The following is a 323,125-nucleotide window of genomic DNA, read 5'->3' on the forward strand; positions in this document are numbered from 1 at the left end:
GATGAACTTGTCCTGCTTCAGGTTGTACGGTTTGTACCGCGCCATCCGCCCCGCCCCATCCCCTCAGCCGCCTCCGCATCGAGACGCTGCTCGGTAACACTGATTCTACAGGACGTGCGGAGTTTTTCTACAGCCTCAACGTTTCCCGGTAAAAGACCTCGGACTTCGCGAGATCCTTCACACGGATGGCTACTTCGTAAAGACCGCGAATCGGCAACATGTGATCCTACCCTTCCTCCGGATTATGAATTCCGATCAAGTTGCGTTGATGTCGAGGCCGTCGAACACCAAAGCTCACCTGCCGGGGCCGGTTTCGAAGCCCGTGCCACGTGGAGCGCCTTGTTCGGTCCGCCCCAGTTTCCTCGTCATGCTCACGCACTTCGTGTTTGCGGCAACCCGACGCGGCAATCTTCGTCGGACAATCGCGGAGCAGATCGGTGCTCCCCTAGTTTGGAGAACCGACCCATTTGCGCATCTCGAAACGCTAAGATGAACTTGCTTCACCCCCGGGCACGGGACCACCCATTGCTTGGCGGAGTCGCGTCCGATCGCCTTGCTTCCACGCCTCAATCAACTGGCCACCCTTGTCGCTGACATTCACCGTATACGTGACGATCTGCCAATTGTTGTTCGATTTCTGATCGACCGACGCCAGCCCGGCTGCGATCAATCTTCCGAAGTGAAGCAGCCCATCGCCGGAAACTACCAGGAAGTCCTTCTTGCAGGATTCGAGAAAGAGCAGCCGGTCAATCGCTTCGACATCGAATGCTCGCGTAATCGCAACCAACATCGCCTTATACACGTAAATCGACTCCTGCGTTATCGTGCCGCGGTGGTACAGGGCATGGTCAGTGGGACACAGTGCGATGAGATTAGACGGATCGTCGTTTCCCCCCGCTGACACCTCCCAGATGTGGTGCATGTCCAGCGCGAGGATGTTGCGGCAGGTGGGAACGGCGCACCGGTACCCTGACTCGGTTAGCACAATCAACCGAGTCTTGAGCGGCAGATTGTCCCGCTCGCGGGGCCTGGACTTGGACTTGGTGGTCTTCTTGACCATGGCTGCTGGCTCAGCGTTTCGGAGGGATCACTTGCCGTCGAGGAGAATCGTCTTGATTATTGATTTCGGCAGTCGTCGAAAGAGATTGCTCCATTCAAACAAGATTGTTCCATCCTCCTCAATCTTCTGACGCAATAGGTCAGCCTCACGCAACGGCTTGAGGTGGTAGTCAAGAGCCGGCCCACTATTGAAGTTGAAGTGCGCCTGGAGATGCGACCGAGTTCGGGGCGTCTCGCACTCCCTCATGATCTTTTTCGCGTCTTTCGTCTTCAGATGCGCCTCAACATACTTCTTCACTTCGGGCGCATTTGAGATGGCTTCGATCGTCTCAATCGCGTTCAGGCGGTCTTTGATCGCCACCAACTCGTCCTGTAGCGATTGGGAAGAGACCTCTACGCTGTCCTTCTTGGATCGTCTATCACTCACCCCTTGCCTCCCGCCTTCGGATCGCCTTCGGGAATCAGGCCGAAGTCGTTCAGATCGAAGAGTCGAACGCGTCTTTTTTCGGCGTTCGCCTCCATCAGTCCCATAGCTACGCAGCGAGCCGTGAGCGCCACGACGGCGTTTGGACTCATCTTGCACGCGGTACGGACTTGCTCAACCGACACGGTGCCGTCAAACATCTGGTAGGCAGCTCGTGACTTCACATCAGGCAACGCTTCTTCGAGCATCGCCTGAACTGGTCGGTACGCTGCCACGCGTATCCAGTTGCGAATGTCCGTCAGAACGGCGAGGAGCTCATCGTCACCTTGGTTTTGCATTGGCGTTGAAGAAGTTCGAGGGAATGGAAATTGCCAGCTTCGGCTCCTTCTTTCCGTCCGCAAGCAGCCCAGCGCTTTCCAGTTTCCCGACCAGGGTGCTCAAATCGCCCTGGTTCACAGACGTCTGCCCGACAATCTGCTTTTGCGTGCGGCTCCCGTCCATCAGGAACACGGACTGCTGCTTCTTGGAACTGGAGCCCACGATCTTCCGCAACTCGTCACGGAGCTTGGCATCGCGCTGAGCGATGGCGGGTTCGGCCAGAAGCTCAAGCAGCTTCCGCATGTGACGTACTTCTTCGAGTAGGAGTCGAGCGTGTTCGTCATTCATCTGCGTCGTCCCGATCAAAAAAGTTGGAGGGAACCTTCACCACGAGCTTGGGGTGCTTCTCGTCGGCGGAAATGAGTTGCGCGGTCGCGAGGGCCTTCACGAGTCTGCTGAGACCTCCCTGGTCTATCCCTGACTCCTTCACGATCGCAGATTGAGCGCGCGAGCCATCCATCAGCCGCACCGCCCTGGCCTTCTTAGCACTTCGGCCAACAACAGTACGCAAGGACGACCTCAGTTTCACGTCGCGTTGCGCGAGCGCGGGCTCGGCCATCACCTGCAGCAGGTCGCGAATCTCGCTTAGCAACTCAATATCTCTGGACATCCCTAGGCCACCCTCTCAACATTAGTATGAGACAAACAGAATTTGCCAGTTTAGGCAGACGGATTCAAAGGAATGCTCGCCGCCGCCGAACGTCGTGCGCTTGGGCCGCGCGCGTCTCAACGCGCGTCGGTCTCCAAGCGCTGGTTAGCCCATGCTACCGTGCACTTCATCGCCCAACCAAAGTCAATGTGAACGAACTGTCTCCCCACCTCATTGGGTGCTGAGTATCCTCAGTCAGCTCTCTAACTCTGACTTGGATGAAGTGGACTAGCTCATCGACTGACACCGTCCCGTCTCCGTCGATGTCCGCCGCGCCCAATAGGCCATCAATCAGAGCGCGTGCAAAGGCACTCCCGCCCCAGCGAGCGGATTCGAAGGCCAACTGGTCTCGTCCCGTAGCGGTCAGTAGTACGAAACCTTGTCTTTCGGCAATGACCTGTGCATCTACTCCTCCCGGGCTTATCCCTCTGTGGGAAATATCCCCCAGCGCCCCTGCGTAGCAGGCATCGGCTACAAGTAGAATTTGTCGAGCATTTAGTCGGCGGATTCGATCCGCAAAGACATGCATATCGATGGAGGTCGTCGGTATCGACTCGGGATCAGAGTCCGACGCGAGAAAGTAGGCGGTGTTCGATAGCGAAACACCGCTGGCGCTGAGAAACACCCACACCTGGTCGTCGACAGACACCTCTCGTTCAAGCTCTGCCAGTTCGTCGAGGATCGCGCTGCGGGTGGCATCCGCTAGAAACCGAACAGACGCGTTTTGGTCGCGTCCAATCGCAGCTATCTCGCGCGCTGATGATACTGAGGAATTCAAGTGGGGAAAGGAGACGTAGCGATCGATTCCAATTGACAGGACGATCTTGTGCAGGGCCTGCCCGTTGGATGGTCGCGGAAGTGGACGTGCAACGGCGGTCGTTGAAATTGGACTGTTCGGCTTAGGCGGCGCCTGAACCAACTCTACGAGCGCAGGCTGCACGCTAGAAAGGTCCGGGAAGTTGGCAATGCTGAGATAGGCAATTCCAGTTCGCTTGTTGGAAATTCGCAGATGAACGAAACTTGGCGGGATGAAGATCCCCCACAGCACCGTTTCGGTTTTCGTGTCACCTAGGATTGTGTCGGCATCGGATGGCGTTGCTACCGTTTGTTGCATCGCGGCAGCAACAGCTCCGGGCCGGGATACCTTCGAAACATCGTAAAGAGTCTCAAGCAAATGGTCCTGAACATGATTGCCATCATCTCCCTTGAATTTGGCAACGAGGATCTGACAGTCTTGGCCGCCCCGTAGACGGAGCAACCAAAATTGTCCCCCGTAGTAGACAGTGTCGGCGGCTACGACCGCTACTACAACAAACCAGAACTGACGAGCACGCAGGGCCGGGCCATAGGACTTCGAATCGCCCAGCTCGCGGATCAGCCAAGCACTCCCAGCTATGACGGTGGCACCAATGAGAATAGGGAGGGGCAGGCGTGTGAGGATGTCGTCGATGGCCTTCATTCCCGGTTTCTTTTGCTGCATGTAGCCCGGAGCGACAAGAAGGCTCGCCCTGATCCGGCTAACTACAATTGGGCTGCCGAACGTTGTCGGCAAGGGCCGAAAGACTGCACGGCCTAACATGCCGGCTCATGAGCGTCGTGATAGCCTAGAACTCCGCGTGGGTACAACGGCTTGAATGACGAGTGCTGAGATGAGGTCACGCTGTGTTAGTCCGCGCGACTTGGCAGCCTAACGTACCAATCAGGGCGATCGGCGACACCGGCTCACGTCGCGCCGCGCTCTGAGGTTGTTCGAGCTAATCGCGCAGTGTCGGCGTGGCACTACGGCGCTGGCGCGAATGCGGCGAGTTGCAGCACCCAGGTGCCGCTGGTGAGCGGCGCGGTGGCGGTGTAGTTACCGGCCGATGCCGCGATGGTGTCTTCCACGAGGTCGCCGTCGGGGGTGGTGATGACGCGGCTGGTATACCCCGCTCCCGGCGCACTGAACGTGGCGCCGGTCATGCCGGCCACGAACAGCAGCGCGTTGGACGCCGCGGCGAGCGGGCCGGTGCTGGCGCTGCTCCCGACTCCGGTGGCCGATATGCCGGCCACGAACGGTGCGCTCTGGCGCAAGCCCGCGTATTCGGTGATGCGCAGATCGACGAAGACCGCGGCTTGGTCGAAGTGCACTGTCACCTGATTGCTGCCTGGCGATGCCGCTTGGATGTTGGCCGCGTAGTAGATCGCCTGGCTCATGCCGTTGCCACGGAACGTCGCCAGCGCTGGCTGGTACACGTTGCCGGCGCTGTCGCTCACCGACGTGATGCTCGCGGTCGTGTCGTTCCAACCGATGGCCAGAATGTTGGTGTCGCCCACCGTCTGCGCGCTCGCGTAGGTCGTGCTCACCACACTCTGCGGCGATTGCGGTGCGGCGTAGTTCTGCTGCACGAAGGTCGGACCGGGGCCCACCGTCGTCACGTTGAGCGCCGCCGATGGCGCCGACACGTTGTTGGCGTAATCGAAGGCGACCACCGTATAGGCGTACGCCGTCAGCGCCGTGAGCCCCGTGTCGGTCGCCGTGGTCGCCGCCATGGTGCGGATCAACACGCCGTCACGATAGAGCTGATAGCCCGCCACCGCCACGTTGTCGGTGGACGCCGTCCACGTGATCGTGATCTGCGTGTCAGTCACCCCCGAGGCCGACACGCCGCTGGGCACCGACGGCGCTTGGTTGTCTGGTGGCACCGCTGTGGCTTCGAGCACCAGCACCCAATCGCCATCGCCATCGCTGTTGGCGCCCGGCGGTGTGAAGGGCCGCGCGCCACTGTTGGCCAATGGCGAGCCGGCAATCGAACTGAACGTCCCGTTGCTCGGGTCGTACCACGACGCGTAGGCCGGGGCGCCGAGCGTCGCCATGTTCACCGTGATGGTGCGACTCGTCGGCAGATACGCCATCACCAACGCACCGTCGGGCGTGCGCGCCGCCGTCAGGTAGTCATTGGTGCCGAGCGCGCCACTGTCGGCAAACGTCCCGTAGCCCGCGGTCACCACGGTGTGGGACTGATCGGGAATCAGGTTGAACCACTGCCGCGACTCGAACAGGAATTTGACGTAGCGCATCTGCAACGAGCCCGGCGTATCGAGGTTGCTCTGCCAGCCGCTGCTGAACGGCCAGGTGTAGCGGTTGCCGTAGAGCTGGCCGGCGGCGCCGCTGAGCAGACTCCAGTACGCCTGCCGGCGCAGGATCTCGGGCGTGCCCTCGTCGGCGGCGTTGTGTTCGAACTCGTAGTTCGCTTCCACCAAGAACGTCGGCAGCGCGTTGGCGCGGTTGTAGTCGGCCAGCACCTGCGCGTAGGTCGGATAGTAGGTGTACGACGCGTTGAGCTGAATCAGCGGCGCCCAACTCGCGTCATCGAGCGAGCCGCTGACGAGATAGTCCAACTCCACGGTGTGAATGTGGCGGTCGTCGGTGTCGTGGATGCCGCGCGCCACCGCCTGCACCACCGCGTCGTCGCCGGGCGACTGCCAGCTTTGGAAATCGTTGCCGCTCATCCAGATGATGTTGTCGACGCTGCGGTAACGCGTGCCGAGGTAGCGCCCGTAGGTGCGCGCCTTGGTAACGCCGTTGGCATTCAGGACACTGAGGTAGCTGCCGGTCTCGGCGGGATCGAGCAGCACGGTAAGGCCATGCTGCGCCGCCAGCGTGAGCATGTGATCGACGCGGGTGAAGAAGGCGTCGTTGGGCGTGGCGAGATCGTTGGGCGTGGTAAACGGCACGATACCGTCGTAGGTGCTGCCGTCGGCGCGCCCTCCCGTGTAGGTGGCGCACAGCAGGTTGACCCAGACCACATTGAACCCCGCGGCTTGGCGGTCGGCGAAAAACGCGTCGGCCTCGGCCTCGGAGAGATTGACCGTCAACGCCTGCGGCGAATCCCCGGTGAGCAACACCGGCACGTTGTTCTGATCCACCAAGTACCGCCCGTTCGGGCTCACCTTCAACGGATAGGCGGTGTTCGTGTTCGGCGGTGGGTTGCCCGGCGTGCGTGTCGCTGTTGGCGTACGTGTTGGCGTTGACGTGCGCGTCCCCGTCCGCGTCGCGGTCGGCCGCAGCGTGGCGGTCGGCGTCCGCGTGCGAGTGCGCGTACGAGTAGGAGTCGCCGTGCGGGTCGCGGTACTCGTCGCCGTTGGCGTCGGCGTACGAGTGGGACGCCGCGTATGCGTCGCCGTGGGCGTCGGAGTGGACGTGCGGGTCACCGTTGGCGTCCGCGTGCGAGTCACCGTTCGCGTCGGCGTCCTCGTCGTGGTCCGTGTTCGCGTCCGCGTTGCTGTCGAGCGCCGAGTAGGTGTGCGCGTTGGCGTGGGAGCTGCGAGGGCACCCACCGCGTGCAGGCAAATGAGAAGAAGCGCAGCCCACAACGCGCGGGTAACGATGACCTGCCAGACGCGAGCACTGCGGGAACCGCGGGCATTGCGAGCATGAATTGATGAGCGCGCATTCATTGTGCAAACCTAGGCTACCCCGACATCGCAGAGTGTCAACGGGATATTTTCACTGAGCGACGACCACGCACGCCTTGATGTTTTGACATGCGCCTCCTACAGCGAGTATCGGCTGCGTGAGCTGGCACAAGGCGCGCGCCGCAACGCGCCAGCAATCACGCGGTCGGCTCGTCAGACGCAGAGCCGTGGAGGAGCGCATGACGGATTGTCCGGTGAAAGTCGGCAGCATGCTGTTTACGATGGTGGATCCGCACCGGGGCTACGAGGTCGCCTACAATCGCTGGTACGAGCGCGACCATTTTTACGCCGGATGCCTTGTGGGTCCTTGGCTGTTCGCGGGACGGCGATGGGTGGCGCCGCGCATCCTCAAAGATCTGCGCTTCCCCGAGCCGAGTTCGTTTGCGGCGCCGTCAGTGGCGGCGGGCTCGTACGTTGCGACCTATTGGATACATGCCGACCACCACGATGAGCACCACGAGTGGGCGATCAATCAGGTGCGCTGGCTCTACCGCAACGGCCGTGGCTTTCCGCAACGCACGCACGTTCACACGCTGCTCTACACCTACGATTGGACCCACTATCGCGACAGCGACCCGGTCCCGGTCGAGCTGTCGCTCGATCATCACTTCCCGGGGATGGTTTCAATCGCAATCGAACGCGAGCCCGGCGTCAAGCAGGACGATCTCGACCGCTGGCTGCGAGAGTCGTACCTGCCGCACATGCTGGCCGATTCTCGGATCGCGTCGTGTTCCACCTGGTCGCCGATTCCACAGGCCAACACCCCACCGATGGACATTCCGCGCGTGGAGCGCACCGACCGGCTCGACCTGCAGCTGTACTTCCTCGACAGCGAGCCACAGCAGACATGGAGCCGATTCCAGAAATTCGGGAAGGCCCTGGCGGCAACCGGGCTTGGTCAGGTCGTGTTTGCTTCCCCCTGGCTGCCCACCGTTGTCGGTACGGATACCTACACTGATCAGCTCTGGTAGATTGGCGAGACGGTCGTGTCGGCGCAAGCAACGAGACCGCGTCCGCATTGCCGACCCGGCGCGGTAGCGATCGCTTGCTTCCCGGCACCTTCGAAACGTTGTCGCCGAAGCAAGGCGCGTGCTACGCTGCGAAGCATCGTGACATCCCGCCGTGGAAGCTGAAGGCCATAGCGCGTCGCACCCGGTAGCGCGCGGCTGACCACGAATTGCTCTTCGGGGAGGTCCTCATTGGAATGATTCACCACATCGGCGTCTTCGCTTCAGACCTTGGCGCGAGTCGGCGATTCTTCACGCAGGCTCTGGCACCGCTGGGTGTGGTTGCCCAGTACGAAACGGATCAGGTTGCGGAATTCTGGCGGCTCGACACCGATGCACCGTCGTTGTCCCTCGGGCGGACAACGGGAGAAGTGACTCGTGGCCTGCACCTGGCCTTCGAGGCCGCTGATCGCAATACCGTTGACGCGTTCTTCGCTGCAGCGATTGCCGCCGGAGGCCGAGAACGGCATGCCCCGAGGCATTGGCCTCACTACCGAGCGTACTGCGCCTTCGTCAGCGACCCAGACGGCAACAACATCGAGGCCGTCCACAAGGAGACCTCACGGCGAAGGCCTGGCGCACGAGCAGCGGAGTGAACGAGCTTTCGAAAAAATCCCTAACGGGGTTGATCAAACTACAGGTTGGCCTTGCTCTGTTGCTCTTCCTGCCGGCTTGGTCGCTGCACTTTTGGCAGGCGTGGATCTACTGGATGCTCTTCGGTATCTCCGTCCTGATGATCACGCTGTATTTTCTGAAGCATGACCCCGGTCTGGTTAATCGTCGACTCGATGCCGGTCCGGGGGCCGAGCATGAGAAGATCCAGAAGATCATTCAAGCCATCGCCAGTGTCCTGGTGTGCGCCCTCATCATTGTTCCAGGGTTCGATCATCGGTTTCATTGGTCAGCGGTGCCGACAGCCATCGTTCTGTCTGCCGACGTGATGGTCGCGCTCGGGCTTCTGATGGTCTTCTTCGTGTTCAGAGCGAACAGTTACGCGGCGAGTGTCGTGAAAGTCGAGGCGAGCCAGCCGGTGATAGAGACGGGGCCATATCGGCTCGTTCGCCACCCGATGTATGCGGGCGGCCTGCTGGCGCTCTTGGCCACGCCGTTGGCGTTGGGATCGCCGTGGGGACTGCTCGTTGGCATCGCGCTCTGCGGCGTCATCGTCGCTCGGCTTCTGGATGAAGAGCGGTTTCTGTCCGCACACCTCCCGGGCTACGACGCGTATTGCCGGAAGGTTCGGTATCGTCTGGTGCCGATGGTCTGGTAAACTTCCGAGCGAGCGGAGGAGATCATGCTGACAGGAAGATGCCTCTGCGGCGATGTGCGGTTCGAACTGCACGGGAAGCTCGGCCCGCTGGCGTATTGCCACTGTTCGATGTGTCAGCGCGCCAGTGGCTCCGCCTTCGCCGCCAACGCGGCGATCCGATCGCAATACCTGAAGTGGGTATCCGGACGAGAATCAATCCGCGAGTACGAATCCTCGCCGGGCAAGTTCCGCGCGTTCTGTTCGAGGTGCGGCTCGCCGATCTTCAGCCGGCGTGTCGACGAACCAGACTCGTTCCGGATTCGCTTGGGCATGCTCGACGGTGACCCCGAGCGCAGACCACTGGCTCACTTCTGGGTGTCATCCAAAGCGCCGTGGTTCGAGATTCGCGACGAGCTTCCACAATACCAAGAAGACTCCGTCACCAACCCAGGGCCGCAATAGGGCTCCAGCATTGCGAGGCAACGCTCATGTGTAGAAACATCAAAACGCTCTTCAACTTCGAACCGCCGGTTACGGACGAAGAGATCCGCGCGGCTTCCTTGCAGTTCGTGCGAAAGGTGAGCGGCTTCAACAAGCCATCGAAGGCAAACGAAGCGGCCTTCCTCACCGCGGTCGATGCGGTCGCCAAAGTCTCGGGTCGCCTACTCACGGCTCTCGAAACCAACGCCGCCCCAAGGAACCGCGCAGAAGAAGCGGCCAAAGCACACCTGCGCGCCGCACAGAGATTCTCGACGTGAGTACCGAAGACGCGGCTCGCGCGACTAGCGGATTTGCGGCGCGCCGAGAGTGCCGCTGATCGTGATGGGTGCGTCGGGACGCGCGCCGGGGGCCCGCGGGATCAGCAGGAGCGCGCCTTTGATCGCGTCGGGCGTCGCCGCGCTGGGTTCGAGCGTCACGCGCAGATTCAATTGACTGCTGGCCGCCGGATCGCGCAACACGATGCTGCCGCTGAGCGACCCGTTCAGTTGATCGCCGACGAGGCGGAACTCTTGGATTTCGAGTCGATCGCCCTTCACGCTCAGCTTGCCCTTGGCCTGTGCGAACTGGAGATCAGGAATCTTGAAGCCTTTGATCTTGCCGCCGAGCAAACCGGGACGATTGACGAGAATCTCACCGCTCACTTGCGTCGCGCGTCGATCCGCGCTCGGAACCTGCACGGTGAAATTTCCCGATACTTGGCCGGTGATCTGGCCTTCGTCGATCTGCGACATCAATGGGCGATAGCGACCGAGTTCCAACTTGGACAGTTCGACCTGCCCCGAGCCGCCGGCGCCCGCCATCGTCCATTGACCCGTTACGGTACCGCCATAGAGTTCGCCCTGCCACGACACGCCGGTAAATTGGCCGCGCATCAGGCCCTTCAGCTCCGGCAGCACGTCGAGCGTCGAGCACTCCAACCACGACACGTCCTCGCCAGCGACGGTCTGCGACACGCGAACGCCGCGCAGCTCGTAGCCGTGATGCCAGGCGAAGCGCGCCGACTTGAAGTCGACCTGCAGTGGGCTCAGATCGACGTTGCTCATCACCCGCCGCACCACGATGTCGTGTGGAAAATTGACGATCAGCCCGACGAGAAACACGACGAGGGTGAAGCCGGCATAGAGCAGCACGGTGCGGCTCACCAGCCCGCCCAGCCACTCGAACGAAATCCGCGGCCGCGCCGACAGGCGCGGCAGGCGTAACCGAATCCGCGGTAGACGCATCGGCTACGCTCCCGGTGCCGGCGCCGCAGCGGGCGCGGCTCCGGGCGCCGCTGCTGGCGCCGCAGTGCGGGGCTTGAGCAGCGACACGGTCGCGACGATGTCGAAGCTGCGCGGATCGTTGTAACGCTTCTTCACTTGCAATCGCGAGACATGCAGCGGGGGGTCACCCTTCTCGATCTTGTAGAGCATGGCCACCAACTGATCGAGGGCCACGCCGGTCAGCTTAATCTCCACCGACTGCTCCTGGTACTCGTCGGTGAGGTTCTTGTCGGTCGGGTTCATCGACTGGATTTTCTCACGCGCCACCGTCGCCGCCACCGCGCTCTGCAGGTTGGCGAAGAGCGAGAAATTCGGATCGGTGCGCACGACAACCGATTGATTGGCCTCGATCTGGCGCAGCAAATCGAGATAGTGCGCGCGCTGCGCTTGCATCTCGTTGAGATCCTTCTCGCGCGCGACGATGCGCTTCTCCAAGCGCTCGCGGCCGGCGACCAGTGGATCCCAGACGAAACTGTAGAGCGAGATCAGCAGCACCGAGCCGACCGCGGCACCGAGCAGCAGCCGCTCGCGCGGCGACAGCCGCTGATAGAAATTGAACACCTCGCGCGGATCGAACGCCATCTACTCTCCCAGGTGCGTGTCTTTGGTCATGATCAGAATCAAGCGAAAGCTCACGTCCTTGCCGTCAGCGGACGCTTTCACATCTTTCACCTGGACATCCTTGAAGTACGGCACCGCCACCAATTGCTGCTTGATGGTGTCGACCGTTTCGAAAGAGTCGGTGCGGCCGCGGATGCGCACGGCCTCCGGGTCGTACGCGTACTCGTCGATATCGAGCTTCGCCTTGTCGGTGAGAGCGGCACTGATGGCGCGCGCGATGTCGATGGCGGCGGCGCCCGACAACGAGACGATGCCGCCCAACAGTTGCAGCTTCTGCTCCGCCTTGTCGACCTCGCTCTTGAACTGCGCGATCTCGTTGACTGGCCGCTCGTCGGGCAGCGTGTTGACGAACACTTTGCGGATCTGCCCGTCAATCGCGGTCAAGCGGCTGAGTTGGAACTGATACGCGGCAAACAAATCGGCGATCGTCATCACCAGCAGTACGCCCACCAAGATCGCGACGCGGCCGAACGCGCGCCGCACTTCCTGTTGCCCACGATGATAGGCGAACTCGTCGCGGCGGAAGTTGAGCCCGAGCGTGTTGGCGGGCGCCACTTCTCGCAAGGCGACACCCAGCGGCGCGGCGCAGGTCGGCAGCAGCGCTTGATCCGTCGGCGTCATCATGCGCAGCGGAATGCGATCGAGGCGACGCAGCTCGAAGCCGAGCTGGCGTTCCAACACCGGCGCGGAATGATCGAGCCACGCCGGTGAACCGGCGACGTAGCACGGGAGCCGATCGTCCAGCGGCGCGCCGTTGATCACCATCAGGCTCCAGCGCAACTCGACCGCGAGCGCGCGGGCGGCGCTGTCGTCGGGCGGAGCATCCGTCAACACCGCGCCCTCGGCGAGCGCATGGCCATTGGCGGCGCCGTTGGTCGCCGGCGCGCCGTGTCCAACCGCCAATGTGCGCAAGCCCACCAGCTGCTGATTGCGGTAGAGCGCGACATGAACGCTGTTCGCGTTGCACTCGACGAATGCGAAGGTCGCCGGCAGGTCGGCGCTCAACACGCGCAGCACGTTGAGCCCGGACATCGAAGCAAGGTCGACGACCTTGGGATCGATGCCGGCGCTGCGCAGCATCGCCAGGTGCGCTTCCAGATCGGTCTTCTGCACCATCGCCGCCAACACTGTCGTGCCCGAGCGATCGCGGTGCAGCACGGAGTAATCGACGATCACTTCGTCGAGACCGAATGGCACCTGGGTTTCGAGTTCAAACGGGATCGTCTGATTGAGCCGCTTGCGATCACGGAACGGCAGGAAGAACACGCGATGCGAGACCAGCCCGCCCGGCAGGGTCGACACCACGGTCTCGCCCGCGAGTTGGTGGCGATCGAGGAAGCGCCGCACTTGCTCGCCAGTGGCGCCGCCGTCGGGGGTGAGCGCTTCGTGGTACAGGCCGGCGATGCGATAGTCGCGAAAGCTGGTTTCCAGCACCGCGGCCTTGACCTCGGTCTCCTCGACATCCAGAGCTAGAATTCGTTGCGGCATGGCCGCTCAGTCCTTGTCCTTCCTCATCGGTCAAGCGGCGCTGCGCCCCGCTCCTCCTCCGTTGCGTGCGCAAACAACTCCGCGCCCCCCCTCTTCTGCCAATCAAGCGGGGTCAAAGTCCAGCGCGGCGTACCCGGCGGAGCATTCGGCGGCACGTTGGGACGTGGCCGGCGCTGCACCAACGCGACCACGGTTTGCCCGACGCCACCGTGGCGCTGCCCGGTGGGGTCCGCGCTCACCATCGCGCTGGCGAAGACGCGGAAGTACGAACTGCGTGTGCCGAACAGCTTGATCATGATTGGTTCGTTGGGGACGTTCTTGAGCAAGGTCTTCAGCTCCGCCTCCTCGATCGGTTTCTCCGCCCCTTGGCGGTCCACGATATCTTGGATCGCTTGCTGGTCGTTGAGCACCGCAGTCAGCACTTCGACGGGCGCCGTGTTGATGTTGATCTTGCCGCCATCGTTGCCGGCACCAACGACCGGAAGCGCGGTCAGCCACTTAGAGAGCTTGGTCAGCTTGGCGGACGGAATGCCGAAGGTCGCACCAAAGTCTTCCAGTGAACGGAAGTCTTCGACGGGCGGGGGTGGTTGCTTGCTGCCCGGCACCGGGGCCGGAGACTTCCCCCAATAGTCGACCAGATCATCGACGATGCCGACCCGAACTTCTTGCGCTTCAAAAAGTCGGCGCAACGCGTCGCGCAAGAATGCTTCAGCCGTTAGGGGGGATGCGCCGGCGGCTGGAGTCTTTGACGCCGGTGGTGTGGCTGGGGGAGCGGCTCCCGGGATGACGCGCGGCCCCCGGGTGCGATTGATGTTGATCTTGCCCGACTCGTCGATCACCTGCACCTTCAAGCGCTCGTCGGGATCGAGCGTGATGACGCCGGCGATGTCGGGATTGGCCCAGTCTTCGAAGTACCAATCGGCCTGCGGTTTGTCGGTGTCGCGCGCCAGCACCGCTTCGCCGAGATTGATGCCTGAGCGCGCCAGCATCGACGCCTGCATCGCGCTCAGCGAGTTGCGCACGAGCCGCTGGTCCACTCCGACCGAGAAGGTGAACTCCACCACTGTGATGGTCAGCAACGCCACCACCAGCATGGTGACGATCAGCGCGATGCCGCGTTCGCTTCTCATTAGCGCGGCGTCGGCGTCGGCAAGCTGCCGAGCGATAGCACGAGATCGACGATCGTGGAGAAGTCGTGCGCGTTGCCGTTGCCGTCGATGAGTGTGAGACCGATATCGACGGCGAGCGGGAGCACGTTCAAGTGCGCGGGCTCGGTGGAATCCCACACCTCGACCCACTCGGCGGTCTTGGGATCGAGATAGTGGAAACTCAGGCCGATGACGCAGAAACGCTGCTCGTTGCAGTCGGTCTCGTCGAAGAGATAGGCCGACGTCCGTTTCGGGGTCGGCGGGGCATCTTCGGGGGCTTGGGACTCGTCGAAATCGGCATTCGAAACCAGCGGCACCTCGTCACGACGCACCGTGAACAGCTTGTCGCTGTTGGTGAGCGGCGCCAACGAGTACGTGATGGTCGAGCGGCCGCTACGCGGCGCCGTTTGTTGAAAGCCGCTGTGCGTGCGCACGCTGAACTGGATCGCGTCCTCCGGTTGTCGCCCGCCGCGATCGAGGCCGCGGAACGACACGTCGGAGTGCGGGTTCGGGGGCAACGCCGCTTCGAGGTCGTCGGCCATCTTGAGCACCGCGGAGCGTCCGGCCGCGTACAACTCGCCGCGGGCCTCGGCGTACTCCTTGGAAGCCAAGGTGCGCGACAACGCGCCGTAGACGGTGAGCATGATGATCCCGAGGATCGTCATCGCCACCAGCACTTCGAGCAGCGTGAAGCCCGGCTCAGCTCTCGGGTTCACGATGGACATAGTAGAGCAGATCGGCGTGATGGCGTTCGTCCCACAACACGCGCAGGCGCACCTGGCGCAGTTCATCGAAGGACGTGTGGCTGATTTCGAGTTCGTAACGAAAGCCGGGATAGCCGTCGAAGTTGCCGCTGACGTTGCCGTAATCCGAGAACTCGGTTTGCAACTCCACCTGCGCGACCAACTGGCGCATCAGCAAGGTCGCGGTGGAGAGATTCTGATCGTTGCCCACGAGCACCAAGTTGCGGTTGTGGAGGCCGAGCAGCGCGGGGAACGCCACCGCGATGACCACGATGGCTACCAGCACCTCGATCAGCGTGAAACCGGCGCTGCTTCTACGAACCCGTTGAAAAACCCCGCATGCTTCGAGACGCGCCTGTCGGCGCTCCTCAGCATGAGCGGTCCTCCGCTTCTGCCACAAGGTTTTCCCGCTCGCCCTGAGGAGGCGCGAAGCGCCGTCTCGAAGGGCGCTGCGTCTATTGCTCGAAGACGACATCGGAGTAGCCGGGGTCCAAGTTGAGGCGGCCGGTGAGCGGATTGACCCACAGCGTATACGTCTCGCTGCCGTCGTCGAGATGAATCACCGTGGTATCCACGGTCCCGTCCGGATAGAAATTGGTGACGAACTGGCCCTCCTGCTGCTTGCCGACGCTCTCGGGCAATACGATATCGCTGATGCCGATGGGTGAGGTGAGCGTCACACTGCGCGCCAGCGGCCCGAGATCTTCGAGATCATCGGCGGTGCCGAGGCCCGCCTCACCGGTGGGATCGCCGACCGTTACCCAGTAGCGCTCGCGGCCCAGGTCGTAGCGCAACTGATAGATCTGGCCATTGAGGATGGCTTCGCTGCGCAGAAAGCGGAACGTGTTGGTCAGCTGGCGCGCCTCGCGCTTCAGCTCGGCGCCGCTGGCGCTGCGCAGGCGCGGCACCGCCAGGGCCACCATGATCGCGATGATGAGCAGGACCAGGGAGATTTCGATGAGGGTGAAGCCGGCGGGGTGCGCGTGCCGCGCCCGCGCGCGTGCATCAGTTGATGGTCCGGCTGTCGATGTCGGCATTCTTGCCTTCGCCGCCCTCCTGGCCGTCGGCGCCGTATGACTTGATGATGATATTCTGGCCATCGCTGAAGTACACGTATTTGTTGTCCCATGGATCGACGGGAATCTTATCGAGGTAGCCTTCGGAGTTGTACTTGCGGCAGGCGGCGCCGCCGCCTTTGGAGACCAGCGACTCCAAGCCTTGCCCGGTGCTGGGGTAGAAGCCGCAATCCAGTTTGAACAAGTGGAGCGCTTCCTCGATGCCTTTGACGTCGGCCTTCGCCTTGACGATGCGCGCGTCGTCGGTGCGGCCGATGATCTTGGGGCCGACCAAGGCGACCAGCAGCCCGAGAATGAAGACCACCACCATGATCTCGATCAGCGTGAACCCGGTCTGGCCTTGCAGGCGCTTCATTGCCAACTTGATCCTTCCTTGGCGATCCCTCGTGAGAATCTTCGTGCGTGCGGAGGGTAACACCCGCATCCGCGTAGTTCAACGAACCAACTGTTGCAGTTCAAAAATGGGCACGAGAATCGCCATCACGATGAATAAGACGATGCCACCCATGAAAATAATCATCACCGGTTCGAGAATACTGGTGAGCGCGTTCACCGACGCGTCGACTTCGTTGTCGTAGGCATCAGCAGCGCGCGACAGCATCTCCTCCAGTTCGCCGCTCTTCTCGCCGACCGCGATCATGTGCAGCACGAGCGGCGGGAACAGGCCGCTCTTGCGCAGCGGCGGCTCGATGCTCTGCCCTTCGCGGATACTGTTGCGACCGTTCTCGATGGCTTCGGCCAACACCGTGTTCCCCACCACGTTCTTCACGATGTCGAGCGACGGTAGGAGCGCGATGCCGCTGTTCAACAGCGTCGAAAGCGTGCGCGAAAAGCGCGCCAGCGCCACCTTCTTCAGCATTTTGCCGAAGTAGGGGACACGCAACACGTAGCCGTCGAAGCGCAAGCGGCCCGCCGGCGTGCGAATCGACACCCGGATGGCCATCACAATCGCGATCGCTGCGCCGACGATCAGCCACCAGTACTGCTGGAGGAAGCCGCTGATCCTGAGCAGGATGGTTGTCATCAGCGGCAGCGCTTGCTTGTTCTCGTCGAAGATCTTGGTGATGCGCGGCACCACGTAGGAGAGCAGGAACAGCAGTACCGAGCTGCTCACCAAACCCATCGCCACCGGATAGGTCAGCGCGCTGCGTACCTTGTTGCGCAGTTGCGCGGCCTTCTCGGTGTATTCGGCCAGGCGCAGCAGCACGATGTCGAGCGCGCCGCTGGCTTCGCCGGCGCGCACCATGTTGACGTAGAGGTCGGAGAACAGTTTCGGATGCTCCTTCATCGCGTCGGCGAGCGCGCGCCCTTCCACCACCTGTCCGCGCACCTGCGAGAGCGTGCGCTTGATGGGCGCGTTGTCGATCTGTTCGATCAAGGCGCTGAGACAGTCCACCAGCGGCAACCCGGCGCCGACCAGGGTCGAGAGCTGCCGGGTCATCAGCGCCACGTCTTGCGGGGTGATGCGCTCGAAGAGCTGGCCGATGTTGACTTGGAAACGCGCGCCGGGCGTGGCCGCCTTCTCCTCCGCGGCCTGGCGGCCGGTACGGTCTTCGCTCAGGTCGGTGGGAAAGACGCCGCTCTTGCGCAACTTCAGCCGCGCCCCCTTCGGGCTGTCGGCGTCGACGATGCCGTTGACCGCCTTGCCCTCGGTGGTGAGGCCTTTGTACGCGTAGACTGGCATGCTTGGACACTACCGACGCTGCGCGCCGGCCGACATTCGATCGCCGTGTGGCGGAACCTTACACCAAGTCTTCTTGCGTAACACGCAGGATCTCTTCGATGCTGGTGAAGCCGGCCAACACCTTGTCGGCGCCGTCATGGCGCAAGGTATCCATGCCTTTGCCGGTGGCTTCGCGGCGGATAGTGGCCGCGTCGGCGTTCTTCATGATCAGGTTGCGGATCTCGTCATCGACCACCAGCAACTCGTGAATGCCGGTGCGGCCGCGATATGCGGTCTGCTTGCAACTGGCGCATCCCGGGCCGACGCGATACACGGTGCGTCCGCTCACACGATCCGCACGCACGCCCAACTCGCGCAGCTCCTCCACCGACGGCGTGTACGGCACACGACAATCGGGGCACAAGCGGCGGACCAATCGTTGGGCCATGACGGCGACCACCGACGAGGACACCAGAAACGGTTCGATGCCCATGTCGAGCAAGCGCGTCACCGCGCCAAACGAGTCGTTGGTGTGCAGCGTCGAGAACACCAAGTGCCCGGTGAGTGCGGCTTGGATGGCGATCTCCGCGGTTTCAACGTCGCGAATTTCGCCGACCATGATCACGTCGGGATCCTGGCGCAGGATCGAACGCAAGCCGTTGGCGAAGGTCAGCTCGATCTTCGGATTCACCTGAATCTGACCAACGCCGTGCAACTGGTACTCGATCGGATCTTCGATCGTAATGATGTTCTTGTCGGTCGTGTTGATCTTCGAGAGCGCGGCATAGAGCGTGGTGGTCTTCCCGCTCCCAGTGGGTCCGGTGACCAGCACGATGCCGTGGCTCTGCTTGATCAGTTTCTCGACCAGTTCGTGTTTGTGCCCGGTGAGTCCGAGCTCCTCGAGGTGCAGCACGGTCGTGGTGCGGTCGAGCAAGCGCATCACCACGCGCTCGCCGAAGGCGGTGGGCACGATCGACACGCGGATGTCGACGTCCTTCCCGGCGAGACGGATGCGGATGCGCCCGTCTTGCGGCAAACGTTTCTCGGCGATGTTGAGGCCGGCCATGATCTTCACGCGCGAGATGATGATCGGCTGAAAGCGCTTCGGCGGCGAGAGGATGTCGTAGAGCACGCCGTCGATGCGGAAGCGCACCGCGAGATCGCGCTCGAACGGCTCGATGTGAATGTCGCTGGCGCGATCCTTCACCGCCTGAAACAAGAGCGAGTTGACCAATCGAATGATGGGCGCTTCGTCGTCGGCTTCGAGGAGATCTTTGGTTTCGAACTCGCTGGCGGCGAGATCGAGCCGCTCCTCGTCGAGGCCTTCGAGCAGATCGGACGCCGTCCCTGATGCCTGATCGTAGGCCCGGTTGATCGCGGCTTCGACGATCGGCGCCGGCGCCACCAACACTCGGATCGGGCGGCGCAGCAACAACCGCAGATCATCGATGGGGCCGAAGTTGGACGGGTCCGCGGTGGCGACGGTCACCACGTCGCCGTCGGCGCCGATGGGCAGCAGCTGGTAGCGCTTGGCAAAGTTGATCGGCAACGCGCCGATCAGCCCGAGCGGATGCGCGTCCTCGGGCAGCCGCTCAACGAAGGGCAGGCCGTAGTGTTCGGCGAGGGCGTGCGCCCACGTCCGGCTATCGATCGCGCCCATCTCCTGCAGCACGTCGCCGAGATCGCGGCCGTCGCGCAGACGCTCGCGCGCCTTGTCGAGTGTGGCCTCCGAGACCCCGCCGTGCTCGACGAGAAACGCTTCGAGCGATCGTGCTGCCACTGCCATGCGCTCTAGTTCACCTTCGTCCACGCGTGGACGTTGCGCGCCGACGCATCGGTCGCGATGTCACGCCAGTGTAGCAGTTCGCGCGGCTCACCGCCCACCGGCAATCCCTCAGGATACACCGCCATCGCCTGCTCTCGGGTGCTGAAGGTATCGAGGCAATGGTACAGGGCGCTGTAGGTGTCGCTCTCGAACCGGACATCTCTACCGTGCACGAACAGTGAACGCAGTTCCGATTCGGCCGGCACGGCGACGGCGAGCAGGCCGTTGGGAGCCGCCAGAATCGGAGGTGGTTGACCCTGCTCCGAGAAGCTCGCCAACAAAACGTAGCGCACCGGCGCGGGCGGCGGCAGGCTGCTCGCCTCGCTGGCACCGGCATCGGGTGGAGGAGGCGGAGCCGACTGCTTCTTCTCGCCCCCTTCGGCTGGCGCCGGCAGCGTGTCCCACCCAGGCGTGTCGAGCATATCGGAGCGCTTGTTCGGAATGTGCTGCTCCTCCATGAACGCCTTGATCCGATCGCGCTGCTGCAACGATTCTTTGCGCTGATCGGCTTCATTGCGCACGATGTGCGGAGTCAGGAAGATGATCAAGTTGACCTTCTCACGCATTGACGACGTGTTGCGCAGCAGGTTGCCGAGCACCGGGATGTTGCTGACGAACGGAATGCCGCTGCGTCGCTGCGTGATGTCGTCCGAGATCAGACCGCCGATAACGATGGTCTGATTGTCACGCGAGACCACCGTGGTACTGGCGGACCGGATAGTGGTGGTGGGGCCGACGGTGAGCGTCTCCGCCTGCGAGGTTGGAATGATTGCCGAGACTTCTTCGAAGATGTCGAGGCGAACTGTGCCGCCTTCGGAGATCTGCGGCGTGAAGCGCAGCGTAATACCGACGTCACGCCGCTCTACCGTCGCGAACTGGTTGCTGAGGTTAGTCTCGCTGGTTGAACGGCTCGCGACGAACGGCACGTTCTGGCCGACGACGATTTCGGCCTCTTGGTTGTCGGTGGTCAAGAGATTGGGTGCGGAGAGCACGTTGACGTCGTCGTCGCTCTGCAGTGCCGTAAACAGTGCTTGCTGCGCTGGCACGACCGTGCCGTTGGGAAGCCGCACGGTCTGATTGCTCACTGCGGCCAGCAGCAGCCCCTGGATACTGCCCGGATTGGCCGCGAACTGATTGAGATTGTCGCTGAGATTGGTCCGACCGATGCCGATGCCTGAACTTCCTAACGCGGTGCCACCCTGGAAATCAAAACCAAGGCTGCGCGCTTTTTCGAGTCGCACTTCGAGAATGATTGCCTCGATGTAAACCTGGCGGCGGCGCACGTCGAGTTTTTCGATGACCTCTTTGATCGTCTCGTAATCTTGCGGCGAGGCGTTGATGATGACCGAGTTGGTTTGCGGATCAGCGGTCATGCGGATGGCTTCAACTTGCTGTCCGCCAATCGCTGCCCCAAACGGTTGCCCTGACACGAGGGGTGTTCCGCCTAAAGCACCGGCTTGTCCCGCGGGAAAGAGACTGTTGCCGCCACCTAGACCGCCCAAGCGGGCGCCGCCCAAGCCACCGCCGCCCAGCCCGCCACCACCGAATCCCCCACCCAAGCCACCGCCGCCCAAGCCGCCGCCACCGAATCCACCTCCACCGCCGCCAAGACCACCGCCACGGCCGCCGCGGCTGCCGACGCCGCCCAGGCCGCCGCGCCCACCCCTTCCACTACTGAGGCCAGCCGCCGCCAAGCCGCCGCCGCCGTTCACCATCGTGGACAGCACTTGCAGCAACTCAACGGCGTTGGCGTACTTGAGGTAGTAGACATGAATCCGGCTGTTGCCGAGTGGCAGCGGCACGTCGAGGCGCGCCACGATATCTTTGATGCGGCGCATTTCGAGCACGCCGGCCAGAACGATCAGCGAATTGGTGCGTTCGTCGGGAATGATCTTGAACGCGCGCCCGGGCGCGCCGCCGGACACCGATGCTTGTCCCCCGCCACCAGCCCGCGCGGCGCGGCCCGCGGCCGGTGCCGGCACGGGTGCCGGGGCTGCGGGATTTTGGCCGGCCTGCTGCCCCTCGTCCAACACTTGGGCGAGCGTCTGGGCGATGTCGGTGGCGAACGCATAGTTGAGCCGCAGCACTTCGATGCCGCGTTCCTGCCCTTCCACATCGAGTTCGGCGAGAATTTTGATCAGGCGAGCTGTCTGCGCCGCGGTGTCGATCAGAATCAGCGTGTTCGTCGGCGAGTACGCGGTCAGCAATCCGTCGGGCGAGACCAGCGGTTGCAGGATCGCCACCATGTTGTTGGCATCTACGTGCGTGAGCGGAACCAGCCGCGTGATGAACTCATCACTCGGCGACACGCCGCCTTTTGGGACGATGGTCCGCAGCGTCGAGCTCTTCGCGTCCTTGGTCGGCACGATTTTGATCACCGACCCGCTCGGCACGGTGGTGAAGCCCTTCACTTGCAGCACAGATTGAAAAACGAGATAGGCTTCGTCGACGGAGATTTTGGCGGGCGAGATGATAGTGATCTTGCCCTTCACCTTTTCGTCGACGATGAAATTCTTGTGAGTGATCTCGCTGATGAACTTCACCAGGACGCCGAGGTCGACGTCCTGGAAATCCATCTGGATGTTGCGGCCGTCATCGGCGGCCTGGTCGTCGTCCGCTTCGGCTGGTTCGGCTTCGGCGGGTGCGGCCGGCGCAGGTGGCGGGACGGCAGGTTTGGCTGGCTGGGCCGCGGCCAGCGGGGCCAGGCTGCACCACAAGCCCATCACGATGGCCAGCAGGGTGACGGGGCGACGCAATCGCGGCATAGCTCCTCGCATCTTCGGTCTAGGGAATCCGGTAGCCCAGAGTGATCGATTGCTTGTTGCGCAGCGCCTGCACCGTGAGTTCGTGCACATCGCGCAATTCGGTCAGCATCGCCATCGCGCGGCTGGGATCCGACAGCTCCTGGCCGTTGATGCTCTGGATGATGTCGCCGTTTTTCAGACCGATCTTGTCGAACAGACTATCCTGACGGATCGCGAACAGGCGGAACCCGGTGGCCTTGCCACCTTCGAAGTGCGGCACCGCCCTGACTTGCGTGAACAGCTGGCTCATGTTCTCCAGCGCGCCGTCGACTTCACTGCGATCGATGACGTACTGATTCTCGCCCACCAGTTGGATATGTTCGTCACCCGGCTTGGTAACGGCGGCGGGCGCCGCGCCCGTCGCTGCGGTCATTCCCGGCGGTCGCTTGGCATCCGCCTGCAACTCGAGGATCTCATCCTTGCCGTCGCGGTTGAGCACGACCTTGTCCCACTCGACGCTGACCACTTTGGCAAGACCCTGCACCGTGTCGCCGATCTTGTAGAGTTGCTGCTGGTGCGTTCCGAGGTCCTCGATCACGCACGACGAGCTACCGTGTTTGTGAATGGCGACACCCCACAGCCGGACTTTCAACTCCGTCTTGGGCGGCGGACCCGCGGGCTTCTCGGGCTCGGGCTTGGTTGAGTTGAAAATGTCGCGCGTGGTGATGAGTGCGTAGTGCGCGCTGGCTTTGCGCCCCTCCTTCGCCATGGGCGGGGGCGGCTCGGTGAGGTGCACGGTCGGCGGCGGCACCAGTTTGGCGGCGATGGCGGTCCCGACCACGGACGAACTCACATAGGCGATGGCGGCCAGCAGCACTAGATTGGCCACAACAAGGTATCGAGGTGAGATCGTCATCGCTTAGAATGCCGCGTCTGTATAGGCCGAACCGTGCGTCTAATTCAAGCAAGTGCCGCTGCGGCGCAACGCGGCCTTGACACTGGAAAATCGCCCGGCTACGGTCTCTGAGACGAACGAAGTTCTCGGATTGTTCACCGGAGTGCAAGCGAGGCAGTCACAAATGGAACACGAAGCCCACCACAGCCACACTTCTGATGAGTTCGCGACCGCGCCGGGAGCGGAGGCGGTGGTCACGCTCACCGAGAAAGCTGTCGAGATGGCGAAAGAGGCGCGCGCGCGCGAAGGGCTGGGCGACGACTCCGGCCTGCGGGTCGGCGTCATTGGAGGCGGCTGTTCTGGATTTCAGTACTCGCTCGGCTTCGAGCCGGCGCCGAAGGCCGACGATCAAGTGATCGAGCAAGGCGGAATTCGACTGTTCGTCGACTCGATGAGCGTGCAATACCTCAAGGGCATCACCATCGACTACGTCAGCGGACTGCACGGCGCGGGTTTCAAGTTTCTCAACCCCAACGCCACTCGCACCTGTGGGTGCGGCTCGTCGTTCTCAGCGTAAGCTCACCCTTACGATTCAACGGTTGCCGGTACCTTCGCCGGGTAGTGGAAGGTCAACGCGTCGTCGCGCTCGTCGATCTCAACCGTCCCACCGTTTTGTAGCCGGCCGAAGAGGATCTCATCGGCGAGCGGTCGCTTGATCTCGGTCTGAATCAGTCGCGCCATCGGGCGCGCGCCGAACACCGCATCGTAGCCGCGCTTGGCGAGCCACGCCCGCGCCCGGTCGCTGACTTGCACCATGACGTTCTTCTCGTTGAGCTGCAGATCGAGTTCGATGAGGAACTTGTCGACCACCCGTTTGATCGCGTCGTCGTTGAGCGACTCGAAGGCGATCGTGGCATCGAGACGGTTGCGGAACTCGGGGCTGAACATTCGCTCGATTACTTGCTTGCCCTTGCCCGCGTTGCTCCGCGCACCAAACCCAACCGGTGTCGCGCTCATCTCCTGCGCGCCGGCGTTGGTGGTCATGATCAGGATGACGTTGCGGAAATCCGCCTTACGTCCGTTGTTGTCGGTGAGCGTGGCGTGGTCCATCACCTGCAGCAGAATGTTGAACAGATCGGGATGCGCCTTCTCGATCTCGTCGAGCAGGAGCACCGCGTACGGCGTGCGATTGATCGCATCGGTGAGCAGCCCACCCTGATCGAAGCCGACGTAGCCCGGCGGCGCGCCGATAAGGCGTGAGACGGTGTGCTTCTCCATGTACTCGCTCATGTCGAAGCGGATGAACTCGACAGCCAAGATGCGTGCGAGCTGGCGCGCCACTTCGGTCTTGCCCACACCGGTCGGACCCGAGAACAGGAAGCTGCCCACCGGCTTCTCGGGGTGGCCTAGGCCGGATCGTGAAAGTTTGATCGCGCTGGCGAGCGCGGTGATCGCCGCGTCTTGCCCGAAGATCACCATGCCGAGATCGCTATCGAGATTCTTGAGCTGCTCGCGCACGTCGATGGAGACGTTCTTGGGCGGGATCTTCGCCATCCGCGCCACGGCATCTTCGATGTCGGTGCGTTCGATCATCTCACGACGTTCTTCGGCTGGCAGAATCTTCATCGCCGCGCCGACCTCGTCGATCACGTCGATGGCCTTGTCCGGTAGAAATCGATCGTTGATGTAGCGCTTGGCCAGCTCGGCGGCGGTGCGAATCGCCTCCGGGGTGTAGCGCACGCCGTGATGTTGCTCGTAGTGCGGCTGCAGGCCTTCGAGGATTTTAGTGGTCTCGTCGACGCTCGGCTCGAAGACGTCGATGCGCTGAAAGCGGCGGGCCAGCGCGCGATCGCGCTCGAAGTAACTCTTGTACTCGTGAAACGTGGTCGCCCCGATACAACGCAGATCGCCCGAGCTGAGCGCGGGCTTGAGCATGTTCGAGGCGTCCATCGAACCGCCGCTGGTGGCGCCGGCGCCGACAATGGTGTGGATCTCATCGATGAACAGGATCGCGTGCGGCTCGCGCTTGAGCGCCGCCAGCACCCCCTTGAGGCGCTCCTCGAATTGACCGCGGAACTTGGTGCCGGCCAGCAGGGCGCCCATGTCGAGCGAGTAGATCACCGCCTGCTTGAGCGCGCTCGGGACCTCGCCCTTGGAGATGCGCAACGCCAGCCCTTCGACCATCGCCGTCTTGCCGACGCCGGCGTCGCCAACGTAGATGGGGTTGTTCTTGCGCCGCCGACAGAGCACGTGAATGGTCCGCTGCAACTCCGCCGCGCGACCGATCAAGGGATCGATCTTCCCCTCACGCGCCCGCTGCACGAGATTGAGCGTGAACAGTTCGAGCGGATTGCGCGCCCGGCGTGATCCCGACTCGTCGTCATCGTCGTCGCGGTCCGGAGTCGGATCAGGTTCCTGCGCCAGTTTCGAAATGCCGTGCGAGACGTAGTTGAGCACGTCGAGGCGAGTGATGCCCTGCTTCTCGAGGCAGAAGACCGCGTGCGACTCCGGCTCGCGCAGCATCGCCACCAAGATGTTGCGGCCGTCGATCTCGCGCTTGCCGGCGGCTTGCACATGCATCGCGGCGCGCTGCACCACGCGCTGAAAGCTGAGGGTCTGCTTCGGATCGGTTTCCGCGCCCTCGGGCAACGCCCGCACATGGGTGGCCCAGAAAGCCTCGATGTCGCGTTTGATCGCATCGAGATCGCCGCCGCAGTGGCGAATCACCTCGGCGGTATCGTGGTCGTGCAGCAGCGCGAACAACACGTGCTCAAGGCTGAGGTACTCGTGCCGGCGTCGTTTGGCTTCCATCAACGCCAGGGTCAAGCTGGCTTGCAGTTCGCGACTGATCATCGGCCTGCCCTTCCTCTCCGCATTCGTCTAAGCCTCTTCTCAACGGCCGCCTACGGCTAAGCCTCTTCCATCGTACACTGCAGCGGATACTCGTGCGCTTTGGCGAGCCCGAGCACCTCGGCGACTTTGGTCTCGGCCACTTCGAATGTGTAGATGCCACAGACACCGATGCCACGGCGGTGGACGTGCAGCATAATCTGCGTCGCCTCCGTCAGCGCCTTGTGAAACACGGCCTCCAGCACCTGCACCACGAATTCCATTGTGGTGTAGTCGTCGTTGTGCAGCAGCACCTTGTAGAGCTTGGGCTCCTCGACCTTCTTCTCGGTCTCGGTGATGACTGCGTAATCGGACTCGGGTGCGCCCTGCTTGCTCATGCCGCTCCAAATGTAGTGCGGCGGTCCGTCCGGAGCAAGTCAGGGCCGGCGATCAGGTTCCGGTTCGACCGCCACAAGGACGTGGCAAGCAGCTATCGTCCGCTACTCTGGGCTGGCTACGCGCCAGCAACCCAGTTGCCGTGAAAGCCGTACGGCACGCGGCGCGGGATCTGCACACGCGCGATCGGCTCGGCACCGACATTCTGCGCGTCGAGGATGACAAACTCGCTGCGCTTGTGCGCCGCGTCGTAGACAAAGGTCAGCAAGTACCCTCCGTCCTCCGCCCCGGACGCGCGCTTGGGCACAAACACCGCTTCGCCGCAGCCGTTGCCGGGACCGAAGTCGTGCGTGTCTTGGCGCCCGCTCTGCCGATCGTACTTATACACAGCGGTGAACTCCGGCGTCGCACTCATGTGCGCCCCGGCACCGGCCATGTATCCGAAACGATGCGGCAAGCCGACGCGCGCATCGGCCACCCGCGGGAAGTCGGCGACGCGATCGTCGAGCGGTTCGGACTTCACACCGCCGCCTTTCAGATCAATCGTCCAGCGATGCAGACGCGGATTCACTTCGGGACCTTGCGCCTGCTGCTGCGCGGCCGGATCCATGAACACCAGCTTGCCGAACCGAGCGACTTCGAGCACGAGTGTGTCGCCGTCGCCGAACGCGTTCATCGGATGGAACACATAGCTGGCGTCGGTGCTGTACCACTTCACGTCGGCGTTGCCGCCGTTGCGCGGCATGACGCCGATGCGTGTCCCGCGGTCGGGCTCCCAACTGAACGGCGACCCGGTCGCGGCGATGTTCTCGATGCTGAACACCAGGGGGCAGAGAATGAAGATGACGTGATCCCGCGTAGTGACGAAGTCGTGAATCATCGACGGCCAAGCGATGTCGATCTCCTCGCTGCGCACCAACCGTCCGTCTTTGTCGGCGACGTGGTACGTCAGGTACGGCGGAAACGGCGCGTAGCCGAAGAAGAGCATCTCGCCGGTCTCCGGGTCCATCTTCGGGTGCGCGGTCATCGCGGTCTTGAGCTTGCCGTCGAAATCAAATTCACCGAGCGTGGCGAGCGAGCCGAGCTGCAATTGCGTCGGCAGTGCCCCCTCCATCAACGCCAGCAGCCTGCGAGCGTGCACGACGATGTTGGTGTTGCCGGTGTTCTTGAACTTCGGCGCCTCGGTCATCTCTTTGCCGATGTCGAGAATGCCGCCGTACAGTGCGCGGCCGGCCGCCTGCTCTTCGCCGAGACCTTGGCTCTGCACGTAGCGGTTGCGATAGCTCGCCTGACCGTCACGTAGCGCGACGGCGTGGATCATGCCGTCGCCGTCGAACCAATGGTAGCGCCCCTTGGGCTCAAAGGCTGGATTCGATCCGTTTCGGTAGTAGGTGCCGTTCAACTCGCGCGGAATTTCGCCGATCACGCGCAGCTGATCAAAATCGTCCTCGCTACGTATCGGGCCGAAGTTGCCCTGGAGAAATGGATTCGTTTCACTCTCACGCCCCATGATGGACCTCCTTTTGGTCTCGCTTTCCTCGTCCGCCCCCTCTCCCTCTGGGAGAGGGCTGGGGTGAGGGCACCGTCGTCCCGCGACCCCTCTTGCCATTCACAGTAGTCAGCCGCTCGATGAGCGCGTCGCGCACGAGGGCGACGGCCGCATCACCCGGGTGCCCAAAGCCGGCGGCGAGCAGCGACGTGACGCCGTGCACCGCGCTCCAATACGCAAACGCCGCCTCGTCCACCGGCGCCCGCAAGCGATCCGCCGCATCGACCGCCGCTATCGCCGAGCGCAGCTTGTTGTACGACGCCATGCCGGCCGCCGTCGGCCGCGCATGCGCCGGCTGGAACATCAATCGGTAGTGACTCGGATGGGCGACGCCGTACTCGACGTAGCGATCGAACCCGACTCGCAACACTTCGACCGGGTCCGCCGGCACCCGTCGCCGCGCCATCGTCCGATCGAACTCGACGAAGCAGTCGCTGATGACCCGATCGATCAGCGCCTGCTTGTCTCCGAAGTGATGATAGACGGTCGGCGGCGTCACCGCCGCGCGCAGGCAAATTTCACGGATCGACACCGCGTCCTCGCCGCCCTGCGCGAGCAGCTGTTCGACGACTTTGAGAATCCGTCGGCGAGTGATCTCCGCCGCTCGATCCCGTCGCACGCTACGCACTGCAACTGCTGCAATCATTTCGAGCGGACTACTATAGCGTCGCTATAGTAGAGTCAAGATGGGGGTGCGCCGCCATTCGATGCGAAAGTCTCGATCTTCGGTAGCCGCAGGCTTCAGCCTGCGCCGTATCACCGCACCAGCCTTCGTAGTGACAACGAAGGGACGCACCCTGGAGGGTGCGGCTACGGGGTGAGCAGAGGACTAGCCTCAAAGCGAAAATGAACGCACCACAGAGGCACCGAGAACACAGAGACGTGACACAGAGAATCGGGCCTGGACGTCTTTCACGGACGTCATCCGATGATGCTAGTCGCCGGCGACCTGACAGCTCGGACATCCTTGTCCCCCTGGGCTCTCTGTGCTCTCGGTGGTGAGATCTCTTTCTGGATCGAGGTTAGCTGTCTCTTGGTCAGGCGAGGATGTGCTCCATTCGTTCCTGATCCGTCAAACATGGTATGCGTTGGTCATGGCGCTTGCCCGCGATGCCTCGGTCAACGACGTGCTCCGCGGCCTCGAAGCCGACGGTTACGCGATCATCGAGAGTCTGATCGATCCACAAGATGCGCGACGCATCCGTGCTGAACTCGCGCAGGTGTTGGCAGCGACTCCGCAAGGGCGCAATTCCTTCGAAGGTTTTGGAACGCGCCGCGTGTACGCGTTGTTCGCGAAGACACGAACGTTCGATGCGCCGGCCATCCATCCGCTGGTGCTCGGCGTCCTCGACCGCGTGCTCGGGCACTATCAATTCAGCGCGCCGGTCGCGATCGAGGTTGGGCCGGGCGAGGCCGCGCAAGCGCTGCATCGCGACGACGGCGTCTACCCGCTGCCGCAGCCGCATGCCGATGTGGTGGTCAACACGATGTGGGCACTCGACGACTTCACCGCGGCCAACGGGGCGACGCGTTTGGTCCCGGGCAGTCATCACGGGCACGAGCGACGGCCCGACGAAAGTACGCCAACGATCGCAGCGGAGATGTCGGCTGGGTCGATGATGTTCTACGTCGGCAGCGTGTGGCACGGCGGCGGCGCCAACACCACCGAGCGTCCGCGATTGGGCGTCATCCTCGAATACGTTGCGTCGTGGCTGCGGCCGCAAGAGAATCACATTCTTGCCGTTCCGCGCGAGATCGCACGCACCCTGCCCGAGCGCTTGCAGGAGCTGCTCGGCTACAACATCCATCCGCCGTTCCTCGGCTACGTCGACGGCCGCCACCCGCGGCGGACGCTCGATGCCTGAACCTGTCGTGTTGCCTGCGGCCGGCAGGCTTCTGAGGCAGTGCCCCCTGAGGACACCAAGGCCTATTCATCAAACCTTGCCTGGACTACCGAATTGGTCGGTACACTCAATTCATAAGCGCAGTGTTGCTGCCATCGTAGCCGCGGCGTGTTCGCTGCTCGCGCAAGGATGTGCAGTTCTCTTCTCAACCGACTATTACACGCCCTTGCCACCAGCGATGTCGAAGCAACCCGACTCCACGGCACGCACGTGCTACCAGGCGACGGTTTCAGATGATGGCCCAATCGCGGTGCTCTCCCGCGACGACATTTCGATCCGAGTTTACCCTCGCCGAGGAGAGTTCATCTGGACGGCCGGGCCTCGCTTCCCGTTTCCGCTCCCGGTGATCCCCGCGATATTCTGGAACGGCGAGAGCGATCTCTGGCACGAACCATTTCCGGTGATGCTCGAACTCCAGGCTCACGAAAACGGAACGGTGATCGATCCCCACAAGGTGACGCTCCGGCTACCTCGCGATGCAGTCGGACGGCCTCCTTCCGTCGAGATCGAAAATCACCTCGGCTTGCTTTTTTGTCAGCCGTTCGGCCAGGAGGAATTGGAGATCTCAACAGGCGAATACACGAAGATCCTGCTCTGGTATCATATCTCCGGTGAGTTTGCTCCAAAGACCTTGCAGCTCGAAATCGACGGCCTCCGCCGCGGTGCGGCAGCACTACCCCCATCGATACTAGAGCTTCGGCTCGTCAGCGATTGGATAGTCTGTCGCTCGCCCTACCTGTGAGCTGACGCCTCCGCCTCCAGGCAGACAGGTGCGCGGTGCAGCTAACGAGCTTGTAGAAAAACCCGGTGGCGGTTGGCAAATGCTTTCCCTGGCGATCGTGGCAGCACGGATCTCATCCGACGGTCAGCTCGGCTCGCCCGGCGAGGGCTGAACCAGCGCGCCGCTTTGTCGGCTGCGCGGCCTTCATGCCGCGGCGTAGTGCGCGATCTTCTCGATGTTGTGCACCAGCGTGAAGAGCTTCCACTGCGCGTCCACCTTCTTATGCCCACGCAACGTGAAGCGCCGCATGCCCTTGTTCTGGAGGTTGCCGAACACCGGTTCCACCGTGGCGATCCGGCGGCCGTAGATCAATCGGCCCAGCGGGCTGTCGATCTTGCGCTTCATCGCCTCGATCGCGGGCGGCGGCGCCGGTGGCGCTCGGCGTGCTCCCGGCACGCGCTCTTTGAAGAACACCACCTGACGTTGCGCGGTGCGCTCCGGGTGGCGCAAACACTGGCGGCGCAGCTCACAGGGGCCGCACGCGCGCTTCGGCGCCTTGAAGTGGGCGCCACGATAGCCCCCCGTGACGATGTCGACGCCGCTGCGGTAGAGCTTCTGCCCCGCTGGGCAGATGCAGGTTTGCTTGCTCTCATCGTAGACAAAGTCGGCGGGCGTGAACCACTTGTGCTCCACCGCTCCACTGCGGCGGCGCTGCTCTTTGCGGTGCCGCTCCTTGTACCGGCCCGCATTCGCAAAGGCCGGGTCCCGCCGCCGCATCTCCCGATCGGCCACATACGCATCCACGTCGCTGTGCACGATGTACTCCATACTCTTGGCGCTGTGGTAGCCGCTGTCGGCCGTCAGCGTGGCCTGCACAAACACATCCTGGGTACGCCCGATCGCCGCGAAGGTCTCCCGTGTCGCCTGGACCATCGGTTCGAGCAGGTGGTTCTCTTGCCCCTCGCCGAGCGCCTCGGCATGCACCACGATCTGGTGGCGGTCGTCGACCATCGCGACCCCATTGTACCCCTGGATCACGCCGTGCGTGGTCGCCATCTTCGCACTGTCCGGATCGGTGATGTTGCTCTTCCGTTCGTTGCCGCTTGGACCGATGTTCTTCTTCGCGCTCAAGAGAAACGTCTTGATCTTCTGGATCTTTGTCCGGTAGGTCGCCAGCTTCTTCTCGTCCTGTTCCGCCACCGGTCCGTGCTGCTCGCGTTCATCGCGGTCGCGATGGCGGCGCACGATCTCTTGCGCCGCTTTCTCCATCTTCTGCTGCCGCTCGCGCAGCTCCTCGTGCGTCCCACTCCATTGCTTGGAGGCATTCGAGGGCAGCTTGCACCCGTCGACCGCGAAGTGCTCCTTGCCGAGCAGCCCGAGCTCCTCGCAGTACAGCAGCACGTCGCGGAACAGCTGCACGATCTCCTGCTCCAGCTCACTCACAAACCCCGCGATCGTCGTGAAGTGGGGCCGCGTGTCCGCCGATAGCGCCATGAACACGACGTTGCGGCGGCAGGCTTCCTCCAGCTTGCGGTTCGATACCATGCCCTTCGAGTACCCGTACAGCACGATCTTGAGCAGCACCTTCGGATCGTAGGCCAGGCGCCCGGTGTCGTCGTTGCGGTAGCGCGCCGCGAACACCGTCAGATCCAGGTGCGCCTCGACGATCTCGTTAAGCGCGTACTCGAACGAGCCCGCCACGATCTGATCCGCGTAGCTCAGCGGGATCATCTTGTCCTGCTTCAGGTTGTACGGCTTGTACCGCGCCATCCGCCCCTCCCCATCCCCTCAGCCGTCTCCGCATCGAGACGCTGCTCGGTAACACTGATTCTACAGGACGTGCGGAGTTTTTCTACAAGCTCAACACCTCGCGCTCGTTGTCACCGTGGCAGCCCCCGCTCCACACCAATAGCGAGCGCAGCATGACGCCACCACGCCGCCGTCCTCGAAGAGACGCAACGGGTTCATCTCATCGCCGCATTTGGGCCTATTGACTGACCTAGTCGGTCATGTATAAAGCCCGCCATGGCTCGCACGATTCCCGCCGACCGTTTTCAGCAACTCATCGACTGCGCCACGCAGGTGTTCATCGAACAGGGATACGCTCGCACGCAGATGGCCGATGTCGCCAACGCGATGGGCATCGCTAAAGGGACATTGTATCTCTACGTCGAAAGCAAGGATGCGCTCTTCGATCTGGTCGTGCGCTCGGCCGACGCAGAGCATCCCATTGCGACACCACCAACGCTCCCGGTCCGCACACCGAAACCCGGCAGGACCGTCCAGCACGTGCGCACACGTTTGGCGGAACAGGCACCAGTGCCGGCGCTCGTTGCGGCGCTCGTGCGCCAACGCGTCGCCAATCCACGCGCGGAACTCACCCAGATCATTCGCGAGATCTACGGCACGATCAGCCGTAACCGGCGCGGCATCAAACTGATGGACCGGTCGGCGCAGTTCCACCCCGAACTCGCCAGCTTGTGGTTCGCGGGAGCACGCGGCGCGCTCATCGAGGGGCTCTCGAACTACCTGGGGAATCGGATTCGCAAGAAGCTGTTCCGCCCGGTTCCCGATGTTGCCGTCGCGGCACGCGTCATCATGGAAACGATCGTGACGTGGGCCGTTCACCGTCACTGGGACCCGTCCCCCCAAGTGATCGACGATCAAGTCGCTGAGGACACGGTGGTCCAATTCATTGTCGGCGGCTTGATGAAGGAGGCACGATCATGATTCCGGGCTCATCGACGACCGATGCGACGCGTCGCTACGACATCGACTGGCTGCGCGTCTTCGCCACGTACCTACTCTTCGTCTTCCATGTCGCGATGGTCTTCAACCCCGCGCCCTTCTACCACATCCGCAACGCCGACCTTTCGTTCGGCATGCTGGTGCTGAGCGGCTTCATCAGCCTGTGGCACATGCCGCTCTTCTTCCTCTTGGCAGGCTGGTCCGCGTGTTCCTCCCTGCAGGCGCGGGGCCGCCGAGACTTTCTCAAAGAACGGATCTTCAAATTGTGGATTCCCTTGGTCATGGGCTGCGCGCTCGTCTGCCCACCGATCAAGTACCTAGAACTCCGCAGCGGCCTCGATTTGAACTACGCCGGATTGCGCGTCAGTCCCGCTCTCGAAGCCGGATTCAAGCTCGTCATTCCAGGCAGCCTCCCTGTCGCGGCCCCATTCGACGAGACCTTTCGCACCTTCCTGCCCAGCTTCTTCACACACCTCAGTCGATTCAGTTGGTCGCATCTCTGGTTCATCGCCTACTTATTCACGTTCACCGTGCTCTACCAGCCGCTGCTCGGCTGGCTCATGCGACTGCGACCACTGTCGCCGAACACACGTGTGTCCTCGGCATGGGTTTACCTACCCACGCTCCCGTTGGCATTGATCCAGTTGACCCTTCGCGAGCGCTGGCCCGGAATCCAAAACCTCTTCGACGACTGGGCGAATATCGCCTACTACAGCACCTACCTGTTCGCGGGATTTTTGCTGGCACGCTTCCCAGAATTTGAAGCGGCCGCATACCAGGAACGTACGCGTGCACTGACTCTCGGTATCGCCACCGTGCTGGTGTTGCTGGTTGCGGTCCTCGGCGTCTTCAGCTCGCCCACCATTCTCCTGGCAGGCTCCGCGATTGCCGGGTGGTGCTTCATCGTGGCGTTGCTCGGTTTCGCGAATCGCTATCTCGCGCGCACCAGCACGATACTCCCCTACCTCACCGAGTCCGCCTTCCCAGTGTACATCCTCCATCAACCCGCGATTGTCCTCATCGGATACGGGCTCATCCAGCTTTCGCTTGGCATCGCCGCCAAGTTCACGCTGCTTCTGATCGCCGCGGTCGTCGCCACACTCGGCGTCTATCACCTCGTGGTGCGCCGCTTCGCCATGACTCGGTTTCTGCTCGGCATGAAGCCGAAGGCGAGGTACGCGCACCTTCGCGCACTCGCCCCGACGACTGCTGTTCTCATCGTCGGCGTCATCTTCGGCTTGCTATTCAGCCATCCGGCGCGAGCCGAAACCCCAATGGGCCTCTGGTATGCGGAAGGAGGCGCGGCGCAGGTCGAGGTCACCGCCTGCGGCGAGGGCCTTTGCGGTCGCGTGGTGTGGCTGCGCTCACCGTTCGACGAAGACGGCTGCGAGCAGCGCGACAATCGTAATCCGGACCCGGCGCTGCGCGACCGGCCGCTCGTCGGCATCCAGATTCTCGCGGGACTCGAAGCGATTGATGCTCGGGCCTGGAGTGGCGGCACGATCTACGACCCGGCGAGCGGCAATACCTACCGCTGCAGCTTGCAACTCGATGGAGAGAACCGTCTCCGCCTCCGCGGCTACATCGGCGTGCCCCTGCTCGGCCGCACCACTACGTGGATTCGAGCCGGAATGGAAAACCAGATGTGCAAGCGCTGAGGCTCATCGCCAGAACACGACAGGAGCACTGACATGAAAGTTCGCTACTTCTATCCCCTCATCGGCTTCGTGGTCCCGACGCTCGTCATCGGCTACGGGATCGTGATCCCGCGCAGTTGTATCGCCGGGCTCAACGATCTCACGATCGGCTTCGCCAGCAGCGTGATCGGCGCGTGCGCGACCTACTACTTCGGCGTGCGCGCCGTTTCCCACGATCTCAATCCCGGCGGTTCGTGACCAACTCGTCGGCCGCCGGTTCGGCGGAGCGATGATAGACTTGATGGAGGTACCGCCAATGCGACGCCCTGAATTCATCGCGCGTCAAAGTCGGTGCCCGACGGGGCTCTTGGGTCGATTCATCGCCCGCATCATGGCGGCCGAGACGGCGGAAGCCAACGTAGAGCTGCTGTCGCTGCTGAATCCGCAGCCGACCGATCACCTCCTCGAAATCGGTTTCGGGCACGGCCGCACAATCGAGCGCGCGGCGGCGCAGGTGCCGCACGGGATCGTTGCCGGCGTGGATCTCTCCGAAGAGATGGTCCGCATGGCCACTCACCACCTTCGTCACTTGATTCGCGAGCAGCGCGTCGACCTGCAGCTCGGCGACAGCGCCCACCTGCAGTACCCCGACGGTCGCTTCGACCGAGCCTACTCGTTGCACACGCTGTACTTCTGGCCCGATCCACAGCAGCACCTGCGCGAGATCTACCGGGTTCTCAAACCGGGGGGACGCTTCGTGATCGGCTTCGGGCCACGCGATGACGAGAAGGCGAGCGCGAGCTTCCCCGCGACGGTCTATCGGTTCTACACCAGCGATGAGGTACGTGATCTGCTCGATCAAGTCGGTTTCCGAGACATCGACATGATCCCGCGTTCGATCTCATCGCGTACCATCGTCTTTGCTATCGCCCACCGGCGCTAGCGGTGGATTCGCCGCCGACCTGATGGCCGCACCTTCGCCACCATGGTACAGCGGGACGCATGCTCACTATCTTCGACGATGTCTTCAGCCCGTACGCACGCAAGGTACGCATTGCGCTGTACGAAAAGGATATCCCGTTCGAGCGGGTGCGCGCACTCCACGGCGACTGCAACCGGACCGACTTCGTGGACGTGAACCCGCGCGCCGAAGTGCCTGCGTTGCTCGATGGTGACTTCGCACTCTACGACTCGACGGTGATCTGCGAGTACATCGAGGATCGCTACCCTGCCCCACCGCTGTACCCGCACGACGCACAAACGCGTGCGAAGTGTCGACTCATCGAGGACCTCGCTGACACTCAACTCGACGCCGCCACCTATGCGGTCGCGATCATCGAGCTCGGCCGCAGCGAGGTTCACGAAGCGATGCACGTTGCCGCCGGCCGCGACATGCAGCGGCTCTACGATGAACTCGAACGGCACCTCGGGACGGCGCCGTTTTTCTGTGAGGCCTATTCGCTCGCCGATATCGCCGTCGTGCCCCATGTCATGGCGGCAACGTTCCTCGGCTTCGGCCTCGATCCCGCTCGGCACCCTGGCCTCGCGCGCTGGCTTGACCGCGTGCAAGAGCGTCCGGCACTGCTGCGGGATAATGCGGACGTGCTGGCGACGCTCCAGCGCTTGCAAGAGGAGAAGCGCCCGGCGTTTGATCCCTACCGAGTCCAGTGGCGAAGCGATCGCCTCGAATGGGTCATCAAGAACGGCTTTGCCGCCTGGTTCATCGAGGAGATGAAAGCCGGCCGCGTATTCTTCCCGCTGTCGGTCAGCCCTGAGTCCGCCGCGCCGCGATAGGAAGCCGGCGCACGGCGTCCCCTCAATCGCGAACGCCGACGAATGGCATCGCGAGGGCGGTTCGCAGCGGCAGCGCTTGCTGCTGTCCGGGCAAGCCGACCTCGATTTGAAGCGCGGACGAACTCTCGCCGTAGGTGCCGAGAAGCCGGTCCCACACCGTGAAAATCGTACCGAAGTTACTGTCCAGTTCCGGCCGGCGCCGCATGTGATGACGTCGATGGAGCGCCGGCGTCACAAGCAAGCGCGCCAACCATCGCTCCAGCCCTGGGTGGAAATTGATGTTTCCGTGCTCGATGAGATTGGCAACTGTGAAGAGGACCTCGAACATCACCACCGCCACGATCGGCGCTCCCAGCAGTACGATTGCGGTCAGCCGCAGCGGAAGAGACAGCAGCAACTCGCCTGGGTGAAATCGTACCCCGGTCGACACCGTGAAGCTGAGATCGGAGTGGTGGACACGGTGGAATCGCCAGAGAACCGCGACGCGATGGTTGGCCCGGTGCCAAAGGTACGAAACCGAGTCGAGCCCGACAATCGTCATGGGTAGCGCGAACCAAGGAGGCACATCCCATACGTGCAGGATTCCTAGGTGATGCACAGCCGCCCACCGGCTGATCGTGCAGGCGCACGCACCGCACACCCCTCCCAACACCGCGAGGTTAATGCCCCACAAAACAAGGTTGACGCGGTAGCTCCCGCGCATTGGCGCATGCGGCAGCCGCCGCTGCAGCGCGAACGCAAACGCCACCGCGAGAGCGAACGCCACCGCGCGAATGATTTGGAATTGCCCCTCCGTCATCTCAGCGCACTCAAGGACAATAGGGGCACCAGTCGCGAAGCCATCAACAAAGCCACCGGTCACCCGCGAGTCGCTATATCACGCCGCCGCCTCAATCCGCGCCATCGTCTCTTCTTGCAGCGGCGGAGGCGGTAGGGCGTAGCGGCTTCGAAAACGCTTACCGCGGAGCCACACCAACAGCGAACGCAGCACGACGTCGCGACGCCCGAACGCCTGCTCTGGCGTCTCGAACATGTTCATCATCCGAATGAAGGCGCGGAACACCACCGGGTCGCAACGCGTCGCCACGGCGATGCCGTCTTCGAAGAAGCGCGTCTGCAGCCGCCCCTTCAACGTGCGCGGCTGACGTCCCTCGGCTTTGCGCACGGCTTCGCGGTCGGCGAGGATCGACGCGCGATAGAACGGCTCGATTTCGGCGCGTGAAATCTCGTCCAGCATCACTGCGCCGGCCGCGAGATCGTGCGGATGCGCGTCGAGCGCCTGCCCGAGAAACTCCGCGTGCATGAACCCCTGCGCACACCCGCGCCCGTACAGCGGGTTCGTGCAGTACGCGGCATCACCGAGGACGAAGAAGCCGACGGCAACGGGTCCCTGCGCATCGACGAAGCGACGCAGCCGATTGATCAACCCGCCCATCGCCTGCACCGGATGATTCAACTCGTTGATCGGCTCCGCGACGTTCGGTGCCACCCAGGGCACAAGTCCGGGAATGTGACGAACCATTTCGTCGAAGGCACCCGGCTGCGCCAACACCTTCATGCGGGGGAACGCCAGCGGCGCCGCCAAGGTGATCGAGAACGTACGATCGTCCGCGGGGAACACGGCGTATTTCACCCAATTGAAATCGGCGGCGGTCGGATGCGGCCCACCCGGTCGCGGCTCCACCGCTCCGGGCACGAAACGGTAGAAGCGCGTGTAGTAGACCACGCCGGATGATTCGCTTTCTTCGAACGGCGCGCGCGCGCCGATCGCCGCCAGCCATTCGAGCGCATGCGACGTGCGTCCGCTGGCATCAACGACGATGTCGCCGCGCAGCTCGCCCGCAACACCGTCGCTAACGTAGCGTACCCCCGACACCACCGGCGCTGTCGCGCCGGGCGCGGCGATCAGCTCGCGCACGGTCGTGTTCGGCATCACCGTTACCCCACCGCGCTCGAGCACGTAGCGGCGCGTGACCCACTCGAAGGTTGTGCGGCGACAGCCGAGTGCGACCAGGTCCTCATCGCCAGGCTCGGGCTGCAATCCGCGCAGCGTTGGCGGTGGGTTGTCCATCATGCGCAGCTCGCGCGCGCCGGCCGCGAGCAACGCAGCGAGCAAATCCGGATAGTGTTGGCGCAACAACGTGCGCAGTCGTCCGAGGAACGCGTGCGAGTGACGCACCTGCGTAGCGCCCTTGCGTTCCCATGCGGCAAAGGCGTCGCTGGCCGTCGCCACCTCCGGCTGCGGGTCACGTTCGAGCAAGCTGACGCGGGCACCGCGCGCACTCAGCATCAGCGCCGTCGCCAGTCCGGTAATGCCGCTGCCAACCACGATCGCGTGGCGACCGGTGAGCGTGTGACTTCCTAGTTCTCGTGTTTCACTCATGCGTTCAGGCCAACCCCTCGCATGTAATTCACAGCCACGCGGCGGAGTAAAGCAGGTTCCGCGGCAATTGGTGTCTCAGTTTGAGATTGGCACTGCGGCCTACTTGCTAGTGTCGTGTCTCGCAATAGGCGATCTTTTCTGAGGCGTAGGGGCGATGCATGCATCGCCCTCCGTGTTTCTTCGTCGTGGTGGACACGTCGATTCGCGGGCGACGCATGCGTCGCCCCTACAGGGAACCGGGAGTGCTTCGTCACTCGTTCCTCGCGATGACAACTTCCGTTGCGCTCAAACTAAGATACTACCCCCCAGCAATCTCGCTTTCCCGGCGGCCATTGCCGCGCTATGGATGGCCGGCATGAACGCGACTGTCTTGGCGATCGACGCGGGGACCACCGGGGTGCGCGCCCTGCTCTTCAACGATCAGAGTGAGCTGCTTGGCTCGGCCTATCGCGAAGTGCTGCCAAGCTATCCGCAACCCGGACTCGTCGAGCACGATCCTGAGCAAATTTGGCGAGCGGTGGAAACCGTGGTCGCCGACGCGCTCAACCGGGCCGGCAGCGCCGCGGTCGCCGCGTTGGCCGCCGTCGGCGTGGCCAACCAGCGTGCAACCACGGTGGTGTGGGAACGCGGCAGCGGCCGGCCGGTGAGCCCGGCGATCGTGTGGCAGGACGGACGCACGGCAGCGCGCGTCAACGAACTCCTCGACCACGGCATCTACACCAACACCATGGCCTCGGCGACCAAGCTCGAATGGATTCTCCAGCACACCCCAGACGGTTTCACCTGGGCCGATGACGGCGAGTTATGTTTCGGCACCATTGATACATGGCTGGTGTGGAAGCTGAGCGGCGGGCGCGCGCACGTCACCGATCACTCCAACGCGTCGTGCACCGGCCTCTACGACTTTGCGCTGGGCGGCTGGGATGCGAGCGTGCTCTCCGCGTTGCAGATCCCTGCGCGCATGTTGCCGCGCATCGGCTATTCCAGTGAAGAGTTCGCACGCACGAAAGGGACGCTGCTTCCGGCCGCGGTCGCGATCGCCGGCATCGCCGGCGACCAGCAGGCGGCGATGTTCGGCGAGCTGAACACCGAGCCGGGCAGCGTGAAGATCACCTACGGCACGTCGGCCATGGCCGACATTCACGTCGGCGATTTCCCCGTGCTGTCGCAACGCGGCGCCTATCCGCTCGTGCTCGCCAGCCGCGCGGCGGGCCAACGTCCGTACTGCCTCGAAGGCACGGCCATCACCGCGGGGGCCGCTGTGCAATGGTTGCGCGACGGGCTCGGCATCATCGCCGACTTGGCCGACAGCGGCCCATTGGCGGCGAGCGTGCCCGACTGCGCCGGCGTGTGGGCCGTGCCGGCGTTCCAAGGACTCGGGACACCGTACATGGATCCGAACGCCCGCGCGGTTATCGGCGGACTCTCGCGCGGCAGCACGCGCGCCCACATCGTCCGCGCGGTGCTCGAAGGCATTGCCTTTCGCAGCCGCGAGGTATTGGAGACCCTGCTCGAAGACGCCGCTACGCCGATGCCCGACGTACTACGCGTCGACGGCGGCGCGGCCGCGAATGATTTCTTGCTGCAGGCGCTGGCCAACACCCTCGGTATTGCGGTCGAGCGTCCGCACGTCGTGCAAGCGACAGGGCTGGGCGCCGCCTACCTCGCAGGCCTCGCCGTCGGCGTGTGGAAGAACGTCGATGAGTTGCGCAACCGTTGGCGCTCGGGTGGCCGTTTCGAACCAAGCCTGAGCACCGACGAACGCGAAGGTAGATTCCAGGCGTGGAAGAAGGCGATCGCCGCCGCGCGCCTCACAATGTGAGCGGCTCACCCCAGCGATCGAGATACGTCACTTCGGCGGCTGCGCGTCGCACGACCGGACCGAACTTGTCGCGCGCGTACCCGAGCGGAATCATCACCGTCGTTACCACGTGATCGGGAATCGCGAGGAGCTCCCGCACCTCGGCATCGGCGAAACGCAAGATCGTGGTCAGACAGCCACCGATGCCGTGGGCGCGCGCTGCCAGGAGCAGGTTCTGCACCGCGGGCAAGATCGACGCGTAGAGCGTGGTCGGGTCGCGCGTCTCGCCGCGCTCGTCGAAGATCATCGGATAGCGGTGTTTGTCCACGCACGGAAAGAGCAGCACCGGCGCCTCATCGAGATGCTCAGCGAGATGGCGTGCCCCGCGCATCATGCGCTGCTGTTGCGGATTCAGGGCGCGGTACACCTTCTCCGCCAGCGCGAAGCGCGCGAGATAGAGATCGCGCAGCGAGCGCTTGAGCCCAGCATCGCACACGACGAGGAAACCCCACGGCTGGCTATTGCTACCGCTCGAGGCCCACGTGGCAGCGGTGATGATCTCCGTCAGCACGTCAGCGGGAATCGGGCGCGACTCGAACCGTCGGATCGTCCGCATCGTTCGCATCGCTTCAAACAGGTCGATGGCCATGATGATTCTTTCTCCTCAGGACCTTGTCCCCTCTTATCGAGGCACGTCCTTCGAGACGCCGCCACAAAGACGGCGGCTCCTCAGGACGAACGGTTCTGTTGTTGTCTTCAAAGAACATTTCCGCTCGCCCTGAGGAGGCCCCATCTTTTTCGGGGCCGTCTCGAAGGGCCGTCCCCCCTGTTTGTCGACACTCTCTCTCGGCTACCGATGGTGATAGGCGCTCACGCAACATCACCAACGCGGCTGCGCTACGGCGCCGTGGTGAGCGCCGTCACCAGCCGCGAGAGAAATTCCTGGCCCTCGTAGAATTGTTTCACTCCGACGCGTTCGTCTTTGCCGTGCGCGCGCACGTCGTCCATATCGACGAAGATGCCCGACACACCGTAGGCGTTGATGCCGGCGCTGCGAAAGTAGCGCGAGTCACTCGCGCCGGTGCTCATCGTCGGGATCACCGGCACTCCCGGCCACATCGACTCGGTGATGCGCTCGACGACCGCGATCAACGCCGGGTCGACCGGGGAAGCCGGGCCAGCGCTGGCAGGCTCCGTTTCCGTGATGCCGATCTGATCGTCGGCCAGCACGCCAATCAACGTCTGCCGAACCTCATCCATGCTGTGACCGGGAAGCACCCGGCAGTTGATGTTGGCGCGCGCCGTCTGCGGCAGCGCGTTGTCGGCATGGCCACCTTCGAGCCGCGTCGCGACGCAGGTCGTGCGCATGAGGGCATTGTAGGAGGGCGTCTCCGAGAGGCGCGCGATTGCTTGGGTGTCGGGAGGATCTTGAAGGAGCGCGAGCATGTCGGTAGTCGTCTGCCCCGACTCGGTCTTTGCGCTGCGCTCGAAGTAAGCGCGCGTGACGTCGTTGAGTTCGACCGGAAACTCGAACTTCTCCAATCGCCCCAACCCGGCGGCCAGCCGGTAAATCGCGTTGTCCTTCGTCGGCAGGGAACTATGGCCACCTTTGTTCTTCACCTCGAGCAGGAAGTTGGTGTAGGTTTTCTCACTCGCTTGTACGCCGTTGAGCAGATACGTGCCGCTGCGCATACGGCCACCGCCGCCTTCGTTGAGCACCATCTCGGCATCGACGAGGTCGCGATGGTTCTTGAGCAACCAATCGACGCCGTTGTCGGGGCCGCCCTCTTCATCCGCGGTGAGCACCAAGATGACATCGCGATCCGGCTTTCCGCCCGCCTGCTTCATCCGCAGCATGATTTCGACGAAGATCGCCGCCATGGCCTTATCGTCGAGCGAGCCGCGAGCGTAGAAGAACCCATCCTGTTCGAGCAGCTTGAACGGATCGACACTCCAATCGCTGCGCTTGGCTTCCACGACATCAAGGTGCGCGAGCAGCAACAACGGCCGCTTGGCGTCGCTGCCGTGCAGTCGCGCGACGAGGTTGCCGCGATTCGGTTTCGGCCCGAGGATCTGCACATCCTTCGCCGCGAATCCCGCCGCCCGCAGCCGTTTCGCCACCGTCTTCGCAGCAGTGGTCGTGCTGCCGGTCGAATGCGTCGTGTCGATCTCGATCAACTCCTGGTAGATGTCGCGTACGCGCTTCTGCTGTGGCGACAGCGGGAGTTCACTCGCGTAGGCTGAGAGCGAGAAAACGGTGAATAGGGCGACGGCAATCGGTGTTGTGCGCATGGCCGCGGACTGTATCAAAGGTGGTGCGCAGCTTACCAGGTGGTGCGCAGCTTACCAGCCTTGATGCGTCAGAAGATGACCTGGCCGCAGACGCGGAAACGCCGAGAGGAGGAATGAGCGAGAAATCGCGAGGAGATCTCCAAGCTTCATTGTCGATGAACACCGTGATGCGCCGACGTCCATCACTTGAAGTCCTGAAGCCAGACGAGCTGGTTGTGAATCTCAGCTTCCGACTTCCGGCCCAGGCAGCGCAACGTCCGCCGAAGCAACTCACGTAAGGGCACGTGATCGCAGACCAGGATGCCGTAGTGAGTCCCTCCCTTCGCACGGTACGCGCGGTCGATGACCACGAAGTCGCGGATGTTGTGCGTGAGAAACGCGCGCCGCTGCTTGACGGCGAAGGCGAGTTGCTCTGGATCGCTCAGTCCGCCTCGCTTCAGTTCGACGACATGCTGCGCATCGAAGTCCCGCCGCCGCAGCGTTTCCGAGAGCAACAGATGAACATCTTCGTCGATGAGCAGGCGGATCGCCGCCATCAGCGGCCCAACTGGGCACGCACGGCATCCTCCGTATTCGCCGCCAGATCCCGATCGATGTCGCTCTGGTTGTCGTAGTAGTAAGACAGCGCGTCATACACTTGCGCAAGGCTGAGATGGTGGAACTCCGCGATCAGCTCCTCGGGTGTCATGCCCTGGCGCAAGACGTAGTGCACGACGGAACGAACCGGAAATTTTGTTCCGGCGATCACCGGACTTCCTCCGCAACAATCCTTCCGGCTCGTAATGTGGGGGTGCTGTACTTTGAGCGCAGATCTGGGCATCGGCATCATTTCCTCGAATCCGTCTTCCTGTTCCGCCGCTTCCGATTCCGGCCAGAGGGAGCCTACGGCCGCCGCATCGCCGCAGTCAAGCACCGGTTTAGTTAGGACCGGTTGATCCAGTTCTTCATCGCAACTAGGAATGGTACCCGAGGAGGACAACAGCGATGCCCGAGTTGCTTAAGATCACCAGCGGACTGCAATTTCCTGAAGGGCCGATTGCAATGCCCGATGGCAGCGTGCTGCTGGTCGAGATCAGACGCGGCACTTTGTCGCGGGTGACGCCGGACGGGAAGATCACCGTCATCGCCAACTGCGGCGGCGGACCAAACGGTGCGGCGATCGGACCCGACGGTAAGGTCTACATCTGCAACAACGGCGGCTTCGAATGGCACGACATCGGTGGCCTGACGTTTCCCGGCAATCAGCCATCCGACTACGGCGGCGGCCGCATCCAGCGGGTCGATCTCGCGACCGGCACGGTCGAGGATGTCTACACCGAGTGCGACGGTCATCCGTTGTGCGGGCCGAATGACATCGTCTTCGATGCCGCGGGTGGATTCTGGTTCACCGATCACGGCAAATTGCGCGAACGTGATCGCGATCGCACGGGGATCTTTTACGCGACGCCCGATGGCTCGCTGATTCGCGAAATGATCTTCCCGCTCGATGCGCCCAACGGCATCGGCTTGTCTCCCGACGGCTCGCGCTTATACGCCGCCGAGACCCACACCGGCCGCGTCTGGGTATGGGACCTCGCGGCGCCGGGACAAATTGCCGGCGGGATGTCGTTCGGTCCCGGTGGCGGCTCGCTGCTTGCCGGTTTGCCCGGATTTCAACTATTCGATTCGCTCGCCGTCGACAGCGCCGGCAACGTGTGCGTGGCGACATTGGTGAACGGCGGCATCACGGTGATCTCACCCGACGGCAGCGCGATCGAGCACATCGCCACCGGCGATCCATTGACCACCAACATTTGCTTCGGCGGGTCCGATTTACGCACCGCCTACATCACGCTGTCGAGCAGCGGACGGCTGGTGTCGATGCAATGGCCGCGGCCGGGGCTGAAGTTGAATTGGTGAGCCGTGAAATCGTGATTCGTGAATCGTGAATCGTCGGACTCCAAGAGGTGTGTCCCGCACAATCACGACTCACGACTCACGCTTCACGAGTCACGATCTCACGACCTCCACGCCTCGTCGTCAGCCTTCGATCTCGGCCGCGAGCGCCGCGACCGGTGCGGGCACGTGCTCGACGCCGGCTTCGGCGAGGCGGCGGCGGATGCGTTCGAGCACCTCGCGCGCCTGCGCCTTCTTGCCCTGATGGGCGAGCAGCCGGCCCTCGCACAGATCGATCAGGCCATGCATGCCGCGCAGGTTCCTCTCGTTCGCCTCGGCGCGCAGTCGTTCGATCAGCCGGCGCGCCTTGCGCGCGGCGAAGAGTGCCTGTGTGAAGACGAACCACGGGTTGCGGATGAGGGCTCCCAACGGTGGCGTGATGTCCCGGCGCGCGGCGTAGACGTAGACGACCAGGACGAAGGTCTCGGTGGTATGCACCGCCGGCTCCCAACCATGCTCACCGAAGCTCCGAATCGAGTCGAACACGCCACGCATGCCGCTCGACAAATGACCAGATAAGAGATCGACGGACGCCCGGACGGTCTTTGCCGCTTGACCAAACCAGTAGTTCTCGTTCTCCTGCAGATACGGGAGCACATCGTCGATCAAGCGGCCTGCTTCCTCGAAGTGCAGATCGGTTACCAACGCGAGCGCCCGAAACACCGCGTTGAAGGTACGGTACGTCGGATCCTTCGCCGCGTCCATCCCCATCTGGGCGACCGCGGCGGCGCGCTCGAAGTCGAGGTTCAAGAGCCAGTAGAAGGACAGCTCGCACTGCCCGACCGACTCGGCGCGGCTGTTCCCGCTGGCACGACCGAAATCGACGAGTTCCTCCGCGATGCCCCGCGCCCGGCACATCTGCCCCGAGTGGTTGAGTGCGAACGTGAGCCCGGCGTGGCCGTTGAAGTGAGGGTACGGGGCGTTGCGTTTCTCTTCTTCGCTCTGATCGAGCGACTCCGCGGAGCGAATGACATCACCGACCCGCCCGAGAAAGAGTAGCGTGTGCGTGTGCCAGGCCACCGCGTGTGCGACCGCGTCCCGGGCACCCGCGGATCGACCCACTTCGAGCGCGCGCTCGATGCTCTTGAGCGCGCCGCGTAGATCGCCGTGGAAGGTTTGGACGTTGCCCAACCAACCCAAATACAGGGAGAGCACCGCCGGATCGCCGCAGCGCTCGGCGTCCTCAACATGCTTCTCCACCAGCCGCAGCCATTCGCGGATCGTGCCGAGGTAGTAGTGTACCTGCGACCACGCGACGATCAGCTCCGCGAGCACGCGGCTCTCCTCCGGACTGCGTTCGCGCTCCGCAATGAGCGCGTAGGCCTCGCGGAAGTGGCTCGTAGCCTCGGCGAGCGCATAGCGAGCGATGCACTTCCGGCCCGCCTCGCCCAAGTAGTAGATCGCCTTGTCGGTGACACCGCCGCGCAAGAAATGGTACGCCAGGGTCTCCAAGAACTCCGGGATGCGTTCGGCGAGCACGCCCTCCATGGCATAGGCTACGCGCTCGTGCAGCTTCTGCCGTTCGGACTTGAGCAGGCCGTCGTAGGAAACCTCCTGCGTCAGCGCGTGCTTGAAGATGTATTCGAGATTTGGCTCAGGACTGTGCGCGCGAATCAGATCGACGGCCTCAAGGTGCTCGAGGCTGGGAGCGAGCTGGTCGGCCTGCTGCGTGACCTGGGCGACGACGGAGTAGAGGAACTCGCGACCGACGACGGCGGCTTCGCGCAGCACGCGCTTGCGCGGCTCGTCGAGACGGTCGATGCGGGCAGCGATGACACCGCGCACAGTCGCCGGCACGGCCGCTTCCGCGAGCGGACGGGCCAGTGTCCAGTCACCATTGGCGCGCGTCAGCACGTGCGTCTCGATCAGCGAGTTGACGACCTCCTCGACATAGAATGGGTTGCCATCGGAGCGCTCGCCAATGAAGGTCCGCAACGCCGCGGGCGGCTCCGCCTTGAGCAGCGAAGCCAGCAGCTCGCCAGTCTGTCGCGATGACAGCTCGCGCAGCTCGAGCACCTGCGTGCCGGCGCCCGGCGTGTAGCCTGGGCGGTAGTTGCCGACGAGTAGCACGGGAATGCGCAGGTCTTCGGTCAACCCGCGCAGGAGGATCACGGTGGAAGCGTCGGCCCAATGTAGATCCTGCAGGCAGACCACCGTGGGCGCTCGCTGGGCCAGCGCGGCCAGCAGCCGCCGGACGGCATGGAGCAGTCGCTCCTGGAAGACCTCCCGGTCGATCACGAAACCGTCCGCTTGCTCCTGCTGAAACAGGTGCAGGATCAGGGGCAGGACTTCGCCGGTAGCGTCAACGAGACCCACGACACCGACCTCAAGCTTGGTGCGAACCTGCGCGGGGCGGTCGGTCTCCTCGATCGCCCAACTACGGCTCAGCAAATCGATGATCGGCGCGTAGGGAATGTTCTGCGCGTAGGGATAGGCGCGGCCCTCCAGCCACTGCACGTCGTCGCCGACCTTCGCGCGGAACTCCTCGACGAGTCGTGTCTTGCCCGTGCCCGCATCGCCGCGTATCCCGAACGCGGACGGCCTCCCGTCGCGCATTTGCTCGGCGGCGCCCAGCAGCGCACCGAGCTCGGTCTGGCGACCGACGAAGGCCCCGCGGAAGTGGCTCGCTTGGGTGGCGCGCGATGCGGTGCCGAGCACGCGCGCCACGACGACGGGTTCCGCCTTGCCCTTGAACTCACGCGCGCCGAGCTCCTCCAGCTCGCAGGCGCGCGCGACCAGGCGCCGCGTCTCGGGACCGACCCAGATCTCGCCACTCGGCGCGGCGTTCATGAGTCGTGAGGCGAGGTTGATCGTGTCGCCGAGCGGCCCGGCCGTGCCTTGACCAAATTGAAGCTCACCCGTCAGGACCAGGCCCGTGTTGATGCCGCTGTGCAGCGCGATCGCTGTTCCGGAGCGTGCTTCCACTGCTGGCGACATCGCGCGCACGACCTCGTGCAGCTCGAGCGCCGCGCGCACGGCACGCACGGGGTCGTCCTCGTGCGCGACCGGCACGCCGAAGAGCGCCATGACGGCATCGCCGATGAACTTGTCGATGTGGCCGTCGTAGCGGCCGATGATCTCGGCGGCCTGACTGAAGATACCCGCCATGATCTCGCGGATCTCCTCGGGATCGAGGCGCTCCGACAGTGCCGTGTAGCCGCTCAGGTCGGAGAACAGGACGGTGACCTGCTTGCGTTCGGCGTCGGCTGCCGCACGCGCCGCCGGTGTCGCCCCGGGTGTCGCACCGAGATTGGCGCCGCACCGGCTGCAGAAGCGCGCCTCGACGCCGTTGTCGGCTCCGCACGCCTCACAGTGTCCGCTTTCTCCGAGTTGCACGTGGGCACTTTAGGACAACACGCGAGTCAAAGGCCAACGACCGATCCCGCACGATCGCCAAGGTGCGGCGCACTGACGTGCTCGTGTTCGTCACTCGTGCTCGTAAACGACGAACACGAGTCACGAGCACGAGTCACGATCTCACGTCCTCCACGGCTCCACCAGAATCTTGGCGTGGGTGTCGGGTTTGGCCAGCGTGTCAAATGCGCCCGGGACGCCGTCGACACCGACGCGGCCGGTGATCATCGGCGCCACGTCGATGCGGCCATCGGCGATCGCTTGCAGCGTCTGCGCGAATTCCTCCGGCGTGTAGCCGAGCACGAATTGCAGATTGAGTTCCTTGTTGATGCCGAGCATCGGCTTGATGAGGTCATCCTCCATACATACGCCGGCAACGACGATGCGCGCACCGAGTGGTGCTTCGCGCATCACCTGATGCAACAGACCCGGGATGCCGACGCACTCGAAGATGACCGCGGGGCGCATGTTCGCCGCTTCGTTGAAAGCATCGATGGCGCGCCGCTCGGCGGGGTTGACGACCACGTGCGCACCCATGCGCTCGGCCAGCGCGCGGCGCAGGGGCGAGAAGTCCGCCGCGACGATCGGTTCGACCCCTCGCAGCTTGAGCGCCGCGATCACCGCCAACCCCACCGGGCCGCAGCCGATCACCAACGGCGCATCATGGCTCTCCATGCGCGCCTTGTTCACCGCGTGGACTCCGACCGCCATCGGTTCGGTGAGCGCCGCGTGCTCGGTCGCCAGGCCGTTGGGCACGGCCAGCACCATCGCCGACGACAACGTCATCAACTCTCCGTAACCGCCCGGCGCTTCGTTCGAGTAGCCGACGCCTTCCATGCGGCCGCCGCGGAACAGGATCGGCATCGACACCACACGATCGCCCGCGCGCACCGCGCCGCCGGTGTTGGGTCCGTAGTCGACCACCTCGGCGCAGAACTCGTGCCCCATGACGATGTCGCGCGTGATGTCGAGCACGAATAGCGCGCCGGTCTCGCGGGCGATCTCGACCATCTTGTCGGCGTGCTTGAGCGCATGCAGGTCGGAGCCGCAGATACCGCAGGCCAGTGTCTTGACCAGCACCTCTCCTTCCTGCGGTTCCGGATCTGGAACGTGGTCCACCACCAGCTTCGAATTGCGCATCACCGCGGCACGCATCGGCGAGTCTCCTTTCGATCGGCAACCCTACTCGTCGCTTGTGCCACAACTCGATCCGCTCTGCGAGCTGGCGAGCACCGGCACTCTTTCCCATAGGTGTCGCAATGCAGTATGAGAGGGCATAGGGCAGCCACGCATGAGGGTCTTGGTCGTAGAGGACGATGCGGCGACGCGGGCGGTGATCGAGAAAATCCTGCGCGCGCGCGGCCATGAGGTCACGGCGTTCGCCGACGCCGAGAGCGCATGGGCCGTCTATCAGGGCGACACCTATCCGCTCGTCCTGATGGACTGGCTGTTACCCGGTATGGACGGGTTGCAACTGTGCCGGCAGATGCGGGCGACGCCCTTCGGTGACCACAGCATCATCGTGGTGTGCACGACGCGCGATCAGCCCGACGACTTGCACGCCGTGCTCGCCGCCGGGGCGGATGACTATCTGACCAAACCGGTCGATGTCCGCCGCCTCAACGTGCGGCTGAGCATCGCCGAGCGTCAGGTGGAGAATCTCAGCGAGCGCAAACGCGCCGAGGCGCAGATCACCGCGGTGCTGGCGCAACTCGAACACAGCCGCGACGACCTGCTGTCGATCCTCAACGCGCTACGCGTCGGTAGCGCCATTGCCGAACGCGATGGCTCGCTCAGTTTTCTCAGCGAGTCCGCCCGCCGACTACTCGCCGACGGCGACGCCGGCAACCTGGCGCTGCCATGGGAGCGGAGCCTGCCGTTCTCCGCGCATGATGCGGCCGAGTTGAGAGCGATGGCCGCGCGCGCGCCGGCGCACCGTACGAAGGTACCGGTGTGCATCGAAACCGGCGCGCGCCGGCGCTGCTTTCTGGACGTTGAGGTCGTCGACGATCCGCGCGATCCGCAGCGCAAGATTTTCTTTCTCTACGACGTGTCCGAAGTCCACGACCTGCGCCGCTTGCTCGACGAGAAGGCGCAGTTCCGCGACCTCGTCGGCAAGAGCACGCCGATGGTGCAGATGTACCAACTCATCCGTGACCTGGCGCGGGTGGACAGCACGGTGTTGATCGAGGGCGAGACCGGGACTGGCAAGGAGTTGGTGGCCCGCGCGATCCACTACTCCAGCCATCGCGCCGAGAAGCCCTTCATCGCGGTGAATTCGGCCGGCCTCACCGACTCGCTGCTCGCCAGTCAGCTCTTCGGCCACAAGCGTGGCGCCTTCACCGGCGCGTTCGAGGATCACAAGGGCGTGTTCGAGGCGGCCGAGGGCGGGACCATCTTCCTCGACGAAATCGGTGACGTGCCGCTCAACGTGCAGACGAGTTTGCTGCGCGTGCTGCAGGAGCGCGAGATCACGCGACTGGGTGAGTCGAAGCCGCGCAAGGTCGACGTGCGCGTCCTCGCCGCCACCCACCACAACCTGAGCGCCGAAGCCGCCGCCGGGGACTTCCGGCCCGATTTGCTCTACCGCATCCGCGTTGCCCGCGTGCATCCGCCGTCATTGCGCGAGCGACGCGAAGATATTCCGCTGCTGGTCGGCTCGTTCCTCGGGCAAGTCGGTGCAGCCACCGGTAAACCGGTCGAGCAGGTCAGCGCCGCCGCGATGCACGAGTTGATGCAGTACGCATGGCCCGGCAACGTGCGCGAATTGCGCAGCGCGATTGAATTCGCCGTCATCCGCTGTCAAACATCCGTCATCGACGTAACCGACCTGCCTCCCGAGTTGACGCAGCCGCCAGTCCCGCAAATCGCCGCGGCCGGCTTTGGAGTGATCCCTGAAATCGACGAGCGCGAGCGCTTGCTCACGGCGATCCAGAGCGCCAAGGGCAATCGTACCGAAGCCGCTCGCCTGCTGGGAATCAGTCGCGCGACCCTTTACCGCCGGCTCTCGGAACTCCAGGTCGATCCCAAGTAGCCCGTGTCTCGCCCGAGACATGCTGAGACGTTGCTGATGCGCAGCGGCGAGACAGCCGGTATCGGCAACCCCCTTGCTCTTCCAAAAAGGCATTGAGAAAAGGGGGCTGAGGCGTTCCGATCCCCGACGCGATTGTCCCGACCCATTGGCACGGAGCATGCGCTCGCAAGCATCGGAGTAGGATTTGTGACCGAAGAGCTGCCGCCCGCGTTCGTGCTTCGTTTGCCCCCCCCCTCCGCCGACAAGCACGGACGCGGGCGCGCTGATCCGGGGCTAAGGGTTCCCGCCGGCATGACGAGACCGTCTTCACCATTACCCTCATCGACGCCCTTGCGAACGCCATCGCGATGATCCGATGAGTACCGAAGACCGACACAACCTGCCGTGGCTGGCCGCGCGCGTTCGTCTCGCCCTCTCGCTTGGTTTGGCTCTGATTCTCCTCCTGCCTGTCGTCGAATTGGGACGCGGTCGGGCTTCGTTCGCGGGAGCCTTCGCCCCACTCGCGCCGATAGTCGTCGGGGCAACGTTGCTCATTTGCATCTCCGCCGCCTATGAAGCGCGCCGCTATCGCCGCTTCACCTCCACGCTTGATCAGCGCCACGCCACCACCGCCGAGGCACTGCGGGAGCAGGAGGTGCAGCTGCGCAGCGTGTTCGAACACGTGCAGGACATTATCTATCGCACCGATCTGCAGGGGATCGTTCAGATGGTAAGCCCGTCGGTGGAACGCTACGGGTACCGGGTTAACGAACTGCTGGGTCGGGACGTGAACCAGTTGTATGCATATCCGAACGGGCGCGAACAGGTGCTCGAAGCCTTGCGCGACAAGGGCGCCGTGAACGACGTCGAGCTGCTGTTCCGGCGGAGCGATGGAACGCTGATCTCGATGTCGGCAACCGCGCGCCTGCTGCGCGATGAGACGGGCCGCCCGGTCGCCACTGAAGGGATCTTGCGGGATATCTCGGCGCGCAAGATGGCCGACGCGGCCCTCGCCGCCAGTGAGGCGCGGCTGCGAGCGTTGGTTCAGAACTCTTCCGATCTGATCACCATCGTCGACGACGATAGCTCAGTGCGCTACGTCAGCCCCGCAGCCGCACGCATCCTCGGCTACAAGCCGGCACAACTCATCGGCGAGTCCACCGCGCAGCACGTCCACCCCGACGACCGGCAACCGCTGCGCGCACTATTCACGGAACTGCTCAACCACCCCGACCAGGCGCGACGTATCGAATACCGTGTCCGCCACGCGAGCGGATCGTGGGTCCAGGTCGAATCGATCGCCAGCAACCTGCTGCGCGATCCGGCAATCCGCGGGATTGTGCTGAACACGCGCGACGTCACCGACCGCAAGCACAGCGAGAGCGAGCTGCGCACGGCGAAGGAGTCTGCCGAGGTGGCTAACCGCGCCAAGTCGCAGTTTCTCGCCACCGTTAGTCATGAAATCCGCAGCCCGATGAACGCCGTCATCGGCTGGGCCGGCTTGCTGCTAGAGTCCCCGCTGCAACCAGAGCAGCAAGAGTACGCGCAAGGCATTCGGCGAGCGGGTGACGCGCTCCTCGCCATCATCAACGACGTACTCGACTTCTCGAAGATTGAGGCCGGCAAACTCGCGCTCGAGATCACTGACTTCGATCTGCGCCAGGCAATCGACGAGGTGGTTGACTTGGTACTCGCGCCGGCGCAGCGCAAGGGCTTGCAGCTCGCCTCGCTGATCTACCACGACGTGCCACCGCTGTTGCGCGGTGACCCCGGCCGGCTGCGCCAGATCCTCGTCAATCTGCTCGGCAACGCGGTCAAGTTCACCGAACGGGGCGAAGTCATGCTGCGGGTCAAACTCGCGGAGACCCAGGGCGCGAGCACGACGCTGCGCTTTGAAGTCGCGGACACCGGTATCGGTATCGCGCCCGAGGCTCGCGCCCGACTGTTCGAGGCGTTCTCGCAGGCCGACATGTCGACCACGCGCGAGTACGGTGGGACAGGACTCGGTTTGGCGATCAGCAAGCGGTTGACGGAGTTGATGCAGGGCGAGATCGGCGTCGAGAGCCAGGGCGGTGTCGGCAGTACCTTCTGGTTCACCGCCCGATTTCAGACGCAACCGCGGCTGGCGGCCGCGTCGACTCATCCCGCCACTCCGTCCGAGCCAGCCGTTGGGACAGCCGCATGCTACGGGGTGCAACCACGCATCCTCGTGGCCGAAGACAACGCGCTCAACCAACACATCACCGTGCGCATGCTCGAAAAGCTCGGCTATCGCGTCGATGTTGCAGCCAACGGAATTGAAGCGCTGCGCGCCCTCGAACGCGCGGCCTACGTCGCCGTACTCATGGACTGTCAGATGCCAGAACTCGACGGCTTCGAGGCCACCGCAAGAATTCGCGCGCAAGAACAGTCAACCGGTCAGCGCATCCCGATCATCGCCGTCACCACCGGCGCCTTGCCCGGCGATCGCGAGCGCTGCCTCGCGGCCGGCATGGACGACCATGTGCCCAAGCCGGTCACCCGGGATCAGCTGGCGGCCGCCCTGCAGCGGTCGATTCCCCGGCCCATGCCCATCATCGTCGACCCCAGCCGCACCCAAACGCTGCACTGACCCGCACGCAACGCCACCGCCGCCGCCCTATCATCCACGGGCAGCCCACGGAACGCTCCTGTGATAGAGAGAGGCTGTGGGTTACGGCAACTCAACGCTGACGGCCGGGCACGAACATTCCGGCTCCGACATCGAGATCACCGTCCTACTGGCCCGGCGTGTCCGCATCGGCCTGGGGATCATATTACTGTCAAACGCGCTCTTCGCGCTCGCTGATCTGCTCCTGGCAACCAGCCGTCCGGGCGCGTTGCTGATCCTCAAGTTGATCCAGGCGAGTGCGGTGCTCGCCGCCTTCACGGTCGTGCGCCTGCGCCCAACACAGCGCGCCTGGATCGTCGCGAGCACGTTGGCGGCGCTGGCCGTCATCTCGACCGCCACGGCGGTTTCGGGGGTGCTCACCGCCGACGTCGTCACCACCTCTATTCTGTGCCTCGCACTCACGTTGGGAGCCGCAACATTGTTGCCCTGGGGAGTGGTCCCGCAACTCGTCGCCGCCGGCGGCGCGGCGCTGGCGATGCTGTTGAATCTCGTTCTGGTGACCGGCAGCTTTGCCGACGTGTTCAGTTATCCCGCCGTCGGCGTCGCGGTGACGTTGGGCGTGTCGGTGTACGTGTCAGCGGCGTTCGCCCGCGAGCGCGCGGTGACGCAGCGCGCGGCACTTGAGCGCCAGGGCGCCGAAGCCGCACTGCGGGAGAGCGAGGAGCGCTATCGCGACTTGTTTGAGAACGCCAGCGATCTGGTCCAAAGCATCGGCCCCGACGGGCGCTTGCTATACGTCAACAAGGCGTGGCGCGACGGGCTCGGGTACAGCGACGCCGAGTGTCGCACGCTGTCGATCTTCGACGTGATTCACCCCGACTACCACGCGCGCTGTCGCGCGCTGTGCGAGCAAACCGAACGTGGAGACCGCCTGCGCATGGAGGTCGTCTTGGTCGCGAAGGACGGGCGCGACATCCTCACCGAGGGCACCGCGAGCTGCAAATTCGTCGACGGAAAGCCCGCCTTCACTCGCTGTATTCTGCGTGACATCACGGCGCGCAAACACAGCGAGCGGGAGCGCGACCGTTTCTTCGACTTGTCGAGTGACCTGATGGTGACTGGCGGTCTCGACGGCCGCGCCCGGCGGCTCAATCCCGCCTGGGAGCGAACACTAGGCTTTTCGCTCGCAGAGATGTTCGCCACCACGTTGCTCGACTTCGTCCATCCCGACGACCGCGAAGCAACCGGCGCGGCCATGCAGGCGGCGAGCAGCAGCGGGCAAGCCGCGTTCGAGAATCGCTTGCGGTGCCGCGACGGCACCTACCGGTGGATCCAGTGGAAGGCGGCGATCATCGCCGACGAAGCGGTTTTCTACGCCACCGGCCGCGACATCACCGCGCGCCAAGCCGCGGAAGGCGCGCTGCGCGAGAGCGAAGAGCGGCTGCGCGCGATGCTGCAGAACTCCACCGACATGATCGCCGTGACCGGCCTCGACGGCACCTTCCAGTACGTCAGCCCCTCGGTCGAACGCTTGCTGGGCTACCGCCCGGAAGACCTCGTGAGCACACAAGGCTTCGCCTTTATCCACCCGGATGACCGGGAACGCCTGCTCAACGCCTTTGTGCAAGGATTGCAGGACGGTGGCATCGGCGGCCCTTTCGAATATCGCGCGCGCAGCGCGAGCGGCGAATGGGTCTACCTCGAATCGATGGGCAGCAACCTGTTCGACAACCCCGCGATCAAGGGATTCGTCTCGAACAGCCGAATCATCACCGACCGCAAGCGGGCGCAAGACGCCCTCCGCCAAAACGAGGAACTCTACCGCACGGTGGCGCACCACTTTCCCAATGGCTTGGTTGCCCTGTTCGATCAGGATCTGCGCTACACGATGGCGGAAGGCGAGGCACTCGCAACTACCGGCTTGTCGAAGCAGGCGATGGAAGGTCACACCATCTGGGAAGTCTTCCCGCCCGACATTTGCGCGTTGATCGAAGCCCCCTGCCGCGCCGCGCTCAACGGCGGCGCATCGACCTTCGAAGCGACGTTGGCGGGCCGCATCTACACGGTCCACACACTGCCGGTTCGCGACGAGACCGGCGCCGTCGTGTGCGGCATGGCGATGAGCCAGGATATCACCGACATGAAGCATGCGGCCGAAAATCTCCGCCACGCCAAAGAAGCGGCCGAGGCGGCCGACCGCGCCAAGTCGGCGTTCCTTGCCACCATGAGTCACGAGATCCGCACGCCAATGAACGGCGTCATCGGCATGACCAGCCTGCTGCTCGACACGCCGCTCAATGACGACCAGCGCGAATACGCCGACGCGATTCGCGTCTCCGGCGACGCGTTGCTAACGATCATCGACGACATCCTCGACTTTTCGAAGATCGAGGCCGGCAAGCTCGAATTGGAAGAGGTCGACTTCAACCTGCGCGAGCTGGTCGAGGATGTCACCGACCTGTTTGCCGAAGCCGCGCAGCGCAAGGGGCTGGAACTAGTGTCGTTGGTGTATCACGACGTGCCCACCGCGGTGCGCGGCGATCCCGGACGCCTGCGCCAGATCCTCACCAACTTGATCAGCAACGCCATCAAGTTCAGCGAACGCGGCGAAGTGGTGGTGCGCGCCAAACGCGTTGAGGAGAGCGCCACCAATACTGCGATCGGGTTTGTGGTCAGCGACAGCGGCATCGGCATCGCTGCGGATGCGCAAGGACGGCTGTTCCGTCCGTTCTCGCAAGCCGACAGCTCGACCACCCGCAAGTATGGCGGCACCGGGCTGGGGTTGGCGATCTGCAAGCAGCTCAGCGAGCTGATGGGTGGCAGCATCGGCGTCGAAAGCGAGCCGGGGCGCGGCAGCAGTTTCTGGTGCACCGTGCGTCTCAACAAACAAGCCGATGCAGCGACCGCCGTCGTGCCGGCGCCGCGCACCGAGCTGCAAGGTCGCCGCGTCCTCGTCGTCGATGACAACGCCACCAGCCGCGCGGTGCTGCACCGCCAGTTGTCAGGCTGGGGGATATTCACCCGCACCGTCGAGAACGCTGCCGACACGCTGGCGCTACTGCGCAGCGCCGGTGACAACCACGTTCCGTTCGACGTGGCCATTGTTGATGATCCGCTGCAAGGCTGCGATGCGCTCGACCTCGCCCGCACCATCAGGGCCGAACTCGGCAACGGCACGCTCGGGCTCGTGCTACGCACCACTCGGCGCGGCGCGCTCGAAGCTGCTCGGCAAGCCGGATTCAACGCCTGCGTGATCAAACCCACGCGCCAAGCGCAGCTCTACGAGTGTCTCGTATCGATCGGGGCGATGAATCCGGCTGCCCCCACCGTTGCGGCGGCGCAGCCCGTGGTCTCCGCACAGACCGCGGCCGCGACAACGCGCGCGCGCATCCTGGTCGCCGAAGACAACGTGGTCAACCAACGCGTCGCCGTGCGACTGCTCGAACGCCTCGGCTATCGCGCCGACGTCGCGGCCAACGGTCACGAGGCATTCGATGCGCTGGGACGCATTCCGTACGCTGCGGTGCTGATGGATTGCCAGATGCCCGAGCTCGACGGCTTCGAGGCCACCGCGGCGATCCGCGCGCGCGAGGGCGGCACTCAACGGGTCCCGATCATCGCCATGACGGCGAGCGCGCTGAAGGGCGACCGCGAGCGTTGCTTAGCGGCAGGTATGGATGACTACATCGCTAAGCCCATTCAGCCCGACGATCTCGACGCGGCGTTGCAGCGCTGGCTGCGCCCGCGCCCGGCCAGCGTTCCTCTTGGTCGCCCCGCGGTCGCTCTCGCGATGCCAATCGATCGATCAGCGTTGCTTGCGCGCCTCGACGGCGACACCGCTCTCTTGAAGGAAATGACCGCGCTGTTTCTCGGCGACTGCCCGCGGCTGCTGTCCGATCTGCAAGCGGCCGTCGTCAGTGGTGTCGCGCCGCGCATCGAGCGGGCCGCGCACGCGCTCAAAGGCGCGGTGGCCAACTTCGACGCCAAAGCCGCCTACGACGTTGCGTTGCGGCTTGAACGTCTCGCCCGCGCCGGCGATCTGACGCAAGCCGAGGCGCTGTGCGCGGCCCTCGACGCCGAATTGAATCGGTTGCAACCGGCTCTCGCAGCGCTGACGCAATCGGATCGGTAAGCGCGCCGCGCCGCTCAGTCGAGCGTGACTTCTCTCAGATACGCCGCCAGCTCCGCCGCGCTTGGCACCAGCGGTTCAGTCGTACCACCGGCCATGTTGTGGACGCATTGGCCGCTGTTCAACGGGGTCGCCGCGCTCGTTCCCTGTGTTGATCGCACGGTAACGGCGCCCTCGAGATCGCAGATCGCATCGAGGTCGGTGTCGCCCCACAGCACGGTGCCACGCACGCCGGCAACCGCTGTGGGGGTTTGGATCTCGTAGTCGGTCGGCCCGCGGAAGAATTTGGCGATCGCGATCTGGAACCGCCCGGCGAGGACCCGCAATCGTGCCGTGCGCGCGGCAGGTTCGATCCGCATTCGCTCGATCACGACCCGACTCTTTGGACCGATGGCGAGCACGGAATCATCACTGAGCAACAGCTTCACCTTGGCGTGCTCATCCGTCTCAACCGCGTCACCAGCGTTCAGACCATCACCGCGCTTGAGCGGCTCACGCTTCTCGGCGCGCATCACGGTCGGTGATCCGTTGACGGTGACAACCTGAGCGATATCGCTAGCGGCAGCGGACGGGACCCACTTGATCAACAAGATCGCCACAACGATCGTCACCAACCCAACACCGTTCCCTGAAAATGCGCGCATACTCGACCCTCCTGGTTCCGTCTATCTGACAACCACGAATCATGACAAGGCTGCATCGGCAACGTGGCCCATGGTGACCGGTGTAGGGATGCAGCCCTCGTTTGCTCGTTTCGAGGCGGGCGTGTTAAGCATCACCCAGTCGATTTGCAGTTCAGCACGGTCGCCAGAGAGGAGGGCGCCGATGAGACGATCAGTCGTTGCATACGTGCTCGGTATGGCGGTGCTGTGCACCACCGGACGCGTCTGGGGAAACGACGGGCAGCTCGATCGCAGCTTCGGTGCGTCTTACAATCATTCACCCAAGCTTCCGCTTCAATTCGCCGCGGCCCTGGCCCTACAACCCGATGGCAAACTCGTCATCGCCGGCTCAAGCGCGAACGGGAGCCGCTACGATCTAGCGTTGGTGCGCTGCAATTCAGACGGCAGCCTGGATCCCACTTTTGGCACGAACGGCCTCGCCAAGGCACCGCTGGGCAGCACCCGCTACGTCGCGCGTGGCCTCGTGTTGCAATCCGATGGCAAGTTGGTCGTCGGCGGCACAACTGACGGCGTCACGAATGCCGACTTCGCGCTCGCACGCTTCAACGCGGACGGCAGTCTCGATTCGACCTTTGGCGGCACCGGGGTCGTGACCACCGCGATCGGCGCGGCCGACGATGCACTCAACAGTCTCGTCGTGCAATCCGACGGTAAACTCGTCGCGGCCGGCACCGTGTTCGGTGCCAGTCGATCAGACTTTGGACTCGCTCGCTACGCCGCCGACGGTGCGCTCGACGCCACGTTTGGGAATGCAGGCATAGTAACGACGAGTGTCGGGACCGATTTCGCGGCGCTCAGTTCGCTGGCGCTCCAATCTGACGGACGTGTTGTCGCTGCGGGCTGGGCCGGCATTGTGCAAAACGGCACCCTGCGAGCCACCTTCGCACTCGCGCGCTACAACGCAGACGGTGGTCTTGACGCCGCCTTCGGCAACGGCGGGCAAGGGCTGGCTCCGGTCGGATCGGTAAACTCTGCTGCGAACGCTCTCGTCGTGCAACCCGATGGCAAGCTCGTGGCGGCGGGCTTTGACGGCGTGGGTTTCACGCTCGCGCGCTACGACACCGCAGGGAGCTTGGACCCGACCTTTGGCAATGGCGGGAGCGCCACGGCGGGAGGCGGCAGCGGCGCAACGTCGTTGGCGCTCCAGGCCGATGGCAAGTTGATAACCGCCGGGCTTGTCGAAACTGCAGCCGGTTTCGCTATTCGCTTCGTACGCCACAGCAGCGATGGAATCGTCGACGGCGGCTTCGGTAACGGTGGAGTTGCGACCGTCCCGCTGCTCGATTCTTTCTCCGACACACACACCGGCGTCCTCGTGCAGCCAGATGGCAAGCCCGTGGCAGTCGAGATGGACAACGTCGTCCGCTGCAATGCGAATGGGACGCCGGACAACACCTTCGGAATCGCGGGTACAGTGCGGGTTCCAATCGGCTTCAGTTCGCTCGCCTTTGCAGTCGTCGCCCAACCTGACAATCGGCTCGTGGTCGCCGGCATATCCTATGCCGATCACTCCTCTGCGGGTGCCGCCGATGCCATTGCTCTTGCTCGTTTCGAGGTCGATGGCACTCTCGATGCCACGTTCGGGAACGCTGGTGTCGTGACCACCGTCATCGGCACCGGCGCCTCGGCCAACGCCTTGGTGCGCCAACCGGATGGGAAACTGACGGTCGCGGGCAGCTCGGGTAGCACCGGCGTCTTCACACTTGTCCGCTACAATGCGGCCGGGGGGCTCGATAGCAGTTTCGGTACGAGCGGGATCGTGACTACGTCAATCGGCCAGGCGTCCCACGCCACCGCGCTCGTCATCCATCCCAGTGGCAAACTCACCTGCGCTGGGTACACCGAGCATGCCGACGGAGCGGACTTTGCCGTCTCGCGCTACAACCCTGACGGCAGCCTCGATCCCACCTTCGGCACTGGGGGGATAGTGACGACGCCGATCGGCGCAGGCTACACGTATGGATCCGCTCTCGCGCGACAATCCGATGGCAAGGTGATCGTGGCTGGAGCTTCATTCGATCCCAATTTCGAAAGTTCGATGCTCGCGCTGGCGCGCTACACGACCGATGGTAGCCTCGACACGACCTTTGGCGATGGTGGTATCGTCACTACCTCGATTACTGGCATGGACGCGGCGAGCGCACTCGTTCTGCAACCAGACGGCAAGCTGGTCGTTGTGGGCTACTCGTCGGTCGGGGAGACGAGCTACACGGAAGTCGTCCGTTACGACCCGCAGGGCCTGCTCGACGCCACCTTCGGCAACGGCGGTGTCGTGACCACTTTGATCGAGGAGAGCAGCGGCGCCGCCGCAGTTGCGTTGGACCCGGACGGCCGGATTGTCGTGGCTGGCAACGCCTGGGACGGGAGCAGTTCGCTGTTTGCACTCGCGCGCTATGACGTCAACGGCGGTCTCGACTCCACTTTCGGCGATGCCGGGGTTGTCACGACACGGATTGCCGGGAGCAATCTGAGCGGCAGTACGAACGATGCTTTCTCGTTGATCCGAATGCCGGACGGCAAACTGGTAACCGCAGGCGCCTCGGCGCGTCCCTACAGTCGCTTCGCGATCGCGCTGGCGCGTTACGAGGGCTCTCTGGCTGGCAATCTCATTCCCGGGCGAGGTGCCGCGACCGGCGAGTGCCTTACCGAATGGATGGTGTTGAATACTCGCAACCCACCGACGCGCGACCGTAGCGGTCGGATCGTCGGCGCGCAGACTTGCATCGACAACGATCCGTCGTGCGACTTCGATGGTGGAACGTTGGGCAGTTGTACGTTCAACGTGTCGGTGTGTGCCCGCGTAGCCGATCCGTCGCTTCCGAAGTGCGCACCATCCGCATTGGCAAGCTATGATGTGTTGTTGCCATCAACGCGTGAAGCGCAGCGGCGAGCGGGCGCGGCCACCCTGCGCACCGCGCTGTCGCGGGCCGCGGCGAGCGTGATGACTAACGACAACAGCCGATGCTCGCACCTAATCGACGTGGTCGTTCCGCTCGGCATCACGCAGACCGGATTCCGCCTCGGACGACAGGTGCTCATGAGCCGCGCGAAAGCGGGCACGAACATCAGCGACCTCGATCTGATCACGTTTACGTGCAAGCCCTGAAGGCGACCGTATCACTCTTCCTGGTAAAGCGACCGGCCAGCGCTCGGTCACTCACACGCGATCGGCCTGCGTCAGCGCATCGACCCGACTAAAATACGTTGCGAGCGCCGGACGTCGTTGCAAGACTTGCTTGCCGATGGTCGAGTCGCCGATGCACTCGGCTTGGCAGCAGATGGCGATGTCGGCCAGCGTGAGGGTGTTGCCGACGACGAAGCCGGTTGCGCGCTGGAGATCTTCGATCGCGCCGAACAAGCGGTCAACGTCCTCGGCCAGTTGCGCCGCCGACTTGCGTCCGATGCCTTGCGTCGTAGTGGTCGATTTGAACATCTCGCGCAGCATCGGCGCCATCGCCTCGACCATTTCCTTCGGCGCATCGCCGAGCAGCTTGCCGACGTTGGCCGCGAAGTCTTGCTCGCCAAAGCGGGTCGTCATCTCGTAGAAGTAGAGCGACTCGTCGGCCCAGTCTTCGAGCGCGAGCACCAGCGCGCGCTGCGCCGGATCGGACGGAATCAGCGCCGGCCTCGGATAGCGCCGCTCCAATTCCAGTGCAATGTTGGTCGAGTCGGCGATGACCGTACCGTCAATCTCGATGAACGGCAGCTTGCCGGTGGAATTCTTCTCGCGAATCGACCCGACCTCGGCGAGCGGCCACTCGCGAATCGCGAACGAGATCTGCTTGTACCGCAACACGCGGCGGATCTTGTCGCAGTACGGCGACACAGCGAATTGCGAAAGTGTGATCATCCAATGCGTCCCTTCTGCCCTCTACCTACTGCCTACTGCTTCTTGCTTCGACTTCACGAACAACGCTTCCGCTCCCTGTTCGAAGAGGGCGAAGCGTGGGTCCTTGGTTTGACCAAGATGGTAGCGGTGGTAGATCTGCTGCAGCACCACCGCCATCTTGAACAGTCCGAAGACGTAGTAATACGGTAGCGTGCTAACATCGACGCCGCGCCGCTGGCCGTAGCGTGCCACCGCTTCACCACGAGTCATGAAGCCGGGCACCATCGAGGGCATGGTCACCTGTCCCGAGTCGGGGAGTCCGTCGCCGGCTTCGAGCCACGCGGTGAGCAACGTGCCGAGATCGGCGAGCGGATCGCCGAGCGTGCACATGTCCCAATCGAACACCGCCTCGCACTCGGGCGAGTTGGACTTGAGCATCATGTTGTCGAGGCGCCAGTCGTTGTGCAGGAGCGTCGCCAGCGGCGATGCCGGCAAGTGCTCGTTCAACCAGCGACACATCTCGTCGGCCACCGGCATCTCTCTGGTTTTCGCACGCTGATAGCGCGCCATCCAGCCATCGATCTGACGGCGCATGAATCCCTCGGGTTTGCCGATCGTGTCCAAGCCGACCGCACGCGGATCGACCTGATGCAGGTCGGCCAGTGTGTCGATGATGACCTCACTGATGCGCCGATTGATCGCCGCGTCCTTGCCGCTGCCAAACGCGGCCGGAATGCTGCGCCGCACGACAATGCCGTGGCGGCGCTCCATCACAAAAAACGGCGCGCCGATGATCGCCGGATCTTCGCAGTACACATACGCCCGCGGGGCGAGGGGATACTCCTTATAGAGCACGGACAGCGCACGGTACTCGCGCCCCATGTCGTGCGCTCCGGGGGCGACCGGACCGATCGGTGGCCGCCGCAGCACGTACTCAACCTCGCCGTAGCGCAGGCAGTAGGTCAGGTTCGCGTGCCCGCCGGCGAACTGGATCACTTCCAACGATCGGTCGGAGTGGGGCAGCTTGCCTCTCAGATACTCCGCCAGACGCGCGTGATCGAAATCTTCGCCGTCACGAATCGCGATCGTCTCGGGCGGATCGGCAGGTTGGGTCTGCTTGTTGGCTTCCATGGCGTCTCAGTGCTGGGCCCGCCCTACGGTCTCCTAGTCCACTCCCGATTCACGATTCACCACTCACGATTCACGCCTCACGCCCCTTCATCGCATAGATGCGCGTGACTTCGATGTCCAGCACCACCGTGCGGCGCGGGCCACCGCTGGCGCCGGTACGGGTGTCGCGCAGACTATCTGTGACTTCACGTGCACGGCCGTAGACGATCGCGGCGGCGCCATTCGACCCCCACGTCGTCAGCGCCACTTTGGGATTGTCGCGCAGATCGCGGCGGCGCACCGCCGTCTCGAAGATCGTCGAGCGCAGTCGTCCGTTGACGAACTCAGCGTGGACCGGCGCGATATGCGGTGCGTGCGTGTTGCCGACGGTTGCCATCGCCTTCATCCGCGTCCCGTTCCAGAACGCCACGAATTCGGCCGCCGTCATCTCACGCTCCGGGCGCGCGAACGTATCGCGCACCGCGTGGCCGGCAGTCTTGCGGCTGCGCTCGATCACCCGCCGAATCCGCGCCAGCGCCTTCGCCGGCCAATTGGCCGGATCGCGTTCATCGGATGATACGGGTTCAGTGCTCATGTGATTGGACTACGCACTACGCGCGCTTCCCCTCATACTGCGCCAGTATCCGCCGCGCGACGACCATCTTGTGGACTTCGTCCGGACCGTCGTAGATGCGGGCGAAGCGGGCTTGGCGATAGAACATCGACAACGGATGATCTTCGGTCACGCCGGCGGCGCCGAAAATTTGGATCGCTTTGTCGACCACGCTGTGCAGCACCTTGGCGCCGAAAAATTTGATCAGCGAAATCTCCTCGCGCGCGCCGCTGGCGCCGGCGGTGTCGATCTTCCAGGCCGCGTGCAATGTCATCAGCCGCGCGGCTTGAATGTCGGCGCGCGCCTCGGCGATCCAGTCCTGAATGTTGGCTTTGCGCGACAGCGTGCTGCCAAACATTTCGCGCTGCGTCGCGTATTGGCACATCATCTCGAAGGACCGCTGCGCGACGCCCAGCCAACGCATACAGTGATGAATGCGACCGGGGCCGAGGCGCTCCTGAGCGATGGCAAAGCCCATGCCCTCGCCGCCGAGCCGGTTGGTCACCGGCACGCGGCAGTCCTCGTACCAGATCTCGGCGTGGTGGTTGTCGTAGTCGCCCATCACCGGAACGCCGCGGGCGATCTTGAACCCAGGCGTATCGGTCGGGACGATGATCTGACTGAAGCGCAGATACGGATTCTCCTGCTCCGGGTTGGTCATCGCCATGACGATGGCAAAGGACGAACCGTGAGCACCGCTGGTGAACCACTTGTGACCGTCGATGACGTAGTGATCGCCGTCGCGTTTCGCGGTGGTGCGCAGCAGGCGGGGATCGGAGCCGGCGACTTCCGGCTCCGTCATCGAGAAGCAACTGCGGATGTCGCCGTCGACCAACGGTTTGAGCCAGCGCGCCTTCTGTTCATCCGTGCCGAGGCGCCACAAGATCTCGGCGTTGCCGGAGTCGGGCGCTTGCGAGCCCATGCAGACGGGAGCCGCCGGACAGCGACCGAGGATCTCGTTGACGAACACGTAGTGCATGAACGGCAGATCGGCGCCGCCCGCTTCCTTCGGCAGATGGAACGCCCAGTATCCGGCGGCCTTCGCCTTCGCTTGCACCGCCTTGATCGCCGGCGGATACGCCGGGCCGCCGACCTCCATGGTCCACCCTTCATGCGAGCGTTCGAGCGGGTACACATGCTCGTCCATGAAGCCCCGGATATTGGCGCACAACTGGTCAACCTCGGCCGGTACCGCAAAGTCCATCGCTCACTCCTTGGATTGGTCTCGTTCGATCGTCACGCTGAGCGTCGGACGCTTCGCGCTGAGTCGATCTCCTATTTCACCTTCTCCAGTGCCGCGTCCATGCTGGTGAGGATCGAAGCGGGGTTCTTCTCGTCGTAGAAATATTTGTACTGGTCGCGGGGCGCGTGGATGTCAGCGAGTGTGCCGTTCGACGACAGAAAGAACGTCCGCGGAATATACCCCCCGTCGGGCGCATACTTCTGACTGAGTTCCTTGTTCTGGTCGCCGTCGACATGGATCATCACGAAGTGCTTCGACTGCTCGGCGACTTTCGGGTCGTGGAACACGCCGCTGTAGTTCTTGCAGTGCGGACACCACTCGGTGAAGAAAATGAGGCAGATCGGCTTTTTCGATTTCTTGGCTTGGGCGAGGCCCGCCTCGTACGACTGCCACGGAATCTGCGCATCGTTCCAGTCATGCGCGCTAGCCGGCACGGCAACCGCCAACACGGCCAACACGGCGGCGAACACATGCATCATCGCTGTTTTCGTCATGACACCTCCACTCGTGGCCCGTGTTTGTAGCCGAGAGCGGGCGGGTTTGAAACCCGTCTCTACGCGTTGGCCGCGAGGGCGGCGAATGAAATCGCCGACAGCTTGCGCGTCGCCACCACGGAGTACACGCAGGCAACGCGGCCGTCCGGGGTGAGATCACAGAGAAAGACAATGCGCGGCGGTTCGCCGGGTTTGCCGGTCGGCATCTCACCGACCAGCGCCGGGAGGCCGTTGATCATGCGGGCTTCGAAGCGGGCAGTCGGCATGCGCCGGCGCCAAATGTTCCAGTGAAATTGCGTGACCCGGTCGCGACCCACGAGCGGCTTGCGCGCGGCGAAGAACTCACCGCCACCGTCGCTGAGTGCGCGCACCGAGTCGGCGAGCATCGCCTCGATCGAAGCGACGTCACCCGACAACAACGAGGTCATGAACTGCCCCAGGACCTCGCGCGTCCGTTCCTGCAGCGCGCGGGTCGGGACGCAGCGATTGCGATCGTAGGCGTGCATCGCGCGCCGCGCGCGATGATGCGTGGTCTTCACGTTGGGCTCGGACATGCCGAGCGCGTCGCTGGTCTCACGCACCGAGTAGTCGAACACGTCGCGCAGCAGCAGCACCGCGCGTTGCTGCGGCGTCAGCACTTCGAGCGCGAGCAAGAACGCGAACGACACGCTCTCCAACAGATCGTAGCGCCCCTCGGTCGTCTGCTCGCCGGCAAGCGTCGGTTCAAACGACGGCGGCGAGGCTTCGTCACCGGTCTCGATCGGCGCGGGCAACCACGGTCCGACGTACGTGCGCCGCTTGCGTCGGCGCAGCAGATCGCGTCCAAGATTCATCGCCACCCGCACCAGCCACGGCCGCCACGGCTCGTCGGTGCGCGCCGGCGGATGCTCCATTACGCGCACGAACGTTTCCTGCAGCAGGTCGTCGGCGTCGGCGGCGCTCCCGGTCATGCGGTAGCACAGCCCCCACACAAAGCGCTCGTGAACCTTGAAGAGATCTTCGAGAATTGGCGAGGCGAGCGTGCTCATGCGGGAGGTTTCTACTGTTCACGTCAATCAGTAATCACGCAGCAATCACCCATCGGTCACGCGGCGACGCGCAGCGGTCGCGTTTGCGCGACAAGTTCTGCCGCCCGCTTCGCGCTCGCCAGACTGGTATCAGCCAGCAGACCTTCCGCGCCGACCCAATCACCGACGACGTAGAGGTTCTTCACATCCAGCACTGCGGGTCCGGGCCGGCCCGCCACGCCACCCTGCGCCGCCGTGGTGAGTCCATTGCATACCACCATGCTGGGCAAGAATCGGCGTTCCACCAACGCGTCGCGCCAGCCCGGCTGCACGAGGTCGAGTAGGGCTTCGAGTTCGCGTTCGTCAGACTTTGGATCGAAGGCAGCATCACCCGGCAAGTACTTGGCCACGTGAATCGTGGCACCGCCCGGTGCGGCCAGCTTGGCGAACGCCGAATGAACCGACAGATACCACGGCTGATCGATTCCGAGAGCGAAGGTTGCGCGCGGTTGCGGCAAGCGGTTGAGCGCGACATCGAGACACGCCGCCGTCACCGGAATCGCCGCGTCCGCCCATTCCCGTAGCGAACGGCTTGCACCGTTGAGCAACCCAGCGGCGTCGCCTGGGCTGGTCGCGAGGATGACGGCACCGGCCGCATGCCGAGTGTCGTCCGCGAGCCGCACGCCGCACGCGCCATCGTCCTGCTCGACCGCGGCAACGCGTGCACCCGCAACAATCTTCACCCCCGCCGCCTCCGCGGCCAGACGCAAACCATCGACCAGCGTCTGCCACCCGCCGTCGAGGTAGTGCACGTTGCCCGCGAGAGCCATCTGCAATTGCGCCACAGCGACGCCGGCACTTTGCCGCGTGGGATCATTGGCATAGGTCGACAAGCGAAACAGCGCCTGCACCAGGCGGCGCACCTCGGGATGGCGAATGCTGCGGTCGAGCCATCCGCGCACGGTCTCGTGCCGAATAGCCGCCGCGTCGATCTTACCGATCGTGCCGAGCAGTCTGGCGGTTTCGAACTTCGCTGCGAGGCCGAACAGCCCGGTGCTCAGCAACGAGACAAATCCGCCGGGCAGCGCGTGTTTGGCACCGCGGTCGATCGCGTAGCCACCCGACGCGCTGGGCGTGCCGGCGGTGAAGGCCACGCCTAGTTCGCGCAGCACCTTTGCACCCGCTCCGCCCTTGTAGAGCGCGTGCGGGCCGATGTTGAACCGGTAGTCGCCCTTCACATGCGTCGCGGCGCGGCCGCCGAGCGTGCGCGCCTTCTCGAACAACGCCACAGAGCGACCAGCGCGGGCGAGATAGGTTGCGGCCGTCAGACCCGCCAATCCGCCCCCGACCACGACGACATCACAGTCTGTCTTTGGCATGTCGATCTCCTCCTCGACCCTATCACGTTCCTGAGCCGGAAAAGGTTACAGCATCTAGGATGTCCGGTCCCCTGTAGGGGCGACGCATGCGTCGCCGAGCGAATTGATGTGTTCATTGCGGAGAAGACGGAGGGCGATGCATGCATCGCCCCCTACGCTTCTGAGAAGCGCAACGAGCGGCAGGCTCCAACGACGGCGCGGCTGACTTGGCTACTTCGCCTCGTCTTTCTTCTTGGTCAGCTCGATGTCGATCGTGATCTCGAGCTCGTTGCCGACGACCAACCCACCGTTGTCCAGCGACTTGCTCCAAGCCACGCCGAAGTCCTGGCGATTGATTTTGGTGCGGGCCACGCCGCCGAGCTTCACGTTGCCGAACGGGTCGGTGAACGGCTTCGGCGAGCCTTCGACATCGAGCGTGACTTCCTTCGTCACGCCACGAATTGTCAGGTCGCCCTTCACAATGAACGTATCGTCGGCCAGCTTGGTCACTTCCTTCGATTTAAACGTGATCGTTGGGTACTGCTTCACATCGAGGAAGTCGGCACCGCGCAAATGTTCGTCGCGCTTCGGTTCACGCGTCTCGATCCCAGTGACGTCGATGGTGGCGGTGACCGATGACTTCGTCACGTCGGTCTCGTCGAGTTGCACCGCTCCGCTCACCTTGCCGAGGTGGCCGCGCACGGTGGAGACCATCAAATGCCGCACGGCGAATTCCGCGTTGGTGTGCGCCGGATCGATGTCGAACGTCGCGGCTCGCGCGCCCGCTGATGCCACAACTCCCGCGATCACTATCGCCACTAGCACTGCACGCTGCATCTGCTTTGCACAAGAGAGCCCGCCAGTGGATTCGTCATACCGGCGAAAGCCGGTATCCAGTCGGAGGCGTGGGGTTCGGGCCTGGATTCCGGCTTTCGCCGGAATGACGAGCAGGGAGATCGTTCGAATTTCGTGCAAAGCCCGCTGCATCACTGGTCCTCCTCGGAAATGGAATGTGGCCGGAAACAAGTGTCCGCGCAAGCGACCACACTCAGGGCTGGGGTATGCCGGGTGTTGGCAGAATCGTCGTCGGCATCGCGCTGGGCTCGAGACCCAACGCGATCAGCAGTTTCGACAGCGCGTGAAAGAGGCCGACGCCGAGGGCCAACTCGACGATCTGCGGATCACTGAAGTGGTGCTGCAATGCCGCTTGCAGTTCCGGGCCCACCCGCCGCGGATCGCTGAGCAACGCGTCGGTGAAGCGGAGCGTAACTTTGTCGCGATCGCTCAACGGCGACTGCTCGTAGCCGTCGTCTATGTGATCCACCTGCGCCTCCGACAATCCCTGCTCACGCGCCACGGCGAAGCGGACGTTGCGTCACAAGCCGCAGTTGGTGACACGCGCATTCCGAATGCGCGCCATCTCCTTGGCCCGATGGTCCAGCACACCGTGGCTCCAGAACTCGCGGTAGAGTTTCCAGAACGCGTCATTGAGCGCCGGCACGTGGCTCAGCGCGGAACCCGACTCGGAGACTGTAATCCGCGGCTGCGTCGACATCGTGGCTCTAGTAGATCATGCCGTGCGCCGAGGCCGGGGCATCGACAGTCACCGGCTTTGGCACGACGCCCAGCGCCAGGCGCACGCGGCACTGCGCATCGAACAAGCCGAGTGCGAGCATCAGCGCCACGGTCTGTGCGTCGCTGAGATGCTGGCGCACCGCGGCGACGTCTTCGTCACTGACATCGTGCACCTGCCCGCACATCTTGTCGGCGATGGTAAGCGCGGCGCGCTCGCAGGCCGTGAAACAATCCGCCGTGTGCCAGTCATCGAGCGCTACGATCTGCGCCGCGGTCACGCCCGCAGTGGCGTGGCGGATGCCGCGCTCGGCCTCGCAGTCGTGCCATGACGCGATCCGCAAACGACACAACTCGAGCAGCGCCGGCGGCACCAGCGGGTCGGCCCACAACTTGCCGTAGAGGTCGCGATAGAGACTGAGGAGTTCAGGCCGCAGACCGAGCACACCTTCGAATGGAGTCGGCACCTCGGTCGCACTGCGAAGCCAAGACATGATCGCATTGTGCGCGGGTGCGATGACGCAAGTCAACGCGTCGGAGATTCGGTGATAGCTGACTTTGAGTGATGCGCCGACGCCAGATCCTCGGCCATTGCGAGAACCCGAGCGACGAGGCGCTACTCGGGTGGGACGAGCCGGAGTAGACCAAAACATTTCTTTCGAGCCCGCGACCGATGTCATTCTGAGCCGCAAGGCGAAGAATCTCACTCCACAGTTCCGGTGGGGGGCAGCCGATGTTCCGGTACCGCAAAGATTCGCAACTGGTAGCCCCCGGCTACGCGGTTGCTGATGTCATCGCACGTTACTGGGCGATTGACCGAGGTGCCACAGACCTCCATCGTGAGCAGCGGTGGCGGGTCGCCGAGGACTGCCAGCGGTCCTCCGCCTTGCAAGAAGATCAGTTGGGAATCTATTGCAACGCACGCGTCCATCTGCACGAGCGGCGGGATGGAGAGCGTTCTAGAACCGATCGAACCGATCCCGGGGGCATTGGCGCACTCAGGCAGGCCTGGGTCGCCCCGCACCGCAAAGAGCTGCTCCCCTCGGAATTGCAGGCTCGTGATCGTGAATTCGAAGCGGGTATTGGGTCCAGGGTCCGGCGCACGCACGACAACAAATCTCCCCGAAAGTCTCTCTTGGACCGGGGCATCCGTTGACGACGCCAGGAACAGAATGGTGCTGTCCTCGGTGAGCCGATAACGGGTCATGCCGCTGTCGGCATCTCCGCCACAACTGGCAAGACTGAGGACGAGCAGGGTCACCGCGATCTTCTTCGTCACGTGCAAGCCCCCCTATTGCGCGGCGTAAGGCGACGGAGTTCCTGTCTCACGATGGCTCTAACTCATCCCCACGTGTTGAATACTTCACCAGCTGCAATCTCATCTTCACACCTGTAGAGCGTGATAGAGTAATTGCGTCAAGAAGAAAGCAAGGTGTATCGCTGCTTGACTTCACACCACGCTCGCGCCGCCGTCGGCGATCTGGCCCTTGATCGCTCAGCAGGTAGCATGTCCAGTTGTCGATATCTTCGGGCGTGGCAATGCGCGGTAGCACACGGCACGCGGTCGTTGCCGAGATTTCCTCTGTGCGATGCCCCCCGATGCGCTCAAGGTTCGGCTCAACCCGAGACAACACCGGAGATTCACGCTTGATCGTCAGCTCGCACGCATCAGTGAAGAGATGCGGCGCACCAGGGCTTTGCGCTCGCTCGCGGTACTCACGCGAAAGCGTTGATACTCGTCGTCGATTTTCAAGTCGGCGAAGAAGCCGGCCGGGTCTTCGTGGAAGTGCAGAAAGCCGGACGACTTGCGGTAGAAGGCGCCCCGCTTCTTTTCCTTGAGGCCCTCGAAGTTCCGAATCTCGACGAGCAGATCGCCCAACTCATCCAGTGCTTGGGGTCCAGCGTGCTTCATGAGGCGGCGTCCGCGTTGGCGGGCTCTTGATAGACTACGCGGATCAGTTCGGTCAACGCCCCGCAGCTGCCGAACCCGTCGTAACCTTCCAGCCCGCGCCCGGGGCGCAAAATACATGCTTGCCCCCGCGGATTCGCGTTGTACACTCTCGTCGAAGAGTTTTGCCCTCAATGCGCCGATTGATCGTCTATCTGATGACCGCCTCCCTCGCGTGCAGCGTCATGTGCGCGCCGCGCGCGCACGCGCATCGCGTGTACCTAATGAACGACAATCACACCGACTACGGGTGGAACGCGACCACCGATGTCTACGAGACCTCGATGCTCAACGAGCTCGACTACTACCGCGGCCGTATCGACGCCACCGCGAGCAGCCCGGCGGACGAACAAGCCCGCTTCAACGCCGACTGCTGGTACTACCTTTATCTGTACGAGAAGAACCGGACGCCGGCGCAGTTCCAAGATTTGATCGACAAGATCGCCTCCGGCCACCTCACCGTGCCGCTCAACCCGTTCGTGACTCTCTACGGCGCGCTGCCCACCGAAGCCGCCATCCGCGCCGGCTACTATCCGGGCCGCATCGAGCGGCGCTTCCCCACTGTCCACTTCGATCTCGGCCAAGAGATGGAAAACCAAACCATCCCGTGGGGCGTCGTCAGCCTGTGGGCTGGCAGCCGCGTGAAGTATTCATGGAAGGGGGTCTGCGGCTGCGCGTCGATCGGCGGCTTTGACTACAACAGCCGCACCGACGAGGTGTTTCGCTGGCAGGGGCCGGACGACAAGACGCTGCTGATGAAGTGGTACTACCTCACCACGAACTCGTCGTGGGGCGGCTACGCCGAAGCGCGCGACAATCTGTCGGAGGGCGCGATTCAAAGCACGATTGATCACTTCTCCGTGCAGCCGCCCGGACCCGGGCAACCGCCACTGCCGATGACCGGGCTGTTCGGCGCCGGTTGGGACGATGTGAACTATCAGACCACCGCCTTCGAAACGCTGGCGCAACAATGGAACGCCACCCACACCACTGACACGGTGCGAGTCGCCAACGGCATCGACTACTTTCAGGAACTCGAGACCCATGTCGGGCAGCTCAACACCCTGCGCGGCGGCTGGGGCAACGAGTGGGACCTATGGCCGACCGCGCTCGCCGAACGCACCGCGCAGACGCGCCGCGCCATCGAACAACTCCACGCCGCCGAGGCGATGGCGGCCGTCGTGCACGCGCGCAATCTAAATTTCTGGCCGCCGCGTCAGGCCGCGCTCGAAGGGGCGATGGTCGACTACTTCAAGTACTTCGAGCACGGCTGGGGCGATGGCGGCGTCGGCCTGCCCTACGTGATCAACAACAAGCTGACGTGGGCGCAGAGCATCGCGACAACAGTGGCGCAGACCAGCACCGCCGCCGCCAGCGCGCTCGCCGGATACTTCCAGACCCCCGACGAAGACCGCTTTGTCGTCTTCAATCCGCTCGGATTCACGCGCACTGACTTCGCCGACCTCTCGATCGCTACTAGCGGCCCGTTCATCGTCACCGACCTCGCGAGCAGCACCGAAGTGCCGAGCCAGATCGTCACGCTCAACGGTAACTCATATCTCCGCATCCTGGCGAGCAACATGCCGTCACTCGGCTATCGCATCTATCGCTACGAGGCGGGCACTGGCACGACGTTTCCGGACGCGGCCACGGTGACCGGCAATGAGATCGAGAGTGCCTGGCATCGCGTCGATGTCGACGAGCGCGGCCAGCTCACCAGCGCCTTCGATAAGATCGCCAACGTGGAGATGGCAGGTACTGGCCTGAACGATTTTGGCAGCGGCGCATCGACCGGACTGACCGCGGAGAACGTCGGACCGGTGTCGGTCACGCTGCGACGCGACATCAGCGGCCCACCGAGTCGGAGCGTGCGGGTGACGCTCATCGCCGGTGTCGACCGCATCGAGGTCGAAGACGAAATCCTGGAGTCCGACACGGCGACACGAGTCTATCGGTACAACGTCGGCCTAAGCAGTCCGCAGATCCGGTTCGAAGAGATCGGCGCCATCGCGCGGCCGGGCGTGGCAGCCCAGGGCGGCGACTTCCTCGCCGGCGCGCGCATGGATTTCATGACGCTGAACCACTTCGTCAATTTCACCGACGGCGGTTACAGCATCACCTTGTCGAACCAGGACGCGTTCACCATGCAGGTTGGCAACAGCACGCCGGGGAGCTTCGATCTGCCGACTTCCGAGGTCAGCGTGCTCGCATTCGGGCAGGTTTCTGGCAGCGACAGCATCACCGACCAAGGCGGCGACACCTACTTCCGCAATCGCTTCGCCGTCCAGGGTTCGGCCGGTGCGTATTCCGGCGCGCAAGCGATGAAGACCAGCTTGGCGCATCAGAATCCGCTGCAGACGATCGCGCTGGCTCGCAATCAATCCGGTCCACTCACTCAGGATACGCAGAGTTTCCTCTCGGTGAGCGCGCCCAACGTGGTGGTCACCGCCTTCAAGCCCACTGAAGAAGGAGATCGGGGCTTGCTCGTCCGGTTGTGGGAACTCGATGGCGCCCCCACCACCTTCTCCATCGACGCCTCCGCATTCTCGCCGACCATGGCGTACGAGACCTCGCTAATCGAAACCGACACCGCGCCGGCCTCGGTCGCCAGCGGCGTCATCGCCGCCAGCATCGGCGCCAACGAGATCAAAGCCTATCGTTTCCAGCCGACCTGCCAGTCCGAGGTTCCCAACGACAACTGTCCGTGCATCGCCAATCCCGGCCAAGAGGACAGTGACGGCGATGGCGTCGGTGACGCGTGCGACAACTGCCCGAACACGCCGAACGCGAGTCAAGCGGATGCCGACAGCGACGGCGTCGGCGACGCGTGCGACCTCTGCACGACCACGGTTGCCGGACAGACCAAATGGCTGCGGCCGCTGGCGATGGCGTTCCGCATCAATGACAACATCACCGGTAACGACTTCTTGCGCTTGAGCGGCCAGTTCACGCTCGCCACCGGCGCCTTCACCATCGACCCGATGGCCAACGGCGCACGCGTGCAGATCCGCTCGGCGGCCGGCGTGCCGAAGGTCGATATCACTCTGCCATCGGGGCCGTACGCGTATCCGGGTCCAGGCTGGATCAAGAACGCCAAGCGCTTTCTCTTCCGCGATCTGCGCCCCGGCGGTACCAACGGCATCAGTCAACTCAATGTGCTGAGCAAGACCAACGGGGCCGTGCAGGTGATGTTGCTCGGGACCAAGGGCGTCTTCAACCTGCTCGCCAGCGACCGGCCGTTGCGCGCGACGGTCGTGCTCGGTGGCGCCGCCGCGAGCGCCGCCGGCGAGTGTGGCGAATTGAGTTTCGCCACCAAGGCGTGCCACGCCAACTTCAGCGGAACACTGTTGGTGTGCCGGTAGCTTCGAAGCGTGTCCGAACCGTTCTTCGTCGGCGCGCTAGACTTCCAACCGAACGGTCACAACACCGCTGGCGAAGCGTCGCACAAACGGGCCTATCAATCGCCGCGCGATTCCCGTCTGGACTAGGAGCGGCAGCACGACGCCCAAGAATATCCCACTACCTCGTGCGCGGCCGAACAGCACTCGCGGCGGGCGTTGTTGCTGCGCTTGGATCTGGGTGACCTCGGGCTGGCGTTCCGCTTGCACCCGCTGCGCCGCGGCGTCGATCTCACCGGCGCTTCCGCTGCGCGTCAACACGGGCACGAGGTGATTCGCCGCCACGATGGCATCGCGCAAGGCGATGTTGATGCCCTGCCCGCCCACCGGTGACATCGGATGCGCGGCGTCGCCGATCAACAGCAGCCCCGGCGCCGTCCACCGCACCAACCGATCGCACACCACGTCGAGCAGAAACGGCTGGGTGATCTCCTGTCGATGCGCGTGCAGGTGAGCAGCCAGATCCGGCGACAGATGATTGGCCATCTCATCGAGCCAGCTCTCAATGCCGCGGCGCCGCAGTTCGCCGAAGCAACCCTTTTCGATGATCCAACCGATTTGCAGCCGTTCGTCGTACGATGGAAACATCAACGCGAAGTGCCCGCGGCCGAGATACGCGCGCGCCGTCCGTCGATCACCGAGGAACGGCGGCAGCGGCACCTTGCACCACACGATGTCGAACGCTTGCGGCATGCGTTCCTCGTGCAAGCCGGCGCGACGGCGCAGGACGGAAGTCCGCCCATCGGTACCGATCACAAGATCGCCGCGGAACTCGCGCGCACCGGCGCTCGAGTCCGCGAGCACGCCGACCACGCGCTCACCGTCGCGGACGACGTCACGCACCGTCACGCCGCGCTCGAGCCGAAACGACGGGAAGCGCGCCCCCTCCGCGACCAGCAACTCCAACAAGGCTGGTTGCGATATCATCCGCGGACCGAAGGTACCGAGCTGCTCTTCCACATCGAGACGAAACAGCCGGCGGGCGCCGCGGTACATCTCGACGGCGCTGATGCGACTGGCAGGCAGCGCATCGAGCGCGGCGCCCAGCCCCATTTGCGCAAAGGCATCGACCCCGCTCGGCATCAACGCCTCGCCGCGGAACTCGCGCGCAAAATCCGTGTGTCGCTCCAGCAGCGTCACCGCGATTCCGCTGCGCGCGAGCAGGAACGCCAGCGACGCGCCGGCCGGCCCGGCGCCAACAATCACAACCCGCACAACCTGAGCCATCGCGGCCTACGATTACGTCGCACTCGCCGAGAGATGCAACCGCTACCGCGTTCTGAGGGTGACGACCAGCCGTCGCCACACTACGGGCGCAGCACAACCTTTCCCAAATTCTTGCGCTGCTCCAGATAGCGGTGCGCCTCGGCGGCCTCGGCGAGCGGGAAGCGACGGTCGATCACGACGCGGAACTTGCCGCTCGTGACCAGCTGAATCAGCTCAGCAAGTACCGGCCAGGCTTCGCCGGTCATCACCCACGGTACGAGGTAGAGCCCGTGGATCGAGAGATTGCCGCGGAACAACGCGGTGGGATCGACCGTGGCGGTCTTGCCCACTGTGTTACCGACGGCGACAAGGCGGCCATTGAGCCGCAGCACTTCGAGGCTCTGCTCGAACACATCTCCGCCGACCGACTCGAACACCACATCGACGCCGGCGCCCTCGGTGATGCGCCAGGCTTCCTCGACGAAGTCCTGCTCGCTGTAGTTGATGGTCGCGTCGGCACCGAGGCGGCGCGCGAACTCCCGCTTCGCACTCGTACTCGCCGTCGCGATCACGCGAGCGCCGCGCTGCTTGGCAACTTGAATCCCAGCCATCCCAACGCCGCTCGCACCGGCGTGGACCAGCACCCATTCGTTCGCTTGTACCTTCGCGATGGTGAGCAAGCCGTGCCAGGCGCACAGGAACACCACCGGGATCGACGCCGCGGAATCGAAATCCAAGTTGTCGGGAATCGGCACTGCGGCCAGCGCCGGCGTTACCAGTTGCTCGGCATAGGCGCCGTGAGCTGCGAGTGCGGCCACGCGCTGGCCCACGCGCCCGACATCGACGCCGTCGCCGACTCGGTCGATGATGCCGGCGACTTCAAATCCGAGCGTGAAGGGAAACGCCACCTCGCCGGGATAGTTGCCGTGGCGGCGGGCGAGGTCGCCATGATTGATCGAGGCCGCCTTCACCGCGACCCGCACTTCGCCGGGCTGCGGTTTCAAATCCGGCACTTCTTCGTAGCGCAGGACGCTCGCGTCCCCAAACCGATGAATCCGCACGGCATGCATGAGCGACTCCTACCGAGTTGCCACGCCGCCCCGTCCCATCCGCTCCACGATGCTTGTACTCCAACTCGTGCAGCGTCGGAAGATATTTCATTCCGGCTGGCCTGCTTGTCTTTACCGGCTCATCGTGGGAGAAGATACAGCGAAGATCACATGAACCCGACCCCACTCGACGGCCGCGGAACGCGCGCCAATCCGGAGAATCGCTACGAGCAGATTCACGTCGAAGCCGACAGCGATCGTGATACCGACGAGCCGAGTAGCGAAGAGCCCACGATCTTCTACCGCGACTCCAGCAAGTCGGTGCTGGCGAAGAACGACAGTCCGGACCTCGGCTTCACCTACAGCCTCAATCCGTACCGCGGCTGTGAGCACGGCTGCGTGTACTGCTATGCGCGACCGACGCATGAATACCTCAGCTTCAACGCCGGGCTCGACTTCGAGCGGCGCATCATGGTGAAGGACGACGCGCCGGCGCTGCTGCGCCAAACGTTGCTCTCGCCGAAGTGGCAGCCGCAAGTGGTCTGCCTCTCCGGCAACACCGATTGCTACCAGCCAGTCGAACGCCGCCTGAGGCTGACCCGTCGCTGTCTCGAAGTCTTCCGCGAGTTCCGCAATCCGGTCGGGATCATCACCAAGAGCGCGCTGGTGACCCGCGACATCGATGTGCTCGCCGATCTTGCCGCGGTCGGCGCGGCGCACGTGACGGTGTCGATCACCTCGCTCGATGCCGATCTCGCGCGCCGCATGGAGCCGCGGGCGGCAACACCGGAGCGGCGCCTCGACGCGATCGCAGCGCTCAGCGCGGCCGCGATTCCGGTCAGCGTCAACGTCGCCCCCATCGTTCCGGGACTCAATGACAGCGAGATTCCCGTCATCCTTGAACGTGCCGCAGCCGCCGGCGCGCAAGGCGCGGCATGGATCATGGTGCGTCTTCCGAAACCGGTCGATCAACTCTTCGAAGAGTGGCTGGTGCGCAACTTCCCCGATCGCTGTCAGCGTGTCCTGCGTCGCATCCGCGAATGTCGCGACGGCCGCATCAGCGACAGTCGCTTTGGCCATCGCATGCGTGGCGAAGGCGTGTACGCGGAGCAGATCGCGGCCCTCTTCCGCACCGCAGCGCGCCGCGCCGGCCTCGACCGACCGCTCCCATCGCTCAGCACCGCCGCGTTCCGCCGCCCGCCACAGGCGGGAGAACAACTCCCGCTGTACTAGTGTCGTCTCTCGCAAATGTCAGTCACAACGGATTCTCTGAGGCGTGGGGGCGATGCATGCACCCTCCGTATTCTCCGCGATGGACCCGGGCGACGCATGCGTCGCCCCTACAGAGGAACGGTAGATCTGGTCGAGGCCATGTCGCAGGCATTGTGAGACACAACACTAGCGGACGGCGGCCGACCAGCCGTCGGTTTGACACCCCGGGGCGAAGCACCGACAATTCGTAACTGTGCCAGCTCATGTTCATTGGTGGCGATGGTAGGCCGACCCCGCGGAAGCGCACTGATGCCACCAACGGATGAACGCGGCCTCCTAGCGCAAATCGCCGAACTCACGCGCACGCTGGCGGAGGCGCAAGCCGCCGTGCGCGCGCAGGTCGCCGAACGCGAGCGCATCGAGCAAGTGCTGCACGGCGAGCGGAGCTTCGCCGCCACCGTCTTCGATACGGTGGGCGCCCTGATCGCCGTGGTCGATCGGACGGGGCGCATCGTGCGCTTCAACCGGGCCTGCGAACAGATGCTGGGCTATGCGTTCGGCGAAGCGCAGGGGCGCTGCTTCTGGGATCTCATGCCGATTGCCGGCGAGATTGAGCCTGCCCGTATTGTCTTCGAGCGACTGATCGCCGGCGATTGGCCTACGACCTACGAGACGTATTGGTTCGCACGCGACGGGAGCCGCCGATTGCTCGCCTGGTCGGCGGCGTTGCTCAGAGATGTAGACGGAAACGTCGAGTACGTCGTGGGCACCGGGATCGACATTACGCAGCGCAAACGGGCGGAGCAGAAGGCCGCCGCCGTGCTTGAAGTTGTCAATGACCTGGGCAGTTCGTTGGACCTCATCGAGGTGCTGCATCGCGCGGCGCGCCGCATGACGACCGTGGTGCCGTGCGACGCTGTGGCGACCTTCTACTGGGACCCGATTCACCAAGTGACCCGCCTGATCGCGCAGTCCGGCATTCCACCCGATCTGGTGGCCGCGGCGCACCAACTGGTCTTCAAAAACGCCGAACCGTTCGGCGGCCGCGTCAACAACGGAGAAACGGTGGTGATCGACGATGCCGGCGGACTGCCTTGGCTGCCGGCACGCGCCGACGGTTCGTACCGAGTGCAGTCGTTGGTCGCTGCACCCTTGTTGGTACGCGGGCGCGTGCTCGGTGCACTGGTCGCATTGTCCACGCGCGTGCACTCGTTCGACACCGACCAAGTCGAACTGTGCGAGGGCATCGCGCGGCAGCTCGCCGTTGCCATTGAAAGCGCCGATCTCTATCGCACACAACAACAGGAGGCGATGGTATCGAGCGCCCTGGCCCGCCTTGGACAGGAACTAATCGCATCATTGGACACACCGGTGGTTCTGCAGCGACTGTGTCAGCTCACCACCGAGGTGCTCGCGTGCGACTTCAGCCACACCTGGCTGTGGCAACCACAAGAGCAAGTGTTCCTGCCGGTGTCCGGACACGGCGATCCGCCCGAGCAGTGGGAGTCAATACGCGTGCTGCGACTCGCCCGCAGCGGGATCGCGCCGTTGCTGGAGCGTTTGGAACACGACGGTATCGTCAACGCCCAGCTCTCCGCGCTGCGCGCACCCGACGCCCGCGCGGGTGAACCCGTGTCGGGGGCCACTGTTGCGCTCATCGTGGCGCTGCGCCGTCGCGGCGAGATCTTCGGCTTTCACACCGCCGGCTATCACACACGAACGGAGCTGTTTTCGCCGCACCAGGAGCGCATTGCGCGCGGCATCGGACAGCTCGCCTCGCTGGCGCTCGAGAACGCCCGACTGGTCGAGGAACTGGATCGCGCCAATCGGCTGAAGTCCGAATTCGTCGCGACCATGTCGCACGAGCTGCGCACCCCGCTCAACATCATCGTCGGCTACAATGACTTGCTGCTCGACGGCGACTTCGGCGCGTTGCCCCCCGCCCAGGCCGATGTGCTGACGCGCCTGCGCGCCAGTTCACAGCAACTCCTTGATCTCATCAACACCACGCTCGATCTCAGTCGACTCGAAGCCGGCCGGTTCACGCTCGACGTCGCCGAGATCCGCGTGGCCGATGTGCTCGCCGAGGTGGCGGCGGAAACGAGCGAGCAGCAACGCGCGTCGGGCTTGCGCTTCACTTGGACGCTTGACAACGACCTGCCGCCGTTGCACACCGACCCGCTGAAGCTGAAGGTGATTCTCAAAAACCTCATCGGCAACGCGATCAAGTTCACCGAGCAAGGGAGCGTCACGATTGAGAGTTCGGTACGCGACGGCGGCGTGGTCATCGCGGTGGCGGACACTGGCAGTGGTATCGCCCCGGAGGCGCTGCCGATCATCTTCGAGCCGTTCCGCCAGGCTTCCGCACCGCCGAGTGGTCGGCAAAGCGGAGTCGGACTCGGTCTGTACATCGTGCAACGTCTCATCGGCCTGTTGAGCGGTACGATCAGCGTGCAGAGTGACGTCGGCCGCGGCTCCACGTTCTCCGTGTGGTTGCCACGCGCCGTGATTCCGCAGCCCGAGGCGTCGTCGAGTCCTTCGCAAATCGGCGACCCTCCGCGATAGCACCGGCGATCCGTGAACTAACCCTGACGTGACAGAAGACTCACCGCCGAGAACGCAGAGATCGCAGAGAGAGAGAGTCGCCACGAGAGCATTTGAGCACTTTCGTCAACCTCATTGGCAACAGGCTTTCGTTTGGCTCCTTCGTGGTCTCCCGCCCCATGTCTCGGCGCTCTCGGCGCGCTCCGCGGTGAATCCGTCTGTGTCACATCAGGGTTATCCCACTGTTGCGGCCCTCCGCACGCTTCGATAGCGTGACCGCGTGCTCGCTGCGAAAACTGAGCAAGTCCTTGCCACGGTAACGGAACGGCTGCGCGCGCTGTTCAGTGCACGACTCGTCACCGTCGCGCTATACGGTAGCGCGGTCGGCCCCGATTTCGTCGCCGGGCAGTCGGACCTCAACCTGGTGGTTGTGCTCGACACGGTCGGCTTTGCCGATCTGCAAGCACTGCAAGCCGAGTTCAGCGGCTGGCGCAAGCAGGGGCTGGCGACGCCGCTGCTGCTCGATCAACGGTTTCTGCGTGACGCGGCGGATGTGTTCCCGATGGAGTTGGAAGACATCGCGATCATCATCGCTCGCTCCACGGAACGGATGTGTTTGCCACACTCGCGATCCGGCGCGACAACTTGCGCTATCAGTGTGAGCACGAGGCGCGCGGCAAGCTGCTGCGCCTCGGCGGCCTGTACCTGGAAGTCGGCGGCGACCGCCGCGCCCTGCAGCGACTGATGATCGAGTCGCTCAAGACCTTTCTCATCGTCATGCGCAACGTCAACCGATTGGTCGGCATCCACGAACCGGGTGCGTACGCCAGTGTGCTGGTGCGCTTCGCGCAGCACTTCCACGGTACGTTCCCGACCATGGCGCGGCTGTTGCGCATCAAGCTCGGCCAGGAGAAATGGCTCGACGACGGCGACCCGACCTTCCGCAGCTACCTCGCCGAAGTGCAGCAGTTGATCGGCTACATCGATCAGCTCCCAACCGACGCCAGCTCGACCGAAACGTGAGCGAATTCCCGGGAAGCCCAGGGTGACCGTCTGTGCACAAGAAATCCCAGCAGTCGGTCCGTCATACCGGCGAAAGCCGGTATCCAGGCGGGGGCGCGGCGCTCGAACTTGGATTCCGGCTTTCGCCGGAATGACGAGTGACGAGATCGCTCCACCTTTGCGCGATGCAGGTGACTTTCTGACTTGTCGCACAGATTCCCGGAGCAGGTGGTTGCGACCGGGCTTCAGTCTGTTCGCCCTGCTGGTCGGCGTCGTCGCCACTAGCGTCGTGCACGCGCAAGAGCCGCGCATCCCGACGGCGCACGGCTTCGTAAACGACTATGCGCACGTACTCGATGCGGCGACCGCGCAGCGACTCGACGGGGTGATTCGCGAACTGCAAGCGAAGACCGGCGCCGAGATCGCCGTGGTCACCGTCGACTCGACTCAGCCGCTGTCAGCCTTCGACTATGCGATAAAAATCGCGGAGGCCTGGAAACCCGGCGCCAAGGGCAAGGACAACGGGGTCGTATTCCTCAGCGCCATCAAGGATCGCAGTCTCTTCATCGCCGTGGGTTATGGGATCGAGGGCGCGCTGCCGGACGGGCGAGTCGGCGAGATTCGCGATCGCGTGGTGGTGCCGCACTTCAAGCAGGGCGACTACAGCGGTGGCATTCGCGCGGGCACAAAGGCACTGGCCGCGATCATCGCCGCCGAGTACCACGTCACGCTCACAGACGTGGCGCCGCCGCAATTCAATCCGCAGCGACGCGGCAACGGATTGCCCGTCCCGATCGTCTTGCTGTTTGTGATCGCGATGATCTTCCTCGCCCGCACTGGATTGTGGCCGCTGCTGTTCCTGGGCGGACCGCGTCGCGGCGGCTTTTACGGCGGCAGTTTCGGCGGTGGTGGCTTCGGCGGCAGTGGCGGTGGCTTCGGTGGTTTCGGCGGCGGCGGTTTTGGCGGCGGCGGCGCCGGCGGTAGTTGGTGAGCCGCCTCACCCGCGCGGGCGCGGCACGCGCTTGAGCAGCGCGATCAGTTCCTTGAGTCGCTTCGCCGGCAGCGCGTAGACTTCGCGCAAGCGCGCTTCGATCGCCGCCAGCGACAGGCTCCGTTTGAGGAGATTGGGATACGCTTCGAGCGCGTCTTGCACGTCGGCCAGATCGCGGGCGCGACGGCGGCGGTCAGCGGCGGCGGCGCACAGCTTGAGGATGACATAGTCCTCGATGCGCGGCACCGCGACGCGCCGGCCTTCGATGATCATGCTATCGGCCTGTTGATACGCCACCGAGAACGGGTCGCGCGGGTCGCGCGAGGAGGCCACCGCGGTGACCTCGATATCGATTGGGCGCCCGCGGACGAAATAGCGCCAGGTATGGGGGATCCCCTGCACCGGCAGGAAGCCCACCTCGCTCATCCAGGCGCGATCCAAGCCGTCCTGGTCTACGAGCACGATATCGATGTCGCGCGTACTGCCGGCGCGTACGGCGACATCGCGAAACGTCCCCCCGATCAACATGAAGTGGATGCCGCTGCGCTTGGCGGCGCGCGCGAACGCACGAAAAACAGTCCCGTGCCCCACGGTGCTCAGCCGACCGCGCAACTGCGGGGGCTGCCGGGTCGCCGTACCCGCTCGATGCAGCACCATATCCACGCCGCCTACCTTACCATCACCACCGCCTCGGAGGCCATGGCTAGCCCCAATCCGAAAAAAGAGGGGAAACCGCCGATGCACGCCGATCAACGCAAATGGGAAGGCCGGATTCCGGTCTTGATAGACAGCGCAGATCCGCGTGTATCGGCGTCGATCGGCGGTTCCAATTTCTCTTGGCTTTGGGTCTGCGTGATTTGACGCCAAGGCGCTCGCCGGGCACACACCAGGGGTCGCCAGATGCAGGCCAAGGAGAACCGCAAGGAGACTCGATGGATCGCTCGACCGTGCGCGTGCTGACACTCAATTGTTGGAATCTCTCCGAACCGATCGCCGAGCGCATCGCGCTCATCCGAGCCGGCATCGAGTCGTTACAACCCGATCTCATTGGCTTGCAGGAGATCATCGTGCGCGCCGACGGCTTGGATGAAGGCGCACTCATTCTCGACGGGCTCGGCTACCAGCGGATCTTCGGCCCGGCGTTTCATTGGACCGACGCCGGCACTGCGCAGCCGACTGATCCGGGCGCGCACGCGTTCGGTAACCTCATCGCCAGCCGCTGGCCGCTGCGGCACCACGAGGTACAGGCGCTGCCGGGATCGGAAACCCACGAGTACCGGTGCGCGCTCGGGGCACTGGTCGATGCCCCGTTCGGGTCCATCCCGTTTGTCACCACCCATCTCAATTGGAAATTCCATCATGGCAACATTCGCGAACGTCAAGTCGTCGCGCTCGCCGAGTTCACCAACCGTCTCGCCAAGGGCGCCGGGTTTCAGCCGATCCTTGTCGGCGACATGAACGCCGAACCGGACTCGAACGAGATCCGTTTCCTCGCCGGGCTGGCGGCCCTCGAAGGTCGCAGCACCTATTTTCAGGACGCGTGGCGCGTGGCCGGTGATGGCCCCGGCTTCACCTGGGACAATCGCAATCGCTTCGCCGCCATCATGTTCGAACCCAATCGGCGCATCGACTACATCTTCGTTGGTCTCGCCAACATGCACGCACGCGGCCGCATCGATGCGGTGCGTCTGGTGCTGGATGAGCCGCAAGGCGACGTCTTCCCCAGCGACCACTTCGGCCTGTTGGCGGACATACGCATCTGACATAGAACTCACCGCCGAGATCGCCGAGACCGCAGAGAAACTCGACCCATCGCATCCCTCGCTCAACGATCCAAAGCTCATCTCCAACGAGATTTGCGACAAAGTGCGGATGTCACTCTCTCATCGACTCGGCGCCCTCTGCGTTCGGCGGTGAAGCTCTCTTTTTTCCTTCGCAAGATTGAACGTATCACTGACAAATGATCCGCTCGTGACCAACCGGTGACACGGGCAAGGCTATAAACTCTGTACGACGGGCATGGCCCAAGGGGCAGCCTGCGAGCGGAGGACAGAATGGCCAAAGCGATCACGGCAGACAACGACTCGAAGCGGCAAGACGGTTATCAAGGCGGCAACTCAATCGCATTTTGGCTCGTCCACGTCGCTTGCGCGCTGGTGTTGTTCACGGGGGTCAGTTGGAGCGCCGTCGCGGTCGGGCTGGCGACGTACTGGACGCGCATGTTTGGGATCACCGCGGGTTACCATCGCTACTTCTCCCATCGCGCCTTCAAGACCAGCCGCGCGTTCCAGTTCGTGCTCGCGGTGCTCGGCACCACCTCGGTGCAGAAGGGCGTGCTGTGGTGGGCGGCCAATCATCGCAACCATCACAAGTATTCCGATTTGCCCGAGGACCTGCACTCGCCAATTCAGCGCGGCTTCTGGTGGTCGCACGTCGGCTGGATTCTCAGTCCCGACTACGACGAGACCCTCTTCGAGCGCATCCCCGACATGGCCAAGTATCCCGAGTTGCGCTGGCTCAATCAGCACTACCTGGTTCCGCCGGTGACATTGGCGGTCGCGCTGTTCATGCTCGGCGGCATGAGCTGGCTGGTGTGGGGCTTCTTCGTCAGCACTGTGCTCCTGTGGCACTCGACGTTCCTGATCAACTCGCTCGCCCATGTCTACGGCAGCCGGCGCTACGACACGGCCGACACCAGCCGCAACAACGTGTGGCTCGCGCTGCTCACGTTCGGTGAAGGCTGGCACAACAACCACCACCACTTCATGAACTCGGTACGACAGGGGTTCTTTTGGTGGGAGATCGACGTGAGCTACTACATCCTCAAAGCGCTGTCGTGGGTCGGGATCACGTGGGATTTGATCGAACCGCCCGCGCGTGTCCGTATCCCAGCAGCAGCCGACGCACGTCAGCTCAAAGCCGCGTAAATCATCGTCAACAGCCAGCGACCGCACCTTGAAGCGGTCTGGGGCGTGTGGTAGCAGCGTGGGCCTCCGGTTGGTACCACACCGGATACCACTGGTCCCCGGTAGCTCAGTCGGTAGAGCGTTCGGCTGTTAACCGAAATGTCGCTGGTTCGAATCCGGCCCGGGGAGTTTCGGAGATCGAGGGGTTGACCCAGCATGGGTCGACCCCTTGATGCGTTGTGTCCCAGTTCTGTCGGCGTCTGCTCACCCGCTCACCCGATGCAACGCCACGACCGTCCCCGTCTTCGGCTGATTGCTCAGGTGCCCGTGCACCCGTCGCAGCGCCTCGCACTGGTGGTCGTCCGACGTGATGTTGTAGCGGTCGAACATGGTGGTGGTCCACCGGCCACTGATGCTCATCGCGACAAGATCAGGTCTTAACATCGGTGAGCGGATTCGAAGATGTCTCATGACGCTCCGTCTCCCGACCGTCGAGCGCGCGCTTCAAGAATCCGACCGGACCCTTGTCGCTCAGCATGTACGTACCCGATATCCGGAGCCTCGCGTAGTATGCTGGATCCAACCCGGGCCCGAGAACGCGTTTCTCCCCAAGGACTGCCCAACAGATCGCGAGTTCTTCGCGCGCAAGAAACTCCGTAAGAGAGTCTCGTCGCAGCAGAAGGGCGCTCGGTCCATCGGCATGCGCTGTGGGATCGAACGCGGCAAGGCGGCCCGTAACATCGAGGTAGTCCGCTCCGTTGGCGCTCCATCGCAGCCCCAGACCAGTCACGAGTTCGCTCGCCGGAAGTCGGAGCGTATAGCTCTCGTCAACCGAGCAATCGAACCCGTTACCTTCTCGCAAGTACTCGAAGGCGGCCGGCCGCACGCTGACGGGACAACCGTGGCTTGGCTGTATCCACCCATCGTCGCCGAAGTATGGCTGCTGGAAGTACCGGAAAGCGGCCGACCACCCATACTCGCCAAGGAACATCCGGTGGACCTCCTGTGGGTCCGGCATCCAACGACCCCAGAAGTCGACGGTCTCGCCCCACGCCATGAACGCACCGACATCGCTGGCGCGAAGCAGGTAGCCGGTACAGAGGTACCAGAGTTCCCGCCGCTCGACGTCGATCGACTCGCGATCTGCCGCTAGTGGCTGCTGCCAGTTGAAGTAAGTTTGAAGGTTGAGCCACCGAGAAGCATCGTCGGGATGAACAACGCTCAATAGATCCTCGACCTTCGGGAGGTCGTCGCAGCGCATCACCCATTGCTCTGGACTGCTCGGATCTCCCCAGTTCTCGTGGCGAGCCGCACCCCACCATGCCGCCGAGTGGCCATGCCAAGCCGTCCCTCCGGGAGTGGCCCGTAGGGTGCACGACGGATCAAGGTCGCGAAAGCTGTCCTGCCAAGGACCTTCGTAGGCGTGGTCGCCCTCCTCCTCACGGAACTGCTCCCGGTACTGAAAGTGATCAGCCAGTAACGCCATGATCTCGTGGTAGGCGATCCACTGGTACTTCTTGCCGATGCGTTCGGCCTTCCCCGCTTCACGACCGCCGTACCCGATCGAGAAGCGGTCAAAGTGACCGAAGCGCTCTGTGGTCCATCCAAGGTCGAAGACACGTCGAAGGATGTATCGCTGAATGTGGCGGAGATCGAACCGCGGAGGCCGCCGCACGTCGTGATCGGCCTCCTTCGCCGCGAAGACTCTCTCTAGCCTCTCGGCATGCTCCTTTGTGAGTGCGGAATCGAGCGCGCCGAGCGTCTGCTCTCTCTTCGCCTCCGGCACCGCAATCTCGGGAGGACGCGACTTCTCGAGTTCCTGCTTCAGTGCATCAATGTCCGAGACTCTAGAACCGCTCCCCGAGTCCTTGTCCCGTCGATCGAACCAATCGGCTACAAACGAGTGTGAGGCTTCCTGGAGTTCGTTCTCTGCTGCGTCGAATGTGTCCCAGGCTTTTCGCTCGTCGTCGGACAATTCGGCGACGAGGGCGCGCAGTTCAACTTCGGGTCGCTCAGGCGCTTCCCAAGCCGGCTCGTCGAGCCTCAGCGCTAGCCAGTTGCTCGACCTCGACGAAAAATTCGTCCCAATCACGTATCGAGCGAAGTCGTCATCCATCACGGAGCTTCCGATGCGGTTGCGCGCCCACTCGATGTCTCCGCTGTCATGGGATCCTCGAGACCAGTCGGGGAGGAGCGTCTTGATGTCATCCTCCGTCGGTATGGCCGGCCAGCAGCTGGAATACGGCGGTCGAATGCGCTCGGCCACAATGTCGATATTCGCTCTGAGGTGAATCGCGCGCTCGACCACACCGCGTGCGTAGTCGCGAAGCAGGATGTGAGCGGGAGGTGTACCGCTCGCGAACACGCGAGCGTACACGCAGGTTGCGACGGTACCGACCTCAGCAGAGTCATGGCTCCGCATGGCCGTCCCGTATGCAACGGCGTAGAGGCGCTCTGCGACGTACGGATCGTTGACGTCCGCAAAGCGCTCGATGAGACGCACGACAGGGTCAAGTCGATCTGTCAGGAGGCTCACTAGAGCCTTGGTAACACGGTCACGAAGAAACCGATTCGAGGTGGTGAGCATCCACGACAGTGTGATCGCGCACAGGTTGACCGTCTCGTCATCGAGGGCGGTACTGGGAGTCACGGACGAGGCCCAGTCCACCAGCCGATCGACCGCTCCATGCGTCCGCCATGCGGCGTGCAAGTAGATGCTCCACCATCTATCGCGTTCGGGCATCGAGTCTCTGCGCAACCGATGATCAAGAAACCTCGCGTTGAACGGGTGTTCGGGCAGCGTGGCAACGGTTAGAAGGACATCTAGCGTATCGTCCGAGTCGTGTTCGGTTCGGATTAGGCTGTTCAACACGTCGCGTGTCTCCTCGGAGAACGCCGTGATCGCGCGCCAGACAAGACTCTGCCGGAAAGCATTGCCAATTCCCCAGCGGTCTCCGGTTTCCGGAGCCAGCGAGATCAGCTCGCGGCCAGTGCGCTCGGGAATCTGGACGCACAGGGCTTCAAGGAGACCTGGCGGAACGTGATGGCTCTTGTCGCAAACGAAGGCGAGTGGCGCGCCCGCCGCGAAGGCAGATGCCGGGTTGTCCGCATCGAGATGCGCATCAAGCAACATCTTGGCGACGAGGTGATCGGCGAGACGATCGTAGCCGATGAAGACAACTTCCTCGCGGGGTGCAGCCTGGCGCCACGCCGCTTCTTCGACAAGTACGCCTTCCGATACCAAGCCGCGATAGAGAGACCGTTCAAACTCGCGCCCCGGAAGCAGAGCGTTGACAACCTCTTCGGCCGTGGTCAGCGTCAGCCACCGTTCTCCTGAATCGAGGAGTTTCTTCGCGAACACCTCCACAGCCCGGCGCACCAACACGCCTTTAGGGTTGAAGCCGAGCGCAGAGGCGAGGCGATCATTGACAGCACCGAGGTAGAGGTCGAATACTGCGGTGATCCCGTGAAACCCGCGAGGCAACCGACGCTCACCGTTTGCGTTGAGGCTGCTGCAAAGGGTCTTGAGAAACAGCGGGTTGCCGAACTCCGGCGCCAGCAGTGGGGTCGATGGTAGCTCAAGCCCGTAGTGAGCGAAGAACGTTCGAGTCGCATCGTACTCGCAATCTGCGAAGCCGTGGTGCGTTACGGCGACGGCACGGGCACGAACTTCCTCCGGCACGACGATGTCCTCGTACGATGATCGAACGGTGAGCAAGACGCCGATCCACGGTGATCGCTCAAGCTGCGCGAGAAAGGCCGCCAGGTGGCTCGGCCAGATGAGTCTTCCAGTCCCCTCGTTGATGGCGTCGATCAATACGAGCGCGCGGCACCCCGCTACCTGTGCAGCTGATTCGAGCGCACCGACGAACTCCTCGGCAGACATTCCCGGAAGATCGAGTTGTTGAAGGGCCTGGGTCCAAGGTGCCTCCGCGCTAACAAACTGCTGTCCCATGAGAAGCACGGTCGGACGATTGGCCGCAACGTGTTGTCGGGCGACGTCACAAAGAAGGTGCGTCTTGCCCGTACCCGCGGCACCACTGAGGAGCATCAGACTTCCGCGCGCGACTTCTTCGGCATGCACCAAAGCTTCGCGAGCTTCCTGAAGCTCGGACAACAGCGCCCTAATCCGGTAACGGCGCTCCGTGAACGGGTTGTTTCGGTAGGGCGAGGTCGCCCCGCTCTTCTCGGTCGCCGGAGGCTTGGTGTGCTGCTGCCGCTCGCTCTCCAACAACCACGCTTCTAGTTTCTCGGCGGCAGCATCCGAAGCGGCCAATTGCTCGGCAATTCGACTGAAGGGCAGAGCGCCTACCGGCTGCACGCTCACGGCGGCGAGTTCAACGAGGATCGCTTGGACCTTCGACGACACCGCGGAAGCGGCACCATTGGGTGCTTGCTCGACGCACTTCGATTCAGCGTATTCGAAGCTTCGGAGCTTGTCGCGGATGCCCCGAGCCCGAGCCTTGATTTGATCGAAGAATCGCTCCGTGCGTCCGAAGGCTTCAAGTTCGGCAGCGATTGGCAAGCCGACGTGAATCTCTGGCGTATATCGCGGACCCGCAGTCTTCAGCGCGTCATCCAAACGAGCCGTGAACCAAGCTCCGTCGAACCCTGGAACGTCGAACCAGAAGCGGAGCCGGCCTGCATGTTGGGAATGGGCCAGACGCTCAAGAAGTTCATGGCTGCCCCAGTAGACGAACTCGACGGTCATGCCGAGCGCCGCTGCCCAGTCTGTCCACTTCTTCACGTGTTCATCCCAGCGTTCCTTCGCTGACCGTCGGCCTTGGACGCGACCGTCGGGACGATCCAGCGGAATGCAGACGAAGTACTGCACGAGCCGCGGGTGCTTCTCGATCGCGGTCTTGACCGATGCGTCGAGCTGAGGCCACTGCGAGTCGCCGAGAGTATCAAAGTACTTGGCCTGCCATCCCCACTCGCTGCCGTCGCCAAGGATCGCGTAACACTCGACACCGGCGTCCGGAGTACCCTTGCGTTCGAAGCGCGAACCGGCGGGGCTCTCAGCGCGGGCGAGCTGGGCGCAAAGCTCTTCGAATGCGTTTGCCTTCGACCCGTTCAGTGGGCGGATCGCATTCCAGTCGAGACTCACGTTGCTCATGGCAATGACTCAACTACACCACGCGCGTCAACTCGGGCGACCGACGAACCACGCCCAACAGCGACGGGTCGTGCATTGCGTCGACGACGGTCCCAATCACTTCCGCTTGGCGCTACACTCCGAGCAAGGGGCGCAACTTTGCGGTCACTTCGGCCAAGACAAGCTCCGTCAGGCTCCAGTCGGTTTCGCGATGCCGGTTCTTCGACGTGATGCGCGTGACCAATCCCCTAAGATTGTAGTGTGGTGCCGCCGGTGCGATCAACACTCGCCCCTCGGCCGCCGTCATCTGGACCGTGGTTCCCGGCACCAAGCCGGCCTCTCGTGCAATCGCCTTCGGAATGCGAACCGCCAAACTGTCGCCCCACTTGGCCACTTGTGAACGCATCGTACCCCCCCGCGCCAGGATACACGGTGGATATACGTCGCCACCACCGACCGCAAACTGCGCTTTGCGCACGGCGCGTTCTGCGGTTGCTCGATGTAGCCCTGGAGCGCTGGCGTGACGCTATGGAGCCGCCGCGAAGATCGCGAGTTGCACCACCCAGGTGCCGCTGTTGAGCGATGCGGTCGCAGTGTAAGTGCCGGCAGAGGCCGCGATGGTGTGGTCCACGAGGTCGCCGTCGGGGCCGAGCGCGGCTGAACGTGGTGGGTGGAAAAGTGCGACGTCACCCTCGGCCACCTTCTCTCGCCCTCCAATTGCTGAACTCGGGTTTTGCGATGCCTCGTCGCGAAAACCGGCGCACGCGGTTCATCTTCTGCAGTTCGATCGCGCAGGGGATCGTCGGCGAGCACAACGGCCGCGCCGAGCCGGTGGCCGGCGACGCGCTGTCCGCCACCTTCGACAGCGTCGTCGCCGCGGTGCAGGCAGCGCAGCAACGCGCTCTCTTTACTCGGTGCCCTTCGACGGATCCGGTTGCATGGCGAGCACACAGGTCGGTAGAGCGGTGGCACCGTGTAGTCGCCACCGCCCTACTACACGCACGTCTACTCAGTCGCCCCGATCGACGAAGAGCCCAGTTGTGCCCCTCAGGCGGTTCACAAGAGCCGGAGCGCTATATCGGTCTTCCCAACACTCGCCGATGCTGTTCTGCAACTGCATCGTAACCTTCGGGTTCTGCGAAAGCGGCAACGACGGTAGGTTGAGCTGCGAGCCGCGGGCTATCACGATGAGCCGTGCTTTACCCGCTGCGCCTCCAATTTGGTAGATGAGGCGGACACCCGCCGTCGAAGCGGTTCGATCCAAGAACCTATAACCCAACCTCGTGTTACGCCAGCATGGTTGACGGTTGTTGCAGTCACCCAGCGGAGGCACACTTGCGGTCATCACCAGATTCGGCGTACCCGCCACTTCGCTGTACACGCAGAAGGTGTTGACCGTCGAATTGACGGGATCACCGAAGGCTGTTTTGTCGGTAGCCTCGCCACTGTTCCACAGCCAGAGGGCTCCATTCTTCTTCACGTCCGAGAAACTCCTGAGTTGCAGCAAGGAGCCACGAGGCTTCGTCGGGTGCCGGCAGCCGGTCATCGGGAGCACGGTGCAAATGCCTTGACTGGCCAGACAGATGGGGTCGCTCGTGCCCGCACACGTGCCCGCCGTGCACACGTCGTTGCAGGTCAGCGAATTTTGGTCATTGCACAGCGTGTTGTCGGCTTTCGACGGGTTGGAGCACGACCCGTTGCCGGTGTCGCACGTGCCGGCTACGTGGCATTGATTGAGCGCGGTGCAGATGACCGGGTTGCTGCCGGAACACGTACCGTTCTGACAGGTGTCCGTTTGCGTGCACGTATTCCCATCGTTGCACGGTGCCGTGTTGTTAGCGGTCTGGCAGCCGGTGGACACATTACAACTGTCGTTCGTGCACACGTTGTTGTCGTTGCAGTCGGGCGGCGCTCCGCCGACACAGGCACCGCTACTGCAGGCGTCAGCAGTGGTGCACGCGTTGCTGTCGTTGCACGCATTGTTGTTCGCCAGGTTCGAGCACCCGCTGGCGGGGTTGCACCCGTCGGTCGTGCATGGGTTGTTGTCGTTGCAGTTGGGCGGCGCTCCGCCGACGCACGACCCACCGCTGCATGTGTCGGCGGTGGTACAGGCGTTGCCGTCGTCGCACGAACTGGTGTTGTTCGCGTGCGTACACCCGCTGGCGGGGTTGCAACCGTCGGTGGTGCACACATTGTTGTCATTGCAGTTGGGCGGCGCCCCGCCGACACACGACCCACCGCTGCACGTGTCGCTGGTGGTGCAGGCGTTGCCGTCGTCGCAGGAATTGGCGTTGTTCGCGTGCGTGCACCCGCTGGCGGGGTTGCAACCGTCGGTGGTACACACGTTGTTGTCGTTGCAGTTGGGCGGCGCCCCGCCGACGCACGACCCACCGCTGCAGGTGTCGCCGGTGGTGCAGGCGTTGCCGTCGTTGCACGAAGCCGAGTTGTTGGTGTGCACGCAGCCCGAGGCCGGGTTGCAGCTATCGTCGGTGCACGTGTTGTTGTCGTTGCAGTTTACAGGATCGCTCACACACGCGTGAGCCACGCAGCGCTCGTTCGTCGTGCACTGATCGGTGTCGCCGCAGTCGGCGTCCACGTTGCAGCAGCCGGCGAGCCCGGAGTGCCCACAGCCAGTGGCCGGGTTGCAGGAATCGGCGGTACACACATTGCCGTCATTGCAGTCGGTCGGCCCGCCGGGGGCGCAACTGCCGCCGCTGCAAGTATCGCCCGTGGTACAGGCATTGCCGTCGTCGCACGCGGCGGTGTTGTTGCTGTTGACGCACCCCGAAGTGGGGTTGCAACTGTCGTCGGTGCAGACGTTGCCGTCGTTGCAATTGGGCGGCGCCCCACCGACACAGGCGCCGGCACTGCAGGCGTCGTTGGTGGTGCAGGCGTCGCCGTCGCTGCACGGATCGTTGTTGTTCACATGCGTACAACCGCTGGCCGGATTGCAGCCGTCGTCGGTACATCCGTTGTTGTCGTTGCAGTTGGGCGCCGTTCCGCCGACGCAGCCACCGGCGCTGCAGGTGTCGTTGGTGGTACAGGCGTTGCCGTCGTCGCACGCGGCGGTGTTGTCGGTGTGGACGCAACCCGAGTTGGGATTGCAGCCGTCGTCGGTGCAGCCGTTGCCATCGTCGCAATTCGGCGCTGCGCCACCGACGCAGCTACCGCCGCTGCAGGTATCGCTGGTGGTGCAGGCGCTGCCGTCGTCGCACGGATTGTTGTTGTTCACGTGCTCGCAACCGCTGGCGGGATTGCAGCTGTCGCTGGTGCACACGTTGTTATCGTTGCAATCGGGCGGCGGCCCGCCGACACAGGCGCCGGCACTGCAGGCGTCGTTGGTGGTGCAGGCGGTGCCGTCGCTGCACGGATCATTGTTGTTCACATGCGTACAGCCGCTGGCCGGATTGCAGCCGTCGTCGGTACACCCGTTATTGTCGTTACAGTCTGCGGCTGGGCCGCCGGCGCAGGTCCCGCCACTGCAGGTGTCGGTGGTGGTGCAAGCGTTGCCATCGTCGCACGACGCCGCGTTGTTGCTGTGTACACAGCCGGTCTGCGAATCGCAGCTGTCATCAGTGCACACATTGTTGTCGTTGCAATTGGGTGGCGGCCCGCCGACGCACGACCCACCGCCGCAGGTGTCGCCCGTAGTGCAGGCGTTGCCGTCGTCGCACGAGTTGTTGTTGTTCGCGTGCGTGCAGCCGGTGTTAGGGTTGCAGCCATCGTCGGTACACCCATTGTTGTCGTTGCAGTCCACCGGATTGCTCACACACGCGTGATCCACGCAGCGCTCGTTGGTGGTGCACAGATCGGTGTCGTTGCAGTCGGCGTCCACGTTGCAGCAGCCGGCTAGTCCGGAGTGCGCGCAGCCAGTGGCCGGATTGCAGGAATCGCCGGTGCACACGTTGCCGTCATTGCAATTGGTCGGCCCGCCGGGGGCGCAGCTACCGCCGCTGCAGACATCGCCGGTGGTGCAGGCATCACTGTCGTCGCACGGTGCGGTATTGTTCACGTAGGTACAGCCGCTGGCGGGATTGCAGCCATCGTCGGTGCACACGTTGTGGTCGTTGCAGTCGAGCGCCGCCCCAGGCAGACAGAGTCCGCCGCTGCAGGCATCGTTGGTGGTGCAGGCGTCGCCGTCGTCGCACGCGTCATTGTTGTTCACGTAGGCACAGCCGCTGTTGGGGTTGCAGCTATCGTCGGTGCAGCCGTTGTTGTCGTTGCAGTCAAGCGCTGGCCCAGGAATGCAGGCCCCGCCGCTGCACGTGTCAGTCGTGGTGCACTCGTTGCTGTCGTCGCACGGGGCGGTATTGTTCACATGCGTGCACCCGTTCGTGAAGTTGCAGCTATCGTCGGTGCACACATCGCCGTCGTCGCAGTTCGGTGGCGGCCCGCCGGCACACGCCTGTGAACTGCAGGTATCGCTGGTCGTGCACGCGTTGCCGTCGTTGCATGGGCTGCCGTCTGACTGCCCGGCGCACTGATTCACCACACTGAACGCGCCGGCACTGGCGCTATCGCCGGCATCGTCGCCGGCGTCGGCGTTGTTAAGCAGGATTGTTCCGTCCGCGAGCGGGGTGGCGACGGTGGTCACAATTGTGATCGTGCACGTTGCCCCGGCCGCAAACGAGTTGATCGTCCATTGGTCATTGTCCGGGGCACCGCCGAAAGTGGCGCAACCCGAGGGCGAGGTGGACTCCGATGAATAGACCCCGTTGGCGTCGTAGCCCTCGTTGACCACGACGTTGCTCGCCGTCACGCTCCCGCCGTTGTGGAGGGTCAGGGTGTACGTCAAGGTGCCGCCCGGCGCGACCGGATTGGGCGAAGCCGATTTGCTCAGGGTGAGTACCGCATTGGCTACGCTCGTCGACACCGAGCTGCCGGCCGTCGGCGCATTCTGGTCACTGCTGATGCTGTACGTCGTGTTGTCGATCGTGCTGCCGACGCTGGCGCTGACTTTTACCGTCAACGTCACAACGCCACTGCCGCTCACCGGCAAGGAGCCGACGTTCCAGGTGACCGTTCCGGCTTGGCCAACGGCCGGCGCGGTCGTCGGGGCTGGGCTTGCCGACACGAAGGTGGTGTTTGTAGGAGTGACGTCACTGATGATCGTGTTGGTGGCCGTCGACTGCCCCGTGTTGCTGTAAGTCAGCGTGTAGGTCAGGTTGCCGGTCGGTCCGACCGGATCGGGGCTCGCCGTCTTGGACACGTCGAGGCTCGGTGCGCCCGGAATCGTGTAGTAAACGATCACCGGGATGCAATCGAGGTTGATGGGATCGGCCGAGTTTGCACGGATCGGCAAGACCTTCACCCGGAAGTTAGCGTCGGAGAGATCGCTCGCACTCCACGTGCGGCCCCAGAGGAACGTTGCGCCGCCCAGTACGTAATCCTTCAGCGGCTGATTGCGGCGGAAATTTTTCGTCTGCAACAAGCCAATGCCAGCCCCGAAAATATCGCTGAACGTCGTCCCGCCGTTCCACGACAAGCTCACTTTGAGTTTGCGATTGTTTTTCGTGCTATCGTTCGCCCGCACCCGCACCTGAATACCGGTCACGACTGGCGCCGGCAGTGTGTTCGGCAAGCTCAAACCATAGACGGAGTACGTCTCGGCATCGGTGGGCTGGTTACCGTTACCCGTGGCCGTTGCGGTGCCGCCGCTGCACGCTTCGGCATTGGCTGCGTTGGTAAAGGGGCCCGTTTCCGATGTCGGAGGTCGCTCACCCGTGCTATCGCCCAACGCTGGTCCAGACGGCGCAATCATCAGCCCACTAATGACGGCGTACATCGCAATTTTTTTCCAGCGAATCGTTACCATGGCGACCTCCTGTCGATTCGGACCAGCCCATCCACCTCACCCTTCACTACCTGCTCTAGGCGATCACAAGCGACGCGCGGGTGTCTATACGCCTAAAGTTGTATTCTCGGTGACATTTGTCAGCCGGTTGAGCAACGGGACTCAGAGTGATGATGCGGAACCCCCGATGCAGAACGAGCCCTCGGGTAAGTGGCGCTGATTCCCGCCCTCGACGGCCCGCGCCGGTAACTCGCCCGCTCCCTGCCGCGCCTCTCACGCTGCGGGTGGCGGCCTCACACGCCGTGAAGTCGGCTGGACGCCCGTCCATCGTCAAGAGCCTCTGCAACGAGATTTACGGGATTTGCCGAGATGCCTTAAGGGAATGCCCTAATTGACACACGCGGCCAATGGCTGCGATTAGGTTGACACCAGCTTCGATAGGTTGAGTTGCCGTTTCTTGGGAGAGCCGCCATGTCGCCAAAGACCGAAACCGTTCGGCAGCCGTCTCATCGAAGAGGGGCAGGGCGTAATCTGCCGCCATCTAGTTCGGTGCCGCCTGAAGTATCGAGCGACGCACCGGAGCAGGCCCCGCTTCGTATGGTTATTGCAGACGACCATGCTCTGTTCCGCCAGCTCCTTGTGACATTCATGTCTTCGCGGTCGAATATTTCGATCGTCGCCGAAGCAGATCGCCTGCACGGGCTGATTGATTTGGTGAGCCGCACCTCGTGCGACTTACTCCTCTTGGATCTCCATATGGAGCGCAACGCGCTCGACGACCTCGCCGCGTTATCTCGGCGCACGGTGGTGATTGTCGTCACCGCCAGTCAAGAGGCGGGCGAAGCGTTGACGGCGTTACGCCTGGGGGCTCGGGCGATTGTCTTCAAGCACGAGGCAGTTTCCACACTCCTCGCCAGCATCGAGGCAGCGGTCAAAGGGGACACGTGGTTGCCGGCGGGCCTCCAGTCAGATGTGCTCGAAACTCTTCACCAGCGATTTGCCGATCCGCTGACGCCGAGTGAGCGTGAGGTGGTTCACCACGTCGCCCTCGGGCTGCGCAACACCGAAGTCAGCCGTAAGCTGTTCGTCAGCGAGTTCACGGTGAAGACCCACCTCAACCACATCTTTCGCAAGCTCGGCGTGCGAAACCGCGTTGAGCTCACGCGCTACGCGCTTCACTGCGACCTCACCGCGCCGGATCAGGGGATCGAACTCACCGCCCCCGCCTTTCCTGGGCGGGCAGCAAGCTGACCGCCGACGCGGCAACCACCGCGCGATGCAGCAGTGCGTCGATCAGCGACCTCAGTGCGACGCCACGCGCAATCGGCATCGCCGATCGCGTCATCTTTTACGCGAACCTGTGCAGGGTCAGCCACCGAAGCTGGAACCAACTTCCAAGACACCGGAACGACGATTTTTGCCTCAATCACTTCCGCGTCGCGTCACATTCTGAGCAAGGGACGCAACTTTGCGGTCACTTCGGCCATGACGTGCTCCGGCGCCCTTGCCGAAAAATGGGCAGCCCGCGCCTGCCAGTCGGCGCTCTCTGCGTGGTTCGCCAATACGACTCCGGACACCGGTAAGCCGTGAGGGATCCCGACTTCGAACGGGTACCCTTTGATGTGACTGGTGATCGGGCACACCAGCGCGAGACTTGTCCACCGATTGTCCATCCCTGCCGCCGATCGCAAGCTGCGCCGTGCTCACCGCGCCGCGCTGGGCCGTAGTTCGAGGTAAGTCCCGCAGCGTCGGCTTGGCGCTACGGAGCCGGGGCAAAGGCCGTGAGTTGCAGCAGCCGGGTGCCGCTGTTGAGCGACGCGGTGGCGGTATACTTGCCGGCAGAGGCCGCGATGGCGTGTTCCACGATGTCGCCGTCGGGGGTGGTGATGACTCGGCCGGTATAGCTCGACCAGGACGCGCTGAACGCAGCGCCGGTCATGCGGGCCGCACTGACGGGCAACTGGCGACCGTTGCGGAGCGTGAAGGGCCGATTCACGTAACGGTAGAGCCAGCCCATTGACGTGCTGAGTCGCTTGGCAGCCTCGCGTACTTCCGACGCACATCTGATCCCCCAAGTGAGGACCGTCGACGCCTGTGCTATAGCTCGGCACGCACGGCGGGAGGGGCATGGGCACGCTACGGGTAGGGATTCTTTTCGGCGGACGATCGAGCGAGCATGAAATCTCGCTGCGCTCGGCGCGCTCTGTCGTCCAGGCGCTCGATCGCCGCCGATTTACGCCGACGCTCATCGGCATCGATCACCAGGGGCGCTGGCACGTCCTCAGCGATGAGCAATTCCTCGCGATCACCAACGCGACCCTGCCCGCGCTAACCGACGGCGGGCCGGAAGTCATGCTGCCGCCGAGCCCGTCGGATGGCGAATTGCTCGAAATGATTCCGCGCACGCCGCTCGATCATCTGGACGTCGTATTCCCGATCTTGCACGGCGCCTTCGGCGAAGATGGCACCGTGCAGGGTCTACTCGAACTGGCCAACATCCCGTATGTCGGCGCCGGCGTACTGGGTTCCGCGATCGGCATGGACAAGGACGTGCAGAAGCGCTTGCTGCGTGACGCGAAAATTCCGGTCGTGCCGTTCGCCGCTATCGCGCAGCGGCAGTGGCAGTCCGCACCGGATGAGGCGCGCCGCGCGGCAGCCGCCCTCGGCTATCCGGTGTTCGTGAAACCGGCGAACGCCGGTTCGTCGGTGGGTGTGAGCAAGGTGAAGCACGATGCCGAACTCGCCGATGCCATCACCGCTGCGTTTGCGTACGACACCAAGATCCTGATCGAGAAGGGTCTCGATGCGCGCGAGATCGAGTGCTCGGTGTTGGGCAACGAAACGCCGGAGGCGTCACTCCCCGCGGAAGTGTGCCCGCAGGCCGAGTTCTATTCGTACCAAGCCAAGTACATCGACGAACACGGCGCAACGTTCGAGATCCCCGCGAAGCTCAGCGTCGCGCAGACCGCCGCGGTGCGCAACCTCGCCGTACGCACGTTTCAAGTTTTGAGTTGCGAAGGGATGGCGCGCGTCGACTTCTTCATCGATCGCGAAGATCAGACAACGCTCTACGTCAACGAGCTCAACACCATCCCTGGCTTCACCAACATCAGCGTCTACCCGAAGTTGTGGGAAGTGTCCGGCCTTTCGTACACCGATTTGATCTCACGCTTGCTCGATCTGGCGATCGAGCGCCACGCGCGGCGCCAGCAGCTGCAGACGTTCTATCGCCCGGCCCTGCGCTGAGGCGCGCGCGTGAGTTCGCCGACCAGCGCGCGCAACCCGAGCAGGTAGCTGTTGCCGCCGAAGCCGAGCACTTGACCGACCGCCACTGGGGCAATCAACGACAGGCGGCGGAACTCCTCGCGCCGGTGTACGTTGGATAGGTGGACCTCGACGGTGGGTAACTCGACCGCGAGCAGGGCATCGCGCAAGGCGATGCTGGTGTGGGTGTAGGCGCCCGGATTGATCAGAATGCCGTCGGCGGCACCGCGCGCCGCGTGGATGCGGTCGACGAGCGCGCCTTCGCTATTGGACTGAAACGTCTCGAGCGTCACGCCGAGTTCGGCGCTCAGCTCTCGTAATCGCGTTTCGATATCGGCGAGCGTCTCGCGCCCGTATACGTCGGGCTCGCGGGTGCCGATGAGATTCAGATTGGGACCGTGAACAACCAACACTCTCCACGTCGAGGCGGTACGCGATCGGGATCGAGGCTTCGTAGGCATGGGGCGGTGGCCTGTTAGTCACGGCGACGCGGTCGCCGGCCTCCCCACAACAAGAGCGCCGAGATCACCAGCCATGGGCTTGACCCGTCCACAGAGTTCGCCGCGATCCCACAACCCCCTCCACCATCGGACCCAGTGGTTGGCGTCCTCGTGTTGAACGGAGTGCGGGTCGGCACACGCGTCGCGATCGCGGTCGCCGACGGAACGGGTGTCGGCGTGTTCCCAGTGGCGGTTGCGCTCGCTGTCCGTGTCGGAGTTATCGTCTTCGTTGCGGTCGCCGTGCGCTTCAAAGACGGTGTAATTGTCGGCGTGCCGGTCGACGTCGCACTCGGTATGCCGGACGGCGTCACAGTCGCGGTTGGGCGCCGCGTCGAGGTTGGCCGCTCGGTGGCCGTGATCGTCTTCGTGATTGTCGCGCTCTGGGTCGGCTTCGACGTTCTCGTCGAGGTCGGCGTACGCGTCGCCGTTGCAGTGAACGTCGGAATGCCGGTGGCCGTGAAGCGCCGCGTGAACGTTGGGAGCGGCGTCAGAGTCACCGTCGACGTTGGGGTGCTCGTCGGGGTCGATGTGTCTGTTGGAGTTGCAGTGATCGTTAGCGTGACAGTCTGAGTGGGGGTGGCGGTGTCGGTCGGCGTGACTGTGGGAGTGTCGGTCATCGTATCGGTCGGCGTGGCGGTCGGCGTACCACTGGGCGAAGCCGTCGGCGATTCCGTCAAGGTCGGCGTCTGCGTGGCGGTGGGCGCTCGGGTGATTGTGTTGACCGGTGTGCGACTCGGCGTTGACGTACGCGTTGGCGTGTTGGTTCTAGTCGGCGTCCGCGTCGGAGTCGGCGTGTCCGTCGCCGGTGCCGGCGGCGCGGCGGCGAAGACGTTGATGTTGTAAGAGCAGAGGGACTGCTTGCCGGTTTGATCGGTCGCCGAGAAGGTAATTACTTGGGCCCCCTCTTGGTCTTCGCTCGGCACCCACGAGAACACCGTGCTCACCGGATTGCCCGACGCCGGCAGAGTGGGAGTCAACACCGCACCATCGGGCAGACCGGCAACGTTCAGGGTCACCGTATCGCCGCTGTCTGGATCGACCACGTCGACTCGGAGTTCCAGCGCGTTGTTCGCGATGGCGGTCAGGGTCGACCCGCATCCACTGCCGAACACCGGTTCGACGCCGGTGGACGGCGGCACGAGCTGAATGAAGAAATCGACCGCAACCTTCGCCCGCCTGGCTCCGGTGTTCGGATCCGTTTCTTCGATGGTCACCTGTGTCGAGTACAACGTGTTGAATGCGGCGGACGCAATGGTTGCCCCGTGGGTGTCCCAGGTATAGCGACCGGTGCTGCTATCGACAGTCGCTGCGTTGGCAGCCGTTGGTGGACCCGGTTGATCAAAAGTGCTGCCTGCGCCGGCCGCTTCACTTGCAGTGGACAAGCGGAATTGGAGCGGGTCACTGTTGATGTCAAAGCCCGGCACGAGAAACGAACAGACGCTGTCGAACTTGCAGCGCACGATTGGAGGCAAGGCGCTGACGGGCGAGCTGTCGCTCGTGCCGACGTTGACCGTCGTCTCCACTCGATAAGAACCGTCGGGATTGTTGATGTGCGCATTCACACCATCGGTTGGGGAGATACGACAGCAACTCTCCGTCGAGGCGGTATACGTGCCGGCTCGCGGATACATGTGGGAAATGATCGAGCGCACCGTCGGCAAGCGCGACGCGTCGATCGCCAACCCCGACATCGTGTTGTTGTCGGGATCGATCGAATTCACCAAGTACACGAGCGGTCCCCGGCTCGATCCTGCCGGGGCACTGCCATCGCCAAAATCGAAGCGCGTGCCGCCGATGTCCTCGACAAACAGATCGCCGACCCCCGGAAACCCATCGGCGCTCGAACAGCTCGTCGGAAACAAGCCGCTTCGGCTGACGCACGCGTAGCCGTCACGACGAAACGCATTCTGAATGGTAAAGTCGATCCGGCCGAGCCCACTGGGCTTCCACGAATAGTGTCCGTAACGGAAATGGCTTGCCTGAGCCGGCAGGCTGACGAGCAGTGCGGCCGCTAACACTCCGAGCAGGAGAGAGCGCGCGCGACTTCTCGACTCACCCACCACGGCCGCTTCTCCGCTTCCCACACGCGCGGTGTGCGCGTGGAATCAAGGCACCGGCGAGGAAGAAGATGAAGCAGGCACGCGCCGCTTGGCGCGTGCCTGCGGAGGTCTTCCTCATGGTGGTGGCGGTGGCAACGTAATCGTGGTTGCCCCGCTCGATATCGTTCCGCCGCCAGCCGCCGGAACGGTGGCGGTGATCGATACCAGCTTGCCCGCGTTGCCGGTCAGGTACTTCACGCAGGTCAACGCATCTCCGGGCTGGGCGGTGATCGTCAGTGTTCCCACATCGCATGGCGGCGCCGCGCCCGTGATGCTCGGACTGGTTACCGACACGCTCCCGACCGCTGGCGGCATGACCTGCGCCGGGATCGTGAGGCTGAACGTCGTCGATACGCCGTTGAGTACCGCACCGGTGCTGGTGGTGACGAGCGCGCTGATGATGGTCGTCAACGTCCCGTCGCCGTTGTCTGTACTCAGACTAGTGGCCAAGCTGACCACGACGTTCGCCGCTCCTGGTGTATTCGTCGGCGTCCGCGTGATCGTTTGCGTGACCGTCGGGGTCTGGGTCACCGTGGAGGTTACAGTAGCGGTGACCGTCACCGTATTGGTCGGCGTCCCGGTGACTGTCGGCGTCAACGTCTTGGTCGGCGTTGGCGTCGGCCGCAGGTCGGGCAGCGTGAACTGCACCATCGCCGAAATGAACATACCGTCGGCCTTCTGGACTTGGGCCATGATCTTGATCGACTGACCCGCCAGGCTCTGTGCATACTTCACGCAAGCCAGTGCGTCACCGGGCTGCGCTGACACTGGGAAGCCAACGGAGCACGGCTGCGGGTTCGCCGCCAGCGTAAATCCGGTGAGGCCCGGACTGGTCACGCCCTCGCCGGCAACCGGGGTCACGACGCTGAACTGGACCGGAATCCCGTCGCCGACTAGCGCGCCGAATTGATCAGTGACCACGGCGCTGACCACCGTGGAGAACGTACCGTCGCCGTTGTTGCTGCCCTGGTTGTCCAGCAAATCGACCAGGATGTTTGCCGCACCTGGCGTCGCCGTCGGCGTCTTGGTCAGCGTGGCGGTGCGGGTTGGTGTCTGCGTGATCGTGGCCGTCTGGGTCACGGTGTTGGTCACCGTTGCCGTGATCGTCGCCGTGTTGGTTGGTGTGCCGGTGATGGTCGGCGTCAACGTCTTGGTTGGCGTAGCCGTTGGACGCAGGTCAGGCAGCACGATCACGCGGTCGCGCGTTGCGAAGGTACCGTCGGACTTCATCACGGCCGCATGCACCGTGATACTCGTACCCGCCAAGGCCTGTACGTACTTGATGCACGACAACGCGTCGCCAGGCTGCGATACGACGACGAAGCCCAGCGTACAGGGCGCCGCTTGGCCCGTCAGGCCTGGGCTGGTTACCGAGACGCCCGCGATCGGGGTCAAGATGCTGAACTGGACGGCGACGCCGTCCCCGATCGCTTGACCAGTTGAGGTCGTCACGAGCGCACTGATCGCGGTCGTAAACGTCCCGTCGCCGTTGTTGCTGGCGCGGTCCTCGACCAGATCCAACTGAATGAACTCGGCCCCCGGCGTTGGGGTGGCCGTGATCGTTGGCGTCGGCGAAATCGTCGGCGGCAACGTGTTGGTTACCGTCGGGGTCACCGTATCGGTTGGCGTGGGCTGTCCCTGGATATGGACCCCTGCCGATGTCGTGCGTCCGATCGCATCGGTCACGGTCACCGTGAAGTCACCGAGGGTGTTGCCGGCGGTGAAGACGAACGAGCCACCGGAAGTGGGAACACTGGCGACGCTGGCGCAACCGCCGCTGGCGAACACAGTGAATGGCGGAGCGCCACCGGTCACGACGAAGGTCTGCGTCGCACCGTTACACGCGGTGGGCGGCGCACCACTGCCGGCAAACAGGGTGCTCTGGTTCGGGATGATCGCCGGTGGCACTGGCGTCGGCGTCGCCGTCGGAAGTGCTGTATTCGTCGGCGTGATCGTCGGCGTCTGGGTCGGCAACGGCAGCAGCGACCCGTTGCTGGATATACTCGTACTGCCATTTCCTCCCGGAGCCGTGCCGCTCGATGGAGAGACAATCGAAACCGTCACCGACACCGGCTGTATGAACGTTCCCTGACCCGGTTGCGCATCTGCCACGGTGAAGAAGAAGTGGTTGATGCCGTCGACCGTGGCGCCGAATGTTTCGGTATCCGGCAGCACGAAGCTCGCGGGTCCGAGCAACGAGAGACCGGCGCTCACACTGATGTTGACGGTGGTGCCACCAACCAGCGGGTTGTTGTCGAGGTCGGCCATCCGAACTTCGAACGTCTGGGTACCGCCATCAGGGATACTGAACCCACCCGGCAGCATGCTCAGCTGTGTGTGTGCGGAGAAGGTCAACCGTCCGGTATCGAACACCAACGCATCGGCGCTGAACTGCCCGACCGGCTCCTGATCGACGTCCCAGATATTGTTGCCGTTCACGTCGATGAAATTCTCACCGGCGTCGCGAATGCCGTTGCCGTTCTCGTCGAAGAACGGCTCGGCCAGCGGCGTCACCGGTTCACCCGGATCCGCCACGCCGTTTCCGTTGAGATCTTCAAACTGCTTCTCGCCACGGGTATACGCGAGCAGCGTGACGATGCCGTCCGGCGGCGATTGGCCTTCGCTGAGTAGCGTTGCGCGGGCGCGGCCCTGCGCATCGGTCGGACTCACGTCGACCAGACTGGCGAAGTTACTCTGGAACGTTACCGCCGTTCCGGCTGGCACTGCGTTGCCAAAGCGGTCGTTGACGAACGCCGTGACGACGTCTTGCAGGCCGAAGGTGACGCGGCCGGCGATATTGAGGAACTGCGCGGAGAAGCTGAACCGATTGGCGGCAGGGATGCCTCCAATGATGTTCACTGGCGTCGATTGCGTCGTGATGGTCGGATTCGAAGCGACCGATGCAGTAACCCGGATGCTGGTCGCGCGATTGCCGCTGGTGAGCACCGTATGCACGAGGCCGGCGCTATCAGTGATCGCCTGGATCGGATCAAGGCTCGCTCCACCCAACGCGTTCGAGCCGGTCAATGCAAACTGCACCAGCACTCCACCGGCCGGCTGCGCCTGGCCCGTGGTGACACGGAAGGTGAGAGTCGACTGCTCGGGAAGACCCGAACCGCTGACGCCGATGCTGGCAGGGTCGACGCTGACGAACGAGATCGAGCGCGCCACCGGTGTACCAGTCGAAGTCACCGTCAACGTCGGGGTCGGCGTGTCCGTCGGGGTTCGAGTGATCGTCCCCGTATTCGTCGGCGGAGAGGTCGACGTAGCCGTACGGGTCTGTACTGGCGTGTTCGTGTTGATCGGAGTCGGCGTGGGCACGGCGAAGCTGATGCCGTTCACGGAAAGATTGACCGATCCGTTGCCGCCGGGAGCAACCGCGGTCACATCGGAGGTCACAGTCACGGCGACGGCGACGGCCTCATCAGTGAAGTTGCCCAACTGCGTGTCGGTAACAGAGAAGGTGAATTGATTGAGCCCCTCCTGCAGCTTGTCGGACGGATCGAGGGTCTCTCCATCTGGAATCGTGATCGGCGAGGTAACCCCCTGCAGGGCTAGGCTCCCGGTCAGCTGGATCGCGACTTTCGATCCGCCAACGATCGGATTGCCGTCCTTGTCGCGGACGATCACGCGGAAGCGGATGCTGCCGCCATCAGAAATCGAGAACGGGCCGGATACGAAATTGTCCGGCGTATCCTCGTGCAACACCTCGAGGACGGTGCGGGCCGAGAACGTCACTGGCACAACAGTCCAGATCAACGCATCGCCGTTCCACTCGCCAGGACCTTGCGTCGGATCCCAGACACCGTTCTGGTTGGTGTCGATAAAGGACTCGAACGGATTGTCGGGGTCGTACTGCCCGTTGCCATTCACATCGATGAACGGTTCCGCGATGTCCGTGAAGGGTTCTCCGACGTCGTACACGCCGTTTCCGTTGGTGTCGATGAAAGGTTCTTCCCCGCCCGTGACTACGAGCACACGGATCACACCGTCCGGCGGCAACGAGCCACCTTCGCTGACCAGGATGCCGGTAGCGCGGCCTTGCTCATCCGTCGATGTGACACTGATGACGCTGCTGCCGTTGGCGAAGAAGCTCACGCTGGTACCGACCGGGACCACGTTGCCAAAGCGGTCGTTGAGGAAGACGGTGATCTGGTCTTCGAGACCAAGCGTGACGCGGCCCGCGATATTCAGGAACTTCGCGGCGGCGCTCATGCGGTTGAAGGTCGGTGGGGCGCCGACGATCTTCACTTGCGTTGATTGCGTAGTGACTCCAGGACTACCCACCACTGAAGCGGTCACCCGCACCGACACGGCGCGTTGACCGCTGGTGAGCACGGTCTGCACTTGACCTGAGTCGTTCGAGACCGCTTGCGCCGGCGAAACGCTTTCACCGCCCAACGAGGTCAGGTTGAATTGTACCGCGACGCCGGGAATGGGGTGCGCTTGTGCATCCGTGACCTTGAACGTCAGCGTCGATTGCGCCGCCAGCCCGGAGCCTTGTACGCCGATGACGGCTGGCTCAGCGCTGACAAAGATGAGTGCGCGCGGCGGCGGGGTAACGGTTGGCGTTGCCGTCAACGTATTGGTCGGCGTTGCGCTCGGTGTCGATGTCGCGCTCGGTGTTGGCGTCAGTGTCGGCGTCGGCGTGACGGTTGGAGTCGGCGTGGGTACTGCCGTCGCCACGGCTTCCAGCACACCGTTAGCGGTGAGGAAGACATCCTCATTGCCTCCCGGAGCGGCGCTGGTGACCGGGGACACGATGTTCACGTTCACGGTGAGCGCCTGCGGTGCGGTTCGTTTGCCCGGGTTGTTGTCGACCACTTGGAAGTCGAACTGGTTGAGATTGTGGATGAGCGCGTTGAAAGACTCCCCATCGGGAAGGATGGTCGACGGCTGAATACCGACGAGCCTCGCATCTGTGCCGACGATTGAAATATTGATGCTGGATCCACCAACCAGTGGGTTGTGCGTGAAGTCCCCCACCAGCAGCGAGAAGGCTTGGCTTCCACCGTCGGCGATGGAGAAAGACGTCGGCGTGAGCACGGCGTCCGTGCGGGCAGAAAATGTCACGTCAATGTCCGCGAAGATCAGCGCATCACTCTGCCACACACCCGGACTCTGAGCTGCGTCCCAGACGCCGTTGTCATTCACGTCGATGAACATCTCGAAGCGATTATCGTCGTACTGGCCGTTGCCGTTGCTGTCGGTGAACGGTTCCCCGCTGTCGTAGCGGCCGTTGCCATTCGTGTCGGTAAACTGTTCCGGCGCGTCAAAGCGGCCGTTGCCATTGAAATCGATGAACGGTTCGGGGACGTCGGTAAACGGTTCCCCGAGATCGTACACACCGTTGCCGTTAGTATCGACGAACGGCTCCTCGCCGCGGGTCACGGCCAGGGTGGTGACAATCCCGGTCGGCGGAATGCCCTCGATCTTCCCTTCGGAGATCAGGGTGCCTTCCGCGCGGCCCGTGCTGTTGGTCGGAAGCACGCTCCCGACGCTGGCCCCGTTGGTGTAGAAATTCACCGCGGTACCCGGCGGCACCGGGTTGCCGAAGCGGTCATTGAGGAAGGCGAAGATTTGATCGTCGTAACCGAACTTCACGCGGCCCGCGACGTTGAGGAACTGCGCGGCCAAGCTAAAGCGGTTGAACGTCGGCGGCGCGCCCATGACACTCACTGCATCCGACTGTGTGACCAGATCGATTGATCCATTGTTGTCGCGGTCTACGGACGCGGTGACGCGGATCGGTGCGGCGCGGGTGCCGCTGATGACCGAGGTTTGCGCGATACCCGAGCCGTCGGTGGTGGCCTCGATCTCCGTGAGGGTCTCGCCACCGAGGTGGGTGATGCTGAAATGCACCGACACACCGCTGAGCGGCGTGCCCTGGCTATCGATGACCTTGAAGGCGACCACCGATTGCTGCGGGAAACCGGAATCCTTTACGCCAATGGTGTCGGGCGACGCACCCACGAACGTCACGCTCTGCGGCGTTCCAGCGGGGCCGACTGGCCCGGTCTGATTCACGATGCTGAGGATCTTGATCGGACCAAGCCCATTCGGGATACCACCACCGAAGGCTTCGATGGTTGCACTGCCCGCCGGCGTCCCAGCTGGAATCGTCAACGGAACACTCGCGAGTCCGTCGCGGTCGGTGAGCGCCAACGCGCCGTCTTCAAAATCACCGACCGTCGACAAGAAACGGATGCGGACGTTGCGAACCGGCGCTCCGCTGGTATCGAACGCTTCGGCCGTGATCTGCACGGTCGCCGACTGATCCTCGGTGACCACTACCCGGCTCGGCCGCGGCGACAAACTCAGATTCGCAACGACACCCGGTAGCGTCAATGTCTCGGTTGTTTCCACGCCGCGCGACTCGGCACGCAGCCGGATATTGGCGCCGGCCATGTTTGCGGGGAATTTCAAGCACGTGATGGCATCGCCCGGTTCGATCGTGACGGGCCGTCCAGTTTGCGGAACGAACTGGGCGACGTCGCAGGGCGGCGGGTCGTTCGTGGCCGAGAAGCCCTGGATGCCAAGGCGCCGCGCCGGATCGGTCGGATCGCTGGGATCGGTGACGACTTCAAAGAAAGCGGGGGTACCGTCCTCGACGATGTTTCCTTGTTCATCGGTGATGATCGCCGACAGTGTGGTCAGTCGCGAGCCATCATTGAGATCAACGGATACGTCGTTGATGACTAAGCTCACGCGCCCAGAGGTGCCGGCTGTAACGGTTACCAAGGGTTTGGATGCGGCGATGCACTGCAACCCGGCGTTGACCGGCGCCTGACAATCCTCGGTTCCGACTCCGAGCAGGGTTGGAACTTCGGCCCGTATCGTAACCGTGCCCAGGCCATGACCGGCGCGCAACTGGAGCTGCGCATTGCCGGCACCATCGGCGGGCTGCGTCAACGTGCCGTCGTTGTTCGGGACGAGCCCCGCGCCCGTGGCGCTGGGTTGGACGATACTGAAGGTGACCTTGACGTCCTTCTTGTCGGGCCCGTCAGCGATGTTCTTCAAGCGTTGGCCGTTGTTGTCAAACACGGTCGCGGAGACGTTGGACAGCTCGGGACCACCGGTGCCCCGCGCGCGCACGCGACTAGGGCTGGCGCCGAGCGTGATGCTCGTGGGCTCACCAGGTTTACCACCTTGCCCGAGGCCGATACCGACGCCGCGTCCCGGCACTACGAAAATCTCGGCGGTACCGGTGACTCCACCTGCCCGCGCGGAAATGTCGTAGGGCAAAATCAGTCCCCCCGTCGTCACCTTCACCGCGGCGCCGGCGGGAACGTTGAGGGTCGCGCGCGCGACGCCGCCCTGGCTGCCAACGGTCTTCGTCGAGTCAGTCAGTGGGATTACTTCACCGATAGTGGTGAGGAACAGCACGTTGACGTCGTTGATCGGAACGTTGTCCGCATCAAAGACCGTCGCCGTAAGGGCGGCTTGGCCGCCGCTCTCGGTGCCAATGCTATTGGTGCTGATCTGCAGCAACAGCGTCGCCGCCGGCTTCGGGCTGGTGCCCGACAGAATACTGAAGGTCACGTGACCTGAAATGTTCGCGGCCGTCGCGGTGACGGTCACCGTGCCGGGGGCGGCGACACTGGGATCGTAGGTGATCGTGGTCTGAGCGACGCCGACCTGCCCATCAACCGTACTCGTTACCGCCGTGGGCGGCCGCAGGACTCCCTGCTTGGGTTCGAAGTCGAACAGAATCTCGACGTTGTTGACCGGCGAGTTGTCCGCGTCAAAGGCGATGGCGGTGATGGTGATCGAACCGCCGGTCGCCGCGCTGATCGAGAACGGCTCGGTTTCCATCACGATCGTGCGCACCAACGCCGCCGGCAGCGGCGTGCGCGTCGGCTGGCCAGGCAGTTCGGTTGGCGTCGGTTGCCCTGGAATCGGCGCTGCCGGGGACACGCGCACGTTGATGAATACGTGTAACCCTTCTTCGGGCACCTCTATCGCGAGGCTCGACAATCCGAGCGATACACCGAAAATCGAGCCGCGAGCCTGGCCGTTCTGGTCGGTGATGTTGTTCAGGAAGGTGACCCCGAGGGCCGGGCCACCATCGGCGGCAACCGCAGCACCGGGCAAAGGATGCCCGTGTGTATCGCGTACCGTGACCACGAACGCAGTGGAGTCGCCGGCAGTCAGGGCGACGGTACCGACCGTCAGCGTGAGTCGGCCGGTCGAATCGGTGACTTGGTTGCGCCGGTCCGACGGAGTCGGATCTCCACCTCCACCGCCACCGCCGCCACCACCGCCACCGCCACAGGCGGTGACAAACGTGACCAGCAGCGCGAGCGCTACGGCCTGGACCATCCGTTGAATCATCGGCTGCTCCTCGCGACCTCGACCGCCCGCCCGCGTCTCCATTTACTGCCCGCCCCCCGTGCTCGGGCAATGATCAAAGTCCTCAAAGGTCACCGTCATGCTGGTGTTGACCGTGAAGCGTGCGTTGCGTGAGTCGATACCCGAGAACGTGATCGGAATGTTGAACGTGCCGGTACTGACGGTCGCCTTGGTCTCGAAATCGAACAGAAGAAACGAGACCTGCGTCTCGCTGTGCTGGCATACCCCGAGGCCACAGTCACCATCGAGCGCACACTGTTGGCTCGGGTTACCCCCGCAGCGCCCGCCGATGACGAGCGACGACACGTGGCGTGTCACTGGCGCCGCCCCGGCAACCTGATTGTTGATCGAAATCGTATCGAGCACGATATCAGCCCCTTCGCGGTTGACGAAAACAGCCACGGCATGCGTTTCTTCGATTGGCTCGCCGAGGCCGCTCGGACAGACGTGCGATGCCACGTCGACTTCGGCACTGGTCTGATTGACTGAGTCGAACTGACTGTTGAGGGGGGCGGCAAAGTTCTGAAACTGCAAGACCAGCGAATCACCGGCACTGCCACCGCAGCCGAACACGAGCGCCGCCGTCAGAATGGTTGCTGCTATTGTGTACACCCACCTCATGAGCCCCTCCGCTGAGTTTCCCGCCTCACCGCGCCACACATTGGGCGATTTCGGCGGCCCCGAGTTGGTCAAACAGAGTGCGACCGATTTCGCTGATGCAGACGAATTTGATCTTGCCACCCGACATTTTCTTGTCGCCCTCGATCGCCAACGCGAGGTGTCGTCCCACTACCTCGCGCGGAATTTCCACTGGCAACCCCGCCCGCTTGAGCACCCTCACCACCCGCGTGACCGTCTCTTCCGAACAATGCCCTCGTACCTTCGACAATCGAGCAGCAAACGCCATGCCGATAGCTATCGCCTCTCCATGCAAGTATCGCTTATATTCGGTTAGACTCTCGATCGCATGGCCTAGCGTATGTCCAAAATTGAGGATGGCGCGCACGCCCCTCTCCCGTTCATCCTCCCCGACCACCAGCGCCTTGAGTGTGCAACTGACACGAATAATCTCGCGCAGCACCGTTGAATCCAACGCGAGAATTCGCGCCAGGTCACTCTCCAGCAGCGCGAAAAGATCGGGCGAAAGAATCACGCCGTACTTGATGACCTCCGCGAGCCCGGCGATGAACTCTCGCCGTGGTAACGAGTGCAGAGTTTCCGTGTCGATCAGAACCAATCGCGGTTGGTAGAATGCGCCGACGAGGTTTTTGCCCTGCGGATGGTTCACGCCCGTCTTGCCACCGACGCTCGAGTCGACCTGCGCCAGCAACGTCGTCGGGATCTGAACGTACGGCACACCGCGCAAGAAGGTCGCGGCGGCAAACCCAGTTAGATCGCCGATCACTCCACCACCGAGAGCCACAACCGCCGAGTTGCGATCCAGTCGCGCTTCGAGCAGTCGATCATACAAAAAGGTGAGCCAGGCGAAATTCTTGTGCTCTTCGCCGGCGGGGATCTCGATGATGGTGGCCGCAAACCCGGCCGCAGTCAGCCCCCCGACGACAGCGTCCGCATAGAGTTGGCGAACGATCGGATTGGTGACAATGGCCACCGTGCGACTGACCTGCATGGCCCGCAGCCGCTCGCCTAGGCTGGCCAATACCTCGACGCCGATAACGATCGGGTACGATCGTTCGTGGAGGTCGACAGTGACGGTGGTGTTCGTCACGTATGAGCCCGCCTCACTCGGTTGGTTGCCCGTCGCGGTCACGCTCACTCCATCCCGACAAATCCATCGCACTGACGCCGTCTTCGATCCGCCATCGTCGGACCACTGTTTCCGCAGAGTCCATGAATCCCATTCGAATTCCGTTGGCCATTGGCAAGACCTGTTCTTACTGCACGCCCGCCTCACCGCGGTGCTGCCACAGGTCCTCGCTGGACGGCAGCCCCGGATGAGCGCCACCCAACACACGGGGGGTCAGAAAGACCAGCAAGTCCTCGCGGCGATCGGTCTTTGTGGTGTTGCGGAACAACCAGCCGAGTCCCGGAATGTCAGCTAAGAACGGCATGGAGCGCCCCGCATCGTTGCGCTGATCGCGGTAGATGCCACCGAGAACGACCGTTTGGCCGTCCTTGATGAGCACGTGCGAGTTCGCCTCACGGCTGATCTCCGTCGGGATCTGGTCCACGGTACGCGTGAAGTCGGCTTGACTCGATTTGGCGAACATGTCGAGCAGGACGAAACCATCGGACGACACCTGGGGCGTCACCACCAGGGTGATGCCGGTCTCGATTTTTTCCGTCGCAGTACTTTGCCCACCGGCGGCACCTCCGGCGCCCGTGTTGATCACCGTACCGGTGCCTGGCAACTTCACCCGGATGATGGTGAGACTCTTGATGGTCGCCGGTACGTTATTGAGCGTCACCACCCGGGGCCGCGAGACGATCTTGGCCTTGCCAAGATCTTCGAGCGCGGTGATGCGCGCATCGATCGCGTAGGCTCCGTTGAGAGATCCCAACAGCAACCCGAGCGAGCCGGCCGAGCCCGGTCCAAAGTTCCCGCCGGCAGGGAAATCGGCAACGAGCGGAATTCCCAACGCGGCGCCTCCGGGCCCGCCTCCGCCCGCGACGATGGTACCGGGGAAATTGGCGCCGGTGGTGGTTCCAGTCTGCGGCCCAATCGAAGCCTTGTAGCCCCATTGCACCCCGAGTGAGCGCGCGAAGTCCGACGTCGCCTCGACGATGCTGGACTCGATGAGGATTTGCGGGGTCTGAACGTCCAGTTGGCGCACCAACTCGCGCGCGTTGTCGATACCGCGCTGCACATCGCGAACGATCAACGTGTTGGTGAATTCGTCGACCACCACGCTACCACGGTTGGTGAGGATGCCCGTGCCGGACTCGACCGAGCGCGCGTTTCCGGAGCGGTTGGTGCCGCCGACAATATCCCCCAACTTCACCGCTTTGGCGTAGTTGATATGAATGTACTCGACGCGCAGCGGTTCCACCGCGCGCAACGCTTCCTGCGCCCTGCGCAGATCTTCGCGGTCGGTGCGCAACCGGTTCACAGTGGAGATCCTCATCACGTTGCCTTCTTGCACGCTCTCGAGCGACAGCACGCTCAACACGATGTCGAGCGCCTGATCCCACGGCACATCAAAGAGCCGCAAGGTCACTTTGCCCTTCACATCTTCAGTGGCCACGATGTTCAGCTTGCTGACTTCTGCGAGTAGCCGGATCACGTTGTGGACATCGGCGTCCTTGAGATCCAGCGACACGTGCGGGCCAGTGTAGCTGCGGGGCTGGGTGAGTCGTTCGAGCGGGTCACTCGATCCAGACGGTGCTTCAGCATCCGCGACCCGCATCGCGGGAGGCTTGGAAGCCGGCTTCGGAACGGTGTGCGGCTCATTGACCGAGGCGGCCGCGACTTCAGCTGCGCGCTGACTGAAGACAACCTGTTCGCGTACGGGCTCGGCATTGCCTTGTGGCTCGCCGAGGAAGGCGATCACGGTGTCGTTGAGATCGTTGACCGTATAAGCGGGCACGGATTTACCGCGCAGCTCAATGGTGAGTCGCAGGTTCCCTTCATGTTGGGCGAGGCGAATTTGTTCCACCAGCGCATCGGTCACTGGAAATCGCTGCGCGTCGGTGACCGTACCGGCCGCGCCGACGATGTCGATCACCACGCGTGGGGGATTTTCGAGGGCGAAGTGATTGAGGGTACCGGGTGGCCGACTGAGCTTGGCGAAAACCCCTCGCTGGCCGTTGTCCTCGATCACCTTGATTTCGCGCACGGCGATCCCGATCGGTGCGACTGCTCCTGCGGCGGGTGCGGGCGGGATGGCCTCGCTCAACACCTCACCGGGATGAGCGGCTGTCGTTGCTTCTGAGGTTTGGATCGTTTCGATGACCGGGGAGCGCGCGCACCCGGCCGCGAGCGCGCACAGCCACCCTGCCAAGACAACGTGTATTGAGCGTCTGCCTCGCATCATGGTCACTCCCGCCCCGTAGGCTTGTTTCCCTTGTCGCTCGGCAGCTCCATCACCACCTCCGCGACCTGCTCTTGGCCGTAGAAATCAATCACGCGCTCGTCGACCACCAGACGGTCCGGTTCGATGGCTTTCACCACTCCGCTGCGCCGGCCAATGGGCGTACCAACGGTCACGATGTAGCCCATCCCGATACTGTCCTCGACCATGGCGCGCGGCGGACTGATCTCCCACAGAATGCCAACCACAGTCAGCTGGCCGATATCGTATCGCTGCAACGGCGTCTGCGGCTCACTAGTCTTGCCGGTCTCACGCAAGTCGAGAATGAATGGCCTGAAGGGGTCCCGCAGGGCGGCAAGATCGAGCGCGCCCGGTGTCGGCACTGGGCGCGGGGCAAATTTCGCTTCCTCCATCACCTCAGGCGGCGGGGCTTGCGCGGCTACGATCCGCGTCAGACTGAGCGTTACAACGGTCGCTGCAACCCAGCGCATCATCACTTGGCCTTTTTCTCGCGTTCTTTCGCGATGCGCTCACGTTCGGCTTCATCGAGAAAACGGAACGTCGTGGCGGTGCAGAAGGTGTCGAGAATCACTTGATCGCGTTCGATTTTCGCCGGCGTCTTCATGACGATGCTAGACATGTTGACGATGCGCGTGAGGCGGCTGACCTGGTCAAAGAAGGACGCGATCTGGCGGTAGCCTCCCTTCACCGCGATCTCCACGGGCACTTCGGCATAAAAGTCGATCGGCTGTTCTTCCTTCTGGCGGAACTGCATGATTTCGAGACCGGCTTCCCGACCGACCGAGGATATATTGCTGAGCAGATCGGGGATTTCCTTGGTATCAGGCAACTGCTGCACGGCCTGCTTGAGCGCCGCGTTGAGGTCAGCGACCGTTTTGCGCGCAACGACCAGATTCGCCGCGAGCGCGGCCTTGCGGTTACGCTCCTTGGTCATCTCTTCGAGTTGGGTTTCCTTCGAGGCGATTTCGTCCGCGCGCGGCCAGTAGAACCACCACGCGTAGACCAAGAAGAGCAGCCCCACGGCACCAACCAAGAGTAATACCCGCTGGCGCGCGGGCAGTTCAAAAATCTGCGCGAGGAGCTGGTTCATGGTTGCTTCCCGGGCGCAGAGGGTGCACTCCCCGGTGCTGCCGCGTTGGCGGGCGCCTCGGGCTTGCCCGCCCGACCGAAGTAGTCGATGCCGGTCTTGATGATGAACTTCTTGAACCCGGACGCCGAGGGGTCTGCCCCAGCCGACGGTTGGCTCTGGCTCGCCTCGACCAAGTCAACATTGACGAAGTATGGCGACTGGCCGAGTTGGCGCAGGAACAAGGCGACCGTCTGGTTGTCGAGCGCCATTCCGGTCAGTTGCGCGACACCCTTCGACTCGTTGAATTCTACGAGCCATAACTTCTCGGGCGATGAGGCGCTCAGGCCTTCTAGGACGTGGAGTGGGCCGACGCGCTTTTGGTTGAGATCATCGATCACCTTGAGCTTGGCCAGCAGTTCGTTCTTCTTTTTGTCGAGGTCTTTCGCCTCACGCGTCTGCTCGCTGAGTTGCTGCAGTTCCTTATGGATTCCGTCGATCTCCTCATCGAGGTGCGTAAGTCGGCGGCCCTGTAGAACGTACGGAACGACCATGATGAGCAGAGCGACACTGAAGCTGAGCAACGCCAGGGAGGTTTGCTGGCGCTCCCCCAGCGCCCGCTGAGTTTCCTTCAGCGGCAGGAGGTTGACGTGGATCATTTGTCGTCCGGCCGCCGCACCGCGAGGCCCATCGCCACGGCAAAGTCGGGTCCCTGCTGGCGCAGGCCGCTAGCTTCGAGCGTGGAACTGAGCGTCACGCGCGCCAACGGATCAGCCACAGCCACCGGCACTTCAATGCGCTGACTGAGGCGGTCGCCAAGCTCAGGCATGCGCGCAGCGCCGCCGCTGAGATACACTTCGTTGATCGTTTCGTCAGTCGCCGCAGTCCAGAAGAAACTGAGGGCGTGATGGATCTCATCAATAAGGGTGTCCGCGGCGGGCCCCATCGCAACCGCGACCTGTTCCGCATCGACGCCGGCAACCGTTTCGCCCGCCTTGAGACGCTCGGCGACGTCGACTTCGACGCCGAGATCACGTACGAGCGCGTCGGTGATGTCGCGACCGCCCACGGGCACGTCGCCCGTGAAGGTGGACCGCCCGTTGCGAAGGATGTTGATCGACGAGTAACGCGCCCCGACGTTCACCAACGCAATCACCTGATTCGGCGGCGGCTCATAGTTGAGCTCGAACATATTCTCCAACGCGAAATAGTCGACATCCACGACGACGGGCATCAGGCCTGCCGCCCGCACCGTCTCGGCGTAGCTACTCACGATGTCCTTCTTGGCGGCCACCAATAGGACATCCATCCGCTTGCCCTCTTCGATGTAGTCCGTGATTTGGTAGTCGAGATTCACGTTCTCGAGGTCTTCGGGGATGAAGTTGCCGGCCTCGAAGAGAATGGTGTTCTCAAGTTCTTGGGCCGTCTGACTCGGGAGGGTGACGCGCTTGATGATGACGGCGGGACCGGGTATGGCGGTGATCGCCTTACGACTGCGTATCCCTTTGCTTTCCAATAGCGCGCGTAAAACTTCGGCGACCGCAGCGGGGTCGCTCACCATATTGTTCTGAATGCCCGAACTCGGCATCGGGAGCGAACCCGCCGCCAGTACTCGCAGGCTACCCCCGCCAGAGCGGACTTCGACGATCTTGATCGCGCTCGATCCGATGTCGACGCTGACGTACTGCTCGTCCCCCTTGAGCGGATTGAGGTCAGATAGGGAGACGGTAAATAAGCGGCTTATCCGCTTTTTCCAGTCTGCGCTACCAGCCATGGTCCCCCCTCAATCCTAACAGCCCGCACAGTATCCCCTGTGCGACAACGAAGTTTTGCCGTTGCCGCCGGGAGTATTGATCAGGCCCGTCCGCCTTGTCAACAATTAGTTCTCCCCCCACATCGCATGGCGACAACCATTCGTGATCGACTGACGGGGGTGAGTGCCAGATTCACGCCACTACGATTTCGACCACGAACACACGCCAGGGGTGCAAGCAGCCGCCGCGCCGACGGCAAAGTTGAACGCAGAGTGCACGAATTCCGACGCTCGCAGAGTGTAGCAGCGACTCACACCGACAGTGGCTGCGCGCGGAACCCGAGCGCTGCAACGTAGATCTCCGCCGAGCCCGAACGAGTCGCCTCAGGACGCGTCACCTTCACTGACCCGAACCGTTCGCGCAACCGACGCAATCGAGTGGCCGTTTCAGCACCTTGAAAAAGCTTCATCAGCAACCGCCCACCCGGGCACAGAAGCGACTCCGCCGCCCCCATTGCCACATCCCCCAACTCGGCAGCGCGCGCCGCATCGGTTGCGCGCACTCCACTCAGCTTCGGGGCCAGGTCGCTGAGCACAGCGTCAACGCGATCAGCGCAATGCCGCCGCACGGCGTCCAGTGTCGCAATTTCACGCACGTCGCCCACCACACACACAACCGGGGGCGACAACGAATCGATCGGCTTCAAGTCGACGCCGACAACCACGCCACGCGGCCCCACTCGCTCGGCGGCCACCTGCAGCCATCCACCCGGCCACGCGCCGAGATCGACGACATGGTCACCCGAGTGCAGGAGGTGAAAACGCTGATCAAGTTCGATCAACTTGTACGCGGCTCGCGACCGATATCCCGCCGCCTTGGCGCGTGCGTAGAAGGCATCCTTGCGCTGATACACGAGAGCGACGCTACCAGCAGCACGAGTCGCGATTCAAGCTTCGGCCAACGCTGGCGCGCTTGATCCTTCGCGCGCCGAGGCCTCTTGAACCCTCTTCGACGACTGGTAGAGTGCGCCGCCACCATGAACTTGGACTCACTCAATCCTCCGCAGCGGGAAGCGGTGCTGCATGTCGAAGGCCCTTTGCTAATCCTCGCCGGTGCGGGCAGTGGCAAGACTCGCGTGCTGACGCATCGCTTTGCGTATCTCGTGGCGGCAACGGGAGTTCGTCCCGACGAGATCTGCGCGGTGACTTTCACCAACAAGGCCGCCGGCGAGATGCGCGAGCGGGTCCAGCAACTCCTCGCCGGCGCGGCCGTGCCGTGGATGGCCACCTTCCATTCGCTCTGCGCCCGGCTGCTGCGCCGCCACGCCGAGCGGCTGGGTCTGCCCCGCGACTTCGCCATCTACGATGATACGGACCAACGCACGCTCATGCGCCGCGTCTTCGTCGAGCTGAATCTCAGCGAACAACTGTTCCCGCCGGCTCGCGTGCTGCACCTGATTGACCGAGCCAAGAACAACGATGTGCGCGCCGACGAGCTCCTCGATCGCGCGACCGACACCTACAACGAGCGCATCGCCAGAGCGTATCAGCGCTACCAGGAACTGCTGACCGCCAACGCCGCGCTCGACTTCAACGATCTGCTGTTGCGCACGCTCGACTTGTTGCGCGCCCACGGCGACCTCCGCGAGTCTTACCAGCGCCGCTTTCGCTACCTCATGGTCGACGAATTCCAGGACACCAACCAAACGCAGTACGCGTTACTCCGCCTGCTCGGCGCCGCGCACGGCAACGTGTGTGTGGTTGGCGACGACGACCAATCGATCTACGGCTGGCGCGGTGCCGATCTGCGCAACATCCTCGATTTCGAGCGCGACTTTCCAACCGCTCAGATCATCCGCCTGGAACAGAACTACCGCTCGACGCAGACGATCCTCGATGCCGCCGGCGCGGTGATCGCCCACAATCGCGGCCGCAAGGGGAAGACGTTGTGGACCGAGAACGGTACAGGCGCTGCAGTTACGCTCTTCACCGCGTACGATGAACGCAGCGAAGCCCGCTTCGTCTGCGAACAGATCGAACAGCTGCACACAGACGGCGGCCGGCTCGGCGACGTCGCGGTGTTCTACCGCACCAACGCACAGTCGCGCGCGATCGAAGATGAGTTGGCGCATGCGCAACTGCCCTACAGCATCGTCGGCGGCATGAAGTTTTACGAACGTAAGGAGGTCAAAGATCTGCTCGCCTATCTTCGCGTGATCGCCAACCCACTCGATTCGATCAGTCTGTTGCGTATCATCAACACGCCCTCGCGCGGCATCGGCAGCACTACCATCGACACGCTCGAGGTGACCGCCCGGACCGTGGGCCGACCGTTGTGGGATGTCGTGCGCGATACCAGCGCGGCGAAGCTCGGCACCGGAGCGGCAGCGCGCGTGGCCGCCTTCGGCGCCCTCATCGAACCGCTGCAAAGCGCCGACCGCGCCGCGGTGACCCCGCTCTTGCGCCGCGTCATCGACGAGAGCGGCTACCTCGATCGCCTCGACCTAGAAGGTACGCCCGAGGCCGAATCACGCGCCGACAACGTCCGCGAGCTACTCACCGTGACCGAAGACTTCGACGCGCGCGCACCCGAGCCAGGTCTCACCGCATTCCTCGAACAAATGGCTCTCGTCACCGACCTCGATGGCCTCGATACGGCCACCGATCGGGTCACCCTTATGACCCTCCACAACTCCAAGGGGCTAGAATACCCGATAGTCTTGATCATCGGTGCCGAGGAGGGATTGTTTCCGCATGAGCGCTCGCTCGAAACTCCCGAGGCCATCGAAGAGGAACGCCGCCTCTGTTACGTCGGCATGACCCGCGCACGTCAGCGGCTCTACGTTACTCACGCGCGACAGCGACACGTCTTCGGCCGTACCCAGGAAAACCTGCCCTCCCGCTTCCTCGCGGAGATTCCCGAGCGCCTGCTCGACCGGCGCAGCGACACATTCACTCCGACGCGCGACGATCATGACGAGCCGAGAATCGACTACTCGTATTCCCAACTCGACCGGCCCGTCCACACCCCGCAGCGACCGCAGCTGCCTCGTCCGCCGCGTGACACCAACGGTCTCCGGTTGGGCGCGCGCGTGCGTCACAAGGACTTCGGTGATGGAACGATCCGTTGGCTCGAAGGTAGCGGCGACCAGTGCAAGGTGACGGTGCTATTCGATCGCGGCGGCAGCCGGAAGCTGATCCAGCGCTTCGCGCAACTTGAAAAGCTGTCGTGACGAGGACGCGTCAGCGCGTGCCGATCGTACTGTCGTCGGTGTGGTCACGATGCCCGAACATTGGCGCCAAACTCGGCTGCGACACCAAGCGATGGAACGGGCGAAAAACCAGCCACTCGAGGGCGAACCCCGCGGGGTTCAACAGGTACGCCACTACTCGCAGCGGATGCGATTGCGAGTCGTCGTAGTCGTCGGTTGCCGGCGCCGGGCGGAGCTCCGCACGAGCGGCAGTCGCGCTACCAGTCAGGACCAACGCGGTGAGCAGAATCACAACTAGTCGCTTCATCGCAATCTCCCTTCGCGTTCGTACTCTAACAAGCCTTCCGCGCGCTGACAACTCCGATTTCCCATCCGATGTAACTCAATTGCCGGCCGGCGCTCCCGCCAGCGCCCCGGTGAGAGAAGTAGTTCTGCATCGCACAGCGAGTGCACGGCCCCACCAAATGAATCGCCGCCGCGGGAATGCCGGCTTGCAACAACAGCTGGCGATTCGCGCTGCGCAGGTCGAGCATGCCCTTTGCCCCATGGCTAGACCACGCCTCGGCCGGCAGGGTCTCACATCGCGCGACGAGCTGTTCGCCGATCTCGCGGTCCACTTCATAGCAACACCCACCGATCGCCGGGCCCAGGGCAGCCGCCAATTCAGCCGGTGCGATTTCCCACTGCCGACGGAGTAGTTCCACCGCGCGAGTGACGATCCCCGCCAGCGTACCACGCCAACCCGCGTGTACGGCAGCCGCGATGCGTCGCGCTGGCGCCACCAAGAGAATTGGGACACAGTCGGCAGTCAACACGCTCAGCAACGCCCCGGGCGTGGCCGTGACCATGGCGTCGGCCCGACCGACAACGTCCGTTGGCGCTTGCACAACCACGACCCGGTCGCCGTGCTCTTGTTCCATTGACACCAACCGGCTTCCGCGCGCGAGCAGCGCCTCGACGCGGCGGCGGTTCTCGACCACCGCAGCAGGGTCATCACCCGTGCGCTGGGACAGGTTCAGGCTGGCAAAGTCGCCGCGGCTCACACCTCCGTGGCGGCCGAGAAACCCGTGCGTCAGTCCGGGAATACCTCGCCAGCTATCAACCCGCAGGACCGGCAGATCACTCATCGGATGAGACACCGAAGTAGTCGCGCAACGCCTGACGGGTACTGGGGAACGCCAGCTCGCCCCACGGAATCTCGCTTCGCGCGAAGGTTCGGACTTCGAGCGCCTCATCCCCCACACTGGGCACGCCCGCAACGATGTCGGCGACGTACACGACCACCACCACGGGATGGCCGGGATACGAGTAGACATTGAGCAGGCGCCGCACCTGCACCACGACGTTGACTTCTTCGTGCGCTTCGCGCGCCGCAGCGGCTTCCAATTCTTCACCGCGATCGAGGAAGCCGCCGGGAAACACCCACTGGCCGTAGCTCGGCTCGATTGCGCGGCGCAGCAAGACAACTTTGCCGTCGACTGTGCAGATCACGCAGGCAGCGACCTTCGGATCGGGATAGTGAACGTAAGCGCAGCACTCGCACACCAGCCGCAGTGGCTCGACGGCCTTGAGCTGACGCGGCGCCAAGGCGCCGCCGCAGCGCACACAGTAGCGCTCACAGTCTGCAGCAGGATGGTCGGCACCGTCAGCCATCGCAGCGGCCGCGCCACGTGTCAACGCGGTTGCGGCGTCGCTTGTGGGATCGGATCGCCCTTCGCATCGCTGCGCTGCGCGCCGTGGCGGCGGATCGTCGCAATCGTGTCAGGGTTCACCCACGGTACCCCGTACACACACGGCTTCGCCTGCCCCTCTTCGTCGATCTGCTCGTAGCTTGGGAATCCCGCCCGCGAGAAATTCGTCACCATGCGCTTCGCCATCACCCTACCTCGCAACTGCTGACTGAATACTGAGGCGGCGCGCGGCTTCGGCTGGTGGGTACGGCGAGTCGTAGAATCCCACTTTGTACGTCGTAGAATCTTGCTCAGAAAGATCGGCCGCGCTGGTTTCGACGATCACCTTGCTAAGCTGAGCCGATTCCTCGTGCGGTAACTCAGCAGCTCGTACTGGCCGCTCCCACGACAACCAACGTTGCGGTCCGACGTCGAGCTTGAAGACCAGCTCGGCGAGCGGCGCCTCGTGCGCCGGAGTCCCTCCTGGCGCAATCCACTCCGCGCCTCGCCGACGCACAAACCAAACCTTCGCCATCCGTCGCATCCCTGACAAACTCTTCGCGCGAATGCAATGTACCTTCAGCCATCTCATAGCAAGCGCCGCACGATCTGAAACACCCTCGCGAACATCGGCCGCGTCAACCGGCCCGTCAGCGTGTTCTGCTGACTCGGATGATACGACGTCACCAACTTCACGTCGCCAAGATCGCACACCGTCGCGTGGCCGAACGCCGGCCGAGGACGCGGCACCGTCTGACCGTTGGCGAGTCGTGCCGCCAAGTACGCATCCATCCCGATGCGGCCAAGGGCTACCACAATTTCGATCCGCGGCAGCAGACGCATTTCGCGCACCAGAAACTCCCGGCAGCGTTGGATCTCATCACGCGTTGGCTTGTTGTCCGGCGGAGCACAACGCACTGCAGCCGTAATGTAAGCGTCGGTGAGCTGCAACCCATCATCTCGGCTCACCGACAAACCTTGATTGGCGAAACCGGCCTGCTGCAGGGCCGCGAACAACCAGTCGCCGCTGCGATCACCGGTGAACATCCGGCCGGTACGATTCCCGCCGTGCGCCGCCGGCGCGAGCCCGACCAGCAGTACACGAGCGTTCGGATCGCCGAACCCTGGCAGCGGCTTGCCCCAATACGCACAGTCGCGAAACTGGCGTCGCTTCTCGATCGCCACCCGTTCACGGTGCACAACCAAGCGCGGGCAATCGCGGCAGGCAACCACTTCGCTATGCAGCGCGACCAGCGCCTGTGGCTCCCGAGCCATCGCCAGTGCTCACGACGTGTGTGTCGTGTGGCGACTGCCACACGACGGTGCGGATCAATGCGTCGTCAACGGACCGCCGGGGTTCACCTCAAGGATTTGGGTCAGCGCCTCGCTGGCCGGAGCCAGGACGCGATCGACGGTTTCACTGAGCAGGTGCTCGATGTCCGACAGGTCGTCGATCGTCAGCGCCGTCATGTCTTGGTGCATGCCATGCAGCGCCCAAATCGCGATGCGCAGGCGGCTGCGGACATCATCCAGCATGCGGACTACTTCTTGAGAATCGATCGAAACCGTATCCTCGTGCTCGTCAGCCATCGTCCTCCTCCGGGCAACGGAGCCCTGGTCAGTGTGCCCGCGCGCCTTGTTGGTTGCAAGTGCAATCCGGGCGGTGAGAACCGTCGCTCAGCCCTCAGTCGCCCAACGTATCCCAGTGAACATCCCAGAAGCCCGGCACTGGCGGGGCAACTTCGAGGTGGCCGCCGAAGCACTCAAAGCTGGGACGATGGATGAGGCGATCATTCAGCAAGCGTACGAATTCCGCCAGCGATTGATCCCCGGGCGCACCCACATCCACTCGCTTGCGGGCCCCGCACTTCTTACATGTGATATCGACGTGCATCAGCGCTGGCGCTTCGGCCGTGGCGTGGGCGAGGGTGCCGGTGCAGGCGTCTCGATGGGAGTGTCGACAGCGCCACTCGCCAGCGCGGGCCGGCTGTTGGCTTGTGCCAGCAGCGCCTGCCGTACCTTGTCGACGAGCCGTTGCTCGGCTTGCACGCGGCGTTCGAGCTGGCGGAACTCGTCCACGGTGAGGTGGTATGGCTCGATCGCCTGTTCGATCTGCAGATCGTGATCCAACTGCATGGCGCTGTACACACCAATGAACGTCCGCAGTTCACTGTCGCTCACCTTCGAGAGCTCAGGCTCATCGGTTTCCTCGGCTGAGGGGCGCAGCTCGATGACCGTGAGCCCAGCGACGGCGACAAGAGACAGCACGAGAAGCGAGCGCATGAAACGCATGAGGCGAGTAGTTTAGACGAGCGCCGGGCGAAGTCTACCGCGCCGGCTCATCCTGAGTGTCGGCCATCGCGCTGTCAAGGTGAAGCGACAAGCAAGTTGGGGCGACAAGATTGAAGCGACGGATACCGGCGATCGCTGGATCGGATCATTGGTCAAAAAGGTGCTCCCAAACCTTGTTGCCAGCTCCCGGCTGTGTTACGAGCCCGCGTACATGCTCGTGGGCCAGACCGGGGGCGGGTTCGACGACGCGACTCGCAAGCATGGCGGTTGCATAGATCATTGATTCGGTCGTCTGTGGGCGCCTACGCTCTTTCCCACCCAGACGACCGAATTGGGAGGGAGGAACCCATGCGGCAGCATACGGATGGAGCAGCACTTCGGCACTGGGCTGGGGTGACATTGCTCCTCGCCGCGACATGGCAACTGGCCGGTTGCGCATCGTCCCAACGGGCGGTCGATGGCCTCAGCCCATTCTCATGGGGCGATTCCTCTTCGACTGAACCCATATCTCGTCCGCGTTACAGCATCGCCGATCCGCAACTCTACGGTCCGCCGATCAGTGCCGCACCCAAGGGAGCGGGCGATCAGTTCGAGTTCTCCAACCCCCGCGTCGATAGCTTTGTGAATACGTTTCAGACTCGCCAGCGCGGCTTCTACCAAGGCGCGCTGGACCGTAGTGGTCGCTACATGCCGAAGATGCAGCGCGTCCTGCGCGACCAGAATCTACCGAGCGCGCTCGCGTACCTGCCGATCATCGAGAGCGGGTTCCGTACCCACGCGGTGTCGCGCGCGGGCGCGGTCGGACCGTGGCAATTTATCCTCGCGACAGGTCGCCGTTATGGTTTGCGTATTGATAGCTATGTCGATGAGCGGCGCGATCCAGTGAAATCGACGCACGCAGCCGCCCGCTACTTCAAGGATCTTTACGCCCAGTTCGGTGACTGGCATCTCTCGCTTGCTGCTTACAATACCGGCGAGATGAACATCGCGCGCATCCTCGAACGCGGGCGGGCCGACGACTACTGGGAAATGAGCGCGCGTGGCTACCTGCCGTCGGAAACGTGCGACTTTGTCCCCCAGTTTCTGGCGGCGGTGCAGATTGCGCACGCCCCAGAGGTCTACGGCTTCGATGCACCACAGGACGAAGAGCTGCACTACGACTTGGTGCGCGTGAATCATTCGGTGTCGTTGAAGACGGTGGCCAAATTCAGCAACGCGTCCGTCAACGAGATCACGGAACTCAACCCTGCCCTGCATCGCGGCGTCACGCCGCCACAGGGCTACACGGTGCGCGTGCCGAAGGGAACCAAGGGGATCGTCGAAGTGGCGCTGGCGCGCATGCGTTACGACGCCGCCCAGGTCGTACCAGCGCGTACGGTTGCTGCGCGCACTGGAGTGGCTCGCACGCACAAGCTGCGCAAAGGAGATACCCTGACAGCGGTGGCCAAGCAGCACGGCGTGAGCGTGACGTCGTTGCAGAAAGCAAACGGAATCCGCGACGCCCGTCGCGTGGCCGCGGGCCGCGTGCTGCGCATTCCGGGTTCGTCCCCGTCCCCCAAAGCCAAAGTGGTCGCGGCGAAGAAGCCGGTTCGAATCGCGTCGCGCAAGACCCGCTAGCTTACGGTGGGCGCGCCCTGCGCGACGGCCAGAGCCGCGCGTGAGCGCTCGCGCCGACCGCGTCCGATCGCCAGCGCCACAACGAAGAGCGCGCTGGCGACGAGGATGATCATGGCGCCGGCAGCGACGTTCAAGACATACGAAAGACACAGGCCGCTGAGCGCCGATCCGATTGCGCTCAGCACCGACACGGCCAGCATGGCGCGATAGCGCCGCGCCACCTGCACCCCGATCGCGGCCGGAATCACGAGCAACGCTTCGACCAGGATGATCCCCACCACGCGCATCGCCGCCACCACCGCGAGCGCGAGACAGGTGAGGAGGAGGTACTGCAACGCATCGACGGGCAAGCCGTTCGCCCGCGCCACTTCCTCATCGAAAGCCACGAACAGCAACGGCTTGAACAACGCCCCGATCACCGTCAACACCGCCAGCGTCGCACCCAGTAGCAGCCACAGATCGCGCGGCGCCACCGCCAGAATGTTTCCAAACAGATAACCGAACAGATCCACCTGATAGTCGCGCGACAGGCTGATCAACGCGACGCCCAGCGCCATCACCGACGAAAACAAAATCCCGATCGCCGTGTCTTCATGCAATCGCCCGCGGCGGCTCACCCAGCCGATCGCCCACGCCACCAGCGTGCACACCACCGCCGCCAACATGAACGGATCGAGCCCGGTCAGCACGCCGATGGCCACCCCGCCGAACGCCGAGTGCGAGATCCCGACACCGATGAACGACAGCCGCCGCAGGACGACGAAGAACGCCAGCACGCCGCACAACAGACCGACGAGCACGCCGGCGACCAGCGCGCGCTGCATGAACCCGTAGCTGAGCATCTCCGCGACCGCCGCCATCATTCGGACCTTCGAGACGTTGGCGACTCGTGCGCGTGCCCTTCGCGCGCCTCGTCGGAAAGAAAATCGAACTCGCAGCGATACGCCTCACGGAGTTGATGGCTCTGCAACACGGTCTGCGGATTGCCGTGGATGTGTCCGGTGCCGTTGATGCACAGCAGCTCGTCGGCATGGACACCCAACGCCAGCAGGTCGTGTGATACGGCGATCACGGTCAGATTCAATTCGCGGCGCAATCGCTGCAACAGATTGTACAGCTCGTGCTGCGCCGGCAGATCGAGACCGGTGGTCGCTTCGTCGAGCAGCAGCAGTCGCGCATCGGCGCTGAGAGCGCGCGCGAGGAACGCCCGTTGCTGCTCGCCTCCCGACAGCTCGCCGATGAGCCGATCGGCTTGACCCGCCAAGCCCACGAGACGAATCGCCGTGTCGACCTTTTCCCAATCGAGCCGCTGACTGAACCGCAGCAAGCCGCGCGACGCCGCACGGCCCATCATCACCACATCGCGCACCGACACCGGGAAGCGCGGATCGAAGTCGCGGCGTTGCGGCACGTAACCGATCTGATGCGCCCGCGCGCCGAGCTGGCGTGGCGCGCGACCCAACACGCGCACCGTGCCGCGCGTCGGCTCCAGCAAGCCGAGGATGGCCCGCAGCAGCGTGGTCTTGCCGGCGCCGTTCGGGCCAATGATGCCGAGCAGATGTCCGGCCGCTAGCGAGAAGGAGACGTTCCACAGTACGGGGCGCCCATCGATGCTGACCGCCACGTCGTGAAGTTCGACTACGGATTCAGTCAAGGACTCACTCATCGCAATGCCTGTTCGAACGCGTGCAGATTATAGCGCATCAGCGCGAGATAGCTGTCCCGTCCCGCCACCGCGGGGCCACCGAGCGGATCGACCGTTACCACGCTCGCCCCGATCTCCTCCGCCAGCACATCGGCCATGCGCCGGCTCAGTTGCGGCTCGGTCAGGACGACCCGCGCGTGCTGCGCGCGGGCGCGCCGGACGATTGCCGCGATGGTCTGTGCCGACGGCTCTTTGCCGGGAGAGTCCTCGACCACCGCGATCTCGTCGAGTCCGTAGCGGCGCGCGAAATAACGCCACGCTGGATGGACGGCGACGAATCCGCGCTGCGTCAACGATAGCAAGCCCACACTGATGTCGCGATCGAGTTGCGTGAGTTGCGCCGCAAACGCGGCGCCGCCGCGCTCGAAGTCGCCCTGCCCCGCGGCATCGACTTCGCTCAGCGCACGCACCAGTCGCGGGACAATTTCGTCGCGCACCAAAATCGGATCGAGCCACACATGCGGGTCGCCGTGTTTCGAATCGGCGGGGCCGAGCAAGGCCACGCCATCAACGGCGGTGAACACGCACGGCGGAGTCGAGCGCGCTCTGAGCAGACCATCCGTCCATTCGTCGAGCCCAGCACCGACACGCACCACCAGCGCCGCCTCACCGATGAGACGCAACTGTTCGGGTGTCGGCTCAAAAGTGTGCGGGTTCGCGCCAGCCGGCAACAGCGTGTGAACCGCGACGCGATCGCCGCCGATCTGCCGCAGGATATCGGCGAGCGGAAAGACCGTCGCCACGACCGTGGTCGCAGCCCAGCCCGAACTCGCGACGCCGAGCAGCAGCCCCGCCGACCACCGCGAAGCGAACGATAACCATCGGCAGCGGTTCTCTTCCGCTTCTCTTGTGCAGCCAACCATCGCAGAACGCGCGCAGAACGCGCAAGCGCCCTCGCATACTGGGCCGTCCCCGCCAAGTCAACGCAACTGTGCGGAGCGGTAGTGTCCTCATTTGAAAATCCCACGACTAGCTCCGCCCGCTCTGCTTGCGGATTTCATTGACGACGACGATGCGGACGGCGTCCACTGCGCTGTTCACCGGAGGCACGCCAAGGACCGCCACATGGCGGCGTTCACCTGAATCGGCTTCATAGCTCCACGCATAGACGGTTTTCGCTTTCGCGTGCCCCGTCACGGCGAACACTTCCACAATGCCTTGCCACACCGGCTCGCCGTTGATCGTTTCGTTCACGGGCACGGACTCGACGTGCTCGCTATCGAGTCCGTGCAGATCGCGGATCACCTTCTGTAAGCGCCGAATCTTGGTCATATGGCCATTTCTACCAGATCGCGCACCGTCATCGGACTCGTCACCACGCCGGCTTCCATCGCTGGCGTGCAACGCAAGCTGCGATGGAAACGCACGAAGTTGTAGAAGCAGAAGTAGAGGTCCATCGATGCTTGGAGGTTTTCTAGCTTCTTGCTGAACCCGTTGGTCAGTCGGGTCAGGCGTCGGCAGTGCATCCGAATGCTGAGGTTGCTCCGCTCGACATAGGAAGTCGAAACCAAGTCCATGTTGGGATAGCCGATGAGATCGTTCTTCTCGCTGCTCACGACGCGCGCAGGGCTGTAGCGGCCTCGGCCGGCCGGCGTCTCTGCAAATTCCTTTATTATCGTCGCATAGTCCACGTCTCGACCAAACGCCTCTCCGATGGCGTGCAGGTACGGCGCGAAGCCATCGCTGGAAATCTGCACGCGGCCTTGGAGTCGGCTCGCCAGGTCGTTGATGAATTGCATGGTGGTGTAGACCGTGCGTTTGCCGGTTCTGTAGGACGGAATCAACTTGGTTTCCGCGTCAAGCGCAACGAAGGTGTACTGGTCACCTACGCGCGACCAGTCGTCGGATTCGTCGACGTTCCTGTTTTTCTTGGCGACATAGGCCCATATCTCGTCGACTTCGATGCGATGGCAATTGAGATTGCGCAGCATCTCGTCGCTATAGGCCGCGCACCCGCGCGCCACGCGGTTCATCACCCGTAGCACCGTGTCCCGATGCACGCCGGTCATGCGTTCGGTGCTCCGCACGCTGTTGCCTTCCAGCAGTGCCGTGATCACCGCAACCTGCTTGTCTGCCTTGAGTACGTTTGCCATGGGGACTAATGTAGCCCCTTTAGCGTCCCCTGTCAATGGGGGTTGCAAGGATTCTACAATGGTGCTACATTTGGCGCATGAAACGACGGAAGCCAAAGGCGCAACGAAAAGAACAGTCCATCCGGGTCCGCGTAACCGAAGACCAAAAGCGGATGCTTGCAGAGCGCGCAGAGCGCGACGGGCTAGAGGTGTCAGCCTGGTTGCGATCGGTCGGGCTTCGGGAGGCAACTCCCGCCGAAGACTAGTGGGCGCATTCAGCGGCCCGCACCGACGATGCCAAACGGGACGATGAGCCGGATACGCCGTCACGACAACTCCCTTAGCCTTTTGCGCAGGAAGTAGATGCGAAGCCTAATCAAGATATACAGGGCAACGGCGGATAGGGTTACTGGTCGAAATTTAGATAAGGCTGCGGCGCGAAAGCAGCTTCGGATTCTCGAAGAGATCGAATTTGTTTGCATCGGAGCCGTAGCGTTCGGACTCTTTCTTGAAATGCCATCGCTTTGCAGCGCAGCCAGTCTTGTTGCGTTTGGAGTGCTCGGAGAGTTCGTGATCCACAGGTTCCATGTGCGAGCATCCAAGCGAGAGCAGAACCTCTCCGACAAGGAGTCCAATGAACAGCTTGCGGCAATTGCAGAAGTCAACCTGAAGGCTGAGACGGAACGATTAAAGCGTGTCGAGATTGAAGAGCGACGCGCGCCTAGGCGATTGTCCATGGAGCAGTTCAATATCATTGAGTCGCGGCTGAGAGCATTCGCGCCTGTTGAAATCGGAGTTATCCCCACAGCGAAAGGTGATGCGGAGCCGCTTGAATTTGCGGCCGACCTTTGCGTGCTATTCAGGAAAATCGGCTGGCTTCCAGCATTCGCAACGCGCATAGACCATACGATCAGGCTTGGACTGTGGGTGGAACTCTCTCCAAATGCAGACAGGCTCGCCCAACGCGCCGCGCCGGAATTGGTTGTCGCTCTCCGTATCGCTGGAATAGCAGTCGACCAAGACGTTTCACGACCGGCTGGCGGCGAATTTGGCGGGACCGGAGAAGAAAAAGAACGAGCCTGCGGCGCAGGTATCATTCTCAATGTTGGGCTACATCCAGTAACCGCAAGGGGATACTGACAACCAAACAGTAGGACCGCGAGCACCACGGTCCCAAATAAGGACACTACCTGCGGAGCCGTGGCAACTCGGATCGGAACTCGACGCGGAGACGCAGCGGCGCAGGGCCGCAGGGAGGCCAGTCGAGATCGCCCTGCACCTCCGCTTCCCGGCACCCCTGCGTTGCCTTCCCGATCCGGGTCTTCGGCGGTTTCTGACCTGCTGCGCCGCATCGGTTTCGCGGCCTGGTTTGGACAGGCCTCTGTGCCTGTCCGGCGGGCACGGAGGCCCGCCACTCCCATCTTTGCCCTCGCGCAATCTTCACCCTTGCGCCCTTTCACCAGATCATTGCGAGGAGTCGTAACAACCCGTTCACGACCATGCCCAAGCTGCCATACTTTAGAATTACCTTGTGAAACCGTTCGGCTACCTTCACGCCTCTGGAGCGCTGCATTTCCACCGCAGCCTGAGCAAGCTTTTCGTGGCACAAGAAGAGATAGACACCAAAGACGATACCGAAGACATGAGTAAACACCTGGAGCAAACGCATCGTCAGAGTTTCCTCAGCGGTATGGGAATGGCCCTACCAGTTGAACGGGCTCACGACGTAGTATCCCGTCAACGAAGCGCCATGGACGCTGTCGGCGGACAGAGTGCCCGCACCGGAACTGCTCACTAGCGCCACCGTAGACCCAGTTCTGACTGATCGAGGCCGGCATCGCTCTGCCGCACCATGCGGGGCCGAAGCGATCGTACTGCGTCCTCGAGCACCGAAGAGAGGTGTCGCTTTGTCAGCCGCTCCTTACCATCCTAGAATCCGAACGGCGGTCCCGTGTCCAACGATCTAACAATCTCCCAAACGCCATAGGCAATAGACACCAGAAGTATGGGCGTCATCACGAAGTCGTGAGGCTTGATGCCGTTGGATCGCATGGCGTCAACCGCCATCACCGTCCCCAGCAGTCCTATGAAGACGAGGTACCATCCCCTTCCCAGGCTCTGCTGTCGCAGGGACGCGAATTGTTCTTCGGCTGATTGAATCTTCTCAGAATAGCTAAACTTTTTGATCTCTCTCTGACCTTCAACGACGCCAGCCACAGTGATTGCCAAATTGGGGGACCCCTCATACGTGACTTGTATTACGCCTCCGTCGTCCTGTTCTAGGATGTCCCAGAGGATGCGACCCGCTCGGTTGGATACTGATCCGTGTGCAGCGCCAGGCGCGTTACATCTCGGCTTCGCTTCCTGACGCTCGCTTCGAGGATGGCCGAGTCGCCCTCGATTTGCACAACAATCGGAGCCAGAACATTCGTGCTCCTGATGGGTCTCTTACCTCGATTCCAAATGGCAATTTGCGCCGTCGTTACGTCGGTTTCGATTGTCTTTCCGTTGCGGCTTGTGATCAAGCTTGATGCCTGGCCCTTTCGCACGACGATCGCCTTAACTGGACTCACGAAGTACGCCAATTCTGGATACTCTCGCGCCTGCAGATAGAAATATGCGGCCAAAGGCACACTGATCAGCGTCGCCGTGGTCTGGGCGTGCCGCGATAGCTTGCTCAGCATGCCACCGGTAGGTTTGCTGGTTTGCGACAACGACGCGGGCTTTAGTCCGTGAACCATCCAAAAGCAAATGAACCCAATTTCGGGGGTAGCCGGAAGCAACCGGCCCTTGGCGCCCCCTGCAGTCGGAGACTGCTTGCACAAGAGATGGCCCCTCGATACGAAGCCTTCGACTTCTACTCGGTCACAGTTACTCGCGGGAGCGGATATTCTTTCGCGATCCCCTGAGTATCCGTTTGCCCAAGTAGATTGCGCAGCGATCATATCGAGGGCCTTCGTGTGCGAGACCCCTCCGGCCTCTCCGCAACCCACACGTCAATGCGCGGGCGACGCATGCGTCGCCCCTACACGGAGTTGGAAGCCACCTGATTGCGGATTGCGGATTGGCGATTGAAGGATTGTTGATTTTCATCCCCCATTCCCCATTCCGCATCCCGCACAATTCCAAATCCGCAATCCGAAATCCGCATTCCGCAATTCCGCAGTCCGCCTTGCCGCTCTGGCGGCCCTTGGGTATAGGTCGCCGATGCGTCGTCTCTCACCTCGACATCTACTTCTCGCGCTCCTCTTGTGCGCGATCACGGCGTGTTCGCAATCCGACCCGCCGGCCAGCACGGCGCAGCTGGCTGCCTTCAAAGTCGCGCTGCTCAGCCCCGGCCCGGTGAGCGATGCGGGATGGAATGCGCTCGCGTATGAAGGGCTGTTGCTGATTCGCGACCAACTCGGCGCCGAGATCAGTCAAATTCAAACCAAGACGCCGGCGGAGTTCGAGGAAGGCTTCCGAAGCTACGCCAAGCGCGGCTTCAATCTCGTCATCGGCCACGGTTTCGAGTTTCAGGACGCGGCGGCGGCGGTGAGCCCGGATTTTCCAGACACCGTGTTCATCACGACCTCGGGGAATACGGTGCGCAAGAATGTTGCGCCGCTGCGCTTCTTGCTCGAAGAGGCGACCTATCTCCAAGGCATGCTCGCCGGGCTGATGTCGCAGACCGGCAAGGCCGGCGCGGTCGGCGGGATGGAGCTGCCGTCGGTGAAGACCACCATCCTCGCCTTCGAAGCCGGCGCGAAGTCGGTGCGCCCCGACTTTGTGGTGTCGACCTCGTACATCGGCAACTGGGAGGATGTCGGCGCGGCAAAGGAAGCGGCGCTCGCGTTAGTCCAGCAGGGCGCCGACTTTGTCTTCCACAATGCCGACGCCGCCGGCCTCGGCGTGTTTCAAGCCGCGCAAGAACGCCACGTCTACGCATTCGGAAGCAACAAGAACCAGAACGATGTCGCACCCGATGTCGTCATCGCCAGCGCGATCGCCGACATTCCGCGCGGCTTTCTGCAGGTGGCCAAGGAAGTGAAGGCGAAGACCTTCGTCGGCAAGATCGAACGCCTCGGCATGAAGGACGGCGTGGTGACGTTCGAGATCAACCCGAAGCTCGCCGACAAGATTCCGCCCGCGGCGAAGGAACGCGTCGAACAAGCCCGCGCCGCCATTCTCGCCGGCACGCTGCACGTACCGACGGCAGAATTCTGAGCGGCGCAACATTGCTGCACAGGCACAGAGGCCGACCCTGAGCGCGCACGACACCTCGCTGCTCCGCACAACCGGCATCAGCAAGCGCTTCGGCGGCGTGCAGGCGCTGGCCGATATCACTTTGGCATTTCCCGCCGGTGAGATTCACGCGGTCCTCGGCGAGAACGGCGCCGGCAAGTCAACGCTGATGCACGTGCTGGCGGGCCGCTATCAGCCCGATCGCGGCTCGATTCGCATCGACAACAAAGCCGTGCGCTTCAGCTCGCCGTTGGTCGCGAAACGCGCCGGGATCGGCATGGTCCACCAACACTTCACGTTGGTAGAGCCGCTCACGGTCGCTGAGAACCTCGTGTTGTGCCTGCCTGATCGGCCACGCTTCTGGCTCTCGGCAGGTGATGCCGCGCGGCACGCGCGCCACTTGGCGCAACGAGTTGGACTCGACATCGGCGACCCCACGGCCATCGCCGGCACATTGCCCGTCGGCTTGCGGCAACGGATCGAGATCGTCAAGGCGCTCGCCAGCGACGCGCGCGTCCTGATCCTCGACGAACCGACCGCCGTGCTCACCCGCGAGGAGACGCTGCAACTGTTCGTCATGCTGCGACAGCTCCGCGCAAGCGGTCGCTTGATCTTGTTCATCACGCACAAGTTGCGCGAGGTCAGCGAACTCGCCGACCGCGTCACCGTGATGCGCCGCGGGCGGGTGATCAATACTCGCACGTTGGCCGAAACGAGTGAGGCGGAAATGGCCGAAGCGATGATCGGTGCGCCGGCCCCGCAGCGGCGGCCACGTCGGCCGATTGCGAGCGACGCGCCAGTACAGCTCGCACTTGACGCGCTCGCGACCGCGCCCGACGGCGCGTGCGCGCTGCGCGGACTCACGCTGTCCGTACGCGCGGGCGAGATCTTCGGCATCGCCGGTGTCGCCGGCAACGGACAGCAGGAACTGTTTGAAGCGCTCGCCGGACTCCGTCCCTCGCGCAGCGGCTGCGTGCGCGTGGGTGAGCGGACAGTGGACCTCGCCTCACCGGCCGCGGCGACCGACGCCGGCATCGGCCTCATTCCCCCCGATCGCCAGCGTGACGGCCTCGTGCTGGCGATGAGCATCGCGGAGAATGCGGTGCTCAATCGCCGAGTGTTGGAATCATTGCGCAATGGAGTTCTTCTCGTACCCGCGGCCGTCGCGCGTTTCGCAGCCGAGTTGGTCGAGCGCTACGACGTGCGCACCGATACTCTTGACACACCGGCCTCAGCATTGTCCGGCGGCAATCAGCAACGCCTGATCGTCGGCCGCCAACTGGCGCCACAGCCGGAGGTGCTGGTGGCGGTGGATCCGACGCGCGGCCTCGACATCGCCGCGGCGCAAAGCGTGTACGACGCGCTCGACGCGGTAGCGGCCAGTGGCCGCGCGGTGTTGCTGATTACCAGCGATCTCGACGAAGTGCTGGATCTCAGTCACCGCTTCGCGGTGCTGTACGAAGGACGACTGAGCGCTCCACTCGCGCCGCCTGTCGCGCCCGATGTGCTCGGCCGCCTGATGGCGGGAGCCTCGCAATGAGAGCGCTGGCGTCGCGCGTGCTGCCGTCACTCGCGGCATTGGCCGCGGCACTGCTGGTTAGCGCCGTGGTGGTTGCGGCCACCGGCGGCAGCCCGGTACGCGTGTTCGCCGCGTTGCTCGACGGCGCGTTTGGCAGTGCCGACAGTTGGTCGGAGACGTTGGTGAAGACCTGCCCGCTGCTACTCTGTGGGCTCGGAGTCGCGCTCGCGTTTCAGACCGGCATCTGGAACATCGGCGCGGAAGGTCAATTGCTGATGGGCGCGTTGGCGACAGCATGGCTAGGCAGCCGGCTCGATTTGCCCGCGCCGGTGGCGTTGCCGTTGATCCTAATCGGCGCCTCGGCGGCGGGTGCGGCGTGGTCCGCGATCGCCGGCGGACTCAAAGTCCGCCGCGAGGTGAACGAAGTTATTTCGACGATCATGCTGAACTTCATCGCGCTCGGTCTGATCGGCTACCTCGTGCAAGGACCGCTGATGGAAACCGGCGGGCGCTATCCGCAAACCGATGCGCTGCTGCCGGCGCTGCGGCTGCCGCGGCTGCTGCCGACGTTGCGCGTGCACGCGGGACTGGTGTTGGCGCTGCTCGCGGTAGGCGGGCTCCACGTCGTGCTCTACCGAACGGTGGCGGGCTACGAGATGCGCGCCGCCGGGCTCAACGCCGTCGCCGCGCGGCTCGCCGGGATCAACGTGGCGCGTCGCATGGTGGGCGCGATGATCGTGAGTGGCGCGCTGGCGGGGCTCGCCGGCGGAATCGAAGTGAGCGCGATTACGTTTCGCCTGTACGAGCGCTTCTCCCCCGGTTACGGCTTCACGGCGATCGCCGTCGCGCTGCTGGGTCGCCTGACACCGGTAGGGATTCTGATCGCGGCGCTGCTATTCGGGGCGCTGGAAGCGGGATCGAATGCGATGCAACGCGACGCCGGTGTGTCGTCGGTGCTGGTATCGATCATTCAGGCAACGGTGATTCTGTTTCTCGTCGCCGCCGAGCACGGGCGTTGGCTACCGAGCCGCGCGATCGTGAGCGCGGAGTAGATCGCACGATGGACCTTGCGGGCGCACTGCTCAACTCCGCGGTCACCATGGCCGTGCCGCTGCTGCTGGCGGCGCTCGGAGAACTAGTGGTCGAGCGGGCCGGCATCATCAACGTCGGGTTGGAGGGAATGATCCTCACCGGCGCGTTCGCCGCGATGGTCACCGTGTCCTTCAGCGGTTCGCCGCTTGTCGGTGTCGTGGCCGCGGTCGTGAGCGGCGCCGCTCTCGGCGCGCTGTTCGGCTTCGCCGTGGTGCGACACAACGCGAGCCAAGTCGTGGCCGGCGTGGCGCTCAATCTGCTCGCCGTCGGCATCACCGGCGTCGCCTATCGCGCCGTGTTCGGCGTGACCGGCGCGGCACTCACCATCGACGGCATGGCTCCGGTCGTCGTCCCGGGCCTGTCGCAACTGCCGGTGATCGGTCGAGCGCTGTTTGCGCAAACCGCGCTCGGCTATCTTGCCTTCGCACTCGTGCCCGCGTGTGCGTTGGTGCTGTCGGGTTCCGTACCCGGACTCGTCCTGCGAATGGTCGGTGAGAATCCGCACGCCGCGGCCGCCCAAGGGGTGTCGGTCACGCGCGTGCGCATGCTCGCGGTGCTGGCGTGCGGCGCGCTGGCGGGCCTGTCGGGCGGATACCTCGCGGTGGTGTACGCGCGCACGTTCATCGAAGGGATGTCCGCGGGTCGGGGCTTCATCGCGTTAGCGATCGTGATCTTCGGGCGCTGGTCGCCGTGGGGCATTCTTGCCGCCGCGTTGCTGTTCGGCTTGGCGACGGCGTTGCAGTTCCACTTTCAAGCGCTCGCGTTGCCCATTCCCTATCAATTCTTTCTCATGCTGCCGTACGTCGCAACGTTGCTCGCGCTGGCAATCTCGGCCGGACACACCCGCGCGCCAGCCGCGCTCGGGCAACCGTACTTGCATGAGTGACGAGAGTCGGCTGGTCGCGTTACCAAAACGTCCGCTTCGCCAAGAACCACACCAACGCGCCAGCGCCGGCATAGACGAGCACGCCTTCGACGACATTGCAGCCACCGACGAAGAGCGCCAAACCGACAACCAAGATCGTGCTAATGACCGCAACCACTTGATCGATGCGCGTCTCGCGTTCGCGCTCCTCGGCGACATGCTCCCGCACGTCGGCACCACAGTGCGGGCAGTGCCCCCCGGGCTTGCGGACCAGACGTTCGCCGCACGCGGGGCAATCGATGTGCTGCGTCAGAGGCATTGGAATTTTCTAGCACGATCGCGCACACGCGCTCATCCCGTGATGGCGCGCGGCACGCGGGGCTCTTACCAGCTAGAGCGAGATGGGAAAAGGCACGGGGGGAAGCCCGCGAGACGGAGGAGGGGGGGAACCGTCTCGCGGGCCAGGGTCACGGGGTACGCTAGTTCGTGGTCGCCCTACGCCACACGGGCGCGATCGGACTCTGAGGTGGCGTACGATTGCAGATGAACTATCTTGCCCCGCGATCGCTCAGCGAGCTGCTGCTCTTTCCATGTGAGCAAGCCGCGCCGCAGGTATTCCGGATTGAGATCCAGCAACTCGCAAATGTTCTCGAAGGAGAACGGCCACTCGCGATCTTCCGCGACGATCCAGCTCTCGGCATCTTCGAACAGTTGCCGTGCCTTGTGCTCACGTGCGAACAGGTGCTTGCGGTAGCAATCCACCGCGTCTTCCAAGATGGCGACGACCAGGCGCTTCTCCGGCTCCTGGATCTGCTTGCGACGCAAGGTGGCAAAATATTGCGACGGCAGCAGCACGTCCGGTTGGAACAGCCGCGAATCACGTTCGCCTACGATAGTCTCTCGCATGATCGCTCCTTCGGCCGTTAGACGACGGCCTCCTGGTTCATATTCAAGCTGCTTGCTGGAGTTAGATCCGCCAAAGTCGTGTCGGAAAAGAACTCGAGCATCCGCCGCTGCCCCTCCTGCCACACCCGTTGCATATTACAGCTTGCCAGCACCGAGCAGTCACGTTTCTCGCTCACACAAACGTTCAACGAAATCGGTCCCTCCACGGCTTCAATGACGTCGCGGAACGAGATTTGTTCAGCGGGCCGGGCCAGCGTGTAGCCTCCATGGGCGCCGCGGTACGAGTGCACCAAGTCGTGGCGAATCAGGTCTTTGATGATCTTTTCGAGAAATTTCTGCGGTACACGCCGGCGCGTGGCGATCTCCTTCACCGAGGCCGGCTCCCCGGCGCGCCGCGTCGACAGATAGATCACCGCCCGCAGCGCGTAATCGACCTTGCGACTGACCTGCATCATGGACACGTGACTACCCTCCGTAGACTGGCCCGCCTAGCCATTGGCCTCTCCGTACTCTTCGAGCCACGCCATCTGGATGGCCTCCAGCTTCGCTTCGTTTGACGCCTTCGGGTCATCCTCGAAGGCATCGAGTTCGGTAACCCAGCGATGGAGGTCGGTGAAGCGGACCCCGATCGGGTTGACGTCGCCGTGGCGTTCCAGCAGCGCGATGGCGATGTCTTCACTATCGGTCCATTTCAGACCCATCACGCGACCTCCTCAACCCGCTTGTGTTCGAGCGCTTCCTTGATCGAAGCGTCCATCAAGCGCTCTGCCAGCGGGGTTGTCACTTGGTTGAGTTCCTCGGTCACATCGCGGATGTAGTTGTAATCCGTACCCTGCAGCGCGGTCTCGAGCTTGACGATCGCGGCGTCGATTGCCGGGCGTTCCGCACTCAAGGCGTGGGGGATCTGCTTGCGCGAGGCGCGCACGAGGGCTGCGCCGTCGTTGCGGGCCTCGATGAGCAAACGAGCGATGACGTCTGTCTCGGCGTAGTCGATCGATTCCTCCAACATCCGTTCGATGGCCTCGTCGGTCAGGCCGTACGACGGTTTCACGTCGATCGATTGCTCGCGCCCGGTCCGTTCGTCGCGGGCGGTGACGTTGAGAATGCCGTTGGCGTCGATCATGAACGTGACTTCGAGCCGCGGCACACCGGCCGGGAGTGGCTCGATGTTGTGCAACTTGAACCGCGCGAGGCTGCGGTTGTCGCGAACCAGTTCGCGCTCACCTTGCAGCACATGGAAATCGACCGCGGTCTGATTGTCGACGTAGGTGGTGAACTGTTGTCGGGCGATGACCGGGATCGTGGTGTTGCGCTCGATGATGCGCTCCATCACTCCGCCCATCGTCTCGATGCCGAGCGACAGCGGCACCACGTCGAGCAGCAGCATGTCGCTGCGACGACCTGACAACACGCCGGCTTGCACCGCGGCCCCCAGCGCGACGACTTCGTCTGGATTCAGTTCCGTGTGAGGACGGCGCCCGAAGAACTCTTCGACCTTGCGGCGCACCAACGGAATTCGCGTGGACCCGCCGACAAGCACCACCTCGTCGATCGCATCCCGACTGAGTCCGGCATCCTTCAAGGCTTGTTGGCAAGGCACGATAGTGCGTTCGACAATATCGGCAACCAGCGCCTCGAATTCACCGCGGGTGAGCCGGCGGGACACGTCGAGTCGCAGTGCCGGCAACGACAACCGAAGCGTGGTCTCCATCGCTTCGGTCAACGCGATCTTGGCAAACTCAGTCGCGCGCGTCGCGCTGCTCACGACCTCGGGATGGTCGCGCAGATTGGGCGCCACCAGCTCGAGCAGCAGCGAGGCGAGGCGGCGGTCCAAGTCGTCGCCACCGAGTCGCGTGTCGCCGTTGGTGGCCAACACCTGAAAGATCCCTTCGTGCAATTTGAGAATCGAAATGTCGAACGTACCGCCACCGAAATCGTAGACGGCGATGGTCCCCTGATGGCGTTGATCAAGTCCGTACGCCAACGACGCGGCGGTCGGCTCGTTCACCAACCGCAGCACCTCGAGTCCGGCCAAGCGCCCGGCGTCTTTGGTCGCCTGCCGTTGACTGTCGTTGAAGTACGCCGGAACGGTAATCACGACGCGCGTGACCGATTCACCGAGCGCTGCTTCGGCGCGCCGCTTGAGCTCGGTCAGAATGAACGCGGAGATCTCCGGTGGCGTGTATCTGCGATCATGAATCTGAAAGCGAACAATATCCGCGCCATCGGCTTCAGCGAAAGTGTAGTAGCCGCGATCTTCGTCAGTGACGTGGTTGAGACCGAGCCCCATGAACCGCTTAACCGACGCGATCGTGAGGCGCGGGACGCGTGCGGCCAGCTCGCGCGCCGCCGTGCCGACCACGACCTCGCCGGGCTCGGGAAATGCCACCACCGACGGAACGAGCGCGGACCCGGTCAGCGAATCGCGGATGACGTGCGGCCTATCACCATCGAGATACGCGATCAGACTGTTCGTAGTGCCGAGGTCGATCCCGAAAATCCGGTCCATCACCCTTCCAACTCTTTGTCCACGTCGCGCATCAGTGTGCGCAGATACTTCAGGGTGGACAGGATGGATTTGAGTTCTTGCGTCAGACTGGCCGCGCCCGCACCCGCCGCATCCCAACGAGCGAAGTTGTCGTCCAATTGAGCGCGCAACACCTCGGCGCGCTGCCCGAGATCGGTACGCCGCGCGCAGACTTCATCGCGGAGTGTCACGTTGTGCGCGTCCTCACGCAGCGCTTCGAGCTGTTCTTGCACCTCGAACACCAGCGCTGCGAGTTCGGCGGGCACGCGGTTGTTGTTGCTGCCCAGTGTTTCGCCCTGCAGGCTGAGCCAATAGAGTCCCCGCTCGATGGGATCGCGGAGCGTTCGGTAGGCGCGGTTCAACGATGCCGTATTGCCCAAGCTGGCGATGCGTGCCGGCGCGGGACCAGTTTGAAACTTGTCGGGATGCAGCCGGCGACTGAGGTCGAAGTAGCGGCGTTCGAGCGCGCCGCGATCAATGACGAGCCGGGGTTCGACCCCGAGGATCTGGAAGTAGTCCGTGTGCGCCGGCAGCGGTTGGATGGCGTCACACGACGGGCAGAACAGACTCGGGGCGTGGACTTTGCCACACTGCCAACAACGGGCCGGCTCCGCGCCCTCGCGCGCGGCTGGAGCGGAAGGATGCGAGGTCATCGATTCGTGCCCTATACTGTGAACGATGAGCCACAGCCGCAGGAGCGTTTGACGTTGGGGTTGTGCAAACTAAAGCCGGCGTTCATCAGCCCATCGGCGTAGTCGAGCTCGGTGCCGTTGAGGTAGAGGAAGCTCTTGCGGTCGACCAACACCTTCGCGCCGTCGCGTTCGAAAGTCTTGTCGCCGGGTCGTTCGGTGTCGACATCCATTTTGTACTGCAAGCCGGAGCAGCCGCCACCCACCACTTTGAGACGCAATCCGTGGTCGAGCTTCTGCTGCTGCGCCAACAGCGCCTGGATTTTCTTCACCGCATTCTCGCTCAACGCGATGGCCACGCTCGTCCTCCTGAAATTATTTGCCAGCGGCGGCGCGTGCGGGTTCGATCGAGGTCTCGCCCTTGCGCTTTTGCCAATCGCGGACGGCTGCCTTGATCGCGTCCTCGGCCAGCACCGAGCAGTGAATCTTGACCGGCGGCAGGCTCAGCTCTTCGACGATGTGGCTGTTCTTGATCTGCAGCGCCTCGTCGGTGGTCTTCCCCTTCACCAATTCGGTGACGTAGCTTGAACTGGCGATGGCACTGCCGCAGCCGAACGTCTTGAAGCGCGCATCTTCGATCACGCCGGCCGGGCTGATCTTGAGCTGCAACTTCATCACGTCGCCACACTCGGGTGCGCCGACGATACCCGTGCCGATATTCTCCTCGTCCTTGCCGAACGAGCCCACGTTGCGAGGGTTCTCGTAGTGGTCAATGACTTTGTCGCTGTATGCCATGAGCATCCTCCTCGATTCGGTGAACTACTCTCGCTGCCCCGGCGAGACTACTCTCGCTGCCATTGATACGACTTGAGATCGACCCCGTCTTTCGCCATCTCGTACAGTGGCGACATGTCGCGCAGCCGCCGCACTTCGTGCACGACGCGCTCAAGAACGTAGTCGACATCTTCCTCGGTGTTGAAGCGACCGAGACCGAAACGGATCGACGTGTGCGCCAGATCCTCCCCCACCCCCAGAGCCTTGAGCACGTAGGACGGTTCGAGCGTCGCCGAGGTGCATGCCGATCCCGACGACACGGCGATGTCTTTCAAGCCCATCAGCAACGATTCGCCCTCGACGAACGCAAAGCTGACGTTGAGATTGCCCGCCAGCCGCTGGGTGGGATGGCCGTTGAGATAAACTTCATCGAGCTGCGAGAAGATGCCTTCGTGCAACCGCTGGCGCAGGTGGAGCATGCGGCCTTGCTCGGTTTCCATTTCGGCACCGGCGAGTTCACAGGCCTTGCCGAAGCCGACGATGCTGGGGACGTTCAGCGTTCCGGAGCGCATACCGCGCTCGTGTCCGCCACCATCCATCATCGGCGTCAGCCGCACCCGTGGCCCCTTCGAGCGAACGTAGAGTGCGCCGCAACCCTTGGGCCCATACAACTTGTGGCCGGTCAGCGACATGAGATCGATGCCCATCGCCTCCACGTCCACCGGCACCTTACCGATCGCTTGCACAGCATCAGAGTGAAACAGGATGCCCTTCTCCTTGGCGAGCTTGCCGATCTCTTTGATTGGATTGATCGTGCCGATTTCGTTGTTGGCGAACATGAGCGAGATCAGGATGGTCTTGTCGGTGATCGCCTTGCGCACGGCGTCGGGATCGACCATTCCATACTGATCGACTGGCAGATACGTGACCTGCGCCCTGCCCGTCCGCTCCAACATCTTGCAGGTATCGAGCACGGCCTTGTGCTCGGTGACCGCCGTGATGATGTGAGTGCCCTTCTCCTTGTAAAAGTCCACCACGCCCTTGATGGCGAGGTTGTCGGACTCGGTGGCGCCGCTGGTAAAGATGATCTCCTTCGACTTCGCATTGATGAGTTTGGCAATCAGATCGCGTGCGTGGTCGACGCCCGCCTCCGCCTCCCAACCGAACGCGTGATTGCGACTCGCCGCGTTGCCGAACTTTTCGGTGAAGTACGGCCGCATCGCCTCCAGCACCCGCGGATCCATCTGGGTGGTGGCGTGATTGTCCATGTAAACCAAGCGACTCATCGCAATCTCCTTCCAAAAGCCAGACCCTATCGCTCCATCATCGCTTCGCTTCTGCGCCAACTCATCTATTAGCGGTTCATCGATTGTTGAGTTGGCGCGACGCGAGCAGCGAATCCAGACCTAGGAGGTCTAATATAGATTCCTCCCCGATCTGTCAAGATCAGCGACCCCGCGCGATACCATAGAAAAGACTGTCCGGCGCGTGGTATGCGCCCGTCCATGCCTAAAACACCGCCTAAAACACTGCCCAAAACACCGCGCAGAACACCGACCGTGCCGCCATCACGCCGGCTGGCTACCATCATCTTGCGGCTCAAGCAGGCGTACCCAGACGCCAAGATCGCCCTGGACTTTTCCTCGCCGCTCGAACTGCTGGTCGCCCTCATCCTGGCGGCGCAATGCACAGACGCCAAGGTCAACGAAGTCACCGGGTCGCTCCTCTTCAAGAAGTATCGAACCATCGCCGATTACGCGCGGGTGTCGCAGGAGGAGTTGGAGCAAGACATCCGATCCACTGGTTTCTACCGCAACAAGGCGATGGCGGTGCGTACCTGCTGCCAGCAACTCATCGAGCGCTTCGACGGGAAAATTCCGACCCGGCTCGAAGATCTGCTGACGCTGCGCGGGGTCGGCCGCAAGACCGCTAACATCTTGCTGGGCAACGCCTTCGGAGTGCCCGGCATCGGCGTCGACACGCATGTGTCGCGCTTGTCGCAACGCCTTGGGTTCACCAGGCAGACCGACCCGGACAAGATCGAGGGCGACCTCGCCGCGCTGGTCCCTACCAAGGAACAGGTCAAATTCTGTCACCTGATTCAAGCACACGGGCGGCGGGTGTGCTTCGCGCGCAAGCCGAACTGTCCCGCGTGCACCATCGCCGACAGTTGTCCGTATCCCGACAAGACCATCGCTGTGCCAGCGAAACCGAAACGCCCGGCCTTCGGGCGTAAGCCGGGTGAGATGTAGCGCTCAGTCGTCGCGCGATCGATCCCCGAGCACCGCGTCGATTCGCCCCATCACCTCTGCCGTCAGCTTCGGAACGACATCAAGAGCCTTCATGTTCTCGTGCACCTGTGATGCGCGGCTCGCCCCAGTGATCACCGTACTGACGTTCGGATTCTTCAGACACCACGCCAAGGCCAACTGCGCCTGCGAGCAGCCGAGATCACCGGCGATCGGTCGCAGCTGCTTCACCTTCGCGACGCGCTCCGGCGTGATCACGGTCTCCTTGAGCCACTCGTAACCTTGCAGCGCCGCGCGGCTGTCGGTCGGAACACCATCGTTGTACTTGCCGGTGAGTAACCCCGACGCCAGCGGGCTCCAGATGGTCGTGCCGTAGCCGAGCTCCTTGTACAGCGGCGCATACTCATTCTCGACGCGGCGGCGATGGAACATGTGGTACTGCGGCTGCTCCATGCTCGGCGGCGTCAAGTCGTACTGGCGCGCGATCGTGTCGGCGCGCATGATGTCCGCCGCGCTCCACTCCGACGTTCCCCAGTAGAACACCTTGCCCTGCTTGATCAGCACGTCCATCGCACGCACGGTCTCCTCGATCGGCGTATCGGGATCCGGTCGATGGCAGAAGAGCAAGTCGATGTAGTCCGTCTGCAAACGCCTCAGCGCCTTGTGCGTGCCCTCGATGAGATGCTTGTGCGACAGGCCACTATCGTTCGGCCCATTGCCGCCCCAAAACAGCTTCGTCGAAATCACCAGCTTCTCGCGCCGCCATCCGAGCTGCTTGATGACGTTGCCCATCACGACTTCCGCGTTGCCGCGCGCGTAGGCCTCGGCGTTGTCGAAAAAGTTCACGCCCGCTTCGTAGGCAGCGGTCATGCACTCGCGCGCGCCGTCTTCGCCGACTTGTCCGCCGTAGGTGACCCACGCTCCGAGCGACAGCTCGCTTACTTTGATCCCTGCCTTCCCCAATCGACGATAGTTCATTGGCGTCCCCTCCGATCAGATTCCCTACAGTCCCGTAGGTCGATTGCCGATGATGCCATCGGCGCGCAACGCTGCGAGTTCGGCGTCACTGAGCCCGAGTAGCTCGCGAAGGATCTCCTCGCTGTGTTCGCCCAGTGTCGGCGACGGGCGGTGGTACCACGCTGCGCGATCCGACGGAAGCCGCACCGGCAACGTCGGAAACTCGTGCTTGCCGACCACTGAGTGAGTCACCGCCTCGAAGAAGCCGCGCGCCCGCAGTTGCGGATTTCGGCCGAGCGCCGCGGCTGACATCACCGGCGCGGCGGGAACTCCACGCGCGAGGAGCGCTTCGGCGAGCGTCTCCGCATCGCAATCAATACACCAGGCAGCGATGTTACGATCAATCTGGTCGTGCTGAGCGCGCCGGCCCTCGGCGCTCGCGAGATCGGCGGCACCCCCCCACCTCGGCGCGTCCATCACCTCGACGAGCGCCTGCCACTGCGCATCAGTCGTCACCGCCAACGCGAGCCAGCGATCACCGCCGCGACAGGGGTAGAGATTCTGCGGTGCGCCCACCGGCCCCCGGTTCCCGTCGCGCGTGAGCTGCACGCCATACGCGCCGTGTTCGAGCACGACCTCGGCAGCGGCATTGAGCGCGGCCTCGACCATCGTCGCTTCGATGAGCTGACCGCGCCCGCTACGCTCACGATGTTCGAGCGCCACCAGCAACGCGGCGACGGCGTGCAAGCCGGCGAGTGGATCGCATGGTCCGCGTGGAATCACCGGCGCACCGTCGGCAAACCCAGTCAGCCACGCCATGCCCGAGATCTGCTCCATCGTCTGCGCGAAGCCGACGCGCTCCCGCCATGGCCCGTCGAGACCGAATGCCGGCATGCGCACCATGATCAGACGCGGATTCGCCACCGCGAGTTCGTCGTAGACGATGCCGAGGTTGTCCATCACTCGCGGTGAAAAATTTTCGATCGCCACGTCCGATTGGGCCAGCAGACGTTTCACCAATGTGACGCCCGCCGGCCGCGTGAGATCGAGCGTAACGCTGCGCTTGCCCAGGTTGACGCCTTGAAAGAGCGCGCCCCATTCCCACCACTGATCGGTGGTCGGCGGTTTCACGCTCTGCAAACGCATGCCGTCGGGGCGCTGGATCGATTCGATCTTGATGACGTCGGCGCCCATCGCGGCAAGATAGTGCGTCGCGAACGGCCCGGCCCAGAACGCGGTGAAGTCGATGACACGCAATCCCGCGAGCGCCCCACTCCGCCCCCTCTCCCCCCGGGAGAGGGCTTGGGTGAGGGGGATGTGATGAGGAGATGTGTCCTGCCATGCCGCCGCATGCTCGCCCAACTTCGGCGCCGGCGAGAATGGACGCAGCGACGCGTCCGACATCCGATACGGTGGCCGCGGCTGCACGAAGTTCGTCCCCGGATGCTGAACGAACGCGCCGCGCGCGACGAAGTGATCGAAACGCGGTACGGTCTCGCCCGTGCCCAGCGCGCCGACCGGGACGCGCAACGCGGCGGCACGCTCAATGATTTCATCGACGGTGTGCTGCTTCGTCCACGCTTGCACGAACGCATGCACTTCATCCGCGCGACGCAGTCGCCCATCCCAGCGCGCGAGATCCTCGTCGTCGAGCAGATCCGGGCGCTCGACTAGCACAAGGAAGTCACGCCACTGCTGGCCCGTGATCGTGCAAAAGCCGATGTAGCCGTCCTTCGCGGATTCGATCGACGGAATCTCCAGGGTGCGACTGAACTGACTCGCTTGTCCCGCGAGGCTTTCCCAAACGGTGAGATTCGGCGCCATCGTCAGCGCCATGACTTCGAACAGCGACAGATCGACATGCTCGCCGCGTCCGCTGCGCCGCGTGCCATAGTACGCAGTGAGGGCCGCAACCGCGGCGTAGGCACCGCCCATCCATTCACCGAGCCTGCCGCCCGCTGCAATCGGCGGACGATCCATCGTGCCGCGTGCCGCCGTCGAACCGCACAACGCTTGCAATGTGAACTCCGTCGCCGGCCGATTGCTCCACGGCCCAGCGCCTCCGAACGGCGAGATCGACACGAGCGATGCGGCGCGGTTGCGCTGCCAGATCGCGTTCGGTTCGAGCCCGAGCGATTCAATCGTTCCGGGAGTCGTGCTCTCAATCACCAAGCCCGCGTGCGCAGCCAATGCCAGCAGTTGTTCGCAACCGCTCGCGCTCGTGTAGTCGACGACGGCGCTGCGCTTCGACGTATTGAGAAAACGAAAGAGCGCGCCGTCCTCACCCGGCGCAAGCGGCGTTCCTGACGCGGTCCAGCGGCGCAGCGGATCGCCGCCGGGCAGCTCGACCTTCAGCACATCCGCTCCCGCATCGGCGAGCAACTTGGTGCAATACGGCCCGGCGATCTCGGTAGACAGATCGATGACGCGCACCCCGGCGAGTGGTAGAGACATCGAATGCACCGAGCAACCTAGCAACGCAACGGCTTAACAACCTAACTCTTCGAGCAGCGCCTTTGCGTCCTTCAGATCACGCGTGTCGAATCCTTCGGTGAACCATTCGTACACCGGCGCCAGCAGATCGCGAGCGGCGGCGCGCCTACCCTGGCGTTGCCAGAGCCGCGCCAGGCTGGTGGCGGCGCGCAGCTCGAACGTCTTGGCCTCCTGCTGCCGGGCGATCTCCACCGCCTGGCCGAAGAGCGCCTCCGGCTCCTCGGCCGCATTGCCGTCTATGTCGACGAGAATCTCCGCCCGCAACCGGTGTAGATCGGCATCGAAGAAGTGCTGTGCCTGTTGCTTGGCTTGTGCGAGCCCGAGTCCGACCGCGCCCAGGGCGTCGTCATGGCGCCCGACCTTCCGGAGGCCCTCCGCGAATTTGGCGAGAATCCCGGGCGCTCCAACCCCACTCCCGATCTCAGCCAGATTGACTAACCCCTGCTGCATCTCCGCGATGCCCGCCTCGCCCTCGCCCAACTCGATCCGGGCATAGCCTCGCATCCACCTTCCCAGTCCCAGGTAGAACGGAATCCCGAGCCGTTCGCAGAGACCCACAAGTTCTTCGGCGCGTTCACTTATCCGGTCGAGCTCGGCGCGCTCGATATGGACAAGTCCAGCAAAGAAGAGAGCCTGCGCCAGACTGACCGGATGCGCCACGCGCTGCGCCAGCGCCACCGCCTCCTCGCTCAGAGCCAGCGCCCGGTCGAGATGGCCAAGGTACGTGTGACACTCGGACGCAGCCGCGTGGGCTTGGACGCCACGGTCGATTCCCATCGTATACGCCAGGGACCCGTGCGCGCTGGGATCGTACAAGCCGACGCTCTGCTCAAAATGGTACAGCGCCCGCGAGAAGTGGCCCTGGTAGAACAATGGGATGGCGACTTGGTAGTGAGCCGAAAGCAGGTCGAACGGATCTCCCGTCCGCTCAGCGGCTGCCAGGGCATCCTGCGCGACCTCGGCCGCGGTCGCGAGGTCACCTTTCACGAGATAGGCATCCGCCATTCCCACGAACACTCGCGGCAGTTCGCGCAACTCCCCGACCTGGGACGCCAGCTCGCGCGCCCGCGCGTAAGCCTGCTCATTCTCCGGATGCGAAATTCCCCTGGCCGCTATGAGCGGTGCTCCAATCGCCATCTGTAACCCGAGCTCCATCCGATGGCGCTCGCGCGTCTCCGGCAGCGTCGCGACGAGATCGAGGGCGCGCCGCAGATGGGCGATGGCCTCCTCGTACGCCGACCGCTGCGTGGCGCGCTCGCCCGCCCGCTGGTAGTGCGCGCTCGCTTGCGCGACCAAGCCTGCCTGGTCGTAGTGCCGCGCGATCACCTCGGGCTCGGCCGCGACGCGCTCGGGGAAGCGTTCCTCCAACACCTGGGCGACGCGCGCGTGCAGCTGCCGGCGCGTGCGCTTGAGCTGCGACTGGTACGCCGTCTCCTGGATCAGCGCGTGCTTGAAGGTGTACGTGGCCGCGGGCGGCTCCCCGCGCGCGAAGAGGATCTCCACGTCGACGAGTCTGCGCAACGACCGCTGCAAGTCCTCTTCGTGTAGGGGCGAGGCATGCCTCGCCCGCACATCACCTGCGTCGGCTGCGTCGGAGACGGAGGGCGACGCATGCGTCGCCCCTACAAGTGCCTGCAACAACCCGTACGAGAATTCGCGGCCGAGCACGCTCGCGGTCTGCGCGATCTCCTTCGCCGTCGCGAGCCGATCGAGCCGGGCCATCAGCGAGTCGGCGAGGCTGGACGGGATGGCGTTCACGTTCCGCGCGGTGCCCGACTCCAGCAGCGTCTTGGTCAGCTCCTCGACGAAGAGTGGCACGCCGTCGGCGCGGGCGACGAGCGCATCGATCACCGCGTCCGAGAGCCCCTCGATACGCGACCCAACAGCAGGGTCGCTACTCGGGGAACCGGAGGGATGGCCGCCGGCCTCTTGCCCGTTTTCCCGAGTAGCGGCCATCTTCTCCGGCCGCGTATCGAGGGACACGAGCCTCACGATCATCTCCCGCCCCTGGCGCTTGGTGAGGCGTGCGAGCTGCACGGTGGTCAGGTTGGAACGCGCCGGCCAGGGCGGGGTGAAGTCCGGGCGTGCCGTGGCAAGCAGCAGCACGCGCGCCGTCGGGCTCTGCGCGATCAGGTGGCCCAGCAGCTCCAGCGTGGACGCGTCGCACCAGTGTAGATCCTCGATAAACAGGACCAGCGGCTGCACTTCGCTGAGCGCGAGGTTCCATTGCGCCAGCAGGTCGATTGTCTTGCGACGCTGCAGCTCGGGACTGAATTGCAGCCGCGTGGGCGGCGGCAGACCGAGAAAGTCCGCGAGCAGGGCCACGGTCTCCGCTGAGGCGAGCGCGCGGAGTCCGATCTCCAGCTTGGCGAGCTTCTCCGCGGCGGTGTCTTCGGGAGCGAACGCCAGCCCCTGCGATACCAGCGCGATCACCGGATGGAACGGCGTCCCTTCCGTGTACTGCGACGCGCCGCATTCGAGCCAGGTGTGCGGCACCGCCGCCAGGTGCTCGTGGAGTTGGTAGACAAGCCGTGACTTCCCGACACCCGCCTCGCCGAGGACGACGACGTTCTGCCCCTCGCCATCCGCTGCCCGCTCCCAACGATCAATCAATGTGGCCAGCTCGATGTCGCGGCCGACGAAGCGCGTCAGTCGTCCTGCCGCAACATCGAGCCGGCTGCGCACCCCGCTCGGCTGCACGACGCGGTAGAGCGTCACCAGCTCGCGCACGCCCTTGAGTTCTTGCGGCCCGCGATCCTCGACCACGAACAGCCCAGCCACCAAACGCTGCGTCGCGGCGGTAATCACCACCGTGTCGGGCTCCGCCGCGCTCTGCACACGCGCAGCAATGTTCGCCGTCTCTCCAAACACCTCACCGCCGTCGGCGATCACCACAGGCCCGGTGTGCATGCCGACGCGGACGGAAAGAAGCGGCCTCCTCCCTAACCCTCCTCCGCTCACGGAAATGTTCGCAGAGGAGGGGATCGGAGTTTCATCGGCCACCACGCTCGCAGGGGAGATCCGAGTTCCCTCCTCTGTTGCCACATCCGGCAACGGAGGAGGGTTAGGGAGGAGGCCCTCATTCAACGCATGCACAGCCTCGACGATCGCCAGCCCCGCGCGAATCGCGCGCTCCGGATCATCCTCACGAGCCACCGGCCAGCCGAAGTAGATCAGCAGTCCATCGCCGAGATTCTTGGCGACGTGTCCGCCGAACTTCTCTACGGCCTCGGTTGTAGCGCGGTGGTAGCGCGAAACGATCTCGCGCCACTCTTCGGGATCGAATTGCGCGCTGAGCGCGGTGGAGCCGACGAGATCGCTGAAGATGACCGTGAGTTGGCGGCGCTCGCCCGAAGACAGGTTGTTCGGTGTTGGGTTGTTGGTTGTTAGGTCGGAATCGGAACTGTCTACTGCCGTCTGCCTACTGCCTACTGTCGCAGCGCCACACTTGCCGCAGAACTTCGCCTGTGGCTTCAACTCGTGGCCGCAGCTCGGACAGAGTCGGGCCAGTTTCGCGCCGCACGACTCGCAGAAACTGAGGTCGGCGTCGTTATCCGCTCGACACTGTGGACACTGCATTGTGCCGCTTGTCTCCCAGATCGATCACCGGGCTGTCAAGCGAAGGGCGGAGCGATCTCCGCGCGAACACAAATGGGGAGAGGCTACACTCAGAACGAGCGCAACCGAACGAACAGGTGGGAAGCTAGGCGAGACTGACTCTCAGCGCCTCGATGGTGCGGCGCATGCCGTCTTCGAAGTTCACGGTGGGGTGGTAGTTCATCAAGCGTTCGGCCTTCTCGATCGAGGCCAGCGTGTGGCGGACGTCACCGGCGCGCGTCGGGGTATGATTGAGCTTCACGCTGCGACCGAGCAAGCGCTGGATGGTGTGAGCGATGTCGAGCACCGAGTGGCGCTCGTTGCACGCGATGTTGAACGCCTCGCCGGCGGCCTGGGGCGCGGTGAACGCGAGGCGATTGGCCTGCACGACATTGTCGATGTAGGTGAAGTCACGCGATTGCTCGCCGTCGCCGTGCACTTCAATCGGCTCGTTGCGCAACGCGGCGCGGATGAACAGCGGCACCACCGCCGCGTATTTCGATTCCGGACTTTGCTTCGGCCCGAACACGTTGAAGTAGCGCAAGCCGACGGTCTCCAAACCGTAGAGCCGCGTGAACACCCGGCAGTACAGCTCGCCCGCCAACTTCGAGACCGCGTACGGCGAGATCGGCACGGTCGGCAGATCTTCCACTTTGGGCAGCACCTCCGAGTCGCCGTACACCGACGACGACGACGCGTACGCCACGCGGCGCACCTTGGCTTCGCGCGCGGCCATCAAGACGTGCAGCGTGCCGTGAGTGTTCACCGCATCGCTGCTGAGCGGGTCGTCCACCGAGCGCGGCACGGAGCGCAGCGCCGCCTGGTGCGAGACGTACAGGACACCGCGCATCGCACGGCGGACGGCCTCGAGATCGCACAGATCGCCCTCGACGATCTCGACCTTGTCGCCGAACCCCTTCAGGTTCTCGTGCGAGCCGGTGCTGAAGTTATCGAAGATGCGCACGCGCTCGCCACTGGCGACGAGCGCCTCCGCCAAACTCGCGCCGATGAACCCTGCCCCGCCAGTCACCAAATACATGTCGATCCTTTCCTCGTTCCTATGTTCGTGTGTACCAAGTGTCCGGCTAGCGAGCCATGACTGCGCGGCGACTCATAAGCGGCGGTTCGCCGCCGCCGGTGACCAGCTCTTCGAGCGCTTCAACCCGGGCTTCGAGATCGTGCGCCCGACGCTCACGCTCGCTGCTCAGCGCGGCGCGTCCGCCGGCCAGGAAGGCGTTGCGGATCTTGTACGCCGTGGTGTGACTCACCCGGTAGTACATCCGAATCTCATCAAGCGTTCGGTCCCGCTTGATCAACTCCAACGCCAGCGCGACCTTCTCTTCGATCGTCAGCTTCTCGCGCGTTCTCATACCGTCCTCCGAAGCACAATGCTCACGTCTCAGCAGCGGGCTGCGACCAGCCCAGGTTTCGAACATCACCAGTCGGCGGCGCCAATTGCGGTGGCGGCGCATCCGCCGCAAACCAGCGCGGCGCAAACCACAGCAACCCGGCCACAAACCCCCCGCCCCAACTCACGTGCAAGGTCGCGAACGCCGCAACCAACGGCAGCCAGAGCCACCCGCCGGCCGCACGCGCCAGCCGTGCCGCCACCACCGACACCGCCGCGCCGTACAGTCCGGCAGTCAGCAGTGCGAGCAACGCCGCGCCGCGCACCCACGGCGCGAACACAGCGGCGAGGGCGAGCGCCAGCACGAACGTCGGCGGCACGAAGTGGCGCCAGCTCATCTGTCGCGGGTGCTTCTGCAACACCCGCACCTTCCACACACCGTACTGAACGTACTGCTTCGCCAGTGCTTTCAGCGACTGGCGATTCTGATACGTCGAGCGCATCCGCGGGCTCAGAACGATGCGGCCGCCGGCTTTGCGCAGGCGGTAGTTGAACTCATCGTCCTGGTTGCGAACCATCTCTTCATCGAACAGACCCACGCGTTCGAACACGGAGCGCGGATACATGCCGAGGTAGACCGTATCGACCTCGGCCTCTTCGGTGCCGAAGTGAAAGTACGCACCGATGCCGAAGCGCGAGGCGGTCGCCAGCGCGATCGCCTCACCGATCACCCCACCACCGGCCGAGATCATCGGCCCACCGACGTTGTCGGCGTTGGTGCGCTGCAAGGTCTCGACGCCGATCCGCATGTAGTCCGGAGCGATGTGCGTGTGGCCATCGACCCGCATGATGACGTCACCGCGCGCCGCGCGAATGGCGATATTGAGCGCCGTCGGCACGATCCGCTGCGGGTTGCGCAGGACCCGCGCACAGGTCGTTCGCTGCGCATAACCTTCCACGACGCGCACCGAGTCGTCCGCGGAATCGCCATCGACCACCAACACCTCGAAACGGTCGGCGGGGTAGTCCTGCGCCAACACGGAGTCCACACACGCCGAGATCGTCGCCGCCTCGTTGCGCATCGGAATCATCACCGTCACGAACGGAAATGAACTCATGAGCGTGGCCGTTGCATCACCTGCGCGTAGAGATCTTGCGTTGCGGCGATCATCAATGCTGGCGCGAAGGCTTCCGCCCGCGCCCGTGCCGCTCGGGCGAACTGCCGGCGCCGTTCCGCGTCACTCAACAACGCCACCGAATGCTCCACCAGCCCCGTCTGATCACCGGCCTGAACCAGAAACCCTTCTTCGCCGGATCGCACCAGCTCGTGCGCGCCGCCAACATCGGTGACCACCACCGGGAGACCGGACGCCATCGCTTCCAACACCACGTTCGGCAGACCCTCCCAGTTGGAGGTCAGCCAAAAGAGATCCGCTTGCCGCAGCAATTCGGGCACGTCGTGGCGTTCGCCGGTCACCACGCAGCGATCGCGCAACCCGGCGGCAGCAATCTCCTGTTCGATCCACGGCCGCATCGGGCCGTCACCGATCAACACGAAGCGCACGTTCGGCACCCGCTGTCTCAGCGCCGCCGCCGCGCTGACGAACAAGCCGGGGTTTTTCTGCGGCACCAGCCGGCCCACCATGACCACGCACAATTCGTCACCGGCCGTGTCAGCGGTGGGATGAAAGCGTTCAGTGTCGATCGCGTTGTAGATCACCGTCGTGCGTTCCGCTGGCGCGCCGTACTCGCGCGCGATGTAGTGCGCCACTTCCTGCGAATTCACCACGACGCGATCGCTGGCCGCGAAGGCGCGTCGGTTGAACCAATCGAGCACGCGTCCCTGCCGCTTGCAGTTGCGCGCCGAGGTCAGCAGCGGCCGGCCGCTGCCGCGATTGGCCGCCCACGCGTACGCGTTGGCAATGAAGAGCCACGCGTGAACAGCGTCGATCCGATCCTCTCGCAACCACCGTCGCAAGGCGCGCACGCGACTCATCCGGCTCCCGCTGATCACTCGCACCGGCACGTTCGCCGCCTCGATCTGTTCGCGATGCGGCTGGGTGCGCTTGCTCAAGCAGTACACCACCGGCTCCACGAGCCGACGATCAATGCCGCGACACAGCATCCACAGTTGACCCTCCGCACCGCCGGCGGTGAGCTGCCCAATAACCAAGGCGACGCGGACCGGGCGCGTTGCGCTCACTGTTTGCCGCCCATGACCCGGCTGCCAATGCGCCAGCCACACCGACCGGTCGCAGTGATCGCACTGGCAGAAGCCTTAGCGGCGGAGCCCGTCACGAACGATGTCGGCATAGATCGGGCCGAGCTTGATCCCGCCGACATAGTTGGCGTGGACGATGTCGTTGAATTCCTCAGCCGGTAGACTGTTCAACAAGTTATAGAAACGCACACGCGGATACGTTCGCGCCAGCTGCTCAAAGAACTGGAGGTAACCGCGATAGTACGAGCCGTTCTGGTAGTCCTCAGTGAGTGGACTTTCGGGGGTATTTACCAGCGCGACACTGATCCCGCGACGCGAGAACTCCGCAACCAAGCGGTCGAGTTCGATGAACTCACCGGTCGGCTCGAACCGATCGTCGCGCACCTTGCGTTTGGAGTCCCGCCACGCGCGGATGCGCGTGCCGAAGTCTGTCGCCGCCGCCAATTCAGCGTCCCACCGGCGCACGAACTCTTCGCCCGTCGTCTGCCCCAGGCGAAGAAACTCCGAGACCTCGTGCTGGTCGACCGGCGGATAGCGAAGTGGCGGCAGACCACTATCGAGCGCGTTCTCCGATGAACCATCGCGTAACTGCACGCCGAGAAGGCGGAAGTCCTCGGGCGTCCCGGCCGCGCGTGGACTCCATGCGCTGTCGGCCGCGACTTCGAGTAGTCGATTCCGCCCCGCCGTCGGCGGTACGTCGATGGCCTTCCAACCGGGATCAATCTCGACCCGTTCGGCGAAGACGCGCGCGCCCAACGCGAACTGCAAACGCACTTGCCCCCGCTGTTGAATCCACTCGGGCGCAACGAAGTATTCGAGCTGCCTCGTCTCGGGTTTCATGAGCAGGCCGAAACGTTGCTTCGTGTATCGATCTGGGTACCGCCCATAGGCGTGCTTCGGCGACCGGCTGCGCAACCGCTTCGCGAGGAAGCGAAGGTGGTCTTGCACGCTAGAACGGATCGCGCGGCGATAGCGATACAGATTGCTCACCGACGCAAGTGCCAAGTCCAATTTTCCCGAAACGGTCGAGATGAACGCCCACCGTTCGCGGAGTGTCGTCCACGGCGGCAATACGTACTGCACGTCGGGTTTGAGGTCGCGCTCAAAGCTCGCATTGAGAAAGTCCTGGAAGTTGAGCATGACAACGACGAGGTCGGGATGCATCGCCTCCAGCTCCGATGCAAACAGAATGCGATAGTCCGACGGCTTCATCCCCGGCTTGAGGAGACGGTGCATCTCCACTCGCGGAGTTGAGCGATCGGTCGCATTCAGCAGCGATTCGACTTGATAGGCATCGAGCGATCCGGCCACGGAGCTGCCGAATACGAGCACCCGTGCGACACCAGGCGGCTTCGGCTGTTCCAGGCGGTGCACATCAAGCAGAACTTGATAGCCATAGTCGGCTGCCCGGCCGGTAAGCTTCGGGATCCGCCAGAAATAGAGATTGAACCCGACATCGAAGAGCACCAACAACAGCAGGGGGATCGGCGCGATCAAGCGCGGGCGGCGCGCCACTCGCGGTTTCGCATCCGGTTGAAGCACGCCACCCCAGGCGACAGGCTCAGTACGAACGGATCCCGTCCCACGGTGCATCGCACCGTTCTGTTCGCCCCGAGTTTGTCGAAGGCCGTTCACCGGCTCCTTCACTGGGGTGTCAGAACCGGACATAGATGAACTGCTTTGAGTCGCCTTCTCCCCAGATGAGGATGGCGAATCCGAGCGCGAAATATGCCGACCAACGCACCCAACCGGGCGTTGCCGCCGTCACTTGTGACAGTGCGCCGCGGTGGTGTAGCAGATGCACGACCTCCATCGCCAGCAGGCCAGCGCAGGCAATCAGTACATCGGCCGCATTCCAGGCAAGATGGCCTTTGCCCATCACGCCGTGCAGCGTACCGTGCGCTATCTTCACCACGGCGTTCAAGAGGCCGCCACCGGCTTGCGCCAGGATGTAGAGTGCATCACTGAGCGTCGTCGCGCGAAAAAATACGAACGAGGCAACCACCATGTTGAACGTGACGAGCGGTCCGACGACCGTGTGCAATCGACTCAGCACAGGCTGACGCTGCAATAGTTTCTTGCGGCGTCGTTGCGTCAGCGTCGACCCGATCAGGTATCCGGCGTGGATCATGCCGAACACCACGTACGTCCACCGGGGGCCGTGCCACACGCCGATGGCCAGCATGTTGATCGCCAAACTGATGATGAGGCCGGCTTGTCCCCAGCCGCGCAACATCATCCGCAAAGGAGTGAAGACGTACTCGCCGAGCCACGAAGTGAGCGTCATGTGCCAGCGCCGCCAAAAGTCCTGGATGCTGTCCGCGTAAAACGGCGAGTCGAAGTTGCGTGGCGACTCGATGCCGAACAGCCGCGCCGTGCCGATGGCGATGTCGGTAATGCCGGAGAAATCGGTATAGAGCTGGAGCGCGAACAGATAGCTGGCGATCACCGGCGCCAAACCCGAGAACGCGTGCGGGTGATCGAACACCTGATCCACTGGCACACCCAACCGATCCGCTACCACCAACTTCTTGAAGAAGCCGAACAGCATCAGTTGCAACCCGCTCGTCACCATCCTGGGCCTGACCGACGTGATCTGGGCAATCTGGCTCAGGAAGCTTTCGGCACGCTGAATCGGACCGCTGAGAATCTGCGGGAAAAACGCCACGTACGTCGCCAGCGACGAGAAGTCTCCGCACGGCGCCGTGCGCTCCCAATAGACATCGACCACATAGCTGATGAGCTTCAGCGTATAGTACGAAATACCGATGGCGCCGACGAAGCTTGCGGCCGTAATCCGCGAGAGCCACGGTGCGCCCCCGACGGTGTCGCTGAGAAACCCGCTGATACTGCCCAAGTACTTGAATGCCGCTAGCGGCAGCAACAACGCAACGACACCGACTGCCAACGATTGTTGCCGCGCCCCCTCGCTCGTCGCCGCGCCGATTCGTTTCGCGAACACAAAGGCCACGGCGGTTGCGATCAACATCAGCCCGGCGAAGGGAACGCTCCACGTGCAGTAGAAGGCGTACGACACCGCGAGCAGATACCAACGGCGCCAGGCAACCGGGCACAACGGGTACGCGCCGGCCACAATGGCTACGAACGCCACAAACTCGAGCGAGGTGAACAACACAGCGCAACCGCTCGCTATGACAACTTACTCGCGATCAGCGCGACGAATTCGCCGACGTTGGCGAGGTTGGTGACCTCCTTAGTCGTGAACTTGACCTTGAAGCTTCCCTCCACTGCGACGATCAAGTTGATGTGGTTCAGTGAGTCCCATTCCTCGATGTCCTTGGCCGTCATCGCATCGAAGATGGCGATCGATTCGTCATCAAACACTTCCCGAAAGATGTTCGCCAACTGTGCTCGAATGTCTGCGTCCGTCATCCCCTCACCGGCTCATGCCGCCTCCTTCATGTAGACCGCTCTGGCTTGATAGGTGGCCACGCGCAGACGCCAAACTGTCGCACCGTCGTCGCGCTCCTCACCCCGCTCGAACCCGAATTGCTCGTAGAAGTTCTTCACCATGCCGTTCTTCGCGGTCGGGAGATAGGTTCCGATCACACATTCGCATCCGTTCGCCAGAGCGATCGTTACGACCTGGTTCATCGCGTACTGTTCGACGCCACGACCCAGCACACGGCAACTCATCAGCCACGAATCGATCTCCATCACCGGCGACCGCGAGCGCAGGATGACGACCGAAATCAGCCCATTGTCACCGAACTTGTCGGCCAGGGTCACGTACATCGGGATGCACTCGTCCGCACGCTCTGCCATGGCAGTGCACTCCGCCAAGTTGTAGCGGCGGGAGGTCAGGTTGAACTGATTGCTGCGCTGAATCAGCTGCGCGATGCGCGGCATATGAAACGCGTCGAACCGCCGCATGGTCACCCGCATGTCGAGCGAGCGAAGATACTCGGCAATATCGGTGAAGCCAGTTTGCAGCGCTTGCCGGTGCGCGTTTTCGCGATAGAGGTCGGCGCGCCGCCGATCTTCGTCGGAAAAGGACGACACTTCGAACAGGTTCAGCTCGGCGATGGCGCGCACGTAGTCCGCCGGATCTTCGGGCAGTTCGGGCACAATCACCTCCGGGAGCGTCTCGCGCACAAGTTGGCGCTCGAATACGTTGTCGTCCAAGAACACCATCGAGTCGTAGCCAATGTTCAGGGTGTCCTTGATCAGTCGGATGTTGTCCGGCTTCGGATTCCAGTTGGCGACGAAGACGGCGATGTCCTCCTCGCGCAGCGCCATCTCGGGATGCGACTGAAACGGCTCCAATGCGGTCGCCTGATCGTTCTTACTACACACGGCGAGAATGATGCCGCGGCGCTTGAGGTCGAGCAGATAGTGCTGCAAGCGGAAAAACGGTTCCCCTTCACCAAACGGGCCGAGCGCAATGCCTTCCATGCCATCGTCGCCGATCACTCCGCCCCAGAGCGTGTTATCCAGATCGACGACGACGCATTTGACGACGTGTCCCGCGTTGGACAGCAGAATGTCGACCAGGTTCTGTGCCACCAACGGTAGATGCTCCAAGGCGCAGAACGCCTTCGCGAGCGTCCACAGTTTCTCGTCGGACCAGTGTTTGCGCCCCACGTAAGACGCGAGCGCCTCCACGTCGTTGATGAGCACGTGCGGCCGATCGCGCGCCAACTCAACAAGGGCTGCGTTCACTCGCGCCACCATTGGATAAAAGGTCTCGCCGACTTTGTGATCGAAGTTGCCGAACTGCCGTTCGTACGGCAGCACGTAGTTGCTCTGAATGACGAGTGCCGCCGAACGGCTTTTGACGGTGTCCCACAGTGCGGCGGCGCCGCGAGTGATGCCGTCGACGAAGTGCGACCGCTCCGCTGCTTGCCGATAGTACTTCAGCCGCAGCGCGTTGAGGGAGTTCAGGATGATGACCGCGTCCGGTGCGAAGGCGTAGAGATCAGATTGGGGATTGAAGATGTCCAACTCGACCGAGTCGAACTCCGCCAAGTACACCTCGGCGCGGATACCCTTGGACACCAGCAACGCCTTGAGCAACGGCACGATCTGCGGCACGGCCGCGTCAGACAACACGGCCAGCCGCATCGTACGCGTGCACACCGAGTCATCCAGTCGCTTACTCTGACGCAAGAGCGCCGAGTAATTCAGATGTGAGGCATCCGCTGTCAACATGATTGCCCTCCCGCCACCGGAAGGTTTGCGCCGGTCAGATAACTCGCGTCCGACGATAAGAGGAAGCGAATCACCGCGGCGATCTCTGCGGGTGTCGCTAGTCGCTCCATCGGCAAGCCTGCCTCTAGCTGCTCGATGAACCGTTCGGGAAGTTCCGCATTGAAGTCGGTCCGCGTCATCCCCGGTGATACCGCATTGACGCGCACACCGTAGCGGACGAACTCGACCGCCATGCTGCGAGTCAGTCCGAGCAGGGCGTACTTGCTCGTCACATACGGCGTCAGCTTGGCCGGGGGAATACCCAACGTCACAGAGGACAACACGTTCACAATCGCGCCGGGCGTCTGGCGACGTTTGACTTCCTCGGCAAACGCGGTGCTGAGCGCGAACACTCCACGCAGCGCCGCGACCTGGTACGCGAGAAACGTCTCGATATCGGTCTTCAGCAACAGTTGCCGCCGCCACACCTGCGCCGCATTGTTCACCAACCCATCAAATGCGCCGCCGCGAACGCACGCGGTGAGCGCGGCGAGCGAGTCGATCGACGAGTCGTCGTAGTGAACGGGTTCCGCCCCGGTCCGATTCGCCACCTCGGCCGCCGGCGCCTGGTTGCGGCAATACGTAAAGGTGATCTCGTGTCCCTCACTCGCCAGTCGATCAACAAGCGCTCGGCCGATACCGCCACTACCACCAGTGATCAGCACACGCATCAGAGCAGCCCAACCTGGACCTTGGCTTTCGCGGCGATGCGGTCGCGCGTCACGTTGCGGAGCACCATCTCCATCGTCAATACGCGCACCGACTCAGCCACCTGGGTTACAGTGGCCTCGATGTCGATCTCATCGCCCAAATGGCACGGGGTCTTGTACTGCGTGTTGACCGAGTGCAACAGCACGGCACCGCCCGGGAAATGCACGCCCACAAAGTGCGAGATGAATCCGTTCAGGATCGTCCCGTGCATCACTCGGTCTGGAAAACCGTGACGCCGCGCAAACGCGTCGTCGGTGTGCATCGGATTGGTGTCCCGATAGGCGGCCAGAAAGTCCTCGTAGACCTCCGCCGAAATGCTGTACCGGTGAGTCGTGCGGAAACCTTCACGGATGTCACTGCCCGCCGGCATCGTATGCGTCACACTTCCCCATCAGAACTGAAAGTAAATGAACGGGACTTCGCCGCCACCGTAGAGCAGCATCGCGAAGCACAGCGCGGCATAGGCGGGCGACTGCACCCACCACGGTAGTCGCAAGAACACTACATGATCGCCGGAAATCGCCTGTGGCAGGTCGATGAGCAGGATCGCCGCGGCAACGATGATCGGCCACGGCCCCACGGCCGACAGATGCGTCAGCCGCGCCAGGCCGATGAGGTAGTGAAACGCCGTAGCGAAATCGGGCGCGCGGAAAAAAATCCACGCCAGCACCACCAGATGGAAGGTGAGCAGCGTACGCCCCACCCGCACCGCAACGCTTCGTGTCGCCGCTGAGGTCGCACGGATACCGAGCATGCGTTCGACCGACAGATAGACGCCATGCAAGCCGCCCCACACCACGAACGTCCAGCTCGCCCCGTGCCACAGGCCACCGATCAACATCGTCAGCATCAGATTGCGGTATGTCGCTCGGCCGCCCGATCGGTTGCCACCGAGCGGGATGTATAAGTAGTCGCGCAGCCACGCCGACAGCGACATGTGCCATCGCCGCCAGAACTCGGTGATCGATTGCGACAAGTACGGCTGATCGAAGTTGCGCCGTAGTCGGATGCCGAGCAGCTCGCTGACGCCGCGAGCGATGTCGGTGTAGCCAGAAAAGTCGCAGTAGATCTGAAAGGTGAAGAAGTACGCACCACGCAGCAGCACCCCCGAACTCATATGCCTCGGGTCGGCAAAGATCTGATCCACAGCCGGCGCCAAGAGATCGGCGATCAGCGCCTTCTTGGTGAATCCGAGCAGCATCAACAACAAGCCCGTGTTGATGCGCTCGGCGGTCACGCGCGCGGGCGCGATGATCTGTGGCAGCAGGTGCCCGGCACGTTCGATCGGACCGGCGACCAACTGCGGAAAGTACGCCACGTAGACCGCATAGTCCAAGAAGCGCTTCACCGGCGTGATCTCGTTGCGGTAGACGTCGATCGCGTACGACATCGACTGGAACGTGTAGAACGAGATGCCGACTGGCAAGACGATCGATAGCATCGGCGCCGACGCATGCAGCCCGAGCGCGTGCAGCAAGCCGACGGCGGAGCCGACGAAGAAATTACAGTACTTGAAGAACCCGAGAATCGTCAGGTTCGCCGACAGACTCGCGATCAGCACCAGCTTGCGCGTGTGGGCATCGCGCGTCGAGTACATCAGTCGACCCGCGGTGAAATCGATTATGGTGGACAGCCACAGGAGGCTGAGAAACCGCCAATCCCAACTGCCGTAGAAGACATACCCGGCGACCAGCAAGAAGCGGTTGCGCCACGTTCCCGGCAGGAGCCCTACGCCGATCAGGACCACCGGGAGAAAGCAGAGAAACGCGAGCGAGTTGAAGAGCATGGGCTATGATCGCCGCCGCCACTCATCGGCGAGCGCCGCGGCCACCGACTCGACATACGTCGGCGCCACCCTGATCGTCCCGATGAAATTGACGTGGTGCCAATCGTTGAAGTCTTCCACCGGCAGCGCGTTGCTCAGATCACGGAAGGTCACGTGCGGAACCTCCGCCGCCAGCCGGGTGAAGAACGCCAGGTAGTCGCGATAGTAGGCGCTCGACTCGTACTCGCGGAGAATCAACGGACTCTCCGGGCTGTTCACCAGCACCACGGCCGCACCGTGTGCCGAAAAGCCTCGCACCAGGTGCTCGATTGCGGCGTACTCGCCGGTCGGCGCGAAGATCTCGTCGCGCACGGCGAGCTTCGCGTCGCGATAGCGTCGGAACCGATGGGCGAAGTCGCCATGTCCGCGCAACGAATCCTCCCAGCGCGCCACGAACTCCGGTCCGGTCGCGCCGCCGACCCGCAGAAAATCATCCGGCTCCCGTTCGTCCACCGGCGGATAGCGCCACGGACCCATCGGCGTCGTTGCGCTCGTCGGCGGTGCTTGCCGCAGGCGCACACTAAGCAACCGAACGTCGTTGTTCAGACCTCCGGCGCGTGGATTCCAGGTGCTGTCGGCGACGACTTCGAGCAAGTGCGGGCCGCGCCCGGTCGGCGTCAGGGAGAGCGTTTTCCAGCCGGCCTCGGCTTCGACGCGCTCGGCGACCGCTTGTCCGTCGAGCGTGAAGCGAAGGGTAACGCCTCCGCGCTGTCGGAGCCACTCCGGGTGCACGTAGTAGTCGAACCGATCGGCGGCATCGGCGGCCAAGGGGACGCCGAATCGCTGCCGCATATAGCCGTCCGAATAGCCGCCGTACCCGCCCCGCGGCGACGGGTCGTGCAGCCAGTGGGTGAATACTTTGGCGTGATCTTGCAACGACGAGCGGACAAGCTTGCGGTACCGGTACAGGTTGCTGCTCCCGGCGAACACGAGGTCGAGCTTATCCGACGCGGTCGAGAGATATTCGGCCCGTTCGCGCAGGGTGGCCAACGGCGGAAGTACGTAGCGCACCTGCTGCTTCAGCCCACGCTCGAAACTGGGATTCAGAAAGTCGACGAGGTTGAACATGAGCACAACGACGTCCGGGCGAATTTCGTCGAGCTCTGTATCGAAGAACAAGCGGTAGTCCGAAGGCTTGATGCCCGGCAACAGCAACCGATGCACGTCAGCGGGCAGCTCGGGATGCTGCGTCGCCAACAATCGCTGGATCTGAAACTGATCGAACGAACCCGACACCGAGCTGCCGACTGCCAGCACGCGGGCCGTGGCGGGTGGCGGTGGCTGATGGAGGCGGTGCAGATCTACAAGAAACTGATAGCCGTAGTCGGCGGACTTACCGGTGAGCTTCGGGATTCGCCAGAAGTACAAATTGAAGGTCACGTCGAGCAAGAGGAAGAGCAGCGGAATCGGCAACCAGATCCGCCACGCGCTCGCCGCTGTGGTGCGGCGCGCGACGGGCAACGGTATCGCGTCCGCCAACGCGCCGTGTCCGACCCTGACCGCCTCCGGCAGCGGCGCTTCGTGGTGTTCCGCCAACATGATGGTGAGGTCACGCGGCGGCGCGATATCGGTTCTGCAGGCTTTGGAACTGCCGCTGCCGCCACCAACCGGCGCGGTGCATCAGATAGCGCCCGACGAGCCATAGAATGCCGCACCCGTAGCGGATGCTCGCCAGCAAACTGGCCGACGAGGCCTCGGCGAAGTAGCGCGTCGGCACCGGCACCTCGGCGATGCGAAAGCCCGCATCGACGATCTGCGCCACGATCTCTTGATCGAAGATGAACTTGTCGGCGTTGAGCCGGAAGTTCACGGTCTCCAACACCTCCCGACGATACGCGCGGTAGCCGGTATGGTACTCGGACAGATGCAGACCGAACACCCAGTTCTCCACGCCGGTGAGAAATCGATTCGAGACGTACTTCCACCAGGGCATCCCGCCGCTGAGCGCCGAGCCGCTCTTGAGGCGCGAACCCAGCACGACATCCGCTTCGCCGCGCTGGATGGGGTGGACGAGATCCGGCAGCAAACGCGGATCGTACTGATAGTCGGGATGCACCATCACGATGATCTCGGCCCCGGCCCGCAGCGCCTCGGCGTAGCACGTCTTCTGATTCGCCCCGTAGCCGTAGTTGCGGTCGTGCAGAAACAGTTTGAGATTGAGTTCGCGCGCCACCGCCACGGTGTCGTCGGTGCTACCGTCGTCGACCAGGATGACCATGTCGACGGAGTCGTGCGGCAGCTCCGCGTACGTCATCTTCAGCGTGCGCGCCGCGTTGTAGGCCGGCATCACGACTACCACGCCCGGCCGGGGCCCGGCCGGGGCGGCCACCGCCGGCCCGTTTCCGTTTGCTGCATCTTGAATCGCCACCGATTGCTCCTTGTACATGTCTCTCACTCCACAGGCCGGGGTGCAGACGGTTTGCGGCACCAACAGGCATAGGTCAGCGTGGTGTTCTTGTCGGTATCGAGTCGATCGAGCGGCATCAGCATGAGGGGAATCGCGACGCCAAACACGCCGGTCGCCAATAGCTTGAACGGCAGCCGCACCCATTCGATCCACTGGCGGCGCGCCGGCGGAAACAGCATGATCGGCAACATCTGGATGCGATTGGCGAGGTAGTAGAAGAAGCCACCGAGCGGCCGGATGTACTGCACTTCGAAACCTGCACGCTCGAACAACATGCGCAGCGCGTGGGAGGTGAAGCGGAAGTAGTCGTGCGGGTTCTGGTGCTGTCCCCAGCCCTGCGGCGCCGAGAGAAATAAATTCCCACCCGGCTTCAACACCTCGTAGAGCGCGACGATCAACCCCGCTGGGTCGGGTACGTGCTCCAAGACGTCGTTGCACAGGGCATTGTCGACACTGCCCGAGCGCAAGCCGAGATGAAACAGATCGGACACCAAGCCGAGCCGCGAGTAGTCCCACTCGTCGTCGCCCACGCAACTGTCAACTCCGAGGTAACGCGCGTGCGCGAACAGCGGCTTGAATGGACACTCGCCGGCCCCTGCATCGAGCACGAACTCGCCAGCACGCACCCGCGCCGCCGCCTCGCACACGAAACGATAGCGGGGATAGTGGTGAGGGTCGAACCAGCGCCGCAGCGACCACGGGATGCGCTGCAACACATCGCGCTGCCAGCGCGGTGCGACCGGCTCGAGGCTCCCGCGTGCGGCAGGGGCTGCCAGCTCTTCAAGTTGTACCGTTGCGCGGGTTGCCATTTCCTCTCTCAACTCGTCGCTCCCGATTGCGTGGCGCGCGACACACGGGATGCGACGCACGCCATCTGATCGCCGAAATTGAGCGGCACCTCGACCTCGGCCAAGCCCAGCGCGCGCACCACCCGGTCGCAGGCGCGATACGTGCCTTCACTGTACTGCGACAGTTTGAAGACCCAATGATGAATCGGGAATGCCCGCCCAAAGGACTGCAGTCGTTCGCTGGAAAATCCGTGCTGTCGCAAAAAGCGCGGCAAGGTCTGCCGGGAGAAATAAAAGTAGTGATCATCGAGCAGCGCCCACCAATGCCTTCCCATCACGCGCGCTGCCACACTGCCAAAGTCCGGCGTGAGCAGAACCAAGTGACCATTCGGCCGGAGCAGTCGATGGAGTCGATCGAGCACCAGCGCGGGATCGCTGAAGTGCTCGATGACATCTGCCAGCGTGATGACGTCGAAGCTCTCCGCTTCGTACGGGACATCCTGAATCGGCCCGTTGAAAACCTCGACACCATAGGTGCGGTGTGCGTAGTCGGCGGCATCCTGCGAGGGCTCGACTCCGACCGCGTCGTAGCCGAGCCGGCGGGCGGCCAAGAGCAGGAAGCCGTAGGCGGAGCCGACGTCGAGCAACCGGGCGCCGGGGCTGGGTGGTGGCAGCAATTGCAACAGCCGTTCGGCATTGCGGCAGCGCACTTCCGCTTGTTCTGCGAAACGCTCGTCGGCTCCGTCCGCGTAGTGACCTTCAACCAAGTGCGGCGGCAGCATGCCCAATCCACAGTCACGGCAGCGCTCGACCGCACCTACCAACCTGCGCGAGCTCTGCGTGATGCGATACGGCGTCGTACTCCGCTTCCCGGCATCAGCGCCCGCTCCACCGAACTGCGGAACGAAATCGCTCCCACCGCACACCGGGCACAGCGGCGCTTGTCGGGTTGACGGCATGGCCATCGCGGAGTTCGTCATGGGCGGGCGAACACCACAATCTCGGGGTTGAGGCTGCGAATCACCTCGTCCCGCAGCAACAGCGACGGGGTGCGGAACTGCGCCACGCGCCGATAGCCGAGTTCCTCCGCCAACAGCGCGCGCAGGAACGCTTCGTTTTCCGGCCGCCGCTTCACACCGATCTCGAAGGTGTCGTAGTGACCCGTGACTCGACTGATGTCGGCCATGTTCAGCACAATGAAATCGGGCCGGCGCTGCGCGAGACCTTCCCGCGTAGTGTCACTGAACTTGGGCTGCGAGACGTTCACGCCCGCGGGCATGCGCGGCAGAAAGGTCGCCCGATTGTACGTTTCAACCGTCCGGCCTTGAGCGCGATCACGCAACCACGACTCCGCCGCGTAGCGTGGATCGCGCATCAAGAGGTGATCGACGCTGGCACCATAGGCCAACCCGGCGAGCAGCACCGTCGCAACCACGCCGCGCCCCATCGCGCCACGTCGCCCCAAGGCGTGCAGAAACACTCCCGCAAACAGCATGAGCAGCATGCTCAACGGCAACACGTAGCGAACGGCAACCAACGGCAGTGCCGTCAAAGCGAACCAGTAGTAGGTCGCGAAGAGTGTCATCGGCAACGCGGCGGTCCAGGGAGCCCGCACCAGCGCGACTACGAGACCGCAGAGTCCAGCCGTACACAAGGCGATGCCAACGCCGTTCGTGAGGCTGACCACAAGCTCGCGCAGCAATCGCATATGAGTGGCCAAGGACGGCCCATGCGTCACATCGATGTACGCGGCGCGCGGCACCAGGGTGCCGAAGTATTCCCGCGGCAGTGTTCCGGTCAGAAAGCGCCAACGATTCATCAGACCGGCCGGATTGTAGAAGGCGTTAGTCACCACACCGTACACCAGCACGCTGACGACCGCCCCAACACCGAGGCGAAGAATCACCGGTCCAATCGCCGCAGCCGACAACGGATGCAGTTGCCGCCATTGCGCGACGGCGATGAAGAGCGGCAGCGCGATCAAGAACCCAACGGCAGACTCCTTCGTCGCAAATCCCATCGCCGCCGCGATGCCAAGGCCCATACAATCTCGCCAGCTGACGGCGCGCATGAGCCGTACCGCGAAGAGCAGTGCTAGCAGCATCCAGAACGTCACCGGCACGTCGAGATTGGTGGTGTGGGCGTAGAAAACCAACACCATCGCACAGGCCGCGGCCGCGGCGCCCAACAACGCGGCCCCGGGCTCGAACAACAGCATACCGAGCGCGTACACGATCCAAACCATCCCCGCCGCCATCGCCACGCTGACCGCGCGCCCGATCAGAGCAAGAATCGCAAGCGACCGCTCCGGGTTCTTGAATCCATACGGATAACGGCTCTCGGGCCGGCGGAACTCTCCGGTGAAGTAGAGCGTTCCGAGATACGGAGCGTAGCCCACGAGCAACAGCAGTGGATGACCGATCGGATACTTGAAGTAGAACCATCCCGAGTTGGGCTTGGCGAACGACTTCTTCGCCACCGACAACGGCGTCAGCGGGGTGATCGCATCGGCCGCCCAGGTCGTGTTCCCGTTCGGTAAACCCCATTGCAAATGCCAACTGTTGACCAGCACACTCACCAACAGAATCGCGGCCAGCAATGTTCGGCGGAGCCGTGGCTCCATGATCAGCGCACGTCCTCGTGGGAAGTCTCCGTGTGATCTACAGCTTGGCCAGCCACGTCCAAAACTCTTTATTGTAGCGATCGGGGTTGCGCGCCAGCCGGACACGGAAGGACAGCACCAGATTGTCCCACGTCGACCATTCACTGACGCCGATGTGGACCAGCTTGTCGGGAATCCGCAGCCGCAAATTCCACTGCGCCGGCACACCGCGATAGATCCAGTCGCGCTCGCGCGTAAAGTCGATCACCCAGTCGCCACCGGCGGGACCCTCAACGGCCCACCACGTCACCACGTTTATGCGCTTCGCGATGCTCGGATCAGCCGCGAGCAGACGCGTGAAGTAAGTACGAAAGCGTTCGAAGAGATCAGCCGGTGCCGCAGCTTCGCTGGCGAAATATTCGGCGATCTGTCCAGCGTGCGCTTGACTCATCGCTTCGATCATTTCCATGCGCCGGTTCCAGTCGGGCGGCGGATTGAGCCGGTGCAGGCCGCCGCGCGGATCCCACTGATCGCCCGGATTCATCTGCAACCCCTCGATCTCGGGCGCGTCGGCGGCCAGCGCGGTGATCGCCTCTTGCGGCGTGTTCACGTAGTGCGGCGTATTGAGCTGGAGCTGATCGGCGGCCAAGAGCGCGAAATTGCCTGCGGCGGGCACTGCCCGTTTCGTCCGCAGCAGCTTCGCCCAGTGAACGAACTCCTCGACGTGCGCACGCTTGCTCTCACGCCAACGCTCGATCTTCGACGCCAACGAGAATTCGAAGCAGCCAGGGTACTGGCTGGCGCCGGTAAAGGTCAGGAATGCCAAGTCGATCTGTTGCTCGCGGCCCAGTCGTTCAAGTGTGGCGTCGTCGAGATGGCAGTCGTTGACGTTCAGCACCGTCGTGCCGTCCTGCAACAGGATCGCACTGTCGTCCCATGGACGGTCGGGCGGAATCAGGCGCAGCCGTAGGCCGTCGCTGCACGTGAACGACTCGTTGAAGTTCAGTTCGGTGATCGTGCGAAAGCCGATCGCGGCGAGTCGATCGCGGAAGCGTTTCTTGCGAAAATCGGCAATGATGACGTGGACGCTCTTGTCGATCTGCGCCAGCGTTGGCGGATCGAAGTGGTCGGGGTGCTCGTGCGACACGTAGAGATAGTCGATCTTCGGTAGATCACGCACGCCGAGCGCCAGCGGCGGGAAGTGCCACCACGTGCCGTGATACGTGGGGTCGGTCAACCACGGGTCCATCAAGATGGTGCGGCCATCCGCCTCCATCAAGATCGCGGCGTGCCCCAGATACGTGACGTTCATGCGTGCTCTCCCCTGATATTCGGCACGGCGTCGCTCACCGCCTCATCGGCAACCACAACCCCGCGCTGCTGCAATAGCTTCACGTACAAGTCTTCCATCTGCCGCACCATTGCGTGGGCTGAAAAACGTTCTTCGACGACACGCCGGCCAAGGCGGCCCATCTCCACCGCGCGGTCCCCACTCGCCAGCAGCTCGGCAATCGCCGCCGCCAACGGAACCGGATCCTTCGGCGGCACCAACAATCCGGTGTGGCCATGGCGCACCACCTCGCCCGTACCGCCGACATCGGTGGCTACGACCGGCTTCTCCATCGCCATCGCCTCGAGGATGGCGTTCGACATCCCTTCATCGTGCGACGACAGGACGAAGAGATCAAACGCGGAGAGCACTTCGGGAATGTCAGTGCGGCGACCGAGCAGATGGAGATGCGCCGTCAGCCCACCTTGGGCGACAACGGCGCGCAATTCGTCGTCGAGCTCGACTTCGCCGACAATCACGGCTTGTGCCGCCGGCAGACGCTCGCGCACCTTGATCATCGCGCGCAGAAACTCTTCGACCCCCTTGCGTACCCGCATCCGCGTCACGATGCCGACGACCGGGCGCTGCGGATCGAGTCCGAGACGCGTCTTATGGTCGCCCGCAGCGAGCGGACGGAAACGGTCGGTGTCGACGCCACTAGGGATCATGACCATCTTCTCGCGCGGACAGCGTTCGTTCTCGTGCACGAAGTCACGGACGGCGTTGGCGTTCACGGTCACGCAGTTCGCGAGCCAGTTTCCCAGGCGCGCGCCAGCCAGCTCCACTCCGTGTCGCTCGTGGCAGCCGCGTTTGCTCACCAGCGTCACCGGCACGCGCGCCAACCGCGCCGCCAGCGAACCGATCGCGTTCGCGCGCAAAAGATAGTTGTGTACGAGATCCACACGCTCCCGCCGCAGAACGCGCGCCATGCGGAGGATCGCGCGCAGCGCGGGCACGCCGTTGAAGTGTTTCCGCAGGCCGCCGTCGATCACTCGCACGCCATGCGCGCGCACTGCGTCCAACAGCGCGCCCTCCCCAGTCAAGCAATACAAGATGGGGTCAAAGCGCCGCTGGTCGAGCAGCCGCAACACTTGGAGCAGATGCGTCTGGCTCCCGCCCACCGGCATCGACTTGATGGCGTAGACGATTCGAATCTTGGGCATACGACGTTTCGGCGCAGGTCAGCGCGGGGAGTGATAGCCGAGATCAACCGCGCCCGCGTCCGCAGCGTTGTCGCGACGGACGGTGCGGCCATCGAGCGCCCAGACGATGGCGGCCGTGCTGCCGGCGTCAATCGCCGCGCTACCGCCATCGACCCGAAAGTCATCGTCAGCGAATCCGCTACCGCCTAACACCGAATCGAGTCCCGCCGGTGCGTTGAACACTGATGGGGCGATCAGCAGCGGTGCTCCACTACCGACGCCGGTCGGAGGCTGTGACAACAGGTTGGGCGTCAGGCGCAACGCGCTCCAACCGCGCGGCGTGACAACCAGATCACCGGCGTTGTTCTGTACGATGTTGTGCGCGAGCAAGACAGTTCCCATGCGGCGGTCGGAGAGCGAATGATCGATCCACACGCCACGCCCGCTGTTGCCGTAGACGGTATTGTTGCCAAGACGCAGCACACTATTGCGGACGCGGCGTAGCCGCGCCTGCACCCCGTCGCCGCCGTTCGCGTAGACGAGATTGTTGAACACCGTGTTGGCACCGCGCGGTCGCACGAACATAATGCCCGCGCCTCTGTTCGAGAAGAGGCGGCAGTTGGTCACCTCGACGCCGGTCGGGTTCTGCGCCACCACACCGGCCAGCCGCGCGCCGGTTACGTCGATGCCATCAATTCGAACGTATGAGCGACCGGCCAACCGAAATCCGCCGCTCAGTCCATTGGCGTCGAGCAGCACTGGCCCGGGGGCGTCACCGGTCTGCGCGCCCGTGGCATCACCGACGAAGATGATCGGACTACTCGCGGTGCCGCTGGTAACGGGATACAGATTTCCTTCCCGATAGACGCCTGGGCCGATCACGATCGTGGTCCCCGCGCCAGCTTGCGCAGCGGCCCGCGCGACAGTATGCAACGCCGTCTGTGGCGTGCGGCCGTCGTTGCTGTCGTTGCCCAGTTGGGCGCGCACGTAGAGCGTGACGATGGCCTGCGACTCGCCGCCGATGGGCCCGTGGGACTCGTAGTGGAACCCAAGATCAGCTCGGCCGGCATCGCGCATGCCATCGCTGCGCGCCACTCCACCGGTCAGGGCAACGTCAGCGGCGTCCACGCCGGCGGCGTCGAGCCCCGGACTCAGCGCGACGTTGAGCCGGAAGTCATCGTCGGCAAAACCGGTACTGCCGAGGATGCCATCCACACCGGGCGGACGGGCGAACATGGGATCCGCACCGGGGTCATTCGGATCGGCCGGGGTCTCGCTGTTGGCGCCGTCACGATTGATATTGTGGCTCAGCACGAGCCCCGGGAGAGATGATGGCTTCGTCTTTATCCCGAACTGGCCATTGCCCTTGATGATGTTATTGATCAGCTCAACGTTGGGTGCGCCGAGAAAACCGTCCAACAGGATCGCATCGCCACTGTTGCTGTACAGCGTATTGTTGACGAGCAGCGCGTCGCTCGCCTGCCGCAAATCGCCGGTGATCGCGATGCCGGTGCTGTCGTTCGCGTAGATGAGATTGTTGAAGACGGTCGCGTCGGTCGAGTCGGTCACGTCGATACCGCGATGGCCGGAGAAGATCACGTTGTCGGCAAGGGTAACGTGGTCTGACCCGGATTCCAGTGTGCACGCCTCACCGTCGCCCGGGCACGCACGCACCTGTATGCCGGCCACACGCGCGCCCATGATGCGGAAGCCGCGGATTTGGACGAAGCTGCGCTTCAAGAGTACAAAACCGGTGTCCTTGCCGGTGGCGTCGATCAGCACCGGACCGGGCGTCGAGCCTGATAGCTTGCCGCTGGTATCGCCGACGAACACGATAGGCTGCGAAGCCGTCCCGGCGTTATTCAGATTGATGTCGCCTTCCGCGTAGCGTCCAGGTGCGACCACGATCGTATCGCCGGGTTCGGCGGCCCGCGCCGCCGCAAAGACGGTGCGAAACGCGCTAGCCGGTGATCGGCCATCGCCGTTGTTGCCATCCGGATTGACAAACAGTAGCCGGATAGCACTGGCAGCCAAGAGGCGTGCTTGCAACGCCGAGAACGTTCCGACTGTCGGCCGCATGCCACCGCGCGGGTAGTGAAAGCCGGCGTCGCTTAAGCCCTCGTCAGCCGCATCATCGGTTCGTGTCGAGCCATCGGCCAGCCCCATGACCGACGCGACGCCGGCGCTGCGATCCACCGCAACGCTCGTCGTCAACTGGCCGGCGCTCCGCTGTTGCAAGTGGAAATCGTCGTCGACAAAGCCAGCGCCGCCAAGTTGGCGGTCGGCACCCGCCGGCGCTAGCAGGCCAAGATCACCGAGCAGGGCGCCATCGAGGTTCGCCGTCCCGGTGAAATCCGTTAGCGACCGCGGCGTGACCAACAGTGCGCGGCCAGCGTTGCGATCGAGAAGATTGTTCATCACCAGCGCACCCGGCGATCCGACCGGATCGTTGTCCACACGGTTGCCGATCACCACACCGTGCGCGCCGTTGTCATAAACGGTGTTGTTTACCACGCGAGCTTTCGGTGATCCCGTCGCTTCCCCGCCGACGGCGATGCCGCCTGTGCCGTTGGCGTACACGAGGTTGTTGAAGATCGTCACGTTCGCCGAATCGCGCACGAGAATACCGCTCCCGCGATTCGAGAACACGACAGAATTGCTCACCGTCACGTTGTCCGAGCCGCGCACGCCAGTCGCGCTCTCTCGGGCACGAATCTGGATGCCGGAGTCGAAACCACCCGTGACGTGGAATCCATCGATTGTCACGTAGCTGCTACCGAGAATGTTGAAGCCCGTCTGGACTCCCGTCGCCGCCGCACCACCACCGCCACACAGACTGGCGCCGGCATCGATCACAACCGGTCCAGCATCGCCGGTAAGTGAACCATCGGCATCGGCGACGAATTCAATCGGGCGCAACAGCGGCAGCGCCGTGCCGGTCTGCTCGCCGAGATTGATGTCCCCTTCACAATAGGTTCCACCTCCAACAATGATGCGGTTGCCCGGACGTGCCTGCAGCGCCGCGTAGCCGATGGTTCGAAACGCCGTCGCGGCGGTCCGACCATCGTTGCTGTTTCGACCCGTAGTACGCACAAAGATCGGCGTCTGCGGAATTCGCGGCACGACGTACGGGCCTGCCGTATTGTCGAAATGGAACCCGGCATCGACGATGCCGGTATCGGCGCTGCGGTCATCGCGCGTCGAGCCGCCCTCTTGCACGGTGATCGCGTCGGCCGGGCCAAAGTCCACCGCGGGGCTGCCGGCACGCAGCCGGAAGGCGTCCGGGGTGGTGCCGGTGCGATTGACCAGCAGCGGATCGGTTTCGCGATCCGTCGGATCGGGAAACGTGGTCGGCTCAAAGCCGTCGGCGTTCACATTGAACGCGCCGCCGTACGTCTCTTGCGATTCCGGTGCCACCTTGATTCCAGCCGTCCGATTCCCGGCAATGACGTTCGACACCACCGCCGCGTAACGGGACGCAACATCGCTGCGATCGCCTTCGCCGATGAAGATGCCGTACCCGTTCCCACCGTCGCCATTGGCGCAGCTCGTGTTGTGCGCGATCACCGCGTTCGGCGAGCCCTGAATCATGCCACCCACCGAGATGCCACTCGATCCGTTGTGGTAGACGAGGTTGTTGACGATGACGGCGCCGGTCGTGTCTTGAATGTCGATGCCTCGCTTGGCGCTGTTCTGGACGATGCAGTTGACGATCGTGATGCTGGCGGAGCCAACATTGTTGCCGCGGTTGTACCGCACCTGGATGCCGGCATCGCCGGCGTGACGCACTTCGAAGCCGTCAATACGGATGTTCTGCTGGCCGTAGAGCAAGAACCCGGTCGACTCCCCAGAAGCATCGACGATCACGGGTCCGGCGAGATCACCGGTGCGACTGCCGTCGGTGTCGGCAATGAACTCCATCAGCTCGGTCCGCAGACTCTCTGCGGTGACCAGGCGCGGCGAGATGTTGCCCTCCTGATACACGCCTGGGCCGACGATGATGCGACCGCCCGAGTTGTCGAGCCGGCGTGCAGCGGTCGCGACGCTCCGCAGCGCTGTGACGCGCGAAAGGCCGTCCGCACTGTCTTTGCCACTGGTGCGCACGTAGAGCGTTGGCCCGGCTTCGGCGCTATCCACGCCGAGAAGGGTCAAGATCACGAGAATCAGCGCGGCCTGTCGAAACATACGGTCCTACTGTCGAAGTACGTGCCGGGCGCCGTCGCCCGCACGCAATCATGCTCAATGCCTAGAAGAGTGTGTAGATGAACGGCCCGAGCGCCGTGCTCTGCGCGGTCACCATGAGCCCCGCAAACACGAGCAGCACAAAGACCATCGGAATCATCCACCACAGCTTGCGCTCCCAGAAAAACGCCAACAGCTCTCCGGCAATGCCGAAGCGGTTACGAAGTCCCTCAACAAAATTCATCGTACGTTCTCCTTAGTGAACTGACGCCAGAGGCGCTCGGATGAAGGCGGCAATCAACTGCGCCGCCACTTCGTGACCCGCCGGCGTCCAGTGTCCGTCGTAGTGGAAATACAGCGGCGTGTTGCCCTTCGCCAAGCGAATTCCCGGAGCGAGATCAAGACAAGACACATCGTGGGCCGCGCACCACTGAAGCACGCGTTGCGCCGGCTTATCGAGATCCCACTGCCGCCCACGCATCGCTGGATGTGCGGCCACGGTTTCCTCCCAAAACTCGGGATAGATCTGGTAACGGCTCGGCACCACGACGATCGCGAACCGATGGCCAGCGGCGGTCACTATCGCACGCATCTCGGTTAGCAAATCCTCGGTGTGCTGCCACGCGTCGCGCCATTCAGCGTCCGGTTCGGCGGCAAACACCCAGTAGTCAACCGGCACGCCGTCGCGTTCGGGTACCACTCGCGTGCCCTCGGCCTTCAACAATCCGATACCGTGCAGCGGCGCGGCAATCTCTGGGTGTCGCAGCAGCAGCTGACGAAAGAATTGATACGCACGCAAATGATCCCGCCACCCTTTGGACGACTGTCCCGCGCCTCCGTCACCGCCGCTCGGATTCACGCGGAGCAACTTGCCCTCGGCGTCGTAAACCGGCCGCAACGCGTCTTCGAGCGTCGGGCTGTTATTCTTCACATCGTTGCCTGGATAGAAGGCGAGCAGGACGAGATCCGGATCGTAACGCAAACCTTCGCGGCGCAGGAATGCCAGCTCGCTCGCCGTTCCATATCCACTCACGCCGGTACTAATGACCTCGCTGTTCGCACCTAGCCCCGTCTCCAGCCGCCGCCCGACCATCGACTCCATTGGGACTTGCAGCGCTTCGATGAAAGAATCGCCGAGCAACAGAACGCGCATGGTGCCGGCGGGCTTGGCGTACGCGTGATCGACGTCGCGCAATCCTTGCGGATTGATCCGAACCGGAACCCGAAACTCGTGGTCCTCCTGGGTCCACCAACCCGACTTGCCCGCGATGTGCCGCCAGCCAAGCTCCGCATCAGGTTGCCAGAACCGATCAGGCAAGAGATGCAAAGTCCTCACGCCGAACTCCAGCAGGCCGTAGCCAAGCACCACACCGAAGATCGCCAGCAGCGCAAACGCGCTCCACTCGCGCTCGCGCCCCACGAGTCGCTACGCCTTCGTCACCACCGTGTTGCCCAACACCAACGCGTCCATGCCGCTGCGCATGAACGTGCTGTAGGCATTCGCCGGCGTGGTGACGATCGGTTCGCCCCGCAGATTGAACGACGTATTCATGATGACCGGCACGCCGGTGGCCTGCCCGAAGCGCTCGATCAGGTTGTAGTAGAGCGGGCTCTCCGATTTGTGCACGGTCTGCAAGCGCGCGGTGTTGTCGACGTGGGTGATGGCGGGGATCACCTCGCCCTGCCCGTCCTTCACGTTGACGACGTAGAGCATGAAGCGCGCCGGGTAGTGCGACGGCGCGTCGGGCAGATCGAAGAATCGCTCCGCCGCGTCGGCCAACACCGAGGGCGCGAAGGGGCGGAACGGCTCGCGGAATTTGATCTTCACGTTGACGATTTCCTTCATGTCGTTGCGGCGCGGATCGGCAATGATGCTGCGCGCGCCCAGGGCCCGCGGCCCCCACTCGAAGCGCCCCTGATACCAGCCGATCACGCGGCCAGCCGTCAGCTCGTTGACGACGCGATCGAGCAACTCCTCTTCGCGTTCGTACGTCTGATGCGGCGCGCCGGTGGTCTTCACAAAATCGCTGATCGGACCCTGCCCGAACTCCTGCCCCCAGTAGGCGTGCTGCATGACGAACTTGCGTGGCTTGCCGAGCACGCAGTGGTAGGCGTAGAGCGCCGCGCCGAGTGCGCCGCCACCGTCGCCCGCCGCGGGCTGAATGAAGAGCTGCTTGAACGGGGTCTCGCGTTGCACCCGCCCGTTGGCGACGCTGTTGAGCGCCACGCCGCCCGCCAGACACAGCTTGTCGCTGCCGGTCTCTGCGTGCAGCTTGCGCGCCATCGCCAGCACGATCTCCTCGGTCACTTGCTGGATACTGGCCGCGACGTCCGCGTAGTACTGATTCTTCTTGGCGAGTTCGTGGTAGTTCGACGGCTTGGGCTCGAAGTACGACGGATAGCCCGACGACTCGGTGAAGAAGTGCCACGACGGATCGCGCGGCTCGCCGAACAGTTCGAGGAACTTCGGCTTGTAGGTCTGGTGCGTCGAGTGATGGAAGCAGAAGTAGTCCATGTCGAGCCAGAAGCTGCCGTCGCTACCGAGCTTGATCAGCTTGTAGACCTTGTCGACGTAGCGGGGCTCGCCGTAGGGCGCCATGCCCATCACCTTGTATTCGCCTTCATTCACCTCGAAGCCCAGAAACGCGGTGAAGGCGCTGTAAAGCAAGCCGACCGAGTGCGGGAAGCGGATTTCGCGGAGCAACTGGATGTCGGTGCCCGTGCCGCGACCCATCGTCGCGGTCGCCCACTCGCCGACACCGTCGATCGTCAAAATCGCCGCGTCGTCGAACGGCGAGCACAGAAACGTGCTGGCCGCGTGCGACATGTGGTGCTGGCTGAAAAGGATCTTCGACACCGGGACGCCGAGTTCCTTGCTGATGAGGTTTTTCACCCACAGCTTGTCGAGTAGCCAGGTCGTCATCGCGTCGCCGAACACCTTCCAGGACTTCGGCACCACTTGCAGCGCGGTGGTCAAGATGCGCTCGAACTTCACGAAGGGCTTTTCATAGAAGACGACGTAATCGAGATCCGCGGCGGTGATGCCGCCTTGCGCCAAACAATAGCGAATGGCCAGCGCCGGAAAGTTGTAATCATGCTTCTTGCGCGAGAAGCGCTCCTCCTCGGCCGCGGCGATCAGCATGCCGTCATCCAGCAGAGCCGCGGCTGCGTCGTGGTAGAAGCACGAGATGCCAAGAATTCGCATGATCAGGGTGTTCCTTTCACTTGGTCGTAAATCGCGCTCATGTCGGCGACGTGCCGGGCGAGGCTGAAGCGCTCGCGCGCCCAGGCTTGCGCTCGCTCACCAATGCGCCGGCGCAAGTCCGGGTCTGCGAGCAAAACCACCAGACGTTGCGCGAGAGCTTCGACGTCGCCTGGCGGTGTGAGGAATCCGGTCTGGCCGTCCTCGATCAGCTCGGGGACCCCGCCCGCGGCCGCGGCCACTACGGGTTTGCCAAGCAACATGCCTTCGAGAATCACCCGGCCAAAAGGCTCGGGACGGACCGAAGCGTGGACGACCACATCGAGCGCGTTCATCACATCAGCCACGTCAGTGCGAAATCCGGTGAAACGAACGACATCGTCGAGGCCTCGCTCGTTCACTCGCTGACGCAGCGCGCGCTCATAGTCCACGCCAGCACGATGCGCACCGCCCACGATGAGACAGCGCGCTGCCGGAATCTGCCCGTGGACATGCGCCATCGCCTCGACCACGACCGCTTGTCCTTTCCACTCCTGAACATTGCCGACGATCCCGACGCACGGCGCCGTGTCGGCCAGACCTAGCTCGGCCCGCACGGCGGCCGCATCACGCGTCGGCTGGAAACCGGATTCATCGATGGCATCGTAGACGACCTGCGTGTGGCGCCCGATCACTCCCTGCTCGACGCAATGGGCTTGGACCGCCCGCGTCATGCAAACCAGCGCATCGACGTGCCGTGCGGCGCGCCGTTCGCGCTGGCTGTACTTCTCGAAGCCCTTGACGTGACAAACGATCGGCGTGTGTGTCAGCCGCGCGGCGATCACGCCGTCGAAATTGGCGCGCAGTCCGTTGCCGAGGTGAACAACGTCGGGCCGCTCCCGTCGAATCACGCGTGCCAGCGCAACCGCCGTCGGGCCTTCTTCCACTGCGAAGCGCAAACTTTGCCGTCCCCAGCGCAGCGCCCGCGCGACCGCGCCGACCTGCTTCGCGCGCTGATAGCCCTCGACACGCAACAGCGCGTGCTCTTTAGGCAGCCGCCGCCGCGACACATGATGAATCTTCACGCCACACGCCGCGAGGTCGGGTTCGATCGTCTTCGGCTCGTACAACACCATGCTGCTCGCAACTCGCTCGCGATCCAGTCCACGGATCAAGTGGTACAAGCCCGTCAGGGATCCGCCGGTAACGCCGCCGCTCGAGGCTTCGATGAACATCACACGCATCACCGCTGCGCTCGTAGCGGGCGCGTCGCGTCGCCCGACTCAGCCAACTCGGTCACCATGCGCACCGCCTGTTCGCGCCGGAGGTCCGGACCGATCGCAAATTCAAAACAGCGCGCGTTCGCCGTTAGTGTGGCAAGCGACTCTTCGCGTCGAGCCATCAGCCCGCGGCGCGCGAGCGGTTCCAGCGCGGCGGCAAACGCCCAGTAGCGGCGAACATCCTTCACCAGTTGATCGCTGGCGCTGATGCGCTGGTGCGCTTCGTCTCCGCTGATGGCGCGCACCACTGTCGCCGAGGCGCGGTACGGCAGCACCACGACAGCCGCCTCACCCTCGTCGGCGAGTCCGCTCATACAGTGGAAACCGTCGCGGGCAAAGACGAAGCCCTCACGCACCGGCTCGATACCGTGCATTGCATCGCCCAACCACGCTCGGCTGGCGGCATCGAGGAGCAGCGGCTCGCGTACCGGGCGAATCGTCGTGCCGCGATGCAGGACGAACGTTTCCGACAGCAACGACCCGCCACTCGCCGCCAACGCCAGCGCGAGAGTAGATTTCCCGACGCCACTCGCCCCCGCGAGCAGGATGGCGCCTGCATCGCTGACGGCCCCCGCGGCATGGATCGGATGAAATCCGTGCAGCGTCTCGTACCACCAGAACGCGGGGTAGTAGACGAGATAGTAGAGCAACGTCGTGAAGCGTTTCGCGCGCTGCGCGTCCGCTTGCCGTCCCGTCAACCAGCGCTTCGCGCGGTCGCGCAGTGGATCGCGGCTGAGATAGAAATAATAGTCGCCGTGAACTCGTAAGCACGCACCGTCCCATTGCACTCGCAAGTGCAAATCGCGGAAGTCGTCGATTCGGAACCAATCGACACGACCGGACCCGACGTAGAGATCGCGATCAACCCGATCCATCCCTGCGAGCGCCGGATCGCCGGCGTGGCGATCAGCCGGCGGCGCACTCTCATGCCAGGCCAGCGTTGCCTCGATCACCGGCGCACCGCGCATCGGAGTCAGACGCAACGGCTGTAAGTGGCGTTCGGCGTAGGTCATCAGCGGCGCACACTCGCTACGCAGCACGCCGCCGGCGCCGGCCAAGCTGAACGTCAATTCCGCCATCAGCGCGCGCGGCCTCCCGGCAGGACGGCTTGGCCGATGGCGCCTCGCGGCTTGCGCGCCAGTACATCCGTCAACAAGCGGCGATAGAGTGCGAGGTCGTCGAAGCGAATCACCAAGAGGTCGCGGAGCGACTTCCCCGACTCCTGCAAGAACACACGCCCCAGGATGAGAGTGGCCAGCGTGTACGAGAGCGCCGTCGACAGCCCCGCCCCCGAGATACCCATGCGCGGGATGAGCCACAGATTGAGCAGCACATTGCAGCCGACCGCGACGCCTGAGGCAACGATGTTGATCTCTTGCCGATTCTGACTGGTGAAGCTGCGCGACAACATGAAGAACAACGACATCATGATCACACCCGGCACGACGAACAGCAGCGGCGGCCCGGCCGGGGCGTAGTCGTGCCCGTACCAACTCACCACCAACCACGGGCCGATCAGCATGAGCACGACCCCCAGCAGCACGGTCATGAAGGTCACGTGGCGGCACGAACTCGCGGTGAGGTCTTCGAGCACTTGCTTCGTCGATCCGGCCTGCTTGGGATAGACGACCAGGCCCAGTGATTCGGGCACGAACAAGATCACCTCGGCAAGCCGCGATGCGATCGAGTAGAACGCGACGTCGGTCGGGTTGAGCAACATCGCGACCAGATAGAGATCGGCGCGGAAGTGCATATGCGTCGCTACCGTCTGCAAATGCGACTTGACGCCAAAGCTGAGCAACTCCTTGGCGAGTTTGCCGTTCCAGCGGAAGTGCATGCCACAGATGCGTGCGACCGTGGCGATCAACCACAGGTCGAGCGCGGCAGTAATCCCAACTGACACCACGATCGCCGATACCAACCCGCCGTGCCACACGACCAGGGCGAGAAAGATTCCGATCAACCCACCCGCTCCGGCGAGCAACCGGCGTCGGTTGAAGATGCCGAAGTGGTCGACCGCCTGCAGCACGCCGAAGAAGTAACTCTCGATCAGGAGCAGTGGAATCAGCGGCAGCGCCAGCAGAAAGTACAGCGGGTTGGCGCCGCCCATCAATAACGAGGCGGCTTGGAATTTGTAGACGTAGACCACCCCGATCACGGGAATGCTGATCGCGATCGCCAGTATCAGCAGATGCCCCGCCACCGCGCCGGGATCCGCGTGGTCGCGGCGGATGGCGTACACGCTGCCCTGCGCCATCCCCAATTTCACCAGCGAGCTGATCGTGTGCGGCAAGACCGAGATCAGCGAGAAGATGCCGCGGTCGTGCGGGCCGAGCCAGCGCGCGGTGATGATCCCGGTGCCCAGCCCCATCGCAAACGAACTGAGGCCAGCCGTGAGCGTGTAGAGCGCGTTTTTCCCGACAGCGCGAGCCATGACTAGGCGGCCTTCTCGCAGAGCACGAGCCAGGTGGATGGATTCGCACTGGGTACCAATTCGACCGCGTCGATCAACGCACGCGCCACGCCGGCCAAATGAAAGCGCCGCAACTGATTGAGCGATCGTTGAACGCGTGCGTGGCGAATCAGCCCTTCGACGCGTTCCACTCGAAACCCCGCGGCGTGCAACTCGGCCTCGAGTTGCGGCCGATCGTACAGCTCGTCGTACACCGGGTAGCGATCGAGTCCACGCGCCTCACGGTGTGGCAACGCCACCGCGCGGTTCTGCGCGTCGAGCACCAGTGCACCGCCCGGCCGCAGCGCGCGGTGAATTTCCGCGTAGAGGCGCTGTCGGTCGGCGAGATGAAAGCGGCGAATGAATCGCACCGTGAACACCAAATCCGCGCCCCCATCGCGCACGGGTAAGTGAAAGGCATCCGTGCGCACGAAGCGCCAGCCCGCCCTGGCATCGATGCGAGCACGCGCCGCCGCCAACATACCCTCGCTGAATTCCAAGCCGACGCCCAACCCGGGCACCGGCACTTCCGCCGTCAAGCGCGCTGGACCCGGCGCAATTTCGAGCACGCACCGCGGGGCGCGCTCGGCAACCAACTGACGGAGAAAGCGCACCTGCGCTTGATGCAGCGCGCCGTTGAGCGGTTGCGCGGTACGCCGTTCGATGTAGCGCGCCACGACCTCGCGATCGCGGTAGTACCCTTTGATCTCGTCCGGTTGCTGGAGCGCCATCAGTCCACTACGGCAAACGCGCGCCGCAACCCTTCAGCCAGATCTACACGCGGCCGCCAGCCGAGTTCGCGCTCGGCCCGACCGCAGTCATAGTAAGCGCTCCACGTGGTGCGGCGCAGTTGGTGTCGGGTCAGCGGTGCGCTGCGCCCGATCAGGCGAAACACCAGTTCCGCTGCGCGCGCCATTGGCATCAAAGGCGCTGCCGGAATGTACACCGCGCGCCAATGTTCCCCGGCTGCTTGGCGATAGCGTTCCGTATACTCGACCTGCGGAACGTTCGCGTCGACTACCGTGTACGCGCGGCCGGAAGCACCCTCGGCGCGGGCGGCCGACAGCAACGCGTCGGCAACGTTCTCTACGTAACTCATCGGCAACAAGTAGCGAGGGCTTCCCAGGATGAACCGCAGGGGACCGAGCGGAATCGCTCGCCGCGCCAGCGGTGGCCGCCTGCCCGGCCCATATAACAATCCCGGGCGAACCAATGTGACAGCGGCCCCGCCGCACGCGGCTTGCATCACGAGGCGATCCGCAATCAGCTTTGAGCGCGAATAGAAGCCGCGCTCACCGGCGCCCGCTTCGTACGGGCTGTCTTCGGTGATCGTGACGCCGTTCGCGGGCACTGCGTACACACTCAACGAGCTGACGTGGACGACCCGTTTGACGCCGGTAGCGGTGGCCGCGTGCAGCAGCCGCGCCGTGCCACTCACATTGGCGGCATCAAATTCTGCCCAGGTGCCGCTCGTGGAAACGCGGGCGGCGGCATGGATCACCCAGTCGACACCCGCGACCGCGCCGCGCAGCGCGGCGTCATCGTCGAGGTTGCCCAGATCAACCTCGACGCGCTCCGCTTCAGCTGGCACTGTGGCTGCAGAATTACGCACCAGCGCCCGTACTCCCACACCTTCCGCCAGCAAACGCGCTACGACGTGGCGGCCGAGGAATCCGGCGGCGCCGGTGACCAACGCCTTCACGTGCCGACCGCCCGCACCGGCTCGACCGTTGGCGATCCGCTCAGAATCCGCTCACACAACGCGACGACGTCGCGCGCTTCCTCGGCACTCACTGGCGGCGGCAGGCCGAGCGCAAGGCAGCGGTAGAACTCGCGCAGGTGTGCGCCGATGCCGGGATAGAACCGCTGCCGGCCGCGCAAGAAATCCACGCCATTGAGCGCCGTGTCACGCACGAGCTGCCACGCCACGTCGAGATTCGGTAGCACCTTGCCGACCAGCTTCGACACCTGATGCTCGCGGTAGACGACCAACGTCATGTGATTGAGATTGACCTCCGCGGTGGCGGTGGTACCGAACAGACGTACCCAGTTACTTGCCGGTCGCGTTCGCATCGACAGCGTGACCGTGCCCCAGCCCGATACGCCTTGCGCGATTACGCGCGCTTCCGTCACCTGCCCGGCAGCGTTGCGCGTACTCATGACTTCGACCGCGTCGAGCGCACCGAGGAAGTGGCGCAGGAAATACACCGGATGCGGCGCGACGTCGTGCATCGGTCCACCGGGCAGAGTCGACTTCCATCCCAGCGTCGCGGCATCGCCTTCGCCCACCGCGCCCTGAAAGATCTCGACACCCGTCAGTTCGCCGATTCCGCCCCCGTCGAGCAGCGCCCGCGCCCGCCGCATCACGGGATCGAACCACCGGTTGTGATCGGCAGTCACGTAGCGGCCGTGCCGACGCGCCGCAGCCACCAGCGCATCCGCGTCGGCGGCCGACAGCGCCATTGGCTTTTCGATCAACACGTGCGCGCCCGCTGCCAGCGCGGTCATCGCCAGCGCGGCGTGGGTCGGCGGCGGCGTCAGGATGTGGACCACCTGCGGCGTCGCGCAACGCAACATTTCGTCCAGCGTGGCGTAGGCCGGCACCGCGGCGCGTCCACTCATGGCCGTGCGCGCCGCGGGATCGCCATCGCACACGGCGACCAGTTCCGCCTCGGGCACTTCGGCAAGATACTGCTGGTGCACCTGGGCGATGCGGCCGCACCCGACGAGCGCGACCGAGAGACGCGATAGAGAACTCATCCGACTGTTAGGAAGAGACGGGGACGACCAGGCGGGAACTACTGCGCGGTGGCGCGCCGCAAACCCGTGCGGCGCAGCCATTTCACATTGTGATAGCGCTCGTCTTCGTAGTCGCCGACACCGCCGCCGGCGATGGCCGCCCGCACCTCCCGAATTGCATCATCGACGGTATGCTGCGGGACGAATCCGAGTTGTTCACGGATACGATCGAAACTGACCCGGTAGCTACGCCGATCGCCGTTGCCGTTGGCATACTCCACCACGGTGTCGGGCAGATACTGGACTACCTTCTCGGCCACCTCACCGATGGTGAAGTTCTGCGACTCGTGACCGACGTTGAAGATTCCACCTTGTGCGGCATCGGACGGCGCCGACACTGCCGCCGCAAACGCGGCAGCCGCATCGCGCACGTGCAGATGCGGGCGCCACTGATCGACGCCGAGAATGCGCACGCGGTGATCGACCGCCGCCCGCGCGGTAATCGTGTTGACCATCAGATCGAAGCGCATCCGCGTCGACAGGCCGCACACGGTGGCCAGACGCAGGATGATGACTTCCATCGGACCGCGTTCGTGCAACAACACCTCTTCCGACATAATGCGGGTGCGCGCGTACAAGGACACCGGATTGAGGTGCGAATCCTCCACGAGCAACTCCGTGCCGTTCGCTCCGTAGACGCTGCAGGATGAGGCGAACACCAAGCGCTGCACCTCGGCCTCACGGGCCGCATCGAGCAAACAGCGTGTGGACTCGAAGTTGATCATCATGGTCTCGCGTGGATCAACCTCGCAGGCCGGATCGCCCACGACTGCCGCTAAGGCAACGACAGCGCGGACACCCTTCACCGCATGCGCTACGTCGCGAATGTTGCAGATGTCGCCGAACCGAACATCGAGCCGGGGATCCTCGCGCATATCGGCGATGCCATGATCACCGTACAGAAAATTATCCAGAATGCGGACGCGGAAGCCGTCGGCCAGCAGCGTGCGAGTCAGGTGGGAACCGACGTAGCCAGCCCCACCGGTCACCAAGACGATATCGTTGGACATAGTACTGCTCTCCCCTTGAATGCGTAGACTTGTGAATGCGTATGCTAGCGACGGGCAGCGCTGCGTTGCGGTGCATAGCCCGGGCGTTCGACGGTGAAGACGTCGGTGTTGAGCAAATCCGTCAGCGACGGCACCACGCGGTAGTCCACCCCTTTGCGCTCACACATCCCCATCACTTCTTGCGCCTCACCATCCTGCAGATCGGAGAGGCACACGAACACTGCCTTGACATCGTTCGCCGACAGGGCGAGTGGCAACTCGGCGCGGCCGCCGAGCACACGAATGCCGTGAATCAGCGAGCCCCATCGGTCGGCCGATTCGTCGATGAACCCGATGGGCCGGTATGGCGACAGCGGATCTTCGAGCAGCATGCGGCTGATCTGTTCGCCACCGCTGCCGGCACCAACGATCAGCGCCGGCTGCTTGCGGGGCTGCTGCTGGCGCACGTCGCGCCGCACCCATCCGCGCAGCCCGTAGCGCAGGCTGCCCAATAGGAACAACACCAGCGCCCAATCGATCGCGAACACCGAGCGCGGAAATTTCTGCAGCCCGACGAAGAACGTGATGCCGGCGGTCACGACCGCGCTCAATGACACGGCCTTGAACATCGCCACCACGTCCCACAAGCCGAAATAAGCCGGGATCCCCTGATACGCGCCGTAGTACATGAGTGCGATCGGGCGCGCGAGCAGCACAATCAACATCGGTGGTAGCGCGAAGCGCGGATCGTCCGGCCAATCGCCTTCGTAGCGGATCAACACGGCAACCCAGAACGACAGCGCGGAGAGCAGCAAGTCCGCTCCGATCAGCGCGATGCGCCGGCGCCGGCGCCACAGGTACTTGGTCTTAATCGCGCCGCGCAACGTCACCCACAGGCCGTGCACGAGCAGCTTGAGATCGCCACTGAGCGTCGCAGTCTTCACATACTCCATGTCGCGCCCGAGCTTCTCCGACAGAATGTGATCGATGTAGTAGCGCTCGGTGTCCTTGAGGCCTTCGGGGTAGCTCTCCAACTCATCGCGGCCGAGAATCTGGCTCGGCCCAACGATCCCCGGCCGCACCGACAGCGCGACGCGCTGCGCCGGCGTGTAGAACTGCACGAAGTGTGGGTCCTCCGGGCGCGGCCCGATCAGACTCATCTCGCCGATCGCGACGTTGATGAGCTGCGGCAGCTCGTCGATCTTGAACCAGCGCAGAATCTGCCCGACCCGGGTCACGCGCGGGTCGCGCTTGGTGGTCAGGCGCGAGCCCATCCGATACGCGCCATCCACCATCGTGCGGAACTTGAAGATCGCGAAGAGCTGGCCGTTCAATCCCACACGACGTTGGCGAAAGAACACGGGGCCCGTCGAATCGAGCTTGATCATCACCGCCACCAGCAGCAGCAGCGGCAACAGGAAGATCAAGCCGAGCACGGCCAGCCCGCAGTCGAAGAAGCGCTTCATGCTCGTGACCCACTTCCTTGCACCAGTCGACGAATCGCCCCGGCCACCCGCTCCGCGTCGCGCACAGACAGATCCGGATAGAGCGGAAGCGACAGCGTGCTCTCGGCGGCCGCCGTCGCGACCGGAAAGTCCGCGGGCTCCACGCCGAGGGCCCGACGAAAGTACGAGTGCAAATGGATGGGAATGAAGTGTTGGCTGGTGCCGATGCCGAGTTGCTTGAGTTCTTCGATCAAACGGTCGCGCGAAATCCTCGCGCTCGGACGTACCCGCAACACGTAGAGATGCCACGCATGCTTCACATCGGGGTGGACCATCGGCGTGCGGACTTCGGGGACATCGCGCAGACACGCGGTGTACGCCGCCGCCAGCCGCTCGCGCGCCAGCCGAAACTGCTCCATTTTCGGCAGCTGCACGAGCCCGAGCGCGGCGTTGATATCGGTCATGTTGTACTTGAACCCGGGATACTCGACGTCGTAGCGCCACGAACCCTCGGCGGTGTAGCGCCGCCACGCATCCCGACTCATGCCGTGCAGCCGGCGCGGCCGCAGCCGATCCGCCAAGTCGTCGTCATCGGTGGTCAGCATGCCACCTTCACCGGTGGTGATGTTCTTCGTCGCATAGAAGCTGAACGCCGTGAGCGGACTGAGCGTGCCGATGGTTCGTCCATGAAACGCGGCGGGGAGCGCGTGCGCAGCGTCTTCGAGTACCAGGAGGCCGTGTTGCTTGGCGATGTCTGCAATCTGATCCATCTGCACCGGCTGACCGGCGAAATGAACTGGGACGATGGCTTTCGTGCGCGCGGTCACCTTGCGCCGCACCTCGTCGCAATCGATGTTGAGATCGTCGTCGCGGCAGTCGACCAACACTGGACGCGCGCCGGTATGAACGATGGTCGCCACCGTTGCCGTGAACGTGTAGGTCGTCGTGATGACCTCGTCGCCAGGGCCGATCCCGAGTGCATCGAGCCCGAGGTGCAGCGCGGCGGTGCAGGAACTGACGGCGATCGCATGGCGGGCACCAATCGCAGCCGCAAACGCTTCCTCGAATTGCCGCGTCTTGGGACCCATCGTGATCCAGCCCGAGCGCAGCGTATCGACCACGGCGGCGATTTCCTCTTCGCCAATCGGCGGTCGATGAAACGGAATGTCAGTCTCTGCCATGGCCTCTAGTCCTCACTCCATCACGGTGCCACCGGCGATCGGCAGATCGACCCCGGTGACATAGGCACCCGCCTCAGAGGCGAGAAAGGCGACAGCACCCGCCACGTCCTCCCCGCTCGCCAATCGTTTGAGCGGGGCTTGCTGCGCAATCATCTGCTTCATTCGATCGGGCACAAATGCCGTAAGCTCCGTCGGCACCATCCCAGGCGATACGGTGTTCACGCGAACGCCGAAGGCGCCATATTCAACCGCCAACGCGCGCGCCAACCCCCGCAAGGCCGCTTTGGCGGTAACGTAACTGCTCCATTGCGGCGGCGGCACGGCATGCGCCGCGGCGCTGCCGACAAAGATCACCGCGCCATGCCGGCGTTCGGCCATTCCCGGCAAACAGACGCGGCATGCGTTGACGGCGCCGCGCACGGCGACATCGAAGTGCTGCTGAAAATCATCCCACCCGACCTCGGCGAACTTGGCCGGTTGCAAGCGCGCACCCGCATTGTGTACCAACACGGCAATGGGACCGATTTCGTCGTGCAGATAGCGCGCTGCCGCACGCAGCGCCTCCTCATCCCGCACGTCCGCACGAATGGCGAGCGCGCGCCCACCTGCCTCTTCTATCTCGCGCACGACATTGGCCGCGGCCTCTTCGTGTTCAAGAAAGTTGACCCCTACGGTCAGTCCCTCCTGGCTCAGCCGCCGGGCAATCGCCGCACCAACTCCGCGGCTTGCGCCCGTCACCAGCGCCACACCGGTTCGCGGGTCACTCATGACAACACCATCACCTGTGCACGCCCGCGCACGACTTCTTCTCCAGCGTCATTGAGCGCCCAGGTGTCGAGATCGAGCATCTTCAAGCTGTCGGTCTTGCGCCGAACCCGGCCACGAAAGGTGATGCGCTCGCCGAGCCGAACCGGTTTCGCGAAGCGCACGTCTTGCGACAAGAACACGGCGCGCCGACCGGGGAGATACATGCCAACCAGCGTCGAAAAGTAGGAGGCCACAAGCATTCCGTGCGCGACACGTTCACCGAATTGGGTCGTCGCGGCATAGACCCCATCCATGTGCAACGGATTGAAGTCGCCGGTGAGCGTGGCGAAGGTCGCCACGACCGCAGCGTCGATGACGCGGCTGAAGGACGCCTCCTCACCGGCCTGAATGCTGCCATAGCTCCGGTCGGGCGCGCGTGCGGGCTCGTCAATCAACTCTGACCCCTCGTTCGCGTAGCAGCGTAGCGAAGTCGCTCACGCTGAGCACGTTGGTAATCTCGTCGGTGGTGAGCTGCACGCAGTAGGTCTCTTCGATCGCCGCAACCAATCGCATGTGATTGAGGGAATCCCACGGCGGCAGTACGAGCGGCCCCGTCTCCGGATTGACTTCACCAACATCGACCCCCAATATCTCCGCCACTAGCCCGCACAATTGATTCATCACCCCGCCGCTCCACCGTCCGCCGCCACCCCAACCCGCGCCCACGGCGGCGCGGCGACACGAAAGTCAGCCAGATCCGCCTGCCACACCTCGGCATCATCCACGCGTCCGGCCGACACGAATCCATGCCGAGCGTAGAACTCGCGGACCTGCTCATTCTTCGGCGTGGCGACATAGCGGCCGCGCAGTTGTGTCGCGCCCGCTTGCCGCGCGAGGTCGACGATGTAGGCCAATACGCCGGTCTCGATCGAGCGACCGAGCACACGGCAGCTGAGCAGAAACGTGTCGATGTCGCAGAAGGTGCCCTCGAAGCGCAGCACCGCGAGGCCAACGACTCCGCTGTCGCCCAGGCGATCGCGCACGCGCACACCCACAACGCGATGGCTGCGCTGGTCGATCATGGCGTCGAACTCCGCCTCACTGTAGCGGCGGTTCGTCAGATTGAACTGATTGGTCTTGTGCACGAGTTGGAACAGCCGCGTCCGGACCGCACCCTCAGCGGGCACGGCCGCGATCTCCATGGCGAGGCCCATCAGGTAGCTCTCAAGCGAGCCGGCTTCGTGACGCACCTGCTCACGCGCGCGGCGCTCGTGATACATGCGGCTCCGCGCGCGATCCTCCGCCGTAACCTGCAACGTATCGAACGCCGTCAGCTGCAGCAGCGTGCCGCGATAGAGGGCGGGGTCGCGCGGGAGATCGACGACCAGAACTTCGGGTAGACGCTCGCGCACATTCTGACGCTCGAACGGATCGTCGTCAGCGAACACCAAGCTGTCGAGTCCAATGTTCAAATCAGCGGCCACGGCGCGCAGGTTTTGCACCTTATCGAGCCAGTTCACGCGCACGGTGGCGAAATGCTCGGGCCGGAGCACCATGCCGGGGTGCTCGCGCACGACCGCCAGGGCCTCGGCTTCGTCGTTGCGGCTGCACAGCGCCAGCAACACTCCACGTTGATGCAACGCAAGAATCGCCTGCTGAAATTCACGGAAGCCTTCACCGGCGGCATCACCGCCCAGACGGAGGCGCGCGACGCCGTCTTCACCGAGGATGCCGCCCCACAGCGTATTGTCGAGATCGAGCACCAAGCACTTGCGCGCCGGCCCGACAGTGGCACGCAGATAGCGGACAATCTCGCTGCCGAGGCGCGGCAAGAAACCGGTCGCGAATGGCTGATCCGCGAGGAGACGCATCCGCTGATCGAAGGCACGTTCGCGACCGAACGTCGCGGTCAGGCCTGCCACGTCCATCACGTACACGCGTTCATGCGCATGCGCCCAATCTGCCAGCCCATGATTGAGCTCTTCCACGGCCCGCGCGACGCCAGTCAATTCTTGCCAATCGAGGACGCCGAGCGGCGACGCCTCGAACGGGGCCACGTTGCTCACCACGAGAGTGGCCCGGGTTCGCTCGCGGAGCGCGGCCAGCAGCTCCGCCAACTCAGCTAGTCCGCTCGCGACAACCAGGCGCCGCGTCGCACTGTCTTGCCAGGGCTCCGCCACAACACCCGGCGCAATCGCCGACAACGACAACATGATCACGATCACGTCGGGCCGAAATTGATGCAACCCACTCGCCGGGTCGAGGATCTGCTTCGCCTGCTCATTGTACGGCGCCACGTAGAGCTCGATGGGGCAACCTTGCACGTGCGCCTGAACGACCACGCAGGTCGCCACTGGTTCGACCGTGAAATTGCTCAGCACGGCCACCCGGCGAGCATCGCGCGGCAGCGGTTCGCCCTGAGCACGCAGCTGCGCCAGCGCGCGACAATGGTTGGCGTAGGTCGGCTCGCGCCGCACGGCATCGAAGATGGCCGCGAGATCCACGACGACTCCGTTGTTCACCTGTGTCGCCTCTGCCCCGCGCATCACGCCTGTCCTACGGTCGCGCCGGCCTCGTCGCGAACCGACTGGAGCGGCAAAACGAACACCGCTTGTTGCTTGCCATTCTCGCTGACGCGCTCGCCGATCCGCCGGAAGCCGAGCACGCGGTGAATCCACATCGAGGGCTGGTTATCGATTTCGGGCGTCGAGAAGATCTCCGCCACTCCGCGCGCTTGCAGTTCGTGAATCATCTCCTTGATCAGCGGGAAGATCAGCCCGCTGCCGCGGAACGCGGGCGCGACCGCTTGTGATCGCCAGGTGAACCGTCGCGCCGGCGACTCGGCCGGGGCAGCGGTATTCGTGCGCCGCCACACAGCGACCGCACGCTTGAGCAACAATTCACGCAAGCGCGGCTGGGTTGCGAGCACGCGCGCGATCCCCACCAGCACCACCACTGGATGCCGGCGGGCGATGTCCCGCACGAACCCTTCGCCAATTGCGCCGTTGACGGCGGCTACGACCCGACCATCGACTTCCGCCACCAGCGAAACGCAGCGAGGCGAACGGGCGTAGCTGCGATACACCGCGCGCAGCACCTTTGACCCCATCGCGGTAAGCAACGCATCGGGGTAACACGCTTGGTGCAAGGCAACGACTTGCTCCACATCCCCCTCCGACATCGGCCGCAGCGTATAGGCGGGCTGTACCACCCGCCCGTCGTCGACATCTTCTCGCACTCGAGCCAGTGTCACGTTCCGCCTACTTCTGCGCCATGATCAGCAACAATGGCGCGAGCGCCTCGGGATCGAAGGTCATCGTCAACACCATGCGTGCAAATGCTTTGGCCCGCTCGGCCAACGGCAACTCGCGCGGCACGCTCGTGCGTTCGCTGCGGCAACTTGGGCTGTTCCAGTGACACACCACGCGAACGTCCCGAAAACCTAGCCGCAACAGCTCGAGGCGGAGTTCCTGGCCATCGAGGCCGACGCCGGGTTTGTCGTGATACTCGGTCAGTTCGACCAACGGTTCCTGTTCGCTCGTGTGGAGATGCGACCGCATCGGAAGGCCGAGCGCCCGACCAACCCGCGTCGCGAATCCAACCGCCCGCCCGTAACCAACGCGCAGCCACTCGACACGCGCCATGCGGCGGCGCGCATCCGCGTTCGGATCCCAATCGGTGTACAGCACGCCCCCTGGCTTCATCACGCGCGCAATTTGGGCCAGCAGGGCTTTGGGATCATACAAATGATGCAACACGGAGAAGACGGACACGGCATCGACCGTGCCGGGGCGAAACGGGATGGCGTCGGCCGCGCCACCCACGACACGCAAACCGCGCGCGCGCGATAGTGCGAGCATGCCGGGAGATACGTCCATACCGATGGCACGGCCAAAGTGTCGCGCCGCGTGGCCAAGGATGTTTCCGGTGCCGCAGCCGATGTCGAGAAAGACGTCGCCGCTCGTTCGGCTACGCATCTCTTGAACCGCTTCATCGATACGCCGCTGACAGGTCGGGCCAAAGATGCCCTTGGTCGAGCGATCCTGTTCATAGTCCGGCGCCATCACGTTGTGAAAGTAGATGTTCGCGACTGTCACGCGCTCCGGCTCCGGCAACTTCAGTGCGTCGAGCGCGGCTGCGGCTTCCTCTGGCGCAAGGCGCGTCCCGCGCGCGGTCCCGGCCGCGCCCATGAGGAGATACGGCACCCCGTCTTCAATCGGATAGCGCTCGCGACACCCACAGGTCAGAGTCCCGGCAACGATGTCGCCGTCGTGCTCTTCGCTGATCGTCACGGCCAGCGCACCGCCGCAACGAGGGCAGGCAAGAATATCTAAGAGTTCCCGTTCCATACCCTAGTGCGCTGGCTGCGTGTCGGATCGCCACGGCAGCGGCGTCGAATCTTCCCGCATGAAGTCGATGATCCCCGCCAGCTTGCGCCAGCCCGGATGTACCCCCGGCCGCTCGGCGTACCAACGCACTACCCGTCCGACGGTCGGCGCCCGCAGCAGTCCCGCCAGACCGGGCCGCACTACGATACGTTGGCGCAGCGGTCGATGCCGGAATCCCATCGCGAACTTGAACTGATCGAGCGCATCCACCGGCTCGAGCGATTCGAGTCCGAACGTGATCTCGGCAACAGTCGGACGCTCGAGCGTCGCGCGCGCAACCGTATAGATGAGTGCGTTGTTGGGGTATTGGCCAAGATAGGCGTTACATGACCGGGCGAGCAGAAACTCGCAGCGGTCTTCGAGTTGTACCGTCAACAGGTACGCCGCCAACTGATCGTCTACGAATGCGCCCCACGCTTCCATTTCAGGCGCTTGCGCGGCCGCTGCCCAATATCGTTCCCAGTGCTGCCGCGCCGCCGCGCCATCCGATGGGGCCCGATCCTGCCTCTGCATGGTGTCGAGATGGGCTCGACGGCCGTCGCGCGCAATGAGCGCACAGTCCACTCGCTCAACTCGGCAACGGCGCAACCCGCGCCGAACCTTGCTGCGCGTGTTGGGGCTCAAGCGCTCAACGTCGTAGGGCCGCTCGTCACAAACGATTTGATAACTCAAGCGGCCCGGACCGTTCGGTGGTGCGACGAAGCGGGCGCCGAACCCGCGACCATCACGCATCACCTGACGCAGTTCGCCGGCATCGGGGGTGATCACACGATGAAAAGGCAAACTGAGAAAGAAGCGCGGTCCGGCATCGAACCACTCGCCGCTGGACGTCGTAACGACGCGGTGGCCGATGGCTGAAAGAAACGTCGCGAAGGGACTGGCCATTGCAAGCCTCAGCTCGCCATCGCCGCGGGCGCTACCGCTGCTCGGCCATCACCAAGCAGCGCATCCACGTCGCCATCGGGTCGACCGGCGGCACGCATGAGATCCGCGAGTTGCTCGATGTTGGCCTCGCGATCGAAGTATCGCTGGACAAAGCGCTGTCCCTCCACCGCCAAGCGTTCTCGTTGTGCCGGGTCGCGCAGCAGGTCGGCAATCGCCTCTGCCAGCTCTTCCGGGCGCTCGGGCCGCACCAGACGGCCGGTGTGACCATCTTGCACCAACTCCCGCACACCTCCCACATCCGACGCGATGACCGGCACGCGCGACGCGAGAGCCTCGACCAGCACGTTCGGGATTACGTCTTGCTTGCCGTACCGTCGCACAACGACGCTCGCGAGCACGAAGACCGTGGCCTCGGCCATCAGCGCCGCCAGTTTCGCCTGCGTCATCGCGCCGACAAAATGTACACGACTTCCCACGCCGAGCCGTTCGGCCAAGGTTTCGAGTTCCGCGCGTTGCGGCCCTTCGCCGACGAGTTGGCACTCGAACACCAAGCCCTGTTCCATCAAGTGGGCACACGCTTGCAACAAGACGTGCATGCCTTTGTAGCGTTCGAGACGGCCGCAGGTGAGCACCAGCGGGACCGGTCGCGCGGCGCGTGGTCGATAGGCGAATCGCTGCAAGTCGGCGCCGTGATAGTTCACCACCAACTTGCGCCGATCCGCCTGGAATGTGTCCGCCAGATACGTGGCGTTAGTGGCCGCACAGGTGACGACAAAGCGTGCCGCCCGTAGCTTGGCCGACAGCAGGTATTGGGTCATGTAGATATCATAGGCGTGGGCCGTGAAGCTGAATTCGATACCGTAGAGTCGATGTACGACATATGCCACTGTGGCCGGATAGCTCGCCCAGTGCGCGTGCAGATGGCGAACACCGTCTTGTTGCAGCGTGCAACCGAGGTGCACACTTTTCCATGCGAGTACCAACGACTTGAGCAGGAACAACACTGGATTGGTGTTGTAGAAGCCGAGCGCTCGCTCGCGCAGGCCCATACGCTCGGGCGCCACATCCGCAGTCGAGCGGTGCCGGTCGTCGCGCCACTCACGCGTGAGATCACGGAACACACCGAAGTAGCGACCAGGTTGTCGGACAAGGGTGACAAAGTTGCTCCGCCACATGCGCGGATGGAGCGCCCATGGCAAGTACGTCACTTCGGCGCGCAGAGTAGCCGCCTCCGGCTGCTGGGCTTCATCAGCGGCCGGCCGCTTCAGGGAATAGAGTCGAATCGGGACCTGGCGCGCGCGCAAAGCCAGCACTTCCCAGAGCACAAAGGTTTGGTGCAGGACCGGGAAGGCCGGGAACACATACGCGACGGCCGGGGCCATGTCCCGCCGCTCCACCCGTCGATCCGGATTCATGACATCGCGCGACTACGAGCTTCCGCGTACCGCCGCACCACGATCCCGAGCCCGACTAGCCAAAACAGCACAATAGATTGCCACAGATCGGCTACCAAGGAGAACACCGCGATGGCGATCACCCCGGTCCGCGCGCCACTCACGATCCAGTTGAGGTCGCGCACGCGCCGCGCTGGCGGTAAGAGTTGCTGCGCCACCGAAAGGTTTTGAAACGTGCACCAGAACAACGCGACAAACGAGAGCAGGCAAAAAATTCCGCCCTCCGCCATGGCCAATATGGGCGAACTGTGCGGCGGCGCCGTCGAACGCGCCGGATCATTAATGAAGCGGACGATTTCCCAATTGCCGGCACCGACGCCCAGGAGCAAATTGTCGCGCACAATCTCGTAGCCGACCTCAAAGGTGTAGGCGCGTCGTTCCAGCGAACCGGTCCCCACCGCACCGGTCGACGCGGCACTGCCTGGCAGGTTACCGAGCCGCTCCAAATTCTTCTCCGGCACGACCTGTAGCACCAAGGCCGCGGTGACCACGCCGACCAAGCCAAGTGCCAACAGGCGACGCAAGGAGACGCCTTCCTCGATCACGATGAAGGCCACGCAGGCGAACAACCCGAGCATTCCGCTGCGCGAGGCGGTCATCATGACCGTGATCGCCAGCAGCACGATGAGCCCCAGCAGAGAGATCTGTCCGACACGACTACGAACTTGTCGCCGCAGATACCAGAGCGCCCCGATGCAGATGATGGCGTACATCGCCACTCGATTGGGGTTACCCGCCTGAGCGATGCCGCCTTGCACGACACTGGACGCGCGACTCCCGTACAAACCCCCACTTGTCAGACCGCCCTGCAACCCAGACAACGCACTCATCACCATCATGGCGATCACCAGCAGATACACCAGCCGCATCTGCGCCGGGGTGCGAATGAACGTCGCGAAGAACAGCACGAAGGCGACGCGGTTGAGGTACAGCCGCGCCGCGATATTTCGTTCAGTCGGGCCAATCAATTCCGCCAGGCGGCTCTCGGGGCCATTGAACATCTCCGACACGGCGTAGCAGAGCGCGATGAAGAGCAGGAGTTGCATCTCGCGGCTGCGCAGGAACCACCAATCGTCGCGGGCGCGGATGCGGTAGGCGAGCAGCACCAGAAACAACAACCCCAGCATGTTGTTGATGGTGAGGAAGCCCGACCCCTGCAAAGCCTGCGGATACGTCACCAAGAAGGTCGACAGAAATAGCACGATGCCGATTTCGGGGCGTGTCACCACGAGCGTGACCAACATCAGGCCGGTGATCGCGAAAAACCAGGCTCCGGTGCCGAGCGCAACGTCAGCAACGACCGCGAACAGCGCAACGAAGGCCAAACCGATCAACGGTCCGGTAGAGATTGGGGAGGCCGCAGAACGGCCTCTGACGGCAACGGCTTGAGGCACAAGGTCTCGCTTGAACGGTCGTTACAACAAGCTCTCGAGAAACGCGGGAATGTACGATCGGCGCCGATTCAGCACGACGCCGAGAATTCGAGCATCCACCTTGTCGAGTTGACGCTTGGCGGCTTCGGCTTCGGTCACCGGTGTGCGATCGGCCTCGACGACGAGGATCACCCCGTCAACCTTGGGCGCCAGAACCGAGGCATCCGCATAGCCGTTGACCGGCGGTGAATCGATGACGATGAAATCGAACTGCGGCCGGAGTCGTACCAGCAACGTCGCGACGTGCTCGAGATCCATGCTGCGCCGGCTCGGGGCGCCGGCAACAATGACCGACAGATTGAGCGTGTCGACGCGCGAAATAACCGCTTCGGCGCTCAACTGTCCGTTGATGAAATCGGTCAGGCCGCCGTTGGAGGCAACCGGCAGCATGCGTGCCAGACTCGGCATCCGCAGATTGCCCTCCACCAATAGCACGCGGGTTTCTCGTTCCTTGGCCAGGGCCGTAGCAAGTCCGATGGCCACGGTGCTGGCTCCCTCCCCATGGCGTGCCGCCGTGACCAAGATTGTGTGCAATGAGGAGGGGCTGAGACCGGAGACAAGGCTGGCCCGCAATCGCTGATAGTCCTCCGACGCGGCTTCGGTCGCGGTCAGCCCGCCTAGACCACCGCCAGGCGCGCCCGCCGCCGGCCCGTTCCAGCGCGACCGATCGCGTTCCTCCTCGGCCTTCTTCAGCGCTTCGTATATCTTACTCAAGGCCCGTCCCCGTCCACCGGTTACGCCTGGGTGTAGTCCGCAATGCTGCCCAGCAGCGGCAACCCGAGGTGTTGCTCGACATCGTACTCCGAGCGCAGCGAACGGTTCAGGTATTCCAACCCAAACGCACCGCCGAGACTAACCGCGATGCCTGAAATGAGCGAGAGAAGGACGGAGACCCGTTGATTGTCTGCGCGCTGGAGTGGCAGCGCAGGCCGCTGCACGACATCGACGTTGATCAGTCGTTCTTGATCCATGGCTTCGCTGATGCGCGCCTCCTGTTCGCGTTTAACGTACAACTCGAATGCATCCCGGCGGTTCTTCACTTCTTGATCGAGGCGATCGTACTCAAGCGCCTTTTGCCGCAAGAAGATGAGGCGCCGACCGATACGCACGGAATCTTCTTCGAGGGTGGCGCGGCGCGCGCGCATCTCCTTCAGCGAACCCTCCATGTCGAGCAAGACCCGCAGCCGGTCTTCCCGTACCGGGTTGGTGCGCAACATCTGCCGCGCTACGACCGTCGGCCGATCGCGCAGTTCGTCATCAAGCTGCGTTTGAAGCTCGCTGATCTCCTGGGCGTTGTCGCGCACGTGACGATCCTTGTCGGTGTACTTTTGCAACAAGTTCACGCGATCGACCTGCCGATCAACCAGCTGTTGCGTGAGCTGGGTCACCACCGGGTTTACTTCGAGGTACTGATAACGCTTGATGATCGGGGGTTGATCCGCCAGCTGTTGCTGTACTACGCGGAGCTTTTCTTCCGTCCCATTGATGTTCGCGTTGACGTCGCGCAGCGTCCCATCAAGGTCGGCGCTCGACTTCACCGTCGCCTGAATCTCGTCGCGTGGCGCCACAACCCCGACGCTCTCCGCATATTCCTTGAGTGCGTCCTCGCCGCTACGCAGGCGCTTCTCGAGATCGCGGCGCTGGTCTTCGTAGAAGCGCGCCAGACCCTTATTGCCGTGCACCTCGGCATGGTAGGCGAGGTACTCGTCGACCACACGATTGACCACTTGCGCAGCGGCTTCCGGGGCGCTGGCCTTGTAATCGATCTGGATCACGTTGGAGGCCTTGATCGGCGTCACCACCAGCGCGGTATCCAGAGCCACCGCGCGCGCACCGAGATCGATGCCGTTGTCCTTGTCCTTCAAGCTGGCGTTCTCGACCCGCGCCGTACCGTTGCCATCACCATAAGCGAGACCGCGCACAACCTGGTCCAGCATTTGACGACTGCGGATGATATGGACCTCGGAGTTCACCGCTGACTCATTCAGTTCAACGGTGGCGAGCTTGGTCATGTCGGTCGACTGAACCACGGCATCGCCGCGCTGCGTGGTGATCAACACCTTCGCGCTGGCTACATACTTGGGTTTGCTGAAGACCGACACCGCAAGTCCTGGTAGCGCCACAACGATGAAGAGCCCGAGGATGAGTCGCTTGCGCTTGAACAAGACGTGGAAGATTTCGCGCACTTGCTCGCTACCCGTGAGCGTACGCGTGCTACCGTTCCCATTCCCATTCCCATGGCCGTTGCCATTGCCGTTGCCATTGCCAAGAACGTTCCCGTTGGCGTTCCCATTGCCATGACCGTTACCGTGGCCGCTGCCGTTACGCGGGCGTTGTATCTCGTGTGCCATAGGGATCCGTTGACTAACTTACGGGGCGAAGCCGATGCCAACCCGCGGAGGAACCGGCAGCATGCGGCGAATGTAGAGATCGACGAAGGCGTTGATGTCGCCGATGGTGGTGCGTGGGACAAAGATCATGTCGCGCGCCGCCAGTTGCACCGATTCGGGCTCACCCTGCAACACGCGAGTCAAATCCACCTTGGTCGCCTGATAGTCCTTCTCGCCAACAGTGATATGAACGACGCTGTCCACGCGGGCAATATCAGTAAAGCCACCCCTGTCCATGATCGCTTGCAACGCGGTCAGTCCGGGCCGATACGGCACAAACCCGGGCAGCCGCACTTCACCGGTCACATAAACCTTCTGCTCGCCCAATTCTGCCACGATCACCGTGACTTCAGGGTCACGCAAGTGTTCGCTCGAGTGCTGGCGAACGACTTCAGCGAGCTGATTCGTCGTCAACCCACCCGCCATCACCTCGCCCACATCCTGCAGCGTGATGTTCCCGTCGGGACGCACAGGCAACTTCACGTCGAGTTCCGGGTGATAGAGAAACTTGATGCGCAGCACATCGCCTGGCTGCAGCCGGTACTCGGCTTCGTGAATCGGCCCGCCCACTGACGCGTCGAGCGCCGGCAACGGCACCGGCGCGACCGGACGCGGCCGACCACAGCCCGCTCCCACGACCAGAGCGAGCGACAAACCCGCAATATAGCTCCACGCACACGTCTTCATTCGTTCCCGGTCCTTCGGGTCGACGCTCGCGGGCTTATACGATCTTCAGCCGGTGCCATCAAGCCTATTCTACGCACCCGTCCGCCTTGCTTTTCAACCGCCTCGAACCCATTCGGACGGCCCACAGTTTCGGCGTAGAGGGACTCGATCCGCGGCAGAAGTGCCGCCCACGTATGGTGCATAGCCACCGCTTGCCGAGCCGCAATTCCCAACGCGGTGCGCTGCGCACAATCCTCTAGCAAGCCTGTTATCGCCGCCGCCATCGCCCACTCGTCGCGATCAGGAACCACCACGCCAGTGTGCCCGTCTTGCACTACCTTCGCCACACTCTTGCATACCACGATTGCCTTCCCGAAAGACATGAAATTCAGCAGCTTGATCGGAAAACCCGACCAAGATGACCGCGGGCAGACGACGACATCGGCGCGCTCCAGGATGGTCCGTGTACTTCGAAAGCTCCGACTCTCGGCGACAACAACACCGGGAATCGCTGCAATCGTCACCAATCGCCGTCGCGTGGTGGGGGCAGTGGCCACGTGCGCGGCGATCACGAGCACGGTATTCGGTCGCTTCTGGCGGACGTGGGCAAATGCCCGCAGCAAGGTCTCCATGTTCTGATACGGATCGATGTTCCCAGCATAGAGAACAACATCGTTGTCGGGAAACAGCATGCCCCCATTCTCGATTTCACGCTTCGATGGCAGCGCAATCGCCGGCGGCACGACGGCAATTCGGTTGCCGGCGACACCGCGGTGGATCAGGAAGCGCGCGATCTCGGGACTCAGCGCTACGCAGTAGTCGGCGCACCGCGGCACCACACGATCGAGCGCTCGTCCGACCCGCCGAGCGATCCACCGCGCGATGGATCCGGTAAAGTAGTACGGAAGCTCGTCGCTCATCACGTTGTGGCTATGGTACACAACCGGCGTGCCGAGCATCCACCGCACGGCGTAGCTCACCAGCGGGCCCTCATAGTTGTGCGCGTGGATGACATCGATCGCGTGATCCCGCACCACGCGATAGAGCGTGGCAATCAACGCTACGTCGAGTACCAGCTTCGCCCACCACGACCGCGATCCATCAAGCCCGCCGCAGCCCCGGGTCCGATGGATGCGGAATCCCCGCACTGGGACGACGTGCTCACCCGCCGGGTACGTCACCACGTGGACCTCGTGGCCCGCCGCAACCAGCGCCTCAGCCAATTCGCGGATCAGAACTTGCGACCCACGCAGACTCGGGAATGGACACGCAGCCACCATCGCGATCCGGTAGCGCGGGCGCAGGCTGTTCATGCCAGGTACCCCAACGCCTGCAGCCGGCGTTCGATCGTTCGTTCTTCATCTGACGTGTATGCATGCTCGCTCTCGATCGCGTCACTCGTTGTATACGACGCTGCCCATTCCGGTGCGCCAACACCCACCAGTGAGCGGCCATCAAAGTCGCTCGGAATCGGCACATCACACAACGTGAGAATGGTCGGCGCCATGTCGCAGATATCGGCTGTGAGAAAACCCACCGGCCGCACCGCCCCGCTCAACACGAACAACCCATCGCGGCGATGGCTACCGCTCATCCCGGTCAGCTTCCCCCCAGTCATCTCGGCCGTGGTAGCCACCCGCACCGGGTCGTCGCCCACGCTCAAGCGAGTCGGGAGACAGGCGTAGGAGTACCCGCCCGGCAGAGCCAACTCAACAGTTAGATCCGGGGCAAACTGCACCCATGGACCGTGATACAACTCGTCGCGGTGCCATACGTGCGCCACGATCGGCTCCCCGGAGTCAGGATCGCGCAATTCCCCTAAGGCTGCGGTGACCTCGTCACAGGTGCGATCGTACTCGCTGGAGGCAACGATGCCGAGGGTGTCGCGACCGCTCACGTTGAGCCATACGGACGGCGCATAGTTCAGTTCCTCCGAGAACGCACGCGTCTGCTTCCAATCGATGTCGGCGAATCGGCTCGCCGATTCGAGCGCATCCGCAAACCGCCCACCGCCAAGGCGGAAGCAACGCGCCTGCACGCTCGGTGGTAACCCGCGCAGAAGCCACCGCTTGCCCAGCGTCGCCGCCCGCGACGCGACGCGGCGGTCCCGCCAATGGAGCAGCCCAGCGCGGGCGAGTTGACCGTTGAGATGGACGACCGTACGCCCGACGCCGCCGAACCCGTGATCGGAGCACACCAGCACGGTGCTCGGTTCTGCCGCATCGACTAGCTCGCCGATCGCGCGGTCGAGTGCCGCATAGACGGCCCGGATCGCACCGCCGAATTCACGTGCACCGTCAGCGTCGTGGCGCGGAGATTGTGGATCGCAGAAGCGCCAAAAATGATGCGCGACCGTGTCGGACTCACCGAACACCACCGTCGCACAGTCCCACCGCTCACGCCGCAGTTGCCGCGCGACGAATCGAGTCTTGATCGCGATCCCTTCCAGCAATCGACGCAACGCCTCGCGGTACCAATCGCGATCCACTTTGAACTCCTGGAAGTCTGCGAACGGGAAGCCGCCGTTCGCGGCGACTTCTTGCGCCAGTTCCGGCGGATGAACGAAGGACGCGTCGGCGCGCGTGGTCACGGGGGTATCGAAGCCGCTGACCATCTGCCCATTGATCGGCTCCGGCGGATACGTTCCCGGGACTCCGAACACGGCCACGCGGCGCCCCGCAGCGCTCAGTCTGCTCCAGACCGTTGGCACTTTGCGAAAACTCCCGTTGATGAACTGCACCCTGTACGCACCCGCCACTCGTCGGGTGAAATCAAAGATGCCGTGGCGTCCCGGGTTCACCCCGGTCATGAAGGTCGTCCACGCCGGAAACGTGGCCGGCGGCATCGTCGAGCGGAGCGGCCCCCACGCGCCCTGGGCCAACAGTCGCTGCAGATGCGGCAACTCTCCCGTCTCCGCCCAGGGGCGGGCAAGATCGAGCGACGCTCCGTCAAGACCGACGATCAACAGCATTCGCTGGTCCCTCGATCGGCTGCAGCGCATGACCGGTCGCGATCCGAGCGCGCGCCGCCGCCAGCTGCTGCAGCAGCGCGCTCGTAAGCTCCGGTTCGTTCGCCGCCCGATCGTTCCGCTCGTGTGGATCCGAACTCACTTCGTACAGCTCCACGGGACGTAGTCCACGCGGATTCCCCGGGTTCGCTGTGATCACCTTCCAATCCCCTACACGGAGCGACGTGAGGACGTTCCCCTCAAGGTCCTCTTCCGCGTATACCGGCCACTGGTCGAGACCATCGCGGAACAAGTCGTGCCCCATGAAAGCCTGCGGCGGCCGTGCACCCGCAGCCACCATGAGCGCGGGCGCCACATCAATGGTGCGGACCGGGTCGGTGCGACGCAACCCCGGGGTCGGCTCGTGCGCGCGCTTGACGATGAGCGGCACGTGGACTTGCTCGTCGTACAGTGTCGTGCCGTGCCACCAGCCGCCGTGCTCTTGAAATTCCTCACCGTGATCCGCAACCACGGCGATCACGCTGTTATCGTACAGGCCGCGGGAACGGAGGCGATCGAACAAGGCGCCGAGGTGCGCATCGAGGTAGGACACGTCCTCTAAGTACAAGCGATGCATCTCGTCACGACGGGCCACCGGCGGCTCGGGGGTGCTGGCGCGCGCCACCGCGCGGCCATCGTAGGGAATTTCGAAGAATGGATCGTGCGGGTCCATGTAATGGATCAGAAGGAAGAACGGCTGCGGCGGCGACTGCTCGATCCAAGCCGTCACGTTGTCGTCAACCACGCGCGCATCCTGGTAGTAGTTGTAAAAGTACATGCGGTCGGCACCGAAGCGCTCCCGCACTGCCCGCAGGCCCTTGTAGATGGCGAGGCGTGTCGATGAATCGGTCGCCCAGAAATAAAAATCCGGCGGCAGATAGTGATACTCGCCAAAGCCTTGCTGGAAATTGAAGATGGGCGCCACATTGATGTTGGTGACCAATCCCGCGCTCCAATAGCCCGCGGCGCTGAAGGCCTCAGCCAGTGTCAGCACGCGATCCGGGAGCATGTCCATCTTGTGGATCGCTCCGTGCTGCGACGGATATAGGCTGGTCAACAAGCTGGCGATCGACGGACGCGTCCAACTCGCCTGCGAATAGGCCCGCTCGAATAAGACTCCGTCGCGCGCGAAGGCATCCAAGTGCGGTGTCTGCCCGGACGCACCACCGTAGGTAGTGAGCGCATCTGCACGCAGCGTATCGGTGACGATGAAGATGACGTTCGGACCGCTGGCCGTGGCCTTCGCTTGGACCGAGCTACCGGCCGCTTCGGGACGAGAGGTGGCAAGCGCAAGCCCGACGCTGCCGGCCAACGCCAGCACGAAGATCGCGAGCACGCCCCACACCGCGACGCCGGCGTAAAGGATGCGCCCCATTTTCGCCACCAGCCACGCGAGCACGACTCCCCCAACGCAAAGGCCTACGTGCACCGCCACACCAGTCGGCGAGACCAGGATCAGCTCCTCGTGAAATACTCGCTGGATGATGTGGTAGCGCCCGACGATCACCGACAGAACGGCTACTGCGATCCCGACTCCAAACGAGAATCCGCGTACGCTCGACAACCGCGTCCGGCCACTCGCCGCCCCGACCAGGACGCCTGCCAACGCGAGCGCTGACCCGAGCAGCCCGTACGAAACCACCGCGTACGGCACTAGCCAGTATTCCTCCGGCTCGGCGCTGGTTGACAGAATGAGCACCACTTCACCGAGGCCAACTAGGGCGCCGCCAACCAGCCCTCCCAATATGCACGCGACTACGAACCGCGTCATCGAACTTCCGGAATCGGATGTCACACGCCACCTTTCACCATCGAGCGCCGGATATAGCTCCGCCCATGAGGCCCGTGGGCCCTATCCCCCAAGAGCCTCTGAGGCTCCCGCGCTGGCGACCGCACGTGCGGTCACCAACATCTTCTCGCCTGCCGGCTAGGCCGACACGCGATCGACAAACTCCTGCGGCAGCTCTACTCGCGTCTGCCGCCGCAACAGTTCCATCAAAATGCGCACGCGCCCACGGCCACTCACCGGCGTCTCGATCACGCCTTCCAGCCCCGCCAGCGGACCATACTTCACTCGGACGCGCTGGCCCTCGTGAAACACGGGAAAGGCGTGGATGAGGCCGTCCGCGCTGGCACGCGCGCGCAGATACTCAACCGCACTATCCTCAAGCGGACACGGGGTGCTGCCAAACGCGACGAATTTGCTAACGCCGGGAGACCACACTACATCGAAGTACTGCGTGTCGAGGTTGATGCAGACCATCAAGTAGCCTGGGAACAGCGGCGCCACGACCGGATGGATGCCGGCGCGCGCGGGCTCGCAGATGCGCGGCAAGAAGGTCTGCACACCCCGCCGGGAGAGCTGCCACTCGGCATACTGCTCGCGCCGCACCTTCGTGCGCACCACAAACCACTGGGCGAGATCGGACGGCATAGTGGAATCCTAGTGCACGAGCATTGCCATGCGACTGTCTTCACGGAAGAGACGTTGGACATCGCGACTCGCCGACACAGCCGCCGCCCGATCAGCGAAGCCGTCGATCAGGACTCGGAACACCGGATGGCGCGCGCTCAACGCGCCCTTGACGACTCGGCTGTGCTGTCCACGCGCACGCAGGGCAGCGTCGAGCGCGGCGGCCCGCGTTGGCTGCGCGGTCGAATAGACCAACACGGCAAAGCGGCGGTCGCCGTATGTAACCACCGAGCTTTCGCTCAAGTCGGGCAGCTGCAGCGTCTGCCCAACGGAGATCACGTTCACGTCGTGCAACTCCGGATTGGCCAGCTTGAGCAGGTCGAGAATCGTCTGATTGGATTGGCCATATTTGCGCATTGCGATGCGCGAGATCGAATCGCCCGATTGCACAACGACGCGTTCGAACTGATTGGCGGCCAAGCGGATCTCCTCCGCAGGAACGGCGGTTGCGCCTGCGTCGGCACCCTCATCGATCGTCGTCACCATCGCTCTCGGCGCCGGCGCGACGGGCATTACGTCTTCGGCGTCCGCCCACAACGTCTTCGGATCCGCAGGCGCTAGTCTGGGTCCGCTCGCCACTGCCACGGGCGCCTTCGGCGCGGCCGGTTCGACAACCTTGACGACGGGCTCCGCTCCGTGCACTGGAGGCTCTGCGGGGCGCGCCACGGGCTCCGGCACGCGCTTGACCGGCTCGGCTACGCGCGGCGCCGGCTCGGCCGCGTACGCCATCGGTTCAACAACGTTCGCAGGCCCAGACCCACTGCGGTTGTGTTCGATCACGGCGGCCGGTACCTTGGCGCCCGCCAGACGCTCCGGCGGCATCGGGGCGATCTCGGCATCCGAACGCGGGCCGAGGGCCGGCGCCGGATCCGCAGGGGGCGGGACTTCCTGCGGCCGCATCGCTGGCAGCGGTGCAGCCGCTTCACCACGTGGCGGCTCGGCCCGCACCGACTCCGCCTCGCGGGGCACTTGCAACGACCCCGGGCGAATGACCTCGGCCGGTCGCGCAAGGGCGGCGGCTGGCTCCTGTGGAGTCGCCGGCTGCTCCACGGCGGGGCGTTGCAGCATGCTGCGCCCGACCGACAACAGGCCAATCAGGATCGCACCCAAGACTAGGGCGATCAGGCCAAGCCGTGCCCGCGGCCGCTCCGTGGTCATTGCCGGCACAGCCACCGTCACCGGGCCCTCTTTCCGAGGTACTTCCGTGGGCACCACGGTCTCCTGCAACGGCATCAGGTCCGCCGCTGCTTCGGAGATCACATCGCCGGCGATACGCTTCTTGCCGAGTGCGTAACCGATCACCAGCGCGTTGTCGCAGACCACGTTGATCAGTCGCGGGATGCCGCGCGAGAATCGATAGATCTGCTCCTCGGCATCGCGTGTAAACAGCTTCAGATCGCTGCATCCAACTGCGTGCAAGCGGTACTGAACGTACTCACTGAGCTCCTCACGCGAGAGCGGCAGCAGCCGGCAGCTCACGGCGATGCGCTGCCGCAACTGGCGCAGCGCCGGGTTGCTGAGTTTGTCACCCAACTCGGGCTGACCCGACAGAACAATCTGCAGGATTTTTTCCTTGGCGGTCTCCAGATTGGAGAGCAGCCGCAGATCCTCGAGCACGGTGTAGTCGAGATCCTGCGCCTCGTCGATCAGCAGCGCCACGTTACCACCGCCGCGCAGTTGCTCGAGGAGAAACGTGTTGAGGCGCTGGAGCATATAGAGCTTCTTACCGTTGTGAATAGGCAGATCGAATTCGGCGAAAACGTATTCGAGTATCTCCTCGAAGGTCACGTGGGTATTGAAGATGAACACCGTGCGCGTCTTCTGATCGAAGTCATCCATCAGGCGCTTAAGCAGGGTCGTCTTGCCGGTACCGGCTTCGCCGATGAGGGTAATGAACCCCTTGCGCTGCACGATGCCGTACTGAAGGGCCGCCAATGCCTCGCGGTAGCGGGCATTGAGATAGAGGCACTTCGGATCCGGGGTCACGTTGAACGGCCGCTCCGTCATCTGGTAGAAATCGCAGTACATCGATCACCCCACTAGTTGAGTGGCGCAACAGCCGTGCCACGAGTTGATTCTGCACACGATAACGCGCACGCGCTTCTCTTGAACGTCTGCTGCGTCAGATGACGTGCCGAATTGCCGCGGCGATTCTCGCATCAACGCCAGATGCGGCAAGATCGCAACTATCATGTCGGCTCCCTGCCCGTCTCGCCCCGACCGTTGCGGAACTCGCCCGCACGCAAACCATGGGCTTTGATCTTACGATGGAGCGTCGCCTGATCGACCATAGCGTGGCGAGCGCTTGGGCCAATGCCACCGTGGTAGCGCTCCAGCACGTGGGCGAGGTATTCTCGTTCCGCTCGGCGCAGAAACTCGCGCAAGGGAATTTGGAAGTCCACGCCACCGCGTCGGCTCACCTGGGTCTCAACGTCGACCGGCACGTCCACTTCGCGAATGCTGTCGGCCTTGGCACGCAGAACCCCACGTTCGAGCACGTTCAGCAGCTCCCGCACGTTTCCCGGCCAAGAATAGCTCATGAGTTGCGCGAGCGCGCGTTCGGAAATTCGGTTGATGCCCTTTTCACGCGCGAGCGAATGGTTGCGCAGAAAGTCCGCCACCAACAGAGCAATGTCCTCCGACCGCTCGCGCAAAGGCGGCAGGTGAACCGGAACCACGTTGATGCGGTAGTAGAAATCCTCGCGCAGCTGCCCAGTCTTCACCAGCGCGGCAAGGTCACGATTGGAAGCAGCCAACACTCGCATGTCAACCGGGATCGACTTGTTACTGCCGAGCTTCTCGATCGCGCGCTCCTCAAGGACTCGCAGCAGCTTCACCTGCATAGCCAGCGGCATGCTCTCAACCTCGTCGAGAAAGAGCGTGCCACCGTTCGCCGCCTCGATCTTGCCCATGCGATCCTGCACCGCCCCAGTGAAGGCACCGCGCTCGTAGCCAAACAGTTCGCTCTCCAGCAGCGACTCGGGGAACGCGGCGCAGTTGATGGCAACGAAGCGACCGGCGCGCCGCTTGCCCTGGAAGTGGATCGCACGTGCCACCAGTTCCTTGCCAGTGCCCGACTCGCCGGAGATCAGTACGGTTACGCTGTTCTGCGCCAGCATCTCGATGGTCGAAAACACCTCGATCATCGCGGGGCTCCGAGTCACCATGTTGGCAAACGTGTAGCGATCGGACAGCTGCTTGCGCAGGTACTCAATCTCGTCAATCAGGCGTCGACGCTCCAGCACTTTGCCGATCGCGAGCAAGATTTCCTCGGACTCGAACGGCTTCGCGATGTAGTCGCAGGCCCCTTGTTTCATGGCCTCGACCGCGCCTCGAATACTCCCGTACCCGGTGATCATTACGACGTCTACGTTTGGCCAGCGCTCGCGGATCTCGCGCGTCAGCGCGATACCGTCGCTGCCGGGAATCTTCATGTCGACGACCGCGAGCGTAAACTCGCGCTCGGCCAAGCTCTCCAACGCCCGCGCCACGTCGGCGGCAGCGGTTACCTCGTAGGCCTGTTTGGTCAGGAGAGCGTGAAGCTGCTCGCGGATCAGCGGATCGTCATCAACGACGAGAACTTGAGGAGTCATGCCGCCACCGGGAGTCGTAGAGTCCAACGCCGGTGCTCGCCGGCGCTCGTCTCCAACAACTCCCCGGCTTGCAAGTTCACCAGCTTTTCGGCCAGCGCCCAACGCAGTTGCGCGGTCGGCGAGTTGCACGGCGCAAAGTCACCCACGACGATCTCGAATTGCGCCCCGCCAACGCCGACACCCGCACTCACATTCGGGGTCCCATGGTCAAGGGACTCGCGCAGCGACTGCGCGAGCAAATGAAAAACACGCGCCAGCCTCGCGGGATCGACAACTACCGCGGCGCTCAGTTCAGTCGCCAGGGTCACATTTAGCTTCCCTGCGCCCATCGCCTCGTCGAGGTGATGGCGGAAGCTGGCGGCCACATCTGCGGCACGCATCGCATGTCCTTCGATGACGATCGGCGCGACGTAGTCCACGAACAACTCAAGCAACGCTTGGAGTTCGCGAATCGAATCTTCCAGCGGCGACAGCGCAGGAGCACTGGCAGCGCGCATCGTACGGGCGAGATGATACAAACGCTGGAAGATGTTGCCGAATGCGTGATCGACTGTTGCCAACACATTCTGCTGCACAACGACCAAGTCGCCATCGGGATTCGCGAATGTCGCCTCGCCCGCTGCACCACGATCAGCGTCAGCGGCAGGGCCGGTGAGCGATGAGTTTCCTTCGGCTCTAATCACGTCGCTCCTCGTGGCCGGCACTTGCGAAAGAGAATATTCATACGGCCCGCATCGGCCTACGCCGAACGGTGGAAAGTCCCCCCGCGTGCCATGCGGATCGCATTGCCGGCCAGCCACTACGGTTACCATGCGAGCTTAAACTTTTTCAAGCGAATTCTGCAATCGGTATCGCGCGCCTGCGAGCGGTCTTGCAGGGTAGCGGCATCGGGCTCTCGGCCGGATCGCATTCCCGAATGTCTAGCGGATTGGTCTCGGATTAAACGATTGACAGCCGAGGCCGAATGTCGCTAGTTAGGCCTCCAAGTTGTCAGCCACAAGTCGCCGCCCAGAGCACAGTCGGGATGGAAGGAGGCTCGGGAGAAGTGGCGCTGCCCAGGATCTTCGTTATTGACGACTCCGAAGCGGTGCGTGAAACGCTGTCGATCGTGCTTGCCCACACGGGCGAGGTACATGAAGTCGCACCCCACGATTGTTCGGCATCATACCCCGTTCCGGACGCTCGCCCCGATCTGATCATCGCCAACGCGGACACGATTCCGGCCGTGGCGCTGCGCGCCATTGGCGCCGCAAGCCTGCCGGTGATCTGGCTGCGCGCACAACCAATGGACGGAGCGCCGCTGCGTGCGTCGGCCGGCCCGTCGATAGTGCTGCCGGCGCGTTTTGACGGCCACGTCCTCACCGAGCACGTCCGACAGCTGCTGCGCCGCGCGCCCCAATCGCAACCGCAGCCAACGAACGACAAGTTGGCCTACCCCTACCTGTCGCACGAGGCGGCTCAGGTTGCGCGCGAGGCCGCTGCGAATCGCTTGCCCGTGCTGATCTCGGGTGAGCCCGGCACCGGCCGCGCGCGCGTCGCCGCCGCGATTCAACTCGCGCACTCGGCCACCCGTCTGGTGCCAATGCCACCGGCGAGCTGTACTCGCAACGCGATCCAAGACCTCGCCACGACCGGGCCGGACGTGAGCATCCTCATCGATGACGTGGCATCAGCCACCGCGGAAACGCAGGCGCTGCTGCTCGAAGTCGTGGATGCCGGCGGGCTGTGGACACCGCGCGGATGGTTGGCGATCCGCATCATGGCCGCGACGGCGGCGGATCTTGGGAGCATGACGTACGGCAGTTCGTTCTCGCACGACTTGTACTATCACCTCAACGTGCTGCCAATCACGCTACCGCCGTTACGCGAGCGCACTCACGACATTCCCGTGCTCGCGCGGGCGATCGCCGCCGAGCTGTGCAGCAACCTGGGCTGTCGTCCAGTAGCGTTCACGCCTCGCGCGATGCAACGGTTGACGCGCTACCTCTGGTTCGGCAACACCGCCGAGTTGGAGACCGTGCTCGCTCGCACGATCGCGTTGGCGCACAAGGAAGTCCTCGATGTGGGCGACCTGCTGTTCGGCTACGGCCCACTTGTCGTCGTGCCGGCCTCTCAACCGGCGCAACCGGAGCAGCCCGCCACACCGCTGGCGAGCAGCGCGGTCGACATGATCATCAATGAGCTCGCGCACGAGTTCAAAAATCCGCTCGTGACGCTGAAGACCTTCGCGCAGCACCTCGATCGGCTCGTGTTAGAGGAATCCAGTCGCGATCAACTCGTTCTGATGACCGGAGAGGCGGTTGATCGCATGGATCGAGCGCTAGAGAACCTGCTGCAGTTCACGCGCTTCCACGAGCCGTCGCCACAACCGGTGCCGCTCGGAGCGATATTGGGTCCGGCGCTCGCCGAACTCGGTCCGCTATTGAGCGAGCGCCGACTGATGCTCGACTATCGGCCACCCCACAGCAACGTCGTCGTCAGCGTCGATCCGGAACAGATCACCTACGCGCTGGAAAACCTCCTCCGCGCCCTGATCCGCAATATCGGGGACGGTGGCTCGATCGCGGTCCACTGTGGCGAGGGCGGCCGCATGACAATCCAGTTGCCCGCCGGCAACGGACGCGGTATCGCCAAACTTGCGAGCCTGTTGCCGCCGCGCGACGGCAACGAGGAATCGCCGGTGCCCCTGGGCTTGGCACTCGCGCGCAGTTTGGTGAAACGGAACGGCGGCCAGTTCGAAATTCAGGAGAGCGCGACCGGGGCCACGGTCACGATTCAGCTCTCTGCTGCGGATGGAGTGGGGAGGGTGGTGCGCGACGATGGAACGACCACGGCTGCTAATCGTTGATGACGAGCTGAGCGTCCGCGAATCGCTGCGGATGATCCTGAAGGAGCGCTACGAACCGGTGCTCGCCACCAGTGGTGAGGAGGCGCTCGATCTCTTGCGACAGGAGCGTCCCGAGGTGATCCTGCTCGATGTCCTGATGCCGGGCATGGATGGGCTCGAGACCTTGGAACGCATCGCCCTGCTCAAACCCGCACCGCCGGTCATCATGCTCACCGCCACCAAGACGGTGAAGACGGCGGTGAGCGCTATGAAGCTCGGCGCCTTCGACTACATCACCAAGCCCTTCGACATCGACGAGCTGCACCTGCAGATCGATCGGGCCGTGCAATCGGCGGCGCTGTTGCACGAAGTCGAAGCCCTCCGTACCGAAGTCGGTCGCCGCTACAGCTTCGACAACATCATCGGCGGCTCGGGCAAAATGCAGTCGGTGCTGAAGACCGTCGGGATGGTAGCCCCGCTCAAAACCACCGTGCTCATCACCGGCGAGAGCGGCACCGGCAAGGAAGTCATCGCCAAGGCCATCCACTACAACAGCCCGCGCGCCAGCCAGTCGTTGGTCACGCTGAACTGCAGCGCCATTCCGGACAATTTGCTCGAAAGCGAGTTGTTCGGTCACGAGCGTGGTGCCTTCACCGACGCGTACAGCAAGAAACTTGGGCAGTTCGAACATGCGCACAAAGGTACCATCTTCCTTGACGAAATCGGCGAGATGAACCCGGCCACGCAGGCGAAGATCCTGCGGGTATTGGAACAGGGGACGTTTACTCGAGTCGGCGGCGGCCATCCAGTCAGCGTCGATGTCCGTGTCATCGCCGCCACCAATCGCGACCTGCAGCAAGGCATGCGCGACGGCACCTTCCGCTCCGACCTCTACTATCGGCTCAACGTCGTCGCCATCCACTTGCCACCGTTGCGCGAACGCACGGAAGATCTCGCGCCACTCATCCGCCACTTCCTCTCGCTCAAGTCGCGCGAGCTCGGCGTCGCCGAGAAACCGTTCAACCCCGAAGCGCTTGATCGTCTGATGTCCTTCCACTGGCCCGGCAATGTGCGCGAGTTGGAGAACCTCATTGAACGAGCGCTCGTGCTGTCGCAGGGGTCGGTGATGACTCTGGACGACCTGCCGCAATACGTCGTCAGCGGCGAAAACCAGCCGCATCCGGCGCAGCAGTCCGTCATCCGTGGCGAGCGCCGCCTCAGCGACGCGGTCGACCAGTTCGAGCAAGAGTTGATTCGCAGCGCCCTCGCTGAAGCCGATTTCAATCAGACACGCGCCGCACAAATTCTCGGCACCACTCGGCGCATCCTCAAGTACAAGATGGACAAACTGGGCATTGTTTCGGTCGACAAGGATCCCGACGCAGCCGCATCCAACACGTGACAGTCCTGTTCGCACCCATCGAACAATTTTGCACAACCACCCGACGCCTTGAGTAGTCGGCTCGCGACCCACCGCACCTAAGAATCGCAACGGAATCGCCACTTCCGCGCGTCACGTTCGCGCATCACTTCAATTTCAATCGCACTGGCACATCCCCTGCTCTCCTTGGGACCGCCCTTTCGGAGAGTAGGAGACTTCGGCCATGGACGAGTGCGCATCGCTGCTGATCATCGACGACGAGCGGGGGCCGACCGAATCGTTGCGGATGATCTTCAAGCCTTCCTACAAGGTCTTCACCGCCGCGCGGGCCGAACAAGCCCTCGACATTCTGCGTACGACCGCGATTGATGTCGTCACCCTCGACCTCCGCATGCCTGGAATGCCCGGCATCGAACTGCTCGAGCACATCAAGGAACACGATCCCGACATCGAAGTCATCATCGTCACCGGCTACGCCGCGCTGGACTCGGCGATTCGCGGATTACGCCATCGCGTCTTCGACTACGTGACCAAGCCGTTCGACGTCCCCCACATTGCGGATCTCGTTCGCCGCGCCGTCGGCCGCCGGCGCGCCTCGCTGCGGATGCGAAACATCAAGGAAGACTTTCTCGCCAATCTTTCGCACGAGCTGCGCACGCCGCTGAGCGCCATCATCGGCTACGGCGCCATCCTCGCCGAGGAGTTGCAGGCGATGGTCAACACCGAACAGCGCACCGCTCTCGATCGCATTCAAGCAAACTCGCAAGAGCTGCTCAGCTTGATCGAAGGGGTCCTACTGCTCAACGCGCTCGACGCAGGCGAAGTGCCGCTCACGGTCGACCCGTTCGACATCACCGCGGCAACGCAGCGCATTGGTCATCGTTTCGAGCCGCTGGCAACCGAGAAGGGGCTGCACTTCGACGTGACGTACTCGGCCGACGGTCTGTGGGCCATTAGCGATGAAGACAAAGTCGAGCGCGTGCTGGTCGCCCTGCTCGACAACGCGGTGAAGTTCACCTCGCACGGCGGCATTACGCTGAGCGTCCGTCAAGCGCCGCAGCCGGGCGCCGTCGAGATCGAAGTCGCGGACAGCGGTATCGGCATGGGCGAGGAGGAAATGGCACAGGCCCTCAAGGGGCTCGCGCAGACCGATTCCTCGCCGCGCCGACGCTATCGCGGGCTTGGGCTCGGATTGCGGCTGGCGACGCGGTTGGTCGAGTTTCTCGGTGGCGATCTTCGCGTGCACAGCGAGGCCGGCAGTGGCACGCAGTGCATCGTCACCCTGCCCGCGCGCCGCGTAGCGCCCCACGATCAGTTCACCCACTTGCACTGAGGGTCCGATGTCCGACGCATTCTTGTTGTGCCGCGATTGCGGCGTTGTCCACCGTGTCTATGCGGCGCACGAACTCGCCGAGGGCGGCGAAGCCAACGAGGCGGCCGCGATCGCCTACGGCGGCTTCCTCATTGAACATCGCCATCATCCCTTGGAACGAGTCGAGCGCACCGGCGTCAACGCCCACTACGAAGGCACGCTGTGGGACCCGGTACACACCAGCTACATCGAATTGAGCAGTGGCGAGCAATCGTTCACCGTCCGCAGCGGGCGCGAGTCGATTGATGAACCGGTGCGACACGAGGTGGTCGAGCAACGCATCGAGCCCGGCGCCGTGCGGCTCGCGATCGAAGAGCACGAGATTCGCCGCGCCCTCGATTGCCACTTCTATCCCTACGCGCTACGGCCATCGAAGGTCGATCAGTTCGTCGCCGCGGTGCGCACGATCTTGCCTCTGCTCCCCGCCGACCAGATCGCCACCGAGTTCGACGACGCTGACGATCCCACTCTCAGCATCGCGCGCCTGCCCGACGAAGGCGTCGTGACATTGCTCGAACGTTCGATGGACATCTTCGACGCGTGGGAACTCTCGCGCATTGCCGGCTTCATCAGCGCCAACCGCGACGAATACGGCGCCCTCGCCCTGCGCGTACGCCGCGAGACTACGCTGAGCCCGCAGCCATCGCGCGACGAGCGCTGACGCACTCCCACTTCAGTTCCGCGTCCAATCACCAGATCGGCTGCCTTCGCGGGCGCTGTGTGCTGCGCTTCATCACACGAGGCATCGCAACGCGGGCGTTCATGTCCTGTTCCTGTCCCTGCCACGAATGATGGTCCTTGGAGTCCATTCCTTGCGCTCGCGTCCTGGCGAGTCTCGTTTCAACACCCCTTGGCCGCAATTCTATTGGAAGAAGGTCTAGATGCACCCGCATGCAGGCCGTGTTGACTGCCCTCGGACCCTCTCCTATAACCGCCTCGGCTTTTCGGAACGAGCGCATGTACGCTGCCGGCGCGGCTTTGGCCGCCTCTGATTCTGCTTCGGCTCGGGAGCCCGTCCCCGCTATCTTGGCATCTGCACTCGCCGGTCAGCCAATCAGCGAAGCCGACGCCAACGTTCTCATCGATGTTGATGACGTGGGTCTGCGGGATGCGATGGCAACGGCTTGCGAGGTGCGCGAACGCTACAAGGGTTCCGCCGTCACCTACTCTCCGAAAGTCTTTCTGCCGATTACCAACCTGTGCCGCGACTTCTGTTCGTATTGCACGTTTCGCAAAGACCCCAACGATCCCGGCGCGTGGACGATGACGCCGGAAGAAGTTCGCTCGTGGTCGCGCGACGGCAAGGAGCGCGGCGCGATCGAGGCACTCATGTGCCTCGGCGATAAACCGGAATTGGTCTTCAAGTCGTATCGTCAGACGCTCGAAGTCCTCGGCCACACCACCACGATCGAGTACGTTCGCCACGCGTGCGAGGTCGCGCTTGAAGAAGGTCTGCTGCCGCACACCAACGCCGGCCTGATGACGCGTGCCGAAATGGCGAGCCTGAAGCCGGTCAACGTCAGCATGGGGCTGATGCTCGAAACCATCAGCCCGCGCCTGCGCGAACGCGGCGGTCCGCACTATCACGCGCCGGACAAGGATCCGGTGCTGCGCATGCGGATGATTCACGAGGCCGGCGAGTTGCAGATTCCGTTCACGACGGGCATCCTCGTCGGCATCGGCGAAACTCGCGCCGAGCGGGTCGCCAGTTTGATCGCGATCCGCGACGCGCACGAACGCTACGGACACATTCAGGAGATCATCATCCAGAACTTCCGCGCCAAGCCGAGTATCCCGATGGCCACCAGCCCCGAACCCGACACGCTCGAAATGGCGCGTACCCTCGCCGTGTGCCGGCTGCTGATGCCGGCGATGAACATTCAAGCGCCGCCGAACCTCAGTCCATACGATCACCGCATCTTGCTCAACTCCGGTCTCAACGACTGGGGTGGCATCTCCCCGCTGACGCGGGACTACGTCAACCCCGAGGCTCCCTGGCCGCACGTCGCCGCATTGGCCGCGACGTGCAAAGGGGAAGGCTCTATCCTGCAACCTCGCCTGCCGATCTACGATGAGTACATCGATCGGCCCGGCTTCTTGGATCCGGCGCTGCACGCGCGCACGCGCGCGCTGGCGGCCGGCAGAGGAGGAGTCTTGCCATGTTGACGCGTCACATTCGGGAAATGGTCACCGACCCGCGGCCGCTCGACGCCGTGCTTGCGGAGGCCTCGGCACCGACGCGAGCGATTCTCGAGCGTTCACTCGAAGCGCGCGAACTCAGTGTCGAGGACGGCGTCCACCTGTTGAGCACCGAGGGCGCCGACCTGCTCGCGCTGATCAAGACCGCCGATCGCGTGAGAGCCACCGACGTCGGCAACGACGTTACCTACGTCATCAACCGCAACATCAACTGGACCAACATCTGCTTCGTCGGCTGCCAGTTCTGCGCCTTCGCCGTGCATCGCAAAGATCCAACCGCGTACAACCACGATGTCAATCACGTCCTCAGCAAAGTGCAGGACGCGATCGATCGCGGCGCCAGCGAAGTGTGCATGCAGGGCGGCATCAATCCGGAAATGGACGCGTTCGAGTACCGCGACATGTTGCTGGCGATCAAGGCGCGCTACCCGCACATGCACATCCACGCGTACTCGCCGATGGAGATCATGTACGGCGCCCGCCGCACGGGGATGAATTACACGGACTACATCAGCATGCTGCGCGACGCTGGCCTCGGGACTATCCCGGGTACCGCGGCTGAGATCCTCGACGACGACGTGCGCGAGATCCTCAGCCACAAGAAGGTCGACGTGCGCACGTGGGTCGAGATCATCACCACCGCGCACAAAGTCGGCGTGCGCACGACCTCGACGATCATGTACGGCCACATCGAGACGCGTGAGCACATCGCCCGACACATCGACTTGCTGCGCACGATTCAGAAAGAAACCGGCGGCTTCACCGAGTTCGTGCCGCTGCGCTTCATCCACACCTACACCACGCTCTATCAAAAGGGGTTGGTGAATCCGCCGCCCAAGGGCGCCGTCGACTTTCGCATGTACGCTGTCTCGCGCCTGATGCTGCGCGGATGGATCAACAACCTCCAGACCTCGTGGGTGAAGCTCGGCGTCGAGTTGGCGCAGCTGACGCTGGGTGCCGGGTGCAACGACTTCGGCGGCACGCTGATGGAAGAGTCGATCTCGAAGATGGCCGGCGCCGACGCGGGCGAGTATCTCCCCGAGAGCGAGATCCGCGCGCTCATTGAGGGCTTCGGACGCATCCCGGTGCAACGCACTACTACCTACGGTCGAATGCACGGAGCGGAGGACGGAGCGAATGAGACGCACGCAGCGGGTGACGGTGCTGGCTGGCGGAGTGGGCGCCGCGCGCTTTCTGCGGGGCCTGCACTCGCTTCTTGACCCGCGCCGACTCATCATCATCGGCAATACCGGCGACGACGACACGTTCTTCGGCCTGCACGTTTCGCCCGACCTCGACACCGTCACCTACACCTTGGCGGGTCGGGTCGGGCGGCGGTTCGGTTGGGGCGTGCAGGGCGACACCTTGGCGTGCCTCCATGCGCTCGAGCGCTACTACGCGGAGACCTGGTTTCAATTGGGCGACATGGATCTGGCCACTCACCTCTACCGCACCGATGCTCTGCGCCGCGGACAGTCACTCTCTGAGATCACGCGAACGATCGCGCAGCGCCACGGACTGAAGGTGACGATGTTGCCCATGTCCGACGACCCCGTGCGCACGGTGGTCCACGTCGCCCAGCGCGGTGCCCTGCCCTTTCAGCAATATCTGGTCAAGGGACGCGGACGCGGGCGAGTCGAACGCGTGCAATTCGTTGGGGCATCGCGGGCGCGCCCGGCGCACGGCGTGCTTGGCGCCATTCGCAACGCCGACATCGTGATCGTGCCGCCGAGTAATCCGATCGTCAGCATCGGTCCTATCGTCAGTCTTGCCGGCGTGCGCGCCGCGTTGCGCACCACCCGGGCGCGGATCGCCGCGATTAGCCCGATCGTCGGTGGTATGCCGATCAAGGGTCCTGCGCATCGCCTGCTCCGCGGCCTCGGCCACGAAGTGTCGCCGTTCGGTGTGGCGAACATCTATCGCGACTTCGTCGATTTGTTCGTGCTCGACAACCGCGACGCGGCGCACGCGCCACGCATCCAGAAGCTCGGCATGCGGACGTTGGTGACCGACACGATCATGTCAACGCCCGCGAAGTCGCGCGCGCTGGCGGCGGCGGTTGTGGGAGAGGTGATGGCATGAACCCTTTTTCCGTCCACCCGGTGCCCGGTGTGCCGATGATACGCCCTGGCGACGACCTCGGCTCCATCCTCGCCGACGCCATCGCGAAGGCACAACTCGGTCCGCTCGACGGCGACATTCTCGTGGTCTGTCAGAAGATCGTGTCGAAGGCCGAAGGTCGCGTCGTCGATCTGAAGACGGTGACCGCGTCGCCGTTCGCGAAGCAACTCGCGGCGATGACCACTGACAAAGATCCGCGCGTCATTGAAGTGATTCTCGGCGAGACCAACCGGATCGTGAAAATGGATCGCGGCCACCTCATCGTCGAAACCGGCCCGGGTTACGTGTGCGCCAACGCGGGGGTCGACGAGTCGAACAGTCTCGATGACGACACGGTGATCCTGCTCCCGCGCGATGCTGATGCCTCCGCGCGCGGACTCGTCGACGCAATGCGGGCGCGAACCCAACGCGAGGTGGCGGTGATCGTGACCGATACATTCGGCCGGCCGTGGCGCGACGGTCTGGTCGACTTCGCGCTCGGCGTCGCCGGGATGGAACCGTTACTCGATCTGCGCGGCGAGCGCGACCTCACCGGCCGCGAGCTGCACCACACGGTGAACGCACAAGCCGATGCGCTCGCTGCCGCCGCCGGTCTGGTGATGCGCAAAGGCGAAGGCATCCCCGCAGCCATCGTTCGCGGCTACGCGTATCAGCGCGGCGACGGCGCCGGCGGTGCGAAGCTTATCCGCCCGCGCGAGTTCGACATGTTCCGCTAGGTCCGCCACTGCACAAGACCCGCGACCCTTGAGCCAACTGCGCTCCTCCGGTAAGAGATGCGGCTCTAACCGCTACACAATCTCATCGAAGGAGTCTCCGCAGCATGAGTGAACCGAAATCGAAGCACATCGTCTGGCATGCCGGGAACGTGTCGAAGACCGACCGCGAAAACATTTTGGGCCACAAGGCATGCACCGTATGGATGACCGGGCTGTCGGGCTCGGGTAAGTCGACGCTGGCCGTCGCGCTGGAAAAAATATTCTGGGATCGCGGCGTCCACTCGTTCGTACTCGACGGTGACAACGTGCGCCACGGGCTGAACAAGGATCTCGGCTTCTCGCCGGAAGATCGCAACGAGAACATTCGCCGCATCGGTGAAGTCGCCAAGTTGTTCACCGAAGCCGGCGTGATCAACATCACCGCTTTCATCTCGCCCTACCGTGCCGATCGCGAGCAAGCGCGCAAGCTGATGGCTGCAGGCGACTTCATTGAAGTCTTCGTCGATTGCCCGCTCGAAGTGTGCGAATCGCGCGATCCGAAAGGTCTGTACAAAAAAGCCCGCGCCGGTCAGATCCCCGAGTTCACCGGTATCTCTGCGCCCTACGAAGCCCCGCTTGCCGCCGAGATCACCGTCAACACCGGCACGCAGAGCGAGGCGGAGAGTTTGAAAACGATCCTCACCTACCTCGAGGGCAACGGCTACGTGGCAGCGGAGTCAGCGTAGTTTCGGCGCAAGCTCGGCCTGCCGAGGCCTTGTGCGAGAAGGCCCTGCCCGCGAAAAAAAAGCCCGCTTCCCCGAGTAGCAGAACCGAGTAGAAGCCGACGGCTTCGTATCGAGGGACTGCGTAATCGAGGGGCTACCCTTGTGCGGAACGCGCGAGCGGCTGGCGCTGCTGCGATGGCTTGCAGCAGCGCCAGCCTTCTTGCTGCCCGATGGCGGAAGCGAAGACGGCACCGGGTACACTTCTGCGTGGTACTGGTCTTGCTCAGCCCACAAGGGTGAGCGTCATCATGCTTGAAAGCTTCCGAACCCCTGCCAGTCGGCAGCGCGAGATGGGCGGGAAGTCGCCTTCCAGGCGCGCGCTATCACCCCCCATGCGTCTCTCACGCCCCCGAGCGCCTATCTCGCGTCCGTCTCTGCGCAACCTGCTGCGCCACATCCAGCACCACGGCCCCTTCTATCAACGTCTCGGCGATACGCTGCTCGGGGTGGGCATCGTGTCGGTGCTGCTGATCTCGGCCTATCTGTTGATCTTCGCTAGCCGTTGAACGTCGCCACGATCTTGCGCCAGCGCGCGTCATCGCGCCCGCCGCTGAACGGGAAGTAGAACGCGACACGGCCGAGCAACCCGGCGTACTTGGTCTTCACCTTGTCGGCGATCTCGTCGTAGGTACCGGTGATCGCGTAGACCTCGAGCATCTCGTCGGTGATCTCGTTCGCCATCCCGGCCCAATCGCCCTTCGCCGCCTTCTCGTTCAACCGAATGCAGGTCTCGCCCCAACCGTGCGCTTCGAGCACGCCTATGTAGGTGCGGGTCGAGGCATAGAACGAGATCTGTTGCCGCACCGGCGCCTTGGCCGCCTCGATCTCATCGCGATTGGCGCCGGTGATGACGAACGCGGTACTCGACAGCGCGCAGTCCTTGACGCTGCGCCCCGCTTTGGCCGCGCCCTTCTCCATATTTGGGATCACCGTCTCGGTGAGATACTTGATCGAATGAAATGGATGCGCGTGGAAGCCATCGCATACCTCACCCGCCAGCCGACACATGTATTCGTTGACCCCGGCAATGTAGATGGGAATCTTCGGCCACTCGATCGGCCCCGGATTGAAGAAGGGCGTCATCAACGTGAAATTGTAGAACTTGCCGACGAAGCTCGGCCGGGTGCCATTTTGCCAGCAGTCCCAGATCGCGCGGATCATTTGGATCATCTCGCGGAGCTTCGGGCCTGGGTGTTCCCAGCGCACGCCGAAGCGGCGCTCGTTGTGTCCCTTCACCTGCGTCCCTAGGCCGAGGATGAAACGTCCCTTCGACAGCGCCTGCAGGTCCCACCCGATCTCCGCTAGCACCATCGGACTGCGCGGGAACGCGACGGCAATCGAGGTGCCGAGCTTGATCCGCTCGGTGTGTTCCGCCGCCACCACCAATGGGAAGAATGGATCGTGACTGGTTTCGGCCGTCCACAGCGCGTCGAATCCCATCTGCTCAGCAGCGCGGGCAGCGGCCGGCACATCGCGCAACGAAGCACTCATCAATCCGGTATCGAGTTTCACAGGTATCCTCCTCCAAGCGTGACGTCGATGTGCGGCCACCATAACCAAAGGCTCCGGTTCTTCCAAGAAGGGGCGTGGTCAAAATGGGGCGTGCGATGGATGGCAGCGTGGTATAGTCGCGCCATGCTCGACAGCGCGTTTGGCAAACCCGGCGCGACGATCGACCGCGCACTCAATCACCTCGCCGACGTGTGCGTGCGGTGGACGATTACCCCGAACGCGCTGACCTACGCCGCGGTCGTGCTCGGAATTGTCGCGGGGGGACTCTTCGCCCTCGACTGGATGTGGACGGCTCTCGGCGTCGTGTTGTTGTCCGGGGTAGCCGACGCGATCGATGGCCGGGTCGCTCGACGCGGCAGCGGTAGCACGCGCTGGGGTGGCGTGCTCGATCTAACCTTCGACCGCGTAGTAGAAGCCGCGGTGCTACTCGGCATCGCCCTGCCCCGCCCGGCGTGGCATGCGCCAGCACTCGTGCTAGCGGCGACATGGTACGTCAACCTCTGCGTGTTCCTCGCCATCGGCGCCGCCAGCGAGGGGGCCAGCGCGAAAGTGATTCACTACGCCCCCGGGTTGTTGGAGCGCGCGGAGCTGCTCGTGCTCGCGCTGGTGGTGGTTGCGCTCCCCAGTCTCGCGCCAACGGCGGCATACGTTTACGCAGCGCTCGAAGTGGTCACCGCGACTCAGCGGTTCACCTACGGCCGCCGCGCGCTCGGCAGCCTCCGATGAGGCGCGCTCACGGCCTCACCGCCAGCCGGTTCAGCAACGGACGCGCGAACTCGGCTTCGCGGCTAGTCGGCGCCAGGCGTATGGTCATTTCAAGGTGCTCGCGCGCAAGCGCGAGGTCGTTCGTCATGAGACCCAGCGAGCCGAGCGCGTAGTGGGCGGGCGTGAGACGCGGGCTCACCTGTAGCGCGGCTTCCAAAAACTGTCGCGCGTTGGCCAAGGCATCGCCAGCCCCACGACCATCACCGCGATCGAGCGCACTCTTGCCGCGATTCCAGTACAGCACCCCCAAATTGTAGAGCGGATCTGGATAGTCAGCCTTGGCCGCCACCGCTTGGCGCAAGAGTGGCTCAGCATCCTCGTTACGACCGGTGTGCATGTAGAGCGAGCCGAGATTGTTTAGGATGAGCGGCACACCTGTCGCATCGGCGCGCGCCAGTGCCTCGCGGTAGGCGCGTTCTGCGACCGCGGGCTGGCCGGCCGCGTCCGACGCCTTCGCCAATTCAAAGCGCGGGAGCCACAGATCTGGATCACGCGCGGCGGTGGCACTCCACAGCGACAGGTCATTGTGCCAGGTCTGGTTGCGGCGAACCGTGCCGGCCGCTCCAACAACCACCACCAACGCTGTGGCTACGGTCACGATCAGCGTCCGGCGTGCGCCGGCCGCAGACCATCGCGTCGCCCAGTGCGCGACCAGCAAACAGAAACCGATCGAGGGGAGGTAGAGATAGCGCTCAGCAAACGGCGCCGCGGGGACCCGCCAGACGATCGGCAAAAGCGCAGGCACCAGTGTCAGGCCGACCCATGCGAGGAGAAACCGTGCGGCCGGGTCCGGCCTGCCACGTACCAAGTACCAGATGACACCAACTACCACCGCGAGCGAGAGCGTCGTGTACAGCCACAGCGGCTGTGCCGAGGTAATCAGCAAGTTGAGATTGTAGGGCATGACCAGTTTGGTCATGTAGAGCCCAACGAACGCCAGCAGCCACGCGACCTCTGGCATGTGGGCCGGCTCGCGCGGCGTCACCGCTCCCGCGTCGACCCGCAGCGCGGCATAGACGACCACGGCAAGGCCAACGGTGATCCAGTCCTGCCATCGCTGACGTGCCGGAACGCGACTCATCACGACGCCTGCGATCGGCAACAGCACCGCGGCACACACTGCCGTTTCCTTGCTCAACAGCGCGCCGAGTACGAGCACCGCCGCAATCACTAGGCGCCGGGCCCGGTTCATCCGCAGCACCATCAACGCGGGGAGAAGGCACAGCGCCGCCAGCACATCGGAGCGACCGGCGATCCAAGCCACTGATTCGGTGTGAATCGGGTGAACGGCGAAGAGGGCCGAACCCATCACCGCCGCCCGCACGCCGATGCCCAGCCTCACGCCAAGCACGAACACCAGCCACGCGACCAACGCATGCGCTACCAGCGGCGTGGCGTGGAACGCCCACGCCGCACCGCCACCAAACCAATTGTCGAAAAGATAGGTCACGAACACCAACGGTCGGTAGTACGTGCTTGCAAACTCGAGATCGACTGGCGGAACCACCAACGCGCGCCAGCTTGTAAACGCCGACAATTGGCGCTCGACGATCACCGGATCGTCCCAGACGAAACCGTTACGCAATGTGTTGGCGTAACACGCGACACCGAGCAATACGGGAAGAGCGCTCGCCGCCAGCATACGCGGCCGCGAGGTGGTCGACTCCACAGTGGGCGCCGTGTGAGCCACCGCCGCTAGTTGCGGGCTCGCTGCAGGCGGTCAGTCAGCAGCGGCACAACCTCAGCGTAGTCGCCGACGATGCCGTAGTCGGCGGCTTTGAACACCGGCGCCTTGGCGTTCTTGTTGATCGCGACGATCACGCCGGCGCGACGGACGCCCACCATGTGCTCCATCGCGCCACGGATGCCGATGGCCACGTAGAGCTGCGGCGCGATCGCTCGCCCCGTCAGCCCGACTTGATACTGGCGCGGCAACCAGCTCGCGTCCGACACATCGCGGGTGCTGCACATTGCCGCGTTCAACACTTTAGCCAGCGGCTCGAGCGCCGCGAGATTGGCTGCACTCCCCAAGCCCATGCCAACGCCGATCACGACCGGCGCATGATCGAGCGCGGCTGCACTCTCCGCCGTCCGACGCTGCGCGACGACATTGACGCGCGCGACCTGGTTCGGAACCGGCAGGCGCTCGACCACGGCGCGCCGCGACGTGTCGGGCGTGGCCGCGTCGAGTAAACCCGGCCGCACGGTTGCCATCTCCGGTCGTGTCTTGGAGAGGATCGGCGCAACCACACTGCCACCGAACGCCGGCTTGTACTGCAGCAGCCGGCCTTCGCCGTCGAGATCGAGATCGATGCAATCGCCCGTCAGGCCCAGGCCGAGGCGGGCCGCCACCCGCGGCGCCAGATCGCGACCCATCACCGTCGCCGGCAGCAACACCACTCCCGGCTGGCGGGTGCGGATAGCGTCGGCGACAATCGCCGCCCACAGTTCAGTGTCGTAGTGCGGCAGACGCGCATGATCCGCCACCAACACATGCTGAGCGCCATAGTGCGCGCACTCCGTTGCGTGGCGCTCGGCGCCAGCGCCGATGATGAACGCGGTCACCGACGCGTCCATCCGTTGCGCGAGTTCCGCTGCCTTGCCGAGCAATTCGTATGTCACCGGCCGCACACGCTCGTGCAGCACCTCGCCAAGCACCCAAATGTCCTTGGCTCCGGCACGCGGGACCGTCCCGGCAGCAGGCGTGCGAGGGGCAGCCGTTGCCTGCCACTCGCCGAAGAGGCCGTGCTTCAACAGCGCACTGACAAGTTGATCAACGACCTGCTCCAGGGTGTCACCCGTGAGCACCTGACCGCGCCGCTTGGTTTCGATCGTTTCCAGCCCTGCGACCCACGTCGGCGAACCACTCGTCCCCAATTGCTCGGTCGCGAGCGGCAACTCGGCTGCGGTCACTGTCACGATCGGCTTCTGTTTGGCTTGTTCGCGGTCAGTCTTGGACGGGAAGCGTTCAGGCGCCAAGTCCTCGGCGGCAGTCACCAGCGCTGGCCACCCAACTTCGACGGTTTCGAACCCGTTGTCGGTTTCTCGCTCCGACGTAATGCGTCGAGTAGCCACATTGACCTCGATCGTGTGCGCGCCGGTGATCTGCGCGACATCGAGCAACTCGGCGACTTCGGGTCCGACCTGACCGGTTTCCGCATCGACGCTGTGGCGACCGCACAGAATGAGATCGAACGGTTCGCGACGGATCGCGGCCGCTAACACCCGCGCGGTGGCGAGCGTATCCGACCCCGCGAACGCGCGATCGCACAGATGGACGGCACGATCCGCGCCCAGCGCCAGACACTCCGCTAACGCTTCCCGGGCTTGTGGCGGTCCCATCGTGAGCACGACCACTTCGCCTCCGTGTGCACGCACCAGGTCCACGGCCTTAATCAGTGCCCGCACGTCGAACGAGCTGACTTCGGTCGGTACACCCTCGCGCTTCAACGTCTTCGAGGTTGCATCGAACTGCATCGCCGAGACGACGGGCACCTGCTTTATGCACACCACAATACGCACGCCGCTTGCCTCCGCTCTTCTGAATTGTACGCACCGTGTGACAGCAATCGGGAGCGAGTGCAAACCTGCATCCGAGGGTAGTGTCCTAATTTGAAGCTTTGGGAGGAGTGCTCTTAGCCTTCGGAGTGCTCATAGCGATGGCGTGTTGGAATTTCTGCGGAGTAAACTCTGAATCAATCGCTCCACGCCGCACGCGCTCTAGAACGTGGTCAGTAAGCGGCTGGCATTGAACCACGAAGCCGCCCTCCAGCATGGCGTCCCGCACTACCACTGAGAGTTGTCGGCCCTCTTCATAGGAAACAGCCATCGGCTGATGGCCGATGCTTGGGTGATCATGCGATTGAAGCACGCACGTCAGGTCATCCCATCCGTTGTGCCGCAAGCGCCTGAGGGGAAAGATCACCACGTCGCCCGTGGCGGAGGGGCCATCGGCGACAATCCACAGTCTTTCCGGACTAGTCGGATTACGATTGAGAAACGTGTGGCCGGCTGCGCAGGTCCAGGAAGTAGGTGTCTTCGGCATCGTGAGTTAGCTGCCTGATTTCTTCCTGTGACTTGCCTTCGTGGTGCAGGATAGTTTGCGGATCAATCGGATCAGAAGAGCCATCTGGATCAACCCACTCTGGAAGATCGTGAGTGAGGTCCCGAAGCGCCCATTTGTCCAAGGGTCCATACTTGCTGTCGACTTCATCGAGGATTCTCAACTCATACTTGGACAGTTCATCTGTTTCGAGTTCCCGCGCAAGCGCCACCTCATAACTCGTGGAGGTAGTGATATACTCAGACCAAGGCGAAGGGGTTCGCGACCCCCAATTGATGAGGTCCAGGACGGTGGAGAGAACAGGGCCATGTGGCATCGATACCATGTGATCGCCCGTTATCATCCGACCGCGCTCCACGAGAACCCGACGATCCGCCAGATATAGAAGCTTGATCAGCTTCATGTAATTGAGACGCCCGCCACGCAGCTTTATCAGGTATGCAGCGGCTTGCGCGGCCTTCCGCTCGTTGAACCGGAACCTCATTCCTAAGAGCGTAGCAGTTCATCCCCGCCGAGTCACTAGGAATGACACTCATCACTGTCGCCTCTTGCGTGCATCGGTGACGATCGCTGCGCGTACTGCATCGATGGCTGAGTTGATAGGAGCCACACCTAGCACCGCCACATGGTGCAGCGTGTCGTCATCGCCGCGATAGCTCCAAGCATAGGCGCGCTGCGCATTCGGGTGCCCACGGATCGCGAACACTTCCACGTCGCCTTGCCATACAGGCTCACCGTTGACCGTCTCATTCACGGGTACGGACTCAACGTGCTGGCTATCGAGTCCATGCAGATCGCGGATTGTCTTCCGTAGGCGCGCAACATCGTTCATGCTGCCATATCCACCAGGTCGCCGATGCTGAGGGCACTCGGCAGCACGCCAGCCTCCATCGCGGGAGTGCAACGAATCGTGCGGTGCTCTCGGACGAAGTTGTAAAATGCGAAGTACAGGTCCATCGATGCCTTGAAGTTCTCCAGCTTCTTGCTGAAACCGAGACTCAAGCGCGTGAGTCGTCGGCAGTGAGTCCGGATACTCAGGTTGCTGCGCTCGACCAGCGAAGTCGAAACAAGGTCCATGTTCGGATACCCGATCAAGTCGTCTTTCTCGCTGCTCACTACACGCGGCGGACTGTAGCGGCCACGACCGGCCGGCGTCTCTGCGTATTCCTTTACCACGGTCGCGTAGTCAACGTCGCGACCAAACGCTTGTTCGATGGCGTGCACGTAGGCCGGAAAACCGTCGCTCGAAATCTGCACGCGGTTGCGCAGCCGCGACGCCAGATCGTCAACGAACTCCATCGTGGTGTGATAGGTGCGCTTGCCGACCTTGTAGCTCGGAATCAGCTTGCTCACCGGATCGAGTGCAACGAAGGTGTACTGATCGCCAACACGCGACCAGTCGTCGCCCTCTTCGACGTTCTTGTTCTTCTTGGCGACGAACGCCCAGATTTCGTCGACCTCGATTCGGCGGCAATCCAGATCGCGGAGCGCCCAATCGCTGAACTCGGCACACTTGGTGCCCACGCGCACCATCAGCCGGAGAATCGTATCGCGATGCACGCCGGTGATGCGCTCCGCGCTACGCACGCTAGAGCCCTCCAGCAACATCGAAATCACCGCTACCTGTTTGTCCTTCTTGAGTACGTTCGCCATATGATTCTCCCGGAGAATTTGCTAAAGGAGACGGAGGGCGGGGGTTTCGGTCCCCACTCGCGCTGCCACGCGAGCCCTAGGGTTGTAACGCCCGTTATCAGCGCCAGCTTGCGGCACCCTCCGAAGGGTAGGACCCCGGCCAGGCTCGGATTTGGAGTTCGAGACCTGGCCGGCACCCAACGCCACCACAACAACCATTGATGCGCGAGCTTTGGAGTTTCGCGACGAATTGCCTGTGTCGTTGAACATGATCGAAGTCTACCAGTTTGCCGCGCCAGGTCAAGAGCCAAAAGCGTATTTGGCGATTTTTTAGCTCGACACAATTGGCGCGCCGGCATGCGACAAAATGTGTTGACGTGAGCCATCGTATTCACTACACTGCTTTCGAGGAGGAGACGCCAATGCCAGACCCATCCGAGAAGACGCGAAAGGCCGTTCATAGGAGCCCGAGGTACCCTGGAATGCCTTTGCCTGAGGCCATTGAGAAGGCACGGCAGATATATGCAGTGGAGAAGCGCGTCGCGACTACGCCCGAAGTGATCGCTACACAGCTTGGGTACACTCCGGGAACCGGCCCTGCCAACCGTGTTATGTCTGCCCTAAAGCAGTATAGGTTACTAGAGGAAAGTTCGGGCAGATTCAAAATATCGGATCTGGCTTTCAACATTCTGCACCTTTCCGAAGAGGCACCTGAGAGGCTAGCCGCCATAAGGGAAGCGGCCAAAAGCCCTGATATAATACGGGAAATTCTCCAGGAGTTCCCTGATGGGCTACCTTCTGACGCAACGTTGGGTGATTTCTTACTGAAGCGTAACTTTAACCCTGGTAGTGTCTCCTTCCTAATAAAGGTAGTGGCTGAGACAATATCCCTTGCAAAGCTTCAAGCTGATAACTATGAAGGTGGGACGGAGAACATCGCGTCGATGCCGCAACAACTGCCAGCAAATCGGACCTCGGAGCCTGCGAGCGTCACGGTCAACCGTGCGATACGGGAACGCATGGAAGCCGCAGGCGAGCGTGAGTTTGTCTATTGCCCATTTGGGCCGGATCGCGCGGGCCGTGTGTTGATCAAAGGTGATCCAACCCAAGCGGATATTGATGACCTGATCGCCTATCTGGAAATTGCGAAGCGACGGCTACCACCTGAAACGATTTGACAGGAGCGAGCAATGGCCAAGCCGAAGAAAGAGGGAATCCATTGGGTACAGCGAGGACGTAAACTCGTCCGCATTGTCCCGCCGTTGATGGCGCGCACGCTGGTTGTGGATCAGGCGTCGACCATGGCTGTCTATTTGGGCAAGTACATCGGCCAAACTCTCACGATGAGAATCGGGAGCGGCTCCGGCGCACGCATCGTACACCTGGAGGCGGAGCAGGCGCGCGAACTAGCCTATTCGCTCCTCCTCGCTGCGGAGCGATTGAGTATGTACGAAGACGGTTCGCCGGCAGAGCCCGGATTCGATTGAGCCGATTTCAAATTAGGACACTACCCATCCGAGAGGATCAGTGGCATTCGGGGCTTGAACAGTTTAGGCTTGGGAGCTGATGCGTTCGCCACTGTGGGTGCTACCCGTACTGGTCCTGGCGACGGGATGTCACTCCCCTGAGGCTGTACCGAAGCAGCCGAAGGAGATCGTCGACTTGTCGCCAGCCCTCAGCGAGGACAGCCCCTGTCGTCAGCTCGGCCACCGGACCTGTGACTTCCTCGGCGTCGCGCGGCAGACGTTCGCACCGGTGGTCCCCACCAATCCGAACTACGCCTTCGGCATGATGAGCTACAGCCTCCTGAGCCATGGCGGCGCTCATCTCGATGCTTCGGCTCGATTGCTGCGCGACGGCATGCGGGCTGACCAGGTATCACTCGACCGCTTCTATGGACCGGCGCGCGTATGGGATCTGCGCTGGCACGATCGCAACACCCTGTTGCAGGTCAACGACCTCGGTCAGCAACCGCCGGTTCTTCCCGGAGAGGTGCTGCTACTGCTCACGGGCTACACTCCGCCACCAGCCAACGAATGGCCGGTGTACAGCGCGCTGTCGCCGCAAGCGGCGAGCTGGCTCGTCGCTCGGGCGCCGCGCGCGGTCGGCACCGACATGCCGAGTCTGGGCAGCTTCGAACACTATGCGCAGCTCCTCGAACTGAGCCGGTCTCCGGACGAAGTGTGGGCCGAGACGCTGCCGTTTTTTCAGGCCGGCATTCCAGTCATCGAAGGCCTCATCAATCTCGAGCAGCTGGTCGACAAGCCCGCTGTGACGTTTGCTGGCTTTCCGCTCGCGGTCGCCGACCGCAGCGGCGCACCGATGCGTGCGGTTGCATTGGTATATTGATTGACTCCCCAAAACCTTTTCCCTATTGTCCCGCCGTTCCCCTCATGCGCATCACGTTGTTACCGCAGCACAAGCAGGTCGATCTGCCCGGACGGCATCGGGTTGCGGAAGTGCTGCGGCACCTCGGCATGCTGCCGGGCACCGCGATGGTCATCCGCGGCGATGAATTGGTGACCGAGCAAGACTTCCTTGAAGCCGACGACAACGTCGAGATCCGCTCCGTGATTTCGGGCGGAGCGTAGCCGCGGAGGGCAGTCATGAAGTGCACACGCTGCCGTGAACGCGCCGAGGTCCATCTGCGACAGCACAATTCGGCGTTCTGTCGCGGCTGTTTCCAGTTTTTCTTTCATCGTCAAGTCGAGCGCGCGATTCAGCACGAGCACATGTTCACTCTCGATGATGAAGTGCTCGTCGCCGTGTCGGGCGGCAAGGACAGCTTGGCGTTGTGGGACGTGCTGATCGCGCTCGGTTACCGCACGGTGGGCGTACACCTCGCGCTCGGCATCGGTGAGTACTCCGCGACGTCGACTGAGAAGACGGAGCGATTTGCCCGCGCGCGCGGCTTGCGACTCATCAAACTCACACTAGCCGACGAAGGCCCGGGGCTGGCGATCGCGAACGTGGCGAACGCCACGAATCGCAAATCGTGCGCCGCGTGCGGCACCGTGAAGCGGCACTACTTCGATCAGTTGGCCAACGAACACGGCTTTCGCGTCGTCGCTACCGGGCACAATCTCGACGACGAAGCGGCGCGCCTGCTCGGCAACGTGTTGCACTGGCAGACCGAGCACCTCGCCAAGCAGCATCCGGTGCTGGAACCCAATCACGAGAAATTTTCGCGCAAGGTCAAGCCGCTATTCCGTGTCAGCGAATACGAAACAGCCGTGTACGCGTTCTTTCGCGGCATCGACTACGTGATTGACGAGTGTCCCAACAGCGTCGGCGCAACCCAGCTGATCTACAAGGATGTGCTCAACCGACTGGAAGCGGCAATGCCGGGCACCAAGCTGACCTTCGTGAAGGAATTTCTGCGCAGCGGCCGCCCAGCGTTCGTCACGGCCGAAGCGCTGCCGCCGCCGCAATCGTGCGAGGGCTGCGGCATGCCGTCATTCGGAACGCTGTGCTCGTTCTGTCGCCTCAGCGCCGAGGTCGAACGCAAACAAGGGCCGGCGCACGTGAACTAGGCCGATGACGGATTCTCCACGGACCGCTCGTCTGGTGGCCGGCGACAGCGTGTTGTTCATCGACCACAAAGAACGCGAATACCTGCGCACGCTGCGAGCGGGCGGCCGGGTCAACTTGCGCAGTGGATCGCTGCAAGCCGATCAGCTCATCGGGCAGGAAGAAGGCACGGTCGTTTACAACACGGCGCGTGAGCCGTTTCTGATGCTGCGGCCGACGTTCGCGCAACTTATTCCGAATCTGCCGCGCAAGGCGCAAGTGATCTACCCGAAGGACATCGGGCCGATCCTGCTGTGGGGCGACATGTATCCGGGCGCCACCGTCGTCGAGATCGGCGCCGGCCCCGGCGCATTGACGATGGCGCTGCTGCGCGCGGTGGGGCCGCACGGCCACGTCACCTCGTATGAGGCGCGCGCCGACTTCGTCGAGATGGCGCGCCACAACGTCGAGCAATTTCACGGACCAGCGGCCAATTGGACACTCAAGTTGGCCGACGCGGCGGCGGGCATCAGCGAACGGAACGTCGACCGCATGGTGCTCGACCTCGCCGAGCCGTGGCAGCTACTGCCGCAGATCAAAGCCGCGTTGCGCCCGGGCGGCCTGGTGATGGGGTACGTCCCCACTGCGTTGCAGATCAAAGAATGGGTCGACGGGTTGCGCGCGCACGGCTTCGGGGCGGTGCAAGTGATGGAGACGCTGCAGCGCTTCTGGCACGTGAAGGCCCGCAGCGTTCGGCCGGAACACCGCATGGTGGCGCACACCGGCTTTATCACCGTTGCCCGCCGCCTGGCCGCGGCGACCGCGGCGGCCCTTGCAGAGCAGCCGACGAACGTTTCTGCCGACGATGCGGATACCGAGGCGCCCGACGACGCCGACGACCCGACGGTCGACATTGACTCTTGACCTTGGGCTGTAGTAGCGAGTCGTCTCGTCTGGTCGCGTTGTCGCTCATGACCAAGGACGATTTACGACGCAAAGTCTGGATGCGGTTGAAGTTGGCGGAAGCGATTCGCTTCCCCGCCGTCGAAGGACGGGTGCCGAATTTTGCCGGAGCCGATCACGCTGCGCTGTTGCTCGGGGAGCTGACGCTCTGGAAGCGCGCGAAAGCGCTCAAGATCAGTAGCGACGCCCCGCAACGCAGCATCCGCCACCTCGCCATCGTGCAGGGCAAGATCGTCTACATTCCCGTCCCACATCTGCGCGGGGACAAGTGCTTCGTCGAGATTGATCCCGAGCGACTCGGCGTCCGCGCCCTGCGGGCGTTGAGTATCAAGGGCGCCTTGCGATTCGGTCGCTTGGTGGCACCACATGAGATGCAGCCGGTGGATCTCATCGTCTGTGGCTCGATGGCGGTGAGTCGGCAAGGCGCGCGCCTGGGCAGCGGGGGCGGCTACTGCGATCTCGAGTACGCGCTGTTGCGCAAGGACGGCAAGGTCCGCGAGTACACGCCGATTCTGACGACGATCCATCCGCTGCAAATCGTCGAGGAGCGCATCCCCATGCGCGGGCATGACCTTCCCGTCGACTTTCTGGTTACTCCTGAGCAGGTCATCGCGGCACCCAGCCTGCACCCGCGACCCCGCGGCATCATGTGGGATCTTTTGGCTGAAGAACGCATTCGAGCCATTCCCGCTCTGCAGCGTGGCCGTCGCGAAGTCCGCGGCGCCCCGACACCACGGCAGATCTAGGAAGCGACTACGTCAGTCATAGCTGCCCTGGATGCGGAGCCGCGGGCCGCAGCGTAAACCAAAAGGTCGTGCCGTGCTCGGGGGCGGCCTCCAACCAGATGCGGCCGCCATGCTTCTCGATGATTTTGCGGACGAGAGTCAGGCCGATTCCCTCGCCGGACGCGCTGCCGTTGGCCAGGCGATGAAAGAGTCGAAAGACGGCCTCGTGTTTCGCCGCAGGAATTCCCGGTCCGGTATCGCGCACGTAGCAGATGCACGTGCCAGACTCGCTCCGGGAACCGATCTCGATACGGCGCAAGGGTCGGTCGTCCATGTACTTGATCGCATTGTCGACCAGATTGCTGATCGCTTGACTGAGCCGCCCGGGATCGCCGACCACCACCGGCAGATGGCCGAGCGCGACTGTGATCGCCTTCTGGTCGAGCTGATAGTGAAACGAATCGATTATCTTGCCCACCATCGGTCCCAGCGGCACCGCATCGGTGGGATGGGTGCGCGTCGCGATACGCGAGACGTTCAACAACGAACCGATCAGACTATCCATGCGGGCCGCCGCCGCCGTGACAAACCGGATCGACTCCTCGATGTCCGCGAGGGTGGCGCGGCTCTCGGGACTCGCCGGTCGTTGCTGCTGTAGCTCATCGAGCCCGATCTGGATCTCACGGGTAAAGCCTTGCACGTTGATGAGCGGTGCGCGCAAATCGTGCGAGGCCACGTAGAGGAGATCCTCCATCTCCTGGTTTGCCACCGCGAGCCGCGCGCTCTGCTGCTCAAAGGCGGCGGCCAGATCGCCCTGGGCTGTCAGCGCCTGCTCCATCGCGTGGCGGGTGCGAAACTCGCGCACCCGCAGGGCGCGTCCAGCCCGCAGACCGACGAGGGCAACCGCACTCGCGGTGAGGAGAAACGACACGTGAATCGCGAAGCGTCCTACATTCAGCATGTCCCCCTGGACCAAGGCGGCGATGAGGTACGTCATCACGATCGTCCCGCAGAGCAGTATGGCGTCGCGCACGCGCCACGGAATGCCCATGACGAGTGTGAGAGTGAGCAGGACGAATACAGCGAAGTATGGTGTGTCGTATCCTTCCAAGAGCACGAAGATACCCGCCATCATGAACGCGACCGCGATACCCAATAGCGTAGCCAGCCACTCCGGACGGGTCCTTCCCACCGAGTGCCAGCGCAGCGTCCCGTAGATGGCGGCAGTGAGCGTCACGCAAGCGAGCCGCGTCGTGATCAAGACACCAAGGTGTTGTCGATAGAACCAGTAGTCGGGGATCGCATAGAGCGGCGCGATCAATAGCGTCAGCATGCACGCGACCTCGGTTCGCCGACGAAGCAGTCGGCGGCTTTCCGCATTGAATGCCTCTTGGAGGCGCGCTTCGAGAGTCTCAGCCATGTCCGGGGCTCACCACGCGGGTCTGCACCAGGTCTGTGGGCTGCAAGCCATATGCCGTGTTCCCCGCGGCTCATGGGTTCGCCGTTCGGTTCATCTACGGTTCGGCAAAGCAGCCCGAAATTGTAACGGGGTACAGATTTGGACGCGCGTGCGGTTGCACGTGCAAGCCGGGTTCGATAAACGCACCGCGATGTCAGACTACAAGCGGCCACTGCCGCAGCCAGATCGCGAAACCAGCTTCTATTGGGAGGCGGCCCGGCGCCATGAACTCGCGATTCTGCGCTGCGATCGCTGTGGCTACTACATCCACTACCCGCGGGCCGAGTGCCCACGCTGCGGGGCGAGCAGTTTGCACCCGGGTCGCATGAGCGGTCAGGGAACTGTGCACTCTTTCACTGTCACCCACTACGTGTCCGCGCCCGGATTCGAGGACGCGATTCCGTTCGTGGTCGCGCTGATTGAGCTTGCCGAACAACCAAACCTGCGAATCACGGCGAATTTGCGCGACTGCCCACCAGCGGCGGTGCGCATCGGAATGCCAGTCGAAGCCGTATTTGACGATGTCACGCCAGAGATTACGCTGCCGCAGTTTCGACCGCGGCAGTAGCGACTGCACCGCGATTGCGAGAGCGCGCGGGTTCTGATTAGAATCGCGTGATTTGATCCCGCGCGGTGAGGAGGCATTGATGTCAACACAAGGAAATGGCGAGAAGAAGGAGCGATCCTGGCCCGCAGTAGTGGGCTGGGGCAGCTTGGCCCTGTTCAGCATCGGCTTCGTGTGGGTCATCAGTACCCAGCTCGGCGAGTCGTGGAGCAAACGCGAAGAGGAAGCCAAGAAGACCGTACGGGAGTACAAACCCGACAACACGCTCACGCTGGATGACATGACCAAGGTGCTTCTGACGCAAGGGACCGACGTCGACGTGTTTGTCGGTGAGTTCTCATGGGAGTCGAAGCAGAAGGACGGTCCGGAATACGAAGTGATCCTCACCTGGCGAGAAGGCAACCATCATCGCCAAGCGGTGTGGCGAATCGATCTCAAGAACAAGGACGTCCGACCTCAGGGTGATGAAGCGGCCGCCATTCCCAAGCGTGCCGCCGAGAAGCGAGCGAAGGGAGGGGCCTGAGGCGCCGACATCAGGGACGGTCACCCTTGGCGCCTCGCGCTGGCCGCCGGCGTCGCGCCTGAATTCGTGAAGTGCGTTCGCGCCACTTCTGCACGCTGAGCGCATGCCGCTCGATCATCTCAGCGGGACAGCGGTACATGAACCACCGTGAGGCCGCACCGATGCAGATGACATCGTCCAGCATTCCGATGCTGAGCGTATCGGGAATCAAATCCCGCCCTACAATCCAGTAGACTACCGCTGCGATCAGCGCGATCAACCCCAAGCGATCTGCGCGTCGATCGAACACTGAGAGCAGGTAGACCGCAGCGGCAAACGGAACGTAGCGCTGAAACAGACGCCAGCGATGGACTCGCCATTGGGCGACTAAATTGCGGTCGAGCATCGACGCCGCAACCGCGACCCCCAACAACCCGGCGACGCGCGTGAGCCATCCAAGCCAGATGTGCACCGCCAATCGCAAGAGATTCGTGATCCGATGGTACCACCAACGTAGCGACCGATCGCTCAGCCCTTCGTCCGACGTTACGTTCCCTTGTGCTGCCAACGCCTGTCCCTGCATCACAACGTCAACGCCTTGCCCAACGTCCCACGGAAGCGAAGCGCCGGCTGCGGGAGTCGGCGCGCTAACAAGCGCCAACAGCCCTGCGCACGCCATCGCGGCTGCCAATGCCGTTCTAACGCTGCGAGCGACAACGATGAGCATGCTCATACCAATGCTGCAGAGCACGCCTGAATGTCAAACAGCTCCCGGTGTCACGAAAGCGCAAGGCGGCGCAAAGGCGCCAAGCCAGTGTCACCCACCTTTGGTGCGCGCTGCATACGAGCCGCGCCGCGGATGCTGCATCGGGGTACGGCCGTCGTGGCATATGGCTTGCTCGATATCGGCTCAGCATAGGTTGGTGATCAAGTGGATCACCAGGAAGGATCAATATGGAGGATCAGATTGGCAACTTGGTGCGGACGCTACGCGCTCGTCTCGGAATGACCCAAGAGGAATTTGCGCACGCCCTCGGACTGACCGTCGGAACCGTGAATCGCTGGGAGAACCGTCGCTTCCGGCCGAGCAAATTGGCCCGTGCGACGATTACCGAATTCGCCCGCCGTCGCGGCATCGCAATCGAGCCGAATCCCGCCATCGCCGACTCAATCGAGGATCAGCGCAAGGTGGCCTGACGAAGGCGTCGCCGCTCCGTCTTCTTAGGCGAGTCGAGGCACGCCGATTCGAGAATTCGGACCGCTCACCCTAACCCTGACCAACGTCAAACACGCGGTCGTCGCCGAACTCGGCGACCTTGCGCCAGGCCGGCTCGGCCGCTTGCCATATCAACTCAGTCGCCGCATCCAGTTCGGCATGATGCACGACCACCCATCGAACTTTCGCCCGCTCTCGCAGCATTGTGAGCGCGCCGGGATCCGGTAGGCGTCGTGCCACCGTGCGGAGTTCCGTACTCTCACGCGCCGGATACCCGGTGAACCCGTTGACCAATGGAAGCCAGTGATAGGTGCTGAAATACATGTAGCGGCTCTCGCGCTGAAAGCCGGGAAAACTATCGTCGCCCACTGGAATCTCAACACATACTCCGCCTTCACCGTGTATTCGTAACCAGAGGTAGACAGCGGGAACCGCTGCGCCGACTGGGACCGTCTCCAATCGAAGGTGGGCGCCAGGAAACCTCCGCCCCTCGAAGATGATCGCGATCGTCAATCCCAGCGCGACCAGCCTGCGAACGTTGGGCCGGGCTCCGACCAGATGCATCATGCGCACGCTTCCGCGCGCCGCCAGCAAGGCCACCGCCAAGATCACCAAAATCCCGAACCGCAACGGATAGCGCACCGCACTCATTCCGGGGACGAACCAACCCAGGATGCGGTACGGAAGGGGAATCATGATCGCACCAATCGGCCATGCCGGGCCCTGGGTGAGGATGTACCCACCCGCGGCGAGCGTCAGGAGCGCCGCGCGTCCCGGCCACATCTCGATCCCCAACCGCCGACACCCCAGCACACTGAGTGCGAGCGTCGTGACGCCGAGGTACAGCTCGGTACCAGGCATGAAGAAGCGCCTCCACGGCTCCGCCGCCAGCAGAAAGGAGATGGCCATCGGTTGCTCGTATGGATCGTTCGGAATCACGCCCGATGCCCGCAGCCGCAGATAGGGCAAGCTCATCGGCGCCACCAAGACCGCGGCCGAGCCGACGGCGGCGGCAATCGCCCGCCATTGTCTAGCTGTAAGCGCCCGCGTCAGGAGTGAAGGAAGCAAGAGCAATCCGATGGTCAGAAACGCGAAGTACCCGAGATAGAATGATGTCAACGTTTGCATCGCGAGCAGACCACTCAGCGCGAACAGGTAGTGTCGATTTCCCAATCGGAGATAGCGCGACAAACACAGTACGATGAGCGGCAGATAGAATGTCGCCAACAACTGCACGCGCGTCAGCTCGTTGAATCGCCATGGGCTGAACGCCAACACGCACCCCGCGAGCCATCCCGCCATCGCACTGCCTGTGAGTTCCCGCGCCAAGAGAGCCATCGCTACTCCGGTGAGGACGAAGGACAAGAGCGCGAGCACTTGCGTCGCAAACACGGGATTGTCGCTCAGGAGGTACAACGGTGCAAACAGGGCTTGATAGCCCAGCATGTGTTCCGATCCGGCGAGGGCCTGATTCATCGGCACCAGCACGTTGCCGTTCCACATCTGCAGCGGAGCGGTGGTCAGCGCGTGCGTACCCCAAGAAAGGATCCACAAGTTGAGGAATATATCCTGCCGCCACCACGCACCCGAGGCACCGTAGATGCGCGCATCTACCACGTGGTCCCACAGCTGTGGGCTCAAGGGCCACGTCAGCGCAACCGTCGCGATCGTGAATGTCAGCGCCAGAATGAAGAGGTGTTGCCGTCCGTGTCGTTGCCGCACTAGGCTCTACCTGCAGGTGGACAGACGATAGTCAACCTTCGCCTCACGGTGCGCGAATGACAAACGCGCTGGCGACGCCCGGATTCCCGAGCTGATCGAGCACCCGAACGGTCAGCAATGTATCCCCACTCGGAAAGGCCAGCTCACTACCGATCACCGCGCAAAACTGAACCTTGCTCATGCTGTTGACAAAAAAGAACGAGCCAGCGGACCCCGTGCAGGCCTCGCTTGGCGCCGTGCGCGCACTGAATCGGCAGCCCAAGTCATTGAGAGCATCCGAGATCGGCTGTGTGACATCGAAGCTCGGCGGACTGACCGCCGGCACTCCACCGATCTTTGGTTGGGCCGCATCGCACACCGCAGCGCTGGGATTCGCGCCCAGCGACCGCGACGACTCAATCTGGAAGGCCGGTCGCGCCGCCGGATCGTTCGGATCGTAGTCGAATACCGAGGTGGCCGGGCTCGATCCACTCGGGCCCTTCTTCGCTTCCACGATGAGGAAGAACCCGCGGCTGAGAACAACCGGATAGACGGGGTGTCCGCTGGTGTCCGTACCGACCGGCGTGCGTGGCACGCCGGACAGCGAGGCGACGCCGGCGTACGAGACGTCGGCGCCGATTGGGATCGGCGTCAGCGTGCGCGTGGGTGTCACAGTGGCCGTCCGCGTCGGCGTTACGCTCCGCGTTGTCGTCGGCGTCCTGGTCGCGGACGGAGTTAGGGTGACCGTCACCGTTGGTGTGATGGTTCGCGTCGGCGTCAACGTCTGCGTGATCGTTGGCGTCATCGTGATGGTTGCCGTCAACGACGCTGTCGCGGTTCGCGTCACGGTCGCGCTGCTTGTGGGTGACGGCGTCAATGTAGCCGTTACAGTTCGCGTCAGTGTCACCGTAGCCGTCTGGGTCTGCGACGGCGTTGGGCTCGGGGAGATCGAGGGCGTAACCGTTACGCTGGGGGTGCGTGTCGCCGTGTTCGTTGGCGTCTCGGTTCGTGTGCTGGTGCTGCTGGCGGTGGGAGTAAGCGTGACCGTCGGGGTCACCGTGGGCGTAAGCGACGGGCTGATCGTACCCGTCATGGTGCGTGTGAGTGTCGCGGATAGTGATGGCGTCGGGGAGTTGGTAGCGGTTCGCGTAACGGTCGCCGTGCGCGTCGCCGAGTAAGTGGGGGTTGGGCTTGGTGTCACCGTCGCCGTAGTCGATCCTGTCAACGTCGCGGTCCTGGTGGCGGTCGGCGACCAGGTTGCGGAGCGACTCGCGGTCACGGTCGCCGTGCTCGAGGGAGTCCGCGTCGCGCTGCTCGTCGGGGATAGACTCGGCGTTGGTGACTGACTCCGGGTACGCGTCGGCACCGGCGTGTCGGGGGCGGTCGAGGTGGGAGTTGGCGAAGGCGTAAACGTCAAGATGCGCGTCTTTGTTGGCGTTGATGTAAAGGTCGGCGAACTCGTCCTGGTGAATGTCCGCGTCGGTGTTTCCGTGATGATCGTTCCGGTCCGCGTCGCACTCGCCGTGGTCGCCGTCGTCGATGGCGTCTCCGTGGCAGTGGTGGTGACGGTCGGTGACGCAGACGGACTCGGTGTCGCCGTCGCCGAATGGGTCCGTATTGGAGTCGGCGTCAACGACGGCGTCTCGGTCTCGCTCGGCACCACCCTCGTCGGCGTGCGGGGCGACGGCGACGCGAGCGGTTCCGTCGCCGTCGGTGTCACCGATTCACTCGGCGAGGGCTGAGGACTTGCCGAAGGAGTTGATGTCACGCTCGCTGAGGGCGTCGGCGAGAGCGTCGGCGGTGCTTGCAGTTGTGCGGCGATCACATCCGCTGCCGAGAGCGCGCCGTCATGATTGGCATCGAGTTGCGGGCACAGGGCGCCCTCACCGAACAGCCCGTTCACCACCGCCGTCACCAGCGCCGGACCGCTGGTTGGACACGAGTCGATCCCCCTGGCAACATCCGCCGAGACCAGCACCAACACTATGGCCGCTGCGACGACTCGGACGGCGACGCTTCGCCCCGATCCCACACGACCTTCTCGCTGTTCCAAAATCGTGCGAAGCGAAAGCCGCAGGACTCTCAGTTACCTGCGGGCTTCGCCCGACCCTCGGCCAATAGCCGCTCCAACTTCACGCGTACCAGACTCGGATCGACAATTGGCTTGGCCAGATAGTCATCACAGCCTGCTGACAGAGCCTTCTGCTCGTCGCCCGCCATCGCCTGCGCTGTCAGCGCAATGATGGGGATACCTCGGCCCCGATCCGACGCGCGAATCCGCCGCGTAGCCTCCCAACCATCCATAACCGGCATCTTCAAATCCATGAAAATCAGGTCCGGAGGAGGGCTTGCCTCGACGATCTGTAGTGCCTCCTGGCCGTTGCTTGCCTCGACAATATCGAATTCGCCGATCCGCTTAAGACGGTAGACGAGAATCCGTCTATTATCGAGATTGTCCTCAACCACCAGAATCCGCTTGAGCGTCATAGGCCTTCTTGTAGCGCAACCCTTCACGAAATTCGAGTCCAAATCCGCAGCGTACCGTCCAAAAGAAAAGGGCCGAGAACGCGATCACGTCCCCGGCCCTGCTTGCACCTGCAAGACTTACAATCTGGACACTACGGCGCCGGAATTGAAATCGTATCGCCGAATCCAGCTCCCCGGCTACCGTCAAAGTGCAGATTCGCCGCTGTCGAGAACGACCCGCGCGCACCGCTGTGCGTCTCCTCGGAAATGCCGAGCAATCCGTGCCCAGCTTCGTTGGTCGGCACGCCACGGATACGCGTTTGACCCGTAATCGTCCCTTGAACGCCAACGCTAAAAATCGATGTCGCGTCGCCCGGATCGACCCCCGGAACGCTATCGATGTCGGACAACCGCGTCGTTTCGAAGCACTGCACGTGCCGATTCGACGAGAAGCGCTGTTCGAATTCGTTGATAATCAGCAACTGCGCCACCGTGATACCTGGCGGCCCGATCTGGGTTTCGGGGGCCTCTGTGCACGGCACCAGCGTCAACGTCGTTCCAACCGAGTCATTGTCACCGAATGGATCAGCCCCATCGAAGAAGTGATCCAGAATCAACGTTCCCGGGCACGACGCGTGAGTCGCGGTGGTGCAGTTGCCACCGTTCGTCCCCAGACAGAGCACCCCAGTGTCGATCGGTCCCGATGATGCCCCGACCACACTTTGGATCCCGATCGCGCTGTACTCGCGTACATCGACGCTGCCACCATTCCCCGTCGTTGACGCATAGATTCGCGCCGAACCGGTAAAGTCGTTGACTCCGGTTAGCGCCTGCGGCGTGGAGCCGGCCGTTACGGTGTCAACCTCGATGCACTTCAACTCGCCGATAAAGGGTTGGCGTGGGACGCCTTTGATCACCCCTTCCTGAGGATCGCCACAGGGGTCGCCGGGTCGGTTGCACGGCAGAGTTGTCGTATTCTGGCTTGCTACGAAGCCGATTGGCTGGCCAGGGCTCGCACCGATTTCAAAGTTGTCAGCGGTCCAACTGGTCACGCACCGCTGGCCACTCGCCCGGCAATTGAGGGCGGGATCCGAGCTATTCGGATCGCAGGCATCCGGATTGGCGTTCCCGCACGGTCCGCCGCAACAGCTATTCGCTCCCACCCAAAAGCAAAGTAGGTTGGCGATATCCGAACTGGTATTTTGAATCTGGATCACGGTATCGACACTCACCCCGCCGGTCAGTGTCCCAGCCGTGTCTACGAGTACCTTTGGAAACACCAGAACCGCAGCCCCTTGATCCGATGCGACGATCTGACCTCGCGCGCCGCTGCTCATCAGGAGAACGGCCACCGCACCCAACCAAGCAAGGGCGGCTCGTGAGTGGTCCGGCCTACGTGTACGCATTGCCCGTCTCCTTTCATCCATCAAACGATTACCCGCTGCGTGCAATCGCTCCATGATTTCCACCTCGTCGCCCTATTCCCCGGAAATCCGAATCGACGCAGGCGAGCCAGCCGGGCCCGTGGCTGGCAGATTCGAAGCCTTGTCGGCACCCAACTGCGACATGTTTATCGAGGACGTAGCGCTGTTGCTGTTGCTATCGGTCACCACGCTGTCGAACACGCCCAGCAGACCAACCTGAGAGTTTGGCGTCAAGATAGCCGTGTAGAACTGCGTCGGCGCTCCGCTGAAGTACGACCCAAACACTGAGCCACTACCGCCCAGCGCGAGTTCGCGCCAGCATGTGACATTCAGTGCACCGTCGAACGACAATTGATTCTCGAATTCGTCGATGCGATTGACGCTCACCGACACGCTGGCCGGCACGAGGTTCTCGAAATCCGCCGAGCACGGAATCAACGTCATGAAGCTGCGCGATACAGATCCCGATCCTAAGACAGGGTCCACATCGAGATCGCGAACGCCGGCAAACTGCAGGGCCCTTGGGCAGCCGTTGTATTCGGCGCTGCCGTCCGCTTCATTCGCAACCGTATCGTTCAACAGAAGTAGATCATCGTCACTGCCGTTGACTGCCTTGATCGCTAGTCCGTTGTACTTCGAGACGTCGCCCGACTGCGCATTCTTGAGCGTAGCGTCGCCGATCAGGGAGTTTCCTGCACTCGGTCCGCTGCTGTCGACCTGAACACAGAGAAGCTCGCCTTGGAAGCCGGCCGTAGCGGGAGGAACCGCACCCGGGTCAAGGCCGTCGTTGTCATCGGTGAAGTCAACCGGGCGCCCAGCACTCACCTGCCAGTGTGTCGGCTGCAGGCGTGTGAGCCAGATATTGAAATCCGTTTCCTGCCAACGCGGCTGCAGCGTGTTCGGATCCCGCGATCCGTCGACGTAGAAGCAGTGGGCGTGGGCCGTCATCGTCGAGATATTGCTGATCTGAATGATCGTGTCGCGCGTTCCATCCGCTATGACCTTGGGAAAGATCAAGATAGAACCGGGCCGCTCCGTCGACACGTCTGCGCGCGCCGCGACGGCAGCCGTAAGCGCGAGGGCGCACGCCACCAGTGTCGAGCCAACGCGCAGGCTGTTCATCGTCCTCATGGCCTTCCTCCTTTTGTACGCATACCCGTGGCCTGTTCGCTCATCCGCGGCCCCATCGCCGTTACGGAATCGTAATGGTATCGCCCGCCGTACGTTCACCGTCTTGGTGTACGTTGTACGCCGCGCTGCCTACGACACCGTTCTCAGGTTCGGTCATCGTCAGGCGGGCGGCACCGAGCAGTCCCGATCCAATCCCACGGACTCGCGTTTGGCCACCGACCGTACCCGACACCGCTGCATTCCAAATCGAATGTTCGGGTTGGGTAGTATCGATCAACGACAGCTGGCTCTTGAAGAAGCAGTCGATGCGCCGACTGGTCGAAAACCGTTGCTCAAACTCGTTGTAGACCAGGAATTGCGCCGTTGATACGCCGACGGTCCGGTCAGCTCCGGTCAGATCCTCCGAACAGGGAACCAGCGCCAACTCCGTCGTCGAGCTTTCCTCAAGCAGGATCGTAGTACCATGGGGCGGTGGGCTGGTAATCGGATTGATCGCGCCATCGAACAGGTGATTCACCACCAACGTCTGCGGGCAGGCGTTGTACTCATTGCCGATGTCGAGGCTGGTGTCGCCGTTGTTGTCGCCGGTAGAAGTTAGGCCGACGGCATTGTAGGTCCCGACGTCAATGGTGTCATCTTCCTGAATCGTTTCGATGGTGGCTTCGCCCTTCAAGTCGTTGGTGCTCGGGGCGCCGTCCTCCGCTGGCGGTGCATCGGTATCGCGATCGATCTCGACGCACTTCAGTTCACCCATGAACGGATCTTCCGGTGCGGGAGGGATCAGGGTTCCAGCATTCGTCTGGTTTACATCGCAGCTGTCGCCGCCGCGGCAATCGCTCGCGTCCTTGCATGGCTTCGGAAACTGTGCGGTCGAACTGCTGCAAATCTTGCTCGGGCCGTGCAACGGGAGAGAGGAACCGGAGAGGCCTTCCGATGCCCGCCAACCGAGGGGCTGTTGAGCGGTCAATACAATCAGGAAGTCGGTGACGGTCCAGCCCGGCACACACGAGCCAACCGAATTCGCTGCGCCCAGGCAAGCCGAGGACAAGGTGCAGGGTTCGCCGGTATTGGTGCAATGACTGTTGCCGTTCACATAGAAACATTTGGCAGTCACGGCGTTGTCCGGGTCCATATTACTCAAGCGGACGACGGTGTCGCGGCCGTTTAGTGTATCGACATCAATGCGCGGAAACACCACCCCAGCCGCCGGTCGGTCGGACCGGGACAGGGCCTTAGCGCCTGACGCAAGGGCCAGCACTCCCACCATAGCAACCGCCACCGCGGCGCCGATTCGAGTTCTCGTCAGCATTGCCGATCTCCTTTCTCTGCAGGACCCGTGTCTCATGGTTGCCACAATCAGGCCCGTCACGGGGTCGCCAGGGTGTTTATGGTATCGGTGGCGCACACCTGGCCAGGATCGCAGTCGCCATCGGTGATGCAGTTCACGTCGGTTAGGCCGACATTCGGAACCAGGCAACGGCCGCGATTGCCGGCTGAGAAGTGCAGATTGATCGCGTCGACCCCGATGCGCGTAGTATTGATGGAATTGGCGTTGTGGAACTCTTCCGCCACCGCCAAGATGCCCGAGGTCGCGCGGCAGGTATTGAACTCGCCCCCGTTACCGCCGCAATCCGCATCGTCGGTGCAAACGATCGTGGTGTTAGTTGTACAGCGTAAGCCGTTCGCAGGTCGGACGGTCGTCTTCGCAAACGAGCTGCCCAGCGTGCCAACGGTGAAGTTGGTGTTGATCCGTCCAAGCGTGTTGTTGTACCAGCAGGTGAAGGTGACCGAGGCGGAACGGCTGCCGCCGAAGTGATTTTCGAACTCGTCGAAGATCGCGAACTGGGCCGCGACTGTCGTCGGTCTGGCGTTCTCGATATCAATGGTACACGGCACCAGTGTGATCTCCGTCTTTACCGTCGATGGCGCACCCGCAACAAGATCGGTGGCGCCGTCGGCGTAATGAGTGAGCGTCAGCGATTCAGGACAGGCATTGTACTCCGAGCCATCCATGACGATCGCGCCACTGGTAACCGGATCGAGAGAGACGATTCCGATCGCATTGTATTGGCTGATCTGAGTCTGTCCGAGGGTTTCGATCATCGCCTCACCGTGGATGGCGTCGGCTCCCAACGGATTGTCGCTTGCACCGTCGGTCGTGTAGCAAACCAACTGTCCGCGGAAGCCAGCGGCCGTGGGCGAGATTGCCGAGGTGATATCGTCCGTGCTGCCGGGGCACTTCTGGCTGAGGCCATCCGCCTGGCATTCACCCGGGCTGAACGTGTCCGACGGATCGTTCGGCTGGCGACCGGTTGAAGCGCGCCACACGAACGGCTGTTGGCGCGTCAGGCTAAATTCGAAGTCCGAAAGACCCCAAGTCACGCCCTGGATCGCGTCGCAGGCCTGGCCGGCCGGGCAGTCCGCGTTTACCGAGCAGATGTTTCCGTTGACGCTGCAGCGACCACTGCCGTTGATGTACTCGCAGTGGATCGTCTGCACCATCGAGGTGCTGTTCGTAATCTGAATGAGGGTGTCGCGCGTCCCATCCGCGATTACCTTCGGAAAGAACAGCACCGACGCCAGTTGGTCGGTGGTGGCGTCGGCTTGGGCGCTGCCCCACCATAGCCCCAGCAGTGACAGCACGGTTCCCAGGCCGGTCAGCCAAGGATTTCGCTTCAGCACACGCATCGCACGCCTCCTTTTCGTCAGTACGCCATCAACGCATCCCGGGTTGGCGACCGTCGCCCCCGGAAAAATGCTAACGCTGTATCGCTCATTTGCCCTAACGTGTCAAGAGAAAAAAGAAAAGCCGTCCACCTTCGGATCATCCTCGCACCACCTCACCGTCAAACCTGCAGACGCACCGTTAGCGCGACCTTATGGTCGATCTCGCCCACGTTGTCAATAAAATCTCGCACCGAACGCCGTGCCGCCATCATGGGCCCGGGGTTGGCGACGGGAGCACGCGGACGATGATCTGAGCGGTCGGCCCAAAGTTCGGGCTCGCGCCCCCCGGCCCCGCCGGAGGCGGATCGTCGCGCAACTGCACCGTGAGCAATGTGTCGCCGACCGGGAAGCGCTGTAGCGTATCGACGGCATCGCAGAACTGCGCCGTGGAAAGTGGATTGACGATGGAAGGGTTGCCGAATGGATCGCGCGTGCACGCGGTGCTCGGGACTTGCGTGGCGAATCGGCATGCGAACACTTTCAGCGCGTTCGTGATCGCGGCATCGCCATCGGTGAACGCCGGGGTCGGAATCGCCGGGATGATGCCGTTGATTACGCACGACGCCGTGCTGCCGGGGCCAAGTTTGTTGTTCGATTGAATCTGCAAATCGGGCCGATCGTAAGGCGACGTTGCGCTCTGTGCGACCAACGAGGTTCCGACGGACGGACTGCCGGGTTTCGGGAACCCTTCCACCACGATGATCCCGGCGCGCTCGTCGCGGACCGTGAACACACGCACGTTGCCGACGAACTCCGGTGTGGCCGTTGGTGTCCCGCTGCAGCAGGCGGCTTCTTGGCAGCCAAGCGCGCAACCATCGGGGCGGTAGATACCAAAAAATCCGATGCGCGGGCCCGCCTGTGGCGGCGTCGGCGTGCGCGTCGGCGTAACCGTGCGTGTCGGGGTCGTGGTGCGCGTCCCGGTTGCGCTCGGTGTCGAGGACGGCGTGCGGGTGAATGTTTGCGTTCGCGTCGCGGTCGGCACCAGCGTGAGCGTCGCTGTCACTGTCTCGGTTGTCGTCTTCGTCGGGCTCGCGGTCCACGTGATTGTGGCGCTCTGCGTCGGGGTACGCGTATCCTTCGATGTGCGTGTCGGAGTGGTGGTAACGGTTGCCGTCGGAACCGGCGTGTCGGTGGCGGTGCGGGTACCGCTGCGCGTCGCGGTCTGAGTGCGCGTGCGAGTTTCCGTCAATGTTGGGAACGGCGTAAACGTTTCGGTCGTCGTGCGCGTTGCGGTGCGCGTGAGCGTCGGCGACGGTGGTAATGTTTGCGTGACCGTCCGCGTCGACGTGCGCGTCACGGTCGCGCTGGCCGAAGCGGTGGCGCTGCCTGTTGCGGATGGCGTCGCGGTATTTGTCACGGTCTTCGTGCCCGTTCCGGTGCGGCTGGGCGAACTCGTCGCGGTTGCCGTCGCCGTACCGGTCTCCGTACCGGTCGCAGTCGCGGTCCGCGTCGGCGTGCGCGTAACAGTGGCGGTGTCCGCAGGGGTGCCGAAGGGCGTCTCCGTAGGGGTGACCGTTTGAGTGGGCGTATCAGTCGGCGTGCGCGTGATCGTCTCGGTCCGCGTGATCGTGGGAGTTCGGGTGAATGTAGGAGTCAGCGACGGGGTCAACGTCAGAGTAAACGTCCGCGTCTTGGTATCGGTTGGTGTCGGCGTCGGCGGCCCCGGCGTATCGGTGATCGTCGGCGTCGCGGTGATCGATGGTGTGCGCGTCGATGTGCGGGTGCTCGTCAGACTCGGCGTTGCCGTGAACGTCCTGGTCAGCGTCGGCGTCGGCGTAAACGTAAGCACGGCTGACCGCGTTGGCGTTCCGGTGAGCGTCGATGTGCGCGTCACTGTGCCGGTGCGTGTCGGTGTCGCACTGATCCCTTGGGTGGCCGTCGGCGAGATCGACGGCGTCGTGGTCGAGGTCGCGCTCGGTGTCGGTGTCTCTGATGGTACCGGCGTGAGTGTCGGCGTCGCGGACTCATTCGGCGAGAGCGACACCGTCGCAGTCGGCGTGTCGCTCGGAGTCAGTGAATGCGCCGGGGTCAACGTGTGACTTGGTGTCACCGAGTCAGTAGCCGTCGGCGACGACGTGATGGTTTCGGATCCGGTCGGTGTCGCCGTGTGCGGAGGCGTGACGCTCGACGTGCCGGTCGCGGACGCCGTGGCGCTCGCGGTTGACGATGGGGTGCTAGTCGAAGTCGCCGTTGGCGGCGTCGTGGTGAGTAGAACCTCCAGTGCCGTCAAGTCGGGGCTGCTATTGCGGCCGTCTTGGTTCACATCCGAGGCGGCGCACACACTACCGTTGAAGATGGCGGTGACGACGGCGCCAAGGTCGCGTTGGTCTACGACGCCGTCGCAGTTCGCATCACCGCCCAGCGCGTGGGCGCGCGAGACACTCGTGACGCTCAGGAGCACCGCCAGCAGTGGCCCCGACCAGGACCACCGCCGACCGGTGCGCCATCTCTCCCCCGTCATCCGTACCTCTTTCCGCGCAACCTCATAACCGTTCGATTGCCCGCGCACACAGCGGGCGCACTTGAGGATGTTTCGTATGCGTGATGGGCGACGCCTTTGCAAGCGACGCGGCGCCATTTTGCTGCGCGGCCAACACAATTTCACTTGCCAAACGACGCGCATTTTGTTCCGTCTACCGCGACCCGCCGAAGGAGACATCGATGAACCTGGGAAAATTGGCGCTGAGCTTGCCCCTACCACCAAACGTACCCGCCTGTCTCGATTGGGCGCGACGCTCCGAGCAACTCGGCTACGAAAGCATCTGGATCGCCGAAACCGGCGGCGCCGATCCGTTCGTGCTCGCCGGCGCGGTCGCGCAAGTCACCGCCACCGCGCGCATCGGACTTGCGGTGTCACCTGTTTACATTCGAACCCCGGCGACCATCGCCGCCGCCAGCGGCACCGTGTCGCAACTGGCACCCGGTCGTTTCATTCTTGGCCTCGGCTCGTCGAGCCACGCGATCGTCGAGAACTGGCACGGCACGCCGTTTCACAAGCCCGTCACCCGCGTGCGCGAAACCGTGCAGATCGTGCGCGCGATGCTGGCGGGCGAGAAGCTCAAATTCAACGGCACAACACTCCACACTCAGGGCTACCGCCTGATGGCGCCGCCCGCCGGCTCGGTGCCGATCTACGTCGGCGCCCTGCGCCCGCCGATGCTCGAAGTCGCGGGCGAGGTCGGCGACGGAGTTGTGGTGAATCTCTTTCCCGCTGCGGCGCTGCCGACCATGCTCAAGCACGTCGCCGTCGGTGCGCGGCGCGCTGGCAAAGACGCGGCGCGATTCGAGGTGGTATGCCGCCACCAAGTCTTGGTCACCAACGACAAGAACGGGGCGCGCGAAGTGTTTCGCGCCGGCTTGACCGGCTACTTCGCGACGCCGGTCTACAATAAATTTGCGGCCTGGTACGGCTTCGAAGAAGAAGCCGCGTTGATCGCCAAGGGATTCAAGACCGGCGACCGCGAGATGACCCGCAAAGGCATGACCGATCGCTTCGTCGACAGCCTCGGAATCTTCGGCTCGCTCGAAGAATGTCGCGAGCGCATCGCCGAGTTCGTCGCCGCCGGGGTGACGACAACCATCATCAGTCCGCTCGCCTTCGATCCCGAAGCCATTCGCGCGACGATCGAAGGGCTCGCGCCGCGCTGAGCGATCGCGGCTAGCTCGCGGCCTGCGCCGGCGGTACCGTCTTCGCTCCCGCCGCACGGGCACGCTTACGCGCCGACGCCGCCGCGGAACGCGACGCGGCCTTCTGCGCCGCCACCTGCAACTCTTTGAACGACGACTCGAGCGCAACGATGAAATCGTGCAGATCGGGGATCTGCTCCCAATCCGCGTTGACGCCCCAGTAGAGTCCTCCGTTGTAACTGAACAGACCCACCACCAGCGCGAGATTCTCGAACACCGGTACAACGGGATACGACGTGCGCATCGTCGCCCCCTGCATGTAGAGCGGAATCTGCGGCCCCGGCACGTTGGTCACGATCAAGTTGTACGGCCGCGCCCGCGACGCCAGCCGCACCGCTTGCACGAGCAGATTGGGAACAGTCCACTCGCCAATCGCGGTGAGCACTTCACCGCCCAAGGCTTGCTTGGATTCCTTCAGGCCCGCCGTTGTTGCGTGCACCGCGCGCAGCCGCTCGACCGGATCAGCCAAGCGCACCGGCAGCGGCGCGGTGAGTTGGGTTACTCGGTTGCCAAGGTGGCCGCGCTCGTCACTCGTCCGCACGCTGACCGGAATCATCGCGCGAATGTCCAGCTCGCCGGGATCCAACCCGCGTTGCGCGAAGAATGTTCGCAGGGCGCCGCTCACTGTTGCCAACACGACATCGTTGAGCGTGCCGCCCAGCTCATTCTTCACCGCCTTCAAGTCAGCGACCTTCATTTCCGTCCAATCGAAGCGCCGATACGGCCCCACCTCGACGTTGAGCGGCGACGGCGACCCGGGATTGAGTGCCGGCGCGAAGGCCTCGACCACACCCGCCGCCGATTCGGCAATCTCGCGCAGCCGCATCGCCGGCTCGCGGACGATGTCGTAAGCCGCGCGCAATGCCTCGACGGGTTGCCCGACGCGACGCACCGCTTCGTCGATGATCAGGCGCGTGCGGGTCGGCGCCCGCCGCGGCCGCCACTCTTGCGGCACACCCACTTCCGCGTCCGGATTCGGATCCATGATCACCGACATCAGATCCGCCCCCGAGATGCCGTCGATCATGCAGTGATGGGTCTTGCTCACCAGCGCGAAGCGATCGCCGTCCAACCCTTCGACCACCCACATCTCCCACAGCGGCCGCTTGCGATCGAGCGGCTGCGACATGATGCGCCCTACCAAGCGCTTCAACACCCGTTCGTCGCCCGGTTGCGGGAGCGCGGTGTGCCGCACGTGGTAGGCCAGACGGAAGCGATCGTCGTCGATCCAGATCGGGATCTGCTCGTACGGAATGTGCGCCAAGCGTTGGCGGAAGCGCGGCACAAGATGCAGGCGCGCATGAATCGCGCGGCGAATGCGATCGATATCGATGCCGCCGGCGGGCAACCGAAGCGGAGCCGCGTCGAAAATCAACACGCCGCCCACATGCATGTGGCAATTGCCGTCTTCGATCCCCAAGAACGATGCGTCCAAGGCACTCAGCCGTTCGTAGTACGCCATCACTTCGCCTCCAATGACCGGGCCGCTTTCCTAGCACGAGCACCGGGCCGACGAACAGCGGAAACTCGCCGAAGCCCTACCGCTGACAGCGCGGGCAGTAGAAACTGCCGCGGCCACTCTGCACCACCCGCCGGATCGTCGCGCCACAGTCGAGGCACGGTTCGCCAGAGCGGTCGTAGACGCGCAAGCGCAACTGGAAATAGCCGGGGCGTCCGTCGCCATCGCGATAGTCCGAGATCGAGCTGCCGCCGAGATCGACCGCTTCGTTCAGCACGGCGCGCAACGCGTCGAAGAGCGGTTCAACTTCGGTCCGCCGAATGCGCTGCGAGCGACGTGTCGGGCGAATGCGCGCGCGGAACAGCGCTTCGTTGGCGTAAATGTTCCCCACGCCGCCGAGCACCGCCTGATCGATGAGCAGATTCTTGATCGCGCGCTTACAGCGCCGCAGCAGCGCATCGAATTGCTCCGCGGTGAACGCCGGATCGAGCGGATCGGGGCCGAGTACGGTGAGCTCTTTCCACTCGTCAACATCGGCGGCACTGCCGACCTCAAGCAGACCGAAGCGGCGCGGATCGTTGAAGACCAGCTCGGTGCCGTCGTGCAAGCGTACGCGCACGTGGTCGTGCCGCTCCGCGGTAGCGATGGCGTCGCGCACCAGTAGCGCACCACTCATCCCCAAATGGGCGAGCACGCGGTCGCCGTTGTCGAGATGAAATAGCAGATACTTTGCCCGTCGCTCGACATCATCGATACGCCGGCCGATCAGGCGCGCCGCGAAGTCTCGCTGAATTGGACGGCGCAGCCGCCGTTCGCGAATCTTCACCGCAACGATGCGCCGCCCCACCACGCGCGGCAGCAACGACCGGCGCACGGTCTCGACTTCAGGCAACTCGGGCATCGGCGGATGCTATCCCAACGGCGTAGCGGCGTCGGCGAGTTGAGCGAACTCTTCGAGCGTCACCGTTTCGGCTCGCCGCTTGTAGTCAATGCCGACCGCGGCCAACACACCCGCCGGGTCCGCTAACGCAGCGCCCAGTGAATTGACGAGTTGCTTGCGGCGTTGCTGGAACGCGGCCCGCACCACGCGCCGCAACATCGACGGGTCGCGCACCGAAATCGGCGGCGTCGCGTACGGTTCGACGACGATGACCTCCGACTGCACCTTGGGACGCGGCACGAAGGCGGCGGGATCGACGTACACACCGTGACGCACGTGCGCCCGAAACTGCACCAGCACCGACAGCGCGCCGTACGCGTCGTCGCCCGCTTGTGAACGAATGCGATCGGCGACTTCGCGCTGCAGCATCAGCACCAGTTTGGAGAACAGATCGGCGCAATCGAGCAGCTGGAACAGCACCGGTGTCGAGATGTTGTACGGCAGATTGGCGACGACGATGGTCGGCGCGACGCACAGCGCGCGCAGATCGGCCTTGAGCACGTCGCGCTCGACCACCGTCACGTGCGTGTGGTCGGCGAAGCGCTCACGCAACCGCGCTGCGAAGTCCCGGTCGAGTTCGATCAGACACAAGCGGCGGCAACGTCGCGCCAGTTCGTCCGTCAATGCGCCCAGGCCAGGTCCGATTTCGAGCACGGATTGCGTGCCCGTCAAGTGCGCCAAATCAACAATGCGACGAATGACGCCGGGATCGGCGAGCAGGTGTTGCGCCAGCCGTTTGCGCGGACGCCGGTCGATGGCGGCCAGTTCGCGTCGTAACTTGCCGCGGGGCGTCGCGCCTGCGTGACGCGGCACTACAGCTCCAGATCCGCCGCGGCGTTGAGCGTGAAGGGATCGCAGTCGCCGCGCGCCAAGCGCCACCCGCCGGCGTAGGCGATCATCGCGGCATTGTCGGTGCAATAGCGAAACGACGGCATGCTCACGGCGAGCCCGAATTTCGCGCCAGCCGCGAGCGCGCGTTCACGCAAGCGCGAGTTCGCCGCCACACCGCCGGCAATCACCAGCCGGTGCGCGCCCACGTCGTTGGCCGCCGCCAGCGTGGTGTCGAGCAACTGATCGACGACCGCTTCCTGAAAGCTCGCGGCAACGGCGGCGATCGCGTCGCCCACGAGCGCCTGATCACGCACGTATTGCCACACCGCGGTCTTGAGCCCGCTGAAGCTGAAGTCGAATAGTCGCCCGCTGCGCCCGGGCTTGATGCGCGCGCGCGGAAAGCGGATCGCCTCACGATCGCCGGTGCGTGCAAGCTCGTCAATCGCGCGGCCGCCGGGAAAGCCTAGGCCGAGAATCTTCGCAACCTTGTCGAACGCCTCGCCGGCCGCGTCATCGCGCGTCAGACCGAGACAGCGATAGCGGCCGTATCCCTCGGCCCAGTACACGCTGGTGTGGCCACCCGAAACCAACAACACCAGATACGGGAACGCCACCTCGCCTTCGAGTTGCGGTGAGAGCAGATGACCTTCGAGATGATTGACGCCGACCAGCGGCAACCGGCGCGCGAAGGCGATCGCCTTCGCCGTGCTCAGTCCGACGAGCAGCGATCCCACGAGCCCCGGTCCCGCTGTGACTGCGATGCCGTTGACATCCGCCAGCGTCACGTGGGCCTGGCTCAGCGCCTGTTCGATCACCGGAACAATCGCGCGCAGGTGTGAGCGCGACGCCAGCTCCGGCACGATGCCGCCGTATTTCTGGTGGACGGCATCCTGCGATGCCACCACACTCGATCGCACTTCACGATCGACCAAGACCGCGGCGGCGGTATCGTCACACGAGCTTTCAATGCCGAGGACGATCATGGGTCACGGTGCCGTCGCATTCCCTCCCAGCCGAGTGATGCCGGCGGAGGCAGCGCCGCTGTGCGGATCCATCGCGAGGGCTTTGCGATAGGCGGCGCGGGCATCGGGGAAGCGGCCGACCGCCTCGAACGCCGCGCCCTGCAACGCGTACGCGCGCGCGGCCCACGGGCGATCATCGCGGGCGCTGAGCAGCGCAGCCTTGTCGGCAAATGCGATGGTCTGATCATAGTTGTGCTTCTCGTAGTGAACGCGGGCGAGAAAGTAGTAACCGTAAGCGTTGGACGGATCAATGGCGAGCGCGCGCTCGAGGCGATCCAACGCGTGATCGTAGTCTTCCTGCACCAGCAGGGTACGTCCGTCCTCGATCAAGCGCAGCGACGCGGCGACGTTCGGACGCGTGGCGTCGGTGATCTTGGGGAGCAGCGACGGCGGCTCGACCTCTTCCTCTTCCGCTTCCGCTTCCGGCGATTGCTCGGGCGTCGCCGTCGCGGTGGGTGTCGCCTCGTCGGCCGCCGGCGGGTTGGTTGGCGTCGCGGTGGCCGCGGGCGTGCGCACCACCAGCGGCGTGGCAGCGAGACGTTCGCGCTGTGGCCGCGGCGGGGCCAGGCAGCTCGCCAGCGCGAACACAACCAATAGTGACAGTCGGTCACTCAACGTAGTCAGGCGCATGGGTAATCGGGGCAACGCCGGGTGTTTCTTCGCCGAGGGGATGTAGATGACATGGCTGCGTCGGTTCGTAGCCGGTGAGAAAGGCTTCTTCAATCACCTCGACGCAACTCGGCGTCGCCACCTCGCCGCTCAGATCGTCGATGTTGACCAGCGTGACGCCCGGCGGCGGCAGAAAGGGCGTCTCCGGTCGCCCGGCGGTCGCGCGCTTCATGAAGTCCGTCCAGATCGGCAACGCGGCTTCGCCGCCGGCGAGGCCAACCGGTTTATTCTGATCGAAGCCGACCCAGACGACGGCGAGCAGATCCGGCGTAAAGCCCGCGAACCAGGCGTCGTGGTAGTCGTTGGTGGTGCCGGTCTTTCCCGCGGCTGGGCGTTTGAATCCGAGGCGACGCGCCGCCCTGCCGGTGCCGTGATCGAGCACCCCCTCCATTATATGGATGAGCAGATACACCGGCGCGGGATCGACGACGCGCTCGACCGCGATCGGATTGCGCTCGATCGGTGTCCCGCTGCGATCGAGGACGCGTTTGACCGACAGCGGCGTCGCCTTGAGGCCTTGATTGGCGAGCACGCCATACGCCCGCGCAATTTCCAGCGGGGTCACCTCCACCGCGCCGAGGGCCAACGAGGGCACTGCTGGCAAGTCGCTGGTGATGCCGAGTTGCTGCGCCACCTCGCGCACGGCGGGAATGCCGAGGTCGCGCGCCAAATGCGAGGTCGCCGCGTTGAGTGAGAACTCGAGCGCGTGGCGCACGCTGACTTGGCCGAAGTAGCGGTTCTTGTAATTGGCCGGCGACCACACCTGGTTGTCGAACGCCCACTCGAACGGCTCGTCGTCGAGCGTCGAGGCCGGCGTAATGACCGGACCGCGGTCGCCGCTGCGCAGGAATGCGGTGAGGTAGACGAACGGTTTGAACACCGAACCCGGTTGCCGCTGCGACTGCACGACGCGGTTGAACTGCGTCGAGCGGTAGTCGCGCCCACCCATCATCGCCTTGATCTCACCGGTCTGCGGCTGCAGTGCGATCAGCGCACCCTGCAGCGCTTCGTTGGCCTTGTCGCTGCGCAATCGTTTGTGGTTCTTCTCCAGCTCCTCGAGGCCGTGGCGCAGCGTCGCTTCGGCCGCGCGCTGCATCTGCATGTCGAGCGTGGTGAAAATGCTGAGACCCTCCGAGGTCAAGACCGACACCGGGTAGGTGCGCGCCAACTCTTGGCGCAGGAAGTCGACGAAGTAGGGCGCGTCGTTACCGGCGGGCTTGGGCGCGGCCAAACGCAACGGCTCGGCGATGGCGTGCGCGTACTGCTCGTCGGTGATGTCTCCCCGCGTGTGCATCAGCGACAGGCCGTAGTTGCGCCGCCGCAGCGCGCGGTCGGGATCGCGGAATGGCGAGTAGCGATTGGGCGCCTTGATGACCGCGGCGAGTAACGCCATCTCGGCCACCGACAGGTCTGCGAGCGGTTTGGCAAAGTAGAAGTTCGCGGCCTCCCATACACCGAAGATGCCCTGCGCCCCGCGCTGGCCGAGGTAGATTTCGTTGAGATACGCTTCGAGGATCTCACGCTTCGAGTAGCGGCGCTCGACCACCAGCGCCATCGCGAACTCCTTCAGCTTGCGACTCAGGCTGCGTTCCGGCGTGAGGAGAAAATTCTTCACCAGTTGCTGCGTCAGCGTGCTGCCGCCCTGCACGGTCTGGCCACTGCGCAGGTTAACCCACAGCGCGCGCGCAATGCCGAGCGGATCGACCCCGTGGTGTTCGTAGAAATGCTGATCTTCGATCGCCATGATCGCGCGCACCAGCAACGGCGGCACTTCGTCGAGAGTGACGAGGCGCCGCTCCTCCCAGATGTTCTCGTACAAACCGGTGATCAGCTCAGGTTCGAGCTCGACCTCGAACAGTTCGTCGTGGCTGTCGAGACCCTCGATACGAGTCACCGTCGATCCGCTCCGCAGCAAGCGAATGCGCGCGCCAGTGCGGAGCCCGCTCGCAAGCAGAAAGTCGTGCAGATAAATGTCGGTGGTGTTGCCCTCCACCGCAAACTCACCCTGGTGCGTCAACTCGCCCTTCACTTCATGGTAGTTCAGGCGTTGCAAACGATCGGTGAAGCCGATGCCATCGAGGTCCAATCCGGCGAAGATGAGACACGAGTCCGAGTAGATCTTCGACGGGAAGTCCCACCGCTTGCCGGCAAACTTCTCCGCGACGACTGCGTCGAGTTGGCGGAAGTACGGCACCGCGAGAATCGCGGCAACGCCGACGACTCCGACGAGCAGGACCAGCACGCCGAGTATGAGCCGTCGCAGCATGACGGAAACCAGCGGGCCGGGAATCCGTTCGGGATTCCCGGCCCGGCTAGCGGTTGCGCAGGTTACTTACCCGGTTTGACTGCCAGGAAGATGGTGTTGTCGCCGCGACGCACCAGGAACAGCAGGCTCTTGCCCTTCCCAGCCTCGAGCGCCTTGCGATACGAGGCGATGTCCTTCACCGGCTCGCGGTTGACCTCGACGATGACGTCGCCGCGGCGCAGTCCGGCATCATCCGCGGGGCTCCCAGGTTCGACCGCAGAGACCACCACACCTTTGATGTCCTCACCCAGGCCGAGGCTTTCGGCAATCTCCGGCGTGAGCGGTTGCACCGTGAGGCCGAAGTCTTGCGTGCCTTTGCCGGCCACCGCGACTTCTTCTTCTTTCAGCTCGCCGATTTTCACCGACAACGTTTCGGTCTTCTTGCCGCGCAAGAGTTTCACCGGCACGCTGCGGCCGATCGGCGTCCGCGCGACCTGCAATGGCAACTCGTTGGAGTCTTTGATCGGCTTGCCGTCGAACTCGACGATCACGTCGCCGACTTTGATGCCGGCCGCCGCGGCCGGGCCATCCTTCATCACGTCAGCCACCAACGCACCGTGAGCGTCTTCCAAGGTCATCGACTCGGCGATCTCCGGCGTCACCTTCTGAATCAGCACGCCGAGCCAGCCGCGACTGACGCGCCCCTTTTCCTGCAACTCGGGCAGCTCCTCCTTGGCGATGTTGATCGGCGTGGCGAAGCCGATGCCGATGCTGCCACCGGAGCGGCTGTAGATGGCGGTATTGATGCCTACCACTTCACCCTTCAAGTTGATGAGCGGGCCGCCCGAGTTACCGGGATTGATGGCGGCGTCGGTTTGAATGAAGTTGTCGTAGCTCCCTTGACCGATGAAGCGCTTCTTGGCGCTGACGATGCCGGCGGTGACGCTGTGATCGAGCCCGAAGGGGCTGCCAATCGCCATCACCCATTCACCCACGCGCAACGCATCGGAATCTCCCAGCGTCGCCGGCACCAAGTCGGTCGCGCCCTCGATCTTGATCACGGCGATATCTGTCTTGGGATCGCGGCCGACAACCTTCGCCTTGTATTCCTTCTCGGTCGTGAGCAGGACAACGATGTCTTCGGCGTTCTCGACGACGTGGTTATTGGTCAAGATCAGCCCATCGCGATTGATGATGAAGCCGGAACCCAAACTCTTCTGCTTGAACGGTTGGTGCGGCATCGGGCCGAAAAACCGCTCGAACGGTTCCCAAAACTCATGCGGCTGATCGCCTTCACCGCCGCCGCCACCCCCACCGCCGCCGAACGGACTGCGCGGACCACCGGGACCACCTGGTCCACCCGGACCGCCAGGTCCGCGTCGCGTTGGCGCTTCTGCCGTGGAGGTGGTCGAGATGTTGACGACTGAAGGACTGAGTTGCTCGGCGAGCCGCGCGAAATCGGGCAATCCCGACAACGCCGCGGAAGGGGCGGGGGCACCACCGACCGCCGGTGCTGGCGCCGCGTCGGTCTTCGGCGTTTCTTCTTTCTCGCCCCAGAAGCTGATGGCGTGCGCGACGGGTGCGCCGACGAGCGCGCTGCCCATCAAGGCGCCCACAATCAACCGTCTAACGCGGCTCCCCGTGGGGGATGGCCGCTCGTGCGAACTCATGACTCCTCCTTCACTGAACTCGAGTGCAGATGTGCAGCGGGGCCACCGCGGGCTCAGCGCCGACGTGCGGACTCAACGTAGCGCATGCGCAGGTCGTACAACATCCCCTCCAGCAGGTTGTGTTCGGCGCTATCGAGATTGCCCTTGGTCTTTTCCTGCAGGATACCGAGAATGTCGATCATCTGTCGGGCGGCGCCCAGATCGGTGGCGCCCGAGTTGTCGATCGGGTTCGGGATCTCGCCCAAGTAGGCCAGCGCCTGCGTACTGAGGCTGACGATGAACGTAGAGAAATTCATCTCGACGTCTGCCGGCGCCTCCGCACTCGCGGGGTCAGCAACCGGCTCCGCTGCGGGCGCAGGTGGCGGCACACTCTCCGCATCGGCGGTATCGCTCCGCGTGTCACCAGACTCCGCAAAGCGACGCCGATCCTGCACCTTGAATCCGCGCTGCGCTTCTTTTTCCTCGTCTTCGCTAGTCATCGTAGAGATTCGGCCGCCACGCTCGCTACCACACGCAATCGGCGCGGCGAGGGGGGATCATACTCGGGTCGGGTCACGCCGTCATCGCTCTGAGCCGGCGAATGCGCTCTTCCATCGGCGGATGTGTACTAAAGAACCGGCTGAAGGATTTGCCGGTCAGTGGGCTGACGATGAACAGGTGCGCGGTCTGAGGATTCGCCGCTAGCGGAATGCTCTGCGAAGCGATCTCGAGCTTCTCGAGCGCCGAGGCCAACCCCAACGGGTTGTGCGTGAGGCGTGCGCCGGTGGCATCGGCCTCGAATTCGCGCGAGCGCGAAATGGCCAACTGGATCAACGTTGCGGCAATCGGCGCCAGAATGGTCATCGCGAGCAACCCGAGCACCCCGCCGCCCTCCTCGCGTTCATCACGCTGGACACCGCCGAAGATCGCTGCCCAGCGCAACATGTTTGCCACCATCATCACCACACCCGCCAGCGTGGCGGCGACCGACCCAATCAGAATGTCGCGGTTCTTCACATGTCCGAGCTCGTGCCCCAGCACCGCTTCAAGCTCTTGCGGCGTGAGGATGCGCAAGATGCCTTCGGTCACCGCCACCGCCGCGTGCTCCGGGTTGCGACCAGTGGCAAACGCGTTCGGCGCGTCGGAGGCGATGATGTACACGCGTGGCATCGGCAAGCCGCTTTGCGCGCACAGATTGCTGACGATGCGATACAGCTCCGGCGCTTCGTTCATATCGACCGGGCGGGCGCCATACATCGCCAACACGATCTTGTCCGAAAACCAGTAGCTCCCGAAGTTCATCATCGCGGCGAACACGAACGCGATGGTCATCCCTTGACTGCCGCCCACGTACTGGCCGATCGCCATGATCAGGCCAGTCATCAGACCGAGCAATACGGTGGTCTTCAGGCCGTTGGACATGGACACTCCTTCTGCGCTGGTTGGACGCTGAGCTGAGATTTTTATTTGACCATCCAGAGCGATTTAGCGCAGAGTAGCGATGGCGCGAAACGTAATATGCACCCCCCACCTTGTCAAGGCAGGTGGCGCGGGCATGTCCCGCTCCATCGCGGCTGACGACGACTGAGTTGTCAACCATGCCGCTGCTCGCCACCTCGCTACGCGCGATGACCGATCCGAGCTTTCGCGATCGCCTGCGCTGGGCGGTGCGCGTGCGCTGGCTGGTCATCGTCGGCTTCCTCGGCCTTGGCGCGGTGGCCCGCGCCGCGGGGTTGTTCGTGTCCCTGCAGCCCTGCGTGCTCGCCGCCGGCGTGGCCACGGTGATGAACACCCTCAATCACTGGAGTGTCGCTCGCTGGCGGTGGGTGTTGCCCGTATCCCTCGCGGCGCTCAGTGTCGATCTCATCGGCATCACCTACGTCACCCTGCACACGGGTGGTGTCCACAGCCCGTTCATCAGTATGTACATCTTGCAGGTGCTCGCCACGGCGATGCTGGTGGACACGGCAGTCGCCGCGGTGACCGCAGGGCTGGCCGTGGCACTGTTCGGCGCGGCGCTCACGGCCGATGCCCTCGGTGTCTATCCTGGCCAGCCGGTTGGCCCGCCCGCCATCGAGAACTCCGCAGTGTACCGTGTCGTCTGGTCGGCGTTTTTTTTCTATGCACTCGGTCTGCTGGTCTACTTGGGCGGGTACATCTCACAGCGTCTCGGCACCAGCGAGCGTGACCTGGCGGAGAAAAACCGCCGTCTCGAAGAGGCGGTCGGGCAACTAGGCACCACCAACCGTGAACTCGTGACCGCCTACGAGCGTCTGAAGCAAACCGAAGCGCATCTGATCCAATCGGAAAAGATGCACGCGCTCGGGCAACTGGTTGCAGGGGTCGCGCACGAGCTGAACAATCCGATCAGTTTTGTCTCCGCCAACATCGAGCATCTGCGCCTCTATGTGGATCGCCTCACCCAACTGCTCAACGCCTATGATGTCGCCGACCTGCCCGCCGCCGCGCGCGACCGGATCGCGACGCTGAAGCAGGAGTTGCGGCTCCCGGAACTGCTCGCCGACCTCCCCGGCCTCCTCAACGACTGCGAGGAGGGCGCTCAGCGCACCAAACGCATCGTCACCGAACTGCGCACGTTCTCCCGCAGCGATGAGTACGATCGCTGGCGGCGCATCGACGTTCATCAGTGCATCGAGAGCACGCTGGCGCTGCTGAGCTACCGGCTCAAAAACCACGTCGCGGTGCATCGTGACTTCGGCGACGTGCCGGAAATCGAATGTCTACCCGGTCAGATCAACCAGGTGCTCATGAACCTGCTCGCCAATGCCGCCGATGCGATCGGCAACGCCGGCAATATCTGGCTGACCACGCGCGTCAGCACCTCGGCCACCACCAGTGATCAGCCCGAGATCACCATCAGCGTGCGTGACGACGGCGGCGGGATTGCACCCGCCGCGCAAGCCCGCATCTTCGACCCGTTCTTCACCACGAAGGACGTCGGCAAGGGCACCGGCTTGGGCTTGAGCGTCTCGTACAGCATCGTCGCCCGCCACAACGGATCGCTTCACGTCGAGTCGGAACCGGGCCACGGGGCCACTTTCGTGCTGCGACTTCCGGTGCAGCAGCCTCCCGCCGCGGCGTGACGCATCAGCTGTCGCCGCGCACATCCAACGCGTCGCGCAGGCCGTCACCGAGCGCGTAGACCCCCGCGACGGTCAGGATCAACGCGAGGCCGGGAAAGATCGTCAGATGTGGCGCGATCAGCAAGAACGCGCGCGCCTCGTTGATCATCGCGCCCCACGACGGCGTCGGCGGCTGGACGCCGAGCCCGAGAAAACTCAGCCCGGCTTCCGCCAGCACCGCGCCTGCCAAACCAAACGTCGCCTGCACCACCAACAACGGGAGCACTTGTGGGGCGAGGTGCCTGCCAATGATCCGCAGCGGCGTCGCCCCGAGGCCGCGCGCCGCGGCGACGAATTCGCGCTCGCGCAGCCACAGCACCTCGGCACGCACCATCCGAGCGTAGCCGGTCCAGCTCATCATGCAGAGCGCCAACACGACGTGGCGCACACTCGGACCCAGCACCGCCGACACTGCGATCGCTAGCAGTAGACCGGGAAACGCGAGCAGCACATCCACCACGCGTAGACAGATCTCGTCGACCCAACCGCCGCAGTAACCCGCGGCCAGACCCATCGCTAGGCCGAGCACCACTGACACCAACGCGGTCACCACCCCCACGAACAACGAGACGCGGGACCCGTACATCACGCGACTCAGCAAATCTCGGCCGAGCGCATCTTGACCGAACGGATGGTCGGGTGATGGCGGCCGCAACCCTTCATCGAGGCGTTGGGTTGTGGGGCTGTGCGGCGCCAGCACAGGCGCAAACAGCGCGACGCCAGCCAACGCCGTCACCAGCACGAAGCCCGCAAGCAGCAGCGGGCGCAGCCGTTGCCGCTTCACGCCGGGTCTCCCCCCAGCCGGACGCGTGGGTCGACCCACGCATAGAGCAGGTCGAGCGCCAGATTGAGCGCGACATACGTCAGCGCAATCACCAACACGCAGCCCTGCACCAACGGGTAGTCGCGCGTCTGAATGGCCAGCAGCAACAGTCGCCCAATCCCGGGCCAGCTGAAGATCGTCTCGGTGATGATCGCGCCGCTCAACAACGCGCCGGCCTGCAAACCCACCGCGGTGATGACCGGCAGCAGCGCGTTCGGCAGCGCGTGAGCCACGACAGCGCGGGCGCGGCCGGCACCCTTCGCGCGCGCGGTGCGCACGAACTCTTCGTGCAACCGCTCCAGCAGCGTCGCTCGCAGCAAGCGCGCTAGCAGCGCCGCCATCCCGATGCCGAGCGTGAGCGCGGGCAGCACAAGATGTGCGAGCGTGCCGCGACCCGACACCGGCAGCCAATCGAGCCAGACGGCAAAGACCAACATCAGCATCGGTCCGAGCCACAGGCTCGGCACCGCCGCACCGAAGAGCGCGACGCCCGCGCTGATCAGGTTGACGAACGAGCGCGGCCGCGCCGCCGCCGCAACGCCGAGTGGCACCGCGATCACCAGCGCCAGCACCAGCGCCGCTGCCGCTAGCTCGATCGTCGCCGGATAGCGCGCCACGATCATCCGTCGCACCGGCCGGCCACTGTGCAGACTGCGGCCGAAGTTCCCGTGCCCCAACCGCTGCAGATAGCGGCCGTACTGAACCGCAATCGAGCGATGCAGCCCGAGCTGATGGCGCAGCGCCTCCTTGTCAGCCGCCATCGCGGTCTCACCCAACATGGCGTCGACCGGATCGCCGGGAATTACGTGGATCAGGAGAAACACCAGCGTCACCACGCCGAACACCGACAGTCCCGCCAGACCAAGCCGTCGCAACAGGTACGCCGCCACTTCAGCGCTCCTCGATCCAGGCATCACGCAGCGATTGCAAGCTACCGTCGGCGCGCAGTTCGAAGCCGCGCAGCCGAGTATCGAGCACCGCGACGTTGGTATTCCACCACAACGGAATCACCGGCAGCAGTTCGGCAACTCGTTGCTGCGTTTCGGAGTAGAGCCGCGCCCGTTCATCACGATCGAGCGTGTGGCGCGCGCGTTCGGTCAGCGCGTCGACCGAGGCATCGACGAAGCGGCCCCGGTTGTTGCCGACCGGTGGCACCTGCGAGGAGTGACAGGTGAGAAAGTAAATGTCCGGGTCGGCTACGCCCACCCACGACAGCGAATAGAGCTGAAAGTTGCCGCGCTTGATGTCTCCATAAAACGTCCCCCATTCGTACGAGCGAATGTCGAGGGCGATGCCGACGCGCGCGAGCTGCGCCTGAATCGCCTCGGCGATCCGCTTGCGCAGGTCGACGGTGGTGGTCTTGTACGAGAGCCGGAAGCGCGGCGCCGGCCCATCGCCGTCGGGATCGAGATACCCGGCTTCGTCGAGCAGCTCGGCGGCGCGCTTGGGGTTGTAGCCGTAGGTCGGCACGTCGCCGCTGTACGCCCAATGGCCGGGTGCGAGCAACCCGCTGGCGGGCGTCGCCAGCCCGCGCAACAGCGTGCGGATCAAGGCATTGCGATCAAGCGCGTAGGCGATGGCGCGCCGAACTCGGACATCGCTCAGCCGCGGATCGCTGAGGTTCAGGCCGAGATACTGAAAGCCGGTGCCGGGCCGCGTCAGCACTTCGGTATGCGGCTGCTGGCGCAACCACGCCACCGCGTCGGGTTCGATCGCGCTTTGTATCAGATCCAACCCACCACGGCGGAACTCGAGCAGACGGACGAGTCCGTCGGGCACAACCTTGAAGATCACGCCAGCCAAGCGCGCTGGGCGCGCGGCGTATTGTTCAAATCGCATCAGCACCACACGCTCGTCTGGTGCAAACTCGACCAATCGAAACGGCCCCGAACCCACTGGCGCCGCGATCGCCGTCGCCGGTGATGTCGCCACCGCGTGGGCGGGCAAGATACCCATCGTGGTGGCGTCGAGAAACGGGGCGAAGGCCTCGCGCAAATGGAAGCGCACGGTGAGCGGATCCGGCGCATCAATTGCCTCAATCACGGCCAGCGACGCGCCCTTGGGCGAGTGCGAATCTGGCGCGCGGACCGAATCGAAGGTGGCTTTCACGTCGGCGGCAGTCACCGGCGTCCCGTCGTGAAAGAGCACGCCTTCCCGCAAATGGAACTCGAACGTGAGCGGATCAGGCGTGTTCCAATCGGCAGCGAGGTGCGGAAAGTAGCGCGCCTGGTCGTCCAGGCGAGTGAGGCCGTCGAAGAGCAGATCGCCGATCTGACTGCCGATGGCGTCGGTGGCGTAACGCGGATCGAGGGTCACCGGCCCATTGTCGAGCCCGACGACGGCGTAGCCCGGCGGCGCCGTGGAGGCATCGTGCTCGCAACTGGCGACACATAGCGCCAGGCACAGCGCTGCGCCCATGACGAGAAATGTTGACAGCGCCGAAACGCGTCTGGTACCGTCAGCCATCGTGCGCGACGGGAGCCGCGAAAGCGGTGCCGCAGACGCAGTCGCGGCGGTGGAGGACGATGGTGATACGGCGCGGGATTCGATTTACTCCCTCATGGGCATGCGCAGCCGCGCTGCTGGTGCTGGCAACCGCCGCGAGTGCCGACGCGCCGCATCGTGCTTCGCACGTTGACCAGAGCCCGTTCACCGTACCACCCGGCCTCCGCTCCCAGGTCGAGTTTTGGAAGAACATCTTTGCCACCTATTCAACGCACCAGGTGGTGATCCACGACGCGCTCCACTTGGATCGAGTCTACGCGGTTTTGGACTTCCGTCCGCTGGCCGCGGCAGGCATGAGCGAAGTGGAAATCGACCAAGTACGCCACCGCACCGTCGACGATGAGGTCCACAAGATCCGTTCGACCCTCATCCGGCTGCACCAACTCGGCCCGGACTTCCAAGCGGCATCCCACCTCACTGACGAGGAGCGGAAGATATGGGCGCTGTTTGCGGGTGTCAAGGAACAGAACAAATTCCTTCACGCGGCGGAACCGGATCGTCTACGCACCCAGTCGGGGCTACGCGAGCGCTTCATTCGCGGGCTTGAAGTGGGCGCACGTTTCTGGCCGGAGATCGAGCGCATCTTCCGCGAAGAGGGCGTGCCGATCGAGCTGACCCGGCTCCCGCTGGTGGAGTCGTGCTTCAACATCCACGCGTACTCGAAAGCCGGCGCAGCCGGAGTGTGGCAATTCATGCCGTTCACCGCGCGGCGCTTCATGCGCGTCGACAACGCGGTGGACGAGCGACGCGATCCGATCGTCGCCGGACGCGCGGCGGCACGCTACCTGCGCAGCGACTTCGAAGGACTCGGCACGTGGCCACTCGCCATCACCGCCTACAACCACGGGCGCGCCGGCCTCGCCCACGCCGTCGCCACCGTCGGCTCCACCGACATCGTCGATATCGTGCGCCGGTACCACGGTCCGGCCTTCAAGTTCGCCTCGCGCAACTTTTACGCCGAGTTTCTCGCCGTGCTGGAAGCGCAGCAGGACGCCGCCCGCCGCTTCGGGGATCTCCACTACGAGCGCCCGATTCCGGCCACCACCGTGCGGGTGCCCGACTATGTGAAGCTGTCGACGCTTGCGAGCTGCGCCGGCACCAGTGCGGAAGCCCTCGCCGAGCTGAACCCCGCCTTCAGCCGCGCGGTCGTCGACGGCAAGCTGCGCGTGCCGCCCGGGTACATGCTGCGGCTGCCGGCAGGCAGCGAGCGTGGCTTTCAAGAACGCTACGCCGCGCTCGGTCCGCAACACAAGGCATCGAGTCAGACCACCACCTACATCGTCCATCGCGTGAAGCGTGGGCAAACACTGGTCACCATCGCCCGCCAGTACGGCATCACGGTGTCGGCGATTCAGAAGCGCAACAACTTGAGTCGCCGCGCGAGTGTCCGCGCGGGACAAGAGCTGCGGATCCCACAAGGCTGAGTTAGGGCTGCAACGCGATCTCGAGTTCCTCGAGCTTGCGATACAGCGACGACAGACTGAGACCGAGCAGTTCGGCGGCCCGCTTCTTATCCCAGCTCAGTTTGCGCAGCGTGGTCTGAATGTGAGCGCGCTCGTACACGCGTACGGCCTCCTTCAGATTGTCGGCGGCGTACGGGATCATGTCCTGGTCGTCGCCGATGACGCGCGGCAAGTCGTTCACCGTCACCCACTCGCTATTGCCGAGGATCATCGCGCGTTCCAACACGTTGTCGAGTTCGCGGACATTGCCCTTCCACGGCAACGCCATCAGCGTCTTCATCGCCGCGTTGTCGACTCCCTTGTAGTTTTTCTTCAGCTCCTCGTTGTGCTGGCGCACGAGGTATTCCACCAGTAGCGGGATATCGTCGCGCCGCTCGCGCAGCGGTGGAATTTCAATGCCGACCACGTTGAGCCGGTAGAACAGGTCTTCGCGGAAGCGGCCGGCGTCGACTTCGGACTGGAGGTCCTTGTTACTGGCCGCGATGATGCGAATGTCGATGCGGACCGGCGTCCCGCTGCCGAGCGGCAACACTTCCTTCTCTTCGATGGCGCGCAACAACTTCACCTGTAGACCAAAAGGCAAGTCCCCGATCTCGTCGAGAAAGATGGTCCCGCCGCGCGCGCGCAGAAACAACCCTTCCTGATTCGCCACCGCACCTGTGAACGCACCGCGAAGGTGACCGAAGAGTTGGCTTTCAAGCAGGCTCTCGGGGATCGCGCCGCAATTGACCGGCAGGAACACCTTGTCGCGCCGATCGCTGGTGGCATGAATCGCGCGGGCGACGACCTCTTTGCCAACGCCGCTCTCACCGGTGATCAGCACCGTGGCTTTGGTCGGGGCGACCTTGTGGATCAGGTCGACGATCGCCCGCATCGCCGCGCTGCGGCCAACGAGGTTCTCGAAATCAAACCCCCGCGCCACTTCGCGCCGCAACAACTGGACCTCCCAGGCGAGGTGTTTGAAGTCGAGCAGCCGCCGCACTTTGCCGAGCACGTCCTCGAAGATCAGTGGCTTGATGATGTAGTCTTGCGCGCCTTCGCGCAGAGCCTCGACCGCGGTATCAATCGACGCGTACGCCGTGATCAGCAGAACCAGACTCTGCGGCGCGACCCGGCGGGCGTGGCGCAAGACATCGATACCCGAGGCGCCGGGCATCCGCAGATCCGCGATGACGAGGTCGACCTCCGACTGTTCGATCGCCTGGATGGCCGCCTCGCCGTCGGCGACCTCGACCACCGTGTACCCTTCGTCCCGCAGCAGTTCGGCGAGGCTCTCGCGAATCGCGGTTTCGTCATCGGCCAATAGAATCGTTCCCGGCACGTGCGGTCTCTCCGTTTGCCGGCGATCCTTTCTGGCCGCAGCCGTGCTGTCAAGGTAAGCGGCAAGCGCTCAGATGTTGAGATTGTCGGGGGGCACGCTAGGTCGACGCGGGCAGCGCGATCATGATCGTCGCGGTCACGTCCGCCGCGTTGATACGCGTGTCGATGTTCGCGTCCGCACCACGGCGGTCCGGGTCCGTGAGGTCGCAGCGCTTGCCGGCTTCGAACAGCACGGCGACTTCGTGGTCGAGATCCGCAACGTCAATGTCGCCGGTTCCGTCCGGGTCGCCCGGCGTGCCGTCGATTTGCCCCATCTCACCGCTGTTGTTCTTGGGCGCCGGATCATCGAGCGTGAAGGCCGTTGCATTGTTGTTCGTGCTGTCGACGCGGGTAAGCGCCTTGCCAAAAACGGGCCGCACCGCGGGCTGACCGAAGATGCCATTGGCGCCGGTGAACGACCCGTAAGCGACGCAGTCGACCGGCTTGCTGGCAAAGACGCCGAAGCAGGTGCGCCCATCGGGAAACACCAGTTGTCCGGTCACGAGCTGGTCCATCGCGACACAATAGAGGTCGTGCGCTTCCTGAGTCCCCGCGAGGATTGCGACCCCTTCGTCGCCGTTGGTTAGCGCTATGTCCATATCGAAGCGCCCGAAGTTCGCCGCCGCCGTACCATCCGCAGTTTGCGTCGTCATCCGCTGGCCGCCGACGAACACCTGGCCGGAGGCCAGAGTGCGCAGTTGCATGTACTGCGCGCCGGGCGCGTTGCTGGTACCAAACGACAACTCCTGAATCGCCATCAAGTGAAACGGCGCCCACGCCGGCCGCGCAACGACGAGCGCCACCACCATCAACAGAGCAACCACCAACCGCTTGGCCATGGTCGATCCCTCCTTCGCCGAATCCCTGAGAAGCCGCGCAACCTTCGCTGAGGCGGTCACCTATGTCAACCAATCACGTCAACCGATCATCGGCGTGGCCGGCAAAAGGGGAGATCCAGGGTGGCTCGCGAGCCGTGACGGCCAGCCGGCGAAGCGCAACTTCGTGGTTGCCGACTATCCTTCGCACATGGTCAGCGCCTCGTTCACCGCCGTGACCAGTTCGTCCACGGTCACGTGCGAGTCGTGATCGCGATCGAACGACGGGCAGCGATCGAGCGGCATACTTTCCAGCGCGATGTCGACACCGATGACAAGTTCGTCGACCGTGACCGCGTGGTTGCCATCACAGTCGCCGGTACATACCGGAGTCGGTGTCGGGGTTGGTGACACCGTCGGGCTCGGGGTCGCCGTGAGGGTTGGTGATGCGGTCGGCTTCACGGTCAACGTTACGGTCGGACGCGGCACGACTCGAACGCCGCCGTCCGTACCCGTCGCCGGCAGCGCTGCCCCCTTGGGATCGCTTGCGCGCACATCGGCATTGTGGAGCGGATAGGTTCCGAGCGGGAGATCGGCAGCGAGTCGGATGGTACAGGTGTACAGCTCCGAGCCATCGGGGATCGGGTCCACGTTCACGGTGAAGATGATCACTTGCGCCGAGCTGCAATCGAGCCCAGGCGTGCACTGGAGTGGTTGGAACCCCGCCGCTGCGATCTTGTCGATGTCCGGGTTGACACGGCAATCCGGCCGGCCGCCGGGCGTGGAAGCGATCAGGATGTGCGGATCGAAGACAATGTCGTTCTGCGTTGCCACGACCGTGCGTCCCCCCGTTTCGAGACTGACAGCAACGTTCACCACATCACCGGGCGAACCGGTTGCCGAGCCGATCTTGACGATCACCGTCTGCGCCTGTCCCTCGATCGTTTTGAGCACTGAACTCAGCACGAGCAGACTGACTACCAACCCGACTCGAATTCTTCGCACCTTCGTCACGCGTATACTCGCCCCGATTCATTAGCCGCAAATCCCGCGTTCGACCACTGGTATCTCAGGCGGCGGTTGAGTATGGAGAAGCGGCCCGCGCGCTTTCGCGCCGCGGCTCACAAATCCATCTGGAGGATGTTCTCATGAAGATCGAAGGCAGTGTGGCAATTGTCACCGGCGGCGCATCGGGGTTGGGCGAAGCTACAGTGAGAATGTTAGTCGCCAATGGCGGCCGCGCGGCGATCCTCGACCGCCCGCAGTCGAACGGCACGCAAATGGCCGCCGAGTTGGGCAAGAACGTGATCTTCACGCCGGCGGATGTGACCAACGAGGGTGAAGTCAGCGCCGCGGTCGCCAAAGCCACGGAAGCGTTCGGCACGGTGCACGTCGCCGTCAACTGCGCGGGCGTCGGCGCCGCGATGCGTACGGTGAGCAAGTCGGGGCCGATGCCGTTGGAGATCTTCACCAAGGTGATCGAAATCAACCTGATCGGCACGTTCAACGTCATCCGCTTGGCCGCGGCGCAGATGCAAAAGAATCAGCCCAACGACGAGGGCGAGCGCGGCGTGTTGATCAACACCGCGTCGATCGCCGCGTTCGACGGCCAGATCGGCCAGGCCGCCTACTCCGCGTCGAAAGGCGGCGTGGTCGGCATGACCCTGCCCATCGCGCGCGATCTCGCGTCGCTCGGCATCCGCTGTCTGACTATCGCGCCGGGCACCTTCGACACTCCGATGCTGGCGATGTTGCCCGAGCCGCAGCGCCAAGCGCTCGGCGCGCAGATTCCGTTTCCGTCGCGCCTCGGTCGTCCGAGCGAGTACGCGGCGCTGGCGCGCCACATCATCGAGAACCCGGTGCTCAACGGCGAGACCATCCGCCTCGACGGCGCGCTACGCTTGCCGCCGCGATAGCCTTCTCGCGCCGCTCCGGGAATCGGTTCGTCTTCGGGAATTCGAATCCGTTTGCCCGAGTAGATCGCGAAGCGATCGTATCGACGGCCTGCTTGCGCGAGATCGCTACCCTTGACGGTGTACGCTGCCGGGGGCGAACGCCGGCAGACATACGGCGATGTATTCCGTCCCTTCATCCAGCGGCGTGCTGTAGCGCACTGCTTCGCCGGGCGCGGCGATGATCGCTTGGCCGGCCTGCACATCGATGGTGCCGGCGTCGCACTCAACCCGCAGCATGCCTTTGAGTACGATGGTGTACTCGTGAAACTCCGGCCGCTGCGGCGGTTCGACCCAACCGCCTGGTGAACGCATATGCGCGATGCTGAGCGCGGTGGTCTGCGAGTTCACGCGGCCGACGTACTCATCGATCAGCTTCGGCTTGTTGCCGGCCGCTTCGATCCGTGTCGGTGCTTTGATGTGTGTGGGCATGGGTGAGTATTGCCAGGCTCATCGCCGGTTGCGCAAGCCCCGCGTGCTCATCACCCCGTTGAAGAAGTGCGGCGCCCCCTTCGACGGGGCTCAGGACAGGCTTCGAGATGGCGCTGCGCGCCTCCTCAGGGCGAACGGGAAAGTGTTGGGCACATAGGAGGAACCGCTCATGCTGAGGAGCGCCGACAGGCGCGTCTCGAAGCATGCGGGGTTTTTTCGACGGGTTGTGACGACTCGTTGACACGGGCCACCAGAACGGAGCACGCTGCGCCGCACGATGGCCCTCCGCAACACGATCGCACCCGATCCATCTCTGTTTTTGCAACTGCTGGAACAGCGCGCGCCGCGTCCGCTCTCGATCAACGATCTGACCCGGCTGCTCGATCTCGCGCACTACGATCGCAAACAGATCCGCGCGGCGTTGGACGCCGCCGTCGCCAATCGCACGCTGCGCCGTATCGGCAAGACGCGCTATCAATGGATACGTGACGCTGGGATACGTGACGTCGATCGCCCGCCACGCAGCGAGCGAGCAACGCGGACACCGAAGGGTGCCAGCCGCGCCCGCACGATCGAAGGAACCTACACACGCGTACGCGCGGGCTACGGCTTCGTCGAAGTAAGCGGACGCCCGGCGGAGCATTTCGCGCGCGACATCCTGATTCCCGCCGGCATGGAAGGGGGCGCGTTGCACGGCGATCGCGTTGCGGTCGAAGTCGTCCGCCGCGACGTGCGGGTGCGGCGTGTGGTTGGACGCATCGCGTCGGTCGTCGAGCGCGTCCACGAACGCATCATCGGCACCCTCGAATACAGCCGGCACGGCTGGCGACTTATCCCCGAGAGTGAGTTGCTGCCGCCCGTGGAGATCTTCGGCGACCCGCTGCCGCAACGCGAGGATGCGGGCTTGGTGGCGCTGGTGCAAATCACTCGCGCGCCCACGCCACGCCTGGCGATGGGCGGCACGCTCGTTCAAGTGCTCGGCACCGCCGATGATCCGGAAGTGCAGTTCCTCAGCCTCGTCAACGAGTACGGACTGCGCGTGGACTTTCCGGCCGACGTGCTCGCCGAAGCCGAGCGGCTGCCGCCCGATCCGTCGCCCGACGACTTCGCCGGCCGTGAAGACCTGCGCGCCCTGCCCTTCGTCACCATCGATGGCGAGACCGCGCGCGACTTCGACGATGCCGTGTGTCTGGAGGCGGCCGCGGGCAACGGATACCATCTGTGGGTCGCGATCGCCGACGTCTCGCACTACGTTCGACCGAACTCCGCGCTCGATACCGAAGCCGCGCGCCGCGGCACCAGCGTCTACTTCCCCGATCGCGCCATCCCAATGCTGCCGCCGCAGCTCTCCAACCAACTCTGCTCGCTCAACCCACAGCGCGATCGATTGGTGCTGGTCGCTGAGATGACTTTCGATCGCGCCGGGCATCGGCACAACGCACGGTTCTATCGCGCCGTCATCAGCAGTCGGGCGCGGCTGACCTACACCAAAGTTGCGGCCGTCTTATCGCAAGCCGCCACGCCGGAGATTCACGCCTGGCGCACCGAGCTGGGCGCACTCATGCCGCAACTGCGGCTCATGTGCGAACTGATGGGCACGCTCTACCGCAACCGCGTGCAAGCCGGCTCGCTCGATTTGGATTTGCCCGAAGCGCTGGTCGATCTCTCCGACGAGGGCCGCAGCATCGGCGTGCGGTTGTCGCACCGCAACGACGCGCATCGGCTTATCGAAGAGTTCATGCTCGAAGCCAACCGCGCGGTGGCGAGTTTCCTCACCGATGAGCAGCTCCCCTTTCCCTACCGCATCCACGAACCGCCCGACCCCGACGACATCGACGAGCTGAATCAGTTCCTCGGCCCGTTCGGCTTCAACGTCGAGTATGACGGCAAGGTCCGGCCACCCGACGTGCAACGGCTGCTCGATCGCTTACAGGGACATCCGCTGGCGCGCGTGCTAACGCGGCAGGTGCTGCGTTCGCTAACGCAAGCGCAGTACCGCACCACCAACGCCGGACACTTCGGCCTCGCGTTTCCGACCTACTGTCACTTCACCTCGCCGATTCGCCGCTATCCCGATCTGCTCGTGCACCGCCAGCTCGGCCGCTTGTTCGACTGCGAAGCCGAAGCCGCCCGCAGCGAAGCCGATGCCATCGAAGCCGCGAGCGTGCAAAGCTCGCAGCGCGAGCGCGGCGCAATGGAAGCCGAGCGCGCCATGCTCGACTTGAAGAAGGCCGAGTTCATGCTCGATCACTTGCTCGAACCCGAACCCGGCACCATCGTGTCCGTCACCAACTTCGGTTTCTTCGTCGAGCTCGACGCCTATCCGATCGAAGGACTCGTCCGCCTCGACGACCTCGCCGACGACCGCTACACCTTCATCGAGGCCGAGCGCGCGTTGAAGGGTCTGCGCAAAGGCCAGCGCTTCCGCTTGGGCGACCGCGTCCGTGTCGAGGCCACCGACATCAATCTGCGCCGCCGCCAGATCAACTTCGCACTGCTGGAACGATTGGGGTCAGCCGCGGGTCTCAAGTCCCCGCGTAAGGCAAAACGCGATCAAAGAGAGCGACCGGACGTGCGGAGAGCCAAGAGTACGGGCACGCGGGCTCGCAAGAGAAAGTCGTAAGGCAGGGTGGTCAGGCCAACAAACGAAGTGCGTACGCCACAGGAAGTCACTTCCGGCAACGGAGAGACCATCATGCCCAACGTTGAGATCGCGCAGTTGGCTTCCCTTCGCCCGATCACCGAGATCGCGGCATCGCTCGAAGTGACGCCCGCCGACTTTACATTCCGCTACACGACAGGCGAGAGCGCCACACTAGTCAAGGGAGAGGAACGGACGGAGTCGGCGTACGACACGTCCGGGAGCGCGAAGTTCGCACTGCCAAATGACGAGAACACGAAAGCCTCGGGCACGTAACGCGCCCACCACTGTCCGATCGCGCGCCCGATTCATTCGGAGCTTTCTCCGCCAATAGACCTTGTTGCTCTTCGGGCTCATCGCCTTCGGGCAGCCCAGATGCGCATGCCAGAAGCAGCCGTGAACGAAAATCGCCCACCGTCTGGACCGATTCGCGAGGTCGGGAGAACCCGGAAGCCCCCGATTCGCGAGGCGGAAGCGTGCTCCAAGCGCATGCGTCATCGAACGCACCGCACGCTCCGGTCCGGTATCAGTCGACCTTACCGTCGCCATGCGGCGCGACACCGTCTCGGCGCTCTGGGGGCGAGGCATCACGTCGGGCTCGCGAGAGCCTTCATCACCTCATTGGCGACTGCGTGGGCCAGCGCCGGAGGAACGGAGTTACCGATCTGCATAAACCCGTGCCACTTAGTTTCGTGAAAGACGAACCAGTCGGGGAACGAGTGCAAGCGTGCGGCCTCGCGCAGGCAGATGCAACGAGGGTAGTCCGGGTGGATCGGTCGCGGCGCCATGAACCGCCCATTCTCGAAGCCCGTCCCGGCGCGGAGCGTGGGCGCCAGCCCGGAACGTTTCAATCGAATGAAGCGGCTCACGGGATCGACGGCGCCTGGCTCGACCCGCTTGAATCTCTCGGTGGTCTTCAGCGAGTGCTCAGTACGCGCGAAGCCCGTGATCACTCGTGAACCGTTCTTCGCGGCTCCGCGCGATCCTCGGAGCTGACGCGCATAGGCACTAGGAGTTTCCAAACGTCCCGCATAACCATCGCCATCCACGAGATCAGCTGGCTCGACGCACTTCAGATCGTCGATCGCAGCGCCGACGGTCACGCGCTTCTTGATGGGCTCCGGATACGTCGGCGCGATCTCTCCGCCACGGTAGCCTAAGATGAAGGCTCGCTTGCGTCGCTGCGGAACCCCGAAGTCAGCGGCATTCAAGCTGAGGATCGGGCCCACGATCGAATAGCCGCCCTTTCGGAGGCGGCACTTGAACCTGGCAAGAATGGGCGCGTGCTGCGGCCGAAGCAGACCTGCGACGTTCTCCATGACAAAGTACCGCGGGCTCAGCTCAACGACGAGGCGCGCGAACTCCAGGACCATGAGGTTTCGCGGGTCGCGCGCGTTCCTCTTGCCGCCGATCGAGAACCCCTGGCAAGGAGGCCCGCCGAGGACAACTGCGATTTTCTCGCGCCCGAGGCCGGCCTTCCTTCTGATTGTCGCGCCCGTGAGATCCTTCACATGCTCGCAGATTGTCGTCGCGTTCGGGAAGTTTTTCTCGTGGACGTCAGTGCTGATCTTGCTCAGGTCGACCGCCGCAGCCAGGCGAAACCCAGCACGCTCAAAGCCGAGGGACATCCCGCCTGCGCCGCAGAACAGATCGATCGCGATCGGTCCACTCGATCTGGACCCTACCCTCCTTGAACGCTTCGACCGAGGAAGCGCCTTGGACGCGCGACGCGGCTTTTTCACAGCTCGACCTCAGCAAAGAGGGGATAATAGCGATAGAGGTCCGCGTAGGACTCGATCTGCTCCTGCGCTAACGGGAACGGTAGATTCACGTTCCTGCTCGGTAGGCGGCGATCGAGCTCTGTTCGCTCCTTTTGCGTCAGCGGGGGGATCGCGATCCGAAACAGTGCCTCTCCGCGGAGATACGGCAGATGGCTCGAGAGTTCGCCCTCGTGGACATGCAGGGCATCATGGGGATTTAAGAGCGCGGCACCGATGGTGACCATCGGTGCGCCATCCCGATAGTGAAACGAGAAGAGCGGAGCCCAGGTGGGCTTCTCACTGACCGCGCGTCCGTTTTGAACCAGCAAGTTCTTGAGATGTGTCCACAGCAGCGAGACGAGCGTCGGCATATACTCGCTCTGGTGGGTCAATCCTGGACCTGGTTTCTGGGTTTTCGCGCCAGTCCTCTTCTTTGACGTGAAGGGCACAGCATCTCCGAAGACTCGTCGGAGCGCAGCCTCCCGTGCCTTCGCCTTGTCGCCGTCCTTCCAAGGTGGGCGGGCGTCATACGTGACGATCAGGACGCTGCCTGACGCGAGCTTCGAGGCAAGAAGTGCTATGTCTTGGAGCGATTCGCTCTCCGGCACGTAGTCGTAGTCGAGCCAGACGATGGACGCGTCTTTCCAGCTCAGCGACGGCAGGACTTCGGAGGAATTTCCCTCGACGACCCGCACGCACTTGAACGGTCGGTTGAAGACCGCCCGGCGGTATCCCTCTGTCCGCTCGACGGATGTGAGCGTCTTCACACCGAGCCGACGATGCGCGTAGAGAAAGTCGGAGAACCACATCGAGCCGAAGCCCACATAGCTGAAGCGCCTCTTTGGAAAGACTGACACGTAGCGGGCGAGCGCCTCGAAGATCATCTTGCGCTGAGTCCGCTTGTTGGGCCGAACCGCGTAGTTGAACTTCTCGTACGACTCCATTGAGCACTCACTCGACTTTGTTCGCGTAGAAGTAGTCGAACGTCTTGATTCCGACCTGCGCGGCGGGAAGCGCTGGATCCCCGAGGGCCGCCGCCGCCTTCGCCACTTGGCGCTTTGGCTTCTGATAGAGAATATTGACGGTCCCCTGGGTTGTGCCCGGGACAGCGGGGGTCTTCATCTGCTGTTGTGTAGAAACTTCGGTCGCCCTCACCGGCGGCGCCGAGCGTTCGATCTTCTTGGCGCCCTCAAGGTTGGCCTTGCGAGTCCGTGAGTAGCTGATGTACGCGCGCGCCGCCTCCTGCATTCGTGCGCGCGCGCGCCGGTAGACGATGCTATCTACATCGATGTCGTTCTTCGTCGTCGTCCACGGCAACGCATATGGCTCCTCAGAGCGAAACGACACGATTCCAATGAAGCCATTGTACTGCGGGTGCCATTGAGGAAACCTAGTAAGGCCCCAACCCGTTCGTTCTGTCTTGTCGGCAGAAAGGACAACCCGGTTGTTGCAGAGCACATACCAGCCCCACGCCGAAGCGTCCTCGTCTTCTTCCGAGTCGGGCCGCGCGCCAGCGGCAGTGGTCGCCGCCCCCGCCCATATCTCTCCCTCGACCTCTACCTTGGATGGCTTCGCTGATGGCCTCGGGACAGACTCCTTCCAACGCTGATGGAGCGGCTGGAATCCCCTCCCTTGAAGGAACGTGAACTCGGTCGGCTTGACCTTCGCGCCGTTGATTCGAAGTTCAAGTCCCTGATCGAGAAACACCGCGTATGTGCGCGCAGCTGCCTCAATCAAGCGCGTCACGAATGCGTCCGTGTCGAGTTCTTGTGCCACGCTCGGGTGGAGGTTCTTCACCTCGATGGTCGTGCCGGGGTCGTTCGATGAAGGTTTCGCAGTCGTGAGTTCCAGATTCCAGTCCTGGGGCTTGGCTGCCCAGGCGTCGACGTCGACGTTCATCACAAACCCGTCGTCGATCGTGTTCGATTTGACCTCGAACTCCTTGCCCAGTTTGAAAAGCGCACGCTTCATACCGATGCCGTAGATCCCGATACCCGCCTCCGTATCTGCGTCAGTATGCTCGCTCGGGTCCCGCCCGAAGTTGAATGCGTATTCGCACGCGATGTCGACCGGAATGCCATCGCAGTTGTCGCGAATGCGAAACGACGACCTCGAACACTTGAGCTCGATCTTGTAGCCTCTGTACCTGGAGCTCCCAGAACTCAGCGGATGCGGCTTCGGCGACTTTGCGCGTCTCTGCGCCGGCGACTCGTCGGTCGCGCGCGTTGCCCCGTCGACCGAGTTGTCGATCAAGTCCAAGACGCAGGCTCCGAGTGAGATGTCGCGGGTGATCATGTCGATGAAGAAGCGTTTGTGCGGCGTCGCCTTGACAGGCATGACCTTACCGGCTTCCAAAGACATCGCCATCCTCCCCCCATTTTGGAGCGCTAGTCGTGGAGCGTGTCGCCTGCACCCCGACTGTTACCGCGCATCTGACGTGGATTCGCTCAAGACGTCAAGCTGCCGGCCGACTTGTCTCTCTTGTGCGCGCGCGTCGGGCGGCGGACTCAGTGCCCGACGCCTTGGCCTTCGCCCCACTCGCTCGCGCGCACGGCAAACGCTTCGGCGTAGCGCGGCCAGTCGTGCAAGGTTTCGGGATCGAAGTCGGCGCCACTGGGCCAGACGAGAGTTTTCACCTCGCGGTCAAGGCGCACTTGGTTGAACACGGATAGCTCCCGGAGTGGTCCGTAGATTTCGCCCGCGAGCACTGGCTTGAAGTTGATAGCTTGCTCGGTTCCGTCGTCAAAATGGACACGCAGGGTGTAGGGCGCGGTGATCTCGAACGACGCGACACGGTAGATTTGATGCCCTGTCTCGAACAACACCCTCACTTCAGCATCTCCCAGTCGCCGCGGTTCCTATTGCGGTGATGCCGGAACGCGCTGAGTACCAAATGGCAAGGTCCGAGCGAACCAGTCGTGTCACCGAAATCACGGCGCCTCGCGAAAGCCAATCCGCCGCGGCTTGACCTTCGGCGGCGTCATCAACTGTCGGATCGCATCGAAGACCACTTTGAACTGCGCGTCGTACTTCCGCTCCAACGCCTCCAGCTTGCGGGCGAGGTCTTTGTGCGTCGCCAGCATCTCGCGCAGCTTCACGAAAGCACGAACGATCTCGATGCTTGCGGCCACAGCCACCGGGCTGTTGAGCACCGACGCGAGCATGAGCGCCCCATGCTCCGTGAATGCATACGGGCGCACCGGAGAGAACTTCAAGCTCCGGAGGTAGTCGCAATCTGCGACCACCTCCGCTTTCTCCTCACCTGTGAGCTGAAACATGAAGTCCGCAGGGAAACGAGCGCGATTGCGCTTCACCTGCTCGTTCAGGCGCTTCGTAGGAACCGCATAGACACGCGCCAGATCCATATCCAGCATCACGCGCTGCCCACGAAGCACGAAGATCAGTTCGACAACGTGCTCGACCGTCAGCATGGGCGGTTGGTTCATCGTCGCAACTCGCGGAGCTTCAGCAACGCGCGCATACCGCGACGTTCACCTGCACCGCTCGCTTGCTCCGCAACACGCTGGACAGCATCGCCACGCCCTGCTCCGTGAACGCGTAGGGCAGTACCGCCGCCCGCCACGGCCGGCGTTTGAGGTCGCAGATTGCGACCTCAAATTTGAGGTGCCAATTTGGTACCTCAAACGCTCGGACTCCTCCGGTGTGAGCTGGAACATGAAGTCGGCCGGGAACCTCGCGGTGTTGCGACGCACTGCTCGATTCAATGTCTTGGTTTCGACGCCGTAGAGTTCCGCGAGGTCCGCATCGAGCATCACCTTGTGCCCACGGATCAACAGGATCGCCCGCTCGATGCGCTCGCTCGATACGTCCACATCGATGCTGTCGCCCGGCTTGGTCATATAGTCCACCACGACGGCAGGTCTCGGCGAAGGCCTGTCAGCGGATCGGCCTCGTGAAACCCGCGCTCACTCCGGATCGTTGAACCGCGGTGCGCGCTTCTGCATGTTCGCCTGCACGGCTTCGAGCTGGTTCGGCTGGCCGATCAGGCTGAGCTGCAGCGACTCTTCCAGCTTCAGCCCTTCCGCAACGCTCACGAGGCCGGACTGGTTGAACAGCCGTTTGCCGGCGCGGATCGCGTTCGGCGACTTGCCGGCGATCTCGTGCGCAAGCTTCATCGCATCGTCGAGCGGATTTTTGCTGACGTGCGTCGCCAGGCCGAGGTCGACCGCTTCGGTCCCCGAAATGACTCGGCCGCTGAAGGTCAGCTCCTTGGCGATGTCGAGCCGGACCAGGCGACGCAGCGTCTGCGTGCCGCTCATGTCGGGGATCAAGCCCCACTTGATCTCCATCACCGACAGTTGCGCGTCCGCTGTGACGAAGCGGATGTCGGCGCCGAGGGCGATCTGCAGTCCACCGCCAAAGGCGACGCCGTGAACGGCGGCGATCACCGGCACGGGCAATTCCTGCCACACCCACCCGGCCAGTTGCGCGTGATTGGCGGGACTGTTCGGATCGCGATCGGTGAGGTTCCGTTCCGGACGCTCGCGTTCGCCACCCGCCATCGCCATGAAGCTGCTGAAATCGAGCCCGGCGCAGAACGCGCGCCCTTCACCCGACAACACGACCGCGCGAACAGAACGATCCGTGGCGAGCGCTCTGCCGGTTTCTACCAGCGCCGCGAACATCGCCGTATCGAGCGCGTTCATTTTCTCCGCGCGGTTCATGCGCACGTCGGCGACGCCGTCGTGTTTGGAAACAATCACTCGTTCAGCCATAGAGACCTCCTTCGATCGCGTATCAGTATGCAGCGCTTTACCTTTACTTGCCCTCACCCTAGCCCTCTCCCAGAGGGGGCTTTGCACAAGGGCTCGCCGCGGTGGGTCCGTCATACCGGCGAAAGCCGGTATCCAGGCGGGGCGTGGGGGCGCGACCCTGGATTCCGGCTTTCGCCGGAATGACGAGTGGGAAGGTCGCTCCATTCTTGTGCAAGGCTGCCAGAGGGAGAGGGAACGCGGCGTGCATCGGCGGTTTCACTTCCTCGCCGTGACGATCCATGCGGCCGACGGCATGCGAACGCCCTGCGGCGTCTGATACGCGCGCAACGCCTCCGCGATGGCGGCCGACACGGCCGCGAGATTCACTTCGCCGGCCGCTTGCCGCAGCGCATTGCCGGTTGGACCCATTTGCAGCAGGAAGTCGACGGTGCGGTCGAGGTCGAGTCCGGCGCCGATCGCCAGGACCTCGTTGTGGGGATCGATCGCGACATCGACGAATCCCGCGCCGGTGAGAATGCCGCGCACGCGCTCGGCATCCGCAAACGCAAACGGCCCCGGCGCTCCCGGTTCAGGCGGCGCTGGAAGCTGAATGTACTGCGCCGCCGCCATCAGCGGCACAAACATCCAGGGATTCTCCGGCAGCGCCTGCCAGCACACGAAGGCGACGCGGCCGCCCGGACGCAGCGCCGATTGCAGATTGGCGAACGCCGCGGTCGGGTCGGAGAAGAACATCACCCCGAAGCGCGAAAACACCAGATCGAAGTGCGCTCGCGGTAACGCGTGCGTTTGTGCATCCGCCTCTTCGAACTGCGCGTTGTGGAGGCCAGCCGCCCGCGCGTCTGCACGCGCCCGATCGAGCATCGTCGTTGAGATGTCCACGCCCAACGCTGAACCGGTCGGACCGACCCGGCGCGCGAGTTCGAGGGTCGTATGACCGCAGCCGCACCCGACATCGAGCACGCGCTCGCCGGCTGTTACCCGAGCACGGTCCATCGCCGCGCGACCGAGCGGCTCGATCTGCGCGTTGATGAAGTCGTGCAGCGCGACCCACTTGGGCCCGGCTTGTTCGTTCCAATACTGAATCTGCTGCGCATTCGGTCCGGAAAATTCCAACGTTGCCATCGGCGTCCCTTCAGAGGCACACAGATGACCACAGATGCACGCGGATGAGAAGAGTCTCCGCGGATTGGCTTTCGGCAAAGGCGCCACCCATGTACTATGACCGGGTATCGCAGGAGGCCCGGCATGGAGCGCGTCGCATACTCCGAAGAAGAGCTGCTCAGCAGCATCACGTACGATGAACCCTTGATCGCCGACGGCGTGCGCTGTCACGGCGGCTTCGTCGCCGGCCACTACCAGTCACCACGCACTGCCAACCGCACCCCTGCAATCGCGGCGTGGCAAGCGCAGCTCGCGGCGCGCGGGCTGCCGCTGCTCGACATTCCCAGCGAGTTGGTTCCGCCGCACTTCCCCAACCCCGCGCAAGCCAAGCTGCTACTGCGCGAGGGCGTGCGCGACCCGCTGGCGCGCACGCTCACCACTATCGCGATCATCGAAGGCTTCGGGGCGATGATCCGCGATCAGCCGGTGCCCAACTGGGCGCGAGTGGTGAAGGAAGCCGTCGACGGCACCGCGATCGCGCATCTGCGTACGGGATTGTTCGAAGCCCATGCCCGCGATGAGGCTGGTCATCGCAGCGAGGGCGGTCACAAACAGATGTGGGAGGCGGCGCGCGATCTGGCGCTCGACCATCCCGCAATTCCGTCCGACGTGTTGATGCGGCTGATGACCGGCCGGCGCGGCAGCGGCCGCCAGCGCTTGTTCCCTCAACTCGACGACGCCTTCGAGGAGCTGCTCACCACGATGGCGAACGTGCTGGTGATCGAGGTCTTCGCTGCCGACACCTTCGCCTGGGCCGAGGAGGTGCTCGGCGATCCTGAAGTGTCGGCCCGTCCGACCGAGGCGGCGGCGATGGTCGGCTACATCCGCAGCGACGAATCGCCACACGTCGAGTATTTGCGCACGGCGCTCAGTGAGTTGCGCGCGCACACGCTGCTCGGCGCGCACGGCGAAGAGCTGGCCGGCAGCGAGGTTGTCGATGGCCTGCTCAATCGCACCCTGCGAGTTCTCACGACGCAGCGCCCGCAGTTGCAGCGCGAGGAGGCCCGCGCCGACATTGCCGCCGCCTGCGCCACGCATCGCGATGCCGCCGGCCTGCAACGCCGCTTCGATGCGCTGGAGACGGAATGGACGTCGCCGCGGACGGAGGGAAGTTTGATCAGGCTGGCGATGCCCTCTTCCGCTCTCCCAGAGATGTCCCATTCCTCCGTAGGGGCGACGCATGCGTCGCCCGCGAAGTGACGTGCCCACCCCGGAGAAGACGGAGGGCGATGCATGCATCGCCCCTACACTTCAGAGATCGCACGTAGGCATGACACACCATGACTGACGGACTCACCGCGCCGTTCACCCGCATCGCCCGCGGCGCACGCGTCGCGCACGTCGCTGCGACGGTGTACGCCAGCTACAAGATCCCCGACGCGATGGATTGGCTGCTGGGGCGTCGCAACGGCGCGGCGGATCGCCCGCGCCGCCGTAGCGCGATCCATCGCCGCAACGCGCAGCGCATCTTCGATGCCGCCATCGCCTTGCGCGGCCTGCTCATCAAGATGTGCCAAGTCATCGGTACGCGCTCGGACATCTTTCCGCCCGAGTACGTCACGGTGCTGTCGCAGTGTCATGACCGCCTACCGCCGCGCGAATTTTCAGAAATCCGCGCACAAGTCGAGCGTGAACTCGGCGGGCCGCTCGAACGCTTCTTCACAGAGTTTGAGACGCAGCCGCTTGCGGCCGCATCGCTCGCCCAAGTGCATCGCGCCCGTCGCGCCGACGGGAGGATCGTCGCAGTCAAGGTGCAGTATCCGGATATCGAAGAGATCGTGCGCACCGACATCACCAGCATGACGCGCATCTGCCGCATCTATCAGCTCGTCGATCGCGAACCGCTCGAACTCTTGCCGTTGTTGCAGGAGCTGACTCGCCACCTGGCGCTCGAACTCGACTTCCGGCGCGAGGCTGACAGCGCCGACCGCGTGCGCGCCTTGTTCAAAGACGATCCGCACGTGCTGGTGCCGGCGATGCACCGCGACCTCTCAACCCGCCGCGTGCTGACAATGGAGTTCGTCGACGGCATCAAGGTCACCGACCTCGCTGGTTTACGCGCCGCCGGACTCGATCCGGCGGTGGTGGTGCAAACGCTGATGCGCATCTACGTCCGCATGATCCTCGCGTACGGATTTTTTCAAGCCGACCCGCATCCCGGCAACCTCTTCGTTCGCCCCGACGGGCAGATCGTGTTGCTCGACTTCGGGTTGGCAAAGGATCTGCCGCCCGGGTTCGGGCTCGGCCTGTTCGAGTTGATGTTCTCGATGATGACGATGAACGAGACGGCGATGCTGAAGGCATTCGACGCGCTCGGGTTCGAAACCAAGACCGGCGATCCGCGCTGGCTCGTCGAGGTTGCGCACCGCATGGTCGATCTTTCGGGCCGACGCTTCGAGGGTGAGTTCACCGAAGACATGACTCAAGAGTTGTTCAACGCGGTGCGCGAGAACCCGGTGGTGAAAGTTCCCAGCGACTTTGTCTTGGTCGGCCGCGCGTTCGGATTGCTCAGCGGCATTGCGCACACACTCGGCGCGCGCGCCAATGTGCTCGACGCGATGTCGCCGGGGGCAACGCGGCCCGAATAAGTCCAAAGCCCAAAGTCCCAAGTCCAAAGCCGGAGTGCCTGTCCGGTGACCTTGGACGTTGGACTTTGGACGTTGGACCTTAGACTTCCGGCTCGCTATCTTCCCGCCGCGATGCGCCGTATTGAATCGAAGGTCCGTCCGACCGATCCCGACTTCGTCGAAAACCGGCAGCGCATGGAGGCGCTCGTCGGCGAGCTGCGCGAGCGCGTGCGCGGCGCACAGCAAGGCGGACCGGAAGAGCAGCGGCGGCGGCATAAGGAACGCGGCAAACTGCTGGCGCGCGAGCGCATCGATGCGTTGATCGATCCCGGCACCGCGTTTCTCGAGTTGTCGACGCTGGCCGCGTTCGGCTTGTACGACAACGGCGCGCCCAGCGCCGGCATCGTCACCGGTATCGGCACCATTCAAAGCCGGCCGACGGTCATCGTCGCCAACGACGCCACCGTGAAAGGCGGCACGTACTTCCCGCTGACGGTGAAGAAGCACCTGCGCGCGCAGGAGATCGCGCTGGAGAACAAGCTGGCGTGCGTTTATCTCGTCGATTCCGGCGGAGCCTTTCTGCCGCTGCAAGCGGAGATCTTTCCCGATCGCGAACACTTCGGGCGCATCTTCTACAACCAGGCGCGGCTATCAGCGCTTGGTGTGCCGCAGATCGCCGTCGTGCTCGGCTCGTGTACAGCAGGCGGCGCGTATGTTCCGGCGATGTGTGACGAGAACGTGATCGTGCGCGGCACCGGCACGATTTTCCTCGGCGGTCCGCCGCTGGTAAAGGCGGCGACCGGTGAAGAAGTCACCGCCGAAGAACTCGGCGGCGGCGATGTCCACACGCGCATCTCGGGGGTGTCGGATTATCTGGCCGGCGACGATCGCGACGCCATCGAGATCACGCGGCGTATTTTCGAAAACCTCGGCGGGCCACTGCCGCCCCGCGTCGAGCGTGACGAGCCGGAAGATCCCGCCTACGATCCGTCCGAGTTGTACGGCATCATCCCAAGAGATCCACGCAAGTCTTTCGACGTGCGGGAGATCATCGCGCGCATCGTCGACGGCAGTCGCCTGCACGAGTTCAAGCCGCTCTACGGTTCGACGCTGGTGACCGGCTTCGCGCGCATTCACGGCTATCCGATCGGCATTGTCGCCAACAACGGCGTCCTCTTCTCCGAGTCGTCGCTGAAGGCGACGCACTTCATCGAATTGTGTTGTCAGCGCAAGACGCCGCTGCTGTTCCTGCAAAATATAACCGGCTTCATCGTCGGCAAGAAGTACGAACACGGCGGCATCGCCAAAGACGGCGCGAAGATGGTCCACGCTGTCGCCAACGCCGCCGTGCCGAAATTCACGGTCATCATCGGGGCGTCCAACGGCGCCGGCAATTACGGTATGTGCGGGCGCGCGTACAGCCCGCGGCTGCTGTTCATGTGGCCGAACGGACGGATCTCGGTGATGGGTGGCGAGCAAGCCGCGCAGACGCTGTTGACCGTGAAGCTGCAACAACTCGCGCAACGCGGCGAGGCCATGTCGCTCGAAGAACAGCAGCGCTTCACCGCGCCGACGCTGGCCAAGTACGAAGAAGAAGGCAGCCCGTACTACTCGACCGCGCGCTTGTGGGATGACGGCGTGCTCGATCCGGTCGAGACCCGCGACGCACTAGGACTCGCCCTCGCCGCCGCGCTAACGCAACCGATCCCCGATACCCGCGTCGGCGTGTTCCGGATGTGAGCTGATGGCATGAACCGTTCATCCTGCAGCTATGAGAGTCCTTCCAGCGCAACGTTCTGCCGCGAATGCCCCGCAGCGGTGGGTGCATCCGCCGCGCGCCACCTGAAGGACGCAAGGATCTTACTCGATGAACTCTCCTGACCAAAACGAGTCACGCTTCAACAAGCTCAGGGCAGACTCGAAACGGCCCACGATGAGGAGGCGCTGAACTGATGACCCTGTTCCGCCGAGTGCTGATCGCCAATCGCGGCGAGATCGCCGTCCGTCTCATTCGGGGCTGCCATGAGATGGGCATCGAAGCGGTCGCTATCTATTCGGAGGCGGATGCAAGCGCGCCGCATGTGTTGTGCGCCGACGACGCCGTGTATGTCGGGCCGCCGCCGAGCGCGGAGAGCTATCTCAGCATCGAGCGCATCATCGATGCGGTGAAGCAGACCGGCGCCGAGGCGGTGCATCCCGGTTACGGCTTCCTGGCCGAGAACGCGACGTTCGCGCGCGCGGTTGCCGATGCCGGGTTAACGTTCATCGGGCCGCGCGCCGAGGCGATCGCCGCGATGGGCGACAAGGTTGCGGCGCGCAAGCTGGTGGTGAAAGCCGGGGTGCCCGTCGTGCCGGCCGTCGAAGATGTTGCCGACGCGAGTCAGTTGCCGCGCGTGGCCGCTGACATCGGCTATCCGTTCCTCATCAAGGCCGCAGCCGGCGGCGGCGGCAAAGGCATGCGCATCGTGCGGAGCGAGGCGGAACTCGCACCGGCATTCGCCGCCGCGGCGCGCGAAGCGCAGTCCGCGTTCGGCGATGGACGTCTGTTCGTCGAGCGCTACATCGAGAGACCGCGCCACGTCGAGGTCCAAGTCTTCGGCGATCAGCACGGCAATATCATCCACCTCAGCGAGCGCGAGTGCTCGATCCAGCGCCGCCATCAGAAGATCATCGAAGAGACCCCCTCGCCCGCGCTCACGCCGGCGTTGCGCGAGCAGATGACGGCCGCCGCCGTCGCCGCGGCGCGTAGCGTCAACTACTCGAACGCCGGCACGGTGGAGTTTCTGCTCGATCAGGACGGCCGCTTCTACTTCCTCGAAATGAACACGCGGCTACAAGTCGAGCATCCCGTTACCGAGTGGGTCGCCGGCATCGACTTGGTGCACGCGCAGTTGCGGGTCGCCGCCGGCGAGCGCTTGTGGTTGCAGCAGAGCGACATCCATCCCCGCGGCCACAGCATCGAGTGTCGGATCTACGCCGAAGACGCGGCGCAGAAGTTTCTTCCAAGCCCGGGAACGATTCTGCACTTGCGCGAACCTGGCGGGCCGGGCGTGCGCGTCGATTCGGGCATCCGCGCCGGCTACACGGTGCCGATCTTCTACGATCCGATGCTGGCCAAGGTGTCGGTGTGGGACGAGACGCGCGACGCGGCGCGGCGGCGGATGATCGCGGCGCTGCGCGCATACGTCGTGCTTGGGTGCACGACATCGATTCCGTTTCTCATCGACGTGCTCGATCATCCGGCGTTCGCCAGCGGCGACACCCACACGCACTTCATCGAAGAGCACTTCCCGTCGTGGCACGGGCGCGAGCGGCATCGGGCGATTGCCGCCATCGCCGCAGCGATTGACACGACGCGACCACAGCGCGCGGTCAATACCGGGGGAAGCGCCGCGTCGGCGTCGCCGTGGACGACGTTGGGGCACTGGCGAGTGGGAGCGGACAACTGATGCGCATATCGCTCCGACACAAGCAGCATCACCTCGCCGTCGACGTTCACCCCGAAGGTGGCGCGTATCGTATTGGCATCGGGGACAGCGAGCACGCGGTCGAAGCCCATTACATCGACGAGACCACGATGATGCTTGTCGTCGACGGCGTGCGCCACCACGTTGCCATTGTGCGCAAAGGTAAGGAGCAATTGGTCGCGATCGGCGGCGAGATCTACACATTCGCGCCGGAGAGCAGCAGCACGGCGGGACACATGGCCGTACTCGCGCCACCGGAGATCATCGCGCCGATGCCCGGCAAGGTCTTGCAGGTCTTGGTGAAGGCCGGCGACCAGGTCGCCGCCGGCGACGGTTTGCTCATCCTCGAAGCGATGAAGATGGAGAATCGTCTGGTCGCTGAGGCCGCCGGCACCGTCACCGACGTGCGTGTCACCGAGGGAGCCATGGTCGACGGCGGGCAGGTGCTCGTGGTGATGCGGTACGACGAGTAAGCGCAACTAAGCGGGTGTATAGAATCGCAAACTGACCGTACTGGCCAGCAGCAGCGAGGATGGGCCCGTCGGTCATCATGCTCCATCTCCACGACGCCTCGGTACCGGGCGAGGTCCAGCAGATGCTCATCCTCGCTTGCAGTGAGAACCAGCCCTCACCCTAACCCTCTCCCAGAGGGCGAGGGGACCGGACAGGATGCCGCTCGTATCCGCTCCCTCTCCCTCTGGGAAAGGGTAGGGGTGAGGGCTCCGTGATTGTCGGTGTAGATCTCGGCGAGGTGCTTGTACTTATCGCTCGATACATCCCTGTGGTCGCGGTGAGCGGTGCCAGCCAGCGCGAGCATCGCCGCATACGGACCTTCACGCGGTTTCCGAGCGGCGGGCCTCCTTCTCGGCGTAGCGGTGACGATCGCCTTCACCTCACCCGTGCTCTCCGTCAAGTGCCGCGCGCCTTCCAAACCGGCACGCGCTACCCCAACCGAGTCCCCACTGACAGCCCGTGCTCGGCCGCGAACGCGGCGGCATCCACCTTCTTGTCGCCCAGGCGCACACGCTTGACACGGATGGCGGCACCGCGGCCGCCGATGAGCATGCCATCGCCGGTGATCTGCTCGACCACACCGGCGCGCAAGACGCCGTCGACGCAACGCGCATCGTAGAGTCGCAGCTTCTCGCCGTTGAACATCACATACGCGCCCGGCTGCGGATCGCAGCCGCGAATCAAATTGTAGACTTGCGCGGCAGGACGAGACCAGTCGATGCTGGCGTGCTCATCGCGACAGAGCGGATCGTAGGTCGCGTGCGACTCGTCTTGCGCGAGGCGCGGCGCGTTACCGGCCGCGATCAATTCGACCGACTCCAGCACGGCGTCGATACCGAGTGGAAACAGCTTGTTGAAGTACAGCGTTCCGGCGGTCTCGTCCGGTCCGATGTCGGCCTGTCTCTGCAAGAGGATCGGGCCAGTGTCGATGCCCGGATCGACCCAAAAGACGGTGACACCGCCGTGCGTCTCGCCCCTGATGAGCTGCCAGGGGATCGCGCTGCCGCCGCGATACTTCGGAAGCAGCGACGGATGGAAGCAGATGCTGCCGAGCCGCGGCACGCTGAACACGCTCTCGGGCACGATCTGCGTGACGTAGGCGAGCACCGCAAGGTCACTGCGGAGGTCAACGAACTCTTGGCGCGCTTCGGGACGTTTGAGTGACGCGTGTTGCCGCACGGGAATGCCGAGCGCTAGGGCGCGCGCCTTGACCGGATCGGGTTTGGCCCCGGCATCGGGTGGGCAGTACACCGCCGCCACGTCGTGACCATTGCCACGCAGGCCGTCGAGCACTTTCTCGGCAAACGCCGCCTGGCCGATTAGAATGATGCGCATGGAAGCGTGACTCGTGATTCGTGAATCGTGACGCGTGAATCGTGAGTCGTGAGTCGGGTTGGAACGCTGGTCATCAGATTGATTCGTCCTCCAGGATTGTGCGTAGCGCAACTGCGACCTGTGTCGCAATCGATCGCGCTGCGGCGTCGTCGCGCACCAGGCCGTTGTTCACTTCCAGTTCGAGGTAACGCAGGGCGTGACGTTGGCCGTGGGTGCGGGCGCTGAAGATTAGGCCGTCCAAGCCTGAGTAAGGCTGGTTGTAGCGCACGCGCAGCCCAGTGGCGGCGAGCGCCGCGCCAAATCGCTCGGCATCGTCCGCGTGGTCGTCAAAGAGCACGCCGGCGTCGAATCGGCGGGCGCGCCCATTCAATTCTGGCGTGAAGGTGTGCACGCTGAACAGAAAGGCCCCGGGCCGGCGCGTGAGCACCGCGTCGATCGCCTCATGATATGGTCGATAGAAATCGCGAATGCGCCGCTGACGATCGGCGGCATCCACATCGGCATTGCCGGGGACACGTACGCCATGGCTCTCGGCCACAATCAAGTCATGATCAGAGAGATCGCGATTGCAATCGATCACCAAGCGCGACACGCCGCTGAGCACTGCTGTCGCGTTGAACGTCTGCGCCAGCGCTTCGGTCACGGCACGGGCGCCGATGTCCCAGCCGATGTGGTCGCGGATCTCGTGCTCGTCGAGACCGAGGTCGTCGTACTCGACCGGCATCGCATACGAGGCGTGCTCGCAGGTAAGCACGAGGCGCGCGCCGCTGGCCGGATTGATGATGTCGACCGAGGTCACGCCTGGAGGTGCTTGGCGAAAAATTTGACTAGTCGCTCCCACGCGTCCTTGGCCGCGTCGGCGCGATAGGAGTCGCGCTCGCTGCAGAAAAAGCCGTGCGGCGCGCCCGGGTAGACCACGGTCTCGGCGTTCTTCTTCAGCTCGGCAAGCCGCTGCTTGATCTTCTCGGCTTCGTCGAGCGGAATGAACGGATCGTTTTCACCGAAGAACAACAGCACCGGTGCGCTCAATCCAGCGGCGTATTCGAGCGGTGCCTTCGGGGTCTTCTCGCTCGGCTGCGCGCTGCCAATGCCGCCGCCGTAGAACGGTACCGCGGCTTTGACATCGCTGTTGCGGCACGCGGTGAGGAAGGTAACCCGCCCGCCCATGCAGAAGCCGGTGACGCCGATACGATCGGCGCGCACAAACGATTGCGCTTTGAGGTGATCGATGGCGCCCTTCATGTCGGCAACGATCTTGTCATCGTACAGCCCCATCATCAGGCGGATGGCGTCCTGAAGATTGTCGTAACCGACTACCGCACCTTTTTCGCGATAGTAAAGATCGGGCGCCAGCGTCACGTAGCCTTCGCCAGCGATGCGCGCTGCCACATCCTTAATGTGTTGGTTGAGCCCGAAGGCTTCCTGCACGACCACGACGGCCGGATGTTTGCCGTCACGCCGGGGGCGCGCCAGATATCCGGGCATGGCACCACCCTCACCCTTCACCTCGACCATTCCCGACGTGATTTCCATGCGTTACCTCCGGCGTGCGATGCGATCCCTATAGAAACTGTGACGCCGCATTGCAAGCCGGTTTGACTTACCCCGGTTCAGCGTTTACCTAAAACGTCTTTTCGGAGTGACCACGTGCGGCGTGAAAAGACCAACTACGTCATCCAGTCCGTCTCCCACGCGCTCGACGTCATCGAGCAGTTCGATGGCGAGCGTGACGAGTTGGGTGTCACCGAATTGAGCAAGCGGCTCAAGCTCCACAAGAACAACGTCTTTCGGCTGCTCGCCACGCTCGAAGCGCGCGGCTACATCGAGCAGAACAAAGCCACCGACAACTATCGTCTCGGCATCCGCTGCCTGCAGATCGGCCAGAACTACGTGTCGCAGGTCGGACTGCTCCGGCAGGCGCGGCCGATTCTCGAGCAGCTCGCGCGCGCGTCGCACGAAACCACGTTGGTCGCGGTGCTGCGGCGCGGCGTCGCTGTGCCCCTCGATGCCGTCGAATCGGATCAAGCGGTGCGGTTGGTATCGCGCATCGGCGAAGCGCTCCCGCTCCACTGCACGGCGATCGGCAAGGTCTACCTCGCGTTCTCGTCCGAAGATGAACTCCGCGAGCTGTTGCCGGATGGCGGCATGAAGTTTACCGATCGCACCATCACCGACCGCTCGGCGCTGCTCACCCAGATCAAACACATCGCCGACAAGGGCTACGCCATCGACTTGGGCGAGCATGTTGCCGATGCCGCCTCGGTCGCCGCGCCGGTACGCGACTACACGCGCAACGTCGTCGGGAGCATCGCCATTTCCGCACCGCGCTATCGGTTGTCGGAGGAGCGCGCGCAAAAGGAGGTCGCACCGTTGGTGACGAAGGCGGCGGCGGAGTTGTCGAGCCGCCTTGGTTTCAAACCCTAGAAGGTCGTTAGCCCAACATGCTTCGAGACGCGCCTGTTGGCGCTCCTCAGCATGAGCGGTGTCCCTCTGCTGCTACCACGTTTCCCCGCTCACCCTGAGGAGGCGCGAAGCGCCGTCTCGAAGGGCGCCCCACCTTCCGACGGGATGCTAGTTTTACAATCCGAAGCGTCGCCCGTACCAATCCAAGAGCGACGGCGCGATCCCATGCAACGCGGCGACGAATCGCACGCTGCCGGGAATGAATACGCGCGGACGCCGCCGCGCAACGCCAGCCAACGTCTTCTGCACCACGACATCCGGGGGCAGCCGCCGCCCCTGCCGCAGTATCCGCGGGATATCCGCGCCCTGCAGCAGCGGCGTATCGATCAGCAATGGGAACACCGACGTCAGCAGTACGCCGTCGCGGGCCAGCTCTGGTCGCACCGCGTCGCAGAACCCCGCGACTCCAAACTTCGCCGCCGAGTACGCGCCCAGGCCCGGCCACCCATGCACCGCAGCGGTCGAGGCCAAACACACGGCCGCACCACGCGACCGCTTGAGCGCGGGCAGCGCGGCGCGCAAGACGTTCGCCGTGCCGATCAAATCAATACGAATCACCCGCTCAAAGCTGTCGGGAGACTGATTCGCCCACTCGCCTGGTCCGAGAATCGCCGCGCAGTTGATCACCAGATCGAGTCCGCCAAGCGCGGACACCAACTCCTCGATCGCCGTAGCGAGGGGCGCGGCGGCACTCACATCCGCTACCCGCATCTCGGCACGGCCGCCGTTGGCGCGAATCGAGTCCGCGGTGGCGGCCAGCCCGTCGGCGGATACGTCGACCAGTCCGACCACAGCCCCCTGCTGCGCCAGCGCCTGCGCGAACGCTCGGCCAATGCCGCTCGCCGATCCGGTTACGATCGCGTGTCGCCAAGCCACGAGCGTGCGCATAGTTCCAAGTGGGTTGCGCGTCAAGCGCGTTCGGTTGACCAGAAAACTGGCGTGAGACGCCAGCACCTACGTCCCGGGCGTTCCGGCGTAGGTGGTACGCCGATGTGATCTCACGTGAGGGACGCGGCCAACGTCTGGGCCTCGTCAACCATCGCGCGAATAGGAGTCAGCCCGAGCTGCCAGAACTCCGGCTGGCTGACATCGACGCCGATGCGCTGCAGCAGCGTGGCCGGCGCTTCGGCGCCGCCAGCGGCGAGCAGGTCGAGATACTTGGGCACGAACGCGCGGCCCTCGCGTTGGTACCTCGCGTAGAGCGCGAGCACGAGCAACTCGCCGAAGCCGTACGCGTAGCAGTAGAACGGCGAGTGGACGAAGTGCGGGATGTACGCCCACCACCAGCGATAGTCATCGGTGAGCTGCACGGCGTCACCGTACACGGCAACGTTGGCCTGCAGCCACAGCTCGCCGATTCGCGGGGCGGCCAACTCGCCTTCACTGCGCCGTGCGGCGTGTAGGTGCTGCTCGAAACGCGTGAGCGCGATCTGCCGGAACACGGTGGCAAAGGTGTCTTCGATCTTGCCGCACAGCAACGCCAGCCGCGCCTTCGGATCTCGCTCTTGGCGGCGCAGGCGATCGAATACCAGCATCTCGCCAAACACCGACGCGGTCTCCGCCATCGTCAGCGCCGTGCTCTGCTGGAAGAAGCCGCGGTCGCGGGACAGGTACTGATGAACTCCGTGCCCCAACTCGTGCGCAACCGTCATCACGTCGCGGGCGCGGCCGGTGTAGTTCACCAACACGTAGGGATGCACGCTCGGCATGGTCGAGGCGCTGAACGCGCCACCGCGCTTGCCATCGCGCGGCTCGGCATCGATCCAACGGCGCGTGAAGAACTCCGCGGCGATCTCGCTCATCCGCGGTGAGAAATCACGGTACGCCTCGAGCACGAGGTCGCGGCACGCGTGCCACCCCGTGGCGTTGCCTTCGAGGGAGATCGGCGCGTAGCGATCGTAGTCGTACAGCACATCAAGGCCCAGCAACCGCCGCTTGAGTTCATAATAGTCGTGAACGACGGCGCTGCCGGCCTCCGCCGCCGTCATCAACGCATCCACCGTGGCGGTGTCGATTTCGTTGGCGAGGTGCCGCGACTGCATCGGATCGCCAAACGCGCGCAATCGATCGTTGACCGCGTGATCCTGCACCAAGGTGTTGAAGATGAACGTGATCACCAAGCTGTTGGCTTGCAACCCGGCCGTCAGCCCGCGCGCCGCCGCGTGGCGCGCCTCGCGTCGCGAGTCGTAGAGCAGCGCGAGCACGGCGCTCTCGTTCAACGATTGCCGCTGGCCGTCGAGTTCCACATCGAACTGGAGCGAGGACAGCAGCTCGTCAAACAGCCGCGAGAACGCTCGCCCCCCCGTGTTGGCCTTCTCTTCGAGCAACTTCTCCTCGACCTCGGTCAGTGTGTGCGGCCGATAGCGCCTGAGACTCGCCAGGTAGTGGCGATATCGCGCACAGGCGTCCGACTCGATCACGCGGCGCGCCGGCTCGTCGGCCAATGCGAGCCATTCGAGTTCAAAGAAGAGTACCTGATTGCTGATCGCGGTGCCGCGCTCCTGCGTCATCGCCACCAGTGCGCCGTGCGCGGGCGGACGGACATCCGCCGCGTGCCGCAATCCGGCATAGATCCCAGCGCGCGCCGCCTGCTCGGCGATCGCTTCCAACTCGGCCATCGCGGTGGCCATCCACTGCGGATCGGGACCGGCGGGGACGTTGACGGTGCCGCGATACTTCTCAGCAAACGCGGCAGCTCGCTGACTGGCGCGGTCGAGATCGGCGCGCAGAGCGGGATCATCGGGCGAACGGTACAAATCCCCCAGGTCCCAGGTCACACCGGTCGCGTGCAAGTCGTCAGCGCTCATAGCCGGGCAGCTTACCGAGAAGTCCGGCTCGCGCAAGCGTGCGCGCGACTACGCGTTGGCCTGGCCGTCGAGGCCTTCGGAAGCCGGTCCAGGTATGACCTCGTACACGCTCACCGGATGCTCGAAACCCTTCACCTGAATCTCGCCTTTCGGAGCGCAAGCGATCTCATCGCTGACCAACATGTAGGTTGAATGGCTGAGCAGGATGCGACTCGGCACGCAGTGGGCCTGCAACCTGGCCGCGAGATTCACCTGCCGTCCGATCGCGGTGTAGTCCATGCGGTCGGTCGAACCGAAGTTGCCGATGGTGGCCTGGCCCGTGTTGATGCCCATGCGGACCTCCACGTCGTGCTCAACCCCATCCCGATGCCACTTCTGCCGCAGCGCCACCAGCCGCTCCTGCATCTCGGCCGCCATGCGAACGGCGCGCGCCGCCTGATCGCCGTCGGTTGTCGCCACCGGCGCACCGAACAGAATCATAATGGCGTCGCCGACGAACTTGTCGATCGTGCCACCGTGGCGGTTGGCGATCGCCGACATCTCGGAGAGGTACTCGTTCAACAGCGCGGATAGATCCTCAGGTTCGAGTCGCTCCGCGATCACCGTGAAGTCTTTGATGTCGGAGAAAAAGAGCGTCAGCTTGCGCCGTTCGTGCCGCTCCACATCCTCGTAGTGTCCGGAGCGGATCTTGTCCGCGAGTTGGCTCGCGACGTATCGGCTGATCATCTCGTTGGCGCGCGCCAGCTCGTTGGACGTCTGCGAGAGCGCGAGGTTCGTAGCCTCCAGGTGGCGTTGCTGACGTTCCCTCACCGACACAGAGAGTTGCACGAGGAGGCTTACATAACCCAGGACGCTGAATACAAACGTGTAGACCCCGATGTACCACCCGGGCATTCGCAGCGCCTCCAGCGTCCGACCGCGCATTATAGGCGCGAGGGGCATGAGTTCGGAAAGCTCGAGGACCGAAAGCGCGGTGAGCATCGCAAATGCAAAGGCGAAGGCGACACCACCAGCTCTTCTGTCGAAGTAGAGGGGGACGAAGAGGATCACTAACGGCAGGATTGAAAGCCAAGGAGAAGTCGCCGTCCCGAACAGCCAGAGAACCACGATGACGAACGTCCCATACGCAAAGATCAACAAGTAGAACGTCCAGCGGCCCTCTCGCCCTTTCCGGGCGACCACCAACGACACGCCGAGGATGACCGCAATGACCAACACCCAGACCGCGAAGAAGCCAGCGACTCGCGGTACGTCCACCAGGCCGGGCGCCCACCAGGTGAACGCAAGCAGCGTCATCGTGGGGACCACAACGTGAAAGGCCAGCGCAGTAGCCATGGCGAAGGCGGTTTTCTTCGCCGTCGGCCACGTGGTCATATCGGCGTAGCGGTCGACGAGGCGATCGAAGCGGGTGGGACTCGGCGATTGCACCATGGCGCGCTCGTACCATGAGGACCCGACTGGCCACAAACGCAGAGCGCGGAGTCGGCGCCACCACGCAAGGACGCCAACATCCCTTGGGACGCGTCTCATAGATGGAGGCTTCCCCTTGCCCCGCTCGTGCGTGGTGGGTAAACAGGTAGCTCAATGGAGATTCGGCTCGACTATGGTCGCGACGGCCTTACGATCGACCTGCCAGATGGTCTGAACGTGTCGGTGATCGAGCCGGCGAAGGGGACACCGCTGCCCGATCCGACTGGTGCGATCGCTGATGCCCTCGCTCATCCGATCGGCACCCGTCCGCTCGCCGAGATTGCGCACGGACGGCGCGACGCTGTCGTCGTGATCTCCGACAAGACCCGCCCGGTTCCAAACGGCCTGACGCTGCCCGTCATCCTGCGCACCATCGAGAGCGCCGGCGTGTCACGCGATCGTATCGAGATCCTCGTTGCCACCGGTTTACACCGCGCGAACACGACCGATGAACTGGTCGCGATGATTAACGCCGAGATCGTCGCCAACTATCGCATCCGCAACCACGACGCCCGCAATGCCGCTGAGCACGTTCATCTCGGCCGCACCGCTCTCGGCACGGAGATCTGGCTCGATCGCGGCTTCATCAACGCCGATCTCAAGGTGTGCTGCGGCCTGATCGAGCCGCATTTGATGGCGGGGTATTCGGGCGGTCGCAAAGCGGTCGCGCCGGGACTCGCCGGCGTCGACACGATGCGCAGCGCGCACGGTGCGGCAATGCTCGAAGGCAACGTCGGGCCGGGCATCATCGAGGGCAATCCGTTCCACGACGACTTGCTGGAGATCGCGCGCCTGGCGCGCGTCGACTTTCTCGTCGACGTCACCATCAACCGCACGCGCGAGCTGACGGGAGTATTCGCCGGCGACATCGTCGCGGCGCACGCCGCCGGCGTCCGCTTCGTCGAGCACGAGGTCTGCGTCGCGCTCGACGCGCCCGCCGACATCGTGATCACCTGCGGCGGCGGCTTTCCGCTCGACGATACCTATTATCAGTCCATCAAGGGAATGGTCGCCGCGCTCAACATCGTGAAACGCGGCGGCACGATCATTCTCGCGGCGGCCCTCACCGAAGGGATTGGCAGCGAAGCCTTCCAACGGTTGCTGCGCGAGACGCGCGGCGACAACGACTTCATGGCCCGCATCACCGCGCCCGGTTTCTTCAACATCGATCAATGGATGGTGCAGCATCTCTGCCAGGTGCTGCGCAAAGCCAACGTCATCGTCGTTACCGACGGTATGTCAGCGGACACAGTGCGGACGTTACTCGTCGATCACGCGCCCACGGTCGAAGAAGCACTTGTGCGCGCGCGCGGCCACGTCGGAGCGAATCCGCACGTCGCCGTGCTGCCGCAAGGCCCCTACGTCCTCGCCACTGTCCGTGGCCGCAAGCTCTCGCTCGGCCGCGCGTGGATGGACGCAGCGGCGTAGCGCGTCTGGTCTCTGGTTCCTGGTCGGGGCCTACTGTCTATGCCGCCCCGATGTGTTCACAGCGGCAACGCGTACACCGTCTCGATCTGCGCACGGCCGCGAATGGCGAGTTCCGCGTGGCGCACGAACTTGACGCACACCTCCCGGCCGGCGCGGCGATACGTTGTGTCGTCAATGGCGACGGCAGCATTGAGCTCGCGCGTCATGCTCTGCAGGCGCGCGGCGAGATTGACGGTGTCGCCGATCACCGTCCAGATGAACCGATCCGACGACTGGATGTTGCCGACAAACGCCGGCCCGGTGCCGATGCCTACACCCACCGAGAGCGGCGGCTGACTGCTCGCGCCCAGCGCGGCCATCGCTGCGATCCCTGCGATGATCTCGCAGCCGACCTGCACCGCGGCGCGCTCTTTCATCGCCATCTCATCGGGAGCGCCGAAGACCGCCAGCAGCCCGTCGCCGTGGAACTCGACGACGCTGCCACCGCGCGCCCGTACCACCTGCGACACCATCTCGGTGTAGCGGTTGACGGTGTGGAAGATCTCCTCCGCCTGACGCGCTTCGGAGAAGCCCGTATAGCCGCGGATGTCCACGAACAGTACCGTCACCTCGCGCTCGCCGGCCTCGATGTCCTGGCCGCTGGCCAGGCGCGCGGCGACCGCCCCGGGCACGTAGCGGCGCAGCGCCGCCTGCATGGCACGCGCCTGCTCCGCCACGGCGGTGGCGTCGAGCGCGAGCAGGCGGTCGGAGACCTTGCCCGCGGCGGCGCCGAGCCAGGCGAGGTCGGTCGGCGTGTAGATGTCGCCGGAGCGCTTCGGTCCGAGACACACAAAGGCGATGAGATCAGCGCCGCGGCGAAACGGCACCAACACCGCGACCTCGAGGGTCTCGATCGCGGCGCGCTCGAAGGGCGTGAGGGAGGTCGACCGGCGCGCCGTCCAGCGCTCGGCGGCCAACGGCGTTGTGCGCTCTTGGAGCGTCGTGATCAGCGTGCTCTGCGCGGCGAAGGCGGGCGGCGCCGTGCGCCCGCGCACCGCCAGCGGCGTGAACACGTCACCAGCCCGGGCGTAGACGACAGCGGCCGCCGGCTCGAGCAGCGCATCGAGGCGCTCGCCCACCACGCGCGTCAGCTCCTGCATGTCGGCGCAGCCCGAAATCGCCATGAGCAGGTGCTCGAAGCCCTGTTCGAGGGCGACGCGCTGCGGGAAGAGAAGTCGGTCGATGCGCGGCCGCACGACTCGGTGCGCCGGCACGACGATCGCCGCGAGGGCGAACGCGAAGAGCATCTGCCCGTAGGCCGGGGCGAGTCCGAGGGCGTCGCTGGCGGCCTGCGAGGCGGTCGGCATCACGCCGAGCACGAGGGCCAGGCCGAGGATCGCCAGCACGCTGTACGAGAGCGTCGCACTGAACAGCCGGTCGATGTCGAGGAACTGGTAGAAGGCAATTGCGAGAAGGATACCGAGCGGGCACGCCACCAAGGCAATCGTTGCAACAGCAAAGAGCACGCTGACCCCCTCGAGGGCGACGCCCAATGGAACGAGGGCGAAGGCGAGGCTCAACGGCAGCAGTCCCACGTAGAAGCCGTAGATCACCCACTTGATCTGCCGGCGCCCGAGCGGGTCCGCGCGTTGGTACACGCGCGTGATCGCCACGAGGAAGGCGATGATGAAGGCAGTCTGTATGAGCCCACCCTTCCCCTTGAATATCGCTGCCGGTCCCCCATCCGGCAACCAAAGAGCGGCCGCGGTTGACGCCGAGAGCAGGAGCGCGAGTGCCCAGGCCACCGCTCGCTGTCCGCGACCCCACAGCCGGAGGCCCGGGAGGAACTCGTTGAGGTTCCAGAGTGTGAGCCCGCAGGCCAGCGGGATAACCAGCACGAAAAGTGTTATTCCGGCCCGGGGTGCGACCGGGGCCAAAAAGTAGGGCGTGAAGCAGAACGCCAGAAGCAGGCTCGACACGTACCAACGTCGCGCGAGGTGCCGGTGGGTGGCGCGCAGGAGCAGCAGCAGCGCGGTGCCAGCGATGCCGACGGTGAACGGGAGCGGCGTCCACCAACGACTCAGCGACGTGCTATACCCGGGAACGAGAAGCACGCGGACGTCGGAGCGCGTGCTGTCGCGTTCGATCGTCAGCAGCAGCGAGCGTGCACTGGCCTGCGCCGCTTGCGACCAGCGCAGTATCAATCCGGCGAACGACACGCCGCGCAGGTCGCTTCCGTCCAGGCGCAGCAGACGGTCGCCCACTGCGAGCGGGCTCGCCTCCGCACTCGGCGACGACAGAACTCGTCTCACCACCGGATACGACTGCGCGTCTGGCGCCGACGACGCATAGAACGGGGCGATCACGAAGTCGCCGCGGACGCCGTGGACCACGGTCATGACGACGCCGAACATGCAGACGGGCAGCAGCGTGCCGAGCAGCAGCCAGTCGACTGCCGCCAGTCGATGCCGGGGCGATCGGGAGAGGTTGTTAGTTGTTAGGTTGTTGGTTGCTAGGGGCGAAGGGACCTGCCTCGCCCGTCCGTCATCACCCGCACCACTTCGCGCAGCGGAGGGCGACGCATGCGTCGCCCCTGCACCGGACGCCGTCGCCGCCGCCCCGCAGCCGCCGCAGAAGCGCGCCTCCGGCTTCAGCTCGTGACCACAGCTCGCACACACGTGGGCCAGCTTCGTGCCGCACGACTCGCAGAAGCGGAGGCCGTCGTCATTCTCCGCGCGGCACTGTCGACACTGCATTGTGCCGCTTGTCTCCCAGATCGATCACCAGGCTGTCAAGCTGGGTTGTATTTCGGGTCCCAGGTTCGTAGTTTCTGGTCCGTGGTTTCTCTTACTGCCTACTGCCCACTGCCCTCTGCCTACTGATGTCCACCCTTCATCTCCTCGACGCCACGTTCGAATTATTCCGCGCCTACTTCGCGATGCCGTCGGAGACCGCACCCGATGGTCGCGAAGTCGGCGCGATTCGTGGCCTGATCGGCTCGACACTCGCGTTGCTGCGCGAACCGGATGTCACCCAGATCGGCGCAGCCACCGACCACGTGATCGAATCGTTCCGCAATCAGCTCTTCGCCGGCTACAAGCGCGGCGACGGGATCCCGCCTGATCTGTGGGCGCAGTTCCCGTTTGCGGAAGACGCGCTGCGCGCGCTCGGCGTCGTCGTCTGGCCGATGATCGAGTTCGAAGCCGACGACGCGCTGGCCACCGCGGCGGCACGCTTTGCCGACGCGGTCGAGCAAGTCGTCATCCTGTCTCCCGACAAGGACCTGATGCAATGCGTCGTCGGGCAACACGTCGTAACCTACGATCGCGTCCGCCAAAAGCGGTATGACGACTCCGCCGTACGCGCGAAGTTCGGCGTGGAGCCGTCATCGATCCCCGATCTGCTCGCACTCGTCGGCGACAGCGCCGATGGCATCCCCGGCATTCAGGGTTGGGGCATGAAGTCCACCGCAGCCGTGCTGTCCGTGTATCGCACGATCGACGCGATCCCGCTCGACGCGCGCGAGTGGCGCGTGCCGCTCCGGCGGGCCGCTCGCTTGGCGGCGACGTTGGCAGAGCATCGCGACGATGCCCGGCTGTACAAGACGCTCGCCACCTTGCGCACCGATGCGCCGATATCACCAACGTTGGCCGAGATGGAGTGGAAGGGCGTGCGCCGCGACTTGTTTCTCCCGCTCTGTCAGCGCTGCGGCTTCGGCGATCTCGCCAGCCGGCCGACGCGGTGGGACGAGGAGTCGGCGCGGTAGTCCCTGCCAGGACGGCCCTCGATACGTTCGCTCCGCGAACTACTCGGGCAAACGGATTTTGAAATGATTCGCGTAGGAACCGCTTCCCCGAGTAGCCGTACCGAGTAGAAGCCAAAGGCTTCGTACCGAGGGGCGGCGTATCGAGGGGCTCTATCTATGTGGTCTCGGCCTTGAGTCGTTCGAGGTCCGCGCGCGTCACCGCTTTCACTGGCTCGCGTCGCAGCAGCAGCCAGACACCGCCGGGAATCGACAGCGGAACCTTTTCGATCCAGAAGCCGAGGTGTCCAATCAAGAAGGCCTTCACCGCACCCGCCTTCGATCCCAGCAACCAGACGAACACGACTTCGCGCACGCCTTCCCCGGACGCGGATGGCAGGACGAAGGTGCCGAGCGTCATCACCGCGCTGGCGAAGAGCACTTCGAGCGGCTTGACGTTGCCGGTGCGGATCGCCAGCGCGTTGCAGAAGTACATCAGCGTGGTCGTCACCTGCCCGAACACCGCGAGCGCCAACGCCGCGACGAGATAGCGGCGGCGCGTCGCATACGCCGTCGCGGCGTCGATGACGCCGGAGAGAAAGCGGCGCGCGCGCGCCGACGGCACCAGATTCAGCAGGCCGCGAAACCAGGTTGGCTGCAGCAACACCAAGAGCGCAAACACGATCGCGCCGGCGAACGGGATCTTCATCGCGCCGATCAATTCTCCCAATGATTGGCCGTGCGTCACCGCGGCGGCGAACGGCATGAACAGCAGGATCACGACGAACAGCGCGACCAAGCCGATCACGCGCTCCACCGCCAGCGCCGTCGTACACTCGATCGGTTTGCGCGTGACACGGATCGTGTCGTAGAGGCGCCAACCATCGAGGCCCATCGTCGACGGCGTCACGATGCCGAAGTAGCGGCCGATGAAGTACGTGCGGTTGAGGTAGCCGAAGCTGAGTTGGATGCCCTGCCCTTGCAGCAAGATCTGCCAGCGCCAGACGTTGGCGAAGATGCCGGCGAGCTTGACGACAATGGCGAGCGCGAACCAGGGCAGGAACACCGCCATGTCGAGCGCGCGCACGGCGTGCCAGAGATCGACGAGATCGATCGGCACCAACTGAAAGCCTTGGATGCTGAAGTACGCGCTGTCGCCCGCATCGACGAGCGGTACCACGACGAACTCACCGTCGCGCAGAACGAAAACGCGCGCCAAGCGGCCGTCCGTGCAGTGCCGCAGCGCTTTGAACGGCTGCGCGACACCCGCGATGCGCACGAACACCGTGCGATCGGCGCTGGCGTCGCATACGTCGGCGAGGCTGACCGTCACGCGCGCCGGTGGCAGCGTGCGGCCCGTCAGTCGTGCCGTGATGCGCCCGACGATACCCGGGTACTGTGGGTTGGCGGCTTCAAACGTCCCGGGCCGATCGATCTCAACGACGGGTACCGGGCGATAGCCACCGCCGATCTCGACGAAGATTGCCACAAAAATTCCGACGGTGACTGCGAGCTTCGCAGCACTCTTGACAACCGACGCCACGCTCATGATTGGCGGTTGCTATACGGGCGCGTCGGCGGGAAAGCAACGTTGGGCGTTCGGCTTTGCACGGAAGATGGAGACATCCCTCTCGTCATACCGGCGAAATCCAAGACGACGCCCCATGCTCCGCCTGGATACCGGCTTTCGCCGGTATGACGGACTCATTGCCGAGTTGAATCCGTAGGGTGGGCACTGCCCACCATCCAATCGACCGGAATCGATCGGACGGTGGGCGATGCCCACCCTACATCCCTTTCAACAGGCCGTTACGGCTGCGCGCGCACGAGCTGCTCGATCGTGAGCGGTCCGTTCGGATCGCGTTCGCGCGTCTTGTCGTGGTAGCGATGGCACTCGACGCAACTCACACGCGCGCCCCCCGCCTCGTGGCACTTGCGGCAGGTGTTGATCCGGGGCAGCAGCACATCAGCGGTGTCGCGACTCGTGGCGGTCTTCTCGTGACAGGCGACGCAGCGTAGCTCGCGATGCGTGCGGTGGTCGAAACTTGCATGGGCAAACCAGCGTTGGGGGATGCCGGTCGCTGCGACGCGCGGCAACCCGCCCGCATCGCTGCCGTCTTCCATCACGTGACAGTACTGGCACCCCTTGCTCTTGGTGCGATAGAGCAGCGTCTCCCCCGCCTCGATCTGGGTCGCGATCCATTGTTCCGGTGGCGCGCCCGGCGTCTCATCATCATCGCGGCCGCGGCGCAGACCGCCGTTGTCCTCGGGCTCGCCGTGCAAGTCGTCCGGGTGCGCGGCGGCATAGTCGAGATAGAAGAGCCGCAGGAACGCGCGCACGACCTCGGGCTTGTCGTGCGGCACGGCTTGCGTTGTCCGCTCATCGAATCCCAGCGGGTGGCAGCCGACACACTGATCGGCGTAGGCGATCCGATTCATGTACGCCCCACGCACGTAGGGTAACGGCGCGCTGGCCGACGTGTCGGGTTTGCCGTACGGCCAGGTGGCGCGAGCGCTAGCCGCTCGATGACAGTCGCCGCACTCCATCTGCACCGGCCCGTTGGGACCGCGCAGCCCGGCCTTCAGATGTACCTCGTGATTGAGCTTGATCTGCGCACTATCTCGCGCCCCAGTGCGCAGCATCGCAAACTCGGGATGAACCACCGCGAAGTTGCTCACCCGCGCCTCGATGTGCAGATCCCCTCGTTTGACGACAAGGTCGTCGTGACACCGCGTGCAATGCTCGTCGCTCAGGTCAGCGAGCACATCGTGGCCCTTGTGCTCGACGTGACAGCTCACGCATTCGGGCGTGAAGACCTGACTGTCGTGGTGCGTCGGTCCGTCATGACACGCGAGACAGGCCTTGTCGGTGGTGCGCAGGAAGAAGCGACTCCCCTCCGGCTTCACATGGCAGGCCTCGCACTGCGCGCCGAAGACGGCGTGGCGCACCGACAACGGGCCGCTGTTGTATATCCTTTGATCGCCGCGCAGCCAGGCACTCGCCAGCCACAGCGCGGCGAGGCCCGCCGCACCCAGCGATGCGGTACGACGCCAGCGCCGCCAGCGATCGGGCCGGCGGTAGTAGTCCAGCTCGATGCGTTTGGCGAGATCCTTGGTTGTGCGCGGGCGTGCCATGGCGGATCAGTAGGCAGAGGGCGGTAGGCAGTAGGCAGCCGAGCACGAGTCACGAACACGAGTCACGACTAGTACCTCAGCGCGATCACCGCGTGCGCCAGGGTGAGCACGAGCAGGGCGATCGACAGCGGGACGTGGACGAACAGCCAGCCGTGTAGCCAATGGTGCAATCGGCGCTGGACTTCGAGTTGACGGTGTTCTTCGCAGAGCGCTTCCAACTCACCAACGATGTCGTGCGCCGCCGCCGGCAAGAGCGTGCGCCACTGCGTGAACAGGGCAGCGCGCTGTTTCGCGCTCACCCACGCTCGCCGCCGTGCCGTCTCTTTTCCGAGTAATGGCCGCACGTCACGGTGATACAACTCCTTCAGCCGGTCGCTGCCCTCGATCGCCGGCTCGGGCGCGTGCTTGCGTTCCCGGGCTTCTTCGCCACAGGCGATCGCTATCAAGTGGTCGGCCTCGGCCCGCAGTTGCGTGGAGACGTGATCGATCTGTTCGAAGATGGTTTCGAGCGGGGCTTGCGAGGTCATCGTGCGCGGCAGGATCTGTTGCAGCACCACGCCGAAGATGCCGCTCGCGACGATGGTGCCGAACAACAGCATCATCACGGTGGTGAGCGCGCCCCCTAATGCGAAGCGCGCGTGCAGCAGGATCAGCACGGCACTCAGCAGTCCCAGCCAAATGTGTCCTTTGAGCCAGGTTTGCGCGCGGCCGACTCGCCAGGTCGGAACTTTCTTGCGAGCGCCGAGGAGCGCCGCATAGATCATCAAGCCCGTTCCGGCGACGCCGTAGGCGAGACCAGGCCAGCTCCCCCCGCTCGGACCATTCAGCGACCAGCGGGCGTAGGGCACGTACGCAACGCCCGCCACGATCGCCAGACCGACACTCGCGCCGAGCCACTTCTTGTGACTCGCATCAATTAGCACGCAGCACCCTGCCCCCTCTCGCCGCGCTCAGCACTAATATGGTACGAGAGGCCGCGTCAACCTGATTCGCACAACCTGTCGAGGAGGCCGAGCATGATGCGTCGTTCGTGGGAGATTGTAGCGCTAGCCATCGTCCTCGCCGCGCCGAGCGTATGGGCAGCCGACACCAGCAAGTACACCGGCGTCGGTTCGTGCAGTGCAAGCAACTGCCACGGTGCGGCGCAGCCAGCGCAGAAGCAGGGCGACGCCGACAACACGTCCACGACTTGGTCGACCAAGGATCATCACGCGAAGGCGTTCACCAACCTCACCAACGAGCGGCTCAAGTCGGGATTCTCGCCCGGCAAGATGGCCAAGGCCCTGAAGATCGACAGCGCCGACAAGAGTGACAAGTGCCTCACCTGTCACGCTGACAATGCGCCTGCGGCGCAACGTGGCCCGAAGTTCGACGTCGCCGACGGGGTTGGCTGCGAGAGCTGTCACGGCGCCGCCGAGAAGTGGTTGGAGCCGCACGCCAAACCAAAGGAAGCCAACTGGAGCCACGCCAAGTCGATCGACAGCGGCATGTCCGACATGCTCGATTTGGTGAAGCGAGCGGAAAAGTGCGTGTCGTGTCATCTCGCGATCGATCACGCGCTGGTGACCGCAGGACATCCGCAGCCGGTATTCGAACTGGAAGAGTACAGCCTATCGATGCCCAAGCATTGGCCGGCGCCGTACGACAAGGGCCGCGAAGTCGGCTTCTTCGGCCCCCGCGCGTGGGCGACCGGGCAAGCGATCGAGTTGCGCGAAGCGCTCGTTCAGCTCGCGAAGCGGAGCAGCGACGGCGCACCCGCCAATCTCATCGAGAACAGTTGGCGGCAAGCCTGGGCGCACTACGCCGTGCTGAATCGCGTCTCCCCCAATCCCGCGGGACTCGACGGAGCGATCAAAGACAAAGGCAAGGCCGCCAGCGCCGCGAAGGGCGCCGCCAGCCCGCTCGCACAACTCGCGCAGCAGCTCAGCAAGAAAGAATTCGATAAAGACGCGACCAAGTCGCTACTCATCGCGATTGCGGGTGACAGCGAAGGCGTCTCCAGTATCGGCGCGAACGCCGCCGCGCAGACGGCTTTCGCGCTCGATGTTCTCTATCGCGCCTACGCCAGCGCCGATCCGGCGAACAAGAAGGAGATCAACGCCGCAATCGGAAAACTCTTCGACGATGCCGGCGACCCAATGAAGCCGGAGACCTTCAAGAAGGAGCAGTTCACCAAGGATCAGCAAGCGGTGGCGGCGTTGCTCAAGTAGCGCCGGTAGGCACTCACCGGCGTCGTACAAGAAGGCCAGCAGCCGCGCTTCGCCACCTCCGCGCAGCGGTTGAAACCGCGCGCTACAAAAGGCACCAAGCCTGCCTGCGCAGGCCCCTCGCCCCGACACCACCGATGCCTTCGGGCGGGGTCGGGAGTCGCCGGAGGGCGACTTGGCGCTCCTCATAGCGCGCAAATTCATTTGCCGCGTCGGCTGCAGGTCGCGCCCTTCGACCTTCTTGTGCAAAGCCGCGCCTGCCCGTTACAAGCTCTACTCGCTCTCGGGCCGCAACAGACCGTGTCGTGCCTCCACATCCGTGCGTGACGATGTCGACTCGCGCGTCGGTGGACCTGGCGGCGTATCGGTCACCGTGTACAGCTCGCCGTTGCGCAGATACATGCGCTGCATCTCTTCGCGATTGAATGGACGGGCACCGAGGCGATTGAAGACGGCGATCTGGTTGCCGCTCTCGTCGACGGCGCGGTCGCGGTCGGTGCCTTTCGACAACGCCAGCGCGGGGCCGCGCGTGGGATAGTTCGCGATCAGTCGCGGCGATGGTAGCGGGCTGAAGCCGTAGTTGCCCGGCGTGGTCTCTGGTGACGTGAGCTGGAGCACCCGCAATCCGTTGCGGCCGTCGGCGACGTAGGCGAACAGACTCACGTTGGTCATGCCGATCTTCACGTCGCGCGCGTCGTTGATCGCACCGCCGCCGTCGTAACGGGTCGCGATGACGGGATGCTCCGGGCGCTCGACGTCGATGATCACCAGGCCGTCATGTCCCGCAGCAACGTAGGCGTAGGTGCGCCCGACGTAGATGCCGCGCGCGTCAGCGAGCGGAACAACCGCGCCGTCGACGACTCGCGGCGACTCGGGGTGGGTCACGTCGAGCACCTTCATGCCTTCGGCATCGGTCACGAACGCGTAGCGGAACTGCACCGCCAAGGCGCGTGGCTTCATGATCGCCGGCGCGCCGACGGTCGCCACGATCCGCGGCTGTAACGGATCGTCGATGCTCACGACCACGACGCCGCGATCGCACAGAACATACGCATACGTACCGGCGATCGTGACGTTGACGGCGCCGCGCAGGGCATTGTCTGGATTGAAGGTGACCGCGCGTTCAAGGAAGTTGTTGTCGGGATTGCCGTCGAGCAGCGTGGCGGCGTTCACCAGGATCAGCCCCTCCTCGCGATCGGCGACGTAGAGATAGGCGTAGAGTGGATGGATTGGCTGCTCCTGATTGTCGGGATTGCGCGCGCGAGCGGGATCAACCGCCACGGTCGCCGGCGCAGCCACGGCGGTCGCGTACTTCGTGCGCACATACAATCGCTGGCCCAGCGGCGACACGGGTGCGGTGACGATGCGTTCGGAGAATCCTTTGTTGTCGATGTTCGCGACGTCGTACACGCGCAGGCCGCCGGTGCCGTTGGCGGTGTAGAGATACTCGCCACGCAATTGCAAGCTGAGCACTTCGTCGCGCCCCTGCCAGCCGAGCAGATTGAGAACGTCGTTGCCGGGATGCTCGTACGCTTCGGCGAGCACGCGACCCCGGGCTTCGTGATCGCGATAGTGCGCCGGATACGCGAGGCGATGCAGATCGCTGCCGATGACCGCTTGCGGTTCGTCACGCTCGCTCACCACCACCGCATCGAGCCCCTCTTTGCCTTGCGCGACGTAGACGTAGCGGCCCAGGAAGTTGACGAAATTACTGCCCTGCAGCAGCAACTGCGCCATGATCGCGTTGTTGTCGCCCGCGGCCGAGACGTGGCAGTCGGTACACGTCTTCGTTTCGGTGGCGCGCACCGTGTGTGGAACGTGCGGGCTGAACGCGTGGCCGCTGAATCCCTCGGCCGAGACGGTCTGCTGCTGCGAGTAGACCCACTCGCGATTCTGGTTCTGTGAACCGACCAACACCGCGCACGCGGAGCGCACGGGCGCGACCCGATGCCCGGTGGCAGCACCGTCGATGCCGAGCATGTAGACGTCGTCGCGAATCGTTTGGAAGTCGTACGACGTCCAATTGCGCGTAGTCTCGCCCTCGTTGTGCAACATCTCGCGGCGTTGGTTCGCGCGCATCGGCAGATGGCATCCGAAGCAGCTCGCCATCCACGACGAGTGGCACGTGAAACAAGCGATCTGCCTGTCCGCGTGCGCCAACTCGGCGTCGGCTACCGGTGCGCCCCAAGTGACGCCGTCTCGCCGCATCGTCTTCGCCACGCGCGACCGTTCGCTCTGTTGCGGATGCGCGGCCGCCCATGCGGAAGTTGGATCGATGGTGTCGCGCACTTGCACGACTTCCCACTCGACGCCTTCGCTGACCATCGAGCGCTGGATGAGCGAGTCACCGCGCCACTGGAAGCGGCGCTGGCCAAAGGGTGTCTTCAACGCGCTCAGATCGCGCCCGCCGCTCTGCGCCGCTGGGCCGGAGGTCGTCAGCGCCGCGCGCTCGCGAATCGTCCCGTGGCAATCGATGCAGGTTATCTCAACCGCCGCGCGTGTTTCGCCGTAGAGCGCACCGTTGCCGTGCACGTCGCCGTCGAAGTGGCAGTCGATGCAGTGCATACCCTTTTCGAGATGAATGTCTTGCAGGTGAACCGCTTTGCGGAAGCGATCGGGATCATCGGCAGCGACCGCGTTGCCGCCGGCATCGAGCAAGGTGCCGTGTCGATCTTTCTTGAAGACCTTCCGGAACACCCAGCCGTGGCCGTTGAAGTCACCGAACTGCGTGCGCTGCAATTGCGGATTGAGGGCGGCGACATCATCGAGGAAGTCCGGATCGCCCCACCGACCGCGCAGGTTCGCCGCCTCAGGATTCGCTTGCAGGCGCTGCGACTCTTCTCTCGAACTCAACGCGGGAGGCTCGGGCGGATACATCAGCTTGCCATCGGTCTCGTTGTCCCACCACGTGTAGCCGAGGTACGTGTTCGTCACCGTCGTGCCGGGATGCACGTGGCACACGATGCACTGACTCGTGGGAATCGATCGCGTCAGCACGTGTCGAATGGGATGGCCGGACTCGTTCTTCGCAATCGTCGGATCGCTGGTCGCCGAGTGACCTGCATGGCCGAACTGCGCGTACGCTGCCGAATGCGTCGGATCGCGATCGTTGGCGTAGACCACGTGACAGGCGGTGCAGCCGCTCGAACGGTAGTCGCCGGGGTGATCGTTGGTGCCGAGGAACGACGACATCGGATCGAGCAAGCGCGTCTTCTGCAAATTGAGAAAGACCGGATCGGTGCGGTTGAGCGTGCCGTAGCCGCGCGCGCTGAGGCGTCGCTCAGGCGCACCCGGCGGCTCGTCGGTGGTCGGGTTGCCCACTTCGAGCGGTCGGCGTCCACCGCGCTCGAAGACACGCAGGATGTTTCCCGGCTGACTGATCTCGAAGCGCGGTAGCGGACTGAGGAACGGCAGCGCGCCCTTGCCTTCGCTCGACTGCAACCGTTGCGGCTCGCCGTTCGGTGAGTAGCTCTCGCCGAAGCGATACGATTTGAGCGGGAAGGCGCCGTTGTTGTACAGCGCCGCGCCCCACAACATCGCACCGTGCGTCATCATGCTGCTGCCGGCGCGCGCCACCTCGTCGGGATGGCAGCCCTTCACCCCGCAGGTCTGCGGCGCCGCGCGCAGATCGCCGGGATTGACGAACCGTACGAACTCGGGCCGCTCTTGATTCAACAACGCGTATGAACGCTGCGGATTCGCCGCCGACGGCCAGCGCTCGGGAAAGCGCGGGGCCACGTGCGCCGCACCCTTGGCTTGATCGTACTCCGCCGAGCCGACGGCCGCGCCCTGCGAAAGTTGAATGGCAGAGTCCCCGCCGTGGCAATCGACGCAGCCCAGCACGACGGTCCGCGCCGTGTGCATCGTGCGCGCATCGGAGTCGGTGTGGCAGGAGATGCATCCCACACTCTTGCGATCGGCCTCGGCTTGCGACTGCTTTGAAAGTCGTGATTCGTATTCGTGGCTCGTGTTCGTGTCGGAACTCGGAATCGGTTCGGCAACCGCTGGTTCCTCTTCCGTCGGGCGTTCCAACGCCACGACGGGAGCGCTCCACACCAGCAGCGCGAACGCCAATCCAACCCACGAGCACGAGCCACGAACACGAGCCACGATCCCCCCTCAATAGGTCAGCGTCAGCGCGCCGAAGACGGAGTACAGCGCCTGCGCAGTGTAGATTTGATTGAGACCGTTGCCGGGCAGCAACGCGGCGGCGCCGGCGGTAAAGATGACGTTGTCGGTCAACAACGGCCGGTATTGGATGCCGACGTTCGGGTCCCAGCCGATCTGGTGGCCGATGGTGCTCTGAAACAAGATGAGCTGCAGCGGCTGCGTGTGTTCGAACTGCAGATAGTTGAGATTCATTTCCGCGCGCAGCTTGGGCGTGAGCCGCGCCTCGACGCCGAGGTTGTAGAGAAACACTCCTGGGTTGACGAAGTTCGCCTGGCCTTCAATCTCGCTCGTGCGCAAGCTGGGGAACGGACTGAGCCGGTTGACTAGTTGCACGCCGGTGCCGGTGAGTGGGATCGACTGACGATCCCAGAAACTGAACCCGCCACCGGCGAAGGTGGGATTGGTCATCACCGCGTCGAACCCGCGCGCGGTGCCGTCTCGCGGATCACCGTCGCCCGACGCCCACAGGAACGATCCCTTGAAGCGCAGCCAATCGCGATCGACCGACAACTCCAACGCGGCCATCTGCGCATTGAGATCGACGCCGCGGCCGGCGAGCGGATTGCGATCATCGCGGCCGACGACTTGGTAGAACGCGTGGGTAACATTGAGCCAACCGATATGTCCGTCGCCAAGCCAACCGAGGTACACCGCGTTGATCTCGTGCGGCTGGAAGATGCCGATCGGCGCCGGGCGCGCGAGGAAGCCGTTGGTGTCCAAATGGAAGCTCGCCTCGTCGTGATCCCACAACGCGCTCAGTTCGCTGGTGTAGCCGTCCCAGAAGCAGTCTTGGCGAAACGCGTTCGCCACCACGATCTGTTGATCGCGACGATTGAAGATCGTGTTGAGGCCGCTGTTGGTGTCCTTCTCGAGATTGTAGAAGTAGGCGAGGTTCCACTGATCGCGATTCGATTCGAGGTTGCCGAACAAGCGGACGCCGGGCTCGCTGTCGGAGAAGATGAAGCCGCGAAAGTCGCTGGTGAAGCCTTGGATGCCGGCGCGCAGCGAGACGAAATCGTAGTCGGGGCTGACGTCGGCGAGGTGCAGATCTCCGAACAGTTCCTGGAAGCCGACGTGCGTATCAGTGCGCGTGGTGCCGTCGCGCACGTCGATATTGACCAGCCCGTTCTCCGCCGCGTCGAGGTAGTTGACATTGAACACGGGGGTCACCCGCAACTCCCAATCGCGCGGCTTGAAGCCGGCGTCGCCGTGGAAGACTTCGATCGAGACCGGGAAGTTCTGATCGATGAACAGTTGATCGCCGCGACCGAAGAACGTGTAGCTGCCTGGACTAGAGGAGCTGACGTTGCTCGGCACCGGCACGCGCCGCCCTTCGATGAGGGTGTCGCTGATCAGGCTCAGCGACATGAACGTATGCTGTCCGACGACCGGATAGTCGCCCTTGAGCAGGTTCTGATTGTAGGGGTCCCACCAGTGTCCGCGGGTGTACGGATACTCGCCGGCCTGGCCGGGATAGCGCTGATAGTCGGGAGAGCCGATGCGCCAGCGGTCTTGGATGGGCACGGCGGGCTCTGCAGGAATCTCGCGCGGCGCACGGCCGGCGAAGCCCGCGGGCGGTTCGAGCGGGATCAGCGCGGGCGTTGGCTGCGACACCGCGCGTTCTGCCCGCGGCGTCGGCGACGCCTCCGGTTCGTTCTCGTCAACCTCGGGGCGCCGCAGACCTTGCGCGAACGCGGAGGATGAGAACACGAGCGACATCGCGATCAACAATATCGCGACCGTCAATGCTCTCCTCCAAGCTCCCTCTCGCGCCAACTTGCCTCCCCCTGAGTCGCCAGCGCCGTCCAACCGCAACGGTTTGCCGGCTGATACCACATTCCGCTATGAGCATCCTAATTCTCGAACGAGGGACACGGTGAGCGCGCGCGGCACAGCAGTCCGTTGGCTGACATTGATCTCCGGTGCCGCGCTGTGGCTCGGCTGCGGCGGCGGTGGTAGTTCGCAACCCGCCGGCGGCAGCGCCAGCACCGCCGTGCTAACCGCCGACGACGTGCGCGCGATCGTTGAACGCGCGGCGCGCTCGCTCGATGTCACGACCATGGCAATTGCGGTAACCGATCGATCCGGCAGCGTGCTGGGGATCTTCCGGAAGCCCGATGCGCCGACAACGAGCATCGGCAATTTCAGCCGCCCTGTCGATACCAACAACCTCGCCGTGTCGTTAGCGCGCACCGGCGCATTTTTCAGCAACAACCAAGCGCCGCTGTCATCCCGCACCGTACGCTTCATCAGCGGGATCCATTTTCCACCGGGAATTCCAAACACACCGAATGCCGCCTTGTACGGAATCGAAGGCACCAACCGCGGTTGCAACATGCAGGTCGACTTTCTGCCCGGCCAAGCCGTGCCCCCATCCACCTCCCTCGACGGTTCTACTGGACTCGGCATCATCACCGGTAAGGCCAACCTATCTGACTCCGTCAGCACTGCGGTGAGTCCTGGCGGTGTGCCGATCTTCAAGGATGGACAAGTCGTTGGTGGCGTCGGCGTGGCTGGGGTCGATGCGGCGCTCGCCGAGTTCGCCGCCTTTCAGGGGAGCCTAGCGGGTCCGGCGTTTGGACCGCACCCTGCCAGTCCCGGCGTGATCTTCATCGACGGCGTCGCGCTGCCGTTCGTACAGCAAGCGACGCAACCAGCCGGTACTCACCAGGGGGGCAGCGACGGTACGTGGATCGTCGATCCCACTGCTGGCGGGACGGTACCTGATGGCTGGCTCGCCGGACCAACCGGAAGCGCGGAACTGAGCGCCGACCAAGTGCGGACCATCGTCGAGCAGGGGATCAACACCGCGAACAACACGCGTGCGGCAATTCGCTTGCCGATCGGCAGCACCGCGAGGATGGTGCTCGCAGTGGGCGACCTCGACGGCAACATCCTCGGCCTCTACCGTATGAGCGACAGCACGGTGTTCAGCATCGATGTCGCCGTCGCCAAGGCGCGCAATGTCGTCTACTTCAGCGGACCAACGCGCGGCGTCGATGAACTGCCCGGCGTCCCAATCGGCACGGCCGTAACCAATCGCACAATCAATTTTGGAAGCCAGCCGCTCTACCCACCCGGCATCGACCAGCAAGCGCCGCCCGAGGAAGGTCCATTCTTTTCGCTCTATCAGTTCGACGTCAATCATCCGTGCACGCAAGGCCAGCAGCCACCGAATCCGAATCAAGACGGCATCGTCTTCTTCGCCGGCAGCGTGCCGCTCTATCGCAACGGCCAACTGATCGGCGGACTCGGCATCAGCGGCGATGGCGTCGAGCAAGACGACGTGGTGGCTGCCGGCGGCGCGCGCGGCTTCGAGGCGCCGGCGGCGTTGCGCGCCGATCAAGTTTTCGTTCGCGGCGTGCGACTGCCGTATCTGAAGTTCAACCGCAACCCGGAGGTGCCGTAACGTGACGGAGCCAGCGCTGGAGCCGTGCTGCGAAGCGACGCGCGCGGAGATGTTGCACCACATCCGCGAGTTCTACACCTCGTTCCCGGTCATTCGCGACGTGCCCTGTCGGGTGTGTCGTCAGATCATTCAACTGCGCGTCTACGAGACGCCGCCGATCGAAACGGTGGCGCCAACCGCGGCGGCGGGGGGGCTGCCGTCGGCCGCGGAGCTGCTCAGCGTCGATGACCTGCTGCAGTACGACATCTTCGCCGACATCCCGCGCGACGTGATCGCGAAGCATTTGGAGCGCTACGAAGCGCAGCCACCGGTCTGGCGCCGCCGCTTTGCTGCCGGCGACATCATCTGCCGCGAGGGTGACTACGGTTCGACGGCGTTCTACATCGTCAACGGCACGGCCGAGGTGTACCTCGAAGCGCGCATGGCACACGCGAAGAGCGACAAGCGCGAGGGTCGCGGCCGCGGCATCTTCGGGCTCGTGCGCACCTTCACCACCGGCTTGGTTGCGGCCAGTGCCGATCAGCGCGTCGAGGAGCGTGTGCGCCGATCGATTGCGGTCGGCGCCGCGATTCATCTCGACTACGACCATCCGGTGGCCGAACTGGGCGCCGGCGAATTGTTCGGTGAGATGACCTGCCTGTCGTACTACCCGCGATCGGCGACGGTGCGGGCCACCACTGATTGTGAAGTCCTCGAGTTGCTGCGTTCGGTATTGCAGGACCTGCTGCAGAAGCGCTCGAAGATTTTCAAGCAACGCCTCGACACGACCTACCGCACGCGCGCGCTCGACACCCATCTGCGCAGCGTGCCGGTGTTCGCCGATCTGACCGCCGACTTCATCGACCACCTGCGCGCCCACGTCGAGCTGCGCACCTGCGAGCCCGGCGACGTGATCTGCCAGCAAGGCGATGTGGCCGACAGTCTCTACTTGATCCGGCTCGGCTTCGTGAAAGTCTCGCAGCACTTCCCCGGTGGCGAGTTGGTGCTCGGCTACCTCGGACACGGCGAGTACTTCGGCGAGATGGGGCTGCTCGTCGGCGGTACCCGCAACGCGACGTGCGTCGCGCTCGATCACGTCGAGCTGGTGCAGATCAACAAAGCCGATTTCGATTTGATGGTCGGCCGTTTTCCCGAGATCAAAGCGAAACTCGAAGCCGAGGCCGCCGCCAGGGTACAGGCGGGGCACCTATTGGAGGAGCGCGCGCCGACGGTACCGCTGGGCGACTTCCTCGCGCAGGGCTTGATGGACGCGCAGAACGTGCTGCTGCTCGATCTCGACAAGTGTACGCGCTGCGACGAGTGCGTGCGCGCGTGCGCGGCGGCACACGACGGCGTGACCCGGTTAGTGCGCGAGGGGCTGCGTTACGACAAATTCCTGGTCGCCACGTCGTGTCGACAGTGTGCTGATCCGCTATGCATGATCGGCTGCCCGGTGGGGTCGATCCGCCGGCGCAACAGTTTGGAAGTGATCATCGAAGACTGGTGCATCGGGTGCGGCAAGTGCGCCAATCAGTGTCCGTACGGAAACATCAACATGCACGAGTTCCCCGCGCTGCGCGACGATCCCCAGCGCGCGGGCCACAAGATGTTGGTCCACGAAGACGATCCGGAACACCCGGGACAGCAGCGCGTCGTCCTGGATAAGAAGGCGCTCACCTGCGACCTCTGCCTCGGCCTTGACGAACCGAGTTGCGTCTACGCGTGTCCGCACGATGCCGCGCTCCGCGTCGAACCGAAACACTTCTTCGGCGCGCAGATGTCTCGCGCGTAGGTGCGGATGCCGGGCCTCAGCGCGGCGCCAGGTGCAACTCGAGGCCTTCAGATGCCGCCCGGGTGCGCGGAAAGATCGTGCGCGCCAGTTTCTCCAGGCGACGCACCTCGGCGTCGTCGTGTTCGGGATCGTGGTGGTAGAGGATCAGCTCACCGACCTTGGCGGCGCGCGCGGCTTCGGCCGCCATGCGCACCGTACTGTGACCCCAGCCCGCCTTGTTGCTCGGCGTGCCGTGGTACTCGGCGTCGGTGTATTGCGCGTCGTGAATCAATACGTCGGCGCCGCGAGCGAAGGCCACGACGTCGTCGTGACCGCCCAGCGGGGCCTCGACATCGGTGGCGTAGACCACTGAACGCCCACCGCAGGTCACGCGGTAGAGCGTCACTCCGACCTTCGGATGCGCGTTGCTGTAGCGGGCGGTGATCACCGTGGCCGGCGAACCGTTCAATCGAATGCGTTCCTGCTTGTCGAGATTGTTGATCGCGAGATTAGCGGGGAGCTGCGACAGCGACACCGGAAATAGGCGCGGTGTCATGGTGCGCGCCAGTAAGCGTTGCAACGCCTGAGCACCCCCGCCGGCACCATAGATGTGGCAGGTCCAACGCGGGTTGTAGGCCGGCGCGAAATAGCGCAAGCCTTCGATGTGATCGTGGTGGAGATGGCTCAGGAAGACGTACACCGTCGGATCACCGTTCCGGTGCATCAGTTCGCGCCCCAAGCCGATGATGCCGGTGCCGGCATCGAATGCGAGCGTGTGCTTCGCACTCGTGACCTCGACGCACGATGAGTTTCCGCCGATGCGCGCCGTCGCCGGTCCCGGGGTCGGATAGCTGCCGCGCACGCCCCAAAACCGCACCCGCAGCGCCGGCGTCCCCTTCACTTCGTCTCCATTACTGTGACGCCATCCCAGTCGAGCGGTGGCGGTGCATCCAACATCCCGCGCACCCGCCCGAGGTACAAGCGCGCGGGGCCATCGTTGGGGTTCTCCTCCAATATCGCACCGAAGGTAGTGATCGCTTCGTCCCATTGACGCGTGCGGTAGGCCTGCAGGCCGGACTCGAAGCGCGTCACCAGCGACGCCCAACGTGGTCGCTCGTCGCCCGGACCCAGCACCTCGAAGATGCGCACGCCTTGATACTTGCCCTTCACGCGAACCAGATCGAGCTCGCGGAAAACGAAGTCGGGACTCTCGGTCACTGTCGACTCGCTGGCGATGATGTGGCTGCCGTAGAGTTTGTTGAGGCCCTCGAGGCGAGCGCCAAGGTTCACGTTGTCGCCCACCAGCGTGTAGCTCAGGCGCCGCGCCGAGCCCATGTTGCCGACCACCATCGGGCCGCTGTTGAGCCCGATGCCGATGTCGAGCGACGGCCAGCCGCGCTGATGGAACTCCTCGTTCAACTGCGCCAGGCGAGCCATCATCCCCAGCGCGCCGCGACACGCACGCGCCGCGTGATCGGCTTGCGGCAGCGGCGCCCCCCAGAAGGCCATGATCTCATCGCCCACGTATTTGTCCAGCGTTCCGTCACAGGCAAAAATAACATCCGTCATGCCACCAAGGAAGTCGTTAAGCAACGCCACCAGCGTGTGCGGGTCGCCCTGGAATTTCTCGGAAATCGTGGTGAAGCCGCGGATGTCCGAGAACAGCACGGTGAGTTCGCGGGTGTCGCCGCCGAGCGCCAACATTTCCGGCCGCTCGCTGACGACGCGCGCGACCGCCGGGGTGAGATACAATTCGAACGCGTTGCGGATCTTGCGCTTGTTGCGCTCCTCGACGATGTAGTGCTGGAGGCTGATGCTACCGTGGCACAAGCCGATCGCCAGCAACGGGTACACTAGACTGAGCGGCATCCCGTAGTGCACGAATAGCCATTGACTGCCCGCCAGATACGCCACGATCAGCGTCGCGGCGGTGGCCGCGCCCAACACACCGCGTGCGTGCTGCAACACCAGTCCAAGAATCAGCACGAGCAATGCAATCACCGCGATCTCCACCAGCACGATCCACTTCGGCTGCTGAATGAAGTCCTGGCGGAGAATGTTGTCGAGCACGTTGGCGTGAATTTCGACTCCCGGAAATACTCCGTCGAACGGGGTCGCGCGGACGTCGGCGACCGCAGTCGCGGTCACGCCGACGAGCACCAGCTTGTCCTTCAACACATCGGGAGGTACTCGTCCGGCGAGCACATCGGCGGCTGAGACGTGACGGAAGGTTTTGCCCGGACCGCGATAGTTGATGAGCAACTGCCCATCTTCCGCCACCGGAATCGACACCGCTCCGAGATCAATCGCCTCGACGCCGAAGTCCGCAAATCGAATCGACAGCGATTCTTGCGGCCGCACCACACGCAGCATCGCCAGCGAGAGCGGAACGACCATGTCGTCGCCCAAACGCAACACCAGGGGTACCCGTCGGTAGTAGCCGTCGAGATCGTCGGGAATGAAGTTGAAGTAACCCCGCTCGCGCGCCGCGGATTGAATCTCGGGTATATTCATCGTCGCGGTCTTGGCCTGGTGCACGCGCGCCTCACCGCGTCCCTGCTTGCTTCCATGGACGAGGTTGTAGCCCGATACCTGATCCCCCGCCGCCGCACCGGGCCGGTTGAAGTCGAGAAAGTAGCCGACAACCGACCGCGCGGACTTCGCGATGGCCTCCGCGAACGCAGCATCATCGCTCGATCCTTTCCGCAACACTGCCCGAATCGCGTCCAGCGCCTTCGCGTCCACGCCGTCGACGTGCGCCGGCAGCTGTGCGCTCGCGACGTTCGCGGTCCGCTCGGATTGCACGATATCGAAGCCGATGACCGCGGCTCCAGTGTCGGCGATCCGCTCGACCAGCTGTGCCTGTATCGACCGCGGCCAGGGCCATCGTCCGATCGCTTCGAGACTGGCATCATCCACCGCCACGATGACGATGTCGGGCGAGCCGGGCTGGATGCCGCGCTGGATCAACCGGTAGTCGACGGCGCGTACGTCCACTAACTCCAAGTACCGGCAACTGCTGATGCGCAGCGCGGTCACTAGAACGCCGAGCAGCAACGCGATTCGCAGGGGGGTGAGTCGTTCCCAGTTCATCGGGAGCGGATCGTAGCCAAGCGCGCCGCCAGCGTCCACCTCAACCGCATCGCGCAAAAAAAGAGCCGGACGATTGCTCGCCCGGCTCTTCGTCTACGAAGACTCTAATCGATTACGGACAGGGATTCTCAGGCGTGCACTCAATGCCCGAGAGCTGCACAACGTCTTGGCGGGCACGACTGCCCTGGTAGTCGACGTTGAAGGCCGCCGAATGGTCATCGTCATGCACTTCTTCGGCAATCGCCAACAGCCCATCACCACGGGTGCGGTCGGTGCCGTCGACCGCGCGGATGCGGGTCTGCCCCGTCAGCGTGCCGGCCACCGCCACGTTGAAGATCGAGCGATCGTCGCCGGTGGAACCTTCCTGCGAGTCGATGTCCGACAGCGGGATGCTCAGGTAACAGGTCACCTTCTTGCTCGTCGAGAAGCGCTGTTCGAACTCGTTGTACACCAGGAACTGCACGGTCGTAGAGGCAGACCCGGTATTCTGTAGCCCGAAGTTCTCCGAGCACGGCACCAATGTCAGCGTGGTGCGCACGTTGTCGCCACGCACCGGCTCATCGGCGTCGTCAAAGAAATGATTCAGGATCAGCACCCCAGGGCAGGCCGCATACTCTGGGCCAGGACAAGCCGCGTTGCTGCCGGCACCGAGACAGAGCGTGTCGTTACCGTCGTTGGAATCCTGCACCGCCTGGATGCCGATGGCATTGTACGACTCGGCGTCATCGGAACCCGTATTATCAATCGTCGCCTGACCCTCGAGATCGCCGTGAAAGTTGTTGTCCGAGTCGGTACCCTGCGACGGCTGCTCGCTCACCAAATCGACCTGCACGCACTTCAACTCGCCCTTGAACGGAACTTCGGGCGCGGGTGGAATCCGGCTGTTGAAGTTGAACGCCGCCTGCCCGCGCAGGTTCGCCGGCAGATTGGGATCGTTGTCGATCGGACCGACCTTCTCCAAGCCGTCCAACGGGAAGTTGGACATGCCCTCACTGAGCAGCCACACAATCGGCTGATGAGCGGTGAGGTGGAAACGGAAGTCGGTCTCGGTCCACCCTGGAATGCAGCGGCCGCCGACTACAGCGGTCTCGAAGTTGCAGTCGTCGTTGGTGTCGCAGACGAGCGGCGCTGTGAAGCCGCCTCCCGTCGCTCCCGCATTGGAACAATGCGAGTTCGCATTCACCAGAAAGCACCGCGCCGCAATCTGATGCGGCGACGAGTTGCTGATCTGGATCTCGGTATCGATATTGTCGCCGTTGGCATTGTTCACAATCAGCTTGGGGAACACCAGCAGCGCGGCTGCCTTGTCTGACCCGACTACCGCGTCTTGCGCCACCGCGCCGCTCGCCACCAGCAGCACCCCTGCGAGGAGGGTGACCACCCCCGCGAGAAAAGGATTCCGCTTCACCGTACGCATTGCCCCTCTCCTTTCAGCCGTCAGGGAGAACCCAGCCATTGCCTTTTCTCCGCTCCGCGACGCCATGCCTTAGAACTGCTCCGGGAGCACGATCTGATCGAAGGCCCCACCATCGGTCCCGGTGAACCGGTCGCCTTCGGTGTGAATGTTCACCGCGGCGCGCGCCTCGTCATCACGGGTCGTCTCCGCAACCCCAACCACGGCGCCATTGAAGGTGCCGTCGGTGGGATCGGCCGGCGTGATCCGC

General features: G+C 63.7%; 281 protein-coding genes, 1 tRNA gene and 2 pseudogenes. 84 read left to right on the forward strand and 200 right to left on the reverse strand.

Annotated features, from left to right (window positions below):
* Positions 1–484 precede the first annotated feature (484 nt).
* The 7 genes from HYR72_04260 to HYR72_04290 form a co-directional block, all read right to left on the reverse strand.
* On the reverse strand, positions 485–1,060 hold the full coding sequence (locus tag HYR72_04260; protein MBI1814166.1) for an HNH endonuclease: 576 nt from the start codon (positions 1,058–1,060) through the stop codon (positions 485–487).
* A 27-nt stretch (positions 1,061–1,087) separates the two neighbouring features.
* On the reverse strand, positions 1,088–1,420 hold the full coding sequence (locus tag HYR72_04265; GenBank protein ID MBI1814167.1) for a hypothetical protein: 333 nt from the start codon (positions 1,418–1,420) through the stop codon (positions 1,088–1,090).
* A gap of 62 nt (positions 1,421–1,482) precedes the next feature.
* Positions 1,483–1,731 (reverse strand): hypothetical protein, encoded by a 249-nt coding sequence (locus HYR72_04270; protein MBI1814168.1) that lies wholly within the window; start codon positions 1,729–1,731, stop codon positions 1,483–1,485.
* Positions 1,732–1,804: 73 nt separating this feature from the next.
* Positions 1,805–2,104 carry a hypothetical protein gene (locus tag HYR72_04275; GenBank protein MBI1814169.1) on the reverse strand — a complete coding sequence of 100 codons (300 nt, stop codon included), beginning with the start codon at positions 2,102–2,104 and terminating at the stop codon, positions 1,805–1,807.
* Positions 2,105–2,141: 37 nt separating this feature from the next.
* Positions 2,142–2,471 (reverse strand): hypothetical protein, encoded by a 330-nt coding sequence (locus tag HYR72_04280; GenBank protein ID MBI1814170.1) that lies wholly within the window; start codon positions 2,469–2,471, stop codon positions 2,142–2,144.
* A gap of 166 nt (positions 2,472–2,637) precedes the next feature.
* On the reverse strand, positions 2,638–3,969 hold the full coding sequence (locus HYR72_04285) for a caspase family protein (protein ID MBI1814171.1): 1,332 nt from the start codon (positions 3,967–3,969) through the stop codon (positions 2,638–2,640).
* Between the two features lie 320 nt (positions 3,970–4,289).
* A complete protein-coding gene (locus tag HYR72_04290; protein ID MBI1814172.1) occupies positions 4,290–6,725 on the reverse strand; it encodes a DUF4038 domain-containing protein in 2,436 nt (811 codons plus the stop codon).
* Between the two features lie 419 nt (positions 6,726–7,144).
* Here HYR72_04290 and HYR72_04295 point away from each other — a divergent pair, with 419 nt between their 5' ends.
* The 5 genes from HYR72_04295 (at position 7,145) to HYR72_04315 (ending at position 9,979) form a co-directional block, all read left to right on the forward strand.
* On the forward strand, positions 7,145–7,936 hold the full coding sequence (locus HYR72_04295; GenBank protein ID MBI1814173.1) for a hypothetical protein: 792 nt from the start codon (positions 7,145–7,147) through the stop codon (positions 7,934–7,936).
* A 233-nt stretch (positions 7,937–8,169) separates the two neighbouring features.
* The gene (locus tag HYR72_04300; GenBank protein MBI1814174.1) at positions 8,170–8,568 is read left to right on the forward strand and encodes a VOC family protein; all 399 of its coding nucleotides are present in this window, start codon (positions 8,170–8,172) and stop codon (positions 8,566–8,568) included.
* The gene (locus HYR72_04305; GenBank protein MBI1814175.1) at positions 8,565–9,242 is read left to right on the forward strand and encodes an isoprenylcysteine carboxylmethyltransferase family protein; all 678 of its coding nucleotides are present in this window, start codon (positions 8,565–8,567) and stop codon (positions 9,240–9,242) included. The genes HYR72_04300 and HYR72_04305 overlap by 4 nt, the downstream gene beginning before the upstream one ends.
* A 24-nt stretch (positions 9,243–9,266) precedes the next feature.
* Positions 9,267–9,683, forward strand: a complete 417-nt coding sequence (locus HYR72_04310) for a GFA family protein (GenBank protein ID MBI1814176.1) — start codon at positions 9,267–9,269, stop codon at positions 9,681–9,683.
* A gap of 26 nt (positions 9,684–9,709) precedes the next feature.
* Positions 9,710–9,979 (forward strand): DUF2277 domain-containing protein, encoded by a 270-nt coding sequence (locus HYR72_04315; GenBank protein MBI1814177.1) that lies wholly within the window; start codon positions 9,710–9,712, stop codon positions 9,977–9,979.
* Positions 9,980–10,003: 24 nt separating this feature from the next.
* Here HYR72_04315 and gspN read toward each other — a convergent pair whose 3' ends face one another.
* The 12 genes from gspN to HYR72_04375 form a co-directional block, all read right to left on the reverse strand.
* Positions 10,004–10,945, reverse strand: coding sequence for a type II secretion system protein GspN (gene gspN, locus HYR72_04320; GenBank protein MBI1814178.1), 942 nt, complete (start codon positions 10,943–10,945; stop codon positions 10,004–10,006).
* A gap of 3 nt (positions 10,946–10,948) precedes the next feature.
* Complete coding sequence (locus tag HYR72_04325) at positions 10,949–11,566, reverse strand: type II secretion system protein M (protein ID MBI1814179.1); 618 nt, start codon at positions 11,564–11,566, stop codon at positions 10,949–10,951.
* Complete coding sequence (pilM, locus tag HYR72_04330; protein ID MBI1814180.1) at positions 11,567–13,093, reverse strand: pilus assembly protein PilM; 1,527 nt, start codon at positions 13,091–13,093, stop codon at positions 11,567–11,569.
* Positions 13,094–13,116: 23 nt separating this feature from the next.
* Positions 13,117–14,223, reverse strand: coding sequence for a general secretion pathway protein GspK (locus tag HYR72_04335; GenBank protein MBI1814181.1), 1,107 nt, complete (start codon positions 14,221–14,223; stop codon positions 13,117–13,119).
* The gene (locus HYR72_04340) at positions 14,223–14,957 is read right to left on the reverse strand and encodes a prepilin-type N-terminal cleavage/methylation domain-containing protein (GenBank protein MBI1814182.1); all 735 of its coding nucleotides are present in this window, start codon (positions 14,955–14,957) and stop codon (positions 14,223–14,225) included. Before HYR72_04340 ends, HYR72_04335 begins: the two co-directional genes overlap by 1 nt.
* Positions 14,941–15,270 (reverse strand): hypothetical protein, encoded by a 330-nt coding sequence (locus tag HYR72_04345; GenBank protein MBI1814183.1) that lies wholly within the window; start codon positions 15,268–15,270, stop codon positions 14,941–14,943. The genes HYR72_04340 and HYR72_04345 overlap by 17 nt, the downstream gene beginning before the upstream one ends.
* Before the next feature lie 169 nt (positions 15,271–15,439).
* Entirely contained in the window at positions 15,440–16,021 is a 582-nt protein-coding gene (locus HYR72_04350) for a GspH/FimT family pseudopilin (protein MBI1814184.1), read from the reverse strand.
* The gene (gene gspG / locus HYR72_04355; GenBank protein ID MBI1814185.1) at positions 15,990–16,415 is read right to left on the reverse strand and encodes a type II secretion system major pseudopilin GspG; all 426 of its coding nucleotides are present in this window, start codon (positions 16,413–16,415) and stop codon (positions 15,990–15,992) included. Before gspG ends, HYR72_04350 begins: the two co-directional genes overlap by 32 nt.
* 78 nt (positions 16,416–16,493) lie before the next feature.
* Positions 16,494–17,744, reverse strand: a complete 1,251-nt coding sequence (gspF, locus tag HYR72_04360) for a type II secretion system inner membrane protein GspF (protein ID MBI1814186.1) — start codon at positions 17,742–17,744, stop codon at positions 16,494–16,496.
* Between the two features lie 58 nt (positions 17,745–17,802).
* Positions 17,803–19,383, reverse strand: coding sequence for a type II secretion system ATPase GspE (gene gspE / locus HYR72_04365; GenBank protein ID MBI1814187.1), 1,581 nt, complete (start codon positions 19,381–19,383; stop codon positions 17,803–17,805).
* A gap of 131 nt (positions 19,384–19,514) precedes the next feature.
* A complete protein-coding gene (gene gspD, locus HYR72_04370) occupies positions 19,515–22,313 on the reverse strand; it encodes a type II secretion system secretin GspD (protein MBI1814188.1) in 2,799 nt (932 codons plus the stop codon).
* Positions 22,314–22,332: 19 nt separating this feature from the next.
* Positions 22,333–23,208 carry a hypothetical protein gene (locus HYR72_04375; GenBank protein MBI1814189.1) on the reverse strand — a complete coding sequence of 292 codons (876 nt, stop codon included), beginning with the start codon at positions 23,206–23,208 and terminating at the stop codon, positions 22,333–22,335.
* Positions 23,209–23,371: 163 nt separating this feature from the next.
* Here HYR72_04375 and HYR72_04380 point away from each other — a divergent pair, with 163 nt between their 5' ends.
* Positions 23,372–23,764: an iron-sulfur cluster assembly accessory protein gene (locus HYR72_04380; protein ID MBI1814190.1), complete on the forward strand. Its 393-nt coding sequence runs from the start codon at positions 23,372–23,374 to the stop codon at positions 23,762–23,764.
* A gap of 8 nt (positions 23,765–23,772) precedes the next feature.
* Here HYR72_04380 and clpA read toward each other — a convergent pair whose 3' ends face one another.
* From clpA to HYR72_04400, 4 genes are all read right to left on the reverse strand, one after another.
* Complete coding sequence (gene clpA, locus HYR72_04385) at positions 23,773–26,040, reverse strand: ATP-dependent Clp protease ATP-binding subunit ClpA (GenBank protein ID MBI1814191.1); 2,268 nt, start codon at positions 26,038–26,040, stop codon at positions 23,773–23,775.
* Positions 26,041–26,096: 56 nt separating this feature from the next.
* Positions 26,097–26,414 carry an ATP-dependent Clp protease adapter ClpS gene (gene clpS / locus HYR72_04390; GenBank protein ID MBI1814192.1) on the reverse strand — a complete coding sequence of 106 codons (318 nt, stop codon included), beginning with the start codon at positions 26,412–26,414 and terminating at the stop codon, positions 26,097–26,099.
* A 116-nt stretch (positions 26,415–26,530) separates the two neighbouring features.
* The gene (locus HYR72_04395; GenBank protein ID MBI1814193.1) at positions 26,531–27,922 is read right to left on the reverse strand and encodes a carotenoid oxygenase family protein; all 1,392 of its coding nucleotides are present in this window, start codon (positions 27,920–27,922) and stop codon (positions 26,531–26,533) included.
* The gene (locus tag HYR72_04400; GenBank protein MBI1814194.1) at positions 27,912–28,580 is read right to left on the reverse strand and encodes a TetR/AcrR family transcriptional regulator; all 669 of its coding nucleotides are present in this window, start codon (positions 28,578–28,580) and stop codon (positions 27,912–27,914) included. The genes HYR72_04395 and HYR72_04400 overlap by 11 nt, the downstream gene beginning before the upstream one ends.
* A gap of 475 nt (positions 28,581–29,055) precedes the next feature.
* Between HYR72_04400 and HYR72_04405 the strand changes: the two genes are divergently transcribed.
* Positions 29,056–29,826: a phytanoyl-CoA dioxygenase family protein gene (locus HYR72_04405; GenBank protein ID MBI1814195.1), complete on the forward strand. Its 771-nt coding sequence runs from the start codon at positions 29,056–29,058 to the stop codon at positions 29,824–29,826.
* Positions 29,827–30,043: 217 nt separating this feature from the next.
* On the forward strand, positions 30,044–30,607 hold the full coding sequence (locus HYR72_04410; protein MBI1814196.1) for a hypothetical protein: 564 nt from the start codon (positions 30,044–30,046) through the stop codon (positions 30,605–30,607).
* A gap of 183 nt (positions 30,608–30,790) precedes the next feature.
* Here the strand turns inward: HYR72_04410 and HYR72_04415 are convergent, their stop codons facing one another.
* On the reverse strand, positions 30,791–32,080 hold the full coding sequence (locus tag HYR72_04415) for a transposase (protein ID MBI1814197.1): 1,290 nt from the start codon (positions 32,078–32,080) through the stop codon (positions 30,791–30,793).
* Positions 32,081–32,611: 531 nt separating this feature from the next.
* Here HYR72_04415 and HYR72_04420 point away from each other — a divergent pair.
* Genes HYR72_04420 through HYR72_04440 form a run of 5 tightly spaced genes read left to right on the forward strand, consistent with a single transcriptional unit; the run spans position 32,612 to position 36,765 of the window.
* The gene (locus HYR72_04420) at positions 32,612–33,316 is read left to right on the forward strand and encodes a TetR/AcrR family transcriptional regulator (GenBank protein MBI1814198.1); all 705 of its coding nucleotides are present in this window, start codon (positions 32,612–32,614) and stop codon (positions 33,314–33,316) included.
* Positions 33,313–34,992, forward strand: coding sequence for a DUF2147 domain-containing protein (locus tag HYR72_04425; protein ID MBI1814199.1), 1,680 nt, complete (start codon positions 33,313–33,315; stop codon positions 34,990–34,992). The genes HYR72_04420 and HYR72_04425 overlap by 4 nt, the downstream gene beginning before the upstream one ends.
* A gap of 33 nt (positions 34,993–35,025) precedes the next feature.
* Entirely contained in the window at positions 35,026–35,229 is a 204-nt protein-coding gene (locus HYR72_04430; protein ID MBI1814200.1) for a hypothetical protein, read from the forward strand.
* 58 nt (positions 35,230–35,287) lie between these two features.
* Entirely contained in the window at positions 35,288–35,914 is a 627-nt protein-coding gene (locus HYR72_04435) for a class I SAM-dependent methyltransferase (GenBank protein MBI1814201.1), read from the forward strand.
* 59 nt (positions 35,915–35,973) lie between these two features.
* Positions 35,974–36,765, forward strand: a complete 792-nt coding sequence (locus tag HYR72_04440) for a glutathione S-transferase family protein (GenBank protein MBI1814202.1) — start codon at positions 35,974–35,976, stop codon at positions 36,763–36,765.
* 22 nt (positions 36,766–36,787) lie between these two features.
* Here HYR72_04440 and HYR72_04445 read toward each other — a convergent pair whose 3' ends face one another.
* A complete protein-coding gene (locus tag HYR72_04445; protein ID MBI1814203.1) occupies positions 36,788–37,564 on the reverse strand; it encodes a sterol desaturase family protein in 777 nt (258 codons plus the stop codon).
* A 78-nt stretch (positions 37,565–37,642) separates the two neighbouring features.
* Positions 37,643–39,148 carry an FAD-dependent oxidoreductase gene (locus HYR72_04450; GenBank protein ID MBI1814204.1) on the reverse strand — a complete coding sequence of 502 codons (1,506 nt, stop codon included), beginning with the start codon at positions 39,146–39,148 and terminating at the stop codon, positions 37,643–37,645.
* A 355-nt stretch (positions 39,149–39,503) separates the two neighbouring features.
* Here HYR72_04450 and glpK point away from each other — a divergent pair, with 355 nt between their 5' ends.
* Positions 39,504–40,970 (forward strand): glycerol kinase GlpK, encoded by a 1,467-nt coding sequence (glpK, locus tag HYR72_04455; GenBank protein MBI1814205.1) that lies wholly within the window; start codon positions 39,504–39,506, stop codon positions 40,968–40,970.
* Here glpK and HYR72_04460 read toward each other — a convergent pair.
* The 4 genes from HYR72_04460 to HYR72_04475 all read right to left on the reverse strand — a co-directional run bounded on the left by HYR72_04460 (position 40,960) and on the right by HYR72_04475 (position 44,061).
* Positions 40,960–41,598 carry a nitroreductase family protein gene (locus tag HYR72_04460; protein ID MBI1814206.1) on the reverse strand — a complete coding sequence of 213 codons (639 nt, stop codon included), beginning with the start codon at positions 41,596–41,598 and terminating at the stop codon, positions 40,960–40,962. The two genes, glpK and HYR72_04460, sit on opposite strands and share 11 nt — an antisense overlap.
* Positions 41,599–41,846: 248 nt before the next feature.
* A complete protein-coding gene (locus tag HYR72_04465) occupies positions 41,847–43,241 on the reverse strand; it encodes a M20/M25/M40 family metallo-hydrolase (protein ID MBI1814207.1) in 1,395 nt (464 codons plus the stop codon).
* Positions 43,242–43,423: 182 nt separating this feature from the next.
* Positions 43,424–43,777, reverse strand: a complete 354-nt coding sequence (locus HYR72_04470; protein ID MBI1814208.1) for a DUF5615 family PIN-like protein — start codon at positions 43,775–43,777, stop codon at positions 43,424–43,426.
* The gene (locus HYR72_04475; GenBank protein MBI1814209.1) at positions 43,777–44,061 is read right to left on the reverse strand and encodes a DUF433 domain-containing protein; all 285 of its coding nucleotides are present in this window, start codon (positions 44,059–44,061) and stop codon (positions 43,777–43,779) included. Before HYR72_04475 ends, HYR72_04470 begins: the two co-directional genes overlap by 1 nt.
* 164 nt (positions 44,062–44,225) lie before the next feature.
* Between HYR72_04475 and HYR72_04480 the strand changes: the two genes are divergently transcribed.
* Positions 44,226–45,140: an SMP-30/gluconolactonase/LRE family protein gene (locus HYR72_04480; GenBank protein MBI1814210.1), complete on the forward strand. Its 915-nt coding sequence runs from the start codon at positions 44,226–44,228 to the stop codon at positions 45,138–45,140.
* A gap of 120 nt (positions 45,141–45,260) precedes the next feature.
* Here HYR72_04480 and HYR72_04485 read toward each other — a convergent pair whose 3' ends face one another.
* Together HYR72_04485 and HYR72_04490 are read right to left on the reverse strand one after the other, a co-directional pair.
* A complete protein-coding gene (locus tag HYR72_04485; protein ID MBI1814211.1) occupies positions 45,261–48,512 on the reverse strand; it encodes an AAA family ATPase in 3,252 nt (1,083 codons plus the stop codon).
* Between the two features lie 141 nt (positions 48,513–48,653).
* On the reverse strand, positions 48,654–49,685 hold the full coding sequence (locus HYR72_04490; GenBank protein ID MBI1814212.1) for a zinc-binding dehydrogenase: 1,032 nt from the start codon (positions 49,683–49,685) through the stop codon (positions 48,654–48,656).
* A 136-nt stretch (positions 49,686–49,821) separates the two neighbouring features.
* Here HYR72_04490 and HYR72_04495 point away from each other — a divergent pair, with 136 nt between their 5' ends.
* From HYR72_04495 to HYR72_04505, 3 genes are all read left to right on the forward strand, one after another.
* Positions 49,822–51,564, forward strand: coding sequence for a sigma-54-dependent Fis family transcriptional regulator (locus HYR72_04495; GenBank protein ID MBI1814213.1), 1,743 nt, complete (start codon positions 49,822–49,824; stop codon positions 51,562–51,564).
* 355 nt (positions 51,565–51,919) lie between these two features.
* On the forward strand, positions 51,920–54,154 hold the full coding sequence (locus HYR72_04500; GenBank protein MBI1814214.1) for a PAS domain S-box protein: 2,235 nt from the start codon (positions 51,920–51,922) through the stop codon (positions 54,152–54,154).
* Between the two features lie 76 nt (positions 54,155–54,230).
* Positions 54,231–58,265, forward strand: coding sequence for a PAS domain S-box protein (locus HYR72_04505; GenBank protein ID MBI1814215.1), 4,035 nt, complete (start codon positions 54,231–54,233; stop codon positions 58,263–58,265).
* A gap of 14 nt (positions 58,266–58,279) precedes the next feature.
* Here the strand turns inward: HYR72_04505 and HYR72_04510 are convergent, their stop codons facing one another.
* Entirely contained in the window at positions 58,280–58,906 is a 627-nt protein-coding gene (locus HYR72_04510; protein MBI1814216.1) for a FecR domain-containing protein, read from the reverse strand.
* A gap of 181 nt (positions 58,907–59,087) precedes the next feature.
* Between HYR72_04510 and HYR72_04515 the strand changes: the two genes are divergently transcribed.
* Positions 59,088–62,051: a hypothetical protein gene (locus HYR72_04515; protein MBI1814217.1), complete on the forward strand. Its 2,964-nt coding sequence runs from the start codon at positions 59,088–59,090 to the stop codon at positions 62,049–62,051.
* 51 nt (positions 62,052–62,102) lie between these two features.
* On the opposite strand, the gene HYR72_04520 is transcribed toward HYR72_04515, so the two are convergent.
* The 13 genes from HYR72_04520 to HYR72_04580 all read right to left on the reverse strand — a co-directional run bounded on the left by HYR72_04520 (position 62,103) and on the right by HYR72_04580 (position 72,083).
* The gene (locus HYR72_04520; GenBank protein ID MBI1814218.1) at positions 62,103–62,795 is read right to left on the reverse strand and encodes a glutathione S-transferase family protein; all 693 of its coding nucleotides are present in this window, start codon (positions 62,793–62,795) and stop codon (positions 62,103–62,105) included.
* Positions 62,796–62,816: 21 nt separating this feature from the next.
* Positions 62,817–63,905 (reverse strand): phosphotransferase family protein, encoded by a 1,089-nt coding sequence (locus HYR72_04525; protein MBI1814219.1) that lies wholly within the window; start codon positions 63,903–63,905, stop codon positions 62,817–62,819.
* A gap of 70 nt (positions 63,906–63,975) precedes the next feature.
* Positions 63,976–64,479 (reverse strand): pyridoxamine 5'-phosphate oxidase family protein, encoded by a 504-nt coding sequence (locus HYR72_04530; protein ID MBI1814220.1) that lies wholly within the window; start codon positions 64,477–64,479, stop codon positions 63,976–63,978.
* A 16-nt stretch (positions 64,480–64,495) separates the two neighbouring features.
* Positions 64,496–65,701 (reverse strand): acyl-CoA dehydrogenase family protein, encoded by a 1,206-nt coding sequence (locus HYR72_04535; GenBank protein MBI1814221.1) that lies wholly within the window; start codon positions 65,699–65,701, stop codon positions 64,496–64,498.
* Between the two features lie 71 nt (positions 65,702–65,772).
* Positions 65,773–66,234 carry a thioredoxin family protein gene (locus HYR72_04540; protein MBI1814222.1) on the reverse strand — a complete coding sequence of 154 codons (462 nt, stop codon included), beginning with the start codon at positions 66,232–66,234 and terminating at the stop codon, positions 65,773–65,775.
* A 59-nt stretch (positions 66,235–66,293) separates the two neighbouring features.
* The gene (locus HYR72_04545; protein MBI1814223.1) at positions 66,294–67,262 is read right to left on the reverse strand and encodes a sigma-70 family RNA polymerase sigma factor; all 969 of its coding nucleotides are present in this window, start codon (positions 67,260–67,262) and stop codon (positions 66,294–66,296) included.
* Between the two features lie 56 nt (positions 67,263–67,318).
* Positions 67,319–68,620 carry an NAD(P)/FAD-dependent oxidoreductase gene (locus tag HYR72_04550; protein MBI1814224.1) on the reverse strand — a complete coding sequence of 434 codons (1,302 nt, stop codon included), beginning with the start codon at positions 68,618–68,620 and terminating at the stop codon, positions 67,319–67,321.
* A 210-nt stretch (positions 68,621–68,830) separates the two neighbouring features.
* Positions 68,831–69,436, reverse strand: a complete 606-nt coding sequence (locus tag HYR72_04555) for a polyisoprenoid-binding protein (protein MBI1814225.1) — start codon at positions 69,434–69,436, stop codon at positions 68,831–68,833.
* A 211-nt stretch (positions 69,437–69,647) separates the two neighbouring features.
* Positions 69,648–69,923 carry a hypothetical protein gene (locus HYR72_04560; GenBank protein MBI1814226.1) on the reverse strand — a complete coding sequence of 92 codons (276 nt, stop codon included), beginning with the start codon at positions 69,921–69,923 and terminating at the stop codon, positions 69,648–69,650.
* A gap of 51 nt (positions 69,924–69,974) precedes the next feature.
* Positions 69,975–70,154 (reverse strand): hypothetical protein, encoded by a 180-nt coding sequence (locus HYR72_04565; protein MBI1814227.1) that lies wholly within the window; start codon positions 70,152–70,154, stop codon positions 69,975–69,977.
* A gap of 7 nt (positions 70,155–70,161) precedes the next feature.
* Positions 70,162–70,665 carry a carboxymuconolactone decarboxylase family protein gene (locus HYR72_04570; GenBank protein ID MBI1814228.1) on the reverse strand — a complete coding sequence of 168 codons (504 nt, stop codon included), beginning with the start codon at positions 70,663–70,665 and terminating at the stop codon, positions 70,162–70,164.
* A gap of 209 nt (positions 70,666–70,874) precedes the next feature.
* Positions 70,875–71,432 carry a hypothetical protein gene (locus HYR72_04575; protein MBI1814229.1) on the reverse strand — a complete coding sequence of 186 codons (558 nt, stop codon included), beginning with the start codon at positions 71,430–71,432 and terminating at the stop codon, positions 70,875–70,877.
* A 393-nt stretch (positions 71,433–71,825) separates the two neighbouring features.
* Positions 71,826–72,083, reverse strand: coding sequence for a hypothetical protein (locus HYR72_04580; GenBank protein ID MBI1814230.1), 258 nt, complete (start codon positions 72,081–72,083; stop codon positions 71,826–71,828).
* A gap of 2,591 nt (positions 72,084–74,674) precedes the next feature.
* Here HYR72_04580 and HYR72_04585 point away from each other — a divergent pair.
* A pseudogene (locus HYR72_04585) lies at positions 74,675–74,953 on the forward strand (thrombospondin type 3 repeat-containing protein).
* Between the two features lie 564 nt (positions 74,954–75,517).
* On the opposite strand, the gene HYR72_04590 reads toward HYR72_04585, so the two are convergent.
* The gene (locus tag HYR72_04590; GenBank protein ID MBI1814231.1) at positions 75,518–76,744 is read right to left on the reverse strand and encodes an FAD-dependent monooxygenase; all 1,227 of its coding nucleotides are present in this window, start codon (positions 76,742–76,744) and stop codon (positions 75,518–75,520) included.
* 80 nt (positions 76,745–76,824) lie between these two features.
* The gene (locus tag HYR72_04595) at positions 76,825–77,793 is read right to left on the reverse strand and encodes an NADPH:quinone oxidoreductase family protein (GenBank protein ID MBI1814232.1); all 969 of its coding nucleotides are present in this window, start codon (positions 77,791–77,793) and stop codon (positions 76,825–76,827) included.
* A gap of 150 nt (positions 77,794–77,943) precedes the next feature.
* Between HYR72_04595 and HYR72_04600 the strand changes: the two genes are divergently transcribed.
* The 5 genes from HYR72_04600 (at position 77,944) to HYR72_04620 (ending at position 83,521) form a co-directional block, all read left to right on the forward strand.
* Positions 77,944–79,005, forward strand: coding sequence for a PA0069 family radical SAM protein (locus HYR72_04600; GenBank protein MBI1814233.1), 1,062 nt, complete (start codon positions 77,944–77,946; stop codon positions 79,003–79,005).
* A gap of 288 nt (positions 79,006–79,293) precedes the next feature.
* The gene (locus HYR72_04605; protein MBI1814234.1) at positions 79,294–81,549 is read left to right on the forward strand and encodes a PAS domain S-box protein; all 2,256 of its coding nucleotides are present in this window, start codon (positions 79,294–79,296) and stop codon (positions 81,547–81,549) included.
* 259 nt (positions 81,550–81,808) lie between these two features.
* Positions 81,809–82,273: a hypothetical protein gene (locus HYR72_04610; GenBank protein ID MBI1814235.1), complete on the forward strand. Its 465-nt coding sequence runs from the start codon at positions 81,809–81,811 to the stop codon at positions 82,271–82,273.
* Positions 82,273–82,551: a hypothetical protein gene (locus tag HYR72_04615; protein MBI1814236.1), complete on the forward strand. Its 279-nt coding sequence runs from the start codon at positions 82,273–82,275 to the stop codon at positions 82,549–82,551. Before HYR72_04610 ends, HYR72_04615 begins: the two co-directional genes overlap by 1 nt.
* A 211-nt stretch (positions 82,552–82,762) precedes the next feature.
* Positions 82,763–83,521 carry a TPM domain-containing protein gene (locus HYR72_04620; protein ID MBI1814237.1) on the forward strand — a complete coding sequence of 253 codons (759 nt, stop codon included), beginning with the start codon at positions 82,763–82,765 and terminating at the stop codon, positions 83,519–83,521.
* 6 nt (positions 83,522–83,527) lie between these two features.
* On the opposite strand, the gene HYR72_04625 is transcribed toward HYR72_04620, so the two are convergent.
* The gene (locus tag HYR72_04625) at positions 83,528–84,178 is read right to left on the reverse strand and encodes a nucleotidyl transferase AbiEii/AbiGii toxin family protein (GenBank protein MBI1814238.1); all 651 of its coding nucleotides are present in this window, start codon (positions 84,176–84,178) and stop codon (positions 83,528–83,530) included.
* On the opposite strand from HYR72_04625, the gene HYR72_04630 reads away from it, so the two are divergent.
* The 4 genes from HYR72_04630 to HYR72_04645 all read left to right on the forward strand — a co-directional run bounded on the left by HYR72_04630 (position 84,167) and on the right by HYR72_04645 (position 86,616).
* On the forward strand, positions 84,167–84,382 hold the full coding sequence (locus tag HYR72_04630; protein ID MBI1814239.1) for a hypothetical protein: 216 nt from the start codon (positions 84,167–84,169) through the stop codon (positions 84,380–84,382). The genes HYR72_04625 and HYR72_04630 overlap by 12 nt on opposite strands.
* Before the next feature lie 71 nt (positions 84,383–84,453).
* Positions 84,454–85,284 carry an endonuclease/exonuclease/phosphatase family protein gene (locus HYR72_04635; protein MBI1814240.1) on the forward strand — a complete coding sequence of 277 codons (831 nt, stop codon included), beginning with the start codon at positions 84,454–84,456 and terminating at the stop codon, positions 85,282–85,284.
* Between the two features lie 291 nt (positions 85,285–85,575).
* The gene (locus tag HYR72_04640; protein MBI1814241.1) at positions 85,576–86,448 is read left to right on the forward strand and encodes an acyl-CoA desaturase; all 873 of its coding nucleotides are present in this window, start codon (positions 85,576–85,578) and stop codon (positions 86,446–86,448) included.
* Positions 86,449–86,543: 95 nt separating this feature from the next.
* A tRNA-Asn gene (locus tag HYR72_04645) sits at positions 86,544–86,616 on the forward strand.
* A gap of 75 nt (positions 86,617–86,691) precedes the next feature.
* On the opposite strand, the gene HYR72_04650 is transcribed toward HYR72_04645, so the two are convergent.
* The 5 genes from HYR72_04650 to HYR72_04670 all read right to left on the reverse strand — a co-directional run bounded on the left by HYR72_04650 (position 86,692) and on the right by HYR72_04670 (position 97,337).
* On the reverse strand, positions 86,692–86,847 hold the full coding sequence (locus tag HYR72_04650; protein ID MBI1814242.1) for a hypothetical protein: 156 nt from the start codon (positions 86,845–86,847) through the stop codon (positions 86,692–86,694).
* 10 nt (positions 86,848–86,857) lie between these two features.
* On the reverse strand, positions 86,858–91,543 hold the full coding sequence (locus HYR72_04655) for an ATP-binding protein (GenBank protein MBI1814243.1): 4,686 nt from the start codon (positions 91,541–91,543) through the stop codon (positions 86,858–86,860).
* Between the two features lie 112 nt (positions 91,544–91,655).
* Entirely contained in the window at positions 91,656–91,928 is a 273-nt protein-coding gene (locus HYR72_04660) for an AbrB/MazE/SpoVT family DNA-binding domain-containing protein (GenBank protein MBI1814244.1), read from the reverse strand.
* A gap of 120 nt (positions 91,929–92,048) precedes the next feature.
* Positions 92,049–92,222, reverse strand: coding sequence for a hypothetical protein (locus tag HYR72_04665; GenBank protein ID MBI1814245.1), 174 nt, complete (start codon positions 92,220–92,222; stop codon positions 92,049–92,051).
* Positions 92,223–92,531: 309 nt separating this feature from the next.
* Positions 92,532–97,337, reverse strand: coding sequence for a DUF11 domain-containing protein (locus tag HYR72_04670; protein MBI1814246.1), 4,806 nt, complete (start codon positions 97,335–97,337; stop codon positions 92,532–92,534).
* Between the two features lie 426 nt (positions 97,338–97,763).
* On the opposite strand from HYR72_04670, the gene HYR72_04675 reads away from it, so the two are divergent.
* On the forward strand, positions 97,764–98,567 hold the full coding sequence (locus tag HYR72_04675; GenBank protein ID MBI1814247.1) for a response regulator transcription factor: 804 nt from the start codon (positions 97,764–97,766) through the stop codon (positions 98,565–98,567).
* Between the two features lie 191 nt (positions 98,568–98,758).
* Here HYR72_04675 and HYR72_04680 read toward each other — a convergent pair whose 3' ends face one another.
* Positions 98,759–98,989 carry a type II toxin-antitoxin system PemK/MazF family toxin gene (locus tag HYR72_04680; GenBank protein ID MBI1814248.1) on the reverse strand — a complete coding sequence of 77 codons (231 nt, stop codon included), beginning with the start codon at positions 98,987–98,989 and terminating at the stop codon, positions 98,759–98,761.
* A gap of 86 nt (positions 98,990–99,075) precedes the next feature.
* Complete coding sequence (locus HYR72_04685; GenBank protein MBI1814249.1) at positions 99,076–99,333, reverse strand: hypothetical protein; 258 nt, start codon at positions 99,331–99,333, stop codon at positions 99,076–99,078.
* Between the two features lie 110 nt (positions 99,334–99,443).
* Here HYR72_04685 and ddlA point away from each other — a divergent pair, with 110 nt between their 5' ends.
* A complete protein-coding gene (ddlA, locus tag HYR72_04690; protein MBI1814250.1) occupies positions 99,444–100,562 on the forward strand; it encodes a D-alanine--D-alanine ligase in 1,119 nt (372 codons plus the stop codon).
* Here the strand turns inward: ddlA and aroQ are convergent.
* From aroQ to HYR72_04745, 11 genes are all read right to left on the reverse strand, one after another.
* Positions 100,541–101,041 (reverse strand): type II 3-dehydroquinate dehydratase, encoded by a 501-nt coding sequence (gene aroQ, locus HYR72_04695; GenBank protein MBI1814251.1) that lies wholly within the window; start codon positions 101,039–101,041, stop codon positions 100,541–100,543. The two genes, ddlA and aroQ, sit on opposite strands and share 22 nt — an antisense overlap.
* Before the next feature lie 14 nt (positions 101,042–101,055).
* Positions 101,056–103,140: a hypothetical protein gene (locus tag HYR72_04700; GenBank protein ID MBI1814252.1), complete on the reverse strand. Its 2,085-nt coding sequence runs from the start codon at positions 103,138–103,140 to the stop codon at positions 101,056–101,058.
* Between the two features lie 114 nt (positions 103,141–103,254).
* On the reverse strand, positions 103,255–111,513 hold the full coding sequence (locus HYR72_04705) for an Ig-like domain-containing protein (GenBank protein ID MBI1814253.1): 8,259 nt from the start codon (positions 111,511–111,513) through the stop codon (positions 103,255–103,257).
* A 42-nt stretch (positions 111,514–111,555) separates the two neighbouring features.
* Positions 111,556–112,152 carry a hypothetical protein gene (locus HYR72_04710; protein ID MBI1814254.1) on the reverse strand — a complete coding sequence of 199 codons (597 nt, stop codon included), beginning with the start codon at positions 112,150–112,152 and terminating at the stop codon, positions 111,556–111,558.
* 25 nt (positions 112,153–112,177) lie between these two features.
* Positions 112,178–113,260, reverse strand: a complete 1,083-nt coding sequence (locus tag HYR72_04715; GenBank protein MBI1814255.1) for a 3-dehydroquinate synthase — start codon at positions 113,258–113,260, stop codon at positions 112,178–112,180.
* Positions 113,261–113,426: 166 nt separating this feature from the next.
* Positions 113,427–115,388, reverse strand: coding sequence for a type IV pilus secretin PilQ (pilQ, locus tag HYR72_04720; protein ID MBI1814256.1), 1,962 nt, complete (start codon positions 115,386–115,388; stop codon positions 113,427–113,429).
* A 140-nt stretch (positions 115,389–115,528) separates the two neighbouring features.
* Positions 115,529–116,017, reverse strand: coding sequence for a pilus assembly protein PilP (locus tag HYR72_04725; protein MBI1814257.1), 489 nt, complete (start codon positions 116,015–116,017; stop codon positions 115,529–115,531).
* Positions 116,017–116,634, reverse strand: a complete 618-nt coding sequence (pilO, locus tag HYR72_04730; GenBank protein MBI1814258.1) for a type 4a pilus biogenesis protein PilO — start codon at positions 116,632–116,634, stop codon at positions 116,017–116,019. Before pilO ends, HYR72_04725 begins: the two co-directional genes overlap by 1 nt.
* Positions 116,631–117,269, reverse strand: coding sequence for a PilN domain-containing protein (locus HYR72_04735; protein MBI1814259.1), 639 nt, complete (start codon positions 117,267–117,269; stop codon positions 116,631–116,633). Before HYR72_04735 ends, pilO begins: the two co-directional genes overlap by 4 nt.
* A complete protein-coding gene (gene pilM / locus HYR72_04740) occupies positions 117,266–118,384 on the reverse strand; it encodes a type IV pilus assembly protein PilM (protein MBI1814260.1) in 1,119 nt (372 codons plus the stop codon). The genes HYR72_04735 and pilM (HYR72_04740) overlap by 4 nt, the downstream gene beginning before the upstream one ends.
* A 290-nt stretch (positions 118,385–118,674) precedes the next feature.
* On the reverse strand, positions 118,675–119,277 hold the full coding sequence (locus HYR72_04745) for an RlmE family RNA methyltransferase (protein MBI1814261.1): 603 nt from the start codon (positions 119,275–119,277) through the stop codon (positions 118,675–118,677).
* 123 nt (positions 119,278–119,400) lie between these two features.
* On the opposite strand from HYR72_04745, the gene HYR72_04750 reads away from it, so the two are divergent.
* A complete protein-coding gene (locus HYR72_04750; protein ID MBI1814262.1) occupies positions 119,401–121,596 on the forward strand; it encodes a UvrD-helicase domain-containing protein in 2,196 nt (731 codons plus the stop codon).
* Between the two features lie 10 nt (positions 121,597–121,606).
* On the opposite strand, the gene HYR72_04755 is transcribed toward HYR72_04750, so the two are convergent.
* The 7 genes from HYR72_04755 to HYR72_04785 all read right to left on the reverse strand — a co-directional run bounded on the left by HYR72_04755 (position 121,607) and on the right by HYR72_04785 (position 125,528).
* On the reverse strand, positions 121,607–121,882 hold the full coding sequence (locus HYR72_04755) for a hypothetical protein (GenBank protein ID MBI1814263.1): 276 nt from the start codon (positions 121,880–121,882) through the stop codon (positions 121,607–121,609).
* A gap of 25 nt (positions 121,883–121,907) precedes the next feature.
* Entirely contained in the window at positions 121,908–122,702 is a 795-nt protein-coding gene (gene pgeF, locus HYR72_04760; protein ID MBI1814264.1) for a peptidoglycan editing factor PgeF, read from the reverse strand.
* Positions 122,695–123,228 carry an NUDIX hydrolase gene (locus HYR72_04765; GenBank protein MBI1814265.1) on the reverse strand — a complete coding sequence of 178 codons (534 nt, stop codon included), beginning with the start codon at positions 123,226–123,228 and terminating at the stop codon, positions 122,695–122,697. Before HYR72_04765 ends, pgeF begins: the two co-directional genes overlap by 8 nt.
* Before the next feature lie 20 nt (positions 123,229–123,248).
* A complete protein-coding gene (locus tag HYR72_04770) occupies positions 123,249–123,452 on the reverse strand; it encodes a hypothetical protein (GenBank protein MBI1814266.1) in 204 nt (67 codons plus the stop codon).
* A gap of 381 nt (positions 123,453–123,833) precedes the next feature.
* Positions 123,834–124,520, reverse strand: coding sequence for a uracil-DNA glycosylase (locus tag HYR72_04775; GenBank protein ID MBI1814267.1), 687 nt, complete (start codon positions 124,518–124,520; stop codon positions 123,834–123,836).
* A gap of 54 nt (positions 124,521–124,574) precedes the next feature.
* On the reverse strand, positions 124,575–124,835 hold the full coding sequence (locus tag HYR72_04780; protein MBI1814268.1) for a hypothetical protein: 261 nt from the start codon (positions 124,833–124,835) through the stop codon (positions 124,575–124,577).
* A 303-nt stretch (positions 124,836–125,138) separates the two neighbouring features.
* A complete protein-coding gene (locus HYR72_04785; GenBank protein MBI1814269.1) occupies positions 125,139–125,528 on the reverse strand; it encodes a hypothetical protein in 390 nt (129 codons plus the stop codon).
* A 357-nt stretch (positions 125,529–125,885) separates the two neighbouring features.
* Between HYR72_04785 and HYR72_04790 the strand changes: the two genes are divergently transcribed.
* A complete protein-coding gene (locus tag HYR72_04790) occupies positions 125,886–127,154 on the forward strand; it encodes a transglycosylase SLT domain-containing protein (GenBank protein MBI1814270.1) in 1,269 nt (422 codons plus the stop codon).
* On the opposite strand, the gene HYR72_04795 is transcribed toward HYR72_04790, so the two are convergent.
* The 5 genes from HYR72_04795 to HYR72_04815 all read right to left on the reverse strand — a co-directional run bounded on the left by HYR72_04795 (position 127,151) and on the right by HYR72_04815 (position 130,952).
* Positions 127,151–127,996 carry a metal ABC transporter permease gene (locus tag HYR72_04795; protein MBI1814271.1) on the reverse strand — a complete coding sequence of 282 codons (846 nt, stop codon included), beginning with the start codon at positions 127,994–127,996 and terminating at the stop codon, positions 127,151–127,153. The two genes, HYR72_04790 and HYR72_04795, sit on opposite strands and share 4 nt — an antisense overlap.
* Positions 127,997–128,013: 17 nt before the next feature.
* Positions 128,014–128,808 (reverse strand): ABC transporter ATP-binding protein, encoded by a 795-nt coding sequence (locus HYR72_04800; protein MBI1814272.1) that lies wholly within the window; start codon positions 128,806–128,808, stop codon positions 128,014–128,016.
* Positions 128,809–128,816: 8 nt separating this feature from the next.
* Positions 128,817–129,602 (reverse strand): zinc ABC transporter substrate-binding protein, encoded by a 786-nt coding sequence (locus HYR72_04805; GenBank protein MBI1814273.1) that lies wholly within the window; start codon positions 129,600–129,602, stop codon positions 128,817–128,819.
* A gap of 226 nt (positions 129,603–129,828) precedes the next feature.
* A complete protein-coding gene (locus tag HYR72_04810) occupies positions 129,829–130,131 on the reverse strand; it encodes a hypothetical protein (GenBank protein MBI1814274.1) in 303 nt (100 codons plus the stop codon).
* Positions 130,128–130,952, reverse strand: a complete 825-nt coding sequence (locus tag HYR72_04815; GenBank protein ID MBI1814275.1) for a hypothetical protein — start codon at positions 130,950–130,952, stop codon at positions 130,128–130,130. The genes HYR72_04810 and HYR72_04815 overlap by 4 nt, the downstream gene beginning before the upstream one ends.
* 342 nt (positions 130,953–131,294) lie before the next feature.
* Between HYR72_04815 and HYR72_04820 the strand changes: the two genes are divergently transcribed.
* On the forward strand, positions 131,295–132,071 hold the full coding sequence (locus tag HYR72_04820; GenBank protein MBI1814276.1) for a hypothetical protein: 777 nt from the start codon (positions 131,295–131,297) through the stop codon (positions 132,069–132,071).
* 316 nt (positions 132,072–132,387) lie between these two features.
* Here the strand turns inward: HYR72_04820 and HYR72_04825 are convergent, their stop codons facing one another.
* Positions 132,388–132,600, reverse strand: a complete 213-nt coding sequence (locus tag HYR72_04825; protein ID MBI1814277.1) for a hypothetical protein — start codon at positions 132,598–132,600, stop codon at positions 132,388–132,390.
* A gap of 260 nt (positions 132,601–132,860) precedes the next feature.
* On the reverse strand, positions 132,861–133,160 hold the full coding sequence (locus tag HYR72_04830) for a hypothetical protein (GenBank protein MBI1814278.1): 300 nt from the start codon (positions 133,158–133,160) through the stop codon (positions 132,861–132,863).
* 978 nt (positions 133,161–134,138) lie between these two features.
* On the opposite strand from HYR72_04830, the gene HYR72_04835 reads away from it, so the two are divergent.
* From HYR72_04835 to HYR72_04850, 4 genes are all read left to right on the forward strand, one after another.
* A complete protein-coding gene (locus HYR72_04835) occupies positions 134,139–135,137 on the forward strand; it encodes a BMP family protein (GenBank protein ID MBI1814279.1) in 999 nt (332 codons plus the stop codon).
* A 121-nt stretch (positions 135,138–135,258) separates the two neighbouring features.
* Entirely contained in the window at positions 135,259–136,695 is a 1,437-nt protein-coding gene (locus HYR72_04840; GenBank protein ID MBI1814280.1) for an ABC transporter ATP-binding protein, read from the forward strand.
* Positions 136,692–137,726 (forward strand): ABC transporter permease, encoded by a 1,035-nt coding sequence (locus HYR72_04845; GenBank protein MBI1814281.1) that lies wholly within the window; start codon positions 136,692–136,694, stop codon positions 137,724–137,726. The genes HYR72_04840 and HYR72_04845 overlap by 4 nt, the downstream gene beginning before the upstream one ends.
* 8 nt (positions 137,727–137,734) lie before the next feature.
* Positions 137,735–138,652 (forward strand): ABC transporter permease, encoded by a 918-nt coding sequence (locus HYR72_04850; GenBank protein MBI1814282.1) that lies wholly within the window; start codon positions 137,735–137,737, stop codon positions 138,650–138,652.
* Positions 138,653–138,671: 19 nt separating this feature from the next.
* On the opposite strand, the gene HYR72_04855 is transcribed toward HYR72_04850, so the two are convergent.
* The 9 genes from HYR72_04855 to HYR72_04895 form a co-directional block, all read right to left on the reverse strand.
* Positions 138,672–138,950 (reverse strand): hypothetical protein, encoded by a 279-nt coding sequence (locus HYR72_04855; protein ID MBI1814283.1) that lies wholly within the window; start codon positions 138,948–138,950, stop codon positions 138,672–138,674.
* Positions 138,951–139,126: 176 nt separating this feature from the next.
* Complete coding sequence (locus HYR72_04860) at positions 139,127–139,537, reverse strand: hypothetical protein (GenBank protein ID MBI1814284.1); 411 nt, start codon at positions 139,535–139,537, stop codon at positions 139,127–139,129.
* Between the two features lie 17 nt (positions 139,538–139,554).
* Entirely contained in the window at positions 139,555–139,998 is a 444-nt protein-coding gene (locus HYR72_04865; GenBank protein MBI1814285.1) for an Rrf2 family transcriptional regulator, read from the reverse strand.
* Between the two features lie 27 nt (positions 139,999–140,025).
* Positions 140,026–140,232 (reverse strand): Fe-S cluster assembly protein IscX, encoded by a 207-nt coding sequence (gene iscX / locus HYR72_04870; GenBank protein MBI1814286.1) that lies wholly within the window; start codon positions 140,230–140,232, stop codon positions 140,026–140,028.
* A 5-nt stretch (positions 140,233–140,237) separates the two neighbouring features.
* Entirely contained in the window at positions 140,238–142,046 is a 1,809-nt protein-coding gene (gene hscA, locus HYR72_04875; GenBank protein MBI1814287.1) for a Fe-S protein assembly chaperone HscA, read from the reverse strand.
* Entirely contained in the window at positions 142,046–142,717 is a 672-nt protein-coding gene (gene hscB, locus HYR72_04880) for a Fe-S protein assembly co-chaperone HscB (GenBank protein ID MBI1814288.1), read from the reverse strand. The genes hscA and hscB overlap by 1 nt, the downstream gene beginning before the upstream one ends.
* An 11-nt stretch (positions 142,718–142,728) precedes the next feature.
* Positions 142,729–143,046, reverse strand: a complete 318-nt coding sequence (locus HYR72_04885; GenBank protein MBI1814289.1) for an iron-sulfur cluster assembly accessory protein — start codon at positions 143,044–143,046, stop codon at positions 142,729–142,731.
* Positions 143,047–143,068: 22 nt separating this feature from the next.
* Positions 143,069–143,488, reverse strand: a complete 420-nt coding sequence (iscU, locus tag HYR72_04890) for a Fe-S cluster assembly scaffold IscU (GenBank protein ID MBI1814290.1) — start codon at positions 143,486–143,488, stop codon at positions 143,069–143,071.
* A gap of 47 nt (positions 143,489–143,535) precedes the next feature.
* Complete coding sequence (locus HYR72_04895; GenBank protein MBI1814291.1) at positions 143,536–144,753, reverse strand: IscS subfamily cysteine desulfurase; 1,218 nt, start codon at positions 144,751–144,753, stop codon at positions 143,536–143,538.
* Positions 144,754–144,972: 219 nt separating this feature from the next.
* Between HYR72_04895 and nth the strand changes: the two genes are divergently transcribed.
* Positions 144,973–145,719 (forward strand): endonuclease III, encoded by a 747-nt coding sequence (gene nth, locus HYR72_04900; protein ID MBI1814292.1) that lies wholly within the window; start codon positions 144,973–144,975, stop codon positions 145,717–145,719.
* Positions 145,720–145,722: 3 nt separating this feature from the next.
* On the opposite strand, the gene HYR72_04905 is transcribed toward nth, so the two are convergent.
* The 53 genes from HYR72_04905 to HYR72_05165 all read right to left on the reverse strand — a co-directional run bounded on the left by HYR72_04905 (position 145,723) and on the right by HYR72_05165 (position 211,576).
* Complete coding sequence (locus HYR72_04905) at positions 145,723–146,694, reverse strand: aldo/keto reductase (protein ID MBI1814293.1); 972 nt, start codon at positions 146,692–146,694, stop codon at positions 145,723–145,725.
* A gap of 24 nt (positions 146,695–146,718) precedes the next feature.
* Positions 146,719–149,127: a CoA transferase gene (locus HYR72_04910; protein MBI1814294.1), complete on the reverse strand. Its 2,409-nt coding sequence runs from the start codon at positions 149,125–149,127 to the stop codon at positions 146,719–146,721.
* A 33-nt stretch (positions 149,128–149,160) separates the two neighbouring features.
* Entirely contained in the window at positions 149,161–152,745 is a 3,585-nt protein-coding gene (locus HYR72_04915) for an AAA family ATPase (protein ID MBI1814295.1), read from the reverse strand.
* 124 nt (positions 152,746–152,869) lie between these two features.
* Positions 152,870–153,808 carry an SDR family oxidoreductase gene (locus tag HYR72_04920; protein MBI1814296.1) on the reverse strand — a complete coding sequence of 313 codons (939 nt, stop codon included), beginning with the start codon at positions 153,806–153,808 and terminating at the stop codon, positions 152,870–152,872.
* 40 nt (positions 153,809–153,848) lie between these two features.
* Positions 153,849–154,133 (reverse strand): hypothetical protein, encoded by a 285-nt coding sequence (locus tag HYR72_04925; GenBank protein MBI1814297.1) that lies wholly within the window; start codon positions 154,131–154,133, stop codon positions 153,849–153,851.
* Between the two features lie 22 nt (positions 154,134–154,155).
* Positions 154,156–155,229, reverse strand: a complete 1,074-nt coding sequence (locus HYR72_04930; protein MBI1814298.1) for a glycosyltransferase family 2 protein — start codon at positions 155,227–155,229, stop codon at positions 154,156–154,158.
* Entirely contained in the window at positions 155,226–156,314 is a 1,089-nt protein-coding gene (locus HYR72_04935) for a glycosyltransferase (protein ID MBI1814299.1), read from the reverse strand. The genes HYR72_04930 and HYR72_04935 overlap by 4 nt, the downstream gene beginning before the upstream one ends.
* A 75-nt stretch (positions 156,315–156,389) precedes the next feature.
* A complete protein-coding gene (locus tag HYR72_04940) occupies positions 156,390–157,847 on the reverse strand; it encodes a hypothetical protein (GenBank protein ID MBI1814300.1) in 1,458 nt (485 codons plus the stop codon).
* A 139-nt stretch (positions 157,848–157,986) separates the two neighbouring features.
* Positions 157,987–159,468 carry an MBOAT family protein gene (locus HYR72_04945; GenBank protein MBI1814301.1) on the reverse strand — a complete coding sequence of 494 codons (1,482 nt, stop codon included), beginning with the start codon at positions 159,466–159,468 and terminating at the stop codon, positions 157,987–157,989.
* A gap of 14 nt (positions 159,469–159,482) precedes the next feature.
* Positions 159,483–159,725, reverse strand: a complete 243-nt coding sequence (locus HYR72_04950; GenBank protein ID MBI1814302.1) for an acyl carrier protein — start codon at positions 159,723–159,725, stop codon at positions 159,483–159,485.
* A 12-nt stretch (positions 159,726–159,737) separates the two neighbouring features.
* Positions 159,738–161,504 (reverse strand): HAD-IIIC family phosphatase, encoded by a 1,767-nt coding sequence (locus tag HYR72_04955; GenBank protein ID MBI1814303.1) that lies wholly within the window; start codon positions 161,502–161,504, stop codon positions 159,738–159,740.
* Positions 161,498–162,214 (reverse strand): SDR family oxidoreductase, encoded by a 717-nt coding sequence (locus HYR72_04960; protein ID MBI1814304.1) that lies wholly within the window; start codon positions 162,212–162,214, stop codon positions 161,498–161,500. The genes HYR72_04955 and HYR72_04960 overlap by 7 nt, the downstream gene beginning before the upstream one ends.
* Complete coding sequence (locus HYR72_04965) at positions 162,214–162,636, reverse strand: MaoC family dehydratase N-terminal domain-containing protein (GenBank protein MBI1814305.1); 423 nt, start codon at positions 162,634–162,636, stop codon at positions 162,214–162,216. Before HYR72_04965 ends, HYR72_04960 begins: the two co-directional genes overlap by 1 nt.
* Positions 162,637–162,645: 9 nt before the next feature.
* Complete coding sequence (locus HYR72_04970; GenBank protein MBI1814306.1) at positions 162,646–164,040, reverse strand: MBOAT family protein; 1,395 nt, start codon at positions 164,038–164,040, stop codon at positions 162,646–162,648.
* Between the two features lie 3 nt (positions 164,041–164,043).
* The gene (locus HYR72_04975) at positions 164,044–165,618 is read right to left on the reverse strand and encodes a hypothetical protein (GenBank protein MBI1814307.1); all 1,575 of its coding nucleotides are present in this window, start codon (positions 165,616–165,618) and stop codon (positions 164,044–164,046) included.
* Between the two features lie 10 nt (positions 165,619–165,628).
* Positions 165,629–166,465: a glycosyltransferase family 2 protein gene (locus tag HYR72_04980; protein ID MBI1814308.1), complete on the reverse strand. Its 837-nt coding sequence runs from the start codon at positions 166,463–166,465 to the stop codon at positions 165,629–165,631.
* A gap of 5 nt (positions 166,466–166,470) precedes the next feature.
* Complete coding sequence (locus tag HYR72_04985; GenBank protein MBI1814309.1) at positions 166,471–167,295, reverse strand: class I SAM-dependent methyltransferase; 825 nt, start codon at positions 167,293–167,295, stop codon at positions 166,471–166,473.
* A gap of 8 nt (positions 167,296–167,303) precedes the next feature.
* Positions 167,304–168,239, reverse strand: a complete 936-nt coding sequence (locus tag HYR72_04990; protein ID MBI1814310.1) for a class I SAM-dependent methyltransferase — start codon at positions 168,237–168,239, stop codon at positions 167,304–167,306.
* A gap of 11 nt (positions 168,240–168,250) precedes the next feature.
* Entirely contained in the window at positions 168,251–169,897 is a 1,647-nt protein-coding gene (locus HYR72_04995; protein MBI1814311.1) for a glycosyltransferase family 39 protein, read from the reverse strand.
* A gap of 37 nt (positions 169,898–169,934) precedes the next feature.
* Positions 169,935–171,188, reverse strand: coding sequence for an MBL fold metallo-hydrolase (locus tag HYR72_05000; protein ID MBI1814312.1), 1,254 nt, complete (start codon positions 171,186–171,188; stop codon positions 169,935–169,937).
* Positions 171,185–172,369, reverse strand: coding sequence for a glycosyltransferase (locus HYR72_05005; GenBank protein ID MBI1814313.1), 1,185 nt, complete (start codon positions 172,367–172,369; stop codon positions 171,185–171,187). The genes HYR72_05000 and HYR72_05005 overlap by 4 nt, the downstream gene beginning before the upstream one ends.
* Before the next feature lie 18 nt (positions 172,370–172,387).
* Positions 172,388–176,533, reverse strand: a complete 4,146-nt coding sequence (locus HYR72_05010; protein ID MBI1814314.1) for a right-handed parallel beta-helix repeat-containing protein — start codon at positions 176,531–176,533, stop codon at positions 172,388–172,390.
* A gap of 61 nt (positions 176,534–176,594) precedes the next feature.
* On the reverse strand, positions 176,595–176,774 hold the full coding sequence (locus tag HYR72_05015) for a hypothetical protein (GenBank protein ID MBI1814315.1): 180 nt from the start codon (positions 176,772–176,774) through the stop codon (positions 176,595–176,597).
* A 12-nt stretch (positions 176,775–176,786) separates the two neighbouring features.
* The gene (locus HYR72_05020) at positions 176,787–177,950 is read right to left on the reverse strand and encodes an SGNH/GDSL hydrolase family protein (protein MBI1814316.1); all 1,164 of its coding nucleotides are present in this window, start codon (positions 177,948–177,950) and stop codon (positions 176,787–176,789) included.
* Positions 177,951–177,956: 6 nt separating this feature from the next.
* Complete coding sequence (locus tag HYR72_05025) at positions 177,957–179,735, reverse strand: carbamoyltransferase (protein ID MBI1814317.1); 1,779 nt, start codon at positions 179,733–179,735, stop codon at positions 177,957–177,959.
* A gap of 2 nt (positions 179,736–179,737) precedes the next feature.
* Positions 179,738–180,958 carry a glycosyltransferase family 4 protein gene (locus HYR72_05030; protein ID MBI1814318.1) on the reverse strand — a complete coding sequence of 407 codons (1,221 nt, stop codon included), beginning with the start codon at positions 180,956–180,958 and terminating at the stop codon, positions 179,738–179,740.
* On the reverse strand, positions 180,955–182,070 hold the full coding sequence (locus tag HYR72_05035; GenBank protein ID MBI1814319.1) for a hypothetical protein: 1,116 nt from the start codon (positions 182,068–182,070) through the stop codon (positions 180,955–180,957). Before HYR72_05035 ends, HYR72_05030 begins: the two co-directional genes overlap by 4 nt.
* Positions 182,070–183,425, reverse strand: a complete 1,356-nt coding sequence (locus tag HYR72_05040; protein MBI1814320.1) for an oligosaccharide flippase family protein — start codon at positions 183,423–183,425, stop codon at positions 182,070–182,072. Before HYR72_05040 ends, HYR72_05035 begins: the two co-directional genes overlap by 1 nt.
* Positions 183,426–183,427: 2 nt before the next feature.
* Entirely contained in the window at positions 183,428–184,174 is a 747-nt protein-coding gene (locus HYR72_05045) for a class I SAM-dependent methyltransferase (GenBank protein ID MBI1814321.1), read from the reverse strand.
* Positions 184,174–185,145 (reverse strand): NAD-dependent epimerase/dehydratase family protein, encoded by a 972-nt coding sequence (locus HYR72_05050; protein ID MBI1814322.1) that lies wholly within the window; start codon positions 185,143–185,145, stop codon positions 184,174–184,176. The genes HYR72_05045 and HYR72_05050 overlap by 1 nt, the downstream gene beginning before the upstream one ends.
* Complete coding sequence (locus HYR72_05055) at positions 185,142–186,203, reverse strand: Gfo/Idh/MocA family oxidoreductase (protein MBI1814323.1); 1,062 nt, start codon at positions 186,201–186,203, stop codon at positions 185,142–185,144. The genes HYR72_05050 and HYR72_05055 overlap by 4 nt, the downstream gene beginning before the upstream one ends.
* Positions 186,204–186,241: 38 nt before the next feature.
* Complete coding sequence (locus tag HYR72_05060) at positions 186,242–187,252, reverse strand: SDR family oxidoreductase (protein MBI1814324.1); 1,011 nt, start codon at positions 187,250–187,252, stop codon at positions 186,242–186,244.
* Positions 187,253–187,296: 44 nt separating this feature from the next.
* Positions 187,297–188,697, reverse strand: coding sequence for a sugar transferase (locus tag HYR72_05065; GenBank protein ID MBI1814325.1), 1,401 nt, complete (start codon positions 188,695–188,697; stop codon positions 187,297–187,299).
* Positions 188,694–189,857, reverse strand: a complete 1,164-nt coding sequence (locus HYR72_05070) for a DegT/DnrJ/EryC1/StrS aminotransferase family protein (GenBank protein ID MBI1814326.1) — start codon at positions 189,855–189,857, stop codon at positions 188,694–188,696. The genes HYR72_05065 and HYR72_05070 overlap by 4 nt, the downstream gene beginning before the upstream one ends.
* Positions 189,858–189,869: 12 nt before the next feature.
* A complete protein-coding gene (locus tag HYR72_05075) occupies positions 189,870–190,625 on the reverse strand; it encodes an SDR family oxidoreductase (protein MBI1814327.1) in 756 nt (251 codons plus the stop codon).
* Positions 190,622–191,059: a MaoC family dehydratase gene (locus HYR72_05080; protein ID MBI1814328.1), complete on the reverse strand. Its 438-nt coding sequence runs from the start codon at positions 191,057–191,059 to the stop codon at positions 190,622–190,624. Before HYR72_05080 ends, HYR72_05075 begins: the two co-directional genes overlap by 4 nt.
* Complete coding sequence (locus tag HYR72_05085) at positions 191,052–191,285, reverse strand: acyl carrier protein (GenBank protein ID MBI1814329.1); 234 nt, start codon at positions 191,283–191,285, stop codon at positions 191,052–191,054. The genes HYR72_05080 and HYR72_05085 overlap by 8 nt, the downstream gene beginning before the upstream one ends.
* Positions 191,285–193,150 carry an HAD-IIIC family phosphatase gene (locus tag HYR72_05090; GenBank protein MBI1814330.1) on the reverse strand — a complete coding sequence of 622 codons (1,866 nt, stop codon included), beginning with the start codon at positions 193,148–193,150 and terminating at the stop codon, positions 191,285–191,287. The genes HYR72_05085 and HYR72_05090 overlap by 1 nt, the downstream gene beginning before the upstream one ends.
* Positions 193,150–193,857, reverse strand: coding sequence for a GNAT family N-acetyltransferase (locus tag HYR72_05095; GenBank protein MBI1814331.1), 708 nt, complete (start codon positions 193,855–193,857; stop codon positions 193,150–193,152). The genes HYR72_05090 and HYR72_05095 overlap by 1 nt, the downstream gene beginning before the upstream one ends.
* Before the next feature lie 7 nt (positions 193,858–193,864).
* A complete protein-coding gene (locus tag HYR72_05100) occupies positions 193,865–194,953 on the reverse strand; it encodes a methyltransferase domain-containing protein (GenBank protein MBI1814332.1) in 1,089 nt (362 codons plus the stop codon).
* A 3-nt stretch (positions 194,954–194,956) separates the two neighbouring features.
* Complete coding sequence (locus tag HYR72_05105; GenBank protein ID MBI1814333.1) at positions 194,957–195,877, reverse strand: GNAT family N-acetyltransferase; 921 nt, start codon at positions 195,875–195,877, stop codon at positions 194,957–194,959.
* Between the two features lie 8 nt (positions 195,878–195,885).
* Complete coding sequence (locus HYR72_05110) at positions 195,886–197,259, reverse strand: glycosyltransferase family 4 protein (GenBank protein MBI1814334.1); 1,374 nt, start codon at positions 197,257–197,259, stop codon at positions 195,886–195,888.
* Positions 197,260–197,288: 29 nt separating this feature from the next.
* Positions 197,289–198,656 carry an O-antigen ligase family protein gene (locus HYR72_05115; GenBank protein MBI1814335.1) on the reverse strand — a complete coding sequence of 456 codons (1,368 nt, stop codon included), beginning with the start codon at positions 198,654–198,656 and terminating at the stop codon, positions 197,289–197,291.
* 90 nt (positions 198,657–198,746) lie between these two features.
* Positions 198,747–199,478, reverse strand: a complete 732-nt coding sequence (locus HYR72_05120; GenBank protein ID MBI1814336.1) for a CpsD/CapB family tyrosine-protein kinase — start codon at positions 199,476–199,478, stop codon at positions 198,747–198,749.
* 20 nt (positions 199,479–199,498) lie between these two features.
* The gene (locus tag HYR72_05125) at positions 199,499–201,115 is read right to left on the reverse strand and encodes a hypothetical protein (protein ID MBI1814337.1); all 1,617 of its coding nucleotides are present in this window, start codon (positions 201,113–201,115) and stop codon (positions 199,499–199,501) included.
* A gap of 18 nt (positions 201,116–201,133) precedes the next feature.
* The gene (locus HYR72_05130; protein MBI1814338.1) at positions 201,134–201,841 is read right to left on the reverse strand and encodes a polysaccharide export protein; all 708 of its coding nucleotides are present in this window, start codon (positions 201,839–201,841) and stop codon (positions 201,134–201,136) included.
* Entirely contained in the window at positions 201,838–203,133 is a 1,296-nt protein-coding gene (locus HYR72_05135) for a glycosyltransferase family 4 protein (protein MBI1814339.1), read from the reverse strand. Before HYR72_05135 ends, HYR72_05130 begins: the two co-directional genes overlap by 4 nt.
* On the reverse strand, positions 203,130–204,791 hold the full coding sequence (locus HYR72_05140; protein MBI1814340.1) for an alkaline phosphatase family protein: 1,662 nt from the start codon (positions 204,789–204,791) through the stop codon (positions 203,130–203,132). Before HYR72_05140 ends, HYR72_05135 begins: the two co-directional genes overlap by 4 nt.
* Positions 204,769–206,598 carry a sulfatase gene (locus HYR72_05145; GenBank protein ID MBI1814341.1) on the reverse strand — a complete coding sequence of 610 codons (1,830 nt, stop codon included), beginning with the start codon at positions 206,596–206,598 and terminating at the stop codon, positions 204,769–204,771. The genes HYR72_05140 and HYR72_05145 overlap by 23 nt, the downstream gene beginning before the upstream one ends.
* Before the next feature lie 156 nt (positions 206,599–206,754).
* The gene (locus HYR72_05150; protein MBI1814342.1) at positions 206,755–207,261 is read right to left on the reverse strand and encodes a hypothetical protein; all 507 of its coding nucleotides are present in this window, start codon (positions 207,259–207,261) and stop codon (positions 206,755–206,757) included.
* Positions 207,262–207,270: 9 nt separating this feature from the next.
* A complete protein-coding gene (locus HYR72_05155) occupies positions 207,271–209,328 on the reverse strand; it encodes an AAA family ATPase (GenBank protein ID MBI1814343.1) in 2,058 nt (685 codons plus the stop codon).
* 161 nt (positions 209,329–209,489) lie between these two features.
* Positions 209,490–210,893 carry a sigma-54-dependent Fis family transcriptional regulator gene (locus HYR72_05160; protein MBI1814344.1) on the reverse strand — a complete coding sequence of 468 codons (1,404 nt, stop codon included), beginning with the start codon at positions 210,891–210,893 and terminating at the stop codon, positions 209,490–209,492.
* Positions 210,890–211,576, reverse strand: a complete 687-nt coding sequence (locus HYR72_05165) for a hypothetical protein (GenBank protein MBI1814345.1) — start codon at positions 211,574–211,576, stop codon at positions 210,890–210,892. The genes HYR72_05160 and HYR72_05165 overlap by 4 nt, the downstream gene beginning before the upstream one ends.
* A gap of 362 nt (positions 211,577–211,938) precedes the next feature.
* Between HYR72_05165 and HYR72_05170 the strand changes: the two genes are divergently transcribed.
* From HYR72_05170 to HYR72_05215, 10 genes are all read left to right on the forward strand, one after another.
* A complete protein-coding gene (locus tag HYR72_05170; protein MBI1814346.1) occupies positions 211,939–213,741 on the forward strand; it encodes a sigma 54-interacting transcriptional regulator in 1,803 nt (600 codons plus the stop codon).
* Positions 213,713–215,122 carry a sigma-54-dependent Fis family transcriptional regulator gene (locus tag HYR72_05175; GenBank protein MBI1814347.1) on the forward strand — a complete coding sequence of 470 codons (1,410 nt, stop codon included), beginning with the start codon at positions 213,713–213,715 and terminating at the stop codon, positions 215,120–215,122. The genes HYR72_05170 and HYR72_05175 overlap by 29 nt, the downstream gene beginning before the upstream one ends.
* A gap of 202 nt (positions 215,123–215,324) precedes the next feature.
* Positions 215,325–216,434 (forward strand): hybrid sensor histidine kinase/response regulator, encoded by a 1,110-nt coding sequence (locus HYR72_05180; protein ID MBI1814348.1) that lies wholly within the window; start codon positions 215,325–215,327, stop codon positions 216,432–216,434.
* A 7-nt stretch (positions 216,435–216,441) separates the two neighbouring features.
* Complete coding sequence (locus HYR72_05185) at positions 216,442–217,134, forward strand: hypothetical protein (GenBank protein MBI1814349.1); 693 nt, start codon at positions 216,442–216,444, stop codon at positions 217,132–217,134.
* Positions 217,135–217,430: 296 nt separating this feature from the next.
* On the forward strand, positions 217,431–218,639 hold the full coding sequence (gene cofG / locus HYR72_05190) for a 7,8-didemethyl-8-hydroxy-5-deazariboflavin synthase CofG (GenBank protein ID MBI1814350.1): 1,209 nt from the start codon (positions 217,431–217,433) through the stop codon (positions 218,637–218,639).
* Positions 218,633–219,892: a 5-amino-6-(D-ribitylamino)uracil--L-tyrosine 4-hydroxyphenyl transferase CofH gene (gene cofH / locus HYR72_05195; GenBank protein MBI1814351.1), complete on the forward strand. Its 1,260-nt coding sequence runs from the start codon at positions 218,633–218,635 to the stop codon at positions 219,890–219,892. Before cofG ends, cofH begins: the two co-directional genes overlap by 7 nt.
* On the forward strand, positions 219,810–220,754 hold the full coding sequence (locus tag HYR72_05200) for a 2-phospho-L-lactate transferase (protein ID MBI1814352.1): 945 nt from the start codon (positions 219,810–219,812) through the stop codon (positions 220,752–220,754). The genes cofH and HYR72_05200 overlap by 83 nt, the downstream gene beginning before the upstream one ends.
* Positions 220,751–221,509: a coenzyme F420-0:L-glutamate ligase gene (gene cofE / locus HYR72_05205; protein ID MBI1814353.1), complete on the forward strand. Its 759-nt coding sequence runs from the start codon at positions 220,751–220,753 to the stop codon at positions 221,507–221,509. The genes HYR72_05200 and cofE overlap by 4 nt, the downstream gene beginning before the upstream one ends.
* A gap of 104 nt (positions 221,510–221,613) precedes the next feature.
* The gene (gene cysC / locus HYR72_05210) at positions 221,614–222,234 is read left to right on the forward strand and encodes an adenylyl-sulfate kinase (GenBank protein ID MBI1814354.1); all 621 of its coding nucleotides are present in this window, start codon (positions 221,614–221,616) and stop codon (positions 222,232–222,234) included.
* A gap of 371 nt (positions 222,235–222,605) precedes the next feature.
* Positions 222,606–222,779: a hypothetical protein gene (locus HYR72_05215; protein MBI1814355.1), complete on the forward strand. Its 174-nt coding sequence runs from the start codon at positions 222,606–222,608 to the stop codon at positions 222,777–222,779.
* Here HYR72_05215 and HYR72_05220 read toward each other — a convergent pair.
* Complete coding sequence (locus tag HYR72_05220; protein MBI1814356.1) at positions 222,769–223,764, reverse strand: TIGR03617 family F420-dependent LLM class oxidoreductase; 996 nt, start codon at positions 223,762–223,764, stop codon at positions 222,769–222,771. The genes HYR72_05215 and HYR72_05220 overlap by 11 nt on opposite strands.
* A gap of 120 nt (positions 223,765–223,884) precedes the next feature.
* Here HYR72_05220 and HYR72_05225 point away from each other — a divergent pair, with 120 nt between their 5' ends.
* Complete coding sequence (locus HYR72_05225) at positions 223,885–224,511, forward strand: CDP-alcohol phosphatidyltransferase family protein (GenBank protein ID MBI1814357.1); 627 nt, start codon at positions 223,885–223,887, stop codon at positions 224,509–224,511.
* Positions 224,512–224,518: 7 nt separating this feature from the next.
* Here the strand turns inward: HYR72_05225 and HYR72_05230 are convergent, their stop codons facing one another.
* From HYR72_05230 to HYR72_05250, 5 genes are all read right to left on the reverse strand, one after another.
* Positions 224,519–226,240: a tetratricopeptide repeat protein gene (locus HYR72_05230; GenBank protein MBI1814358.1), complete on the reverse strand. Its 1,722-nt coding sequence runs from the start codon at positions 226,238–226,240 to the stop codon at positions 224,519–224,521.
* 5 nt (positions 226,241–226,245) lie between these two features.
* Positions 226,246–228,072, reverse strand: a complete 1,827-nt coding sequence (locus HYR72_05235; GenBank protein ID MBI1814359.1) for an electron transfer flavoprotein alpha/ beta subunit — start codon at positions 228,070–228,072, stop codon at positions 226,246–226,248.
* Positions 228,073–228,536: 464 nt separating this feature from the next.
* Positions 228,537–229,097, reverse strand: a complete 561-nt coding sequence (locus HYR72_05240) for a SocA family protein (protein ID MBI1814360.1) — start codon at positions 229,095–229,097, stop codon at positions 228,537–228,539.
* Between the two features lie 51 nt (positions 229,098–229,148).
* Positions 229,149–229,445 carry a hypothetical protein gene (locus tag HYR72_05245; GenBank protein MBI1814361.1) on the reverse strand — a complete coding sequence of 99 codons (297 nt, stop codon included), beginning with the start codon at positions 229,443–229,445 and terminating at the stop codon, positions 229,149–229,151.
* Complete coding sequence (locus HYR72_05250; GenBank protein MBI1814362.1) at positions 229,442–230,266, reverse strand: IS1 family transposase; 825 nt, start codon at positions 230,264–230,266, stop codon at positions 229,442–229,444. Before HYR72_05250 ends, HYR72_05245 begins: the two co-directional genes overlap by 4 nt.
* A gap of 401 nt (positions 230,267–230,667) precedes the next feature.
* Between HYR72_05250 and HYR72_05255 the strand changes: the two genes are divergently transcribed.
* The 7 genes from HYR72_05255 to HYR72_05285 all read left to right on the forward strand — a co-directional run bounded on the left by HYR72_05255 (position 230,668) and on the right by HYR72_05285 (position 235,464).
* A complete protein-coding gene (locus HYR72_05255; protein MBI1814363.1) occupies positions 230,668–231,423 on the forward strand; it encodes a hypothetical protein in 756 nt (251 codons plus the stop codon).
* A gap of 12 nt (positions 231,424–231,435) precedes the next feature.
* The gene (locus HYR72_05260) at positions 231,436–231,732 is read left to right on the forward strand and encodes a hypothetical protein (GenBank protein MBI1814364.1); all 297 of its coding nucleotides are present in this window, start codon (positions 231,436–231,438) and stop codon (positions 231,730–231,732) included.
* A gap of 79 nt (positions 231,733–231,811) precedes the next feature.
* Positions 231,812–232,594: a cyclase family protein gene (locus tag HYR72_05265; protein MBI1814365.1), complete on the forward strand. Its 783-nt coding sequence runs from the start codon at positions 231,812–231,814 to the stop codon at positions 232,592–232,594.
* A gap of 44 nt (positions 232,595–232,638) precedes the next feature.
* Positions 232,639–232,836, forward strand: a complete 198-nt coding sequence (locus HYR72_05270; protein MBI1814366.1) for a thiamine biosynthesis protein ThiS — start codon at positions 232,639–232,641, stop codon at positions 232,834–232,836.
* A gap of 15 nt (positions 232,837–232,851) precedes the next feature.
* Complete coding sequence (locus HYR72_05275; protein ID MBI1814367.1) at positions 232,852–233,778, forward strand: adenine nucleotide alpha hydrolase family protein; 927 nt, start codon at positions 232,852–232,854, stop codon at positions 233,776–233,778.
* A gap of 4 nt (positions 233,779–233,782) precedes the next feature.
* Positions 233,783–234,679: a tRNA (adenine-N1)-methyltransferase gene (locus HYR72_05280; protein MBI1814368.1), complete on the forward strand. Its 897-nt coding sequence runs from the start codon at positions 233,783–233,785 to the stop codon at positions 234,677–234,679.
* Between the two features lie 47 nt (positions 234,680–234,726).
* Positions 234,727–235,464 carry a 5-formyltetrahydrofolate cyclo-ligase gene (locus HYR72_05285; protein MBI1814369.1) on the forward strand — a complete coding sequence of 246 codons (738 nt, stop codon included), beginning with the start codon at positions 234,727–234,729 and terminating at the stop codon, positions 235,462–235,464.
* Between the two features lie 16 nt (positions 235,465–235,480).
* Here HYR72_05285 and HYR72_05290 read toward each other — a convergent pair whose 3' ends face one another.
* The gene (locus tag HYR72_05290) at positions 235,481–236,863 is read right to left on the reverse strand and encodes a HAMP domain-containing histidine kinase (GenBank protein MBI1814370.1); all 1,383 of its coding nucleotides are present in this window, start codon (positions 236,861–236,863) and stop codon (positions 235,481–235,483) included.
* A gap of 190 nt (positions 236,864–237,053) precedes the next feature.
* Here HYR72_05290 and HYR72_05295 point away from each other — a divergent pair, with 190 nt between their 5' ends.
* Both HYR72_05295 and HYR72_05300 read left to right on the forward strand, forming a co-directional pair.
* Entirely contained in the window at positions 237,054–237,470 is a 417-nt protein-coding gene (locus tag HYR72_05295; GenBank protein MBI1814371.1) for a Zn-ribbon domain-containing OB-fold protein, read from the forward strand.
* 79 nt (positions 237,471–237,549) lie between these two features.
* Positions 237,550–237,990: a hypothetical protein gene (locus tag HYR72_05300; protein MBI1814372.1), complete on the forward strand. Its 441-nt coding sequence runs from the start codon at positions 237,550–237,552 to the stop codon at positions 237,988–237,990.
* 10 nt (positions 237,991–238,000) lie between these two features.
* On the opposite strand, the gene HYR72_05305 is transcribed toward HYR72_05300, so the two are convergent.
* Positions 238,001–238,702 carry a hypothetical protein gene (locus HYR72_05305; GenBank protein ID MBI1814373.1) on the reverse strand — a complete coding sequence of 234 codons (702 nt, stop codon included), beginning with the start codon at positions 238,700–238,702 and terminating at the stop codon, positions 238,001–238,003.
* 221 nt (positions 238,703–238,923) lie between these two features.
* Here HYR72_05305 and HYR72_05310 point away from each other — a divergent pair, with 221 nt between their 5' ends.
* The gene (locus HYR72_05310; GenBank protein MBI1814374.1) at positions 238,924–239,166 is read left to right on the forward strand and encodes a helix-turn-helix transcriptional regulator; all 243 of its coding nucleotides are present in this window, start codon (positions 238,924–238,926) and stop codon (positions 239,164–239,166) included.
* A 70-nt stretch (positions 239,167–239,236) separates the two neighbouring features.
* Here HYR72_05310 and HYR72_05315 read toward each other — a convergent pair whose 3' ends face one another.
* Both HYR72_05315 and HYR72_05320 read right to left on the reverse strand, forming a co-directional pair.
* Positions 239,237–240,907: a hypothetical protein gene (locus HYR72_05315; GenBank protein ID MBI1814375.1), complete on the reverse strand. Its 1,671-nt coding sequence runs from the start codon at positions 240,905–240,907 to the stop codon at positions 239,237–239,239.
* A gap of 43 nt (positions 240,908–240,950) precedes the next feature.
* Positions 240,951–241,559, reverse strand: a complete 609-nt coding sequence (locus HYR72_05320; protein MBI1814376.1) for a hypothetical protein — start codon at positions 241,557–241,559, stop codon at positions 240,951–240,953.
* Here HYR72_05320 and HYR72_05325 point away from each other — a divergent pair.
* The 3 genes from HYR72_05325 to HYR72_05335 all read left to right on the forward strand — a co-directional run bounded on the left by HYR72_05325 (position 241,543) and on the right by HYR72_05335 (position 242,628).
* Positions 241,543–242,064: a hypothetical protein gene (locus HYR72_05325; GenBank protein ID MBI1814377.1), complete on the forward strand. Its 522-nt coding sequence runs from the start codon at positions 241,543–241,545 to the stop codon at positions 242,062–242,064. The two genes, HYR72_05320 and HYR72_05325, sit on opposite strands and share 17 nt — an antisense overlap.
* Positions 242,065–242,232 (forward strand): hypothetical protein, encoded by a 168-nt coding sequence (locus HYR72_05330; GenBank protein MBI1814378.1) that lies wholly within the window; start codon positions 242,065–242,067, stop codon positions 242,230–242,232. It abuts the gene before it with no gap.
* Positions 242,233–242,304: 72 nt separating this feature from the next.
* Positions 242,305–242,628 carry a hypothetical protein gene (locus HYR72_05335; GenBank protein MBI1814379.1) on the forward strand — a complete coding sequence of 108 codons (324 nt, stop codon included), beginning with the start codon at positions 242,305–242,307 and terminating at the stop codon, positions 242,626–242,628.
* Positions 242,629–242,968: 340 nt separating this feature from the next.
* Here the strand turns inward: HYR72_05335 and HYR72_05340 are convergent, their stop codons facing one another.
* From HYR72_05340 to HYR72_05365, 6 genes are all read right to left on the reverse strand, one after another.
* On the reverse strand, positions 242,969–243,373 hold the full coding sequence (locus HYR72_05340) for a response regulator (protein ID MBI1814380.1): 405 nt from the start codon (positions 243,371–243,373) through the stop codon (positions 242,969–242,971).
* 131 nt (positions 243,374–243,504) lie between these two features.
* On the reverse strand, positions 243,505–244,269 hold the full coding sequence (locus HYR72_05345; GenBank protein ID MBI1814381.1) for a hypothetical protein: 765 nt from the start codon (positions 244,267–244,269) through the stop codon (positions 243,505–243,507).
* 561 nt (positions 244,270–244,830) lie between these two features.
* Entirely contained in the window at positions 244,831–245,907 is a 1,077-nt protein-coding gene (locus HYR72_05350) for a hypothetical protein (GenBank protein MBI1814382.1), read from the reverse strand.
* A 61-nt stretch (positions 245,908–245,968) separates the two neighbouring features.
* Positions 245,969–247,216: a hypothetical protein gene (locus HYR72_05355; protein ID MBI1814383.1), complete on the reverse strand. Its 1,248-nt coding sequence runs from the start codon at positions 247,214–247,216 to the stop codon at positions 245,969–245,971.
* A 56-nt stretch (positions 247,217–247,272) separates the two neighbouring features.
* Positions 247,273–248,595, reverse strand: coding sequence for a hypothetical protein (locus tag HYR72_05360; protein ID MBI1814384.1), 1,323 nt, complete (start codon positions 248,593–248,595; stop codon positions 247,273–247,275).
* A gap of 247 nt (positions 248,596–248,842) precedes the next feature.
* The gene (locus HYR72_05365) at positions 248,843–249,637 is read right to left on the reverse strand and encodes a hypothetical protein (protein ID MBI1814385.1); all 795 of its coding nucleotides are present in this window, start codon (positions 249,635–249,637) and stop codon (positions 248,843–248,845) included.
* Here HYR72_05365 and HYR72_05370 point away from each other — a divergent pair.
* The 5 genes from HYR72_05370 to HYR72_05390 all read left to right on the forward strand — a co-directional run bounded on the left by HYR72_05370 (position 249,621) and on the right by HYR72_05390 (position 252,282).
* Complete coding sequence (locus tag HYR72_05370) at positions 249,621–249,800, forward strand: hypothetical protein (protein MBI1814386.1); 180 nt, start codon at positions 249,621–249,623, stop codon at positions 249,798–249,800. The genes HYR72_05365 and HYR72_05370 overlap by 17 nt on opposite strands.
* 6 nt (positions 249,801–249,806) lie before the next feature.
* A complete protein-coding gene (locus HYR72_05375; protein ID MBI1814387.1) occupies positions 249,807–250,154 on the forward strand; it encodes a hypothetical protein in 348 nt (115 codons plus the stop codon).
* Positions 250,155–250,673, forward strand: coding sequence for a hypothetical protein (locus tag HYR72_05380; protein ID MBI1814388.1), 519 nt, complete (start codon positions 250,155–250,157; stop codon positions 250,671–250,673).
* A 36-nt stretch (positions 250,674–250,709) separates the two neighbouring features.
* Complete coding sequence (locus HYR72_05385) at positions 250,710–251,123, forward strand: hypothetical protein (protein MBI1814389.1); 414 nt, start codon at positions 250,710–250,712, stop codon at positions 251,121–251,123.
* Positions 251,124–251,295: 172 nt separating this feature from the next.
* Positions 251,296–252,282: an LLM class F420-dependent oxidoreductase gene (locus HYR72_05390; protein MBI1814390.1), complete on the forward strand. Its 987-nt coding sequence runs from the start codon at positions 251,296–251,298 to the stop codon at positions 252,280–252,282.
* A gap of 10 nt (positions 252,283–252,292) precedes the next feature.
* On the opposite strand, the gene HYR72_05395 is transcribed toward HYR72_05390, so the two are convergent.
* From HYR72_05395 to htpX, 9 genes are all read right to left on the reverse strand, one after another.
* The gene (locus HYR72_05395; protein ID MBI1814391.1) at positions 252,293–253,783 is read right to left on the reverse strand and encodes a wax ester/triacylglycerol synthase family O-acyltransferase; all 1,491 of its coding nucleotides are present in this window, start codon (positions 253,781–253,783) and stop codon (positions 252,293–252,295) included.
* Positions 253,784–253,859: 76 nt separating this feature from the next.
* Complete coding sequence (mutM, locus tag HYR72_05400) at positions 253,860–254,681, reverse strand: bifunctional DNA-formamidopyrimidine glycosylase/DNA-(apurinic or apyrimidinic site) lyase (protein MBI1814392.1); 822 nt, start codon at positions 254,679–254,681, stop codon at positions 253,860–253,862.
* 9 nt (positions 254,682–254,690) lie between these two features.
* Positions 254,691–255,533 (reverse strand): 16S rRNA (adenine(1518)-N(6)/adenine(1519)-N(6))-dimethyltransferase RsmA, encoded by an 843-nt coding sequence (gene rsmA / locus HYR72_05405; protein MBI1814393.1) that lies wholly within the window; start codon positions 255,531–255,533, stop codon positions 254,691–254,693.
* Positions 255,533–256,534, reverse strand: a complete 1,002-nt coding sequence (gene tsaD / locus HYR72_05410) for a tRNA (adenosine(37)-N6)-threonylcarbamoyltransferase complex transferase subunit TsaD (GenBank protein ID MBI1814394.1) — start codon at positions 256,532–256,534, stop codon at positions 255,533–255,535. The genes rsmA and tsaD overlap by 1 nt, the downstream gene beginning before the upstream one ends.
* A gap of 3 nt (positions 256,535–256,537) precedes the next feature.
* Positions 256,538–257,203 (reverse strand): tetratricopeptide repeat protein, encoded by a 666-nt coding sequence (locus tag HYR72_05415; protein MBI1814395.1) that lies wholly within the window; start codon positions 257,201–257,203, stop codon positions 256,538–256,540.
* A complete protein-coding gene (locus tag HYR72_05420; protein ID MBI1814396.1) occupies positions 257,181–259,508 on the reverse strand; it encodes a PBP1A family penicillin-binding protein in 2,328 nt (775 codons plus the stop codon). Before HYR72_05420 ends, HYR72_05415 begins: the two co-directional genes overlap by 23 nt.
* Positions 259,509–259,570: 62 nt before the next feature.
* Positions 259,571–261,157: a DegQ family serine endoprotease gene (locus tag HYR72_05425; protein ID MBI1814397.1), complete on the reverse strand. Its 1,587-nt coding sequence runs from the start codon at positions 261,155–261,157 to the stop codon at positions 259,571–259,573.
* A gap of 53 nt (positions 261,158–261,210) precedes the next feature.
* Positions 261,211–261,453 (reverse strand): DUF1844 domain-containing protein, encoded by a 243-nt coding sequence (locus HYR72_05430; GenBank protein MBI1814398.1) that lies wholly within the window; start codon positions 261,451–261,453, stop codon positions 261,211–261,213.
* Between the two features lie 256 nt (positions 261,454–261,709).
* The gene (gene htpX / locus HYR72_05435; protein MBI1814399.1) at positions 261,710–262,558 is read right to left on the reverse strand and encodes a zinc metalloprotease HtpX; all 849 of its coding nucleotides are present in this window, start codon (positions 262,556–262,558) and stop codon (positions 261,710–261,712) included.
* A 176-nt stretch (positions 262,559–262,734) separates the two neighbouring features.
* Here htpX and HYR72_05440 point away from each other — a divergent pair, with 176 nt between their 5' ends.
* Positions 262,735–264,240: a hypothetical protein gene (locus tag HYR72_05440; protein MBI1814400.1), complete on the forward strand. Its 1,506-nt coding sequence runs from the start codon at positions 262,735–262,737 to the stop codon at positions 264,238–264,240.
* A 4-nt stretch (positions 264,241–264,244) separates the two neighbouring features.
* On the opposite strand, the gene HYR72_05445 is transcribed toward HYR72_05440, so the two are convergent.
* From HYR72_05445 to HYR72_05455, 3 genes are read right to left on the reverse strand one after another with little or no spacing between them, the layout of a single operon-like run.
* Positions 264,245–265,039, reverse strand: coding sequence for an ABC transporter permease (locus HYR72_05445; GenBank protein MBI1814401.1), 795 nt, complete (start codon positions 265,037–265,039; stop codon positions 264,245–264,247).
* A gap of 20 nt (positions 265,040–265,059) precedes the next feature.
* Positions 265,060–266,016, reverse strand: a complete 957-nt coding sequence (locus HYR72_05450) for an ABC transporter permease (protein MBI1814402.1) — start codon at positions 266,014–266,016, stop codon at positions 265,060–265,062.
* Positions 265,994–267,520 (reverse strand): ABC transporter substrate-binding protein, encoded by a 1,527-nt coding sequence (locus HYR72_05455; GenBank protein ID MBI1814403.1) that lies wholly within the window; start codon positions 267,518–267,520, stop codon positions 265,994–265,996. Before HYR72_05455 ends, HYR72_05450 begins: the two co-directional genes overlap by 23 nt.
* 107 nt (positions 267,521–267,627) lie before the next feature.
* Here HYR72_05455 and HYR72_05460 point away from each other — a divergent pair, with 107 nt between their 5' ends.
* Positions 267,628–269,031 (forward strand): transglycosylase SLT domain-containing protein, encoded by a 1,404-nt coding sequence (locus tag HYR72_05460; protein MBI1814404.1) that lies wholly within the window; start codon positions 267,628–267,630, stop codon positions 269,029–269,031.
* A gap of 1 nt (position 269,032) precedes the next feature.
* Here HYR72_05460 and HYR72_05465 read toward each other — a convergent pair whose 3' ends face one another.
* From HYR72_05465 to HYR72_05475, 3 genes are all read right to left on the reverse strand, one after another.
* Positions 269,033–270,391 carry a sigma-54-dependent Fis family transcriptional regulator gene (locus HYR72_05465; protein MBI1814405.1) on the reverse strand — a complete coding sequence of 453 codons (1,359 nt, stop codon included), beginning with the start codon at positions 270,389–270,391 and terminating at the stop codon, positions 269,033–269,035.
* 97 nt (positions 270,392–270,488) lie between these two features.
* Complete coding sequence (locus HYR72_05470; protein MBI1814406.1) at positions 270,489–271,268, reverse strand: hypothetical protein; 780 nt, start codon at positions 271,266–271,268, stop codon at positions 270,489–270,491.
* Between the two features lie 174 nt (positions 271,269–271,442).
* A complete protein-coding gene (locus tag HYR72_05475; GenBank protein MBI1814407.1) occupies positions 271,443–272,249 on the reverse strand; it encodes a hypothetical protein in 807 nt (268 codons plus the stop codon).
* A 143-nt stretch (positions 272,250–272,392) separates the two neighbouring features.
* On the opposite strand from HYR72_05475, the gene HYR72_05480 reads away from it, so the two are divergent.
* Positions 272,393–273,160 (forward strand): 3-hydroxyacyl-CoA dehydrogenase, encoded by a 768-nt coding sequence (locus HYR72_05480; protein ID MBI1814408.1) that lies wholly within the window; start codon positions 272,393–272,395, stop codon positions 273,158–273,160.
* Positions 273,161–273,265: 105 nt separating this feature from the next.
* Here HYR72_05480 and HYR72_05485 read toward each other — a convergent pair whose 3' ends face one another.
* Positions 273,266–273,628 (reverse strand): cupin, encoded by a 363-nt coding sequence (locus HYR72_05485; GenBank protein MBI1814409.1) that lies wholly within the window; start codon positions 273,626–273,628, stop codon positions 273,266–273,268.
* 277 nt (positions 273,629–273,905) lie between these two features.
* Here HYR72_05485 and rnr point away from each other — a divergent pair, with 277 nt between their 5' ends.
* Both rnr and HYR72_05495 read left to right on the forward strand, forming a co-directional pair.
* The gene (rnr, locus tag HYR72_05490; protein MBI1814410.1) at positions 273,906–276,251 is read left to right on the forward strand and encodes a ribonuclease R; all 2,346 of its coding nucleotides are present in this window, start codon (positions 273,906–273,908) and stop codon (positions 276,249–276,251) included.
* Between the two features lie 72 nt (positions 276,252–276,323).
* On the forward strand, positions 276,324–276,545 hold the full coding sequence (locus HYR72_05495; GenBank protein ID MBI1814411.1) for a hypothetical protein: 222 nt from the start codon (positions 276,324–276,326) through the stop codon (positions 276,543–276,545).
* On the opposite strand, the gene vsr is transcribed toward HYR72_05495, so the two are convergent.
* The 9 genes and pseudogenes from vsr to HYR72_05540 all read right to left on the reverse strand — a co-directional run bounded on the left by vsr (position 276,444) and on the right by HYR72_05540 (position 283,887).
* Positions 276,444–276,857, reverse strand: coding sequence for a DNA mismatch endonuclease Vsr (gene vsr / locus HYR72_05500; protein MBI1814412.1), 414 nt, complete (start codon positions 276,855–276,857; stop codon positions 276,444–276,446). The genes HYR72_05495 and vsr overlap by 102 nt on opposite strands.
* Positions 276,857–277,897, reverse strand: coding sequence for a DNA cytosine methyltransferase (locus tag HYR72_05505; GenBank protein ID MBI1814413.1), 1,041 nt, complete (start codon positions 277,895–277,897; stop codon positions 276,857–276,859). The genes vsr and HYR72_05505 overlap by 1 nt, the downstream gene beginning before the upstream one ends.
* Positions 277,898–278,007: 110 nt before the next feature.
* Positions 278,008–278,973: a hypothetical protein gene (locus HYR72_05510; protein MBI1814414.1), complete on the reverse strand. Its 966-nt coding sequence runs from the start codon at positions 278,971–278,973 to the stop codon at positions 278,008–278,010.
* A 7-nt stretch (positions 278,974–278,980) separates the two neighbouring features.
* A complete protein-coding gene (locus tag HYR72_05515) occupies positions 278,981–280,324 on the reverse strand; it encodes an ATP-binding protein (GenBank protein ID MBI1814415.1) in 1,344 nt (447 codons plus the stop codon).
* A 212-nt stretch (positions 280,325–280,536) separates the two neighbouring features.
* Positions 280,537–280,851 carry a DUF2442 domain-containing protein gene (locus tag HYR72_05520; protein ID MBI1814416.1) on the reverse strand — a complete coding sequence of 105 codons (315 nt, stop codon included), beginning with the start codon at positions 280,849–280,851 and terminating at the stop codon, positions 280,537–280,539.
* Positions 280,852–280,959: 108 nt separating this feature from the next.
* The gene (locus HYR72_05525) at positions 280,960–281,460 is read right to left on the reverse strand and encodes an ORF6N domain-containing protein (GenBank protein ID MBI1814417.1); all 501 of its coding nucleotides are present in this window, start codon (positions 281,458–281,460) and stop codon (positions 280,960–280,962) included.
* A 34-nt stretch (positions 281,461–281,494) separates the two neighbouring features.
* Positions 281,495–281,889 (reverse strand): annotated as a pseudogene (locus HYR72_05530) (ORF6N domain-containing protein).
* Positions 281,890–281,955: 66 nt separating this feature from the next.
* Positions 281,956–282,765, reverse strand: coding sequence for a crotonase/enoyl-CoA hydratase family protein (locus HYR72_05535; GenBank protein ID MBI1814418.1), 810 nt, complete (start codon positions 282,763–282,765; stop codon positions 281,956–281,958).
* Between the two features lie 255 nt (positions 282,766–283,020).
* Positions 283,021–283,887 (reverse strand): class I SAM-dependent methyltransferase, encoded by an 867-nt coding sequence (locus tag HYR72_05540; GenBank protein ID MBI1814419.1) that lies wholly within the window; start codon positions 283,885–283,887, stop codon positions 283,021–283,023.
* A 123-nt stretch (positions 283,888–284,010) separates the two neighbouring features.
* On the opposite strand from HYR72_05540, the gene HYR72_05545 reads away from it, so the two are divergent.
* The 5 genes from HYR72_05545 (at position 284,011) to HYR72_05565 (ending at position 290,433) form a co-directional block, all read left to right on the forward strand.
* The gene (locus HYR72_05545) at positions 284,011–285,126 is read left to right on the forward strand and encodes a hypothetical protein (GenBank protein MBI1814420.1); all 1,116 of its coding nucleotides are present in this window, start codon (positions 284,011–284,013) and stop codon (positions 285,124–285,126) included.
* An 80-nt stretch (positions 285,127–285,206) separates the two neighbouring features.
* The gene (locus HYR72_05550; GenBank protein MBI1814421.1) at positions 285,207–286,514 is read left to right on the forward strand and encodes an AarF/ABC1/UbiB kinase family protein; all 1,308 of its coding nucleotides are present in this window, start codon (positions 285,207–285,209) and stop codon (positions 286,512–286,514) included.
* Between the two features lie 111 nt (positions 286,515–286,625).
* On the forward strand, positions 286,626–288,233 hold the full coding sequence (locus HYR72_05555; GenBank protein ID MBI1814422.1) for a methylcrotonoyl-CoA carboxylase: 1,608 nt from the start codon (positions 286,626–286,628) through the stop codon (positions 288,231–288,233).
* 218 nt (positions 288,234–288,451) lie between these two features.
* Positions 288,452–289,942: an acetyl-CoA carboxylase biotin carboxylase subunit gene (gene accC / locus HYR72_05560; GenBank protein ID MBI1814423.1), complete on the forward strand. Its 1,491-nt coding sequence runs from the start codon at positions 288,452–288,454 to the stop codon at positions 289,940–289,942.
* Positions 289,942–290,433, forward strand: coding sequence for an acetyl-CoA carboxylase biotin carboxyl carrier protein subunit (locus HYR72_05565; protein MBI1814424.1), 492 nt, complete (start codon positions 289,942–289,944; stop codon positions 290,431–290,433). Before accC ends, HYR72_05565 begins: the two co-directional genes overlap by 1 nt.
* A 469-nt stretch (positions 290,434–290,902) precedes the next feature.
* Here the strand turns inward: HYR72_05565 and HYR72_05570 are convergent, their stop codons facing one another.
* From HYR72_05570 to HYR72_05580, 3 genes are all read right to left on the reverse strand, one after another.
* Complete coding sequence (locus HYR72_05570; protein MBI1814425.1) at positions 290,903–291,808, reverse strand: methionyl-tRNA formyltransferase; 906 nt, start codon at positions 291,806–291,808, stop codon at positions 290,903–290,905.
* 73 nt (positions 291,809–291,881) lie between these two features.
* Positions 291,882–292,607 carry an N-formylglutamate amidohydrolase gene (locus HYR72_05575; GenBank protein MBI1814426.1) on the reverse strand — a complete coding sequence of 242 codons (726 nt, stop codon included), beginning with the start codon at positions 292,605–292,607 and terminating at the stop codon, positions 291,882–291,884.
* Positions 292,604–293,341 (reverse strand): dienelactone hydrolase family protein, encoded by a 738-nt coding sequence (locus tag HYR72_05580; GenBank protein MBI1814427.1) that lies wholly within the window; start codon positions 293,339–293,341, stop codon positions 292,604–292,606. The genes HYR72_05575 and HYR72_05580 overlap by 4 nt, the downstream gene beginning before the upstream one ends.
* A 114-nt stretch (positions 293,342–293,455) precedes the next feature.
* Between HYR72_05580 and HYR72_05585 the strand changes: the two genes are divergently transcribed.
* A complete protein-coding gene (locus HYR72_05585; GenBank protein MBI1814428.1) occupies positions 293,456–294,232 on the forward strand; it encodes an IclR family transcriptional regulator in 777 nt (258 codons plus the stop codon).
* A 153-nt stretch (positions 294,233–294,385) separates the two neighbouring features.
* Here HYR72_05585 and HYR72_05590 read toward each other — a convergent pair whose 3' ends face one another.
* The 3 genes from HYR72_05590 to HYR72_05600 form a co-directional block, all read right to left on the reverse strand.
* Entirely contained in the window at positions 294,386–295,147 is a 762-nt protein-coding gene (locus tag HYR72_05590; protein MBI1814429.1) for an SDR family NAD(P)-dependent oxidoreductase, read from the reverse strand.
* A gap of 122 nt (positions 295,148–295,269) precedes the next feature.
* Positions 295,270–297,078 carry a M3 family oligoendopeptidase gene (locus HYR72_05595; GenBank protein ID MBI1814430.1) on the reverse strand — a complete coding sequence of 603 codons (1,809 nt, stop codon included), beginning with the start codon at positions 297,076–297,078 and terminating at the stop codon, positions 295,270–295,272.
* A 48-nt stretch (positions 297,079–297,126) separates the two neighbouring features.
* A complete protein-coding gene (locus HYR72_05600; GenBank protein MBI1814431.1) occupies positions 297,127–298,509 on the reverse strand; it encodes an adenylate/guanylate cyclase domain-containing protein in 1,383 nt (460 codons plus the stop codon).
* Positions 298,510–298,662: 153 nt separating this feature from the next.
* On the opposite strand from HYR72_05600, the gene larA reads away from it, so the two are divergent.
* Positions 298,663–299,976: a nickel-dependent lactate racemase gene (gene larA / locus HYR72_05605; GenBank protein MBI1814432.1), complete on the forward strand. Its 1,314-nt coding sequence runs from the start codon at positions 298,663–298,665 to the stop codon at positions 299,974–299,976.
* Positions 299,977–300,032: 56 nt separating this feature from the next.
* Here larA and HYR72_05610 read toward each other — a convergent pair whose 3' ends face one another.
* Positions 300,033–302,711 carry a zinc ribbon domain-containing protein gene (locus HYR72_05610; GenBank protein ID MBI1814433.1) on the reverse strand — a complete coding sequence of 893 codons (2,679 nt, stop codon included), beginning with the start codon at positions 302,709–302,711 and terminating at the stop codon, positions 300,033–300,035.
* A gap of 125 nt (positions 302,712–302,836) precedes the next feature.
* Between HYR72_05610 and HYR72_05615 the strand changes: the two genes are divergently transcribed.
* Positions 302,837–303,721: a flap endonuclease gene (locus HYR72_05615; GenBank protein MBI1814434.1), complete on the forward strand. Its 885-nt coding sequence runs from the start codon at positions 302,837–302,839 to the stop codon at positions 303,719–303,721.
* 154 nt (positions 303,722–303,875) lie between these two features.
* On the opposite strand, the gene HYR72_05620 is transcribed toward HYR72_05615, so the two are convergent.
* The 3 genes from HYR72_05620 to HYR72_05630 all read right to left on the reverse strand — a co-directional run bounded on the left by HYR72_05620 (position 303,876) and on the right by HYR72_05630 (position 307,755).
* Positions 303,876–305,246 carry a flippase-like domain-containing protein gene (locus HYR72_05620; GenBank protein MBI1814435.1) on the reverse strand — a complete coding sequence of 457 codons (1,371 nt, stop codon included), beginning with the start codon at positions 305,244–305,246 and terminating at the stop codon, positions 303,876–303,878.
* A 260-nt stretch (positions 305,247–305,506) separates the two neighbouring features.
* A complete protein-coding gene (locus HYR72_05625) occupies positions 305,507–306,832 on the reverse strand; it encodes a hypothetical protein (GenBank protein ID MBI1814436.1) in 1,326 nt (441 codons plus the stop codon).
* A 68-nt stretch (positions 306,833–306,900) separates the two neighbouring features.
* Positions 306,901–307,755, reverse strand: a complete 855-nt coding sequence (locus tag HYR72_05630; protein ID MBI1814437.1) for a hypothetical protein — start codon at positions 307,753–307,755, stop codon at positions 306,901–306,903.
* A 93-nt stretch (positions 307,756–307,848) separates the two neighbouring features.
* Between HYR72_05630 and HYR72_05635 the strand changes: the two genes are divergently transcribed.
* Positions 307,849–309,042: a hypothetical protein gene (locus HYR72_05635; GenBank protein MBI1814438.1), complete on the forward strand. Its 1,194-nt coding sequence runs from the start codon at positions 307,849–307,851 to the stop codon at positions 309,040–309,042.
* A gap of 270 nt (positions 309,043–309,312) precedes the next feature.
* Here the strand turns inward: HYR72_05635 and HYR72_05640 are convergent, their stop codons facing one another.
* Together HYR72_05640 and HYR72_05645 are read right to left on the reverse strand one after the other, a co-directional pair.
* The gene (locus tag HYR72_05640; protein ID MBI1814439.1) at positions 309,313–312,903 is read right to left on the reverse strand and encodes a hypothetical protein; all 3,591 of its coding nucleotides are present in this window, start codon (positions 312,901–312,903) and stop codon (positions 309,313–309,315) included.
* A 255-nt stretch (positions 312,904–313,158) separates the two neighbouring features.
* The gene (locus tag HYR72_05645) at positions 313,159–314,955 is read right to left on the reverse strand and encodes a hypothetical protein (GenBank protein MBI1814440.1); all 1,797 of its coding nucleotides are present in this window, start codon (positions 314,953–314,955) and stop codon (positions 313,159–313,161) included.
* Between the two features lie 130 nt (positions 314,956–315,085).
* On the opposite strand from HYR72_05645, the gene HYR72_05650 reads away from it, so the two are divergent.
* Both HYR72_05650 and HYR72_05655 read left to right on the forward strand, forming a co-directional pair.
* Positions 315,086–316,618 carry a heme-binding protein gene (locus tag HYR72_05650; protein MBI1814441.1) on the forward strand — a complete coding sequence of 511 codons (1,533 nt, stop codon included), beginning with the start codon at positions 315,086–315,088 and terminating at the stop codon, positions 316,616–316,618.
* 1 nt (position 316,619) lies between these two features.
* Positions 316,620–318,389 carry a cyclic nucleotide-binding domain-containing protein gene (locus tag HYR72_05655; GenBank protein ID MBI1814442.1) on the forward strand — a complete coding sequence of 590 codons (1,770 nt, stop codon included), beginning with the start codon at positions 316,620–316,622 and terminating at the stop codon, positions 318,387–318,389.
* Positions 318,390–318,405: 16 nt separating this feature from the next.
* On the opposite strand, the gene HYR72_05660 is transcribed toward HYR72_05655, so the two are convergent.
* The 4 genes from HYR72_05660 to HYR72_05675 form a co-directional block, all read right to left on the reverse strand.
* The gene (locus HYR72_05660) at positions 318,406–319,269 is read right to left on the reverse strand and encodes an MBL fold metallo-hydrolase (protein ID MBI1814443.1); all 864 of its coding nucleotides are present in this window, start codon (positions 319,267–319,269) and stop codon (positions 318,406–318,408) included.
* Positions 319,266–321,500: an adenylate/guanylate cyclase domain-containing protein gene (locus tag HYR72_05665; GenBank protein ID MBI1814444.1), complete on the reverse strand. Its 2,235-nt coding sequence runs from the start codon at positions 321,498–321,500 to the stop codon at positions 319,266–319,268. Before HYR72_05665 ends, HYR72_05660 begins: the two co-directional genes overlap by 4 nt.
* Before the next feature lie 73 nt (positions 321,501–321,573).
* Positions 321,574–322,878, reverse strand: coding sequence for a hypothetical protein (locus HYR72_05670; protein MBI1814445.1), 1,305 nt, complete (start codon positions 322,876–322,878; stop codon positions 321,574–321,576).
* A 69-nt stretch (positions 322,879–322,947) separates the two neighbouring features.
* Positions 322,948–323,125: hypothetical protein (locus tag HYR72_05675; protein ID MBI1814446.1), on the reverse strand; the 178-nt coding region annotated here is incomplete at its 5' end.

It is taken from the genome of Deltaproteobacteria bacterium (assembly GCA_016178705.1).
GTDB lineage: Bacteria > Desulfobacterota > Binatia > HRBIN30 > JACQVA1 > JACOST01.

Coding starts and splice junctions, on each gene's coding strand:
- HYR72_04480 (MBI1814210.1), top strand. CDS start 44,226: ATGCCCGAGTTGCTTAAGATCACCAGCGGACTGCAATTTCCTGAAGGG.
- HYR72_04990 (MBI1814310.1), bottom strand. CDS start 168,239: ATGGCCATGCCGTCAACCCGACAAGCGCCGCTGTGCCCGGTGTGCGGT.
- HYR72_05055 (MBI1814323.1), bottom strand. CDS start 186,203: ATGAGTTCTCTATCGCGTCTCTCGGTCGCGCTCGTCGGGTGCGGCCGC.
- HYR72_05040 (MBI1814320.1), bottom strand. CDS start 183,425: ATGGCTCGCGCTGTCGGGAAAAACGCGCTCTACACGCTCACGGCTGGC.
- mutM (MBI1814392.1), bottom strand. CDS start 254,681: ATGCCCGAGTTGCCTGAAGTCGAGACCGTGCGCCGGTCGTTGCTGCCG.
- HYR72_05360 (MBI1814384.1), bottom strand. CDS start 248,595: ATGCGTGTGCTGAAGCGAAATCCTTGGCTGACCGGCCTGGGAACCGTG.
- HYR72_05525 (MBI1814417.1), bottom strand. CDS start 281,460: ATGCTGACGGTCGAGCACGTTGTCGAACTGATCTTCGTGCTTCGTGGG.
- HYR72_04580 (MBI1814230.1), bottom strand. CDS start 72,083: ATGAAGCACGCTGGACCCCAAGCACTGGATGAGTTGGGCGATCTGCTC.
- tsaD (MBI1814394.1), bottom strand. CDS start 256,534: ATGATCGTCCTCGGCATTGAAAGCTCGTGTGACGATACCGCCGCCGCG.
- HYR72_04905 (MBI1814293.1), bottom strand. CDS start 146,694: ATGAACTATCGTCGATTGGGGAAGGCAGGGATCAAAGTAAGCGAGCTG.
- clpS (MBI1814192.1), bottom strand. CDS start 26,414: ATGAGCAAGCAGGGCGCACCCGAGTCCGATTACGCAGTCATCACCGAG.
- HYR72_04410 (MBI1814196.1), top strand. CDS start 30,044: ATGTCGAAGCAACCCGACTCCACGGCACGCACGTGCTACCAGGCGACG.
- HYR72_04500 (MBI1814214.1), top strand. CDS start 51,920: ATGAGTACCGAAGACCGACACAACCTGCCGTGGCTGGCCGCGCGCGTT.
- HYR72_05260 (MBI1814364.1), top strand. CDS start 231,436: ATGGCCAAGCCGAAGAAAGAGGGAATCCATTGGGTACAGCGAGGACGT.
- HYR72_04430 (MBI1814200.1), top strand. CDS start 35,026: ATGAAAGTTCGCTACTTCTATCCCCTCATCGGCTTCGTGGTCCCGACG.
- HYR72_04280 (MBI1814170.1), bottom strand. CDS start 2,471: ATGTCCAGAGATATTGAGTTGCTAAGCGAGATTCGCGACCTGCTGCAG.
- HYR72_04915 (MBI1814295.1), bottom strand. CDS start 152,745: ATGCAGTGTCCACAGTGTCGAGCGGATAACGACGCCGACCTCAGTTTC.
- HYR72_05060 (MBI1814324.1), bottom strand. CDS start 187,252: ATGTCCAACGATATCGTCTTGGTGACCGGTGGGGCTGGCTACGTCGGT.
- HYR72_05485 (MBI1814409.1), bottom strand. CDS start 273,628: ATGCCCACACACATCAAAGCACCGACACGGATCGAAGCGGCCGGCAAC.
- HYR72_05635 (MBI1814438.1), top strand. CDS start 307,849: ATGATGCGTCGTTCGTGGGAGATTGTAGCGCTAGCCATCGTCCTCGCC.
- HYR72_05155 (MBI1814343.1), bottom strand. CDS start 209,328: ATGTACTGCGATTTCTACCAGATGACGGAGCGGCCGTTCAACGTGACC.
- HYR72_05570 (MBI1814425.1), bottom strand. CDS start 291,808: ATGCGCATCATTCTAATCGGCCAGGCGGCGTTTGCCGAGAAAGTGCTC.
- HYR72_05335 (MBI1814379.1), top strand. CDS start 242,305: ATGCGCGTCTTTGTTGGCGTTGATGTAAAGGTCGGCGAACTCGTCCTG.
- HYR72_05545 (MBI1814420.1), top strand. CDS start 284,011: ATGGAGCGCGTCGCATACTCCGAAGAAGAGCTGCTCAGCAGCATCACG.
- HYR72_05610 (MBI1814433.1), bottom strand. CDS start 302,711: ATGCAGTGTCGACAGTGCCGCGCGGAGAATGACGACGGCCTCCGCTTC.
- HYR72_04750 (MBI1814262.1), top strand. CDS start 119,401: ATGAACTTGGACTCACTCAATCCTCCGCAGCGGGAAGCGGTGCTGCAT.
- HYR72_04640 (MBI1814241.1), top strand. CDS start 85,576: ATGGCCAAAGCGATCACGGCAGACAACGACTCGAAGCGGCAAGACGGT.
- HYR72_05015 (MBI1814315.1), bottom strand. CDS start 176,774: ATGAATTTTGTTGAGGGACTTCGTAACCGCTTCGGCATTGCCGGAGAG.
- rnr (MBI1814410.1), top strand. CDS start 273,906: ATGGCCCTCCGCAACACGATCGCACCCGATCCATCTCTGTTTTTGCAA.
- HYR72_05025 (MBI1814317.1), bottom strand. CDS start 179,735: ATGCGAATTCTTGGCATCTCGTGCTTCTACCACGACGCAGCCGCGGCT.
- HYR72_04440 (MBI1814202.1), top strand. CDS start 35,974: ATGCTCACTATCTTCGACGATGTCTTCAGCCCGTACGCACGCAAGGTA.
- gspN (MBI1814178.1), bottom strand. CDS start 10,945: ATGCGTCTACCGCGGATTCGGTTACGCCTGCCGCGCCTGTCGGCGCGG.
- HYR72_04460 (MBI1814206.1), bottom strand. CDS start 41,598: ATGGCCATCGACCTGTTTGAAGCGATGCGAACGATGCGGACGATCCGA.
- HYR72_05285 (MBI1814369.1), top strand. CDS start 234,727: ATGACCAAGGACGATTTACGACGCAAAGTCTGGATGCGGTTGAAGTTG.
- HYR72_05110 (MBI1814334.1), bottom strand. CDS start 197,259: ATGGCCCCGGCCGTCGCGTATGTGTTCCCGGCCTTCCCGGTCCTGCAC.
- HYR72_04570 (MBI1814228.1), bottom strand. CDS start 70,665: ATGTCTTGGCTTCGCAGTGCGACCGAGGTGCCGACTCCATTCGAAGGT.
- HYR72_05245 (MBI1814361.1), bottom strand. CDS start 229,445: ATGAACGATGTTGCGCGCCTACGGAAGACAATCCGCGATCTGCATGGA.
- HYR72_05125 (MBI1814337.1), bottom strand. CDS start 201,115: ATGGCACACGAGATACAACGCCCGCGTAACGGCAGCGGCCACGGTAAC.
- HYR72_05300 (MBI1814372.1), top strand. CDS start 237,550: ATGTCAACACAAGGAAATGGCGAGAAGAAGGAGCGATCCTGGCCCGCA.
- htpX (MBI1814399.1), bottom strand. CDS start 262,558: ATGTCCAACGGCCTGAAGACCACCGTATTGCTCGGTCTGATGACTGGC.
- gspG (MBI1814185.1), bottom strand. CDS start 16,415: ATGAAGCGCCTGCAAGGCCAGACCGGGTTCACGCTGATCGAGATCATG.
- HYR72_04850 (MBI1814282.1), top strand. CDS start 137,735: ATGGACCTTGCGGGCGCACTGCTCAACTCCGCGGTCACCATGGCCGTG.
- HYR72_04325 (MBI1814179.1), bottom strand. CDS start 11,566: ATGGCGTTCGATCCGCGCGAGGTGTTCAATTTCTATCAGCGGCTGTCG.
- HYR72_04470 (MBI1814208.1), bottom strand. CDS start 43,777: ATGGCGGCGATCCGCCTGCTCATCGACGAAGATGTTCATCTGTTGCTC.
- HYR72_04300 (MBI1814174.1), top strand. CDS start 8,170: ATGATTCACCACATCGGCGTCTTCGCTTCAGACCTTGGCGCGAGTCGG.
- HYR72_04995 (MBI1814311.1), bottom strand. CDS start 169,897: ATGGAGCCACGGCTCCGCCGAACATTGCTGGCCGCGATTCTGTTGGTG.
- HYR72_04425 (MBI1814199.1), top strand. CDS start 33,313: ATGATTCCGGGCTCATCGACGACCGATGCGACGCGTCGCTACGACATC.
- HYR72_05390 (MBI1814390.1), top strand. CDS start 251,296: ATGAACCTGGGAAAATTGGCGCTGAGCTTGCCCCTACCACCAAACGTA.
- HYR72_04625 (MBI1814238.1), bottom strand. CDS start 84,178: ATGGTGCTGCATCGAGCGGGTACGGCGACCCGGCAGCCCCCGCAGTTG.
- HYR72_04925 (MBI1814297.1), bottom strand. CDS start 154,133: ATGAGAACGCGCGAGAAGCTGACGATCGAAGAGAAGGTCGCGCTGGCG.
- HYR72_04540 (MBI1814222.1), bottom strand. CDS start 66,234: ATGACGAAAACAGCGATGATGCATGTGTTCGCCGCCGTGTTGGCCGTG.
- HYR72_05145 (MBI1814341.1), bottom strand. CDS start 206,598: ATGACGCGGTTCGTAGTCGCGTGCATATTGGGAGGGCTGGTTGGCGGC.
- hscB (MBI1814288.1), bottom strand. CDS start 142,717: ATGACCTCGCATCCTTCCGCTCCAGCCGCGCGCGAGGGCGCGGAGCCG.
- HYR72_05150 (MBI1814342.1), bottom strand. CDS start 207,261: ATGCCGTCCGATCTCGCCCAGTGGTTTGTGGTGCGCACGAAGGTGCGG.
- HYR72_04815 (MBI1814275.1), bottom strand. CDS start 130,952: ATGGCAAACGTACTCAAGGCAGACAAGCAGGTTGCGGTGATCACGGCA.
- HYR72_05430 (MBI1814398.1), bottom strand. CDS start 261,453: ATGAATTTCTCTACGTTCATCGTCAGCCTCAGTACGCAGGCGCTGGCC.
- HYR72_05550 (MBI1814421.1), top strand. CDS start 285,207: ATGACTGACGGACTCACCGCGCCGTTCACCCGCATCGCCCGCGGCGCA.
- HYR72_04335 (MBI1814181.1), bottom strand. CDS start 14,223: ATGAGAAGCGAACGCGGCATCGCGCTGATCGTCACCATGCTGGTGGTG.
- HYR72_04395 (MBI1814193.1), bottom strand. CDS start 27,922: ATGGGGCGTGAGAGTGAAACGAATCCATTTCTCCAGGGCAACTTCGGC.
- HYR72_05105 (MBI1814333.1), bottom strand. CDS start 195,877: ATGGCCAGTCCCTTCGCGACGTTTCTTTCAGCCATCGGCCACCGCGTC.
- HYR72_04595 (MBI1814232.1), bottom strand. CDS start 77,793: ATGCATGCCGTGCGGATTCATCGGTTTGGGGACGCGAGCGTCCTGCGC.
- pgeF (MBI1814264.1), bottom strand. CDS start 122,702: ATGAGTGATCTGCCGGTCCTGCGGGTTGATAGCTGGCGAGGTATTCCC.
- HYR72_05250 (MBI1814362.1), bottom strand. CDS start 230,266: ATGGCGAACGTACTCAAGAAGGACAAACAGGTAGCGGTGATTTCGATG.
- HYR72_05555 (MBI1814422.1), top strand. CDS start 286,626: ATGCGCCGTATTGAATCGAAGGTCCGTCCGACCGATCCCGACTTCGTC.
- HYR72_05240 (MBI1814360.1), bottom strand. CDS start 229,097: ATGAGGTTCCGGTTCAACGAGCGGAAGGCCGCGCAAGCCGCTGCATAC.
- HYR72_05290 (MBI1814370.1), bottom strand. CDS start 236,863: ATGGCTGAGACTCTCGAAGCGCGCCTCCAAGAGGCATTCAATGCGGAA.
- HYR72_04855 (MBI1814283.1), bottom strand. CDS start 138,950: ATGCCTCTGACGCAGCACATCGATTGCCCCGCGTGCGGCGAACGTCTG.
- HYR72_04860 (MBI1814284.1), bottom strand. CDS start 139,537: ATGCGAGAGACTATCGTAGGCGAACGTGATTCGCGGCTGTTCCAACCG.
- HYR72_05090 (MBI1814330.1), bottom strand. CDS start 193,150: ATGCGCGGGGCAGAGGCGACACAGGTGAACAACGGAGTCGTCGTGGAT.
- HYR72_05035 (MBI1814319.1), bottom strand. CDS start 182,070: ATGGCGGAATTGACGTTCAGCTTGGCCGGCGCCGGCGGCGTGCTGCGT.
- HYR72_05395 (MBI1814391.1), bottom strand. CDS start 253,783: ATGGCGTACTACGAACGGCTGAGTGCCTTGGACGCATCGTTCTTGGGG.
- HYR72_04415 (MBI1814197.1), bottom strand. CDS start 32,080: ATGGCGCTATCGGCGGACACGCGGCCCCACTTCACGACGATCGCGGGG.
- HYR72_04420 (MBI1814198.1), top strand. CDS start 32,612: ATGGCTCGCACGATTCCCGCCGACCGTTTTCAGCAACTCATCGACTGC.
- HYR72_04910 (MBI1814294.1), bottom strand. CDS start 149,127: ATGTCTCTACCACTCGCCGGGGTGCGCGTCATCGATCTGTCTACCGAG.
- HYR72_05175 (MBI1814347.1), top strand. CDS start 213,713: ATGGAACGACCACGGCTGCTAATCGTTGATGACGAGCTGAGCGTCCGC.
- HYR72_04755 (MBI1814263.1), bottom strand. CDS start 121,882: ATGAAGCGACTAGTTGTGATTCTGCTCACCGCGTTGGTCCTGACTGGT.
- HYR72_05540 (MBI1814419.1), bottom strand. CDS start 283,887: ATGGCAACGTTGGAATTTTCCGGACCGAATGCGCAGCAGATTCAGTAT.
- HYR72_05265 (MBI1814365.1), top strand. CDS start 231,812: ATGCGTTCGCCACTGTGGGTGCTACCCGTACTGGTCCTGGCGACGGGA.
- HYR72_05255 (MBI1814363.1), top strand. CDS start 230,668: ATGCCAGACCCATCCGAGAAGACGCGAAAGGCCGTTCATAGGAGCCCG.
- glpK (MBI1814205.1), top strand. CDS start 39,504: ATGAACGCGACTGTCTTGGCGATCGACGCGGGGACCACCGGGGTGCGC.
- HYR72_05355 (MBI1814383.1), bottom strand. CDS start 247,216: ATGCTGACGAGAACTCGAATCGGCGCCGCGGTGGCGGTTGCTATGGTG.
- HYR72_04520 (MBI1814218.1), bottom strand. CDS start 62,795: ATGATCACACTTTCGCAATTCGCTGTGTCGCCGTACTGCGACAAGATC.
- HYR72_05480 (MBI1814408.1), top strand. CDS start 272,393: ATGAAGATCGAAGGCAGTGTGGCAATTGTCACCGGCGGCGCATCGGGG.
- aroQ (MBI1814251.1), bottom strand. CDS start 101,041: ATGCCTACGAAGCCTCGATCCCGATCGCGTACCGCCTCGACGTGGAGA.
- HYR72_05615 (MBI1814434.1), top strand. CDS start 302,837: ATGTCCACCCTTCATCTCCTCGACGCCACGTTCGAATTATTCCGCGCC.
- HYR72_05005 (MBI1814313.1), bottom strand. CDS start 172,369: ATGCCCAAGATTCGAATCGTCTACGCCATCAAGTCGATGCCGGTGGGC.
- HYR72_04810 (MBI1814274.1), bottom strand. CDS start 130,131: ATGACCAAGATTCGGCGCTTACAGAAGGTGATCCGCGATCTGCACGGA.
- HYR72_05440 (MBI1814400.1), top strand. CDS start 262,735: ATGCCGCTGCTCGCCACCTCGCTACGCGCGATGACCGATCCGAGCTTT.
- HYR72_04450 (MBI1814204.1), bottom strand. CDS start 39,148: ATGAGTGAAACACGAGAACTAGGAAGTCACACGCTCACCGGTCGCCAC.
- pilO (MBI1814258.1), bottom strand. CDS start 116,634: ATGAACCAGCTCCTCGCGCAGATTTTTGAACTGCCCGCGCGCCAGCGG.
- HYR72_04285 (MBI1814171.1), bottom strand. CDS start 3,969: ATGAAGGCCATCGACGACATCCTCACACGCCTGCCCCTCCCTATTCTC.
- HYR72_04735 (MBI1814259.1), bottom strand. CDS start 117,269: ATGATCCACGTCAACCTCCTGCCGCTGAAGGAAACTCAGCGGGCGCTG.
- HYR72_05000 (MBI1814312.1), bottom strand. CDS start 171,188: ATGAACGTCACGTATCTGGGGCACGCCGCGATCTTGATGGAGGCGGAT.
- HYR72_05460 (MBI1814404.1), top strand. CDS start 267,628: ATGGTGATACGGCGCGGGATTCGATTTACTCCCTCATGGGCATGCGCA.
- vsr (MBI1814412.1), bottom strand. CDS start 276,857: ATGCCTCGCCCCCAGAGCGCCGAGACGGTGTCGCGCCGCATGGCGACG.
- HYR72_05625 (MBI1814436.1), bottom strand. CDS start 306,832: ATGGCACGCCCGCGCACAACCAAGGATCTCGCCAAACGCATCGAGCTG.
- pilM (MBI1814180.1), bottom strand. CDS start 13,093: ATGCCGCAACGAATTCTAGCTCTGGATGTCGAGGAGACCGAGGTCAAG.
- HYR72_05470 (MBI1814406.1), bottom strand. CDS start 271,268: ATGGCCAAGCGGTTGGTGGTTGCTCTGTTGATGGTGGTGGCGCTCGTC.
- HYR72_05200 (MBI1814352.1), top strand. CDS start 219,810: ATGAGACGCACGCAGCGGGTGACGGTGCTGGCTGGCGGAGTGGGCGCC.
- HYR72_04270 (MBI1814168.1), bottom strand. CDS start 1,731: ATGCTCGAAGAAGCGTTGCCTGATGTGAAGTCACGAGCTGCCTACCAG.
- HYR72_05415 (MBI1814395.1), bottom strand. CDS start 257,203: ATGCGCCTGACTACGTTGAGTGACCGACTGTCACTATTGGTTGTGTTC.
- HYR72_04550 (MBI1814224.1), bottom strand. CDS start 68,620: ATGCCAAAGACAGACTGTGATGTCGTCGTGGTCGGGGGCGGATTGGCG.
- HYR72_05215 (MBI1814355.1), top strand. CDS start 222,606: ATGCGTCTCTCACGCCCCCGAGCGCCTATCTCGCGTCCGTCTCTGCGC.
- cofE (MBI1814353.1), top strand. CDS start 220,751: ATGAACCCTTTTTCCGTCCACCCGGTGCCCGGTGTGCCGATGATACGC.
- HYR72_04835 (MBI1814279.1), top strand. CDS start 134,139: ATGCGTCGTCTCTCACCTCGACATCTACTTCTCGCGCTCCTCTTGTGC.
- HYR72_05065 (MBI1814325.1), bottom strand. CDS start 188,697: ATGAAGCGCTTCTTCGACTGCGGGCTGGCCGTGCTCGGCTTGATCTTC.
- HYR72_04705 (MBI1814253.1), bottom strand. CDS start 111,513: ATGATTCAACGGATGGTCCAGGCCGTAGCGCTCGCGCTGCTGGTCACG.
- HYR72_04785 (MBI1814269.1), bottom strand. CDS start 125,528: ATGCGCTCGCTTCTCGTGCTGTCTCTTGTCGCCGTCGCTGGGCTCACG.
- gspD (MBI1814188.1), bottom strand. CDS start 22,313: ATGCCGCGATTGCGTCGCCCCGTCACCCTGCTGGCCATCGTGATGGGC.
- HYR72_04535 (MBI1814221.1), bottom strand. CDS start 65,701: ATGGACTTTGCGGTACCGGCCGAGGTTGACCAGTTGTGCGCCAATATC.
- larA (MBI1814432.1), top strand. CDS start 298,663: ATGGAGATTCGGCTCGACTATGGTCGCGACGGCCTTACGATCGACCTG.
- HYR72_04525 (MBI1814219.1), bottom strand. CDS start 63,905: ATGGAAGCCAACAAGCAGACCCAACCTGCCGATCCGCCCGAGACGATC.
- HYR72_04660 (MBI1814244.1), bottom strand. CDS start 91,928: ATGCGTTCACAAGTGGCCAAGTGGGGCGACAGTTTGGCGGTTCGCATT.
- HYR72_04565 (MBI1814227.1), bottom strand. CDS start 70,154: ATGTCGACGCAGCCGCGGATTACAGTCTCCGAGTCGGGTTCCGCGCTG.
- HYR72_05275 (MBI1814367.1), top strand. CDS start 232,852: ATGAAGTGCACACGCTGCCGTGAACGCGCCGAGGTCCATCTGCGACAG.
- gspE (MBI1814187.1), bottom strand. CDS start 19,383: ATGGGCGCGATCGATAGCCGGACGTGGGCGCACGCCCTCGCCGAACAC.
- HYR72_05340 (MBI1814380.1), bottom strand. CDS start 243,373: ATGACGCTCAAGCGGATTCTGGTGGTTGAGGACAATCTCGATAATAGA.
- HYR72_04655 (MBI1814243.1), bottom strand. CDS start 91,543: ATGAGCAACGTGAGTCTCGACTGGAATGCGATCCGCCCACTGAACGGG.
- HYR72_04820 (MBI1814276.1), top strand. CDS start 131,295: ATGCGAAGCCTAATCAAGATATACAGGGCAACGGCGGATAGGGTTACT.
- HYR72_04680 (MBI1814248.1), bottom strand. CDS start 98,989: ATGGACAATCGGTGGACAAGTCTCGCGCTGGTGTGCCCGATCACCAGT.
- nth (MBI1814292.1), top strand. CDS start 144,973: ATGCCTAAAACACCGCCTAAAACACTGCCCAAAACACCGCGCAGAACA.
- HYR72_04435 (MBI1814201.1), top strand. CDS start 35,288: ATGCGACGCCCTGAATTCATCGCGCGTCAAAGTCGGTGCCCGACGGGG.
- HYR72_04670 (MBI1814246.1), bottom strand. CDS start 97,337: ATGGTAACGATTCGCTGGAAAAAAATTGCGATGTACGCCGTCATTAGT.
- HYR72_05010 (MBI1814314.1), bottom strand. CDS start 176,533: ATGTTTCGACAGGCCGCGCTGATTCTCGTGATCTTGACCCTTCTCGGC.
- HYR72_04980 (MBI1814308.1), bottom strand. CDS start 166,465: ATGTACAAGGAGCAATCGGTGGCGATTCAAGATGCAGCAAACGGAAAC.
- iscU (MBI1814290.1), bottom strand. CDS start 143,488: ATGGCATACAGCGACAAAGTCATTGACCACTACGAGAACCCTCGCAAC.
- HYR72_05225 (MBI1814357.1), top strand. CDS start 223,885: ATGGCAGCGTGGTATAGTCGCGCCATGCTCGACAGCGCGTTTGGCAAA.
- HYR72_04950 (MBI1814302.1), bottom strand. CDS start 159,725: ATGACGGACGCAGACATTCGAGCACAGTTGGCGAACATCTTTCGGGAA.
- HYR72_05640 (MBI1814439.1), bottom strand. CDS start 312,903: ATGCACACGGCGCGGACCGTCGTGCTGGGCTGCGTCGATTGCCACGGC.
- HYR72_04960 (MBI1814304.1), bottom strand. CDS start 162,214: ATGCGTGTGCTGATCACTGGTGGTAGTGGCGGTATCGGCCGAGCGCTT.
- HYR72_05505 (MBI1814413.1), bottom strand. CDS start 277,897: ATGTCCCTCGGCTTTGAGCGTGCTGGGTTTCGCCTGGCTGCGGCGGTC.
- HYR72_04260 (MBI1814166.1), bottom strand. CDS start 1,060: ATGGTCAAGAAGACCACCAAGTCCAAGTCCAGGCCCCGCGAGCGGGAC.
- HYR72_05565 (MBI1814424.1), top strand. CDS start 289,942: ATGCGCATATCGCTCCGACACAAGCAGCATCACCTCGCCGTCGACGTT.
- HYR72_05535 (MBI1814418.1), bottom strand. CDS start 282,765: ATGGCTGAACGAGTGATTGTTTCCAAACACGACGGCGTCGCCGACGTG.
- HYR72_04955 (MBI1814303.1), bottom strand. CDS start 161,504: ATGTTGACAGCGGATGCCTCACATCTGAATTACTCGGCGCTCTTGCGT.
- HYR72_04780 (MBI1814268.1), bottom strand. CDS start 124,835: ATGGCTGACGAGCACGAGGATACGGTTTCGATCGATTCTCAAGAAGTA.
- HYR72_04605 (MBI1814234.1), top strand. CDS start 79,294: ATGCCACCAACGGATGAACGCGGCCTCCTAGCGCAAATCGCCGAACTC.
- HYR72_05350 (MBI1814382.1), bottom strand. CDS start 245,907: ATGAGGACGATGAACAGCCTGCGCGTTGGCTCGACACTGGTGGCGTGC.
- HYR72_04685 (MBI1814249.1), bottom strand. CDS start 99,333: ATGGGCTGGCTCTACCGTTACGTGAATCGGCCCTTCACGCTCCGCAAC.
- cysC (MBI1814354.1), top strand. CDS start 221,614: ATGAGTGAACCGAAATCGAAGCACATCGTCTGGCATGCCGGGAACGTG.
- HYR72_04475 (MBI1814209.1), bottom strand. CDS start 44,061: ATGCCCAGATCTGCGCTCAAAGTACAGCACCCCCACATTACGAGCCGG.
- HYR72_04510 (MBI1814216.1), bottom strand. CDS start 58,906: ATGCGCGCATTTTCAGGGAACGGTGTTGGGTTGGTGACGATCGTTGTG.
- HYR72_05180 (MBI1814348.1), top strand. CDS start 215,325: ATGGACGAGTGCGCATCGCTGCTGATCATCGACGACGAGCGGGGGCCG.
- HYR72_04445 (MBI1814203.1), bottom strand. CDS start 37,564: ATGACGGAGGGGCAATTCCAAATCATTCGCGCGGTGGCGTTCGCTCTC.
- HYR72_04405 (MBI1814195.1), top strand. CDS start 29,056: ATGGCGCTTGCCCGCGATGCCTCGGTCAACGACGTGCTCCGCGGCCTC.
- HYR72_04765 (MBI1814265.1), bottom strand. CDS start 123,228: ATGGCTGACGGTGCCGACCATCCTGCTGCAGACTGTGAGCGCTACTGT.
- HYR72_04775 (MBI1814267.1), bottom strand. CDS start 124,520: ATGGCTCGGGAGCCACAGGCGCTGGTCGCGCTGCATAGCGAAGTGGTT.
- HYR72_04630 (MBI1814239.1), top strand. CDS start 84,167: ATGCAGCACCATATCCACGCCGCCTACCTTACCATCACCACCGCCTCG.
- HYR72_04600 (MBI1814233.1), top strand. CDS start 77,944: ATGAACCCGACCCCACTCGACGGCCGCGGAACGCGCGCCAATCCGGAG.
- HYR72_05620 (MBI1814435.1), bottom strand. CDS start 305,246: ATGAGCGTGGCGTCGGTTGTCAAGAGTGCTGCGAAGCTCGCAGTCACC.
- gspF (MBI1814186.1), bottom strand. CDS start 17,744: ATGCCAGTCTACGCGTACAAAGGCCTCACCACCGAGGGCAAGGCGGTC.
- hscA (MBI1814287.1), bottom strand. CDS start 142,046: ATGGACCGGATTTTCGGGATCGACCTCGGCACTACGAACAGTCTGATC.
- HYR72_04975 (MBI1814307.1), bottom strand. CDS start 165,618: ATGTTGGCGGAACACCACGAAGCGCCGCTGCCGGAGGCGGTCAGGGTC.
- HYR72_05220 (MBI1814356.1), bottom strand. CDS start 223,764: ATGAGTGCTTCGTTGCGCGATGTGCCGGCCGCTGCCCGCGCTGCTGAG.
- cofG (MBI1814350.1), top strand. CDS start 217,431: ATGTACGCTGCCGGCGCGGCTTTGGCCGCCTCTGATTCTGCTTCGGCT.
- HYR72_04790 (MBI1814270.1), top strand. CDS start 125,886: ATGCGGCAGCATACGGATGGAGCAGCACTTCGGCACTGGGCTGGGGTG.
- HYR72_04465 (MBI1814207.1), bottom strand. CDS start 43,241: ATGCGCACAACACCGATTGCCGTCGCCCTATTCACCGTTTTCTCGCTC.
- cofH (MBI1814351.1), top strand. CDS start 218,633: ATGTTGACGCGTCACATTCGGGAAATGGTCACCGACCCGCGGCCGCTC.
- HYR72_05455 (MBI1814403.1), bottom strand. CDS start 267,520: ATGGGCGCAGCGCTGTGCCTGGCGCTATGTGTCGCCAGTTGCGAGCAC.
- HYR72_04615 (MBI1814236.1), top strand. CDS start 82,273: ATGATCGAGTCGCTCAAGACCTTTCTCATCGTCATGCGCAACGTCAAC.
- HYR72_04530 (MBI1814220.1), bottom strand. CDS start 64,479: ATGAGCACTGAACCCGTATCATCCGATGAACGCGATCCGGCCAATTGG.
- HYR72_04795 (MBI1814271.1), bottom strand. CDS start 127,996: ATGCTCAGCTACGGGTTCATGCAGCGCGCGCTGGTCGCCGGCGTGCTC.
- HYR72_04515 (MBI1814217.1), top strand. CDS start 59,088: ATGAGACGATCAGTCGTTGCATACGTGCTCGGTATGGCGGTGCTGTGC.
- HYR72_05160 (MBI1814344.1), bottom strand. CDS start 210,893: ATGACTCCTCAAGTTCTCGTCGTTGATGACGATCCGCTGATCCGCGAG.
- HYR72_05295 (MBI1814371.1), top strand. CDS start 237,054: ATGTCAGACTACAAGCGGCCACTGCCGCAGCCAGATCGCGAAACCAGC.
- HYR72_04375 (MBI1814189.1), bottom strand. CDS start 23,208: ATGACGATCTCACCTCGATACCTTGTTGTGGCCAATCTAGTGCTGCTG.
- HYR72_05185 (MBI1814349.1), top strand. CDS start 216,442: ATGTCCGACGCATTCTTGTTGTGCCGCGATTGCGGCGTTGTCCACCGT.
- HYR72_05270 (MBI1814366.1), top strand. CDS start 232,639: ATGCGCATCACGTTGTTACCGCAGCACAAGCAGGTCGATCTGCCCGGA.
- HYR72_04635 (MBI1814240.1), top strand. CDS start 84,454: ATGGATCGCTCGACCGTGCGCGTGCTGACACTCAATTGTTGGAATCTC.
- HYR72_04495 (MBI1814213.1), top strand. CDS start 49,822: ATGAGGGTCTTGGTCGTAGAGGACGATGCGGCGACGCGGGCGGTGATC.
- HYR72_05510 (MBI1814414.1), bottom strand. CDS start 278,973: ATGGAGTCGTACGAGAAGTTCAACTACGCGGTTCGGCCCAACAAGCGG.
- HYR72_04985 (MBI1814309.1), bottom strand. CDS start 167,295: ATGGCAACCCGCGCAACGGTACAACTTGAAGAGCTGGCAGCCCCTGCC.
- HYR72_04930 (MBI1814298.1), bottom strand. CDS start 155,229: ATGAGTTCATTTCCGTTCGTGACGGTGATGATTCCGATGCGCAACGAG.
- HYR72_04350 (MBI1814184.1), bottom strand. CDS start 16,021: ATGCCGACATCGACAGCCGGACCATCAACTGATGCACGCGCGCGGGCG.
- HYR72_04275 (MBI1814169.1), bottom strand. CDS start 2,104: ATGCGGAAGCTGCTTGAGCTTCTGGCCGAACCCGCCATCGCTCAGCGC.
- HYR72_04590 (MBI1814231.1), bottom strand. CDS start 76,744: ATGGCTCAGGTTGTGCGGGTTGTGATTGTTGGCGCCGGGCCGGCCGGC.
- HYR72_05100 (MBI1814332.1), bottom strand. CDS start 194,953: ATGGAACGGGAACTCTTAGATATTCTTGCCTGCCCTCGTTGCGGCGGT.
- HYR72_05140 (MBI1814340.1), bottom strand. CDS start 204,791: ATGCTGTTGATCGTCGGTCTTGACGGAGCGTCGCTCGATCTTGCCCGC.
- HYR72_05085 (MBI1814329.1), bottom strand. CDS start 191,285: ATGAATCAATTGTGCGGGCTAGTGGCGGAGATATTGGGGGTCGATGTT.
- HYR72_04845 (MBI1814281.1), top strand. CDS start 136,692: ATGAGAGCGCTGGCGTCGCGCGTGCTGCCGTCACTCGCGGCATTGGCC.
- HYR72_04970 (MBI1814306.1), bottom strand. CDS start 164,040: ATGCTCTTCAACTCGCTCGCGTTTCTCTGCTTTCTCCCGGTGGTCCTG.
- HYR72_04825 (MBI1814277.1), bottom strand. CDS start 132,600: ATGCGTTTGCTCCAGGTGTTTACTCATGTCTTCGGTATCGTCTTTGGT.
- HYR72_05045 (MBI1814321.1), bottom strand. CDS start 184,174: ATGGCGCTCCAGCAACCGGACGAGATCAAAGGGTACTACCGCGATCGC.
- HYR72_05280 (MBI1814368.1), top strand. CDS start 233,783: ATGACGGATTCTCCACGGACCGCTCGTCTGGTGGCCGGCGACAGCGTG.
- HYR72_05425 (MBI1814397.1), bottom strand. CDS start 261,157: ATGAGTTCGCACGAGCGGCCATCCCCCACGGGGAGCCGCGTTAGACGG.
- ddlA (MBI1814250.1), top strand. CDS start 99,444: ATGGGCACGCTACGGGTAGGGATTCTTTTCGGCGGACGATCGAGCGAG.
- HYR72_05420 (MBI1814396.1), bottom strand. CDS start 259,508: ATGCTGCGACGGCTCATACTCGGCGTGCTGGTCCTGCTCGTCGGAGTC.
- HYR72_04555 (MBI1814225.1), bottom strand. CDS start 69,436: ATGCAGCGTGCAGTGCTAGTGGCGATAGTGATCGCGGGAGTTGTGGCA.
- HYR72_04710 (MBI1814254.1), bottom strand. CDS start 112,152: ATGAGGTGGGTGTACACAATAGCAGCAACCATTCTGACGGCGGCGCTC.
- HYR72_04490 (MBI1814212.1), bottom strand. CDS start 49,685: ATGCGTGCCGCGGTGATGCGCAATTCGAAGCTGGTGGTGGACCACGTT.
- HYR72_05135 (MBI1814339.1), bottom strand. CDS start 203,133: ATGAACAGCCTGCGCCCGCGCTACCGGATCGCGATGGTGGCTGCGTGT.
- pilM (MBI1814260.1), bottom strand. CDS start 118,384: ATGGCTGGTAGCGCAGACTGGAAAAAGCGGATAAGCCGCTTATTTACC.
- HYR72_05580 (MBI1814427.1), bottom strand. CDS start 293,341: ATGGAAATCACGTCGGGAATGGTCGAGGTGAAGGGTGAGGGTGGTGCC.
- HYR72_05600 (MBI1814431.1), bottom strand. CDS start 298,509: ATGGTGCAATCGCCGAGTCCCACCCGCTTCGATCGCCTCGTCGACCGC.
- HYR72_05515 (MBI1814415.1), bottom strand. CDS start 280,324: ATGATCACCCGCGACATCTCACTCGGAGCCTGCGTCTTGGACTTGATC.
- HYR72_05495 (MBI1814411.1), top strand. CDS start 276,324: ATGCCCAACGTTGAGATCGCGCAGTTGGCTTCCCTTCGCCCGATCACC.
- clpA (MBI1814191.1), bottom strand. CDS start 26,040: ATGATCAGTCGCGAACTGCAAGCCAGCTTGACCCTGGCGTTGATGGAA.
- HYR72_04380 (MBI1814190.1), top strand. CDS start 23,372: ATGGAACACGAAGCCCACCACAGCCACACTTCTGATGAGTTCGCGACC.
- HYR72_05310 (MBI1814374.1), top strand. CDS start 238,924: ATGGAGGATCAGATTGGCAACTTGGTGCGGACGCTACGCGCTCGTCTC.
- HYR72_04770 (MBI1814266.1), bottom strand. CDS start 123,452: ATGGCGAAGCGCATGGTGACGAATTTCTCGCGGGCGGGATTCCCAAGC.
- HYR72_05595 (MBI1814430.1), bottom strand. CDS start 297,078: ATGAGCGCTGACGACTTGCACGCGACCGGTGTGACCTGGGACCTGGGG.
- HYR72_04295 (MBI1814173.1), top strand. CDS start 7,145: ATGACGGATTGTCCGGTGAAAGTCGGCAGCATGCTGTTTACGATGGTG.
- HYR72_04545 (MBI1814223.1), bottom strand. CDS start 67,262: ATGAGCACGCTCGCCTCGCCAATTCTCGAAGATCTCTTCAAGGTTCAC.
- HYR72_04725 (MBI1814257.1), bottom strand. CDS start 116,017: ATGATGCGCTGGGTTGCAGCGACCGTTGTAACGCTCAGTCTGACGCGG.
- HYR72_05075 (MBI1814327.1), bottom strand. CDS start 190,625: ATGAGTGACCCGCGAACCGGTGTGGCGCTGGTGACGGGCGCAAGCCGC.
- HYR72_04650 (MBI1814242.1), bottom strand. CDS start 86,847: ATGAGCATCAGTGGCCGGTGGACCACCACCATGTTCGACCGCTACAAC.
- HYR72_05305 (MBI1814373.1), bottom strand. CDS start 238,702: ATGAGCATGCTCATCGTTGTCGCTCGCAGCGTTAGAACGGCATTGGCA.
- HYR72_04310 (MBI1814176.1), top strand. CDS start 9,267: ATGCTGACAGGAAGATGCCTCTGCGGCGATGTGCGGTTCGAACTGCAC.
- HYR72_05070 (MBI1814326.1), bottom strand. CDS start 189,857: ATGGCAGAGACTGACATTCCGTTTCATCGACCGCCGATTGGCGAAGAG.
- HYR72_05130 (MBI1814338.1), bottom strand. CDS start 201,841: ATGAAGACGTGTGCGTGGAGCTATATTGCGGGTTTGTCGCTCGCTCTG.
- HYR72_04895 (MBI1814291.1), bottom strand. CDS start 144,753: ATGAGTCGCTTGGTTTACATGGACAATCACGCCACCACCCAGATGGAT.
- HYR72_04315 (MBI1814177.1), top strand. CDS start 9,710: ATGTGTAGAAACATCAAAACGCTCTTCAACTTCGAACCGCCGGTTACG.
- HYR72_05670 (MBI1814445.1), bottom strand. CDS start 322,878: ATGCGTACGGTGAAGCGGAATCCTTTTCTCGCGGGGGTGGTCACCCTC.
- HYR72_05450 (MBI1814402.1), bottom strand. CDS start 266,016: ATGCCTGGATCGAGGAGCGCTGAAGTGGCGGCGTACCTGTTGCGACGG.